We start from the raw sequence: 451,889 nt of genomic DNA, 5'->3' as shown, positions 1-451,889 counted from the left end.
GTGCTGAACGACCGCGACAACATCATTGTTCTGGTGGACGAAGCGCACCGCACGCAGGAAGGTGATCTGGGCCGCAAGATGCGCGAGGCACTGCCGAACGCATTCCTGTTCGGTCTGACCGGTACGCCGATCAACCGCGCCGATAAGAACACTTTCTATGCCTTCGGCGCCGACACGGATGAAGGCGGCTACCTAAGCCGTTATGGCCTGAATGACTCGATCCGCGACGGCACGACGAAGGAACTGCATTTCGAACCGCGGCTGGTGGATCTGCACATCGACCAGAAGGCAATCGAGGAAGCCTATGCCGAGCTAACGCAGGGCCTAACCGACGAGGACAGGGATCGGCTGGGTAAGGCTGCCGCCAAGATGTCGATCCTGGTAAAATCGCCCGAGCGAATCCGCGCCATATGTAGTGACATCGCCAAACACTTCCAGGAGAAGGTCGCCCCGAACGGCTTCGGCGCGCAGGTAGTGACCTTCGACCGCGAGAGCTGCCTGCTCTATAAGCAGGAACTCGACCGACACCTGCCCCCGGAAGTGTCGGATATCGTGATGTCTGTTAACAGCGGCGAACCCGAGTATGCCGCCTACAAGCGCGACCGCGATGCCGAGGAAAAGCTGCTCGACAGGTTCCGCGATCCGAAGGACCCGCTGAAGATCATCATCGTAACGTCGAAATTGCTGACAGGCTTCGACGCGCCGATTCTGCAGACCATGTATTTGGACAAGCCGCTGCGCGACCATACGCTGCTGCAGGCGATCTGCCGGACGAACCGCCCGTATGGCGAACAAAAGACCCACGGCCTGATTGTCGACTATCTCGGCATCTTCGACGACGTCGCTCAGGCGCTTAAGTTCGATGAAGAGGGAATGAAGAGGGCGGTATCGAACATCGCGGAGCTCATCAATGCTTTGCCGACTGCGCTCCAGAAATGCCTCGCCTACTTCGCAGGCGTGGACCTTAGCCTCACGGGTTACGAGGGTCTGATTGCCGCGCAGGAGTGCATCCCGGACAATGAGCTTCGCGACGCCTTCGCGGCCGATTTCACCGTGCTGGCACGGATCTGGGAGGCTCTATCACCCGATCCGGTGCTAACACAGTACGAAACAGATTATCGCTGGTTGGCACAAGTCTATGAATCGTTGAAGCCGTCGAGCGGCACAGGTCGCCTCCTCTGGCACCGGCTTGGTGCGAAGACCATCGAGCTGATCCACGAAAACGTCCATGTTGATGCTGTACGAGACGATCTCGATACGCTGGTTCTGGACGCCGAACTGCTTGAGACCGTCCTTGGAAACCCTGACCCGGAAAAGAAGGCCAAAGAAATTTCCGTAAAGTTGGCCGGCCGCTTACGGAAGCATGCAGGAAATCCCAAGTTCAAGGCGCTCGGCGAACGTCTGGAAGATTTGAAGAACCGGCATCAACAGGGCTTGCTGCTCTCCATTGATTTCTTAAAAGAACTTCTAGCACTGGCGAAGGATGTTGTGAAAATCGAGCGGGAGACGCCAGAAGAAGAGGACATCAACCGCGGCAAGGCGGCATTGACTGCGCTCTTTGAAGAAGCCCAGAACGGCGAGACGCCGGTGATGGTCAAGCGGGTCGTCGATGACATCGACGAGATAGTCCGCGCAGTCAGGTTTGATGGCTGGCAGGCCACTCATGCCGGCGAGCGCGAGGTCAAGAAGGCGCTCCGTCAGACTCTTTTTCGCTACAAGCTGCATCAGGACCCGGAGCTCTTCGAAAAGGCGTATGGATATATTCGGGAATATTACTGACCGGGAAGGCATTTGATGAATCCGACGATTTCAAAGGAAACGCTTGTTGAAGAAGTGAGTAAGGCGGCATTTACCGGAAACGCCGCCGCGTTCGTCGGCGCGGGCATCTCCACTCCCTCAAAGCTTCCGAACTGGATGGATCTATTGCGACCCTTGGCGGAGCCAATGGGACTGCTGATCAAAGAGGACGACGACCTTCCAGGGATCGCTCAATATATCGTTAACATGTCTGCTGGATCTCGCGCTTCGTTGTTCGCAAGAATTCAAACTGCCATTAAACAATCAAAGGCAAGGCCAAATCACTACCATCAGGCGCTCGCTCGGAGCGCCATCGATTTGGTCTGGACAACGAACTATGACGACCTCTTGGAATCGGCATATCCGGTTAGCGCTCCTGTTGTCCATTCCCGAGACACAGACATAGCGCACCACCATGAGCCGGGACGACGCGAAATTATTAAAGCGCATGGATGCATAAATCGCTCCTCTGCGGATGAACTTGTAATAACGCGCGAAGATTTTGAGGACTATTTCGTAAGACATCCACTCATGGCGGAGCGTTTGAGAAACGATCTTCAGCGAAAGACCTTTCTGTTTGCCGGCTACGGCTACGGTGACCCCAATATAGCTAATATTTTGGTCGAGGCGCGAAGGCTCGCGCATAAGGTGCCGAAACAGCGCTACATGCTTCAAAGGAGGGCTGATCCGAGCAAAGCTCCGGATGCTATTCAAAGGCAACAACAGTGGATCATGGATTTACGGCGAATTGGAATTGACTGCGCCATCGTAGACAACTTCGACGAGTACGCGGCCGTTTTGGATAGCATTGGACTCAGGTCGCGGGGCCCGACGATGTATGTTACCGGAGGTCACACCGCAAACAGCAAGCTGGCTGAAGACGTCGGCAGAGAGTTAGCCAAGCGAACCGATGTTTCAGTTGTCTTGTTTGATGGACAGTCCACAGGCGCAAGCCGGAACTTTATACAGGCATTTGTAGACCAGGCAGCCAAGGATAGGATCGATTTCCGTGAGCGGATTAGATACTTTGCGAACCCTTATGCCCGAGTTCCCGCTCTTTCGAACGATCCGCAACTCTTGCCACGCCTTAAGGAGTGGCGGGCTGAGATGCTTCGATCTGCTAACACCGTTTTAGCCTTCGACGGCGGAATGGGAACACGAGCAGAGGTCGAACTTGCGGCGGATCTCGGTTGCAACGTTCTGCTAGTCGCCGAAAACATCGCAGGTTCATCTGCTGATTTGGCCAAGATGGCACATATCAGGAAACTGCTTCCAGATGACAGCGCGTATCTCAGCGCCACCGATAGTGGAACTCCAATGCAAGCTGCCGAAATCATAGACTTGGCGTTAGCAAAAATGCCTCACTGGAGAAGCTGGTGACCACCATCTTTCGCCCAGATGGAGGCACTTTGAACGTTGGTCCTGGAAAGCCAACTCGCGTCAACGCATTGATCGGCGCCAGCCACCGCCGCAATGTTTCCGACCAGCTTCGCAAACTCGATGCTTTGCGTGAGGCGGCCGCGCCCTGCCAGGTCGTTTCCGATTTGAGCATCGTCCAAAACCAAACGCCCATTTGGAAAGCAATTCTTGATTTTGGGTACTTCGCTGCGACGTTACCGATCTACACGGTCGAACCTCGTCACGGAGGTATTGACGAACACGAACTACTGGATCGCGTCAGGGAACAGGCCGAAGGTGGAGTTGGTATCATCACCATTCATCCTACCCCCACACAGGAAATCATCTCGGAGGCACAATCTCGATTAGTGCCATTTACGTCGAGAGGCGGAGGCATTGTCATCAAAGACCTTGCGGTCTCGCGACGCCGGGAAAACGTTTATCTGCGCATATTGCCTGACATCATTGCTATCTGCCTGAAGTATAAAACCACGATCAGCCTTGGAGCTTCGTTCCGGTCTGCCAATATCTTCGACAGCGCCGATGCTGCACAGATGTCCGAAATCAGACTACAGCTCGAACTAGCCCAACAGATAAAGCGTGAAGGGGTTGGGGTCATCATAGAGTCCCCTGGTCATGCGCGGCCCAGTTCCATTGCGTTAATCGCGGACGCACTTTCATCAAGTGGTGTCCCAATTATGCCCTTGGGACCAATCCCCACAGACGTTGCCGTAGGGCAAGATCATGTTTCGTCTGCCATTGGAGCTACACTCATGGGCTTGAAAGGCGCCGCTCACATATTGGCTGCCGTTACGCGAGAAGAACACACGGGAAATATCCCGACAATTTCCTCGACAATCGAGGCCGTCAGGACTGCGGCTATAGCCGCCCACGTGATAGATATAGAGATGCTCGGAGCGATCGATGAAGATCTAGCAATAACTGAGCGGCGTGCTTCCACACGTACCTGCGTCGATGGAAAGGTTAGCAAGGGGTGCAATCGATGCGCCGCAAAATGTCCGCTTTACGCAGTGTAAGGCGGCGGAAATTATTTCCTTAACATCACGTCCGCGTAACATTTGCGATTAGGCAGTCGATCGACCGTCGTGTCGCCCACCAATGTGTCAGAGATGCGCTGCCGCTATTGCGTTCTGCTCGCTGGTCACCGGTGAGCGCCAGACGATAATGCGCTTACGACAATGGCGCGACGCCCCTCATGCTGGTCGAAGCTTTCTCATTTCCCGTGCGGGTGAAGCATACCCGCTATCAGTCTTGCTGGCTCCGCTTGAAAAGCTCTGCTACCCACGGTGAATGGTTGCCATCCTGATAGACGATTGCCAGCTCCTTTCTGGGCCGTGTCACGCCGACATAAAATAGCCGTCGCGCCTCGCGCAATGCACCTGGCGATCTCTTATCGCGTTGGCTAGGAATGGCCCCCGCATTCATGCCATAGAGAATGACTGCGTCGAACTCGCGGCCCTTCGCGCTATGCAGCGTGCTGAGGCTGACCCGCCCGGTCCCTTCGATCCGGCCGGCAAAGATGTTGAGGGCGATATCCTTGCCCTGTGCCGGGTCGGTACCGGTGACCATCTCAGAACAGACCTCCCATTCCTCCTGCGGGTTGCGCGCGATCGCACGCCACGGCGCGATTAGCTCCCGGCCGAGGCGCTGGAGCCAGAAATGGGTGGTCTCATCGCTGCCGATCCCGGACTTCAGAAACACGATAAGCTGGCCGGATAGCGCTTGTTCTTCAGCCTCGCCGCAGCGTCCGCCAAACACCAGCGCCTTTGCCTGCGATAGTAGGCGCGCATAAGGCGGATCAGCCTCGCGCCAGCCGCCAGTGACCCATCTCGCGCATCCTTCGACGAAGCGCGCGAGCCGCGAACTGCGCTTGATTAGCGCATTGCCGTCGGTGCGAATATAAGGAATATCCTTCGCATCGAGCGCGGCGGCAATCTTGTCGCCAAGCCAGGCGGCCCGATACAGGATTGCGACCTCCTCGGCTGGGTGGCGGTTGAGAAGAGTTGGAAGAATCTGATTGCTGATGGCCGCCGCTTGCGCATCAAGATCGCCTTTCACCTTCCAGAAGAACAGGTCGCCTTCGGGCGCACCGTCAAGACCGCGATAGTCTCGCTCTTCACCGAGCGCGCCGAGCGAAGCGCGAATGATCTTGGCCCCCGAGCGATAATTGAAACGTAGCTGGATCTCGCGGACGTCGGGCCTTGCGACAAGGCTTTGGAGCAGCTCAGGATTGGCGCCGTTGAAGCCGTAAATCGACTGATCGGCATCTCCGACCGCGAACAGACGCATGCCTCCAGCGAAGCACAAGAGCAGCACCAGTTCGTGTAGAGCATGGCCGAGGTCTTGATACTCATCGACGAACAGAACTGGGAACCGGGCACGCAGTGCTGTCCGGATCCAGCCATGCTGCTTGATCATGCGAAATGCTATCAACGGCATATCGTCGAAGTCGATCAGACCGTGGCGACGTAGCTCCGTCTCATAGGCGTCGATGAAATCGGCAAGCTCCGGATTGCGGCCGCGCCAGCCTGGCAGTGAGCGATCGACATCGCGACGCCGTTTCTCCTCCGCGAAGGTCCAGCGAGCGTGCGGGTCGAACTGATCGTTAAAGACGGCGGCATAGGCGGTCTCGACTGCTGCCCGACATTCAACGCGACTGGCAACGCGAAAATCGTCTTGAAGCAATCCAGGAATGCAATGCGCATAGGGCATGATCACTTGGGTGAGTGCGAAACTGTGAACGGTACCTATGAAGGTTCGGTCGCCGCTCGCGACGGCAAGAGCAGCCAAGCGCGTCTCGAGCTCGATAGCGCACTCGTTGTTGTAGGTGATGCACGCGACCCCGCGGGGATCCACGACATCCTCGACGAGGCAGCGCGCCATTGCCGTGGTTAACGTCTTCGTCTTGCCGCTACCGGGTCCGGCAAGGACGACACAATGCCCGCGCTCGTTTGCGGCGGCGCTCTGTTCGGCATTTCCGGCAAGCTCGGCGAGCGCAAGTGTGAGAGGTTTAGACACGGTCGGCCACGAACTTGATGGCAGAAGCGATATAGCCTGGCGGGTGTTGGCCAAAGGGCAGTTTGCGGGCGATCTTGGCGCTCAGACGCCCTTTTCCTATGTCTGTGATCATCGCGAGAAGCTGCGCCGGATCGACCGGCGCTCCGGCACGCCAGGCCGCAATACGCTTGGTGCGGACCGAGCCGAATCCCTGCTCTGAAAGGATATCGAGCAAGGTGCCGAGCAAGCCGGGGGTGTTAGCCACCGAGACCTCGAAGGTCTGGTCGTTCAGGAAGACGCCGCACTGCTCGAATGCTTTACTGAACGCTGCGAAGTCGGTCGCGTCCCAGGCCGCGCGCTTCTCGGCCGAAAGGACTTCTTTGCCCGATACCGATGCATAGGCATCCCAGATGTCGAGGGCGCGTGCCTTACCAAGCGGCGGCTTGGTGCCGTCGAGCGGATCCCAGTCGGTGATGACCGAGAAGGGAAGGCCGAGGCTGCCGGCGAGCTTGACATATGGCGTGAAATTGACGCCTGCGACATTAGACACGCTGATGCCAAGCCGATCGAGCTTATAGCCAATAGCATCGGCAAACGCTGGCATCAGCGTTTCCTCAGCATCGCCCTCGACAAAAATCACGCCACGCGAGAATAGCAGTTCCGAGCGCGTCGCCGTCAGGTAGCGTTCAATATCTTCAAGCTCGTCGGACGTTACCGGTAGGTTGGCGAGCGAGTAGGCGCCTGTCTTTCCGCCGTGCGCTTTCAAATGGACGATCGAGCGGAGCGGCGCGACCGCGGCAAGGGTGGGCGAATGGCTGGTGACGATCAGTGCCTGATTGGGATCACCGGCGTTGAATAGCTTCTCGAACACCCCTCGTTGGAGCTGGGGATGGAGATGAGCTTCGGGCTCCTCGATGCACAGCAATGAATAGTTGCGCTCATTTTTGGCGCGGCGCCAAGCGAACTCAGCAAGCTTCAGCGCGATCAACGCCACATTGGCGGAGCCAAGGCTTGCCTCGGCGATGCCGCGCTTGCCGTTGTCGACGAACATGGCGATCGAGCGGAACAGCCGAAGTGGATCGGCCGGCGCAAAACGCAGGCGTGCGTCGATGTCCTGCGCCTTGCCGGCGAGGCCGACGAGGCGGGAGCGCAGCTCATCCTCAAGCGCTTTGACCGTCGGAAAAGCTTCAAGCGTCTTGGTGGCGCGATCGAGGTCGGCGGCTACGGCTTCGAGCGACGTGCGGTCCACACCTGAAATTGCGTCTTCAAGTAGGGGCCGCAGTGGAGAGCTGCGCCACGACCCGAGCTGGCCTTCGGCGTCGCGCAGGGCATCGAGCATATCGAGCGCGATGCGGCGGCGCAGGCGGCTAGGAATCGCGCGCGCCTCGCTGCCGCCACCATAGACGACGAACTCGCAATCGGCGCCAGACTGCGGGGGACCGACTATCTCGGGCTTCTTGCGAAAAATATAGCTCAATCGGGCGATCGTCGGATCCGCGGCGATCCGGAAATCGGTGAGTAAGGCGGAATGGGCATCGTCATTGTCGAATTCTGCGAAGTCAAGGTGCACCTCGATCTGCGGCTCCTGGGTGAGATCGCAGCCATCCCAGAAGTCTGAGAGCTTGAGCTGGCGTGCCGCGTCGGAGAGCGTCGGGTCCAGTACGAGACGGATGGCGAAAAGCAGATTGCTCTTGCCGACGCGGTTCTCCCCGAGCACTACGACATTGCCCGCAAGCGCGATGTCGATCGACTCGAAGTTGCGGAAATTCCTAATGCTCAGCTTGGCCAGTCGCACGACATTCCCCTTCCATGCAATGCGATTCTTAGTTTAAATCAGAAAGATTCATGCATGAGTACGGATGTCAATTCGACTTCAAGTGCCAATATCGCTTTGAAAGGGGCTTTTGTTTTGCGAATAGCGGGAGATGCCCGTCACAAGTGCCACGGTGGGCAGATGGACCGTTCAACGATTTAGATCCGTGCCACAGGCTGGGGGTCTCGAACCTCATCTCTCATCTGCTTGAGCGAGCGCCAAACTTGCTCCCCGGGGAACTTCGCCTCCCAATAGTTCCAACCATTAAGCTGTGTCTTCTTACCCTCCTTTGTTTCCGCAAGGGCATTGGCAGCGGCAGACAAAGAATCAAAACTCTTCCCGTTAACGATTAGCCGGCCGTTCGAAAATCTACCCTCATAGACCTGCCGCCCTCGCTGATAAGACATCCGAGCAAGAGAGCCGTGAGGGACACTCACGCCATCTTCATGCCACGCCAAACCTTCATCAGGCCTCGAAATCGTACTCGGTTGCTCCTGTATTTCTGGAAGTTTTAGCAAGCGGCGAAGGGCAATGTAGGGCGGCTCATCAAACCCCCTCCGCTCGCCTTCGATAATTCGATGAATATCCCAATCGATGTCAATCTTCTGGAACATGGCGTTCTCCATTGTAGATCTTTCTTTTATCACCTCCTATTACTTTTACAAGGAGATTAAAAGTAAATAGAAGAATTGCGTGCTGGATTTGTGAGGCCTCATCAATGGCAAGGTGGCGCGCGCAGGCGATAAGACGATGGCAATGTCGGCCCCAAAGGCGGAAATCATTGCCGCTAGACCCGCCTGTTGACTGATGCCCAAAGCCAGGGCACAAAGGTGGTATCCACGGTCGCTCGCGGCGGGAAAATATAGGGAATTCAAAGGCGATTTAGCTAAGCCATTGAAATCATGTGAGAATCCAAGGTCCCCAGGCAAGCTATTTTTGGACCTATTTCTTCCGTTCAATCGCTAACATTCTCCACCACAAAAAGCGACGTCTTTGCAGCTACTTGGCGCGATTTCACGTCAAAACCGTGTGACGTCCTCCAAATCCCAGGGATGCTTCGAGCTCTGCGAAAAAGCGGCTGGGGATCCTGTTCAACAGCATAGATTGAGTCGTAAGGAATGACATTATTTGGGCCGCTTGCGGACTGGCGGCTTCTAACGTCGGTGGGAAGGTAGCGGACGTTCACTCTACCGCGCAACCTAGTAATGCATACGGGAAAAATTGTCGATCGCAGGAAGAACCCTGCTCTTCCTAACAGCATCCGCCCAACGCGCCGCCACGGTGGCGCCTCTGTCCGCGATGGCCAGGAGAGCAATATCAATGCGCACGAGCAACGGCAGCGATTGCCGGTTAATCACATCGTCAATCCACTCTTCGGCGCCTTCTTGTTCCGCGCCGAGAAACTTCAGAAGTGAAAACGTGATCGGCTCCACAATGCCTGCAGCATGGCATACGATCGCGCCGTGATCTTCCATGTGGTGCATGGGGACCATGTTCATATCGATGTCTTGAACTGGACGTCGTAGCGCCATTGGTGCTGTTCCGATCTCCATAAGCAAAGCGGGATCAGCGCGACCAAGAATGCTACCTCCAGGTTCCTGAAGGATGAACGGATGTCCGGCGAGATGAGAGAGGATCATCCAGCTCTCCATATCGCCGTAGATATCGCCTTCATCGAACTCGTCAAAGTCGACGACCGCTCGTTGGCCGCGGCCTTCGACGACGATTTTGCCATTTCCTTGGATGGTGAGGTTGATCCGACCCGCATCCGGGTGGCTCATGGCAAACTTCATTCCCGGCTTGAGTTTATCCGCGCGCGGCTTTGTGTTGAGCATATGCTCGATAAAATTCAGGGATATGCTCCCACCCAGTGCGGCACAATCGAAGAGCGCCTGCGCGCCGATCACATCACCAAGCGCTATGCGGGCACATCGTGTAATGAGCCATTCCGCCGCCGCTTCTGGATCATGCATGCGCTCCTTGAGTTCGCCGGCAAGGTGAAGTGCGATCTCAGAGGCCAGCAACTCGGGAATCCTGGCGACAATGATCGAGTCATTATCATCGTTTATGCTGTGTTTCGCAAAACCCTTGTCAATCAGCTCATCAAGTTCGCTCGGAGACATGAATTTCAGCAAAGTGCGGCGGCGAACGACGAACGCCTCCAAGGATTGCAAGGCGGTTGCGATCTGCCGTCCGCCTTCCTCGTCATCCTTCAAAACGGCTTCGGCAAGAGCCTGATAGCTATGCCGAATATCATGATGCCCTTCAAATCGCGTTCTCGCCTTGCGCAGCAAGTCCGGCCCCATGAGCGGCGGAAGGCCCGCCATCAATGATTCATCGGCATATTTCGGATCATCGACGATTTCAGACACGAGGGACCGCAGCACCCAAGGCACTCTATATTCAGCGGCGGACTTGGCGCCATTCATCAGCCCGATCCGCCGGTCCAGTAGAAGATCAACAGCCGCCCCGAATTCACGCTCGTTGAGGAGACCTAGTGTGACCTTGGATGCACGTCGCCCGATATTCGTGGCCTTGCGGCCTGTCTCATTCTTGGTCAGGCGCTGTGTAACCGTATCATCCAGGCCAAGGATCATGCGGAGCTGATCTCCGAACCGGTTTCCAGAGAGTTCTTCGATATCCTTGCGAACCGCGTTACGCGGCGTTCCAATCCCGTCGATCGCCAGAACAAGCGCATGTCCACCCTGGTGAGACATCCTCACTAGCCAGGCGCGCGTGTCATCGGTTGATACATTCCATCCCAGCTCATCAGCCAGAATGGCGGTTATGGTTTCCACGATCCCGTTATCGCCATGGCTGTCTGCTTCCACAAACAAAACGGCCATATCGTCCGCATTCTTCTGAGAGGTTGCGATCTCGCGCAGAACGCTGCTCTTGCCTGAAAGGGCCGCACCTTCGAGTATCGTGATGCGCTTGGGACGGCGGACCTCGTGCAGCACCGCGTCCGCTGCTCTGCGAGGGATCAAAAAGCCTTCGACAAACGGCTTATCGAACTCATCCCAGTCTCCAGTCATGTCGGACAGGACAGTTTCGGTAGCGGCACGGATCGCATCAACCCACACTGCGGAGCCGGGGCCAAGCAGGACCTCTACGGCGTGATCGAGGTCAGCGGCCGCGATTGCTCCGGCCGCGGCCATGAGCTTCTGTACAGCCTGTTCGGATTGCGTTTCCGGTTGCCATTCCATGCCGGAATGTGTTTCGAGAATGACCTGCTCGGCTCCGTTGCTCACGATCACCAGAGGCGGACGTGGATGAAGCATCCGCGCATACGACAGTCCCTGGTCCCTATCTTCAGGGAGCAATTCCAGCCCTGGACGTTTGAGTTCCAAAACCGCGACGGGGATTTCATCCTTTGTTATGAGAATGTCCGCGCGCGCTTGCGCCTGGGAAACTTTCGCCCCGTCTATCTCGACGGTTTTGTGACCGAACTTGAAAGCGAATTTGGTCTGGTGCTTCAGACTGCCCGGCGGCAGCCACGGGAAGGCTTCAAGGAGTACCGCATCGATACGAGATTCCAAGTCGGATTCAGTTGGACCTACAGTAACGGCTTGAACTTCCAAAAATCCTCCTGCCCGCGCAATGCCTCTTAGGCATCGCAGCAGCTATTTGTTATGAAAATTACGTGGCAATCTTAATAATACTCACAAATATCATCGCTTGAGGTCAAGACATCGGCGAAGCATCTTTATCTCGACGATGCCAAGAAAGGATAGACCATGAAAATGGAGGGGGGCTGGAGGTTTGACTCGCCGGGAGCGATGCCGCGCGAAGCCGTCATTGAGTTTGATACCCTTATAGGAAAGGTCGCCGCGCAAGGTAACAGGTGGGCGATCTTCGAACACTTCAAACGCTATTTCGCGGGGGCTTGCGGCAGCACGGCGAACCGCAGTTCGGCGGAAAGCTGGGCGGAATCCGACTTGAACAATCTCCTATGGCAGGCTTCGGACAACGCACCTCTATTTATCGAGGCCTTTTATGACGGCTGCGAGGCGCTGCGCGGCGACGACTTTACCTTGCCCGAGATCGGCCGGATCAATCGCATCCTTGCGGAGCATCAAGCCGGCTTCGAGATACGGCTGCCCGCGATCGTCGCCGTCGGTGTCCATGAGCCTATTCAGGTTCCCGAGCGCTATCAATCGCTCGACGAACAGGCGCAGGAACTTGTGCAGCAGTCGCTCCGGGACTCCGAACGGTTGCTTTCCGAAGGGCATCCGCGGCAGGCAGTGCAGGAGATATTGTGGCTAATGGAATCCGTGCTAACCGCCTTCAAGGGATTGAGTGCGGGCAAGACAACGATCGAAGCCAAATACTTCAACAAGATTGCGCTCGAACTCCGGGCTAAGATGAAGGGACAGACAATCGAGCAGGTCTTGACTTGGCTGACCACCCTGCATGGCTACTTGTCATCCCCTACGGGCGGGGGTGTTCGCCATGGCGTCGACCTCAAGAGCGGCATCACCATCGATCCAGATGAAGGCCGTCTGTATTGCAACTTGATCCGCAGTTACGTCACATTCCTCATGGCGGAGCATGAGCGATTGAGTCGTGCGGCTCAGGGGTAACTAATCACCTGATTGAAAACCATCCGCTCGTGAAAGCCTGCTTCGTCTGGAGCCGTCCGTCGCCCTCACAAGCTGAGGGGCGGCGGTGGAAACAGCCGAAGCGATGGCCTGCTTTGGTGGTGCGCTCCCGAGCCCTCAAAAACTCGCGCAAAGGGTCGCCACCCGCATGAGCGGAGACCCTGCGAGCTTCCAGCGAGGTAGTCGCTTCGGGCAACGCCCAGAGCCAGGCTCAATTCGTCCGGCACGGTCACTGCGGCCCTGGTCCATCAACCTCTGAACCAACCGGCAACCTTCGCCGCAACAGCATCGATGAACCGAACGAACAGCCGGCGCGGCTGCGGCACCATCGCCTCGACATCACGCCGGTCGCGCGCCTTCACGGCAACAATCTTCTCTGCCGACATTGCTGCAGCCCATCGCACTTGGTTGCCGGTGATCCAGTAGTGCGAACGGCAAGGAAAACTCCAGTTCCCGACCGAAGGGCTCAAGGACGCGGCAACCCCGCTTTCGACAAGCCGCCACTTGGCAGGGTTCAGAGGCGTCACCACCTCCAGCCCGCAGCCACAGCAGCACAGATGCGAGGCCGTCGAATATCGCTTCGAAATGTATAAGACACCCGGCGAAAGATGCGCCGGGATGAATTCAACGAATTCAGGTCTTATCTGGTCGATCCGGGTCATTTGCTACCTTCATAAACGATGCCGCCAGCGGCGATGCCGAAGCCGGTGTAATATTGCTCGCGCGTGTCCTGATAAAAGTCGAACAGCTTTTTCCACTGAACCACGGCAATCGCCGAGTTGAGCGCGTTCAGTTCGGCGATCTGGATGTTGCTGACATACTCGTTCGCCCCGCCATCACCATCCGCATAGGAGATATGCGGCGCTGCCTGCGTGCGCGTCTCGGCCGTGCTCGTCGTCGTACGAACAATGCCGCAGAGCTTACCGTCGACCAACATGACGCCCATGCCAACCTCGACGAACGAAATGCCGTTGGCGACCAGGCGCTCGACGATCTTTTCTTTCACGGTTCCTCGATCGACGCAGACGAAGACGAAATCGAGCCCATCCAGAAGATGGAGATTCGTCTCGTCCAGGTAGACATCATGGGCAATGATGCCGTGCCGCATTTTATCGTAGATGGCCTTGAAGTAGTGGACCTTCTTCGGCTTGGCCGCGAGTTCTTCATGCCTCGGCGCGCCAGGTGAGCGAAAGGCGTTATGCTGCGAGTAGACGTCGCCATCGAAGGTATGAATCTCGGCGACGGGCGTCTTGACGACGAGGTCCAGCACATAGCTGCCGGTCCCGCCAAGGCCGATGATCCCGATCTTCAGGCCAGCAACCTTCTCGTTGACCGCCCCGATACCGGCGCGGCTCGTCGCCGTGTCGACATACTTGAAGACCTCACCGTCACCATCGGCAACAATCGCGGGAAAAGTCAGTGCGGTCGCCTGCGGGTCGACCTTCGTCGCCTCACCGGTGATGCGCCCGAGATAGGTCGTGATCTTGTGGTGATAGTCGCGATATTGTGCTTTGGCCGAAAAGGTGAAGTCGGCCTGCACCCCGTTGCCGAAGCTCTGGGCGGCGGACGGGTTCTCGATGGATGTGATCTTCCGGCCGTCGCTGTGGCACGGGTGCTCACCGGTCCAGAACGCCCGGTGATCGCCGGGCGCGGTGGTCACGTCATCGGACATTTCCAGCGTAGAAATCAGGATGCCGTCATAGCGGACGGCAGCCTGGGACGTGACATAGGGCACGTTACGAACGAGAAGGTATCCACCCCGGATTTCGAGGTCATACCCTTCGTTCTGGAGGCGGAGCAGGTCCGCGCTACGAGCGATTGGTCGGCGTGACATCGAATTCCATCCCTTCCTTCGGCTTGACGGACTGCCCCTCGACGAGGGACCCGGCGGGCTTGTTGCCGTGCCCGCGGGTGTACTGGATCGTGAACTGCACGCCGTCGCCGGTGGGCGGGTTTTCGAAGGCGAGCGCGACGACTTCCGCGAAGGTCAGGTCATCGTTCTTGGGAACCGACTTGCGACGACCGTTGACGATAATCGTAACGGATTTCGGTTCGGGGGCAGGACGTTCTTCAGGCTGGGCCATAGTTATTCCTTTCTGGCAAAATTGCCGGTCGACAGGCCAATTGCGAAATCGCAACTGGTTTGATATTATCAAAAAGGAACAAAATTGCAAGATCTCAATTTATTGCTATATCGCAACGGAGAACAAATGACCGACAGGTTCGACAACGAGGCGTTCTTTGCGGCCCTCAATGCGGCACGTCTAAGCCGACAAAAAACGTGGAAAGAGGTGGCGGCGGAAGCCGGTATCAATGCCTCTACCCTGACCCGCATGGGCCAGGGCGCGAAGCCGGACGTGAATGGGCTGGCTGCGCTGCTCGCCTGGTCCCGCCTAAAGGCAGAGATGTTCATAAAGGGCGCGGAAGCAACCGAACCAGAGCCGATCGCACGAATCACGGCCCTCTTGCGCGCCGACCCGAAACTGACGTCGGACAAAGCCAAGCTAATGGAAGATATCGTCGTCAGCACTTACAACAGATTGAAGGATAGCTGAGTTGGGATTCAGGCGGGGGTTCAAGGCGGAAGCAAACCGCATCGCACTTCGGGTCCGGCAACAGATGGACTTGTCGCCACACGCGCCAATCGACCCGATCGCCGTGTGCGCCCATTTCGAGATCGAGTTGCTCCAGTTGAGTGACGTGGAACCCGAAAGTCCGTTTCTCGGGGAGCATCAGGATGCCTTCTCGGCAGTCACCGTGCCGCGTGGCCTTGCCACCGCGATCGTGCACAACGATCGCCATCACCCGTACCGGCAGCGCAGCAACATTTGCCACGAGCTCGCCCATTGCTTCCTCGGCCACGAGTGCGCACCGGCTCTCCTTGAGAACGGTGACCGCTCGCGCGACGGGGGAATGGAGGCCGAAGCAAACTTTCTCGCTGGCGTCCTGCTGATCACGAACGAAGCCGCCAACAGGATCATGCTCGATGGATTGTACCATCAGGCTCAGGGCATCTATGGGGTCAGCAAACCCATGCTGGATTTCCGGTTGCGCGTGAGCGGCGCGCAAACGATCCACCAGCGCCGCATGGGGGCAGCGGGGCGTTCATCGTTGGTAAGCTCCTGATCGTCACCCGAACGATCCGGGCCCGGACTGCGTCTCAAGCGACCGATGATCCGGCCATTCAAACGTGACCGCCCGCCGCTCGGCCAAAGCCTTCACCCGCTCACCCCCGATTTTCCCCGTCGCCTGACCTCGGCTCGAATAACCCGCGCAGGCCCGCCTCACTTGTTGCGGTTGGCGTCCGTGATGCGAAGACCGTAGTCACGCTCCAGCATTTCGACAACTTTGACCAGCGCCCGAAAGATGCCCAGCTCGTTGCTGCCGAACTGATAGCGTCCCGTCATCAGCACCTCCGGATCGATGTCCGCAGGGACGTATCGGCGCTTTAAGCTCTCGTCGCCCTTGTCGAATTTTACGGGATATCGGAACGACCGCCCTTCACCTTCCCAGATGCCCCCTGGGCCGTAGTTCTGGATATTGGCGTTGTAGCATTCGTCTCCGATGATGCCTTCCATATCGATCAGCAGATTCTTGATCGGCTCGATCCTCGCCCGAAGATCCCTGACGTAAATAAATCGCCGGGCGCCTGCCACGACATGATCGCGCTGCCCCGTGAAGTCATCGGGGAATGACTGCTCGGCTTCATTTTTCAGTCGGGAGATTTCTTTGGCGGGCACACCGTCGAACCTGGCGGCATGCAGTTCTTGAAAAGCTTCGATTTCAAGTTTGGCCATGGACAGCCGCTCGTCCCAGCCCTCGGAAATCTCAGAGACAGCGGCAATGATGCTTTCACGAAAGCTGGCAGCAGTCCCGAAGTCCAGCGCTTCAAGCTCAAGATATGCGGCTGTTTCGGTTTCGATAGTGTGGGCAACCATAACGGCATCATCGTCCCAGCCATCGATTGCCGACTGCCTGATGGCGGCAGCAATATCACTGGGTATTTTCTTGTTCTTCATCGGCAACCTCCTCGGGACACTGACATTTCTGCATGCCTGCCGCAGAACTAGCCACCGATTTCTTCACGCATATTTCCCGTTATCGGCATTTGATAACATTGCGGTCCTGACAGTCCCTACCTTTCCCTCTCGAAATCATCCTCACGCCCACGACGGGCCCGACGCTCCCTGCTCTTTTCGGTGACCGCTACGATAACTGAATGGCATGACTTGAACGACAGAAATGTGGGCGCAAAGCGGACGTCTATGTGGTTTGTCACCTGCTCGCGAATTCGCCACTAGAGCGGAAATTATTGCCGCTCGCCCGTCCTGTTGACTGATGCCCAAAGCCAGGGCACAAAGGTGGCATCCACGGTCGCTCGCGGCAGGAAAACAGAGGGGATTTCAAGGCTTCTTCGCTAAGCCATTGAAATCATGCGAGAATCCAAGGTCCCCAGGTGGATCGTCTTTTGAAGCTATTTTTTGTTTCAGTAGCTCCTTTTCCTCACCAGAAAACGTGTCGTCTTTTCAGGTACTTGGCACGTCAGTTAGAATGTAACCGCTCCCCAGATGTCAAAGAAGCTTAGAGCTCTCAAAATAACGGCTGGGGACCCTGTCCGAGTGCTTCAAATAGTCTGTGATCAACGACGAGTTTGGGGCCGAAGGCCGCCCGTCGCTTTGCGCACCCAAAGTGGAAAGGCACACATTCGCTGCATGATGCGCCCGCCCAAATCTCACCCAAGGCGGACGGGGCTGGAAGAAAAGCCACGACCAGGTCGCTAAAGTCTCACCGCAACGACGGTGCCGCGTCGAGCAAAACTTGTCCCTCGCCTATTCGTGAACGCGAACCTCTATGGTTGCCGTCTCAGCTTCCCCCGAAGCACCTTCCAAGCTGCCGGAGACCGTCCGGTACGTACTGCTATAGCGAACGCGGAAGCCTGCCGGAAGCAATACGTTCAGCGCCTTCGTCGCGTCGGCAGAACCAAAGCGGCCAAGAACAACTTCCATCTTCGGAATCACTGGATTGTGAACATCGTCCAAGATTTCCAGCCGTACTGTCGCGCTCTGCACCTTTTCCCCCTTGTACTCATCCGAAAGATTCCGGACAAGTAAGGTGTACCGCTTCCAATTTTGGTCTACGAACCTTAGCTTCTCCTTTGCAGGCAGCTTCCCATTGGGATCAAATACTGCGTGGACCCAGACGGCAGAAGCTTTGACCGAGGTAGGAACTGCAGCGCTTGCTCTAGGTGCTATCTCAAGCGCCGGCTGCAACACCACTGAACTCACGTCATTTCCAACAGCAATGATCGAAAGTGGCACATCCGCCGTATTCGTGACTTTATCGCGCGAAAACTCAATAGCTGCGTCCATGCGCAATCCGTAGAGCCCTAACGTTGCTACGATTGGCGGCACCGAGTTGCCCGACAGTTGCAAGCCAGCGAGTTGCCAATCGATTTTGACTGGAACACCGGGCGCACGATTTAACTGCTCAAGCAAAACCGAGAAATAGTCTTCCGTAGTTCTTACCGTAAACGAGAATACCGAGTGATCCAGTTGCACGGCGTCAACGATCGTCCAGTCTCTAGCCTGCGACTGTCGCAACGTAAACCGAGCATCACGAACCAAGCCCGAAAATTCCAAGCCTCGAGCCTCGAGCGCCTTTCTCGCGGCTAACTTCATGTCGTCTGAGCACGTAAATTCCGCGAGGAAGTTTAAGTAAACATTTCGATCCCCACTATCCCCACCATCAACCCACACAGTTGCGAATTTAGTATCGGTAAAACCACCGCCTGCTGGGAGAAGCCGCAGGCTATTTGGAACTAACCAAGTCTGCAAAGACGCGGCAGATCCTATCAGCGTCGCGTTTTGCAAAACCGGTGACTCGTCAAAATCTTCACCAGGGATCACAAAGTGAAGAGAGCCAAGCTCGTTGCGAACTGCCAAAAGGTCATTCAAGACCCCCTTCAAGCGAGAAGAGGTTGTCGAAGTTGGGTCGGTCAGCAGTTGGCCACCAAAAGCTGAAATTTCTCTGAGGAGTCGGGCGATCTTCACTCGATCACTTCCCAAACGCAGCGTACTAAGGGTCGACGATAAACGTTCCGCTGCCGCTAACTGCCACTGCTCAAGGACATGGAGGTCGAAAATCGCATTTGACCGACGCAGATCGGTCGTTACATATCCTCTTTGCCTGCCCGCCTGATTGAAAGCGGCAAAGATATCGGGTTGAAGGGCGCCACCTGGATTGCGTGCCAGTTCAAATGTTACCAGCGCCCGCCACTTCTTGAGGATTTCCTGAAGGCACGCTGCAGATCTCGTGAGATCAAGAAGTTCTTGTGAATTTGGGTTTGCACGATCTACATGCTTCGTTGCAAATCTTAGTACGGTGATTGTAATCGGACATGTCCCGTCGCTCTGATTCAACCCAAACGCCGCCGCAATCCTGAGTGAACGCGTTGCAAGTCGTTCGCCGATTGATATATTGCTTGCGGCTATCGCCGCTGGCACAAATTCATTCGTTGAATAGACCGTCAAAACTGGCTTTGCGTAGAAATCGACTGCATCGATAATCCCAACCTTTTCTTCAGTTGCGCTCTGTTCAACGGTTAGCCGGTTAACCGCGAGAAGGAAAAATGGGCCTTCGAATGCTTCGGAGTCTGGCCGAAAAGTGGCGGAGAAAGATCCGTCCAAAGAGAGCGAATTTCCCACAAAATACGTCGTGTGATCGTGCATTCTCCCGGTTGGCCACGCCGGTTCAAGTAAGTCTGGAACTGGCCACTGGATAGGACTCCCTTTGACGGTTTGATCCCAGAAATAAATCGCGCGGGCTTGATCGAAAAGAAACTGAGGAGCTTGGCCTCCCCAATTGTCCCAACTTTCATAGCTTGGCGTGCCGCTGGGGCTCTCTGCCCTCGGGCCAGCAGCGTCCCTATTGACCAGTGGTGGAGGCCACGACGTCCGTGAAATAGAAGCCGGCTGAATCTGGGTGTTTGAATGTCCGAGGGCGGCAGCCACCTCCAGAACCGATAAGTTGCTTCCGGCTGTAGCCTGGAGGAGAAACAAATTCGTTAAGCTTTTCTTGTCACCGGACCTGTTTATTACATCATATAGCCATGTAGCAGCCTCTTGTTCCTCGCGAACGCAATGCATCTTGCTCTCAAAGCTGCTCGCTTCGGAAAGCCATCTCCAATTGTCCTCGCCGCACAAAGGTATTTTTGTTGTGTCCAAGGAGAAAATCCGGTGGTCAAGCCAACCGAGCTGAGCGCTTCTGTACATTAGAAGGAGCCTGAGTTGTAGAGTTGGGCTGGCACTTTGCAGGCGACCGAGAAGGTCGCTACCTAATGGTCCGGGCCGGCCCAGTTCACTTAAGAGTTGCTGCGGCCGCGGCTCGGCTGCTCGCGCCGATTTGCTCCCGATCCACAATTGAGACACGGTCTCCTGCGCAGCAACCGGCTGTACCAGAAGCGTGCACATTACTGTCATGATGAGCCGGATCAATCGCTTTATCACGAGATCCTCCAGTCCAGTGCGAAGAGCGCCTACCGCCCTATTTGCATTCTGAATCTTCTAGCAGGCGAAGTAAGATCACGTCTGAGGGAAACCGTTGCGCAAATGCAGCCGAGCCTAGGCTTATCTCGCACGACCGCCCGCCGTTATAATTGTACCTTGCCGACATTTCGACCTGCGACGGCGAACGAGATACTTCCCCTGGTATCGGCCAGATCAAATCCGGTGTGAGCCCCCGCGATCCGTCCCTCTGTCGCTGTAAGCGGAACGTTGACCTTGCGGACGCTGCGGGGCGCGTCGTTTCGGTTAGCCTAACGTCGACGCTAACTAATTCCTTTCCGTTCACATTTGTTTCGAATGGAAGTCCGTCAGCAGACGCCTCGATTATCCGTATCAAATCCATCGGTGAGGAAACACCCGTTTCGCTACTCAAAGTTGCCGTCGCCTCAGAATTGACCGTGTACTTGCCCAGCGCTACTTGGTACGCGGTGTCCCAACTCGCCGTTGTGCGGTCGAAATCGGGCCTAGACAACAGGCTTATCCATACGCCAGAACTCGGATTGTTCGTCTGAGCACTCAACCAGCCCGTTGTAGGAAGATATCGAAAGTAATTTTCCTCGATCAACTTGTCTTTAGATTTCAGACGCACTCGCAGAGTGGCTGAATCGACACCCATGATGTTTGGTAGCGGGAAGAACACGCGATCCCAGTTTCCCGCGTCAATAGCCGTCACCGCAGACTTCCGTACGTCCTCTGGATACGTGCCCAACGAAACAGTTCCATCCGCGGCGCCGGCCCTCTCCAGAATTGAACTGTACGTGAAATCCCAAACCTCCGAACCTGTCTTAACGGAACTGATATCCTTGACCGCCACTGAGTAACCAGCGCCGCCGAACACGCCATCTGCGCCAGGAGAAGTAGCTCTCGCCGGGTCAATCTTCGGCGGCGGTTTTAGATCTTCGAGGATTTGGTCATTAATTCGCTTCAGGATTGGCTGTAGGTAAGAGTCAAGGCGCTCAGGTGTAAACGTATCGTCGCTCGTAGCCTCAACTTTTATACAATTACTATTTATCAATTCGTCTCTGACTTTTGTCAGATCGCTTTTGTATGAAGCAGAATAAAATCCGTAGTATGAAGCCCGAGCTGCAAATTGCTTGTTTTCGCTATAATGTTTTTGAGTTTGACTCCAATTGACAGTAACTTTGAACCCGGCGGGAGGCGTAATTCCATTAAATTTAAACTTGACCCATACCGGAATGCCAGAGGTACCGTTCAGAAGGGCATTATATATGTCTGATCCTACGTCGCTGAGCGTCAGCGCGAAAACAATCTTGCCGTTAGCATTGGTAGCTGCCGCTCGGTCGGGAGGATTGGCGAGCGAGTTTGCCTGAGCCTCGCCAGCTAAATCTCCTGCAGGAGTATAGACCGTCGCGGATGCGGAGTTCAGTGGGACTGCCGAAAGGCGGACAGCAGCGGTGTCTATAGATTGGCCTCTCTTCTTCAACTCTTCAGCTAAGGCAACTTTCATTCCACTCAGCGCTTCGGCACTAGCTCCAAGCGTGACGGCGAATGTGAGAAGGCCACCACCCTTTAAGTTGCCGTCCGAGGTTTTCGATGTGTACTTGATGAAATTTAACTCCGGAACCCGCTTTCCTCCAACCATGGTCTCCGCAAGACGAGGTTCATTTGGGAAGTAATACCATTGATCTGGAACGCGAGCGTCCCGCACCAATGTATAGACCTCTTCCTTTAAAGAGCCGTCGGGTGTCGTTACCTTAACGGGGACACTAGAGATGGTATTCTCGGCCAAGAGACTTGCTTGAGCGAGACATTGATTTACTGACATACCGAGAATAGCGTAAGCAACGCCCAGCACAAAAAACAGTCGCGACATCTTAGAGCCCCCTCTGCATCAATATGACGTTAGAACACGGCGCCGCGATTCCATCGAGTAATCAGTGAAGGTTGATATGAGTATTGAAACACACGTGCTCATGGAAGTAAATGGTTGTTAACTAGGCCGCGCAGCCACTGAGCCACGTCGTGCGCAGACGGCACTAATCATGAACCGCTCCGCTTTGGCGCCCTCGCCCATTGCAGAGGGCCAGCGCGACCTAACGCTTCGCGCTGCGACGTCGGCTTTCGGCGAGCGGCGAAATTCGCGCTGGCGACCGAACAGGGGCGCAAAGCGGCCGGGCGCTTTATGGCCGCCTCACCGCAAACTTGAGGTCCGAAAGCGGAAATTATTGCCGCTCGCCCGCCCGGTTGACTGATGCCCAAAGCCAGGGCACAAAGGTGGCATCCACGGTCGCTCGCGATGGGAAAACAGAGGGAGTTTCAAGGGCATTTCTCTAAGTCATTGAAATCATGTGAGAATCCAGGTTCCCCAGCCAGTCCTTCTTCGATCTCAGATGAGCTCGGTTCTGTCGACAAAACAGGACAGACGCCTTTTTTGCTGGGTCCTATTCAAAGAGGATGATGCTTGCCGGAGTTGGCGGCATCGGTTTGACCGTGACGCCGGCGAGGCCGGCCAGTTTTGCCATCTCAGTCAGCTCGCTTTGCCTATAAGCCTGGCCCGCCGGTGTGCTGGCGAGCATCTCCCAGGAGAACGCCGCGGGAAAAGGCGGCGAGACGCCGTCTTCATTCGGCACGAAATCGACCGCGACGATCCGGCCATCCGCTGCAAGGCTCGCGGTGATCTTTCGCAACAGCTCAGCACATGTCGGCAAATCGAAATGGTGCAGGAAATTCGGAAGCAGGACGAGATCATAACCGGCGCCCCAGTCGACGTCGAAGGCGCTGCCGGCGATCGTCCGGTAACGGTCCGCCACGCCTGATTTTTCCGCATTCTGCCTCGACAGCTCCAAGACGGCGCCCCAGTCGACGGCGACGATCTCCGTCGATGGAAAGGCCTTGGCAATTTCGATGCCGAAGAGGCCCGGACCTGCCGCGATATCCAACACCTTTTTTGGAGGGCTCGGCCAGCCGGAGATTTCATCAGCCAATATTTTAGCGCTGAGACCGGTGAAGGAGCCCATGCCGCGCGCAAACTTCAACCAGACGGGATTGTCCGCCGACATGTTCGCAAGACCGGCCGAACCGCCGTTTCGCACGACGGCGGCCGGATCGCGCAGAAAATTATTCAGCACTTCGGGTGCAGCGGTAAACTCGACGGCAGAGCCCATAAAGGCCGGCGAATTGCGATCGAGGAACATTCTGGTCGAGGGCGTCATTCGGTACTGTTCGCCTTCCTTGGTCAGGAAGCCGTGGACCACGAGATAGTCGCAGAGGATGCGCACCCCTCGCTCCGAGGCGCTTGTTGCCGACGCCAGCCCTGCCGCCGTCTTGCCGTCGCCGATATGAGTAAAGAGATCAAGCTCAATGGCCGCCCTGATCGCAGCCGTCTTTCGGCATGCAAACAGTGCATCGACCACAAGTTCGTAAGCGCCCGGTGAGGGCCGTCTTGCGAGGTTGAGACGAACATCGGAAGTCCTAGTGCAAACACTAGGAGTAGTCCTATGACGAAGCATCCGATTGAAGTGATCACGTCTGTCGAGCGCCGACGGCGCTGGTCTCGGGAAGACAAAGAGCGGCTTGTTGCGGCCTGCTTTGAGCCAGATGCGGTGCTTTCCGAGATTGCCCGTGCGGCCGGTATCCATGTCAGCCAGCTTTTCCGTTGGCGCAAGGAGCTTTGCCAAATCGAGGAGCCGAAGACGGAAACGGCGAGCACGTTGGTGCCGGTGATCCTATCCGAGGCCGCGCCTCCAGCCACGCCCATTCCCTCGGGGCCGCCTGCCCCATCGCAGTCCCGCCGGAAGCGTAGCGATGTGACGATTGAGCTGGGTCGGGGCCGTCGTATTCGCGTGGACAGCGACATCGATACCGAGGCGCTGGGCCGTATTCTCGATGTCGTGCTGGAACGGAGATGATCCCGGTTCCGAGTGGTGTGAAGGTCTGGCTGGCGACAGGCCATACGGACATGCGCAAAGGCTTCCCCGGCCTATCGCTGATGGTGCAGGAGACGCTGAAGCGCGATCCGATGTGCGGACACCTGTTCGTGTTCCGCGGTCGCGGTGGTGGCCTGATCAAGGTCATCTGGCATGACGGCCAGGGAGCCTGCCTGTTTACGAAGAAGCTTGAACGCGGACGCTTCGTCTGGCCGTCGGCGGCAGATGGATCGGTGGTGATCACACCGGCGCAGCTCGGTTATCTGCTGGAAGGTATAGACTGGCGGATGCCGCAAAAAACCTGGCGACCGACGTCGGCAGGATGAGCAAAAGCACTGGAATGGCTGGGTCGAATATGATTCCATCCTACCATGAACGATGCGGCCGAACAGCTTCCTGACGATCTTGCCAGTGCGCTTGCACTGCTGGCGCAAGAGCGTGCCTGGCGTATGAAAGCCGAGGCGGAAGCCGCCAGTGCCAAGGCGCTCGTGTCACATTCAGAAGCGCTGATCGCGCGGTTGAAGCTGGAGATCGAGAAGGTTCGCCGTGAACTTTACGGCAGCCGGTCCGAGCGCAAGGCGCGACTTCTCGAGCAGATGGAGCTGCAACTCGAGGAACTCGAAGCCGACGCTGGTGAAGACGAACTGGCGGCGGAGATTGCTGCCAAGGCTTCTACAGTCCGGGCGTTCGAGCGAAAGCGTCCATCACGGAAGCCGTTTCCCGAACACCTGCCGCGCGAGCGCGTCGTCATCGCCGCCCCGACGAGTTGCCGCTGCTGCGGTTCCGCCAGGCTGTCGAAGCTCGGCGAGGACATCACCGAGACGCTGGAGGTGATCCCGCGCCAGTGGAAAGTCATCCAGACTGTGCGGGAGAAGTTCTCCTGCCGCGAATGCGAGAAGATCACTCAGCCGCCCGCACCTTTCCATGTGACGCCGCGCGGTTTTGCCGGGCCGAACCTGCTGGCGATGATCCTGTTTGAGAAGTTCGCCCAGCATCAACCGCTGAACCGCCAGAGCGAGCGCTATGGCCGAGAGGGGATCGACCTCAGCTTATCGACACTGGCCGACCAGGTCGGTGCTTGCGCGGCGGCGCTGAAGCCCATTCATTCGTTGATCGAGGCGCATGTTCTGGCCGCCGAGCGGCTGCATGGCGACGACACCACCGTGCCGATCCTGGCGAAAGGCAAAACCGATACGGGGCGCATCTGGACATATGTCCGGGATGACCGACCGTTCAGCGGGCAGTCACCACCGGCAGCTCTTTACTATGCGTCGCGGGACCGGCGGCAGGAGCATCCCGAGCGCCACCTGAAGACCTTTACCGGCATTCTGCAAGCGGATGCTTATGGCGGCTACAATCCCCTGTTCAAGGTTGACCGCGATCCCGATCCGCTGACGCAGGCACTGTGCTGGGCGCACTCACGCCGCAAGTTCTTTGTGCTCGCTGACATTGCCACGAATGCCAAACGCGGCAGCCGTGCCATGCCGATCTCGCCGCTGGCGCTGGAGGCTGTCAAACGGATCGATGCCCTGTTCGACATCGAGCGGGAGATCAACGGGCTTGCCGCCGACGAACGCCTGCAGCGCCGTCGCATCGACAGCCTCTCACTCGTCAAAGAACTCGAGGACTGGATGCGGACCGAGCGGGCAAAGCTGTCGCGCAGTTCTCCTGTCGCCGAGGCTATCGATTACATGCTGAAGCGTTGGGACGGCTTCACGTCATTCCTGGAAGATGGGAGAATTTGCCTGACGAACAATGCAGCCGAGCGGGCGCTGCGAGGCTTTGCTCTCGGAAGGAAGTCATGGCTCTTCGCCGGATCGGATCGTGGTGCTGATCGCGCAGCCTTCATGGCGACGCTGATCATGAGCGCAAAGCTCAACGACATCGATCCGCAAGCCTGGCTTGCTGATGTCCTCGCCAACATCGCTGACACGCCGACGAGCAAACTGGAACAATTGCTTCCGTGGAACTGGACGCCGACGGCGCTGGATGCTCAAGCGGCCTGACCTGCGTCCTTCACCGGATGCTTACACAAGTTCGGGCGACACGACGCCTGCATGGGTGTCCTCGACGATTGTTTCCATGGAATCCCCCAGAGCCTCGTCCGACGTGCCTGGCAGCGCGCCAGCCGAAGAATTATGCGTATATCCGCATATTCTACAATACTCCCCGCGCTAACCCTATCGGGTTCCCCGCTTCAATGACGGGCTATCGTGCCTGACGTCGCACACTTTTGCGGACATGCTCCGGGGTGCTCATGAGGCAATCGGAGGCTAGCGGCATCACGAAATCGCCAAGACGGTCGCGGGAATGGAGAAATGCTGATCCTCGCCGGCCCAGCATCAGGCCGCGGGATCGGCTCCATTTTCGAACTGCAGAAACCAGGCGTAAGTGGCTCGGATACCATCCTCGAGCGAGATGCGCGGTTTCCAGCCCATGTCCTGCAGCTTCTTGTTGCTCATCAGCTTTCGCGGCGTGCCGTCGGGCTTGGAAAGATCGTGGATGATCTCACCCTCGTAACCGACAACGCGGCAGACCAGACGCGTCAACTCGATAATTTCGAGATCCGTGCCCGAGCCGACATTGACGTGCTGCGAGCCCGAATAGGTTTTGAGCAGAAACACCAGGGCGTCGGCGCAGTCGTCGACGTGAAGAAACTCGCGGCGCGGGGTTCCCGTGCCCCAGACGACGATTTGCGGGTCTTTGCGCAGTTTCGCGGCATGCGCCTTGCGGATCAGCGCGGGCAGCACATGGCTGGAATTCAGGTCGAAATTATCGCCGGGGCCATATAGATTGGTCGGCATGGCCGAAATGTAGTCCCGACCATATTGTTTGCGATAGGCTTCCGCGAGCTTAATACCGGCGATCTTGGCGATCGCGTACCATTCGTTAGTCGGCTCGAGCGGCCCGGTCAACAGAGCCTCTTCGGGAATCGGCTGTGGAGCGAGCTTCGGATAAATGCAGCTTGAGCCCAGGAAGAGAAGCCGGTCCACGCCACCACGATGGGCGGCTTCGAAGAGGTTGGTTTCGATAATCAGATTGTCATAGATGAATTCTGCGGGATAGCTGTCATTCGCAAGGATTCCGCCAACCTTGGCAGCGGCGAGAATGATCGCGTCAGGCCGGGTTGCTTCAACAAATTTCTCGACCTGGTCCTGCCGCTTCAAATTGACCTCGGCGCGGGTTGCCGTGATGACCGTGCAATCTTCGGATTGAAGCCTGCGCACAAGCGCACTGCCGACCATACCACGATGACCGGCAACCCAGATCTTCTTGTTGGATAAGTCGTACACTCAGACCTCTTTCCGGCCGCCCTGAGCCTTCCAGTGCTTGATATCCTCGCGCACCATCTCGGCGGCGAGCTCACGAACCGGCGTCTTATGGTGCCAGCCCAGATTCTGACGTGCCTTAGTCGGGTCGCCAAGCAGCAGATCGACCTCCGTCGGTCGAAAATATCGAGGATCGATTTCCACAAGGCAAGCGCCGGACGCAGAGTCATAACCCTTTTCGTCGACGCCGGACCCCTTCCATTCCAAGGTGATGCCGACGTCGGCGAAGGCCCACTCGACAAACTGGCGGACACGCGTCGTCTCACCCGTCGCCAAGACGTAGTCATCCGGCTTATCCTGCTGCAGCATGAGCCACATGCCCTCGACATATTCGCGCGCATGGCCCCAGTCACGCTGGGCGTCAAGATTTCCCAAAAAGAGCTTGTCTTGAAGTCCGAGGCTGATGGCGGCCACGGCCATCGTGATCTTGCGCGTGACGAAGGTCTCGCCGCGAAGCGGGCTTTCATGGTTGAACAGAATGCCGTTCGACGCGTGCATGCCGTAGGCCTCGCGATAATTCACGACGATCCAGTAGGCATAGAGCTTGGCTGCAGCATAGGGAGAGCGCGGATAAAAAGGCGTCTTCTCGTTCTGCGGCACTTGCTGCACCAGGCCGTAGAGTTCCGATGTCGATGCCTGGTAGAATCGGCTTTTTTTCTCAAGATCCAGGATGCGGATCGCTTCGAGCAACCTCAACGTTCCGATACCATCGGCATCCGCCGTATATTCCGGCGTTTCGAAACTGACGCCGACATGGCTTTGTGCGGCAAGGTTGTAGATTTCATCGGGCTGTGTCTGCTGCACGATCCGCAGGAGGTTGGTCGAGTCGATCATATCGCCATAGTGGAGGATGAAGCGCGGATGAGTTTCGTGCGGATCCTGATAGATGTGCTCGATGCGGCCGGTGTTGAAAGACGACGATCGCCGCTTGATGCCGTGCACTGTATAGCCTTTGCTCAAAAGCAATTCGGCCAAATAGGCACCGTCCTGACCAGTTACCCCAGTAATAAGCGCGGTTTTCGTCATTTTTCACGTCGTCTTTCGATGCAATCTTCGGGAGGTGTTTATGGAAACGACCGAACCAGCGCAACCCCAATGTGACCGACACCCGGGACAAACGAAATTCAGCATTGTCGATCTCTTCGGTTGACGGCGGGTTGGCGCAATGAGACTAGAGCTTTCCATTTATCAGATGTCCAAAGGGAAAAACATGATCTTGGTGACGGGAGGCGCCGGCTTTATCGGCGCGAATTTCGTGCTCGACTGGCTTGCGCTTCACGATGAGCCGGTCGTCAACCTCGATGCCCTCACCTATGCCGGCAATCTTGAGAACCTCAACTCCATCTGGAGTGATCCGCGTCATGTCTTCGTCAAGGGCAGCATTGCGGATTACGACCTTGTCGACCCACTGCTCCGTGCCCATCAGCCTCGCGCCATTCTGAATTTCGCTGCCGAAAGTCATGTCGATCGATCGATCCATGGGCCAGAAGAATTTATCCAGACCAATATTATCGGCACGTTTCGTCTGCTGGAGGCAATCCGGGGATTTCTTGCCTCACAGAATGAAGACTTCCGGGAAAGCTTTCGCTTCCTTCACGTATCGACGGACGAAGTCTATGGTTCGCTTGCTCCCGACGAGGCCGCTTTCAGCGAACATCGCAAATACGAACCCAATAGTCCTTATTCCGCGAGCAAGGCAGCAAGCGACCATCTGGTTCGCGCCTATCATCACACCTATGGCCTACCCGTTCTGACGACGAACTGTTCGAACAATTACGGTCCCTATCATTTTCCCGAGAAGCTTATTCCGCTCGTTATTCACAATGCCCTCTCGGGGAAACAGATTCCGATCTACGGAGACGGGATGCAGGTGCGTGACTGGCTGTTCGTCAAAGATCATTGCAGCGCCATTCGACGTGTTCTGGAAAGAGGAAAAGTCGGGGAAACCTACAATGTCGGCGGCAGGAATGAGCTGACGAACCTGTCGGTCGTCAATACGCTCTGCGAAATTCTCGACGAATTGAGGCCCCTGCCAAACGGGGCGAGCTACAAGGCCCAGATTTCCTTTGTGCGTGATCGGCCAGGTCATGATCGCCGTTACGCCATCGATGCGGCCAAGATAGAAAGGGAACTGGACTGGCGCCCTAGTGAGACCTTCGAGACAGGCATTCGCAAGACCGTCGAATGGTATCTCGCCAACGCTGCTTGGGTAGAGAACGTCACAAGCGGCAGCTATCGACAGTGGATCAACCGGCAGTACCAATAACAGCTTGGTTAGAGGCAGGCTCCACCCGCTGGCGGGACGTCAATACCTGATGAAATGGTGCAGGAAGCTTATGACCGGCCGAGGTACATGGCGTTGCACCCATCTGCGCGCCTTAACCCGGAAAAAGGGACGAATGCCGCCGGAAAAGCCAGGAGAAACCGTTCTGATCGCCTTCAGGGCTTGCATCAGAGCGCGTTCGTAGACCCTGTAAGCAGCGTCAGGTTCCTCGCAGACGGCGGTGTAGAAAGCCGACAACCGATCGAACATGCCATTGGTCAGCAACTGGAACTGGTGGAAGTGATAGAAGATCAGAGGCGAACCATCGACCTCGATCCTGCCTGATGCATCCTGCGAAAAATGCAGCTTTTCGTAGTTCCAGGGCGCGATCCCAGCTCCGGGATGCGCGATGATATGGCAAGTCGGATACAGATCCGGCCATTCGTCCAAATACTTCTGATCACCCATCTTGCCGTCTTCCAGGCGATAGTAGCACCATTCGATGCACTGCTCGCGCCAGCGAGTGAGGCAGCGCATTCCCTCTTCGTCGCGCCGGAAACTCACCCATTCGACACAGAAACGGCCATTAATTTCCCGATTCTGCAGCCGCGGAGCAAAACGGTGTTCGATAATGGCGATGGAACTATTGCCGATTTCGTCGAAAATCGGCCTGAGCGGTGAATAAAACAGCAGATCGGAATCGAGATAGGTGATGAAATCGATTTCCGGATGGTGCGCCAGGACGAAACTCGGCAGACACGGAGACAGGGTCCAGCAATATTCGGCGACGCCGCGCGATTTCTTGACTTCCAGGAGTTCCGGCGTCTCGATATCGGCGAGTGGAATGCAGGTGATGTAGGACCTGTTGAGAGCGGTTAATATCTCCTGCGTCTGCTGGTCCATGCAAAGCACAAAAACATGCGCCTCGGGGCACCACTGGACGAGGCTCTCCATCATGGTCATTCCCTTGATGAGATAGCCGTTGTCGAAAAGGGTACAGAAATAGTTCGTCATGATTAGGTTTGTTTCCTGCACAAATAGGTGCGCATTGCATTGCCCTTGCGACTGTCGTGTGGATCCACGTTCTCGGTTAGCGTGAACGTCGCCAGGACGTGCAGGCCGTGAACCCGAAACAAGTCCAATAGCTGCGGCTCGGAAAAATGGATTTCTATGGTCTCGACGCCATAGGCCTGTTTGCGGAAATACTTGGTCGGCTCGCCATAGACAACAGGCGTACGGTGAAAAATCACGTACTCCTTGGCAACTCGGGCGCTCTCTGCGATCGCCGCGTCATAATTGGGGATATGCAGCAGACAACATCCTGAGACGACGACGTCGAAAGCGGCATCCTGATAGCTGAGCCGCGTCGCATCCTCCACGTCGAACGACAGCCCTGGATAGATGCTGCGCGCCATATCGACGAATGCATCGGAGTAATCGCAGCCGCGGTAACGCAGCGGCAAGCCACTCACATCAAGCACTTCGGAATAATAGCCGCTGGAACAACCGATTTCGAGCAGCGAAGCATTGGCCGGAAGATTGTCGATGCTGCGCAAAGCGGCGGTAAAAACATCGAATACGTCAATGGTAGCGCCGCTGCGGTATTCCTTCAGCTGGCGCTCGACAAGGGCTCTCTGACGGGCGGGCAGATCACTCGCTTTCCAAGATGCGGCAAGGCGGGAACTCTCGCTGTCTCGACGAGCCGCCTCTATCTCGACATAGCGGGACGATACCGACGTCGCCGGCAACAGCCGTTCACGCAATCGCTTCAATTGGCTCTTCACCCCTGGGAAGCGATTGAGACTCGTACGCAGAAACGACATCAGCCCTGTTTCTCCAGATATCGTTCGAGGATCGGCACCAATTCTTCCATTCTCGATTTGTAGGTGTGGTCCTTCAGCGTCCTTGCCTGACCAGCCTTCGCGATCGCATCGGCCTCGTCGGGGTGGTCTATATAGTAGCGGACGAGTTCTGTCGCTTCCTCAGCACTGGAATAGGCAACCACTTCCTTGCCGACCTCGAAAATCTCCCCGAGATTATCCTTCCTATCGGTTATCAGCAGCGATCCGACACCGGTCGCCTCATAGAGCCGCATGTTATTGGCGTTGTTTTCGGCCACGTTGATGTGTCGGTTGACGGTGATCCGGCTGCGCGCCAGCGCGCGATACATATCCGGGCCCCAGACTTCGCCATTGTGACGCTTGCGAATCGGAGAAGAGCGCGGGAGCGTCTTCGCGCCGTAGCCGAAAAACTGTATCGGCGTGGTATCGGCAAGATGTTCGAGCAAGGGAACGGCCTTGCCGTGATGACGGCTTATGCCGCCGACGAAGCTCACCGGCACATCGCGCCTGATATCGCCAAGGAGATCGAGCACCCGAGTATCGAAGCCAATCCTGAAATATTCGGATTTTATCCCCATCTCATGAAAACGGGACACGAAATGGGGGAAAGACGTCAGGATAAGGTCATAGGGTCGCAGAAACTCACCCGGCGGCAGCGGACAAGCGATCTGGCCGACAATCAACGGCACCGTCTTCTTCAGCTCCGTCAGGGCATGCGGCGGAAAGAAGCTGAGATCCTGACAGTAGAGTACATCCGGCTTGAATGCTCGAACACGGGCCATCGCGACTTCCAGCAAGCCAGGGAGCGCCGCCAGGCGTGCGCCAACATAAGGCAGCCTGAAAAACCGATGCGGCAGTTTCATCGCCCAAGCGCTGAATGGCTCGTTGTTTTCTTGCGCCCAGGCGGACTGAAGCGGGACACAATTGCCGATGATGTCAATGACGTCGCAACCCTGGTCCTTCAGGTGGCGCGAGTAGAAATCGGACGTGCCGAATGCGGCAGCCAAAAGAGCTTTCGTCTGTTCTGGCGAAGTCGATCTTCGGAGCTGTGGCCGCCGCGCATAGAATTGCTTCAGAAACCGCGCGTAATAGGTGTCAAATATTGCTATTTTCATGTTCACCGTCTGGTTGACTACCGGGACGTTCCTGGGACGTTCTATAGACGCTACCGACAACCTTTGCCGGGTTCCCGGCAATTATCGCCCCCTCGGGGAAATTTCCGCGGACGACCGCACCCGCAGCGATAATGCTATCACGTCCTATTTCCGTGCCACGCAAGATCAGGGCGTTGGTGCCAATGAACACATTATCGCCAATGTGCACCGGTGCAGTCTTTATATCCGCCTCGACATCCGAATGACGGCGCCCTTCCGGACGTATCGGATGAAAGTCCGTGTCGAAAATCGTGACGTTGGCTCCCATCAGCACTTCGGCGCCGATTGAAATCCGTGCAGCCGAGACGATGGTTGCACCACTGATCCCACTGTCTGCGCCAATGCTGATCTTCGATCCGGCGCGAATGGTCGCTATCTTCACCGGATGATTGAGAGCCAGCGCTGTAAATCGGGAATCAGAACACAGGACGACGCGATCACCGATGTGAATGTCACTGTCAGGATGCCGTTGCAACAGGGGGGCGCCATAGAGCACAACATCGCGGCCAACGCTTACTCCGTGACGTTTCAGTTCGCTAAGCCGCCTTGCACGCACAAGGGAAACGGCAAATTTTTTAAGGCTGGTCGTCATCCTTCCCAAAAGGACACGAGCGTAAAAGAAATAGGCCATGCGGAAAGGTGCGGTCAATCTCTGAACCGGTGAACCGACAAGCGAATAGAAGATCAGGCGTTGAAAAACGTTGTGAGGAGAGCGCCTGCCAAACAATCGTTTTTTCCATGAATGCCTGGAGACGTCGTTTCCATATACTGGCGGCGAATAGACGATTGCTTTTGTGCTGACGATCAGAGGCACTCCGGCGCGCGAAAAGCGCATCGCGATTTCATAATCGGCCATGTAGTGCGGCAAAAGGCGTGGCCGCATACCGCCATATTTCCGAAACAAGAGGGCTGGATATAGAGTACCTCGACCGCTCAATGCATCCACGCGGTATTGGCTCTCAGGCGACCGTTGTTGCGCTTCGCTCAATTCCGAAAGAAGATCCCAAATCGCGAACCTGTTGATGTTGATCCGAGGTCCTATACTCACAAGAGGCGGATCTTTCCCCTCTTCATGGATAACGCTTCCGACGGCGGCTTCGCCATTCGCCTTGGATGTTTGCACCAGGGTTTCAACATAATCTTCGTCGAACCAGGTATCATTATTCAGAAACAGGATATAATCTTCCGCCTTGCAAGACGGAAGGACGTGTTTCAGCCCCTCCTCGATGGCACCCCCCCACCAAAGATTGCCGTCGCCTCGGATTTCGACCACATCGCCCTGCGACTGCAGGTATTCTGCCGTTCCATCGGTCGAACCGTCGTTGACAACGACGATCGTCAGCGCGTCGGCGAGAGTTTGTCTCCTGAGCGCGTCCAACACCTTCCGGGTGTGCTCCAGACGATTGAAGACAGGGATAATGACGTTAACGCGCATCGCTAGATTTCCGGCTTCTCAAGAAACCAGCCAGTATACGACCATTCGTATTGTCCCTGAGCTGGCGTAAGGCCAATGCCCCAACGCGTCAATTCTTGCAAGGGCGGCGGTGTTGCTATTCCAAATGTCCCAGCTGGCTGGAAACTGTCCAGCACTTCGTAGCCATGCCTCGCGAAGCGATCCTGCAATTCATGCGCGTTCAAGAACCACACGGGGTAGCTCGCGCGATAGATGCGCTCCGGCACATGCTGCACAAAAGGGACGTCGGCGACATCGAACTGCGCGCTTGTTCTATCAACAAGGATGAACTTGATGTCTTTCGAAAGAAGGCTCTCAAGATGCTGATGAGGATATTCGAGATACTGGAGCACGCCCGAGAGCAGAACGATGTGAGGGTTCACAAGATCGATTGCTTCTTCGAGGCAATGAGAAAAGCTCAGAACCCCGTCTTCAAATTCTGCTCGGCCTGCTTCTGCAAAATGAGGCTGCTCGACGACGCACCATTTCAATTCCGCGAGATGAGCGAGTTTTGACCGGTGTTGGAAATAGGAGCTTCCGAGCGCGCCTCCAAAGTCGACCACTCTCAAACGACCATCGGATCTGGATGCAACATAGAGCAGCCAGGCAAGCAGCGGATGCGAGTAGCTCCTTTCCTTGAAGATTACAGTGTCGCGCTCATATGAGGCACGGCCCTGAACAACTGCGCGTGTGGCTTCGACGGCTTTTGCAAGAATGGCCGGCGCATCATAGCCGGTTGAATCAGCCATTGCCGAACGCCAATCATCGTAAGGTCCGTCGAAAGTGATGTTGTGCCGTCGGAATTCGGCCCAGATCTCCTGTTCGCGCGCTTGTGGCGATTCTCGCGTCACCTCAAGCAGACAGTGGATTCCCGGGAGCGCAAATTTAAGCCGTCTCATTCTTCAAACCAGGCTTGGAACGGCCGTCGCTCAAATTCGTCCAGTGCCCCACCGGGTGTGGAATTGAAGATGCGGATATCATTTGCTCGCGCGATATTTGCGATGGCTCTATATTGTCGCCACAGCCGCGCCGCCTGCTGAAAGTCGTCGTGACGGTTCGTTGTCGGGGTGCCGTCCGCATTTACGGTGAAATCTTTTCCTTTTTGCACCTTGAGGTCGAAAGCGTATTCATAGGTTGCCGACAGGAAGCGATCGTGGTCGACGCCGAGCAGGATGATTTCTTTGAAACCAAGATACATCGCTATCATGAGGGCCATTACCGGGACTGAATCGACACGCGGCACCGGTTTGGAGATATCGACGATTTCCACAGATGGTCTTTCGTCGAAGCTTTCGCCGAGCATGAGATACCGGACCGTTCGTCCCGAAAACAGATTGTGTTTTCGAACCAGCTCCGCTTCCGTGGAGCTGAGGAACAGTTCCGCGCCGCCCAGGTGGGAATGCATCTCCTCGAACCAGCGGACCACGTCCTCGGGTGTCATTAATCCGTAGGTGATTTGCGGAACACAATGATAGCGAGACTGGAACTTGTCGAAATCGGAATGCAAATAGCCGTTGGAAACGGTTATGACATTTTCGCCTTGAAGCCGCGACAGATCCAAGCCCTTGACACTCGGTCCATTTCCTAAAATGAAACAGCGTTGGTCCGCACGCAGCCCGGCAAGCTGCCTATTTTCTGCCAGCGATCTCGCGACATCAGCAGATAACTTGTGACGATTTTTGAGCCTGCGCTTCAGCTCATGCACACCGTAGGGAAGCAGCATGGAGCCAAAGGTCAAAATCTTCCTCAAGGCTGCAGCCACTTCACCACCTCGAAGACTTCGGCGTATTTTACACCGATGCGCTGGCCGGCGTTCTCGGCTTCATTGCGGAAGAAGCTCACCCATTTCCGCCCGGTGCGCTCCATCTCGGATTCATGGGCAAGGATCGCTTTTTCCTTCTGGTCCCAATGGGTGGTGATGTCGACGTAGAAATTTCCCCTGAAATCGACGGTCGAATGATACCAGTTGCTGCGATACATCAGGAGGCGGGGCACATGACGGCAGCTGTGCAGCGATGCGCGCGACAAGGCCAAGTGATCATGATGGATGTCGCCCACCCAATGGGTATAGACCATATCGATCTTCAGATCCTGCACGAGCTTGAGGATCTCGATATTCAGCGGGTCGACGAATTCGATCTGGAGCGTTTTGAACTCGCCGCAAAACATCTTGTGGACGCCGAGAATTTCCATCGCAGCATCCGCTTCCGCTCTGGCGACCTGGCTGCTCCGCACGGACTGGTCATATTGGTTGGAAAAGCCGGAAACGGTCGCGACATAGACGTAAACCGTATCGCCGTTTGCTGTATGGCGTGCCAGTGCACCACCGCAGCCCAGCTCCACGTCGTCAAAATGGGCACCGATCGCGAGAATATTCATTTGCAACTCCAGAGCAGGTCACGCGTGCCTGCAATACCACAATTCAGCAGTGTGTCGAGAATACTGAGATAGGGAATGAACTCGCCGAAGGGCTGTGGATAAACCGGATGGACGAAATGCTGCCACTCGATTTCAATTCCGGCTGCCTCGAATAGTTCCGGTCGCATATAGTCGCGCGCGCCGAGACCCGAGAGGTAGCGTGTTGCTCCCACTTTGCCCAGCAATTCGACAAGCAACTCGTTCCTATGACCCTCAGGGCTTAGAGTGCTCGATCGCACCGTCGGCATTGTGATTTCAAGCATATCCAGAATACCGTCCAGGAAATGCATATTGAAATCGGCCAAAAGGTCGAACCGCTTGCCGTAGAGGGCTTCGATTCGGGGAAAGACTTCGCTCCAGCCGGCCGACTTGCGATAGTTTTCGCGAAGCAAGGAAAGGTTCTGATCTATCCAACCGGTGCCGGGCGCCAACTCCACCTCGTTGATCGGGGTGCCGAAGCTTGGCTTTCTGATTCCGACGGTGAGCCAGCGATCCCCTTGCGCCGTCTTGATCCTGTCACGATGGGTCCAGCTCTTGCTCGTGCCGTGGACAAACTGGACATGGTCCAGAACGATGTAGAGGTCGGCGTTCAGAAAACGCTGAAAAAAACCGAGATAGGAGGCAAAGTCCGGCTGATGGATCACCGCTGTCAGGGTCATGCAGCCAATCTTTCCAGCAAATCGGCAACGCGGCCCAGCCCGCCAAGGTCGACCTTGGTCATGGCGGTCTCGCTCATGCTCCGGATGGGGATCGCCTTCTCCAGGATGCCGAGATCGAAAGCCGAGTGATGCCCGGCGAAGAACGCTGCTCCAAGCTCCTCGAGCGCACGCCCGACCGGGACTTCAAAAGGTTCGTTGGCGACCACGACACAGGGCAGGCCGGCCGCACAAGCTTCGAAGGGCGTAAGGCCGCCACCGGTAATCGCCAGATCGTGCCCGTACATCTCCGCCGCAAGCGACGGCACCTGGTTCAGCAATCTGAACCGATCCGGCGCGGCGGTCGCGACCACCTCTTCAAGCTTCGCCATGTGCTGGAAGCTCGGGCCCGTGACAATGGTGACAGGAAAAGCCTTGCTGCTCAGCCATTTGGCGACGCGAACCGTCACTCCGTAAGTATCGGCGCCGCCGAGCGTGACAAGTATTGATGCAAGCTTTTCCCGAACTCTGCGATAGCTGGCGATTTCAGGATTGAGTATCATGTACCCTACGCCCAGCCGAACGTCCCTGCCTTTCAGGCCCTCCGTGTTTTCGAACAGGAGAGCGCAGATATTCAGGTCGGCAAGTTCCGCGCCATCACCACGATCATCGAAGGTGACAAGCTTGGCGTCCAAGCGCTTGATCGTCTCGCTATGGAGCCGCTGGGTGTTAAGGCGATCGTTGATCCAGATCGGAGACGAAGCAGCGGCTTCGAGGAAAGCCTTCTCCCATCCCGTCACGGCGGCGAGATCATAAAGCGCCACGTCAAAACCGCGCTCGCGGATGATTCTCAAGGAATTCGGATGATCGTTCACCAAAAAGCGGACCGAGTGACCGCGGGTGCGCAATTCCGCTGCGAGCGTCAGCGACCGAAAGAGATGACCCATGCCGCGTGCATGTGAACTTTCTATGCAGAAGACGAACATAGCCGGATCGCTTCTTCCGTCCCGAGCCAATTCCCACCCGCCTGCGCTGCGAGTGCACGGGCGCGGCTCCAATCTTCCTCGGTATCCACCGTCAGGCGCAGCTCCGGAGAGATTTTGGCCGAGGGCACATCGAGCTGACCGATCTTGAACAGTTCGGGCCGATCGGTGAAGTATTCATTCACGTGTTCGCGATGGTGCGGCAGCTTCCCCTCGCGGTGGCTGCGCGCCAGGGCTTCGAAGGTAAATATCTCGGCGCCGACCCCAATAGGCAACTGGCCAAAGGCATGCGTGTAATCGAATCTCTGCTTTTGGTGCAGGTCGATCAGCCTCTCGAGTTCCTCGATGTCGGTGAAAGGATTATCTGCGGTCAACCGCACGATATCCGACATCCCGAGCGATCTCGCGCACTGAAAATAACGATCGAGAACATCGGTTTCGTCGCCGCGAAAGCAGCTGACGCCGTGCTCAAGGCACCAGGCTTCGATAACATCGTTCTCGCTGGCGGACGATGTCGCAACGACAACCTTGGCCGGGCGCTTCAACATCTGAAGCCGACCAAGGACATGTCCGAGCAGGGGCTTTCCGGAAATGTCGCGAAGCACTTTTCCCGGCAGCCGCGTCGATCCCATCCGCGCCTGGATAATAATTCCAAGCGTCACGCCAGATCGCTCCACTGGAGGACCGCGTCCGCATCGAGGTCGTTTGCGACCCGCCGTCCTGCGAGAGCGTCGAAATGCTTCGGTTCAATTCCTGTTCCAGGCCGCTTGACGGAAATGTCGCCGACGGAGATGACATGGCCGGCCTTGAGCGGTCGGTTGACGACAACGCTCTTGCGATTGTTCAACCTCGTCGTCGCTTCACTCGCAGCCGGCTCCTTGCGGCCACTGCCTTTCATGATCTCGAAGGCGCGTATCGCGTCGACGAGCCATTTCATTTCCGCCGGATCGGCCGAAAGCATATGGTCCGGGCCGTCTGCGGCCTTGTCATAGGTGAAATGACGTTCAATGACCCGGGCGCCCATTGCGACAGCGCACAGGCTTGCGACCGGGGTCAGCGTATGGTCGGAATAACCGACGTCGAGATCCGGAAACGCTTCCATCATCGTTTGCATCGCGCGCAGGTTCACATTTTCCGGATGCGTCGGATAACTTGTGATGGCATGCAGCAGAATGAGCTTGTCGTTGCCGGCCTCCTTGATTGCGGCGACGGACCCCCGAACTTCCTCGAGCGTCGACATCCCCGTCGACAGGATTATCGGCTTGCCGGTTTTTGCCAGATAACGGAGAAAGGGAATGTTGACCGCGTCGTCCGAACCCACCTTGTGGGCGCCGACTCCACACTTCTCCAGTAGGTCGACATCCGTTTCATGCGAGGGCGAGGAGAACCAGTCCAGCCCGTGCTCTTCGGCATAGCGAAACACCGCTTCGTGAAGCTCGTGACCGATTTCGTATTTGCGGAATAGTTCGAACTGCGAGGTAACGCCGGTGTTCTCCATGTCGAACATGGCGTTGCGGCTCGACAGGGTCTCCGCGCGATAGGTCTGGAGCTTGACGGCATCCACCCCCGCCGCTTTTGCCTCGTCAATCAGGCGCTTTGCCTGATCAAACGTCGTGAAGTTTCCGCCGATCTCAGCGATGATGTAGCACCGATCAGGCCGGTAATTCCGGAACATCCTGTTACTCCCTGTAATTCACGACCGGCAAAGCCGCCCCGCTCTCGCGGCGATCGCAGCCCCTTAAACTATAGGCTTGGCGACGTCTGGCCGTAGCGCGTGGAATTCCGCCGATTACTGTCCGATTTCCTGGTTCCGGTCGACGTAATTCCGCACAATGACCTGCCGGCCGCAAATCTCAGCCGTCTCGTCATTGGTCTGTCTCGGCAGATAACACCTGCGGCAGACCTCGCTCTTCAGGAAACCTTGCGGTTCCTTGTGCAGAGCGCGCACCGCGTTCATTTTTTCCCCATGCCAGATCTGGTGCACGGTTTCGGTGTTCGCATTCCCGATAACCTCGCGGTTCTCCTCGTCGTTCGAGCACTTCATGACCAATCCGTCGGCACCAATCACCAGGCGTTGGTACTGCTGCGGGCATGTGAAGTTGTCGAGATAGGCGATATCGGAATCGTTGCCGAGGTAATCGATCAGCGGATTGAAGGCGACGAGATCCACGTGAGGCGCGAAGGTCTCGTAATAGAGATCCGGATTTTCCCGGATTGCCGGCCAGATACCCTGCACCTTGATGACAGGACGGTTGAGACCGCGCTCCTCCTTGTACTTCTTTATGTCCTTGATCTTGTCGAGCAGCGCCTCGAACTTGATCGGCTTGCGGATCTTCTCATAAGTCTCGCCGGTACCGTCGATCGAAATGGTGATCCAGTCGATGCCTGCATCGACGAGCTGGGCGAAATAGTCTCTGTTGAGCTTGAAGCCATGCGTGAGGGTGGAGACTTCCTTGATGCCATGATCCTTGGCATAGCGCACGCAGTCGGCGAAGCGCTTGTGCAGCGTGGCTTCGCCGCGCAGGGACAGACGGATCGCCGGAACCTTGCCGCCGATCTCGTCGATGATGCGGCAGTAGAGATCCCAGTCCATCCGGGTGGTGTTGACGCTCTTCTTGAATTCGTCGCTGATCGTATAGCACATCGGGCAGCGCAGATTGCAGATCGAGGCCAGCTCGAGATCGACCAGCAGCGGATAGTCCGAAACCTGCTGGTTCAGGGCATATTCCGACCACTTGCGACGGTAATCCGCATATTCGGCTTCCCAACCCTCTCCACGGTATCTGTCGAACGCGGCTTCGCGCTCGTCCGTGTCCATCGAGTAGTTGCCTTTGTTGATCGGAACGTAACGCTCGTTCAATTTACGACTCCTTCATCAGTTCGCGGATGCCGGTCGGCAGATCCCATTCCGGCCGCCATCCAAGAACAGCGCGAGCCCGTGTAATATCGGCCCGCGCGTCAGGTATTTCATTCCGCCGAACGGCGCAAGATGACACTACAGGTAGAGCAGTGCCGGCGGCCTCTTGCAAGATATCGATTATTTCCTGCACCGAATACGACCTGCCGGAGCCGATATTGATGCAGTGGTAACCTTCCGGCACGTCCATGGCCTTGGCGAAGGCGCTCAGGACATCGTCAACGAAGACGTAGTCCCGCCGCGGACTGAGGTCCATGACCTGTATGTCCTGCTTCGCCCGTATCCGGTTCAGAAGCGTCGGTATCAGGAACTCCGGGCGCTGCCCAGCCCCATATATATTGAAAAGGCGCAAGACCACGACCGGTATTTGCTCGTGTGTGGCAGCGAACTCACAGAGTTGTTCGGCAAGATGCTTGGAAAGCGCGTAGGGGTTATTCGGCCTGACCGGATCGCTTTCCTGGATCGGCAGTCGCTCCGGCACTCCATACACATAGGCGCTTGCGAATACGAGCTTGGCTTTGTGCCGCTTGCACCAGTTCAGAGCATGCTGCGTACCGAGAACATTGGCGGCCATGAAGCTCGGGCTTTGTGTCCAGCTATCCGGAACGAACGTCCTGCCGGCCAGATGAAACAGCGTGCCGGCAGTGGGAAGCTCCTGCCACAGCTTCTCCTCGCTTATATCTCCATGCGTTCGATCGAGCGCAAGCACATCGACGCCAGCCTCCTCAAGCCGCCTGACCAGACGCTTCCCGAGAAAACCGCCAGCACCGGTGACGATGGCATCAACCATTCAAGAACCTGGACTGCATGGTTTCGAACTGCTCAATTGCCAAGGCATAATCGTCAGGGCGTCCGATATCGAGCCAATAGCCCGCAAAATCGCGAACAGTGGCCGGCTTTCCGGCCGCCAGAAGATCAAGCATCAACTGGTCAAAGCCGTAGGCGCCCCGCTGCGGTATGTGTTCGACGGCCCCCGACGACACCATATAGACGCCCATGCTGACCTTGTATTCGGCCGTCGGCTTCTCTCGAAAGCCGGTCAGCAGCCCGCTCTCGCTGGTGTCGAGCACGCCGTAATCGATGCGATGCTGGCGTGTCTTGGACGAAATCGTGAAAATATTGCCGTCACGGACATGCGTGTCATGAAAATCGGCATAGTTCAGATCCGTCAGAATATCCCCGTTCATGACGAGGAAATTCTCCGGCAGATCCTTGATCAGCCGCAGCGGTCCCATGGTGCCGAGCGGTTCGTCCTCGAGCGAATAATCGATGCGCACGCCCCATTTGTCGCCATCCTGGAAAAACGCCTTGATCAGCTCGGCCTGATGGTTGACGGCAAGCGTTATATGCTGAAAGCCGCCCGCTATCAGCTGACGAATGATAACCTCAAGAATGGGGTAGTCGCCGATCGGCATCAACGGCTTGGGGAGCACGACGGTATAGGGCCGCAGCCGCGTTCCCATCCCTCCCGCCAGAATGACTGCACGCCTAGACATTGAAGATATCCGCCTTATACCTCGTCAGATTGTCAGGCTGACGCAGCCATTCGATCGTTGCTCTGAGACCATCTTCCAAGCTGTAACGGGGCGAAAATCCCGTCAGAGACTTGATCAGGCTGTTGTCGCAGCACAAACGTTCCACTTCGCTGTTTACAGGACGCAAACGCTGTTCGTCGCATTCGATCTCCACGCTGACGCCGATGATGTCGGCGATCAGCCGAACGGTATCGCCGATCGAGATCTCGCTGCCGGAGCCGATATTGACCGTCTGACCGACCGCTTCGTCGCAGGCCGCAAGCGCCAGAAAACCGTCGCACGTATCCTGCACGAAATTGAAATCCCGCGTGGGTGAAAGCGCGCCGAGCTTCAGCGTCGTCCGCCCGCTCAGAAGCTGTGAAATGACTGTCGGAATAACTGCTCTCGCCGATTGTCTTGGGCCGTACGTGTTGAAAGGCCGTGCGATCGTCACCGGCAGATCGAAGCTCGAATGATAGCTGTAAGCGATCGCATCAGCGCCGATCTTGGACGCCGAATAGGGCGACTGCGCTTGCAGCGGATGGCTTTCGCTGATCGGCACAAAACGCGCCGTACCGTAGACCTCGCTCGTCGAGGTCTGGATCACTCTTCCGACGCCGGCGTCAAGCGCGCCTTGAAGAACGTTCAAGGTCCCGTGCACATTGGTATCGATATAGCTTGACGGAGCCTGGTAGGAATAGGGAATCGCGATCAGAGCGGCGAGGTGAAAGATCGTGTCGACACCTTTGGCGACGGAGCGCATTTGGGCGGGATCGCGGACGTCTCCGAGGATCACCTCGAACTTGCCGCGGTATTCGGATTGATCGAGCCAGCCCCAGCTGGAAAACGAATTATACTGGCAGAGTGCGCAGACTTCGACACCCGATCTCACCAGCGTCTCGACAAGATGAGAGGCAATGAACCCATCTGCTCCGGTGACAAGCGCCTTCTTCATTTCAAAACACCTTCAGAATCGCGCTGGAAGACCTTCTCAACCTCCCAAGGCAACTGTATCGCCGAAATCGACGGCTTCCGCTGTTGACCGAGCATCTGGATAATTCCGACATTATCCTCCACGTCAAACCGAATACCCTCGGCGACGGAATATATCGAGAATCGACTCGATATGCCCAATCGCACGTAAAAAGTGCCGGTGTTGAGGAGATATCCGGGAAATTTCACGCGGGCTCGATAATAACCGGCAGGCCGGGCGTCCAGGCGGCTGACGTCGAGCTCGGGATCGGAGAGGCTGACGAGCGTGGTGTAGCCGTCCTCCATCTTGATCTGCATCCCGACCGAGAGGCCGGAAAGAGGTTCCCTCAACTCGTATTCGACCTCGATGGAGAAACCCTTCGACAGTTCCACGGTTTCGGAAATCTCGTCCTTCTCGTTCAATACCGCAACGCGACATATGACGGCCTTTCCGTCGATATCCTCGGGATTGACCGAGTAACTTGCCGTGCCGCCGAACTCAGGGCGATCGAGATAGGCCTTTATCACATCTGCGGTATCGCCCATTGCAGCGACCTTGCCGTCAGCCATCAAAATCGATTTCGGGCAGATGCTGCTGATCGCCGTCATGTTGTGGCTGACGAAGATGATCGTTCGGCCGGTCTTTGTCACTTCCTGCATCCGCCCCATGCATTTGTTCTGGAAGTTGACGTCGCCGACGGCCAGCACCTCATCGACCAAGAGTATCTCCGGCTCGAGATGCGCCGCAACGGAGAAAGCGAGACGCACATACATTCCAGATGAATACCGCTTCACCGGCGTGTCGATGAATTCGCCAATCTCGGCAAACTCGACGATTTCATCGAATTTCGATCTGACCTCGGCACGGCTCATGCCGAGGATGGCGCCGTTGAGATAGACGTTCTCCCGGCCGGTGAGCTCTGGATGAAATCCGGTGCCGACCTCAAGCAGGCTGGCAATTCTGCCCCGAATTCCTATGAAACCCGAATTGGGCATGGTGATCCGCGACATCACCTTCAGCAGCGTGGATTTTCCGGCCCCGTTCCTGCCGATAATTCCAACGATTTCGCCGTGCCCAACTTCGAAGGAGACATCATCCAACGCATGGAAGAGATCGCCTTTGAGTCGGGATTGCTTGCCGCGCTCGGACGCGTAATCTGACACAGAAACATTCGGATCCGGAAGATTGCGCCACTTCGCCCACCAGCTCTGAAGGTCGCGATAAAGGGTGCCGTGATTGATCACGCCGAGACGATAGAGCTTGCTGACGTGCTCCGCTCGAATAACGATATCGTTCATCAGACGGTGTCCATCGCGTTGGCTTCCGCCCGTGAAAAAAGCGCCAGCCCGCATAGGGTGATTGCGACAGTCACCGCGAGATTGGCAAGATAAGGACCGAGGGGCAAGGCGGGGGCATCAAACAAAGCCCAGCGGAAGGTTTGAACGGGGGTCGTCATTGGATTGATATAATAAAACCAATGATACCGTTCCGGAATCTGGCTGAAAGGGTACACGATCGGCGTAGCATACATCCACAACTGCGTCATGAACCCGACGGCGTAGACGAGATCGCGGAAACGGACCGTTAGCGCCGAAACGACAAGCCCGGCACCGATGCCCAGCACTGCGATATAGAGCAGCACCAATGGCGTCAGAAGCAGGAACCAATAGCTCAGGACCAAATCGGGGTTGGCAATTTTCAACCCGATGGAAACCGTCAACAAGAGCAGGAACTGGATCGCAAAGGCGACAAGGCCGCTCATTGCAACGGATACCGGCACTACTAGTCTCGGAAAGTAAACCTTTCCAAACAGATTGGAATTCTTCGAGAAAACGTCGGAGTTATTGGCCAAGCAGACGGAAAAATAGCTCCAGATGATCGTGCCCGACATGTAGAACAGGAAGGGCGGAAGGCCATCCGTGGAAAGATTGGCTATTTTTCCGAACACAACATAATAGGTCAACGCCGTCAGCGATGGTTGAATGATGTACCAGGCGGGCCCCAAAACAGTCTGCTTGTAGAATGTCGTGAAATCCCGCTTGAAGAACATCCAGATGAGGTCGCGATAACGCCAGACAAGCGCAAGATCCGGTGTATTGCCCTTCGAAGGCTTGATCACGATGTCCCAAACCTCCTCGGGCGCGGAGGCCGATCCCTTCAAGTGCTCTGTCATGCCGCCAACTTCAGCTTTTCCGGGAGCGCCGCAAGAAGGCTGCAGACGCGCTCGATCTCATCCTTTCTATGCCCGGCCGAAATAGGTAGGCTCAGCTCGGTAGCATGCAGTTCATCGGCAATGGGATAATCGCCGGAAAGAATGCCTTGCATTGCCTTCTGCCGATGCGGCGGTATCGGATAATGCACCTCGGTCTTGACGCCGTTATCGAGCAGCCACTGGCGCAACTCGTCGCGGGCCGGGTGCCGTATCCCGAAGATATGGAACACATCATACTCGGCAGGTCGACGAAGCGGCTGCGCCAGCCATTCAGGCAGATTGGCAAAATAGATATCGGCCAGTGCCCGCTTATGTTCAGTCACCTGATCGAGGTGACGCAGCTTGACCCGCAGGAATGCCGCTTGCATCTCATCAAGCCTGGAATTTACACCGATATAGACGTTCTCATATTTTTTCTTCGAGCCGTAGTTGCGCATGTGTCGCAAACGATCTGCAAATTCGTCATCATCGGTGACGATCGCGCCCGCATCTCCGAGAGCTCCAAGATTCTTGGTCGGATAGAAGCTGAAACAGCCGGCAATTCCAAAGGTGCCGGTCAGCTTGCCGTCATAGCGCGCGCCGTGCGACTGCGCGCAATCCTCGATCACCTTGAGACCATGCTCGCTTGCAAACGCGGCGATCTCAGTCATCCGGCAGGCTTTGCCGAAAAGATGCGTCACGCAGATTGCCTGCGTCTTGCGTGTGAGCGCCGCCGGAAGGCGCTCCGGATCGATATTGAAGGTTTCGCGCTCGGGCTCCACCAGAACGGGTTTGTGGCCCGCGCGAAGAATTGCCAGAATAGTGGCTATATAGGTGTTGGAGGCAACCATGATCTCGCTGCCTTTCGGCAGGTCGAGCGCTTCGATCGAGAGGATCAATGCATCCAGACCATTGGCCACGCTGATGCAATGTTTGCTTTCCGCGAAGGCGGCGAATTCGGCTTCGAATGAGGAGACCTCATTGCCAAGTATGTACCATCCGGAACGAATGACACGGGATGCAACCGCCTCCAACTCTTCCATCAGCGCGCGGTTGGCTTGCGCAAGACTTTCATACTCAATCATCTCAGAGCCGTTCGTAGGGAGTGTCGATGTAGTCGTCCTTATCGTACCCGTGAGAGGCAAAAACCAGCAGGATAGAACCGGGACCGAAGGTCATTTCATGCCAGTCCCTTGGCTCCACCAGCAGGCACTGGTCCGGTGACGACAAGGTGATCTCTTCCCTGGCTTTTCCATCGTCCATCAAAACCATCACGCTTCCCGAAATCGCCACCAATGCCTGCCGAGTCTTGTGATGACGATGGCCGCCGCGTTTATATCCGTCGGCACCATAGATCCAGAAGCTCCGGACGACCGGAAATGGCAGTATTCCGTCCATGACGGTCAACGCGCCTCGTGCGTCGGACATCGTCTTTAACGTAAGCAGAGTAAAAGCAGACAAGATTGGTTTCCAGTTTTGCGGGTCAGCCGGGCGGGAAATGCGGAGCTGGTTCCCTCACCAGGCTGATGAGGTATCGACCGTAAGAGCTCTTTTCAAGTGGAGCCGCAAGTCTTAGCAACTGCTCGGCATCTATGTATCCCAAATGAAAGGCGATTTCTTCGGGGCAGGCAATCTTCAGCCCCTGGCGCCGCTCGATGGTGGCAATGAACTGACTGGCTTCAAGGAGTGAATCGTGCGTGCCCGTATCAAGCCAGGCATGTCCTCTGCCCAAGACGGCAACATTCAGCCTGCCGGCCGACAGATAATGCCGATTGATATCGGTAATTTCGGTTTCACCGCGCGGCGAGGGTTTCAAACCGGCTGCAATGTCAACCACGTCATTGTCGTAGAAATATAAGCCCGTCACAGCGTAAGAAGAGCGGGGCCTGGACGGCTTTTCCTCCAGGCTGAGGACTTTGCCCTCACCGTCAAACTCCACCACCCCATACCGTTCGGGATCGTGGACTTTGTACGCGAAGATCGTCGCTTCGTCCGATCTCGCGGAAGCCCCGGATAAATCATGAGTCAGGAGATTGCCGTAGAAGATATTGTCTCCCAGTACGAGAGCGGTTGCCTCCCGCGCGATGAATTCCCTGCCGATCGAGAATGCCTGGGGAATTCCGTCCGGTGCGGCCTGCACGGCATATTGGAGGTTTAGTCCCCATTGGGCGCCGTCACCCAGCAGCTGTTCAAAACGTGGGGTGTCCTGTGGCGTGGAGATAATCAGGATATCCCGGATGCCTGCAAGCATCAGCGTTGACAGGGGATAGTAGATCATCGGCTTGTCGAAAACCGGAAGAAGTTGCTTCGAAATGGCGAGAGTCGCCGGATGAAGTCGGGTGCCCGAGCCACCGGCGAGCAAGATGCCCTTGCGCAGTTTTTTATTCGAAGACAAGAGACCTCCTGCAACCGGTAAATCCACGCGCACTCACGAGCTTATCGTGGTGATATCGCTATTCGACAGTGCTCACTACAGATAGATGGGGCCGCATGCAATGCACTTAGCAAGAGGAGCAGCCGCCGCCGCTCACCAATCAGGCGTTGATCGAGGATAACTTGCGGTACTCGATTGCGGTAGTGCCTTTCCGTCTGATACGGGTTGGTGCTATCGCCTTTTGAAATGTGAGCAAGATACCCTTAGATGGCTGCAGATACTGCCAATCCAAGCTCCCCCCGGATAAGCCTCATCACCGTTTGCTGGAATGTCGAGCAGACAATTGCTGATACCTTGCGGTCCATCGACGCTCAAACCTACCGCAATTTCGAACACATCATCATTGATGGCGGCTCGAGCGATTCCACCCTCGCCATCATCGCTTCGGCGCCGGCGGACAACCGCTGCGTAGTCTCGGAACGGGACGGAGGTATCTATGAGGCCATGAACAAGGGGATTGGTCTTGCGAGCGGCGACATCATCGGCTTCTTGAATGCGGACGACACTTTCGAGAGCAATGACTCCCTCGGAACCGTGGCGGCCGCGCTGGATGATGAAGCATATGACGGCTGCTATGGTGATCTCGTCTATGTTTCCAACCGGCACATCGATCGCAAGGTCCGTTACTGGAAATCCCGAGCGTTCAAACCCGGTTTCTTCGCGCGCGGGTGGTGCCCGCCGCACCCAACATTCTATGTTCGGCGCAACATCTATGAACGGTTCGGGCGGTTTGATCTGCGTTATCGGCTTGCAGCCGACGTCGAGCTGATGATGCGATTCTTGGAAGTCGCGCGGATCAGAACAATCTATATCCCGCAAGTCTTGGTCAGAATGCGCTTAGGGGGCGCCACGAACAAAAACGTTCAAAATATATCGCGCCAGAACAAGGAGGTGCTGCGCGCCCTTGCCGACCACGGCCTCAAGGTCTCAACATCGATGTTCTGGGCCTTTAAGATCGTGAACCGGCTAGGCCAGTTCCTGAGGCGCAATCGATCGCAGGACTGATCAGCTCAAAGCCGCCGCCAATGGCGGGTCACACCGCCACCCTCCCCCGCACCCCATTCGCAATCGCCGTCATCCTGTCCGCCGCAGCATGCCCGATCAGCATGAACGCATGCGTCGCATTCGACCAGTAGACGACATTCATTCCCTTGCGGTTTTCAAGGTCCGGCGCCTTCGGCCCCGCGTCGGATTTCACGATACAGAGCGCCATCGGGCCGGTCTCGGGATCGAGATAGGCGATCTGGGCGAGCGCCTTGCCGTCATATTGCAGCAGCAGGGCGCGTTTGAAATCGACCCCCGGGAGCGAAACGGCTTCCGGGGAGAGCGACAGGCCGAGCTTCTCGTCAAGACTGGCGAGCTGGGCGGCCTGGTCCTGCCTGCCGGGAACGGGGCCGGCGAGCGTTTCGGCGGTATAGAGCGAGATATAGTCCGCGACCACGGCGCGCCATTCGCTGTTTTCGTCCTTTGCCGAAAAACCTTTACCGATGCCGATGACGGCGCGGTCGATGGCGATGCCGGCCACAAGCGAGGCGGCGAGCGCACCGAGGAAGCGACGGCGCGTGGGCGCGGGTGCAGCGACCGATCTTGCGTTCTCATGCGCAGGAATGGCGGAGAGCATCGCCTGCAGTTTTTCGCGCGGGGCTTCGGAGAGCAGCGGAGCGAAAGCCTGCTCGAACGGCAGGCTGGCGCGCGCCAGGAAATCCAATCGTTCGGCGACGCTCTCGTCTTCCTTGACGATGGCCTCGATGCGGGCTCTCTCTTCCGCCGTCAGCTCGCCGTCGATGAAGGCTGTGAGGTCCTCGTCGGAAGGAATGGTGTGTTTCGTGCTCATGGCCGTCCCCCTGCCGGTCCGGCGCCGGAGAGCCTGGCGCGGGCGGCCGCCAGCCGGCTCATCACGGTCCCGATCGGAATATCCAATATGCCTGCAACTTCGCGATAGGAAAGTCCTTCCACATAGGCGAGGAAAACCGCCGTCCGCTGCGCCTCGGGCAACGCATTTACCTGCTTCAGAACCTGCCCCGCCATCACATGCGTTTCAGTATCGTGCGCGCCGTCGAACGTCAGCGCCTCGCCGGCATCAACGAAACCCTGGCCCTGGCGCACCCGGCGCGAGCGGATCTCGTTCAGCCAGATCGAATGCAGGATCGAAAACAGCCAGCGATCGAGCCGGGTGCCGGGAACGAACTGGCCGGCGCGCTCGAGCGCGCGAAGGCAGGTCGCCTGCACCAGGTCGTCGGCGACATCGCGCTGATGCGAGAGAACGAGACCATAACGCCAGAGCCTTGCCAGATTTTCCGTCAGGCCGCTCCTGATATCCGCTGCGCTGGCGATGGCCGCCTCCGACGATCCTGCATTTTTCGGAAGCGCCGGATGAACCGGCGATTCCGTTCTCGCGCGACTATAGGCAGGAAATGAGGTACGCGCGACCGACATTCTCACATGCCTTTCTGGTTCCATCTTCCCGCCCACGCCGGCAATCAGATCTTCGACGGATCGAGGATGGCTGCGTTCAGATCCTGATACTCCTCGCACCCTGTGCCGCAGATCGCCTTTATGGTCGTCAGCTGCTCCTTGGCGAGATCGAGCCGGCCCTTGATGACATAAGCTTCACCGAGATATTCGCGGACCTTGGCGTATTGCGGATCCATCTTCACCGATTGGAGGTAATAGGAAATGCCTTCGTCGGTGCGGCCGAGTTTGCGGGTGGCATAACCGCGATAGTTCAGCACCTCGGCGCTGTTCTGGTCCTTGACCGTGTCGAGCATGGCAAGCGCCTCCTCATAACGGCCGGCCTTGGCCAGCGAATAGGCATAGTCGGTGCGGTTCTCGTCCGAGACGTTGGCGCCTTGCTGCTTGACACATTTCTTGGTCTTCTGGTCGTAGATCTCGCCCTTCTTGCAGGTCGGCATCGTGCTGTTGTCATTGCCGAGCGCAAAGACCGGGCCGGAGAAGAGCGAAGCGGCAAGGCAGCCGCCGAGAAGGATGGAAGCAAAACGGGCTGTCATGATCGTCATGGGAAAACTCCTGGGAAGTGACGTTGCGAGGAGAAAACACCGCTGCCCCGGGCTTTATTCGCCAGCCTTCCTATTTTCTCCATCACGGCTTCGTGAAGCTACGGGGGCCGAATAAATCATCGGGACCGGGTGTTCTCAGCGTTACGCCGGGAACGACAAGGAGAATTCTGTGACAGATAGCGTAAAACTCGTCAGCCTCGCCGTCGCAGCACCCGAACATGTCATTTTCCAGCAACAGGCGCTCGAAGCCTCCGCCCGGCTGTTTGCCGACCGCTTCGAGGATTTCCGGCATCTTGCCCGCGTCTTCGACAATGCCGGCATCCAAAAACGCCATGCTGCGCGGCCGCTTGCCTGGTTCGACGAGCCGCATGGCTGGCAGGATCGGATGGAGGCCTATGCGGAGGTGGCAGGCAGGCTCTTTGTCGAAGCCGCCAGCTCGGCCCTTCATCAGGCAGGGCTCGGGGCCGGCGATGTCGACTGTGTCGTCACGGTCTCGTCCACCGGTTTTACGACGCCGAGTCTCGATGCGCAGATGGCCCGCCGGATGGGTTTCAGGGCCGATATCGAGCGGGTGCCGGTGTTCGGGCTCGGCTGTGCCGCCGGTGTGTCGGGCTTTGCGATCGCCTCGCGGCTGGCGCGAAGCCGGCCGGGCGCCGTTGTGCTCTTCGTATCGATCGAGCTCTGCACGCTGGCCTTCCGCCTCGACGAGCTGACGCGGCCGAACATTATCGCAACGGCGCTTTTCGGCGACGGCGCCGCCGCCTGTGTGCTGCGATCGGGCGATGGCGGGCTGGCGGAAGTGGAATCGACCGGCGAGCATCTCTTTCCCGACACCCTCGATATCATGGGCTGGAAGATCGACGATGGCGGCTTCGGCATCGTGCTGGCGCAAGCCCTGCCGCCCTTTGCCGAGCAGGAGCTCGGCCCGGCGGTCACGGCCATTCTGGCGCGCAACGGGCTGGCGCCTGACGATATCGACCGCTTCATCTGCCACCCCGGCGGCACGAAAGTGCTGGCCGCGATGGAGAGCGCGCTGTCGCTGACACCGGGCGCTCTCGATCACGAGCGTGGCGTGCTTGCCGACTACGGCAATATGTCGTCGCCGACCATTCTCTTCGTGCTGGAGCGGGCGATCCGCGCCGGATTGCCCGAGCGCGCCGCGATGATTGCCATGGGGCCGGGTTTCTCGGCGAGCTGCGTGACGCTAAGGAGAATTTCATGATGTGGCCGTCAATCGCGCTGCTCACCTTCGTGACGCTGCAGCGGCTTGGCGAGCTCGTTCTTGCCCGGCGCAACACCGCCGCCCTTCTCGCCAGAGGCGCCAGGGAAGTGGCGCCGGAGCACTATCCTGCCATGGTGGCGCTACATGCCGGCTGGCTCATCGGCCTGTGGCTGCTGGCGCCGGGACGGCCGGTCGATCTCTTCTGGTTTGCGGTGTTCATGGGGCTGCAGGCACTGCGGCTCTGGGTGCTGGCGACCTTGAAAGACCGCTGGACGACGCGCATCATCATCCTGCCCGGCGCACCACTCGTCACATCAGGTCCCTATCGCTTCCTCCGGCATCCAAACTACGCGATCGTTGTCGGCGAGATCGCCGTCCTTCCGCTGGCCTTCGGTCTCCCCCTTTACGCGATCGGCTTTTCGCTTCTCAACGCTTGCGTCCTCCTTGTCCGCATGAAGGCCGAAAATGCCGCACTGAAAAGCGTAGTGATTGTGAAATGAATGCGATTTTTCGTTTGCGCAGCAATATCGGCGGGGGCATTTTCACCCCGATAACAAAGCGGAATGCAGGGGAATGACCAAAAACGCAATCGTGCTCGGCGCCGGTATCGTCGGCGTGTCGGCGGCCATCCATCTTCAGCGACGCGGACGGCAGGTGACACTGATCGACCGCAGGGATCCGGGCAGCGAAACCTCCTTCGGCAATGCCGGCCTGATCCAGCGCGAAGGTGTGGCGCCCTACGGCTTTCCGCAGCAGCTCGGCCTCTTGCTGCGTTATGCTTTGAATAACCGCATCGATGCGCATTACCATTTCAGCACGCTGCCGAGCCAGCTCGCCTTTCTCGCCCGCTACTGGTGGAATTCCAATGCCCGCCGCCACGCGGTGATCACCCGCGCCTATGCGCCACTGATCCAACATTCGATTGCCGAGCACAAGGATCTGATCGAGGCGTCAGAGGCGCAAGCGCTGATCCGCAGGGATGGCTGGATAAAGATTTTCCGCACGCAGGCCAGGCGAGACGAGGCCCTGGCGGAGGCCGCACTCTGGCAGAATGAATTCGGGGTGGACTATGACAGCCTGACGTCGGCCGATATCGCCCGCATGGAGCCTGACATGACGGGCGATTTTGCCGGCGGTATCCGCTGGCGCGATCCGTGGTCGGTGCTCGACCCGCATGCGCTGACCTCAGCCTATCGTGGCTATTTCGAAAGCCTCGGCGGCCGCTTCGTCACAGGCGACGCCGCCTCATTCGGCCCGTTCGGCTCCGGCTGGAAGATCATGACTGGGGAAGGCCCGCTCGAAGCCGACGATGCGGTGATCGCGCTCGGCCCCTGGGCAGCGCTCGCAACGCGCCGGCTCGGCTATTCCTTCCCGCTCGGCGTGAAGCGCGGCTATCACATGCATTATGCCGCCAAGGGCGATGCGGTGCTCAACAACTGGATGCTCGATGCCGAACGCGGCTATCTCCTGGCGCCGATGCGCCGCGGCATCCGGCTGACGACGGGAGCGGAGTTCGCACCGCTCGACGCGCCGAAGACGCCGGTCCAGCTCGACCGGGCCGAAGCCGTGGCGCGCACGATCTTCCCGCTCGGCGACAGGCTCGATCCCGAACCCTGGATGGGCGCGCGTCCCTGCACGCCTGACATGATGCCTGTTATCGGCAAGGCGCCGCGCCATCAGGGCTTGTGGTTTGCCTTCGGCCACGCCCATCACGGGCTGACGCTCGGGCCGGTGACCGGCCGGGTGCTCGCCGAGCTCATCACCGGCGAAAAACCATTCATCGATATTGCGGCCTATTCACCTGAGCGTTTCAACCCGTAACGCCGAGCGAGGCCAGGCCCTTGAGCGCCGTTGCCGCAATGCCGTCGATCGTATCGTCGATATCGACGGTGACGACGCCCGGCTCGCCTGTGGGCACCTCCAGCGTCGCCAGCTGGCTTTCGAGCAGCGAGACCGGCATGAAATGGCCCTTGCGCTCGCCCATGCGTTTGGTCAGCAAGGCCTTGGAGCCTTCGAGGTAAACGAAGAGCAGGTTGCCGCCGGCCGCAGCTCGCAGCCTGTCGCGATAGACGCGCTTCAGCGCCGAGCAGGAGACGATGATGCCCTCGCTTTTTGCAAGCGAGGCCTTGATGTCTGCACCGATGCGGTCGAGCCAGGGCATCCGGTCCGCGTCGGTCAGTGGAATGCCCTTCGACATCTTCTCGACATTGGCGGCCGGATGCAGCGCATCGCCTTCGATGAAGGCGAGGTGCAGGGTGGCCGCCAGCTTCTCGCCGACGGAGGACTTGCCGCAGCCGCTGACCCCCATGACGATGATCGCAGGGGGCTTGTTCAACCGCTCTTCCGGCATGATCCCTCCGAGGCTCCGTTTTCCCGCTTAGTCGAGGGGGAAGTGACAGGCATATTTTTGCTCACCTTCTCCACTTAGTTCGGGAGAAACCTGACGGCAATAATCCTGCGCCTTCCAGCAGCGCGGATTGAAGTGACAGCCGGACGGCGGCTTCAGCGGCGACGGCAGCTCGCCCTGAAGGCGGATGCGGTTCTTGGCGCGCTCCGGATCGGCGATCGGCGTCGCCGATAGCAGGGCGGCGGTATAGGGATGGCGCGGCCGGGCGAAGACCTCGGCCGCCGGACCGGTCTCGACCGGACGGCCGAGATACATCACCATCACCTCATCGGCGATGTGGTGGACGACGGAGAGACCGTGCGAGATGAAGAGATAGGCAAGCCCCATCTCCTTCTGCAGATCCATCAACAGGTTCAGCACCTGCGCCTGGATCGACAGGTCGAGGGCCGAAACCGGTTCGTCGAGCACCAGCACCTTCGGCCGCAGCATCAGGGCGCGGGCGATGGCGATGCGCTGGCGCTGGCCGCCGGAGAACATATGGGGATAACGACCATGGTGTTCCGGACGCAGGCCGACGCGGGCCATCATCTCCTCGACCTTGCGGCGTCGGGCGGCGGCATCGAGATCGGTGTTGATCTTCAGCGGCTCTTCCAGAATCGAGCCGACCTTCTGGCGCGGGTTGAGCGAGCCGTAAGGATTCTGAAAGACGATCTGTACTTGGCTGCGCAGGCTGCGGTCGCCGATGCGCGCAGGCTTGCCGTCGATCAGCAATTCCCCGGCCGTCGGGTCCTCGATCATGGTGACCAGACGGGCGAGCGTCGACTTGCCGCAGCCGGATTCGCCGACGACGGCGAGTGTCTTGCCGGAATGGAGGCTGAAGCTGACGCCGTTCAGCGCCTTGACGGTGGCGTCGGCTTTGAAGAGACCGCGATTGACGGTGTAGAAGCGGGCGAGATCCCTGCCCTCGAGAACAGCGCCCGTCATACCAGGTCTCCTGCAGTTTCATTGACCATGACGCCGGGATGCCCGAGGGGCTTGCCGTCTTTCAAAGGATAGTTGCAGAGCGCCAGGCCGAGCTCCGGTCCCTGGCGGACGACGCCGCGATCGCATTCGACAGTAGCATAGCCGCAGCGCGGCGCGAACAGACAGCCGGTCGGACGGCCATGCTGGCCGGGCACGACGCCGGCGATCGAGGGGAGACGATGGCCGACCTGGGCGCGTTCCGGCAGCGCGGCGAGCAGGGCTGCCGTATAGGGATGATGCGGATCGCGGAACAACGCCTTCACCGGCTGCTCCTCGACCTTCTGGCCGGCATATTGCACCTGCACGCGCTCGGCGGTTTCGGCAACGACACCCATGTCGTGGGTGATCAGCACCAGCGCCATGCCCTGTTCCTTCTGCAGGCGCACCAGCAGATCGAGGATCTGCGCCTGGATCGTCACGTCGAGCGCCGTCGTCGGCTCGTCGGCGATCAGCAGCTTCGGATTGCAGGCGAGCGCCATGGCGATCATGACGCGCTGGCTCATGCCGCCCGACATCTGGTGCGGGAAATTCGACAGCCGGTCTTCCGGCGCCGGAATACCGACGAGGCTCAGGAGCTCGATCGACCGCTCGCGGCGTTGCTTCCGGTTGAGGCCCATATGGACACGCAAGGTCTCGCCGAGCTGGAATCCGACCGTGAAGCACGGGTTAAGACTCGACATCGGCTCCTGGAAGATCATCGCCATGTCCTTGCCGACGATCTTGCGGCGCTGACGACCGGAAATGCCGCGCAAGTCCTGGCCGTCGAACTGCATGCGGTCGGCGGTGATTTTCGCCGTCCAGGGCAAAAGCCCCATCAGGGCGAGCATGGCGACGGATTTTCCCGAGCCGGATTCACCGACGACCGACAGGATTTCGCCCTTGTCGCAGCTAAGCGATACGCCATCGACGGCGCGGAAAAGACCTGATGAGGTCTGGAATTCGACAGTCAGATTTTCGATTTCGAGGAGCGGCATCACGACCTCTTCAGCTTGGGGTCAAGCGCATCGCGCAGGCCGTCGCCCATCAGGTTGATGGCGAGAACGGTGATGAGGATGGCAAGACCCGGGAATGTTACGACCCACCAGGCGCGCGAGATGAACTCGCGGGATTCGGCGAGCATCGTGCCCCATTCGGGTGTCGGCGGCTGCGCGCCCATGCCGAGAAAGCCGAGGGCTGCAGCATCGAGGATCGCCGCCGAGAAGGCGAGCGTCGCCTGGACGATCAGCGGCCCAAGACAGTTCGGCAGGATCGTCTTGAACATCAGGCGCAGCGTGCCGGCACCGGCGACACGCGAGGCGATCACATATTCCTTCTCACGTTCCGAAATGACCGAGGCGCGCGTCAGGCGGACGAAATGCGGCTGGTTGACCAGCGAAATCGCGATCATCGCGTTGGTCAGGCCGGGCCCGAGCACGGCCACCAGTACGAGAGCGAGCAGCAGCGACGGGAAGGCCAGGATGATATCCATCAGGCGCATGATCGCCGTATCGATCCTGCCGCGGAAATATCCGGCGACGAGGCCGATCAAAACGCCGCAGATGACCGAAAGCGTGACGACGACGACGCCGATGAAGAGCGAGAAGCGCGCGCCGTAGATCAGGCGTGAGAGGATATCGCGGCCGACGGCATCCGTTCCGAGTGGGAATGAGGCGCTGCCGCCCTCCATCCACGCCGGCACGGCGAGCAGCACCTGGCGATTCTGCTCGTTCGGCGCATGCGGCGCAAAGACCGGCGCGAAGACGGCAACGACCAGAATGAGGATGAAGACCACGAGGCCGATGACGGCGCCCTTGTTGCGGGAGAAATAATGCCAGAATTCCGCAAGAGCGGATGGCTGGCCGGTTTTGACGGTGACCGTGCTCATGGACCGCTCCTAGTGACGAATGCGCGGGTTGATGAAGCCGTAGAGGACATCAACAATCAGATTGACGAGCATGATGACGCCGGCGATCAGCAGGAGACCGCCCTGGACCACGGCGTAATCGCGCTTGAACACCGAATCGACCATCCATTTGCCGATGCCCGGCCAGGAGAAGATCGTCTCGGTGAGAATGGCGCCGGCGAGAAGAACGCCGATCTGCAGGCCGATCGTGGTGATGACGGGGATCATCGCATTGCGCAGCGCATGCACGCCGACGACGCGCAAGGGCTTCAGGCCTTTCGAGCGCGCGGTGCGGACATAATCTTCGCCGAGAACTTCAAGCATCGCCGAACGTGTCTGGCGGGCGATGACGGCGAGCGGGATGGTCGCCAGCACGATGGTCGGCAGAATGAGATAGCTGACCGCGGAGGCAAAAGCCCCCTTCTGTCCAGACAGCAGGCTGTCGATCAGCATAAAGCCCGTGACCGGCTTGAAGAAATACATCAGCGAAATACGGCCGGAAACCGGCGTCCAGCCAAGATAGCCGGAGAAGAAGATGATGAGCAGCAGGCCCCACCAGAAAATCGGCATGGAATAACCGATCAGGGCGACGCCCATCACACTTTGATCGAACCACGTGCCTCGCTTGACGGCAGCAAAGATGCCGGCGGGCACGCCAAGACAGACCGCGAGGATGATGGCGCAGAAGGAAAGCTCGAGCGTCGCCGGAAACAGCGTCAGAAACTCGCCGAGCACCGGTCGCTTGGTGACGATCGAGGTGCCGAGATCGCCCTGCAGCACTTTTCCGAGGTAATCGAAATATTGCGCATACATCGGCCGGTCGAAGCCGAGATCGTGCATGATCTGGGCGTGCCGCTCCGGCGCCATGACACGCTCACCCGAGAGCAGCATGACGGGATCGCCAGGAAGCAGGCGGATGAACGAGAAGGCAATCAGGGAAACGCCGAGGAATGTCGGGATCAGCACCGCGAGGCGGCCGATGAAAAAACGCAACATGGCAGATGTCCAATAGTTTCCGGCGGTCAGGGGGTTCCTGACCGCCGGCTGCGCCCAGCTCTGCCGGGCATTCTTACATTATTCTTGTTATTCGGATACGTCGACGCCGTCGAAACGGTGAATGCCGAGCGGGTCCATCTTGAAGCCCGAGACCTTCTTGCTCATCGGAACGAAGACGAGCGAGTGGTCGAGGGTCGCCCAGGGGGCTTCCTTCTTGAAGATGAGCTGCGCCTGCTCATAGGCCTTGGTGCGCTCGCCGACGTCGGCCGTCAGCTTGGCCTTGGTCATCAGGTCGTCATATTCCTTGTTGCACCACTGGGCGCGGTTGTTGCCGCCGACGGCATCGCAGCCGAGCAGCGTATCCATGAAGTTGTCAGGATCGCCATTGTCGCCGGTCCAGCCGAGGATGACGGCGCCGTCGCGCTTTACGTCGGAGGAGAGCTTCAGATATTCGGCCCATTCATGGGTGACGATCTCGACCTTGACGCCGATCTTGGCGAAATCCGCCTGGATCAGTTCGGCGGCGCGGCGCGCGTTCAGCATGTAGGGACGCGACACCGGCATCGCCCAGACCTTCATGCTGAGATCCTTGACGCCGGCATCGGCAAGCGCCTTCTTGGCGGCCTCAGGATCATACTTGTCGTCCTGAACGGCGTCGTTATAGGACCACATGGTCGGCGGGATCGGGTTCTTGGCAACGGCGGCCGCACCCTGGAAGACGGCGTCGATAACAGCCTGCTTGTTGATTGCCATGTTCAGCGCACGGCGGACTTCCGGCTTGTCGAACGGCGCCATCTGGGTGTTGTAGGCGAGGAAGCCGACATTGAGGCCGGCCTGTTCCTGAACGGTCAGATTTCCATCCTTCTTCAGTTCCGGAACGTCGGCGGCATTCGGATAGGGGATCAGGTGGCATTCGCCGGCCTTCAGCTTCTGAGCGCGCACAGCGGCGTCAGAGGTGATAGCGAAAACCAGATCGTCGATCTTTTCCTTGCCCTTGAAATAGCTTTCGTTCGCCTTGTAGCGGATGACGGCATCCGGCTGATAAGCGACGAAGGTGAAGGGGCCGGTGCCGAGCGGCTGCTGGTTGAGCTGCGCCATCTTGCCGTCGCCGGCAAGCTTGTCGGCATATTCCTTGGAGACGATCGAGGCGAAATCCATGGCGAGATCGGCCAGGAACGGCGCTTCAGGATGGTTGAGCGTGAACTTGACGGTGAGGTCATCGACCTTTTCGACCGACTTGATCAGCTCCGGAAAGCCCATGCCGGCAGCGTATTCGTAGGAACCGCCCTCGACATACTTGTTCCAGGGATTGTCGGACTTCAGCTGGCGCTCGAAGGAGAACACGACGTCGTCGGCGTTGAAATCGCGCGTCGGCGTGAAGAAGTCGGTGGTCTGGAACTTGACGCCGGGATGAAGCTTGAAGGTGTATTCCGTGCCGTCGGCCGAAACGCTCCAGCTGTCGGCGAGCCCGGGTTCGATCTCGGTGCCGCCATGCTTGAATTCGACGAGGCGGCTGTAGACCGTGCGCGACGAGGCGTCGAAGGTCGTGCCCGACGTATAAAGGCTCGGGTCGAAGCCTTCCGGCGAACCCTCGGAGCAATAAACAAGGGTCTTGGACCAGGCCGACGTCGCCATGACCGAAATCAGGGCCGTCGCTGCCAGCATGACAGAGATCTTTTTCATAATATTTGTTTCCCGGTTGTTCTTTTTTAATGTCTGGAGACCGCAGATTAGCATCCCGATCGACGGTCGATGGAACGACATTTATCTACTGAAAGCAACGGGCTACGGAGAAAATTTTTCCAGTTGGACAATTTTAGAAATTTTCAGTCAAAAATCAGCCTCAATTAGAAATATTCGGATAAAAATCAGCGGAATTTCGTCGCATTTTGGACATTTGCGCCCCTCAGCTGCGCATAATGACCATTTCCCGCATCCGCGAGGGCGAAAACGACGCAAACCAAACCGCGGCTGCCGGGGCAACCGCGGTTTACAAGTCTGTTCTTCCGTGAATTCAGGCGGCCGGGGCAACGATCGCGGGCTTGCGATAGGCCTGCTCACCGGTCAGTCCCAGAAGGAAATTGATCTGCGGCCGTGCCTTGACGAGGTCGTCGATCGTATATTCCGACAGCACGGCGAAGAAGGCATTGAGCGCCTTGCGCAGCGCCGAATTCAGGCCGCAGCTGTCGACCAGCGGGCATTCGACCATGCCGTCATCCTCGAAGCATTCGGCCATGGCGAAACTGTCTTCCGTGACCCGCACCACATCGAAGAGGGTGATGTCGGCCGCCGGCTTGCCCAAGCGCACGCCGCCGTTGCGGCCGCGCACGGTCTCGACCAGACCTGCCTTGTTCAGCGGCTGAAGGATCTTGAAAAGAAAGAGCTCGGAAACGCCGTAAGCCTTGGCGATCTCCGGGATGCGGCTCAGCTGCCCTTCATTGGCAGCACAATACATCAACATGCGAACCGCATAGTTGGTCTGCTTCGTCAACCGCATGCCGATCTCCTGACTCGTGCCTGTTCAGACCTATATAGGCGGTTTGGCAGTTTTGAACAATTCCAAAATATGAAATTCGCATTCAGCTTATGAGGCCATTTGCCGCGACGTCAAATCTGCACCGAAACCCTCTGGGTCGTCATCGATGATGCCTGCCTTCGCTCGGACGTGCGGATGGAAAGCAGTGCCGATGCGGCGGCGCGCCGGGTTTCCGGCAGATCAGATAAAACGGGGGCCGAAAGGCCCCCGAATTGCAGGTCGATTGATCGTGCCGATCACTTCATCGTCGGCATGACGAATTCGGCGCCGCTCTTGATGCCGGAGGGCCAGCGGGCGGTGACGGTCTTGGTCTTGGTCCAGAACTTGATCGAGTCCGTGCCGTGCTGGTTGAGATCGCCGAAGCTCGAGGCCTTCCAGCCGCCGAACGAGTGGTAGGCGAGCGGAACCGGAATCGGAACGTTGATGCCGATCATGCCGATATTGACGCGCGAGGCGAAATCGCGGGCGGCATCGCCGTCACGCGTGTAGATCGCGACACCGTTGCCGTATTCGTGCTTCATCGGCAGCGACAGCGCTTCCTCGTAGTTCTTGGCGCGGACGACGGAGAGAACAGGTCCGAAGATTTCGGTCTTGTAGATGTCCATCTCGGGCGTCACGTGATCGAACAGGCAGCCGCCGACGAAATAGCCGTCTTCATAGCCCTGGAGCTTGAAATCGCGGCCGTCGACCACGAGCTTGGCGCCTTCCTCGACGCCGCGGTCGATCAGGCCGCGCACCCGTGTGTAGGCATCCTTGGTGACCAGCGGCCCCATATCGGCCTTGTCGTCGGTATAGGGGCCGATGCGCAGCGATTCGATCTTCGGCGTCAGCTTCTCGACAAGGCGATTGGCGGTCTCTTCGCCGACCGGGACGGCAACCGAGATCGCCATGCAGCGCTCGCCGGCCGAACCGTAGCCTGCGCCCATCAGCGCGTTGACGGCCTGGTCCATGTCGGCATCCGGCATGATGATCATGTGGTTCTTGGCGCCGCCGAAGCACTGGGCGCGCTTGCCGTTCATGGCCGCGGTGCCGTAAACGTAGCGGGCGATCGGCGTCGAGCCGACGAAGGAGACGGCACCGATATCGGGATCGGTGAGGATTGCATCGACCGCGCCCTTGTCGCCGTTGACGACGTTGAGAATGCCGGCCGGCAGTCCGGCTTCGATCATCAGTTCAGCAAGGCGGATCGGCAGGGAGGGATCACGCTCGGAGGGCTTCAGGATGAAGGCGTTGCCGCAGGCGATCGCCGGCGCAAACATCCACATCGGGATCATGCCGGGGAAGTTGAAGGGGGTGATGCCGGCGCCGATGCCGACCGGCTGACGGATGGAATACATGTCGATCGCCGGACCCGCACCCTCGGTGAACTCGCCCTTGGCGAGATGCGGGATGCCGCAGACGAACTCGCAGACTTCGAGGCCGCGGATGACGTCGCCCTTGGCGTCTTCGATCGTCTTGCCGTGCTCCTTGGAGAGCATTTCGGCAAGCTCATCCATGTGCTTGTTCAAGAGTTCGACGAACTTGAAGAAGACGCGGGCGCGGCGCTGCGGATTGGTGGCAGCCCATTTCGGCTGCGCGGCCTTGGCGTTTTCGACGGCGGCGCGCAGTTCCTCGACGCTTGCGAGCGCGACGGTCGCCTGCACTTCGCCGGTTGCCGGATTATAAACATTGCTCACGCGGCCGCTGGTGCCGGCGACTTCCTTGCCGCCAATGAAATGACCGATCTCACGCATGGGTGCTCCTCCTGTTTTTGGGATGGTCTACAATCGCACTTCAATTTGCACAAATCAATGCGCTGATATAAGGAACCGTTGTGCGCATATTGTAGCCCGATGACACTTATTGCTGCCCCCAAACTTGGTACGGCGCAAGGACAAGTCAAACCCCAGGGAAGGTCGAACCGATGAGCCGGAAACCTGTTGTCAGAGTGGCGGAGCTGGAGATCGATCCGGAGACGCTCGAAGCTTATTGCGCCTTGCTCGCAGAAGAAATCGAGGCGTCGCTTGCGCTGGAAGACGGCGTTCTCTCACTCAACGCCGTTTCCATCCGGGACAATCCAAACCAGATCCGCATCCTCGAGGTCTACGCCGACCAGGAAGCCTACGAGGCCCATCTGCAGACGCCGCATTTCCTCAAATACAAGCGTGAGACGGCCGGCATGGTGACATCAATGACGCTGATGGACGTCGATCCGATTGCGATGCGTGCCAAGCCATGAACTGGGACGATGTCCGCATTTTCCTCGCCGTTGCCCGCACCGGGCAGATTCTTGCCGCTTCGAAGCGACTGGGGCTCAACCACGCCACGCTTTCACGGCGGCTGACGTCGCTCGAAGAGGCGCTGAAGACGCGGCTTTTCATCCGCCGCACGAATGGCTGCGAGCTGACGGCCGAAGGCGGGATCTTCCTGCACGCCGCCGAGCGCATGGAAACCGAAATGCTGGCCGTGCAGGCCAATCTCGGCCACACCGACACGGCAATCGCCGGCACGGTGCGCGTCGGCGCGCCCGACGGGTTCGGCGTCTCGTTTCTGGCGCCGCGCATGGGCAGGCTGATCGAGCGCCATCCGGAATTGAAGATCCAGCTCGTGCCGGTGCCGCGCTCCTTCTCGCTGTCGCAGCGCGAGGCGGATATCGCCATCACGCTGGAACGTCCGGAACAAGGCCGTCTCGTTTCCTCCAAGCTGACGGATTACACGCTCGGCCTCTATGCCTCGCGTGATTATCTCGCTGCCCACGGCAGGCCCGGCGATGTCGAGGCGCTGAAGGCGCATCCGCGTATCGGCTATGTCGAGGACCTGCTCTTCACCGCCTCGCTGAATTTCTCCGGCGAGGTGATGCGCAGCTGGGACGCCGGCTTCGAAATCTCGACGGCGATCGGCCAGACGGAGGCGGTGCGATCCGGCGCCGGCATCGGCATTCTGCACGATTATATCGCCCGGCAGTATCCGGAGCTCCAGCGTATCCTGCCTGAGATTTCGATCCGCCGCGCCTATTGGACGACCTATCACGAAACGGCGCGCGACCTCGTGCGCGTCCGCAGTGTCGTCGACTTCCTGCAGGAACTCGTCAGCGCCGAACGGCAGATCTTCCTTTAGATCCCGCAAACGTGCTTGGCCGGCTCGTCGTTCTCATCGGGATTGGGAACCGGCGCTTCATCCGGAAGCCGGTCAGGCTCCGGTTCGGTGATCGGCGGCACCGGCTTCCAGCCGGGTGCCGGCATCGGCGGCTGATCGGGAATGGGTTCGTTGGGCACGGACATGACCGCCTCCCTTCATGTTTGCAATGTTCGTCGGGGCTATCTGTCCGACTTCAGCATCTCCGCGCGCATCGGCATGCTGTCGATAATGGCGAAGAGCTCACCATTGGTGATCGGCTCGCTGAGCTTGAGTTTGACGGTTCCGTCCTTGCCCAGCAGGAAGGCAGCGAATTCTCCGGCCTCCGGCCCCTCGAGGTCGTGGCGGATCGCTTCGCCGTCGAGGCCATCGGCAGCGCCGAAAAGCGCCCGCACCTTGCTGCCCGAGACCTTCAGCACCACCATATCGCGCTCACCGAGCGCGCTGCGGTCGGCCAGCAGCTGGTTTTCCTGGCGCGCCGCGCGGGCATGGTCCCTATCGGCGAAAAGAACGAAGACACGGTTCTTCCACTGGAAGGCGGCAAGGCTTTCGATCGGCGCATAGGCGCTGTTTGTCTCGTCGATCTTGGTCGCGCCGTAGAGAAGGGTTTTCGACATGCAAATTCTCCCGTCAGCTTGGAGAACGGCCCGGGATGGCACAGGTTCCATTTAGTCGCCAGGATCCTGGTTTTCGTCCCTGCGCTCGGGAGGTCGCACGTGCACTTCACGACCTCACTGCACGAACCTCGCTGCGGCTCCTGCCACAGGTCGAAAGAGCTGCGCCCGCAACAACGTAGGCACGCTGTTACGGGTTTAGCCTCCTTCAGGGCGAAAAAGGTGCCGCGAGGTCCGAGCAGCGATCAAGCAAACAAGAAGTCCCACGACTGCAGGCTTGAAAGAGCAACGTTCCTCAACGTTATGGTGTTGTCGGAATCGGCTGTGATGATTGTATCATTGCCGGACTGCTCGGTTGCCGCAAAAAGCGATTCCCAATCGGCGAAGATGCCATGATCGATCGAGATCGTGTCATGTGCGGAGCCGGTTGCCACGAAGTTTGTGATCGTGTCATGACCCCAGTTCGCCGAATAAGCGAAGAGGTCGGCTGCCGCTCCACCAGTGAGGATATCGTTGCCGGCGCCGCCTGTCAGCGTATTGGAACCACTGCCGCCGACGATAACGTTGTCCAGCGCATTGCCTGTTCCGGCGAACGCCCCCGTTCCTGCGAAGCTCAGGTTCTCGACATTGCTGGTGAGCATATAGCTCGCCAAGTTCGTGCGAACCGTATCGATCCCCGCGTTAGCGCTTTCCGTGACCATGTCGCCGGCATTGTCGACTATATAGGTGTCGTTGCCAGCCGCACCGATCAAGGTATCCGCACCTGCCCCGCCATTCAGCACATCATTGCCGGCACCGCCGGTGATCGTGTTGGCGAGCGCATTGCCGGCGCCGCTGAAGTTGCCGGACCCGGTATGGGTCAGGTTCTCGACATTGCTGCCGAGCGTATAGCTTGCAAGCGCCGTGTGGACCGTGTCTGTCCCCGCGTCGGCGGCTTCGGTGACGATGTCGCCGGCATTGTCGACGATATAGGTGTCATCGCCCGTCCCGCCGATTAAACGATCGGCCCCGGCTCCACCATTCAGCGTATCGTTGCCGGCACCGCCGGAAAGCGTATCGGCAGCAGCGCCACCCATGATCGTGTTGTCGAGGCTGTTGCCTGTGCCGGCAAAGGCCGCCGTGCCGAGGTAGGTGAGATGTTCGACATCGCTGCCAAGGGTGTAGCTTGCTAGCGTTGTGCGAACCGTGTCGGTCCCGGCGCTGGCGACTTCGGTGACGACGTCGCCGGCATGATCGACGATATAGGTGTCGTCGCCGGCACCACCGATCATGTGATCGGCTCCAGCCCCGCCATTCAGCGTATCGTTGCCGTCGCCGCCGGAAAGCGTATCGGCGGCAGCGCCACCCAGGATCGTGTTGTCGAGATCATTGCCTGTTCCGGCAAAGGCTGTCGTGCCGATATAGGTGAGATGCTCGACATCGCTGCCAAGCGTATAGCTTGCCAGCGTCGTGCGGACCGTGTCGATCCCCGCGTCGGCCGCTTCGATGACGAGGTCGCCGGCATGGTCGACGATATAGGTGTCGTTGCCCGCGCCACCGATCAAGCTGTCCGCACCCGCCCCGCCATTCAGCATATCATTGCCGGCGCCGCCGGTGATCATGTTGGCCAGCGCATTGCCGGTGCCGGTGAAGTTGGCGGATCCCGTATAGGTCAGGTTCTCGACATTGGCCAATGCGGCGATCGAGTAGGCTGCAAGCGCCGTGCGGACTTCGTCGGTGCCGGCGCTGTCCTTGATCACATCGCTCGCACTGTCGACCACATAGATGTCGTCGCCGGCGCCGCCATCAAGCGTGTCGTTGCCGGCGCCACCGTCAAGCGTATCATTGCCGGCGCCGCCGGTGATCGTATTGACGAGCGCATTGCCGGTGCCGGTGAAGCTGGCGGATCCCGTATATTGCAGGTTCTCGACATTCGCCCCCAGTGTGTAGGCGGCCAGCGTCGTGCGAACCGTGTCGATACCGACGACGGCCGCTTCGGTGACGATGTCGCCGGCATTGTCGATGATATAGGTGTCGTTGCCCGCACCACCGATCAAGCTGTCCGCACCGGCCGCGCCATCAAGCGTGTCATTGCCGGCGCCGCCGGTGATCGTATTGGCGAGGCTATTGCCTGTCCCGGCAAAGGCTGCCGTGCCGACAAAGCTCAGGTTCTCGACGTCGCTGCCAAGCGTATAGCTCGTCAGTGTCGTGCGAACCGTGTCGGCTCCCTCATCGGCGCTTTCGGTGACGATGTCGCCGGCATTGTCGACGATGTAGGTGTCGTCACCCTCACCGCCGATCAAGCTGTCCGTACCGGCCCCGCCATTCAGCGTGTCATTGCCGGCGTCGCCGGAAAGCGTATCGGCAGCAGCGCCGCCCGTGAGCGTGTTGTCGAGATTGTTGCCGGTACCAGCGAACGCCCCCGTTCCTGCAAAGCTCAGGTTCTCGACATTGCCGGTAAGCGTATAGCTCGCCAGGTTCGTGCGAACCGTGTCGGTCCCCTCATCGGCGGCTTCGGTGACGAGGTCGCCGGCATCGTCGACGATATAGGTGTCGTGGCCCGCACCACCGATCAAGGTGTCCGCACCTGCCGCGCCATTCAGCATGTCATTGCCGGCGCCGCCGGTAATCGTGTTGGCGAGACCATTGCCGGCGCCGCTGAAGTTGGCCGATCCGGTATAGGTCAGATTCTCGACATTGTTGCCGAGCGTATAGCCTGCCAGTGTCGTGCGAACCGTGTCGGTCCCGGCGTCGGCGGCTTCGGTGACGATGTCGCCGGCATTGTCGACAACATAGGTGTCGTCGCCAGCACCGCCGATCAAACGATCGGCCCCCGCGCCGCCATTCAGCGTATCATTGCCGTCGCCGCCGGAAAGCGTATCGGCGGCAGCCCCACTTGTAATCGTGTTGTCGAGGCTATTGCCTATCCCGACAAAGGCTGCCGTGCCGATGTAGGTGAGGTTCTCGACATTGACACCCAATGTGTAGGCACTCAGGTTCGTGCGAACCGTGTCGATCCCCTCATCGGCGGCTTCGGTGACGATGCCGCCGGCATTGTCGACGATATAGGTGTCGTCGCCGGCACCACCGATCAAACGATCGGCCCCGGCTCCGCCATTCAGCGTATCGTTGCCGGCGCCGCCGGAAAGCGTATCGGCGGCAGCCCCACCCGTGATCGTGTTGTCGAGATCATTGCCTGTTCCGACAAAGGCGGTCGTGCCGATATAGGTGAGATGCTCGACATCGCTGTCAAGCGTATAGCTTGCCAGCGTCGTGCGAACCGTGTCGATCCCCGCGTCGGCCGCTTCGATGACGAGGTCGCCGGCATGGTCGACGATATAGGTGTCGTTGCCCGCGCCACCGATCAAGCTGTCCGCACCCGCCCCGCCATTCAGCATATCATTGCCGGCGCCGCCGGTGATCATGTTGGCCAGCGCATTGCCGGTGCCGGTGAAGTTGGCGGATCCCGTATAGGTCAGGTTCTCGACATTGGCCAATGCGGCGATCGAGTAGGCTGCAAGCGCCGTGCGGACTTCGTCGGTGCCGGCGCTGTCCTTGATCACATCGCTCGCACTGTCGACCACATAGATGTCGTCGCCGGCGCCGCCATCAAGCGTGTCGTTGCCGGCGCCACCGTCAAGCGTATCATTGCCGGCGCCGCCGGTGATCGTATTGACGAGCGCATTGCCGGTGCCGGTGAAGCTGGCGGATCCCGTATAGAGCAGGTTCTCGACATTGTTGCCGAGCGTATAGCTTGAAAGCACCGTCTTGATCAGATCGGTTCCTGCATTCACCCCTTCGGTGACCACATCGCCCACGTCATCGACAATATAGGTGTCGTTGCCGGCTGCGCCGCTCAGCACGTCTGCTCCGGCATTGCCGTCCAGCGTGTCGGCACCTGCGCCACCCGTGATCGTGTTGTCGAGACTATTGCCTGTTCCGGTAAAGGCTGCCGTGCCGGTGTAGGTGAGGTTCTCGACATCGCTGCCAAGCGCATAGTTCGCCAATGCCGTGCGAACCGTGTCGGTCCCTTCATCGGCGGCTTCGGTAACGATGTCGCCGGCATTGTCGACGATATAGGTGTCGTCGCCTTCACCACCGATCAAGCTGTCCGCACCGACCCCGCCATCAAGCGTGTCATTGCCGATACCGCCGGTGATCGTGTTGGCAAGCGCATTCCCGTTGCCGGTGAAGCTGGCGGATCCCGTATACGTCAGGTTCTCGACATTGACCAATGCGGCGATCGAGTAGGCTGCAAGCGCCGTGCGGATTTCGTCGGTGCCGGCGCTGTCCTTGATCACGTCGCTCGCACTGTCGACCACATAGATGTCGTCGCCGGCGCCGCCATCAAGCGTGTCGTTGCCGGCGCCGCCGTCAAGCGTATCGTTGCCGGCACCGCCGGTGATCGTGTTGCCAAGTCTGTTTCCGGTACCAGCAAAATCGCCGGTGCCGATAAAGATCAGATTTTCAACATTATTGGTCAAAGCATAGGAAGAAAGCGTCGTCTTGGTCAGATCGGATCCTTCATTCGGCCTTTCAGTCACGACGTCGGCAACGTTATCGACAATATAGGTGTCGTCGCCCACACCGCCGATCAGTATGTCTGCTCCGGCCTTTCCGTCCAGGGTGTCGGCACCTGCCCCGCCCTTGATCGTGTTGGCGAGGTTATTGCCTGTCCCGGTAAAGGCTGCCGTGCCGGTATAGGTGAGGTTCTCGACATTGGCGGCAAGCGCATAGGTCGCCAATGCCGTGCGAACCGTGTCGATCCCCCCATTGGCCGCTTCGGTGACGAGGACGCCGGCATTGTCGATGATATAGGTGTCGTTGCCCACACCCCCGATCAAGGTATCCGCACCTGCCCAGCCGTCCAGCGTGTCATCGCCGGCGCCGCCGGAAAGCGTATCGGCGGCACCACCCCCGGTGATCACGTTATCGAGATTATTGCCCGTGCCCACAAAACCAAACACCCAAGGTCCGCGATAGGTGAGGTTCTCGAGGTTGGCGCCCAGTGTGTAGCCCGTAAGATACGTCTGCACCGTATCGACGCCCTCGTCGGCATTTTCGATGATAGTATCGCCGACGTCGCGAATGACATAAATATCGTTGCCGGTCCCCCCGGTAAGCGAGTCAGTTCCTTGGCCACCGTCCAGAGTATCGTTGCCTGCCCCACCAGAGAGCGTGTCGTTGCCCGCTGCACTCGTAATTGTATTGTCGAGACTGTTGCCGGTGCCGGTAGAATTGCCGTTGCTCAGGAGGACTAGATTCTCGACATTGGCGATCCCCGCCAGCGAATAAGCAGTAAGGTCGGTCAGGATTCTGTCAACGCCGCCGTCGGTCGCCTCGACCACGACATCGCCGAGACTATCGACGGTATAGGTATCATCACCCGCACCACCGATCAGCGTGTCGGCGCCGGACTTCCCATCCAGCCAATCAGATCTCGTCCCGCCGGTAATTACATTGTCCGCCGCATTGCCATAACCGGCGAACCCATCGGTGCCGATGTAGGTCAGGTTTTCGACGTTAGTGCCAAGTGTAAAATCCCCACCCGTCGTCCGGACCGTGTCCGTACCCTCATTGGCATTCTCGATCACGGTGTCGTTGGCATTGTCTACGATGTAGACGTCGTTACCCACCCCGCCCGACAGCTTGTCGTTTCCGGCACCGCCATCGAGTGTGTCATTGCCGGAGTCGCCAGTAAGGGTATCGTTTCCGGCATTGCCCCAGAGCGTATTGTCCGCCTCGTTGCCGACAATCGTATCGTTGCCGGAGCCGGCCTTAACGTTCTCAATCAACGACGCGACATTGTCGTGATAAAGAAGGGCGTTGAAAATGTTGCCGCGGGCATAGCCACCGTTCGGACCACCGCCCAGATAGGCCAACTGCCCCTGGGAAAAGACCGAGTACCCCCCTGCATGCAAGTCGATCTTGAGGGCGCTGGTATAGGCACTCAGGTCATAGGTATCGGTACCGCCGCCGTCCCAGATTGTTGCGAAAACCCTGTTGGCTGCGGGCGTGATGGCTGCCACCCCATTGACGTAGGTGATGCCCTGGTTGGGATTCCACTTGTAGACGGTATCGCCACTGTTCGTCGTATAGTCCGCACCATACATTTCCTGCAAGGCGGCGATGTCGAGCATCATGAAGGTTTGTGGCGCGCCATCATGCTCATACTCGAGCCCATCCGCATTGTCTCCGACATATGTGCGGTAAGTCATAATCGTATATTCGAGCGAGTCGTAGGCGTTCGGAACGACTATCCCATTGAAATCACCCGCTTCGTGAGCATGTTTCAGCCCGAGAGCGTGACCCAGCTCATGCGCCAAGGTATGGCCCGCATAGTTGCCGAACCTCGGAAAGCGAAGATCGTCTTCAGTGCCAGCATATCCCGTCCCGAACCAGACATCGCCACCCCGCCCATCGGCACCCGGTAAATAGGCCCATGCCGTGTCCGGCAGAGACGATTGAGCGAACCGCACCGTTGCGGTGCCCGCGCTTCCTACCTCAAAGTTGGCGTTCGTGAACCCCTCGACGGAGAAGCCGTCATTTGCAGCACTCCCATAGGACTGCTCCATAAAGTACAACGCGAGAGACTGCTGCTGCGACGAAATTGAAGAGAAAGAATAGTTTTTCTCCGGGCCATAGTCATAAAATGTCGAGGTCGTGGGAAACGCATAGGTTATCGTTCCGTCCCAGGCATAGAGATCAAGAAGCCCGTCAACTTTGTTATCGCCAGTCGTGTCAACGATCTTCAGCGGAGTAATAAGGTCCGTCATAAAATCCCCGTTTGCCTATTCCAATCGGCCGCGCCTAATGCCAGTTTCCCTCTGCTTCATAAAAGGGGAAACTTCAACCAAAAGCTTCATTTCTGTTCAGGAATCTTCTTGGCGTTGGCAACTAGCGCTAATGAAACGCTTCCTTCGCAACCGCTTTCAAGGGCTACAAGACATATTCCAGGATCCTGCGCTCTGCCCGTCCGAACTTCCTCAATTGCTGACATGCGGCACTTAAATTGACGTTACGTTCATGTGCTGAAATTTAGTAAGTCTGAGGTTCGCCGACATCGGCTCCGCATGTTTCGACGCTCCGAACGCTATCCCCGCCTCTCTTGCGGCGAAGTAAGCTTCGCTGTTCGCATCTTCCGCGACATGCTGGCGTGGGGGGATTCTTCGGGATCGAGTGGCGGATCGTCGCAATTGCGGACCTTGGTGCTATTGTGTGCTGCACATGTAGCTCAGATGGCACTATCGCACCATATGGGCGGTTGTGCCTTTGCAAATGTTCGATTTGATGTGGCAAATAAGCAGCAACTCGCGGTCGGAGCGTCGAGTTGTTGAGGGCGCCGCACAATTGGCTTCCAAAAGCTTGCGATTTGCAGACTACCTCAGCATCTGCAGCGAGAATTTCGTTCGAAAATGCCGTTGGCTGAAACGTCTTGCTCAAAAGCGACTTGACGTGGGGAGATGGTACGGTTGGGGGGTCTCGAACCTCCGACCTCAGGTGCCACAAACCTGCGCTCTAACCAACTGAGCTACAACCGCATAAACCGCGCCGGGCGCGATGGGGGTCACATACGAGGACTTGGCGATGAATTCAAGCCCCATTCCTCGTCAATATACAAAAAGGCTGGACGCGGGGTCCAGCCTTTTGTTTGCAATCGGCAAAGACCGATCAGGCAACCTTGAAGGAGGCCATGGCCTTTTCGGCGGCTTCCTTAGAGGGCTTTGCGAGCTTTTCGGCAACCTGCTTGGTGGTTTCCTGCATCGACTTCGCCTGGTTGACGGCGAGTTCGGCCTGCTTGCGCAGGAACGAAGTCTGCAGCTCGACGAATTCGGCGACCGACTTGACGCCGAGCAGCGCTTCCATGTGCGAGAGCGAGCTCTCGGCATTGACGCGCAGGACGTCGATTGCCTTCAGGCCGATCTCGACGGTGCCGGCCTGGGCCGTCTGGACCGTGGCTTCGAGCGTCTTGCCGGCTTCTTCGCCGGCGGTCTTCAGCTTGGCATAGGCGTCTTTCGACTGCTGTGCGCCCTTTTCAGCGAATTCGCGGAAGGATTCCGCGAGCTTGGACGGGTCGAAAGAAGCGATTGAAAAAACGTCATCGGTCTTTATGGTAGCCATGTCGCATTCCTTTGGGTTGAGGCAGTCGCTGCCTGTGATCATCGAATGACGTCTATATAGGGCATTTCATTGTGCATTGCAACAATTATTGTGCGGCGCACAAGTCGTTAACCCTGTGGGCCGAAACTACCCTGCTGTTCTGGACCGGCATGCGACCTGCAGTTATTAATAAGCCGTTAATTTAGAAGGCCGACAGCGACAAGGTTCGATCATGCCCGCAGTCCAATATCCGTTCATCGATATCGCCGTGCATGCGCGGGTGCGGGAACGCTTTTCACGCGGCGAGGCGATGGTGCTGTTTTCGGCCGATCTTGCCCGCCTGCTCTGGGCAAACGGTGCCGGTGCAGAGCTTTTCGGCCATTCGGCGGTCTATGATCTGCTCGACCAGGGCGTTGATCGCGGCGATATCACCTTTCGCCAGCTGGAAACGGCGGCGCGCCAACTCGCCGATGTCGGCGACAACAGAAGCCTGATGATCCGCGTCGCCAAAGGCTTCCAGCGCGTGCAGGTGCAGGCGGCGGCCGAATTGATCCGGCTTTCCCAAGGCGAGAAGGCCATCCTCTTTTCAGTGCCGGTTGCGGCAAGGCCGCTGGCGGCAGGGGCTTCGGCGGCACAGATGCTGCGGGGGCTCGACGACCCCGACACGCATATGGCTGTGATCGGCGGCAATGGCGAGGTCATCGCGGCCTCACCGGGCTTTGCCTCGCTCGCCATCTCAGGCGAAACCGCCAAGACGCTGATCAACCTTGCCGGTGCGCATCCCGACCGGCTGGTGAAACGCCCGGTCGCCACCGGCAAGGGTTATCTCCCCGCCGCAGTCGGCAAGCTCAGCGACGAGCCGGCCCTCAATCTGCTGTTTGCCGTGGAGACCGCGATCGGTCATCTCGACCCGGTCGATGCGCCCGTGCTCGATTCAGTCACTTCGCCCGTGCCCAACGTAGTCGAGGCATCCCCGCAGACGGCTGACGCGCCCGCGGGGGAAGCAAGCGCGCCGCCGGCCGAACTTTTGCGGGAAGAGCCGGTCGCCGCTACCGGCTTCACCGAGATCATCGACGCGGTGTCTGATATTGAAGAGGTCGAAGAGACCCTCGAGGAGATCGCCGGCGAAAGCGAACAGCCGGCAGAGGCCGCCGCCGCATCCGCCGACGAAGTGATTGCGGAGATGCATCCGGCCGAAGACGCGGCGCCGGAAAACGATGACGGCACGATCGGCAGCGGTGTGGACGAAGCCGATGAGCCTGCCGAGCTTGTTGACGACGGCGCGGCCCATTCCGCTGATGAGACGGCGGAAACGAACGAGACGGCAGAACCGGCCGAAGCCAGCCAGACGCCGGTTGAAGAGGCGCCGGCAATGGCCAGTGAAGCGCCGGCCGCTGCGGCGTCATTGATTTCCGAGGCTGCCCCGGCGCCTGCCGCGCAACCCGCCTTCGTCTTCCGGCCGAACAGCCGCGCCACGCGCTTCGTCTGGAAGATCGATGCGGAAGGTCGGTTCAACGAAGTCAGCCATGAATTTGCCGAGGCCGTCGGTCCGCATGCATCCGCCATCATCGGCTCCGCCTTCAGCGATATCGCCGCGCTCTTCAACCTTGATCCGGACGGCAAGCTGTCCGAGGTGCTCGCGCGCCGCGACACATGGTCGGGCAAGACGATCCTCTGGCCGGTCGAAGGCACCAGCCTCGTCGTTCCGGTCGATCTCGCGGCCCTGCCGACCTATACCCGCAACCGCGACTTCGACGGTTTCCGCGGCTTCGGCGTCGTCAGGCTCTCCGATGCGCAGGAGGATCCGCTGGCGCTTGGCCTGACGCTCGGCCAGGATGGCGTCGGCCATGATGCGGCAAGCCTCGGGCCGATTGCCGTGCCTGCCGCCGAACCGGCGCATGATGTGGAAGCCACGTCTCGGGAGGCCGCGGCGGAACCGCCCGTGGCGGATGCGAACGGGGATGACGCGCCGACAGCCGCCGCGCCGCAGGCCGAAGAGACGGCCCCGGCAGCGGAGACCGGCGAAGAGACGACTCTCGAGACACCCGCCCGGGACAATGCTGCAGACGAACCGCCGGCGCTTCGCATCGTCGAAACACCCAACCGCCGTTTCACCGACAAGGTCGTTCAGCTTCACAGCACGGGCGCCGCGCTGACGGCCGCCGAACAGGCGAATTTTCGCGAAATCGCCAAGCGCCTGGAAGCCTTCGGCGCCCGCAACGAAGAGCCTGCCGCTCCGGCGCCGAGGGACGCCGCCGCGGAAACGGCGGCTTTCGAAGAGAGCGTGAAACCGGACACTATCAAGGACGAAATGCCGCTCGCCGATACGGCCGACAACGCTTCGGCCGAGGAAATGGCGCCGCAGGAAGCGATCTTCGAGAATGCGGCCGAGGCGGTGCGAGAAGAGGCTGAATGGCCCGCGGCAATAGAAGAGGACGAGGCGACGGAAGGGCTCGAGGAGACCGTCAGCCAGATCGAGGTGCTCACCAGCTTCATCCCGCCGCGCGTCAAGATGACCGACGGGCTGTCGGCCGGAACGGTCGACCAGCTGCCTGTCGCGGTGCTCATCCATGTCGGCGACGCGCTGATGCATGCCAATCCCGAATTCATGCGGCTGACGGGCTATTCGTCCCTCGATGCGCTGCGCGACGTGGGCGGCATCGAAGCCCTGCTGCAGCGCCGCGACCTTGAGGAGAATGCCGCAGGCTCCGGCACCATGATGCTGGTCAAGGCCGACGATACGCTGACGCCGGTGACCGCGCGGCTGCAATCGGTACGCTGGGAAGATGCCAACGCCTTGATGCTGGCGCTGATGCCGGTGGCAGGCAAGGAAGAGGCCCGCACTGAGGCCGGCCGGTCCGAGGCCCGTCCCGAGCGGATGGTCGAGAAGGTGGCCAAGCTTCAGGTCGAGGTCGAGGAATTGCGCTCGATCCTGGAAACGGCGACCGACGGCGTTGTCGTCATCGGCATCGAAGGCGACATTCGCTCGATGAACCGGTCGGCGAGCGCGCTCTTCAATTACGACGAACAGGAGACGCGCGGCAAACCCTTCGTCATGCTGTTTGCCCATGAAAGCCAGAAGGCGGTGCTCGACTATCTCCACGGCCTTTCCGGCCATGGTGTGGCCAGCGTCTTGAACGACGGGCGCGAAGTGATCGGCCGCGAGGCCGCCGGCGGCTTCGTGCCGCTGTTCATGACGATGGGCCGGCTCACCTCCTCCAACGGTTATTGCGCCGTCATCCGCGACATCACCCAGTGGAAGCGCACCGAGGACGAGCTGCGCAACGCCAAGGGCGCGGCCGAAACCGCCAATGCCCACAAGACCGATTTCCTCGCCCGCGTCAGCCACGAAATCCGCACGCCGCTCAACGCCATTATCGGCTTTTCCGACATGATGGCCGGCGAGCGCTTCGGTCCGATCGGCCATCCCCGCTACATCGAATATGCCAATGATATCGGCCGCTCCGGCCGGCATGTCCTCGACATTGTCAACGATCTCCTCGACATTTCGAAGATCGAGGCGGGCGAGATGGATCTCGATTTTGCCGCCGTCGGCCTCAACGAGGCGGTCTCGGAGGCGGTCGCCCTGGTGCAGCCGCAGGCGAATGGCCAGCGCGTCATCATCCGCACGGCATTGTCGCACGCGGTGCCCGATGTCGTGGCGGATCTGCGCTCGATCAAGCAGATCGCGCTCAATATCCTGTCGAACGCCATCCGCTTCACTCCTTCAGGCGGGCAGATCGTCGTTTCCACCTCCTATGAGGCGAACGGCAGCGTCGTATTGCGGGTCCGCGATACCGGCGTCGGCATGACGCGCAGCGAACTCGACCAGGCAATGAAGCCGTTCCGGCAGGTCTCCTCGACCCAGTCGCGCCATCGCGGCGACGGCACCGGGCTCGGCCTGCCGCTGACCAAGGCGATGGTCGATGCGAACCGGGCGACATTCTCGATCAATTCGGCGCCGAACGAAGGCACGCTCGTCGAGATCACCTTCCCGTCGCAGCGCGTGCTGGCCGGCTGATCCGCAATCTGTGGCGCAGAAAAAAAGGCAGCCAGAGGCTGCCTTGAATTTGGTGCTGTTCAACAAGAGCTCAGTCGATCCACGTCATGTTTCGTAAGCCCGCCTGCATGATTCCTTAAATCGGAATCGATTTAGGGAATCATGCAGCAACTCAAAGTGCCACAGCGCCTTTGCGCGTCTGCGACGCGCGGCGCTGCAGGGCTTCGGACCGCCTCGTTCATGTGCGGCCCCCAAGTTGCTCCAACCTTTGCCTAACCTTTCTTAACGAAAGGTTTCCATGACAAGGGATTGCTGAATGGTGAAAACTCGTAGTTTACGATTCCTTATCAGTCCTTCAGCTCGCTTAAGCCCGCAAAGAGCTGCAGCGCCTCGGGATTGGCGAGCGCTTCCTGGTTTTTCACCGGCCGGCCATGCACGACCTCGCGCACGGCAAGCTCGACGATCTTGCCCGACTTGGTGCGGGGAATGTCGGCCACAGCGATGATCTTCGCCGGCACGTGGCGCGGCGAGGCGCCGGTGCGTATCCGTGTCTTGATCGCCTTGACCAGATCCTCGGTCAGCGTCACGCCTGCCGCCAGGCGGACGAAGAGGATGACGCGCACGTCGTCGTCCCACTCCTGGCCGATGCACAGCGCCTCGGCCACCTCCTCCATCTGCTCCACCTGATTATAGATCTCGGCCGTGCCGATGCGCACGCCGCCGGGATTGAGCGTCGCATCCGAACGGCCGTGGATGATCAGGCCCCCATGCTCCGTCCATTCGGCGAAATCGCCGTGGCACCAGACATTGTCGAACCTGTCGAAATAGGCGGCGCGATACTTGGCGCCGTCGGGATCGTTCCAGAACATGACAGGCATCGAAGGGAAGGCCTTGGTGCAGACGAGTTCGCCCTTCTCGCCGCGCACCGGCTTGCCGTCATCGCTCCAGACGTCGACGGCAAGGCCGAGGCCCGGACCCTGGATCTCGCCGCGCCAGACCGGCTGCAGCGGATTGCCGAGCACGAAACAGGAGACGATATCGGTGCCGCCGGAGATCGAGGCGAGCTGCACATCCGTCTTGATGCCCTCATAAACGAAGGTGAAACCCTCCGGCGACAGCGGCGAGCCGGTCGACGTCATCAGCCGCAGGCTGGAAAGATCATGGCTCTGGCGCGGCGTCAGCCCGCTTTTGCGCACCGCATCGATATATTTCGCCGAGGTGCCGAAGATTACGAATTTTTCGGCCTCGGCATAGTCGAACAGCACGTTGCCGTCAGGGGCAAACGGCGAACCGTCGAACAGGCAGAGGGTGGCACCGCAGGCAAGGCCGCTCACCAGCCAGTTCCACATCATCCAGCCACAGGTGGTGAAGTAGAAGAGCTTCTCGCCGGCCTCAAGGCCGCAATGCAGACGTTGCTCTTTCAGATGCTGCAACAGCGTACCGCCGGCCGAATGAACGATGCATTTCGGCACGCCCGTCGTGCCTGATGAAAAGAGGATGTAGAGCGGATGGGCGAAGGGGAGTGGGGTGAATTCGATCTCGCTTGCCTCATAGGGTGCAATGAAGGCTTCCAGCGTCGAAGCCCCCGGCGTCCTGCTCGCCACCGCCTCGCCATCGCCGGCATAGTGGACGACGATCGCAGGCACGCCCAGGCTTTTCGCCACCGCAGCGACCTTGGTGCCGACATCCTGCAGCTTGCCGGAATACCAATAGGCATCGCAGGCGATGAAGAGCTTCGGGCCGATCTGGCCGAAACGGTCGAGCACGCCCTGCTCGCCGAAATCGGGGGAGCAGGACGACCAGATGGCGCCGATCGAGGCAGCCGCCAGCATGGCGGCGACGGTTTCCGGCATGTTCGGCATCATCGCTGCGATGCGGTCGCCTTCGCGGATACCTTGCGCCTGGAAGGCCTGCTGCAGCTTCGACACCAGCCTGCGCAGCCGGTCCCACGACCAGCGATCCTCGACCTTGTCCTCGCCGCGAAAGAGGATGGCGTCGCCCTCGCCGCGGCCGGGCAGCAGGTTTTCGGCGAAGTTCAGGGTCGCGTCGGGAAAGAAGCGGGCGCCGAGCATGCTGTCTCCGTCGATCAGGACTTCCGCGCCGCGTTTTCCCTTCACGCCGCAGAAATCCCAGACGGTCGACCAGAATTTCTCCCGCTCGGCGACTGACCAGGCATGCAGGTCGTCAAAGCCCGAAAGCGATAATCCGAACTCGGCGTTGCAGCGCTCCATGAAGGCATGGATCGGGCTTTTTGCCACGGCTTCGTGCGATGGCACCCAAAGTGGTCTGTTGTCCTGCATTCAATCCTCCTCCCCAATGTCGTCTTTATATCATGCTGCATTGCATTATAAAGGCCGGAACCCGACCGGATCCGACGCCCGGCGAACAGGCCGGAAAGCGCCGATCTCAGCGTCGATTCAAAATAGCCGAAAGCGCGCGGCGCTGGAGGGATTTGCATCTGGCTGATATTTCCTATATCCGGCGAAATCAGCGCTTAACGGCTTAACCGGCTGAATGACCGGTGGAGATCATGGGTACGTCAAGACATCGCAGGTGGCGCAGAAAGATCGGACCCGTTTCGCGCTGGCTGCCAGCTTTCGCGCGTCTTTCAACCGTGCTGCTGCTGATTGCGCTTGGGCTTTTCGTGGCGCTGAGGGTGGCAGCGCCCTATCTGATCACGACTGGTTTCGTGCGCTCCGGCATCGAGGACGCACTGTCGAAATGGACGGGCTATCAGGCTGAGATCAAAGGCGATCCGGTTCTCGAATTCTGGCCGACGCCACGCATCACGCTCAACGAGGTCACGATCCGCCAGCCGCGTGAAAGCGGCGACAAGTTGCTCGGCCGGATTGAAAGCCTCTCGGCCGATTTCAGCCTCATCGATGCACTGAGAGGCCGAACCAGTTTCCACGAATTCCATCTGCTGCGCCCCAACCTGGCGCTGACGCGTGACGAAAAAGGCCTGATCGACTGGAGCTATGCCGGTCTGCTTGCCCGTGCGATCAGCGGCGTACGCTACGAAAACGGAGCCGAGGTGCTCGATCCGGCTCTCGATGCGGAGATCGGCGCGGTGACAGTCGAAGACGGCACGTTTGCCGTCACCGACATCGCCAGCGCCAAGACCTACCATTTCGATAGCGTCACGGCCGACATCGCCTGGCCGCGGCTTTCAGGCGCGATCTCGGCCGTCGTCATCGCCCGCAACAACGGCGAGGACCTGAAGGTCGATTTCGCCTCGCGCCAGCCGCTGCTCGCCTTTGCCGGCAAGAGTGCCGAGACGCGGACGTCGCTGACGTCAAACCTGCTGACCGTGCGTTTCCAGGGGATTGCCAGCATCGCCAGCCTTTCGGCCCTTTCCGGCAATATCGCCGTCAGCATTGCCGATGTGCCGGCCCTTCTGACATGGTCGGGCAGATCGATCCCCGGCATCGGGACGCTGAAGAGCGCCTCGCTGGAATCCGACATCATGTCGTCGGGCAACGGGCTGCGCTTCAACGATCTCAGCCTGTCGCTGAACGAGGCAAGCGCCACCGGCGTCATGGACCTTTCGACCGAACCCGGCAAACGTCCGAAGATAGGCGGCACGCTTGCCTTCGACCAGATGAACCTCAAGCCGTTCCTGGACGCCTTTGCGCTCAGGCTTGCCGCAGGCGAGGCGGAGGACATCTCCGGCATGCGCGAACCGCTGCAACTGCTCGATATCGACGTCAGGCTTTCGGCGCGACGCGCGCAGATGGGCCTCTTCGAGCTTTCCGATGTCGGCGCCAGCATGATCGTGACCGGCGGCGAGGCGAAATTCGATATCGGCGACAGCGCCTTCGAAGGCGGTGAAATGACCGCGCATCTGGAAGCGACACGGCGCGATTTCGACGGCGGCGGCAAATTGCAGCTGTCGATCCGCGATGCCGACTTCGACGCCCTTGCCGAGCGCCTGCAGCTCAAAGGGCCACTGCCGCTTGCTACGGGATCGCTCGACCTCGATCTGCAGTCGCCAAAGGCGATCTGGACGACCGGACTTGCCGACGTCACCGGCAAGCTGCACTTCTGGACGCAGGAGGGCACGATCCCCGGCATCGATGCCGGAACGCTGCGGAGCCAGGCCGCCGAAAGGGCGTTCTTTCCGCTGAGTGCGGCGGCAAACGGCGCCTTTACCTTCAGCCGGCTGGACCTCCAGGCCGATTTCGCCAATGGTTCGGCCGAGATCCACGACGCTCATATCACCGGGCCAGCACAGACGCTGACGCTTTCAGGAGTGGTCACCTATCAGTCGAACGGGCTGGCGCTTTCCGGATCGCTGGAGGCAACCGATCCGGCCAAAGCGGCCGAGCTGCCGCTTCTGCCCTTCTTCATCGGTGGCTCCTGGCCAAACCCGGTCATTTCGCCGGTCCCGCTTTTCGGCAACAGCCCTCACGCGCAGTAAATCATGCCCCGGCGGCAGCCGCCCGCTCGTCACGATCACGCTGGATTTCACGGCGCTTGGTGATGATCGAGGCGCAGACGACCCCGACCGCGACGATGCCGATCAGGATGGTGCAGACCGCATTGATCTCCGGCGTCACGCCGAGGCGCACCTGACTGTAGATCTTCATCGGCAGCGTGGTTGCGCCCGGGCCCGAGGTGAAGCTTGCGATCACGAGGTCATCCAGCGACAGCGTGAACGCCAGGATCCACCCCGAAAATACTGCCGGCGAGATGATCGGCAGGGTGATTTCGAAGAAGGTGCGCACCGGTGGCGCCCCGAGATCCTGCGCCGCTTCCTCGATCGACTGATCAAAGCTTAGAAGCCGTGACTGCACGACGACGGCGACGAAGCACATGGTGAGCGTCGTATGCGCCAGCGTGATCGTCCAGAAGCCGCGGTCGAAGCCGATCGCCACGAACAGCAGCAGCAACGACAGGCCTGTGATGACCTCGGGCATGACGAGCGGCGCATAGACCATGCCCGAGAAAAGCATGCGACCACGAAAACGGGTGTAACGCACGAGCGTCAAAGCCGCCATGGTGCCGAGCACGGTGGCGAAGGTGGCCGACAACAGACCGACACGGATCGTCACCCAGGCGGCATCGAGCAAAGCCTGGTTTGACAGCAGCGAGACGTACCATTTGGTAGAGAAGCCGCCCCAGACGGTAACGAGCTTCGACTCGTTGAAGGAAAAGATCACCAGCAGCACGATCGGCAGATAGAGGAAGGCAAAGCCGAGCACGACGGAGATGATGTTGAAACGGGTCCATCGCAGCATGGTCTATTTCCCCCGCTCTTCGGCCTTGGCCTGTGCATTCTGAAAGAAGACGATCGGGATCACCAGGATCATGAGCAGGATGGTCGCGACTGCCGAGGAGACCGGCCAGTCGCGATTGGCATTGAACTCGTTCCAGAGCGTCTTGCCGATCATCAGCGTCTGCGAACCGCCGAGAAGATCGGGAATGACGAACTCGCCGACGGCGGGGATGAAGACCAGCATGCAGCCTGCCACCACGCCTGGGATCGACAGCGGGAAAGTGACGCGCCAGAAAGCCCGGATCGGCGTGCAGCCGAGATCCTGTGCCGCCTCGATCAGCGTGCCGTCCATCTTTTCGAGCGCCGAATAGAGCGGCAGCACCATGAAGGGCAGGTAGGAATAGACGATACCGATATAGACGGCCGTCGGGGTGTTGAGAATGATCAGCGGGGTGTCGATGATATTTAGCGACAGGAGAAGCTGGTTCAGCAGTCCCTCGGGCTTCAGGATGGCAATCCAGGCATAGACGCGGATCAGGAAGCTCGTCCAGAACGGCAGGATGACGAGCATCAGCAGCGTCGGGCGGATGGTGCGCGGCGCCTGCGCCATGCCATAGGCGATCGGATAGGCGATCAGCAGCATCAGCAAAGTCGAGACTGCCGCGATGATGACGCTCGACAGGTAGGCGTTGAAGTAGAGCGGATCGTCGGTGAGATAGCCGTAATTGTCGAAGGAGAAGGTCGCGACCTTGCTCCAGAAACCGCTCCAGCCGTCGGCAAAAGAGAAGACAGGCTCATAGGGCGGTATGGCGATCGCCGTCGTCGACAGCGAGATGCGGAAGACGATGAAGAACGGCGCCAGAAAGAAGAGCAGCAGCCAGGCATAGGGAATGACGATGACGAGGCGGTTATAGAAGCGGGATGCCAGCGTGCCCATGTTCTCAATCCTTCAGCAGCACGCCGGCATCCTGATCGAAGGAAACCCAGACATCCTGATCATAGGTGAAGGGGTCTTCGACGGAACGCCGGGCATTGAGGGAAGAGGCTCTGACGAATTGGCCGCTCGCCAGCTTGATGTGGAAGACGGTCATGTCGCCGAGATAGCCGATATCCCAGATCTCGCCCCTGGCCGCATTGACCGGGGCGGTCGCCGTTGCCGCGCGGCTGACGCGGATCTTTTCCGGGCGGATGGCAAAACCGACCGTGCTGCCGATTGCCGGAGTGTCGGGGGCGGCAATGCGGATGGTGAAACCGCTGTCGACAGCGATCTCGACGGCGCCATTTCCCGACGTCGTCACCTTGCCGTCGAAGATGTTCACGTCACCGATGAAATCGGCGACGAAGCGGCAATTCGGCGCCTCGTAGATTTCGGCCGGGGTTGCGACCTGCACGACCTTGCCGTGGCTCATGACGGCGATGCGGTCCGCCATGGTCATCGCCTCTTCCTGGTCGTGGGTGACGACGACGAAAGTGAGGCCGAGGCTTTGCTGCAGGTCCATCAGTTCGAACTGGGTTTCCTCGCGCAGCTTCTTGTCGAGCGCGCCGAGCGGTTCGTCGAGCAGCAGCACTTTCGGGCGCTTGGCAAGCGACCGGGCGAGCGCCACGCGCTGGCGCTGACCGCCGGAAAGCTGGTTCGGTTTGCGGGAGGCAAACTGCTCGAGCTTGACGAGCTTCAGCATCTGCGAGACGCGCTCTGCCATCTCGTCCTTCGGCATGCCGTCCTGCTTCAGGCCGAAGGCGATGTTCTTCTCGACGGTCATATGCGGGAAAAGCGCATAGGACTGGAACATCATATTGACCGGCCGCTTGTAGGGGGGCGTGCCGGCGAGATCGGTGCCATCGAGAACGATTTCGCCCGATGTCGGCTGTTCGAAGCCGGCGAGCATGCGCAGAAGCGTCGACTTGCCGCAGCCGGACGCGCCGAGCAGCGCGAAGAATTCGCGGTGATAGATGTTCAGCGACAGATCATTGACGGCGGTGAAATCGCCGAAGCGCTTGGTGACGTTCTTGAAGGCTATGAAAGGTTTTGCTGACGGATCGGTCCAGGGTGCGAAAGCGCGGCGGATATTGCCTAAGGACTTCATATTATTCCCCGAGTATATGGACTTCAGCCGGCCTCCACCTAGAGCATGATGCCGAAAAGCGTGAGCGGTTTTCGGGCGACATCATGCTCTAACTCTTCAGTATTCTAGGCCGGGAATTGAAAGGCCCGGACGTTTCCGTCCGGGCCTGGCATCGACTTACTGGCCGGTGACGACCTTCGTCCAGATTCGCGTCGCCGTGCGCTGGGTCTTCGGATCCCACGGCTTGACGGTGAACAATCCCTTCATCACCTCATCCGTCGGGTAGACCGCCGGATCTTCGAGCACATCCTTGCTGACGAATTGCTGCGAGGCCTTGTTGCCGTTGGCATAAAAGGTGTGGTCGCTCGCCTTGGCGATGACTTCGGGCTTCATCATGTAGTTTAGGAACTCATGCGCTTCGGCCACATGCTTGGCATCGGCGGGGATCGCCATCATATCGAACCACATCTGGGCGCCCTGCACCGGGATCGAGTAGTTGACCTCGACACCGTTCTTGGCTTCGGCGGCGCGGTCGCGGGCCTGCAGCATGTCGCCGGAATAGCCGAAGGCGATGCAGATGTCGCCATTGGCAAGGGCGTTGATATATTCGGAGGAGTGGAATTTGCGGATATAGGGGCGAACCGCCGTCAGCAGTTCCTCGACCTTCTTGAAATCCTCGGCCTTGGTGGAGTTCGGATCGAGGCCGAGATATTTCAGCGCCGTGGTCATGACGTCCTTCGGCGTGTCGAGCACGTAGATGCCGCAGTCCTTGAACTTTTCGGCGACCTTCGGATCGAAGATCACTTCGAGGCCCGGCTTGGCATCGGGACCGAGGATTTCGGCAACCTTCTTGACGTTGTAGCCGATGCCGTCGGTGCCCCACATGTAATCGACGGCATATTCATTGCCCGGATCGTATGAGGCGGTGCGCTGCTCGATCACGTCCCACATGTTGGACAGGTTCGGCAGCTTCGATTTGTCGAGCTTCTGGAAGACGCCCGCCTGGATCTGGCGCTGCAGGAAGTCGGCGGTGGGAACGACGACATCATAACCGGTGCCGCCGGCGAGCAGCTTGGTTTCGACGGTCTCGTTCGAATCGAAGGTGTCGTAGACGACCTTGATGCCGGTTTCCTTGGTGAAATCGGTCAGGATGCTGTCGTCGATATAATCCGACCAGTTGTAGACGTTGACGACACGCTCCTGCGCAACGGCCGGAGCGGCGGCAAGAAGCGCGGCGATGGCGGCGGCCGTCACGCTTGCGATGGTTGACCTCATGACTTCTCCTGTTTGTTCAAAACGCCCGCATCCCCGGGCATTTTTTCCCTCTGGTTTGCCCGCAGACTAAGAAGGAATTTCTAAGCCCACAAGCGCAAAAACTGCGCTCTCAACGATTTCACAATCACTGGAAGTCGAAGGCGCTGAGGCCTGCCACCATCTCGTCGAGCCCGAGCGGCCTCGTCACCGGCGGCTCGGCGCGGGAAAGACAGCCGCGCCGCTCGCAGAGGCGACAGGCCGGGCCGATCGCGACCGGATCAAGCGCCGTCGCCTGCCCGTAGGCCAGCCCCTCGCCAAGGGCGGCGTCACAGCCGATCAGGATCGCGGTGCGCCTGACCCTTTCGCCGAATTCGACGCTCGGCCCCTCCAGGGTGCGGGCAACCGTCAGGAAGGAGGCTCCATCCGGCATGACGACCGTCTCGGCGAGAATCTGACCCGGCTGCAGGAAGGCGGCGTGGATATTGAGCTTCGGACAGCCGCCGCCGAAACGGGCCTGCGGAAAGCCCTGGGCGCCGGCGCGGCGCAACCGGTGGCCGGCGGCATCGATCTCGATCATGAAGAAGGGAATGGCCGCCGCCCCTGGCCGCTGCAGCATGGTCAGGCGCGTGGCGGCATGGCCGAAGGAGACGCCGAAGCGGGCGCGCAGAATATCGATGTCGTAACGCGTGGCCTTGGCCGCCGACAGAAAGGCCTCATAGGGCATGGCGAGCGCCAGGGCCGCGATGCGGGCCAGCTCGAAGCGGGCGATGCGGCGCGCCTCGGCGGAGGAGAGCGACAGATCGTCGAGCTCGGCATCGACGGCCGGCAGCAAAGCGAGGTTGGCGGCCTCGATAGCGATCTCATGCGCACGATCGGCCGGCGACAGCCGCTCGGAAATGAACAGCCGCATCGAATGGCGATCGAAACGGCGGCGCAGATCCGGCATGACGTGCACCGGCAGGACGCGCACCGCAATGCCGCGCTCGGCGCGCAGCCAGTCCTTCAGCCCGGCGGCAAGATCGGTGCCGCCAGGAAGCGTCGCGGCGAAGGCTTCCGCCGCCGTCTCGATCCGGCCGAAATAGCCGGATCTGCGCTCCAGCGTCTCGCGCAACTCGTCGAGCGGCAAGCGGCCGGCGGCGACGGGCGCATGTCCCTCGGCCGCCATCAGCGCCGTCAGGTCCGACAGCCGGGCAGCCTGTTCACGATAGGCGCGATAGAGCTTGATCATGCCGCTCGCGGCATTGGGTGCTGCCTCGGCCACCTCGACCAATTCCTGGTCGCCGGGCAGTTCGCCCGACAGCAGCGGGTCGGCGAAGACCTCCTTCAGCTGGCCGAGGCTGCCGCCGCTCTGCCCTCGCAATTCCTCCAGATCGACCCGGTAGACGGCCGCGAGCTTCAGCAGGAGCTGCACCGTCAACGGCCGCTGGTTGCGCTCGATGAGGTTCAGGTAAGAGGGCGAAATCTCCAGCGCCTCGGCCATGGCGGTCTGCGTCAGCGCCAGCGCATTGCGGATGCGCCGCACTTTCGGGCCTGCGAAAATCTTCCGTTCCGCCATGTCACACCCTTTGACAAAAAGTCGGGCAACTGGATTTACAAAATTTTACAAATTCACAGCACGGGCTTGTAAATCCTCCGCATGATAACCCGTTTCCACTACCGACATCAAAGGTTTTCCTGGCAATTCCAGGCATTTTTGTAAATTCTGTGGTGCGACACCGGACACGGCAATTTTCAGTAAGGAGCGCAGCATGACGGAATTTTACAAGCTTGTCCAAAACGCACCGGCGGGCCGCTTCGACGGCATCGAGCGGCCCTACTCGGCCGCCGATGTGCAGCGGCTCAGAGGCTCGGTGGCGCTCAGCCATACGCTGGCCGAAATGGGGGCGGACCGGTTGTGGCGGCTGCTCCACCAGGAGGATTTCGTCAATGCGCTCGGCGCACTCTCCGGCAACCAGGCAATGCAGATGGTGCGCGCCGGGCTGAAGGCGATCTATCTCTCCGGCTGGCAGGTGGCGGCCGACGCCAATACGGCATCGGCGATGTATCCCGACCAGTCGCTTTATCCCGCCAATGCCGGGCCGGAGCTTGCCAAACGCATCAACCGCACCCTGCAGCGCGCCGATCAGATCGAGACATCAGAAGGTAACGGGCTTTCCGTCGACACCTGGTTCGCGCCGATCGTCGCCGATGCCGAAGCCGGCTTCGGCGGACCGCTCAACGCCTTCGAGATCATGAAGGCCTATATCGAGGCGGGTGCTGCCGGCGTCCATTTCGAGGACCAGCTCGCCTCGGAGAAGAAATGCGGCCATCTCGGCGGCAAGGTGCTGATCCCGACGGCCGCCCATATCCGCAATCTCGACGCCGCCCGGCTTGCCGCCGACGTCATGGGCGTGGCGACGCTGGTGATCGCCCGGACCGATGCGGAAGCGGCAAAGCTCTTGACCTCCGACATCGACGAGCGCGACCAGCCCTTCGTCGATTACGAGGCCGGGCGCACCGTCGAAGGCTTCTACCAGGTCAGAAACGGCATCGAACCGTGCATCGCCCGGGCCGTCGCCTATGCGCCGCATTGCGACCTGATCTGGTGCGAGACTTCCAAGCCGGATCTCGAGCAGGCGCGCCGTTTTGCCGAGGGTGTGCACAAGGCCCATCCCGGCAAGCTGCTCGCCTACAATTGCTCGCCTTCCTTCAACTGGAAGAAGAACCTGGACGAGGCGACGATTGCCAAGTTCCAGCGTGAACTCGGGGCGATGGGCTACAAGTTCCAGTTCATCACGCTCGCCGGCTTCCACCAGCTGAACTACGGCATGTACGAACTGGCGCGCGGCTACCGGCAGCGGCAGATGTCGGCCTATTCCGAGCTGCAGGAGGCGGAATTCGCCGCAGAGGACTACGGCTATACCGCCACCAAACATCAGCGCGAGGTCGGCACCGGCTATTTCGACGCCGTGTCGCTCGCCATCACCGGCGGCCGGTCGTCGACCACGGCGATGCACGATTCAACCGAACATGCGCAGTTCAAACCGGCTGCGGAATAAGGCGAACAGGAGGACAGAACCATGGCATCCATTTCACGCGTCCGGGAACGGGCCGAAGAGCAGACGACCAGCATGAGCGAGGATCAGCAGACGACGATCCGCATGCTCGCCAACGACCTGCACCGGCTGAACCAGTCGGTCATGAAAGCCGTCGAGGCCGGCGTCTCGGTCGAATTGGTGCGCTCGGCCCGTCATCACGGCGGCGACGGCAACTGGGGCGACCTGCTCATCCCGGTCGTCGTCACCAACCGGCATTGACCGGGACGTCCGACGCAGCCCGACGATACGGGGCAAGCTGATCGACCAGAGCGTCCGCTCATTCGAGAGATGCGCGGGCGCTTAGAGCATGACGCCGAAAGGTGTGCGGTTTGCTACCAGGCCCAAAATCATCTTGTTCTAGCCATAGACATGGAACGCGCTGACGATCAGCCACGGCTCGGTCGTTTACCGGCGAAAAGGTCGGCATAGCTTCGGATGAGCTTGGTCATTCGGTCGGCGACCGTCCGGATTTCGGGGCGATGGCGATCCTCGGCATTCATGACGATCCATTGGCGGTGGCGCAATTCCGGCAATTCGCCGCCCTGGCGCTGCAATTCCGGATGGAGATCGCCGACGAAACAGGGAAGCACGGTCTTGCCGGCGCCGGCGCGCACCAGATCCGGCAGCGAACGCGGCCGGTTGACGGTGGCGACGATCCCGGATGCGGCATGGGTGTGCGGCCAGCGCAGATAGGCCGAGATCGCCTCCTCCTCGCCGACGGCGATCCAGCGCTCGTCGGTCTCGGCGGCGTTGCGTCTAGCATAGACGGCATAAGCCACCTCCCCGAGCAGGCGTGCGGCGAGGTTCGCTTCCTCCGGCTCAAAGGCGCGAATGCCGATATCGCTCTCACGATAGGCAAGGCTTGCCCGCGCCTCGCCGATGGAGAGCGCAATGGCGAAGGCATCGCCCGGCACGCGGATCGCGGCAAAATTTTCGGTCAGCAGCCAGGCGACCCAGGTGCCGGTGGTGATCCTGACGGTCGTGCCGCCCTCACCGGATTGCCGCCAGGCTTCAACCTTGCGGGCTGCGGCTTCCATTTCCTGCAGATGATCGAGCAGCGCCTGGCCGTCCTGCGTCAGCCGATAACCGGTCTGGCTGCGCGAAAACAGGGCGCGGCCGACCTCCTGTTCGAGCTCGAGCATGCGCCGGCCGACCGTGGCGGGGCTGAGCCCGCTGGCAGCACTCGCTCCCGTCAGGCCGCCGAGCCGGGCGACCTGCAGGAAAAGCTGATAGGAATCCCAATTCGCATTTTTCATTTCTGAAAAACATAGCGGGATTTTCCCTGTTTATGAAGAGAATTTTGCGGCCTAAATGAAGTGATGTCTGACACAAGAAAGGACATCGCCATGATCGACATGATCACCATCGCTGGCGTCCACGGATACCGGCATTTCAGCAAGCCAAGCGGTTCAAAAGCGGATGAAGACCGGTTCTATGCCGAGTTCGGAGACGACAGCATCGTTGGCTTCGCCGCTTGGCTGACCTCGATCGACCTCATCTTGAGGCGAATCGCATCGAACGGCGGACGCCGCAGCGTTGCGGCGCAATCCCGCGGCCGGCACAGCCGCGCTCAGGCAACCTTCCTTGCGCCGAGGTGAGAGGCCGCCGGTTCTGCGCCGAGGCGGAAACGCTCGATGAGCGACATCAACGTATCGGCTTCGCCGGCGAGCAGGCGGCTTGCCTGCGTCGTCTCGGCAACCATCGAGGCGTTCTTCTGGGTCATCTGGTCCATGGCGTTCACCGAACCGTTGACCTCCTGCAGCGCCGCCGACTGGTCGCGGCTGGCGGTGGCGATGGTCTCGACATGGCCGCTGATCGCAATGATTTCCTGGCTGATCGAGGCAAGAACGCTGCCGGTCTTCTGGACCAGTTCGGAGCCGGCCGTCACTTCCCGGCTGGATGTTTCGATCAGCGACTTGATCTCGCGCGCCGCATCGGCCGAACGCTGGGCGAGTTCGCGGACCTCCTGGGCGACGACGGCAAAACCCTTGCCCGCCTCGCCGGCCCGTGCCGCCTCGATACCGGCGTTGAGCGCCAGAAGATTGGTCTGGAAGGCGATATCGTCAATCACCTCGATGATCTGTTCGATCCGCTGCGAGGCCCCTTCGATGCGCTCCATGGCGGCGACGGCATCGCCGACGACAGTGCCGGAATTGTCGGCCGTCTTCTTGGTCGCCGCCACGACATTGTTGGCTTCACGGGCGCGCTCGGCGGAAGAGCGGACGGTGACGGTGATCTCCTCGACCGCAGCGGCGGTTTCCTCGAGGTTCGCCGCCTGCGCCTCGGTGCGCTTGGAAAGCTCGTCGGCAGAGGCCGAGACGGCGCCGCTGTTGCGCTGGATCGTCGAGGCACTGTCGCGAATGCCGGATAGCGTGTCCTGCAGCCGCAGCAGCGAGGTATTGAAATCGACGCGCAGCTGCTCCAGCCGGCCGACAAAGGGTGTGCCGATCGTCTGCGAGACATCACCCTGCGACAGGCGCCCAAGGCCGGCGGCAAGCTGGTTGACGGCGAAGTCGATCTGGCTGTCGAGCGAGCGCTTGTCGGCATCATTCCGGGCGCGTTCGGCATCGCTCAAGGCCCGCTGTTCGGCCGCCTCGGTTTCCAGATCGCGCCGTGCAAGGGCGCTGTCGCGGAAGAGCGAGAGGGCGCGGCCGATTTCGCCGAACTCGTTCTTCTTCTCGAGACAGGGGATCGGTTTGTCGAGATCGCCCGACGAAATCGAGTGGACGCTCGCGGTTAGCGCCTGCAACGGCTTTACCGACAGGCGGATCGCATAGAAGGCCAGAACACCGACGAGCAGCATGACGACGGCGCCGATGCCGAGAACCAGCATCAGCAGCTCGTTCATGCGCTGATAATAGAACTCCATCGGAATGCCGATGAAGAGGATGCCGACATTGGCATTCGATGCGTTCTTGATCGGGAAGTAACCGGTCATGAATTTGCGGCCGAACAGTTCGGCCGGGCCGAAATAGGCCTCGCCGCGGGCAAGAACCGACTGGGCGGGGTGCTCGGCGGCAAGCTTGGTGCCGACGGCGCGGTCGCCGTTTTCCTTCTTGACGTTGGTGGATATGCGGACGTAGTCGCCGCCCTGCTTCTGGAAGATGGTGGCAACGCCGGCAATCGACTGGGCCGTGCGGTCGACCAGCGAATGATCGGCAAGGGCCGGAATGGCCTCTTCGGTGACGGCGGAAAGCTTGTTGTCCTTCACCTCGACCTTCGCAGCCTGATCGGCCGCGCCGTAAAGGACAGCCATGGTGCGGGCGGCATCCCTGGCGTCGGAGACGGCGCCATCCATCACGTGCCGGCTCAGATTGTAGTAGGTCACGCCGACAATGGCCGCCGTGCTGATCGCCAGCAGAAACAGCGTGATCACAACGATCTGGCGGACGATGGATGTAGAGAAAAGGCGCGGCATCAAGACCCCCGGCGGCACAATGAGGGCTAAATTAGAGGAAAAGCGTTAAGGAAAATTTTCCGTAAATCTGGGGTGCCCGGGATATTCGGGCGCGCCGTTTCCGGGCGTTTCCAAGAAATACGCAAACGGCCCCGGAAAACCGAGGCCGTTCGAAAAGATGGATATCGAGCCTTGATCAGGCGGCGCGGTAGACCCGCGCTTCACCCGCCCCGCCGTCAATCTTGAACTGCTGGATGAGGCGGCGCAGCGAGTCGGCCTCGTCGGCCAGTTCGCGGCTGGCGGCGGTCGTCTCCTCGACCATTGCGGCGTTCTTCTGCGTCATCTGGTCCATCTGGTTGACGGTCGAGTTGACGCTCTGCAGCGCGTTGGACTGGTCGTGGCTGGCGCGGGCGATCATCTCTACATGCTGGCTGATCGTGACGATCTGGGCGCTGATCTTGGCGAGCACCGTGCCGGTCTCCTGCACGAATTGCGAGCCGGAGCTGACCTCGTTGGTCGATTTGTTGATCAGTCCCTTGATCTCCTGCGCGGCGGCGGCGGAGCGTTGGGCGAGCTCGCGGACTTCCATGGCGACGACGGCGAAACCCTTGCCGGCCTCGCCGGCGCGTGCTGCCTCGATGCCGGCGTTGAGCGCCAGCAAGTTGGTCTGGAAGGCGATCTCGTCGATGACGCCGATGATCTGCTCGATCTGCCGCGCGGCATCCTCGATGCGGCCCATCGCGTCGATCGCATTGTTGACGACGACGGCGGAATCGTCGGCGCTGCGCTTGGCCTGACGGACGATCTGGTCGGCATCCTTGGCGCGTTCGGCCGACGAGCGGACCGTGACGGTGATCTGATCGACGGCTGCCGCGGTCTCCTCGAGCGACGCCGCCTGCTGTTCGGTGCGCTTGGAGAGATCTTCGGCCGACTGGGCCATCTGGTTGCCATTGCCCTGGATCAGTTCGACATTGTCGCGGATCTGGCTCATCGTCGCCTGCAGGCGCAGCATCGAACCGTTGAAATCCTGACGCAGCTGCTCGAGGCGGCCGATGAAGGGCGTTTCGATCGTCGTCGAAATATCGCCCTGCGACATGCGCTCAAGGCCGGCGGCGAGCGCATTGACCGCAAATTCGATCTGGCGATCCATCTCGCGCTTTTCAGCGTCGTTGCGCTGGCGCTCATGTTCGGCAGCGGCGCGTTCCTCGTCGCTCTGCTCCTCGATGCGGATCTTCGAGATGGCATTTTCCTTGAAGATGCCGAGTGCGCGGGCCATGTCGCCAATCTCGTCGTAGCGCTGCTCGCCTGAAATGCTGGTATCCAGCGACCCTTCGGCGATGCGCCTCATGGCGGCAGTAATCTGGCTGATCGGGCGCTGCAGCGTCAGCACCAGGGCGATGCCGCCGAGGATCGACAGCAGGATGCCGAGGCCGGTGGTCAGCACCGAGATGCTGTTTGCCTGGGTGCGCTCGGTGCCGGCCGTCTGCTTCTGCAGCTCGGCGAAATCGGTCAGCTTGGTCCAGATCTGGTCGAGCTCCTGGCGGGCGGCGGCATAGGCCGTGACGCGCTCGCCGATCGTATCGACGATCTTCGAACCGCCGCCGGAAATGGCGTCGAGGGCCGGCTGGATCGCGTCGGAAATGCCTTCGGCAAAGCCCATGCCCTTGGCGCTGGTGGTCAGCACCTGCATGTCCTTGCCGAGCGTCCCGGCCTGCTGCTGCAGGCGCACGAGGTTGTCCTTGCTCGAATTGGCGAGGAAGTCGGACAGCACGATCTGCAGCGCGTAGACGGAATTTTCCAGGCGGCGCGTATCCTGAAGCACCGAGTTGGTCTGGGCGATGCGGCCCTCGAGCTCGGCGAAGCGCTGCGTCGCCTCGCGCATCTTCTGCGTCGCGGTCAGCTGCGTATAGGTCGAGGTCTGGCGGAAGCGGGAGACGAGACGGCCGAGTTCGGCGATGTTCTCGTCGGTCGGCGCCGGCATCTGGGCGATCGCCTTGATGCTGTCGATGGTTGCGGCCAAGGCGTCGACCACATTCTTCTGATTGGTCGGAACCGAAATGGCGATCAGGCGCTGAGATTTGATGATCTCCGGCATCTGTTCATTGATGAAGGCGATCTTGTCCTGCGGCGTCTGCGGCTTGCTGAAACCGCTGGCGACGGTGCCGAGGAAATCGCCGCCCTTGAGCAGTCGGTCGGCGGTGCGCAGGGTGACGGTGGCGGCGCTCTCGTCGCGCTGCAGCGCCGTCTGCAATTCCTCGGCCTGGTAGGAGACCGTGAAGCGGGTGCTTATCAGGCTCTTCTGCGCCGCGTCGATCTGCTCATGCAGCGCGACTTCCTGCTCATGCAGGGCCCAGAGCTTGTCGACGACGCCCGAAATATCCTTGGTGCGGCGGGAGGCTTCCGCAAGGCTGTCGCGGCCGGAAGCTTCTTCGCCCACCTGGTTCAGCGTCTGGTCGAGCACGCCCTGCTGGGTCTTCAGATCGGTGAGCAGCTTGTCGCGCGCCTGCTGGCTGGTGATGCGCAGGAAATCGTCCATCGAACCGTAGAGATCCTTGAACCCGCTCAGCGACTGCAGCACGCTGTTGGAGATTTCCATGCGGCCCTGCAGCAGTCCGGAAGCATAAAGGCCCGTCAGGCCCACCGCCGAAATCGTCACAACGAAGGGGAGAACGAAGATCAGAACTTTCGTTTTGATCTTGAAGCGGGAAAGAATCTTGTCAATCAACATGGCGTTCCGGGCCTTTCATACACTACTCCTCCCGCGGGCAGCCATCAGGCGCGCCAGCCGAGTGCACATCGAGCTATTCTCTTTACATCGGGGAACCCGGAAGCCAGGCGGCAGTCATTGCCGGTTCATGTCCAAGCAAGTTGGAGATGCCCAAATAATCGGGGGCAATTGTGTCAGATTAGATATTAATTTTCGGATAAGCGGTGATGGCCGGTTCAGCCAAGACGGTGAAATAGTTGCAATTTATGCACCGCAGGACCGCGATGTCGCGATCGAAGGCGGCAAGGTTACTTCAGGGTGCGAGCAAGGGTCAGAGGAAGTGCGCGAGCAACAGCGCCAGGCTGGCGGCTGTGGCGCCGGCTGCGAGCATCAAATATCGCAGGACGGCCGTCCTGGTGTCAGGCTTTGCCTGGGCGATTGCGATGGCGCGGGCGCGTCGTGCGTTTCTGGTCATGCTCGAAACCTCACTCTTCTGACACAACAATCCAACAAAACTGCTTGCCGGTAAAGCTTAATTTAGGAAGAGCTTTGCAAACCGCCAATTGAGACAGGATGGCGCACCTCTCTTAAGAAGTCTTGAATCGGTATTGCTAATATACGCAGCAGCGGTTCCGCCAATATGCAGAAATCGAACGCGTCAGGCGCATTCGCCCGCAGCAAATCCCGAGGCCCAGGCCCACTGGAAATTGTAGCCGCCGAGCCAGCCGGTGACGTCGACGCATTCGCCGATGAAATAGAGGCCAGGCACAGCCTTGGCCTCCATGCTGCGTGAATCGAGCGCGGCCGTGTCGATGCCGCCGAGCGTCACTTCGGCGGTGCGATAGCCTTCAGAGCCGGAAGGCTTGACGGCAAGGTTCTGAGCGCTCGCGGCAAGACGAAGCAGCGTCTTGTCGGGCAGGTCGGCCATGTTGCCGGAGATCTTTTCGCGTTCGACGAGAAACTGCGCCAGCCGCTTCGGCAGGATCTCGCCAAGCGCGGTCTGGGCCGACTGGCGGCCGTTCAGCTGCTTTGCCGTCTTCAGCTGCGCGGCGATGTCGATATCCGGTTCGATAGCAAGGATGATCTCGTCGCCTTCGCGCCAATAGGAGGAAATCTGCAGGATGGCAGGTCCGCTCAAGCCGCGATGGGTAAACAGCAGCGCTTCGCGGAAGGCGGTCTTGCTATGGCGGATTTCGGCCGGAGCGGAAATGCCGGCAAGCGGCGCAATGCTTGCGAGCAGGCCGGGATCGAGCGTCAGTGGCACAAGGCCGGGGCGGGTTTCGAGCACGGCCAGGCCGAACTGCTCGGCGAGGCGATAGGCAAAGCCGGTGGCGCCCATCTTCGGGATCGATTTGCCGCCGGTGGCGACGATCAGCGATGCGGCTTCGCAAACGCCGTCGCCGGTCGAGACGCGGAAACCCGTCGCCAGCCTGTCGACGGCCGATATCTCGGTGCCGAGCTGCAGCACCGCGCCGGCGGCGCGCATCTCGTCCAAGAGCATGCGGATGATATCCTTGGCGCTGTCGTCGCAGAACAGCTGGCCGAGCGTCTTTTCATGCCAGCCGATGCCGTGCCGCTCGACCATGGCGATGAAATCGGCAGGCGTGAACCGGGCGAGCGCCGACTTGCAGAAATGCGGATTGGCGGACAGGAAATTCTTCGGTCCGGCATGGATATTGGTGAAATTGCAGCGGCCGCCGCCGGAGATGCGGATCTTCTCGCCGGGCGACCGCGCATGGTCGAGGACCACGACGGAGCGACCGCGTTTTCCCGCGCGGATGGCCGCCATCATGCCCGCCGCCCCGGCGCCGATGACAATGACGTCGCTTTTGCGCTGCAAACCCGTTTCCTTAATCAAATCGGCGTCTTCTTTTTCCATCGAAGAGCGAAAGTCAACGTTCTCACCCCCTCGCCAATTGGCAAAGTCCGGCTATGCTAGCGCCAAGATCAACCAAACCGGTGTGTCATGTCCCCAAAAAAGACGACGCTGAAGCCTGCCAGAACCGTACCCGCCTCGACGAAAACCCCTCCGGACCCCGGATCCCTGCGCGGCGTTGCGAACTGGAAGGAAGCGGCGCAGTGGCTGAGAGCCAGGGGCATCGAAGACATCGAATGCATTACGCCCGACCTTGCCGGCGTGCCGCGCGGCAAGATGATGCCGAGCTCGAAATTCACCTCGAACACCTCGCTGGCGCTGCCTTCGGCGATCTATCGGCACACGATTTCCGGCGAATATCCCGAAGAGACGGAGAGCTTCCGCTATGAGCCGCGCGACAGCGACCTCAAGCTGATGCCCGATCTTTCGACCCTTTCGGTCGTGCCCTGGGAAACCGACCCGACGGCGCAGGTGATCTGCGACATCGTCGATTCGGACGGCGGCGAAGTACCCTATACGCCGCGCAACGTACTGAAGCGGATTATGAGCCTCTATCACGACCGCGGCTGGAAGCCGATCGTCGCGCCCGAGATCGAATTCTACCTGGTCGCCAAGAATGACGACCCCGACTATCCGCTGCATCCGCCGAAGGGCCGCTCCGGCCGCTCGATCCTCGGCGGCCAGGGTTATTCGATCGCCGGCATCAACGAATTCGACGAGCTGATCGACGACATCTACCATTTCTCGGAGAAACAGGGGCTGGAGATCGACACGCTGATCCATGAGGAGGGACCGGCCCAGCTCGAAATCAACCTGCGTCACGGCAATCCGATCGAACTTGCCGACCAGGTCTTCCTGTTCAAGCGCACGATCCGCGAGGCGGCGCTGAAACATGATATCTATGCGACCTTCATGGCCAAGCCGATGCAGGGCCAGCCGGGGTCGGCGATGCATATCCACCAATCGGTGGTCAACATAGAGACGGGCAAGAACGTCTTTTCCAATGCGGACGGATCGGCCTCGAAGGAATTTTTCCACTTCATCGGCGGCATGCAGAAATTCGTGCCGAGCGCGATGGCGATGCTTGCCCCTTACGTGAATTCCTACCGCCGCCTGCAGCCCGACATGTCCTGCCCTGTCAACAATGCCTGGGGCTACGACAACCGGACCACCGCTTTCCGCGTCCCGGTGTCCGATCCGCAGGCCAGGCGCGTCGAAAACCGCCTGCCGAGTTCGGACGCCAATCCCTATCTGGCGCTCGCTGCCTCGCTCGCTTCCGGCCTGCTCGGCATCATGAAGCAGATCGAGCCGACGGCGCCGACGGAGGATTCGGCCAATGAGGGCTCGATCGACCTGCCGCGCGGCCTCTTGGAAGCCGTGGCGCTGATGGAGGACGAGCCCGCCTTCGAAGAGGTGTTCGGCACGCAGTTCATCGGCCTTTATGCCGGCGTCAAGCGCGGCGAGTTCGAAACCTTCATGCAGGTGATCAGCCCTTGGGAGCGGGAATTCCTTCTGCTCAACGTGTGAGGGATAGGATGGCATCGCAGGAGATGTGGCAGAGCCCGATCGCGCCCGGGCTGTCCTGGTATCAGGCCACCGTCGGCGAGCGGCCCACCTACGCCGCTCTCGACGGCTCGAGAACATGCGACGTTGCCATTATCGGCGGTGGCTATACCGGTCTGCAGGCCGCCTATCACCTCGCCAGGTCGGGCGTTTCGGTGGTGCTGATCGAGGCCTGGCGCTTCGGCGACGGGGCGTCCGGGCGCAATGGCGGGCAGTTCGGTACCGGCCAGCGATGGTGGCCGGAAGAGCTCGAGGAAAAGATCGGTTATGAACGCTCGAAGGCGCTGTTTAACGTCGCCGAAGCGGCCAAGCACCATCTTCTCGATTTCGCTCGGGAACATCGGATCGAGATCGATTATGTGCCTGGCCAGCTTAACGTTGCGCACAAGGCAAGCTACGAACGCGACTATCGTCGGAATGCCGAAATTGCCGCGCGGCGCTACGACTATCCGCATCTGCGCTTCATGGATAGGAAGGAAACGCAGGAGCGGCTCGGCTCGAAGCGTTTTTACTGCGGTGTGCGCGACGTCGGCACCGGCCATATCCATCCGCTGAAACTGCTCGTCGGGTTGGCGCGGGTAGCCGCCGATGCGGGGGCTGCCATCTTCGAGATGACGCCGGCAAAGGCGATCCGCCAGGGCGGCGGCAAGGTGACGATCGAAACCGAAAGGGGCACGATCACCGCCGATCGGGCGCTGATTGCCTGCGACGGACATATCGACGGCCTCGAACCGGTGACGGCAAGCCATGTCATGCCGATCCGCTCCTTCATCGGCGCCACCGTTCCGCTCGAAAAACATCCCGACGTGCTGCCGGGCGGCGAGTCCGTCGCCGATTCGCGCTTCGTCGTGCGTTATTTCCGCCGATTCGAAGGCCGTCTGCTGTTCGGCGGACGCGAGGCCTATACGGCCGACAATCCGCGAGACATTTCGCAGCATATCCGCCGGCAGATCGCGGAAATCTATCCCGATCTGCAAGACATCGAGATCACCCATGCCTGGGGCGGCAGCGTCGGCATCACCATGCCGCGCCAGCTCTTCGTGCGCGAGGTGATGCCCGGCGTCACGTCGATCGGCGGTTATTCCGGCCATGGCGTCATGCTGTCAAACTACTGTGGCAAGCTCTATGCGGAAACGGTGCTGGGGAATTCCGGCGAGCTGGATCTGTTCAAATCGCTCGATATTCCGCCCTTTCCCGGTGGAGCCCGCATGCGGGCGCCGCTGCTTTTCCTCGCCTTGTCGTGGTTTGCGCTTCGCGACAAGTTTTAGTCCGATGCGGATTTCCTCTCATGGAAATTCGCTCTAAAACCGGTGCCTGACAGATTCATTGCACTGCACACTGGCTTTTTTAAATCGATTAGATTAAAAGGGCCGCCAACCAGCCTGATTGAGAGACAAGCTCATGAGCAGCCAGATCATTCCCGTTGAGCCTTTTGATTACGTCGTCTTCGGCGGCAGCGGCGACCTTGCCGAGCGCAAGTTGCTGCCCGCCCTCTATCATCGCCAGATCGAAGGCCAATTCGGCGAACCGACTCGGGTAATCGGCGCTTCGCGCAGCCCGCTGACCCACGAGGAATATCGCAAATTCGCCCGCGACGCGCTGAAGGAACACCTGAAGAAGGGCGAATATGACGAGAACGAAGTCGAGAAATTCTGCGCCCGCCTCTCTTACGTCTCGGTCGATGCCCGCGCCGACAGCGGCTGGGATGAGCTGAAGAAGCTGCTCGACGAGGGCAAGGATCGGGTGCGCGCTTTCTATCTGGCGGTTGCGCCCGGCATCTTCGGCGACATTTCGCAGAAGATCCACGACCATAAGCTGATCACCAAATCGACCCGCATCGTCGTCGAGAAGCCGATCGGCCGTGACCTCGCCTCGGCGCTGCAGCTCAACGACATGATCGGCCGCGCCTTCAAGGAAGAGCAGATCTTCCGCATCGACCACTATCTCGGCAAGGAAACGGTGCAGAACCTGATGGCACTGCGCTTTGCTAATGCGCTCTACGAGCCGCTGTGGAATGCCAACTATATCGACCACGTGCAGATCACCGTGGCCGAAGCGGTCGGCCTCGAAGGCCGCGCCGGCTATTACGACACCGCGGGCGCGCTGCGCGACATGGTGCAGAACCACATTCTGCAGCTGCTGTGCCTGACGGCGATGGAAGTGCCCTCGTCGATGGATTCGGAAGCCGTTCGCGACGAGAAGCTCAAGGTGCTGCGAGCGTTGAAGCCGCTCGATGCCTCGAATGTCGAGCAGGCGACGGTGCGCGGCCAATATCGCGCCGGCGCCTCCGGCAGCGGCCCGGTCAAGGGCTATCTCGAAGAGCTCGAAGGCGGCGTCTCCAACACCGAGACCTTCGTCGCCATCAAGGCCGAGATCAACAACTGGCGCTGGGCCGGCGTTCCCTTTTACATCAGAACCGGCAAGCGCCTCGCCGGGCGCATGTCCGAGATCGTCATCACCTTCAAGTCGATCCCGCATGCGATCTTCGATCAGGCCGCCGGCCGCATCAGCCAGAACCAGCTGATCATCCGCCTGCAGCCGGACGAGGGCGTCAAGCAGTCGCTGATGATCAAGGATCCGGGCCCGGGCGGCATGCGCCTGCGCAATGTTTCGCTCGACATGAGCTTCGCCCAGGCCTTCAACGTCCGCAATCCCGACGCCTACGAGCGCCTGCTGATGGACGTAATCCGCTCCAACCAGACATTGTTCATGCGCCGCGACGAAGTCGAAGCCGCATGGAAATGGGTCGACCCGATCCTGAAAGGTTGGGAAACCACCGGCCAGCAGGTGCAGGGCTATACGGCCGGCACCTGGGGCCCGAGCCAGGCCATCGCGCTGATCGAGCGCGACGGCCGCACTTGGCATGACGATATCTAGGACGACATCGATGGCATCGACCCTGCATTCCTTCGCCAGTGCCGCAGACCTCGCGGACAGCCTCGCCGACAAGGTCGCCGATACGCTTTCGGCGGCGATCGCCGCCCGCGGCGCCGCCTCCATCGCAGTTTCCGGCGGCTCGACGCCGAAGGCCTTTTTCCAGGCCCTGTCGATGCGCGACATCGCCTGGGACAAGGTGACGATCACTTTGGTTGACGAACGCTTCGTGCCGGCCGACAATCCGCGCTCGAACCATCTGCTGGTCGATGCCAACCTGTTGCAGAACAAGGCGAAGGCGGCGCGTTTCGTGCCGCTGTACCAGCCGGCAGCCTCCGTCGAGGAGGCCGCACGGCTGGCGACGGCAAAGAGTGCCGAGATCGGCATCCCCTTCGACGCCGTCATCCTCGGCATGGGCGGCGACGGCCATACGGCCTCGTTCTTTCCCGGCGGCAGCAATCTTGCCGAGGCGCTCGACGCCTCGACGCCGCGCGGCGTCATCACCATGGAGGCGGAGGGCGCCGGCGAGCCGCGGCTGACCTTTACCTTCTCCAGTCTTCAGGATGCCGCACTCCTGGTTCTCCATATCGAGGGCGAAGGCAAAAAAGACGTTCTCGCCAAGGCGGAAGGCAGCGGTGAAGAGGCAGACATGCCGATCCGCGCCGTTCTGCGCCGGGCCACTTCCCCGGTCGAGATTTATTGGGCTCCCTGATACGGCCTGACAGCCGCCGGAGCCGGCGAACACATTGAGACGAACCAGAAAAAGGCAGGGATCTTCCATGTCCGCTCACGCACGCATTGCTGCGATCACCGATCGCATTGTCGAACGCTCCAAGCCAACCCGTGAGCGCTATCTGGAACGCCTGCGCGCCGCCGCCTCCAAGGGCGTGCAACGCTCGGTGCTCGGCTGCGCCAACCTCGCCCACGGTTTTGCGGTCTGTTCCCCCGCCGAGAAGGACGCGCTCGCCGGCGACCGCATCGCCAATCTCGGCATCATCACCGCCTATAACGACATGCTCTCGGCTCACCAGCCGTTCGAGACCTATCCGGCCATCATCCGCGAGGCGGCCGCCGAGGCAGGCGGCGTCGCCCAGGTGGCGGGCGGCGTGCCCGCCATGTGCGATGGCGTCACCCAGGGGCAGCCCGGCATGGAGCTGTCGCTCTTCTCGCGTGACCTGATCGCCATGGCCGCCGGCGTCGGCCTGTCGCACAACATGTTCGACGCCGCCCTCTTCCTCGGCGTCTGCGACAAGATCGTGCCGGGCCTCGTCATCGCGGCGCTCTCCTTCGGGCATCTGCCGTCGATCTTCGTTCCGGCCGGGCCGATGACGACTGGCCTGCCGAACGACGAGAAGTCGCGCGTGCGCCAGCTCTTTGCCGAGGGCAAGGTCGGGCGCGCCGAGCTGCTGGAGGCGGAATCGAAGTCCTATCACGGTCCCGGCACCTGCACCTTCTACGGCACTGCCAATTCCAACCAGATGCTGATGGAGATCATGGGCTTCCATATGCCCGGCTCCTCCTTCATCAATCCCGGCACGCCGCTGCGCGAAGCGCTGACGCGTGAAGCCGCCAAGCGGGCGCTGGCGATCACTGCGCTCGGCAACGAATTCACGCCGGCCGGCGAAATGATCGACGAACGCTCGATCGTCAACGGCGTCGTCGGCCTGCATGCGACCGGCGGCTCGACCAATCACACGCTGCACCTCGTTGCCATGGCGCGGGCAGCCGGCATCCAGCTCACCTGGCAGGACATTGCCGAGCTTTCGGAAATCGTGCCGCTGCTGGCCCGCGTCTATCCGAACGGGCTTGCCGACGTGAACCATTTCCAGGCGGCCGGCGGCATGGGCTTCCTGATCAAGGAACTGTTGAAGCACGGCCTGGTGCATGACGACGTGCGCACCGTCTTCGGCCAGGGCCTCCAAGCCTATACGGTCGATGCCCGCCTCGGCGAAAACCGCGGCGTGTTGCGCGAGCCATCGCCGGAAAAGAGCCATGATCCGAAGGTGCTCTCCAGCATCGAAACACCATTCCAGGCCAATGGCGGGCTGAAGATGCTACGCGGCAATCTCGGCAAGGCGGTCATCAAGATCTCGGCCGTCAAGCCCGAGCGTCACATCATCGAGGCACCGGCGATCGTCTTCCACAGCCAGCAGGAACTGCAGGACGCCTTCAAGGAAGGCAAGCTCAACCGCGATTTCGTCGCTGTCGTGCGCTTCCAGGGGCCGAAGGCGAACGGCATGCCGGAGTTGCACAAGCTGACGCCGCCGCTCGGCGTGCTGCAGGATCGCGGCTTCCGCGTGGCCCTTCTGACCGATGGGCGCATGTCCGGCGCTTCCGGCAAAGTGCCGGCGGCGATCCACGTCACGCCGGAAGCGGTCGACGGCGGCCCGATCGCCCGCATCAAGAACGGCGACATCATCCGCCTGGACGCGATCAAGGGCACGCTCGAAGTGCTCGTCGATGCCGCCGACATGGCCGAGCGTGAGCCGGTGACCGTTGATCTCTCCGACAATGAATTCGGCATAGGTCGCGAGCTGTTCGCGCCGTTCCGCCGCGCTGTCGGCGCTTCGGATCAGGGTGCGAGCGTGCTGTTCCACAGCTGAGCATCGCGGCTCCGCAGCTCTTTAGGACAAAGAAAAACCCGCGGGCGCGTGAAGCAGCCCACGGGTTTTCTTTTGTCTGTCCGAGGCCGTCAGGCGCGAATGTCGAGAACGTAGTCCTTGTGCGCCGGGTGCGTGCTGTAGACGAAGATCTTGTTCAGCTCCTTCTGCGTCAGCAGGCGCAGGAAGCGGACTTCGATCGTATTGTTGGCGTTGACCTTCATCAGCAGGCAACCGACCTTGGTGATGCGGGCATCCGGAATATCCAGATAGAACTGCTTCGGCAGGTTGAACTGGGTCAGGATCGCGAGCGTCGCGCTGCTCATCGAAATCCGGACGATGTCGCAACGGCGCGAAGCCGCGTGCATGACGCCCTTTTCGGTATATTCGATGCGCGCGGCGTTCATCGTGTCCTCCATCTTGAACCGCGCCTCGCGGTCGTACATGAAGGATTCTTCCTTGCTCAGGAAATGAGATCTTGGCTGTGACGGATTGGAAGCGGCCACTTGCTTATCCCCCTCATAAATTGACGAGGAAAAGGTAGCAGCCGATCTTTAACAGAAAGTGAGAATCCGGTCCTCCAAGTATAATTCTCGGGATTATGACCCCAAAAATGGCTCTCTCATTTCCGGTAGGTATGGCCGCTTGCATCGAAAAGATGCAGCTTTTGCCGGTCGGCAGCAAAGCGCATTCTCTGACCCTTGTGAACGTCGTAGATACCCGGCAGCTTGACGACGATCGGTTCGCCTGGGACGAGGCCCTCGATATAGAGCAGCGTCACTTCGCCGAGGGCTTCGACGATCGACACCTCGCCTTCGAAAAGATAATCGGCGCCGTCGGCAATCCTCAGATCCTCCGGACGAACGCCGAAGCTGGCCTGCTTGCCTTTCTCGGATGCGTCAGTCGCGACATCGAGCGTCACCGACATGCCGCCGGTGAGCGTCACCGTCGTCTGGCTTCCAGTTGTCGAGACCGTCGCCGGGATGATGTTCATGGCCGGCGAGCCGATGAATTTGGCGACGAAGAGGTTGGCCGGGCGCTCGTAGAGTTCCAGCGGCGCGCCGACCTGCTCGATATTGCCGGCCGAGAGAACGACGATGCGGTCGGCGAGCGTCATCGCCTCGACCTGGTCGTGGGTGACATAGATCATCGTCGTGTCGGCCATCTGCTCGTTGAGGCGGGCGATCTCAATTCGGGTGGCGACACGCAGCGCAGCATCAAGGTTGGACAGCGGCTCGTCGAACAGGAAGACCTTCGGATCGCGGCAGATGGCGCGGCCGATCGCCACGCGCTGGCGCTGGCCGCCGGAAAGCGCCTTCGGCAGGCGGTCGAGATATTTGGTCAGCTGCAGGCTCTCGGCCGCCGCCCGCACACGCCGGTCGATCTCCTGCTTGCTTTCGCCGGCAATCTTCATGCCGAAAGCCATATTGTCGAAGACGGTCATGTGCGGATAGAGCGCATAGGACTGGAAGACCATGGCGATGCCGCGCTTCGACGGCGGCACGTCATTGACGAGATGGCCGTCAATATACATCTCGCCGCCGGTAATCGCCTCGAGACCGGCGATCATGCGCAGAAGCGTGGACTTGCCGCAGCCGGACGGACCGACGAAGACGATGAATTCGCCCTGCTTGATATCGAGATCGATCCCGTGGAGAACGTCCACGGAACCGTAGGATTTGCGGATATCCTTCAGCGTCAGTCCAGTCATTTCTCACTCCCCTCCTGATCCTTAGGCGAGACGGGCGAAATACGCCCCCCAGGCCGGAATATCGATCTTGTCGCCATAGTTGTTGCTGTTAAAACCATGCCCCGTCAATGCTTGCCATTCTCCCGCAGGCAGGGTGACGCTGGTTTCGGCCGGGCTCATGTTGAAAATGCAGAGCAGCTTCTCGTCGCTGTAGTCGCGGGTGAAGACCAGGATATCGCCCTCGGTCTCCTCGAATTCGATCTCGCCCTTGGCAAAGGCCGGGTGCAGCTTGCGGAAGGCGATGAAGCGGCGATAATGCTCGAGCACGGACGTTTCGTCGCCCTGCTGGACATTGACGGCGCGCAGAATATGTTCGACCGGCACCGGCAGCCAGGGCTTGACCGTCGAAAAGCCGCCCTGGGCGACGTGGCTGTCCCAGACCATCGGCGTGCGGCAACCGTCACGGCCTTTGAACTCCGGCCAGAACTGGATACCATAAGGATCCTGCAGGTCCTGATAGGCGAGATCGGCCTCGGTCAGTGCCAGTTCCTCGCCCTGATAGAGGCAGACGGAACCGCGCAGCGTCATCAGCAGCGAGGCATAGAGCTTGGCGAAGGCGTCGTGATCGGCGACCAGTCCGCCCCAGCGGCTGACATGGCGCATGACATCGTGATTGGAGAAGGCCCAGCAGGCCCAACCGTCGGGGGCCGCGGCTTCGAAATCCTCCATCACCTCCTCGACGCGCTCCGGCGTCAGCGGATCGGGCGCCAGGAACTCGAAGGCGTAGCACATGTGCATCTTGTCGTTGCCGGAGGTGTATTCACCGACGATTTCGAGGCCGCGCTGGCTGTCACCCACCTCGCCGACGGCGGCGATTGCCGGGAATTCCTCAAGAACGGCGCGGAAGCGCTTCAAGAAGGCGAGATTCTCCGGCCGGTTCTTGTCGTAGATGTGTTCCTGGAAATTATAGGGATTGACCGCCGGCGCCGTCGAGGCGTTGCGGCGCTCAGGCGCAAGGGCGGGATTGTCGCGCAACAGCGGGTCGTGGAAATAGAAATTGATGGTGTCGAGGCGGAAGCCATCGACGCCTCGATTGAGCCAGAAGCGCACGACATCGAGCAGACGGTCCTGCACCTCCGGATTATGCAGGTTCATGTCCGGCTGCGAGGTGAGGAAATTATGCAGGTAATATTGCATGCGCGTCGGATCCCACGCCCATGCCGAGCCGCCGAAGATCGACAACCAGTTGTTCGGCGGCGTGCCATCCGGCTTGGCGTCGGCCCAGACATACCAGTCGGCCTTGGCGTTGGTTTTGCTGGAGCGGCTCTGCACGAACCAGGGATGCTGATCGGAGCTGTGCGAGATGACCAGATCGATCATCACGCGGATGCCGAGGCGATGGGCCTCCGCGATCATCGTGTCGAAATCCACCAGCGTGCCGAAGATCGAATCGACATTCTCATAATCGGAAACGTCGTAACCGAAATCGCGCATCGGCGAGGTGAAGAAGGGCGAGATCCAGATCGCATCGACGCCGAGGCTTGCTACATGCGGCAGGCGGGCGGTGATGCCCTTGAGGTCGCCGATGCCGTCGCCGTTGGAATCCTGATAGGAGCGCGGATAGATCTGATAGATCACCGCGCCGCGCCACCAGTCCTTATCGGCGGTCAAGATCGATTGGGAAGCCACGTTCATGGAATATCCTGTCTGAAGTCACGTTCGAAAATGGTCAGCCGCCCTTGACCGAGCCCGCCAGCAGACCACGCACCAGATAGCGCTGCAGGCTGAAGAAGACGAGCAGCGGCACGACAATGGTGACGAAGGCCGACGCCGTCAAAATCTCCCAATTGCCGCCGCGCGAGCCGAGCAGCGCGTTCAGGCTGCCGGTCAGCACGAGGTGCTCCTTGTCGGTGCCGAGGAAGACCATGGCGACGAGCAGGTCGTTCCACACCCACAGGAACTGGAAGATGGCGAAGGAGGCGAGTGCGGGGAAGGACAGAGGCAAAACGATGCGGGTAAAGATTTCGAAGTCGCTGGCGCCGTCGACACGGGCAGATTCGATGATCTCCTTCGGCAGGCCGGCAATATAGGCCCGCAGCAGAAAGATGGCGAGCGGCATGCCGAAGGCGGTATGGGCGAGCCAGATGCCGGGATAGGTCTTCGACGGCTGGCCGAGCATGGTGCCGATCTCGTTATAGAGGCGCAGAAGCGGGATCAGCGACATCTGCAGCGGCACGACGATGAGACCGACGACGAGCGCAATCAGCAGCGCGCGTCCGGGAAAGTCCATCCAGCTCAAGGCATAGGCGGCGAAAGCGGCAATCAGGATCGGGATGATCGTCGCCGGGATCGTCACCGTCAGCGAATTGATGAAGGACTGGCCGATGCCCTCGCCTGTCAGAACGGTGTTATAGTTCTGCGTCGTGAAATCCGGCGGCGCGGAAACGGAGACATAGATGCGCCGCGGCCGTTCGTCCGGCGAGAAGGCAGCGTTCTTCATGTAGCGATAGCTGCCGTCGCTGTTGATCTGCAGGCTTTCGCCATCACCGAGGTCGGCGGTTTCCCCCGCCTTGAAGGCGGCCGGCTGCTGCACGCGGTTGCCGTAGGCTTTCACCGAGCGGCCTGTCTGGCCTTCCAGCACATTGCCTGAAATGACGTAGGTGGCGCCTTCCTGCTTCTGCTGGTCGGGCGTGCCGAGACGAACGGCAACGGTCTGCGTCGAGCCGACGAAGGAGGTCCACCAGCCGGACACAACGATCTGGTCCTTGTCGCGCAAGGCGCTGACGAAGATGCCGAGCGTCGGGATCAACCAGAGGATGACGATCAGAAGAACGGCAAGGTGAACGAAGAGACGGGCGGGGCCGATCTTGAAATAGCTTCCAACAGCAGTCATCTCAATGGCCCTTCAGTTCGCGGTTGGCGCGGCGCACGTTCCAGACCATGATCGGCGTGACGGCGAGCATGATGATGATGGCGATGACAGCACTTCGGCCGGAATCGCCGCCGCCGCGGAACAACCAGTTGAACATCAGGTTCGCCAGCACCATGGTCTGCCATTGGCCGTTGGTCATGGTGAGCACGATATCGAAGACCTTGAGGACGAGAATGGTGATCGTCGTCCAGACGACGGCGATGGTGCCCCAGACCTGCGGCACCATGATGCGCCAGAAGATCTGCCAGCCATTGGCGCCGTCGATAACGGCGGCCTCGATCGTCTCTTCCGGGATGCCGCGCAGCGCCGCCGAGAGGATGACCATGGCAAAGCCGGTCTGGATCCAGATCAGGATGACCATCAGAAAGAAATTGTTCCAGAAGGGAACGGAAATCCAGACCTGCGGCGTACCGCCGAATGTCTGAACGATGGCGTTCAAGAGGCCGATCTGCACATCGTTGCCGCCGCGATACTCGTAGATGAACTTCCAGATGACGGAAGCGCCGACGAAGGAGATCGCCATCGGCATGAAGACGATGCTTTTGGCGATATTGCCCCACCAGATGCGGTCGGTCATCACGGCGATAACCAGGCCGAAGAAGGTGCAGGCAGCGGGCACGACGGCGAGCCAGAGGATGTTGTTGAAGATCGACTGGCGGAATTCGCGGTCGTTCAAGGCCCACAGGTAATTCGTCGCGCCGACGAACTCGTTGCCCGACCGGTCGTAGAAGGACAGGATGAAAGTCGCGATGACAGGGTAGACGAGGTAGACGATCAGCAGGAAGAGTGCCGGGCCGAGGAACAGCCAGGGACGGATCATGGCGCGCCGGTTCAGGTTGCGCGAAGCCTGACGGATATCACCGTCCCTCACCGGCAAGGCGAGATCGAGGAGCTTGTTGGAGAAAAAGAAATAGGCGGAGCATGCAAAAACGGCTCCGACCACCACGCCCAAAGCGGACACAATCTGCAACAGCATTTCGTCCCTCCCCTGCTTGCCTGTCTTGTTTCGAAGGGTTAACGCCGGATGCCGTCAACGCATCTTGTGTCTTTGACCACAGGATCCGGCACGACCGGGCTCCCCCTCTGGAACCCGGCCGGTCATTCCGCTAATGCCGCCGGCTACCCGGCGGCATGAACTGACGGGAAATTACTTGATACCGTCCCAGGCACTCTGGATCTCGGCCGCTGCATCCTGAGCGGACTTGCCGCCGACGAAATCGACCATGCCGGTCCAGAAGGCGCCGGCGCCGATCTTGCCGGGCATCAGGTCGGAACCGTCGAAGCGGAAGGTGGTGGCGGAGGTCAGGATCTCGCCTTCCTTCTTCATCTGCGGGTTGGCATAGGCGTCGGTGCTGACGCCCTTGTAGGGGGTCAGGAAGCTCGACTGCGCCATCCACACTTCATGGGCGATCGGGGTCTTCAGGAAGTCGATGAAAGCGCGGGCCGTCTTCGAGTCCTTGGCGATCGAGACCAGCGTGCCGGCACCGAGAACCGGCTTGCCGAGTTCGGGATGCGAAGCGAAGGTCGGCATGTAGAAGAAGTCCGCATCCTGACCGAGCTTCGTGCCTTCGGGGAAGAAGGACGGGATGAACGAGGCCTGATGGTGCATGTAGCACTTCGGCGGAACGGCGAAGAGGCCCTTCGGACTGTCGCGGAAGTCGGTCGACGCTACGGCGGCAACGCCGCCATCGACGTATTTCTCGTTCTTGGCAAACTTGCCGAATTCGTCGATCGCGGCAACGACGGCCGGATCGGTGAACTTCATCTCGTTGGTCGTCCACTTGTCGTAGGCTTCCGGCGGCTGAGTGCGCAGCATGATGTCTTCGACCCAGTCGGTCGCCGGCCAGCCGGTGGCGCCGCCCGAACCGAGGCCGATGCACCAGGGAACGCCGCCGTCCTTGACGATCTGATCGGTGAGCGCATGCAGCTCTTCCATGGTCGTCGGGATCTTGTAGCCGGCTTCCTCGAAATTCTCCGGAACATACCAGACGAGTGATTTCACGTCGGCCTTATAGGGGAAAGCGTAGAAGGCTTCCTTGCCATCCTTGCCCTTATAGGTGCCGTAACCGACCCAGCTGTCGCCGGCGCCGTAATTGTCCTTGAGCCACTTGGAGTTGTCGTCGCCGAGCGGCGTCAGGAAGCCCTTGCCGGCGAGGTCGGCAAGAAGGCCCGGCTGCGGCAGGATAGCGATGTTGGGCGGCGAGCCGGCCTGGGTGTCGATGACAATCTGCTGTTCGTAGTTTTCAGAAGAGGAATATTTGGCGTCGATTCCGGTCGCTTCGGTGAAATAGGCGAGAACGCTCAGGAAGAACGCCTCGTCTTCGCCGCGCCACGGCCCGAAGATCGTCAGCGGCTGGCCCTTCAGATCGGCATGGGCAGCCTTGAATTCGTCATAGCTCTTCCAGTTGAACTTGGCGTCCTGCCCCGGGGCGAATTTCAAATCGGCCGCCGACGCAGCGCCGGCAAAAAACGCTGCAGCGGCAACGCCCATCAAAAATGACTTTTTCATGTGATCATCCTCCCATCACAATCCCAATCCACGCCGAATCCCTTCAAAAGGAAATTTCAAAGCGCTTTGACACCTTCACTCATTCCACTTTCGGTGGAATGGAGTCAAGTCATTTCACGAAATCTCGCCGTGAACACGCAGAATACGCAGCTCAGCGACGCCTATCGGGGAATATGGAGCGATTTTTCTTGAGTCAAGCGCGCGAGATGCTACATAATTGAAAGCGCTTTGGATGCCGTTGGGAGGCGGGAGGCCTTTTTGAAGCGGCCGACAGGCGGGCCGGGAGGAAGCATAACAGGTGAATCTCAAACAGCTATCGGAATTGCTCGGGCTGTCGCAGACGACGGTGAGCCGGGCGCTCAACGGTTATCCCGAGGTCAATGAAGCGACCCGCGAGCGCGTGCTCCAGGCCGTCAAGGAAACCGGATACCGGCCGAACAAGGCTGCCCAGCGGCTTGCGACGGGGAAAGCGGGGTCGATCGGCCTGGTCATGCCGACGGCGCCCGGCCACCAGTCCGATGTGCATTTCGGCGAATTCCTGGCCGGGCTCGGCGAGGAGGCCGTGCGTCACGATTTCCATTTCGTCATCATGCCGGCCGATCCCGATGACGAGGTGGCCGCACTCCGGCGGCTTGCGATCAGCGGCAATGTCGACGCGCTGTTCGTCGCCTATATGCGCGGCCACGATCCGCGGCTCGCGATGCTGAAATCGCTCTCCATGCCCTATGTCGTGCATGGCCGCTCCTTCGGCGCGGAGCTGGATTATCCCTATCTCGACATCGATAATGAAGGCGCCTTCTACGACGCCACACGGCTGCTGCTGCAGCTCGGCCATACGCGCTTTGCGCTGATGAACGGGCAAGTGCATCTCGATTTCGCCATCCGCAGGAAGAACGGCGTCATATCGGCGCTTGCCGAACGCGGACTTGTTCTCGAGGAGGATTGCATCAGCCATACGCTGATGACCGACGAGCAGGGCCTGCTGGCGATGGAACGCTTCCTGCAGTTGCCGCAGCGGCCGACGGCGATCCTCTGCTCCAGCACGGTGCTGGCGCTCGGGGCGATCCGCGCGGTCAACCAGGCGGGATTGCGGCTCGGCGAGGATATCTCCCTGATCGCCCATGACGACGTGCTGCCGCTCTTGAAGCCGGAAAGTTTTTCCGTGCCGCTGACGACGACGCGCTCGGCGCTGCGCGCCGCCGGCGTGCGCATCGCGCAGCGGCTGATCGGCACGGTGAAACAGGCAGGCCCCTTCCCCGACCAGGAACTCTGGAAGACCGAGCTGATCGTCAGGGCCTCGACCGGTCCTGCCCCGCAGCAGCCATAATCAGAATTGCGGCGGGGTCTGCCCTGCGGCGCGATGGGCGGCAATCACCGTATTGGCCATCAGCATGGCAATGGTCATCGGCCCGACCCCGCCGGGAACCGGGGTGATGGTGCTGGCGACGTCACAGACTTCGGCAAAGGCGACGTCACCGACGAGCCGGGTCTTGCCCTCGCCCTTGTCGGGCGCCGGCACGCGGTTGATGCCGACATCGATGACCGTCGCACCCGGCTTGACCCAATCGGCCTTGACCATTTCCGGCCGGCCGACGGCGGCCACCAGAATATCGGCGTTGCGGCAAACCTCGGCGAGGTTCTTCGTTCTCGAATGGGCCATCGTCACCGTCGCATTGGCGTTGAGCAGCAATTGCGCCATCGGCTTGCCGAACAAGTTGGAGCGGCCGATGACCACGGCGTTGAGGCCGGAGAGATCCTCGCCATGGGTGCGGCGGACGAAAACCATGGCGCCGGCCGGCGTGCAGGAGACCAGTCCGGTCTTCAGGTCGCCGGTGGCGAGCTTGCCGGCGTTGACGACGCTCAAGCCATCGACATCCTTTTCCGGCAGGATCGACTGGATGATCGGCTCGCTGTCGAGCGGCTTCGGCAAGGGCAACTGCACCAGGATGCCGTGGATCGACGGATCGGCGTTGAGGGTGGCGACGAGCGCTGCCAACTCCTCCTGACTGGTCTCGGCCTGCAGCGTGTGCTGGACGGACTTGAAGCCACATTCCTTGGCCATGCGGCCCTTGGAGCCGACATAGGCGTGGCTTGCCGGGTCGTCGCCGACGATGATGACGGCCAGGCCGGTGGTGACGCCGCTGCTCTTTTCCAGCGCCGCCGTCGCACTCTTGACCGTCTGAATGACCGATGCAGCCACATTCTTGCCGTCGATTACTGTCGTCACGCGTCTCTCCGCCCTGGTTTCAGGTCAATCTAAGGATAGTTGACGAGCGTCAAATGCCCGCTAACGCCCTATCCTGTCGGAAAGCGGCAAGGCAATATCAAACTTGCAAGGAAATGTTGGTTCAGCGCCGCGGCTGCCGCACTTCCATCACATCGCGAAGGCGGTTACGCAGGCTGGAGATCTCGGAGCGCAGCACGTCCATCTCGTCGAACGCCGCCGGGGGCGCGGGCGCCGGCGGCGGGGACACAACCGACGGGGACACTGGCATTTCCGTTGCAGAGGAAGCGACGGATTTGCGCAAGAACAGCAGGAACGCCAGAGCAAGACCGATTGCCAGCCCTGCGGCGCCCCCGGTCAGCGCGCGGCCGATCGAGCCATTCGTTGCCGCTACCCTCGAGGCCACCGGCGATTTCAGCACGATCAGATGAGCGTCGTCGGCTGCCCCCATTGCGGAGGCCGCCTCTTCCAGGCGCACACGCGCGGCATTCGCCTTCTCGCGCAGCTCGGTCAGCCGGGGCAGATCGACGCCGGTATCCCGGCTCTGGGCGATCAACGTGTTGCGCCGATCGTTCAGCCCCCTGCGCGCATCGACCGCAGTCTTGGCGGCGGTATTGGCGAGCTGGGCCAGACGGGCAAGCTCCTTGCCCATGTTCTCCTTCAGCCCGTCCGTTTCGGCCTGCTGCTGCAGCAGGCGCGGATGGCGCGGGCCAAGCTCGGCCGAAAGCTGGGCCAGCGTCGTCCTGGCGACGGCATATTTGTCGCGCCAATCCTGCAGCGCCGGCGAGAGCAGATCGGAGGGGAGCGAACCATCCAGGACGCCCGCGAGTTTTGCCACCTTCAGCCGGTCGGCCTGCGCCTTGGCGGCGAGGATATTCTCGTCCGCCTGCTTCAGCTCGGCATCGAGCCCATCGATCTGGCGGCGAATGTCGATCGCCACCTTGACGTTGCCCTCGCCGCTTTTTGCCGTGAAGGCGGCAAGCTCCGCCTTCGCCTCGTCATAAGCCTTGCGCAGCGCCGTGTCGGTTTCGGCGCTTCGGCCGGGACTGCCGCCGGCGGACACCGCTTCGCCAAGCCGCGCGGCGATGCGCATCGATTTGCCGCTGTCGCCGGCCGTCACCCTGACGAGAATCGTACCGGCGGCGACATCAGGCACGATCTCGACCGCATGTTTCAGCGCCGCCTCGGCGCGCGAGGTCGGATCGGCGGCAGCACCGGTGGCCGAGAGGAGGTCGAGCGCAACGCCGATCGCATTGGCACCGGAGCCGGCAAATTCCGGGTCGTGATCGAGTTTCAGCGCAGCGACCGTCGATGCCATCACGCGTGCCGACAACAGGCCTTTCGCCGCAGCCTGGGTGAAGGCAGCGCGGCTTGCCGCATCCGTCCTTACCGAAAGCGTCGTCTCGGCACGGTAGAGAGCGGGCGAGACCGGCATCAACGCCGGCAGGCCTGCCCCGAGCATCGTGGCGGCGACGACTGTCATGACAAGGCCGAAGCGGCCGGCGCGGTGGCGCGGCGCTGCCGGCTGGAATCTGGCGGGCTCCTCGCTGATCGCGGCCAGTGGCGCGGGCGGAAGTGCGGGTTCTTCGGCCGCAGCGATAGGCTTTTCATGACCGGCCGGCTCCGGCGGAAGTGGACGGCCGATATCGTTGGCAGCCCGAAGGCGGTTGCCGAGGATGGTTTCGATGCGGTCGACCAGCGGCGCCGAACGCGCCGCCATTGCGCGCTGCTCTTCGAGCGCGCGGCCGATCGCGCGCAGCAATTCGGCCTCGGGCAGTGCGATAGCAGTCCCCTGCGACTCCCGGCGATAGGAATCGTCAAAAGAGCGCGGCCCCGCGGCTGCGCGATCCTGGAAGCTGTTTCTCGCCCTGATATCGTACATTTGCGCCACATCTCATGCACATGATGGCCGAGTTCAATCATCCGCACGCGATGCAGATGATTAAACGACTCTAAATATTCATGGCAAAGAAATGGTTAACCGCGACTGGCAAGAATCGCGGTCCGAGGTTTCAAATTTGAACCGGGCGCTGCCCGTTCAGCTCGCCTTCCTGCGTTCCGCCGCCGGCTGCGAGACGCTGCGATGCTCTTCTGGGTAGCTCAGAATTCTTTCGCGGCGGCGGAAGCGGTAGCGCAGGACATGGAAAAGGAAGACCGGAATGCCGACGATGTAGCGCCGCCAAAGGCGCGCGGGCTCCTGTATCAGCCGATAGGCCCATTCGAGGCGCATCATCCGCACCGTCTTCGGCGCTCGCGGAACGGCGCCGGAGACGAAGTCGAAGAGCGCGCCTACCGTCAGCACCAGACGCGCATGGTCGGCGCGGATGTTGTCGTGGACCCATTTCTCCTGCAGCGGCGTCCCCATGCCGACGATCAGAATGTCGAGCTTCTGGCGCTCGATCTCCTCGGTGACATCGGAGGAGTCGACCTTGTCGAAAAAGCCGTCGGAAATGACGACAAATTCATGCCAGGGTGTGTGCTTGCGGAAATTTTCCGCCGCCGCCTCGACGACCGCGCGCGTGCCGCCGATCAGACCGATGCGGCGCGGAGCCTCCATGAAGGTGAGGAAGGCCGGCACGAAATCGGTACCGTTCAGATTGGCGGGAAACGGCGAGCCATGAGCGATCTGCGATGCGATATTGAGGCCGATGCCATCCGGCAGCACCAGATTGTGCGACATGATCCGGTAATAATCATCGTCGCGCAACGCGGTCAGCATATTATGGGCGTTGACGAAGCAAACCACGGTCTGGCCGACGGGAATGGAGGCCAGCTCGTTGATGAAAACGAGTGCATCATCCCAGCCGAGATCGCAGACCGGCAGATCGAAGATCGTCCGCCGCGACGCAAGCACCGCGAAGTTTGCAATCAAATTCATTCCTACCTCCTGCCGAGGGTGCGTCATGCGCCCGACATCCCGGAAACCAAGCCCATATTTTTCCGCACCCCGGAGGTCTCGAAAGGACCGGTCGCGTCACGCATGGCAGCGTCGCCCCGCTCACGGAAAACGGCGCATGCCAAGCTGTGAGACCTGATATAACAGGAGGCTTTCAAACAACCCTTAGGAAAATTCCTTGGATTTTTATGCTCGCATAAGTGGTTTATTAACCACATCAAGCCCAATGACAAACGGCGCCCGAAAGGCGCCGTTCATGCATCGGATCTGGAATACGTTATTTCAGTGGGCGGCCGGGGCCGGCGCGCCATCGGCCGGGGCGCCCTCAATGATCTTGACCGGAGCGCCGAGCTTTTTCGGCTCACCGGCCGCGTTCTGCTTGACCTCTTCCTTGGAGAGATAATCGAGCTGCTCCAGCATCACTTCGGCGACATATTCGCCGCCGAGCCGCTCGTTCATGCCCTTCTTGATCTCCTCGCGGAAGGCCTTGGCGTCAAAGGACTTGATGTGCGCGAGATCGACCATCTTGTTGCCGACGAGCAGGCTGAAAAGCTCGTCCGTCGTCATCTCGGTTAGAGGCAAGGTCACGCCCTTCAGCATGTCCTTGTTCATCATGAAGGAAATGCGGCCGAGGAAATAGCCGGTGATCGCACCGTCGCCGATGACCGGCACCGTGATCGTTTCACCCTTCACCAGTTCGAGCGCGCTCTGCTTGGAATCCGTTGCCGCAGGTGCTGGCGCCGTCGCCATGTACACCGAAAAGTAAACCGAGGCCAAGGTGATGGCGCAAACCCAGACACCGGTGAGGACCAGCTTGACCATCAGTTCCCACGCACGGCGAATTGTTCCTGGGAATAGGTGCCGTCAGCGTCAGCGTCCTGAACGGCATTCTTCAGGAGGTCGGCGACAGCGCGAACCGCTTCGAGATGCGCTTCGACGCGCCGGGCGTTGAGAACCAGCTTCTTCTTCAGGCCGTGCAGCTGATCGAGATGGGCAGCGGCAAGCTCGGCCGGATCGGTGTCGCGGAAAAGCATCGACAGCTCATAGAGGCAGCGGCTCTTGTGCGCATTGGAGACCTTGAGATCGAACTGCGGATCGTTGCCGATCCGAGTATTCTCATTGTCGATGATCATTTCGAGGCGTCCGAGAACGGATTTGATCCTGTATTCGTTCGAAATTATTTCCATTGTACCCTCGATTATGCGTCGCTTAGAGCATGATGCCAAAAACTATCCGCGGTTTTCGGACGACATCATGCTCTAACTATTTAATTTAGAACAGGATTCAGATTTCAGGCGGACCTAAAATCATCCTGTTCTATCGGCCTTGGCGTCCGCCGTCGGCGTGCCAAAGGTCTTGCGCTGGAAGTCGTCGATCATGCTGAGCGCGGTGTTGCGGTCACGATCATCGGTCGAAGCATTGACGATCTTGCCTTCCTGCCGGCGCAGCTGCTCGCTGTACATCTGCTTGGCAATGCCGATGCCGTCGCCCTTGGCCATGGTGTTGCCGAGCTGCTCGGCCATCATGCCCTTCCAGATATCGCCGGTCGCGCCCTTACCGTAGACGTCTTCACTTTCGCTCGGCAGCATCGACTTGACGAAGTTCTGCAGAACCATGGCCTCGAACTTCCGGTAGCTTTCCGGAACCTCCTCGGCCTTGGTGCGGTTCTGGATGTTGGAAAGGCCGCTTTTCTGGCCGACATGATCGAGAACGTCGACCGTATTGGAGAAGCCCTTGCCGTTCTCGGCGAGGCTCGTTGCGGCAAAGGCCGCACGATTTGCCTTCAACTTTTCCTGGGCTACCTGAACCTCCATGGGGTCGGCAGCTTTGACCACGTCCAGGACCAGATCACTGGGGGGCGAAATAGCCACGTTAAAATCCTCTAATTTAAGATCGTAACGATTATGGTTTTTGAAGCTTGCTGGAGGCTGGTGTTGCGAATTGCTGATCGATCACATCGTAGACGGCATTGTCGTCGGTCTCGCGGCGCTCGGCATCGAGGGCCTCTTTCATGCCCTCTTCCAGCCGATCGGCCTTGGCGCGCTCGCGCGTCAGCCGCATCTCATGGATCTGCTGCATGCCGGTGAGCTGCTGATCCTTGATCGTCAACCTGCCGAACCGGTCGGCATAATTCTGCGAGAAGGCGTGGTGGACCGGATCCATCGAACCGAGAGCGACGATAACGTCGTCCATCGCCGCATTGACCTCGATGCGCTGACGGCTGGTTTCGGCCAGGTCATTCTCCGCCATCCTCTCGACATGCCGCTGCACCGACAGCAGACGCTTGAGTTTTTGGGAGCGGCTCTTCTCGATCATATCAGCCTCATCGTCCGATATAGATCGAACCGAAGGCCTGGCCGAACTGGCTGACCAGCGCCGCGACCGAGACATAAAACAGGAAGAGCCCGCCCATCAGCAGATAGGGTGTGGAAATGAAATAGACCGGGATCTGCGGCGCCAGCTTGTTGATGAAGCCGATCGAGACGTTGAAGATCATGCCGTAGATCAGAAAGGGGCTCGACAGCCGCAGCATGATATAGGTGGTCTGCTCCAGCGTGTCGGTAAAGGAGATCAGCGTCGCGCGCATCTGCGTCACCCCGCCGAAGGGCATGGTCGTGTAGGAATCGACCAGCGCGCGGAAGACGATGTGATGGAAATCCATGATGAACAGAATCATGATGCCGGCAAAGGTGATGAAGCCGGAAAGGCTGGTTTCCGGCGCGTCTTCGATGACGTCGGCGGAGCCCGGCTGGGTATAACCGACCATCATGGCGATGATCGTCGCTGCGAACTGCATGCCGAGCGTATAGATTCTGGCCAGCATGCCGTACATCAGGCCGACCAGCGATTCGCTGAAAATCAGGCCGATATAAGTTCCGGCTCCCGTGTGGACAGCCGGATAGACCGTGTCCCAGAGCAGCGGCATGAGCGCGATCGACAGCGCACCGGCGATGAAGACGCGCAGCTGCTCGGGCACGCGCGCCGAGGAAAAACCCGGAAGAGCCAGCACGCAGCCGCCGATCCGGCAGAAGACCAGAAACAGCGCGAGAACGGTCCCTTGCGGGTCTGTTATCATGAAATCGAGCCCAAAATCTTTATCTCAATGCCCTTGGCCAGTTCGACATGCGACAGGACCGGCAGCGTGGCGAACAGCCGTTCGATGATCATGCGCACATAGGAGCGTGTTTCCGGCGACGTGACAAGGGCGAATGGCAGGCCGCGATCCATGAACTCACGGATAACTTTGCTCGCCTGCTCGCTGAACTCCTCCAGGCTTCTGGGATCGATGTCGAACTCGATCACCTCGCCCTTGGCATCGCGCTTCAGCGCCTGGTGGAAGGCGAGATCCCACTTGCTGCCCAATCTCAGCACACGCAGCACGCCGTTATCGGCAAGATCGCCGCAGAGCTGCTGGGCCATGCGGATGCGGACGTGTTCGACGATCTGCTCGGTCTTCCTGACATGCGGTGCAAGCTCGGCCACCGCCTCGAGAATGAGGTGCAGGTTGCGGATCGACACGCGCTCGGCAAGCAGGAGCTTGAGCACCGCCTGCAGGCCGGAATAGGACATGTGCGACGAGCAGATTTCGTCGGCCAGCTTCTTGTATTCCGGGTCGAGCCGATCGATCAGCACCTTGACGTCCTTGTAGGACAGAAGCTGCGGCAGGTTGTTGCGAATGACCTCGCTCATGTGGGTCAGCACGACGGAGACGTTGTCGATCGGCTGGAAACCTTCGCGTTTCAGATCGTCGGCGAAGTTTTCGAGAATCGAGACGGCCGGCATGCCGAAAGCGGGCTCGCGGATTTCGTCACCCGGAATACTCGGCTTGCGGCCGGCGCCGGTGACGACGAGGACTTCGCCGACGCGCAGCAGGTTGGAGGCGACCGTCGTGCCATGAATGCGGATCTGGTAGGATTTCTCGGGGATGGCAATATCGTCGGTGACCTTGATTTCCGGGACGACGAAACCGTATTGCGTGGCGAACTTCTTGCGCATCTTGCCGACGCGGAAGGCCAGTTCCTGATGGGCGCCGAGCAGGCGCGTCGAGACCATCTTGCCGAGCGCGAGCTCGATTTCGGAGGTGCGGAGCACCGACTTGACCGAATCCTTCTCCAGCTCCTTGCTCTGGACGACCTTCTTTTCCTCTTGTTCGCGGCGCAGCTTGTTTTCGGCCTCGACCTGACGCGGAATGAACCAGGCGGCGAAGGCGAGAAGACTGCCGAGGATCACGAAGGGGACGAACGGCAGGCCCGGCATCAGCGCCAGGACGAACATCAGCACCGCCGAAACCGAGAGCGCGCGGGGGTAACCGCTCAACTGGTTGACGACTGCCTGGTCGGTGGAGCCGGTGGTGCCGCCGCGCGAGACGAGGAGGCCGGCGGCGAGCGAGACGATGAGGGCCGGCATCTGCGAGACGAGGCCGTCGCCGACGGAGAGCTTGACGAAGACGTCGGCTGCTTCGCCGATCGGCATGCCGTGGCGGAAATAACCGATGATGATGCCGCCGAAGACGTTGATGGCGGTAATGATGAGGCCGGCGACGGCATCGCCGCGCACGAATTTCGAGGCACCGTCCATCGCACCGAAGAAGGAGCTTTCCTCCTCGAGCTCCCTGCGCCGGCGCTGGGCTTCCTTCTCATCGATGATGCCGGCCGAAAGATCGGCATCGATCGACATCTGCTTGCCGGGGATGGCATCCAGGGTGAAACGGGCGCCGACTTCGGCGATACGCGTCGCACCTTTGGTGATGACGATGAAGTTGATGGTGATGAGAATCAGGAAGACGATAAGACCGATGACGAAGTCGCCGGACATCACCAGGCTTGCGAAACCGGCAATGACGCCGCCGGCTGCGTCATGGCCCTCATTACCGTGGGACAGGATGACGCGGGTGGTGGCGATGTTCAGCGCCAGCCGGGTCATCGTCGCGATCAGCAGGATGGTCGGAAAGGACGAGAAATCGAGCGGCTTCTGGATCCACAGCGCGACCATCAGGATCAGCACCGAAAAGGCGATCGAGAACGCCAGTCCCATATCGATCAGGAACGGCGGAATCGGCAGGAAGAGAATGCAGATGATGCCGACAATGCCGAGAGCAAAACCGACATCGCGCAGGCTCGGGGCGACTTTAGGAAGGGGGAGTGCAGGTGGTTGCGCCATAACGATTCCGTCTCTTCATGAGAGGAGGCGGAAACGAGGTCCGCCCAATTCGGATCGAGAGTTAAATGGCGAAGCTTGCGCGAAGGTGGCTCAGAAGCCGGATTGAATGCGCGAGAAGACCAGATTGGTGAAAATCGAGATCTGTGAGCCGATGAAAGGCGCGGTGACGCCGACGGTGATGAGCACGGCGAGGATCTTCGGCACGAAGGTCAGCGTCGCTTCCTGCACCTGGGTCAATGCCTGGATCAGGGCGATGACGAGACCCACCACCATCGCAGCGATCACGGCAGGACCGGCAGCAATCAGGACCGTCCAGATCGCGGCCTGGAACAGATCCAATGCATCAGCTTCATTCATCTGAAGGCAACCTCATATCGCCTCGAAGCAGCCCGCGACAGCCGGGCTGCGATTGATCGGCATAATCAGGCGCCTCGGCGCCTTTTGCATCAGGAGCTGCTGCTCGGCGCCTCGTCGGCAACGGTGATTCCCGCCTGCACGAGTATCTTACCGCCATCCGTCGTCGTCGCAATAATGCCGTCGGAATAAACCTTGACGGAATCGATGACACCTTTGACGGTGCCGTCAGCGCTTTCCATGTACTTCCCGACATAGCTGCTGGCCTGGGTGAGGCTCGAGCTTGCCAGAAGCGTGTCCAGCTTCGTGTTGGTCTGGATCGTCTGCTCGACCTGCGAGAAAGTGGCAAGCTGAGCGACCTGCTCGCTGGCATCCATAGGATCGGTCGGGTCCTGGTTCTTCATCTGCGCGATGAGCAGCTGAAGGAAGTTGTCGTAGTTCAGCGTCGCCTTCTGGGTGGAGCTCGAGGTGCTCGCCGAGGTCGAGCTCGTCACCTTTGACGTTGCATCTACCGCCATGGTGCGATCTCCCTGCGAATCTGCTCGACCATCGTCGGCGGCAGCTCGTGATTGTTGAGAATATTATCTTCGATCGCGTAGAGACCGCGGATCGCCTTCAACGCGTCGAAGGCGCGGCCGGTCGACACGAGCGCGTCGATGCGCTTCAGTTCGGCGAGGATCTCTTCATTCTTGAAGCAGGTGAGGAGCATGGTGATCGACTTGCGGAACATCGCCGTCGAGTGGTCCTTGCCCTCGGGATTGATGAGGATCATCTGCGCGATGAAGTAGAGCTGGCGCAAGGGCGTCGTCGCACCTTCCGGCTGAAGGACGTGATTTTCGAGAAGGAACGTCACATCATTCAGGAATTCCAGCGCGACCTTGCGGTCGACGCGCAGGACGGCGCCGTTGATGAAGATTCTTTCTCCGGCTTTCAGAGAAATGCGTAGTGTACTTTTCATTTAAGTCCATCCCTGATGATGGTGGTGACGTCGATAATGCCCTGGTAGTTATTCGACAGACGTTTTCTGATCCTGTCGCATTCCTTCAAAATCCAGATTGCGATCGAGATGAGATTGGCCCTGAGCTGAACATCCAGCTGATTGTCCGGATGCTTCAGATCCTCGATGAAGCTGATCCACACCCGACGCGTATAAAACAGGGCTTCAATGGCTTCCCGACCGTATTTGTCCTTGTCGCGCGCCAACGCCAGCAGTTCTATGGACCGGTCAAGAACCTGCCATTCCCGCTCTTTCGCGTCGGCCACCGAGTCCTGCATGACTTCGGCATATGAGAACTGATACATTCATGCATCCTTCTTTATTGCGCGCCTTTGCTCATCAAAGGTAGTTTACGAGACTCAACTGCTGGATCTTCGAAACGATCGTGTAAGCGGTTTCAAGCTGTGTTTCCAAAGTCTTGACGAGGGTCGAGGCTTCGTAAGGGTCAACGCCCTGGAGATCGACCAGCTTGTTCTTGATAATGTTCGACTGCGCGTCGAGAGCGTCGTTGGACTTCTTGACACGCTCCTGGGAGAGGCCAAGCTGGCTTGCCTGCGTCACCAGGCCGCTGGTTGCCTTGGCCGTGTAGCTGATTGCCTGCTTGGAGACGGTCGTCATTGCATCCGTGCTGAGGTTCTGGCCGAGCAGCGCGGAGGTCATGACCGAGGCGAGCGCAAAATAACGCATGCCTTCGGAATTGGCGTTGGTCGAGGATTCGATCACTTCCGAGTTGCTGATGCGGCTCGTCATGTTCTGGCTCGATGCCTGCGACCATCCGGTCGCCGCATTGGTCCAATTGGCCTGGCTGAACATCGGCTCGACCGTCGTCGTGATGAAGGTCTCCATTTCGGTGCCGGTGAGATCGCTGACGGCCTTCGGCGGAGCCAGACCAGCGGCGTAGCTGTTCAGCGCCGTCACGATGGCCGCACTCGTGGCGGTCGTCTTGTCGGTCAGCGGCTGCACGTCGGTATTGATGCCGGAGAACAGATATTCGCCGTTCACCATGGTATTGGCCGTATCCATCATGGTGGACAGGGCGCTGGTCGCCGACTGGATGGCGACGGTGATGCTGCCCGGATCGTGGCTGCCCTGCAGCGCGGTTAGCTTCGAAACGAGGCCATCGCCGACATCCTTCATCTTGGACAGGCCGAGCTGTGAGGATTCCATGCGGGCGCTGACAAGCGAATTGCTTGACTTGATCGAATCGATCCGGTCGGTCTCGCGGGTGAAGTCGACGCTTCTGGCAGCATTGCCGCCGAGCGAGACACCGATATCCGCGTAGACTCCCGTCGTTGCTTCCATCGTCGCCTTCGTCATCTGGTTCTGCGCCTGACGGATCGTCAAGCGCATCGCACTTTGAATGGCGGTACTTGAAATAAATGAGCTCTTCATGGCTTAACTCGCGATATCCAGCAATGACTTCAACATTTCGTCGACAGCGTTAAGGATTTTCGTCGCCGCTTTGTAGGACTGTTCGATATCGAGAAGCAGCGTCAGTTCCTCGTCGAGGTTGACGCCGGTTTCGTTGGAATAGGCTTCGTCGGAGCGCGACAGGGCGGCCGAGGTGTTTTCCGCCGCCGTCGTGGCGTTGCTGCGATACTGCTCGAGCCAGCCGAGGGAATTGGTCGCATATTCCATGATGCTGACGTTGGAATCGATCCCCGTCGTGGCGTCGAAGCCGACCGCCGGACCTGCCGCCGGATCGAAATCGATGTCGGAGCCCAAAGCGGTGTAAAGACGGTCGAGATCCGTCGTATAGCCACTGAGGCCGGTCGGATTGTTGACGACGCCGTTGACGTTGACGCCGCCATCGCGCAGCCGCATCGGGTCGCCGCCCTGCGATGTGATCACACGGCTGCTGACACTGATGGTCGACGCCATGCCGGCAATCGCAGTGCCGCCGGTGTCGACCGTGCCGCCGCTCCAGGTGAAGAGGCCGGGCACATAGGCAGGGGGCCCAGCGGTATTCTGCTCCTTGAAGAGAGAGACGAGGCCGCGGGCGATTTCATCGAGCTGCTTCTGGAAGTTGGGGGCGATCTCGTCGCGAACCTGAAGGAGCGACTGGAGGCTGCCCTGCGCTGTCGTCGTCGATCCGCTGCCGCGCGGCAGTGCGACACCGTCGACATAGACCGAATTGCCGGTGATGGAGGCGTTGTAGACATCCTGAGCCTGGAACGTCACCTTGCGCGGGATCGTCTCGAAAAGGATCGTCCCGTCAGGCGTGCTCAGCACCATATCGTTGTTGTCGCGCGTTGTCGCGCTGACGCCGACGATCTGCGAAATCTGCTTGAGGGTCTTCTCACGCTCATCGAGAGCGCTGGAAGGGTCCGCCCCCGTAGCCGTGGCGGTTTTCACCGCGTTATTGGCCTTCTCGAACTGGCTGAGGAGCGTGTTCAGCGTATCGACCGCGGTGGCGATCTGCTTGTCGGCGCCGGCGCGAACGTCCTGTACGGATTGCGAGGCATTGTTCAGCGAGTTGGCGACGTCCTGAGCGGCGGTGATGGCGCCCTGGGCGGCGACAGTGCTGCCAGGCGACGTGCGGAAGGCCTGGAGCTTCTGCTGGAACACCCCGAGATAGGTGGATGGCGACGTTTCATAGTCGTTGCCACCCATGATCGACTTGAGGTCTTCAAGGCCGCTCAGCAGGGTCTGCTGAGCGCTGTCCTGAGAAGATGACTTGAGATACTGGCGCAGCAGGGCGTCTTCCTGAGCCCGGTCGATCTTGACGACCTGCGAGCCGTTCAGGGACGTGGTAAGCATTGCCTGCCGGCGCACGTAATCTTTGTTGCCCGCATTCGAGATATTGTTCGATACGACACTGCTCTGCGTGCCGGTATTGTTGAATATGCTCTGCGCGGTATTAAGTGCGGATGTGAGCGACATGGCTTACCCGTTACCCTGATTATCTCTTGAGATTGACGAGAACGTCCATGATGTCGGATCCCGTCTGGAACACTTTCGAATTGGCGGTGTAGCTGCGCTGCGCTTCGATCATCTCGGTCAGTTCGCCGGCGAGGTCGACGTTCGAACCTTCGAGAGCACCCGACTTGATGGTGCCGAGGCCATTGGTCTGCGGGAAGCCGGTGACGGTGACGCCCGACTGGCCGTTGGCGCTGTAGACGTTGCCGCTCATCAAGGTCAATTTGTCCGGGCTTGCGACATTGGCGAGCGGAATGCGATAGAGCGGCTTGGTGCTGCCGTCTTCATACTTGGCGTAGACGATGCCGTCGCCGTCGATCGTGACGTCCTTGACCGGGGTCGCCGCCTGGCCGTTCGGCGTGCCGGTGCCGGAAAAGTCGGCGCCGAGCTGCGTCAAGCCCGAGAAGTCCATTGCGATCGACTGGCCGGTTACCCCATCGTTGATGGTGACAGCGCCGGACGACGTCATCTTGCCGTTCGCATCGAAGGTCAGCGATCCCGTGCCGACAGCGCCGCCGGCAGTGTAGGGGAAGGAGGTCGTGCCGCCCGTCGCAGCATTTGCATTGCGGTACATCGCCACTTCCCATGTGGCAGCGGTGGCGGGAGGTGCGGGTGGCGGTGCTGCAGCCACCGATTGCTTGGTGAAATAGAAGTCGTACATCACCTTGTTGCCGAGGCGGTCATAGGCAACCATCGAGACCTTCTTGGTGTCGGTCGTCGTGGTAGCAAGATTGGCGCTTGGGAGTGTCGCCGGGGCGACCGGGATCTTGGCGTTGGAATCGAGATTGCCCTTGAAGACACCCGATGTCGACGCGATGGCGGTGAGACCATCCTGGCTGACGTTGACGGGAACGAGGCCGTCGAAGCCGTTGACGACGACGGCGGGAGAGCCGGAGTCGTAGGAATAGCCCATCAGCTGGAAGCCGGCGGCGTTGACGAGGTTGCCTTCATCATCCTTGGTGAAATCGCCGGCGCGGGTCAGAACCGGCGTGCCGTCGGGCCCCTGGACGATGAAGAAGCCGTCGCCTGAAATCGCAAGATCGGTGGTGGAGGTGGTGTAGGAGATGTCGCCCTGATCGGAGACGGCCTGGCGGACGGAGGTCTGAACGCCGCCGGAATTGTAGTTGCCGCCCGAGGAGGGCAGGACCAGCGAGGAGAAGCTCGTCGACACGGCCTTGTAACCGGTCGTGTTCACGTTGGCGATGTTGTCGGAGACCGTGCTGAGGCGGTTCGCCTGCGCGTTCATTCCCGATACCGCCGTCTTCATGCTGCCGAAAATGCTCATCTGAAAACCTCGTTTTACCTGTTAAACTCGAGAGTATTTGTCGGGCCTTGCGTGAAGCTGTCTGTGATGGCGCGCTGCAAGGCCAATCTCGAGGTCCAGCCGGGCGCCGCCACCCGGCCGAGAAGATCAGGCCCAATCGATGCAGTAGCCAAGGAAGCGCTTGGAATCGACCGGATCGACGCCGAGCTTCTTGCGCAGCTTTTTGCGCAGCTTCGAGATGTGGCTTTCGACGACGTTCTCTTCGACCTCTTCGTCGAAGATGCCGTAGATGGCGTTGAAGATCTGGGTCTTGGTCACCCGGCGACCGCGATTGGCGATCAAATATTCGAGGATGCGGCGCTCGCGCCGGGGCAGCGCGAAGACTTCGCCGTTGATCTCGGGATCGCGGCCATCCGAGAAGACGCGGATGCCGCCGATGTCGGTGTAGTTGGCGATCGCCTTCAGCCGGCGCCGGATCGCAGCCGCCCTGGCGAGGATTTCGCGTGGATGGACCGGCTTGCGCACCACGTCGTCGACGCCGCAATCGAAAAGCGCAAGCGTGTTTTCCAGCGAGGGCTGGTCGCTGACCGCAATCACCGGTGCCATCGAGCGATCCCGGATCGCCCGCGGCAGCTCCAGGCTGCGCTGGCCCTGACCGATCAGGAAGGCCTCGACGGCCGCAATATCCGAATCGGCGGCGGTCTGCACCCAGTCGCCGAATTCCGATGGATCAAAACCGGTAGAGGGAATGCCCTCCCGGCCAAACAGAGATGTATATCCGTCTTTCACGAGCTCACGCTCATCAACCACTACGATCATTCGTCCGCCTCCGAATCAGTGTGGCACTTCGATGATCTATGGGTACGAATCGCACGAATCGGCGACAACTCGTTAAAGTTAATGGCAGAAATTAATAATTGATTAAGATCTGCGTGGCGATTTGATCTACATCTAGTGGCCGCTCTCGAATATCCACACAAAAGTTTCGTGGAAAAGTTAACGAGCGGTTAAATGTGACTTGCGCATCGATTTGGCGCCGGATTCCTGCCACATTATGACACAATTTCGTCATAATCCGGCACTTCTATTTTCGGTTGAATTAATTTTGGCAGAAGTTACTCGCATTGGGAGTCCACTTGCCGTAGCCCGTGGCCACCAGATTGGCGATGACGCGGCAGACATATTGCTTCTGCGCGGGATCGTTATTCGGGCCGGCATGGTATCTGGCTACCGCCATCGTCCACGTCTCATGACGGTCATGCAGGTCGCGGAGAAACCTCGCGGCATATTCGACATTGCGATGCGGATCGAACATGTCCTCGGCGGAGGCGAAATTCTCGCCGTGATAATAGTGGTTGATCTGCATGCATCCGATGTCGATGAGCTTCGCCCCGCTTCTGCGAGCGACATCGAACTGCCGCATCGCGTCCTCTTCCGAGGGCGGAAAGATCGCCTTGCCTTCGACGTTCATGGCATAGGGATAGAGCGAACCTTTGCGACCCGTCTCCGTCAGACCGACCGAATAAAGGATGCCTTCGGGGATGCCGTATTTGGCGGCAGCCGACTGGATTTCGCGTTCACAGGCGCCAGTAGAGGCAGCCGCATCAGAGGTAAACGCCGCCAGCGCCGCTGCTGCGAGCGCCGCCAGCAGAAACGTCTTCAATCCCGGTCTCGCCTGCGCCATTGAAGCCTCCATCCGTCCGCTGCGCCGTCTGATTGTGGCGCTCGCGCGCCGCCCCGCCCTGCCCCTGCTGGGCGAGCGACTGCTGCTGGGAGGCCTGCCCCTGCCCGCTAGCCTGATTACCGGCGTCGACGCGCTCGACGGGAGCCATACTGATGGTAACGTTGTCGACCGCGTAACCCTGGCTGCGCAGCGCTTCGAGAATCTTGCCGTGATCTTCCTTCAGCTGCCGATAGGCAGCACCGGTTTCGACCTTGAGGTCGACGTTCAAGGCATCGCCGGACAGGCGCATGGTCGCCGTCACCAGGCCAAGATCGATCGGGTTCATCTGGATCTTCAGCGTATTGACCACCTTGCCGGTGCTCGTCCATTCCGCCGCGTTGGACAGAGCCGAGCTCGGCTCCATGGCGCGCGCCCATTCGGAATCGCCGGAGAGGGCGGCGGTGACGGCGGCGGAATTGGTATTCTGCGCCAGGCCGATATAGCGGCGCGATTCGAGCACCGAGACGTTTTCGACGTCGGTCTTCTTCGAGCCGTCCTTCGACCCGGCCTCATCCGCACCGATGTGAACATCCATTGATACGCCGCGACCGTCGGCGCGGCTGAGCCGAAAGGTTCTGCCGTCAGCGGCGTCGCCGTTCTGCGCACCTGGAACCCCGATGTCATCCGCCTTGATGCCTTCGACATTGCCGCTGACGGCCGCCAGGGCGTCGGATGCGTGGCCGCTCGTTTTGCCGTCAGCCGCAGTCTTCTTGTCGACAGGCCCGGCCTCCCCGGCCGTGGCGGCGGCGAGTTGAGCGGCGGCCGGCAAGGCGGCGGGCTCCTGCTTCAACAGGCCGAGTACATCGGAAATGCCGCCGTCATCGTCCTCGCTGTCGGCATCCGCATCTGTTGCCGAGAGGTCGGTCTTGGCGTGTTTGACGCCCCTGGCTGCCTGCGCGGCCTCGTCGGCGGACGGATCCTTGGCATCGAGCTTGCCGCGATCGGCCGGCAACTTGGCCTGATCCTTTGCGGGCTTTGCAGCGGCCTTTGCACCATTGGCGACTGTTTCCGGCCGCGCCTCGGCCTGCGCCTTCAGGGCGGCGTCGCTGAGATCGATCAATGGCTTGGCGCCGCTGCGGCGGCGGACCGTGTGCGCCAGCGTCGCCGCGTCGCCGTCGACCACTCCCTGATCCGGCTGCGCATCGTCGGGCGCGTCGTTGGCGGCACTGCCGCTCGCTTTCGCGAGCACATCGGAGAAGTCGCCCTTCTGACCGGCGGCGTCGCCCTTTCCAGCCCCTTTGGCGGATTTCGCGGCCGCAGCCGCATCCGCACCGGAGGCTCCGCCCGAGACGCTCAAATCCATCATTGTTCGTTGCCTTCCTGCGCCAGAAGACCATCGATCTCGTCGAGCTTGGATCGGCTGGTCGTCACAAATGCGTTGAATGAGGGGTCGGTATCCTGGCTCTGGCCAGTCGATGCCACACCTCCCGGAACAGGCTCGGGAGGCGCGCCTGGCGCTCCCGGTTGCATGGCTATCGCCGCGGCCTTTTCAGAAGTGATTTCTTGATGAGAAGTGTTAGGATCGGATGCTTGCGTCAGGCTTGCCGGATCCGGCGCGCGCAGGATCTGCTCGGCGACGGACCGTGCCGCCGCCTGCAGCGCCTGATCCCGCGGCGACAGCGCATTGCCGTCGATGCCGCTGACATTCTTCGCCGCCCGATCGATATCCTGCGTGGGAAGGCCGGCCATGCCGCCGTAAAAATCGGCGAGCGGGCCGAAGGCATTGTCGGTGCCTGCGCCGAGCGATTGCACACGTTCGACCGCCATGCGCGCCAGCTCCGGCTTGCCTGATATCGCGGCAGCACGGGCGATGCGCAGATAGACCTCACGCTGGCGCGGAGCATCCATGAAGGACAGGATGTCGACGACATCCTGCGGTTTCACGTCGCGATCATGGGCGACGACGAGCTTGACGAAAAGATCGGCAAATTGGCTGGCATAGGGCGAATGCAGGAAACGGCGGGCATAACGCTGCGAATAGGCCAGCCCCTTGTCGAGCATGCCCTTGTCGACGCAGATGGCGACGGAACGGCGCAAGGCCGCCTCCTCGACGATCGTGCCCGGCGCGGCAAGACGCGCCTGGTCGTAGAGATCCAGTGCATCCGTCGGTTTCGTGGCGATCAGCACGTTGCCGCCGATCAGCGCCAGGTAGGGACCGATCTTCTTCTCGCGATATTCCCTGGCGGTTTCCTCCAGCGTCTTGGCCACGAGGAGCCCTTTGCCGCTCAGATATTTGCGCAGCACGTCGGTGACGCGGTTGTCGAAATAGCCGTTGACGTCATGGGCGATCAGATATTCGAGCGTCTGGGGATTGCCGCCGCTCATCGCATAGATCAGCGCAGCATCGACATTGCGGTCGTCGTCGTAGATCGCCGTATCGGCCGTGCGCAGCCGCTCGTCGATCGTGCCCAGCATGAAGCGCTGCATCTCGCCGGCCGAATGATCGCCGGCGACGACCGAATCCTGCACGAACTGCAGCGACCGCAGCATCTTGTACGGCGAGAGATCGTCCGGATCCTGCGCATTGCCTGCGGCGGGCGAAAGCATCGCCAGGCCGAGGGCTATAAATCCGAGGTAACGATGCTGCCGACGCGCCATCCGCCTATCCTTAATCCGCCTGCACCAGGATCTCGATCCGGCGGTTGGCCGCGTTGAACGGGTCGGCAGGAAGTTTCAACCGACGGTCGGCGAAGCCGGAGACCTGCGAGATGCGCTTCTCGTCCAGCCCGCCGCGCACGAGCATGTAGTAGGCACTTTGGGCGCGATCCATCGACAGCCGCCAGTTCTCGTTCTGGCCGCCCTTGTACTGACGTCCGTCCGTGTGGCCACGGATCGCGACGGCGCCGCCCCTCTCCTTCAGGATCGTGCCGATCCTTTCCATGGCCAGCACCATCTCCTGGCGCGGAACCGCGGAACCGATGTTGAACATCGAATCGTCGTTCTGGTCGGAGATGCTGACCAGCAGGCCGCCTTCGGATGCCGTCACCGTCAGGCCTTCGGCAAGCTTGCCGGCAACGCCGCCGATCTGTTGGGCGATCTGCTGCTGAAGCTCATCCGCTTCCGTCTTCTGCCGTTCGGTCTCGTCCGCGCTCTTGTCAGCATCCTTTTGGTGATCGGCGTTCTTCTCGGCCTCTACCTTCTTCTCGTCGGGCGCCTTACCATCCGTCGTCTTGCCGCCCTTGGTCTCGGGCGCGCCCTTGGTTTCCTTGCTCTCCTTGGCGTCCTTGGCGGGCTTCTGGTCGGTCGCCAAAGGCACCGGCTTCATATCCTCGGCCTTGGCGACCTCGGTTGCCGCACCTTCGGTCGCCTGCTCCGCGCTCTTGCCGGGCGGCAGGGCTTTTCCAGCCGTTGTCACCTCGACCTGCTTCGTCCAGAAATCCGGATCGAAGGGATCGCGATAGGCTTCGCCGCCATCGGCGCCGGTCGCCGGGCCGGAATCGGCCGCGCCGCCATCGCCCTTGGCGCTGACATTGGCCTGCTGGCCGACTTCCTGGGCGATCTCGGCAAGAACCGAATATGGATTTTCGAAAAAGTCGGCTTCGGAATAATTGGTCTGGTCGCCTGAAGTCGATGTCTGGTCGTCACCATCGGCGGCGGACTTGCCCTCAGTCGGATTGTCTTCCTTCTGCTTCGACTTTTCCTTCTTTTCCTCACCCTCGGCATGGTCGACGGGCTTCTTCAGGCCCTTCTCCGTCGGCTTTTCGTCGGCGAGCTTGATCGGATTGAAATAGGTCGCGACCGCGGCCTTGGTTTCCTCGTTGGCGGCGTTGACAAGCCACATGACCAGGAAGAACGCCATCATCGCCGTCATGAAGTCGGCATAGGCAATTTTCCACGCACCGCCATGGGCACCATCGTGATCACCGCCGCCATGCCGCTTGACGATGATGATCTCGTTCCTGCCGTGGTGATGGTTTTCGCCTTCGCTCATTCGAGAACTTTCTTCAAGCTGGCCGCCCAGGCGGACATACGGGTGACGATGACGGAGTCACCGATTTCGACGGCAAGATCGATATCGTCGCTCTCCAGGTGGCGAACCGCGGTGGCATGTTCGCCGAGCTCGGCCTTCAATATGTCGAAGAGGCGGGTCGGCCCCCTGACGACGATCGGTCCGGCAGCACCCTCGAGGATCGCGTCGCGCAGCAATGCGGCGAGGTTTTCGGCGGCCTTGGCCGCAAGCGCCTCGGTCATGACGGGCGCAATCGCCGCAGCCGCGCCGGCGCTGACCAGTTGGGCGAGTTCTTCGGCAATATCGCGCACGCGCGAGGCAATGACGGCGGCCGCCTCGACTTCATAGCGGAGCTTCAGTTCTTCGAGCTCGCGCGCATGGATCTCGGCCAGAGCGCGCGCCTCGCTTTCGTATTTCTCGGTCAATTCAGCGGTCGCCGCCGCATGGCCTTGCGCATAGGCATCGCGACGCTCCGCCTCGACGTCGACCGATGGTTCGCTCGGTGCTTCGGGAAAAGCATCGCCGGGAAAATCGTCGATGTCGATGATCGGCGCCGACGGTTTCGGCTCGCCGAAATCCTTCAAATACCGAGAAAGCGAAATGCTCATAGAAACCATCCAGCATCCGGAAGACACGCAGCATGCTGCCCCCGTTCAAAATGACCTTGCGCGCGACATGTCCTTCGCGGCGAACAAGGGCTTGACCTTGCGCCGGCATGATTTCGGACGATGCCTTCATGCCGGAAACTAGGAAGTCAAACTTGCGCGAGGGTGAATGGCGCCGCCGCCATCGACGATCGCGCCCAGCTCTATTCCAGCAGAATGAGGATCTTGCTGGCGGCCGTGTTCAGGATCGAGATCGCTTCCACGGCCATCTGCTTCTGGGTTTCGATTGCCTTTTGCCGGATCGAAGCCTCGTCCATATCGGTATCGACGAGCGCGCCGACGCTCTTGTCGATCGAATCGGACAGATCGGCGGTGTAGTCGATCTGATCGTCGATGCGCGCCTTCATCACGCCGATCGAGGCGGATGTCGTCGTCAGCGAGGAGAGCAGAGAGTCGGTGACATCCAGCATGTCGGCGAGCTGGGCGTCCGTGGTGTTCTTGCCGATCGCGACTTCCGTGCCCGTCGCCGGCGTCGTCGAATCGGCGTCCAGCAGGTAATAATTCCGCGGCCCCGTGCCGCTATTGTTGATCGCCTGGGCATCAACTGCCTTGGTGAACAGGCCGCCGCTCGCATTGTTCTTATCTATGAGGATGGTCTGCGACGACGGGAAGTCGATGCTCTGAGCCTGGTATTCGCCGGTCGAGGCGCGCACGAAACCCGAAATGACCGACCATGTCGGCGGCGCCGCCTTGTCACTGTTCAGCAACCAGTTCTCCCCTGCAAAGGACGTCGATTCGACGACGGTCTTCAGCTGATCCTTGTATTCGCTGATCTCGGCATTGATCTTGTCCTTGTCGGTACCGGGCTCTCTGGCCGCAACCAGCTTGGCACGAATCTGGGTGACGAGATCGATCGCCGAAGTCATCGCCGTGTAGGTCGCATCCACCTTGGCGGCGCCGAGACCGAGCGCGTCGCCGACCGTGCCGAGATTGGTGCTGTCCGAGCGCATGACGGTCGCGACCGACCAGTAAGAGGCGTCGTCGGCGGCCGTCTCGATCCGATATCCCGAAGACACTTGCTGCTGGGTCTGGCTGGCTTCTTTGTTGATGCTGCGCAGCACCGAAAGTGCATTCACCGCGGCCGCGCTGGTAATCTTAACGGTCATCGACAGGGTCTCGGAATCAGATGAAAGGGCAGGCCGGACTGCCGGCGGCGACTGGCGTGGCGTCATGCCTCCGGTGGATCTCCACCGGCGTGTCGCAAAAACAAATCAACTCAAGGTCAGGTTAACTCGATACCAAGCTGTTGAGCAAGAGCGCGGTCACGAGCCGCAACCAGCGAAACCTCGACCGGAACAACCTATTGATATAAAAGAAAGAACCGCGCCGTTTCGGGCGCGGTCCGGAAGGTTTTCTGCGTGGCGCCGGATGGCGGCGCAAGATTCGGTCCAGCTTCAGGGAGCGATTTAGCTGCGGAACAGGGTGAGGATGTTCTGCGCGCTGGAATTGGCGATCGACAGCGACTGGATGGCCAGCTGCTGCTGGGTCTGCAACGCCGTCAGCTTACTCGATTCCTCTTCCATGTCGGCATCGACGAGGCGACCGACGCCTGAGTCGATCGAGTCGCTCAGCGCTCCGACGAAGTTTTCCTGCAGTTCGATGCGAGTGGAAATCGAACCGAGCTGCGAGGCGGCCTTGGTCATGGCTTCGAGACCGGCCTCGATCGAGGTCAGCGCCATGGAGATCTCAACCGAACCGAAGGTGCTGATGTCCATCGAATAGATCGAGCCGATCGTACCATATGACGTGCCGATAATACCGGCGCTCGTATCGATCGTGCCGGTCGAGGTCATGCCGAAGAGAACGTTGCCCGAGGAGCTGGTGTCCAGGACGTAGTCCGTCGTCTTGACCGAGACATTGCCGTTGCCGTCGCGAACGAAGGTCGACACGACGCTCTTGGTGCCGTCAGCGCCGGCGACCCAGTTTTCACCGGAGAAGGAAGCCGACTGCGCGATGCTCAGAAGCTGCTGCTGCAGCTGACCGATTTCCTCCTGGACCTTGGTCTTGTCGACGCCCTTTTCGGTTGCGGCAACGATCTTCGCCTTGATCTCACTGATAACGTCGATGGCGCTGTCCATGGCGGAGTAGGCAGTGTCGACCTTGGCGGCGCCGAGACCGAGAGCGTCGGAAACGGCCGACAGCGCCTTGTTGTCCGAGCGCATGGTCGTTGCGATCGACCAGTAGGCGGCATTGTCGGCGGCCTTTTCGACGCGGTAACCCGAGGATACACGGTTCTGCGTGCCTTCGAGGCTGTCGTTGATGCCGCGGAGCGTCTGAAGAGCGGCCATCGCCGCGACGTTGGTCAAAATGCTGGTCATGAAATGATTGCCCCTTGTCGGCAGGTGAGAAAAAGGGACATTCCGGAAAGCTACCGGGAACGGGGATCAGCCTCATGCCTGTTAACCGGTTTTAAATTTCGGTTAACCCGCCGTCTCGTTGGCCTCAGAAAACAGCATTATGGTTAATCAATCCTTAACGGAAATAAAAAAAGCCGCGCTCCATCGAAGCGCGGCTCCATTTCGAGACGCCCGCCGGAGACCGGCGGGCCGATATTTCCGGGGACTATTAGCCGCGGAACAGCGACAGAATGGTCTGCGAAGAGGAGTTCGCAATCGACAGCGACTGGACAGCCAGCTGCTGCTGGGTCTGCAGGGCGCTGAGCTTGGAGGATTCTTCTTCCATGTTGGCGTCGACGAGGCGGCCTACACCGGAGTCGATCGAGTCGCTGAGCGCGTTGACGAAGTTTTCCTGCAGTTCGATGCGCTTGGAGATCGAGCCGAGAGCTGCACCGGCGCTGGTCATGGACTTCAGAGCCGATTCGACGTTCGTCAGAGCGGTCTGGATCTGGCCGAGGGTGAAGTTGGTGATGTCCATCGCGTAGACCGAACCGGTCGCGCCATTCGACGTGCCGAGGATACCCGTGGAGGTTTCGACCGCGCCGTTGCTCATACCGAACAGAACGTTGCCTGCGGAGCCGTCGTCGAGAACGTAGTCGGTCATCACGACCGAAACGGCGTTGGAGCCGTCACGGACGAAGGAAGCGACGACGTTCTTGGTGCCGTCAGCACCGGCAACCCAGTTTTCACCGGAGAAGGAAGCCGACTGAGCGATGCTGAGCAGCTGCTGCTGCAGCTGGCTGATTTCTTCCTGGACCTTGGCCTTGTCGACGCCGTTTTCAGTGGCGGCAACCAGCTTGGCCTTGATGTCGCCGACGACGTCGATGGCGCTGTCCATGGCGGAGTAAGCGGTGTCGACCTTGGCGGCGCCGAGGCCGAGAGCGTCGGAAACAGCGGAAAGTGCCTTGTTGTCCGAACGCATGGTCGTTGCGATCGACCAGTAAGCAGCGTTGTCGGCAGCCTTGCCGACGCGATAGCCGGACGAAACGTGAGCCTGGGTCGTCTGGAGACCCTGGTTGATGCCGCGGAGAGTCTGGAGGGCTGCCATTGCAGCGTTATTGGTGTTGATGCTCGTCATAGTCTGATTGCCCCTTATTGGCAGAATTTAAGAAGGGACATTCCGGATTTTGGCCGGCCCACAGCGATCAGCATCATGCCTGTTAACCATTCTCGTTAAGGTTAACTCGCCGTTTCGATGGGCCTAGAAAACAGCAAGATGGTTAAGGAAAGCTAAATTCAAAATGGAAATAGTTCAAAAATATCTGAGACTTAGAAGGATTCTCATTAACCTTATATTAAAACATTTCGCGGCCGGGGATAACCCGGCCGCGAAACTTGGAAGCCTTATGCCGACCGCTCTTAGCGGAAGAGCGACAGGATGTTCTGCGAAGAGGAGTTCGCAATCGACAGCGACTGAATGGCCAGCTGCTGCTGGGTCTGCAGGGCGCTGAGCTTGGAAGATTCTTCTTCCATGTCGGCGTCAACGAGACGGCCGACACCAGAGTCGATCGAGTCGCTGAGAGCCGAAACGAAGTCTTCCTGGTTGTCGATGCGCTTGGAGAGCGAGCCGAGAGCAGCACCGGCGCTGGTCATGGACTTCAGAGCAGCTTCGACGTTCGTCAGAGCGGTCTGGATCTGGCCAGCAGTGAAGTTGGTGATGTCCATGGCGTAGATCGAACCGGTCGCACCATTCGACGTACCGAGAATACCCGTGGAGGTTTCGACCGCGCCGTTGCTCATGCCGAACAGAACGTTGCCGGCGGAGCCGCTGTCGAGAACGTAGTCCGTCGTCGTAACCGAAACGGCGTTGGAGCCGTCACGGACGAAGGAGGAAACAACGCTCTTGGTGCCGTTAGCGCCGGCAACCCAGTTTTCGCCGTTGAACGAAGCCGACTGCGCGATGCTTTTCAACTGCTCCTGCAGCTGGCCGATTTCTTCCTGGACCTTGGCCTTGTCGACGCCGTTTTCAGTGGCGGCAACGAGCTTGGCCTTGATGTCGCCGACGACGTCGATGGCGCTGTCCATGGCGGTGTAAGCGGTATCGACCTTCGCAGCACCCATGCCGAGAGCGTCGGAAACTGCAGACAGAGCCTTGTTGTCCGAACGCATGGTCGTTGCGATCGACCAGTAAGCAGCGTTGTCAGAAGCCTTTTCAACGCGATAGCCCGAAGAAACGTGGTTCTGCGTGTTGTTGAGGCCCTGGTTGACGTTGCGCAGCGTCTGGAGAGCGGCCATTGCGGAAGAATTGGTGTTAATGCTTGTCATAAATCTGTCCCCTGGAAACTAGATACAAAAAGGAGGACATACCGGACTGTAGTACCGGCGATGACGGACCAGCTTCATGCTACTCGGCGCCTGCTTGTTTGGCCCAAACCCGTCATGTCCAGGGCAATCTCGCAGCCAATGCTTGCCAACTTCTTAAAAATCGAGGCGCCGTGACGGCTCCTTACATCGCATAGTTAATGCTGGCTGAATCTATTCGTTCACATGCTAACATACCGGGAAAGAAGCCGTTTTCCCTCGGGAACGGAAGCGTCTTCATCAGACGCACCGGTTTCAAGCAAGCTTCGAATGCCAATGTGGCAGGTGCCGGGATAGCACCATCGGATCATCCACCCGTTTCGGGGAGGACGGCCCGTACCTGCGCCGGGCGATCGACAGCCATGCCAGAACATTTCCTTCACGGAGTTGGGTTTTGAACAGCAAAGTTTCGTTCTCTGCGGCATCCAGAGATTATCAGGCGGGCCGCTACACACAGTCCCTGGCGACGCTCAACCAGCTCATGGATATCCAGCAGGACGCCAAGACCTACGCGCTGCTGGCCAAGAACCTCGTGCAGCTCGGCTTCAAAGCCGATGCCGCGAAAGCCTATGGCCTGGCCGGCAATTGCGAAGGACCGAACGCCTACGAATATCAGAAGCAGGCTGCCAAGCTCTATTACGAAACCGGCAGCGAGGACGAAGCGCTGCTGATCGCCATGCGCAACCTCACCAGGGCGCAGGAAGATGCCGAGCTCGCCTTCATCATCACCGCGATCTATCTGAAGCGCCAGCAGCGGGATATCATCCGCCCGTTCAAGACGGTGCTGTCGGAAAGCATGAATCCCGATCATATGCGCCTGGCGGCCCTGCTGCTCAGCGACGATCTCAACGACGCAACCAACCAGACGCTTGCCCGCAACCTCTTCAAGCGTTTTCCGGGCAATCACGCCTTCCGCTTTCTCCACCTTGTTTTCGCTCGCGAGTTCAATGATTTCGAAGAGGCAGCCAAGCATCAGGCGGTAATCGACGGAACCCTGGCGAAGGGCGACCTCGATATCCTGCGCAAGGACAACCCCTTCTATCATCTGCACTGGTGCGGCAATGAGAATTTCAACCGATATGCCACGATCGGCACGACCCCGCTCAACCAGGACCGGGTCGCCTCCCGACGCAACCAGCCGCACACCTGGTCGAACAAGATCCGGATCGGCTACATGTCGTCGGACTTCTGGGATCGCCACGCGACGATGAAGCTGCTGCAGCGCATTCTCGAACTGCACGATAAGGACCGGTTCGAGGTGACGCTCTTCTGCCATACCGGCCCGGAATATCTGAAGCACAATGACACTGATCGCAGCCGCTGGGGCAGGATCGTCGACATTCACGGCTTCTCCGACCAGGCGGTTCTGGCAATCGTGCGTGAGCACAATATCGACATCATGGTCGACCTGAAGGGCCATACGTCAGGCAGCCGGGCGGCCGCCTTCAACCAGCCGCTCGCACCCGTGCACGTCGGCTGGCTCGGCTTTCCCGGCAGCACGGTCAACATCGACCTCGACTACGTCATCGGCGACCATTTCGTTTTGCCCGAAGTGGCAAAGCCGTTCTACCACGAAAAATTCTGCCGGCTGCCGGAGAGCTATCAGCCGAACGATCCGATGCATCGTCCGAAGCCACGTCCGGTCACCCGCGAGCAGCTCGGCCTGCCGGAAGACGCCTTTATTTTCGCCTCCTTCAACGGCAACCGCAAGATCACCCATGAGGTCGTCAACAGCTGGTGCCGGATTCTCAAACGGGCGCCGAACAGCGTGCTCTGGCTGATGGCGAATTCGCCACGCAACCAGGCGAACCTGTCGAAGCACTTCCAGACGGCAGGCATCTCGCCGAAGCGGATCATCTTCTGCCCGCGCGCACCCTACGACCAGCATATAGACCGCCAGCAGGCCGCCGACCTCGGCATCGATACTTTCCCGGTCAACGGCCATACGACCACCTCGGAGCAGCTCTGGGGCGGCCTGCCGGTTCTGACCTTCAAGGGCACCAACTTCGCCTCACGCGTCAGCGAAAGCCTGCTGCAGGCGATCGATCTGCCCGAACTGGTCGCCGGCGACCTGCAGGCCTACGAGGATCTCGCCGTCGAACTGGCGCAGAATCCCGGGCGGATCGCGGAATACAAGGCGCGGCTGAAGGAGAAGCGTTATATCGCGCCACTCTTCGACGCCGAACGTTTCTGCAATCATCTGGAGCAGGCCTACGAAATCATGGCCGACCGCGCCAGACAGGGCCTCGCCCCCGAGCATATGGACATTCCGGCGCTGCCGCCGCGCACCGCCCCGTTCGCCTCCGAGTAAGGTTCGACCTGGATGAGAAACCCCGCCGGAGCCATCGTTCCGGCGGGGTTTCCTATTGCAAAAATTCGATGTGTTATGGCGTCCTTTGTGCGTCTGAAAAGACGCGCGGCGCTGTAAAGACCTGGCCAGCGATCAGCTGAACGAGCGCACCAGGCTGCCGACCAGCAGGTTCCAGCCGTCGATCAGGACGAAAAAGAGAATCTTGAACGGCAGCGAGATCGACGTCGGCGGCAGCATCATCATGCCCATCGCCATGGTGATGGTTGCGACGATGAGATCGATGACGAGAAACGGCAGCACGACGAGGAAGCCGATTTCGAAACCGCGGCGGATCTCGGAAATCATGAAGGCGGGGATCAGCACCCGGTAATCGATCGGATCGGACGTCTGGATATTCTGGCCGCGTTCACGCGCCAGATCGACGAACAGCGCCAGGTCCTTGTCGCGGGTATTGGCCGCCATGAAGGTACGGAAGGGTTCGGCGATACGCTGGACCGCCTCGGTCTCGTTGATCTGGTTGGCAAGCAGCGGCTGCACGCCGTTCTGCCAGGCCTGATCGAAGGTCGGCGACATGACGTAGAAGGTCATGAACAGCGATAGCGACAGGAGGATCATGTTGGAGGGGGTCGAGGAGATGCCCATGCCCGAACGCAGGATCGAGAAGGCGATGACGAAGCGCGGGAAGCTTGTCACCATGATCAGTATGCCCGGCGCGACCGAAAGCACGGTCAGCAGGCCGAAGGTACGGATGATCCAGGCGGCGACGGAGCCGTCAACCGGCACGTTCAACAAATCCGTCGGCAGCTGCTGGGCCACCGCCAGTTCCGGTACCGCCATCATGGCGGCTAGGAAAATTATAAATCGAATCATTCGATGACAAATGTCCTGAACATGACCTTCGATACCCGCCCTTGCGAGCGAAGGTCAACACGTTCCTGGATGTCATCCTTGAGATATTGAAAGCCCCGCGGCCCCTCGATCTGCTGGAGGGAAACGGTCCTGATATAGGCCAGGATATCCTGGTGAATATCCTCGGCAACCTTGACGTCGGGCGGCCCGTTGAACAGCAGCGCGACTTCCAGCCGCACCCAGTTTTCCGAGGGGTAGGCGAGGTTCGAGGTGATCGGCTCGAGCTGGACGACGTTGTTGGCCTCGGTCGAGATGTGCGCCAGGCCTTCCTCGGCCTTCTTCTTCGCCTCGGCGTCCTTGGCCTCTTCGGCCTCCTTGGCGACCTTGATCTCGGGCGCGACGATCGTGCCGACCGCCCAGCCGCCGCCGGCGCCGAGCAGGGTCAGGACGGCGACGCCGATGATCGTCATCAGCTGGCCGGATTTCTTCTTCGGTTGACCTGCGCTTAAGTCTGCGTCTGCCATCGTCGTTCGGCCTCAAAGCGGCGAGAAAAGGTCGACGGCCTGCTGGCCGCGCGGAGGCTGCTGCACTTCCATCAGGCGGCCGCGGCCGCCATAGGAGATGCGGGCTTCGGCGATCTTGTCGTAGGAGATCTGGTTTTCCGCATTGACGTCTTGCGGACGCACGATACCGGCGACGTTCAGGATGCGGAGTTCCTGGTTCAGGCGCACCTCCTGCGAACCCGAGATGACGAGGTTGCCGTTTTCGAGGATGCCGGTGACGACGGCGGCGACCAGCAGGGTGAGCTTGTCGGTGCGCTCGATCTTGCCCTTGCCGTCGGTGCTGGTGTCGGAGCCGTAGGTCAGATCGGTCTTGGATTCCGGCGTCCAGCCGAAGATCTGAGCATTGACGTCCCAGTTCATGCCGCTCGAATTTTTGCGGCTGCGGTTGGTCTCGTTGTCGAAGGAGGCCTTGTCGTTGATCTGGATGTCGACGGTCAGGATGTCGCCGACATTTAGAGCGCGCGCATCCTTGAAGAGGGCTGCCTGCGAATCGCTCCACAGCGAATAGCCCTGCGCGACGGCGCGCGGCTGCTTCGGATAGAGCGCCATCTGCGGCGTCTGGCCATAGGCAAGGCCGCTGCCGATCGGGCTCATGGCGGGCGCGCGGCCGATCTCGCTGACCGCCGTCGGAGACTGGCAGCCTGCAAGGAGTGCGAGGGCGGCGATCGCGGCCGGGAAACGCATGTTCATGAAGGATCCTTCGACGTATTGGGATCGGACGCACTGGCGATGATGCTGGCGATGGCCGCCGCCTTCTTCGCGTCCATCTCATTGAGGATGAGGCTCGACTGGCGCGGGCTGAGCCGCATGATCACGGCGGAGGCCACCTCGATGTTCATATCCTGCAGCTGCAGTGCGGCCGCATCCGGCTTCATCTTCTTGTAGATTTCGGTGAGACCAGCCTCTGCCTGCTTCAGGAAATCGTCGCGCCGCTTCAGCCAGTCCTGGTATTCAGCCTTGCGCTTGTCCATCTCGGCGACGCGGGCGTCGATGTCGGCGCGAAGCTTTTCCAGCTCCTGCTTCTGCAGGAGGTAACGCTGATCGCGGGCGGGATCGGCGATGTTGGTGCAGAACTGCTTGATCTCGTCCTGGGAGGTGATGTCTCCCTCCGGATGCTCTTGCGCGAAGGCGCCGGGGATCGACAGCAGCACGAGGCCTGCCGCCGGCAGCGCCAGCCGGCGCAGCAGCTGCAGGACTGTCATCTCGTGGTTCAGGATCGTCTTCATTGCAGCACAAGCTCCGCCTGCAGGGCGCCCGCCGACTTGATGCCCTGGAGAATGGCGATGATGCCATCCGGTTTGACGCCGATATTGTTGAGGCCGGCGACGAGGGTCCTGAGGTCGGGACCGTCGATGATGGCAACGCGTCCGCCGGTCTGCTCGGCCGCAATATCGGTCTGCGGCTGGACGGCGGTCCGACCGCGCGAGAAGGGCTCGGGCTGGATGATCTGCGGCGTCTCGGTGACCTGGACCGTCAGGGTGCCGTAGCTGACGGCGACCGGCGAGACGCGGACATCGGAGCCGATGACGATCGTTCCGGTGCGCTCGTTGATAACAACCTTGGCCGGCGTATCGGTTTCGACAATAAGATTTTCGACATCGGCCATCAGCCGGGTGAGATCGGCCGTGCGCGGTTTCTGGATCACCACTTCCTGCGAATCCTTGGCTTCGGCGACCGGGCCGCCGAAGCGGGCCGAGGCATAACCGTTGACGATATCGGCGATGCGGATCGCCGTCGAGAAGTCGGGATTGCGCAGTTGCAGGACGAGATTGACCGAATCCTTGAAGCGCGAGGGCAACTCGCGTTCGATGATGGCGCCACCGGGCACGCGGCCGGCGGTGGTCACACCTTCGGTTACGGTCGCCGCCTGACCCTGTGCCTGAAAGCCGGAGACGATGACGGCGCCCTGCGCAACGGCGTAGATCTGGCCATCGGCGCCGGAAAGCGAGGTCATGACGAGCGTGCCGCCGCGCAACGACGTCGCGTCGCCGAGCGAGCTCACCGTCACATCGATACGGCTACCGGGGCTTGCGAAAGGCGGCAGGTTGGCAGTGACCATGACGGCGGCGGTGTTCTTGGCGTTCGACTGGCCGCCCTGTGTCGAGATGCCGAGATTCTGCAGCATCGCCCGCATCGACTGCTCGGTGAAGGGCGAAGAGCGGAAACCGTCGCCGGTGCCCTGCAGGCCGACGATAAGGCCATAACCGATCAGCTGATTATCGCGGCCGGCCTGGAGAGAGGCAATATCCTTGATGCGCGAGGTCAGCGCCCAGGCGGGCGCGACGTCGGCCAGGCTCATGGCGAGAACCGCGACAAGGGTCAGGAAACGGAACAGCAATCTCATTTTGCCCTCACATGGACCGTGCCGTCCGCAAGCACCGTGCCGCTGACGATCACACCGGAGTCCATATTGCGGGCGCGGATGAGCTGCCCGGTGGCGCCGTCTTCAAGCGGCGTGCCGGCGGCCGAGATCGTCATCGAGCCGAGCGAGAAGACCAGGCGGATCGAAGAGCCGCGCGTCACGGTATAAGGCTCCCGCAGGCCCGAAACAGCAATGGTGCGGCCCGGCAGCAGCGTGCGCTTGGAGACCAGGCCTTCGACCTGAGAAATGGATTTGGCAAAATCGCCGGCAAGGTTGGGGTTGGTGACCTCGACCTCCTGAAGCTGGCTGGCCGACAATGTATCGCCGGGGTAGATGATTGTCGTCGGGACGACGGCATAACCCATGCCGGCGTCGGCGCCTGCGGGCACCATGATGCCCGCGACTGCGATCATGGCTGCCGCCACCCATCCCGAGATGTGTCCTGCCCGGCAAAACATCATGTTTCGGCCCTTCCCTTTACTTCAGGTTCTTGCTGACGATGGAGGCCATTTCATCAGCGGTGGTGATCACCTTGGAATTCATTTCGTAAGCGCGCTGCGCCGATATCAGCTCGGTGATTTCCTTCACCGGGTCGACGTTCGAAGATTCCAGATAACCCTGCTTCATGTAGGCGAAGCCTTCCTCGTCGGGATTGCCGACAACGGCCTCGCCGGAGGCCGCCGTTTCCTGGAAGAGGTTGTCGCCGATCGGCTGAAGGCCCGCCTCGTTGACGAAGTCGGCAAGCGTCAGCTGACCAAGCACGGTCGTATCGGTAGCGCCCGGCAGCTTGACCGAGACCTCGCCGGAGCGGCTGATGGTCAGCTCGGTCGAGCCTGTGGGAATGGTGATGCCGGGAAGGACCTCGTAGCCGTCAACGGTGACGAGCTGGCCCTGGTCGTTCTTGTTGAAGGCGCCGGCGCGGGTATAGAGCGTGGTGCCGTCGGTCGACTGGATCTGGAAGAAGCCCTTGCCGATCAGCGCCACGTCGAGATCGTTGCCGGTCTGGGTGAGTTCGCCCTGGAGATGCAGATTGCGCACCGCAGACGTCTGAACACCGAGACCGATATTGGCGCCTTCCGGGACCACGGCCTGGTTGGCGCGGTTGGCAACACCCTTGGCGCGTTCGGTCTGATAGAGCAGATCCGTGAACTCGGCGCGGGCGCGCTTAAAGCCTGTCGTGTTGATGTTGGCGATGTTGTTGGCGATGACTTCCAGATTGGTCTGCTGGGCATCCATGCCCGTTGCTGCAATGGCGAGCGCTCTCATGTGTTCGTCCTCAAATCAGTTACATCTGCATCTTGGTGACTTCGAGAAAGGCGGAGACGACCTTGTCGCGGATGGCAATCGCAGTCTGCAACGTCTGCTCGGCCTGGAGCATGGAATCGACGACTTCACGCGTCGTCGCCGTACCCTTGATGCCGGCAAAGGACATGCTTTCGGCGCCCTTCAGGCTGTTGACGGCGTCGCTCGCCATGTTGCCCATGACGGAGGCGAAGTTCACGCCGTTGGCCGCACCCGCGGTGCCCGGCATGGTCGCTGCGGACGATGAGGCGGAATTCTCGGTGTCGACGGCGCCGAGCGCGCGGGTCATCGAAAGGTTGCTGACATTCTGGACGCTGCTGATCATTTATTATTGGCTCTTCAGAAGATCGATCGTTGACGAGATGAGGTCGCGGGTCTGCTTGATGGTCTGCAGGTTGGCATCGTAGGAGCGGTTGGCTTCGCGCATGTCGGCCATCTCGACCAGGACGTTGACGTTCGGCAGCTTGACGACGCCCTTGGCGTCCGCCGCCGGATTGCTTGGGTCGAATTCGGTGCTGAAATCGCCCTCGTCGACGCCGACCTTCTTGACGTTGACCGTCTCGACGCCGCTCGCGCGATCCATCTGCTGGCCGAAGGTGATCGTCTTGCGGCGATAGGGATCGGCGCCGGGCGTGTCGCCGGTCGAACGGGCGTTGGCGATATTTTCCGAGACGATGCGCAGACGCGTCGATTGCGCCTCGAGCCCCGAACCGGCGATTTTCATAGCTGCGGAAAGCGGATCCATGAGAATTACTTCCTGACGGTCATCAGCATCATGCGGTTGAAGGAGCTGACCAGCGAGGTGTTGAGATCGTACTGGCGTTTGATGTCGCCCGACTTCGAAAGCTCCTCAGCCAGTCCGACAGTGTTGCCGGATTCCTGGATGCCGATCTCCTGGTCGAGCGCGGCGTCCTTGACGTCGATATCGCCGGTCTCGCTGAAATCGTTGCCGCTGAAGTGCGCCGGGTTGGTGCGCGCCATGGTGATGTCGGACTTATCAAGCACGGCATCGAAGGGCGTGACGTCCTTGGCACGGAATTTCGGGGTATTGGCATTCGCGATATTGCCGGCAACAACCTGCTGACGGATCGTCAGCCATTCCGCCTGTCGCGAAGCCAAGTCGAAAAGTTGGATCGGTTGCATGAGAACTCTCCGTTTTTACTAGCCCGAACCTAGTGCGGTAATCTTGCGTGGGACTTACCGGAAATCGGGCTTGGCGGCGCTTTCGGCGAGGTCGCACAAAAGGGGGCCGCATAAGAGAAAGGGCTCCTGCCGGTCTGCGGCGGAGCCCCTGTTGCCTTCGGCCTTGCGAAGAGGTTCAGTCGTTCTTGTAGATCTCACCCTTGGAGGTGATGATCACCCATTTGCCGTCCCGCTGCTCCAGCGTCGCAAGGCGGCTTTCGTCGGGCAGGATCGAGCCGATGCGCACCACATACATGCCCGAGGGATCCTCGATCAGCGCCCGGCCGTTGGAGACATGCAGCAGGCGGAAGGAAGACTTGCCGGGGAAAGGCTGCTCTTCCAGCAAGTCACCGCCATCCCGCGCTTTGCCGAGATCGGAGACCGTTGCCGTCGTCAGCGGATCGACCGGCGGAACCTTCTTGGCTGCCTCGTTCTTGTTGACCATGGCAAGCGGCGAAACGCTGAAGACGTTGCGGGCCGGCCAATCCGGCAGTTCGCGCGAATTGCTGCTGGCGGCGACGTTGATGCCGAACTTGTCGGCGTTGAAGAAAACGTACCAGGGGAAAAAGGCCGAAGCGCCGGCAAGCGCCAGGCCGGTGTAGGTGAGAAACCGATCCAGCATCGCGCCTTTCCTGCGCTGCTTCAGCGAAGCGATGCGTTCGTCGTCGAATTCAGCCACGTCTATCTCCTCTGGATGGGTGCGCCCGGATTGCCCATGCCGGCTGCGGCTTTCAGCGCGCCGGCGAGGTCAGCAAAGGCGTCGACCGACTCACGATCGCCCGGCGCCTGTTTCAGGACGTCGTAAATGATGGGGACCTGCTTGACCGCCATGTCGAGGTCGGGATCGGCGCCCTGGCGGTAGCCGCCGATCAGGCGCAGGTCCCGCGTCTCCTCGAAGCGGTGGATCAGCACTTTCAGCCGCGACACCAGCTTCTCCTGGTCCGGCGTCCAGGCCTTGCGGGCAAGACGCGAGATCGAGGCGAGCGGATCGATCGGCGGATAACGCCCCTCTTCGGCGAGGCTGCGCTGCAGGACGATATGGCCGTCGAGGATGCCGCGCGTCGAATCGGCAATCGGGTCGTTGTGGTTGTCGCCGTCGACGAGGATCGAGATGATCGCGGTAATCGTGCCGGCGCCCTCGGGGCCGGGACCGGCGCGCTCGAGCAGGCGCGGCAGTTCGGTGAAGACCGACGCGGGGTAACCGCGCGCGATCGGCGGCTCGCCGGAGGCGGTCGCCACCTCGCGGATCGCATGGGCGAAACGGGTGACGCTGTCGACGATGAAAAGGACGTTCTCGCCCTTGTCGCGGAAATGCTCGGCAATGGTGATCGCCGTCAGCGGCGCCATCTTGCGCAGCATCGGGCTCTCGTCGCTGGTCGCGACGACGGCGATCGCCTTCTTCATGTTGCTGCCGAGCGTATCCTCGATGAACTCGCGCACCTCGCGGCCGCGTTCGCCGACGAGCGCGATGACAACCTTGTCGAATGCGTCGGCACGGGCGAGCATCGACAGAAGCGTCGACTTGCCGACACCGGATCCGGCGAAAATGCCGAGGCGCTGCCCGAGGCAGAGCGGCGAGAAGATGTCGATCGCGCGCACGCCGGTCTTGAATCCTGTTCCGACGCGTTGGCGGGTCATCGACGGCGGCGCGGTGTTGGAGATCGAGCGGCGATCGAGGCCCTCGACGATTGGGCCGTGCCCGTCGATCGGCTCGCAGAGCGAATTGACGGTGCGCCCGCACCAGCTGTCGGACGGCGAAATGCGGAAAGCGCCCTTGCGGATGACGGTATCATGGATGCCGATCGGCTCGCCGGGTTCGATGGGGCAGACGTAGATCAGCTCCGGCTCGACGCGGACGACCTCGCCGAGATGGACGCCGGAGGCGGATTTATGCGCCACGAACTCGCCGAGACGAACATGGCGGGAAAGACCGCGAACGGTGTAGTGGCCGGCGGCAATGGTCTGCACGCGACCACCATGGGCCACCGCGAAGTCGGGCGATGCATATTGGTCGACGAGACCCGCCAGATGCGCCAGCGTCGGGGAAAGGCTGTCCTCGGCCAGTAGCGTGCTCATGCTTTAGCGGCTGCCTCCAAGCGTCTGGACGGCTTCCTTGAATGAATCCTCGCTGTCGCGCATCAGCGACGAGATGCTTTCGAAGGAGCGGTTGACCTCGATCAGCTGGGTGATCTCGCGCATGGCGTTGACGTTGGAGTTTTCCAGATATCCCTGCTCGACGCCGACATTGAAGCGGTCGACCACGGCGCGCGGCTGGTCGGTGGTCATGATGCCGCTGTTTTCGTAGCGCAGGTAACCCTTGCTGATATCGGCCTCGAACAGCCCGAGCGATCCGACCTGGCGGCCGGCCTGATAGATGATTCCGTCGGTGCCGACCGCCGGCTCGCCGGCCTTCGTGTCGAGCTGGATCGGCGCGCCGCCGGCATCGAGAACCGGATATCCCCGGATCGAGACGAGCTCGCCGGTTTCTTTCAGGGTGAAGCGGCCGTCGCGCGTCAGCACGCGGCCGGCCGGCGTATCGAGCGAAAACCAGGCATCGCCCTTGACGGCGAAATCGAGCATGTTGCCGGTATGCTGCAGCTCGCCGTTCTGCTCGTTCAGATAATCATTGCCTTGGGAGACGAAGGCGACCTTGGTGTTCAGCTTGTTCTTGGTGGCCGCCACCATCTCGTCGAACTTCACCTCGGTGGCGCGAAAACCGGTTGTGTTCACGTTCGCCATGTTGTCTGCGATGGTGTTCAGGCGCTTTTCGAGCGCCATCTGCGACGACAGAGAAACATAAAGACCGGATTGCATGTCGGAACGCTCCAAGCATTGGCGATGAACGGAACGAAAAGCCGGGCGTCGTCTGATCTGGTTCGGCCGGAATTTCGCTGAGGCAGCATCTCAGAAACGGGCGCGAACGCCCATTCGTCTCCTTCAGATTGACGGCAGATGCTTGCGCGAAGCTGGTACGCTGAAATGCCCGCATGAGGCCTTTTCATCAGCCTCACGCAAGGCAGAAACCCTATCCGTCTCAAAGAAAAGCAACGTTCAGATTGGGCTGACGATGAACATCATTATCGGATTTATAGTGACTTGCGGCTGTGTCGTCGGCAGCTTCATGGCGATGGGCGGCCACGTGGAGGCTCTGTTCCAGCCCTTCGAATTCGTGATCATCGGCGGCGCCGGCCTCGGCAGCTTCATCATGGCCAATCCGATGAAGGTGGTGAAGGATTCCGGCAAGGCGCTCGGCGAAGCCTTCAAGCACGCGGTGCCGAAGGAGCGCAATTATCTCGACACGCTCGGCGTGCTCTATTCGCTGATGCGTGACCTGCGCACCAAGTCGCGAAACGAAATCGAAGCCCATATCGACAATCCGGCCGAATCGACGATCTTCCAGCAGGCACCCACGGTTCTAAAGAACAAGGAGCTGACGGCCTTCATCTGCGATTACGTCCGCCTGATCATCATCGGCAACGCGCGCAGCCACGAAATCGAGGCGCTGATGGATGAAGAGCTCAACACCATCATGCACGACAAGATGAAGCCCTACCACGCGATCCAGATCATGGGCGATTCCTTCCCGGCAATCGGTATCGTCGCGGCCGTTCTCGGCGTCATCAAGGCGATGGCCCACATCAACGATTCGCCCGAAGTGCTCGGCCACCTGATCGGCTCGGCCCTGGTCGGCACCTTCCTCGGCATCCTGTTGTCCTACTGCGTCTGCTCGCCGCTGGTCTCCCAGATCAAGGTCGTCCGCAACAAGCAGCACCGACTCTACGTGATCGTCAAGCAGACCTTGCTGGCCTACATGAACGGTTCGGTGCCGCAGGTCGCTCTCGAATACGGCCGCAAGACGATCTCGGCTTACGAGCGTCCGTCCATCGACGCCGTCGAACAGGAAATGATGAACCCAGGCGGCGAAAACAAGGCGGCTTAAATGACCATGAGCGATGCTTCGCATGACAAACCGGCAATGGACCCCGCCCTTCTCGCCAAGCTGACAGGCGGGCTTGGCGACAGAGGCCGCGTGTCCAAGATCTGCAGCGCCTTCGGAGAGGTCTACAGCGAGTTCTTTCCCGATGTCATCAAAAGCGAGACCGGCCTCGACGTGACGGTCAATTATCTCGGCTGCGAGATCGGCTACAAGAACCACCTGGTCGATGATCTGAGCGCCAATGTTACCCTGGTCGATGCGACGTTGCGCAACTGGTCGCAGAACATCACGCTTGCCTGCGGCAATGGTTTCGTCATAACGCTGATGGAGCACCTGCTCGGCGCCACCGCCGATACGATCGAGGAACCGGCCGACCGGCTGCTCTCGATCATCGAACTCGATCTGGCGGTCATGGTGTTCGACAAGATCGCCAAGGTGCTGCGCTCGGCGGTCAACGCGCCGGGCGGTTTCGAACCGAGCCTTTCGGCCCCGCACGCCTACGACGCGCGCGCCCGGCCGCCGGAAGACAAGCCGGACGAATTCGCCGCCGCCGTCAACATGTCGCTGACGCTGGCCGGCATCGTTTCGGAATTCTCGCTGATCATTCCGCAGACGGCGCTGCTGAAGACCAAGGTGACGCCGCCGAAGCCGAAGCGTCAGGCCGCCGGCGCCTCGCCTGAATGGACCGAACAGCTCGGCGACCAGGTGCGTCGCTCGCATGTCACGCTCGAGGCCAGGATCAGGCTGCAGGACCTGACGCTGCGGACGATATCGAAGCTGATGGTCGGCGACGTCATCCCCTTCCGCGACAGCGGCGACGTGCGCGTCGAGGTCAGCGCCAACAGCAAGGAACTGTATGTCTGCGAGTTCGGCCGCTCAGGCGAAAACTACATGGTCCGCGTCAAGGATACGATGAACTCGGATGACGAGCTCATCCGCCATTTGATGAATTAGTCGGTTCTCTGGATTTTGGGCTGCAAAGGCAGTTTGAGGCAAGTTTCAACTGGAATAGTGATTTCATGGCAACGAAGAAAACACAGCAGAACAGCGACCTCTCCCTGGATGTGCCGGGCAGCGAAGCGGATCTCGACCAGGCGATCGACGATCTGCGCGGCGTGCTGAAGCAGGACGCCGATGGTGACCTGTCGCAGTTTGGCGGCGACCTGGAGAATGATGCCTTCGGAGCAGGAACGGATTTGGCTGCCTTCGGCGGCGAGATTTCGGATTCCCCTTTCGGCGGCGATGATTTCGGCGGCGATTTCGGCGCTGGCAATGCCAGCCCGGCCGCAGGCATGAATTTCGGCGACAGCTCTTCGTTCGAGACGTCACCGGCGCCGCTCGGCAGCGCGCTGACGTCGAATTTTGAACTGATCATGGACATTCCGATCGATGTCCAGATCATGCTCGGCACCAGCCGGATGCAGGTCTCCGGACTGATGAATCTCAACGAAGGTGCGACGATCGCTCTCGACAAGAAAATCGGCGAACCTGTCGAGATCATGGTGAACGGCCGCAGGATTGCACGCGGCGAGATTACGGTGCTTGATAACGACGACACCCGATTCGGCGTAAAACTGATAGAAGTTTTGAGTACGAAAAAAGCCTGATCCCTGTGGGGACGGAGAGGTTAGACCATGATGGACTTTGACGATTTCGGCGGCGCGCTAGCCGGGAAACCGTTGACCCAGGCTGAAAAGGCGGCGGCGGTCCTTCTCGCCATGGGAAAGGGTGTCGCCGGCCGGCTGTTGAAATATTTTACCCAGGCCGAGCTGCAGACCATTATCGCATCTGCCCAGTCGCTGCGCGCCATTCCGCCGGACGAACTGCTGTCGCTCGTCTCCGAGTTCGAGGACCTCTTCACCGAGGGCGCCGGTCTGATGGACAATGCCAAGGCGATCGAGGCTATTCTGGAAGAAGGCCTGACCCCCGACGAGGTCGACAGCCTGCTCGGCCGCCGCACGGCATTCCAGGCCTACGAGACCTCGATCTGGGATCGCCTCAGCGAGGCGGAGCCGGCATTCGTCGCGCAGTTCCTGCTGCGTGAACATCCGCAGACCGTCGCCTATATCCTTTCGATGATGCCCTCCTCCTTCGGCGCCAAGGTGCTGCTGCAGCTTCCCGACAATCGTCGCGCCGACATCATGAACCGCACGGTGAACATGAAGACCGTCAGCCCGAAGGCGGCGCAGATCATCGAGAACCAGGTGATGACGCTGCTTGCCGAGGTCGAGGCAGAACGCAACGCAGCCGGCTCGACGAAGGTCGCCGATCTCATGAACGAGCTCGACAAGCCGCAGGTCGACACGCTGCTCACCTCGCTCGAATCGATCAGCCGCGAATCGGTCAACAAGGTTCGCCCGAAGATCTTCCTCTTCGAGGACCTCATGTACATGCCGCAGCGTAGCCGCGTCCTGCTGCTCAACGACATTTCGACCGATGTGCTCACCGTCGCGCTGCGCGGCTCGCCGGCCGAGATCCGCGAATCGGTTCTCTCCGCCATCAGCCCGCGCCAGCGCCGCATGATCGAATCGGATCTGCAGAGCGGCATGGGCGGCGTCAATCCGCGCGAGGTCGCCATTGCCCGGCGCGCCGTGGCGCAGGAAGCGATTCGCCTGGCCAACTCAGGCCAGATCGAGCTCAAGGAGGAGGAAGGCGACGCTTCGGCAGCGGCCTAATCTTCCGATACTGTTGACAAATCCGGCCGCCCGAAAGGCGGCTGTTGATCGCCTTGCAACAGACGATTACCCTTCATCGATAGGCCGCGCTCTATAGCGTGTCGCAGAAAACCCGGTTTTCGCGACGCGCTACAGCTCTCTGTTTTGGTGCATGTCGTCATCCCAAAACCGCTGCCCTTGGGTGGCATGCATTCGCTGCGGCCTGTTTCTTTGACGGAGGGCCGCGACTTGGCAGACGATGACAAGGACAGCAAAACAGAAGCCCCGACCGCGAAAAAGCAAACCGACGCCGCGGAAAAGGGCAATGTGCCGTTTTCGCGCGAGCTGTCGATCTTCGCGACCATCCTTGCTACTTTCATCTATCTGGTGTTCTTCCTTCCCGAAAACGTCGGGCGCATGAGCGAAACGCTGCGCGACATTTTCGAGCAGCCCGACCAATGGAAAATCGAGACCGGGCCGGACATCCTGGCGCTTTTCGTCCGGCTGGGCTGGGCAAGCGCTGCGCTGCTGGCACCTGCCTTCATCCTGCTCATGGTCTTCGGCATCGCCTCCTCGATCTTCCAGAACCTGCCGACGCCGGTGCTGGAGCGCATCCGGCCGCAGGCTTCGCGCATCTCGCCGATGAAGGGCTGGTCACGGCTCTTCAGCCTGCCCGGCCTTATCGAGTTCGGAAAGTCGCTATTCAAGGTCGTCGTCGTCGGGGTGATCCTGTTCTTCGTGCTCAGGAGCGAATATTTCGGCTCGATCGACGCGATGTTTTCCGATCCGCAGACGATCCTCGTCAGGATGATGACGGCGATGCGCAAGATCATCATCGTCATGCTGATCGCCACCGCAATCGTCGCCATCGCCGATTTTTTCTGGACGCGCCATCATTGGTTCACCGAACTCAAGATGACGCGTCACGAAGTGAAGGAAGAAAACAAGCAGGCGCAGGGCGATCCCTTCGTCAAAAGCCGGCAGCGCTCGCTGATGCGCGACCGCGCGCGCCGGCGCATGATCGCCAACGTGCACCGGGCAACACTCGTCATCGCCAACCCGACACACTACGCCGTGGCGCTGCGTTACGCGCGTGAGGAGAACGACGCCCCGGTGGTGCTGGCAAAGGGCCAGGACCTCATTGCGCTGAAAATCAGGGAGATCGCCGAGCAGAACGGCATCCCGGTGTTCGAAGATCCGCCGCTTGCGCGCTCCATGTTTGCGCAAGTCTCGGTCGATAGTGTCATACCGTCAGTCTTCTATAAGGCCGTTGCGGAGCTCATCCACAGGGTTTACGCCGCAGACGCCAAGAACAAACGGGTAAGATAAGCCGAATGAAAAAATGCCCTCACTCTGCCCAGCGTGAAAAGATCCTCGCAGACGCGATCAGCCCGGTCGCCACCGAACTGCGCCTTCTGGATGCTTCTGACCTTATTTCACTGCTGCGCTTCGAGTATTACGGCAATCTGGCCGATCTCGTCGCGTCGGCCGCGGAGCTTTTCTTTCATCCGGGCACGGTCAATTTCGGCCTGGGCGGAAACTATACGCTGGAATGGGGCGGCAAGCCGGAGGTCGTTCTCGACCTGGAAATCAAGCCGCGCGGCGTCACCGTCTATGCCCAGCTCACTCTTGCCGAGGATCATGCCGGCATCGAAATCAACCACATCGCCTTCCAGGATCCCTCTCCCGACCCCGACGAGAATACTGTCTTCCTGGAAAGGAGCCTTCGGCAAGCCCGTTACAGCCTGAAACCGCCGCGCGCGCTCGCCAGCTGAGCGGTCTTGATCAATCAAGCTTTGGCGCCGTCTTGCGTGAACGCCGGCAGGCGCTGCCTCAACTGATGTAGCCGAGCCGGATCGCCTTGGCGATCGCCTGGATGCGGTTGACGGAATCGAGCTTGATCGTCGCCGAGCCGAGATAGGCGTTGACCGTGTGCACGGACAGGCCGAGCTTTTCGGCGATCTCTTCGCTGATGCGCCCGTCGCCGGCAAGCTGCAGACAGGCGATCTCACGTTCGCTCAGTGCTTCGGCGGCGGCCGTGCGGCGCTCGTCGAGCGAGAGTAGATCCATCATGATATGGCAGCAGCGACCATGCAGTTCGACGATCATGTCGCTTGAAGGGTCGATGTCATCGCCGGTAAACAGAATGAAGCCATTGCCGACGGCGCCGAGTCGCACCGGAAAGGCAAGGCCGGAAAAAGGCAGGATGCCATCCCTCAGGCGCGTCATGAACGGCGCGAAGTCGGCCGGTCCGGGGGCCGCCCGGTCATGGGCACCGGCCCATGAAAGCGGCAGCAGCGACTTTTCGATATGGTCGAGAAGGATATCGCCATAGGCATCCGTGAAGGCCTTGCCGAAACCGGCATTGGAAGATCCCCAGTTCTCGAGCTCGCAGACGAGGCGCTGCTTCGCCGGCAGGCCGGAGCCGCTGACGCGGTAGATCGCGAAGCCCTGGGCATCGGCGAGTTTCTGCATCGCGATCAGCCGCGGAAAAAGGTCGGACCGGCTGGAGATCCTGTTCACCCGCACCATGCGGAGCGGATCGGCGCCGTTCATCACCCTGCTTGATGGATGCCCCATGGATCCCCCTTATACGAGATTGTTGCGGACCGCGAAGGCAATGGCCTCCGACCGGGTCTTGGTCGCCGTCTTGCGCATCACGCTGGTGATGTAGTTGTTGATGGTGTTGCGGGAGATTCCGAGGATCATCGCGATCTCGTCGCTGGTCTTGCCTTCGGCGATCCAGAACAGGCATTCCAGCTCGCGGTCGGTCAGCTCGAAATCACGGTCGACCCTGGCGCCGCCGCAGCGAAGGAAGCTCGCGACATAGCCGGCAAGCAGACCGACATCCCGCAGCCGCTCCGGCGACAGGATAAACCCTTCGCCGAACAGGAACATCAAGGCCAGCCGCGAGCGGCCGACATTGAAAGTCAAAGAACAATATTGGCGGCTGGCGCCCTCCGGCACGGCGGCGCTCTCGGGCAGCAGCGCAAAATTCGGCTGGAAGACCTGCATGCATTTTTCCAGCTCGGTGGAGCGGGCATAGCCGCTGACGAGATCGTTGGCGATGTCCTTGACCAGGTCGAAGGGCCAATCCGAGGAGACGACGAAATCGAGGCCGCTTTCCTGAATGAGATCACAACGCGCCAGCAGATAGTGCGAAGCGCCGACATATTCCGTCAGGGCGCGCAGACCGGACTGCAACCTGCCAGTGCTGGCGACGCTGTGCAGCCGCTGAATCAATTCATCGCGCGGCAACAGAGCCGGCGCCACTGCGCTTGCGAAATTCATCATCTGCTTCTCGCCTTTGCTCGCCTGAAATATGCTCATATCCATTGGCAACGTCCTGCGGCTGAGAAACGATCACACTCGGTGCAACGGCAATTTTTCTGTAAAGGATTCAATTCATGTCCCGCTGGAATCCCATTTCGAATCACCCAAGGGTAAGCCAGCCGGTGTAAAGTACCATCTCCGACTTCTAGGGATTTACTTTCTCCGCCGTCCATGCACTGATTCGAATGCCGATCATGCCTCTCAAGACATAGTGGAGGCTACGGTGATTCTGGCTGTACCGCAACTTGATTCGCGTTTTACGCGAGTGAGCTTCGGCAGCTTTATCCACCAGCGGCGGGCCTTACTGACCTTTGTGGGGCCAGGCAAGACCCCTTACCGGAAAGATCCGGTATGGACGTGAAAAAGGCCGGTTTCCCGGCCTTTTCTTATGCTGCGTCGTCGATCGCCCATTTCCTGAGGATTTTCGCGGCGCGCTCCTCGTTGATCTCGACCATGCGGGCGAGCTTGCGTTCCGGGCCCTCCTTGACGCGGCGGTTGAAGTTGCCGTCGTCGTCGCCAAGGCTGAGCAGGTCCTCGGTGCTGTCGAAGCCGAAGTCGGATCCGAAGCCGTCCATGAGAGCGCCTCCGGGCGCGCCTACCGCCGGCGCGAAGTCCGGCAGCTCGAGGCCGGCCGCTTCCGGCGGGGCGTCGCCGAGGACCGCGCTTGCACCATTGCCGCTGACGCTGCGGACCAGCGGGCGCAGGCCCATCCAGACCACCACGAAGGCGACGGCGACGAAGGCGAGCGAGTTGATGATGCCGGCAAGATTGCGGCTCAGCATGTCCATGACGCGGACACCGCCGGTGGCGTCTTCGAGCAACTGATTTTCGAGGAAGTCCATGGCGGTGACGGTGACGACGTCGCCGCGCTTGGCATCGATGCCGGCCGCCGAAGCGACGATCTTCTGCATTTCAGCGAGATAGGCGTCGATCTTGGCCTGATCGGCCGGCTCGCCGACCATCTTGGCGATACGGCCCTTGTTGACCACCACGGCGATCGACAGCTTTTCGACCTTGTAGCTGTTGCGGGTCGTCGCCGTCGTCCTGCTGTTGATTTCGTAGTTGGTCTGCTCTTCGCGCTTGTCGGACTTGTCCTGCGATTCCGGGCCACTGGCGCCGCCGGCGTCAGGAGCTGCTTGCGGAATGTTCTGTTCGACGGTCGTCGCGTTGTCGGACTGCTTCTGCTGCGACTGCTGGGCTTCCTTGGTCGAGCGTACCGAGCGTTCGACCTTGGATTCGGGATCGTAGGTGGTTTCCTGGATCTGCTGGGCGTCGGTGTTGAGGTCGGCGGTGACGCTGGAGCGGAAGTTGTCCATGCCGAGGAACGGCGCTAAGGCCTTGTCGATGTTGGATTCGACTTCCTGTTGAACATTCTGGACGATGTTGAGCGAGCGGTTCAGCGAGCTGTTGCTCGCCTCGTCGCCGGACGCGAGCAGCTGACCGGCGGAATCAAGAATGGTCACGTCATCGACGTCGAGCCCCGGCACGGCCGAGGCGACGAGGTGGCGGATCGAGGTCGCGGCGCTGCGCCCGGTGGCCGCACTCGCACGAATCATGACGGAGGCCGTCGGTTTCTGCTCCGCCTTCCGGAAATTCCCGACCTCCGGCATGACAATATGCACGCGCGCGGCTGTTATGCCCGAGATCGACTGAATGGTGCGGGCGATTTCGCCTTCCAGCGCGCGAACCCGCGTCACTTCCTGCATGAAGGAGGTCAGGCCGAGCGAGCCGACATTGTCGAAGAGTTCGTAACCGGCATTGGCACTGTTCGGCAGGCCGCGCTCGGCAAGCATCAGGCGGGCCTTGCCCGTCATGCCCGCCGGTACGGAGATGCTGGCGCCGTCCGTGCCGACCTGAAAATTGATATTGGCTTCGGCAAGCGCCATGCTGATCTGGTTGAGATCGGGAGCGTCGAGGCCGACGTAAAGCGTTTCCTGTGCCGGCTTGTTGACGAAAAGAGCGGCCGCAAGGATGATTGCGATGGAAAGGGCGCCGACGCCTCCCAGAATCATCAGGCGCGTCCGGCCCAGGGCGCCAAAGTTCTTAAATATCTGAACTAATTGATTTAACAGATTCATTCTGTTCTCGCACGATCCGTCAAAGACAAAGCAGGCTTATTGCCTCATTTGACGAATAATCGGCGAAACTTGTGCGAGCGTTTCGTGGAGCGCGCGCGGGAGCGATAGGCCGACGCCTGCCATGCAGCGATTTTGCGAGAGCGACCCGGTGAAACCAAGGCCCAAGGCGGGAGAAGCGAAGTCGATAGATAGCGCGCGTCAGAAGAAATCGAAGTCGCCAGCCGCCTTGCTCAGCGGCTGGGAATGGCCATGGCGGGTGGCGCCGCCCAGCGCCTTCTGCATTTCCGCCAGCTTGACGAGGCTCAGCGCAGTTGCGACGTCGACGGTCCAGCCGAGCGGGATTTCGCTGGTGATCGTGTCGATGAATTCAGCAAGGCCGCGCGATTTCTGCACCGCCAGATCGATGCCCTGCATGACCTTCATGGCGTCAGGCGAATTCAGAACTTCGGCGCCGCCGAGCTCGAGAAGCTGCGGCTCGATGCGCTCGATCAGGTAGGCGACATCGTGCAGTTCGGACACGATGCGCATCAGGATGTCGCTCAGCGCTTCGACAGGCTCGGGCGGCTCCATCACCGGGTTAAATGTCATATCAAAATCCTTGCCATCAAAAAAATTCGATACTGGTTTCGACGGGCTTCTGCGGAGCGGCGGGACGCTGCTCGAGAGCGACGGTTCTCTGGGTTTCGGCGCCGGTCAACGGATATTGCCGGGCACGGCCGGAGACCGGCCAATATTCGAGTTTGCGCCCATGCTCTCCACCGGTCGAGGAGCCGACCACCGGAATGCCTTCATCCCTCAGGAACTGCATGGCGAAGGCCGCGTTCTGCTCACCGACGTTGGAGAAGGTCGAGATCGTCTTGGCGCCGCCGAAGATCTTTGCCTCCAACCGGTCGCGCCGGGCGCCCTGCTTCAGGAGACCGTTGATCAGCAATTCCATGAGATGCACGCCATAGCGCGTGGCATCCCCGCCTGATGTCGGCGACGTCGCCGAACCGGGCAGCAGAAAGTGGTTCATGCCGCCGATGCCGGCGACAGGGTCTCTGAGGCACGCAGCCACGCACGAGCCGAGAATGGTCGAGAGGACCGCATTCGGATCGCTCAGAACCTTATACTCGCCTTGAATGATGTGCACGCGGCGGGCTGCCCCCTCAGTGATCATTTCAAGGCTCCAAACACGGCTTCGATGGCCGCTTTCATCTTCTCGATCGTGAACGGCTTGGCGAGCACGTTGTTGGCGCCGAGCTGGGCTGCCTTCTGCACCAGCGCGCGATCGCCCTGGGCGGTCAAGATGATGAAGGCCGCCTTCTTGGTGTTCGGGTTGGTACGCACGGCCTGAAGGAAACCGATGCCATCCATCTTCGGCATGTTGAAATCCGAGATCACCAGATGATGCGGCTGCTCGGTCATGATCTTCATGCCCTGCTCGCCGTCGCCCGCCGACGTGATCTGCTTGAAACCGAGCTGTGTCAGCGCGTCGCTGAGCAGCAAACGGCTCGTTACCTGATCATCGACGATCAGAACTTTGATTTTCTCCGCGATCGACATTATTCGGTCCCTTCCTTTCGGGCGGCTGTCATTTTCAATATTTCCTCACCGATGGCAGACAGTGGCAGCTGCTGCTCAACGGCGCCAAGTTCGTGCGCAACCCTTGGCATTCCGTAAACGACACAGGTTTTTTCGTTCTGGCCGAGGGTTCTGGCCCCGGCGTGACGCATTTTCAGCAATCCGGCGGCGCCATCACGGCCCATTCCGGTCAGGATCACACCAACAGCGTTGCGGCCGGCCAGTTCCGCAACCGAATCAAAGAGCACATCCACCGAGGGGCGGTGACCATTGACCGGCGGGCGGTCGACAAGGCGGCAGCACGGCGCCGAAGCGCCGGTGACCTGGAGATGACGTTCGCCTCCGGGCGCCAGATAGATCTTGCCGATTTCGAGACGGGCGCCGTCGGTCGCTTCCTGCACCACCGGCGCGCAGAGCCGGTTCAACCGTTCGGCAAAGCTCTTGGTGAAGGTCGGCGGCATGTGCTGGGTGATCACCGTCGGAGGGCAATTGGCCGGGAATTTCTGGAGGACGGCAATCAGCGCTTCGACGCCGCCCGTCGACGAGCCGATCGCGACGATCTTGCGGCCGACGCGGAAATCGGCGACGGAAGGCGGCGGCGTGGCGGCCACCACCGGCTGGGAAAACTGGCGCTGGGTGCGGGCGGCGGCCTTGACCTTCTCGGCGAGGTCGCCGAAGGGCCTGGGTTCGCCCGGTCCCGGCTTGCCGACGCAGTCGAATGCGCCGATCTCAAGGGCTGCCAGCGTCGCCTCGGCGCCGCGATGGGTCATCGTCGACACCATGATGACCGGCATCGGACGCAGCGTCATAATCTTTTCGAGAAAATCGAGGCCGTTCATATTCGGCATCTCGATGTCGAGCGTCACGACGTCGGGGTTCAGGCGTTTGATCGCCTCGCGCGCTTCCAGCGCGTCGCCGGCCTGGCCGATGACATTGACCTCAGGGTCCGAACTCAGAACGGCCGTGATCAGGCCGCGCATCGTCGGCGAGTCGTCAACAACGAGAACCCGTGCCGGCGCGCTCATGCCTTCCTCCCGAGACCCTTGGTCGTGTAGCGATAGGTCGTGATGCCGATATTGTCGAAGACGTGCTTCGCCTCGCCGGACACGCGCTCGGAATGACCGATATAGAGATGGCCGCCCTCCGGCAGCAGGCCGGCGAAACGCTGCCAGATCTTCATCTGCGTCGGCTCGTCGAAATAGATGACGACGTTGCGACAGAAGATGACGTCGAACTTGCCCTTGAAGGGCCACTGCGCCATCAGGTTCAGCTCATTGTAGGTGATCAGCCGCTTGACCCGGTCGTCGACCTGGAACTTCCTGCGGCCCTGCACCTCGACCTCGCTGAACCATTGCTTGCGCATGGCGGGCGACACGGTTTCGAGCGCGCTCTCGTCATAGGCGCCGGCCCGGGCGATCGCCAGGATTTTCGGATCGATGTCGGTTGCCAGGATCTTGAAGTCGTAATCGGCGACATTCGGCATCAGCGACAGCACGGTGAGCGCGATCGAATAAGGTTCCTGCCCGTCGGAGGAAGCGGCCGACCAGATACGCACCCTGCCGCCGGCTCTCGCCCGCTGCAGAAGCTCCGGCAGCACATGATCGCGCAGATGCTCGAAATGATGATTTTCGCGGAAGAAGCGGGTGAAATTGGTCGTCAGATGCGACAGCATTTCGCGGCGCGGTGCGGCACCCGCAGGGGACGCGACGAGTTCGCAATATTCCCGGAAGCCGGAAAGGCCGAGATTGCGGATATGTTTCGACAGACGCGAATAGACGAGCGAAGCCTTCGTCTCATTGAGGAAGATGCCGGCATCCGAGTAGATCATGGCGGCGATTTCCGTGAGGTCGCGGCGGGTCAGCGGATATTCTCCGCTCGCCAGCACCTCGTCGGCTCCCAGCCTCTGATCCTTTGCACCCATTGCACTCATGCGGCTTCGCTTTCGGTCTCGGAAAAGAGGGCTTCAAGTTCGATCAAGCAGATCATGCGCTTGTCGATGGCAAGAATGCCTCGGGCAAATTGGCGCTCGAGGTCGGAGGAGATTTCCGGCGTCGGCTGGATAATCTGGTCAGTCACCGTCAGAATGTCGGAGACGGCATCGACCAGGAGGCCGACAACCTTGCGACGGACCTGGGCGACAATGATGACATGACGAGCGGTCGGATCGGCCGGCTTCATGCCGAGGCGGGCGGCGAGATCTATGATCGGCAGCACCGCGCCGCGCAGGTTGATGACGCCAAGCATATAGGCAGGCGAGTGCGGCATCGCGGTCGCCGGGGTCCAGCCCCGGATTTCGCGAACCGACATGATGTTCACGCAAAATTCCTGATCGCCGATGCGGAACGCGATCAACTCGCGGTCCCCTTCGTTCAGACTTTTTACGGAATACGACATTGCCTTACCCTACCGCTGCCAACGACATTTCCGCTTTGAGCGACTGGCCACGCGAAGCGCCGACAACCGCGTCGACATCCAGGATGAGAGCCACGCGGCCGTCGCCGAGGATGGTGGCGGCGGCAATGCCCGGCACGTGGGTGTAGTTGGCTTCCAGGCTCTTGATGACCACCTGGCGCTGTCCCTGGATGGCATCGACCATCAGGGCGCGCTGGCCGCCGCCTTCGGATTCGACCAGAAGCGCCACACCCTCGACCGGATTGGCCTGAGTCGCGCGGAAATTCAGGATGCGGCCGACATCGACCAGCGGGCAGAAAGAGTTGCGGATCGAGATCAGCCGGTGGTTGGCGCCGAAGGAATGGATCGCAGAGGCTTCCGGCTGCAGGGTTTCGACGATCGCGGTCAGCGGCACGACCAGCGTCTGGCCGGCGACGGTGACCACCATGCCGTCGAGGACGGCGAGCGTCAGCGGCAGGCTCATGGTGAAGACCGAACCGTGGCCAGGCTTCGAAGTAATGTTGATGCGTCCGCCGAGTGCCTGGATCGAGCGCTTGACGACGTCCATGCCGACGCCGCGGCCCGAGATGTCGGAGATCTTGTCGGCGGTCGAGAAGCCCGGCAGGAAGATCAGGTTGTCGATTTCCTCGTCCGACAGGTTGGCGTCGGCCGGGATCAGGTCATTGTCGATCGCCTTCTGGCGAACCTTCTCGCGGTTGATGCCGGCGCCGTCGTCGGCAAGCTCGATCAGGATGCGGCCCGAGCGATGCTTGGCGGTGAGGCGGACGGTGCCTTCGGTGTTCTTGCCGGCGGCTGCGCGCTTTTCCGGTGTTTCGATGCCGTGGTCGACGGCATTGCGGATCATGTGGGTCAGCGGCTCGGCCAGCTTGTCGATGACGGTCTTGTCGACTTCGGTGTTTTCACCTTCGGTGATCAGGCGGATCGACTTGCCGGTCATGTCGGCGATTTCGCGGACGATACGCGACATGCGCTGGAAGACCGGCTTCACCGGCTGCGCGCGGATCGCCATCACCGAGTCCTGGATCTCGCGGGTGAGTTGCTGCAGCTCTTCGAGGCCCATGTTGATCGAGGAGGTGCCGGTCGTGTCGTTCTCGATGACGCTCTGCGACAGCATCGCCTGGTTGATGACCAGTTCGCCGACGAGGTTGATCAGGCGATCGACACGGTCGAGATCGACGCGGATCGTCTGGCCGGCACCGGCGGCATTGTTCTGGGCGGCGGCATTTGCTGCAGCCGCTGCTGCGGCGGCTGCCGATTCCTTCTTTTCGACGCGGGCGGCGGCAGCGGCCATTTGCGTGACGTTGGATGCGGTTTCGGCGGCGGCAACGGCCGCAGCCGTCTCGGCGGCGGCAGCGCCGGAAACGTCTTCGGCTGCGCCGGTTTCGTCCAGGATCGACAGGTCGAAGGGAACCGGCACCATCGGCAGTTCCTCATTGGCGCCTGTGTTGCCTGCCGCTTCGTCGACCGGCTTTATCGTCAGGTCGCAATCCCATTCGGCGAATTCGAAGACGGTGCGGATGGCGTCCTCGCCCTTGTCCGTCTTGATCGTGACGTTCCAGAAGAAATAGGCGCCTTCCGGATCGAGCTCCTCGAGGCCCGGCAGCTCGTCCATGTTGCAATAGATGGTCATCTCGCCGAGACGGGAGAGGTCGCGCAGCAGCAGGGTGGCGTCGTTGCCCTTGGAATAGAGCTCGAAGCGCGGTTTGAACGTGACTTCATACGCCGGCAAGTCGGAGCCCGCTTCGTCGCCGCCGAAATCGTCGAAGGAGAAGGGGATCGGCTGGAAACCGCTATCGTCGGTCGGCTTGGGAGCGGGTGCCACAGCAGCCGGCGCGGGTTTTGCGGCGGCCTTCGGCGCAGGCGCCTCTGCGGCGGCCGACGGAGACGGCAATTCGCCGTTGGCCAGTGCTTCCAGCTCCTTGACGAGGCCGCGGCTGCGGCTTTCATCGACGCTGCCGCCGTCGCGTGCGGCATTGGTCAGGTCGGCGAGCACGTCGGCCGACTTCAGCATCACCTTCAGGACGTCCTGGGTCGGCTCGAGCTTGTTGGAACGAACGCAATCGAGAGTGGTCTCGAACACATGGGCGAAGGCAACCAGATCATCAAGGCCGAAGGCGCCGGCGCCCCCCTTGATAGAATGCACGGCACGGAACACCGCATTGACGGTTTCCGGATCGCGATCGCCATCGTTCATTTTCAGAAGACCGGATTCCAGCTCGGCGAGCTGTTCCTCGCACTCCTGGAAAAAGATCTCTTTGATTTCGTTCATATCCATAGGAGCAAATCCTGGGTTTAAGCGGTTACACGCTCAATTGCATCGATCAGCTTGGCCGGGTCGAAAGGCTTGACGATCCAGCCCGTGGCGCCGGCCTGGCGGGCGCGGTTCTTCTTTTCCGCGTCGCTCTCGGTCGTCAGGACCAGGATCGGGATCGCCCGATATTTCTCGTTGCGGCGGACACCCTCGATAAAGCCGAAACCGTCGAGGCGCGGCATGTTGATGTCGGTCACGATGACGTCAGGATTGGACTCTTCGAGAACCTCGAGACCCTCGACGCCGTCTTCCGCCTGGATCGTCTCGAAGCCGGCATTGTTCAGCGTCACGAGCAGCATGTTTCGGATGGTGCGTGAATCATCCACGGTCAGTACTTTTTTCTTCATTGCCGAATCTCCTTGGCAAGCAGGTGGTCAATATTGACGCCAACCAGCTGCATGGTTTTTTGAAATGCGTCGGACACCTGGGAGAAGGTGAACGGCTGCTTGTCCTGCGCCCAGGTTTTCTCGGCGGACATCAGGACCTGTGCGCAAAGAGCACCAATCCGCTCAACGCCGGATGCGTCGATCGAAAGACCGCTGCCCCTGAACGAAAGGAGTTTTTCACGCAAGGCGGAAGCCTCGTTGAGGTCGAGCACCGCTGTCAAATTCAGCGTCTTGCCACTCTTCTTTGCTACCATCAGCTTGTCCTTGTCCCCTTGTCCCCGGCCCGAAAAGATGAGCTGAGGCGATAATCCGATAGGTTAGTAAACATTCCGCCCACCTCCGACGCTTGCGAACGCCTGGGGAAGGCCAAAATCGTCATTTTCATATTCGCCCTCGACCGCAGCGGCGCGGGCAGCGGCATCGATGGGACGTGAAGGCGCCACGCGGACCGGCGCCGACCGGCCGGCATGGGCGTTTTCGCGCGCGACGCGGAATTCGCGAACCGTCCGGCCGAGCTCGACAATGACCGTGTGGAGATCGTCGGCGCCGTCAGCCGAGCGCCCCGCAAAGCCGGCGCTATCGGCCACTTCGGCGCCCAGGCCCTTCACCTCGGCGGTGACGCCGTCGAGGCTTGCGGCGTGTTCACCGGTCCTCGTGGCGATGCCTGATATGGCGGCATTGATGTCGGTGACCTGGCGCACGATGCTGCCGATCGAATCCTGCGTGCGGCCGACCATCTGCACGCCGGCGTCGACCTGCGCCTTGGTGGTGGTCACCAGCGTCTTGATCTCGCGGGCGGCCTCGGCCGAGCGCTGAGCCAGCGCCCGGACCTCCTGCGCGACCACGGCAAAGCCGCGGCCGGAATCACCGGCACGCGCCGCTTCGATGCCGGCATTCAGCGCCAGAAGATTGGTTTGGAAGGCGATCTCGTCGATCGTCCCGATGATCTGCCCGATCTTTTCGGCCGACTGCTCGATATCGGCCATGGCGCTGATCGCGCGGCCGACGACCTCGCCGCTTTCCTCGACGGTGGCGCGCGTCGAGGCGGCCGCCTGTTCGGCGGCGCGGCTGTCGGCGGCGCCGTCACGCACGCTGCCGGCAATGCCGGCAAGGGTAGCGGCGGAAAGCTGCAGCCGGTCGGCTTGGCCGGACGCCGTGCCGGCGAATTGCCGCGACAGGTCCGCAAGCGACGCCGTTGCCGCTTCCGCCTTGACGGTGCGCCCGGTGATATCGGCGAATTCGGCCTGGAGACCATCCAAGGCGCCGTTCAGCGCAGCGGCGATCCCGGCATAAGCGCCGTCGACGTCGACGGGAGCGCGCCGCGTCAGATCGCGGGCGGAAAGGCCTTCAATGACATCGCCGAAAATCCTGACGATCTCGGCCTCGTTATCGGCGCGCTGATCGGCAAGCGCGCGGTTCTGGGCGGCGCGCAGCGCATTGAAGCGGAGCGACACGGCGATTTCCACATCGACCATGACGATGCGGATGATTGCCGTCATCAGCTCGGAGATTTCGCGGCTGCGGCGCTTGGCCGACGGCAGCAGCGGCCGGCCGGCGATCTCCGCGGCGAGGCCGGAAAGGACATGCTCCAGCATGACGCCGTGACCGGCCACATGCCAGCGCGGGTCGAGGCCCATCTTGCTTTCGGTATCGGAGAGAACCTTGACACGCTCGGCATAGAGGCTGTCGAAGCGGGCATCGGTCAGCACGTCCCAATGCGAGGACTGCAGATCATGCAGGCGTTCGACCTGGCGCTCGCTCTCGAAATTACGCGAGGCATCGGGGAATGACTGGAACCGGTGAAAGATATCCCTGAGACCTGCCTTCAGATGCGCTTCGAGGGCCGGCCGGTTGCGACGCACCAACTCGCACTGATCGGCATCGAGACCGGCAAAACGCAGGCGGTCGCGCAAGCTGCCTGCCTGCGCTCCACGAGCCTGATCTGATGGCATGTCCTGCCTCAACGCCTGTCCCCGACCCACTGTCCAGGCGGATGCCTGGTTAAAAACTTTCGCAGCATCCGGTGAACGCCAAGCGTGGAGACGGTCCTCTCCACCGGTGGCAACCGGCGGATCGAGCCCCCTGATCAGCTATGTTTCGGAGCTGTCTGAAGAGATGGATACCGGATCAACCGGTACGGCGGGACGGCGTCATGCCTGGTGGGAACGAGTGCATCTTCCCATTCCGACGTGTAAACCAATGTTTATGGTTAATTCCTTGCCTGAAGGTTAATAAGCCATTCCGCCTTGCCTGCTTTTGAAGCAATTCAAGCCTGTTGGCATGAAATACTGCTGCGCAGTTGCACGTCTGCTACAAGGCACACGCAAGCTCCGTGTTATAGGCCAGTCGACAACCAAGACATGACGTCGACAAGGACAGAGCAATGATTGTTCTCGGATTGGGTTCCTGCTTGATCGCAATGGGCGTGCTCGCAGCCATCGCCCGGCTCGATTTTCTCGCGGCAAACCGCGACATCCGCATGCTTCGGGTGTTCTAAGTCCCTTCCCCGTTGGCAGTCCGGCGCCTTTGGTGTAATCGCACTCGCGCCTTTCATGTCAGCGGAACACTCAAGTTCATGTCCCCCAGATCTGGTCTTCTCATCGTTCTCGGCTTCACGCTCTGGCGCGTCGTCACGCTCTATTTCGATGCGACGGACCTTTTCGTCGACGAGGCGCAGTACTGGTTCTGGTCGCAGAATCTCGATCTCGGCTATTACTCCAAGCCGCCGATGATCGCCTGGGTGATCCGGACGATGACCGAGTTTTCCGGCTCAAATGCCATCTACTGGATCAGGCTCTGCGGACCGCTGATCCACATGGCGGCAGCACTGGTGTTGATGAAGGTTGCCAAACGTTTCGTCGGGCCGGAGATCGAGGGCTGGACGGGCGCCACCTATATCACCCTGCCAGGGGTGGCGCTTTCCTCGGTGTTCTTCTCGACCGACGTCATCCTGCTGTTCTTCATCGCCATTGCCCTGCTTGCCTATTTCGGCCTGACCCAGCGGCGCTCGGTCGGGCTGGCGCTCCTCATGGGCCTCGGGGTCGGCCTCGCCTTCCTGACGAAATATGCCGTGCTGTTCGTCGTTCCGGGCGGCGCACTCGCGCTGCTTCTCATTCCGTCAGCGCGCATCGCCATCCGGGATTTCGTCATTGCCGTCGCGGTCGCGGCGGTCGTTGCCCTGCCGAACATCTGGTGGAACCTCAAGCACGACAATACGACGGTGCGCCATACGCAGGACATCGCCCATTGGAGCGACCTCGGCATCAATCTCCGCCGCGGGCTTGAATTCTTCGCCGCGCAATTCGGCGTCGTCGGGCCGATCATCTTCTTCGCGATCCTCTGGGCGGTCTACCGCATGATCAGGGGCCGGAGCGACGACCGCGAGAAGATGCTGGTCTGGCTGTCGATGCCGGTGGTGGCGCTTATCACCCTGCAGGCGACGGTCGCCAAGGCCTATGCCAACTGGGCCGTGACCGCCTATGTCGCGGGGACGATCCTCGCTGTCTGGCTGCTCTATCGGCTGTGGCCGAAAGGCCTCAGGTTGTCGCTCACCATCAACGGCGTCGCAAGCCTGCTGTTTCCGCTGGCGACGATCTTTCCGCAGCAGGTGCTGCTGCCGAATGGCGACGAATTGATGAAGCGCTATCTCGGCCGCGCCGACGTCAGCCGCGAGGTCGCGGCGCTCGCCGATCAGGCCGGCACCGACATCATCGTCACCAACAACCGCGACATGGTCGCCGATCTTTTCTATACGCTGCGCGACGCCTCCTACCGGATCTATGCGCGGGCGCCGGCTGGCCTTCCGGAGAGCTATTACGAGCAGGAATTCGCCCTGCCCGCCGAGACGACCGGCAAGGTGCTTTTCCTGACGGACGGCCCCCTCGCCTGCGCGACCGAGACGCCCGAGATGCTGAAGAACTGGCAGCCCGCCGCGGGCTACTACAAGGGCAAGACGCTCTACATCTACAAAGTCTCGGCCAGCTGCCTGGCGCCCTGAATCCGGTTTAGAGCCTTTCCTGGTTAGATTGAAGCATTCTGTTGGCTCAAACGGAGTCGGATGGTCGACCGGCCCCCCGAAGGGCCGGGCATCTCTAGCCAGGATCAGAGGCGATCGGCTCGGACATACCTTGGGGTATGCCCATCGCCAATCGCCTCTGCCCGACGAAGACCTGCTCCGGCAGAATGCTTCAATCTAACCAGGAAAGGCTCTAATCCGGCCGATCGGGCAGGCAGAGGCCGGTGCCCGCGCCTTCGATTTCGACAAACCTGACGCCGCCCTGTTCAAAGGCGAGGCGCAGCTGCGCCTCCGTGGCCCGGTGGATGTCGTGGTGGCGTCCCTCGTAATCGCGGATGGTGCTGCGCGAGACTGCGGCCCTGTCGGCCAGGTCGGCCTGAGTCCAGTCGAGCAGGCCGCGCGCGGCGCGGCAGAGAGCGGGCGTGAGAATTGTCGCCCTTGCGCCTTGACCCATGATTCAAATCACCCATATTGGTCGATATCGACCATATATGTTATAATAAGCAGGATTTCCAGATCGGGAGACGGTAATGCCACACGACACGCCCTTGATCTCGACAATCGTCGGCGGCCTCGTGCTGGCTTTCATCTTCGGCGCGCTTGCCCATCGGCTGCGCATGCCGCCGCTCATCGGCTATCTCATCGCCGGCGTACTGGTTGGGCCACATACGCCGGGTTACGTGGCTGATCAGAGCCTGGCCCCGGAGCTTGCCGAAATCGGCGTTATCCTCCTGATGTTCGGCGTCGGACTGCATTTCTCGCTGAAAGACCTGATGTCGGTGCGCGGCATCGCGCTGCCCGGCGCGATTGCGCAGATCGCCTTCGCGACGCTGCTCGGCTGGGGGCTTGGCGCCCTCATGGGGTGGCCGACCGGCGGCAGCCTGGTGTTCGGCCTGGCGCTTTCGGTCGCCTCCACCGTCGTGCTGCTGAAGGCGCTGCAGGAGCGGCGCCTCGTCGAGACGGAGCGCGGCCGCATCGCCGTCGGCTGGCTGATTGTCGAAGATCTCGCCATGGTGCTGGCCCTGGTGCTGATCCCGGCGGCAGCCGGCATCGGCGGCGAAGGCCATGCCCCCGCCGAGCCGCTTTCGGCCGGACTGAACCGCCTGTTCGACGTCAACCTCGGCATCGGCGGCATGATCGCCATGACGCTGGTGAAGGTGGCGCTGTTCGTGGCGCTGATGCTGGTCTTCGGCCGCAAGCTCATTCCCTGGACGATGCATCGCATCGCCCATACCGGCTCGCGCGAGCTCTTCCGGCTTGGGGTGCTCGCCATCGCACTCGGCGTCGCCTTCGGCGCGGCCAAGCTCTTCGGCGTGTCGCTGGCGCTCGGCGCCTTCTTTGCCGGCATGGTGCTGGCCGAAAGCGAACTCAGCCATCGCGCCGCCCAGGAAAGCCTGCCGCTGCGCGACGCCTTCGCCGTGCTCTTCTTCGTTTCGGTCGGCATGCTGTTCGACCCGAATATATTGATCGACAGACCGCTGCCGATCATCGCGACCATCTTCATCATCGTCATCGGCAAATCCGTCGCCGCCTTGCTGATCGTGCTCGCCTTCAAGAAGCCGCTCGCCACGGCGCTGACGATTTCGGCGAGCCTCGGCCAGATCGGCGAATTCTCCTTCATCCTCGCCGCCCTCGGCGTCGACCTCGGGCTGTTGCCAGAGGAAGGCCGCGACCTGATCCTGGCCGGCGCCATCATCTCGATCATCCTCAATCCGCTGCTGTTCTTCCTCTGCGACCGCATGCGCCCGCTGCTCGAGGGCGCAAGACGCGAGGAAAACCCAGCCGAGCCCGCTGTTGCGCCCGCCGAGGAAACGGTCCCGACTGAGAATGATGACGAGGTGCATCCGAGCAGCCTCCACGGCCATGCCATTGTCGTCGGTTACGGGCGGGTCGGCAAAATCGTCGGGCAGAACCTGAAATCGGCGGGCACGCCCTTCCTCGTCATCGAGGATTCCGACAAGCGCGTCGGCGAGCTGAAAGCGCAGGGCATCGAAGCCTTCCTGGGCAATGCGGCGGCCACGGAGACGCTCGATCTTGCCAATCTGCCGGCGGCGCGCAGCATTGCGATCGCCATCCCGAACGCCTTCGAGGCCTGCCGCATCGCCGAGCAGGCGCGCAGCGCCAATCCATCCATTCTCATCGTCGCCCGCGCCCATTCCGACGCCGAAGTCGAGGCGCTGAAGCAATATGGCGCCGACACCGTCATCATGGGCGAACGCGAAATCGCGCTGGGTATGGTTGACCGGCTCGCTCAAGTGCATCATGAGAGTGTGGCCTATGAAGACAGTGCCTATGAAGACAGTCATGGGCCTGATACAATTATCGCGACGGACGACCCTCCGCCGGAAAGAGAATGAAAGATTGGCGCGCTTTTGAGCCGATACGGGAGTGACATCGCCGGGACGGAGGAGATGGAGCTGGACCAGCGCCGTCTGACGAGCCGTATCGCTGCTTCCCTGCTCTTCGCCGTCCTTGCCTATATCGGCTTGCTTTTCGGCGGCAATCTCGTCATCGCGCCGACCACCGCCGTCAACACGCTTTCCTCGTCCGGCCGCGATCCGCAGCCGCCGCAACTGAGCGCGCGAGAGGCCGTGCGCGGGGTGCTTGCCGCCGAGCGTAAGCTTGCGCCGAAACAGGCCGCCTACGATGCCGGGTCGCCTGCCCTTGCCGCCGCCCCGACGGTCGATTTCGCCGGCTGGAACAGCGCCTCCCCTCTCCCGGCATTCGAAGCTCCGCTTCGTGCTTCAGTTTTCAGGGCCCATCAGCCGCGCGCACCGCCGGCCGCTGCCTGACATTGCGCCAAGCGGCGCTTCCGACAATTGACGACATGCCGCCAGCGCCCGAGCGCCGGCTTTGGATTATCTAAGGAATACAACATGCGCAATTCACCATGGCTGGTGTTCACCTATTCGGTGATCATCATAATCGGCCTATTGATCGCTCTGCCGAATGCTCTGCCGCAATCCACCCTCCAGCGGCTGCCGTCTTGGCTGCCGCATGAGCAGGTATCGCTCGGCCTCGATCTCCGCGGCGGTTCCCACCTCGTCCTCGAAGTCGACGAAGCCGACCTGACCAAGGAACGGCTGCAATCGCTGCTTCAGGACGCGCGCCGCGTGCTGCGCGAAAAGGGCATCCAGCCGAAGGCCGTCGTGCGCAGCCAGAACCAGATCGTCGTAACGCTCGCCGATGCCGCGCAGAGCGATGCGGCCGTCACCGATCTCAAGACACTCGCCAATCCGATCAGCACCGGCCTCAGCGCCGGCCAGGCGGATCTCGCCGTCACGGCGAACGGCGCCACCATCACCATCGGCTTCTCGCCGGCCGGCATCTCCGCCAATGTCGACAATGCCGTCCAGCAGAGCCTGGAAGTCATCCGCCAGCGCGTCGACCAGGTCGGCGTCTCCGAGCCGACCATCCAGCGCATCGGCGCCAACCGCGTGCTCGTGCAGCTGCCCGGCGCGCAGGATCCGACGCGGCTGCGCCAACTTCTCGGCTCGACGGCGAAAATGTCGTTCCACATGGTGGCGCCGAACAACCAGCCCGGTCCTGGTATCACCATGATGCAGGACGAAGAGGGCCGGTCCTATGCTGTTCTTGACCGTGTCGAAATCTCCGGCGACCGCCTTTCCGATGCCCGCGTCAGCTTCGACCCGAACACGCATGAGCCGGTCGTCAGCTTCCGCTTCGACAGCGCCGGCGCCACCCGCTTTGCCGATATCACCCGTCAGAATGTCGGCAATCCCTTCGCCATCGTCCTCGACGACAAGGTGCTGAGCGCCCCCAATATCCGCGAACCGATCACCGGCGGCTCCGGCCAGATCTCCGGCAACTTCTCGGCCGACAGCGCCACGACACTCGCCGCCATGCTGCGCGCCGGCGCCCTGCCCGCCAAGCTGACGGTCATCGAAGAGCGCACGGTCGGCGCCGACCTTGGCGCCGATGCCATCAAGATGGGCATCTATTCCGGCATCGTCGGCTTTGTCCTCGTCGCAGCCTTCATCTTCGTGCTCTACGGCACCTGGGGCATCCTGGCGAACGTGGCGCTGCTGATCCACACGATCCTGACCTTCTCGGCGCTGACGCTGGTCGGCGCAACTCTGACGCTGCCTGGCATCGCCGGTGTCGTTCTCGGCATCGGTCTGGCGGTCGACGCCAACGTTCTCATCAACGAGCGCATCCGCGAAGAAACGCGCAAGGGCCGGAGCGCCTTCGCCGCCATCGACACCGGCTTCCGTCGTGCCTATTCGACCATCATCGACGGCAACATGACCGCACTGATCGCTGCCGCCATCCTGTTCTGGTTCGGCTCGGGACCGGTGCGCGGCTTTGCCGTGACCATGGCGCTCGGCCTGATCATCTCGATGTTCACCTCCGTCGCCTTCGTGCGCGTCGCAATGATCGAGATCACCCGCCGCAGCAAGATGAAGGTGCTGCACATCCGGCCGCTGATCCCGTTCAGCCCCTACGACAAGCATATCCAGTTCATGAAGGCGCGCTTCTTCGGCGTCACTGTTTCGGCGCTGCTGTCGATCGCCTCCATCGTGCTGTTCATCCATCCCGGCCTCAACTACGGCGTCGACTTCCGCGGCGGCATCCAGATGTCCGTCAAGACCCAGGGAACGGCCGATCTCGCCAAGTTCCGCGAGGGTCTGGACAGTCTCGGCCTCGGCGAAATCACGCTGCAGTCCTTCGGCGGCAACAACAGTATCCTCGTTCGCGCGCAGCGCCAGGAGGGCGGCGAAGAGGCGCAAACCGCGGCGGTGACCAAGCTGAAGGCCGAAGTCGCCAAGATCGATCCGACCGCCACCGTCGAAGGCACCGACGTCATCGGCCCGAAGGTCAGCGGCGAGCTCGCCTCGGCAGGCATCCTGTCGGTGGTGATCGCGAGCTTTGCCATGCTGATCTATATCTGGGCGCGGTTCGAATGGCCGTTCGCCGTCGGCGCCATCGTCACGTTGGTGCTCGACGTCACCAAAGCAATCGGCTTCTTCGCCATCACCGGCCTCGACTTCAATCTGACGGCCATTGCCGCCATCCTGACGCTGGTCGGTTACTCCGTGAACGACAAGGTCGTCGTCTATGACCGCATGCGCGAAAATATGCGACTCTATAAATCGATGCCGCTGCGCGAGATCATCGATAAGTCGATCAACGAGACCCTGGCGCGAAGCCTCTACACCAATGCGACGGCCTTCCTCGCCCTGGTGCCGATGGCAATCTGGGGCGGCAGCGCCGTCTCGAGCTTCGCAATTCCGATGGTCTTCGGCATTCTCGTGGCCGGCGCCTCGTCGATCTTCATCGCCGCACCCATCCTGCTCTTCCTCGGCGACTGGCGCCGCCGCCACGCCAAGGCGCCGGCAACCGATGCGGGCGTCGATATCATCCCGCCGGAAGAGGGCCGCTCGCGCAAGTCGGCGAGCTGAAACGGGTTGTTAACGCATCCTTGAACAGGGCGCCGGTTGCAGAGCCGGCGCCCTCTTTTTATGATTGCCTATTGCCAAGATAAAATTATGCATCAAATCAAGCTATTACAGCGTCCACCGCGCATTTGAAAAAGCGCGGCGCCGCAGCAAAGATCGGGAAAACCATCAGATGTCACCCAACCCGACGAGACCGCTCGAGACCACTGTTGCCGGCGACACCGAAGAGCGCATCAAGCGCTTTCTCGCCACCGCCTCGCACGATCTGCAATCGCCGCTGCGCCATATCGCCATGTATGCCGAGCTGCTGCTCGACGATCTCGAGGAGACGCTCGACAGCGAACAGCTTCAGAGCCTCAGGATGATCATGGAAAAGGCGCAAGCCGCGCAGCACCTGACCAAGGCATTGATGAGCCTTGCCGGCGGAGCGCCTCAAGTGTCGCCCGAGGTGGTCGACCTCAAGGCGCTGGCCGAACGGATCTGGAACGAGCTGGTGGATGAGACGGGCGCCGGCGATGCCACCCTTGCCTGCCAGGACCTGCCCTCCATCCGCACCGACCCTACGCTGTTCGGCATGGTGCTGCGGCAGCTGATTTCCAATGCCCTCACCTATCGCGGCTCATCGCCGCCGCAGGTAGCGATCGCGGCAGCGCAAGAGGGGGCGACCTGGCTCATCCGGATTTCCGATAACGGATCGGGCATCGATCCTGCCCATCGCGAGCGGATCTTCGAGCCCTTCTGGAAATTGCCGAAGGCGGGAGCCGTCCCCGGCGCAGGCCTCGGCCTGACGATGGCGCAGGAGATTCTGACGGCGCTTGGCGGCGATATCCGCCTTGACCATTCGGACGAAAGCGGCAGCCGCTTTACCATCCGCCTGCCGGTCGCGTGAGACTAAATGCTGTAGTCGTCCTTCCAGAAATCCGGCACGTCGTAGGTCACATATTCGCGGATGATGTGCTGCAGCGTCTGCGCGTCGATTTCGTCCTTGCCGATGCGGAAGTCGACGCCGTAATCGGGAAACTCCTGGAAATAGCCGCCCGATATATCGGTCGAGACGACGCCGATCGGGCCGGTATAGCCGATGCCGCGCAGTTCCGGCACCGTCTCACGGAAGTCGGCATTGGGCAGAAGGCGGTTGTCGAGCAGGATGAGATCGAAGCGCGCCGCACGGATCTTTTCCAGCGCGTCGCCGATCGACGGCGAATATTCGACTTCGACCAGCGGCTCGGAGAGATCGGCGATCTTCTTTTTGAGCGCGCGGAATTCGATGAATTCGTCGTCGACAAAGAGAACCTTTACCGCGTTCTTTCGGACCGTTTCGCTGGTCATCTCATTTTCCCCAGTCCCAAAGTCCATGTTCACGACACCAAACCGTTTCTCAGGGCGATCGCCACCATGTGGACGCGATTCACTGCGTCGAGTTTGCGCGCGGCCGCGGTGATATGCGAATTGACCGTGTGTTCGGACAGACCAAGAATGATGGCGATTTCCGCCGAGGTTTTGCCTTCGCTCGTCCATTTGACGATTTCCGCCTCGCGCTGAGTCAGCCGTCCGGACATTTCGTGCGTCAGGATTTCCTCGTAGAGCTTGTCGAAAATCCGCATGGCGTCGAGAAGCATGTCGGCGATCTCGCCCTGGTCCGGCTCTTCACGCACGCCGCTCAGCACCAGGCAATATCGCCGCCCTTCCGGTGTGAACAGCGGGATGAAAAGGAAAACGCCGCTGCGGAACTCGTTAAACAGGCGATCGGAGGGGTAGGCAGCCGGCTCAGCGCTCCTGCCATGGACCGGCGTTGCCAGAAACTGGGCGCTCTTTGCCCGGACATTCCCGAGCGCCTCCCTCAACGTCGCGATGAAAAGGCCGACGCGGCGCTCGGGGACATTGGTGATGACGACATCACGTTCACCGAAAGGAGCCGACGCTTCGGAAATGCGGGCAAGCGCGAAATTGTCGAAGTGATAATGCTGCGCCGCCGCTTTCAGCAGACGGAAAAAATCGGTGCGATTGATCGCCCGGCTCAGCTCCGGTCCAGCATGAAAAGGAGTTGCCGCGGCATTGCTCATTCCCAACCTTCCTCTCCTCCCGCCTTGCCCCCGATCCCCAAATCTTGGGATATACGTCTTAAAGGCGAAGAGCTACAAAAATTGCGAGACGGTTGATGAGAGATATCGAAACGGGGACTTTCGGTACGCAAGGCGGATATCATCAGTTATCTCAACTACAGGTGATGCACGGGCAGATTATACTGAGGGGCAGTAGTTCTTACCTGGGTGTCGTAAATCTTCACGCGTTCAACATCCATGAGTGCGGGAAGGCAGTGCCAGACGTAAGCGCGAGAGAGCCGATAGGCCCATTCAGCTAAGGGGTTGGCTGAAGTTCGTGGCGGCGAACGCGGGCCCATTCGGTTCTCTCAGCGCTTATTTTTCATTCTGTCCGCTTCGTTTCGGTTGCATCTTGGGATGCACACTCGGCCTTGTCAATTGCGGTTTGTCATATCGCCCGGACGAATGCCAGGAAACGCACCATCGGGTTTTCTCCGTTTCCTACACTTCAAGATTGAGAAGGATCGCGGCGAGGTCCAGCGGCTTCTCAAGGTAAAAATCGGCACCGGCCTCGAGCGCGCGGGCGCGATCCTCAGCGGCATCCGATCCGCTGCAGATCGCCAGCCGCATCGCGCTGAAGCGATCGTCGCCGCGCAGACTGCTCACCAGGCCGATGCCGCTGTCGAGCGGCATATAGAGATCGGCGACCAGCAGCTCCGGCGGAGCCCAGCCTTCCGCCACGCGCTGCTTCAGCGCTTCCAGCGCCGTCTCGGCCGTCGAAAAACAGAACAGATCGACGTCTATCTGCTGCTTCCTGCGGATATAGTCGAGATAGAAGAGATCATCCCTGCTGTCGTCGACGTAAACGATGGTAGGCATTCAGCACCACGATTTGGATATTGTTCGAATGAACCTCGCTGTCCTTCGACCGCACGATATCGCGATTTCACAAAAATTCGATCCATCTTATCGAAAAATCATTTCGCAAAAAGCCCGGCGACAGCTTCGCCTGCCTATTGAGTATTCCTCGATTTCGGAAAAAATGGCCCCGCGAACCGAGGGAGGATACACGGGTGCAGGATAAGGGCAACGTGGACCCGCAGGATCAGCGAAGGCGGCGCTATCGCGCCTTCGCGATCGCTGTCGGCTGCCTGATGTTGCTTCTCGGTGTCGGCGCCCTGGCCGGCTGGCTGTTGCAGATCGCGATCGTTATTTCGCTGATCCCCGGCTTTCCGTCGATGGCCTTCAACACCGCGCTTGGCTTCGTGCTTTCCGGCGTCGGACTTGCCGCCTCGATGCTGTCCGACCGCCGCTCTCGCATAGCGGCAACTGTGATGGCAGGGCTTGCAGCGGCGATCGCGGCCGCCCGGCTGGTGGAAATCGCCACGTTCGGCCGGCATTTCCACAATATCGACCTGCTGATCTCGCAGTTGCTCGTTCCGCCCGACTTCATCGCTGCGATCGGCGGCGGCATGGGCCCCAACACGGCGCTGATCTTCCTGATTGCCAATCTTTCGCTGCTGCTTTCCCTCCACCTCGAGAACTCGAAAAGCCAGGTGGTGCAGGAGCTGACCAGCTATGTCGTCATCACGCTCGGCATGATCGCGCTCGCCGGCTATGTCACCGATGCCGAACAGGGTTATCGATGGGGACCTTATGCGGCGATGGCGCTGCATACGGCGATCGGCATGGTGGTCTTCGGCTGCGGCCTTGTTGCCCGCTCCTGGTGGATGCAGCCGGCAAACCGGGCGCAGATCCCGCTGCTGATCCCGGCGGCGGTCTGCTTTACCGCCCTTCTCGTCGATCTCTATACGCCGCTTGGCCTTGCCAACGGCATTCTCTACGTGCCGCTGGTGCTGACGGCCCTCTGGTTCGGCAACAGAAATGCGCCGCTGTTCTTCGCCTTTACCTGCACCGTGCTGCTGATGCTCGGCTTCTTCGCCGTCAGGCACGACGAGGCGTCGTTCTGGCAGGAGATCGCCAACCGCACGATCACCGCCGCCACGCTGTGGCTGATCGCAATCCTCGTCTTCTATTTCCTGCGCAACAACCACAATCTCGAGGCTGAACGCATCCGCTTCGGCGCGCTGGTGCGCAGTACGCCCGACGCCGTCATCGTCATTGATGGGCGTGGAACGATCAAGAGTTTCAATCCGGCGGCCGAAAGCATGTTCGGCTATGCCCCGCAGGAGACGATCGGCCGGAACATCAAAATGCTGATGCCGGAGCCCTATCATTCCGAGCATGACGGCTATCTCACCCATTACCGGCAGACCGGCGAGGAACGCATCATCGGCACGACGCGCATGGTCTCCGGCCGGCGCAAGAACGGCATCGTCTTTCCGATCGAGGTGTCCATCAGCGTCGTCTTCAGCGGTGAGACAAAGACCTTCGTCGGCATCGTTCGCGACATCAGCGAGCGCGCCCGGCAGGAAGAGCGGATGAAAACCACGCTTGCCCAGCTCGAGGCCTATACAGCCGAACTCGAGCGCAGCAACCACGACCTCGATGAATTCGCCTACATCGCCTCGCATGATCTGAAGGAGCCGCTGCGCGGCCTGCACAACCACTCCCGATTTCTCCTCGAAGATTATGAGGACAAGCTCGACGATGACGGCGTGCGCCGGCTGAACCGTCTGGTGCGTCTCAGCCAGCGCATGGAAAAGCTCGTCAACGACCTGCTTTACTTCTCCCGGCTGGGGCGACAGCAGCTGGCGGTCAAACGCACCGATATCGGCCTGATCGTCAAGGATGTGGTTGCGACGATGGAACTCCTGCTGGAGGAGCGGCATGCCAGGGTCGTCATCGACGGCCGGCTGCCGGAAGTCGTCTGCGACGCGCCGCGGCTGACCGAAGTGTTCCGCAATCTCATCACCAACGCCATCAAATACAACGACAAGCCGGCGCCGCTGGTCTCGATCGGCTATCTCGAACGCTATGTCGGCGGGGACGGTACGATCGCCCGCAACGTGTTTTTCGTTAGGGATAACGGCAAAGGCATACCCCGGGAATTCCATGAGGATATTTTCCGCATTTTCAAACGTCTCGAAAAGTCGCAAGATTCCGACGACGGGACCGGAGCAGGCCTCACCTTCGTCCGCAAGATCATCGCGCGGCACAACGGCGATATCTGGCTGGAATCCGAAGTGGGCGCCGGCACCACATTCTATTTCACCCTGGGAAAAAAACGCGAGGGGCAGAATGCAGCAGCGTGACACGCAACCGATCCTCATCGTCGAAGACAGCGAAGACGATTTCGAAGCGACGATGCGCGCCTTCAAGCGCACCAACCTGCGCAACTCGATCCGCTGGGCAGCCTCCGGCCAGGAAGCGCTCGACATGCTTACGGCGATGGTGCCGAAACCCGGGCTGATCTTGCTCGATCTCAACATGCCGGGCCTTGACGGCCGCAAGACGCTGGAGGCGATCAAGTCGAATGACGGCTGGCGCAAGATCCCGGTGGTGATCCTGACGACCTCCGACGACGAGCGCGACATCGAAGGCTGCTATGCGCTCGGTGCCAATACCTATGTGCAGAAGCCGGTCGATCTCGACGGCCTCTTCGCCGCGATCCAGCGGCTGAAGGAATACTGGTTCGAAATCGCGATCTTGCCGCTCGAGGACTGACGGTTTGGCGGACGACTGCTGCATTCTCATCATCGACGACAATATCGACGATCGCGAAGTCTATCGCCGCATATTGGGCCGCGTCTCCAGCACCGCCTATACCGTCGTCGAGGCGGAGACCGGCGAAGAGGGGCGCGCGCTGAACGGGCGCAAGCGGCCGGACTGCATCCTGCTCGACTATTCGCTCCCCGGGCGCGACGGGCTCGGCGTGCTTGCCGATATCTTGGAGGACGATCCGGCCGCCAATGTCATCATGCTGACCGGCCAGGGCAGCGAGACGGTTGCCGTCGAAGTGATGAAGGCCGGCGCGCGCGACTATCTCACCAAGGATTCGCTGTCGCCCGAAACGCTGCACCGCTGCATCCAGAACGCCATCATGCACGGCATGCTGGAAGCACAGCTGGAGCAGAAGCGGCAATCGCTCGAGATCTTCACGCGCGCCATGGCGCATGATCTGAAGGAGCCGCTGAGGACGATCAAATCCTTCAGCCGCATCCTGCACGGTTCCGCAGCACTTCCGGCCGAAGACCGGGAACTGCTCGATTATGTGCTCAGCGCCGCCGACCATATGGAAGACCTGATCGTCAAGGTCTCCGGCTTCACTAAGCTCGAAGCCTATGGCGGGCCGGCGCTGATGCCGGTCTCGCTGCCGGATGTGCTCAACCAGGTGGAGGACAATCTGCGCCAGCAGATGGAGAGCCGCGGGGCGGTGATCATTCGCGGGGCGCTGCCGGAGGTCATGGGCGATGCGACGCTGCTGGTCCAGCTTCTGCAGAACCTGGTGTCGAATGCCATCCGCTATTGCGATCGAAAAGCTCCGGAGGTGACGATCTCAGGCGAAGCGCAGGGGGATACCTGCCGGCTGACGGTGCGTGACAACGGACCGGGTATCGACCCCGAGCACCGCGAGCTGATCTTCCAGCCGTTCAAGCGGCTGGTCGGCCGCGGCATCGAGGGCACCGGGCTTGGCCTTGCCATCTGCCGCCGCATCGCGCAGCTGCATGGCGGCTCGATCTGGTGCGAACCGGAGAAGGGGCCCGGCGCCACCTTCATCGTCGAAATACCGCTTGCTGCAGCGCGGCCCGCGCCGCCGGCCGCATCGGCCGTTCCGCCGAGCGCCAAGCCTGCGGAACAGCCGAGCGAAGGTTCCGGCCGGCTTGCCGAAGTGCTGCTCGTCGAAGACAGCCCGGCCGACATCCAGATTCTGAAAATCAAGCTGATGCGGCGGGAGAAAGTGACCTTCAACCTGCATATCGCCACCAACGGACGCGAGGCGATGCGGCTGCTCGAAGAGCGCGCCGGCATAGCCGACCTGCCGCAGATCGACCTGATGCTGCTCGACATCAACATGCCGATCATGGACGGCTTCGAGGTGCTGAACGCCCTTTCGGCTGACGCGCGACTGAACCGGATTCCCGTCTGCATTCTCAGCACCTCAAGCGACGAGACCGACATGCAGCGGGCCAGAAATCTCGGCGCACGCGCCTATATGGTCAAGCCGCCGACCCTGCAGCAATTGGAAGAGGCACTCGAGGATGTCGATCATTTGGAGTTGCTGCAGCGCGGCGATTCGCTTGCGCTTTGTGCGGAACAAAACTAAGCGATGGTCATTGGCAACAGTATGATCTTTGCGACTTTCATACTCGCGCTCCTGACGACGCCGCTTCAATCAGGACTGCTCTCAATGGTTTCAGGCATACATCACGTGACGGCCATCACCCGCAAGGTGCAGGCGAACGTGGACTTTTACGCCGGCTTTCTCGGCATGCGGCTGGTCAAGCAGACGGCCGGCTACGAAGATGCGATGCAGCTTCATCTCCTCTATGGCGATGCAGCGGGCACGCCGGGTTCGCTGGTCACCTTCCTTGTCTGGGAAGATGGCGCGCCGGGCCGGGCAGGCTTCGGCCAGATCAGCGAAATCTCGCTGGCGATCAACCCCGCAAGCATCGGCTACTGGCTGACGCGCGCCATGAGCTACGGGCTGCGCTCGGAGGGACCGGCCGACGAATTCGGCGAGCCCGTGCTCAGGCTGAAGGATCCCGACAATATCATCCTCAAGCTGGTCGGCGCAAAGAACGTCACCTCGCCGGCCGCCTGGGACGGCGCCTCGATCCCGGTCGAGCACGCTGTCCAGCGCGTGCGTGGCGCAACCATGCTGACGGAGAAGCCAGAGGAAAGCCGGGGCTTTCTCGAGAGCCATTTCGGGTATCGCTTCCAGGCCAATCGCGGCACGATCGACAGGCTGGTTTCGCAATCGGGCGACATTATCGACGTGCGCGATGCGCGCGGCTTCTGGTCGGGGGCGCCCGGCACCGGCACGATCGATCACGTCGCCTTTCGCGCCCCCGACGCGGAGACGCTACTGTCGGTCGGCAAGGCCCTGGAGGCGAGCAATGCGTCGCCGACCAACATGCATGACCGCAAATATTTCCGCTCTCTCTATGCCCGCGAGCCGGGTGGCACGCTGATAGAGCTTGCGACCGACAAGCCGGGCATGACCGTCGACGAAGAGCATGCCGCGCTCGGAACCAAGCTTTTCGCGCCGCCCGACGCGATCACCAATCTCGACGAGCTGAAGGTGGTGCTGCCGCAATTTTCGATGCCCGGCCAGCCGCGCATCAATTATCGCGAGCTGCCCTTCGTCCATCGCTTCTACACGCCGCCCGATCCCGACGGCAGCGTCTTCGTGCTGCTGCACGGCTCGGGCGGCAATGAGACGACGCTGATGCCGCTCCTCAACAAGGTGGCGCCGCGCGCGACGCTGCTCGGCGTGCGCGGCCGCGCGACGGAGGAAGGTTTTCCGCGCTGGTACAAGCGCATCACGCCCTTCTCCTTCGACCAGAACGACATCAAGACCGAGGCGGAGGCCTTTGCGGCCTTCATCGAAGGCGCCGTCAAGTCCTATGGCCTCGATCCCAAGAAGGTCGTCTATGTCGGCTATTCCAACGGCGCCAATCTTCTGAACTCGCTGCTCTACCTGCACCCGAATCTCGTTCACAAGGCGGTGCTGCTGCGCTCCATGCCTGTCCTCAGCGACTTTCCGCATGCCGATCTGAAGGGCACCGACCTGCTGGTCATCAGCGGCAAGACCGATGCCTACGGCAAATATGCCAGCGAGCTGGAAGACCGGCTGAAGAGTTCGGGCGCCACCGTCGATTCCGACGTTATTCCCGGCGGTCACGATCTCGGCGATGCCGATGTGCCAATCATCCAGAAATGGCTTCTGCAGGAAAGCCGCTGACGCCGCGTCGGGATGGTTAGACGCGTGATGCCCGGGCGACCATGATGCCGGCGAGCACCACCGCGGCGCCGAGCGCCTGCATCGTTCCGATCGTCTCGTTGAGCAGCGCCCAGGCGAGGATCGCGGCGACGACCGGCTGCAGCAGCAGCGTCAGCGAAGAGAAGGCCGGCGGCAGATAGGCCAGCGCATAGGTGATCGCCACCTGGCCGCCGGCATGGCTGATAAAGGCAAGTCCGAAAAGCATCGACCAGCCATAAGGGGTCGCCGGCAGCATATGGCCTTCGAAGAAGAAGGCCAGCGGGAAGACGCAGACGGCGGCTGACGCCGTGCTCCACAACATGATGCGGATCGTATCGAACCGGCTGCGCAGCCTGCCGATCGCCAGGATATAACAGGCATAGAAGAAGGCGGCGATCATCGCGGTGCCGTCGCCGCGCAAGTCGCCATTGCTGAGACTTGCCGGACCGCCTTTCAGAATAACGACACCAGCCAGCGCCAGAAGCAGCCCCAACAGGAAGACTCCGCTGGTTCTCGCCCTGAAAAACAGGACGGCGATGAGCGTGACGAAAACAGGCGCGAGATTGGCAAGCAGCGTCGCATTGGCGACCGATGTCATGGTCAGCGAAAGGTGCCAGGCGGCAAGGTCGAGCGCCAGCATGACGCCGGGAAGAACCAGCATGAAGTAGTCGGCAAGGCTTTGCGGTCTGGGCCCAGCATTCTTCTTCAGCAGCGAGACGATGAAGATCGGGATCAGCGCCAGCGCCACGCGCCAGAAGGCGGTGGCCATCGGACCGACCTCGGACAGCCGCACGAAGATCGGCGAGCCGCCGATCGCCGCTCCGCCGAGAACGAGCGCCGCAAGAGCGAGACGATTGGAAGGCGAGGCTTCGGATAGGGTGGAAGCGGTCTGCGACATGATCTCGATATTTCTGATTGCCCTAAGGCCGTCCGGCCGTTGACTGCGGACTGCGTAGCAGAAGTCGACCGCCTGAGACAGTCGAAGAACGACATCGAAAAGGAAAATCGGGGGAAATGGAAAATCAGGCGGGATGCGTCTCGCTCTCAAGCTGCCGCAGCTTTGCGGCGATTTCGGCCGCAATGAAGAAGGCGTGCTCGGTCACCTGCGGCAGCCCCATCAACTCGCCGAAGGTGCCGCGCGCCAAGGGACCGGAGACCAACAGCGACGGGTCCGCCGTTCCCGACGGGCCGATCGCCTCCGAGCGCTCGGTGCAGGCAAGGCCGAGGCCGGTCGGATCGAGCGACAGGTGGCCGGTGGCCGCGAGCGCCGCGAGCCAGGGCTGGGTATCAAGAATGCCGCCATGGGCCGGCCCGGTGGTGACGACGACGGCATCGTAGCTGCGCTCCAACGGCTGGCGCTGATGGCGCGGTTGCAGGGTACAGGCGATGAGCTCGCCTTCGATCCGCGCATCGGCGACGGAGCCGGCGAGGATTTCGAGGCGGCCGGCAGCGATCGCCATATCGAGCACGGTTTCCACCTGCGGCGCGATGCGAAATCGATGCACGTCCCAATAGGGACGCAGATGGCGGACGAGACGACGCCGTTCGGCAATCGGCAGGCCCCGCCAGAGATCATGTCCCTGCGCCCGCACCTGATCGAGCACTCCATGCCAGCTTATGCCCTGCGCTTTTGCGACGCTTATGGCGGCGCGGATTCCGGCCAGCAGCGACACGGCGGAATGCGCCGGATCGGCAACGAAATCGCCGAAGAGCGGCTGCGGCACCGGCGCATGCCCGCGCGAGCGCAGGCCGCGGCGCGAGATCGCCGTCACCGCACCATCATGTCCACGCCCGGCAAGCGAGGCGATGACATCGGCCGCGGTCAGGCCGTTACCGATGACCAGCACCCGGTCGTGGGGACGGATGACATCGAGCGCGCCTGATTTGGTGGTGTCGGCGACGAAACGCGGATGGGCGGCAAGCCGGCTCGCAAGCCGGCCGGGAGCGGCCGGCGGCGGATGGCTGGTGGCGATCGCGACGATATCGGCCTCCGTCACGCCGCCCTTGTCGTCGCGGATCGACCAGCGGCCGGCCCGGCGCTCGACATGGCTCACGGCCGCGCGGCAATGGCGTACGCTGCCGTCGTCCAGAAATGGCTTCAGCAGGGAGGCGACATAATCGCCGAAGAGCCGGCGCCGGGGGAAGACTTGACCATCGGGGCGCTTTGCCTCGGGGTCGCAGGCGACGGCGTCGCGGGCCTCGATCCAGGCCTGGAATTCGCCCTGGTCGTCAGGCTGCAGGCTCATCTTGGCGGCGGGAACATTGATGCGGTGGGCCGGATCATCCGTGTCATAGGCAAGACCACGGCCGAGCTCGGCGCGCGGTTCGAAGACCAGGATGACGGGATGCGCATCGGCCGTCATCCGGGCGAGATGATAGGCGACGCCCGCGCCGGAGACGCCACCGCCGATGATGGCGACGACGGGTTTTCCGGACGTCGGCGGAGGCTTGGGCTGCATGATGGCCGAGACCGTTGCTTCGATAGGTCGAGCATAGAAGCCGGACATTGCCGACGCAATCCTCCATCTGCGATTGTCTATTTGTTGAGATCAGCCCGATGCCGCTATCGTCGTCGAGAATTCGGGATTGCCGCGGATGGTGTTGCTGACCGTGCAGATCTCGTCTTCGGCGGCATGGACAATCTTGCTGCGCGTCTCCTCGTCTATATCGCCTTTGATCGAGAAGACGATGTTGAACTTCGCAACGCGTGACAGCCCTTCCGTCGCCTTTTCGCCGGTGACGTCGGCCGTGATCTCGCTGATCCTGTCGAGAACGCCCATCTGGCTGGCCGCGATGCGGGCGCTGAGCACGAGACAGCCCGAAAGCGAGGCATAGAGCAGATCGAGCGGGCTGAAGCCCGGCTGCGAGGGCGCGGTGACGATATCGATCTCGCCCTTGGTGGTGGAAGTGACATGCGGAAAACCGGTGCGGCCGAGAGTGGCGGTAGCGCCGGTCGGACGAGGGCGAGCCTTGAGATCAGCCATGAAGGAATCCTCTGACAACAGCTTCGCAGAGATAGGACAATCCGCACCGGTCGGCAACGGCTCGGCGGTCTGCGATGGCGGAACCTTTCCATCCCCCATCAGTTGATTACACCTGAACGAAATCATCGACAAAGGTGGATTGCGATGGCGCATGTCCGCAAGATGGATCGTCAGGACCGGCGGATGGATGCCCGCGACCGGCTGATCGTTGCACTCTATGCGCAGCTAAAGGCCGAGCGGGAAACACGCGAAACGCTGGAATGGGCGATCCGCAACGGCGCTATGTCACAGGAGGTGCTGGAGGCGATTGCGGCCGATCCGGTTCCCGTCGTCACCAGCGAGGATATCGCTTCGCTCGAGAAAATCATCGCCCTCGACGAAAGGCGCAAACCAAATCGGGACTGAAGCATGTCGCGCAAAGTGTGCAGCGGTTTTGAGGCAACAGCATGCGAGAAAACCAAGACCTAAAGCGCAAGGAGCGAATCTGAAAGTTCGCGGCGCGCTTTAGGAGCATTCCAGCCAAGTTGCGCAGCGGTCCTGAGGCCGGAATTGCGCAAAAAGGCGTTCGAAGAAGAGGAGATCCGAAATGGCCGATATCACCTATCAGGTCGTCCCGCATGACAATGGCTGGGCCTACAAGCTCGGCGACACTCTGTCGGAAACCTATGCGACGGCTGATGAAGCGATCGTCCGCGCCAAGGACGCCGCGTCGCGCCAGAAGATTGGCGATGGCGACGCGCTGCTCGCCTACCCCTCACCCGATGGCGGCTGGGCATTCCAGGAGCTCGAAACCGACAAAAGCAGCAGTCGGCTCTGATTTGGCACGGAGGATGGAATGGCCGCGCGGGCAAGCTGGAAAGGTCATCTGAAGGTAGGCGACCTTGCTTGCGCCGTCGGGCTCTATACCGCGATTTCCTCCTCCGACCGCGTTTCCTTCAACATCATCAACCGCAAAACCGGCCATCGCGTCGAACGGCAATTCGTCGACAGCGAGACCGGCAAGCCGGTGGAGCGCGACGACCAGGTCAAGGGCTATCAGATGGAGAACGGCGATTACATCGTCATCGAAGGCGACGAGATTGCCGGGATCATGCCGGAGAGCGACAAGGTGCTCGATGTCAAGGCTTTCATCGCCCATGACGATATCGACAAGCTCTATTTCGACCGTCCCTATTATCTCGCACCCGTCGATGAGCATGATGAAGAGGCGCTGTCGCTGATCATCCGGGGCATGCGCGACGCCAAGGTGGCGGCGCTGGCCGAAGCTGTGCTTTTCCGGCGCAACCGAACGCTGCTGATCCGGCCGCATGACACTCACATCATCGCGACCATGCTGAACTTCGATTATGAAGTGCGCTCGGCCGACACCGTCTTCAAGGACATTCCCGATATCAAATTCGACAAGGAAATGCTCGAGCTCGCCGGGCATATCATCGAAACCAAACACGGTAGCTTCGATCCGAGTGAATACGAAGACCGTTACGAAGCCGCTGTCGTCGAATTGGTGAAGGCAAAGATCGAGGGCCGGGCACCGCCGAAGAAGAAACCGGCGCCGGAGCGCAAGGTGGTCGATCTGATGGAAGCGCTGCGCCAGAGCGCGAAACTGAGCGGCAAGAGTGCGGCGAAGAAGAGGCCGGCAACGAAGAAGGCGCCGGCGCGTAGCGACAGCCAAAAGAAGAAGGCAGGCTGAGATGGCCCTCGAGACCTATCAGGCGAAGCGCAATTTCAAACTCACCCCGGAGCCGCGCGGGCAGAAGGGCCGCAGCACCGGCAACAGTTTCGTCATCCAGAAGCATGATGCGACAAGGCTGCATTATGACTTCCGGCTCGAGATGGATGGGGTGCTGAAGAGCTGGGCGGTGACGAAGGGGCCGAGCCTCAACCCTGAGGACAAGCGCCTGGCCGTGCATGTCGAAGACCACCCGCTGTCCTATGGCGATTTCGAAGGCATCATCCCGCAAGGGCAGTATGGCGGCGGCACCGTCATCGTCTGGGACCGCGGCACCTGGACGCCGGTCGGCGACGCTGACAAGGCCTACCGGAAAGGTCATCTGGAATTCGAGCTCGACGGCGAGAAGCTGAAGGGAAGCTGGCACCTCGTGCGCATGCACGGCCGGCCCGGCGAGGCGCGCGAGAACTGGCTGCTGATCAAGGGGGATGATGCCGAGGCGCGCCATGACGGAAATATTCTCGAGGAACGGCCGGAATCGGCCAAGACAGGCCGGCAGCTCGAAGAGGTGGCGGAAAATCCCGATGCGACCTGGAAGTCCAGATCCGGAAACGGCAAGGCGGTTGCCGCCAAGACGCCGGCACAAAAGGCGAAGCCGTCGGGATTCGGCGAACGCCAATGGCCTAAAGGCGCGCGCAAGGGCGCAATGCCCGACTTCATCGAACCGGTGCTTGCCAAGCTGAAACCGAAGCCGCCGGCGGGCGATCGCTGGATCCATGAGATCAAGTTCGACGGCTATCGGCTGCAGGTCAGGATGGAGGACGGCAAGGTCCGTATGTTGACCCGCAGCGGTCTCAACTGGACATCAAAATTCGGCAAGGACGTGCTCGACGCCTTTGCCGCCCTGCCGGTGCAGTCGGCGGTGATCGATGGCGAAATTGTCGTCGAGAGCGATAGCGGCGCCTCAGATTTCTCAGCGCTCCAGCGCGATCTGAGCGAGGGCCGCAACGACCGCTTCGTCTTCTATGCTTTCGATCTCCTCCATCTCGACGGCCACAACCTGCTTGACGCCAGGCTCATCGATCGCAAGCATCTGCTGGAAAGCCTGCTGCCCGCCGATAATGACAAGCTGCGTTACAGCGCGCATTTCAACGAACGCGGCGGCCTGGTGCTCGATCATGCCTGCCGGCTCAGCCTCGAAGGCGTGATCTCCAAGCTGCGCGACAGCAAATACACCTCGGGACGCAAGGGCGATTGGATCAAATCGAAGTGCTCGCACCGGCAGGAATTCGTCATCGGCGGCTACGTGCCATCGACATCGATGAAGAATGCGATCGGCTCGTTGGCGATGGGCTATTACCGAGATGGCGAGCTCAAGCATGTCGGGCGGGTCGGCACCGGGTATACGGTGGCAACCGCGCAGATGCTTTATGAGAAGCTGTCGCGGATGACGCAGAACGAGAACTCCTTCGACGACAAGCTCACCGCCGAGGAGAGGCGTGGGCTGATCTATGTCAAGCCGCAGCTGGTCGGCGAAGTCGAGTTCCGCGCCTGGTCGGCCGACGGCAATCTGCGCCATGCAGCCTTCCGCGGACTGCGCGAGGACAAGCTCGCCAAAGAGGTGACGCGCGAGACCGAACAGACCGCAGCCCGCCCCCTGCCGAAAGCCGCTGTGACGCTCACCCACCCCGACCGCATCTACTGGCCGGGCGAGGGCGTTACCAAGGAGGGGCTGGCGAATTATTATGCGCAGGTCTGGCGCTTCATGGCGCCCTACGTCGTCAACCGCCCTTTGGCGCTCTTGCGTCTGCCGGATGGAATCAACGGTCGTCAGCGGTTTTTTCAAAAGCACGCCTGGAAAGGCATGAACCCTCATATCGAGGAAATCATCGATCCGAAGGACAAGCAGGGAGAGAAGCTGCTGCGGATAACCGATTTCGACGGGGTCGTGGCGCTGGTGCAATCGGCCGTGCTTGAAATCCACCCATGGGGCACGACGACCGACAATTGGGAAAAGCCCGACATGATCACCATGGACCTCGATCCCGGCGAGGCGGTGGCGTGGGAAGATGTGATAGCCGCCGCTTACGAATTGAAGGCGCGGCTGGAAGACGAAGGCCTCGCCGCCTTCGTCAAGACGTCAGGCGGCAAGGGGCTGCATGTGGTGACGCCGCTCGCGCCGAAAGCCAGCTGGGTGGAGGTGAAGGCTTTCGCCAAAGGGCTGGCCGACAGCATGTCGGCCGATGATCCCGACCGTTATCTCGCTACGGCGACGAAGGCCAAGCGCAAAGGGCGGATCTTCATCGATTATCTGCGCAATGGCCGCGGCAACACGGCGGTTGCAGCCTATTCCACACGCGCAAGGCCGGGTGCGGCGGTTTCCATGCCGCTGGAATGGAGCGAACTGACCGCCGACATCGGGCCGGCCTATTTCACTGTCGACAATACGCCGACGCGGCTCGACGCCTTGCCCGGAGATCCCTGGGATGGATTTTTCGCGGCGGCGAAACCGTTGGAAAAGAAGAAAAGATAGGATTATCGCGGCTTGCGGCCGCCTTCCGCCAGACTCTTCTTCAGCGCGTCCATGATGTTGATGACGTTCCCGGTCGATTTCACCGGAAGCGGTTTCTTCGCAGGCGCGGCCTGCTTCAAGCTCTTCTGTTTGCCGCGGATCATCGACTTCAGACGTTTCTGGATCGGGTCCTGCACCATGGTCGGGCTCCAATCCTTGGTTTCTTCCTTCACCAGCCGCTTCATCAGCGCTAAAAGCTTGCTGTCGACCTTTGCCTTGTCGTCGATCTCGGCCAAGGGTTCGCGCACCTCGTCGCCATAATGCAGCGTCCAGAGAATGATGCCCTTGCCTTGCGGCTCCAGCAGCACGGCGCGCTCGCGGCGATAGAGAACCAGACGGGCAATACCGACGACATCATTTGCCTTCATCGCCTCGCGGATGACGCAGAAGGCTTCCACGCCGACCTTATCCTCAGGCGCCAGGAAATGCGGCTTGTCATACCAGATCCAGTCGATCGAGCCGCGTGGCACGAAACTATCGATATCGATGGTGCGGGTACTTTCCAGCCCGACTTCCTCGATCTCTTCGTCTTCGAGAAGAACATAGTCGTCCTCGGCGCGCGGATAACCCTTCACCTGGTCGCTATCGGCCACCGGCTTGTGGGTGACGCTGTCGACATAGCGGCTTTCGAGGCGGTTCTTGGTCTGGCGATTGAGGACGTGGAAACGTAGCTTGTTGCTTTCGGTCGTCGCCGGCGTCAGCGAGACGGAGGCGGTGACGAGCGAGAGCTTGAGATAACCCTTCCAGAATGTCTGGCGTGCCATGGCTGTCCTCTCCCGACACGGTTGGACATGGCAGTCAACGGCAAGGCCGGGCCTTTGGTTCCCAGGGTGATCGGCGGCTGCGCGCGGCGCCGTCAGGTCGAGAGATACCGCTTCTGCCAGGGCAGCTTTTTTTCCTGCCATGCGCGCGGGGTGAATTCGTCATAGGCTGTCTCGGCGATCGCCAGCATCCAATTGCGGCCCTTGCGGGCAAGCAGCACGCAGGACAATTCCATGCCGGGCTCGACGGCGATGGAAGGCCGGTTGGCGCCCGGTATGTCGACGCCCTTGTCCCGCCACTGGATGACGATTTCATCGGGTTCGGAGGTCCATTCCCCCGAGGCGACGGAGGCTTTTCCATCGCCATTGTAGCGAAGCGGCGGCGGCGCGACATTCAGAAAGCTGCCGTCATTGTGATAATTGCCGTCGACCTGCCCGGCGGTGGCTTCGCCCGTTCCTTTCAGAAGGATGTCCTGTCGGCATCGCATGAATATGTTGCGCCGGAAGCTCCCCGACCATGGACGATTGGCGAAGAAGGCGACGTCGCACTCGCTGATGACGTTGTCGTGGATATCGATGTCCTTGCGGAAAGCCCGCTCCTGGTCGGAAAAGCCGCTCAGGCTGATGCCGCGATTATTGTTCTCGATCCAGTTGTCATAGAGGTGATGGCCGGCATGATCGGCCTTGTCGCCTATGCCGTAGCCGAAGGAATAGTCGTTCATCCGGCCGTCGCGCATGATGTTGCTGCGCACCACGGCATCGTCGCCGATCGACGAAAAGGAGAAATTCTTGCCGCCGATGAAATTGTACTCGACCCGGTATCTCAGGGTTTTGTCGCAGACCAGCGCGCCCTTGTTCGACGTGCTCGTCGGCGACTGGAGGAAGAGATTGCCGCGGATCACCACGTCCGAACTGATATTGTCGTCGCTGTTTTGATAGGCGAACTGACAGCAATCCGCGCCCTCGCCCGGTGCCTCTCCCATCCGGTTGTTTTCCAGAAGCACGTTCGACGTCTTCGTCAGATAGATGCCGTCGCCCCGGACATTCTCCGTCTCGCAGCGCCTGACGACGAGGTTCTTGCCATTGTGAAATTTGAAGCCGCGCGGCGAGTTCTTGACGACGACGTCTTCGACCACCGTATCGGAAAACACCTGATAGGCGAGGCCGACATCCTCCGCACCATCGATGACCTGCGCCCGCGTGGAGACGCCATGAGCTTTCTTGCGCAGGATTGCGGGCATCGGATCTCCATCGGCGCGGTTACCTCAGCACCGCCCCTCTTCTCAGAGGCGAAAGCGATGCGGTAACGCATTGAGCTGCTGCATGGCTTATCCCTTAAATCAATTGCGATTCAGGGAATACGCAGTCGCGCCGAATTAAAGCACGGCATGTGGCAGGAGTTTGACGGCCTGCTTCACTTTGCAGGCCGCCTTGCAACCGGTCACCGGGTCTCGAGGATCCGCATCAACCGGCCGCGATAGCTATCGAGGATAACCGCAAGCACGATGACGGCACCGATGACGATCGGCTTGATGTTGTCGTCAGCGCCCAACAGCTGCAGCCCCGTCGACAGCACCTGCAGAATGCAGGCGCCGACCAGCGTTCCGACGATCGAACCCTTGCCGCCCGAGAGGCTGGTTCCGCCGATGATGACCGCGGCGATCGCATTCAATTCATAGCCGATGCCGGCAACCGGGCTGCCGACGTTGAGGCGGAGCAGATAGACCATGGCTGCAATGCCGGCGGTCAGGCCCGAGATCGTGAACACTGCGATCTTGTAGCGCTTCGGCTCGTGTCCCGACAGCCGCACAGCCTCTTCATTGGTGCCGATCGCGAAGACGAAGCGGCCGAAGACCGTATAACGCAGCACGAACCAACCGACGAGGACGACGACGATGGCAATCAGGAAGATCGACGGGAAGATGCCCCAGAAGATCAGGTTGCCGAAGTCGACGAAGGGCTGCGGCAGGCCGGTGATGGTGGAGTTATCGCTGACGACGCGGGCCAGGCCGCTTGCCACATTCAGCATGCCGAGCGTAACGATGAAGGACGGAAGCTTCCACTTTTCGCAGACCCAGCCGTTAATGGCGCCAAGGATCGCGCCGGTGCCCATCGAGGCGAGCGACGCCAGCACGATCGCAGCCCAAGGGGAGAGCCTCGGGTCGATCATGATCGTCGCGCCGATGACGGTGCAAAGGGCCAGCAGCGAGCCGACCGAAAGGTCGATGCCGCCGACCAGGATGACGAAGGTCATGCCCGAGGCGAGGACCGTGTTGATGGCGATCTGCACGAAGATCTTCAGGAAATTCTCCGGCGTGGCGAAATAGGGCGCCGTCGCCGAGAAGAATATGACGATCAGGACGAGGGCGATGGCAACGCCTGCCTCCTTCATCGAGATCCGGATGAGCTTGTCCCAGAAGCCTGTCTCTTTGGCTTCGATCTTGGTTTCAATGTTGCCGGACACGACTGTACTCCTTGTAAGCGAGTGAGAGGATCCTGCTCTCTTCGAATTGATCCCGCGCGATTTCGCCGGCGATCTTGCCGTCCGACAGGACGATGATGCGATGGCAGATGCCGATGAGCTCCGGCAGGTCCGAGGATACGACCAGAACGCCCTTTCCTTCGGCGGCAAATTTCCACAGAAGCTCGTAGATTTCCGCCTTGGCACCGACGTCGATCCCGCGGGTCGGCTCATCGAATATCAGCACCTTGGGACCGCGGAACAGCCATTTGGCGATCACGACCTTTTGCTGGTTGCCGCCCGAAAACGTTCTGACCATCTGATGGATCGACGGGGTTTTGATGCGCAGCTCGCGCACGAGACGCTGGGCGTGGTCGTTCTCCGCCTTTCGGCTGATCAGTCCCTTGCGGGAGATCTTGCGGAAATCCGTCACCGTGGCGTTTTCCGCGCAGCTCATGTCGAGCATCAGGCCCTGCAGCTTGCGGTCTTCCGTCGCCAGGCACAGGCCGGCGGCAACCGCGTCTTTGGGTGAATTGATCGCAACCAGCGCGCCGTCGACGCGGATTTCGCCGCCGGCTTTGGCGTCGGCGCCGAATATGGCGCGCACCGCTTCCGTGCGACCGCTGCCGACAAGGCCGGCAATGCCGACGATTTCGCCCTTGGCGACGGAAAACGACAATTCCGGGCTGTTGCGTGTCACCTTCAGGCCGGAGACGCCAAGCGCTTCGGCGAACACGGCGGTGTCGCTGCGAAAGACGCCATGATCCGAAAGCGTTCGTCCGACCATCAGCTCGACGATATCGGGGATCGCCAATCCGGACAGAGGGCGCGTGATGACATGCTGACCGTCGCGCAGCACAGTGACGTCATCTCCGACTTCGAAAATCTCCTCGAGCCGATGGGAGATATAAAGCGTCGTGACGCCGCGCGCCTTCAGCCGCTTCAGGATCTCGAACAGCCGGTCGACCTCCTTGGAGGTCAGGGTTGCCGTCGGCTCGTCGAGGACGAGCAGCTTGCTTTCATAGCAGAGCGCTTTGGCGATCTCGAGCAGTTGCAGCTGCGCGACGCTGAGGCGGCTGGCAAGCGTCGTCGGCGCCACATCGAGGCCGACTTCCGCCAGCAGTTCAGCCGCGCGGCTGTTCATTTTCCGGTAGTCCACCAGGCCGTATCGGCGCGGAAGATGCTCGAAAAGCAGGTTTTCGGCGACAGTGAGATTGGAAAGGGGATGGAGTTCCTGGTGGATGACGCGAATGCCCGCCTGGAAGGCTTCCAGCGGCGAGCCCGGATGATAAGGCTTGCCGTCAAAAGAAATGTGCCCGTCATCCGGCTTGAAGACGCCGCCCAGCAGGTTGATCAAGGTCGACTTGCCTGCGCCATTCTCGCCGAGGAGAACGTGGCCCTTGCCACGGCCGATCCGCATGGAAACATTTCTGAGCGCCACGACGCCCGGGAAACGCTTGCCGATCCCATCCAGCTTCAAGATGTAGTCGTCTGCTGCCTCTGACACGTCCACCTCGTGCATGATCCGTTGAAATTCGAGATGGCCACCCTCCGCACAAGACGCAAATCGGCTGGCAGCGGTCAGCGCCGGCTTGGCAGCCGGCGCTTCCTGTGGCCTTAAATCGGCAACCCGATTATTTGAGGTCGCCGGCGGTGACGAGCTTGATGTCGGTCTTGACCCAGCCGGTGAATTTCTCGCCGGCGAGTTCACGCATACCGTAGTCGATGCCCATGACCGCCATTTGCGCGCCATACTGTTCGACGGTGGCAAGCATCTTACCATCCTTGATCAGCGGCTGCACCGGCGGGATGTTGTCGAAGCCGACAACCTTGATCTTGCCGGCCTGGCCGGTTGCATCGAGCGCCTTGACGACGCCAAGCGCCATCGAGTCGTTGGCGGCCATCACGCCCTGAATATCCTTATACTTCGTCAGGAAATTGGTCATGACGGTGTTGGCTTCTTCCGTCTCCCAATGGGCGGTCTTGCTGTCGAGAAGCTCGAGCTTGCCCGACTTGACGGAATCCATGAAGCCTTCCTTGCGCTCCTTGGCATTGTCGGCCTCGGGATTGCCCTCGAGGATGACAACCTTCGCGCCCGGACCCAGATCCTTGGCCAGCGCGTCGCCGGCGAGCTTGGCGCCTTCCTGATTGTCCGGGCCGAAGAAGGCCAGATCGATACCGGCTGCCTTCTTGGCATCGGCGTCGAGCGGCACGTCGATGTTGATGACCTTGACGCCGGCCTTCACGGCCTTGGCCAGCGGCGTTGCCATCGCCTTGGAATCGGCCGGGGCAACGACGATGATGTCGTATTTCTGCGTTACGAAGTTTTCGACGGCATCGACCTGGGCGGCGAAATCGCGCTCGTCCTTCATGCCGACGGCCTTGAAATCGAACTTGTCCTTGTTCTCAGCCGCATATTTATCGGCGCCGGCTTTCATTTGCTTGAAGAACTCATTGGACAGAGACTTCATGATCAGGCCGACCTTGGGCTTGCCGGCCGCAAAAGCGGGCGACACGCCGCAGGACAGGGCGAGCACCAGGGTGCCGGCAAGTCCGAGCTTCAATGCCGCACGGCGCGGCGCATTCATCAGGACGGAATCACGCTTTGTAGAATGGGACATTTCTCTCCTCCGAACGGTTCCGGGCCTATCCTCACCTGAGTGCCTTCGCAGATGAACCGTTTCCAACGACACTTGGGTAACAATGCGTCGATGGATTGTCAAGGCGCTGGAAAGCGGGGGTAAGTGGGGAAAATGGGATTAATCCCTGCTCTCGGCAAGTGGCGACGATGAACCGTTTCCATTGAATGCGGCCCATCCCCATGCTATGGGAGATGTCATCACGTTTGACGAAGGCGATGGAGACCATTAGCTGAAGGCTCGATCGGGTGCCCTCGGGGGTCCCGAAGTGAAGATGAAGGGACATGTTCTTCCATTATGCCAAAGGTCGGAATTCGAGACGTTGCCAAGCTTGCCGGCGTTTCCACCGGGACTGTCTCACGGGTCTTGAACGACCACCCTTCGGTGACGGATGAGCTGAGGGCACGCGTCAGACGCATCATCGACGAGCTCGGCTACATGCCCGACCCGTCGGCGCGAAGCATGCGCAGCAAGGTCAGCCGCCTGATCGGCATCGTCATTCCGGATCTGACCAATCCGTTCTTCTCCGAACTCGTGCAGTCCGCCGAACAGGCGGCGGCAAGTCATGGCTACAACATCATCGTCATGACGTCGTTTGACGATGCGGCCAAGGAGGCCGACCGCATCGGACAGCTGACAAGCCGGAAGGTGGACGGCATCATTCTCGTTCCCAGCAATGATTTCCATACGCTCAAGCTGCCGAAGGCTCTGCCGATCGTCGTCGTCGACCGCCTGATGCCGGGATATTCCGGCATCGCCTCCGATCACCGCAGCGGCGTGCGCCTCGGGGTCGAACATCTTCTTAAGCTCGGCCATCGCCGCATCGGTTTCATTTCAGGCCCCAGGCATTCCGTGCCGGCCAATGATCGCCTCAAGGGCTACCTTGATGCGATGGGCCAATCCGACGACGACGGGCAAATTCAGGCCTCGCAACTGATCGCCGAGGCGGCTTTCGATTATGAAAGCGGCCGATCAGCCGGAAACTATCTGCTGGCGCGCGCGCGCAGCGAACGCCCGACCGCCATCTTTGCAAGCTCGGACCAGCAGGCGATCGGCTGCATGAGAGCGGCCCATGATCTGGGAATCCCGATCCCCGCAGCCCTTTCCATCGTCGGCTTCGACGGCATTCCGCTGTCGAGCATGACGACGCCGCGGCTGACCACTGTCAAGCAGCCGATTCAGAGGATTGCCGCAGCGGCCGTCGCAGTTCTCTTGAACAAGCAACCGACGCCCGGCGTCGGCCATCCCATTCTGCTCGACTGCGAGCTTGCGGAAGGGGAAACGACCTCCTCTCCGCAACCCGATTGACCAGACCTCTCGCCGGGCGCTTCTCCGGCTTTCGCCCATCATAGATTCCGCTCGCTCGGTCCAGACCGAAGCACGGGCTGGGCCTTGGCCGAAACGCATCCCCTTTCTCTGCCACAACGTCAGCCAGGCGCCGATCTCCCGCACCAGAAACAAATCCATTTGACGGATATCCTACAAGTGGATATGTCTTAGGCATCTTCATCATTGCAGACCAATGGGAATGGCATGTCGCTGAAATCCATGAAGCCCCTCGCCCGCGCGCCTCTTCTCCACGTCTCCGTGCAGGAAAGCCTGCGCGCCTATATCAGCGACAATGGATTGAAGCCCGGCACGCCGCTTCCGGCCGAATCCGACCTGGCGAACCAGCTCGGCGTCAGCCGCAATTCTCTGCGCGAAGGCATCAAGGCATTGGAATCCGTGGGGGTGCTGGAATCGCGTCGCGGCATCGGCATCTTCGTCAAGGCTTTCTCATTCGAACCGCTGCTCGACAATCTCGCCTATGGCCTTGGCGGCGCCCTGCGCCAGATCGAGGAAGTGATCGAAATCCGCCGGACCCTGGAGGTCGGCCTGATCGGCAAGACGGTCGAGATGATCGGCGGCGACGATATCGCCGAGCTGCGCGCCACCGTGGACCGCATGCGGGTCCATGCCGAGCGTGGTCAATCCTTCGCTGACGAAGACCAGCTTTTTCATACCCTGCTGTTCCGCTGCCAGAACAACGAGACCCTTGCCCGGCTGATCGATGTGTTCTGGCTCGCCTTCTACAAGGCGTCCGATTTCGTCAACCTCGACAATGTCGATCCCGTCGCGACCTGGAGGGATCACGCGGCGATCGTCGATGCCGTCGAGGCAAGAGACGTCGCGGAAGCGCAGAAGCGCCTGGACCGCCACTACCACGGCATTTCCCGGGTGATCGCCGCCAATAAGAAAAGTGCCAATGTGGGAGGAGCACAATGAAAGGACTGTTGAGATTATCATCCGCCATCGCGCTTGCTGCGATGATGGCGACAACCGCCATTCCGGCATTCACAGCCCCGGCGCGGGCAGCGACGCTCTCGGGCGGCTTCGATGTCGGACCCGGCGGTTTCCAGGGCAATTTCAACCCGCTCGCCGCGACGGGCGGCTTCACCTGGCTCAGCGTCTACTTCGAACCGCTGGTGACCTATGACGAGAAGCTCGAAAAGGTCGTCGGCCAGCTCGCCTCGTCCTATGAGGTCAGCCCCGACCAGACGACCTACACGTTCAAGCTTGCCGACGCGAAATGGCATGACGGCAAGCCCTTCACCGCAAAGGACGCGAAGTTCACCCTCGAGCTTGCCAAGAACGCCAAAACCGGCTCAGTTCTCGCGGCGCGCCTGAACGCCGTTTCCTCGGCCGAGGCCAAGGACGACAAGACGCTGATCATCAAACTGTCGGCGCCGTCGGCCAGCCTGATGGATACTCTGACGAAGGTGATGATGCTGCCGGAGCACGCGCTTTCGCAGATCCCCGCAGACCAGCTCGCCAAGAACAGCTGGTGGTCGACCGCACCGATCGGCACCGGGCCGTTCAAGTTCAGCAAATATGTCACCGATCAATATGTAGAACTTGCCGCCAACACCGACTACCGCGGCGGCAAACCGGCCTTGGAAAAGATCATCAACCGCTATTTCGCCAATCCGGCTGCGGCGATCGCCGCACTGCGCGCCGGCGAAATCCAATTTACCTATGTCGATTCCAACGATCTGAAGGCCTTCAACGACAATAAGGATTTCCGCGTCATCGAGGGCAACTCCTTCGTCGTCAACTATCTCGGCTTCAACCACGACTCGCCGATCTGGAAGGATATCCGGGTCCGCCAGGCGGTGATGTATGCGATCAATCGCGACGCGATCATCCAGAGCCTTTACGGCGGTGCCGCCAAACCGGCAAACTGCGCCTATATCGCCGACCGGGTGGTGCCGGCGGGCATCGAGACCTATTCCTACGATCCGGAAAAGGCCAGGCAGTTGCTGAAGGAAGCGGGCTGGGATCAGATCAACGGCGACAAGCCGATAACTCTTCTAACCTATTACTCGACGCCGCTTGCCGCCAATGTCATGGCCGCGGTTCAGGCAATGCTGGCTCAGGTCGGCATCAACGTCACGCCCCGCGCCGTCGACACGCCGACCTATAACAGCATCGTGCTCAACCCGACGCCAGACATCGCGCAGTTTCAGATGGTTTATGCCGGCCTGCAGAACGGCCCGGATCCGGGCAGCATCAATGTCGGCCTCAACGAGAAGCAGATCCCGCCGGCCGGCCCGAACGTCGCCCGCGTGCGCATGCCGATGCTGACCGCCGCGCTCGACGCGGCGCTGAGCGAGACGGATGCCGCCAAGCGCGACGGCCGCTACCAGGAGGTCTGCACGGTGATGAACAAGGAATTGCCCTGGGGTCCGCTTTGGGTGGCGAAACGGTATGGCGTCGCCTCCACCAAGCTCAAGGACTTCATCTGGACGCCCGCCCCCGGCGGCGGCCCTTACCAGGCGCATCCGGAAAAATGGGCGGTCTCCGAATAGGGCGCCACGCATCCTGAGAAAGCCAAGGGCGGCCAGATCGGCGAACCTGTCCGCCGCCGCACAGGAACGGATTTTCATGCTGAGATACAGTCTCCGGCGGCTGCTGATCGGAGTGGGCATGCTCTTTGCCTTGAGCATCCTGATCTTCATCATGCTGCGCCTTACCCCCGGCGATCCGATCGACGCCTATATCGACCCCAATGTGCCGATGTCAGCATCGGATCTTGCGGAACTGCGCGTCACACTCGGCCTCGACCGGCCGCTGCCGGTGCAATATGTCGCCTGGCTGCAGCAGGCGCTGACGGGAAATCTCGGCTATTCGATCAAGCGGCCCGATCAGCCAGTGCTCGGCCTCGTGCTGTCGCGGGTCGGCCCGACGGTTCTGCTGATGGGATCGGCGATCGCGATCGCGATCATCGCCGGCATCGCGACCGGCATCGTCAGCGCGGTTCGCCGCAACTCCCTCGCCGACCTGTCCTTGTCAGTCTTGGCGGTCACCGGCATTTCCAGCCCGCCCTTCTTAAGCGCGCTGGTCGGCCTCTATCTGTTTTCGGTCTATTTCCGCTGGATGCCCTCCGGCGGCATGCTGACGCCCGGCCGGGAGTTTTCCCTCTCCGACCTCCTACACCACCTCATCCTGCCGGCGACCCTGCTGGCCGTGGCGCAGACGTCGCTGATCATGCGCTATATGCGCGCGTCCATGCTCGAGGTGTTGAACCAGGACTATGTGCGCACGGCGCGCGCCAAGGGCGTCTTCGAATTCTGGGTCATCACCAAGCATGCCCTGCGCAATGCGCTGCTGCCCGTCATCACGCTGATCGGCTCGACCATCGGCCTTGCGATCGGCGGCGCGATCTTCATCGAAAGCGTCTTCAACTGGCCCGGCATGGGCCTGCTGATGGTCGATGCGGTGGAAGGCCGCGACTATCCTGTCATCATGGGTTCGACGCTGGTGATCGGCGCCTGCGTCATCGCCGTCAACCTCCTGACCGACCTCACCTATGCGGTGGTCGATCCGCGCATCAAGGTAGGCTGAGTGATGCTGGCACGAAGCCCCGCCCGCAGTCCGGGCCCGATCGCGCGCTCCCTGCATCGCTTCCTGCTCAACCGGGCGGCCTTTGCCGGCCTGTGCATGATCGCGCTGGTGATCGCGGCAATCCTTTCCTATCCGCTGTGGTGGAGCTTCAAACCCAACGACATCGATCTGCTGGCGATGAATGCGCGGCCGGGATCGGGGCACTGGTTCGGCACCGACGGCGTCGGCCGCGACATCTTTGCCCGGGTGATGGACGGCGGCCGGATCTCGCTTTTGGTGGCCCTCACCTCGACCGTCATTTCCGCCCTCATCGGCTTCCTGGTCGGGGCGGTCTCGGCGCTTGCCGGCCGCTTTGCGGATGCGGTCACCATGCGTTTTGTCGATCTTGTCATGACGCTGCCGCCGGTCATCTTCCTGTTGGTGCTCGCCTCGATCGCCGGCACCGGCATCTGGCCGACGGTCTTCGTCATTTCGCTACTTTCCTGGCCGCTGCTGGCGCGCATGGTGCGCGCGCGGCTGCTGGAACTGCGCGAGCGTGACTTCGTGATGGCGGCAAGAGGCATGGGGGCGGGTCTGCCGCACCTGCTCTTCCGCCACGGCCTGCCGAACTCGATCGACATCCTGGTCGTCTTCGCGACGCTGCAGATCGCCAATGCCATCCTGCTCGAGGCCGGCCTTTCTTTTCTCGGGCTCGGCATTGCGCCGCCGGCGGCAAGCTGGGGCAACATGCTGAATGCCGCCCGCTCCACCGCCGTGCTCGAACAATATCCCTGGCAGTGGCTGTTTCCCGGCGGCTTTCTGGTGCTAGCCGTCCTGGCAATCAACTTCATTGGCGATGGTCTTCGCGATGCCTTCGACCCTCGCGCCGAATTAAACTGACGATCGAAAGAAAGCGAAAATGAGCAAATTCAAGGGTGTCGTTCCTCCCGTCATAACCCCTCTGAACAAAGATTACACCGTGGACTACCCGTCCTACACGCGGGTGCTCGAAAACCTGATCGAGGCCGGCTGCCATGGCCTGTTCGTGCTCGGCTCGACCAGCGAGGTGATCTTCCACGATGAAAGGACCCGGCGGGAGATCATCGAGCATTCGGCCAAGGTCATCAACGGCCGGGTGCCGCTGATCGTCGGGGTCATCGATCCCACCACCGACCGGGTCATCAACCATGCCCGGATCGCCAAATCGGCCGGCGCCGACGCGGTTGTCGTGACGGCGCCGTTCTACACGGTCACCAGCCAGGCCGAGACAATCGATCACTTCCGCTATATCCGCGATGCCGTCGACGTGCCGCTGATCGCTTATGACATTCCCGTTTGCGTGCATGTGAAACTGCAGCGCCAGACCAGCGTGACGCTGGCGAAGGAGGGAACCATCATCGGCATCAAGGATTCGAGCGGCGACGACGGCAATTTCCGTTACGTGCTGCTCGATCTTGCCGACAACAAGGATGTCTTCCTGATGACCGGTTCCGAGATCGTCGTCGACACGGCGCTTCAGATGGGCGCCCATGGCGTGGTGCCCGGCATCGCCAATGTCGATCCGCATGGCTACGTCAGGCTCTGGAATGCCGCCCAGCGCGGCGACTGGGTCGCGGCCCGCAAGGAGCAGGAGCGGCTCTGCCGGCTCTTCGAAATCGTCTGGGTCGGCTCGGGACGTGTCAGCGGCGGTGCCGCCGGTATCGGCGCCTTCAAGGCGGCGATGAAGAGCCTCGGCATCATCGATACGGCGCTGATGCCGCGCCCGCGCGCGGCCCTCAACGAGGCCGAGACTGCAAGGATCGACGAGATCCTGCGCGCCACCGGCCTGCTTTCCTGATGGACACCATGCTACAGACCGCCGACACCATTCTCGACATCAAGGGGTTGCGGACCGTCTTCCGCATCCGCTCGGGCGCGGTGACGGCGGTCGACGGCATCGATCTCAGCGTGGCGGCGGGCGAGACGCTGGCGCTCGTCGGCGAGTCCGGCTCGGGCAAATCGGTCACCGGCCTTTCGGTCATGCGGCTCCTGACCCGCAATATCGGTGCGATCGCCGCCGGTCGCATTGATCTGAAGCGCAAGAATGGCACCGTCAGCAATCTCATCGACCTCGCCGAAAAGGACATGCGCGCTGTTCGCGGCAACGATATCGGCATGGTCTTCCAGGAACCGATGTCGAGCCTCAACCCGGTCTACACCATCGGCGATCAGATCTCGGAGCCGATCCGCATTCATCGCGGGGCGAACCGGAAAGCCGCCATGGATGCGGCCGTCGCGCTTCTCGACGGTGTCGGCATTCCCGACGCCAGGCGCCGTGCCGGTCAATATCCGCACGAATTATCCGGCGGCATGCGCCAGCGCGCCACGATCGCCATGGCGCTCGCCTGCGACCCGACGCTCTTGATCGCCGACGAGCCGACGACGGCGCTCGATGTCACCATCCAGGCGCAGATCCTCGCCCTCTTGCAGGCTCTGCAGCGCGAGCGCGGCATGGCCATGCTCTTCGTCACCCATAATCTCGGCGTCGTCGCCGAAATCGCGCATCGGGTGGCTGTCATGTATGCCGGGCGGATCGTCGAGACCGGGCCGGTGGCTGAGGTTTTCCGCAATCCGCGGCACCCCTATACGATCGGCCTCCTCGCCTCGATGCCGAAACTCGGTGACGCCAGCCGGATGAAGCAGGCGGGGGAAAGGCTGGTGGCCATTCCGGGCGTCGTGCCGAGCCTGATGAACATGCCGGCCGGCTGCGCTTTCCAGCCGCGCTGCCGATTTGCCGTCGACGCCTGCCGCGCGGCCGTGCCGCCGCTCGCAGATGTCAATCCGCGCCACAAGAGCCGCTGTATCCGCTGGCAGGAGATCTAAATGAGCGAGCCCCTTCTCTCCGTCCGCGACCTTGGAAAGGATTATACGTCCCGCGGCGCTAGGCTGACCATTCTGCGGGGCATTTCCTTTGATATCGGCAAAGGCGAGGTGGTCGGGCTGGTCGGCGAATCCGGCAGCGGCAAGACGACGATCGGGCGGTCGGTGCTGCGCCTCATCGAACCCTCCGCCGGCAGCGTCCGCTTCGACGGCACCGAACTCACCGGCCTGTCCTCATCGGCAATGCGGCGCCTGCGGCCCCGGATGCAATATATTTTTCAGGACCCGTTCGCGAGCCTTTCACCGCGCATGACGATCGGCGAAATTCTGACCGAGGGGCTGAAGATCCAGGGCCTCGGCACGGCAAAAGAGAGACTGGAACGCGCCCGCGCGGCGCTCGAACAGGTCGATCTTCCCACGGACGCCGTCAATCGTTACGCCCACGAGTTCTCGGGCGGCCAGCGGCAGCGGATCGGCATCGCCCGGGCGCTGACGCTCGCGCCGGAATTCATCGTCGCCGACGAGCCGGTCTCCGCACTCGATGTCTCGATCCAGGCGCAGGTGATCAATCTTCTGCGTGACCTGCAGCAGCGCCTTGGCCTGACCATGCTGTTCATCAGTCACGATCTCGCCGTGGTCGAATATATCTGCGACCGGGTGATCGTCCTCTATCTCGGCCGGATCATGGAAATCGCGCCAAGTGCTGTGCTTTATGCCAGGCCGCTGCATCCCTACACGCGAGCGCTGCTCTCGGCGATCCCCTCGCCCGATCCCGAGGCGCCGCGCAACCGTCAGATCCTCAAGGGCGATATTCCAAGCCCCGCCGATCCGCCGAGCGGTTGCGTCTTTCGCACGCGCTGTCCGAAGGCGCTAGCGGCCTGCGGCGAGACCGTGCCGGAGCTGCGTGAAATGACGCCGGGGCATTTCAAGGCGTGCATCCGCGATGACCTCGGCTGAAGGAGGTGAGATGACGATGACAAGCCGCCGCCATCCGATCGCCGGCAACTGGGCAAGCCTGCTCTTGCCGATCGCCGAGGACAACAGCATCGATTTTGAAAAGCTCGGCGAGGAAATCGACATTCTGATCGCCGCCCAGGTCGACGGCATCTATTCGAATGGCACGGCGGGTGAATTTCATAACCAGACCGAAACGGAATACGAGCGAATTCAGGAAATGTTGGCGTCGCGCTGCCGGGCGGCCGGAATGGCCTTCATCATCGGCGCCTGCCAGCCCGATCCGATCATCATGCTCGATCGCCTGCGCCGCGCCACTGCCCATAAGCCATTGGCAATCCAGGTGATCCTGCCCGACTGGTGGCCGCTCACCAATCTCGAAGCCATCGATTTCCTGCAACGGGCGTCGGAGGCCGCCGACGGCATCCCGCTGATCCTTTACAATCCCCCGCATGCCAAACGTGTTCTGAGGCCAGCCGAGCTCAGTGACGTGTGCGGCCCCTGCCCGTCGGTGGTCGGGATGAAGATCGCCGATGGCGACGACGCCTGGTATGCTCAGGCACGCGTCTATCTCGGCGAATTTGCTCTGTTCATTCCCGGCCACCATCTCGCCACCGGCATCAAACGGGGCGTTGCTGCCGGCGCGTTTTCCAATGTCGCCTGTCTCAGTCCCCGCGGCGCCCAAGCCTGGACAGCGCTGATGCACACCGACATCGACGCCGCGCTGGAGATCGAAAGCCGCATCTGCGCCTTCATGGACAGTGACATCGTCCCGTTTCGACGTGAGCACGGCTATTCAAATGCCGCGCTCGACAAATTGCTGGCGGCGATCGGCGACTGGGGTCCTGTGACCACCAGACTGCGTTGGCCTTACCGCTTTATCAGCGAGCAGGACGCGAATGGTCTACGCGATCGCGCTCGCCGGATGATCCCCGAACTTTTCGCTCGGTAGGTGGGATCTCACGCGTCCATCGTCACAGTCTACGACGCAGACCGAGCGGCCCGGCTGCCGCAGGATTATCGCGGATCATGCATTCGAAGGGATGCGGGCGATCACCTTGATCTCGAAATCGAAGCCTGCGAGCCAGTTGACGCCGACCGCAGTCCAGTTCGGATAAGGCGCCTTGCTGAAAATCTTCTGCTTGGCAGCCATGATGGTTTCGAACTGGTTTTCGGGGTCGGTGTGGAACGTCGTCAGATCAACCAGATCCTCAAAGGTGCAGCCTGCGGCCTCCAACGTCGCCTTGAGGTTTTCGAACGCCAGCCCGACCTGGCGTTCGAAGTCGGGCTCCGGTGTACCGTCGGAACGGCTGCCGACCTGGCCGGAGACGAAGAGAAGGTCACCGGATCGGATGGCAGCGGAATAGCCGTGTTCCTCGTAAAGAGCATGCCGGTTTGCGGGAAAGATTGCTTCGCGTTGGGTCATTGTCGAACTCGTTTCGGTTTGTTGACTGGACACCGCTGAGGCCGCGATACAACAGGAGCTTCCCATCTTGCCGCCTCATCTGATATACGGTTCGTATCTGAATAACCGTATACGCGGCGTATGTCAAATTGATATACGTCGTGTATGTGAAATTGGAGTTGAGATGGTCAACCGCCGTGTCGAGACAATGGAGGAAAATCGCCGGAAGCTGATCGCCGCCGCGCGAAAGGCCTTTGCCGAGAAAGGATATGCGGCCGCCTCGATGGACGATCTGACGGCCGACGTGGGCCTCACGCGGGGCGCCCTTTACCACAACTTCGGAGACAAACGCGGGCTGCTGGCCGCGGTTGTCGACCAGATCGACACCGAAATGGCCTTGCGCGCCCAGGAGATCGGCGCCCGTGCGGGTGATGGTTGGCAGGGCCTGCTTGCCGAAGGTGCAGCCTATATCGAGATGGCGCTCGACCCGGAGGTCCAGCGCATCGTGCTGCTCGACGGACCCGCAGTGTTGGGCGATCCGTCCCAATGGCCGAGCCAGAGCAACTGTCTTCAGGCGACCAGACAGGCAGTTGAGCGCCTGATCGCACAAGGAGTGCTCAAGCCGGTCGATGCGGAAGCAGCCGCCCGGCTGCTGAGCGGCGCTGCGCTCAATGCCGCGCTCTGGATCGCCGCCAGCGACGCACCGAGGGAAGTGCTGCCGAAAGCTGTCGAAGCCTTCGCCGCTCTGGCTTCAGGTCTTCTCAAGCCGTCGGCGTGAATTCGGTTCTTGATTGAATGGAATGGAGCGCGCGGCGCGGCCAAGCCTCGTCGCCCGTCACAGATAACTGCCGAAAACCAGAAGCAGCGCACCGACCGCGATGATCGCCAGCGCCGGCCAATTCCGCGATAAGCCGAGGAACCTCAGGCCCTGGCGCCGCGGTTCCAACGTCGCGCCGGTTTCCGGCATCAGGTGTGGATCACTCGGTCTTCGACGAAGCGTCGGCCGTAGAAGAAAAAGAAGGCCGCCGATTATCAGAGCGGCACCGATCAGAACTGCCCACATCGTCGCCTCCGCGAGGAATACGGATCTACTTAAACCAGACGGGATCGTGATTGTTCCGCGCCAGCCGCTTATAGAAAGGCGCGCCGCACCGACGGCGCGACTTCGGTGCCGAGCAGTTCGATCGAGCGGCGCATGGCTTCGGTTTCGAGCGCGGCGGTGCTCATTTGGAACGTCACCCGGGAAACGCCCCCCAATGCCGCGCTCGCTTCCAGTGTCTTGGCGACGACAGTCTGCGGGCTGCCGATCAGAAATGCGCCGCCAGGGCCGCACATCGCCTCGAACTGGGCGCGCGATGGCGGCAGCCAGCCCCGTTCCCGGCCGGCCTGAGACATCATCTGCTGCCAGCCCGGAAAGAAGGCGTCCTTCGCGGCTTCATTCGTATCGCCGACGAAGCCCATCGCGTGCATGCCGATCCTCTCTTCTGCCGGCGGATGGCCAGCTGCCGCCCAGGCGTGTCGATAGAGATCGACGAGAGGCCGGAAACGTTCGAAATGGCCGCCGATGATGGCGACCATCAGCGGCAGGCCGAGTGTGCCGGCGCGGGCGAAGGATTCGGGCGTTCCGCCGACGCCGAGCCAGACGGGCAGCCGGTCCTGATGCGGACGCGGATAAACGCCTTCGCCATTCAGCGGCGGGCGGAAGCGGCCCTGCCATTTGATATGCGGCGCCTCGTTGAGCTTGAGCAGGAGATCGAGCTTTTCGACGAACAATGCGTCATAGTCCCTGAGGTCGTAGCCAAAGAGCGGATAGGCATCGATGAAGGAGCCGCGGCCGACCACCAGTTCGGCCCGCCCGCGGGAGATGAGATCGAGGGTGGCAAACTCCTGGAACACGCGCACCGGATCGGCCGCACTGATGACGGCAACAGCGCTTGTCAGCCTGATCCTCCTGGTCCGCGCAGCCGCCGCCAGGATCACTGCAGGAGCCGAATCGAGCGCGTTCTCACGGTGATGCTCACCCATGCCGAAGACATCGAGGCCGACGGCATCGGCCAGTTCCACCTCGGCGAGCACCCTTTCCATGCGGTCGGCCGCCGACTGCGGCTGCCCCGTTTTCGGGTCGGTCGCAAGCATCGCAAAACTGTCGATACCGATTTCCATGGCTCAGTCCTTCCAGGTCAGGTTGTTCGGATATCCGTGTCCGGATTCAATAGGCACTGCCGGTGCGCTGCGGTTCGGGCCAGCCGAGTGACTGGCCGAATTGTGTCGTGTGGCATCCGGCGGCGGAAAGGGACACAAGCAGGACGATGGACAAGCGAAACATTGGAACCTCGAAAAGCGGTATCGATGGCGGCGCCGGAGCAGTTGGCGCCGGGATCAGCGGATCGCGTCAAGGATGGCTGCGAAGGCGCGGCGGTGCAGCCAGGCTATGCTGCCGGTGATCAGAAGCAGAATGATCGCCGGCACCGGACTGCCGCCGATGACGAAGAGATGGGTCAAAATCGCGAAGACCATTGTGACCGTAAGCAGCAACGCACCGAAGGCTGCCGTCGCCGGAATCAGCAGGGCGATCGCGCCGGTGATCTCCACAGCCCCTGTCAGGATGCGGAACCACTGGCCGGCGCCGATCTGGTCGAAGATTGCGACCATCATCGGGACACGCGCGAGCTTGGCGCTGCCGGCGGCGAGAAAGGCCGCCGCGGCGAGACCGCGCAGGCTCCAGGAGATGATCTTTGCGGTTTTGTTCCGATCTGCCAATGACGCCGATGTCGAATGCATTTGGCACCTTTCCTATGTTGCCCGCCCGCTCTGTGGTTTCGTGGAGCGAACTCAAGTGGCGCTTCGATGCCATGATCCAAGCTATCCGAAAAGCCGTTATTTTCTGATCCAATCTATCGGATGATCCGATATTTCACTATATTCCCGTGGCATAGGCGGACGTTTCGATATTAGTGGAGGTTTACCTTGTTGGACGGTCTATCGCTCGATCAGCTCAGGACATTCATCTGCGCTGCGGACGAAGGCAGCTTTTCCGCAGCCGCGCGCAGGCTCGGACGCGCCCAGTCGGCGGTCAGCGAGCTGGTTCGCAGCCTGGAGATTCAGCTCGGTGTCACCCTCTTTGACCGCAGCGGCCGCTATCCGCGGCTGACGGCAGCTGGCAGCAGGCTGCTTTCGACCGCCCGCGAGGTCGTCGCAAAGGTCGATTCCTTCAAATCGCAGGCGATAGGAATGGCCGCGGGCCTTGAGCCGGAGCTTTCGGTCGCCATCGACGTGTTTTTCCCCATTCATATCATTGCGGAGGCCGCCAAGGATTTCCGGCAGCAATTTCCCGAAGTGCCGTTGCGGCTGTTCGTGGAGGCGCTCGGCGGCACCGTTCAACCCATTCTCGATCAACGGGCCGGTTTCGGCATCGTCGGATCCTTGCCCGCCATGCCGGCCGGCATTCTCACCGAACCTCTTGCCGGCGTGACGTTCCTGGTCGTTGCTGCGGCGGATCATCCGCTGGCGGCGATCGGAGGAACGATCTCCAGAGCCGAACTGGCAAAACATGTGCAACTGGTGCTGACCGATCGAACCGAACTGTCGAGAGGGCGTGAGTTCGGCGTGATGTCGCCTCAGACATGGCGACTAGCGGACCTCTTCGCCAAGCACACGTTCCTGCTCAATGGACTGGGTTGGGGCGGCATGCCCGAGCACGCGGTCAGGGCGGATATTGCGGCCGGACGGCTGGTCGAACTGGCGGTCGAGGATATTTCGGCTGGCGGGCTGAGGCTGCCGATGTCGGCAGCCTACCGCTCGGACGCTCCGCCGGGACCCGCTGGCCGCTGGCTGATCGAACGCCTGAAGATTTGTTCAGGCGGCCAGGCAAACTAACGCATGTCAATGCAAGTGTTTTACGACGCAGTAAAATTAGGTCGGCGAAGCGTCGTGCCCGCCGGCGGCTCTTTGAATCAGGCGGGCAACCACTTCGGTCCGGTTCTGCGCCTGCAGCTTGCGCATGATATGCTGCAAATGCATCTTCACCGTATGCCCCGACAAATTCAGCTTTCCTGCAATCACCTTGTTTGAACAGCCGCTTTGCAACTCTGCGAGGATATCCGCTTCCCGGGGCGTGAAATCGGCAATCGCGAGATATTGCGTCCTGTCATCCAATCTTCGTTCGGCCTCGTTTCTGGCCGGACTAGGCTCGTTCGAGCGGTTGGTAACCGCTCCCAGCAGCTGCGGGAAAAATGTTCCTCCGGCCAGAACGAGACGAAGGCCGGCAAGGGCGATGTCAACGGCAAGCGAAGTCGAGAAAAAGCCGCGGATGCCCATCTTCAGCGCCTGGCGGGCGATGATGGCGTCGTCGGTCCCTGAGAGCAACGTGATAGGAGCATCGGGAAAACGTGCAGCAATCGCCGCCAGATCATCACGCAGGCTGGCGCTCTCGACCGCTCTGCCGGCCAGATCCAGTGCAATCAAACGCACCTCGGCGCCAAGTGCCCGATCGAGACTCTCGGTCGAGACCAGATCGATAAAGTTCCACCCGGCGAGTTCCCGCTCCAGAAGTTTCACCACGGTGGTGCGCGCTAAGGTAGAATTCCCAATGACAATCACGGTTAGTGTATTGCGCCCCACCCGGCGCCTGGGTCCAGAACTGGCGGACATTGCGGGCTCCCCGGAATATTTGCAACCCAACAGCTAGTGATATTAATCCCGTTCTCACTACATGTCATGATAAAAAGCGAGTGTATTAACGATACCAATAGTCCGTTCCCTCCCGATAATTCTTATAGTCTATAAGATTTTTTCGAGAGGTAATCGTGCCGGCAAGAGCACGTTTCATGCCGATATGCTGGCTGAACTTGCCGTCGCGGGCTTCCGGCCTTCGCGCAATTCACGTACGGCAAGCGGGGTCAAAAAGCGTTCAAGGTTCTGAAAAGGCAACAGATTTGCGACAGCTCCATTTGGCAGGGCGCTGGTGGATAGAACGCGCTGCCGACAGGCGCGGCTTTGTTTCCATATCGCAATTCAAATCAGCCACGGACCCGACAGCAAAACGACAAACGCGAAAGGCAACAAAAGCCCGAGATCGGTGCCATACCCGTTATGATTACCGAATGTGTCGCTCCTATCGGTGCATTTAATACCAGTTTGGGTCGTGTTCGCTCAGGCTCCCACGGCGCCGGCGCCGCCAGATGCCGCGCAGATCTCGCGGTCTCGCGGCCGAAATCGGCGACGGTGCAGGATGAGGCATAGCGGGATGTTCGCCATCTCGGTAAGCGCGGCGTCATGCCGGCACCGGAAAAACGACCGGCAGTGTAATTGGGAGCTTACCGATAGATCAGCTGTGCATGAAGCTCAGTATGTCGTCGACGAGAGCCGAATGGGCGTCCGTGAGGTTACCCTCTCCGCCGTGGCCCGCGATGCCGGCCAGCTGCAGCGCGTGTTGATCATAGAGGACATGGTCGATCTGCTGGGCGTCCGCCGTGCCGCCGGCGGGAACGGCGATGTTGATGGGATGGAAATAGCCGAAATTGAGGTCGACCATGTTGCCGGTCGCCGATCCGATCCCGCCACCGCCGCCGACATGGTTGCCGGTAAAAATCGTGTCGGACGACAGATTGAAGCCACCGCCGTTGCCGCCGACGCCGGCGATCTGCACAGTGCCCTGATCGAAAATCACATTGTTTGTCTGATGGGCTTCGGCCGAGCCGCCTGCAGCGCCGATGGCGATGTTGATCGGCGAGAAGATGGCGATACTGACATCGACCATGCTGCCGACGAAATATCCATCGCCACCGTGGCCGGCATAATTATCGCCGGTGAATGTGAGCGACGTTCCCGGGCTCAACAACGGGCCATGGCTCGCGACGTTGTGATCTCCGCCCGAGCCGCCTATGCCGCCGATCTGGGTTGCGCCCTGCAGGAACAGCGCGTTGTTCGATTGCTCGGAGTGCGCCACCGCGCCGGGACCGGCAGCCACGGCGGTATTGACGGGGGCAAACAGCGCGACCTCGGTGCTGACGAGCCCACCATAGAAGAGACCGGTGCCGCCGCTGCCGGCATGATTGGCGTCACCGCCGCCGATGGCAACATTGCCGCTTCCGCCATTCCCGCCTATTCCAGCCATTTCGGTGGGATGCTGGTTGATGAAGGCGTCGTTGCCCTGAACGGCCTCGGCAGCCGAATGAGGCCCCGCAATGGCGGCGTTGGACGGCATGAAGACGGCCAGTGCATTGCTGCTGATCACACCTTCGCTTATCCCGTCACCGCCGCTGCCGGCTGAATTGGAGCTCGGACCGGAAGCGACATCCAAGGGAAGCCAGGTCGGCACCAGTGCCAGATGCCCCGCAGCCACATTGAAGGCGGGGTTTTGATCGGCGCCCGCTCTGGGCAGGTCTTCCGATAAGGGACGAATTTCCGTCATGACCGTCTCCGTTCCACGACCAACCGCGTCCGCCGAGCGGCCTCAATTGTTCAGCCATTGTGCCTCTGAACGGAGGAAAAGCGGAGCCTGCAATTCGTCTACGCCTAGTCGGCTAGTCCTGTAGCCATTTGGCTGTCATCGCCGCTGCCAGCCGTCAATCCCCGCAGGAGAGCACCAGCCCGCCTTTGGGACCAGCAGCCCTGCATCCTGCGGCGGGACACGAAGTCTTTTCAACACCGGACGGGAACTCCTGCGCCAAGCGCAGCCTGCCCGGGCGCCGGAACAAAGCCGGCCGGCCTGGGCGGCCGTTGTCTGTGGCAGGCCACCCGGGGCCGGATCACTCAGGGCTTATCCGAAACATCGCACCATCGCACCAAGTATACGCCCATAAGAACATCGCCGAATATCTAGATAGTTTGCAGCTTAAATCGTGGCAAGATTCGACCGCGGTTGTATTGGCCGGGGCGGCGAACTGAATATCAACGCCGTAAGGGGACACCGTAAAAGGAACGCGGACGAAACCAAGTAGAAGGAGCGATATCAATGCCTATTCCACAAATATCCGACACGATTCATCTCAACAATCCGGATGCCGGCGACGCGAATGCCGGCAACGGCGGTGATGGCCACAACGGTGGAAACATCAACTACAATCCGGTTGCCTATGTAGACCCCGTGCAAACCGTCTCCGGGGCAACTACCGATCTGCACAATGGCGATCACGTCTGGCAGAAAGCGGACTGGGATGCCGGCAATGGCGGACCCGGTGGCTTTACCGAGGCCCAGAACGGCTTCCTGGCGAAGATCTCGAACAGCGGCGCCGGCGGGGCCGGTGGAGATACTCATTCCAACGGCAACCAAGGAAACGAGATCGGCGGCGACACCGCTTCCGTGGCTGCGGCGACGACCGCGACGCAACACACGCAGCTGATGGCCGATCAGCATGCCAACATCCTCGCAGGCGTCGGCGGCAACGGCGGCAACGGAAACATGGCCCGTGGCGGCGACATAGCGTCGGCTCTGGTTCACACCGATCCCGAAACGACGACGGTGCACAATTCTCTCGATCACTTCATAAACGCCTTTGGCGATATCGACCTCAGCCATCTCGGCTCATGAACGCAGGTCCCGAGGGCCGCCGGTTTCGGCCGGCGCCCCTCAGCCGCTACTGAACCAATCCGCAGCCTCCTTCGTGTCAGTATCAAATGCAGCGAGATCTGATAATGACAACGACTTTGATAAAACCAGCGCGCCCGCAGACACATCTGGTACTTGCGCTGCGCGCTTGTGCCGGAGCCTTCGGCCTGGTCTTCCTCTACAGCTGCGGCTACAATCTCTTTCTTCTGGCGCCGTCCATCTATCTCCTGCAGATCTATGACAGGGTCCTGTCGAGCCGCAGCGTCGATACGCTCGTGATGCTGACGCTGATCATCGCCATCGCCGTGCTGGTCGGGTCCATGCTGGATATCGTGCGCCGGGCAGCGCTTTCGCGCGTCGGCAGCTGGGTGGATCACAGGCTGCGGCCGATGGTGCTGACCGCATCGTTCGAATATGCCGCCCGCGTCGACGCGGGAACCGCCACCGAGTGCTACAGGGACCTGGCCGCGCTGCGCCAGTTTCTCGATTCACCGGCGAGCTCGCTGTTTTTCGACGTTCCCTGGGCGCCGGTATTCCTGCTCCTGCTCTTTCTTGTTCATCCGCTGCTTGGGACCATCGGTCTGTTGAGCGCAGTTGCACTTCTGCTGTTTGCGTCCCTGACGGAACTGGCGACGCGCGAGCCGCTTGCCCATGCCAATGCCGCCCTTTCGAGGAGCTATTTCCGATTTGCGACCGCCCTCAAGAACATCGAGGTGATCCGGGCAATGGGCATGCAGGATGGCGCGGCGATGATCGTCTATCGCGATGCCGAAATGGCAAGAAGGGCGCAGGACATCGCGATGCATCGCACGGAGATCATTCTTGGCTTCTCCAAATCGATCCGCACGCTCGCGCAGATCATGATGATGGGATCGGCGACCTGGCTGGTGCTCGCCAACAGCGGCAGCCCCGGAATCATCTTCGTTGCGAGCCTGCTGCTCGGGCGCGGGCTTGCCCCGATCGAGGGCGCAATCGGTGCATGGCGCTCCTTTACCTTTGCCAGGAATGCCTTCAATCGCTTGAACAGGATGCTGATAACAGTCGCATCGGAACAGGATGGCCGGATTGTGCCGTTTCCGGAGCCCAATGGGCTGGTTCTCGAAAATGTCAGCTATGTCATGCCATTCGCCGATCGGCCGATATTGACTGACATCACATTGCGCCTCGCGCCGGGTGATTGCATAGCGCTGATCGGTCCGTCGGGATCGGGAAAATCGACCCTCGGTCGTGTCATGGCAGGCGTGGTGCCGGCAACGAGCGGATGCGCCCTTCTCGGCGGGGTCGATATTTCGGCTCTGCGCCTGTGCGGCGGGACTCGCCACGTCGGATACCTGCCGCAGGACATCGAGCTCTTCGGCGGCGCCATCAAGGATGTGATCGGCCGGCTGGACGGGGAAGATCCCGGCAAGGCGATCGAAGCCGCAAAGCTGGTCGGATTGCACGACGCGATCATGCGGCTGCCCCAGGGCTACGAGACCGACATCGGTGAAAACGGCAGCCTGCTCCTCAGAGCTCAGCGCCAACAGCTGGGGCTGGCCCGGGCGGCCTATGGAAATCCGTCTCTGATCGTTCTCGACGATCCGAACTCGAGCCTCGATTATGACGGCGAACGGATGCTGTTTGCGGCCATCGAGCGCATGAAAGCCCGGCGGATGACCGTCGTTATCATAACCCACCGGATGGGAATCCTGCCCGTCACCAACAAGATCGCCATCATGCGTAACGGCACGGTGGTGGCCTTCGGCGACAGCGAACGGATTTATGAAACCTATCTTCAACCGCCGTCTCGAGCAGGAACATAGGGAGGGACGCCGCCATGACCCTTGTTTCACTGGACGCCACGCCGGCGAGACTTTCAAATTCGCCAAGGACGGACCAGCGCTTCGCTCGAAGATCGACAGCGACAGCCAGGCAAGAGGCGGCCTATGCGCCGGTGATCAAACAGAAACAGCGCGGCCCCGCCGCCCCTTCGCCCATGCCGGGGCTTAGGGGCGTTGTCTGGATGGGGAACCTGTTGATCCTGGTGTTCATCGTCGGCTTGGGAATCTGGTCGGTTCTGGCGCCGCTGAAAAGTGCGGCGGTTGCAACGGGCGTCATCGAACCGGAGTCCAGCCGCAAGACCATTCAGCATCTGGAAGGCGGCATCGTGCGACGGATCCTCGTCAAAAACGGCGATGCTGTCATATCAGGGCAGATCGTGATCGAACTCGACGACACAAAGTCCCGCTCGGAGCGCGACAGCATCCTCGGGCAGCTTTGGGACGCCGAAGGAAACCGCGCCCGCCTGCTCGCGGAGCAGGCGGGCGCAGACCAGGTCACCTATCCCGAGGATCTCAGGGCCGCGATGGACAGATATCCTTCCGCCAGCGCGATTCTGACCGGACAGCAGAAAATCTTCGAAGCCCGTCGCCAAGTCATGCAGGCGGAAATTCGGATCACCAATGAGAGAATTGCACAGGTGCGGCAGGAAATCGTCGGACTTGGCGCGCAGAAGACGGCGCTGGCCGACCGAGCCGCAATCTCGAGCCAGGAACTGGATCAGGTTACCGCCCTGAGCGCCAAGGGGCTGGAAAGAAAGAACAGACTTCTCAACCTGCAGCGGGAAAAAGCAGATCTTGATGGCCAGCAGGGCGAAGTCGCGGCGCAGATCTCTCGCGCTTACCAGGTGATCAGCGGGGCACAGGCCGATCTGGCAAAACTCGAGAGCGACCGGCTGAGCGAAATCGCCCAGGGCATGCGCGATACGGAAGGCCGGATCATGCAGCTGCGCGAGCGCCTGCGTGCCATCGACGACCAGCTTTCGAGAACCGATATCCGCGCTCCCGAGGATGGCACGATCATGAACCTGCGCGTCCATACATCGGGTGGGGTGATCGGCGCGGGCGAACCGCTTGTCGATCTTCTGCCACGCTCCGATCGGCTGATCGTGTCTGTCCACGTCAGACCGGAGGACATCAATCTCGTCCGTGCGGGGCTGGAGGCCCAGGTGCATCTCCTGCCCTACAATCAGCGCCGCGTTCCGCTGCTCAAAGGTCGGGTCGAATATGTATCGGCCGACCGTCTCATTGATACGCAGACCGGCCAACCCTATTTTGCCGCGACCATCCGCGTAACGGACGAGCGGCTGGCGAAAATGAGTGATGTCGAACTGGTCGCCGGCATGCCCGCCCAGACACTGATCGAAACGGGCGAAAGCAGCGTGGCCTTCTATGCCGTCAGGCCACTTCTCGACAGTTTCAACAGAGCATTTCGTGAGGACTGAAGCGGTGATGGGCAAGCGAAAATATGACGACGACCAGATTACGGGCATCCTGAAGGAACACCAGGCCGGCGTGACGGTGGCGGATGTTTGCCTCAAGCACGGTATCAGCGAGCCGACCTTCTATCGGTGGCAATCCCTGCAGTCCGGGAATGCCGGTGTGCATGCAAAGAGGGTGAGAGCCCTGGAGGAAGAGAACCAGAAGCTCAGGAAGCTTTTGGCCGAGTCCATGCTCTCGGCGGCAACGCTGAGCGAGATGCTGGCGAAGACAACGAAAGGGCGGCACTGACCTCGAACATGGGGGCACGCCCGCGGCCCATTTCCGAAGCGGCGTCAGGTGGATGGAACAAGTTGGTCGGTCACCGGTTGATGGGGTGAGCGAGTCGTCATAACAGCGCATTCTTCGTAGGGAGCGCATCTTGACCGAATGTTCATCGCCGCGCACCTCCTTTACGCCTCGTACGCAAGCGCGGCCAGTCGACAAGATTTGGGGGCAGGATTGCTTTCCGATTCATTCACGACAAACGGTCGAACGAAATCCGCCCTTCTCCAAACCGGCCTTGTGTGCGCTTCTTCTGCTGTCGCTCGTTTCCTGTTCGAACGAAGACGAGCAGTCCCGGAAGCGAATGCAGGAAATCCTCTCGTGGAGCGCCAGCGCCGAGATGATCCTCGATGCCCGCCTTGGCGCACGTGTTCCAGCAGGTTTCACCGATCTTGCCGTGGAGCGGTGCCAAAAGGAAATTTCGGATCTTTCATCGCAGCTGCCGCAAACACCGAGATATGATCAAGCGCGAGCGGCTGCCGCCAGATTCAATGGATTGATCGCCGCAGCACACGACGAGATCCATCACGGCCGCTTTGAACAGGGCCAACAGCATCTCGTCGAGCTCCGCCGCCACGAGGCGGAGCAGCGTGCGACCTCTGGTGCAGCCGGATGAAGAAGCTGCTTCAGATTTCGCTGGGGATCGTCACCAGCGTCGGGGGTTTTATCGAAACCGGTCAGATTGCAACCTCGAGCCAGGCCGGCGCAGCCTACGGATTCAGCCTGCTTTGGCCCATCGTCATCGGCACAATCTGTCTCATCTTCCTGATTGAAATGGCGGGGCGATTTGCGATCGCCAGCCATCACACGGTCGCGGATGGGTTGAGGGAACGCTTTGAAGCGAATTACTTCCTGGTCACTTTGTTGATCATTTCGATCGTCAATCTGCTCGTCCTTGCGTCAGAGATCGGCGGCATAACTCTGGCATTGCAATTCGTCAGCGGCGTCGGTTTTCAGTGGTGGGCCTTGCCGGTCGCCTTCATCGTGTGGCTCCTGCTCTGGAAGGGCACGTTCGGCATGATCGAAGATGGCGTCGCCATCATGGGCTTGGTGGCGCTGTGCTTCGTGGTGGGTGTGTTTGTCATGGGCCCGCCTTGGCTGGAGGTGGCAAAAGGCTTGGTGCCAACGCTGCCGCACAAAGAGCCGCTGCACTATGGTTTCATTGCCGTCAGCATTCTCGGAGCCGTCATCGCTCCGTTTCTGTTCTTGTTTTACTCGTCAGGCGCGATCGAGGAAAAATGGGATAAGAGCTTCTTCGGCGCCAATCGCGTAATCGCAATGTTGGGAATGAGCTTTGGCGCCGTCATTGCAGCGGCAATCCTGATCGTGGCGGCACTCGTCTTTCCGCCACGCGGCATCACAGAGATCCAGGGATATGACCAGATTGCGCCGATATTGACCCCGGCGTTCGGCGAATGGGGCTTTTACCTTTTCGCGGCTTCGCTCGGAATCACCTGCTTCGGTGCTGCGCTCGAAGCAAGCCTTGGCCAGGCCTATCTGGCTGCCCAGGGTTTCGGCTGGAATTGGTCGGAAGATGCCAAGCCCGGGACCAATCCGGCCTTTGCGCTTGTCTACACAGGCTTCATCGCCATCGCCGTCCTGCCGATCGCGATCGGCGTCGACCCCCTCCAGCTGACGATTTTTTCAATGGCGATCACGGCGCTGGCCTTGCCCTTCGGCGTCGTTCCATTTCTGTTTTTGATGAACGATCGCAACTTTGTTGGAGAGCATCGGAATGGATGGATCAGCAATACCGCCGTGCTGGCCATTATCGGCCTGTCGTTCATCGTCGCTCTCATAACCCTTCCGCTGCAAATCTTTGGAGGATGATATGCTTTTGATCCGCGACGTCCTCGACAAGCAAATGGTCGACCAGGAGCAAAATCGTATCGGCAAGGCAGACGGCGTCGTCCTGAGCCTTTCCGACGGCGACCCTCCCAGAGTCGCTTTCATCGAAATGGGAAGCCTGACTCTGTCGCGCCGTCTGGGCCGCTGGCCGCATCGCTTTGTGCTTTGGCTGTACCGAGCGGCCGGCACCGATGATAGGGCCGAAGTCTTCCGCGTGCCCTGGGCAAAAGTGAGAGACGTTGGGATCGACATCGAAGTGGCCGTGGATCGTCGCGAGACGCCATTGGAGCGGTGTCAGGATTGGCTGAGGCGCCACGTGATCAGCTGGATCCCGGGAGGGCAATCATGACCGAGATTCGGCTCGAACTCCTGCTGGGCAGACAGGTTTACGACCTTGACGGCGAGGCTGTGGGCCGTGTGGAAGAGATCAGGGCGGAAGCACGCGGCGCGGATCTTTACGTCGTGGAATATCACCTCGGCCCCTACAGCCTCTTTGAAAGGCTGTCCGCGCTTGCCATTGGTCGCGCGGTTTTGACCGCGATAGGGGCATCCGGCAGAAAAAAAGCGGTGCCATGGGACAAGCTTGATATCCGGGATCTGGAGCACGTGCGAGTGACTTGCCGAAAGGCCGCTTTGCATACGCTGGACTGAGGCTGTCCTGGCGCCGAGCCGATTGGCGCCCAGTCCAATCAATAGGCCGTGCTGCTATAAGACTGCATCAATGGGACTGGTTTACAGGAAATAAGTGGTGCCCAGGACCGGAATCGAACCAGTGACACGCGGATTTTCAATCCGCTGCTCTACCAACTGAGCTACCTGGGCTAACCTGCTTCTCAAGAGTTCTTCGCGAAAAGAACCGCGGGGCCTTGGTTCGCCCCGGAAGCGAGCGGGGTTATAGCATCTTGTTCGCTCATGGCAAGCGTCAAATGACTCTTTTTTGACGGTCTCGCCGAATTTGCCGATTCATGAGGAAAAATAAGAGCTTCGGCGATGGATTTCGCTAAAGCGCGTCGCATCAAATTTGATTCATGCGAGGCGCTTTAGCCGGGCGACATGCTTTAGTTTTCCTCGTCGGGATAATCGGCCTTCGTCTCGTCCTCGGCAACCGGAATGGCATAGGAGCCGGTCAGCCAGCGGGAGAGATCGACCTCGCGGCAGCGGTTGGAGCAGAAGGGATAATGTTCGCGATTCGACGGCTTGCCGCATTCGGGGCAAGGGCGCGTCTTGCGCAGCGGTTCGACCTTGGCGGCGGCTTTCCTGTCTTCAGGCATGATCGGTCCGTCCTATGGCGTCGGCCGCGGGCTCAGGCCTCGGGCCACCGGCTATGCACATCGAAGCCTTCGCCGGTCAGAAGCACAATGGTTTCATAAAGCGGCAGGCCGACGACATTGGTGTAGGAGCCGACCATCTTCTGCACGAAGGTGCCGGCCAGGCCCTGGATGCCGTAGGCGCCCGCCTTGCCGCGCCACTGGCCGGAGGCCAGATAGTTTTCAATCTCGAAGCCGGACAGCCGCTTGAAGCGCACCTTGGTCTCGACGATCTTCTGGCGGATCTTGCGATCCGGCGTCACCAGGCAAACGCCGGTATAGACGAGATGGTTGCGTCCGGACAAAAGATGCAGCGAACTCAGCGCTTCGTCGGCAAACTCGGCCTTGCCGAGAATGCGCCGGCCGACGGCGACCACCGTATCGGCGGAAAGGATATAACTGCCCTTCCAGGTGATATCGCCCTTGATCGCGGCAAGCGCGGCTTCCGCCTTTTCGGCCGAAAGCCTTCGGGCGAGCGAACGCGGATGCTCCGACTTCTTCGGCGTCTCGTCGATATCCATCGGCATCAGGCGCGAAGGCTCGATGCCTGCCTGGTTGAGCAGGTCGACGCGACGAGGCGAACCCGAAGCGAGAATGAGCTTGTATTTCAGCGCCATGGAACCTCGACCATCGGCAGACGGGAGAAGGACCCTTGCAGGACCTTGGGCAAGCTTACTTGAAACGGTAGGTGATGCGGCCCTTGGTCAGATCGTAGGGCGTCATTTCCACAAGCACCTTGTCGCCGGCGAGAACGCGGATGCGGTTCTTGCGCATGCGCCCGGCGGTATGGGCGATGATCTCGTGTTCGTTTTCGAGCTTCACGCGAAAGGTCGCGTTCGGCAGAAGTTCGGTGACGATTCCCGGGAATTCGAGGACTTCTTCTTTCGGCATATAGTGGTTTTCTTCCTGTGGGTTGAAGAGGCAGCGCAGCGCGCGCCTTAAAATTTGGGCGGAAACTACACAATCAAGGCGGGTTTGTGAACCTTGTTGATTGGGCTTTCCGTCATTTGTTTTCACGCCGATTGCGCGGCAATGCCATTTCTTTTCAGCAGCCGGCTTTCGATGAGGCCGGTGAGGTGATTGCGGACCTCGCGATAGCTCTCGAGAATCTGCTCGCGCGTGCCGGTGACAACCGTCGGGTCCATGGTCGGCCAGTAGACGACGTCGATTGCATTCGAGCGCGTCAGCTCGAGGGCGGCGTGATGGGCCTGCGGCGACAGCGTGATGATCAGATCGAAGTAATCATCCTCGAGCTCTTCCAGCGTCTGCGGCTGGCGGCGCCCGAGGGAAAGCCCGATCTCCTCGAGCACGACATCGACGAAGGGATCGCGTTCGCCGGCGCGAACGCCGGCCGACCTTATATAGGTATTGGACGGCAGAATGCTACGGGCGATGATCTCAGCCATCGGCGAGCGGATGGCGTTCAGCCCGCACATGAAGAGGATGGCGCCCGGCCTCTTTCCCTCCCCGACGTCGGCGGCGAGCTCCATCTCCGTCACCCGCGCCAGTAGAGCACGCAGACCAGCGTGAACAGCCGCCGGGCGGTGTCGAAATCGATCTCGATCTTGCCGGTCAGCCTGTCCTTCAGCGTCTGCGACCCCTCATTGTGGATGCCGCGCCGGCCCATATCGATCGCCTCGATGCGGCTTGGCGTCGCCGAACGGATCGCTTCGTAATAGCTCTCGCAGATCATGAAGTAATCCTTGACGATCCGCCGGAAGGGCGTGAGCGACAGAATATGGGTGGCAACATTGCCGCCGTCTTCGGTGGTGATGGCGAAGACCAGCTTCGAATCGGCCAGCGAGATGTTCAGCCGATAGGGCCCGCCGGCATGACCGATCGGCGCAAAGCTGTTCTCCTCGATCAGGTCGAAGATGGCGACGGCGCGCTCATGCTCGACATCGGGCGTCGAACGGCCGATCGTATCGTCCAGGACGACGTCGCAAAGCCGGAAATCGCCCGCCGCCATGCCCTCACCTTTCGAGGTTGAGGCGGATCGCGACCGATCGCGCATGGGCATCGAGACCTTCGGAGACCGCAAGCGCGATCGCCGCCGGGCCAAGCGTGCGCAGCTCACCCGGCCCAAGGCGCAGGATCGAGGTGCGCTTGACGAAATCGAGCACCGAAAGACCGGAGGAGAAGCGCGCAGAACGGGCCGTCGGCAGCACATGGTTCGAACCGCCGACATAATCGCCGATCACTTCGGGCGTAAGGGCGCCGATAAAGATCGCGCCGGCATTGCGGATGCCGTCGAGCAGCCGGTCCGGATCGGCGACGGCAAGCTCCAGATGTTCGGCGGCGATGCGGTTGGCGAGTGGAATGGCCTGTTTCAGATCGCCAACGAGGATGACCGCGCCGAAATCGCGCCAGCTGGCGGCCGCCGTTTCCGCGCGGTTCAGCGTCTTCAGCTGGCGCTCGACCGCCTGCTCCACCGCCTTGCCGAATGCGGCATCGTCGGTGATCAGGATCGCCTGGGCGCTGGCATCGTGCTCGGCCTGCGCCAAAAGATCGGCGGCGATCCAATCGGGATTATTGTCCTTGTCGGCAATCACCAGCACCTCGGAGGGGCCGGCGATCATATCGATGCCGACGGTGCCGAAGACATGGCGCTTGGCGGCGGCGACATAGGCGTTGCCGGGACCGGTGATCTTGGCGACCGGGGCGATCGTCTCGGTGCCATAGGCGAGAGCGGCGATCGCCTGGGCGCCGCCGACGCGGTAGATCTCGCTCACACCGGCAAGCCTGGCGGCGGCGAGCACCGCCGGATTGACGGCGCCGCCGGTGGCGGGAACGGCGATGACGATACGGTCGACGCCGGCAACCTTGGCCGGCACGGCATTCATCAGCACCGAACTCGGATAACTCGCGGTGCCGCCCGGGACGTAGAGCCCGACCGCCTCGATCGCCGTCCAGCGCGAGCCGAGACGGACGCCGAGATCGTCCTCGTAAATATCGTCCTTCGGCAGCTGCCGGCGATGATGGCTCTCGATGCGCAACGCCGCGAGCTTCAGCGCCCCCAGCACTTCGGCAGGCACCGCTTCGATGGCGGCGTCGATCTCTTCAGGCGTGACGCGCATCGGCACGGCGGCGAAATCGATGCCGTCGAATTTCAGCGAATATTCGGCAAGCGCCACATCGCCGCGCGCCCTGACGTCATCGATGATGGCGCGGGCCACCGTGTTCACATCCTCGGAGACTTCGCGCTTCGTCGTCAGGAAAGCGGCGAAATGCTGCTCGAAACCTTCCGATGCCTGATCCAGCCAGATTGCCAAGGCCGCTATTCCTTCTCAACTCGAAACCGCAATGTTCAAACGTCCGACACCACAGGTGTCAGGGACACCACAGGCGTCAGGGACACCACAGGCGTCAGGGATGGCGCGGTTTGGAAGCCGCCTCCCAGGCGCCGCCGATATCGGCGAGCTGGATCTCGATGCATTCGACATCGAGCGCAATCGAGGCATTGCCCGACAGCGTCAGCTCGACCGTGCCGTCCGGCCCCTCGCCCTTCTTCTCGAAGCGCAGCGCCAGGAGCGACAGCACCTCGTCCCGCTTTCCGCGGTCGATGCCGAGCGAACGCACGGCCAGCACGCGCTTGAAGACCAGGGCAGCCCGGCGGCGCTCGAAACCCCTGCGCTTGCGCCCGGCACCTTCCCAGACGAAACGATTGGCGGCAAGGGCGAATTGCGCCTCACGCGGCGACCAGTCGATGTCACCGACCTTGAAGACGCTGTCCTGCATATGCGCGGAGATGATGGCAAGATCCTCATCATCGAGCGCAACAAGCTTCAAATCGGTCATTCAGTTTATCCCAGCAGGCACCGCCGGAATGGCGATGCGTCAGACAAGGGAAATAGGATGCTGCGACCGATTACGCAACCGGGATGAACGAGGCTTACTCGCTGATGCGCTGGACGACGGCACCGCAGCGGGTCAGCTTCTCCTCGAGCCGCTCGAAACCGCGATCGAGGTGATAGACGCGGGAGACCGTGGTTTCGCCCTCGGCGGCAAGGCCGGCGATGACGAGCGAAACGGAAGCACGCAGATCGGTCGCCATGACAGGCGCACCGCGCAGGCGCTGGACACCTTCGATCTTTGCCGTCTGGCCGGAGAGCGTGATCCTGGCGCCGAGGCGGGCAAGCTCCTGCACGTGCATGAAGCGGTTTTCGAAGATGGTTTCGGTGACGTGCGAGATGCCGGAGGAACGGGTCATCAGCGCCATGAACTGCGCCTGCAGATCGGTGGGGAAACCCGGGAAGGGATCGGTGACGATATCGACCGGCTTGATGCCGGCGCCATTGCGCTTGATGCGCATGCCGTTGTTGGTCGCGGAGATGTCGGCGCCGGCGCGGCGCAGCGTCTCCACCGCGGTTTCGAGCAATGCCACATCGGTGTTTTCGAGCACGACGTCGCCGCCGGCCATGGCGACGGCCATGGCATAGGTGCCGGTCTCGATGCGATCCGGCAGGACGCGATGACGGGCGCCGGAGAGCGAGGTGACGCCCTCGATGGTGATGGTCGCCGTGCCGGCGCCGGAGATCTTGGCGCCCATGGCGTTCAGGCAGTTGGCGAGGTCGACGACTTCGGGCTCGCGGGCGGCATTGCCGATAACCGTGGTGCCGCGGGCAAGCGTCGCCGCCATCATCATCACATGGGTGGCGCCGACGGAAACCTTCGGGAAGGTGTAGCGCGCGCCGATCAGGCCGCCATCCGGAGCCTTGGCGTTGATGTAACCGGCATCGATCTCCATGGTCGCGCCGAGCGCCGTCAGGCCTTCGATGAAAAGATCAACGGGGCGCGTGCCGATGGCGCAGCCGCCCGGCAGCGACACGCGGCAATGGCCTTCGCGCGCCAGCAGCGGCCCGATGACCCAGAAGGAGGCGCGCATTTTCGAGACCAGCTCATAGGAAGCGGTGGTATCGACGATGGTGCGGCAGGTGAAATGGATCGTGCGGGCGTAGGAATCCTCCTGGCGCTCGCGGCGGCCGTTGACGGCGACGTCGACGCCATGATTGCCGAGGATGCGCATCAGAAGTTCGACATCGGCCAGATGCGGCACGTTTTCCAGCGTCAGCGTATCGCTGGTCAGCAGCGAGGCGATCATCAGCGGCAGTGCGGCATTCTTGGCGCCGGAAATCGGAATGATGCCATTCAGCTCATTACCGCCGACGATTCTGATACGATCCATGTGCGCTTACTTCCTGAAAGTTCTGACGTGAAAGAGGAGTGGGTGTTTAGGGGATTTCTGGCGGAGCTTCAATTCGTGCCGGACGGAACATTACGATTCGTCCATTTTTGCGGCGGGCAGCCCATTTGTTTCGTCGGCCTGGCCGGAGCGGCGGGCGCGGACCTGCTGTTTGCGTCGGCTGAGATTTTCCCTGAGCTTTTCGGCGGCGCGCTCGCGGCGCAGTTTCGCCTGTGCCTCGATCGCCTGTTTGCGGCTCTGCTGGCCGGTTTCGGTCTTGTCGTTCATGTCACAGAATTAACCGAATTCGCGCCGATCCAAAAGTCCCCCGCATCGCAATCCACGCGAAGTTGGAATTTGTTGCTTGCGCTTGCCGTCAAGCTGTGGCAATAGCCGCCCCGTTCCCGCGATTGAGCCGCCCGGCTCCCCCGGGTCCTGGTCCTGCTGCCGTAGCTCAGTGGTAGAGCACACCCTTGGTAAGGGTGAGGTCGGTGGTTCAATCCCACTCGGCAGCACCAGTTTTCTTTTCCGACATCATTTCTCGCATATCCGCCTGGCCAGCCCCTCATCCGCCTGCCGGCACCTTCTCCCCGCGCGCGGGGCGAAGGGACCATGCCGCAACCTCTCCGTCCCCCGCAAGCCTCGTGTAGGGCACGTCCCCTCGCCCCGTTTACGGGGAGAGGGTTAGGGTGAGGGGCAGCCATCCGCACGAAGCGGACTGCATGTCAGTACAATCGGGAATGTCGGATGCTTCGAGATAATAAGGCAGGAACGGGGATAACTGCCACCGTTCGATCAGTTCACCGGTTACCACCACCTCTTCACCGGGGACTGGCGCATGGGGCAGCGCATTAACCCCATCAAAAATGCCCTCGACATACCATCGATCACGGCTCTCTGATATGACATAGGAGGCGATATCTATCACTCCGCCTTCAACGTAGCCACGCAGGGTAGCCCGCAGATATTCCCGCTGCATTTTTGGGACGAGCTCAGCGGAAATACGCGCCAGCAAAGCGTCTTCAGCGGATATCTCTGCACCGTGAGCAAGGGCCGGCATTGCCAGCGCACCGCACAGAAACGCAGCCCGGATCAATTTTCGATCGAAATCCATGTCGAGCCCTCAGCTTTCCCGGCATGGTAGCGGTAGCAGCGCGCAAGCGCCATACAACTTATCTGCGACTACCCAAAATATCTCTGAAGCTGCGCGCGATGCGACCCATCTTACGCAGGCTGGCGTTTCGCCTTATCGGCAACAAACGATTCACCATTGTTGACCGCAAAAATCTCGCTAGAATGGCTATCATGGCGGCGTCCCGCCTGAAGATAGGTGGGCGCAGCACACTTGGTTCTGTCGAAACCCTGGAGGAGCATCGATGGCAACTGAAAAATGGCACGACCCGGTCAAGGTCGGTTTCGAAGGCGCTGACCTCAAAACCGTCAACGGGCCATTCGATGCGCTGAAATGTCTGGCGGATCTCTGGCCGAGCGCACGCGGACTGCATTATATCAAGGCGCGCAGTACCTGTCGGGCAGCACTCGACGGGCGCAAGAGCGTGGAAGAGGCAAGGGCCGAGTTCCTGGCGGCGGCCGAAGAGGCGAAGCTGAAGCTGCTGCATTAACAGGGCAGGGAACGTCCGGCTGTTTTTCGATTTGTTCGGCAAAGCGTGCCGGAACGAGACATTGTTTAATTTTCACTTAACCCTGGATCGAGCAGATGCCGGGTTTTGGCGCAAAGGGCGTTGCGCCCAGGACAGCTGTTTCGATAGAAAACACGCAGCCATCATGATGATGGTCAGAGGCTCGTCACCGGAAACGCCGGCGAGCCTCGTTCGGACAACCCGTTTGTCAGCAGCCCGCGTCGCCGGCATTCTCCACCTCGACATAACCGACACCGATGATCGTGCCGTCAGCCGCGCGGATGAAGGACGGCAGATAATGCGGCTCGGCCGGCTGGCAGGCGACGGTGGCGGTGGCGGTATAGTCGTTGAGCGCGATCTGATCCTTCGGAAGCGCGGAATAGTTCGCGCCGGTTTCGAGCGAGGCATAGGCCGAGCCGGCAAAAATGCCGATGATCAGGGTGGACGCCCAGAGGCGAAGAAGCGTTTGCATGAGGGTCTCCAGCGTTTCAGATCCGGCATTTCAACACCCGGCAGCGCACTTGGTTCCCTCAGCGCCGCAACAGGCGGTTATGCACGTGGCCGCGGCCGACGATGCTTTCGGCGATCTCGGCCGCCCGCTCGACATCGCCATGCCGGCGCACGAAACCTTCGAGGACGATATCGGCGCCGAGCGTGCTGACGATGATTTCGCGCGCGTCGAGATCGCCGGCGGCATGAAGGGCGCTCTCGACCGAAGCGCGTGTCGCCGCCTCGCCATGGCCCTGCCGGCCGGGTTCGTCATGGTCGGGGAATACAGGAAACCCGATCACTTAAGCGTCTCCTGAGGTTGGTATGTAAGGGTTAACGCCGCAACAGGGCTTTCGTTGCGGTCCGCCGATCTCGACGGGATATTCGCGCAGGATTTCTGCGGGCCAGACTTGACCTACCCTTGGCGGAAGCTGCCGCGGCTTCCATATCTGAATGCAGCCGAAAGAGGATGACGACGATGAAAGTGCTGCTGCCCGTTTTGTTTGCCGGAATATTGCTCGCCGGCTGCTCCTCGGCCGATAGCCCGGCGCTGGATCCCATTCCGGGCAGCATTACCTATGGCGGCCAGCCGCGCACGAAGCTCACCAAATCGCCGGTCGGCAGCGCCGTCCACCACCAGTTCTACAACGGGACGGGCCAGCGCGTGGAAGAGACGTATATTCTTCAGCCGGATCGCAGCCTGAAGCTGGTGCGGCGCGTGGTGGGGCCGGATTTCCCCGATTGAGACTTGCGCCGGTCCAGGCTTGACAGCGGCTGAAATCGCGAACATTCAAGGAACATCTAATCTTTCCGCAGTGATTCTGCGGGAGCCCGACCGGACGGCTGGATGTATCTCGAAAAGCTCAATCCCCAGCAGCGCATGGCCGTCGAGCACGGCACGCTCACCGACGGCAGCCATATTGCCGGGCCGCTGCTGGTCATTGCCGGCGCCGGCTCGGGCAAGACGAATACGCTGGCGCACCGGGTCGCCCATCTGATCGTCAAGGGCGCCGATCCCCGCCGCATCCTGTTGATGACCTTCTCGCGCCGGGCCGCCGCCGAAATGGCGCGCCGCGTCGAGCGCATCTGCCGCGATGTGCTCGGTACGAATGCCGGTGTGATGGCCGATGCGCTTGCCTGGTCCGGCACTTTCCACGGCATCGGCGCGCGGCTGTTGCGCGACTATGCCCACCAGATCGGCCTCGATGCCGATTTCACCATCCATGACCGCGAAGACAGCGCCGACCTGATCAACCTGATCCGGCACGATCTCGGCTTCTCCAAGACGGAAAGCCGGTTTCCGGCCAAGGGCACCTGCCTTGCCATCTATTCGAGGGCGGTGAATTCGGAAACCGCGCTCGATCAGGTGCTGCGCGACGCCTTTCCCTGGTGCGCGGCGTGGGAAAAACAGCTGCGCGAGCTTTTCGCCTGCTATGTCGAGGCCAAGCAGAGCCAGAATGTGCTCGATTACGACGACCTCTTGCTCTACTGGGCGCAGATGGTCGGGGAGAGCGTGATTGCCGAAGATATAAGTAGCCGCTTCGACCATGTGCTGGTCGACGAATATCAGGACACCAACCGGCTGCAGGCCTCGATCCTGATGGCGCTGAAACCGCAAGGCCAGGGGCTGACCGTCGTCGGCGACGATGCGCAGTCGATCTATTCCTTCCGCGCAGCGACAGTGCGCAACATCCTCGACTTTCCGGCGGCCTTCAGCCCGCCTGCCAATATCGTCACGCTCGACCGCAACTATCGCTCGACGCAGCCGATCCTGACAGCCGCCAACGCCGTCATCGATCTCGCCTCGGAGCGCTTCACCAAAAACCTCTGGACCGAGCGGCAATCCTCCGAGCGGCCGCGCCTCGTGACGGTGCGCGATGAGGCCGACCAGGCGCGTTACGTCGCCGACAAGGTGCTCGACAATCGCGAGGAAGGCCTCAAGCTCAAGCAGCAGGCGGTGCTGTTCCGCGCATCGCATCACAGCGGGCCGCTGGAGGTCGAACTGACCCGGCGCAACATTCCCTTCGTCAAGTTCGGCGGGCTGAAGTTTCTCGACAGCGCCCATGTCAAGGACATGCTGGCCGCCCTTCGCTTTGCGCAGAACCCGCGCGACCGGGTGGCCGGGTTCCGGCTGATGCAGATCCTGCCGGGCGTCGGGCCGTCGACGGCGCAGAAGGCGCTCGACCTGATGGCCGAGGATGCGAGCCCGCTCGCCGCGCTGGCCGCCATGCCGGCGCCGCCGCGCTCCGGCGAGGACTGGACGGCATTCGTCTCGATGCTGCAGGAGATGAAATCCGGCAGAGCCGGCTGGCCGGCGGAAATCGAGCTGGCGCGGCAATGGTACGCGCCGCATCTGGAACGGCTGCATGAGGATGCGGCGACGCGGCAGGCCGATCTCTTACAGCTCGAGCAGATTGCCGGCGGTTATGCCTCGCGCGAGCGTTTCCTCACCGAGCTCACCCTCGATCCACCGGATGCGACGAGCGACCAGGCCGGCGTGCCGCTGCTCGACGAGGATTATCTCATCCTCTCGACCATCCACTCGGCCAAGGGCCAGGAGTGGACGAGGGTCTTCATGCTGAATGTCGTCGACGGCTGCATTCCGAGTGATCTTGCCGTCGGCGCCACCGCCGAAATCGAGGAAGAACGCCGGCTGCTCTATGTGGCGATGACGCGCGCCCGCGACGGTCTCGACCTCGTCGTGCCGCAGCGCTTCTTCACCTACGGGCAGAATGCGCAGGGCGATCGGCATGTCTATGCCTCGCGCAGCCGCTTCATTCCGGCGACCCTGCTGCAATTCTTCGAGGCCTGCAGCTGGCCGCAGGTGAAATCGGATGCCGCCGCGCAAGCTCAGGCGCGGCAGGTGCGTATCGATGTCGGCGCCCGCATGCGCGGCATGTGGCGATAATGCATGTCGCCCGGAAGTGTGCAGCGGTTCGGGGACAACGACATGCATAAAACCAAAGACTAAAGAGCGCCGCAGGCAATCCGATCCTGCGGCGCGCTTTGGTTCGTCTCTAACCTGGCAGGTGCTCAGTAGTCCCAGAACACCGGCACCCAACGGAAGACGTCGCCGTCGACCGCCACCCGGCCGACCGACGGGAACGGCAGGTGGGTGGCCACCAGCTGTTCGCCGTTCGCCGCCAGCTCCCTGAGAAGATCGATGCGAACGCGAGCGGCCTCCTCGGGATCGTGTTCGAAACCATTGTACCAATCGGGGTGCTCGAACCCGACCGCGAACACGGCATCGCCGGCGAATGTCAGCCGGTCGCCGCCGGATGCCAGACGGACCACGCTATGGCCGGGGGTATGGCCGCCGGTGCGTTGGACGACCACACCCGGCGCCACCTCGGACCGCTCGTCGAACAGGTTGAGATGGCTGCCGTACTCGCTGAGGAATCGTTTTGCCGTAGCCCGAAGCGCATCCGGAAAGCCGGGCGGCATGGATACGTGGCTGAAATCGGGCGCCTCCCAGAACTTGGTCTCCGCAGCCGCCACGTGGATTCTGAGATCAGGACGCAACCGGTCCTTCACGCCATCGACCAGCAGCCCGCCGATGTGATCCATGTGCAGGTGGGTGAGCACCACATCGGTCACCGATGCCAGATCGATGCCGGCACCCTCCAGTCGCTTGATCAACTGCCCGGCGCGCGGCAAGTTCAAGTCCGGATCCAGGCCCAGCCCGGCGTCGATGAGGATGGTCTGCCCGCCGCTGCGCACGAGGACCACATTCAACGCCCAGTCGAAAGCGTCTCGCGGCAGGAACATATCGTCCAGCCAGACTGCCCGGTCAGCGGCGTTGGCGTTGTGTCCCAGCATCGTCGTCGGGAGCGGCAACACGCCATCGCTGATGATCAGCACTTCAATTTCGCCGATCCGCACCGCGTAGCGCGACGGAACCAGTTCTTCGGGCTTCGGCCTGCCAGGCTCCTGCCGACCAGTCGTACGGGGTTTTGCTTCTGCCTGCGACATGATGCGCTCCTGTTTGTTCGTGATCGAGAGATGTCGAATAGGGTCACGTCGCGGACCCTATGCCGAAGCGTGGTTGGCGGTCGATCAGTTCAAAGGAGAGGGAAAGCTAAGCTTTAGCACAGGCCGGCCTACGGTTTCGGCGCGTCACGCCGAAGACTTGGTGTTGAAGAGGCTGGCATCAGGACGCAGGGGCTCTCGCCCGCCGCACAACGTCAGAGCAAAAGCGGCGGCTCGGCCGGTTTCAGGAATTTCTCGACCGTTTCCGCCTTCACGGCCTCGACAGAGGCCGGCGACCATTTCGGATTGCGGTCCTTATCGATGACGGCGGCGCGGATGCCCTCGAAGAAGTCGGGATTATCCAGCATCTTCAGGCAGGCGCCGAGTTCGCGGCCGAGGCATTCGGCGAGCGAGGCGCTGCGGCGGCCGGCCCTCAAGAGCTGCAAAGCAAGCTTCAGGCTGGTCGGCGAGCGCGCCAGCAGCACACGGCGCGTCTCAGCGGCAAATTCGCCATCCTCCGAGTCGAGCGCAGCCAGAATCTCCTCGACGCTGTTGAAACGGAAAGCGTGGTCGATCATTGTCGCGTTCTGTCGCAGCCGGCTCTCGCCCGGAGGCTCTGCATATACCTGCAAGACGCTGTCGACATCGCCCGACGAACTGCCGCGCGGCAGGCCCGATAAGCTCTCGATCACTTCGCCGAGCCGCGACGAGGCGATCTGAAAATCGGCAAGGCGGGCGTAGATCGCATCCGCTGCGCCGATATCGAGCCCGGTCAGGCCGAGCCATGTTCCGGCCTCGCCGGGTGCCTTCGGCAGCAACCAGGTGGCGCCGACATCGGGGACGTAGCCGATGCCGGTTTCCGGCATGGCAAGACGCGTGCGCTCGGTGACGATACGGTGGCGGCCGTGCGAGGACAGGCCGACGCCGCCGCCCATGGTGATGCCGTCCATCAGCGCGACATAGGGTTTGGGGTAGACGGCGATCATATGGTTGAGACGGAATTCTTCCCGCCAGAAGGTTCCGGCGAGGCCGTCGCCGGCCCGGGCGCTCTCATGCAGGGCGCGGATATCGCCGCCGGCGCAGAAACCGCGTTCGCCCTCCCCTGTTGCCACGACAGTCGCCACCTCGGCATCGCGGGCAAAGCCATCCAGCGCCTCGGTGATCGTCCGGATCATCGCCAGCGTCAGGCTGTTCAGCGCCCGCGGCCGGTTGAGCCGGATGATGCCGGCAGTGCCTCGCCGCTCGATGATGACTTCGCTGTCCTGCATGGTTCACCTCCGCTGTTGGAACATGCATAGACGACGATGCAAGATCGCTCCAGAGCATTTCAGGCCAGCCGGCATCGATGGGTCAAGCCGACAGCGAATCCCGGGCGGCCGCTTTTGCCTCGCAGCGGGCGGCATAGTCGATGGCGAGTTCCAGCGGCAGCGGCCGCGAGAAATAATAGCCCTGCGCCAGGCGAACCCCGATCGCCTTCAGCCCCTCGGCGATCGCCTCGCTTTCGACGCCTTCAGCGACGGAGGCGATGCCGAGGTTCTGGCAGAGGTTGGCGACCGAACGGGTGATGTTCATGCACCGGGCGTCACGGTCGAAATTCATCACGAAGCCCTTGTCGATCTTCAGCTTGTCGAAGGCGAGGCGATGAATGTGGCTGAGGCTCGAAAATCCGGTGCCGAAATCGTCGAGTGCGATCGAGATGCCGGCGGCGCGCAGCATCGTGATCACCCGGTCGGCGGTGTCGAAATCGGAGAGCAGCGCGGTCTCGGTGATTTCGAATTCGATGCGCCGGGGATCGAGGCCGGAGCGGGTGATCATGGCCAGCAGCGCCATCGAGGTCTCGTGGTCGCAGATATCGCGGGCCGAGAGATTGAAGGACAGCCGCAGATGGCGCGGCATGATCGCCAGCGCTTCGAGCGCTTGGGCAAAGAGAATGCGCGTCATGCGGCCGATCACGGCGGTGCGCTCGGCGGCAGGGATGAAGGCTGAGGGACTGATGCGGCCGAAGCGGGCGCTGTCCCAGCGGGCGAGCGCCTCATAGGCGACGACGCGGCCGCTCTGCAATTCGACGATCGGCTGATAATCGAGCTTCATTTCGCTGGCGAAGTCATTTGCCTGCAGTTCCAGTTCGATCAGGTGGCGCTGGGTCAGGATCTTCTCATGATCGGCCGAGAAGAATTCGACGCCGCTGCTGCGCTTGCTCTTGACCTGATAGAGGGCGAAATCCGCCTTCTCGTAAAGATCTTCGGCGGTGTAACTGCCGGCTTCGGGATAGACGATGCCGCAGGAGCCGAAAACGCGGACCGAGCCGTCGGGGATTTCGTAAGGGTTGCGGACAGTGGCGCAAAGCGCCTGGCCGAGATCGGCGATCGCCTGGCGCGTCATCGAGCAGGGAAAGATGATGCCGAATTCATCGCCGCCGAGACGCGAGACGATGCCCTCCTCGCCGACCAGCACCATGAAGCGCCGCGCCGTCTCCTTGAGCACGAGATCGCCGGCGGCATGACCGAAGACGTCGTTGACCGGCTTGAAGCCGTCGAGATCGATGATGCCGATGACGGGCGGGGTCGACGGATTTTTCTGCAGCCGTTCTTCCAGTGAGAGGAAGAAGCTGCGGCGATTGGCAAGGCCGGTCAGCTGGTCTTGCAGCGCGTTGCGGCTGTTGACGAGGTTCAGTTCCTCGGCTTCCTCCTGCTTGTGCTTCAGCTCCTCGGTCAGTTGCACCAGGCCGACGAAATTCTGGAAATAGCTGTTGATCACCCTGAGGAAGGGCAGGATCAGGAAAAGGCCGCTGACGGCGGTGGCGACGAATACCGGATTGCCGGAGAACATGAAGGTCGCGATCATGGCCGAGAAGGTGATGACCGTGGTCATCGCCGCCGCCATCGGCAGGTGCATCAGGCAGAAGATGCAGGAAATGCCTGTGACAACGAGGAAATAGGCAATCTGGCCCTGCTGCGAAGCGTCGCCATATTGGTACAGCGCAACGGACCAGCCGCCGAAGGCGACGGTCAGGATGCCGGCGCCCGAGATGGTCACCTTCATCAGCCTATAGGCCCGCTCGGCGGTGATGTTTTCCTTGCCTCTGATCTCCCACCAGCAGAGACGGAAGACACAGACGACGCTCAAGGCCACCGGAATATAGAGCGACAGCCACAGGGGCGCGGATTGGAGATGGGTGATCGCCACCGCAAGTGCATTGATGACCAGCAGGATATAGAGAATGGGGATCTGCGACGACAGGGCCCGAAACTGCGCCATCAGAAGCGTCGGATTGTCTTTTCGCAGCTGCAATGAGGCCAGAAAGTTCTTCATCTTCTCTTATCCGTCGGCCGGAGCCAGCCAGAGAATGCTTGGTGTTTCCTTGTTCACGTAGCGCATGGGCCCGCCGGCGCGGGGATTGTAAGCAGGCGGCTGCCGCGCACCGTTCAGAACGATGCGGCGGCAAGCGCCCGGTGGATGCTGTGCAGGTCGTCGATATTTCTGTTTGACAGGAAGAGCTCCCAATCGAGCGAGCTCTGCACGATGGTTTCCAGCGAATTGTGGCGCGGCTTCCAGTCGAGCACTTGGCGGGCGAGCGAAGCATCGGCGACGACGCTTGCCGAATCGCCGGGGCGGCGCGGCGCCATATGGATCTTGAAGGAACGTCCGTGCAGGCGGGTGACCATGTTCAAGACGTCGAGCACCGAATAGCCGCTGCCATAACCGCAATTGGCAACCAGCGAGCCTTTGTCCCTGCGCAGATGCTGCAGCGCTTTCAGATGGGCATCGGCAAGATCGGTGACATGGATGTAGTCGCGCACGCCGGTGCCGTCATGGGTCGGATAGTCGATGCCGTAGACATGGACGCTGTCGCGTTTGCCGAGTGCTGCCTCGCAGGCGACCTTGATCAGATGCGTGGCCCCCGCCGTCGACTGGCCGGTGCGGTGATCGGGGTCGGCGCCGGCGACGTTGAAATAGCGGAGCGCGACATAGTTGAAATCATAGGCGGCGGCGGCATCGCGCAGCATGAATTCGGTCATCAGCTTCGACTGGCCGTAGGGATTTTCCGGATTGAGGGAGGCATTCTCCTTCACCGGCAGATCGTTCTGCTGCTGACCGTAGACGGCCGCCGTCGACGAGAAGACGAAATTGCGGATGCCGGCCTTGATCGCGGCGGACAGAAGCGCCCGGGTCTTGCCTGAGTTGTTGTCGTAATAGGAAAGCGGATCGGCGACCGAGACCGGGACGACGGCGGAGCCGGCGAAATGGACAATCGCCTCGATGTCGTTTTCGATGAAGATCTTCTTCAAGATGTCGGGATCGGCAATGTCGCCGAGGTAGAAACGCGCCGCCGGCGCCACGGCCCAGCGAAAGCCGGTGGAGAGGCGGTCGAGCACGACCACATCCTCGCCCGCATCGATGAGCGCCCAAACCATGTGACTGCCGATATAACCGGCCCCGCCCGTCACCAAAACCGCCATGTCCCACACCCCTGCTTTCGCTTTCTAGAAGCAGGGGCATCAGGCGCCGGTTTTTCTTTCCAATTTTCTTATCGCAGGGCCGTTCGGGACCCTTTCAACGCTTATGTTTGGAGTCGTGGTTAGAGGCCGATTTCGGGCTTTGCTCAAGTTTTAGCGATCCGGCCGTTCCGGCGCAAAATCGGTCCGGCGCGCGCTCTCGCCGGCCCTCTCAGAGCTTGACGATATAATCGCAGAGCCGCTCGGCAGCCACCGCTATCTGGCCGGGGTCGCGCAGGAAACAGGCGCGCAGGAACAGCTCGCCGCCGGCGCCGAAAGCGGTTCCGGGGGCGAGACCGACGCCCGTCTTGTCGACGATGTCGATGGCGGCCCTGCGGCTGTCGGTAACCCCGTCGATCTTCAGGAAGGCATAGAGTGCGCCGTCCGGCTTCAGCGTCTCGACGCGGTTGGTGGCAATCAGCGCATCGCAGAGGATGTCGCGGGAACGGGCGGCCTTGGCGATGTTGGCGCGCACGAAATCATCGCCTTGATCGAGCGCCGCGACGGCGCCCTTCTGCATGAACTGCGCCACGCCCGATGTCGAATATTGGATGAGGTTTTCGAGCACCTGCCCCATCTCGGGCGGAGCGACGATCCAGCCGACGCGCCAGCCGGTCATCGACCAGTTCTTCGAGAAGGAATTGACGAAGATGATCTTGTCGCCCTCTTCCACGATGTCGAGGAAGGAGGGCGCGCGGCCGCCGGCAAAGTGATAGAGCGCGTAGATCTCATCCGCCATGATCCAGAGATCATGTTTGCGGGCAAGGGCGAGGATTTCGCCGAGATCCTTTTGGGTTGCGGTCCAGCCGGTCGGGTTCGACGGCGTATTGATGAACAGACCCCGGGTCCTTGGCGTGATCGCGGCTGCGAGGCGGTCGAGATCGAGCCCCCATCTGCCGCCTTCGAACTGCAGTTCGACGCCGACGGCGCGCGCGCCGGCGATTTCGAGCGCGGCAGCGATATTCGGCCAGGCCGGGGTGAGATAGACGAATTCGTCGCCGGGCGAGGTCAGCGCCTGCACGGAGATCTGGATCGCCTGCATGCCGGAGCCGGTGACATAGAAATGCTCGACCGGCAGGCGGACGGAAAAATGCCTGAAATAATAATCCGACAGCGCCCGGCGAAGCTCGGGAATGCCGCGCTGCCAGGTATAGAAGGTTTCGCCTGATGCAAGCGCCTCCATCGCCGCCCGGCTGATGAAATCGGGCGTCGGCAGATCACCTTCACCCACCCAGAGCGGCAGCAGGCCTTGCCGGCCGCGGGCATAATTGACGACTTCGACGATCCCGCTTTCGGGCGCCGCTACGGCGCGCGGGCTGAGGCTGTTCATGATCGACATGCATATCTCCGGTTTCCGCCTTCATAAAAGATTTATGCCGGCAAATCCCATGATATCCGGTGATGGCACATCGATTTTCGTGATGAATGGCCGGGCCGGCCGACGGAAAAAATCCCTCTGGCGCCTGCCCCTCATCCGCCTGCCGGCACCGACCGGGGTCGAGCCACGGGTCTCGACCCCGGTCGGGTTAGGGTGAGGGGCAGCTATCGACGCGAACGGACAGCAGCGGGCCTTAAGCAGGGGCCCCAATCAAACCGCTGGGCGCCTGGCGAGGAGATCGCGGATCTCCGTCAGCAGTTGAACGTCCGCCGGCGGCGGGGGCAGCTCTTCCGGTGCGGCCTCCTCCTGGCGCTCGACCTGCATGCGCAGATAGTTCACGCCCTTGACCATCAGGAAGATGATCCAGGCAAGGATCAGGAAGTTGATGAGCACGGTGAGGAAGCTGCCATAGGCAAAGACGGCGCCCTGCGCGCGGGCCGCGGCAAGCGTCGGCGCGTTGACGGCCGACGAGAGCGGCAGGAAGTAATTGGAAAAATCGAAGCCGCCGAAAATGGCGCCGACGATCGGCATGATAAGGTCATCGACCAAAGACTTGACGATGCCGCCGAAGGCGCCACCGATGATGACGCCGACCGCAAGATCCATGACATTGCCGCGGGCGATAAAGGCCTTGAACTCATTGAGCATCCGATCCGTCTCCCTTCGATCCATTTCAGAGATATGCAGTTGTTTTCATTAGCTACATCTTCACTGCAATTAATCAATTGCAAATCGCAATAATCAGGCCGAAGTCTGCGTGCAGCCTTTGACTTAAGGCGTAGACGGCCGGGAATTTTCAAGGCTCCCGAAATGACTTAAGCTCACCTGCATTGCGGGAGGTGCCGGCGGCTTTTCGCCGGCGGAGGGTCAATGCTTCCAGGCTGGGTTATATTCGCGTCTGCCTTCGGCTATCTGCTGCTGCTTTTCGCCGTGGCAAGTTATGGCGACCGCAAGAACCGCGGCCCGGGTGCGCTGGAGGGCGGATGGCCAGTCGTCTATGCGCTGAGCCTGGCGATCTACTGCACCTCCTGGACCTATTTCGGCAGCGTCGGGCTTGCCGCGCAGCGCGGCCTGGAATTTGCCGGTATCTATATCGGTCCCATTCTGGTCTTCACGCTCGGCATGCCGCTGCTTCGCCGCATCATCGAGCTTGCCAAGGCAGAGAAGCTCACCTCGGTCGCCGATTTCGTCGCCGCACGCTACGGCAAGAACCCGACGGTCGCCACCATCGTCGCGCTGATCTCGCTGATCGGCACCATTCCCTACATCGCGCTGCAATTGAAGGCCATCTCGAGCACCGTCAGCGCCATGGTCAACCCCTCCGATTACGGCATCGGCAGCGGCAATCTCTATTTTCTCGACCTGCCGCTCGTCGCGACGCTGGTGCTTGCGTGCTTCGCCATCATGTTCGGCACCCGGCATACGGATGCGACGGAACATCAAGACGGCCTGATCCTCGCCGTCTCGATGGAATCGGTGGTCAAGCTCGTCGCCTTCCTGACGGCGGGCCTCTGTGTCATCTGGTTTCTGTTCGACGGTCCGAGCGATCTCTGGCAGAAAACCGTCAACAATGACCTCGTCATGTCGGCGCTGCATTATCATACGCCGATCAGCCGCTGGCTCACGCTGATCCTGTTGTCGGCCTTCGCGATTATCATGCTGCCGCGGCAATTTCACGTGACGGTCGTGGAAAACCGGACGGCAAAACAGCTGAAACTCGCCGGCTTCCTGTTTCCCGTCTACCTCATCGCGATCAATCTCTTCGTGCTGCCGGTGGCGATCGGCGGCCTCTTGACCTTCGGTGGCGCCGGCAATGCCGACTTCTACATGCTGTCGCTGCCGCTTGCCGGCGAGATGCCGGTGGTTTCGCTGATCACCTTCATCGGCGGCTTCTCCGCCGCAACGGCGATGGTCATCGTCGATTCCGTGGCGCTGTCGATCATGGTGTCGAACGACATCATCATGCCGATCTTCCTCCGGCGCAAACTCGCCGGCCGCGCCGGCCAGCGCGACGATTTCGCCAAGACGCTGCTCAACATCCGCCGCAGCGCCATCTTCGCCGTGCTGCTGTTCGGCTATGCCTATTACCGCTCGACCGACAGCACCGCCGGCCTCGCCTCGATCGGCCTTCTCTCCTTTGCCGCGATCGCGCAGATCGCCCCAGCGCTCTTCGTCGGGCTGGTCTGGCGGCGGGCAAATGCGCGCGGCGCCATCCTCGGGCTGACGTCCGGCTTCGTCATCTGGATCTACCTGCTGTTCCTGCCGTCGCTCGGCGGCCCCGATTATTCGCATGTGGCAAGCGCCGTGCTCGGCTTCATCTTCCCCGGCGCCACGCTGTTTACCGCGCCCGACGCCGACCCGCTGGTCAATGCGACGGTCATGAGCCTGCTCGTCAACACCGCCTTCGTCCTCGTCGGATCGCTCACCCGCAATGCCAGGCCGCTGGAGCGCATCCAGGCCGGCATTTTCGTCAAACGGCATTCACGCTCGCAATTTGCGACGCGCGGCTGGAAGACCCGCATCAGCGTCGGCGACCTCAAGGCGGCGATCTCGCGCTATCTCGGCGAAGAGCGCATGCAGCGGTCGCTGACGACCTATGAGCAAAGCTCCGGCCGCAAGCTGGAGGACGAGCAGCCGGCCGACATGGCGCTGATCCATTTCAGCGAACAGCTACTCGGCAGCGCCATCGGCTCCTCCTCGGCGCGGCTGGTGCTGTCGTTGATCCTGCAGAAGATCGAGGATGCCTCGTCCGACACCGCCTGGCTGCTCGACCAGGCGAGCGAGGCGCTGCAATATAACCAGGACATGCTGCAGACGGCGCTTTCGCAGATGGACCAGGGCATTGCCGTCTTCGACAGCTCCAATCGGCTGACGATCTGGAACCGCCGCTTCCGGCAATTGCTCGACCTGCCGGAGAATGCCGGCCAGGTCGGTTTTCCCCTGGCCGACATCGTCACCATTCTCAGCCAGCGCGGCGACATCGCGCCCGGCGACCTGCAGCAGACGGTGCGGCATTTCCTGACGCTCGACAAACCCTTTGCGCTGGTGCTCGGCGGCGGCGAGCGGATCATCGAGGTGCGCTCCAACGCCATGCCCGACAAAGGCATCGTCGCTACCTTCACCGACATCACCCAGCGCGTCAGCGCCGACCAGGCGCTGAAGCAGGCGAACGAGACGCTGGAGCAGCGCGTCGCCGAACGCACGGCCGAGCTTACCCGCGTCAACCGCGAACTCGCCGAAGCGCGGGCCGCCGCCGACGAGGCGAATATCGGCAAGACCCGCTTTTTCGCCGCCGCCGGCCACGACATCCTGCAGCCGCTCAACGCCGCCAGGCTCTATTCCTCGGCGCTGGTCGAGCGCATGGCGCAATCCGACAACAGCCCGATCGTGCGCAACATCGATTCGGCGCTGGAATCGGTCGAAACCATCCTCGGCGCGGTGCTGGATATCTCCAGGCTCGATACCGGCGCCATGCGGCCGCGCCTCGCCTCCGTCGCGCTTTCCGATCTCCTGGAGCGGATCGAGACCGATTTTGCGCCGATCGCCCGGGAAAAACAGCTGAAGCTGGTGGTCGTGCCGACCTCGCTGCGCGTGCGCTCCGACCCCAACCTGCTGCGCCGGCTGGTGCAGAACCTCGTTTCCAACGCCATCAAATACACGATCACCGGCAAGGTGCTGGTCGGCGCGCGGCGGCGCGGCAACCAGGTGATCATCCAGGTGATCGATTCCGGCATCGGCATTCCGCCATCGAAATTCCGCACGGTGTTCAAGGAATTCGCGCGGCTGGACGAAGGGGCAAAAACCGCCTCCGGCCTCGGGCTCGGTCTTTCGATCGTCGATCGCATCGCCCGCGTTCTCAATCATCCGGTCGAGCTGCAGTCGACACATGGCAGGGGAACGGAATTCCGCATCGCCATGCCGCTCGACGTCTCGCGCCCGGCCGAGGCCGTCGCGGCCGTCGCGCCGACCGACCGCCCCGCACAGCCGCTCAAGGGGCTGAAGGTGCTCTGTATCGACAACGAGCCGAAAATCCTCGAAGGCATGCGGCTGCTGCTCAGCGGCTGGGGCTGCGCGGTGACGGCGGTGGATTGCCTGGCCGATGTGGTCGCAGGCGACGGGCATGACGGACCGCCGGATCTCGTCATCGCCGATTATCATCTCGACGACGGCACCGGCATTGCCGCGATCCTGCATCTGCGCCGGCAGTTCGGCGTCGATATCCCCGCTTTGCTGGTTACCGCCGACCGGACGCCGGAGGTGCGCAGCGAGGCCGAGCGGCACGACATCGCCGTTCAGCACAAGCCGGTGCGGCCGGCGGCGCTGCGCGCCTACATCACCCAGATATCCGGGCTGAAGCGCGCGGCTGCGGAATAAGAGACCGTTCAGTCGCTGGCGCGCACGACGCGCGAAACCAGATCGCGCACATGGGCCGTATCCGGCACGTCGGCGAACAGGATGCGATACATGATCGGCGCCACGACCTGATCCATGACGCTGTCGACGTCGGGGAAGCTCTCGCCACGACGTTTTGCCCTCTCGGCGATGACGACGATCTGCTGACGCGTATATTCCGCGCATTTGCAGGCATTGACGCCTGCCTGTGCCGCCAGCACGTCGCGGATCATCTCGCGCCCCGGCCCCGAGGCCATTTCCTCGGCATATTGCTCCGCCCAGGCTTCAAGATCGGCCTTGCCGCTGCCGGCATCGACCGGCTGCATGTCCGGCCGCAGCCGCTCGACGGCGACATCGGCGAGCAGCTCCTGCAGATCGCCCCAGCGGCGATAGATCGTCGAGGGCGTCACACCCGCCCTGGCGGCGATCAACGGGATGGTCACCTCGGCGCGGTTCATCTCGGCCAGCAGCTCGCGGACCGCCTTGTGCACCGAGGCTTGAACGCGGGCGCTTCTGCCGCCCGGCCGGAGATTTTCTTTCACTGCCATCCCTAAGCCCGCCCCCCGGCACCGATAGTTCAAAATCTTTGAAAGAACCATAAACGCAAATAATTTGCCTTTACGATCCATCCACCCTACATAGAGCTAACGCAACGGTTTAGCTTTAAGAGGGCTTATATATGGTCGCCGCAGCCAAATCCACAGAGAATGCGTCGCCTCCCTCGATCGGTTTCCATGCGCTGACGCTCGCCACTTTTTTCGGCGCCTCGGCAGCGCCAACGCCGCTCTATCGGATCTACCAGGAGAACTTCTCGCTCTCGCCGGTGCTGATCACGGTGGTCTTCGCCGTCTACGCCTTCGCCTTGCTGGCGGCGCTTTTGACCGCCGGCTCGATCTCCGACCATCTCGGCCGCAAGCCGGTGATCTTCTTCGCCCTTGTGCTCGAAATCGCCGCCATGGGCCTCTTCGTCGTCGCCAGCGGCCCCGGCTGGCTGATCGCGGCGCGTATCGTGCAGGGTGTTGCGACCGGGATTGCCGGCGCCTCGCTCGGCGCCGCTCTCGTCGATGTCGACCGGGCCAAAGGGCAGATCGTCAATTCGATCGCGCCGCTTTGCGGCATGGCGGTCGGCGCGGTCGGCACCAGCGCCCTGATCCAATATGGCCCTTTCCCGATGCATCTCATTTATGCGCTGCTGCTTCTTGCCTTCACGCTGCTCGCAGCCGCCATCTGGCTGACGCGCGAGACCGGCGGCCGGCGGCCGGGCGCCCTCGGCTCGCTGATCCCCAGGGTCGCCATTCCGCCGCAGGTGAAACGGCCACTGTCGCTGGTGACGCCGATCAATATCGCCAACTGGACGCTTGCCGGCTTCTACCTTTCGCTGGTGCCGTCGCTGGTCGCCAGCACGACCGGCAGCAGGGCGCCGCTGACCGGTGGGGCTGTCGTGACCGCGCTGATGGTCAGCGGCGCGATCGCCGTCTATCTCAGGCGCGGCAAGACGGCATCGGCCAATCTCGGTTTCGGCGTATCGGCCAAGACGCTCGGCATCCTGACGGTCGTTGCCGGGGTGCATCTCGCCAATGTGCCGCTGCTGCTCGTCGGCACCGTCTTCACCGGCGCCGGTTTCGGCAGCAATTTCCTCGGCGCGATCGGCACCATCATGCCGCTCGCCAAAGCGGATGAGCGCGCCGGCCTGCTTGCCGCCTTCTACCTCCAGAGCTATCTCGCCTTCAGCCTGCCGGCGATCCTGGCCGGCTTCCTGGCGAAATCGGCCGGCTATGGCCTGACGACCGATATCTATGCGACGGCAATCCTGCTTCTGATGGGCGTCGGGATTGTCGCCGTCCGGAGTGGCCGGCGGAAGCTGGCGGAGAACCTTGCCTGACATCCGAGGTCCGCGTCACGGCTTCAGATCGAGCAAAGCGCGGCCGCTGCCATCCATGGCGAAGGGCACCGAGGCGTGCTGGTGGGCGACGATCCAATGCCCGTCACGCTTGACGAGGCCGAGGGTCTGGCGGAACCAGAGATCGACCGCGGTGCCATCGGTCTTGGTCCCGGTCATCCGCAGAAGACCGCTCCAGAACGCGACATCGCCGCCGACCGTCAATTTGGCATCGCGCACTTCGCCGCCGATCGGGCCGTCCCACGTGTCGAACCACGCCTGCAGACCCGCTTCGTCCTGGCCGTAGTGGACGAGCGGCGGCGCCAGGGAAAATTCGACGGAATCCTCGGCCTCGTAGGAAAGCACGTCCTTGGCATTCTTTTCGCCCAGCGCCTTAGCTCGCATCATCAGCATGGCAATGATCGCGTCTTCCTCGAGATTGACATTCGCTTCGTCTTTCACGGCCGTTCTCCTTCTCTGTTGCAGACAGAGGACGTGCGGAAGGAGGACAATCCGACAATGATGCACTTCCGATTGCACAATTGCGGATATAGGCCTGCTGTTCAATTTCCCTGGAATTGCTTCAGAGATAACTCGTCACTTCAGGCTCGTTCCACCAGGCATCGTGCCTGCCGTCCGAATAACGGACGGGCAAGGCCGCCAGTTCCTCCGGGGTGATATCGTCGAGGCAGGCGATGTTGATCGAGACATAGGCGCCGCCGATCGCCTCGACATAACCGTCGCCGAAGGCGGGCACGCCGCAAGTGCGGCAGAAGCGGTGATGGCCGCTCATCGTGTTGAACTGATAGTCGGCCATGACAGCCTCGTCGCACATCAGCCGGAAATCCTCCGGTTTGACGTTGGCGCCCCAGTAACGCCGCTTGGCGCAGATCGAACAATTGCAGCGGCCGGTGCCTGCTTGGAGGTCGATATCCACCTCGTAGTGCACTTTGCCGCAATGGCAGCTTCCCTTGTAGGTCTTCTTCATGGTGGGCTCCTCCTCACCGTTGCATCGGCCCCGCGGATATGACAATATGTTGTCATTATGAATGAGATACAAAATAGACAACATGTTGTCAAACGGAATCGACCGGAGCGGACGATGGAGGGAAATGCCTTTTCCGCCTTCGCAATCACCGCCCTTCGCCTCGCCGGCCATCTGACGGCGGCGGGCGACCAGCTGGCAAAGCCGGCAGGCCAGACCAGCGCCCGCTGGCAGGTGCTGGCCGCGGCAAGGCGCGGCGACATGTCGGTGGCGCAGATCGCCCGCACCCTCGGCCTCGCCCGCCAGGGCGTGCAGCGGCTTGCCGATGTGCTGGAGGATGAAGGGCTGACCGCCTATGCCGACAACCCGCAGCACCAGCGCGCCAAGCTGGTGCGGTTAACGGCGGAAGGCGCCGTCCGGCTCGGCGTCATCGAGATGGCACAGGCCGGATGGGCGGATGGGCTGGGCGCTGCGTTTACGCCAGCCGAACTCGATGCGGCGCGGGCGGTGATGGCGCGGGTGATGGAGATGCTGGAGGGCGGTGAGGCCGCTGGCGGCTGAGGTCGCACCCTGAGCGCAAGCGTAGCGACCAGCCAGAAACGCAAAAAGGCCGGGTTAACCCGACCTTCCCTGCCATCTCGACGAACCGTGCCAGTACATCCGTGGTCACGATCCGGAGATGATATTCAAAGCCTTCCTGCATAATTCCTTAAATCGGAATCGATCTAAGGACAAAATTATGCAGCAAGTCAAAGTGTTACAGCGTCCTTTGCGCGTCTAAAAGACGCGCGGCGCTGTAATGGCTTAAGCCGCCTGGAGGCGATCTGCCGACATCTTGCCGGACTTGTTGTCGCGGACGAGCTCGTAAGACAGCTTCTGGCCATCCTTGAGATCGCGCATGCCGGCGCGCTCAACGGCCGAGATGTGGACGAAAACGTCGGCAGCGCCGTCATCCGGCTGAATGAAGCCGAAGCCCTTGGTTGCGTTGAACCACTTAACGGTACCTGTGTTCATGACGATATCCTTTTCGAATCGCTCATAGAAGATTGCAACCGGGCGAATGCCCAGCGGCGATGAAAACCGATTTTGGAGGAAGGTCGTCAGGAACGACGCGAGCGCCGTTTCAAAGTTCATCTAGCAAGATCGATGTGCGGCGATCTAATTGCAAATTGTGTCCGCGGCAAGGCGTCGGCAAGGGAAAGTCGAAACATCTCGGATGTCGTACCGTGGTCGCCCCCTCTGCCCTGCCGGGCATCTCCCCCACAGGTGGGGAGATTGGCTGGGCGCGAGGGCCTCCCGAAACAACTGGCGTCGCAGCCGGGCGAAACGGTAGAGAGGCGGGACGGTTTGGCCACTTGCCGATCTCCCCACCTGTGGGGGAGATGCCCGGCAGGGCAGAGGGGGGCCTACACGGCACAACGGCAAAGACAGTCCCCTAAGACCCACACCGCGAAAACGACTTACGCCGCCGCCCCCATCTTCGCATAGGGATCGAACCGCCCATAAAACGTCTCGCCCCTGGCGGCCATGTCCTTCAGCAGCGGCGTCGGCTTGAAGTGATCCCCGTAAGCCCCCGCTAACCTCTCCGCCAACTCGACGAAAGCCTTCACACCCATGCCGTCGATATAGCTCAGCGCGCCGCCGGTGTAGGGCGCGAAGCCGAAGCCGAGGATCGAGCCGACGTCGGCTTCGCGCGGATCGGTGACGATGCCTTCCTCGACGGTGCGGGCGGCCTCCAGCGCGATGGTGACGAGGAAGCGCTGTTTGAGGACGGCGACATCGACCTCATCCGCCTTCTTCTGCGGATAGAAGTCCTTGAGCTCCGGCCAGAGCGACTTCTTCGCCGGTTTCGGCGGATAGTCGTAGAAGCCCTTGGAGTTCTTGCGGCCGAAGCGGCCCTCCTTTTCCACCATGCGGGAGATCAGCTCCATATGCCTGGGGTCAATCGCCTTCTCGCCGAGATCGGCGACGGTGGCCTTGAGTATCTTCAGCGACAGGTCGATGGCGACCTCGTCGTTCAGCGCCAGGGGACCGACAGGCATGCCGGCCATCTTGGCGGCATTCTCGATCATGGCGGGCGGCACGCCCTCGATCAGCATGTCGTAACTCTCAGACATGTAGCGCAGCACGCAGCGATTGACGAAGAAACCGCGGGTGTCGTTGACGACGATCGGCGTCTTCTTGATCGCCGCGACATAATCGAGCGCGACGGCCAGCGCCTTGTCGCCGGTCTCCTTGCCGAGGATGACCTCGGTCAGCATCATCTTCTCGACGGGCGAGAAGAAGTGGATGCCGATGAAATCGGCCGGGCGCTTGGAATTCTCCGCAAGGCCCGTGATCGGCAGGGTCGAGGTATTGGAGGCGAAGATGGCGCCTTCCGGCAGCACGGCTTCAACCGCCGCGATGACCGATTTCTTCACTTCGCGATCTTCGAACACCGCCTCGATGACAAGATCGGCGGTGGCAAGACCGGCATAGTCGGCGGCAGGCGTGATGCGGGCAAGAAGGGCCGCAGCCTCGTCCTGCGTAAACCGCCCCTTACCGACGGAATCCTTGACGAGGCCTTCGCAGACCGCCTTGCCCTTGGCGGCGGCCTCCAAGTCGCGGTCGATCAGCGTCACCGGGAGACCGGCGGCGGCGGTGACATAGGCGATCGAGGCGCCCATGAAACCGGCGCCGACGACGCCGACATGTTTCAGTTCGGTCTTCGGAATGCCGGCCGGGCGGCGGGCGCCCTTGCCGAGCTCCTGCATGGAAATGAACAGCGAACGGATCATCGAGAAGGCTTCGCGGGTCTGCAGCACCTCGGTGAAATAACGCTGCTCGATCTTCAGGCCGGTGTCGAACGGCACCTGCAGGCCTTCATAGACGCATTTCAGGATGGCGAGCGCTGCCGGATAATTGCCCGAGGTTTCGCGGCGCAGGATTGCCGGCGCGGCCGGCCAGAGCTGGGCCGAGGCCGGCGTCCAGATGCCGCCGCCCGGAAGCTTGAAGCCTTTATCGTCCCAAGGGGCGACCGGCTTCAGACCGTCCTTGATCATCTGCTTGGCGGCGGGGATCAGCTGGTCCGGCTCGACCACCTGATGCACGAGGTTCATCGCCTTGGCGCGGGAGCCGCTCAGCGACTGGCCTGTCGTCATCATCTGCAGCGCATCCTGGGCATTGGCCAGCCGCGGCACGCGCTGGGTGCCGCCGGCGCCGGGGAAGATGCCGACCTTGACCTCGGGCAGCGCAATCTTGACGCTCTTGGCATTGGAGGCGACGCGGCCGTGGCAGGCGAGCGACAGTTCGAAAGCGCCGCCCATGCAGGTGCCATTGATGGCGGAAACCCAGGGCTTGCCCGAGGTTTCGAGCTTGCGGAACAAACCTGACATGCGGCCGACGAGACCGAAGAGCGTCCGGACGGCCGATTCCGGGTTCCTGGCCTTCTCCTCCTGATAGGCGCTGAACATCGACTTGATCATCGAGAGATCGGCGCCGCCGGAGAAGGAGGATTTGCCCGAGGTGAAGACGACACCCTTGACGCCGGCGTCCGCGGTGGTGGCGTCGATGATGGCGTTGAGCTCTTCCATCACCTCTGATGTGAAGACGTTCATCGATTTGCCGGGCATATCCCAGGTGACGAGAGCGATGCCGTCGGCGTCGGTTTCGAGCGTGAAATTGGTGTAGGTGCTCATCTTGGGAATTCCTCTCCCTGAATTCTCTTGCGGTGAAACCCTCCCCGAGAAGCGAGGGTTCGGATCCGATCAAACGCGTTCGATTACCGTTGCCGTGCCCATGCCGGCGCCGATGCAGAGCGTCACCAGCGCGGTATTGAGATCGCGCCGTTCGAGCTCGTCGAGCACCGTGCCGAGAATCATCGCGCCGGTGGCGCCGAGCGGGTGGCCCATGGCGATGGCGCCGCCATTGACGTTGATCCTGTCGTGGTCGATGTCGAAGGCCTGCATGTAGCGCAGCACGACAGCGGCGAAGGCCTCATTGAGTTCGAAGAGGTCGATATCGGCAAGGCGCATGCCGGTCCGCTTCAACAGCTTTTCGGTGACGTCGACGGGCCCGGTCAGCATCAGGGCCGGATCGGAGCCGATATTGGCGAAGGCCTTGATGCGGGCGCGCGGCTTGATCCCCATGCTCTCGCCGCCGGCCTTCGAGCCGAGCAGGACGACGCCGGCGCCATCGACGATGCCGGAGGAATTGCCGGCATGGTGGACATAATTGATACGCTCGATCTCGGGATGGGCCTGGATGCCGACGGCTTCGAAGCCGCCCATCTCACCCGGCATCTGGAAGGACGGGTTGAGCGAGGCCAGCGCCTGCATGTCGGTGCCCGGACGCATGTGCTCGTCCTTGTCGAGGATCGTCAGGCCGTTCTGATCCTTGACGGGGATGACCGACTTGTCGAACCAGCCCTGTTCCCAGGCATGTCCAGCGCGCTTCTGGCTCTCGACGGCATAGGCGTCGACATCGGTTCTGCTGAAACCGTATTTGGTGGCGATGAGATCGGCCGAGACGCCCTGCGGCATGAAATAGGCCGGGAAATTCACCGAAGGGTCCATGAACCAGGCACCGCCGGACATGCCGAGACCAACGCGCGACATGCTTTCGACGCCGCCCGCAATGACGATGTCGTCGGCACCCTGGGCAATCTTGCCGGCGCCGAAATTGACGGCGTCGAGGCCGGAGGCGCAGAAGCGGGAGATCTGCATGCCCGGCGCCTTCGTCGAATATCCGGCTTCGAAGGCGGCGGCCTTGGGGATGACGGCGCCGGCATCCATGACAGGATCGACGCAGCCCATGATGATGTCGTCGACCGTTCGCGTGTCGAGCCCGTTGCGGTCGCGGATCGCTTCCAGCGTCTTGGCCGCCAGGCGCACGGACGGCACCTCATGCAGCGCGCCGTCCTTCTTGCCGCGGCCGCGCGGCGTGCGGACGTGGTCGTAAATGAAAACCTCGGTCATTTCCTCATCTCCCTGACGGCGCGGCGGCGCCGGTGAATTTCGTGTTCTCCCTTCTCCCCAGCGGGGGTCCGAAGGGGAGAAGGGACACAATCAAAACGCTTCCGCGGCCAGCGCCATCATCGTGTCGGCGCCGGCTTCGATGCGGGCCTTGCGCAGCGCGGTTTCCGGCATGATACGTTCCATGAAGAAGCGGGCAGTCACCAGCTTGTTCTTCAGGAAATCCTCGCGGCTCGCGTCACCGGACGCAAGGCCATCCTCGGCGGCCTTCGCCATTTTCGCCCACATATAGCCGAGCACGACGAGGCCGAAGAGATGCATATAGTCAGTCGAGCCGGCGCCGGCATTGTCGGGCTTGGCCATGGCGTTCTGCATGAACCACATGGTCGCACCCTGGACGTCGTTCAAGCCCTTTTTCAGATGCTTGGTGAAGAAGGAAAGCTTTTCGTCGCTGCGGTTTTCCTCGCAGAAATCGCCGATCTCCTTGAAGAGGGCCATGGCGGCGCGGCCGCCGTTCAAGGCGAGCTTGCGGCCGACGAGATCGAGCGCCTGGATGCCGTTGGCGCCTTCATAAATCATGGCGATGCGGGCATCGCGCACATACTGGCTCATGCCATGTTCTTCGATATAGCCGTGGCCGCCGAAGACCTGCTGGGCCATGACGGCATGGTCGAAGCCCTTGTCGGTCATCACGCCCTTGAGGATCGGGGTGACGAGGCCAAGAATATCATCGGCCGTCCGGCGTTCCTTCTCGTCGGTGGCGCGGTGGGCGATATCGGATTTCAGCGCCGTCCACAGCAGGAAGGCGCGGCCGGCCTCGTTAAAGGCGCGGATGGTCATCAGCGTGCGGCGAATGTCCGGATGGACGATGATCGGATCGGCCTTCTTATCCGGCGCCTTGACGCCGGAGAGCGAGCGGCCCTGGATGCGATCGCGAGCATAGGCGGCGGCGTTCTGATAGGCGATCTCGGAAATGGCGATGCCCTGCAGGCCGACCATCAGCCGGGCCTCGTTCATCATCACGAACATGGCGTTGAGGCCGCGGTTTTCGGCGCCGATCAGGAAACCCGTCGCCTCGTCGTAATTCATGACGCAGGTGGCGTTGCCGTGAATGCCCATCTTGTGCTCGATCGCGCCGCAGGAAACGGCGTTGCGGGCGCCGGGCGCCCCGTCCTTGCCGACCAGGAATTTCGGAACGATGAACAGCGAAATGCCCTTGGTGCCTTCGGGCGCGCCTTCGATACGAGCCAGCACCAGGTGAACGATATTGTCGGTCAGATCGTGTTCGCCGGCGGAGATGAAGATCTTCTGGCCGGATATTCTGTAGCTGCCGTCCGCCTGCGGCACCGCCTTGGTGCGCAGCATGCCGAGATCGGTGCCGCAATGCGGCTCGGTCAGGTTCATGGTGCCCGACCAGGAGCCGTCGACCATCTTCGGCAGGTAGGTCTCCTTCTGCTCCTGCGTGCCATGGACGAGGATCGCGGCGATCGCGCCCTGCGTCAGGCCGGGATACATCATCAGCGACATGTTGGCGGCAGAGGTATATTCGCCGACGGCGCAATGCAGCGTATAGGGCAGCCCCTGCCCGCCGAATTCCTCCGGCACAGCGAGACCGATCCAGCCACCTTCGCGATAGGCCTTGTAAGCCTCTCGGAAGCCCTTCGGCGTCGAGACGCTGGCATCGTCGTGGCGATGACAGCCCTCCTGATCGCCGGAATAATTCACCGGGAAGAGCGCCTCCTCGGCAACCTTTCCGGCCTCGCCGAGGATCGCCTCGATCATGTCAGGCGTGGCATCGGCAAAACCCGGCAGATTGTTATAGCGCTCGAGGCCCAGCACGTCGTTCAGGACGAAGAGCGTATCATTCACCGGGGCCTTGTAGACTGGCATTTCGCGAATTCCTCCATTCGACTGACCGGGTCGAGCCGGCCTCGGGCACTGTCTTACAAAATATTGACGTTTGCGTAAACGTCAAATTCTACCGCTTCGCCATTTCGCGAAAAAATTCGTGAACCGCGAATCCGCGCGAGGAGGAGACGTGATCTCCCCTTCCTTGTCCATCGGGGAACGGCATATAAGGACGAAGTCTTTTATCCGCAATTCGGACATTGCTTCAGGGGGCGGCCGGCATGATGAGTTTCGAGGCGATAAAGCAGCGTGCGGAGGAACGGAAAGGCGGCGCAGCGGCGCTGCAGGCCTTGCTGGAGAAGCATCGGCCGGATCACGACCGGCTGCGCGCCATGCCCGATGACCGGATACTTGCCGACATGACCCGGCGCATTTTCTACAGCGGCTTCGTCCAGAAGGTGATCGATGCGAAATGGCCGGGCTTCGAGGCGGCGTTTTCCGGTTTCGATCCGGCAATGCTGAATATTGCGCCGGACGATTATTGGCATGAGCTGACCTCGGACGAGCGGATCATCCGCAACGGCGCGAAGATCATGTCGGTTCGCGCCAATGCCGCTTTCATCAGGGAACTGGCGAGGGAACACGGCAGCGCCGGCGCCTTCCTCGCCGACTGGCCGCGGGAAGACCAGATCGGCCTCCTCGACCTGTTGAGCAAACGCGGCAGCCGGCTCGGCGGCATGACCGGGCAATATTTCCTGCGCGGCATCGGCCGCGACAGCTTTGTCGCCACGATGGACGTGCTGGCCTGCCTGAGATCGGCGGGCGTGCCGCTGTCTGCCTCCGGCACGGCGAAGAAGGACCAGCCGATGATCCAGAAGGCCTTCAACGACTGGGCCGAGGAGACCGGGCTTTCCTTCATCCATCTGTCGCGCATCAGCGCCTATTCGATCGATGCGGGAGCGCCGCACTGAAATTCCAGCCGGATGTTACGCCGGCGGCGAAACAACTTTCGCGGCTGAGGTGAACAGGATAGGCTCCCTCTCGTCGAGCTGGCAGGGAGGAACCGATGCCGCGCCTGGACCATGTCACGATCGATACCCGCGATGCGCCTCGCATGATCGGCTTCCTGCAAGCCATTCTCGGCGTCAAGGAAGGCTATCGGCCGCCCTTCCCTTCGCCCGGCCATTGGCTCTATCTCGACGACCGGCCGGTCATTCATCTCAGCCTGACATCGCGCAGCACCGATTTTCCGCCGGGCATCTTCAATCATGTCGCCTTCAGCCTTTACGAATTCGCCCCGGCGCTGGAGCGCATCAAGGCGAGCGGCTATCGCTATGAATATTACGATATTCCCGACACCGATCTCGGCCAGGTCTTCGTTTACGGTCCGGAGGGCGTGAGGATCGAACTGCAATATAAGCGGCCGGCCTGACGCGTCGTCGGCCAAAGCGAGCGGCAATTGCCGCCAAAAAGGGCGTTTGAGACACAAACGTTAAAAAATTCTCATCGATATTAACGGCTTGTTTACCACGTTTCGTGAAAGGTGCGGGTTGAGCAGTAGTGACCCGCATTCCTTTTTCCAGTCTCGCGTTTCTTAAAGATGCCGCTACATCGTTCAGCCTGAGGAAAGTCTAATTGACTATCTTCTTATGGATGATGCGCTCCGGTCGGCGTGAAGACGCTGGCCACTGACGGAAAAGCCACGGATCGAGCTCTGACGAGAGATCGAGCAGTCGAAGCGAGCAAGAAGATGAACGGATCGCGATCAAATCCTTCCCGGCAGTCCGACAGGACCTCGCTCGATGCGCTGAACCGCACGATCGAAGGGCTGGAGGCGCGCATCGAAGGGCTCATGGGCAGCGGGCGCGACCAGCGGCCGCGCACGGCAACGGCCGAGCGCGACGTTTACGCCAGCCCCAATTCGCCGCGCCCGGCAAGAGCGCCGATCGAGCCGCGGCCGGATCCGCTCACTGAAATCCGCCAGCGCCAACGCGCGCTGGAAGCCGGCCGGGAACGGCCTTACGGACGCGAGCCGACCCCGCAGCTGCGCGAACCCGCGCCGCGCGCCGCGGCATCACAGCCGGCACCCGCCTTCCGCGCCGGCGACGATACGATGACGGAGATCGCCCAGGCGCTTGTCAACCTGCGCCATGACCTTAAGCGCGACATTTCCGAAGGCGTCACCCGCGAGATGAACGCGCTGCGCACGGAACTGCGCGAGATCAAAACAAGTGCCGGAGACGGCCGCTTCGCCGACGACATCCGCGCCGACATGAGCCGCCTCGCCCAGAGCATCAATCAGCTGACCGGACGCTCGGCCGGCGCGGAAGCGGCCGGCCTGCGTGAAGATTTCGAGGATCTGCGATCGCTGATGGACGGGCTGGCGCGCGAAGAATCGCTGCGCCACATGGAAAACCGCTGGGACGGCTTCGAAAACCGGCTTGCCGCGCTCGACACCGAGGGTCTGCAGGAAGAGCTCGTTTCGCTCGCCTACCGGCTCGACGACATCAAGCGCCACATCGGCGGCATGGGCGAAAGCCCGGCGGTGCGGGCACTGGAAGACAAGCTCATCGCCATCGCCACGGCGATGGAGCAGTTCGGCAACATGATCCAGCCGCATGACCGGGTCATGGCCGAACAGTTCGCCGCCATGGACATGCGGCTCGACGAGATCAGCCGGGCGATCGCGGCCAGCGGACGTGCGGCCGCCAACAGCGATCCGACACTGATGCAGCGGCTGGAAAGCCGGCTTTCGGCGCTCGCCGACCAGATCGACGTGATGAGCCATGACGCCGCCAGCCGGGCGACGCCCGCCGATGAGCTGGCGATGCGGCTGGAAGCGCTGACGGAACGTGTCGAGGAACTGACCAGGGCGGAAGCGACGTCGCGGCTCGACGAGCGGCTGGAACATCTTTCCTATCTCTTGGAGCGCACGCAGCAGACGGCGGCGCAACCCGACCTCAGCGGACCGCTTTCCGACATCTCCCGCAAGATCGACGCGCTCGAGAACGGCGCGGTCAACGACGTGCTGGCGCAGCGGCTCGATTATCTCGCCCGGCGCATCGACGAGATGGCCCATCCGCAGCCGGCGCCGGCCGCGGCAATCGACGACGGCGCCTTCCGGCGTCTCGAGGGGCGGCTGAGCGACATCGCCGCCCGGCTGGAAGAGAGTACGGCAGCACCGCCGACCGATCCGCGGGCGCTGAAGAACCTCGAGGACCAGATCGCCAATCTTTCGGCGCTGATGAGCGAGCCGCGCGAAAGCGCTGCGATCCCCGCCGATCTCGACCGGCGCATGGGCGCGATCGAAGATTACATGGCGACCAGCGACGAATATATTATCGAAGCGGCGCGTCAGGCGGCGGAAGCCGTCGTCGAGGCCTATTCGCGCAACGGCGCCCTGCAGGGAACCGTGCCGGCCGCCGACATGTCCGCGCTGACGGCGCTGGCCGAGGATCTGCGCCATCTCGAGGATATCAGCCGCGACAGCGAGGAGCGCACGCACAAGACGTTCAAGGCGCTGCACGAGACGCTGGTGCATATCGCCGACCGTCTCGACGGCATGGAAGAGCGCGGGCGGCCGGCCGCCCAGATGCCGGTCGCCGACGTCGATTTCGATATCGACCCTTATGCGCTGATGGTGGCCGAGACCACCCGGACGCCGGAAGCTGCCCCGGCAGCAAAGGCCTCTCCGGTCATCCGCCCGGCGGAGGTCGCAGCCGAACCTGTCCCGGCGCAGGCCGCAGTGATGAGCGCAACCAGCGCGATCGCCATCGAAGCGGCGACCAGAACGCCGGAGGCCGCGACGCCGGCGCCGGCAAAGCCCGGCCTGCTCGCCAGCCTCGGCAAGCGGTTGCGCCCCGGCAAGAAGGCCGAGACAAAGGCCGCCGAACGCGCGGTGATCGACCCCGCGCCGTCGATCGATCCTGCCGACGTGGTGCCGACGGATGCGGCGAACGAACTGCTCGAGCCGGGTTCGGGCGCGCCTGACGTCAAGAAGATCCTTGAACGGGTGCGCGCCAGCCAGAGTGCCGCACGCGGCAAACCGCCCGTCGAGACCGATCGCGCCGATTACATCGCCGCTGCACGCCGGGCGGCGCAGGCAGCCGCCATGGAGGTGGACGCCAATCCGAAGCAGGCCGGCAAGGCCGAGAAGAAAGGCGCGACTGCCAAGGCCGACAAGACGGGCAAAACCGGCAAGGTCAGCGCCTTCTCGCGCTACCGCCGGCCGATCCTGCTGGCGATCGGCGCCGTGCTGCTCGCCATCATGGCCTTTCCGCTGGCCCGGACGTTGACGAGCGGAGAGCCCGCGCCGCAGCCGCCGGCCGAGGTCTCGGCGCTGACAGGCGCAACGGAAAACCCGCAGCCAGCCCTGCCCGAAGCAACGTCCGCCCAGCCCGACACCGGCGCTGCGGAGGTGAACGCTCCCGCAACCGAGACGGCACCTCCTGCCGCCGAACAGGCGCAGCCGGAAACAACCCCACCCGCCGCCGGCGATCATCTGACCGACGCTGCCCCGCTCGACGGCGAAGGAGCTGCAACTTTTGCGCCCGCCGCTTCGTCCGGCGCACCGCAGGAAACATCGGGCTTCGTACCGAACACGCCGGCCGCAGCACCGCAGGCCGCCATCACCATTCCCGACACCGTGCAGCCGAAATCGCTTGCCGATGCGGCGCAGGGCGGCGATGCGCTGGCGCTGTTCGAGATCGGCGCGCGCTATTCGGACGGCCGCAACGGCATGACGGTCGATCAGAAGCAGGCGGCCAACTGGTACCAGCTTGCGGCCGACAAGGGTTTTGCGCCGGCGCAGTACCGGCTCGGCAGCATGTATGAGAAGGGCAACGGCGTCGAACGCGACATCGCCAAGGCAAAGACCTTCTACGAACAGGCGGCAAACCAGGGCAATGCCAGCGCCATGCACAACCTCGCCGTGCTCTACGCCTCCGGCGCGCTCGGCCAGCAGGATTATGCGACAGCGGCCTCCTGGTTCACCAAGGCCGCCAATCTCGGCATCACCGACAGCCAGTTCAACCTGGCGATCCTCTGCGCGAGGGGCAACGGCGTTCCCACGGACATCGAAGAATCCTACAAGTGGTTTGCGATCGCCGCCAAAGCCGGCGACAAGGACGCGGGCCAGAAGCGCGACGAAGTGGCAAACGCGATGAAGCCCGATCAGCTCGAGCGGGCTCGCGCCAAGGCCGATCTCTGGAAGCCGGAACCGCTCGACCACCGCGCCAACGGCATCGATATCCCCGACGAATGGGCGGGCACGGGCGCCAAGACGGCCTCCGTTGACATGAAGAAGGCGATCCGCAACATCCAGGCCATCCTCAACAATAACGGCTTCGACGCCGGCGTGCCGGACGGCGAAATGGGCGCCAAGACCGTTACCGCGATCAAGAACTTCCAGAAGTCGATCGGCCAGGCGCCGGACGGCAAGGTGACCGACGCGACGGTCAAGGCGCTGCTCGAGCGCAACAAGCAGGTGGCCAAGGCGATCTAGAACGGTTGCCGCCGGCTACGGACATGATGATGTCTTGTTTGCGCCAAGCCGGGCGCAAACCGCACGGCTGTTTTGCTGGAATCGCGCTACAGAAGACCTGCGGCACCAAGACATTCGCCATTTTTTCCGCCGCCTGTCACGCAATCTGAAAAAAGCCGGATTATGCGGGACAGATCGCCTGGCGCATCCGTCGAATCGTCCACTCTCGATCTCCATCGCCCCAGGGGCTGATCGAAAGCCTCTGGCAACGATTTCGCGGTAAGGTGCGCATTCGAACGGGGACGTGACGGAAACCGCCCGGCAGGGGCGGTCATCATTCGGGGTCGGTTGTGACAATTTATCTGCCCATCGCAGAATTGTCGGTGAACATTTTCATCATTCTCGGCATGGGGGCGGCCGTCGGATTCCTGTCAGGAATGTTCGGCGTCGGTGGCGGTTTTCTCATCACGCCGCTGCTGATCTTCTACAATATCCCCCCGGTCGTGGCGGTCGCCACCGGCGCCAACCAAGTGGTGGCGTCGTCGATTTCGGGCGCAATCACGCATTTCCGCCGCGGCACGCTCGACGTCAAGCTCGGCACGGTGCTTCTGGTCGGCGGCCTCTCGGGCGCCACCGTCGGCATCTGGATCTTCTCGCTGCTGCGCGCCCTCGGCCAACTCGATCTGTTCATCTCGCTGCTTTACGTGATCTTCCTCGGCACGGTCGGCGGGCTGATGCTGCTCGAAAGCATCAACGCCATGCGGCGCGCCGCCCGCAACGAGCCGCCGGCGCCACGCAAGCCCGGCCATCAACACTGGGTGCACAAGCTGCCGCTCAAGGTGCGCTTCAAGAAATCGAAGATCTTTCTCAGCGTCATTCCGATCGTCGCACTCGGCTTTGCGATCGGTATCCTCACCTCGGTCATGGGTGTCGGCGGCGGCTTCATCATGGTGCCGGCGATGATCTATCTTTTGCGCATCCCGACCAATGTCGTCGTCGGCACGTCGCTCTACCAGATCATCTTCGTCACCGCCTATACGACGATCGTGCAGGCGGCGACCAACTTCTCCGTCGACATCGTGCTGGCCTTCATCCTGATGGTGGCCGGCGTCATCGGCGCCCAATACGGCGTGCGCGTCGGCCAGAAGCTGCGCGGCGAACAGCTGCGCGCCCTGCTCGGCCTGCTGGTGCTGGCCGTTGGTCTGCGTCTTGCGATCGCGCTGGTGGTGACGCCGGCCGATATTTATTCGGTGGTGATGGGGACGGGCAACTGATGCGCCTCGCTGCCGCCGTCCTCGCCTTTCTTTGCCTGCTGCCGGCCGCCGCCGGCGCACAATGGCTGCCCGGACAATCGACGGAAGCGGTGCGCGAGGGGCTTGAAATCGGCACCTCGACCAGTGAAATCGCCATCACCTCGGATTTCCACGGCGCCGATCTGACGATCTTCGGGGCGCTCTCGAACACCGATCAGCTGCTGCTCGCCATCGGCCAGTATGACGTGGTCGTGGTGCTGGAGGGTCCGCGCCAGGATGCGACGGTGCGGAAGAAGGAACGCGTCTTCGGCATCTGGATGAACACGCGCTCGATGACCTTCGAGGCGGTGCCGCATTCATATTCGATGTCGAGCTCGCGGATGATCGACGATCTGACGACGCCGCTCGAACTGACCGATCAGGGGATCGGCATCGATCACATTCCGCTGACGCCGGTCGGCTTCGTCGGCGACGGCAGCAATCTCGGCGAATTCCGCCAGGCTTTCCTGCGGCTGCAGCAGGGAGGCGCGCTTTACGACCGCAATCCGAGCGGCGTGCGGTTCGTCGCATCGAACCTGTTCAAGGCGAGCCTGCGCCTGCCGGCCAATATTCCGAACGGGGTGCATACGGTACGCGCCTATCTCTTCAAGAGCGGCGATCTCGTCACCGAGAAATCGCTGCCGCTGCGCGTCATCAAGACGGGCATCGAGCAGACGATCACCGATGCCGCACATGACCAGCCGATCCTCTACGGCTGCGCGGCCGTGGCTCTCGCCGTCGTCACCGGCTGGGGCGCCAGCCTGATCTTCCGCAAGGACTGAGCCGCCGCAAGGCGAGGTACTCCCGCCAATGTCTTCTTGTGGCCGCCACCGGTCGAGCGCGGCTTGACCGCACATACCCCGACGCGGCTCATCCGCCCTTCGCAAAAACCGCTTGCGTTTTGCAATCTGTCACTTTAGCTTCAGACCGGTTTTGAATAGCAACCGGTTTAAATTCGACAATCGAGAAGGAGGATGGAGATGAGAAAGCTTATCGTCTGGAACCTGATGACGCTCGACGGGTATTTCGAAGGTACGAAGCCGTGGGATATCGACTTCCACAATCTTGCCTGGGGACCCGAGCTCCAGCGCTAAGCCGAGCAGTTCGGCGAAGAAGGCGATCTCCTGGTTTTCGGTCGCAAGACCTATGAGGGCATGGCCTCCTACTGGCCGACCGCCGAAGGCGAAGGCAGGATCAAGGCCTATATGAACGGCATCGCCAAGATCGTCGTGTCCAGGACGATGACCGAGCCCGGCTGGAACAATGCCCGTATCGTCAGCGATCCGATCCCCGAATTGACGCGGCTGAAGCAAGAGGAAGGCAAGACGATCTTCATCTTCGGCAGTGCTGATCTTGCCGACAGCCTGCTGAAGGCCGGCCTCATCGATGAAATCAGGATCTGCGTGGTGCCCGTCATCCTCGGCGCCGGCAATCCGCTTTTCAAACCGGCTGCGGCCCAGGTGCCGCTGAAGCTCATTGAATCCTCGACGACGGCAAGCGGCGCGGCGATCCTGCGCTATGAACCGGTCAAGGTGTAGCGGCTGTGAGCCACGGCTGTGCGATGCCCGGGGAAAACCCCTTCCCGCAAGGGGAAGGGGCTATGCGCAGCACCGTCTCACGACAATCATCAACGCTTCTGCGGATGAGACGGTGAAAGGAATGACATCGGCGCGGCATTCAAGCCCTCCCCCTTGTGGGGAGGGATTTTCAGTCCGCGGAGCGCCCCCGGTCGGAGCCGGCAGCCCTCTCCAAAAAACTTCGTATTCGACTAAAAACCGGTTTTTAACATTTACGAGTTAGTAATCTCTCTGAAACGAGAGGTTTTGTTATGCGTACTCGTATCGTTCTGACCGTCGTGGGTCTGGCGCTGCTTGCCGGCTGCGCAACGGCGCCGAAGCAGACGAGGAACATCTGCGCCGTCTTCGACCAGCGCGAGGGGCTTTTCTCCAGCTGGCAGAGAGCGGCCGAGCGGACGGAAAAGAAATACGGCGTGCCCGTGCCGATCCTGATGGCGACGATGTATACCGAATCCGGCTTCCAGCCTTATGCCCGGCCGCCGCGTACCAAGCTGTTCGGCTTCATTCCCTGGACCCGGCCATCGACCGCCTATGGCTATTCGCAAGCACTCGACGGGACGTGGGATCACTATCAGTCGCAAACCGGGAACTGGGCGGCGCGGCGGACGAACTTCACCGACGCGATCGATTTCATCGGCTGGTATCACTATCAAAACAGCGTGGAAACAGGCATTCCGCTGAACGATGCCTATAATCTCTATCTCGCCTATTATTCCGGGCCGACAGGCTACAAGCGAGGCGACTGGCGCGCGAACGGGCAGTTGCAGCAGACCGCGCAGAAGTTCGCGCGGATGGCCGGGACGTATCAGCAGCAATTGCAGGGGTGTGATTGAGTAAAGGGTTGCAGAGGGGGCTGGCGCGGCACGCCCTATCCGAATAGCAATCGCTACCCCCGCAAATTCCCATACCGCACCGAATAAATCCGATCGCGCCCCAAGAGATGCGCCACCAGCGAGGATGTGTCGAACAGGCCTTTCATCGCCTGATGGCCGAGATCCAGCCCGCCGCTCATGACGCCGAAGGCCGGCATCAGCAGGCGGGCGCCGTCGGTGGCAAAACACGGGCGGCGGATCGATCTCTCGCGCCGGCGCACGGTCGCCGAAGGGTGCAGGTGGCCGGCAATTTCGCCGCTCTGCAGGCCATTTTTCGGCTCGTGGCGGAAGGTCAGGCCGGCATAATGCATCTCGTCGGCGCAGCTACCCGGCAGATCGACGACACCGTCGGGATCGTGGTTGCCGTTGATCCAGAGCCATTCGCGGCCGCGCGCCATGCCGACGATCAGCGCGCGAAAGTTTTCCGGCAGATGCGCAGAGCCGATGCGGTCGTGGAAATTGTCGCCGAGCGAGACGACGAGCTTCGGATCATAACGCGAGATGACGGCGGCCAGCACGGTCAGGGTCGCCAGCGTATCGTAGGGCGGCAGCATCATGCCGCGGCGGGCGAAAGCGGCACCTTTTTCCAGATGCAGATCGGAGACGATGAGCAGGCCGGCGTCCGGCAGATAGAGAGCGCCGAGCGGATCGCAGACGGCGGCGATGCCGTGGATCGATGTCTCGATGCCCGGCATAGTGGCCAATCCTGAAATGTCGCGCGCGAGCGCCAGGCGGTTCATCACGGTCGTTATTCCCAAACAGGTCTCAGGCCAGCGCCTCGGCGATCAGATCGTCGGCCGCTTCGGCGAGCAGCGCATCATGGGCCTCGCCCGGCACCGCTTCGCGTCCGATCTCCAGCATCACCGGCACGGCGAGCGGAGAAATATGGTCGAGCGGGCGATGGGTGATGTGGCCCCTGATTCGCATCAGCATATCGCCAAGTCGGCTTATATCCAAAAGTCCGGTCGCCGCATCCTGCCGCGTCGCCTGCAAGAGGATGTGATCCGGCTCGTGGCTGCGGAGCACGTCATAGATCAGATCGGCGGAGACGGTGATCTGGCGGCCGCTCTTTTCCTTGCCGGGATGGCGGCGTTCGATCAAGCCTGCAATCACGGCGCAATTGCGGAAGGTGCGCTTCAGCAGGAAGGATTCGTTGAGCCAGGCTTCGAGATCATCGCCCAGCATGTCGGCGTCGAAGAGGTCGGACAGACTGAGCCGGCCGTTGCCGATCATCAGGCCCATATCCTCCAGTCCCCAGATGGCGAGCGAATAATCGGTGGCGACGAAGCCGAGCGGCTTGGCGCCCGCCCGGTCCAGCCGGCGCGTCAGCAGCATGCCGAGCGTCTGATGGGCGAGACGGCCCTCGAAGGGATAGGCGACCATGTAACCGCGGCTGCCGCGCGGGAAGGTTTCGATCAGGAACTCGTCGCGCTTTGGCAGCATCGACTTGTCCGTCTGCAGCGACAGCCAGTCGCGCACCTGATCTGGCAGCTGGCGCCAGCGGTCGGGATCGGCGATCATCGCCCGCACCTGTTCGGCGAGATAAGTCGACAGCGGGAATTTGCCGCCGGCATAGGAGGGGATCTTCGCATCGAGCGAGAAGGCCTGCGAGGCCAGGCATTCGTTTTCGCGGATGCCCTCGAAGCGCAGCACCTTGCCGGAGAAAATGAAGGTATCGCCCGGCGACAATTGCTCGAGGAAATATTCCTCGACCTTGCCCAGCGTCGCGCCGCCGCGGCCGATCCGGCCGCCCTCGCCGCGCTTGACCATGCGGATGTTCAGCATCGGGCTTTCGACGATGGTGCCGAGGTTGAGGCGATATTGCTGGGCGACCGCGGGATTGGAAACGCGCCAGCGGCCTTCCTTGGTCTTGCGGATGCGGGCGTAACGTTCGTAGGTCCTGAGCGCATAACCGCCGGTCGCGACGAAATCGACGACGCGCTCGAAGGTCTCCCAGCTGAGATCGGCATAGGGTGAGGCGCTGGTGATCTCGTCGTAGAGTTCCAGCATGTCGAAGGGCTCGGCGCAGGCCATGCCGAGCACATGCTGGGCAAGCACGTCGAGCGCGCCGCGGCCGACGGGCGGCGTGTCCTGTGCGCCGATATAATTGGCGTCGAGTGCTGCCTGGCACTCCATGACCTCGAAGCGGTTGGCCGGCACGAGGATCGCCTTCGACGGCTCGTCCATTCGGTGGTTGGCGCGGCCGATGCGCTGAGCAAGACGGGATGCGCCCTTTGGCGCGCCGACATGGATGACCAGATCGACATCGCCCCAGTCGATGCCGAGATCGAGCGTCGAGGTGGCGACGACGGCGCGCAGCCGGTTTTCGACCATCGCCGCCTCGACCTTGCGGCGCTGGGCGACATCGAGCGAGCCGTGGTGAAGGGCAATCGGCAGGTTGTCGTCATTGATCGTCCAAAGCTCCTGGAACAGCATTTCGGCCTGGCTGCGGGTATTGACGAAGAGCAGCGTCGTCTGGTGGTCGAGCAGCTGTTTGTAGACGTCGGGAATGGCATATTTGGCGGAATGGCCGGCCCAGGGAATGCGCTCTTCGGTCGACAGTATCGAAATGTCAGGTTTGGCGCCGCCTTCGACGACGACGAGGCCGGCGTGATGCTCCCGGCCCTCCTGCTGGGCGACCAGCCATTTCTGCAGATCCATCGGCTCGGCGACGGTCGCCGACAAGCCGATGGTCTTGAGGCCTGGGGCAAGGCGGCGCAAGCGGGCAAGGCCGAGCGACAGCATATGGCCGCGCTTGGAGGTGACGAGCGAATGCAGCTCGTCGAGCACGACATATTTCAGATCCTTGAAGAAACGCTCGGCCTCGCGGTTGGCGAGAAGCAGCGCGACCTGCTCGGGCGTCGTCAGCAGAATATCCGGCGGATTGAGCTTCTGGCGCTGGCGCTTGGCATTCGGCGTATCGCCGGTGCGGTTTTCGACGGTGACCGGCAGGCCCATTTCCGCCACCGGCTTCATCAGGTTACGCTCGATGTCGATCGCCAGTGCCTTCAGCGGCGAGACATAGAGCGTGTGAATGCCGGTGAAGGCGGAGCCGGGCGGAATCTTGCCGCGACGGGCGAGATCGGTGAGCGACGGCAGGAAGCCGGCAAGCGTCTTGCCGGCGCCGGTCGGCGCAATCAGCAGCGTGCTTTCGCCAGCCTCGGCGCGGGCAAGCAGCTCCAGCTGATGGGCGCGCGGACGCCAGCCCTTTTCCGCAAACCAGCGGGTAAAGGCGGCAGGAAGCTGGGCGCTGGCTTCGGAATCGATCTGGTCCACGCCCTGAAGGTAGTGAAAGCTCAGGGAAATAGAAGGGCCGCCATCCGCTTACGCGCATGATGCCGAAAGTGCGAGCGGTTTTCGGGCGATATCATGCGCTGCTTGCCTGATTTAGACTGCGATATAGCGGTCCTTGCGGTGGTTGATGGCGAGCGTGAGGTTGAACACGATGGCGCCGAGCACGGAGCAGGCGATGATCGCGGGGCTGGCGACCAGGAAGGAGAGCGCCAGGATGAGACAGTCGAAGCCGAGCTGGACGAGGCCGGCGCGCCAGCCGAGACGATCCTGGATATAGAGGGCGAGGATGCCGATGCCGCCGAGGCTGGCGCGGTGGCGGAAGAGCGCCAGCATGCCGGCGCCGATGACGAGGCCGCCGAAGAGCGCACCGGCGATGGGATTGACGTGCCCAATACCGATGAAGCCGGGCACGAATTCGGACAGAACGGAGGTCAGCGCGATGGCGGCGAAGGTCTTGATGGTGAAGGCCGGCCCCATGCGGCGGAAGGCGAGATAATAGAAGGGCAGGTTCACGGCAAAGAAACAGAGGCCGAAGCTGAAACCGGTCGCGTAATGGGCGAGGAAGGCGAGACCAGCCGTGCCGCCGGCAAGCAGCCCGGCGCCGGAGAGCAGCGAGACGCCGAGCACGGCAAGCATGCTGCCGGCGACGATGCCTTGGGCGTCGTCGAACAGCGAGTGGCGGTCGGCGCTGGAGTTCAGAAGGCCTGTAAAGGCGTTGGCTGCCATGATGTTCCCCTGTCGTTTTTCCCGGTTCTATCCGCCGTCGCCATAAAGGCAAGCGGCAAGCAGCGAGGACAGCAGTTGACAGCCGGCATAATCATGGATATATTTTATCTACGATAAGGAGATCGGCTCCATGAAGATGAGCGACGGCGTCGAGCAAGCCATTCACAGCGTTGCAATGCTTTCCGGCCTCTCCGAAGGCGGCGTGCTGTCGGCCGCGGCGCTGGCGGAGTTCCATGGCGTGTCGACGAGCTATCTGTTGAAACATCTGCAGGCGCTGTCGGGCGCCGGCATCCTCGATACCGTGCCGGGACCGCGGGGCGGATATAAGCTGGCAAAGGCGGCGGAAGAGATTTCGCTGCTCGATATCCTGCTCGCCGTCGAAGGACCGGCGCCGGCGTTCCGCTGCGCCGAAATCCGCCAGCGCGGCCCGAACCCGGTCTCCGACCGCTTCTTCGCCAAGCCCTGCAATATCAGCGCGGCGATGCTGCGGGCCGAACGGGTCTATCGGGCGGAACTCGCCAAGACTAGCATTGCCGATCTCGGCATCGAATTGAATGCCCTCGACGATGGATCGATCGCAGCCCGAGGCTGCGCCTTCCTCGAAATCCACGAACGCAAGACGGCTCGCTGAGCCCTATCAAAGGAGAAAGACATGCAACCGCGTTTCAATTTCGCCAAAGCCGCCCCCGATGCCTACAAGGCCGTCGCCGCACTCGAACAATATGTCCAGACCTCTGGCCTGGAGCGCCGCTTCATCCACCTGATCAAGCTGCGCGCCTCGCAGATCAACGGCTGCGCCTATTGCGTCGACATGCATGTGAAGGAAGCCCGCCACGACGGGCTCAGCGAGCAATGGATCAACCTGATGTGCGTCTGGCGGGAATCGCCGCTCTATGACGCCCGCGAACGCGCCCTGCTCGGCTGGGTCGACGCCGTCACCAACATCGCCAAGACGGGCGCGCCGGATGCCGACTACGAAACGTTGAAGGCGCATTTCTCCGAAGAGGAGATGACGAAGATCACCGTGACGATCGGCGCCATCAATGTCTGGAACCGGCTCGCCGTCGGCTTCCGCTCGCAGCATCCGATCGATGCGGTGACAAAGGCGGCTTGAGGCCGATTCGATAGAGGTTTGAGTGGGGAGAGATCGCGGCATATCCTCTTCTCAGCTCGCTCCGAAGGAGGGTTAACACCCTTGGCAAACAGCGGACAGGCGGATGGGGACACGCGGCAGCGCGCTGAACCAGAAGAGTGACGTGTCATCCGCTTCGTCGACGGCGCGTTTGGCAAAACGGCCTCCCAATCTCCGTCATCCCAGGCCTTGAGCCTGGGATCCATGGCCCCGCTGGTGGGGGCGGCGTGGATCCTCGGGTCAAGCCCGAGGATGACTGAGTATGGGGTGATTTCTGAAGCAAGAACAGCGAGAAATCGGGGCGCGGCTGCGATTATGACGTGGGCTGCTCAGCCCCATCATCTGCCCCGCAGGCACCTTTGTCTGGACTGGGACGCAGCTCGCCCCAGGCAGCGGTTGCGTTAGACGGATGGAGGGCTTGGCGCAATGGAGACGGCAATCCCAACAACCGACCCGAAAATCTCGGGTCGGTTGAATATCCCGTTAATCGCGACCGGTCGTACCCCGTCCGGCAACGGCATCGGGCCCGGTGCCCGAGAGGTCGACACTGTTGAGCAGATCGCGGACGACCTTCGCGATTTCGTCTGCGGAAGCGCCCCTGGCGTATTCTTCCTGCATGCGGCGTCTCACAAGCTTTTCCAAATCTGACATAGTTCACCTCATCAAATCCGGCGCGGGAGGAAGTGTCGCGCCGGGACCGGTCGCAGGCAAGTTACGTTTTGTTTAGAGTGGCTTACGAATTTGTAATGTCACAGCGCGATGTAGCGGTCGGCGCGGTGGTTGATGGCGACGAAAAGGTTGAGGACGAGGGCGCCGAGGACGGAATAGAAGACCACCGGCGGCGTGGTGACGAAGACGGCGGCGGCGAGCACGCACAGATCGATGGCGAGCTGGACGAGGCCGGCGCGGATGCCGAAGCGCTCCTGCAGATAGACGCCGAGAATGCCGACGCCGCCGAGGCTGGCGCGATGGCGATAGAGGGCCAGCGCGCCGAAGCCGAGCAGCAGGCCGCCGAGAAGGGCGGCCTAGGCCGGATGGATGCTCGAAATCGAAAAGAGGCGCGACTGCAGATCTGCGATCGCCGAGGTCAGGCCGATGGCGATGAAGGTCTTCATCGTGAAAGCCATGCCGAGACGCTTCCACGAGAGATAGAAGAACGGCAGGTTGAGCAGGAAGAAGGCGAGGCCGAAATTGACGCCGAAAGCGTAGTGCAGAAGGAAGGCGACGCCGGCCGTGCTGCCGGTGAGCAGGCCGGCGCTGGCAAGCACGTAAAGGCCGAGCGCTGCGACGAGACTGCCGGAGAATATGCCCTGCACGTCTTCGATCGGCGAGTGACGGGTCGCGCTGGTATTCCAGACGCCGAGGGCATTGATGAGCTGTGTCATGTCGCCAATCTCCAATAGCGGACGTGTTCGCGAGCACGTCCGGAGACATCCGGACGCGGTGGATTTTTGAGTGTGAAATGAGCCGAGCGCTCGGCGTCTTATCGCCGCGCTCTCTTCGGATATCCCTGCAATATCAGGCTTTCCGGCGGCCGATCAAGCAAAATAGGTAAGTAATGCTGTCCTATTTAGAAATCGCAAGAAACATTCGCTCAGGCCGGCTTGCGCGTAAGGAACAGAATGCCGGCCACCGGTTTGCCGCCATCTTTGCGAATGACGGTTTTGACGATGTCGAGGATTTCGAAGCCGTGACGGGCAAGCAGCATCCTGACATAGGCTTCCGAATGGGCATAACGCAGCGACGGCGCGAGATGGAAGCTCTCGCCCTCCCCCGCATCCTCGACGGAAAAGGCGAGATCGGCGCCGGCGGCAGCGAGCTCGTCGATGATTTCAAAGACGCTTTCGAGATTGCCGAGATACATCAGCACGTCGGCTGCCGTCACCAGATCGGCGCGGCCGCGTGGCCGATCGGCAAAGAGGCCGGAAAGACCTGATGCAAGCGACAGGTCGGCCTGGGCGAGGTGATCGTAGACCACCTTCTCGGCCGCCTTGGCCAGCATGTTCTGCGAGAGGTCGAAACCTTCGAGACGGCCGACACGGCCATGGATTTCGGGGCCGAGCAGGCCGGTGCCGCAGCCGAGATCGACGGCGCATGCGTAATGCCTGCCAGTGGCAGAAACGAGGGCTGCAAGTTTCTGCGGCACGCTGTAATCGAGTTTTTCGATGAGCGCGGTTTCGAAACGGTCGGCATAATCGTCGAACAGGCGCTCGACATAGCGGCTCGGCGGCCGGTCGGGTGTGGCGGTATCGCCGAGAAGGGCAAGCTTGAGGGCCGAACCGAAAATATCTTCGGGATCGAGGGCAAGCGTCTTGCGATAGGCTTCGATCGCGGCTTCCGCCTTGCCCGCCTTTTCGCGATAGGTGGCGAGGCGATACCAGCCGGCAGCCCAGGCCGGTGCGAGTTCGAGCGCCTGCTCCATCAGCTCGGCGGCCGCCTCCGGCTCGCCGCCCTCTTCGAGCATTCGGGCATAATCGGCGCGGCGGTCGGCGATGACATCGCCGGAGGAAAGCTGGTGGGGCTGCATGAATAGACCTGTTGGCGCTTACGCATGTCGTCACCGCAAACCGCTGCACAGTTTGCACGACATGCGCCAGCCGGCATCTGGCGGCGGCCACAAAAAAACTCAAGTCCTATTTCACAGGCGAAGCGGCCAAGTCAGGAAAGGGCTTGCGGGCGGCGCGCCGCAACCTTATTCCAAGGGCAACCAGGAGATGGCGCATGTCCGATCAGGTGAACAGGTTCCTCGGCGATTCGCTCGGCCGCACATTGATAAAACTAATCGTCGTGTCGCTGATCGTCGGTTTCGTCATGACCGTCTTCGGCCTGACGCCGTGGAACATCATCTATGGGTTCCGCGACTTCATCCTGGAAATCTGGCACCGCGGTTTTTCAGCGCTCGGGCGCGTCGGCGACTATCTCCTCCTCGGAGCGACGATCGTCATTCCGCTCTTCCTCATCCTTCGCCTTTTCAGCTATCACCGGTAACATGACCTCCATCGATCTTTCCCGCCGCGGCCTGCTGCGTCTTTCCGGATTGGCACTCGCCGCCGGCATCGCCGGCTGCACCACCACGCCGCGCCTTGCCGGCACCCCTTCCAACGGCGAGGACGAGACGGCGAGCGTATTGCCGCTCGTCAACCAGCTGAGGGCCAAGAACGGCCTGCCGCCGCTTAGCCCCGATCCGGCGGCGCAGACGGCCGCTCTGTTCCAGGCCAAACGCATGGCGAGCGCCGGCAAGATGGCGCATCTCATGGGCATGACCGACAGTTTCGGCGACCGCGTCAAGGCGAGCGGCGTGCAGCTGCCGGCGGCGGAGAATATCGCTTCCGGCCAGCAGAGCGTCGATGCCGTGGTGACCGCCTGGATCAACTCGCCGCATCATCTGGAAAACATGCTGGGGCGTTATGACGGCCTCGGCGTCGCCGTCGCTCACAATTCATCTTCCAGGAACCTGCCCTATTGGGCGATGGTGCTGTCGAGCTGAGGCGATTCGGCCTCGATATGGGGCAAGCATGGATACGCGCAGCAACAGTCATTCCCTTGCCTTCGAGGTCACGCACCGGCTGGTGCTGTCGATCGCCATTCCCATGACACTCGGCTTCCTGACGACGCCGCTGCTCGGGCTGACGAGCACCGCCGTCGTCGGTCATATGGGAGACCCGGAAGCGCTGGCGGGGCTGGCGATCGGGGCAATGCTCTTCGATCTCATCCTCGGCAGTTTCAATTTCCTGCGGGCATCGACGACAGGACTGACGGCGCAGGCCTATGGCCGGCGGGACCAGCACGAACAGCAGGCGGTCTTTGCCAGGGCGCTGATCTCAGCGCTCGGCTGCGGGCTGGCGCTGCTCTGTCTTTCGCCCCTGCTCAGGGCGGCAGGATTGCGGCTGATGGGCGCGGAAGGGGCAATCGCCGAGGCGACCGCCACCTATTTCTCGATCCGCATCCTGGCGGCGCCGGCAGCGCTTGCCAATTACGCCATCCTCGGCTTCGTGCTCGGGCGCGGACAGGGCGGTGTCGGACTGCTGCTGCAGGCGCTGATCAACGGCATCAACATCCTGCTGTCGATCTATCTCGGCCTGTCGCTCGGCTGGGGCGTGGCCGGCGTCGCCTGGGGAACCTTGGCCGGCGAGGTGGCCGGCGCGCTCGCCGGGCTGTTCATCGTGCTCAGCGGCTTTGCCCGGGCGGAACGGCCGGCGTGGCCGGAAATCCTTTCGCGCCATCGGCTGGCCGAGCTTTTCGCCCTCAACCGCGACATTCTGATCCGCACCTTCGTGCTGATCGGCGCCTTCGCGATCATGACGCGGATCGGCACCGGCTTTGGCGCGGTGACGCTTGCCGCCAATGCCGTGCTGATGAATTTCTTCCTGTTATCGGGCTATTACCTCGACGGGCTTGCCAATGCCGCCGAACAGATCACCGGCCGGGCGGTCGGGGCGCACTATCGGCCGGCCTTCGACCGCGGGCTGAAGCTTACGACCCTCTGGTCCTTTGGCCTGGCGGCGATCGTCTCTGCCTTCTTCCTGCTCGCCGGGCCCTGGCTGATCTCGGTGCTGACGACCTCGCCGGAGGTGCGGCAGGCGGCAGGCGCCTACCTGCCCTGGGCGGCGGTGACGGGGCTCACCGGCGCGCTCGCCTTTCTGATGGACGGGGTGTTCATCGGCGCGACGTGGTCGGTCGACATGCGCAACCGGATGCTGATGTCCTTTGCCGGCTACCTCGCCATGCTCGGCGTCTTCGTGCCGCTGTTCGGCAATCACGGCCTGTGGCTGGCGATGAACGCCTTCCTGCTGTTCCGCGGCTTTTTCCTGGCGATGCTGGTCAAGCCGCGCGCCGATCAGACCTTCCGCGCCGCCCAGTAATCGAGCCTGCTGTCGCGCAGCTCGCGGATCGAGCCGGCCTTTTCGCGGTCGAGCAGACCGGAGAGGCCGCGAACGATATTGCCGGGCAGACCGGGGCCTTCATAGACCATGCAGGAATAGAGCTGGACGAGATCGGCACCCGCCCTGATCTTCTCCAGTGCGGTTTCGGCCGAAGAGACGCCGCCGACGCCGATGATCGGCAGCGCGGCACCGACGCGCTTGCGCATCCGGGCAAGCACGGCGGTCGACTTTTCGAACAGCGGCACGCCGGAGAGGCCCCCCGTCTCCTTGGCCTGGCGCTGATCTTTCAGGCCCTCGCGCGACAGCGTGGTGTTTGAGACGATCAGCCCATCCAGCGGATGCGCAAGCGCCTCGGCGGCGATATCGTCCATGCCCTCCTCGGTCAGATCGGGGGCGATCTTCAGAAAGACCGGGATCTTCCGGCCGGATCTCTCAGCCATCTCATCGCGCGCCGCCAGCACGGCCGACAGCAGCGCCGCAAGGCTTTCGCGCGCCTGCAGATCGCGCAGGCCGGGCGTATTCGGTGAGGAGATATTGGCGGTGAAATAGCGCGCGACGGAATAGAAACAGCGGATGCCGGCGACATAATCGGTGATGCGGTCCTCGCTGTCCTTGTTGGCGCCGATATTGACGCCGACAACGCCTTTGCCGGTCAGCGCCGAGAGCCGCTCGAAAGCAGCCTCATGGCCTTCATTGTTGAAACCGAGGCGATTGATGACGGCTTCATCCTCGACCAGGCGGAAGATGCGCGGACGCGGATTGCCGGATTGCGGCCTCGGCGTCACCGTGCCGATCTCGGTGAAGCCGAAGCCGAGCCTCAGCAGCGCCTCCGGCACTTCGGCATTCTTGTCGTAGCCCGCCGCCATGCCGAGCGGGTTTTCGAAGGTAAGGCCGGCGACGGTTTGGCGAAGGCGCGGATCCGGGGTGATCTGGCAGGCGGGCACCAGCCCGGATTTCAGCGCCGCGATCGACATGCCGTGCGCCGTTTCCGGATCGAACAGGAAGAGGCCCTTGCGGGCGAGACGCTTGAAGGGATCGATCATGGCTGCAGCTCCGGGAATATATGGGCGCCGGTCTCGTCGAGCGGCAATGGCACCTCCCAGAGCACGGCCGCTAGCGGCAGATCGGCATAGAGATGCGGGAACAGATCGCCGCCGCGCGAGGATTCGAAGATCAGCTTGTCACCGAGGCGGCCGCCATCGACGGCAACCAGCATCAGGCCGGACTGGCCGGCAAAATGCAGGGCAGCGGTCTGCTTGACCTGGTCAGCCGTCGAAAAATGGATGAAGCCGTCCTTGAGATCGATGCCGGCGCCATGAAAAACACCGCTTTGTCTGGCTTGCTGCCAGAGCGTTTCCGTCACGATCTTGTAAAGGGTCGGTGTCAGGGTCATCATGGCCTCGCGATTGCTGGTCCTCGATCACCAGCGCTTTGCCGGAAAGAGGCGGCAATGTCCACGCCCGGCGCTTAAAAACAGGACCCGCACAAGCAGAATCCGGAGGATGAGACGATGAAGATTTTGGCTCTCACACTTGGCGCTGTTCTCCTGCCGCTGGCGGCCGTGGCGGCCGAGGCCGATGCGGGCCGCTTCCAGCTGGAAAAGAGCGGCGATCATTTCGTCCGGCTCGACCGCCAGACCGGCGCCATGTCGATCTGCCAGGACAAGGACGGCGCCCTCGTCTGCCGCATGGCCGCCGACGAGCGGGCGGCCTATGAGGACGAACTCGACCGGCTTTCGCAGCGGGTAACGAAGCTCGAACAGCAGGGCCTCGTGCAGCGGGCGCTGCCGAGCGATGCCGAGATCGACCGCTCGATCAGCATCATGGAGAAGATGATGAAGAGTTTCATGGGGATGGTGAGGGAGTTCCAGGCCGAGGAAAAGGCCAATCCCCTTCCGCAGAAGACCTGATCTGATATAGTCATATCAGCAGGCATGCATGAAGCGCGGTGGGGACGGCGCCACATGCAGCATGATCGGGCTCTTGGGAGGGAGTTTTCGATGCAGGAACAGACCATCATCATTGCCGATGACCATCCGCTTTTCCGCGATGCGCTGCGCCAGGCCGTCATCGGCATGGAAGGCCGCCAGTCGATCGTCGAAGCCGGCGACTTCGCCGCCGCGCGGACCGCAGCCGGCGCCCATCCCGACGCCGACCTGATGCTGCTCGACCTCGCCATGCCCGGCGTCAGCGGCTTTTCCGGGCTGATGGCATTGCGCGCCGAATTCGCCAGCCTGCCGATCATCATCGTCTCGGCAAGCGACGACGCAACGACGATCCGCCGGGCGCTGGAACTCGGCGCTTCCGGCTTCATCTCGAAATCCTCCGGCATCGAAGACATTCGCCGCAGCATCCAGACGGTGCTTGCCGGCGATATCGCCACACCGGAAAACTATCGCGACGGCCAGGAGCAGGACCCCGATGTCGCCGACCTGATCCATCGCCTGCACACGCTGACGCCGCAGCAGAGCCGGGTGCTGACCATGCTCGCCGAAGGGCTGCTGAACAAGCAGATCGCCTATGAACTCGGCGTCTCCGAGGCGACCATCAAGGCGCATGTCTCGGCGATCCTGTTGAAACTCGACGTCGACAGCCGCACGCAGGCAGTCATCCAGCTCGGCAAGATCAACATGGCGATGGTCGCCTGAGGACAGCCGAAACCGCCGATGGCAGGATTTTATTCCTCCTTTACCTTTACGCGCGCCACCCGGTCGGTTACACTTCGGCCGGCTGAAGCGGCCTCGGATAGGCTGCACGGAATCGGGCGCATATGCTGTCACACGAGCAGATCTGGGAGGCGATCGACAGGCTTGCCGAACGGCACGACCTGACGCCATCCGGTCTTGCGCGCCGCGCCGGGCTCGATCCGACCTCCTTCAACAAATCGAAACGGCTTTCGGCCGATGGGCGGCTGCGCTGGCCCTCGACCGAATCGATCGCCAAGGTGCTCGATGCGACAGGGGCGAGCATGGAGCAGTTTCTCGCCCTGCTGCCGCCGGGCGGCACTGCCGCAGAACGGACCGGCGAGCGCGCCCAGCGGCTGGACAGCCGGTTTCAGCCGCAGGGCGGCGCCATTCCGCTGCTCGGCTTCGCGCAGGCCGGCGCCGGCGGTTTCTTCGACGACGGCGGCTTTCCGGCTGGGCAAGGCTGGGACGTGGTCGAGTTTCCGGCTGCTCCGTCGCAGAAATCGGGCGTCTATGCGCTGGAGGTGCAGGGCGAGAGCATGATGCCGCTCTACCGCGACGGCGACGTGCTGATCGTCGAGCCCGGCGCGCAGGTGCGCCGCAACGACCGTGTCGTCGTGCGCACCCGCGAGGGCGAGGTGATGGCCAAGGTGCTGCTGCGCCAGAGCCCACGGTCGATCGAGCTGATGTCGCTCAATCCGGAACATCCAAACCGGACGCTCGATCTGTCCGACGTCGAGTGGATCGCCCGCATCATCTGGGCCAGCCAATAGGAAGATATTCCATGCGCCCTGCCGCCGTCTTCACTGGTCTCGCAGGAATGGCGGTCGTGGCCGGCCTGCTGATATCAGCAGAAGCAAGGCTGCGCGGCGGAACGGGCGGCGAGGACATGATCACCGCAGAGGCGCCAGCAACCGACACGGCGGCGCAAACCGCCCCCGAGGCAGCAGGCCTGTCGACGCCGATATCGGACGCAGATGCCGAAATCATCGCGCGCGGGGCACAACCGGCCGCTCCCTCCCCCGCCCCGGCCGAACGCGTGGCGGCCACGCCGGCCGATCCGCCGCCCCCATCCGAAACGCCCGGCGGGCAAGCGGCGGGGCCGGCCGCGAAGAAGCCGATCGAGCTGGCACGGCCAGTGGCCGAAAATGCCGGGGTGCTTTCCTTTGGCGAGCGCCGGCTTCAGCTCGCCGGCATCGGTCCGACACCGGCCGACAGGATCTGCGGGCCGGCAGGCCGGCAATGGCCCTGCGGCATGCTGGCGAAGACGGCCCTGCGCCAGCTCCTGCGCAACCGCAATCTCACCTGCGACCTCGACATGGCGGAATGGAAGGGGACGGTGACCGCCGCCTGCCGGCTCGGCGCGCAGGATCTCGGCACATGGCTCGCCGAAAACGGCTGGACCGAAGCCGAGGCGGGCTCGCCGCTCGGCGCCGTCGCCGACAAGGCGAAGCAGGCGCAGAAAGGCATTTACGGCGGCGACCCACGCCGCAAATGACGAATGTCCTGGGCGGCGCGATGCTGCCGCTCCCTTGTAAAGGCGGCCGCCAATTCCTAATCTCCGCTCACTGAAAAAGGAATCAGAGATGAACAAGCCGCTTTCCGCCCATGATGCCCTGATCTACGTGATGGTGATGGCGTCTGCCGTCGACAGCACCATGAACGACAGGGAGATGGAAAGGATCGGCCAGCTGATCGGCTTCCTGCCGGTGTTCCGGGATTTCGACGAGGACACGCTGATTTCGGTGGCGCGCGACTGCGCTTCGCTGCTCGCCGGGCCCGAGGGCCTCGACGTCGTTCTCGAAACCGTGCGCGACACGCTGCCGGCAAAACTCTACGACACGGCCTATGCGCTGGCCGTCGAGGTGGCTTCCGCCGATCTTTCCGTGAAGGCCGAGGAACTCAGGCTGCTTAGCCTGCTGCGCGACCGGCTCGGCCTCGACAAGCTCACCTGCGCGGCGATCGAGCGCAGCGCCATTGCCCGTTTCCGCAAGGGCTGATCAGTAAAGCTCTTTGTTCTTATGCATGTCGTTATCCCGGAACCGCTGCACACTTCCGGGCGACATGCATTGGGGCTCAGTAAAGCCCGTAGGGGAAATAGCGCAGATAGAGTTCCTGCAGACGGCCGCTGCGCGACAGCGCGGCAAGCGCGTGGTCGATGGCTGAGGTCAGCACGCTGTCCTTCTGCCGCAGCATGATGGTCATGCCCTCGCCGAGGAAATGTTCGGACAGATAGGGGCCGTCAAACAGCGCGCAGCATTTGTCCGAGGCCGGCGAAGAGACCCAGAAGGAAAGCTGCAGCGCATCGGCAAAGGCGGCGTCGACCTTGCGTTCCTTCAGCGCCGCAAGGAGGGCCTCCTTCGTGTCGAAGGGCTCGGCCTTCAGCGCCGGAAAAAAGGCGGCCAGCATCGCCTCGTGCACCGTTCCCTTGACGACACCGACCGGGCGCCCGGCAAGGGCGGCCGCCGTCTTGCCCTCGACGGGTGCGGCAAGATTGCGCACGAAGCGCGCCGGCAGCATCAGATAGGGCCGGGAGAAGACGAACCGCCGGCGCAGCTCCGGCGTCACCGCAAGGCCGGCGATGACGGCATCGCCCTGCGAGGCAGCAAGCGCATCCTTGAGATCGGCAAAGGGGATCGCCTGGATCTGGCACTTGTCGGATATTTCCAACTCGCCGCAGATTTCGCGGGCGAGATCGACGTTGAAACCGGAAAGCTTGCCGTTCTGATCGGTGAAATTGAACGGCGGGAAATCGACTGATGTCAGGAAGCGCAGGCGCACCAGCGACGAGAGATCGGGCCGCGCAAGACGTTCACGCGCATCGAAGAGCAGCGGCAGCGAGGGTGCTGCCTGCTGGGCGGAGGCGGCAAGGCTTGAAAAGAGCAACAGCCCGAACGCGAGAAATCCCTTCAGGGTGAGGGAGGCCAGTTTGGATTGCATTATTGTCATCCAGTCTCGGTTCAGCGCGAAACGTTGCCGCTTCGGCGAGATCTATCAGAGTCATGGCTGGCGGGGAATATGCGTGTATCCGACGCCGGAACGCCCGCCCCGTCCTTCGAGGCTCCGGTCTTTGGCGCTCCAATCCTGCTTCTTGCGCCCAACAATTGCCAGTGGCCGACCTCGCCCTTCGAGGCCCCTGCGGGGCACCTCAGGATGAGGTCGGAGAAGGCGTGGCAGCCTCCGCTGCGCATCATTCTCAGCGCGGCAATCTCCAAGGCTCCTCATCCTGAGGTGCGTAGGCCGGAGGCCGGAGCCTCGAAGGACGCGCCGCAACGCTGCTCCTTGCATGCACCCAACGCCGGCACACCCGCCTCCCCTCTGAGGCACTTACAGGGCACCTGAGGAGAGGCTCTCTGGGGTTCCGGCGTAAAACTCCTCCCTCAAAATTATGGGCGTTCTCCACACCGGCATTAGGGCGGAATTAAAGAATAGTGCCCTTTTATTTGTGCCGACGTCATCGGACCCCGCCGGCCGATCGCATGATGCACGCGTCAGCGCTCTGTTTGTAACAATTGATTTCACAGCGCCGGTGCGGCACGCCCGGCCAATCGGGTAACGTTTCCATGCTGAAGCATCTGAAAATCCGCACGAAAATCCTGTCGGTCGTGGCGCTCATGGGGCTGATCACGATGGCCGGGCTGATCTATATCATCGCCGATTTTCGCCGTGCGGACACCGCCTACAGCGCCTTCATCGATCATGAGGCGCTGGCCTCGATGCAGAGCGCACGCGCGAGCGCCTCGGTGGTGGCCTCGGTGCTGCAGGTCACGCTGCTCGCCGACATGAAGCCCGATACGCCGGCTTTCGAGACGGCGCTCGCCACGCCGAGCAAGCTGCCGCAGGCGCGCGACCGGCTGAAGCAGGCGCTGGCGCTGGTGCCGAGCCGCAAGGCGGCGATCGACGAAATTCAGGCAGGCATCGATGACATCGAAGCCCTGGCGAACAAGATCATCGAACAGAGCAAGGCCAAGGACAGCGCCGGCGCGCTCGCCAATGTCGCCCTGATGAATGCCAAGCTCAATGCACTGACGCCGAAGATGATCGCCAACAATGATGCGATGATGGCGCTGCTCAATGACGGCGGCGACGCGCTGTCGGCTTCCGTCAACGGCCGGATCAGCTTCTGCTTCCTCCTGATCGGCATTGCCGTTCTCGCCGCGATCGGCATCAGCATTGCCGTCGCACAGTCGGGCATTGCAGGCCCGATGGCGAGACTCAGGCTGCGCATGACGCGCCTTGCCGAGGGCGACACTGACAGCGAGATCGGCGGCCTCGACCGCGGCGATGAAATCGGTCAGATGGCCAAGGCCGTTTCAATCTTCCGCGACAACGCCATCGAGCGCCGTCAGATCGAGGCCCGCGCCGAGGCAGACCGCAGCGTCAGCGACGGCGAGCGCCGCGAACGCGAGGCGCAGAGGACCCGCGAGGCATCCGAACTCGACCGCGCCGTCACAGCCCTCGGCGACGGCCTGCGCCGCCTTGCCGCCGGCGATCTCGCCGCGCAGCTCGACGAGCCTTTCGTCGCCCATCTCGACGCGTTGCGCCAGGATTTCAACCACTCGGTCGAAAAGCTCAACGAGACCCTGCAGGCGGTCGGCGCCAATGCGCGGGCGATCGGCGCCGGCGCCAACGAGATCCGTTCGTCCGCGGACGAGCTTTCCCGGCGGACGGAACAGCAGTCGGCCTCTGTCGAAGAAACCGCAGCGGCGCTCGAAGAGATCACCACGACGGTGCGCGACGCCGCCAAACGCGCCGAGGAGGCGAGCCAGCTCGTCACCCGCACGCGCCTCGGTGCCGAAAAATCCGGCGAGATCGTCCGCAAGGCCGTCTCCGCGATGCGGCAGATCGAACAGTCCTCGGTCGAGATCGGCAACATCATCGGCGTCATCGACGACATCGCTTTCCAGACCAATCTGCTGGCGCTGAATGCCGGCGTCGAGGCGGCGCGCGCCGGCGAAGCGGGCAAGGGCTTTGCTGTTGTGGCGCAGGAGGTGCGCGAGCTCGCCCAGCGTTCGGCCAGGGCTGCCAAGGAAATCAAGGACCTGATCACCAATTCCGGCACGCACGTGCAGACCGGCGTCACTCTGGTCGGCGACACCGGCAAGGCGCTCGATGCGATCGTTAGCGAAGTGCAGGAAATCAACCAGCACGTCCACGCGATCGCCGAAGCCTCGCGCGAACAGTCGATCGGGCTGCAGGAGATCAACACCGCCGTCAACACCATGGACCAGGGCACGCAGCAGAACGCGGCGATGGTCGAGCAGTCGACCGCCGCCAGCCACTGCCTGGCCACGGAGGCGACAGCGCTCAACAATCTGCTCGGCCAATTCCGGCTGACCGGCACCGGCAGCTTCGCCGCCGCCGCCCCGATCGCCTCTACCCGGCCGCCGGCCGCAGCACCGCGCGCGCCCGCGCGCCCGGTGGCCAAGGCCCCGGCAATCCGCGTCGCCCGGGAAGGCACGGCCCGTCCGACCGCCTCACCGGCCCGCGCCCTCGGCCAGACCCTCGCCAACGCCTTCGGCGGCGGCAGCACGCCCTCAAAGAGCCAGGAGGCGGACTGGACGGAGTTCTGAGCATCAGACCGTCGGCACGAGGCACGAGAAGACGCGCCCTGCGAGGGGCGAGGAACAGAGAGGTTGCCGCAAATTCTCTTCTCCTCGAGGGGAGAAGAGGGAATCGAGAGGTCGCGGTATGTCCCTCTTAGCCGCGTTTACCGGCTCCCGCTCACTCTAACCCGGCCGCCAGCCCACCTCGACGAGAATATTCCCCGGCGCCGTGCAATAGAACAGCCAGCCGCCGCGCATAGCGGCCGGCGGACCGGAGAGCACGGCACCAGCGGCAACAAGTCCGGCATGGACAGTATCGACATCACCCCTTTCCGGCAGAATGAAGCCGATATGATAGGTCTGGCGGCCTATCTCCACCTGGTCGGCGGTGCCGAACTTGGCGATGGCGTGGCTGAGGACGATTTCGAGGCCGACAGCGTCCTCCAGGATCGCCAGGCCGTTGTTACCGCGCATATCCTTCAGCTTTAGGCCGAAATGACGGATGAAGAAATCCGCCGTCTCGGCAATATCGGGGACGTGAAAATCGAGATGGTTCAGGCGCATTGACAGTCTCCGTTCAAAAAAATCCCGGAACTGCCTTTTGCCGTCTCCGCACGCCGCCGGGATCCCGCATTTCCATGCGGATCTCGTCGCGGGTTCTCGTGCCCTGGGGCACGGAGCAGAGCTTCGTCAGAGCGCTTTGACGCTTAGACGGAAGGGATCGGGCTTACCTCAACCGATCCTGCCTTTTTCGACGATGCCGATCTAGCAGACGGCGCCGGTTTCGGCAATGGAAAGGCTGAAGCGGTCACGACGCTCCAGGCGATGCTTCGCGAAGGCGTGAAGGTAGAGACTGCGTTTCAACTGGCGAGCACGATGCAATCAGGAGTAAGATCACCGCTTCGGCGCATCGGAAGGGATGGACATGAAACCCGCACTCCTCGGCCTCATCGGCACCCTCATTCTTGCCGGGTGCAACAGCGTTTCCTACTATGGCGGCCCCGGCCTCGAGCCGATCCCGGGCAGCATCACCTATAACGGCCAGCCGCGCAGCAAGCTCACCAAATCGCCACCCGGCTCCAGCTTCCCGCATGATTTCATTGACCAGTACGGCCAGCAGGTGGAAGAAACCTACATCATCCAGCCCGACCGAAGCCTGATCATCGCGCATCGGCGATACAAGCCGATCCGGTTCTTTGGGGATTAGTAGGACGTTGCCCGAAGGATGGCTGGAGCGGGTGAAGGGAATCGAACCCTCGTATTCAGCTTGGGAAGCTGCTGCTCTACCATTGAGCTACACCCGCGATGCACTGAGATTTCCAACAGATGGGGGCCGCTGTCAAGTCGGCTGAGCGCAACCCGTCAGATGCGGAAGTGTTTCGAGAGTTTGAGGCCCTGGGCCTGGTAGTTGGAGCCGAGGCCGGAGCCGTAGAGGCTCGCCGGCTTTTCCTGCATGTGTTCGTAGACGAGGCGGCCGACGATCTGGCCGTCTTCGAGGATGAAGGGCACTTCGTGGCTGCGCACTTCGAGCACGGCGCGGCTGCCGCGGCCGCCGGCAGGCGCATGGCCGAAGCCGGGATCGAAGAAGCCGGCGTAGTGGACGCGGAATTCGCCGACCAGCGGATCGAAGGGGGTCATCTCGGCGGCATAATCCGGCGGCACATGCACGGCCTCGCGCGAGACGAGGATATAGAATTCGTCAGGATCGAGGATCAGCTCGTTGCGGCCGCGGCTATAGAGCGGCTCCCAGAAATCGAAGATGTCGTGCTGGTCCTTCTCGTCGACATCGACGACGGCGGTGTGGTGCTTGCCGCGGTAGCCGATCAGGCCGTCCTTGTCGCCGCTGAGATCGATCGACAGCGCGATGCCGCCGCCCGAAACATTCGGCTGCTTGCTGGCGACCAGCGTCTCGCTTTCATGCAGCTTCAACAGTTCCGGCTCGCCGAGCAGGGATTGGCCGACGCGAAAGCGGATCTGCGACAGGCGCGAGCCGCGGCGCACGACAATCGGGAAGGTGCGCGGGCTGATTTCGAGATAGAGCGGGCCGGAATAGCCCGGCGGGATCTTGTCGAATTCCTGAGCGTAATCGGTGATCACGCGGGTGAAGATATCGAGCCTGCCGGTCGAGCTCTTCGGATTGGCCGAGGCCGACATGTCGGCCGGCAGCGCCAGGCTCTCCATCAGCGGCACGATGTAGACGCAGCCGGTTTCGAGCACCGCGCCCTGAGACAGATCGATCACATGCAGGCTGAGGCGATCGAGCTTGTCCGACACAAGATGCGAGGGACCGGGCATGAAGGAGGCGCGCACGCGAAAAGCCTTGCTGCCTAAACGCAGGTCCAGGCTTGCCGGCTGGATCTGATCGCGATCCAGCTCCCGCTCGGAGTTAAGACGCCCCGTTTCAAACAGCGCGGAGATCGCGCGGTCCGCCAGAATTCCAGTATCGCGAGCCATCATGCCCCATCCATCTTTTGCGCCGACAAAACCAAATACGGGGAATTGACGCAAGCAGCTAACAGCAGTATTGCAGAATTATCCCGTGGTGATTTGGCCGGTCGGCTTGCAGCCACGTTAAACAAGTGGCTAAAAAGACCGGGTTGTGAACCGGTCTGCTTTTGCGGCCGGTTTTTTTGTTATGTGAAGGTGATGGCATGAGCAAGACCTGGCGCCCGGCAACCCAACTCGTCCATGGCGGCACGCTGCGTTCGCAATATGGCGAAACGTCCGAGGCAATCTATCTCACGCAGGGCTTCGTCTATGACACGTCGGAAGCGGCCGAAGCCCGCTTCAAGGGCGAGACGGACGGCTACATCTACGCCCGCTACGGCAGCCCGACCAACGACATGTTCGAAAAGCGCATGTGCATGCTCGAAGGCGCCGAAGACGCCCGCGCCACCGCTTCCGGCATGGCCGCCGTCAGCGCGGCGATCCTCTGCCAGGTCAAGGCGGGCGACCATATCGTCGCCGCGCGCGCCCTCTTCGGCTCCTGCCGCTGGGTGGTGGAAACACTGGCGCCGAAATACGGCATCGAATGCACGCTGGTCGACGGCCGCGATCTCAAGAACTGGGAAGAGGCAATCCGGCCGAACACCAAAGTGTTCTTCCTGGAAAGCCCGACCAACCCGACGCTCGAGGTCGTCGATATATCAGGGGTGGCCAGGCTCGCCAACCAGGTCGGCGCCAAGGTCGTGGTCGACAACGTCTTTGCGACACCGCTCTTCCAGAAACCGCTCGAACTCGGCGCCCATATCGTCGTCTATTCCGCCACCAAGCATATTGATGGCCAGGGCCGCTGCCTCGGCGGCGTCGTGCTGGCCGACAAGGCCTGGATCGACGAGAACCTGCACGACTATTTCCGCCATACCGGCCCGGCCATGTCGCCGTTCAACGCCTGGACGCTGCTGAAGGGCATCGAGACGCTGCCGCTGCGTGTGAAGCAGCAGACCCAGAATGCCGCGAAGATCGCCGATTTCCTGGCCGAGCAGAACAAGGTCGCCAAGGTGATCTATCCCGGCCGCGCGGACCATCCGCAGGCCGACATCATCGCCAAGCAGATGAAGGGCGGCTCGACGCTTGTCGCCTTCGAGCTGAAGGGCGGCAAGGAGGCGGCCTTCGCGCTGCAGAATGCGCTGGATATCGTCAGGATCTCCAACAATCTCGGCGACAGCAAGAGCCTGATCACCCATCCGGCGACGACGACCCACAAGAACCTGTCGGAAGAGGCGCGCGCCGAACTCGGCATCTCGCCGGGCACCGTCCGGCTCTCGGCCGGCATCGAGGATACCGACGACCTGATCGAGGATTTCGCCAAGGCGCTTGCCAAGGTTTCGGCCTGATCGACAGCATTGGCGGCCGGGCCTCCGGGTTCGGCCGTCCCGGCCGCGGGATCGGCGCGCCGGCGCTGCCCAAGTAAAATTAATACTGACAATTAGGCTTAACGATCAAAAACCATGCGATCACGGCTGTTTCATCGCGTTCCGTTTCTTGACGGATAGGGCCTTCTTATAAGATACGGGTAACATATCTTGACTAAGGTGCAAGGCATGTATCGCGCCCTCACAAGAGATATCGAAGTCGTCGTCGAACCATTCTATCTGGAGGAGCAATCCGATCCGGAAGACGATCGCTACGTCTGGGGTTACCGGATTGTCATCAGCAACAATTCCGGCGTCGCCGTTCGCCTTGTCAATCGCTACTGGAACATCACCGACCAGAACGGCGTGGTGGACGAGGTGACCGGTCCCGGCGTCGTCGGCGAACAGCCGCGGCTCAGCCCCGGCGACACCTATGAATATTCCTCCGGCTGCCCGCTCGACACGCCCTCCGGGCTGATGTTCGGCCATTACCAGATGGAAACGGACGAAGGCGAGCTGTTCGACGTCGACATCCCCGCCTTCTCGCTGGATTCACCGGGGCTGCTGCGCGTGCTGAACTGACGGGTTGCTTTGTCAGTTCGAACATGAAGGCAGTGCTTGCCGCATGGGTCCTCGGGTCAAGCCCGAGGACCCATGCGGCAAGCACTGCCCGTGGATGCGGCCGGTCGCGGACTTCCAGTCAGCACCAACATGGACGCCCGCGGTCGTGGATCCTCGGGCTGGCCCAATCATCAATCTACTAAAGGTCAAAAGGATCCGAGGCCTGAGTGCCTGGCTTTGCTTCGAACGGATCTTTTGATTGTGGCGGCGCCGGCTGTTTCATGACCGCATCGTTTACCGCCTTTTGGCAGGCGAGCAACTCATCCGCTGCCCTCTCGGAATCTTTCAGACCGAGGGCAACAATCTCTTTTCCGTTAAAGCGGGCGCGGAAACTCAGTTTACCAGAGAACTCCTCAATCAAGTCGGTATCGTCGGTATCGATCCACAATGATTTGAGGCCGTCGAGATCCAGACCTCTCGCATCAGCCGTCCATTGAGTTTGGTCTAACGAGAGTTCGATGGGATAATGCTTACCTTTCTCCAAGGATTTCCAGTTCGGATTTCCGAGCAGAATGTACAGAGGTTTGTCCTTTTTTCGGAAATTGAAGCCAAGGCGAAAAATGGTGTCGTCATCAAAGGAGGTCAGAACAAAACAGCCATCGTCTAAAGTCGGGTCGACAGCCACGGTCCAGCCCCCGACCTCTTTCCATTGGATTGCCTTATCATCAGCCAAGCCAATTTGTGGCATCGCAGCCATGAATGCGACGACGAAATAAAAGATACGCATGAAGTCCCATCCCCGAACCAGTTGGATAAATGGTGCACAGTGACTACCAAAAGTCGAGTCACCGTGCTGCATCATCGCTAATCTTTTGTATTTGTTGTGTGCGTGCTCAACCGAGCCTACTCGGCCGGCTGAAGCTCGGTCGGCTCGAAGCGGTAGGTGGTCGAGCAGAATTCGCAGGTGACTGCGATTTCGCCGTTTTCCTGGCTTTCCTCGATCTCTTCGGCCGAAAAGCCCTTCAGCACGCCCTTGATCTTGTCGCGCGAGCAGCTGCAGCGGTCGAAGACGGCGCGCGGTTCGTAGACGCGCACGCCGCGCTCGTGGAACAGTCGGAACAACAGCCGTTCGGTGCCGACAAGCGGGTCGGTCAACTCATCGGCGTCGATGGTCTCGACCAGCGAGCGGGCTTCGACCCAGGCGTCGTCCTCGCCATGCGGGCGGTCGCCGTTATCGCCGTCGCCGCCGTGGAGATCCGGGTGGCGCATGCGCTCGGGTGCTTCCGGCAGGAACTGGGCGACGAGGCCGCCGGCCCGCCAGCGATGGCGCGGCTTGCCGGCATCGTCGCGATCGAAGAGCTCGGCCGCGGCCAGGCGGACGCGCGTCGGGATCTGTTCCGACTGGCGGAAATAGACACCGGCAATCTCCTCGAGCGAGGTGCCGTCGAGCGCGACGATGCCCTGATAGGGCTGCGCGAACTTGCCCTGGTCGATGGTGAAGGCGAGCACCCCCTTGCCGAGCAGCTGCTCCGGCTCGGTTTCGCCGGCTTCCACCGCCTTGGCAAGCAGCGCCTGATCGAAGCGGGCATAGGCGCGGACATTTTCCGGCGTCGAGAAATCGGCGACGAGAAGATCGACCGGGCCATCGCCCTTGGTCTGCACCGTGAACTTGCCGTCGAATTTCAGCGAGGTGCCGAGCAGCACCGTCAGCACGACGACTTCGGCCAGCAGCCGCGCGACGGGGGTGGGATAATGATGGCGCTCGAGGATCGCATCGAGCATCGGGCCGAGCTGGACGGCGCGACCGCGCACATCCAGACCCTCCACCTGGAAAGGGACGACATGGTCATCGCCGGCGAAATCGAACTGGCCGAGGGCGGCTGCAGCTTCTGCCATGGCTTTACTCCTAGTTTTCAGAGCGAAGGGTCAGGGTGCCCTTCGCTCGCGCGGCCGCACGTTGTTCGCGAGCGGCGTCCGATTATGGTTCAGATCGCGCCCAGGCACCAAGCTAGAATCGACTTCTGCGCATGAAGGCGGTTTTCCGCTTCATCGAAGACCACGGATTGCGGGCCGTCGATCACCTCATCCGTCACTTCCTCACCGCGATGGGCGGGCAGGCAATGCATGAACAATGCATCGCTGCCGGCCTTGGCCATCAAGGCCGCATTGACCTGATAAGGCTGAAAGACGTTGTGACCCCGGGCCCGATGTTCCTGATTCATGGAGACCCAGGTATCGGTCACCACGCAATCGACGCCTTCGACCGCACGGTCGGCATCATGGCAGAGCATGATTTCGGCGCCCTCATTGCGGGCCCAGTTCAGATAGTGATCCTTGGGCTCCGAACCAAGGGGTACGGCCATGTTCATGCGATAGCCGAACCGCGCGGCACCTTCGACCAGCGAATGCAGCACATTGTTGCCGTCGCCGGTCCAGGCGATGGTCTTGCCCTTGATCGACCCGCGATGCTCTTCGAAGGTCATGATGTCGGCCATGATCTGGCAGGGGTGGGTATCATCCGTCAGCGCATTGATCACGGGCACGGTCGCATGTTCGGCAAGCTCCAAGAGCCTCGAATGCTCGGTGGTGCGGATCATGATCGCATCGACATAACGCGACAGCACCTTGGCGGTGTCGCCGATCGTCTCGGCGCGGCCGAGCTGCATTTCGGTGCCGGATAGAAACAGCGTTTCGCCGCCGAGCTGGCGCATGCCGACATCGAAGGAGACGCGGGTGCGCGTCGACGGCTTTTCGAAGATCATCGCCAGCATCTTGCCGGCGAGCGGCTTGTCGCCCTGGCCGGCCTTGAAGGCCTGCTTGCGAACGAGCGCGTCGTTCATGATGGTTCTGAGGTCGGCCGATGTGACGGCCGAAAGATCGAGGAAATGTTTAGGAGCCATGTTCTTACCTGTCGTGCGCCCGAAAGCGCCAATCCCTTCAAGCCGTTTTCTTGACCTTGGCGGCGCGGATGCTCTCGGCGGCGCGTTCGAGGCGGGCGAGGCCCTCGCGGGCTTCCTCGGCGGTGACGACGAGCGGCGGAAGAAGGCGGATTACATTGTCGCCGGCCGGCACGCCGAGCAGATGCGCGGCGCGGATCGCCTGCAGCAGCTCGGCCGAGGGAACGGCCCCCTTGACGCCGAGCAGCAGGCCCTCGCCCCTGATATCCTCGATCACATCGGGATAACGGTCCTTCAGCGAGGCAAGCCCCTGGCGGAAGACCAGCGCGACGTCGCGCACCTGCTGGAGGAAGCCGTCGGCGAGAATGACATCGAGCACCGCGCTGCCGACGGCCATGGCCAGCGGATTGCCGCCATAGGTCGAACCATGGGTGCCGGCCTTCATGCCGGAGGCGGCCTCGGCGGTGGCAAGGCAGGCGCCGAGCGGGAACCCGCCGCCGATGCCCTTGGCGACCGCCATGATGTCGGGCGCGATGCCCGACCATTCATGGGCGAAGAGCTTGCCGGTGCGGCCGACCCCGGTCTGGACCTCGTCGAGGATCAGCAGCAGGCCGTTTTCGTCGCAGATCTGGCGCAGCGCCTTCATGAACTCGGGGGTGGCGGGGCGCACACCGCCCTCGCCCTGCACCGGCTCGATGAGGATTGCCGCCGTCGCATCGGTGATGGCGGCGCGGACCGCTGCGATATCACCGAAAGCTACCTGATCGAAACCCGGCGCCTTGGGGCCGAAGCCTTCGAGATATTTCTCCTGGCCGCCGGCGGCGATCGTCGCAAGCGTGCGCCCATGGAAGGCGCCTTCGAAGGTGATGATGTGGAAGCGCTCGGGGTGGCCCTTGGAAAACTGATAGCGGCGCGCCGTCTTGATCGCACATTCGAGCGCTTCCGCACCTGAGTTGGTGAAGAACACCTTGTCGGCGAAGGTGGCGTCCGTCAGCCGCTTGGCCAGGCGCTCCTGGCCGGGGATCTCATAGATGTTGGAGAGGTGCCAGACCTTGTCGGCCTGCTCCTTCAGGGCGGCGACCACATGCGGATTGCTGTGGCCGACCGAGGTGACGGCGACGCCGGCGCCGAAATCGAGATAACGCTCGCCGCCTTCGGTGATCAGCCATACGCCCTCGCCTCGCTCGAACCGCAACGGGGCACGAGAATAGGTGTCATACAGCGGCGCGGCTTCGGCCATGGCGCGGGTCTCCCGATCAGCGTTGTCAATCACCGGACTCCGGCTAAGAAAACCAGGCCCGAAAAATCAAAAATGCCGCCTTGCGGCGGCGACCAGCACTATTTCCTTTTCGCGCTGCAATGTCAACAAAACTGCGCCCTTAGCGCATGCAGCAAGCGTGTACAGCGGCATTTTCGGCCTTCAACAGGCATTATTGCAGAAATGACACGCAGGGGCAGCAAGTTGGGGAAAACTCGGAATTCGATTCATCCGGATTCCCGCGACTCTTGTCACGGAGTCAGCCTCACACTAGGTTAAAGTTCAATTACTAGACTGCATGCGGCGGAACTAGTCACCAAAATTGATCAGGCGTTTCTTGTTTCGGAGGCTTCCGGGACAACGGTGAGGGATTCTGCCATCACCAACGCAAAAGGTGGAGACAGGGCATGAACTGGACAGACGAGCGGGTCGAGAAACTCAAGAAGCTGTGGTCCGAAGGGCTGAGCGCCAGCCAGATCGCGGCACAACTTGGCGGCGTGAGCCGAAACGCCGTTATCGGCAAGGTGCACCGGCTGAACCTGCCGGGTCGTGCCAAGGCCGGCGGCACGGCGACGGCGGCGCGCACGCCGAAGCGCCAGACATCGGCACCGCGCGCGCCGAACTACGCCTCCCGGATCACCACCCGCACCGTGACCCGCCAGCAGGGCGCAACGATGCTGAAGGAAGAGATCGAGATCGAAACGGTCGAGGAAATGGAATACGTGCCGAAGGGCAACGTGGTCGTGCCGATCTCGCGCCGCCTCGGCCTGACGGAACTGACCGAACGCACCTGCAAATGGCCGGTCGGCGATCCGCTCAAGGACGATTTCCACTTCTGCGGCTGCGAATCCCCTGACAATTCGCCCTATTGCAGCTACCACCAGAAGCTTGCCTACCAGCCGATCAACGAACGCCGCCGGGCGGCAGCGCGCGTCAGCTGAGCCGGCAAACCATTGCTGGAAATGCGAAAACGGGCCGCGTGGCCCGTTTTTTTTTGTGTGAGGGGGTTGGGTGTGGCTGCCCCTCATCCGGCTGCCGCCACCTTCTCCCGGTAAACGGGGCGAAGGGATCAAGCCGCGACGTCTCCGTCCCTCACTGGCCCCTTGCACTGGCCCCTTACAGGGCACGTCCCCTCGCCCCTTTTACGGGGAGAGGGTTAGGTGAGGGGCCGACACCGGCAGAAAAAAATAGAAACCTCTCAGGCTTCCATCGAATAGCCGGCGCCGCGGACGGTGCGGATGACGTCCTGCATGTTGGAGAAGTTCAGCGCCTTGCGCAGGCGGCCGACATGGACGTCGACGGTGCGTTCGTCGACATAAATGTCGTGGCCCCAGACGCCGTCGAGCAGCTGCGAGCGGGAGAAGACGCGGCCCGGCGACGACATCAGGAATTCCAACAGGCGGAATTCGGTCGGGCCGAGGCGGACTTCGCGGCTCTTGCGATGGACGCGGTGGGTTTCGCGGTCAAGCTCGATATCGCCGCATTTCAGCACCGAGGACAGCACCTCCGGGCGGGCGCGGCGCAGCATCGCCTTGACGCGGGCGACGAGCTCGGGGGTCGAGAACGGCTTGACGACGTAATCGTCGGCGCCGGTGGACAGCCCGCGCACACGCTCGCTCTCTTCGCCGCGCGCCGTCAGCATGATGATCGGCAGCCGCTCGGTTTCCGGCCGCATGCGCAGGCGCCGGCAGAGTTCGATGCCGGAGACGCCGGGCAGCATCCAGTCGAGGATGAGGAGATCGGGCGTGCGCTCCTGAAGCCTGATTTCGGCCTCGTCGCCGCGCAGGATGGTATCGACCTCGAAACCTTCCGCTTCGAGATTATAGCGGAGAAGCACGCTGAGGGCCTCTTCGTCTTCAACAACTGCAACTCTCGGGATCATGCGTGTCCGTCTCCTCGCGCACGATCCTTAAACCGGGAGTGATTTAAGCAAGGGATCCCGCGCAAAATCAGAAATTGGCTGCGACCTCTTTGCGCGCCCGGACGGGCGCGCACGCAATGGCTGGTTCGGCACGGTTATTCCGTGGCGGCACCGACGGTGTTGGCGCTGTCGTCCTTCGGACGGTCGCCTTCCGGCTGGGCGCCGGTCGCCATGTAGTAGATCGTTTCGGCGATATTGGTGGCGTGGTCGCCGATGCGCTCGATGTTCTTGGCGCAGAAGAGGAGATGCGTGCAGCTCGTGATGTTGCGCGGATCTTCCATCATATAGGTCAGGAGTTCGCGGAACAGCGACGTGTACATCGCGTCGATCTCGTTGTCGCGTTCGCGAATGGCGGTCGCCTTGTCGGCGGCGCGCGTCGTATAGACGTCGAGCACTTCCTTGAGCTGGACGAGCGCCAGCTCGGACAGGTGCTCGAGACCGCGGGCGAGCTTGCGCGGAACGCCGGTGCTCTGCACGGCGATGACGCGCTTGGCGGTGTTCTTGCCGAGGTCGCCGACGCGTTCGAGATCGGCGGCGATGCGGATCGAACCCATGATTTCGCGCAGGTCGGCGGCCATCGGCTGGCGGCGGGCGATGGTGACGATCGCCTTGTCGCCGATTTCGCGCTCGGTGTGATCGAGGATCACGTCGTCGGAAATCACCTTCTGCGCCAGCGCGGTATCACCGTTGACCAGCGCCCGGACGGATTCGGCGACCATCTGCTCGGCCAGGCCGCCCATTTCGGAAATCCGCCTGGACAGGAACTTCAGATCATCATCATAGGCAGAATAAATATGTGTCGATGCCATGGGGCTTTGTCCTCGAATAACGGGAAGGCTTCGGATGACCGCAATCAGCCGAAGCGACCCATGATGTAGTCCTGGGTGCGCGGATCGTCCGGATTGGTGAACATCTTGTCGGTGTCGTTCTCCTCGACGAGGTTGCCGAGGTGGAACATGGCGGTGCGCTGCGACACGCGCGCGGCCTGCTGCATGGAGTGGGTGACGATGACGATCGTGTAGTTCTCGCGCAGTTCGTGGATCAGCTCCTCGACCTTGGCGGTGGCGATCGGGTCGAGCGCCGAGCAGGGCTCGTCCATCAGGATGACTTCAGGGCTGACGGCGACGGCGCGGGCAATGCACAGGCGCTGCTGCTGGCCGCCGGAGAGACCGGTGCCGGATTCGTGCACGCGGTCCTTGACCTCGTTCCAGAGGCCGGCGCGCTGCAGGCTGGTCTCGACGATCTGGTCGAGATCGGCCTTCGACTTGGCCAGGCCATGGATGCGCGGACCGTAGGAGACGTTTTCATAGATCGACTTCGGGAACGGGTTCGGCTTCTGGAACACCATGCCGACGCGGGCGCGCAGCTCGACGACGTCAATGTCCGGATCATAGATATCGTCGCCGTCGAGGGTGATCTTGCCGGCGACGCGGCAGCCCTCGATCGTGTCGTTCATGCGGTTGAGGCTTCGCAGGAAGGTCGACTTGCCGCAGCCCGACGGGCCGATCAGCGCGGTTACGGTGTTTTCACGGATGTTCAGGTTCACATCGAAAAGCGCGCGCTTCTCGCCGTAGTAAACCGAGACATCCTGTCCGATCATTTTATACGGGACGTTGCTCATCTTCTGATCCAGCGCCTTTTCAACTGCAGCTTCCGTCAACATGTTCATGATGTTTAACTCCGTTTACCAGCGGCGCTCGAAGCGACGACGCAAGAGGATGGCGCCCATGTTCATGACGATCAGGAACAGGAGCAGAACGATGATGGCACCCGAAGTACGCTCCACGAAGGCCCGTTCGGCCTCGTTCGCCCACATATAGACCTGCACCGGCAGGGCCGTCGAGGGCTCGAGCGGTGTCGCCGGCGCGTTGGCGACGAAGGCGACCATGCCGATCAGGAGCAGCGGCGCTGTTTCGCCGAGCGCATGCGCCAGGCCGATGATCGTGCCGGTGAGGATGCCGGGCATGGCAAGCGGCAGGACATGGTGGAACACCATCTGCATCTTCGAGGCGCCGAGGCCGAGGGCTGCGGCGCGGATCGACGGCGGCACGGCGCGCAGTGCGGCGCGGGTGGCGATGATGATCGTCGGCAGGGTCATCAGCGTCAGCACCAGGCCGCCGACCAGCGAGGCCGAGCGCGGCAGGCCGATGAAGTTGATGAAGACGGAAAGGCCGAGCAGACCGTAGACGATCGACGGGACGGCGGCGAGGTTGTTGATGTTGACCTCGATCAGGTCCGTCAGCTTGTTCTTCGGTGCGAACTCCTCGAGATAGATCGAGGCGGCAACCCCGATCGGCAGCGACAGCGCCAGCACGATCAGCATCAGGTAGAGCGAGCCGATCAGGGCGACACCGAGCCCGGCAGCCTCCGGACGGCTGGAATTGCCGTTGACGAAGAGGCCGGTGTTGAACTGCTTCTGGAGAGCGCCGCTCGCCTTCAGCTGGTTCATCCAGGTCACCTGCTTGTCGTTGACCTTGCGGTTCTTCTCATCGACGGAGAGATCGATCTGGCCCTTGTTGGCGCTGTCGATATTGGCGTCGGCGAGCAGCGAGACATTGACCGTCTTGCCGATCAGCGAGGGATCGGCGACGACCATGTCGCGCAGCTGGATCGGCGCACTCTTGGACAGCATGGCGGATGCATCGCGCACGTCAGGCTTGCTCGAGGCATTGATATTCAGCTGTTTGACGATCGCGTCGCGCAGCAGAACCGGATAATTGGCGGCGATCAGCACCGAAGGGTCGGTCGCACGCTTATTGCTGGGGTCGATCGTCTTCTCGGAGAATTCGATCGGCAGGGTGATCGCCGTCTGCTGGAAGGCGGTGTAGCCCTTGCCGATCACCGTCCACAGCAGGATGAACAGGAAGACAAGACCGAAGATGATAGCGGCGATGCCATAGGCCTGGAAGCGGCGTTCGGCGGCGTAGCGGCGCTTGATGCCGATATCGCGGCGGGCGGGTGCCTTGGAAACGGTAACACCTTGGGGAGAAACAATATCCGTCATTCGTACTGCTCCCGGTATTTGCGCACGATGTAGAGCGCGTAGATATTGAGGCAAAGCGTGATGCAGAACAGGGTGATGCCGAGGGCAAAGGCAACCAGCGTCTGCGGCGAGGTGAACTCAAGGTCGCCCGTCAGCTGGTTGACGATCTTGACGGTCACCGTCGTCATCGGCTCGAAGGGGTTGATCTGAATGCGGGCGGCGACACCGGCGGCCAGCACGACGATCATGGTTTCACCGATGGCGCGCGAGGCGGTCATCAGCAGTGCGCCGACGATGCCGGGAAGGGCTGCCGGCAGGACCACCTTCTTGATGGTTTCGGAGCGGGTGGCGCCGAGACCGAGCGAACCGTCACGCAGGGCCCGCGGCACGGCGGTGATGATGTCGTCCGACAGCGAGGACACGTAGGGGATCAGCATGATGCCCATGACGATGCCGGCCGTCAGAACGCTCTGCGCCTGGATGAAATTGGTGTAGCTGCCGGAGAGCAGGCCGCTGATCTCAGCGGAGAAATCGCGCAGGAACGGACCGACGGTGACGAGCGCGAAGAAGCCGTAGACGATCGTCGGAATGCCGGCCAGCACTTCGAGCAGCGGCTTGGCGATGCCGCGCAGCTTCGGCGAGGCATATTCGGCCATGTAGATGGCGGCGAACAGCCCGACCGGCACGGCGACCAGCATGGCGACCAGACCGATATAGAGCGTGCCGAGCAGCAGCGGGATCAGGCCGAACTGGCCGAAGGAGGAGCTGCCGGCGCCGGCAAAACGCGGGTCCCAGACGGTGCCGAAGAAGAACTCGCCGGCGGGAACGACGGCAAAGAAGCGCGTGGCTTCCGACAGCATCGAAAGCACGATGCCGATCGTCGTCAGGATGGCGATCGAGGAGGCGAGCAGCAGCGCCCAGAGCATGACGCGCTCGACGCGGTTGCGGGCACGGAAGCGGGGCGCGATGGAGCGCAGCGCGTAGAAGGCGCCGGCGACGGCCAGAAGGAAGACGACCGCGGTCATGGCCATGCGGCTCGTCAGGCTCATGGCGTTGAGCGTTTTGGCGGCACTGACCATGTAAGGCTGCGGCTGGCCGGCAAGCGGCACGCCCTTCTCGCTGAGCTTGGCCTGCAGGGCAGCCGGATCGTTAGCGACCGCATCGGTTTCGGCCGATGTCAGCATCGTCAGGCCGCGGGCGACGGTCGCCACCATCGAATAGCTCAGATCCTGCTCGACGGCGGCCTGGGCCTTGACGTCGGCAGGGAAAGCGCCGCGAACCGAGGACTGGATGATGCCGGGGCTGACGGAGAGCCAGATGCAGAGAACGATGAGGGCCGGAAGAACGGCCCAGATCGCCGCATAGGCGCCGTAATAGGCTGGCCGTGAATGCAATGCGGAGGACCTGCCTCCGGCAAGTGCCGTGGCGCGGCTGCGGGCGACCAGATAGGCGGCGGCGCCGATCACCACAAGGCAGAGAAGTATGATGGATGTGCTCATTCGTTACGTCCCCAGGCCCACAGCCCCAAAACCCCGGCGGCTTCATCAGCCTGCCTTCGCCTTCCAATCATGGAGAAGGAATTCAACCCTGCAACGGACAGGCCGGCGCGCAGGGACATAAAGCAATGCCGGCGCGGGCTCAGAGAGCACCGCGCCGGCAAAGTTATTACATGGACTTGCCGGCTTCGACGTCCTTGCGGATCGCGTCGCGCTCGGCATCCGGAGCGGCAACGAGGCCGTATTCAGCCAGCGGGCCGTCGGGGCCGATCATCTGGTCGGATACGAAGAAGTTGACGTATTCCTTCAGGCCCGGAACGGCGCCGAGATGTGCCTTCTTGACGTAGAAGAACAGCGGGCGGGAAACCGGGTAGGTGCCGTTGGCGATCGTTTCGGTGGACGGAACGATGCCGTTCACGCTGGCGACCTTGAGCTTGTCGGCGTTGTTTTCATAGAAGGAAAGGCCGAATACGCCGACGCCGGTCTTGTTGGCGGCGATGCGTGCCAGGGTTTCCGGATAGTCGCCGTCGATGTCGACAGCAGCGCCGTCCTTGCGGACTGCGACGCAAGCCTTGCCCTGGGCAGCCTTGTCGGAGATTTCCTTGGCGATAACGTCGAGGGCGCCGGAAGCCTTGCAGCCGGCGGCGAGAACGTTCTGTTCGAAGACTTCGCGGGTGCCGTGCTTTTCGCCCGGGATGTAGGCAGCGATATCAACAGCCGGGAGCTTCGGGTTTACTTCCGACCATTTCTTGTAGGGGTTGGCGACGAGCTTGCCGTCGACGACGACCTGGGCTGCAAGAGCCTTGTAGATGTCGGCCGGAACGTAGGCGACATCGGGGTTGGACGAGTCGGTTGCGAAGACGATGCCGTCATAACCGATCTTGACTTCCTGGATGTCGGTTACGCCGGCTGCCTTGCAGGCGTCGGCTTCGTTCTTGTTGATCGGACGCGACGCGTTGGCAATGTCGATGGTGTCTTCGCCGACGCCCTTGCAGAATTCCTTCAGGCCAGCGCCCGTGCCGCCGGATTCGACGACCGGCGTCTTGAAGTTGGTGAAGGTCTCGCCGAAGGACTCGGCAACGATCTTGGCGTAAGGCAGGACGGTGGACGAACCGGCAACCTGAATCTGGTCGCGGGCGACGGCAGCGCCAGCGAAAGCAGCAGTTGCAGCGAGCGCGGCAACGGTGAGCTTGAAGGTGTTCATTAAAATCTCCCGCATTGGGCTTGTGTGAGTGCGGCCTAAAGAGGCCCCCGCAGTGCCATTTTTCATCGGCGGGACTCTCTTAGCGCTGTAAGCACCGTCCTTTTATGTCAAATCGGTGAAACATTTGTGACAGGTTAAGATACTGAAAGGAAAAGCAATTCTAAAACGCATCAAGGAATGAATGTCGACGGCCCGGCAAGGCGGCGCCTTCGATCTACCTTTCGTTGTAAAAACCTTCAGCGCATCTCAAACGGGGCCGATAGACGGCGCGCACCTGGAGGGGCGGTTGGGGTTTTGGCTTGGGTCATCGAAGTCATGCCGTGTGATTTGCCCCTCAACCTAACCCTCTCCCCGCAGGCGGGGAGAGGGGACGTGCCATACGAAGGGCCGCGTTAGTCCCCTCTCCCCGTAAAACGGGGAGAGGGTTAGGGTGAGGGGCAAATCACACGGCACACCATCACTAATCGCACGCAGCGGGAAAGAATCGCAGATCCGGCGCCTCCACCCGTTCGGTCAATCGTCCGTCGCAGACTGCAAGAATAGTATCCAGCACGGATGGCAGTTCTCTCAGTACGTCCACATTCCAGAAGCGAACGACCGACCAGCCATTGCCGGTCATGAACGCATCTCGAATTGCGTCTCGTGGATTGTCTGCGTGTTGGCTGCCGTCGATTTCGATCACCAGCCGCAGTTCACGACAGGCGAAATCCGCAAAATAAGGGCCGATCGGCAATTGCCGGACGAATTTATGTCCGCTGAGCCGCCGATCGCGCAGCTCGTTCCATAAGTTGCCCTCCGCGTCGTTATCGGACTGACGCAGTGATCGCGCTCGGGCGGTGGTTTTTGGCTTGGGGCCTCTCATTGGAGTCGTTCCGTGTGATTTGCCCCTCACCCTAACCCTCTCCCCGTTTTACGGGGAGAGGGGACTTAACTCAGCTGTCTCGCATGGCACGTCCCCTCGCCCCGCCTGCGGGGAGAGGGTCAGGGCGAGGGGCAATCTCTATCGTCAGAACCGCACGGTAAAATCGGTGCCCTTGCCGACTTCGGATTTGACGATCAGGCGGGCGCGGTGGCGGGTGAGGATGTGTTTGACGATGGCGAGGCCGAGGCCGGTGCCTTTTTTCGAACGACTGTCCTCGATGCTGACGCGGTAGAAGCGTTCGGTCAGACGTGGCACGTGCTCGGCCGGGATGCCGGGCCCCTTGTCGATGATGCTGACCTCCACCGGCCCGTCGGCGCCGTTCTTCAGCCGGACGTCGACGACCTTGCCTTCCTGGCCGTATTTGCAGGCATTTTCCATCAGGTTCTCGAAGACCTGGACGAGCTCATCGCGGTCTCCCAGCACCTCGACCTTGCCGTCGGGCAGATGCAGGTTGATCTCGACGCCGACGTCTCTGGCCAGCGGCACCAGCGAGTCGCGGACATGGCCGAGCAGCGGCACCAGGTCGACCTTCTCATCCGGCGCGATGTGCGATTTCAGCTCCAGGCGCGAGAGCGACAGGAGGTCGTCGACCAGCCGGCTCATGCGTGTCGTCTGGTCGAACATGATGCCCAGGAACTGCGCCTGCGCCTTCTGATCGTTCTTCGCCGGTCCCTGGATGGTCTCGATGAAGCCGCGCAGCGAGGCAAGCGGCGTGCGCAGCTCGTGGCTGGCATTGGCGACGAAATCCGAGCGCATGCGGTCGATGCGCCGGACCTCCGATATGTCGCGGAAGGAGAGGATGAAAAACCGCTCACGCTGGCCATCGGCCTGGAATTCGACCGGCGCGCTGCGGACGATATAGACGCGCTCGGACGGCAGCCGTTCGGCATGCTCGATCTGGTTCGGCGCATTGGTGGCGATGGTTTCGCGCACCATGTCGAGCACGCCGGGCGAGCGCAGCCGGGCCGAGATATGGGCGCCGAGCACCACTTCGCCGAAGGCCTTTTCGGCGGCGCGGTTCTGGAAGAGCACCGAGGCGTCGTCCGACAGCACCATGACGGGAATATCGAGGCCGGCAAGCGTGGCGGAAACATCAGGCAGGCGGCTCGGCGGCGCTTCCGGCGCTGTCTCCTCCGGTTCGGCGGGCTCCGCTTTAAGCACCGGCGCCTCGTTGAACAGCGCCGTCAAGCTCATGACGAGCAGGAGCACGAGCACGACCCACTTGTTCATGCCGGCGGCAAGAGCAATCAAGGCGCTGAGGATGGCCGCAAGCAGTACTGGCCGTTCACGCCGGATGCGCGCCAACAGGCTTTTTCTCCATGGGATTTCGTCTTGCAAGTGCCCTCGCGGCGTCGATTCGTTTTCTTTATATTGGAACTCTGCCTGATAGCGGCAATTCATGACAGAAGTTTTCGGCTGGCGCCGCCGAAACGAAAGGCCACAGCAAAAGCTTGAGAAAAAATCGCCGGCGGCAAGCGAAAGATTTGATTTTCAACGTTGAATATGTTCGCCTGCGCAGGGATAAACCATCAGCGATGGAGGAGCATATGGGCGAGGATGTCGAAAGCAGGGCCGTTGAGCTCGATATCCGCGGCAAGAAGCGCATCTTCGACGTCGACGACCCGGTTCTGCCGGACTGGGTGGAGGAACAGGCGCTGGAATCCGGCGCGTTTCCCTACAAGAAGAAGCTCAACGAGGAGGACTATCTCGCCCAGCTGGAAAAGCTGCAGGTGGAACTCGTCAAGGTGCAGTTCTGGCTTCAGGCATCAGGCAAACGGGTGATGGCGCTGTTCGAGGGACGGGACGCGGCCGGCAAGGGCGGCGCGATCTCGGCCTCCTCGGCGCATATGAACCCGCGCCTTGCCCGCGTCGTCGCGCTCGCCAAGCCGACCGAACGCGAACAGGGGCAATGGTATTTCCAGCGCTATGTCGCGCAGTTCCCGACATCGGGCGAATTCGTGCTGTTCGACCGCTCCTGGTACAACCGCGCCGGCGTCGAGCCGGTCATGGGCTTCTGCACGCCGCAGCAATATGAAGGCTTCCTCAAACAGGCGCCGCAGCTCGAAAAGATCATCGCCCATGAGGGCATCTTCCTGTTCAAGTTCTACCTCGATATCGGCCGCGAGATGCAGCTCAAGCGGTTCCACGACCGCAGGCACGATCCGCTGAAGGTCTGGAAGCTGTCGTCGATGGACATCGCGGCGCTGACGAAATGGGGCGATTACAGCGAAAAGCGCGACCGGATGCTGAAGGAAACGCATACGGATTTCGCGCCATGGACCGTCATCCGCGCCAATGACAAGCGGCGGGCTCGTCTGCAGCTCATCCGTCACATGCTGAACAGGATGGACTATGACGGCAAGGACAAAACGGCACTCGGCGAGGTCGACGAAGAGATCATCGGCTCCGGCCCCGGCTTCCTGAAATAGATCCTCCGCCGCAGCTGCCTGATGCCTTACAGCGCCGCCCCTCTCAGGTGCAGCGCTGTAAAAAGCGCCGTCACTGCCCCGGCAGGATGCGGATGGCGAAGAGGTTGATGCCGCGCGCCTTGCCGTCGAGATCGCTGTTGATCGTCAACGTGCCCGGCGAATTCGGGGCGAGCGAGCGGTCGAACTTCACCTGCAGCAGTGCATCCGATTTTTCGCGGGTGACGTTGAAGCGATGGCGGGCGCAATTGCCGAGCGACTGGAAATCGCATTCGACCGTCACCTGCGTCGGCTCGTCGGTGGTCGATTGCAGCGTCAGCGCTATGGTCGAGGATTTGCCGGCAAGCTGCTGCAGCACCGAAGAGGGAACGCTGACGGAGATATTGCCGTCAGCCGCGCCGCTTTCGGAAATCAGGCGGACGGCGGGACCGTCATTCTCGGTGATATTTTCGGTGCGGGCCCGCGGGCCGCTTTTGATCTTGTCGGCCTCGTCAGGCTTGAACACCGGGATCCAGTCGGCCGAAAAACTGTTCTGCGGATCGATGGTCACCGGCTGATCGGTGTGGGTGGCAGCATCATCGGCGCTGTCGTCATTGCCGGTGAAATCCTCCGGCTGGGTGCTCGCCGGCGGATTGGCGACGCTGGTGTCGCGCTCGGCCGCCGTCAACAGCAGGCCGGACGTATAAGCCCACCAGGCGCCGATGCCGATGAAGGCGAAGAGCACGCACCAGACAAGAAGCCGCGAAAAGAACTTGCGCGGCTTGCGGCGGCCCGCCGCCCGTTCCGGGCGGAAATCCATGCTGGTCGCCCGTTCGCCGCGCGTCAGCCGCTCCTCGCCGGCCGGGGCGGCCGAGAGATGATCGGCATCGCCGGCATGAACGTTGCCGAGGCTCGACTCGTCGCTGCGGTGCATGACCACCTCGGGAGAGCGGGCTTCGCCGGCGGCCATCGGACTGTCGATCAGGCTGTCGATATCGGTGACGTCGCCCCGATGAACCGGCGGCGCCGGCATTTCGACAACCGGCGGCACCGGCACCTCGGGCGGCCGCTGGCGGGGGTGGAGCCGATCGCGCTCCTCGCCTTCGATGGCATGAATGGTGCTTTCCAGGCGGTGGCGGTGATGGGCGACGGCGTCGGCATCGGTAATATCCTGCTTGCGCAAGCCGGCTTCCAGCGCCTGGCGGGCCGACTGGTAGATCCTCGCTCGGACTTCCGGATTGTCGCGATCGGCATTTTCGAGCGCTGTTCTGATGGCCGTTTCTAATCCGCTCACTTCACGTCCTTCACCTTGAACCCGGCGTCGGACCGCAATCCCCGCCGTTCTCCATCAAAATTCGGTAGCGGCAAGTGCGGCAAACCGCAAGCCTTGCAGGCCCGCCCACTGTTGACTCAGGCGATATTCGCCAGCTTTCCTATCCGTTCTGCGGGCCTGATATATCGGGGTGAAATCGACGAAGGCATGGCAGCCGCTCTTTTATCGGCTTTTCTTCTCTGTTATGAGATTGACGTTTTCGTAAACGTCAATACGAGCGGTGAACCATGGCCCTGCCCCCGATCCTCAAGGACAAACTCCGACTGCCGGTGATCGGCTCGCCGCTCTTCATCATCTCGCACCCGGCGCTCACCCTGGCGCAATGCAAGGCAGGCGTCGTCGGCGCCTTTCCGGCGCTGAACGCCCGGCCGGAAAGCCAGCTCGACGAGTGGCTGGCCGAGATCACCGAGGAGCTTGCCCGCCACGACGCCGCCCATCCGCAGCGGCCGGCCGCCCCCTTTGCCGTCAACCAGATCGTCCACATGTCGAACAAGCGGCTGGAGCATGACCTGTCGCTCTGCGTCAAATACAAGGTGCCTATCGTCATCTCCTCGCTCGGCGCCGTGCCCGAGGTCAACGCCGCCGTGCATTCCTATGGCGGCATCGTGCTACACGACATCATCAACAACCGCCACGCCCATTCGGCGATCCGCAAGGGTGCCGATGGGCTGATCGCGGTGGCATCGGGCGCCGGCGGCCATGCCGGCACGCTGTCGCCATTCGCGCTCGTCCAGGAAATCCGCGAATGGTTCGACGGGCCGCTGCTGCTTGCCGGCGCGATTTCGACCGGGGGCGCCATCCTCGCCGCAGAAGCAATGGGCGCCGACATGGCCTATATCGGCTCGCCCTTCATCGCCACGCAAGAGGCGCGCGCCGCAGACGCCTACAAGCAGGCGATCGTCGAAGGGGCCGCCGCCGACATCGTCTATTCCAACTATTTCACCGGCGTGCACGGCAACTATCTCAAGCCCTCGATCGTCGCTGCCGGCATGGACCCCGACAACCTGCCCGTCGCCGACCCTTCTAAGATGGATTTCGAACAGGCGACCGGCGGCGCCAAGGCCTGGAAGGACATATGGGGCAGCGGCCAGGGCATCGGCGCCGTCAAGGCCATCGAGCCGGTGGCCAAACTCGTCGACCGGCTGGAGGCGGAATATAAAGCCGCCCGCGCCCGGCTTTCGCTCTGAAGGCGGTCTTCCACACCCCTGCCCTCTTTTTTGCCAAAGGCATGACAGGGTGCTTGAAATCTTCGGACAATGCCTGTATCAGCGCCATGCAAATCGCAGGCCGCACACTTCGGCCGCCAAATGCCGCTTTAGCTCAGTCGGTAGAGCACATCATTCGTAATGATGGGGTCACGTGTTCGAGTCACGTAAGCGGCACCATTTTTCTTCGATCGGCTGCTCGCCCACCCGCATTATAAGCCTCTCTTAATATCCTGCGTCCATTAATCGGCTGTGGCCGCTCGGCGGGCAAAATCGCCAAATGGGTGCTGGGCCACGTCATCAAAGCAATCGACCTGCCCCTTCGGCTGCGCATGAGCGACTGATGTCGATCGAGCCGGAGCGGGCCTTTCGGTAGGAGGGTTTATGCGGATATTACTTTCGAGCGTCGTGCTTTTCACCTTGACCATTTCCAACGCGCATTCCGAAGATTTCCCTCTCGCTTCATGTGCTGGATGGGACGGAACGCTAATCAGCAGGACCGGCACGGATTCGAGAAATGCGGTCATGGAAGGGAACGTCAATCAGGCCAACTTCCAGGAATACTGCGAACGAGACCCGGGATACGAGACGGTCGCACATGGCGGGAAACTGACCGTTGAGCAGTGCGTGGCGCTGTATATGAAAGAAGATGGCGAAGACACCTATCGTTCCACGGCCGATTGCCGCAAGGGCACCCTGTCCTTCTTTCCTTCTGCCGGAGAACCGGTGCGCGTCACTTTCCCCTTGCCAGAGGATGCAGATATTTCGTGCGCCTCAGGCATGCCGCCGCTAATCAGGCAGTTCACGATGCTCTGCCCCCAGGCGGCGCGAAAGTTTAAAATGCTGGACGACGAATGACGGGATGATTGTCAATCGCCTTTGGTCGAGTCCATGAGATGCCTCTGCTTGATGGTATCTGCGGCCAGTTAGCATCTTAAAGTCGTCGAAAACCTGCAATTCCGGCAGGAACCTGCCGCTCCCGAACTGGTTCTCCCCTTGAGATAACAAGGATGGAGCAAACCATGTCCTGCAAACTCATCGCTATATCGCTTCTTTCCATCGGCCTTGCCGGCTCGGCGCTGGCGCAGACGACCGGCGGTGCCAATTCCAACGGGCGGCTTTCGGTGGCGCCTGTCATCGGCGGCTCGGGGAGCTCGGGCACGGGTTCGGCCGGGACCGGATCTGCTGGTACGGGCTCGGGCAGCACCGGTTCTGTCGGCACCGATCCCGGTACGACCGGCAGCACCACTGACAGCACGACTGGCGCTGGCGGCGTCGATCTCAACAGCGGGCGCAGCACGATCAATCGCGGCGGCGTCAATCCGGATCTTCAGCAGGTGCCGGGCTGCACCGCCGGTACCGGCTCACTCAGCGAGGCATGCCAGCAGTGAGGGCGGGCAAGCGCGCGCCTCTTGAGAATGACGGCCCGGAGCGAGAGCGCCGGGCTTTCCTTTGGAGCAAAGCGCCTGACGCAACAAAGGCGAGCACCGGCTAGGCCCGATTACGCTGGAAGTAAGAATCTGCTCCATATGCCCTCAGCCACGTCGCCTCATGCACACGGCTCGGAAGGCGAGTGCGGGCGTCAATCCGCACACGTGTTGATCCCGTCGCGAACGATCAGCGCCCACTTCGGTCCAAGCCTCTCGCGAGCTGAAAGGGCCGTGTCGCTCCCTGGCTCGCCCTCCTTGAACATCCTGACAGCCAGATCCTGATTATGGCCGCCCGAGACGTAAGTGGGGCCGGGATTGTAAACGGTGTTGCCGCTGTAATAGCCGGTGTTCCCATAGAGCGTGGCGGTGCCCGTTGTCGTATATGACCCAGGCATCTGGACAACGCGCGTGGTGTCCGCGCCGGCTTGGCCGACGATGACGTATCGGTCATACCTGCCTTGATCGTTTCGATCGCCGCCTGCTTCTCGGCAACCTTCATGGCACCGATACCACCGCATACCGGAGCGGCTTCAGTCTTGATGATGAGTTCGTTCTTTGATGTCCGGATTGCACTGGACGCCGCGCAGGAGGAGGGGAGCGCGGCGGTGAGCACGATAGCATTCTTGAATTTCATGTGAGTCCGCTACAAGCCCCTGCAAACTATGATTGGGTTGTAGTTTCGCAATAGAAAAAACCGTGAAGTTGAAAATAAGTTGGGTACGACCTAACGCACCTCCATTCATTCGCTTTCTGGCCACGACCACAATGGAGAAGTTGCGGCAGTAGCTCACCACGGGAAGCCGCAACGCTTAAGTCTGGCGCAACTAAACCAAAATAGACTTCCGTTCATTTCTGAGGAAAGGAACGAATTTTGGCAGCGCTTCTACAGCGGTATGTTCGAATTGGCTTTAAGGCCGTTCTGATCCTTTTCGTTTTCAGCTTGGGGCCGGCAGCGGGGTTGGCGCCCTGTCCTCCAGCAAACGAACTGCTGGCCAAGGCGAAGGTCGTCGTCGAAGCGCGTGTGAAATCGCTGTCGATCGGCGAATCCGGTTTTCTCCTGGAGGAAAATTTTCCGACGCGCATGATAAGGGCAGATTTGCAGATCACGCGCGTAATCAAGGGCGAGTATCCTGGAAACGAGGCGATCGTCTATGGAACTGTGTTTCCTCCAGGACCGTTCAAGGAACTGACCCAGATGGCATTGTTTGCTGAGTTCGAGGGCCGCGACACTTTTGAATGGGAACTTTCACGCCACGAACTGGCCGCCGGTGCGGCGTTCTTTTCGATGAACGACTGCATCTATTACAAATTTCCAGATTATGCAGCGGGTGCCCGCTGATCACCGGCTGAATCCCACTGAGTTCGTTGCTCTTGCGTCCGAAACCTTGCGCAAGTTCTAGGAGCCGTGGACTCTTGGGATTCCCAAAGCTGAGCAAATCAGATTCAAGACTGTCTTTTGGAGGCAGTCATGGGTGTTTTAGATCGTCTCATTCTTCGAGATGACCAGTGGGAGCGGATGTCTCGTCATATCATTGGCGACGATCGCACGCGCGGTTCGTCTGGACGTGACAATCGCATGTTTGTGGAAGCGGTCTTGTGGATCGTGCGGACGGGTTCGCCCTGGCGCGATCTGCCGGAGGTGTTCGGTGATTGGAACAGCGTGTTTCGCCGCTTCAGCCGCTGGAGCCAAAAGGGTGTCTGGTGGCGTGTCTTCGAAGCAATGTCGGAGGATACCGACTTCGAATACCTGATCGTCGACAGTACTATTATTCGCGCCCACCAGCACGCCTCCGGCGCAAAAAAGGGGCTGAAGATCAGGCCCTTGGCCGCTCGCGCGGCGGCTTGAGCACCAAAATCCATATGGCCGTGCGTGGCCTTGGATGTCCTGTTCGTTTCATCCTGACCGCCGGCCAGAAAGGCGATGCACCGCAAGCCGATCTCCTGATCGAAGACCTGCCAGCCGAGGTCGTCATGGCCGATACGGCCTATGACAGCGACCGGCTACGCAAACTCATTGCCGACAAGGGCGCGCAAGCGGTTATCCCGAACAACCCCTCGCGTGCCAAGAAGTATCCACTCGACAAGGAACTCTACGCTCAGCGCTATCTCGTCGAATGTTGCTTCTCGAAGCTCAAGCAGTTTCGACGCATCGCCACGCGATATGAGAAAACCGTTCGAAACTACAAAGCCATGATCGCTCTGGCCGCAACAATCTTATGGCTCAGATAAGTGTCCACAGCTCCTAGTGGCTGAGGCGCCAATAGCTTTACGCCTCGTCGCTGAGGTCGTAAAACAACGGCACACCTCCGCGCATGGCGCATCGCCCCATCAAGCCAGCCTGCCGTTATCCGGCGTCCGCGGAGCACCCGAAGAGGATCGTCATGTCGAATGCTGCGCATCGCTCGAACCGCGTGCTTGTCGTCGCGACCATCATGGTCGCCACCTTCATGGTTGCCATCGAGGCGACGATCGTGGCGACCGCGATGCCGCGGATCGTCGGCCAACTCGGCGGCTTTTCCTATTACAGCTGGGTGTTTTCCGCCTTCCTGCTGGCGCAGTCGACGACGACGGTGATCTACGGCAAGCTTTCCGATATTTTCGGGCGCAAGCCGGTGCTGATCGCCGGCATTGTCATCTTCCTCGCCGGCTCGGCACTCTGCGGCTTTGCCTGGTCGATGATGTCGCTGGTGCTGTTCCGGCTGCTGCAGGGGCTGGGTGCGGGCGCCATCCAGCCGGTGACGATGACGATCATCGGCGATCTCTTCAAGCTCGAGGAACGCGGCCGGGTGCAGGGCGCGATGGCGACCGTCTGGGCGACCTCGGCCGTCGTCGGGCCGCTTGCCGGCGGCATCATCGTCGACAATATCTCCTGGGCCTGGATCTTCTGGATCAACCTGCCGATCGGCATCGTCTCGATCATCGCCTTCATGATCTTCCTGAAGGAGGACGTCGCGCACAAGCAGGCAAGGATCGATTATCTCGGATCGGTGCTGTTTTCGATCTCGATCGTCGCGCTGCTCGTGATGCTGACGGAGACGGATGCGGGTGGCTCCATCCTGCTAGCACTCTTCGCCGTGTTCGTGGTCGCGGGGCTGCTCTTCCTCGCCCAGGAGAAACGGGCGCCGGAGCCGATCATCTCGATCGCGCTCTGGAGCCGCCGGCTGATCGCCACCAGTAATGCGGCGACGCTGCTTGCCGGCATGGCGCTGATCGGGCTTTCCACCATTCTGCCGATCTATGTGCAGGGCGTGCTCGGCCGCTCGCCGATTGTTGCCGGGTTCACGCTGACCATGCTGATCGTCGGCTGGCCCCTGGCCGTCATGCTCTCCGGCCGCTTCTACAAGGCTTTCGGCATTCGCCGGACGCTGCGCGTCGGCAGCCTGATGTTTCCGTTCGGCGCCTGTTTCCTGCTGTTCCTGACGCCGGAAAGCTCCCCGGTTCTCGCCGGCACCGGCTCCTTCTTCATGGGCTTCGGCATGGGCCTGATCAGCCTGACCAGCATCGTGCTGGTGCAGGACAGCGTCGAATGGTCGATGCGCGGCAGCGCCACCGCCTCGATCATCTTTGCCCGCAGCCTCGGCAATACGCTCGGCGCCACCGTGCTCGGCGCCATCCTCAATGCCGGCATCGGCCATTATGCGAGCGGCGAGACGGCGGCGGCGCTGCATAAGGCGCTGAACCAGCCGACCGGGCTCTCGGCGCTCGCCGCCGATCCTGATAACCGCGGCATCTTCGATGCGGCGCTGCACTGGAGCTTCTGGGGCGTGGTCGTCGTCGCGGTGCTGACCTTCTTCACCACCTGGCTGATCCCGGTCGGCCATGTCAGGAAGCGTGAAGAGCCGGCGGCGGCAAGCGAAGCGGCCTCGCATTGACCGCCGCGTTCCTCCTCACAGCCTAAAGCGCGTAGCGATCTTTCAGATTCGCTCTTCGCGCTTTAGCTCTTTGCGCATGTCGTTGCCGCAAAACCGCTGCACACTTTTGCGCGACATGCTCTAGCGGCGGTTGTCCAAAACGCGCATGATCAGGCTGCGCCTTGCCTTGCGCGGGCCAAGATCGATATCGCTGACGAGCTTGGCGCCGCCTTTGCGCCGCTCCAGGGTGATCTTGCGGCTATGGAAGGCTTCGAGCTCGGCGCGGTGCGCGACGCTGATGATGGTCACCGTCGGCATTTCTTCGATCAATGTTTCCATCATCCTGTCCTGGCTCTTCTCGTCGAGCGCCGACGTCGCTTCGTCAAGCACGATGATATCGGGATGGTGCAGCAGCAGCCTGGCAAAGGCGAGCCGCTGCTTTTCGCCGCCCGAGAGGATCTGGTCCCATGGCGCGTCTTCCTCGATCTTCTCGTTCAGATATTCCAGTCCCACCTTGGCGAGTGCAGACTTGACCTCCTCCGCCGTCCAGCTGTCGGCGGCGCGGGGATAGGCGACGGCCCGGCGAAGCGTGCCGGACGGAATATAGGGGCGCTGCGGCAGCATGAAGAGGCGGCGGTCCGCATGGAAATCGACGCTGCCGTGACCCCAAGGCCAGAGGCCGGCAATGGCGCGCACCAGCGTGCTTTTGCCGGAGCCGGATTCCCCGGCGACGAGCACCCGCTCGCCCGGCGCGATCTCGACCTGGGTTTCCTTGACCACGGCGGTGCCGTCGTCGAGCGACACGGAGAGATCGTTGAGGTTCAGGATCGCGTTGCCCTGGGTTTCGCCGTGCTTGATGCGTCTCAGCGCATCGCTCTGTTCGGCGCGCTCCAGCCCGTCGAGCGACGTCATCAGCGAGGCGATGCGCCGCGCGCAGGCGTTCCAGTCGGCAAGGCGGGGATAATTGTCGACCAGCCATCCGAACGCGGTCTGAACGATGGCAAAGGCGGAGGCAGCCTGCATGACCTCGCCGAGCGTCATGCCGCCGGCGAGAAACTTCGGAGCGCACAGCAGCAGCGGCACGACGGGCGCAATCAGCATCGACCCGTGTGAGACGAAGGTCGTGCGCATGTGCTGGCGCGCAAGCAGCGCCCATTGCTTGAGCACGTTGGAAAACGTCTTGTCGAGGTCGTTGCGTTCCTCTTCCTCGCCGCCGAGCAAGGCGATGCTCTCGCCATTTTCGCGCACACGGGTCAGCGTGTAGCGGAGCTCGGCCTCCACCTGGTTCTTGACCTCCGACACCTGGACGAAGTGGCGGCCGATGATCGCGATCACGGTTGAGGTGATCACGGCATAGAGAACCGCCGTGACGACGAGAAAGCCGGGAATGGTGATGGTCATGCCTGCGACCGGCAGGGTGAGCGCTCCGCCGATCGTCCACAGCACCACGATGAAGGTCGAGGCCGATAGGAATGCGGAAATGACGCCGGCGATGAAATCGACCGGCGCTTCGGTGGCAATGCGCAAATCCTCCGAGATGCGCGCCTCGGGATTCTTGTGATCGCCGCCGATCAGGTTCAGCTGATAATACCGGCCGTTGGCGAGCCAGCGCGCGATCACCGCCGCCGTCAGCCAAGAGCGCCAGCGGCGCTGGATCATCATGCGGACATAGACCTGGGCGGTGACAAGGGCGACGCTTCCGAGCACGAGCGGCACGAAAACCGCGCTGAGGTAATAGACCGTACCGGCATCGTGCCGCTCTATGGCGTCGAAGATGCCGCGGTTCCAGCGATTGATTCCATATTGAAACCCGACATTCATGCAGATCATCGCCAGCAGACCGATCGAGCACGGCCAGGCAAGCCTGTCGCCACTGCTGCCCCAGTAGCGGCGGGCGCTGATCCAGAAACGCCGCAGCAAATATCGCTTGCGCGCCTGCTCGGCCTCCTCGGGCGTGAGATCCGGATTGGTTTCGATGGCATCTGGCGGCGCGGCGGCCTCGACAGTCGATGCCTTCTCGGGGCGCGACTTCTCGGCACCGTGCTCCTCGGTGCCGTCGACCGATTTCGGTTTGAGTGTAGCGTCGGTCATAAGCCTCACAACGGCTTACAAATCAAAAGGTTTCATGCGGCCGGTACCGGGAGCGGCAATTGGAGGTCTCAAGGAGACGCGAGGGCCGTTACGACGCCTTGTCTGCGCCGATGACATAACTATCATTCGCCGCGTTCTGGATCATCGCGATGGCGACCGGCGGAAGGATGAAACTCCAGATGCCGAGCCAGGCAATCGACACGGCGTTTCCCTCGCCTCTGTCGCAGGCCCTCTCGTTGAGGAGATCCCCAAGGGTCATGAGAAGAACCGGCAAGCCGAGCGGCACGAGGATCGCGATCAGCACGGCGGCAAGCGGCGTGAGCAGACGCTGCGACGGCGCCGCGCCCGCCAGCTCGCCATGGATGCGGTAGACCCAATAGGCCAGATAGATAAAGGCGGCGAGCGCAATGGCGAAGACCAGAAGCACCGAGAGCAGCGCGATCGGAGAATCGCCGACGCCGACATCGTTTGCCTGAAACAGACGAAAACCGATTGCCGCCAGCAGGATGAGAATCGGCGGGGTGATCAGGATGACGGCAACGAGAAGAGGTGAGCGCTGCCGCGGCGCAAGCGGCTTGTGCCGTGGGCGCGGCGCGTCGTCGAAGGCGAGATTGCCGGCCGGCACCAGCAAAATGACAGCAAGGAGCAGGCAGCCCAGAAAAGCGGAAACGACCGGCACGGCGCCGAGATCGAGCTCGTACAGCCACGACGCACCGACCGGCGCAAAGGCCGAGATCAATATCGTCGTCGACATCAAGGTCAGAGCGCAGCCGAAGTCGATTTTGCCTGGACGCCCGCCGACCAGAAATATCGCACTCGCGAGCGGGAAGACCGCCCGAACTGCGCCGAGCACCAGGCCGAAGAAAAGCAGAAAGCTCGGCGAGCCCCACAGGTTAGGCGCCGGCAGAACAGCGACGGCGACGACGGCACAGACGAGAATGGGGGAGATCAAGGCTGACCGGCCATGGCGGGCCGCGACGATAAAGGCGAGGAAAGCGCCGACAACCCAGCCGAGGGTGGAACCGAAATAGAAGATCCCGATCGTCTGGGCGCTGCTGCCGGTCATTTGCGCGATCACGGGAAAGACCGTGCTCAGGCCCTGGCCGCCGACGGCGATGAGAAGCGAGGAAAGGAAGACGGCCCAATAGCGATAGGTGCTGAGGAAATCAGCGAGCGTCCATTCGGCATTGCTGGATGGAGCAGAGGTGTTTTCCATTGGCGAAATTTGCTCTTCGTTGACCATCGCTCATCCTTGTCGCGGCGGTGGAGGCCGACTGTGCGCCTGGTTATTTCAATAACGCTGACGCTGCAGTTTGATCAACCCAGAGTTTTGCCGACGGAGCATGATGACGTGCGTGTGCCCCCTCGGCACGACATTTTCGCCCTTGTCCTACCTCACGCGCTCTCCGCCATCTGCGGCAGGGATTGCAGCAGGGTCTGGCGGGCGGAGCGCAGGTGGATGCGGCAGGCTTTTTCGATGGCCGCCTGGTCGCCGGATTCGAGTGCGGCGATGTAATCGAGATGTTCGTGGATGGCGCGCTCGTTGCGCTCGCGGGCGGCGGTCTTGTTCCACTGATAGTGATAGTGGAAGACGATGGCGATCGCATCGTAGAAATCGGCGATGAAGCGGTTCTTCGAGGCGCGGTGGATCAGGAGGTGGAAACGCTCGTCAAGGACGGAGAAATCCTTGAAGCGCTGGTTGATGTCGGCGAGCATGGCGTGGTGTTCGTCGCGGATGGCGGCAAGATCGGTCCAGGCCTGGTGGTCGCGGGGAAGCCGGCCGAATTCGGCGGCCGAATGCAGCTCGAACATCTCGCGGACATCGGCGAGTTCGAGCGCGAATTCGCGGGTAAAGCCTTTCAGCGTCCAGTGGCTGTTCGGCCGCTTCTCGATGAGGCCGAAGCGGGAGAAGCGGATCAGGAATTCGCGCACGCTTGTTGTGCCGGTGCCGATCTCGCGGGCAAGCTCCAATTCGTTGATCTGCATGCCGGGCGCGGCATCATCGGCAAGGATGCGCTGCATGAAGCTGCGCTCGATGATGTCGTGCAGGGAGTCGGTTTCTTCGGAGGGAAAGAGATCGCGGTCGGTCGGCTGGCGCAGCACGATCTTCTGGCGCTTGTTCCAGCGGATGATGCCTTCCTCGCTCAGACGCGTCAGGATGGCGCGCGCGGTGGAGCGGCTGACGCCGAGCTGGGCGGCGATTTCCGGCTCGGAGGGCAGCGCGGTATCCGTGCGCAGGGCCGCGGCATACCTGTTATAGGCTTCCTTGAAGACCGTGTTCTGCCTTGCCATCAGACCCCCGCTTTTCGCCCGCGCGCCACGACGCCCTACCGCCAAAAGGCGGAAGAGAGTCAGGCCGGAGCGTGTTCAAACGACCATTAGCGTATTTCCGCGCGCCTGCGGCGCATCGCCTCCCTCGTCCACAGGATCAATATTCCCGTTGACTTGAAAATGTTTATTGTAGATAAAAAACAAAATCAATGCGCATTTGCCGTGCGGCAGGCGCTCCCGAAAACAGCTCACACTTTTCGGCATCGCGCTCTAGGGAGAAGAGATTGGACAAGCAGCCTTGGATCATCCTGTCGGCCGGCGACAATGTCGCGGTCGCAACGGCGGCCATCGCGCCGGGTTCGACGGTTGCCGGTATCGAGGCCCGCCAGAAGATTGATCCCGGCCACAAAGTGGCGATTGCGGATATTCCGCTCGGGTCACCCGTGGTCAAATACGGGCAGGCGATCGGCCGCACCACGGCGGAGGTCAAAGCCGGCGACCATGTGCACAGCCACAATCTGCATTTCGAAAACGACCGGCTGGCGGCGACCGCCAATTCGGCGCCGGAGACGGCAACGCCCGAAGACAAGGCGCGCACCTTCATGGGCTATCGCCGCGCCGACGGCCGGGCGGCGACGCGCAACTATATCGGCATCATCGCCAGCGTGAACTGTTCCACCACGGTCTGCCGGGCGATCGCCGACGAGGCGAACCGGACGATCCTGCCGCATTATGACGGCATCGACGGTTTCGTGCCGATCGTGCACGACCAGGGCTGCGGCATGAGCTCGACCGGCGACGGCATGAACGTGCTGCACCGGACGCTGGCCGGCTATACACGGCATGTGAATTTCGGCGGCGTGCTGATGATCGGCCTCGGCTGCGAGGTCAACCAGCTGACGCTGTACGGCCAGAGCGGTGCCGGCGCCTCGAAGCGGCATTTCAACATCCAGGATGCCGGCGGCTCGCGCCGCGCGGTCGAGCGCGCCATGGGCATGCTGCGCGAAATCGCCGCCGATGTCGGCCGGGAAAAGCGGGTGCCGATCCTGATCGGCGAGATCATCATCGGCCTGCAATGCGGCGGCTCGGACGGCTTTTCCGGCATCACCGCCAATCCGGCGCTGGGTGTGGCCGCCGATCTGCTGGCTGCGGCCGGCGGCACGGCGATCCTGTCGGAAACCTCGGAAATCTATGGCGCCGAACATCTGCTGCGCAGCCGCGCCGTCAGCGACGACGTGGCGAAAAAACTCGACGAGAAAATCGCTTGGTGGGAAGAGTATGTGGCGCTGCACGGCGCCTCGCTCGACAACAACCCCTCGCCCGGCAACAAGCGCGGCGGCCTCACCACCATCCTGGAAAAATCGCTCGGCGCGGTCGCCAAGGGCGGGCGTTCGCCGCTGACGGCCGTCTATGGTTATGCCGAGCGGGTGACGGCCCCCGGCCTCGTCTTCATGGACACGCCCGGCTACGACCCGGTCTCGGCAACCGGCCAGGTGGCCGGCGGCGCGAATATGATCGCCTTTACCACCGGCCGCGGCAGTTGCTTCGGCTGCCGGCCGGCGCCGTCGCTGAAGCTTTCCAGCAATTCGGCGCTCTATGCGGCGATGGAAGAGGATATGGACATCGATTGCGGCACGATCGCCACCGGCGATGCGACAATCAGCGGCAAGGGCCGCGAGATCTTCGAGCTGATCATCGATACGGCCTCCGGCAAAAGGACGAAGAGCGAGCTCTTCGGCTACGGCGACAATGAATTCGTGCCCTGGCATCTCGGCGCAACGCTCTGATCTGAAATGAAAATCCCAAGGCTTGACGAGGACGCATGATGAAGACGAGACGGATCGGCAAGACCAGGCTCGAGGTCACCGAAATCAGCTTCGGCGCGGCCGCTCTCGGCGGTCTCTACCGCGCCTGCCCGCGCGAGCAGGCGATGGGAACCCTGCAGGCCGCCTGGAACAGCGGCATCCGCTATTTCGATGTCGCCCCCTGGTACGGGCTCGGCCTTGCCGAACGGCGGGTCGGCGATTTCCTGCGCGACCAGCCGGATGGTTCCTACGTGCTCTCCACCAAGGTCGGCCGGCTGCTACGGCCGGTGCCGACCGGAACGGTGCCCGACTACAGCTATGTCGACCCGCTCTCCTTCGATGCCGATTACGACTATTCCTATGACGGCATCATGCGCTCGGTGGAGTTCAGCTATGCCCGCCTCGGGCTCAACCGCATCGACATTCTCTATGTGCACGATATCGGCGGCTATACGCATGGCGCGGCGAAGAATGCGGTCTATCAGAAGCAGCTTCTCGATTCCGGTGTGAAGGCGCTCGAAGAGCTGAAATCCTCGGGCGCGATTTCTGCCTTCGGCCTCGGCGTCAACGAGGTTCCGGTCTGCCTCGAGGTCATGCGCCATGCCGATCTCGACTGCATCCTGCTGGCCGGCCGCTATACGCTGCTCGACCGCTCGGCGGTCGCCGAATTGCTGCCGCTCTGCCGGCAGAAGGGGACCTCGCTCGTCGTCGGCGGCGTCTTCAACTCCGGTATTCTCGCCACCGGCCCGGTGCCCGGTTCGCATTTCGACTATATGCCGGCCACCGAAGAGGTGCTCGCCAAAGTCGGCGCCATGGAGGCGATCGCCAAGCGCCACGGCGTGCCGCTCGCGGCTCCCGCCATGCAGTTTCCGCTGCGCGAGCCGATCGTCGCCTCAGTGCTGATCGGCACGGCGAAGGCTTCGAGCGTGACGCGCAACATGGAAATCGTCGAGCCGCCGCTTTCCGACAACATTTACGGCGAATTCGAGCCCTATACGCTGGTCGCGCCGCCGCTCGGCGCCGAAGCGGTCCGGGTCTGAGGGAGAGAATATGCTTAGAGGAATTCATCCGCTGCTCGGCCCCGACCTGCTCCATGCGCTGAAGACCATGGGGCATGGCGACGACATCGTCATATCGGACGCCAATTTTCCCTCGGGCTCGATGGGCCCGCCGGTCATCCGCGCCGACGGCGTCAGCGCCACAGCGATGGCCGAAGCGATCCTGACCCATATGCCGCTCGACACCTTCGTGCCGGAAACGGCATGGCGGATGGAGGTGGTCGGCGATCCCCAGGCGGTGCCCGAGGTCTGCGCCGAATTCCAGGAGATCGTCTCAAGGCGCGCCGGCGATTTTGCCATCGTGCCGGTGGAGCGCTTCGCCTTCTACGCGATGGCCCGCAAGGCCGCCTATATTGTCGCGACGACGGAATTCCGACTGTACGGCAACCTGATTTTGAAAAAGGGTGTCGTTCATCCCCATGAGGTTGAATTCGGCCGATAGCTATTTTAGGCTATCGTTGTATGGAAATAAAATCAGTAGCTTGGAAGGAGTTTTCCGAAGCGAAAAAGCGAGATCGACACCCTTGCAATTTGATTGCGCCTCGGCTAGCTTCTGCCTGCAAATGTTTTTTATCGATAAAAATCGTCCGCCTGCGTTCAGCGGTCCGGTTTATTTGGAGGAGAACGCATCCTGAGAGGAGAACCTTTATGAGCATCGTGAAATCCCTTCTGTCCCGCCGCGCCTTCACCGCGCTTGCGGGGGCCGCTGTCATCGCCACGGCGATGCCGGTCACATCTTTCGCCGCCGAGGTGACGATCCCGATCATCGTCAAGGACACGACGTCCTTCTACTGGCAGATCGTTCTGGCCGGCGCCCGCAAGGCAGGCCAGGATCTCGGCGTCAAGGTGCCGGAACTCGGCGCCCAGGCAGAATCCGACATCAACGGTCAGATCAGCATTCTGGAGAACGCCGTTGCCGGCAAGCCGGCCGCCATCGTCATTTCGCCGACGGAATTCAAGGCGCTCGGCAAGCCGATCGATGAAGCCGCCAAGTCGGTTCCGATCATCGGCATCGACTCGGGCGCCGACTCCAAAGCGTTCAAGTCGTTCCTGACGACCGACAACGTCCAGGGCGGCCGCATCGCCGCCGATGGTCTTGCCGCTGCCATCAAGGAGATGACCGGCAAGGAAGAAGGCGACATCGTCATCCTGACCAATCTTCCCGGCGTCGGCTCGCTGGAGCAGCGCCGCGAAGGCTTCCTGGATCAGATCAAGACCAAGCATCCCGGCCTGAAGGTCATCGCCGACAAGTATGGCGACGGCCAGGCGACGACCGGCCTCAACATGATGACCGACCTGATCACCGCCAACCCGAAGCTCGTCGGCGTCTTCGCCTCGAACCTCATCCTGGCGCAGGGCGTTGGCCAGGCGATCGCCGAAAACAAGCTCGGCGACAAGATCAAGGTCATCGGCTTCGACAGCGACGACAAGACGGTCGGCTTCCTCAAGGATGGCGCCATCGCTGGCCTCGTCGTTCAGGACCCCTATCGCATGGGCTATGACGGCATCAAGACCGCGCTTGCCGTCTCGAAGGGCGAAAAGGTTCCTGAGAATGTCGATACCGGCGCCAACCTCGTCACCAAGGCGAACATGGCCGATCCGAAGATCGACGCGCTCCTGAACCCGAAGATCAAGTAAGCAGACAAGACGGCCGCGCCGGCTCAAAAACCGGCGCGGCCTTTTCTATCCATGTTATCAGGGGCCATGGTATGGTTCAGCAGGGATGGAGCGAGAGACGACAAGAGGAGGAGAGGTCCATGACCGGACTGGAAGAGGTCAGTCATCGCCATGATGACAGCGCCACGCTGAAAGAAGCCAATCGCATTCCCGCCGGATCGCCTATCCTCGAACTGAAAGGCCTGCAGAAGAATTACGGTCATGTGCAGGCGCTGAAGCCGGCGACGCTGACCTTCCTGGCCGGAGAGATCCACGCCATCGTCGGCGAAAACGGCGCCGGCAAATCCACCCTCATCAAATTGCTCACCGGCGTCATCACCCGCACGGCCGGTGAGGTTCTGTGGTGCGGCCATCCGGTGGGGCTGTCGACGCCGAACGAGGCGATCGCCCGCGGCATCAATGCCGTCCACCAGGAAGTCGTGCTCTGCCGGCACCTGACGGTCGCCGCCAATCTCTTCCTCGGCGACGAGGTCAACCGCTACGGCCTGATGCGCAAGAAGCAGATGGAGAAGATGGCGCAGGCCGTTCTCGACGATCTCGGCTTCGGCCTGCCGGCCGGTGCACTGCTGAGCTCGCTGACGATCGGCCAGCAGCAGCTGGTGGCAACCGCGCGCGCGGCGATGCGCGGCACCCAGTTCCTGATCTTCGACGAACCCACAGCCTATCTGACACGCCAGGAATCGGCGCAGCTGTTCAAGCTGATCCGCCGCCTGCAGGGCGAAGGCGTCACCATCGTTTATATCAGCCACCGCATGGAGGAAGTCTTCGAACTGGCCGACCGTGTCTCGGTGCTGCGCGACGGCACGCATGTCGGCACCCGGCTGATCGGCGAGACCAACGATGCCGAGCTGATCGCGTTGATGATCAACCGCTCGATCGAGCAGATCTATCACAAGGAAGAGATTGCGATCGGCCAGACGATCGTCGAGGCCAAGGGTCTTTCGGGTCCGGGCTTCGAGGACGTCTCGCTCAGCGTCAAGGCCGGCCAGATCGTCGGTCTCTACGGATTGATCGGAGCCGGCCGCAGCGAATTTGCTCTCGGCCTCTACGGACGCCAGCCGATCAGCGCCGGCGAGATCGAATGGATGGGCAAACCTGTCGATATCCGCAACGAACGCACCGCGATGGAACTCGGCATTGCGCTGGCGCCGGAAAGCCGGCGCGACCAGGGGCTTTGCCTCAACCTGCCGATCGGCCTCAACATCAACCTGCCGGTCTTCGGGCGGTTGAGCCACGGGCCCGTCATCAACCACGCGCGGGAATCGGCCAATGCCGACAGGCAGATCCGCGATCTCAGCATCAAGACGCCGAGCCGGCGGGTTCCGGCCTCCAGCATGTCGGGCGGCAACCAGCAGAAGATCGTCATCGGCAAATGGCTGAGCCATGGCGCCCGGCTGTTCATCTTCGACGAGCCGACCGTCGGCGTCGACGTCGGCACCAAGGCGGAAATCTACCGGCTGTTCGCCAAACTTCTGAAGGAGGGGGCGGGCATCATCCTGATCTCCTCCTACCTGCCCGAGGTCTACGAGCTGGCCGACCGGCTGCACGTCTTCCGCGGCGGCAGGCTCGTCGCCAGCCATGATTTCCACGCGGCGACGCATGAACAAGTGCTCAGCGAAGCGATCGGCGTCTGAGCCAGAAGAATAAGAGGGAGAAATTTCATGACTGCCACCCCCACCGAAATCGTCGCGCCGCCGCCACGCCGGAAGATGAACATCCTGTTCGGCCTGACCCTGATCGGCCTGCTGATCTTCCTCTGGATCGTGCTCGGCTTCGTCACCGAGAGCTTCTGGACGCCGCTCAACATCTCCAACCTGCTGCGTCAAGGCGCGATGACGGCGATCCTGGCGCTCGGCCAGACCTTCGTCATCATCACCGCCGGCATCGATCTTTCGGTCGGCGCGATCGTCGGCTTCTGCACCGTCATCATCGCCTGGCTTTTGCAGGCGGGCGTGCCGCTTTGGGGGGCCATCGTGCTGACACTCGCCATCGGCGTGGCGATCGGCGCCTTCCACGGCTTCGGCATCGTGCATATGGGCCTGCCGCCCTTCATCATCACGCTGGCGACCCTGACATCGCTGCGCGGCATCGGCCTGCTGATCACCAACGGCTCGACGATCAGCATCACCGACGAGAGTTTCAGCAATTTCGCCCGCGCCGATTTCCTCGGCATTCCGAGCCTGTTCTGGATGGTCATCCTGGTGGCGGTGCCGTCCTTCGTATTCCTGCATTTGAGCCGCTGGGGCCGCTATCTCTTCGCCGTCGGCTCGAACGCCGAAGCGGCGCGCCTTTCCGGCGTCAACGTCAAGGGCATGATCTATCTTGCCTATATCCTGTCGGCCGGCTTCGCCGCCTTCGTCGGCGTGCTGCTTGCCTCGCGTATCGCCATCGGCAATGCGACGCAGGCTGACGGCTGGGAACTGCAGGCGATCGCCTCCTCGGTCATCGGCGGCACCAGCCTGTTCGGCGCGGTCGGCTCGGTGCACGGTCCGCTGATCGGCGCCTTCATCCTCGCCACCATCAACAACGGCGCCAACCTTCTGAACGTCAACTCCTTCTGGCAGCGCATCATCACCGGTCTCTTGATCATCGTGATCGTCTTCTTCGACCAGCTGCGCCGCCGCAAGAGCAATTGAGAAACTCAGAGAAGCCGGTCGCACAGGCCGGCTTCTTCAATTTCCAGGAATGCGAGACCTGTCATGAAAGCAGTTGTTTGCCGCGAGCCCGGCGTGCTCGAGATCGTCGAGCGGCCATCTCCCGCCGCACCGGCGCCCGGCTGGGTGCGGCTCGCCGTCAGCCATGTCGGCATCTGCGGCACCGATTATCATATCTTCGAGGGCAAGCACCCTTTCCTCGAATATCCCCGCGTGATGGGGCACGAGATCTCGGCGACGGTCGTCGAAGCCGGTGAGGGCGTAACGCTTGCGACCGGCACACCTGTTATCGTCAACCCCTATCTCTCCTGCGGCCAATGTGTCGCCTGCATCAAGGGCAAGCCGAATTGCTGCACCAACATCAAGGTGCTCGGCGTCCATACCGACGGTGCCTTCTGCGAAGAGATCTCTGTTCCGGCAGGCAATCTCTATCCCGCCAGGGGCCTCAGCCTGGAGGCGGCGGCGACCACGGAATTTCTGGCGATCGGCGCGCATGCGGTGCGCCGCTCGCTGGCCGGCGCCGGCCAGCGCGCACTCGTCATCGGCGCCGGCCCAATCGGCCTCGGCGCGGCGATCTTCTCGCGCATTGCCGGTCACGAGGTGACGCTGCTCGATACCAGTGCCGAACGGCTGCAGATGGCATCGGAGCGCTTCGGCTTTAGCTCCGGCATCGTCGCCAACGAGGCGACCGCCGAGGCCGTCAAGGAAAAGACCAATAACGACGGTTTCGACGTGGTGTTCGATGCGACCGGCTACGGCCCGTCGATGGAAAAGGCCTTCTCCTTCGTCGCCCACGGCGGCGCGCTGGTGCTGGTCAGCGTCGTCAAGGACGATATCCGCTTCTCCGATCCCGAATTCCACAAGCGCGAGATGATGCTGATCGGCAGCCGCAACGCCACCCGCGTCGATTTCGAACATGTGGCGGATTCGATCGCCAAGGGCCTTGTGCCGGTGGACAAGCTCATCACCCACCGCACGACGCTCGCCGACGCACCGCGCGACCTCGCCCGCTGGGCGCATGAGAAGAGCGGGCTCATTAAGGCGGTGATCCAGGTTGGCGGTTAGGGTATTTTTAGAGAGGTGTGGAGCGGTTTGCGCTTATAACTGCCCCTCACCTAACCCTCTCCCCGTAAACGGGGCGAGGGGACGTGCCCTGCGAGAGGTTGGTGGGGAACGGAGAGGTCGCGGCATATCCCCTTCTCCCCCAAGCGGGGGTCCGAAGGACGGGTCGAGACCAGTGGCTCGACCCCCGTCGGTGGCGGCAGCCGGATGAGGGACAAGCGGCAGCCGCTAACCCGCAGCCGCAATCGCCCTGCGCATATCCCTGACAACATCGACATCCGTCCTGTTGCTGCTCTTCGCCTCGAAGCCGAAGGCAACCCCACGTGGGTCGACGCTTTCGACCGGCGAGCTGCAGGACCCATGCACTTCGCGGGCGCCGGTCGCCTGCAATATCGCGCCGACATTGGCGGGGCGGATGCCGCTGCCGGGCATGATCGAAATGCGGCCGGCCGCCTTTGCCGACAGGCGTTTCAGGGTTTCGGTGCCGTCGGCGGCCTTTAGCGCGCAGCCCGAGGTCAGGATGCGTTCGCAGCGGAGCTCGACCGCCTGCTCCAGCGCCTGATCGGCATCCGGCACCAGATCGAAAGCCCGGTGCAGCGTTGATCCCAAGCCTGAAGCATGCGCCTTCAGGCGGTGGATCAGCGGCATGTCGAGCGTGCCGTCCGGCCGGTTGGCGCCGATGACGACGCCGGCGAGGCCTGCGGTGCGCACGGCGTCGATATCGAGCAGCATCGCTTCCTCGTCGGCGCTGCCGAAGATGAAGGGGCCGGCATGCGGGCGGATCATCGCGTAAACGGGGATCGGCGCCCTGGCGGCGATCCGCATCAGGCTCGGCAGCGGCGTCAGGCCGCCGAGCTCCAGCGCCGAGCAGAGCTCGATACGGCCGGCGCCGCCTTCGATGGCGGCGGCAAGGCCCTCGGCGCTGTCGACACAGACTTCCAGCAGGATCGTCATGCTGCGCTCTCCCTGACTGCGTCGGTTTTCGCGACAGTCTCCGACGTTATTCTTGCCGCCGCGGCGATGATGACGGCAGAGGCGTCGGCGGCGGCTTTGCGATGGTTGAAGGCGACGTGATAGGACATCGGCAGGGCCTCGTCGAGATCGACGATGCGCACCTTGTCGGCGATCGGCATGGCGCTGACACGGCCGAGGAAGGAGACGTAACCGTGATTGGCGACGAGGTCGACGATCACCGGCAGTGAATCCGCCGCGGTGATATCGCGGCTGCGCAAGCGCCGGTCGGGTGCACGCTCGGCGCTGAAGGCCATGGCCGCATGGCCGAGGCCGGTGCGCGGACTCGGCATGCAGATCGCATGACCGGCGACGAGATCGGCGACCGAGGTTTGCGTGCTTTGCGGCGGCGCGATCACCACCATGTCGGTCTGCAGCAGTTCACGATGCCGGAAGCTTTCCAGGCCGAAGACCGAATCCAGGATCGCCACATCGATGCGGCCGCTCTTCAGTGCCTCGCGCAGATCGTCGGCAGTCATCGAGACCAGCGAGATCGCATTGTTGCTGCGGCGCGCATTCCATTCGGAGACCAGCAGGCCGAGGCAGCGCGCCACCCAGCTTTCCGATCCGGTCGGAATGATCGAGCCGATGCGCAGCGACCGGGCGGTGCGGCGATAGCGCTCGTCGGCGGCCGATTTCAGATCGTTCCACGCCTGGCTGATCGCCATGAAGATCTGGTAGGCGCGCCTGCCCTCCTCCGTCAGCACCGAGCCCTGCGCCTGCCGTTCGAACAGGCGGCGGCCGAGAAATTTTTCAAGATTGGCAAGCTGCAGCGAAAGCTGCGGCTGACCGAGATGCAGGCGGCGGGCGGCGCGGTTGATGCTGCCCTGGTCGGCGACTTCGAGGAACCGCTCCATTGCACCGATCTTGACGGGAATGCGGGCGGCCCAGACCTCATCGATCCCCTCGGCGCCTGCATGGCCGGCGAATAGGCAGAGTTCGCCGATCGCGACCGTGATCGGCTCCAGGCCTTCGAGCACGCCGCCGCTTGCGATCAGCGTCACCAGCTCGCCGGAGGCGCGTTCCGTCAGTTTCATCGCCAGTTCGGTCTCGGCATTGCGGATGGCCGCAGACACGGTGGAGGGCGACAGTTGGAAGCGGCGCGCGGTTTCGCGGACCGAAGCCGAGGTCAGGACGTGACGGATGATGAACAGGGCGCCGAGATGCAAAGGCTGGCTCCGGAAAGCGCTTTAAAAACCGGACGATATGATGTGTTCGCGAAAAAAGATATCCCTGCCTCGACAGAGCCGGGCTATCGTCGCCGTCATAAAAATCCGGGCGGCGGTTATCCGCAGAAGAGCACCGGAACCATCGCGGAAACACGCAAGGGAACAAAAACAAATCGCGCCGGCCCTGGAAAAGGGAATGCCTTTCCGCGCGCCGGGCCGCGTTCGCCGCCATAATCACCGGCGCGAACGCAAATACTGGAGGGGGCCTGCATCGATTTTTCGAGCGTGCACGCTATTTCCATGACGCACACAATTCCGGCATGATGGCGGCCTTCTCGCCTTCGCCGGCGGATTTCCTGCGCAGACGCCTCCCGCCGGGGGGCTGCGCCACGTCAACGGTGTTAAAACAGGGGGATATTTCATGCTGAAGAAACTCGCACTTGCCGTCTCGCTCTCCGCCTTTGCGGCGGGTGCGGTTCAGGCCGCAGACGTCGTCGTCTCGTCGAAAATCGATACGGAAGGCACGCTGCTCGGCAACGTCATCGCACTGGCGCTCGAAGCAAACGGCATCAAGACGCAGGACCGCATCGCGCTCGGCGCCACACCCGTGGTGCGCAAGGCGATTACCGCAGGCGAAATCGATATCTACCCTGAGTATACGGGCAATGCGGGCTTCTTCTTCAACAAGGCCGACGACGCGGCCTGGAAGAACAACGACCAGGGGTATGAACTGGCAAAGAAGCTCGATTATGACGCCAACAAGATCGTCTGGCTGACGCCCTCGCCCGCCAACAACACCTGGGCGCTCGCCGTGCGCAACGACGTCGCCAGCCCGAACAAGCTGAAGACCATGTCCGATTTCGGCAAGTGGGTTGCCGGCGGCGGCACCGCGAAGCTTGCGGCCTCATCCGAATTCGTCAATTCGGCCGGCGCGCTTCCCGCCTTCCAGAAGACCTACGGCTTCCAGCTGAAACCCGACCAGATGGTCGTTCTCTCCGGCGGCGACACGGCGGCGACGATCAAGGCGGCGGCCGACCAGACGAACGGCGTCAACACCGCCATGGTCTACGGCACCGACGGCGCGATCGAAGCGGCCGAACTCACCGTTCTCGAAGACGACAAGGGTGTGCAGCAGGTCTATGCGCCGACCCCGATCATCCGCGAAGCGGTGCTGAAGGCCAATCCGAAGATCGAGGAAATCCTCTCGCCGATCTTCAAGAGCCTCAGCGCCGACGAGGTGCGCAAGCTCAACGCCAAGATCCAGGTCGACGGCGAGCCGGCAAAATCCGTCGCCGAGGCCTATCTCAAGGAAAAAGGCTTCCTGAAGTAATCATCGCCCGCTCCGCCCGGCAGCGGGCGGAGCGTCCTTTCCCCATAAGGTTGGATCGATGGACGAAACCTCAGCTGTCCGCAGGCTGGACCGGCTCGGCGTGGTTCTGGTGGCCGGCGGCATTGCGGCCACCGCACTGATGCCCTTCATCTACGTCAAGGCGAACCGGATCGCCGCCGGCAAGCCGATGCTGCTCACCCAGCTCTTTCCCCAGCCTTCCGTCGTCGTCCTGACCGCCCTGCTTATTCTCACCGCCCTGGCGACGCTGTTTCTGCGCAGCGCAGTGGCGCGGCTTGTCATCGCCACGCTCTGCCTTGTGGCGCTGGTCGTTGCGATCGGCCTGGTCTCGAGCGCGGCGACGCCGCCCGGCAGCACCGTGGCGCGCATGACGCCCGGCGGCGGTTTCTGGGTGCTGTTTGCGGTGATCGGGCTCATCATCTCCGATGCGCTGGTGAAGATAAGGCTGGCGCCGTGGATGCGGGTGGCGGCGCTCGCGGCCTATACGGCGCTGCTGTTCATCTCGCTTGCCTCCGGCCTGCTCGACAGCCTGTCGATCATGAAGGAGTTTGCGACGCGGGCGCCGCAATTCGAGACGGAAGCGATTTCGCATCTGCTGCTAGCGCTCGGCTCGCTTGCCATCGCCATCGTTCTCGGGCTGCCGCTCGGCATCCTCTGCTTCTGGGTGCCGCGGCTGCGGGCCGTCGTGCTGCAGGGCCTGAGCCTCATCCAGACGATCCCGAGCCTGGCGCTCTTCGGCTTGCTGATGCTGCCGCTCGGCTATCTCGCCACCCATGTGCCGCTGGCATCAGCGATCGGCATCCGCGGCATCGGCACGGCGCCGGCGCTGATTGCGCTGGTGCTCTATTCGCTGCTGCCGATCGTTGCCAATACCGTCGTTGGCCTGCAGGGCGTCGATCCGTCGGTGCGCGATGCCGCGGCCGGCATGGGGCTGACGCGCCGGCAGATCCTTGTTGATATCGACATGCCGCTCGCCTTTCCGGTCATTCTTACCGGCATCCGCATCGTGCTGGTGCAGGCGATCGGCATGGTGACGATCGCCGCGTTGATCGGCGGCGGCGGCTTCGGCATCTTCATCTTCCAGGGGCTCGGCCAGACCGCGATGGATCTGGTGCTGCTCGGCGCCGTGCCGACCGTCTTCTTCGCCTTCTCATCGGCCGTCATCCTCGATGCGGTCATTGACAGCATCCGGGGGCCTGCCGCATGAGCATGATCGAAATCCGCAACGTCACCAAGCGCTATGGCGCTGCCACCGTCGTCGACAATGTCTCGATGCAGGTCGAAAAGGGCTCGATCACCGTCGTCGTCGGCACGTCGGGCTCCGGCAAATCGACGCTGATGCGAATGATCAACCGGCTGGTGCCGATCACCGAAGGCGAGATCTTCGTCGGCGGCCAGAATGTCATGGACGTCGAGGTGACCGAGCTTCGCCGCCGGATCGGCTACGCCATCCAGGGGCACGGCCTGTTTCCGCATCGCACCGTGGCGCAGAATATCGCCACCGTGCCGCAGCTTCTCGAATGGGATTCGGCACGTATCGCCGCCCGCGTCGAGGAACTGCTCGGACTGTTCAACCTCGATCCGGCAACCTTCGCCGACAAATATCCGCACCAGCTTTCCGGCGGCCAGCAGCAGCGCGTCGGGGTCGCCCGGGCGCTGGCGGCCGAACCGGAACTGCTGCTGATGGACGAACCCTTCGGCGCCCTCGATCCCGTCATCCGCGGCAAGGCGCAGGACGACCTGCTGGCGATCCAGAAGCAGTTCGGCACCACCATCATTCTCGTCACCCACGACATGGACGAGGCTTTCCATCTCGGCAATCAGATCGCGGTGATGAGCCAGGGCAGATTGCTGCAATGTTCGACGCCGGAAAAGATCCTCACCGAGCCGGCCGATCCCTTCGTCCAGCAACTGACCGGCACCTCCGACCGGGCACTGAAGCTGATGTCGCTGCTGCCGCTGAAGGAGAGCATGGAACCGGCCAAGAGCGGCCTTGCCTATGCCCTGCCGCAGTCGCTCAGCCTGCGCGATGCGCTCGCCGAAATGATCTGGCAAGGGGTCGATGAAGCGGCCGTGCAGGATGGCGAGAAGGCGCCTGTCGGCTCAATCTCGATGACGCGGCTGCTCGAACTGGGCCGCAAGGCATGAAACTCGTCGTCGCCAATCTCTTCCGCCTGGCGGCGCTCGCCCTGCTGCTCATCCTGCTGTTCAGGACCGAGTGGCTTTCCTTCCTGCTGACGCCGCTCACCAGCAACAATGCGCCGGCCGTCTATACGCAGAACAGCCTTGCGTCGCTCGCCGCCGGCCATCTGCAGCTCGTCGTCGGATCGATCGCCTGCAGCGCCGTGCTCGCCGTGCTCGGCGGCATCTTCGTCACCCGCGAAAGCGGCGCCGACTTCCTGCCGCTGTCGCGGGCGATTGCCAATGCCGGGCAGACCTTTCCGCCGGTCGCGGTGCTGGCGCTCGCCGTCCCCGCCACCGGCTTCGGCGCCATGCCGACGCTGATCGCACTGTTTCTTTACGGCCTTCTGCCGATCTTCGAGAATACCGTCGCCGGTCTCAAGCAGGTGTCGCCGCAGGTGCTTGATGCCGCCGACGGCATGGGCATGAGCGCCACCCAGCGGCTGTTGCGGGTCGAGCTGCCGCTTGCCCTGCCGCTGATCCTCGAAGGGCTGAAGGTCGCGACCGTCATCAATATCGGCACGGCAACGATCGGCTCGACGGTGGCGGCCAAGGGCCTCGGCGAGGTGATCATTGCCGGGCTGATTTCGGACAATACCGCCTTCATCCTGCAGGGCGGGCTGATCGTTGGCCTGATGGCAGTGCTGATCTATGATGCCATGGGCCTCGTCGAAGCGGCGATCACCCGAAGAATCGGCTTGCGCGCGGCGTGAAAGGACCGCTACCACAGGCGTGACCGAAAGAATGGGAGGCAGAATTGGCGAAGATGATCCACTCCATGATCCGCGTTCTCGACGAGGCGCGTTCGGTCGACTTCTATCGCAAGGCTTTTGGCCTTGAAGTTGCCGATCGCGTCGATTTCGAAACCTTCACGCTGATTTATCTCAGCAATGCCGAGACCGGCTTCGAACTGGAGCTGACCGTCAACAAGGGCCGGACCGAGCCCTATAATCTCGGCAATGCCTATGGCCATCTCGCCATCTCGGTGGAAGAGGTGGCGGTCGAGCGTGAGCGCATGCTGAAACTGGGGCTTAAGCCGGGTGAGCTGGTAGAGCTCAATCGCGACGGCAGGCTCTTCGGCCTGTTCTTCTTCGTCAGCGATCCCGACGGCTACAAGATCGAAGTGCTGCAGCGCCACGGCCGGTTTCTCTGACGCGCCGCGGCGCCCCTCCTAAAGCAACCCCCCACCACAGTTCCGAGCGGCATAAATCAGGAGCCCGCCATGATCGAGAAGACCGTGCTCAATTCCGGCTGGACGCTCTCCTGCAACGATACAGCAAGACCGGGCCTGCCGGAAACAATCGCCGCGACGGTGCCGGGCTGCGTGCATCTCGACCTTCTCGCCAGCCGGCTGATCCCCGATCCCTATATCGACGTCAACGAGATCACCAATGACTGGATCGGCAAGACCGACTGGACCTATCGCTGCAGCTTCGAGGCCGCACCCGATGATGACAGGGTGCAGGAGCTCGTCTTCGACGGGCTCGATACGGTCGCGGTGATCGCTCTGAACGGCGAAGAGATCGGCCGCAGCTTCAACATGCATCGCACCTATCGTTTCGATGTTTCGCCGCTGCTGAAAACAGGCGCCAATGAACTCACGGTCAGCTTCCGCTCGGCCTATGCCTATGGCGCGGAGATGGAGAAACATTACGGCTACCGGCCGAACAACTATCCGGGGCCGGGCAATCTGATGCGCAAGATGGCCTGCAATTTCGGCTGGGACTGGGGTCCGACGCTGGTGACATCAGGTCTCTGGAAACCGGTGCGGCTGGAAAGCTGGGACCGGGCGCGGCTTGTCGAGACACGAGTCTCGGCAAGCCTTGCCGGCGGCGACGGGCTGGTGAAGATCCATGCGAAGGTGGCACGACATGGCGAGACGACGTGCCGGCTGGCCGCCGCGATCGGCGGCGTGACGACAACGGTTGTGATTAGGCCTGAAGAAGATGAAGTCACCTTCGAGCTCGTCCTTCCCTCGCCAAAACTTTGGTGGCCGCACCATCTCGGGGCGCAGCCGCTTTATCCCCTGACGCTCGAGCTCATCGACGATGCCGGCGGCGATCTGCTCGACACCTATGAACGGGAGCTTGGTTTCCGGTCGCTCAGGCTCGACACCTCGGCCGACGCGCACGGCTCGGCCTTCACCTTCGTCATCAACGACGTGCCGCTGTTCATCGCCGGCGCGAACTGGATCCCCGACGATTGTTTCCCCTCACGGGTGACGGCCGAGCGCTATGCCGCCCGGATCGAGGAGGCGAAGGCCGCCAATATCCACATGCTGCGCGTCTGGGGCGGCGGCATCTTCGAGCGCGACGAATTCTACGCGGCCTGCGATCGCATGGGCATGCTGGTCTGGCAGGATTTTCTCTTTGCCTGCGCCGCCTATCCGGAGGAGGAGCCGCTGACGAGCGAGGTCGAGGCCGAGGTGCGCGACAATGTCGTGCGGCTGATGCCGCATGCCTCCCTGATCCTCTGGAACGGCAACAATGAGAATATCTGGGGCTTCGACGAATGGGGCTGGCGGCCGATCATCAAGGCCGGCGAGAGCTGGGGGCTCGGCTATTACCTCGACCTGCTGCCGCGGCTCTGTGCCGAACTCGATCCCGACCGGCCCTATTATCCCGGCAGTCCCTATTCCGGCTCGATGGAGATCGAGCCCAATGCCGACGCGCATGGCTGCAAACACATCTGGGACGTGTGGAACGATGTCGGCTACGAGGTCTACCGCGACTATATCCCGCGCTTCTGCTCCGAATTCGGCTTGCAGGCGCCGGCGGCCTGGGCGACGATCGAAGAAAGCGTGCACGATCAGCCGCTGACGCCGCAATCGAACGGCGTCTTCCACCATCAGAAGGCGACGCTCGGCAATGACAAGCTGATCCGCGGCCTCGCCGGCCATCTGCCGGAACCGAAGACGATGGACGACTGGCACTTCGCCACCCAGCTCAACCAAGCCCGCGCCATCCGCTTCGCCATCGAGCACATGCGCTCGCATCGGGAGATCTGTAAGGGTGCGGTGGTCTGGCAGTTCAACGATTGCTGGCCGGTGACCTCCTGGGCGGCGCTCGATTCGGCCGGGCGCCGCAAACCGCTCTGGTATGCGCTGCAGGCCGCCTATGATCCACGCCTGCTGACCATCCAGCCGCGCGGCCGCGGACTTGCGGCAGTGGCGGTCAACGAGAGAACATTGTTCTGGCGGGCGAAGATCAGCGGCAGACGTTTGAAGCTCGACGGTACCGTGCTTGCCGAATTCGAATTCTGGCGGCTGCTCTGTGACCGCTTCGAAGCCAAGGCGTTTCGGCTGCCCGAAGATATCGTTAGCCACGACTTACCGAAAGACGAAATGATCGTCGTCGAAATGCTCGACAGGCGGGCTTTCCATTATTTCGTCGAGGATATCGAGCTTGCCCTGCCGGCGCCGCGGCTGGCGGTCGATGTGACCGGCACTGAGGGCGGGTATGCGGTGAAGGTGACGGCTGAGAATTTCCTCAAGGACCTCTGCCTGATGGCGGATCGGCTGGATCCGGATGCTGTGGTGGATACGATGCTGGTGACGCTGCTGCCGGGCGAGGGCCATGTGTTTGCGGTGAAGACGGCAAAGGTGATTTCGGCCAATGACATTGTCGTCGGTACAGTGCTGCGGTCGGCCAATGATCTTGTCGCGGGTCGACAATAAAGGCGGCCGCAACGTCTCGACTTCGTCTTCTCCCCTCGGGGAGAAGAAGAGATGCCGCGACCTCCCAGTTCCTGGCAACTTTTGTAAGGCACGTCACCACACACCAAAAAGGCCCCGCATCGCACGGGGCCCTTCCAGCTCGGTCCATCGGACGTTACATCCAGTAGGGCGGCACGCCGTAGTAGTCATAGACCCGGCGGCCATTATCGTTGTACCAGGTGTCATCATCGTCCGAATAGCTGGGTGCGCCTTCGATCTGCTCCTTGGTCAGGTCGATGCGATAGCCGTCCAGCTGGGTGTCGTAATTCAGCTTTTCCCAGGGCAGCGGATAGTGATCGTGACCGATGCCCAGGAAGCCGCCGAAGCTCAGCACCGCATAGGCAACGCGGCCATCGCGCTTGCCGATGATCAGGCGTTCGATCGAGCCGATATGCCGGCCATCGGCGCCATAGACGCGGGTGCCTTCGACGCGGTCGCTGGCGATCAGCGAATGCGTTTCCTTGGCGTTCGGGTCACGGCGGCTGGCGTCGGTGTCCTGATTCAACATTTGAACCTCCTTTGGTGTTTCCTCATGGTTGCTATGAAAGGTCAACGCCATGGCGGACTCAAAGTTCCCTGCCTTTCGAGCGCTGCGCGGCGAGCCAATGTTGACGTTTACGTCAAGGTTAGTATAGCGTCATTCGGCTTGAACCGTTCAGGCAATGGCATAAGCTGCCGGACAGGAAGATGGAGGATGCTTCCGGTCAATTGCGGGCCAGCCGATAGCGGCTCGGCGCCGGCGCAGCGGCCGCAAGGGAGAGAGAGACACGATGAGCAGCATTTCCGTCCATCCGAACGGAGCAAAAGCCGACAAGCCCTGGCTTGCCACCTATCCCGAAATGGTTCCGGCCGAACTCCCGCCGCTGGAACATGTCTCTCTTGCCGAACTCCTGGAAAAGTCCTGCGCCCGTTACGCCGACCGGACGGTTTTTTCCAGCATGGGCAAGGCGATGAGCTACCGCGAGCTGGAGGACCAGACGCGCAAGGTCGCAGCCTGGCTGCAGAGCATCGGGCTCGAGAAGGGCGACCGCGTCGCGGTGATGATGCCGAACGTCCTGCAGAATCCGGTCGCGACCTATGCCATCCTCAGAGCCGGCTTCGTCGTCGTCAACGTCAATCCGCTCTATACGCCGCGTGAGCTCGAACACCAGCTGCGCGATTCCGGCGCCAAGGCGATCTTCGTGTTGGAGAATTTTGCCCGCACGGTCGAGCAGGTCCTGAACAAGAGCGATCTGCGCCACGTCGTCGTCACCTCGCTCGGCGAGATGCTGGGGCCGAAGGGGCTGATCGTCAATTTGGTCGTGCGCAAGGTGAAGAAGCTCGTTCCTTCCTGGTCGATCCCGCAGCATAAGAGCTTCAGCCAGGTGCTGCGCGAAGGCGCGAAGAAAAGCCTTCAGCCGGTGACGCTAGCCGGCGGCGACGTCGCCTTCCTGCAATATACCGGCGGCACAACAGGCGTTGCCAAGGGTGCGGTGCTGACGCATCAAAACCTGCTCGCCAACAAGCTGCAGCTGTCGCTCTGGCTGCGATCGGCCTTCGAGCGCAAGAAACAGCCCGAAGTGCTGAATTTCCTCTGCGCGCTGCCGCTCTACCACATCTTCGCGCTGACGGTGAATTCGCTGATGGGCATGTCGCTCGGCGCCCATAATATCCTGATCGCCAATCCGCGCGACATTCCCGGGCTGGTCAAGGAATTCGAAAAGTCCGATGTGCATATCTTCCCGGGCCTCAACACGCTGTTCAACGCACTGATGAACAATGCCGAATTCGCCAAGCTCGACTTCTCCTCGCTGATCATGTCGCTCGGCGGCGGCATGGCCGTCCAGCGCCCGGTCGCCGAACGCTGGCTGAAGATGACCGGCACGGCAATTACCGAGGGTTACGGCCTTTCCGAGACCTCGCCCGTCGCCACCGCCAACCGCTTCGATTCGATCGAGTTCACCGGTTCGATCGGCCTGCCGCTGCCCTCCACCGAACTCGACATCCGCGACGAGGAGGGCCGGCCGCTGCCGCTCGGCGAAATCGGGGAGATCTGCATCCGCGGACCGCAGGTGATGGCCGGCTATTGGCAGAAGCCGGAGGAAACGGCGCGGGTGATGACGGCCGACGGCTATTTCCGCTCCGGCGACATGGGCTTCATGGACGAACGCGGCTACACCAAGATCGTCGACCGCAAGAAGGACATGATCCTGGTTTCGGGCTTCAACGTCTATCCGAACGAGATCGAGGAAGTCGCCGCCATGCATGCCGGCATTCTCGAAGCCGCGGCGATCGGCGTGCCGGACGGGCATTCGGGCGAAGCAGTCAAACTCTTCGTCGTCAGGAAGGATCCGAACCTGACGGAGGCGGAGGTGAAGGCCCATTGCATCGCCAATCTCACCAACTACAAGCGGCCGCGCTTCATCGAATTCCGCACCGAACTGCCGAAATCCCCCGTCGGCAAGATCCTGCGCAAGGACCTGCGCGGCTGAATTTGACAAGCTCGTGAAATTTAAAGCCATCCGCTTGCCGCGGGTGGCTTTTTTCATATTGGAGCGGCGGCCGAACTTGATTTGGCCCCGATAAAGCGAATAGTTTCCGCAACCCTTTCCGCCTCCAAAGGAGCCTCCCCATGAACGCCATCGTCGAACAGCTGAAAAGCACTGCCGCCGCCACCAAGGCGACCGATCTCCGTGCGGCCTTCGCCGCCGATGCGCAGCGCTTTTCGCGCTTCTCCGTCGCACTCGACGATCTCCTGATGGATTTTTCCAAAACGGCGGTGAATGACGACATCCTGAAGCTGCTGGTCAAGCTCGCCGAAGACGGCGGCGTCGAGAAGAAGCGCGAGGAGATGTTCTCCGGCAAGGCGATCAACTTCACCGAAGACCGCGCCGTTCTGCACACCGCGCTGCGCAACCGCTCCAACACGCCTGTCCTGGTCGACGGCAAGGACGTCATGCCTGACGTCAACGCGGTGCTCGCCGCCATGGGCAAGTTTGCCGACGAGATCCGCTCCGGCGCGCTGAAGGGCGCCACCGGCAAGGCGATCACCGATGTCATCAATATCGGTATTGGCGGCTCGGATCTTGGCCCCGTCATGGCGACGCTGGCGCTTGCCCCCTTCCATGACGGCCCGCGCGCCCATTTCGTCTCCAATATCGACGGCGCCCATATCGCCGACATCCTGAAACTGGTGCAGCCGGAGACGACACTCTTCATCGTCGCCTCGAAGACCTTCACCACCGTCGAGACGATGACCAATGCGCAAACGGCGCGCAATTTCATCGCCAAGGCGCTCGGCGAAGCGGCGGTCCAGCACCATTTCGCCGCCGTCTCGACGGCGCTCGACAAGGTCGCCGCCTTCGGCATCGACAGCGCCCGCGTCTTCGGCTTCTGGGATTGGGTCGGCGGCCGCTATTCGATCTGGTCGGCGATCGGCCTGCCGCTGATGATCGCCATCGGCCCGGAGAATTTCGGCAAGTTCCTCGACGGCGCGCATGCCGTCGACAATCATTTCCGTAAGGCACCGATTACCGAAAACCTGCCGATGCTGCTCGGCCTGATCGGCTTCTACCACCGCAATGTGCTGGGTTATCCCACCCGCGCCATCCTGCCCTACGACCAGCGCCTGTCGCGCTTCCCCGCCTATCTGCAACAGCTCGACATGGAATCGAACGGCAAGGGCGTCACCATCGACGGCACGCCGGTCGAGGGCAATTCCGGCCCGGTCGTCTGGGGCGAGCCCGGCACCAACGGCCAGCACGCCTTCTATCAGCTCATCCATCAGGGCACGAGCATCATCCCGGCCGAGTTCATGATCGCCGCCAATGCCTTCGAGCCGGAGCTGCGCCATCAGCACCAGCTGCTGATCTCCAACGTTCTCGCCCAGTCGGAAGCGCTGATGAAGGGCCGCACCTTCGCCGAAGCCAAGAAGCAGCTGACCGACAAGGGCATGGACGACAAGAAGGCCGATTTTATCGCCCCGCACCGCGTCTTCACCGGCAACCGGCCGTCGATCACCTTCGTTTACGACAAGCTCACCCCTTACGCGCTCGGCCGCCTCATTGCGCTTTACGAACACCGCGTCTTCGTCGAAGGCGTGCTCTTCCGCATCAACTCCTTCGACCAGTGGGGTGTCGAGCTCGGCAAGGAACTGGCGACGGGCCTGCTGCCCGTTGTCGAGGGCAAGGAGAGCGCGGAAGGCCATGATTCCTCGACGCAAGGGCTGGTCGCGGCGCTGGCGAAACTGGCGAAGTAGACGCGCAAGGGGCAGCGCGCCGCCCCTTAATCCGTGAGGCCGGGCAGGTGTCTCTGCCCGTCCTCCGGCGGTCTGTGTGGCTAGAGCCTTTGGGCTGCGACCGGCGCGGTCGACGCCGCGATTGGCGCCAACATCATCATCGCCGAAACTGACATCGACGCGGTCCGGTGCTTGCCTGCGGCGCGACGGGCTCGTCGTGCAGAAGCGGATAAAACGTTCTTCTAATGGAAAATTGTAGAAATAATTCTTCCATTCCGCTGGAATCGCCCTAGATTCAAGCAAATTCTGTGCAATGGGTACTTCCGACGACATGGCCTATCAAGCCCGGGACGACGCTCCGTTCCATTGTTCTCGCCGGCCTATACGGCAGCCCCTCGTCCGGATGTCTCGTTCGATGTCGGTGCCCGCCCAGCATCGCCCCCGTCACATTCAGGAGGTTCTCCGGGACGCTCGTCATCTCGCGTTTTCATGTCCCAGCTCAACTGAAGGAAGCTTATGAGCCGTCTTATCGTCGTTTCCAATCGCGTTCCCGTGCCGAGCAAAGATGGCGGCGCGGCTGCCGGCGGCCTCGCCGTCGCGCTGCAGGCGGCCCTGCAGGAGCGCGGCGGCATCTGGATGGGATGGTCGGGAGAATCGAGCGGCGACCGGGAACCGGGCGCGCTGTCGCTGCAGCAGAAGGGCAACATCACCTATGCCCTGACCGACCTCACCGACACCGACGTCGAGGAATATTATCGCGGCTTTGCAAACCGCGTTCTCTGGCCGATCTGCCATTATCGCTTGGATCTCGCCGAATATGGCCGCAAGGAAATGGCCGGTTATTTCCGCGTCAACCGCTTTTTTGCACACCGGCTGGCGCCGTTGATCGAGCCGGACGATATTATCTGGGTTCACGATTACCACCTCATTCCGCTGGCGGCCGAACTGCGCCAGATGGGGCTGAAGAACCGGATCGGCTTCTTTCTGCACATTCCCTGGCCGCCGGCCGACATTCTCGTCACCATGCCGGTGCACGAGGAGATCATGCGCGGGCTGTCGCATTACGATCTCGTCGGCTTCCAGACGGACTATGATCTCCAGAATTTCGCCGGTTATCTCAGACGCGAGGGCATTGGCGACGACCTCGGCAACGGGTTGTTCGATTCGCATGGGCGGATCTTCAAGGCCGGCGCCTATCCGATCGGCATCGAGACCGCAGCCTTTGCCGAATTCGCCGAGAAGGCGGCAAACAACGTGATGGTCCAGAAGACCCGGCGCAGCATCGAAGGCCGCGACATGATCATCGGGGTCGATCGTCTCGATTATTCGAAGGGCATCATTCAGCGGCTTGAAGCCTTCGAGCGCTTCATCACCTGTAATCCGGCCTACCAGAACAAGGTGACCTTTCTGCAGATCACGCCGAAATCGCGATCGGAAGTGCCCGAATACGAGCAGATGCAGAAGATGGTCGCCGAACAGGCCGGCCGCGTCAACGGCGCCATCGGAACGGTCGACTGGGTGCCGATCCGCTATGTCAACCGATCGATCAGCCGCAACGTGCTCGCCGGGCTTTTCCGGCTGGCGACAATCGGGCTGGTCACACCCCTACGCGACGGCATGAACCTCGTCGCCAAGGAATATGTCGCCGCCCAGGACCCGGATCGCCCTGGTGTCCTGGTGCTGTCACGCTTCGCCGGCGCCGCACGCGAGCTGAAGGGGGCGCTGCTGGTCAACCCCTACGATGTCGAAGGCACGGGCAATGCGATTGCGCGAGGGCTTGCCATGTCCATCGAGGAGCGTCGCGACCGCTGGCGCATGATGATGGAACATCTGCTCTCGCACGACGTGTCGCTGTGGTGCAAAGAATTCCTGCGGGACCTGGTGACCGCTCCGAGCTCCGATCGGAGCGAGGCAGAGGGGTAGTTCTTGGTCGAGCGGCGTTCACCGTCATCGCTTGAAACGAAGTCACATCACGAATTGCCCCTCACCCTAACCCTCTCCCCGTTCTGACGGGAGAGGGGACGTGCCCTACGACAGGTTGGAGAGAGACGGAGAGCTCGCGGCGTATCCCCTTCGCCCCGTTTACGGGGAGAAGGTGGCGGCAGCCGGATGAGGGGCTGACGCTGGCTCAAGCTTGATCCAAGATATCCCCGACCTCAACCGGACCGAGATTTAGCCGCCTTGCGAGAGACAGAGCGTTGGGAATCCTAAAGCCCGATCTCATGCGCCCAGGGCGGGTTGGCGCCGGCGCGGGAGACGGTGACGGCGGCGGCTTTGGCGCCGAGTGTCAGGGCGTTGCGCACCGCCTGTTCGTCGAGCGAGGCGACCTGCGCCTTGGTCAGCAGGCCATCCCGCTTCAGCGAGGCCAGCACGCCGGCATCGAAGGTGTCGCCGGCGCCGACCGTGTCGACGACCGTGACGCGCTCGCTCGGGACCGTCACCTTGCGCTCTTGGGTGTAGCCGGAAGCGCCTTCGGCACCCTTGGTGATGACGACGAGCTTGGCGCCGTGGGCGAGCCAATGGGCGGCGAGCGCGTCGTGGTCGCCTTCGAGGCCGAACCAGTCGAGATCCTCGTCGGAGAATTTGACGATGTCGGCTTTGGCCGCCATGCGCTTGATGCGGGCCATATGCGCCGGCTTGTCCTTGATGAAGCCGGGGCGGATGTTGGGATCAAGCGAGATGACGCGCTTTTCGGCCTCGCGGTCGAGCAGCGCTTCGTAGGTTTCACCGCAGGGGCTCGGGATCAGGCTGATCGCGCCGAAATGCAGCGCTTCGCAATCGTCGCCGAGGACGGGCAGGTCGGCCTCGGTGATCATGCGGCCGGCGGTGCCCTCGTCATAAAAGGCATAGGTCGCCTGGCCGTTGACGAGCTTGACGAAGGCGATGGTCGACGGGCGCTGGGTGATGGCGCAGGGGCTGTAATCGACATTGGCGGCCTTCAGCGTCGCCAGCAGGATTTCGCCCATCATGTCGTCGGCGATGCCGGTGAAGAAGGCGGTCGGGATGCCGAGGCGGCCGAGCGCGATCGCAGTGTTGAAGATCGCGCCGCCGGCATAGGGGGCAAAGCCCTTTTCGCCCAGGGTCGTATCCCTCGGCAGCATGTCGATCAGGGCTTCGCCGCAGCACAAAATCATCGGATTCCTCCCAACAGCACGGATATGTTCTTCAATCGATTAAGCGAGCTTTTGTCAAAAGGCTAGAGCGAAAGCTCACTAACGCCACCATTCCTTCCCGACCAGGCGAGCGGCGCATCGAGAAAGGCCTCGACTTCCGCGAGCGTCTTGTCGTCGAACAACTGCTGTGCCTTGGCGACGGCCAGAACATTGCGCCAGGTGGCGATATGATGCAGCCGGACCTTGCCGTCGGTAAAGCGCTGTTGGCCGAAGATATCGTAGAAGAACAGCGCGATGCCGTGATCGACGATGCCGCCCGCGGCGCGCACCGCATCGATGAACTTGAACATGCTGCCGCCCGCCGTCGTCAGGTCTTCGATGACGAGCACGCGCGAGCCTTCCGGCATATTGCCTTCGATTTGGGCATTGCGGCCATGTCCTTTCGGCTGCTTGCGGACATAGATCATCGGCAGGCCGAGGCGGTCGGCGAGCAGGGCGGCGAAGGGAATGCCTGCCGTCTCGCCGCCGGCGATGCAGTCGAACTGCTCGAAACCGGCATCGCGCATCAGCGTGCTGGCGGCAAAATCCATCACCGTCGAACGGATGCGCGGATAGGAGAGCAGCTTGCGGCAATCGATATAGACCGGGCTCGCCATACCGGAGGAGAGTTTGTAAGGCTCGCCCGCGTTGAAATGCACCGCCTTGATCTCCCAGAGCATCTTGGCCACCAGTTCGGCCATCACGGCGCGGTCGGGAAACGTGGTCTGGATCATGCGGCTCTCCTTCAACTTTGCTCTCTGCGGCAATAGCAGCAAGAGCCCCGAGTTTCCAGACGCAACACGGCTCTATCAGCGCAGCAGCCGGCTGAAATCGACGAGCTGCATCGTCTTGAACAGGGCGATCGCCCGGGCGCCCTCCTCCGCATCCAGCGATACGGCGTAACGGACGGCAGCGGCCAGTAGCTGCATGGTCAGCCGGGCAATCGCCAGAAGCTCGCCGTGGTCGCGATCGGGCCACAGGCGGACGAGCACGGCGAGAAACGCCTGGGCGTGGAATTCCATGTCCTCGGCATCGATCTGCTGCAGCAGCTTGTCGGTATGCGTCGCATGCCAGAGATCGCGCATGACGGGCTCGCGGCGGAAAAAGGCATAATATTCGTCGACGATATTGGCGAGCGCACCTTGCAAGGCGGCGGCGTCGGCGACCTTTGCCAATTCCGCCGCGACACAGCGCCTGCCCTCGTCGTTGAAGCGTTCGGCCAAGGTCCGGATGATCGCGCTCTTGTCGGGGAAATACTGGTAGAGCGCCCCGAAAGAGATGCCGGCCTTCTCGACGATCTCGCTCATCTTCAGGCCGTCGCTGCCCTTGCTTTCGATCAGCTCGGCGGCGACGGCGAGGATCTTTTCGAAGCGTTCGCGGCCGCGCTGCTGGCTGGGGATCCGGCGCGGCTGGCCCGTATGCTGTTGCTGACGCCTGCGGGACGCGCCGGCCTGTTCCGACATGGTCTGCTCCTTCACGGTTGACAATCAAAATAAGAGAGTTTATCTCATTTCGCAAATGAGAGAGTTTCTCTTATTTTCTCGGAAGGAGTTTCGACATGCAGATCGTCCTTATCCTTTCCCTCGTCGCCGCGGCGCTCGGCAGCGGCCTTGTCGCCGGTATCTTCTTTGCCTTCTCGACCTTCATCATGACCGCCTTTTCGCGCATCCCGGCGGAACAGGGCATTGCCGCGATGAACTCCATCAATGTGACGATCGTCCGCTCGCCCTTCATGGCGCTGTTCGTACCGACGGCGATCCTCTGTCTCGTCATAACAGTGCTGGCGGTGATCAACTGGCGCGGCGGGGCGTCGGCGCTGATGCTGGCGGGAGCCGCACTCTATGTCGTCGCCTCCTTCCTTTCGACCATCATCTTCAACGTGCCGATGAACGATGCGCTGGAAAAGGTGAGCGGCAACGGGCCGGAAGCGGTTGCGCTGTGGAGCACCTATCTCGAGGACTGGACCTGGTGGAACCATGTGAGGACGGTGGCCTCGCTGCTGGCTTCGGTGGCTTTCGTCAGGGCGTTGATGATTGTTTGAAACATAAGCGCCGGCCTTCAAGAGAGCCTCATCCTGAGGTGCCCCAAAGGGTCCTCGAAGGACGAGGCGGGTATTCCGGTCTCCGAATGGGTCTCTCCTGCCCACCCCACTCTCCATCATGCTCGGCACTCGAGCCAAGCATCCACACGGCATCCAACAGCAGCAGCCGCATGGATCCCAGGATCAAGGCCTGGGATGACGGAGAGTGTGGTTGGCATTCTCGCCAAACGCGCCGCCAGCGTAGAGAGGCACACCACCACGGACGCTTCATCAGGCCGACACTTGCGGCGCCCTCCCCTCCCATCCTGGGGATTCGACCCGAGGGATGTCAGGAGGATGGAGATATGGAGCATGACGAAAGAAGAGTTGGCTGACATTGTCAGCCGTCCCTATGCCTGCTCGCAGAAAGCGATGCGGTTGCTGAAGGGGTCGATGACGGTCATTTCCAGACCCCAGGGCGCCTCTTCCACGCCGGGCTTCATGTAGCGGTAGTCCTTGCCGGCGAGTTCGGCGTGGTAGGCGCGCACATTGGCGACGCGCACGAAGGCCTTGGCGCCGGGGCTGGCGTCACCGGAATGTTCGCTGAGGTGCAGCGCCATGCCGTCACGCGAGACTTGGCAATAGAGCGGGGAGTTTTCGTCGAAGCGGTGCTCCCAGTCGAGTTGGAAGCCCAGGAAGCCGCAATAGAATTCCATGGCCTTCTCGACCGAGAAGATGCGGAAAATCGGCGTCGGCGGCTCGATGCCGACAGCGGAGCGGGAAGCACCCGCCGCCTCGATCTTGGCCGAGAGGATATTCCATTGATCGAGCCCGAACTGCAGGGCGACGATTTCCAGCGTCTCGCTATGGGTCAAGGAAATATCGCGGTCGGCAAGGGCCTGCCGCAAAGTCTTTGCCATGAGCTTGGCATCGCGAAAGTCGCGCATATGTCATCCTTCCGTTGGCGGCAAACAGGAAGATCAGTGCCCGCGTCTGCTGACCCGTTCGCCATCGATCGCCAAACGGCAAGGGATGTGAAGGCTGATATCGGGATGCATTCACCATAACGCCGAACTGTCAAATGTCGGGCGTCGCGGGGCGGCTGGCTGCATCCGGCCGAAGGCAAAGTTATGAGAGGATGCGGCCGGAATCAAGACGCGGTGCGCGATACCTCGGCCGGGACCGCTCTGAGGTGGGCGGCAAGCTCGACGCGATTGCGGCCGCCGCGCTTGGCGGCGTAGAGCGCCTTGTCGGCCGCACTCAGCATGGTGTCGAAATCCGGCATCTGCGAGCGGCCGGGAGCGACGCCGACGCTGACCGTGCATCTCAGCACCTGGCCGTCGATGTCGATCTCGCGCGCTTCGAAGGCCCTGCGGATGCGTTCGGCAACCAGTTCGGCCCGGCCGGGCATGATCTCTTTCAGCACCAGCGCAAATTCTTCGCCGCCGAGCCGGGCGGCGGTGTCGCCGGCGCTGCAATGGGCCTGGAGTTCCTCGGCGAAGACCATGATCACGCGGTCGCCGGCGGCGTGGCCATAACGGTCGTTGACGGATTTGAAATGGTCGATATCGAAGACGATGACGGCGGTGGTCATTCCCATGGGACGCGTGCCGTATTGGTCGAAGACGGCGCGGCGGTTGAGCAGGCCGGTCAGCGGATCGGTGATCGCCTCGAGCCGATGGCGGGCGGCAAGACGCCATTGATGCAGCGCCAGCGACAAGGCGCCGATTCCGGTCATGCCGGCGATGCAGACGGCGAGGCTCAGATCCTCGGCCCAATTGCTGGGCGCTGCGCCGAGCACCAGCTTGCCGTCGGCAATCAGTACGGCGGCGCAGAGCACGAAGGAGATCGCCGTGGCGGTATAGAGCGCGGCAATGCCGAGGATCGGCGCCGGGGCTTCGGCGCGGGCGAGCCAATATTGCCGGGCGGTGGCAAAGAGCAGCAGGGCGATGGCGAGATTGTCCGATATGAAGGCCAGGCCGTCATAGCCCGCCAGCATCGGCACGGTGGAAGAGATCATCGCGGCCAGCGCGCGGATGGCAATGGCCGGGATCGACAGACAACCGGTGAGGAACTGTTTGCCGGCGCCCCAGATGGTGGAAAAACCGGCATGGAACAGCACGAAGCTGCCAATGGCGAAGGCTGGTTCCGGCCGGTTGACATAGGCGCTGTAGACGAAGATTCCGCTGACGACGAGGACGAGGCCGATCGTAGCGGTCAGCAGCACGGTCTCGGCCCGGCGCACCAGCCAGCTGCCCATCAGGGTCACGGCAAGGCATGCTGCGGAGACACCGAGCGCCAGCAGCAGGGAGTTATAGTCAAGCGTCATGCTCTTCAGTCTCCGCAGTTGCGCCGGAATATCGGCATGGGGTCCGCGACGAGGACTGTCTTACGCATCCGTTAACAAATGATGCACCGCACAATGCAAATGTTACGCGTTTAACGTCGCGCTGAAATTTTAGATGAATTTTCGATTTAAAATTGAAATCATGACTGTTACGCCTGCGGCACCACTTGCCAGTGCAAGGGAAACATCGGATCGAAGACGGTAACTGGTCCGGCGCCGGTTTCAATCTTCGCGGGAAAAACGACGGGCTCGGCCTGCTTTGCCAGGGTGATGCGCTCCTCGTTCGGCTGAAACCCATACCAGGCCGGCCCGTTCAGCGAGGCGAAGGCTTCGAGCTTGTCGAGGGCACCCTCCTCCTCGAAGACGTGAGCAAGGCAGCTCATCGTGTTGATCGAGGTATAAATGCCGGCGCAGCCGCAGGCGCATTCCTTCAAGGGATCGACATGCGGGGCAGAATCGGTGCCGAGGAAGAAGCGGGAGTCACCGCTCACGGCGGCGGCGCGCAGCGCCAGGCGGTGGTTCTCGCGCTTGGCGACCGGCAGGCAGTAATAATGCGGGCGGATGCCGCCGACGAGGATGGCGTTGCGGTTGATTATCAGATGGTGAGTGGTGATCGAGCCGGCGAGATTGCCCTTGGCCGCCTTGATGTAATCGATGCCGTCTGCTGTCGTCACATGCTCCATCGTCACCTTCAGCTCCGGCAGGCGCCTGCGCAGCGGATCGAGCACGGTGTCGATGAAGACGGCCTCGCGGTCGAAAATATCGACGTCAGGCGTCGTCACTTCGCCGTGGACGCAGAGCGGCAGGCCGATCTTCGCCATGCGCTCCAGTACCGGCATCGCCTTTTCCATGTCGCGCACGCCACCATGCGAATTGGTGGTGGCGCCGGCCGGGTAAAGCTTGACGGCGGTAATGAGGCCGCTTTCCGCCCCCGCCTCGACATCGTCGGGGCTGGTGTGTTCGGTGAGATAAAGCGTCATCAACGGCTGGAAGCGATGGCCGGCCGGCAGGGCTTTCAGGATGCGCTCGCGATAGGCTGTGGCGTCTGCCGTGGTGACAACAGGCGGTACCAGATTGGGCATGATGATGGCACGGGCGAAGGTGCGGCTCGTATCGGCGATCACGCCCTCCAGCATGGCGCCGTCGCGCAGATGCAGGTGCCAGTCGTCAGGACGGCGAATAGTGATCGATTGCATGGCAGGCCTCCGAAGCGATGCGTCTGCGGCCTCGATAGCACCAACCATTATATCAAGACAATCGCCGTGACTTAGCTCTTTGTTCTGATGCATGTCGTTATCCTGGAACCGCTGCACGCTTCCTGATGACATGTATCACGCCAAGGCGATCTCCAGCGTCACATCCGCCGGGCGGCGGTTTTCGAGGATCAGCCTTCCGTTCGGCAGGTCGTTGCCATAGACCTTGGCGCTGGCGGCCTCCTCGGTGAGGTTATAGCCGCGCCAGCGTTCCCAGAGGCGCTCCTCGAGCACCTCGATCGGCGGCGCCAGCATGATGGTGAAATCGAAGATGCCGTCGAGTTCGGCCCATTTTCCCTGCGTGAACAGCAGATAATTGCCTTCGACGATGATGAACCGGTCCTTGGGATCGATCGGCCGGGCCGAGGCGATGGCGAGTTCACGCGCGCGATCGAAGACCGGCACCAGAACCTCCTGGTCGGCCGGCCTGACGGCGCGGACGATATCGAGGAAGCCACGGACGTCGAAAGTTTCGGGAATGCCCTTGCGGGCCAGAAGGCCGCGTTCGATCAGGATGGCATTGTCCATGTGAAAGCCGTCCATCGGCAGGACCGCGGCGCTTTCGCCCTTGGCTTTCAGCGCCGCCGCCAGATTGTCGGCCATGGTGGATTTTCCCGAACCCGGCGGCCCGGCAATGCCGATCAGGAAACGTCTGGCATCGCCGGCGCGGCCAAGAACCTCGCCGGCGATTTCGTCGATGCGTGCACTCATGCCGCAACGGGCTCCGTCGGCACCGCCTTGGCGCCGGTCATGAAGGCGACGGCGTCCGACATCGTGTATTCCTTCGGATTGATCACCGTCAGGCGCCGGCCGAGGCGATGGATATGGATCCGGTCGGCCACTTCGAAGACATGCGGCATGTTGTGCGAGATCAGCACGATCGGCAGGCCGCGGGCGCGCACATCGAGGATCAGCTCCAGCACCTTGCGGCTCTCCTTGACGCCGAGCGCCGCGGTCGGCTCATCCATGATGATGACTTTCGAGCCGAAGGCGGCGGCGCGGGCGACGGCGACACCCTGGCGCTGGCCGCCCGACAGCGTCTCCACCGCCTGATTGATGTTCTGGATGGTCATCAGGCCGAGTTCGGAAAGCTTGTTGCGCGCCAGCTTTTCCATCGCCGGCCGGTCAAGCATGCGGAACAGCGAGCCGAGCGGGCCTTTTTTGCGGATCTCGCGGCCGAGGAACATGTTGTCGGCGATGGAGAGCGCCGGCGACAGGGCGAGGTTCTGGTAGACAGTCTCGATGCCGGCTTCGCGCGCTTCCATCGGCGAGCGGAACTGCACCTGCCGGCCTTCGAGCGTGATCACTCCCTCGTCGGGCGTGACGGCGCCCGAAATCGCCTTGATCAGCGAGGACTTGCCGGCGCCGTTATCGCCGATGACGGCAAGGATTTCACCCGGGTAGAGGTCGAAATCGGCATTGTCGAGCGCGGTCACGCGTCCATAGCGCTTGACGAGTCCGCGGGCAGTGAGAATGGGTTCGTGAGCCATGATTACACCGAAACCTTTCTGATCCACTGATCGATGGCGACGGCGGCGATGATCAGCACGCCCGTCAAAAGAACTTTCCATTGCGGGTCGGCGCCGAGCATGTTGAGGCCCATCGACACGACGCCGACGATCATGGCGCCGAAGAGGGTGCCGAGGATGGAGCCGCGGCCGCCGAAGAGCGAAATGCCGCCGATCACGGTCGCGGTGATCGCCTGGAGGTTATAATCGGTGACGGCCGAGGACGGCGAGATCGAGCCGTTGCGGCCGATCGAGACCCAGGCGGCGAAGGCGGCGATGACGCCCGATATGGTGTAGACGGTGAGCAGCACCTTCTTGGTCTGGATGCCGGACAGCTTGGCCGCTTCCGGATCGTCGCCGACCGCATAGACATGCCGGCCCCAGGCGGTGTGATTGAGCACATACCAGAGCAGCAGGACGAGCAGCACCATGGCGATGACACCGAGGGTGAGCACGGCGGTGCCGAGCCTGAAGCTTGCGGCGAAGAGATGCAGCAACGGCGCCTGGGCGTCGACATCGGCGTCGCGGATCGTCTCATTGGCGGAATAGATGAAATTCGTCGCCATGACGATATTCCAGGTGCCGAGCGTGACGATGAACGGCGGCAGCTTCATGAAGGCGACGAGGAAGCCGTTCAGCAAGCCGCAGAGACCGCCGACGAGAAGGCCGGCGATGACGGCGACCGGCGTCGGTATGCCGTAGGTGATGGCGACATTGCCCATGATGACCGCCGAGATCACCATGATGACGCCGATCGAAAGATCGATGCCGGCCGTCAGGATGACCAGCGTCTGGGCGGCGCCGAGAACGCCGACGATGGCGATCTGCTGCAGGATCAGTGTCAGGGTGTAGGACGAGAAAAACCGTCCGCCGAGCGCTATCCCGAAGATGATGATCGCCAGCACCAGCACGATGAGCGGCACGGCCGCCGGCGTCGAGTGCAGAAAATGCTGCGCACGCTTGATCAGCGGGACGCCCTGGTGCTCGAAGGAGGCGACGTTCTTGTCGCTGCCGTCGAGAACGCGTTCGAATTCCTGTGCTCCGGTCATGGTTCCTCCTCCGCATCCGCGCGCCGAACCCGCGCGGAGGCCGCCACCCATTGTCATCCGTTCGTTGCTTAGCCGGTGGGGTGACGGCACATCGTCCGTCCAAAACGGCCGGGGATCAAGCCCCGGCCGCTTTCTCTTTCAATAGATCGGGCTCAGCCCCAGCACTTAGCCGTGCCTTCCTTGGTGTCGATCGACTTGACGCCGGAAACCGGCTTGTCGGTGACGAGCGAGACGCCGGTGTCGAAGAAGGACTTGCCTTCGGTCGGCTTCGGCTTTTCACCGCTATCGGCGAACTTCTTGATCGCCTCGATACCGAGCGATGCCATCAGCAGCGGATATTGCTGCGAGGTGGCGCCGATGACGCCTTCCTTGACCGACTTGACGCCGGGGCAGCCGCCGTCAACCGAGACGATCAGCACGTTCTTTTCCATGCCGACAGCCTTCAGCGCCTGATAGGCACCGACAGCGGCCGGCTCGTTGATCGTGTGGATGACGTTGATGCCAGGATCCTTCTGCAGGAGGTTTTCCATGGCCTTGCGGCCGCCTTCCTCGTTGCCGTTGGTCACGTCATGGCCGACGATGCGCTTGTCGTCTTCGTCGCCGATCTTGTCCGGGTTCTTCGGGTCGATGCCGAAGCCCATCATGAAGCCCTGGTCGCGCAGTACGTCGACCGTCGGCTGCGACGGCGTCAGGTCGAGGAAGCCGACCTTGGCGTCCTTGGCCTTGTCGCCGAGCGTTTCCTTGGCCCACTGGCCGATCAGCTTGCCGGCGAGCAGGTTGTCGGTGGCGAAGGTGGCGTCGGCGGCATCGGCCGGCTCGAGCGGCGTGTCGAGCGCGATGACCAGTACGCCGGCATCACGCGCCTTCTTGACCGAAGAGACGATGCCCTTGGTGTCCGAGGCGGTCAGCAGAATTCCCTTGGCGCCGTCGGCGATGCAGCTTTCGATCGCCGCAACCTGGCTTTCGCTGTCACCGTCGACTTTGCCGGCGTAGGACTTCAGCGAAACGCCGAGTTCCTTGGCCTTGGCCGTCGCACCTTCCTTCATCTTGACGAAGAAGGGATTGGTGTCGGTCTTGGTGATCAGGCAGGCGGAAACGTCAGCCGCCATGGCCGGCGCGGAAAAGGCGACGCCGAGTGCGAGCGCGCCGAAAGCGAGAACTGATTTCTTCATGAACTCCTCCCAGAGTTTGCCGGCGCCGCCCGTGCGGGCCGGAATTTTCGAGATGTGACACTTCGCTTCGGTCGCTGCCGCTTCCGAAGCCGCCCGTGCCCTTGACGCTGGCAATTAAGAGCGAAAGAAATCGGCTTGTCAATAAATAAATCCAATTGAATTATTAATTCGATGTGGCATGCTCAATCGCATTAGGATGTACGGTACCGCGCCTTTTCAAACGCAGAGAATGGCCGCCTTACCGCTTTCAGCTGCTGCACAATCCCCTTGGATCGCTTCCGATCCGGGGAACCGTGCAAGAGGCCAACGCTCGGGAGGAGCGGCCATGTCGTCTTTGGATGGGCCGGAACACACACCGGTCCCGCCGCCCATTCTCAATCCGGCCGGGGGCGCGAACCAGGTCAGGGTGCGCGCCTATAACGAACGGCTCGTGCTGTCGCTGGTGCGCCTCTACGGCGCGCTGTCGAAGGCCGATATCGCGCGCCGCAGCGGGCTGTCGGCGCAGACCGTCTCGGTCATCATGCGGGTGCTGGAAAAAGAGGGGCTGCTATCGCGCGGGGCGCCGGTGCGCGGCCGGGTCGGCCAGCCGTCGATCCCGATGCATCTCAATCCCGACGCCGTCTATTCCTTCGGGCTCAAGATAGGCCGTCGCAGCGCCGATCTGGTGCTGATGGATTTCGTCGGCCGCATCCGCATGCAGCTGCACCAGACCTATGCCTATCCGCTGCCGGACGAAATTCTCGCCTTCGTCACCTCGGGCATCGCGGAGATCGAGAGCAGGCTCGACGACAAGCAGCGCAGCCGTATCGCCGGCCTCGGCATCGCAGCTCCGTTCGAGCTCTGGAATTGGGCCGAGGAAGTCGGCGCGCCGCCGGGCGCCATGGAGGTCTGGCGGGATGTCGACCTGCAGGCCGATATCGCCGCCCGTGTCTCCCATCCTGTTTTCCTGCAGAACGATGCCACCAGCGCCTGCGGCGCCGAGCTCGTCTTCGGCGTCGGCCCCTCCTATCCCGACTTCGTCTATTTCTTCATCGGCTCCTTCATCGGCGGCGGCATCGTGCTCAATTCGGCGATCTTTTCCGGCCGTACCGGCACGGCGGGCGCCATCGGGCCGCTGCCCGTGCGCGACAGAAACGGCGAAACCAAGCAGTTGCTCGAGATCGCCTCGATCTTCGTATTGGAAAACATGCTGCGCGAACGCGGCATCGATCCCGAACCGCTCTGGTATTCCGCCGACGACTGGGTGGATTTCGGCGCGCCGATGGAGATCTGGATCCAGGATAGCGCCAAGGCGCTGGCCCAGGCGATCGTTGCGGCCGCCTCGATCGTCGATTTCAGCGCTGCCGTCATCGATGGCGGCTTTCCCCATTGGGTGCGCAGCCGCGTCGTGCAGGCGACGATCGACGAAGCCGCCAAGCTCGACCTGCAGGGCGTCGTCATGCCCGAGATCATCGAGGGCGCGGTCGGCGCGCAGGCGCGCGCCATCGGCGGCGCCAGCCTGCCGATCTTTTCGCGTTACCTCACAGACCAGAACGTACTCTTCAAGGAGATAGACCATGCTGAAGGGACTTGATCCGCTTCTGAGCCCGGAATTGCTGTTCACGCTGCGCGCCATGGGCCACGGCGACGAGATCGCCATCGTCGACGGCAATTATCCCGGGGTCGAACATGCCCGCCGGCTGATCCGACTCGACGGCCATCGCCTCATTCCGGTGCTCAACGCCGTGCTCAGCGTGCTGCCGATCGACGATTTCGTGCCCGAGGCGATCTTCCGCTCGACCGTCAAGGCTGAGCGCGACAAGCTCGATCCGGTGCATGAGGAGATGATCGACTGCTGCGCGGTGCACGAGCCGCACCGGCAGGTGGTGCCGCTCGTCGGCCAGGATTTCTACGGCCGGGTGAAGGCCGCCCATGCGGTGATCCAGACCAGCGAACCCAGGCTCTATGCCAACATCGTCCTGCGCAAGGGCGTGATCTATCCGAAAGAGCCGGGCACGCAGGCGGCCGAGGTCGATCCCTTCGTTTACTAGCCAAGGATCTGGTCCCGCCGTTCAAGCCACGATTTCGCTGCGCGTCTGCCTAGACGCGCGGCGCAGCTGCCGATCCGGCCAGCCGCGGCTGTCCGCATTCCCACGCCCTATTTGCTGCGCGAGTATCGATGATCCCGTCGAGGAAGCCAGCATGTGATGGGGCTCCTTATCATGGGGTACGTCCGCACAGGCAATGCCTGCCTCCGAAGCGGCACCGACCGGTGTGGGCTGATGAGGACGCAATCCGATGCGCCGGCAGCAGCCACAGATGGGGAACATTCCTGCGATAGGTCGGTTAGTCGCCATCCAACCAGGAGGAACCCCATGTATCACCACGTAAAAAAGCTCATGTATACCGTTCGGGTTGACGAACCTGATCCAAAATTCGGCAATATGCTGCTTGAGCAGTTCGGCGGCGCAAACGGTGAACTCGCGGCGGCCATGCAATACTCCATTCAAGGCTTGAATTGCGAGGATCCCGGTCGGAAGGACCTCCTGATGGACATCGGGACCGAAGAACTCAGCCACCTCGAGATCGTCGGTACTCTTGCGAGAATGCACCTCAAGCCGTTGAAGTCGGTCAGAGAGGAGGCCGAAGCCGACCCGCTGATCGCCATTGCAGGCGGCGGTGGCGTGAACCTTTTCAATTCGATGGGAAACCCCTGGACGGCCGATTATCTGAAAATAACAGGCGAGCTGGATGTGGATCTGCGAAGCAACATAGCCGCGGAGGCACGCGCCAAGATCGTCTACGAACGCCTGATCGACTTCTGCCGCGATCCGGGAACCAAGGATGCCCTACAGTTCCTGATGACGAGAGAGATCACCCATATGCGTGCTTTCGCGCTGGCCCTCGAAAGCATGGGCAAGCCGCCGCTGAGCGTCGGCAGGATTGCGCCGACAGCAGGACTGGTCGATCAGTTCTTCAACGATTCCACGGGTCAAGGGGATTTGGGTGAGGTTGACACCCGCGGTCCATGGAATGAAGGAGAACCCTGGGAATTCGTGGAGGCGCCGGCCTTCCAGGATCTCCCGGGCGCTGAAAACGGCGGAAGGGCAATCCGCGCTCAAAGCGCTCCCCCTGAAGGAGCAGAAGCGATTCAGGAGGTCCTTGTGGATGAGCTCCGTGACCTGCTGCATGCGGAGAAGCAGCTGCTGAAGGCGCTTCCCAAGATGCAGAAAGCCGCGCGGACGCAGCAGCTCCAGACCTTGCTGCGCAACCATCTTGCCGAGACGGAGGCGCAGGTCGAGCGTTTGAACGAATGTCTGCGCATCCTTGGCACCTCGGCTCGCGCCAAGCCATGCAAGGGCATGGCCGGCCTGGTGGAGGAAGGCGAGGAAGTGATGGCGGAAGGCAAGAAGAAGGAAGACGCTCCCGCTGATCTGGCTTTGATCGGAGCGGCGTTGCGGGTCGAGCACTACGAGATTGCCGCCTACACCACCGCTCGCAATATGGCACTTCAACTTGGGCAGCCGGCGGTCGCGCAATTGCTAACGCTGTCGCTGGGTGAAGAGCAGAATGCCGGCCAGTTGCTGGATCAGGTTGCCCAACCGCTGATGTCGGCGGCGAGAATGCCAAGTAGCGTCCTTCTGACAGTTTAGCCGTGCGGAGCGAGGAACGCGTGGCTACCACCTACGACGCGGCAACGATCTGAGGCCCATGCCGAGAGGCGCTTTTTCCCGCATTCAAAGTTGCTGAAGATGGCACCGCGCGTAAAAAACACGCGGTGCCATCTGCATGAAGTGCGTCGCCGTCACAACGGAACGCCGTTGTGGACCGCCCATATTAATGATGCACATCATCAATATGTAAGCTATAATGACGACCGCAATCATAGCTGGAAATGGCCGTTGAAAGGACCGTGACGTGCGGATCACCAAGGAACAGAAGCAGGAAAACTACGACCGGATTATCGCCACCGCGTCAGAGCTGTTTCGCGAGCGTGGATTCGATGGCGTGGGCGTCGCGGAATTGATGGAGCGCGCGGGGCTCACCCATGGCGGCTTCTACAATCACTTCCGCTCCAAGGAGGAACTGATCGCCGAATCGACCGAGAACGGGTTGGACGAGACCTTGCAGCGCTATGCCGGTTACGACGTCCTCGACGTCATGGAGCTTTATCTCGCACGCGATCACCGGGATGGGCGCGGCCAGGGGTGCACGGCCGCAGCACTGAGTTGCGATGCCGCCCGACAGCCTGAGACAACCAAGGCCGTTTTCGCTGCAGGAATAGACAAGCTGGTGCGCGCGGTGGAGGGTGGCATTGCGCAACGTCACGCTTCCGGCGCCGGCGGGCGCGCCCAAGCCATCGCCATTCTCGCTCAGGCCGTTGGCGCCATCGTGCTTTCGAGGGCCTGCCCGGACGATTCCCCCCTGGCTGACGAACTGCTCGACGCCTGCCGCGCCGATTGCCGCGACGCCATTGAGAACCGGATGCGGCAACGATAGGGCCACGCATCCGCCGGCGCGATGTTCGTCAATTCGCGACGGCGATGACCACCTTGCCTTTGGCTCGCCCGGTCTCGACATAGGCCAGCGCATCCTCCGTCTTCTCAAACGGGAACACCTTGTCGACGACCGGCCGGATCACGCCTTGTTCGATCAGGCGGGCAATCTCACCCAGCTGCCGCCCCTCGGCGCGCATGAACAGGAATGAATAAGCGACGCCGAGACGCTTGGCCTTTCTGCGAACTCCTCGGCTGAGCAGCCACAGTACCAGCTTCAGGAACAGATTGAGGCCGAGCTCCCTGGCGAATGCCGGATCGGGCGGACCGGAAATAGAAATGAGCCGGCCACCCGGCTCCAGCACGCCCAGCGACTTTTCGAGCGTCTTCGGATCCTGGCTGTTCAGCACCAGATCGTAGCCCGACAAGATCTTTTCGAAATCCTGCGTCTTGTAGTCGATGACCACGTCCGCCCCGAGACTTCTCGCCAGCTCGGCATTTTCAGCACTCGTCGTCGTCGCAACCGCCGCGCCGAGGTGTTTGGCGAGCTGAATGGCGAACGTCCCGACACCGCCGGAACCGGCCTGAATGAAGACTTTCTGGCCGGGCTTTATCTTGCCCACCTCGACCAGCGCCTGCCAGGCGGTCAACCCGACAAGCGGGACGGACGCCGCTTCGCTCATGCTGAGGTTGCTTGGCTTCAGCGCCGCATCGGCTTCATTGATGGCAATGAATTCGGCGAATGTCCCGACGCGATGATCACGCGGTCGTGCATAGACCTCGTCACCCACCTTGAACCGCCTCACCCTGGATCCGACTTTGACAACCGTCCCGGCAAGGTCATGCCCGAGGACGAAGGGCGGACGATAGGGAAGAATAAGCTTGAACTCCCCGTCCCTGACCTTGGAGTCCAGCTGGTTCACGGCGGTGGCCTTTATCCGCACGAGCACGTCATTATCCTGCAGTTCCGGTTCCGGCAGGCTGGCGAGGCGCAGAGCGCCCTTCTTCTTGTACTTGTCAACGACGAATGCCTTCACGGGGCCTTCTCCTGTTGCGGCGTCAGGTATCGAGGAAACGATAAAGCCATCGGCACTAATCGGCGTGGACCTCAAGTGGCAGAAGACGACCCTCGTTCCGCCAATCTTTAATGACGTTTATCATCATAAATGTTTAATGATATCCATCATCAAAGTTGTCAAGCAGATATTTCTGAAACCAGCGCCTCATGCGAATTGCGGCAACCTGTCCGTTGCGCGCAGCGAAACGCATGCACCTTCGGCCAGGCAACCCACCATTAACCTTCGAGGTTCAAAGATATGTTTGGAGGTGCCGGTGCGCTTGGTCGATGCCGGCGAGCCGACCTCTCAACTCCGCCCGAATGAATTGTGGCGGTTCGACCACCGCCGGGGACGATGCGGTTCTGCGAGCCGGCCATGAGGGCTCTTCACCTAACAGGAGCCGTTCTATGCCCCGCATCCGACCGACCAGACCCCAGATGGAGATATTGGGTTGGCTCGCGATCTTCCTGCTTCTCTTCTGCCTCTCCTGGCGCTTCCAATGGCATGAGGAGCTGGATGAGTTTATCGAGCGGCATCACCGCTATCCGCTGGACCATGCGCTGCTTGCCCTGAATATCTCCGGGTTTTTGGGACTCATCTATTCCGCACTCAGGATCCGGGATCTTTCGAGAGAAGTCGCTCGCAGGCTGCAGGCCGAGAAGAATGTTGACTGGATTGCCTGCCACGACACGCTGACCGAGCTGCCGAACCGCAGATTTCTGGAATCCGTATGCGCGCGGGCGATGAACGAACGAACGGCAGAAGAAGCCTATGCCGTGTTCAGCATCGATCTCGACGGCTTCAAGAAGGTCAACGATCTCCTGGGGCACGATCACGGTGACGCTGTGCTCAAGACCGTCGCCCAGCGGCTCTCGTCGCTCTTCCCTCGCGATCACGTTTTTCGCCTCGGGGGAGATGAGTTTGTGATTCTGGCGCGGCGGGTCGGAAATGCCGATCTTGTCGCCTTGGGAAACCGCATCGTCAGTGCGATCGGAAAGCCGTTCACCTTCAACGGTGCTGCCGTCGATCTCGGCGCCAGTGTCGGCTTTGCACTTTATCCCGAGAATGGCGATGAGCTCGGCCAAGTCATCCGGCATTCGGATTGCGCGATGTATGTCGCGAAAAAGCAGGGCCGCAATCTGGTGAAGCCCTTCGTGCCTTCGATGCAGGACGAGCTGGCGAAGCGGATCCGGACAGAAGGCGATCTGCGGGCGGCCATCCGGAAAGCTGAGATCGTTCCCTATTACCAACCGCTCGTGGACCTCAAGGCGAACAAGATCATCGGCTTCGAGGCGCTGGCGCGCTGGAAAACGGCCTCCGGCGAATTCATCCCGCCGAGCGAATTCATTCCGGTCGCGGAGGAAGCCGGGCTGATCGTCGAATTGACGGACCAGCTGCTTCGCAGGGCCTGCACCGATGCGCTCTCCTGGCCAAGCGAGCTTGTCCTGTCCTTCAATCTTTCTCCGATCCAACTGAGCGACCGGTTGCTCGGCTTACGAATTCTGAAGATTTTGGGCGATGTCGGCCTGCCCGCGCACAGGGTGGAGCTTGAGGTGACGGAGAGCGCCATCATCCAGGACGCGGTTACCGCACGGATTGTTCTCGACGATCTGGTGAATGCCGGGGTCAGGATTGCTCTCGATGATTTCGGAACGGGCTTTTCCAGCCTCTCCCAGCTGTCCAGCTACCGGTTCGACAAGATCAAGATCGACAGGAGTTTCGTCGCCTCGTTCGAGACCAATGACAAGCAGGACAAGGTGATCAAGGCCATCATCGCGCTCGGCGCCGGACTGGGCGTGGCGATTACTGCCGAAGGCATCGAAGAAGAGAGCCAACTCCAGCGGCTTCAGGACCTCGGCTGCGACATCGGCCAGGGATACCTCCTGGGCAGGCCTGCGCCCATCGAGGAGATCGCCGCAGATCAAGCCGGGGGCAGGATTCTGCAGCGGCGTTGATGGGATGATGCGATCTTGGATCGGGCCGAAAGAGGCTCGATCAAGCGCGGTGCAGATCGTGCAACAGCCCCTTGCGCCCGGCAACGCCGCCTTTTCTCCACGTTGATCGTGAGGGCTCCGACCTAACCCGCACCCGGAGATTTACCGTCGATTTCGACTTCCGCTTCGCAATTCACCGGCGCATTCAGCGGGATGGCCATGCCGATAGACGAGCGGGCGTGCGCGCCGACATCTGGACCATAGAGCTCCAGGATCAGGTCGGAATAGCCGTTTGTGACCAGCGGCGTCTCATTGAACCCTGGCGCAACATTCACCATGGCGAAAACGCGCAGCCACGCCGTGACCCGGTCGAGATCTCCGAGAGCCCGCTTGAGGCTGGCGAGATGGGCCAGGGCAACCAGCCGCGCCGACGCGTAACCCTGCTCCGGAGAAACCTCGGCGCCGACCTTGCCCAGCGGCTTTGCCAAGGTCCCATCCGGGTTGCAGGCGACATGACCCGAGATATACGCGCGGGTGCCGCGCACCCGTACCCAGGCAAAGGGCAGTTTCAGGCCGTCGCGAACCTTCAAAGGTTCGGGCAATTGCAGACCCATTTCGGCCAGACGTTGTTCGATGATGGCCATAATGCACCTCCCATGCGATTAGATCGCGCAAAGCGGACAGGGGTTTTGCGATAGCGACACGCGTCTTACGGCACGATCTCGTCAAGCTCCTGCATCAGAACGACGCTCTCGTTCGCCGCCGGATCGTTGCGGGCGCCGAGGAATTCGGCGTCTTCCGGGCTGCGATTGACGGCCACGTGCGGAACGCCGGCCGGAATGAACAGGTAGTCACCGGGGCGGACCAGTTCGCAGCGTTCGAGCTTCGCCCCTGACCAGATTTCGATCTCCTGGCCGCTGGTCATGAGAAGGGCGGTTTCGTGTCCCTCGTGGCGATGGGCGCTGGTACGCCTGCCTGCGGGCAGCGAAATCGTCCCGAGCCACAGCATCGTCGATCCGACGCTCTGTGCCGAGACGCCCGACCGGTAGACGGATCCCTGCTGCGCGACATGGCTGCCGCTGCCGCTCACGACTTTAGCGGTTCCTGCATAAGGATTTTTCGGTTGCGTTGCCTGGTTCGTCATCGCGCTCACCGTTTCGACCGTTGCATGGGAGCAGACTCTGCGTGCTCGGCCGCCGCAAGTCCTGAAGAGCGGCCGAAAAATTCCGAAAAACGGCGAAACTGGCGTATCATAGCCGGCCATGAACACCCCGCACCTCGCATTCGGCCACTTCGAGTTCATCGCCGAGAATGGATGCCTGCTTCGTGACGATCGGCCTGTCGCCGTTGGCGCCCGCGGCGCTTCGCTGCTTGCCGTTCTGCTGGCGGCACAAGGGGGCGTCGTCGCCAAATCGGCGCTGATAGATGCCGTTTGGCCGGGATTGGCCATCGAGGAAAGTAATCTTTCCGTTCAGATTGCTGCCCTTCGCAAGCTGCTCGGCCCCGCACCGGACGGCGGCGAATGGATCATCACCGTCCCACGGGTCGGCTACAGGTTTTCCGGCCGGGTGGAGAGCGCAAGCGAGGGGACCGACAGCGGGTGGCATGCGCAAGCCGGATCGAAGCTGGGGATCGCGGTCCTGCCGTTCGACAATCTGGGCGGCGATGCCGAGAAGCAATATCTGGCCGACGGTATCGCCGACGACCTGATCACAGCGCTCACCCGGTTCAGATGGCTGCGCGTCGCCTCACGCGGGGCGAGTTTCAAAGACAGGGCCGGCTCCAGGGATCCGCGCGCCGTCGGGCTCGAACTCGGTGTCAATTTTCTGGTGGATGGGGCTATCCGGTATACCGGCGACCGGATCCGGATATCGGTGCACCTCGCCGAGGCGGGCAAGGGCGCGACCGTCTGGTCCGAACATTACGATCTTCAGTTGGCCGAGATATTCGCGGTGCAAGACGCGATCGCCGAGCGGATCGCCGCTGCGGTCGAACCGGAGCTGCTGTTGCGCCATGGGCTTGCGGTCGCTCCCCACACCGGCAACATCACGGCCTGGGACCTTGTCCGGCAAGGCACGTTCAATTTCCACAAGGTCTCACGGCCGACCCACCTTCTGGCAAGACGATTTTTCCGCGAGGCCGCCGAGCTCGACCCCATGCTTCCGGAGGCGCAGATCTGGCGGGCGCGGGTCAATGCGGGCCTCATCGCCTACGGCTGGACGGACGATCCTGCCGCGGATGGTCAGGAAGGGCTAACTGCCGCCTTGCGGGCGATCTATCTCGACGCGCGAAACCCGTATTCGCATTATGCGCTGGCGATCGTGTCGGCCTATACGGGCCGAGCCGACCAGGCGATCCTCGCCGCGGAACGGTCGATCGAGCTCGGCTCGAGCTTCGCCCTCGGGCATCTCGTCCTTGGCATGGCGCGGCTCTTTTCCGGTGATGCGACCGGCGCACGCAAGCCTCTGTCGCGCGGCCTCGAACTCAATCCGCATGATCCGCAGAATGGCGTCTGGTTCAGCCTGCTGATGCTTGCACAGTACTTTTCGGGCGACGTCGAAGGGGCGCTCGACGTGGGGCGTGCGGCGCTAAAGGCGCGGCCCGACTGGCCGGCGCTGCTGCGCATACACGCGTGCTGCCATATGGCGCTCGGACATATTGAGCAGGCTCGCCGCTTTGCCGCTGCTGCCAGCAGCCTGCCGGAAGCCGCTGGCGATGCGCTTGGGCCGTTCAGAGAGGGCAACACGGAATGGGCGACCCGTCTTGAGCAGTTGCTGCGTGAGGCCGAACTTTAACACCGCCTCTGCCACCGTCAGTCTTGCCGGCGGGCTATGGGCGACGTCGTCCGGCCAGGACTTCTGCTCTGCCAACGTCATCCTGACCCATTCCGAAAGCGCGATGCAGCGCACCCGGCATAAGCAAATGCCACCGGATGAGAATTTTCGGAGAACCGACAAAAGGCGATCGCACTCGCATTCTTTATCAGTCATTCTAGAACGACCAATAAAGAATCGAGGCGAGTGTGGGCAGAACGCGGGAATTCGATGAGGAGGCGGTGCTGAAGGGAGCGATGCACGTCTTTCGCAAACACGGATATCAAGGTGCGTCGATCCGAGACCTCGAAGAGGCGACAGGCCTCAAAGGCGGAAGCATCTATCACGCCTTCGGCGACAAGGCCGGGCTCTTCGACGCGGCGTTCAGACATTACAATCGGGCGGTCCTGGAGGGGCGGCTCGAGCGGTTTGCGCCGCCGGGGAGCGGCCTTAAAGGCTTGCGCGAACTGTTCCTTTCACTGCTGCATGAGCCCGACAATGGCTCCCTGGGCTGCCTGATCACCAACATGGCTGTGGAGTTCGGCGGTGACGTCAAAACGCATCCCCGTGTCGAGGCAGCGCTCGGTCTTCTTCGCAGCACGTTCCGCTCGAGGCTCAGCGAGCCGCCGAGCTTGGCCCGAGACACGGACAGAACCAAGGCCGACAGGACAGCTGTCCGCCTCCTTGCCTTCTATCAAGGCCTGCTCGTGCTCATTCGCGGCGGCGAAGACAAGGCGAGCCTGCGGCAGGCGATCGAAGACGAATTCAATCAACTGGAGACACTGTTATGACGCCTGAGACGCTATGGAATCGATATGCGGCCATCTGGTCGCTGGACGCTGACGCACGCGAGCCGGAAATGCTGGCATGCCTCGCCGACGATGTGACCTATTGCGATCCGAATGGAGCGATCGCCGGGCGAGCCGGCCTCTCGGCTTACATGGCCGACTTCAAGGAGAGCGTACCGGCAGGCAGGTTCATAATATCGAGTGTCCTCCATCACAATGAACGTTCGCTGGCACGCTGGGAACTGCGCCACGAGGACGACACCGTCCTGCAAACGGGGACAAGCTTCGCGGCGATGTCCGATGGCCGGCTCAGCGCGATCACCGGCTTCTTCGATCCTCTGACAGGGCAGCACCATGGGTAGCGAGGCGACACGCAACCTGGCGCTCGAATTTGCGAGCCAGATCGCCCCACCGGGCGCCATCGATGTCCGGCGGTTCTTCGGCGGATCCGCCCTCGTCCGAAACGGCGCCCAGTTCGGGTTCGTCATGAAAGGCATATTGTATCTGCGCGTCGACGCCGCGATGCGCGCGGAGTTCGAGGCAGAAGGCTCGGAACCGTTCAGCTACCGCGCCGCCGGCCGGGAGGTGAGGGTTCGCCGCTACTATGCGGTGCCGGCGCTTGTGATCGACGATCCCTCGCTGCTGCGCAGGTGCTCGGAACGAGCATTTGAGGCGACCCTGCTGCCCGGCCGCAAACGCTCAAACACGATCCTCGCTGTCACCTCGAGAAAGAGGCTTGAAATGGCTGATGATCGATAGTGCGTGCGCATCAGCATGCGGCAGGCGCGCGTAAGTCGAAGAGGGGCGGATGTCTAAAGACTCGGCCGATTTAGGGGCAAGTCATTTAGCGGTCACCGACGCACAGTAGGTGAAATAACTCTCATACAAATCAGCCGAACCGCCTCCTATCGACCACTCCGATACGCTGACGTGGGTTCGGCCGGCTCCGGATCCGACAACCTCGATGATGGTCTGGAATTTATCCTGCGAACCCTGAAGGAACCTCACTTGTTTGGTATCGTCGTGGTCTTCGCGAAGCCAATACTGGCCAGACAGATACTGAGCTGCACAGCTGGCTATGGCTTTATAGTCGCCGCTCACTTCAACATCGGCAAAATGCTGGATTATAGGATCGCAGCCGCATAGCGGGATGGCGACCAATGATGCCGCCAAGCGCTTGCACCAGTTTCCCAGGACTATCGATTCGACCATGTATGTTTCCACGCTGGCCCAACGGCGCACTTTGGAGGAAGGCTCAGATCTCCCCCGCCGACGGCCCCCAGACATCCGTCAGTGCGAAGCCGCCGGGATGTGGGTCGAAGGGGTCGAGCGCCACCTGGGTCAGGCCGAAGGTGAAGCCGCGGCCGGTGATGGTGGGGATGACCGCCGGGCGGCCGGCAACCTCGGTCACCGCCTGCAGCCCGACCTCGAACTGCGAGCCGATGATCGATTTCGAGGTGAAGATGTCGCCGATTTTCGCCCTGCCGCGGGCATGGAGCGCGGCGAGATTGGCGGAATTGCCGGTGCCGCAGGGTGAGCGGTCGGCCCGGCCGGGCCACATGGTGGTGCAGGTGCGCACCGTGCCGTCGGCTTCGGTATCGCGGAACATGACATAGGCGACGCCCGAAATTGCCGGGATTTCGGGATGGACGACCTTGATGTCGCGGTTGATCAGCTCTTTCAGGATCATGCCGGCCTGGACGAGGCCGGCGGCATTGGCCTTCTCGATCGTGAGACCGATCTGGCCGACATCTACGAGGGCATAGAAGATGCCGCCGTAGCAGAGATCGGCTTTGATCTTGCCCCAATGCGGCGTGTCGATCGTGACATCGAGCTCATGCACGAAGGACGGCACCATGGTGAGCCGGACCTTTTCGCAGCGGCCGTCGCGGCAGGTCGCGGTCGCCTTGACGAGGCCGGCTGCGGTTTCGAGCGTGACGATCGTTTCCGGCTCCTGCATCTCGACAATGCCGGCTTCGAGCAGCGCCGTCGTCACGCAGATCGAGTTCGAGCCGGAGCTCGCATGCGCCTGGTCGGGCTGCAGGATGATGAAGGCGGCGTCCGCTTCCGGATGCCTTGCCGGCAGCAGCAGATTGACCGAGCCGATCGGAGCGCCGCGCGGCTCGAGGCAGAGGAAGCGTCGAAGCTCGTCGCCCTTCGGATCGGTGTTCAGCCAATGCAGCTGGGCGGCGATGGTATCGCCCGGGATCTTCGGTACGCCGCCGATCGCGACACGGCCGATCTCGCCCTCGGCATGGACATCCAGCAGCTGGATCGTGCGTTTCCATCTCATGTCGAAACCTCCGGTTCTGAAGCCACGATTCTCATTCAGTATCGGTCGATGCGGAACGGGCGCATGTCGACCGGCGGCTTAATGCCGCTCACCATATCGCCGATCAGCCGCGCTGTCGTCGGGGCATAGGTCAGGCCGAGATGGCCGTGGCCGGTCGCATAAAAAACACCCGGCATTTTCGACGACGGCGAAATGATCGGGATCGTATCGGGCAGCGCCGGGCGATGGCCCATCCAGTCCGTCGCCTCCTCGAGCTTCAGTCCGGGCAGCGCCCGCTGGGCGTGACGCACCAGCACCCGCGGCCGACGGAAGTCCGGCGCGGCATCGAGACCGGCGAGTTCGACATTGCCACCGACACGGATGCCGCCCGCCGTCGGCGTCACCATGAAGGCGCGCGCCGGCCAGATCATCGAATAGCGCATGGAGATGCCCGGCTTCATGATCTGGGTGTGATAGCCGCGCTCGGTTTCGAGCGGGATCGGCTCGCCGAGCTTTTCGGCTAGAAAACGGGTGTGGACACCGGCGGCGAGCACCACGGAATCGGCCTCGAGGCGGCCGCCATCTTCCAAGAGGACGACGACGGCGCCATCGCCCTTGCGCTCGATGTTCCTGACAGCGCCGGAGACAAAGGCCGTGCCCGCGGCCTTGGCCGCCTCGGCCAGCTTGACCACCAGTCGATAGGGATCGCGGATCGACTTGTTGTCGGGCAGCAGCACCGCCTTGGCGATGGCAGGCGAAAGGGCCGGCTCATAATATTGGATGGCGCCGTTGCTCAAGACCTCGAATTCGAGGCCATAGCGCTGCATCATGGCGAGGTGGCCGCGGTCGGCGGCAAATTCCGCTTCCGTCTCGTAAATCGCCAGACACCCCTCCTCCGTCATTAACTCGGAGGCGGCGATCGCCTGCAGCATTTGCCTGAAATCGCCGAGCGCACGCTCAGACAGGCTCATGCCGGCATCTTCGATTTGTCGGAGGCGCGACGGGCGGCCGGCGGCGAGGAAGCGCAGGAACCAGGGCAGCATTTTTGCTGCATAGGAGGGCCGCAGCCAGACCGGACCTTCGGGATCGAGCAGCCAGCGGGGCATTTTCTTCCAGGTCGAAGGACCGGACCCGGCGGCAAAATCGAGCGCGATGCTCGCCATATTGCCGAAGGAGGTGCCGCGTCCCGGCTCGCCCTTGTCGACCAGCGTCACCTGATGGCCACGCCGCTGCAAGTCGAAAGCAGTGGAGGCGCCGATCACCCCCGCGCCGACGACAACAACCCTCTTCTTCGTTTCTTCAGCCATGCCATCAACCCAACCGCACGGCAGACAAGAGCGCCGCTTCGTCAACCTGATATATCAGATCAGCGGTGATTGCCTACGGAATTTTCACTGGGTTTCAGGCAGGCCGGCGCCAACACTGTCGCCGACCGAACCGACGGTATTATCCACCGACTGGCCGAGACGCTTCAGCTGGGCGTCGTAATTGCGCCGCGTGCGCGGATCGAAGATGGCGATCGGCGTGCTGACGGCGACGCCGACGGCACTTCCGGCGGTCTGGGCAGCGCCCATCGCCACAGCGCCGACGGCCTCGCCGAGGCCGACATTGGAATCGGTGATCGTCTGGCCGGCGATCAGCCGGTCGCCGATCAGCTTCACCACTTCGGGGCTTTCGGCGAATTTGCCGTGGTTCAGCCGGTCGCCGCCCTTGAGCTTGGTGAGATCGAGCACGGTGATGCCGGCCGCTTCGAGCTTGCTGCGATAGGGCTCGGCCGAAGGGTCGATCTGGCCGAGGCGGTCGATATTGCCGGAGATGCGCCGCGACAGCGCCAAGGCGCGATCGTCCTGCGAGACGAAGATGGTGAAATGCGGCTTGTCCTTGCCGAGGCTTGCGAACTGGCGGCCGAAGACGTCGACATCGAGATCCGGCGAGGCGAGGATGACATTGTTGATCTTGCCGGCGACCTGGCCGTTGCGGATCGCCATCTGCCTGAGTGCTTCGACGGTGAGCCAGGTGCCCATCGAATGCGCCATTATGGTGATGTCGCCGACGGCGGGATTGGCGGCGGTCCGGGTCAGCAGTTCTTCCAGCGCGTCGCGGGAATAATTGGTGCTTTCCTTGTCGTAATTGTAATCGAAGATGCTGGCGCGCGAGGGCCAGGTGAAGACGACGGGTGCGACGTCGGCATGCGAATCATGGACGATCTGGGCGAAGCGGTAGACGGCGTCCTCATACCGATTGTTGAAACCATGCACGAAGACCAGCACGCGGCGGCTTTTCGGCATATGGGCCTTCAGCCAGCGCTCGCCCGCCCGCTCGCCTTCGAGCGGATCGACGGACACGGTGACGAAATCGCGCAAGGGATCGGCCGGCAACCGCTTTGGCCATTGCACCTGGCCGACCTTGCGATTGGCATCCGGCGGAATGGAGACATCGACGGCATTGACGGTGAGCCCGGTGCCGCGTTCGCCGGAGAAAAGCACGGCGGGATTGTCGTCGGCAGCCCGCGTCGTCGCCACCAAGAGATCGACCTTCGAGGTGCCGGGCGGCACCGTGCCGGCCGCCTGCATGACGCCGACCGGCCTGCCGCCGCAGCCGGCGAGCACAAGCGTTGCAACCAGAAGACCTGTCAGGGCCGCGTGCGGGGCGCGCCATTTGCCGATCATGACCAAACTCCAACCGGTGCGCGCATCGGACAGAGGGGCGCCCGCTCAAATAGTCCGACGACGCTCGCCGAGTCAAACCGCGTGGTGAAGAACCTGCTGGGAAAAAGAAAAGAGCCTGGCGCGGGAGGAGGTGCGCCAGGCTCTTGATCCTGACTGACAACTGGGAGGAGGAGTGTTGTCAGTCCGATGTAAGAGCGCTGGGAGGAGGAGTGCGCTGCTTACGGAGATATAGATAGCCCATTCATTTAATCGGGAATAGCGAAAATACCGCAATGCAGCAATGCAGCCAGCGCAATGCTTGCCCTCAAAACAACAGCCGCCGCCTCATTTTGCGGCATCTTTGACCGGATGGTCAAATTCTGCTGAAAAATAAGGCCGCGCTGATCGCCGATGGCTAGCCCCTCATCCGGCTGCCGCCACCACCGGGGTCGAGCCACTGGTCTCGACCCGTCCTTCGGACCCCGCTCGCGGGGAGAAGGGGACACGGCGCGATCTTTCCGTCCCCTGCCAACGTCCCGCATGGCACGACCCTTCGCCCCGTTTTACGGGGAGAGGGTTAGGGTGAGGGCAAGCCAAGCGCACTCTCATCGGCTGCCGTCGCCCCCTTAAGCCGCCTTGAACAGCTTCCGGCCTTCGGCATCCAGCGCCGAGAACTCATCATCCGACAGCGCGATGTCGACGGCCGCGACGTTTTCTTCCAGGTGCTTGACCTTGGAGGTGCCGGGGATCGGCAGCATCACCGGGCTGCGCTTCAGCACCCAGGCGAGCGCGATCTGGCTGGGGGCGGCATTGTGCTTTTTGGCGATCGTGTCGAGCAGCGAGCCTGATTTGGCGAGGTCGCCGGCGGCGAGCGGGTACCAGGGGATGAAGCCGATATTGTGCTTGGCGCAATAATCGAGCACGTCCTCGCTGGTGCGATCGACGAGATTATAGCGGTTCTGGACGGTGGCGACCTTGAAGTGCTTCGAGGCCGCCTCGATCTCGGCGACGGAGACTTCGCTCAAGCCAGCATGACGGATGAGACCAGCATCGAGCAGCGACTTGATCGCATCGAACTGTTCCCTGGCCGGCACTTTGGCATCGATGCGGTGCAACTGCCAGAGATCGATCTGCTCGACCCCGAGATTGCGCAGGCTCTTATGCGCCTGCTGGATCAGATATTCCGGACGGCCGACCGGCAGCCAGATGTCGGGTCCGTGGCGGGTCAGGCCGCCCTTGGTGGCAACCACGGACTTGCCGCCATAGGGATGCAGCGCCTCCTTGATCAGCCATTCGGAAACGTCGGGGCCGTAGGAATCGGCCGTATCGATGAAGTTGACGCCGAGCTCCGGCAGGCGCTTCAGTGTGCGGATGGATTCGGCGTGATCTTCGGGCTCGCCCCAGATGCCCTTGCCGGTGACGCGCATGGCGCCGAAACCGAGACGATTGACCTCGATCTCGCCGCCGATCCTGAAAGTGCCTGACTTGGCTGCGTTGTGACTGGCCATGATCTTTCCTCTCTTGGTCAATGGAATGGTTGAACGTCAGCTGGAAGGCCGAAAGCCGCCTGGATCCAGTCGCCGCAAACGCGCATGTCTGCCCTCCCTGGCGAGGCCGATGGTAACGAGCTGGCCGAGCAGCAGCGGCAAGCGGCCGCTGGGACGCTTGAGATATAGGACGGCGCCACGGAGATAACAGGGATGGCGCCGGAGCGGCGATAGGAATGCCGGCGGCGCTTGCGTTCGCCTGCTGGTCAGCCGCCTGTTTCGCCGGAAAAGGCGGCGACGTCGATGTCGGCGTCGCTGTCCCGGTATCGCAGGCGCTCGCGCGAGAGTTCGAGCGGCTTGCGGCGGGAAATGCGGTAGACGGAGGCAGGCGGCAGGTTGCGCACCGTGCCGCCGATGCGCACAGCCTTGAGGCCGAGGCGGTCGAGGATCGGCCGCGGCACCGGGCAGCGCGGGCCATAGGTGAACTGATAGACCGCCCCGCCCGGCCGCATATAGGTGAAGACGCCGGCAAGGATCGAGGCGATTTTGCGCGGCGACATGGACAGAAGCGGCAGGCCGCTGATGACGGCGCCGACCGGTTCGTCGTCGAAAATATCGGCCTGGGCAAGGTGGGCGGCATCCATCTGCAATACACGCGCCGCCGGGAACCGCGCTTGCAGCGCGTCAATAAACTCAGGCCCATATTCGATCAGGGTGAGATCGGCCTCGCTGACGCCGCGGGCGAGCAGCGCCCGGGTGAACACGCCGGTGCCCGGGCCGAGCTCGATGATCGGCCCATCCAGTGCGGCAATTTCGCTGGTCATGATTCTGGCCAGGGAATCACCCGACGGCGCGATCGCCGCCACCCGAAGCGGGTTGCTGATCCAGGAGCGGAAAAAATGCAGGAAATCGGAGCGTGCAGCCTTTGCGGTCATGACTGTTCCACCTGTCTGAAATTCAATTGAGTATCAATGCGACCATCGCGGCCAGCATGGCAATTCCAAGGCAGGGACGTCAATCGCCTGTGTATGTCGGCGTTTGCGACGATTTTTCCATCGGCGTCCGGCCTGTTTCCGCATCCGTGGCTATCTCCGGCCAGCGTCCTCATAGAAAAGGGGCGGCCCGGAAGCCGCCCCTTTTCCCGATCGCAGGGCCTCAATAGTTGCAGCCGGAGCTGCTTGTCGGGTTGAAGCCGAGCTTGCAATCCATGTTCAGCGGCTTCTTCGGGTTCATCATGTAAGGTGAAGCCATTGTGTCGGGGCGGCGCTCGCCGATCGAACCGGTGGTGCGCCTGTCGTGCTGCACCTGGGATTCTTGCTGGGCAACCGGCTGCTTGACCGCGCCCTGCTGTGTCGCACTCGACTGGAGGGGAGCCGCTTCGGCCGAGAACGAGGAAAGGCCGAGCATCGCGCCGATGGCCACGGCCGCCAGGCCGCTCTTGAACGTCGTGATCATGATCGTCTCCTTGGGAGGATTTCGGGGAATTTACGCCGAGGAGTTAGGAAGCGGATCTGTCACATACTACGGCACTGCAACAAGGGTCACGAATATGTGAGCGGGCGCCCTGATCGAGAAAGAGGCGGCTCGTCGCCGCCTCTTTCCTTTGCCGGCAATAGCCGTTATCGCAGGGCATGCTGCCGGAACCGATCGATCCAGAAAACGTAGGGTTGCACATTGGCGGAGCCGCCGGCCTGTTCACGGGCTGGCGGATGATCGAGCCGGTCGTGCCGGGTTCGACGCCGAAAGCGGCCAGCGGATACCAATAGCCATCGGAATGGCGGCGGGTGCCGGGACGTTCCGTGGCAAAGCCCCGATAGCCGTGCCAGGTGCCGGCATGTGCCTTATATTGCACCGTTTTCGCATCTGAAAGGCTTGGCGAGACGATGGGCGGCCGAAGTGTCGGAATGGGTGCGGCCGCAGCCGGAGCGATCGCCGCGAGGGCGACAAGGGTGCCGAGGGCGGCGGTCAAAGGGGCAAGGCTGACTCTCTTCATGATAAACCCTCCTTCGTGGATTTACCCTGCGAAAATGCCTTTGTGACGGGTGGGGTTCCGCGATCACGCGCGGCTTCCGAAACTCGTGATTGCAGCCGATCCGGCGTGACCTTATCGCAAAAAATTGTGAAAAGACGCAATCAGGCGAAGGGCGCCGGCGGGGCCGGCCAGGAATTATGAATTCTCTGTTCTCAATTCGCGTATAATGTGCGGTAGCCCTGGCCGGAGAGGCAGGCGACATATTGGCGATGGGCGGCGGCGCGAGCAATCGTTTCCGCTTCCAGCGCATCGGCCTGCGCATATCCGGTCAGCTGGGCGCGCAGCTCGTACTGGCGCTTCGCCTCGTCATACATGGCATTGCCGTCGGTCATGCACAGGCTGTGTGCAACGGCCGGCGGATTGACCGGCACGCCGACGGCCAGCAGCACCGGCTCGTTGGCATGGTCGATGCAGCCGACAAGAGCCGCCATCAAGGCCACGGCGCCGACAGCCCGAAAAATTCCCATCGCCATGCATTCCTCCGGCGAAAGCGCGTCAAACATCATCACGCTGGCGGATACACCCGCAAGGTTGCGCGAAACTAGGCATGCCGGCAGCAGGCACCTGCTCTGCTGGCTTCTGATCCGATCTTGCGGGCTCATGAGGAATTCCCCACCAGAATCTATATAGCACTGCGGATTCCCGAAATTGGTTGCGGCATTGAAATCATTGCCTCTTCCCTCGCCCCGAGCGCTCACGAGGCGCGGCGAATTTCGGGATCCCGAAGCGGGGGAATTTCGGGATCCCGAAGTGGCGTTTTTTTCTTCCTGCCGACCCGCCCGCGTTTGTCGGCGGCAAGCTTGCGGTCAATCTCCGACCACTTCCGGCACCTCTCCGCCGTGCAGCGCCGCCAATCGTTCGTGGGCGGTGCGCCTTCATGGTCACCGACAAAGGTCAGCGTGAAGAGGTTCGGATGCGCGACACCGCTGCCCGCCCGGCCGCGGCGAACCTTGATGAGGCCCTTATAGGCCAGTTCGTCGAGGGCATCGGCGACATATTCGCCGGTGACGCCGTAAGAGACGAACTGCGGATGGGTGACGACAAGCCGGCCATTTGCCAGGGCGGCGTGGGCGGTGTGCTCGATGATGATGCGGAAGAAGGCGCGGCCGGCATTCGCGCTCAGCGACGTGAACGCCGGCGATTCCAGCAACTCGACCGTCAACCATTGCCAGCGGAGGCTGCCGTCATCGCCTCCGCTCGGCGGCGCAGTATGTTTGCGCACGAGCGACCGCGTTTTGCCGGCGCTGGTGCGGCTCTTGTCACGAGGGTTGAATTCCGCCATCAGACCCTCACCTTGGCTGCCAGCCCGTCCCTGCGAGAGAGGACCGAAGAACTCGTTTTCTCACGCCTGCGGAGGGAACGACCGGTCCAGGCGGCGACATTGCTACTCGTTACAATATTCTTCGACATTCAACATTCCATGGTTGCAACGGCGCGCAATCTAGCGTAAGAACGTTTCATGAACTAGGAAAATAATCTTAGCTCGTTTTGATGTCACCTGATCCGGTCAGGCGGTGACGGTAATTGCACACGGTTGGAGGCCAGGATGCGAACGTTCGGCATGAGGAAGAAGGGCGCGATGATCTATGGCCAGCGGTTGCTGGCACTGGTTTCGATCTTGCTGGGAAGCGCCGCCCAGACTTTCGCCTGCGATCAGCCGGTCGTGATTTCCAACTGGTCGTTCTGTGCGACCGGCAATGTCAGCGCTGAGGGCGGCGCCGCTGATTGGAAAGTCGTTCCTGCATGGACTCGCGAGAAAGCCATAAGCGCGTATTTCGGAAACGATCCACGGCTTCTGGCAAACCACGGACTTTGCAACGCCAAATTCCATCGGGTCGTCCTCTGCCAGCCGGCATGGCAAACGGGCAATCCGGATGAGTGCTCATATTTGGTTTGCAGCGGCTATTACTCATCTTTGTTCGGGAAGGAAGAAAGGGAAGCCTATGAAAGAGACTTCCCGGCCGAGCAATAGTTTTTCGCTTCGCTGCCTTGGGGCAGAGGATGGAGCGAGCGTCGCGGCAAACTCAATTTCACGCGCCTGTATTCCTGAACACGAGGCACTGGGTGAATGGGTTGCCGTTTTCCACTGCGTCAGACCAATTCACCATGATTTCCCCTTCAAGCGTCATAACCTCTGACAAAGCTCTTCCCAGATCCCAGACGAGGGGAGAGAATTGTTCGCTGGTCAGATTGTCGGCCTGAACGACAAGATAGGCGTCTGTCTTCATGCGTTTGCAGATCCGGCCGTATATTTCCTGCATTCGTTTCAAGTAGACATCATAGCCGTCATAATCGGGATCGCCGTTATAGAGCGGGTTCCATTTGTGCCAATGGGGCATGTATGGCGGCGATGTGATGCAGAAATCCATCTCGGGAAGGTCGAAGGCTGTCAGCTCTGCGCTATCGCCGCAGATAAGATGATGCTTTGCCGTGATACGTTCCCTGACCCATTCATATCGCTGCCGGTCGGCTTCTATCCCATAAGGGAGCCTGCCCCTCTGCTCGCAGACGAAGAACGTCGTTCCCAAGCCGACAAAGGGATCGAAGACGACGTCTCCCGGTTTTGTAAACCGATCAAGCAATGCCGACACCAAAGCGCCGGGGAACCTGATTTCATCGCCGTTCTGAAAGTCCGGCAAGGGAAATTGATGTCGGTTGGAGACCGTCAATAAGTCTGAAATAGCCACGGCAAGCTCCCTCCGCCCACTTCTGTCACCGGGCACAGCTCCTTCGCCTGGACCGGAAGAACTCCCGGCCGCGACCCGGCGCAGAGCACGTCAGATGACTTTACCGTTCGGAGCCATGCGGAATTTCAGATGATGAAAAAGGAAATGGCGCACCCGAAGAGATTCGAACTCCTGACCCCCAGATTCGTAGTCTGGTGCTCTATCCAGCTGAGCTACGGGTGCGTGGCAGAAGCGGCGGTGCCGCTTGCGTGGGCGATCCTCTAAAGGGTCCTTTCGGACAATGCAAGAGCATTTCTGAAAAAATCGCGTCTTTGCCGGTTTGCAGTCACGGCCGGTGAAAATCCGTCAGTTCTCGCTGTGCGTCCGGTTGCGGTAATCGTCCAGCGAGACCGGGCGATCGGGAATTTCGATGCGGAACTGGGTGCCGACCGTCGGCTTTTCCACAAGCGCGATGGTGCCGCCATGGGCAAGCACCAGCTCGCGGGCGATGGTGAGACCGAGGCCGGTGCCGCCGGAGCGGGCCGAACCGCGGAAAGCGGCAAACAGGTTCTGCCGCGCCTTCAGCGGCATGCCGGGGCCGGTATCGTCCACCGTGATGCTGACGACGCTGCCGACGCGCTGGGCGGAGACAGTGATGCGCCTGACAGCGCCCGGGCCGCCCTCGCCCGGCGCGGTCAGCGCCTGCAGCGCGTTGCGCGTCAAGTTATGAATGACCCGGAAGAGCTGTTCACCATCGGCATCGACCTCGAGATCGGCAGCGAACTGCTCGATGAACTCGATGCCGCTTTGCGGGTCGATCGCCAGCATGTCCCTGACGTCCTGGGTCAGCTCCAGCAGCCGGACATGGCGGCGGCGCGGGGCGGATTCGCTCGCCTTGCCGTAGGACAGCACCTCGGTCGTATAGCCGACCGCCCGGTCGATGGTGCGCAACAGCTTCGGCGCGAAGCTCTTGACCATCGGATCATCGACATCGACCAGCCGGTCCGACATCAGCTGCGCGGAAGCCAGGATATTGCGCATGTCGTGATTGATCTTGGACACGGCCAGGCCGAGGGCCGCCAGGTTCTTCTGCTGCTTCAGCGTCTTCTGCAGCTCCATCTGCATCGAGGTGAGATTGCGGCCGGCAACCGCCAGCTCGTCGCGGCCGCCGTCGCCGATATAGACATGGGCCGGATTTTCAGGATCGGAGGAGAATTGCTGCATGCTGCCGGTCAGCCGGCGAATCGGCCCGATGAGGAGGCGATTGATCGCAAAGAAGATCAGCGTCGCCGTGAACAGCGAGATCAGCACCGACAGCAGCAGGACATTGCGGGAATAGGCGAACATCGCCGTGCGCAGCGGCCGGTCCTTCATCACCACCTCGACGCCGACCTTGGTGTCGCCGACCGGGCCATAGACGCGGATCATCCTGCCGCCGCCGAAGATCAGCGTGTCTAGGGCGTCGCGGATCGCCGTCGCCGGCGGCACATCAGTCAGATCGTAAGATTCGTCGACTGAAGTCGGCATGTCTGTTGTCGCCAGCAGCCGCGAGGTGCCATCCTTGCGCAGCACGATCGCCTTGGTGCCGGTCGCCTCCAGCGTCTCCTTCTGCAGCGCGCGCGGCAGCTCGATCGGCTGCAGCCCATCGATGACGATGGCGGCGGCGGCGGCGGTGTTCAGCCTCTCCTGCAGCCAGCGCAGCCGCATGCTGGCGACCGAGGGAAAGAAGATCAGGATTTCGGCGAGCATGATAAAGACGACGGTGAGCCAGAGCAGCTTGCCGGACAATCCGCCGAACATGCCGGCAGACGGGCACCGCCCCTTGGCGGCCTCGCCGGCCGCCGGGATTTCTGTCGAAGGATCGTTGCCCTGGTTTCGAACCGGCATCTGCGTCTCGCCCGATCGGCGGCACGCAGCCGCCCTCACCGTTGGTGCTCTATATTAGACCAACAGGCTCCGCTTTCAAATCTTTGCGATCAGCGTCACGTCGTCACAAAGAAAACGCCGCCCGCAGGCGGCGCTCGAAGGTGCGTGAAGGGTCGGAGATCAGAACTCTTCCCAGCTCTGTTCGGCCGCGGCCGTATTGCCGCCGCCGAAGGCGCGGGCGACCTTGGCGATCGCCCGGCGGGCGGGCGAGGCGACCGGCTGGCGGTGCGGCTCGTTGCGAACGAGCGCCACGGGTGCCGGCCCATCCGACAGCTTGAAGCGGGCGATGAGGTGCACCAGCCCGTTGGCTTCGGCCGACAGCCTGTGGGTGGCAGCGGAGGTTTCCTCCACCATCGCGGCGTTCTGCTGCGTCACCTGATCCATCTGATTGACGGCGGTGTTGACCTCCTTGAGGCCGGTCGACTGCTCGACCGCGGCGGTGGCGATCGAATGGATGTGATCGTTGATGGCGATGACGCGGGTGCCGATTTCCGAAAGCGCCTCGCCGGTTGCCTGGACGAGCTTGACGCCGACCTGCACTTCGTCGCCCGACTTGGTGATCAGCGCCTTGATGTCCTTGGCGGCCGTTGCCGAGCGCTGGGCAAGTTCGCGCACTTCCTGGGCGACCACGGCAAAGCCCTTGCCGGCCTCACCGGCGCGGGCCGCTTCGACACCGGCATTCAGCGCCAGAAGATTGGTCTGGAAGGCGATTTCGTCGATGACATTGATGATCTGGCTGATCTCGCGCGAGGCCTGTTCGATGCGGCCCATCGCCTCGACGGCATTGCGCACGACGACGCCGGAGCGGCCGGCATTTTCCTTGGCTTCCGACACCATGACGGTGGCTTCATGCGCCCGCTCGGTGGAGTTCTGGACGACCGCGGTGATCTGATCGAGCGCGGCGGAGGTCTGCTCGAGAGCGGCGGCCTGCTGCTCGGTGCGCTTCGACAGGTCGTCGCTGGCATTGCGCAGCTCGGCGGTGTTGCCGTTCATCGCTTCCGTCGTCTCGCGCACTTCGCGCATCGTCGCCTGCAGCGTCACGAAGCTGTTGTTGACATTCTGCTGCAGCTCGGCGAAGGCGCCCTGGAAGTTGCCGTTCATCGTCTGGGTGAGGTCGCCTTCGGCAAGGCTTGCGATGACGCGGCGCGTCTCGCCGATGCCGGCATCGACGCTCGACAGCAGCGTGTTGATGTTGCCGGCGAACTGGTTGAGGTTCTCGTCCTGATAATCCTTGTCGATGCGGTGGCTGAAATCGCCGGCCGCAGCCGCGGCGACGACGACCGACATGCTCGACTGCAGATCATCGCTCTTGGCGCGCATCGCCGCTTCCTGGGCGTTCAGGCGCTTGACGGCAAGGCCGTTCTCCTTGAAGACCGCGACCGCGGCGGCCATCTCGCCGATTTCGTCCTTGCGGCCGGCAAACGGAACCTCGGCCTCGAAATTGCCGTCGGCGACCTCCTTGATCGCATGGGTGACGCGCTTGATCGGGCGGCTGAGATGGCTGGTGCCGATATAAAAGCCCATGCCGATGCCGACAGCGATGCCGATGCCGGTGATGCCGAGGACAAGCATCAGCACCCAGGAACGGAAGCTCTCGATCTCATCATTGACGGCCTGAAGCGCTGCCTTGTCGGTGGCGACAACCGCATCGATCTCGGCCTGGAATGCCTTGCGGTTGGCGCGGTTGGCGTCATTGTTGCCTTGGGCGCTGGCGGCCTCGGGGCCGACCTCGGTGCCGAGGCGGGCCGTTTCCGTGCGGAAGGTGCGGAATTCGGCGGCGCGCGCGACGAGCTTGGCAAAATTGTCCTTTTCGGCCTCGGGCACCAGCGGTGCCCAGCCGGCGATCACCTTGTCGATTTCGTCGAGGCCGGCCATCAGGCCCTTGGCGAAGTTCGGCGTATCCTTGATCGACTTGGCCGCGTAAATACCGCGGGATTCCATGACGACGGCGGTGACGAAACGGTTGAGGCGTTCACCGGCATAGGCGCGGGCGGCGGCATGCTCGTAAGCCGTGAGATTGCGGCCGTATTCAGCCATGGCGGACAATGCCGTTGCGCCGATCAGAAGCGCCACCGCGCCCATCACGCAAACCAGCAGATTAATTTTCCCACGGATCTTCAATGCAATGCCTCCTAGCTACGCCACTGCCTGGAAAGCAAATTCCAGCCGATGCGCTGACTATCGGCGAAATTGATTAAAGTTAGATTTCCAATATTTACGATTAAGAGAACAAAACATTGCCGACCCGGCCCTTCCCAACGGCTTCAAGCCATTGAAATTTCTGGCGATTGAGCTGATCCAGCGTCGAAGTACAACTTCTCGGCGCGAGCCGTCTTTATTAACACCACAATGCGAAAACCGCAGCCGGCGGCGACCGCGCCAGTGAAATTCTCTGGTATAATTGACTTTGCCGGGCTTCATCCGTATAAGCCGCCGCACGTCCGGTCATTCAGGCCTTTCATGGCCCGCCCGTTCGAAAAACAACGCTCCTTGCATCATGCAAATTCAAGAAGGGCCGCACTCCGCGGTGTTTAAATAAATGAAGCGTACCTACCAACCATCCAAGCTTGTTCGCAAGCGTCGCCACGGCTTCCGTGCGCGCATGTCCACGAAGGGTGGCCGCAAGGTCATCGCTGCCCGCCGCGCGCAGGGCCGCAAGCGTCTTTCGGCTTAAGGCCGGGTTGCCCGGTAAGAGATGGCGGGCGAATTGACGACCAGTGAGAAGAAATATGCTGTCGGGCGGCTGAAGAGCCGCCCGCAGTTTCTTGCCGTGCGCGAGGGCGAAAAACGCCGCGGCGGTCTCTTCCTGCTCGAAGTCCTCGACCGGAAGGAACCCGACAGCCAAGCCCGCGTCGGTTTTACAGTCACCAAAAAACATGGCAACGCGGTCGAACGGAACCGCATGCGCCGCCGCCTGAAAGAGGCGGTGCGGCTTCATGCGGGATTTGCAATGCAGCCCGGACACGACTATGTGGTTGTCGCGCGCAGGGACGTGCTTGATGCGTCCTTCCAGGAATTGGCCGCGGAGCTGAAGCTTCGCGTGGAAACCAGGCCGAAACACCGGCGCTCCGGAGACGGACGCCCCAGGAACGTATGATGGAAAACAACCGCAATTATTTCATTGCGATCGCTCTCTCGGTGCTGATCGTCCTCGGCTGGCAGTTTCTCTATATGAATCCGCGCATCGAGGCCCAGCGCAAGGCGCAGGAAGCCCAGAAGGCGCAGCAGCAGACCGAGCAGGTCCAGCAGCCTGCCGCCGGCGGCGCGACGCCGGCCCCGGCGAGCGGTACGGCACCTTCCGGCCAGGCCGTCGCAACGGCGACGCTCGAGCAGGCGCTCGCAAAGACCCCGCGCGTTGCCATCGACACCCCCGCCCTTTCCGGCTCGATCAACCTTGCCGGCGCCCGTCTCGACGACCTGAAGCTCAAGGGCTATCACGAGACGGTCGACGACTCGAGCCCGATCATCACCCTGTTCAGCCCGGCAGAGACCAAGGACGGCTACTTCACCGAGCTCGGCTATATCGGCAGCGACGCCACGGGCAGCGTTCCCGGCGCCTCGACGCTGTGGACGGCGCCGGAAGGCGCCAAGCTCACCGAGAAGACGCCGGTGACGCTCAGCTATACCAACGACAAGGGCCTGACCTTTACCCGCACGATTTCCGTCGACGAACGCTACATGTTCACGATCGCCGACAAGGTCGCAAACACCGGCCAGGCGCCGGTCTCGCTCTCCTCCTACGGCCGCGTGACACGGTACAACAAGCCGACGACGCCATCGGCCTACGTCCTGCATGAAGGTTTCATCGGCGTCATCGGCGATGACGGCCTGATCGAAAGCAAGTATACCGCTGTCGAGAAGGAAGCCGTGATGCCGGCAAAATCCACCGGCGGCTGGCTCGGCATCACCGACAAATACTGGGCTGCGACGATCGTTCCGCCGCAGGCGTCAGCCTATGAGGCGCGTTTCTCGCATTTTTCCGACGGTCAGCCGCGTTATCAGGCCGACTACAAGGACGATGCCTTCACCGTTGCACCCGGCCAGTCGGTCGAGCTCAAGAACCTGGTCTTCGCCGGCGCCAAGGAAGTGCCCGTCATCGACGGTTATGAGGCCAGCTATTCGATCCCGAGGTTCGACCGCCTGATCGACTGGGGCTGGTTCTATTTCATCACCAAGCCGATGTTCAAGCTGATGGATTTCTTCTTCCGCTTCTTCGGCAATTTCGGTGTCGCGATCCTGTGCACCACCATCGTCGTCAAGGCATTGTTCTTCCCGCTCGCCAGCAAGCAATATGCGTCGATGGCAAACATGAAGCGCATGCAGCCGAAGATGGAAGAGCTGAAGGCGAAATTCGGCGACGACCGCATGGGCCTGCAGCAGGCGACGATGCAGCTCTACAAGGAAGAGAAGATCAATCCGATCGCCGGCTGCTGGCCGGTGGCGCTGCAGATCCCGATCTTCTTCTCGCTCTACAAGGTGATCTACATCACCATCGAAATGCGCCACGCGCCGTTCTTCGGCTGGATCCAGGACCTTTCGGCGCCGGATCCGACGACGATCGTCAACCTGTTCGGCCTGCTGCCATTCACGGCGCCGACATTCCTGCATCTCGGCGTCTGGCCGCTGATCATGGGCGTCACCATGTTCCTGCAGATGCGCATGAACCCGACGCCGCCCGATCCGACGCAGGCGATGATCTTCAACTGGATGCCGCTGGTGTTCATGTTCATGCTGGCAAGCTTCCCGGCCGGCCTCGTCATCTACTGGGCCTGGAACAACACGCTCTCGGTGATCCAGCAGTCGGTGATCATGAAGCGCCATGGCGTCAAGATCGAGCTCTTCGACAATCTCAAGGGCCTGTTCCGGCGAAAAACGGCGCCATCGAAATGATGCTCTCAAGCCCCGCTCCGGCGGGGCTTTTCATTTCCGGCCCGCCCGCGGCGCGCGGCGCGGACCGCCTGAAAGCTTGACATCCGCCCGTAAAACCACGAAGCCGACAGAAGACCGAACCCTAGGATTGCCGAGCCCCGCATGCCCGAAACCGAAAAGCCGCTCTTCGGCCACCCCTGGATCTTCATCCGCGGCGTCCCGTCGCTCACTTTCCTGCCGCCGGAGGGGCCGTCGGAGGTGGCCTTTGCCGGCCGCTCGAATGTCGGCAAATCGTCGCTGATCAATGCACTGGTCGGCCAGAAGGGCCTGGCGCGCACCTCGAACACGCCGGGGCGCACACAGGAGCTCAATTATTTCGTTCCGGACGGCTATTCCGGCGAAGGCGGCGACCTGCCGCCGATGGCAATCGTCGACATGCCGGGTTACGGCTACGCGCAGGCGCCGAAGGAGCAGGTCGACAAGTGGACCAAACTTGTCTTCGATTATCTGCGCGGCCGCGCGACGCTGAAGCGCGTCTACGTGCTGATCGACAGCCGCCACGGCATCAAGAAGAATGACGAGGACGTGCTCACCCTGCTCGACAAGGCCGCCGTCTCCTATCAGCTGGTGCTGACCAAGACCGACAAGATCAAGGCGCCGGCCGTGCCGAAGCTGCTGGCCGAGACGGCGGACAAGATCCGCAAGCGGCCGGCCGCCTATCCCGCCGTGCTCTCCACCTCGTCCGAAAAGGGGGACGGACTCGATGATCTGCGCCAGGCGATCGCGCAAACCGTCGGCATCGCAAACTGGAAATAACCCCGTATTGTACTCACCGAAACAGCTAAAAGTTTATTCCCCGGCGAAACAGAAAAACTAAAGGTTGACTCGCCGGGATAGGTAACCTATATGATGCCTATCGAATTTTGCTTGCTGGCTTGGTTATCGCGCGATTAGCACCGCGGCCTGAACGAACTTTCTTCCAAAAATCGTCACCACCGTCCGCATCGCTTTAACCGCTTGCGGTTTCTCAATATTGCTATGAAAGGGTTCATCATGACCACTGGCACAGTTAAATGGTTCAACTCCACCAAGGGCTTCGGCTTCATTCAGCCCGACAATGGCGGTGCTGACGCCTTCGTTCATATCTCCGCCGTCGAGCGTGCCGGAATGCGCGAACTCGTCGAGGGCCAAAAGATCGGCTTCGATCTCGAGCGAGACCACAAGTCGGGCAAAATGTCCGCTTGCAATCTCCAGAAGGCTTAAATCGGAATCTGCTTCCCTTTGACCACGGATATACTGGCACTGCCGGAAGCACCGATTTATTCAAGGCCGGGCAATCTGCCTGGCCTTTTTGTTTTCGCTCGCGGTCGAGCCCTTCAATATCGGAGAAGAAATGGCAGAAACATACAGCAAATCGCGCCAGCGGGCGGAGATCGCCTTCGGCAACATCAGTCCCAGTTTTTTCGCAAAGAATAAGGCGATGGAAGAGCTGGAATCGCACGCCCAGTCGCAGCAGGCAAAGACGCTGCGGTTGCGTGAAGCACGGCTTGCGAAGCAACGCGACGATCGCGCCTCAGCAATGTCTGCTCTCCTTGCGAAACGCGCCAAAGCCTGCTGATCACCGACAAAAGATCGGCCGCCAGGCAGGTTGCCCGGAGACAGGCCGGGCTGCGCCGAATAGATCTCGCGCACGCACCGCACCGCTCGCCCTACCGACGCAACTTTCAAGAGGAAGTATTCGCGGGTTCAAGAGGCGGCAACAGGACGGGCAGAGCCGTGCTGACAGTTCACTCATAGCAAAGGACCCGCAATGGCAGAGGATACGAAGGAACTTCAGTCGATCAATACAGCATGGCAAATCGCCATCCAGGAGATTTTGCGCATGGTCATCCGAGACATGTATCGTGGCGGCGGCGAGGCGTCGTTCAAGTCCCATATCAAGCGCATAGAAGAAGCAGCAGTGGACAGTATCTATACGGATTTGCGGCTGCGCGGGACGGATGAGTGGACGGAAGTTCTGGTCAAAGAAAGGGCCAGCAATTTTGTCACCACGCTGCTGACCTCGTTCACTTATGACCGCGCGTAAGCTCGCGACTGACCCAGACGCATGACCTTGCGGCCAACAGTGCCTGCCGGCCAGTGACGTCGATCGTCGCTTTCACGGCAGCTTAGAGGGTCGAAGTGCCTGACAGTTGCCGCATTTGAACGCCAGCTGCTTGGACGTGCGACCTCGATTATGCTTGTGCCACCGCAGATTTTGGAGCAACGCTTGATCTCATGCTGTTGAAGAGCAGCGGCGTCCGCGAGAAATCATCCATGACTGACAGCAAAGACGAAGTCCTTTCGCCACAAGGCGTCGGCAACCTCCCCCATCTTGCCGAAGCCCTCGACGACGACCGGTTTCGACACTTTCTCGATCATGTCCCGTTTGCAGTGGCGGTCTCCGAGCTCGGCACCTTTGAGAAGCTAGTTTACGTAAACCTCGAATTCGAACGGCTGACAGCGCTGACCGCCGGACAGGTGGAGGGAAAACGCTGGACGGACATCGAGGTGAATTGCACTGCAGTCTCCAGCGAGGCAACGCTTACGGCCGCGGTGACCACGGCGGAGGAATATATTGGCGCCTTCTCGCTCGTGGCAGAACCCGAAGGCAATTTGATTATCGACGTGTGGTCGAACACGATCGTCAACGATGATGACGTCCCGCTTTTCCGTCTGGTCGCCTTTGCTGCCCGCAATGAGGTGACGGGTGGCCAGAGCTTCAGCGAGCTGCTGGCCGAGAAGGATGTCCTTCTGCGAGAACTACAGCATCGCGTGAAGAACAATCTGCAGATGATAACGGCGCTGATCCGAATGGAGGCGCGTAATGCTCAAAAGAACGAGGAGAGCGAACGGTTTGCACGACTTGCAGGGCGAATCGAAGCCTTGGCTCTGCTCTACCGTGCACTGTCGGACGAAGAGAAAGGCGCGACGATCGATCTCGGCAGTTATGTGAGCCAGATCGCCGCCTCGGTCATGGCCGCCCACGCTGTGGAAGGCATCCGGCTCGACATGAAGGTGGACACCTGGCCGGTTTCCGTGAACGTGGCGATGCCTGCCGGTCTCGTTATCAACGAGCTCCTGACGAATACATTCAAGCATGCCTTCGTAGGGCGGGATGGCGGAGAGATCACGCTGCGCTGTGTCGTCAGCGACACCGGATGCAGGATCACCGTCGCCGATAATGGGGTCGGCCTTCCTGAGAATGTTCCTTGGCCGAACCCCGGAAAACTGAGCGCCATGATCATCCAGTCCCTGAAGCAGAACGCCCACGCCGAGGTCGAAGTCAGCTCTTCCCCCGGCACCGGCATGAGTGTCTCGCTCGTTTTCCCAAGGATCGAAGCGGCTCAATAGCCATGTCAGCGGCGCCGGCGCTCCATTCGCGGAAATGCCAGACGCTTGGCGCCATCTCCCAGTCGTTTGGGGCGCGCCCGAAGAGCGCGCCCTCTGCCACACACTTACATTTTCGGCAGCAGCACCTTGTCGACGACGTGGATGACGCCGTTCGACTGTTTGACGTCGGCGATCGTCACATGTGCGACATCGCCGTTTTCGTCGGTCAGGGTGATCTTGCCCATGTCTTGCCGGGCTCTGATGACGCAGCCGCCGACGGTCTTGATGTCGTGTTCGCCGCCGTCAGCCTTGATCATCTTGGCGACGGTCTTGGCCATCGCGTCGGCAGCCACGACATGGCAGGTCAGAACCTTGGTCAGCGTCGCCTTGTTTTCCGGCTTCAGCAGCGTCTCGACGGTGCCTTTCGGCAGCGCCGCGAAAGCTTCGTTGGTCGGCGCAAAGACGGTGAAGGGGCCTTTGCCCTCGAGTGTGCCGACCAGGCCGGCGGCCTTGACGGCAGCAACCAGCGTCGTGTGATCCTTGGAATTCATGGCATTTTCGATGATGTTCTTGCTGTCGAACATCGCGGCGCCGCCAACGATCGGGTTCTTGGCGGCGGCAAAGGCGGCAGCGGACAGGACGGTGGCGAGCGCGAAACCGCGCAACAGGGACTTGATCATGATTTTCTCCTCACCGGACACCATCCGCGGGGCCTTATGCCTGAGCGTCGTCCGGATATGTCGAACTACGGAGGTTCGCGCCGAAGAGTTTCAGACAGGAGAAAATGATTTACGGCCGGCGCCTGATTATGGCCGGCGCACGGTGCCGCTTGCGACGATCGGGCCGGTCGCCTGTCCGGTCGGCGAGCCGCCGAAGGGTTCGAGGCTGACAGCAAGGGTTGCGCCATCCGTGACATGGCTGCGCAGTTCGGCGGGAATGACGAGCTCGCCGCTTTCGCCGGGCTGGAAGACGCCGAGCGACTTCGGTAGGCCGCTGCCCGGCACGAGCCAAAGCTCCAGCGATTTCTCCTCCGGCTTGCCGGCAGCGACCGGCACGATCTTCAGCCGGCCGCTTTGCAGCTCGTAGGAGGCGCGGAGATTGATCGCGTTGTTTTCACCCGAAAGCTCGGCCACCAGCGGTGTCGGCCCCTCGGGCTGCGGCACCACGCCGGAGGCGAAGATGACGGCGCTGACGGCGACGACGATGCAGGCGAAGGCCAGCGAGCGCCAGAAGACCGCCGAATTCCACAGTCCCTGCGAGAAGGAGGCGGGCTTGCCGGCGTCACCGAACAGGCGGGACTCGATCTGCTTGAAGGTTTCCCGGTTCGGCGCAACACCGTCATATTCGTCGTTGAAGGCGGAGAGATTGGCTTCCCAGCGGCTGACGATCGCCGCAAATGGGCGATCGTGGCGCATGCGCTCTTCCACCACCCGGCGATCCTGCAGCGACAGCACGCCCAAAACATATTCGCCGGCGAGAACCTCGTCTCGGGAGCGGTCTCCCTTGCTTTTATCGGGCGATGTCATCGTTCCATGCACTCTCTCAGTTTCAAGAGGCTGCGCCTGAGCCAGGTCCGCATCGTGTTCAGCGGAACGCCAAACTGATCGGCCAGTTCCTGATAGCTCAGCCCTTCGACATAAGCCCGTTTCACGGCGACCGCACGATCAGCTTCCAACTCTTCCATGCAGGTGTCAATCCGCCTTCCTTCATCCTTCGTCACTGTCTGCCTTTCCGGGTCTGGCGCGGCATCGGCAAGATCGTAAGCGCTGTCGAGTTCGTCGGCGACGGGCTTGCGCGCGCGCAGCAGATCGATCGACCGGTTGCGGGCAATTGCCGAAAGCCATGCCGAGGATGAGCCCGAGGCCGCCTGGAAGCTGCGGGCGCGCTGCCAGATGCTGATATAGACCTCCTGCAGCGCTTCCTCGGCTTCCCCCCGGTCCTTCAAGATACGCAGGCAGATGGCTAAAAGTTTCGGTGCGGTCTGGTTGTAGAGGGCAACGAATGCCGTGCGGTCGCCGAGCGCGACGCGGCCGATCAGCTGCTTGATCTCATCGCCTTGCATGCCGTTCCTCATATTGTGCTTGCGCGGGACGGCCGGGCCGAATTGCCCGGTCTTTGCGCCACATACGAAAAACTATTGCGTTCTGGATTATTCCCTCTGTCAGAAACTTGCGATAAAAGGCCGCGATCAATTCCTGCGGGGTTCCCATGAACGAGTCCGAAAGCGAAATCCAGGCACGTCTTCTCGCCCAGGCGCTGCCCTTCATGCAGCGTTATGAGAACAAGACGATCGTGGTGAAATACGGCGGTCACGCCATGGGCAATCCCGAGCTCGGCAAGGCCTTTGCCAGCGATATCGCGCTTCTGAAGCAGTCGGGCGTCAACCCGATCGTCGTTCACGGCGGCGGCCCGCAGATCGGCGCCATGCTGAACAAGATGGGCATCGAATCGAAATTCGAGGGCGGGCTGCGTGTCACCGACCAAAAGACGGTCGAGATCGTCGAGATGGTGCTTGCCGGCTCGATCAACAAGGAGATCGTCGCGCTGATCAACCAGACCGGCGAATGGGCGATCGGCCTTTGCGGCAAGGACGGCAACATGGTCTTCGCCGAAAAGGCGCGCAAGACCATCAAGGATCCAGATTCCAACATCGAGCGCGTGCTCGACCTTGGTTTCGTCGGCGAGGTGGTCGAGGTCGACCGCACGCTGCTCGATCTGCTTGCCCGCTCGGAAATGATCCCGGTCATCGCCCCGGTCGCCCCTGGCCGCGACGGCGCGACCTATAATATCAACGCCGACACCTTCGCCGGCGCCATTGCCGGGGCGCTGAACGCCACCCGGCTGCTGTTCCTGACCGATGTGCCCGGCGTTCTCGACAAGAACGGCCAACTCATCAAGGAGCTTTCCGTCGCCGAAGCGCATGCCCTGATCGCCGACGGCACGATCTCCGGCGGCATGATCCCGAAAGTCGAGACCTGCATCGACGCGATCAAGGCCGGCGTCCAGGGCGTCGTCATCCTGAACGGCAAGACCGCCCATTCCGTCCTGCTCGAGATCTTCACCGAACACGGCATCGGCACGCTGATCGTTCCCTGATCGAATATATCGCCGGCATTCAAGAGAGCCTCACCCTGAGGTGCCCCGGAGGGGCCTCGAAGGGCGGGGCGGGTGCGCTGGCGGTCGATGCGTGCAAGGAGCGATGCTGCGGCGTGTCCTTCGAGGCTTCGCCCTGCGGGCTACGCACCTTCAGGATGAGGGATGTCGGAGGATGCCGCGCCGAGGCACAGGCTGGAGAGAGACGGCAGCCTATGGATGAGGTGCGTCGAGGACGCCGCGGATCATTATCCTCCTGCAAACCCACCAAGCCGCAATATCCATCCGACAGGTCGCAAATCGCACGATCTAGACTTGGCAAGATTTCGAATCGTGCTTTAGGTTGCGCCCCGAGAACTTAACGGGTCGAGCAAACAGATGCGCCTTACAGACTGCTATAATTTTCACGATTTCCGGCGCATGGCCAAACGGCGGCTTCCCGGGCCGATCTTCGATTATATCGACGGGGCCGCCGATGATGAGGTGACCTATCGGCGCAATACCGCGGCCTTCGAGGCTTGCGATCTGGTGCCCAATGTTTTGCGCGGGGTGGCCGAGGTCGACATGTCGGTGACGGTCATGGGGCAGAAGCTCGCCATGCCGGTCTATTGCTCGCCGACGGCGCTGCAGCGGCTGTTTCACCACCAGGGTGAACGGGCGGTCGCGGCGGCAGCGGCAAAACACGGCACGATGTTCGGCGTCTCCTCACTCGGCACGATCAGCCTGGAGGAGGCCAGGCAGATCAGCGACGGGCCTCAGGTCTATCAGTTCTATTTCCATAAGGACCGCGGGCTGAACCACGAAATGATGGCGCGAGCGAAAAATGCCGGCGTGCAGGCGATGATGCTGACGGTCGACAGCATCACCGGCGGCAACCGCGAGCGCGACAAGCGCACCGGTTTTGCCATTCCGTTCAAGCTCAATCTCGCCGGTGTGACGCAGTTTGCGATCAAGCCCTCCTGGGCGATCGGCTGGCTGACGCATGAGCGCTTCGCTCTGCCGCAGCTCGAAAATCACGTCAAGATGGATGGCGGGGCGTTGTCGATAAGCCGTTACTTCACCGAAATGCTCGATCCCTCGATGTCGTGGGACGACGTGGCGGAGATGGTGCGCGCCTGGGGCGGCCATTTCTGCCTGAAGGGCATCATGTCGGTCGAGGACGCCAAACGCGCCGTCGACATCGGCTGCACCGGCATCGTGCTGTCCAATCATGGCGGCCGCCAGCTCGACGGTTCGCGCAGCGCTTTCGACCAGCTCGCCGAAATCGTCGATGCGGTCGGCGACCGGATCGACGTGATGATGGATGGCGGCGTGCAGCGGGGAACACATGTTCTGAAAGCCTTGTCGCTGGGGGCGAAGGCCGTCGGGCTCGGCCGCTACTATCTCTTCCCGCTTGCCGCCGCCGGACAGCCCGGCGTCGAACGGGCGCTGGAGACGATCCGCACCGAGATCGAACGCGACATGAAGCTGATGGGCTGCACTTCGATCGACCAACTGACGCGGGGCAATCTGCGTTTCCACTCCTGAGCGGAGCAGGATGTCATCTAGAGCATGATGCCGAAAAGTGTGAGCGGTTTTCGCACGACATCATGCTCTAACTCTCTAATTTAGAACAGGATTCAGATTTAGGGCCGACCCCGGCCTTAAATCATCCTATTCTAAGGGCCGCAGCCTTGCATCCGGCTGCGGCCCTCTGACATAGCGGCGTCAGAGCAGGCTATAAATCGCTGCCGCCTCCTGCTTCAGTTTTTCCATCATCGACCGGTAAGGCCCCGGGCCATAGCTGATGCGGCCGACGCCGAGCTTTGCCAGGGTTTTCACATCGGGGGCGCCTGCCCGCATCATGATATTGACCGGCAGCGACGATGCCGCGCAGATCTTTTCGATCAGACCGGGATCAATCAGGCCGGGCACGAAGAAGCCGTTGCCGCCGGCGGCGGCATAGGCCCTGCCCCGCTCGATCGCCTCGTCCACCAGACCGGCATGTTTGGCAAGATCGCTCTCGGCCAGGAAGAGGTCGGTGCGGGCGTTGATGAAGAAGGGCATGTCCCTGCCATCGGCCATGGCGCGAATGGCGCGGATGCGGGCCGCCTGGCTTTCGATGGGATAGAGCCCCTCGCCGGCAACGACCCGATCTTCGAAATTGATGCCGACGGCGCCGAACTCGATCAGCCTGGCGACGTTGGCCGCCGCACGCTCGGGCTCCGCCGAATAGGCGCCTTCGAAATCGACCGAAAGCGGCAGGTCGACAAAGTCGGCGATGGATTTCGCCGTCTCCACCAGCACCGACATCGGCAGCTTCTCGCCATCGGCAAAACCGTGGGCCGCGGCGACCGACCAGCTTCCTGTCGCCAGCGCCTTGGCGCCGGCTTCCGCCACCGCCTTCGCCGTGCCGGCATCCCAGATATTGTAAAGGACGATCGGATTGCCCTTCTGATGAAGCGCGTGGAATGCTCGGGCCTTTTCAGTCTGGTTCATGCTGTCTCCTCCATCTTTGTTTCTGTGCTGATCTTCTCTTCATGGCGCAGCAGCCATTGCTTGCGCCAGAGGCCGCCACCGTAGCCGGTCAGCGACCCATCCGCGCCGAGGACACGATGACAGGGCACGATGATGGCCAGCTGGTTGGCGCCATTGGCGCGGCCGACGGCGCGCACCACCTCCGGCCGTTCCATCTCCCTGGCTAGATCGCCATAGGCCCGCGTCTGACCGACGGGGATTTCCATCAGCTTTGCCCAGACATGTTTTTCGAAGGGCGTGCCGCCGAGCGCCAACGGCGTCCGGAAGACGCCGAGCCGGCCCTCGAAATAGTCGCGGATCTCCGCCTCGATCTGATCGATGACCGGGGTGCGGCGGATCGCAACCGAGGAGCGGACACGTTTCTGCAGTGCTTTGAGCTCTGCCGGCAGGGCCTTGCGATCGTGAAATTCGAGAAGATGCAGATGCGTCTTGTCGGCAACCGCGATCATCGGCCCGAGCGGGGTGTCGAACCAATCGGCAAAGAGCAGTTCGCGGTTCTGCGAAAGCGCCGGCGCCTTGCCGACGAGCCGCTGGAAAGCCGCGCGAAAGCCACTTGGCGATTCGTAGCCGGCGTCGATCTGCGCATCGATGACACGCGCCCCGGCAGCGAGTTGCCTGGCCGCTTCGCCGAGCCTGATGTAACGGACGATATCGTGGAAGGTCATGCCGAGCGCCCGCTTGAAAGCGCGGCGCACGGTCGAGGGATCATGGCCGCGGCGAACGAGCTCGTCTTCGCTCCAGCGGACCTCCGGCTCCTCCTCGAGCCGGGCGAGCAAGGCGTCGACGATCGGCTCCCGGCCCGGCTGTTCCAGTGGCCTGCAGCGCCGGCAGGGACGAAAACCGGAATGCATGCAGGCGGCGATCGTCTCGAAGAACAGGGTGTTTTCCCGCTTCGGCTTGCGCGCCGGACAGGTCAGCCGGCAGAAGACGCCGGTCGTCTTGACGCAGACATAGGCCTGGCCCTCATAATCGGCGCTGCGCGCGATCAGGGCGTCATAGAGCGTATCGTCATCGGGGCGTTCGAACAGCATTTCCGTTTTCTAGCACCCCGCGCCGGCTGCGTCCGCCGAAAATCAGGCGTCTATTTTATTCCGCCGCGTCGAGGCTCTTTAGATGCCGTTGCGGGCGCAGCATCGACTCCTCCTCGGCATCCTGTGGCGCGCCCCAGAAATTCTCGAGCGTTGGGCCATTCTTCAGGTGGCGGCGGCGGAAAAGAAATTCGAAAACCTCATGAAACCAGACGCGGCGGCCCATCTCAGTGTACCAGCGCATCGAATGACGCTGCTCGCGGTCGCGATGGAAGAGGACGCGCATCAGCGCCTTCGGCCGCGCCTGGACCGCCACCTCGATGAGCTTGACGCAGGCGACCAGCGCCAACGGATGGAGGTACCGCATCTTCAAGACTTGATGCTTGTAATCCCATTTGCGGATATCGGTCTCGATCACCTGCCTGTCGCGGGCGATACGGAAGAAGGATGTCCAGCGATGCGGGGTGACGTAAAGCGCCTGGATCTGATCGGGATCGTAGGAGAGCAATTGCCGGAAGCCGCGCCAGAGGTCGCTGAGCTTCTCCTCTTCGAAGCCGACGACCCAGGTCGCCATCGAGAGGATATCGTGCTGGCGCAGGAGCCGGATTGCCTCCCTGTCGGTCGTTTTGGCTCCGCCCTTCTTGATCAGCGCCAGGGTTGCCTCATCGGTGTTTTCCATACCGAGCAGCCAGCGCACGACGCCGGCCTTGCGATAGAGGTGCAGGATATCGGCGTCGCGGACGATATCATCCGCGCGCGTCGAGCCGACGATCTGCACCGGCACGTTCTCGGCAATCATCGCTTCGAGGAATGCCAGCCAGGCCTTGCGCGACGAGGTCGGGTTCTCGTCGGCAAGATTGATGAGCTCGACACCCTGTTCGCGATAGAGCCTGGCGATCTCGCGGGCAAACAGCTCCGGCGAGCGGTGACGCCAGCGGGTCCAGAAGCCGCGCTGGCCGCAATAATTGCAAAGATGCGGACAGCCGCGGGAGAACTGCATCACGACCGCCCGCTTGCCACCCCAATAGCTGTAGCGGGCATGGTCGATCAGTTCCCAGCCGATGCGATAGCCATCGAGATCGGCGATCGCCTGCGCCGGCCGGGTTGCTTGGATTTCGCCGTCGCCATCGCGATAGGCGATGCCGGCAACGGCATCAAGCGGGCGATTGGCGGCGAGCGCCTCGGCGAGGCGCCGCATCGTTTCCTCGCCCTCCCCGCGCACGAGAATGTCGAATGCCTCGGTCTCGGCCAGCACCTCCCGCCAATGGTAGGTGGGGAAGACACCGCCATAGACGATGCGGATCGCGGGATCGCTGCGCTTGACCGCTTCTGCGATCGCGCGGGCAGTCGGATGGGCCGACGTCGAGCCGGAATGGCCGATCAGCACCAGATCCGGGCCGTTGGCCGTGATCCGGTTGACGATGTCCACAATCGTCATCGGTCCGAACTCTGCATCGATGAGGCTGACATCGTGACCGCCATCGATCAGCGGGCCTGCGACAGAGAGAAGGCCGAGCGGTGGAAGGTGATCATCGGGAATACGGCTGCCGATCGCGGTATGCGGCGGATTGATCAGAACGATCTTCATGCGACTTCACCCTTGCGGGTCCCCCTGTCTGACGCAGGCAGAAAGTCACCAGCGATCCATGGCGATATTCCGCCAGAATCTCTTTAAAGTTGTGAAAATCTGGCGGCATTTTTAAGAAGGCGGCGGGAAACCGGACACTTGAGCAAAAGCCTTTGGTTTCCCACGGCAGCCATGCCATAAGACCGCATGACAAAGATCGACCGCACCCCCGAAAAAGCCGATTTCGACCACGTTACCGACTGGGTTTTCGACCTCGACAACACGCTCTATCCGCATCATGTCAATCTCTTCGCGCAGATCGACCGGAACATGACTTCCTATGTCGCCGCACTCTTACAGATGGAGCGGGAAGAGGCGCGCAAGCTGCAGAAGCAATATTATCTCGAGCACGGGACGACGCTGCAGGGTCTGATGATCCATCACGGCATCGATCCGAACGACTTTCTCGAAAAGGCGCATGCCATCGACTATTCGGCGCTGATGCCGCAGCCGGAACTCGGGCAGGCGATCAAGGCGCTGCCGGGGCGTAAATTCATCTTCACCAACGGCAGCGTCAAACATGCGGAGATGACCGCAGGAGCGCTCGGCATTCTCGAGCATTTCGACGATATCTTCGACATTGTCGCCGCCGATTACGTGCCGAAACCGGCGCAGGCGACCTATGACAAGTTTGCGGCGCTGAAACGCGTCGACACCGGCAAGGCGGCGATGTTCGAGGATCTGCCGCGCAATCTGACGGTGCCGAAAGCGCTCGGCATGCAGACCGTTCTGCTCGTGCCGCGCAATCTGGAAGAGACGGTCGTCGAGTGGTGGGAAAAGACCAGCGGCGAGGAGGATCACATCGATTTCGTCACCGACGATCTCGTTGCATTTCTCGGCAAGGTGACCGGATCCGGCGGCTAGAGCTCTACCGGTCACCTTACCAAAGTTTCACCCAGCTTACCGATGTTTAACTGGGTCTTTTCAGCCCGCTGCCATAGCCTCTTTCGTCAAGGGACGCCTTACGAAAGGGAAACACGATGTACCGCAACAAGCTGATACTGGCAGCGCTCTCCTCCGTCCTCGTTTTCGGCGCAGCCGCCGGAACAAGCTTTGCCGCACCCGGCAACGGGCCGCGTCCGCATCATGCCGGCATGGACGGTCCGGGCCGCGACGCCTTCCTGGAAATCACCTATGTCCGCATGCTCAAGGAGTTCGACGCGAATAAGGACGGAAAGGTCTCCAAGGAGGAAGCGACCAGCGGCCTCGACAAGGTCTTCGCCGCGATCGACACCAACAAGGACGGCTCGCTGACTCCAGGGGAAATCCGCCAGTACCGGCAGACGCAGCTGCAGGCGATGAAAGATCAGCACAAGCAGGAAGCTGGCGACGACAAGGACGCGAACGCAGCGCCCGACATGCCGGACGACGAGGCTGGGCGGGCGGCCCGCGACGAGCATGACGGCCATCACTGGATGCGCCATGGCGGCAGCTTCATGCGCGCCTCGATGATGATGCGCCGGGTCGACACCGATGAGAACGGCCAGATCTCCAAACAGGAAGCGGTCGCCGCCTTTGACAAGCTGTTCACCCGCATGGACCGCAACAAGGACGGCGTCATCTCGATCGACGACATGCCGGACCGGCCGCTCCTGTAAGGCTCGCCGAACCATTGCCCTCTTTCCCCGCTCCGGCGGGGAAAGACCATAGTTACGACGCGTGGTCCTCTGCTTAGTGCTCGTAGAAATCCTGGACGATCTTCCAGGCGGCGTCGGCGGTGTCGACAAAGCTGATCAGCTTGACGTCATCGGGCGCGATCGTGCCGAATTCGGCCAATGCCTCGAAATTGATGATGCGCCGCCAGAAGGCCTCGCCGAACAGGATCAGCGGCAGGCGCTCCATGCGCCCGGTCTGGATCAGCGTCAGGCATTCGAAGAATTCGTCGAGCGTGCCGAAACCGCCGGGAAAGACCGCGATTGCCTTGGCGCGCACCATGAAATGCATCTTGCGAATGGCGAAATAGTGGAAGTTGAAGCTGAGCTCCGGCGTCACATAGGCGTTCGGCGCCTGCTCGTGCGGCAGCACGATGTTGAGGCCGATCGAGGGGGCGCCCTCGTCGGCCGCGCCGCGATTGCCCGCCTCCATCACGCCGGGACCGCCGCCGGTGACAATGACATATTCCTGGAAATCGAAGCTCGCCGAATATTTCGAGCAGAGCCGGGCGAATTTCCGCGCCTCGTCATAATAGACGGACGCCGCTTCCAGATTGGCGCGCTGGATGTCGTTGCGCGCCGCCCAGGCGCTCTGGCCGGGGGCGGGAATGCGGGCGCCGCCGAACATGACGACGGTCGAGCGGATGCCACGCTCCGTCAGCATCATCTCGGTCTTCAAGAGTTCCAGCTGAAGGCGGATTGGCCGCAATTCCTCGCGGCAGAGGAAATCCTCGTCGACATAGGCAAGGCGATAGGCCGGCGACGTCGTCTGGGGCGTCTTCGGCACGGCCTGAGCCCGCTGCCTGTCGGTCGAACTGCTTTTCAGCGGATCCCATACGCCATCCTTGCGCCTCGAACCGCCGTTTCGTCCCTTCGCCATGTCGAAATGCCTTTCAGTACTGCCGGCCTTAGTGCCGGATATGTCGCGATAACGCCTTGAAACCAGATCGATCCTGCCCGAAAAATAATTCCATTCCACGGGCGCATGCTGTAGAGCAGGACGCAATCCCGCCAACCGCAATTCCGGAGACTGCGCCGTCTCCACGATAAAGATCGAAGTTTAAGGAATTCCCATGAGCGCCACCGACCTCGCATCCCTCGAAAAGACCATCGAAGCCGCCTTCGACAATCGTGATAATGTGAACATGTCGACGAAAGGCGAGGTTCGCGATGCGGTCGAAGCAGCGCTCAACCTGCTCGATGAAGGCAAGGCACGTGTCGCCGAACGCGGTGCCGACGGCGTCTGGACGGTCAATCAATGGCTGAAGAAGGCGGTGCTGCTGTCCTTCCGCCTCAATGACATGGAGGTGGTCAAGGGCGGCTCGGGCAATTCCACCTGGTGGGACAAGGTTCCCTCGAAGTTCGAGAACTGGGGCGAGAATCAATTCCGCGCCGCCGGCTTCCGCGCCGTTCCCAACTGCGTCGTGCGCCGCTCGGCCTATATCGCTGCGAATGCCATCCTGATGCCATCCTTCGTCAATCTCGGCGCCTATGTCGGCGAAGGCACAATGGTCGATACCTGGGCGACGGTCGGTTCCTGCGCACAGATCGGCAAACATGTGCATCTCTCCGGCGGCGTCGGCATCGGCGGCGTGCTGGAGCCGATGCAGGCCGGCCCGACGATCATCGAGGACAATTGCTTCATCGGCGCCCGCTCCGAAGTGGTCGAGGGCTGCATCATCCGTGAAGGTTCCGTGCTCGGCATGGGCGTTTATATCGGCAAGTCGACCAAGATCGTCGACCGCGCCACCGGCGAGGTCATGTACGGCGAAGTGCCGCCCTATTCCGTCGTCGTCGCCGGTTCGATGGCCTCGGCCAACGCGACGATGGCAAATGGCCTGCCGGCACCGCATCTCTATTGCGCCGTCATCGTCAAGCGGGTCGACGAACAGACCCGCTCCAAGACCGGCATCAACGAGCTGCTCAGAGATTGATGACACCGGGACATTGATCCGGTAAACAGACGGCGTCTTTTTACGGCGAGGCGGCCCCGCCTCGCCATGTCTTTGCCATTCCCGCCGGATAGTTCGACCGCCATGACCGCTACCGACCCCGTCGCCAATCTCCAGACATTGATTCGCTGCCCGTCCGTGACGCCCGCCGAAGGCGGCGCGCTCACGGCGCTCGACGCCATGCTCACGCCGCTCGGCTTCACGGTCGACAAGGTGACGGCACGCGAAGAGGGCACAGCCGACATCGAGAACCTCTATGCCCGCCTCGGCCGCGACGGCCCGCACCTGATGTTTGCCGGCCATACGGATGTGGTGCCGGTCGGCGACGAAGCCGCCTGGACACATCCGCCTTTTGCCGCCGAGATAGCAAAGGGCGAGCTCTTCGGCCGCGGCGCCGTCGACATGAAGGGCGGCATTGCCTGTTTCGTCGCCGCCGTCGCCCGCCATATCGAGAAGAACGGCCCGCCGGCGGGCTCGATTTCCCTGCTGATCACCGGCGACGAAGAAGGCCCGGCGATCAACGGCACCGTCAAGCTGCTGCAATGGGCCACGGAACGCGGCGAGCGCTGGGACGCCTGCCTGGTCGGTGAACCGACAAATCCCGACAGGCTCGGCGACATGATCAAGATCGGCCGGCGCGGCTCGCTGTCCGGCCGGATCACCGTGCACGGCGTGCAGGGTCACGCGGCCTATCCGCACCTTGCCGACAATCCTGTGCGCGGCATCGTCCAGCTGACGCAGGCGCTGATGGATCCGCCCTTCGACGGCGGCACCGACGATTTCCAGCCGTCGAACCTCGAGGTGACGACGGTCGACGTCGGCAATCCAGCCACCAACGTCATTCCGGCAAAGGCATCGGCAAGCTTCAACATTCGCTTCAACGACAGCTGGACCGTCGACACGCTGCGTGCGGAAATTCTGCGGCGGCTCGATGCGGCCGCCGGCAACGGCCAGCTGCGTCCGGGCCGGGAGCCGGTGAAATACGATATCGTCTGGGCCGACCGGCCGAGCCACGTCTTCCTGACGCGCAACAATGCTTTGATCGCCTCGCTGTCTTCGGCCATCGAAAGCGGGGCCGGCCGCTCGCCGGTGCTTTCGACCACCGGCGGCACGTCGGATGCGCGCTTCATCAAGGATTATTGCCCGGTCGTCGAGTTCGGCCTGGTCGGTCAGACGATGCACATGGTCGACGAGCGCGTCGCCGTTGCCGATCTGGAGACGCTGACGGCGATCTACGAGACCTTCATCGACCGCTGGTTCGCGCATGCCGGGTCTTAGGGAAGTCCAATATTATCTGGCCGGCCTCTGGCTGCTGATCCGGATGGATCCGCGCGGCTTCCGCTTCCTCGATCTGTCGGAGCGCGGCGTCAACCGCTCGTTCTGGGCGATGGTCTGGTGCCTGCCGCCGATGGGCATTTCCTGGCTCTGGTGGCGACAGGCCTTCCTGCGCTCGATGCCGCCGGAAGCCGATGTCACCTTTGCCTTCTTTATCAGGCTCGGCCTCGTCGAAATCGCCAACTGGATCGTGCCGCTGGTCTTTGCGGGACTGCTGCTGCTTGCCTTCCGCATGGGCGAACGCTTCGCCCCGGTCGTCGTCAGCGTCAACTGGCTCGGCGTGCCGCTCTCCTATATCAACGGCCTGCTGCTGGCGCTGGTGTTCTTCCTGCCGGGCGCCGTCGGCCTCGTCTCGTTGCTGCTGCTCGCCTTCATGCTGGCGCAGGTCTTTGTGCTGGCGCGCATCCTCAGGATGATCTGCCACGATCACGCGCTGATGGTCGGCGCGCTGACGCTGGTGCTGCTGGTGCCGTCGATGATCCTGTCGGAATATCTGCAGCACTTCCTCGGCATCTATCCCGCCTGAGCGACGTTATCGCAGGACATCCACCGTGGAGGTCATGAGAGATCGTCGTCGCTTTCATCGGCGGGCCTCCGGCGATCGGTGATCACCTCGGGATAATCCACCTGCAGGAAATAGAGCCCGTCGGGCGGCGCCACCGGGCCGCAAGCCTTGCGGTCGCGGGCTTCGAGTGCCGCCTCGACATCGTCGGGCGTCCATTTGCCCTCGCCGGCGAGCTTCAGCGTCCCCGCGAAGGAACGGATCTGGTTGTGGAGGAAGCTCTGCGCCGTGGCACGGATCTCGATCAGCGCACCGCTGCGCGTCACATCGAGCCGGTCGAGCGTGCGCACCGGGCTGTTCGCCTGGCAATGGGCGGAGCGGAAGGTGGAGAAATCATGCCGGCCGACCAGCCGCTGGGCGGCGGCATGCATGACCTCGTGGTCGAGTGTCTTCGGCACCCACCAGGCCTTGCCGGCTTCGAGCGCCAGCGGCGCCCGGCGGCTGACGATCCGGTAGAGATAATGGCGGCGCAAAGCCGAGAAGCGGGCGTCGAAGAATTCGGGAACCGCCTCGACGTCGAGAATGGAGACGCGCTCGCCGGCCAGCCTCAGATGCGCATTCATGGCGTTCTGCAGCTGGTAGGGCGACCATTGCTTCGAAAGGTCGGCGTGAATCACCTGTCCCATGGCGTGGACGCCGGAATCGGTGCGGCCGGCGCCGCGGACCGAAACGGTCTCGCCGGTCAGCGACAGCACCGCGGCTTCGATCGCCCCCTGCACCGACGGACCGTTCTCCTGCCGCTGCCAGCCGACATAGGGGCCGCCATCATATTCGACGGTCATGCGGTAGCGCGGCATCAGGAAAGCCTCGTGCCGGCCGCCAGCGGCGTGCCCCGGAGGAAATCGGATGCGGCAAGCGGCTTGCCGCCTGCCTTCTGCAGCCGTGTCAACCGCACGGCGCCGGAAGCACAGGCGACGACGAGATCGTCGGTCAGCAACTGTCCGGCAACGCCCTGCCCCTCGGCCAGCTCTGACCCCAGCACCTTCACCCGTTCCGGCTTACCGCCGATCTCCAGCTCGAACCAGGCGCCCGGAAACGGTGCCAGGCCGCGGATATGGTTGTGCACATCCCGCGCCGGTCTGGCGAAGTCGATGCGCGTCTCGGCCTTGTCGATCTTGGCGGCATAAAGCACGCCATCTTGCCGCTGCGGTGTCAGCGGCAGGTCGTTCATTTCCAGCTTCACCATGGCTTCCGCCATCGCCTTGGCGCCGACCTGCATCAGCCGGTCGTGCAATTCGCCCGCCGTCATGTTCGGGCCGATCTCGACTTCGCGGCTGAGCGCGACGGCGCCGGTATCGAGACCCTTGTCCATCTTCATCACCATCATGCCGGTCTTATCGTCGCCGGCCATGATCGCCCGCTGGATCGGTGCAGCACCCCGCCAGCGCGGCAGCAGCGAGGCGTGGCCGTTGTAGCAGCCGTCGCGGGTGCCGTTCAAAATCGCCTCCGGCAGCAGCAGCCCGTAGGCGACTACGACGGCGACATCGGCCTTGAACGCGGCAAACCTCTCGCGCTCCTCCGCATCCTTGAAATTGACCGGCGTGAACACCGGCAGACCAAGCAGTTCGGCCGCCTGATGCACCGGCGATTTCTGCAGATCGAGCCCGCGCCGGCCGCCCGGCCGCGGCGGCTGCGTGTAGACGGCGACGATCCTGTGGCCGGCGTCGACGAGCAGGCGCAGGGTCGGAACCGAGAACTCCGGGGTTCCCATGAAAATGATGCTAAGAGACATTCTATCTCGCCAATTGAGGATCAGCCGTCTTCAAACGGGTTTACGAGCTTGAGATCAAGCCCTTCGAAAACTCGGGGGTTGCGGGTGGCGAGCGTCGCGCCGTTTGCCAGGCAGATGGCGGCAATCATCGCATCCTTCGTTTCCATCGGCCGCCCCATCTTTCTGCGCTGCGCCGCCAGAAGGCCGTAGCGATTGGCCGCACTCAGTGAAAAACCGAGGATGCGGCCGGCAAATTCCGACTCGATCCGGGTGAAGTCGGATATCAATGTTGCCTTTCGCCTGCCATCGTCGAGAAGTTCAAGACCATAGCGCATTTCGGCGACGGCGATCGTCGTCAGGAAAAGCATCTCCACGTCGTAGCCATCAAGCCAATTCAATATCCGCTCGCTGTGGGTCCTCCCCAGCAACTCGGAAATCACGTTCGTATCGAGGACGATCATGGGTCGAAGCGCGGTGGTTCGCGGTCGCGTTCGTGGCGGGATGCGGCGATGGATTCCACCTCCTCATCGGTAAATCTTTCATCGCTCATCAGCGAGCGCAGGCGCTGTCCGGCGGAAGCCCCCGAATGCCGTACCGCAATCTGCCGGCGGATGATTTCGATCGCCTCTTCCGAAAGGCTGCGGCCATTGCGCTGCGCGCTTTCCTGAAGTTGCCGCTTCATTGCGTCAGGAACATCGCGAATAAGCAGGTCACCCATTCGGCACCTCCATCATGATATCGGTGATATCATAGTGCCTCGCCGGCCGCATTTCAACGCTCGTCAGAGTGCCTTGGACTTCGCCGCCTTGGTGAACTTCTTGATCACCATCTCGCGCTTCAACCGCGAGATATGATCGATGAACAGCACGCCGTTCAGATGATCGATCTCGTGCTGCAGGCAGGTGGCGAGCAGGCCGTCGGCTTCCACCGTCTGTTCCTTGCCGTTGCGGTCGAGATATTTGACCGAGACGACCGCCGGGCGCTCGACCTCGGCATAATAATCCGGAATCGACAGGCAGCCTTCCTCATAGACCGAGCGTTCGTCGGAGGATTTGACGATCTCCGGATTGATGAAGACCTGCGGCTGCTTTTCTTCGCCTTCGCGCGACACGTCGATGACCAGCATGCGGCGCGGCACGCCGATCTGGATGGCGGCAAGGCCGATGCCCGGCGCATCATACATGGTTTCCAGCATGTCGTCGGCCAGACGCTGCAGCTCGGCGTCGACCCGCTCGATCGGCTTGGACAGCTGGCGGAGAAGGGGATCGGGAAGAATGATGAGTGGCTTGATGGTCATGGGCGTTCCCATAACCCATCTTTTCCCACTATGGAATTATCCGGCAGGCGGGGAAGACGCTTTTTTGCATCCCCGCCCGGAATTTTGCCATATTTGCCTCACGCCGCCCGGCGGGTGGCGGCGACGGGACGGCCCTCCGGCCGGGCGCGGAAGCGCCGCAGCAGCTCGATCAGCTTCTCCACCTCATCGGTGAGGCGGCGGGTTTCCGCCGAGGTGTGTTCGACCATGCCGGAATTCTGCTGGGTGATTTCGCCCATGCTGCGGATCGCGACGCTGACCTCATTGACGCCGGTGGCCTGGTCGCGGGCGGCAGCGGCGATATCGGCGACGAAGCGGTTGATGATATCGATGCGGCTGATCATGTCGTTCAGCGCCTCGCCGGTGCTGGAGACGATGCCCACACCCTCGTTGACCTGGGTCGAGCTCTGCGAGATCAGGTTCTTGATCTCTTTGGCGGCTTCGGCCGTGCGCTGGGCGAGCTGGCGGACTTCCTGGGCGACGACGGCAAAGCCCTTGCCGGCATCGCCGGCACGCGCCGCTTCGACGCCGGCGTTCAGCGCCAAGAGATTGGTCTGGAAGGCGATCTCGTCGATGACGCCGATGATCTTGGAAATTTCGGTCGAGGATTTTTCGATGCCGGCCATCGCCGAGACGGCGCTGGTGACGAGTTCACCGGAATTCTTCGCCTTCTGCTGCGTCTCACGCACGGCGTCGGACGCCTTTTCGGCGTTGGCGGCGGTCTGACCGACGCTGACGGAAAGCTGCTGCAGGGCCGCCGAGCTCTCCTCGACGCCGGCCGCCTGCTGTGCGGTGCGCAGCGCCAGGTCGTTGGTCGCGTTGGAAATGACGTCGGCGCCGCTCATGATCTGGCCCGACGTGTCGCGCACGGATGCGAAGGATTGGCGAAGGGCGCTGACGGCGCGGTTGTAATCCTCGGCCATCTGCCTGAAATCACCCGGTAGATCGGAGGGCAGAGTGGCTTCGAGGTCGCCATTCGACAGTGCTTCCAGGCCGCGGCGCAGCTGCTCCAGCGCGATGGCCTGGTCGGATTGCGCCTTGGCGCGCTCCTCTTCCAGCGCACGGCGCTTGGCTTCCAGCGTCTCGAGATAGACCGAGATGGAATAATCCATGTCGAGCATGGCTGATTTGATGACGGCGGACAGCTTCTCGGCCAGTTGCCTGCCCTGCTGGCGCGCGAAGACCGAAGGCCACTGCTTCTCCATAATACCCTTGACGAGCTCGGACATGACGAGGGCATAGCCGCCGATATACCAGCGCGGCTCCAGCCCGATGCGGGCATGGGTGCGGCCGACCGCCGTTACGCCATCGACATAGCTTTCGTCGAAGCTACCACCTGCAAGATTGGCCCAATGATCCTGCTGCCGCTTCTTGGCATGAGCGACCTGACTCTTGTCCGTGAAAAAGCTCGAGACAGCGGGAGTCCTGGCAATCTTGGCGTAGAATTTATCGAGGGCGCCGCCGACCAGCTCTGATATAACCGGGCGAAGGTCCCGCATCGACTTGCGCGCCGCCTCATCCAGTTCGATGAAATCGAGACGCTGTTTCAGCGCACTGTCGGTCTGCTGGGATGTCATTGAGATCTCTGTCTTTGGCGCAACGGCGCGGGAGGGAATTCTGCGCCACAGATTTTGGCGAATATGGTTGAGCAATCGTTAATCCGGCTGCGATTTTCTGCGTTGACCAGCAAGGCCCGGCGGGCATCGCAGGATATTGAGGATTGCCGACTTCGTTCACGTTTTGATCTATATATTGCCGCATCTTCTGTTATGGTTGCGCCATGACCGTCGCTTCCGAATCGCTTTCAGCTTCCGTCGCCTCGATCAGCCCGGCCATGCTGGCGCTGGCCGGCGGCGTTCTTGCAGCCCTCATCCTGCTGGTGATCGTGCTTTTCCTGCGTGCGGCCGGCCTTCGCCGCGAACAGGCGGAGGAGGCGGATCTGCGCGCCAGGGAAAGTGCGATGCGCATGGCCGAGCTTCTGAAGATCCAGGCGGAGATGCAGGGCCGGATCACGGCGATGGCCGAGGTCTTCGGCGCGCGGCAGAGCGAACTCAATCAGGCGATCAACCAACGACTCGACGGCATGTCGCAGCGCATGAGCTCGACGATCACCGAACAGACCAAATCGACGCATGAAAACCTGCAGCGGCTGCAGGAGCGGCTGGCGGTGATCGACGCGGCGCAGAACAATATCCAGACGCTCGCCAAGGACGTGGTCGGGCTGCAGGCGATACTTTCCAACAAGCAGACGCGCGGCGCCTTCGGCCAGTCGCGGATGGAGACGATCGTCGCCGACGGCCTGCCGATGGGCGCCTACGCCTTCCAGCAGACGCTGTCGAACGGCTCGCGGCCGGACTGCACGATCCGTATGCCGAACGGCGCGCCGCCGCTCGTCATCGACGCGAAATTCCCGCTCGAAGCCTGGAACGCCATCCGCGACGCCGGCAGCCCCGAGGCCGCCAAGCTCGCCGGCCAGCAGTTCCGCCGCGACATGGAGATCCATATCCGCGATATTGCCGAGAAATATCTGATCCAGGGTGAAACCCAGGATACCGCCTTTCTCTTCGTGCCGTCCGAATCGATCTTTGCCGAGCTCCACGAAAATTTCGAGCCGGTGGTGCAGAAGGCGCACCGGGCGCGCATCGTCATCGTCTCGCCGTCGCTGCTGATGCTGTCGATCCAGGTCATCCAGGCCGTGCTGAAGGACCAGCGCATGCGGGCGCAGGCGCATGTGATCCAGGGCGAGGTGGCGCTGCTGATGGACGATCTCGGCCGTCTCGACGAGCGGGTGCGCAAGCTGCAGGGCCATTTCGCCATGGCGCAGAAGGATATCGACATGGTCGTCACATCGGCCGACAAGCTCACTAGGCGCGGCGCCAAGATCGAAGCGCTGGAATTCGAGGCCGGCGGCGATGTGAGGCCCGCCCGTGACGAGGAGACCCCGGCCAAATCGGTGGAAAGCCGCACCGGTCTTCTCAAGCTTCGGGTGGTTGACGAGGAGTGACCGCTTCGGGCAGTGTCTGCCCCGCATTTCAGATAAGAGTTGGAGCATGCCGTCGCCCGCATGTTCCAAAGGACGGGACATCCTCATGATCACAGTTTTCGGGTCCATCAACATGGATCTCATCGCCACGACGGACCGCCTGCCGAAGCCCGGCGAGACGGTGGCCGGCAATGGCTTCACCACGGCCGCCGGCGGCAAGGGCGCCAATCAGGCGCTGGCAGCCCGCCGCGCTGGCCGCTATGTGCATATGGCCGGCGCCGTCGGCAAGGATGGTTTTGCCGCCGATGCGCTCGCCCTGCTCGATGATGCCGGAACCGACCTCTCCCTCGTCAAACATGTCGACGGTCCCACCGGCACGGCGCTGATCCTGGTCGGCGGCGATGGCGAGAACATGATCGCCGTGGTGCCCGGCGCCAACGGCCTGGTGACGGCTGCCGATGCCGAGACGGCGGTCGGCAAGATGAGTGAAGGCGACATTCTGATGCTGCAGCTCGAAGTGCCTGTTGACGCCGTCGAGCGCGCGCTCTCGGCTGCCCGCGTCAGGGGCGTCACCAGCATCCTCAACCTGGCGCCGCTTACTCCCGATGCGCGGCGTCTCGGGCGCCTGGCCGATATCGTCATTGCCAATGAGACCGAGTTCGAGCGGCTCGCCGGGCAGGATGGCATGGACGCCGAAGCGCGCGAGGCGGCCCTTCACCGCCTGCATCAGGAGACCGGCCAGACGCTGATCGTCACGCTCGGCGGCGATGGTGTCATCGCCATCCGCGACGGCGTCATTTCCCGGGCGCAAGGCCTGAAAATCGAACCTGTCGATACTGTCGGTGCGGGCGATACCTTCTGCGGTTACTTTACCGCCAGCCTCGACGAAGGCCTCGATTTTGCCTCGGCGCTGCGTCGCGCGGCCGTCGCCGGCTCGCTCGCATGCCTCAAGGCGGGGGCGCAGCCTTCGATCCCGTTAAGCCAGGACGTCGCGGACAGAATGTAGATTCTGTCTCTTTGCGAAGCCGCCGAATAAACCCTTTAGTTTTGAGGGGATTTCTGCGGTTTTCCTTGTCTTGACCATTCGAGTTTCATTCAAATTTAAGGTATTTCCGGCGATCTTCCTCGTGGTCGCCGGCGCCCTTCGTTCTTGCAGCCGGCCGCCAATTCAAAGTGCTGCAGCGTCCCGTGGCGTCTTGAAAGACGCGCGCCGCTGCAGGCGGCTGCTCCATGACGGGGCGATGCCTTCGCTCCTGCGCCGGAGAATGCCCGTTCGGCGTATCCTTGCCCGAGGACCCCATGTTTATTTTTCGCATGAAATCGCTTGCGGCGAAACTTCTCGTCATCACCGGCATCGCCATCGCGCTTGTTCTCATCGTCTCGAACTTTTTCCTCATCGGCCAGACGCGCGATCGCGTCCAGACGCTGACGATGGATCAGGCCAATCTCGAGGCAAAATCGATCGCCAATGAAATCGCCGCCAATGTTGGCGAACTCGCCAGTGCCGCACGCACCATGTCGGGCGTGATCGGCCGCGGCCATGAGGGCAAATCGCTCGACCGCAAGGGCATGATCAATGTGCTGAAAGCCAATCTCGAGCAAAACGCCTTCGCCTTCGGCAGCTGGTTCTGCGAGCAGCTTGGCGCGCTCGACGGCAAGACCACCGAGATCGCCAACAATAATGACGAAGGCACGAACAAGAACGGCGCCTTCACGCCCTACTGGTCGAAGACCAAGGATGGCGGCGTCCAGTACTCGACCTTCGACAATGATTATACCGCCGAATGGTGGAAGCTCGCCGCCGACAGCGGCAAGGGCGCGATCACCACGCCGTACCTTGCCGAGGGAACCGATGTCCCGACGCTCTTGACCTCGATCGCCTATCCCGTCACGGCGGGCGGCAAGATGATCGGTCTCGCCGGCGTCGACATTTCGCTGAAGTCGCTCACCGACAAGCTGCAGGCGCTGCATCCTTTCGGCTCCGGCCGCGTGACGCTGCTGTCGCAGGCCGGCAACTGGATCGTCGCGCCGATCCCTGACCTGATGACCAAGCAATATGACGGCCAAGGCGCCGACGTCGTCAAGGCGGCGCTGTCGAACAAGGAGCCCGGCCTCGTCAGGAACCTGACCTATGACGGCCTCGATCCCTTCGATCGCGTCGTCTATCCCTTCGCCGTTCCCGGCGTCAACGCCACCTGGGTCGTCCTCGTCGATGTCCCGCACACCGCGATCAATGCCCCGGTCAAAGACCAGACCTACATGATGATCATCAACGGCCTGATCGTGCTCGGCGCGGTCATGCTGGCGCTCTATTTCGCCGTCCGTTCGCTGGTGCAGCGGCCGCTCGGCGGGCTCGTCGCCAGCGTCAAGGCGCTGAGCGACGGCCACTATGAGCAGCCGGTCGCGGCTCAGGATCGGAGCGACGAGGTTGGTTCGGTCGCCAAGGCGCTTGAAGGCTTCCGCTTTGCGCTCGCCGATACCAGGCGGCTCGAAGACGAGGCTGCCAGAGAGCGGCAGGCGGCGGAGGCGGAGCGCGGCCGGTCGGAATCGGAACGCCAGGAATCGGTGTCGCTGCAGCGTCGTATCGTCTCGATCGTCGGTGCGGGCCTTTCCGAGCTGTCGCGCGGCAATCTCGGCCACCGCATCACCGACGACTTCCCCGGCGAATACGGCAAGCTGAAGCAGGATTTCAATGCGGCGCTTGCAAGCCTTGAAGAAACCATCAACACCATGACCCTCAGCGTCGCCAATATCGGCTCTGGCACCGGCGAGATCAGCAACAGCGCCTCCGACCTTGCCAAGCGCACCGAACAGCAGGCGGCAAGCCTGGAGGAGACGGCGGCGGCACTCAACGAGCTCACCGCGCAGGTCGATTCCAGCGCCGATAATGCCCGGACCGCGGCCGACAACGTCAGCCTCGCCTGCCAGGATGCCGAAAGATCCGGCGAAGTGGTGCAGAAGGCGATCGCCTCGATGCAGGGGATCGAACAGTCTTCGACGGAGGTGTCGCGGATCATCGGCGTCATCGACGAGATCGCCTTCCAGACCAATCTGCTGGCGCTGAATGCTGGTGTCGAAGCGGCCCGCGCCGGTGAGGCCGGCAAGGGTTTTGCCGTCGTCGCCCAGGAAGTGCGTGAGCTCGCCCAGCGCTCGGCCAATGCCGCCAAGGAGATCAAGACGCTGATCAACACCTCGGCCGTACAGGTCAAGGAAGGCGTCGATCTTGTCGGGCGTGCCGGCGGCACGCTGCACAAGATTGCCGAACAGGTGATGGGCATCAACGACCTCATCCGGCAGATCTCGGCCTCGGCGAGCGAGCAGGCCGTCGGCCTCAAGGAGATCAACCAGGCCATGAACCAGATGGACCAGGTGACGCAGCAGAATGCGGCGATGGTTGAGGAAGCGACCGCCGCCAGCGTAGCGCTCAACGACGAGGCACAGACGCTGAAGGCACTCGCCACCCGCTTCCGGGTCTCCGGCTCGGGCAACGCCGCTCAGCTCAACGCCGTCGCCCAGCAGATGCGGGCGCCGGCTGCCTCGGCCGCTTCGCCTCGGACCACTACCCCGACAGCCCGCCGGCCGGCCGCGTCGTCGCACGGCTCGGCCGCCGTGGCGCAGGACAGCTGGGAAGAGTTCTGATCGTTCCCTTCCGTCGCATAACAAAAAAGGCGCCTGCGAAATCAGGCGCCTTTAGTCTAGTCAGGAATAGCAGCGGTTCAGGCCGCGTTCGAGGTCTGTTCTTCGTTGAGGAAGGCGTAGATCGCCGAGGCGGAATCGGTGGCGCGCAGCTTTGCCACGAGATCGTGATCACGCAGGACGCGGGCGATGCGCGACAGCGCCTTGAGATGATCGGCGCCCGCACCTTCCGGCGCCAGCAGCAGGAAGACGAGATCGACCGGCTGGTCGTCCAGCGCTTCGAAATCGACCGGCTGCTCCAGCCGGGCGAAGATGCCGACGATCGAATGAATGTTCACCAGCTTGCCGTGGGGAATGGCGATACCGTTGCCGACGCCCGTCGAGCCCAGGCGTTCGCGCTGCAGGATGACGTCGAAGATCTCCCGTTCGGAGAGCCCGGTGATCCTTGCGGCTCGTGCCGCTAATTCCTGAAGCAACTGTTTCTTGGAATTTACTCTGAGGGCGGGAATGATCGCATCCTGATGGAGCAAATCTGCCAATGCCATTTCTTTTTCCTTCTGTCGCCGGGATCAGATGATGCGGGGGAGCGGCGGCGATACCGCCGCTCACCGCCCTGATCTCAGCCTTTGATATTGGCCGAATCGATCCAGCCAATATTGCCGTCGTGGCGACGGTAAACAATGTTCAGATGTTCCTTGCCGGGGCTGCGGAACAGGAGAAGCGGCTCGTCGGTCATGTCGAGCGCCATCACGGCGGTGGCGACTGACATGGTCTTCAGCTGCTTCGTGCTTTCAGCGACGATAGCCGGGGCGAAATCGTCGGGAATTTCATCCTCGTGATCAGGAACGGAGTCCATGACCGTGTAGGAGACTTCTGCAAAACCATTCAGGTGGTTTCCGGCATGATGGTCCTTCAGCTTGCGCTTGTAGCGGCGCAGACGCTTCTCGATGCGCTCTGAAGCGGCGTCGAAGGCAAGCTGCGGATCGGTTGCTTCGCCGGCGGCATGCAGCACCACCCCGCTGTCGAGATGAAGCTTGCAGTCTGCCGAGAAACGAGAACTCGCTTTGACCACGGTCACCTGTCCGGAATACCCCCCGTCGAAGTATTTCGTGATGGCCATACCAATTTGGTCCTCGATCTTTTGACGGAACGATTCACCAATTTCCATATGTTTCCCGGATACACGCACACTCATGGAGTTTCCCTTCTTATGGTCGTTTGCGGGTATCAGTTTACGCCAAGCCTCAGGTTCATCCAAGCACTTCGCGCAATCTCAAGCAAGATCGGCGTGGGCCTGCGGGTCCTCGGTACCCTTGGGATGATGGGGATAACTTCAAAAAGCGCTCACGGCGTCGATTGCGGCGGGCTTCTAGCCAGAGCTTGCCGAAAAGTCAATAGGACGAAAAATCGGTATCGGACATGCCCGCATAAGCTGCAACAATCTTCCCGCCGAAAAAGGCCTTTCAGCGAATACCCGCGTCATCACTTCACGCGCTTCGCGCTTGCGTTGTGCGCCTGGCCGGGATCGTCATGGCGATGACGCCGAGAATGACGCAGATCAGTCCGATCCAGGCGGTCGGGCTCAGCCGTTCGCCGAGGAAGACGATGCCGATCGCAACACCGATCGGCACACGGAGATAGGCTTGCGAGGTGGTTCCGACCGAACCCAGCGTCTGGACGAGGCGGAAATAGATCGCAAAGGCAAGCGCCGTCGAAAAGGCGGAAAGTGCAAGCAGCGCCAGCATCGATTCGGCCGAGGGATCAAGCGTCCACGGATGTTCGACAAGGAGGCTCACCGGCATCAGAATGACTGCGCCCGAGATCAGCGAACCGGCGGCCGGCACGGCAGGATCGAGGCCTTTGAAGTTCTTGCTGAAAATCGCGGCACCTGCATAACAGATAGTCGCCAGGATGATGGCGAGTTGCGCTATCAGGCTTTCGCCAAGACCGCCGAGCGCTTCGACGCCGATGACGAGGCAGATGCCGGCAAGGCCGGCCACGACGCCAAAGAGCTTCCGCAGGGTCGCCGGCTCGTGGCGGGTCATGACCACGGTCAGCAGAAAGGTGAAGATCGGCGTCGCCGAATTCAGGATCACCGCCAGCCCGGCATCGACCGATTGCTCCGCCCAGGCGATCAGCGTGAAAGGAATGACACTGTTCAGGCAGGCCTGAACGAAGAAGCGTCGCCATATCGCCGGGTCGCGCGGCAGGCGCACGCGTCGATGGCGAAGCACGGCGAGCAGAATGCCGCCGGCGATCAGCGTGCGCGCAGCGATCAAGGTCACCGGCGGGATCGTTTCGACGCCGATCTTGATAAAGGTGTAGGAAGAGCCCCAGAGGGTCGCCAGCACGAGAAGCAGGACAAGTTCTCTGGCAGGCTTCGGATTTTGCGGCGTCATCATCGGCACTTCGATCTTCGTTCAAGACACCGGAGAAATAGCGGAATATTCGAAGCGGATGCTTCGGTTACGGTCGAAGCGTTCCAGCCGTCAGAAGCCCGCGACCTTGGCGAGCGCCCGCTTCTCGCGGCGGCGCTGGACCGAGGAGGCGATGTTCATCGCTTCCCGGTATTTCGCCACCGTGCGGCGGGCGAGATCGATGCCGCCTTTTTTCAGCATGTCGACGATGTCGTCATCGGAGAGCACCGCATCCGGGCTCTCCTGCATGATGAGCGCCCGGATCTTGTGGCGCACGGCCTCGGCCGAATGGCTGTCGCCGCCTTCGACGGCGCTGATCGACACGGTGAAGAAATATTTGAGCTCGAAGAGGCCGCGCGGCGTCAGCATGTATTTGTTCGAAGTGACGCGGCTGACGGTGGATTCGTGCATCTTGATCGCCTCGGCCACTGTCTTCAGGTTCAGCGGCCGCAGGTGGTCGACGCCGTTGAGCAGGAAGGCGTCCTGTTGGCGGACGATCTCACTTGCCACCTTCATGATGGTCTTTGCCCGCTGATCGAGGCTGCGCGTCAGCCAGTTGGCGCTCTGCAGGCACTCGGAAAGGAAGGCATGATCCTCGCCGTTCCCTCTCACGCGCGCAAAATAAGACTGGTTGACCAGCACGCGCGGCAGCGTATCCGGATTGAGCTCGACCAGCCAGCCGCCGTCTGCCGACGGCCTGACGATGACATCGGGCATGATCGCTTCGGAAACACCCGCCTCGAAACCGCTGCCGGGCTTCGGATTGAGCTGGCGGATCTCACCGAGCATGTCGAGAAGGTCTTCCTCGTCGACACCGCAGAGCCGCTTCAGCGTTGCGAAATCGCGCCGGGCCAGCAGTTCGAGATTGGCGACCAGCGCCTGCATGGCAGGGTCGTAGCGGTCCTTCTGCCTCAGCTGGATCGCCAGGCATTCGGCGAGGCTGCGAGCGAAAACACCCGGCGGATCGAGCGTCTGGAGGGCGGCGAGCACGTGTTCGACCTGTTCGAGGCTCGTGCCGAGCCGCTCGCCGGTCTCGACGAGATCGGTCTGGAGATAGCCGGCATCATCGAGCTGATCGACGAAATTCTGCGCAATCAGCCGGTCGGTCATGTCAGGCAGGACAAAGGGGATCTGCTGAGCGAGATGGTCGCGCAGCGACAGCTGGCCGGCGACGAAATCGTCGAGATCGTAATCGGCGCCCTCGGCGCTGCCGGGCATCGACTTCCACTGGCCGACAAGCTCCGGCGCATCGAGGCGCTGCGGGCCACCATCATCGGGAAAGACATTGGTATAATTGGCGTCGAGCTCGTCGTTCAGCCGGCCGGTGCTCTCGCTGCCGCCATTGTCGTACCAGTCGCTGGAGAGCGCCTCGGCACGATTATCGGCGCCGTCGTCCGAGCCCGCGTCTTCCGACGGCTGACCGAACGGCTCGTCCTCGCCGGCACCCCGTTCGTCGCCCGCTTCGCCGTCATTCGACGGGAATTCGAGCAGCGGGTTCTTTTCCACTTCCTGGGCGATGAACTGGTTAAGCTCGAAATGCGTCATCTGCAGCAACTGGATGGATTGCATCAGTTGCGGGGTCATCACCAGGGACTGGCTCTGGCGCAGGAAAAGATTGGCGGACAGTGCCATGACGGACGCGAAACTCCCCTCAATTCCTCCGGGAAACCGCGTCCAGTTACGCTTCAGGCCACGGAAACGAAGTTGGCCCAAAAATTGCTTTTTTATCTCATTTGGTCAAGCGGAACTACGCGGCAAGGTGAATTTCCGCGCCGGCGAGAGCATGACGGATTCCGATTTCAGGCCGATTTGGCCTGAAATCAGCCTGATCCAGCATCAGAGGCTGAAATTGTCGCCGAGATAGAGCCGGCGCACTTCCGGATTGTTGACGATATCATTGGCCCGGCCATGGGTCAGCACTTCGCCGGCATGAATGATATAGGCGCGGTCGATGAGACCGAGGGTCTCGCGCACATTATGGTCGGTGATGAGAACACCGATGCCGCGCGCCGTCAAATGGTGGACGAGGTTCTGGATGTCGGCGACCGAGATCGGGTCGACACCGGCAAAGGGCTCGTCGAGCAGCATGAAGGTCGGGTCGGTCGCCAGCGCACGGGCGATTTCGAGACGGCGGCGCTCGCCGCCGGAAAGAGCGACGGCGGCGCTCTTCCTGAGCTTCTGGATATGAAATTCCTCCAGCAGCTCGTTCAGCTTCTGCTCGCGCTCGGCCTTGTCCTTGACATGCACTTCGAGGACGGCGCGGATATTTTCTTCCACCGTCAGCCCACGAAAGATCGAGGCTTCCTGCGGCAGATAGCCGACGCCGAGGCGCGAGCGGCGGTACATCGGCATGGTCGTGACGTCGTTGCCGTCGATTTCGATCGTGCCTTCATCCACCGGCACAAGGCCGGTGATCATGTAGAAACAGGTCGTCTTGCCCGCACCGTTCGGACCGAGCAGGCCGACGGCCTCGCCACGGCGCACCACCAGCGAAACGCCGTTGACGACGCGACGCGTCGCATAGGTCTTCGTCAGACCGCGGGCGATCAGCGTTCCCTGATAGCGGCTTTTGTCGGCGGCACCCGCAGCTTGTGGCTCGGGCTGGCCGAACATGGTGGATAGCGATGATAATTTCACGTGGGAGGCCGGCTTTTTCAGTTCTGCTTCTGCTGCTGCGCGTTCGGCTGCGATTTCGGATCGAGCTGAATCTGGACACGCCCGCCGCAGCTTTCAAGCTCAGCCTGACCGGTTTGCATGTGAACGGTCAGTTTGCAGCCGGTAAAGACGTTCGGCCCATCCGACAGAATAACCTTATTGCCCTGATCCGCCGTCAGGGTGAATGTCTGCGAAGCCATGTCGAACTTGCCGTCATCGGCGGTCGCCGTCTGCGTGCCCGAGGTCAGCAGAACCTTGTCGGTCACCAGGATCTTGTCGATATCGGCACTCCCCGATGCGAGCGAGGCAGACTTTTCCGGCTGGGCGCCATCGGCGGCCGGCTTTGCCGCCTTGTCCTTGTAATAGACGGTCATCTTGCCGGACTGCATCGTCGTCGTCCCCTGGACGACCTTGACCTTGCCGGTGAAGAGGGCGATGTGTTCCTGATCGTGAATCTCGAGCTTGTCGCTTTCGATCTGAATCGGCTGATCGTTGGAAAGTTTCATGCCGGACATTGTGGTCGCCTGCTGCGCGGCGGCCCCCGAGACCGTCAGGATAAGGGCAAATGCGCCGGCAATGAATGCTACGCCCGTCTTGCAAGCTGAAATGCGACAATCTTTTGTCATGGATGACCCGGCTGGTTAGGTGCCCTGTTTATGGATGGTGGATGGATCGACATTCATGCGAACATTCCCCTCGAATGTGATCACCCGCCCCTTATCTGTTATCTCAAGCGTCTTCGCAACAATGGAGGCATTGTCCTTGGTGATGGTGACGGGGTCGTCGCTGCGCATGTTGCCGCCCTTGATGTCGAGCCGGGCAGACTGGAATTGCGCGTTGAGGCCGCTGCTCAGCACCAGGGTGAAGGGAGCCGTCATATGCAGATTGTCGGTGGCGCGATTGTAATCGGCGGTCGAGGCGACGACGCGGGCGATCAGGCCGTCATTCATCGGCACGGCCGCCTTGATGGTCTCGAGCGTGATCAGATCGGGATTGCGGATATCTTGCAACGCCCGTTCGGCGAGCATCGAATAGTTGATGCCATCGGAATTGCGGCCCGCGATCGCCGGCTTTTCCATCACGACCTTGCCGTTCTCGATCTTGGCACCTTCGAACTTGACGTTTTCGGGCAGGTAGATGCTGACCAACGCCACCGCCGTGAGGCCAGCGGCGACGATGAGGGCGGCCACCGGCAGCAGGATCTTCAGCCGCCGCACGCGGGCGGAATGGAACAACGCATCGCCATAGGCGCTCCTGCCGGAGCCCACATAAGCGGCATTTCCGTTGTTCTTCAGGGTATCGAGCATAGGTCTCGTTCCATGTGCGGTGATTGCCGCGCCTTATAACAAAGCCGGCCGCCAATCACAGTTCGTTTCGCATTATTACATTGGCTTGCCAATATGGAATTTTTTCTGCAACAAGCAACAAAACGGAAAAACATCGAAAAGTGGCATTCGTACGCGCCGCTGCCACCTATTTCCCCGGATCGCTCGGCGCCATGCCGATGCCCGGCCAGCGCTGGAGGTTTTTATGGACAGTTCGATCATCGCCGATCGCCGGCGGCTGCGCCGCAAGCTCGGCTTCTGGCGCATCGTCGCGGTGGCCCTCGTCGTGGCGCTTGGACTGGCCTTCTACGGCTTCGCCTTCGGCGGTGCCGGAACCGAGCGCCCGCACATCGCCCATGTGACGATCTCCGGTCTGATCGTCGACGACGACGAGCTTCTGGAGCGGCTGAAGAAGGTCGAGACCAGCGATCAGGTAAAGGCGGCGGTGATTTCGATCTCCTCGCCCGGCGGCACGACCTTTGGCGGCGAAAAGATCTTCAAGGCGATCCGGGCCATATCGGCCAAGAAACCCGTCGTCTCGGACGTGCGCACGCTTGCAGCTTCGGCCGGCTACATGATTGCCACGGCCGGCGATACGATCATTGCCGGCGACAGCTCGATCACCGGCTCGATCGGCGTCATCTTTCAGTATCCGCAGATCCAGCCGCTGCTCGACAAGATCGGCGTGTCGCTGCAGGAGATCAAGTCCTCGCCGCTGAAGGCGGAGCCCTCGCCCTTCCATGAGGCGAGCGAGGAAGCCAAGGCGATGATCCGCAACATGGTGGTCGACAGCTACAACTGGTTCGTCGACCTCGTCGCCGACCGGCGCAAGCTGCCGCGCGACGAGGTGCTCAAACTTGCCGACGGCACGATCTATACCGGCCGGCAGGCGCTCAAGATGAAACTCGTCGATACGATCGGCGGCGACCCCGAAATCCGTGCCTATCTCAAGTCGCGCGGGGTCGACACCGATCTGCCGATGGTCGACTGGGACAAGAAGAGCAATACGCCGTTTCTGCTCGCTGGGGCTGTTTCGCGGTTGATTACGATCTTCGGTTATGATGATCTCGTCAAAGGCCAGGATATCAATGGAATCCTGCCCCCGAAGTTGCTTCTTGACGGGCTGCTTTCAGTTTGGCAGGTTGGCCACGATTGATAAGAAATCAATAATTTAAGGGGGCGACTGTGATCAAGTCCGAATTGGTGCAGATTGTTGCGGCACGCAACCCGCATCTCTATCATCGCGACGTCGAAAATATCGTCAACGCGGTTCTCGACGAGATCACGGATGCACTGGCTGCGGGCAACCGCGTCGAATTGCGCGGCTTTGGCGCGTTTTCGGTGAAGAACCGCCCGTCGCGCTCCGGCCGCAATCCGCGCACCGGCGACACCGTCTTCGTCGAGGAGAAGTGGGTTCCCTTCTTCAAGACCGGCAAGGAACTGCGCGAGCGACTCAATCCCGGCCAGGCCGACGAAGAGGATTGAGCGGCGCAAACCGCCTGCGGCGAAACCGCACTTGAACTTGAACTCGGTTTTTCTATTCTGCTAGCGCATCGGCCCGAAAATCGGAATCGATTTTCGGGCCGATGCGTAGATACAATGCGCCATTCGAAGAGAGCGGCGCCGTCCGACGCATGGAGACCTCAATGGCCAAGAAGATCATCAACCTCTTGATTCTGCTGCCCCTCGGCGTCATCCTCATCGTCTTCTGCGTTGCCAACCGGCAGAGCGTCACGCTCGCCTTCAATCCATTCCGACCTGACGATCAGGTGCTCGCGGTCTCCGCGCCCTTCTTCGTCTTCCTGTTCATCGCGCTGATTTCGGGCATGCTGATCGGCTCGGCCGCCACCTGGTGCAGCCAGGGCAAACACCGCAAACGCGCCCGCACCGAAGCCAAGGAAGCCATTCGCTGGCAGGGTGAGGCAGATCGCCACAGGACGCGCGCCGAGGATATAGCCGCCCAGCTGCCGGCACGGTAAGAGCGTTACCCGGTGCGTCAAACTGGAAAGAAGCTCAGCTCCTCGTAATCGCCTTCCGGCGACGCACCATTGCCGGTCACCTGGAAACCATGGGAAAGGTAGAAGGCCTTCGCTCGCCGGTTGTTCACCAGGCATTTCAGCCGGTATTTATGTTGCGGCCATTCCGGCAGCGACCGCAGCAGCGCCGTGCCGGCGCCGACACCCTGGAATTCCGAGCTTATATAAAGCATGTGAATGAAATCATCCTCCGGCCAGAGCGACAGGAAACCGGCAAGTCTACCATCGGCATGCTCACAGACAAAGATCGTCTCGCCATTGGTATGGGCGGCGAAATCCTCGCGGTGGAACTTGCCGGGATCGACCCAGACAAATGTTTCGCGGCGTACGGACAGATAGATATCCGCAAGCGCTTCCTGGTCTTCCGCCCGCGGCGGCCTGATGGTCCATGTCATGATGAGCCCTTAAACCAAGCTCCTGCCGGCGCCAAGTCCACAGCGAACGGCCCTCACTCAGCCGCCATTTTTGCCACGACGGCGGCGTTGAAATCGGAGAAGAAGCCCTCGGCGAGCCTCTGCGAGGTCGAATCGAGGAGGCGGGCGCCGAGCTGGGCGAGCTTGCCGCCGAGTTCAGCCCGCCCCCGGTAGTGCAGGATCGTCTCCGCACCCCGTTCTTCGAGCACGACATCGGCGGTTCCCCTGGCAAAGCCGGCAAGGCCGCCCTTGCCTTCAGCCGACAGCGTATAGCTTTTCGGCGCATCGACATTGGCGAGCGTCAGCAGCCCATGGAAGGTGGCCGACAGCAGGCTGAACTTGACCCTGATCGTCGCCTCGAAGCTATCAGGCGACAGCCGCTCGATGTTTTGGCAGCCCGGAATGCAGCCGCGCATGATTTCCGGATCGTTGAGCGCCGCCCAGACCATGTCCCGCGGCGCCGCGATGCGTTCTTCGCCGGTGAAATCCATTCGATAGCCTCATCTGCGATTCGCCTATCTTATCCCAACGGCAAAGCGCTTTGCCAAGGAGGAAGGGAATGTTATCTGCCAAGCTTCATCTGGAGCAGGGATTGCGATGAGCGACGAATTGAAGCCCTGGAGCGTGACGGCGAGCCGCATCACCTATGAGGATCGCTGGATCCGGCTGCGCAGCGACGACTGCCTGACCGCCGATGGAACCGTCGTCGCCCCGTTCCACGTGCTCGATTATCCCGATTGGATCAATGTCATCCCGCTGCTGCCCGACGGGCGCGTATTGCTGACACGGGAATACCGGCATGGCCGCGGCGAGATCGTGCTCGGCCTCGTCGCTGGCGGCGTCGAACCCAGCGACATGAGGGCAGAGGATGCTGCGATGGCGGCCGCGCGGCGCGAGCTGAGAGAAGAGACCGGCTACGAAGCCTCGACCTTGATTAAACTGCTGACTTCCTATCCGAATGCTGCCAACCACAGCAACATGGTTACAAGCTGGCTGGCGCTCGGCCTGAACAGAGCAGGCGAACCCAGTTTCGACCCCGGAGAGAAAGTCGACATACTGTTTGCGGATCTCGGGGCTATCCTCGCCGAACTACAATCCGGCGCCGTCATCATGCAGTCGATGCATGTCGCGGCCCTTTATTCGGCGGAAGGCTGGCTCCGCACGCAGGCATCCAAGGGCTTGAAATAAACGCCGTGTCGGGAGAACCTGCTTCAGGGCTTTGGCCGGCGCAGTTGATCCGGCGCGGTCTTCTGGGCTAGAGGACGAAAACCCCATGAAGACACCTCGACAGAGACGCGGAAGAGCACGTTGAAACAAAGAGAACGCCGGCCGGGCCAGAAGAAAACGTCAGGTCCCCCCGGTGAAAGCCGCAGGGACGATCGGGCCGGACGGTCGCCGAAGCCACCCGCGCGGCCGGCGGCAGCCCGCGAGACGGCGCGCGAGAGCGCAGCTCCAGTCACGGTTTCCCGTCCGTTGATGACGCGCACCGGCGAACGGCCGGCGGAACGCGTGCCTGTCATCCTCGAGTCGCTCGGCGCCGGTGATTTCCACCTGATCGACAGCGGCGACGGCCAAAAGCTCGAGCAATACGGCCCCTATCGCATCATCCGCCCGGAAGCCCAGGCGTTGTGGCGGCCTTCGCTGGCGCCGCACATCTGGGAAAAGGTCGATGCCGTCTTCACCGGCGATACCGACGAGGAAGGCACCGGTCGCTGGCGTTTCCCGAAGGCCGCACTCGGCGAGACCTGGCCGCTCAATCTGCTCGGCGTCGATTTCCTCGGCCGCTTCACCTCTTTCCGCCATGTCGGCGTCTTCCCCGAACAGATCGTGCACTGGAGCTGGATGAAGGAGCAGGTTGAAAAGGCCGGCCGGCCGCTGAAGGTATTGAACCTCTTCGGCTATACCGGCGTCGCCTCGCTGGTCGCCGCCGCGGCCGGCGCCGAGGTCACCCATGTCGACGCCTCGAAGAAGGCAATCGGCTGGGCCCGCGAAAACCAGGCGCTCGGACGGATGGAAAAGCTGCCGATCCGCTGGATCTGCGAGGATGCGATGAAATTCATCCTGCGCGAGGAGCGCCGCGGCAGCCAGTACGACATCATCCTCACCGATCCGCCGAAATTCGGTCGCGGCCCCAATGGAGAAGTCTGGCATCTCTTCGAGCATCTGCCGTTGATGCTCGATGTCTGCCGCGAGATCCTGTCGCCGCAGGCGGCCGGCCTGGTGCTGACGGCCTATTCGATCCGCGCCAGCTTCTATTCGATCCACGAGCTGATGCGCGAGACGATGCGGAGTGCCGGCGGCGCGGTCGAATCCGGCGAACTGGTGATCCGCGAAGCGGGCCTCGACGGCAAGACCCCGGGCCGCGCACTTTCCACCTCCCTCTTTTCCCGCTGGGTGCCGAAATGAGCAAGGACTTCCACGATCAGGGACCGCGCAGGGTCGGCCAGGTGAAGGAAGTCACCTCGCTCGCCAATCCCATCATCAAGGACATCAAGGCGCTGACGAACAAGAAGTCGCGGGAGGAAAGCGGGACTTTCCTCGCCGAAGGGCTGAAGCTCGTCATCGATGCGATCGAACTCGGCTGGACGATCCGCACGCTGGTCTATGCCAAGGCAGCCAAGGGCAAGCCGCTGGTCGAGCAGATGGCCGCCAAGACCGTCGCCTCCGGCGGGCTGGTGCTCGAAGTCAGCGAAAAGGTGATCGGCTCGATCACTCGCCGCGACAACCCGCAGATGGTCGTCGGCATCTTCGACCAGCGCTGGAAGCCGCTCAAGGACATCCGGCCGAGGGAGGGCGAGACCTGGGTGGCGCTCGACCGCGTGCGCGATCCCGGCAATCTCGGCACCATCATCCGCACAGCGGATGCGGCCGGGGCTTCCGGCGTCATTCTGGTCGGAGAGGCAACCGATCCCTTCTCGCTCGAGACCGTGCGCGCCACCATGGGCTCGGTCTTTGCCGTTCCGGTCGCACGCGCGACACCGGAGGAATTCCTCGCCTGGCGCAAATCGGCCGGCGTTTCCGTCGTCGCGACCCATCTTGCCGGCGCGGTCGATTACCGCACGATCGACTACCGGAAGAAGCCCGTCGTTCTCTTGATGGGCAACGAGCAATCCGGCCTGCCCGAGCAGCTCGCCAAAGAGGCCGACGCGCTTGCCCGCATTCCGCAGCAGGGCCGCGCCGATTCCCTGAACCTCGCCGTCGCCACCGCCGTCATGCTTTTCGAGGCGCGCCGCCACCTCCTCTCACTTTCCGAGGGCAAATGACCGAACCGACGCATGCACGCCCCGCGCTTTTTGCGCGCCCGGCGCCGATCCTCTTCTTCATCGCCGCCGCCGTTCTCATCGACCAGATCGTCAAGATCGCCGTCGACCATTACCTGCCGCTGCAGGAGGCCGTGCCCGTCATCCCGATGCTGGCGCTCTACCGCACCTATAATCTCGGCGTTGCCTTTTCGATGCTGTCGGGCATGGACGGCTGGTTCATCGTCGGCATGCGGCTTGTCATCGTCGCCTTCGTCGTCTGGCTGTGGTACCGCACCGCCAAGGACCGCTGGCTTGCGCATCTCGGTTACGCGCTGATCATCGCTGGCGCGATCGGCAATCTGGTCGACCGTTTCGCCTACGGGCATGTGATCGACTACATCCTCTTTTACACCGCAAGCTGGTCCTTCGCGGTCTTCAATCTCGCCGACAGTTTCATCACCATCGGTGCGGCCTGCGTCATTCTCGACGAGCTCTTGCTGCCGAAAAAGGCCGGCCGCTAAAATCTTATCGAATTCCTGAAGGCATTCGGAAGGGGCCTCATGTTAGCCAGATAGCATGCACAATCTGGGACAGTTGCAGGAGAGATTGTCCGCCGCCTTCGGCGGACCCGCCGCCAAGCCGCATCAGGAGCGGATGGGGCAGCCCTCCCCGCGACCACGTGCAGCAGCCCCTGAGCAAACCAGTCAGCGTCAGATGCCCGCGCCGACCCGGCGCCTGCTGTTCTACTGGCTGAGTGGCGCCGGCCTGCTGGCCGCAACCACCCTCATGCTGCTTGCCTATGCCGGCGATCCGCTGCTGCTTCCAGGCGGGCTTGTCGTTCTCGGCCTTGCGGCGATGGCCGGTTACCTTGTCCTGACAATCCGCCGGCGCGGGGCAAACAAGCCCGGCCGCCAATCCCTGCCCGAGCGCAACGAAGGCGCAAAGCTGTTCGCCGACGTGCACGACGTGCTCGGCGACATCACGGTCTCGCGCACCATGGACCGGCGTATCATCTCCGCCAATGATACGTTTCGCCGTCTGACCGGACGGCTGCATCCGGAAGGGCGCAGCTGCGAGGAGATCGGCCTCGCCTTCCGCCCCGGTCCGATCCCGCATTGCTACGATGTCGAAATCTCGACGCCGGAAGGCCAGAGGATTTTCGTCTGGCGCGACGTCGTCACCCGCGATCCTGCGGACGGCCGCCTGCTGCTGCACAGCGTTGCCCGCGACGTCACCGAAGAGCGGCTGCTGGCGCAGGGCCGCGAGCAAGCCCGCCAGAAGGCCGAATATAACAGCGCCGCCAAATCCCGGCTGCTTGCCACCGTCAGTCACGAGGTGCGCACGCCGCTTTCCGGCATCCTCGGCATGACGCATCTGCTCGCGGAGACGCGGCTGACACAGGAACAGCAGAATTACCTGGCGAATATCCGCCAGTCCGGCCACGCGCTGACGCAGCTCGTCGAAGACCTGCTCGATTTCTCCACCATCGAGGTCGGCCGTTTCGAACTGCACCCGCGCTCGGAATCGCTGCGCAAGCTTCTCGAGAGCGTCGTCGAGATGCTTGCCCACCGGGCGCATGAAAAGGGTATCGAGATCGGCGCCACCGTGTCCTCTGACGTGCCCCAGAATATGAGCTTCGATCCGGCGCGGCTGCGGCAGGTTCTGTTCAACGTCATTGGCAACGCCGTGAAGTTCACGCAGGTGGGCGGCGTCTTCATCCGTGTCTCGCTTGACGCCGGCAATCTGTTGATCACCGTCGCCGATAGCGGTCCCGGCATGACGGCCGAGGAGCAGGCGCGTGTCTTCGGCGAGTTCGAGCAGGGCGGCACCGTCGCCGACAAGAGCGCCGGCACCGGGCTCGGTCTTGCGATCTCCGCCCGCATCATGCGCGAATTCGGCGGCGCATTGACGGTAGCCAGCGAAAAGGGCCTGGGCAGCGAATTCACCATCCGCTTTCCCGTCGATGTCGGCAGCGAAAGGCCCGAGCGGCGAAACACGCTGCTTGCCGGCAACAGCGTCGTGCTTCTGGCACCGGCAGGTGCGGCGCGCACCGCCATCGCCGAGACCATCACCACGCTCGGCGGCATCTGCCATCTCGTCGGTGACGGCGAGACGGCGCGGGAAAAGCTGCTCGGCATGGCCAGTTACGGTGGTCGGCCGACTGATATCATCGTCGATCATCGCATGTCGGCGGAATTTTCCGCCCATCTTGCCGATCGCGCCGAAATCGCTGCGCTGGGCCTGCGCAAGGTTCTGCTCGTCAACCCGGAAGAGCGCAGCGCCCATCCGCTCGACCTGTTCGACGCCTGGCTCATCCGGCCGCTTCGCGAACAGTCGCTGATCGATGTGCTGCGCGGGCGCATGCGCGGCATGGAAAAGCGCGACGCGCTGAACGACAATCAGCCGGGCTTCGGGCTTTCGGTTGCGGAGACGAGAGTGGCGGCGAGCGGGCTCAGCATCCTGCTCGGCGAGGACGATCCGATCAACGCCATGCTGGTGCGCGTCGTCCTGGAAAAAGGCGGGCACAAGGTGCGTCATGTCGAAGACTTCGAGACGCTGCTCGATTGCGCCCTGGGCGAGGCGGATGCCCGCCCCGACATCATCATCAGCGATCTGTCGATGCCGGGCGGCAACGGCATCGACATGCTGGGACGGCTGCGCGGCCACGAACGGCGGCTCGATCTTGCGCCGGTACCGGTGATCGTGCTGACCGCCGACAAGAGCGACGAATCACGCCGCCAGGTTTTGCTCAACGGCGCCAACCGCGTCATGGTGAAGCCGGTCGACCCGCTGCGGCTGCTGACCGAAGTTCAGGCGGTCGCCGCACTTTCGGCCCGCCGGGCAGAGGCGCGATAGAGCCTCTCGGGCCCAGCCCGCTCCTTGCCTCGGGAAATGCAATATGTCACTTTCCTGTCGTACAGAAGTGTTTTATGGCGTCGATAAGCCGGCAACCGGAGAATCGCCATGTCCTCCATCGACATCCTCAATCGTGACGTCACCGCGGAGGCTGCACGGCCGTCGACGGCTGCTGCCCAGAAGGACGGCGATATCCTGGGCCGGATCGGCAATCTGGAAACGCGCCTTGCCCGCTCGGCGCGCGAGATCGACGCCGCCCAGGCGGTGCGCTACCGGGTCTTCGTCGACGAAATGAAAGCGCAGCTGCCGCTGGACGCCATGCGCCGCCAGCGTGATGTCGACGCTTATGATGCCTTCTGCGATCATCTTCTTGTTCTCGACCGTGCGATCGAAGGCGATCCGGAAGACCAGATCGTCGGCACCTATCGGCTGCTGCGCCAAGATGTCGCCATGGCCAATGGCGGTTTTTACTCGGCTTCCGAATTCGAGATCGAGGGGCTTCTCGCCAAGCATCCGGAGAAGCGCTTCATGGAGCTCGGCCGTTCCTGCGTGTTGCCGGAATACCGCACCAAGCGCACCGTCGAGCTCCTGTGGCAGGGCAATTGGGCCTATGCGCTGAAACACGGCATGAGCGCCATGTTCGGCTGCGCCTCGTTCCCCGGTGTCTATCTCGAAAGCCATGCGCTGGCACTGTCCTTCCTCTACCATAATGTGCTGGCGAAGGACGAATGGGCCGTCGGCGCATTGCCGCATCTCGCCCGCAACATGGACCTGATGCCGGTCGAGGCGGTCAACCCGAAGCGGGCGCTGATGGCCCTGCCGCCGCTCATCAAGGGGTACCTTCGCCTCGGCGCGATGGTCGGCTCCAGCGCGGTCATCGACCACGCCTTCAACACGACAGACGTGCTGATCGTGCTGCCTATCTCCAGCATTTCCGACCGCTACCTGAACTATTACGGCGCCGACGCCGGCCGCTTCGCGAGCTAAAGTCTTTTCTGGTCGGCTTGCAGCATGCTGCCCTGGCGCAAACCTCCCAGGCTCGCGATCGGCGTCTCAAAGATCGGATCGCCTTCGCGTGTCCGACGGATTCTCGCCATAGGCCGCCCGATAGATTGCCGCAAAACGGCCCAAGTGGAAGAACCCCCACTTCAAACAGATGTCCCGCAACGGCTGGCGGTTTGAAGGATCGCGCAGATCCTCCCGGACCGCCTGCAAACGGATCGTCCTGAGGTAGGCAGACGGTGTGTTTGCCTTGAAGGCCCGAAAGCCGACTTCAAGAGCGCGAATGGAAATGCCCGCCGCGTCCGCGACATTCTGCATCGTCAACGGCTGCGCGATGTTCGCATGCATAAATTCAATTGCGCGACGGACATGCCGCGGTGCGATCAGATGGATTTTCTTATCCAGAAGATGCGAGAGCCGATGAGGAACCAAACGTACGACCAGATCGGCAAATGCCTGGGTGAGGTTTGATATGGCAATCGGCGAGTGGAGTAGCGGGCCGCCGTTGCGCATGCCGATGATCATCGTTTGAGCGAGACCGAAGATCAGCTGTCCCGCCGCCGTGGAACGATCAACGACCGGCGCCAGGTCCAGTGCCCCGGTGAGCGGGGTCTCCAATACGGCGGCGACGGTCTGAGCTACGATCGCCCAACTTAGACTGAGTGTGTCCGACCGGTGTGGCGCTGCCCGTACCGAAACCCGTTCCGGCTCAAGATTGTTCGCCATCAACAGCCGCCCGGGTGTTGCTTCGGCCAAGGTCCGACCAAAGGCGACGTCGAGAGCTCCCGTGCGCGGAACGATGATGGCCAGGGTTTCCGGCGTTCCATCTGCCGTTCTTGCACCCCAGCCGCCGGAATCCTGGTTGCTGACCAGCGACAACCTCTCATCACCCCAAAACCCGACTTTCCAGTCGAGTGGTTTGTCTCGACCATTTCGCCATGCGTCGAACGAACCGAACCCCTTGGTCAGAGCCTCGACCATATCGTCGAACGTTGTCCCCTGAAATCGGGCAGTGAAATTCGGGGATGCGTTTTCCGACATGGGAATCCAAACGGCTGATGAATATCATTTATATGCCGCGGGCATTGTTTCAAAAGTATTACTTATCGGATTGAGCCTTTCAACCATATCTTCGGGGAGCAAGCCACAAAAAGGCGCGCCCGACCGACGTGCTGTCGGCCGGGCGCGAAATACCCTCTCGAATGGGAGGCAGAGGCGAGTTTACGAACCCGCCCCGTAGGCAGCGATCGCCGCCATGTTGACGATATCGCTATCCTTGGCGCCCATCGAAGTGATCTGCACGGCCTTGTCGAGGCCAACGAGGATCGGGCCGATCACCGTCGAGCCGCCGAGTTCCTGCAGCATCTTGGTCGAGATCGAGGCCGAGTGGAAGGCCGGCATGACCAGCACGTTGGCGGGGCCGGAGAGCCGGCAGAACGGATATTGCTCCATCACCTTGCGGTTCAGCGCGACATCGGCGGCCATCTCACCGTCATATTCGAAATCGACGCGGCGCTTGTCGAGGATCTTCACCGCCTCGCGCACCCGCTCGGAGCGTTCGCCGGAGGGATGGCCGAAGGTGGAATAGGCAAGCATGGCGACGCGCGGCGGATAGCCCATGCGGCGCGCGAGACCGGCGGCTTCCTCGGCGATATCGGCGAGCTGCTCGGCCGTCGGCATGTCATGCACCGCGGTATCGGCGACGAAGACGGTGCGGCCGCGGCAGAGCGCCAGCGACACGCCGATGACGCGATGGCCTGGCTTCTCGTCGATGCAGCGGCGCACATCTTCGAGCGCGGTCGAATAGTTGCGGGTGATGCCCGTCACCATGCCGTCGGCGTCGCCCAACGCCACCATGGTAGCGGCGAAGTGGTTGCGATCGTTGTGGATCAGACGCTGGGCATCGCGGTGGAGATAGCCGTGCCGCTGAAGCCTTGCATAGAGATAATCGATATAGGCCTCGACGCGGGTGGAGATACGGGCATTGACGATCTCGAGGCCGGGGCGGTTGAGATCGATGCCGGCGCGCTCCGCCGTCGCCCGGATCAGGTCCTCGCGACCGAGCAGCAGCGCGGTGCCGAGCTGCTGATTGGCATAGGACAATGCTGCGCGCAGCACCTGCTCTTCCTCGGCTTCGGCAAAGACGATCCGCTTCGGCCGGCGGCGCACCCGCTCGTAGAGGCTGGCGAGCGTCGAGGCGATCGGATCGCGGCGGGCCGAAAGCTCGCGGGCGTAACCGGCCATATCGGTGATGACCTTGCGGGCAACGCCGGTCTCGATTGCGGCCTGCGCGACCGCGACCGGGATGGCCGAGATCAGCCGCGGATCGAATGGAACGGGGATGATGTATTGCGCCCCGAAACGCGGCCGGTTGCCCTGATAGGCGGCGACCACATCATCGGGCACGTCCTCGCGGGCAAGATTGGCCAGCGCGTTAACGGCGGCGATCTTCATGGCGTCGTTGATCGTCGAGGCGCGCACGTCGAGCGCGCCGCGGAAGATATAGGGGAAGCCGAGGACGTTGTTGACCTGGTTCGGATAGTCCGAGCGGCCTGTCGCCATGATGGCGTCGTCGCGAATGCGGGCGACCTCTTCCGGGGTGATTTCGGGATCGGGATTGGCCATGGCGAAGATAATCGGCCGATCGGCCATCGAGCGGATCATCTTGGCCGAGAAGGCGCCCTTCTGCGACAGGCCGAAAATGACGTCGGCACCCTTCATCGCCTCTTCCAGCGTGCGGGCGTCGGTCATTGCCGCATGCGCCGATTTCCACTGGTTCATGCCCTCGGTGCGGCCCTGGTAGATGACGCCCTTGGTATCGCATAGGATGATGTTTTCAGGCGCAAAACCCATCGCCTTGATGAGCTCGACGCAGGCAATCGCCGCCGCTCCCGCGCCGTTGCAGACGAGCTTCGTCGTCTTCAGGTCGCGGCCGGTCAGCTCCAGCGCGTTGATCAGGCCGGCGGCGGCGATGATCGCCGTACCATGCTGATCGTCGTGAAACACCGGAATATCCATCAGCTCGCGCAGCCGGCTTTCGATGACGAAGCAATCCGGCGCCTTGATGTCCTCCAGGTTGATGCCGCCGAAGGAGGGGCCGAGGAAGCGCACGCAATTGATGAACTCGTCGACATTTTCGGTATCGATTTCGAGATCGATAGAGTCGACGTCGGCGAAGCGCTTGAAGAGGACCGACTTGCCTTCCATGACCGGCTTGGAGGCGAGCGCGCCGAGATTGCCGAGGCCGAGAATGGCAGTGCCGTTGGAGATGACCGCGACCATGTTGCCGCGCGCCGTGTAGTCGTAGGCCGTCTGCGGGTCGGCGGCGATCGCCTTGACGGGGACGGCGACACCCGGGGAATAGGCCAGCGACAGGTCGCGCTGCGTTGCCATCGGCTTGGTCGGGACGACTTCCAGCTTGCCGGGCCGGCCCATCGCATGAAAATCGAGCGCCTCCTGGTCGGTCACTGATGTCGTCGGCCGGTCCTTCTTATCGATATCGGGCATAAATCCTCCAACGTCCTGTGGGCGACGCTTTGCTCTTCCTCAAATGCTGTTGTCATCTATAGCGGCGCGCGGATAGGGTTGGCACCTGTTTTTTTGGGAAAAACTGCACCTCCGTGAACGCACGAATCGACACAGAAAATGAAGCCTTTTCGGCTGCCGAGCTTGCCACGGCGGAAAGCCGTGCCTCTGCAACGCCGATGATGGAGCAATATATCGAGATCAAGGCGAACAACCCCGGTTCGCTGCTGTTCTATCGCATGGGCGACTTCTACGAGCTGTTCTTCGAGGATGCGCTGGAGGCTTCGCGCGCGCTCGGCATCACGCTGACGAAGCGCGGCCAGCATATGGGCCAGGATATCCCGATGTGCGGCGTGCCGGTGCATGCCGCCGACGATTATCTGCAGAAGCTGATTTCACTCGGTTTCCGCGTCGCCGTCTGCGAGCAGGTCGAAGATCCGGCCGAAGCAAAAAAACGCGGCGGCAAATCCGTCGTCAAGCGCGATGTCGTGCGGCTGGTCACGCCGGGCACGATCACCGAGGAAAAGCTGCTATCGCCCTCGGAATCCAACTATCTGATGGCGCTCGCCCGCATTCGCGGCGGGGCCGAACCGGCGCTGGCACTTGCCTGGATCGATATTTCCACCGGCGTCTTCCGGCTGGCGGAGACGGAAAGTTCGCGGCTGCTCGCCGACATCCTGCGCATCGATCCGCGCGAGCTGATCCTGCCCGATACGATTTTCCACGATCCCGAGCTGAAACCCGTCTTTGACGTGCTCGGCCGAACGGCGGTGCCGCAGCCGGCGGTGCTCTTCGACAGCGCCAGCGCCGAAGGCCGAATCGCCCGCTATTTCGGCGTTTCGACGCTGGACGGCTTCGGCAGCTTCTCGCGCGCCGAGCTTGCGGCAGCCGCAGCCGCCGTCGCCTACGTCGAGAAGACGCAGATCGCCGAGCGTCCGCCGCTCGGGCAGCCCGAGCGGGAAAGTGCCGCCTCGACGCTGTTCATCGACCCCGCCACCCGCGCCAATCTCGAGCTTGCCCGCACGCTGTCGGGCGATCGCAACGGTTCGCTGCTGAAGGCGATCGACCGCACCGTCACCGGCGGCGGCGCCAGGCTTCTGGCCGAGCGGCTGATGTCGCCGCTCACCGACCCCGCCCGCATCAATGCCCGGCTCGATTCGATCGGTTTCTTGATCGACGAGCCCTCGCTCTGCGGCAGGCTGCGCGATACGCTGAAACATGTGCCCGACATGCCGCGGGCGCTCTCGCGCTTGGCGCTCGACCGCGGCGGCCCGCGTGATCTCGCGGCCATCCGCCAGGGCCTGCAGGCCGCAAGCGGGCTCGCGGATCTGCTCGCCACCGCCATGCTGCCGGAAGAACTCGGCGAGGCGCTGTCCGGACTGAAAGCGCTTCCCGCGAGCCTGGAAACGCTGCTTGCCGAGACGCTCGCCGACGAACTGCCGTTGCTCAAGCGCGACGGCGGTTTCCTGCGCGACGGCGCCAGCGGCGAACTCGACGAGGTCCGTGCGCTGCGCGACCAGTCGCGCCGCGTCATCGCCGGGCTGCAGCTGCAATATGCCGAGGAAACCGGCATCCGCTCGCTGAAGATCAAGCACAACAATATTCTCGGCTATTTCATCGAGGTCACCGCCGGCAATGCCGGGCCGATGACCGATACGGCGGAAGCCAAGGCCCGCTTCATCCACCGCCAGACGATGGCGAGCGCGATGCGCTTCACCACGACCGAACTTGCCGATCTCGAAAGCCGCATCGCCAATGCCGCCGACCGGGCGCTTTCGATCGAACTCGAAGCCTTCGACAAGATGACGGCGGCCGTCGTGGCGGAAGCCGAGGCGATCAAATCAGGCGCCCGGGCGCTCGCCGTCATCGACGTCGCCGCGGGTCTCGCGCTGCTCGCCGAGGAGCAGGCCTATTGCCGGCCGCAGGTCGACGGCTCGAAGATGTTTGCCGTCGAGGGCGGCCGTCATCCTGTTGTCGAGCAGGCATTGCGGCGGCAGGCGGGTGGCCCCTTCGTCGCCAACCGTTGCGATCTTTCGCCGAAGGACGGCGCCAAGGACGGCGCCATCTGGCTGCTGACCGGCCCGAACATGGGCGGTAAATCGACCTTTCTGCGCCAGAACGCGCTGATCGCGATACTGGCGCAGATGGGCTCTTTCGTGCCGGCGACATCCGCCCATATCGGCATCGTCGACCGGCTGTTCTCGCGCGTCGGCGCCTCCGACGACCTGGCGCGCGGGCGCTCGACCTTCATGGTCGAGATGGTCGAGACGGCTGCGATCCTCAACCAGGCGAGCGACCGCTCGCTCGTCATCCTCGACGAGATCGGCCGCGGCACCGCCACCTTCGACGGCCTGTCGATCGCCTGGGCCGCCGTCGAGCACCTGCACGAGGCCAATCGCTGCCGCGGTCTGTTCGCCACGCATTTCCACGAGCTGACCGTGCTGTCGGAGAAACTTGGCCGGCTATCGAACGCCACGATGCGCGTCAAGGAATGGGATGGCGACGTCATCTTCCTGCATGAGGTCGGGCCCGGTGCGGCCGACCGGTCCTACGGCATTCAGGTCGCCCGCCTCGCCGGACTTCCGGCCTCGGTCGTGGCGCGGGCCCGCGACGTGCTCACCCGCCTCGAGGATGCCGACCGCAAGAACCCGGCGAGCCAGCTGATCGACGACCTGCCGCTCTTCCAGGTGGCGGTGCGCCGCGAGGACGCGGCCCGCGGCCCGTCCAAGGTCGAGGAGGCTTTGAAGGCGATGAGCCTCGACGACATGACGCCGCGCGAGGCGATGGATGCGCTTTACAATCTCAAGAAGAAGCTGAAATAGGAGCGCGGCCGATGTTCATGGAAAAACTGGTTCGCGAAACCGAGCGCCTGTCGCTGATCTGCTCCCTGCTCGACACCATGCGACGCGCCGACCGGGACCGCAATGCACGCGGCTGGACCTCGCCGATCGGCCTGCTGAAAATGACGCGCAGTTGCGCTACAATCTCGGAACTCGCCACTTCGATCGCCAAGGCAGGCTATCGCGAATGCGACCGCCAGACACTCGAGGAGATCCTGAGCGAGACACGGCAGGTCTTGTATTCGCTGCAGGCCGAGTTCGCGAGCTGAGGCTTTTCGGGAAAGTCCGCTGCTTGCGTCAAAGCGTCCCCGCATCCAGCAGCGGACCAACACCATTTCGCCAAATTTAAAGGTTCTTGCAGTATGAAAGCCCGTGTCAATCGCCGGGCAAAGAGGCTATAGCGCATGCAGACGAAACCAGCGGCAGGCCGCGAACCGGCAGCCCGGCATGAACAGGACGCCACTCCGGCGAAAGCAATGCGCGACCTCGATTTCTCCACGATTCTCGACACCGAACTGCTGCAGAACCAGTGCGATGCCGTTGCCGAGGCCAACCGAAACCGGCCCGACGTCATGCGCAGCGATCTCCTCGCCGTCCTGAAAAAGGCGAGCACCGAGGGCCGGCAGAAGGCGCGTGCGGCGCTTGCCGCCGACGGCAGCGGGTTGAATTGCGCCTACCGGATTTCCTGGCTGCAGGACCAGATCATCACCGTCCTCTACAATTTCGCCACCTCCCACATCTTTCCGCAGCAGAAGGACAAGTTCGCCGTCACCGCCGTCGGCGGCTATGGCCGCGACACGCTGGCGCCGGGCTCGGATATCGACCTGCTCTTCCTCTTCCTGCCGCGGCCGGCGGAAGAGACGCACAAGGCGGTCGAATTCATGCTCTACGTGCTCTGGGACATGGGCTTCAAGGTCGGCCACGCCACCCGCACGGTGGAGGAGTGCATTGCGCTTTCCAAGTCCGACATGACGATCCGCACCGCCATCCTGGAGATGCGCTTTATCTGCGGACTGCAGCGGCTGGAAACCGAGCTCGAGACCCGCTTCGACAAGGAAATTGTCACCGGCACCGGCCCGGAGTTCATTGCCGCCAAGCTTGCCGAGCGCGACGAACGCCACCGCAAGGCCGGCGACACGCGTTATCTCGTCGAACCGAACGTCAAGGAAGGCAAAGGCGGGCTTCGCGACCTGCACACGCTGTTCTGGATCTCGAAATATTATTATCACGTGCGCGACCAGGCGGAGCTCGTCAAGCTCGGCGTCCTGTCGAAGCACGAATATCGCCTGCTCGAGAAGGCCGATGATTTCCTCTGGGCGGTGCGCTGCCATATGCACTTCCTGACCGGCAAGGCAGAGGAGCGGCTGTCCTTCGACATCCAGCGCGAGATCGCCGAAGCCTTCGGCTACCACACCCGCCCCGGCCTTTCGGCCGTCGAGCGCTTCATGAAACATTATTTCCTGGTTGCCAAGGATGTCGGCGATTTGACCCGCATCCTGTGCGCCGCGCTCGAAGACCAGCAGGCCAAGTCGATTCCCGGCCTCACCGGCGTGATCAGCCGTTTCACCCATCGCACCCGCAAGATTGCCGGCAGCGTCGAATTCGTCGAAGACCGCGGTCGCATCGCGCTCGCCGACCCTGATGTCTTCAAGCGCGATCCGGTCAGCATCCTGCGGCTCTTCCATGTCGCCGACATCAATGGGCTGGAATTTCACCCCGATGCGCTGAAGCGCGTCACCCGTTCGCTTGCCCTGATCGATAACCGGCTCAGGGAAAACGACGAAGCCAACCGCCTGTTCATGTCGATCCTGACATCGAAACGCGACCCGGCGCTGATCCTGCGCCGCATGAACGAGGCCGGCGTGCTCGGCCGTTTCATTCCCGATTTCGGCAAGATCGTCGCGATGATGCAGTTCAACATGTATCACCACTATACGGTCGACGAACATCTGATTCGCACCGTCGACGTTCTCTCCGAGATCGACAAGTCGCGTTCCGAGGATCTGCACCCGCTCGCCAACAAGCTGATCGCAAATATCGAGGACCGCGAGGCGCTCTACGTCGCCGTTCTTCTCCACGATATCGCCAAGGGCCGGCTGGAGGATCACTCGATTGCCGGCGCCCGCGTCGCCCGCAAGCTCTGCGCCCGTTTCGGCCTGTCGCAAAAGCAGACGGAAATCGTCGTCTGGCTGATCGAGGAACATCTGACCATGTCGATGGTGGCGCAGACCCGCGACCTCACTGACCGCAAGACCATCACCGATTTCGCCGACCGGGTGCAGTCGCTCGACCGGCTGAAGATGCTGCTGATCCTGACGATCTGCGATATCCGCGCCGTCGGCCCCGGGGTCTGGAACGGCTGGAAGGGCCAGCTTCTGCGGACGCTCTATTATGAAACCGAGCTGCTTTTGGCCGGCGGTTTCTCGGAAGTCTCGCGCAAGGAGCGGGCGAACGCCGCCGCCGAGGCGTTGCGCGCTGCGCTCTCCGACTGGAGCCAGAAGGACCGCAACACCTATACCAAGCTGCATTACCAGCCCTATCTGCTTTCCGTGCCGCTGGAAGACCAGCTCCGCCATGCGCATTTCATCCGCCAGGCCGACAAGGCAGGCCAGGCGCTCGCCACCATGGTGCGGACCGACAGTTTCCACGCGATCACCGAGATCACCGTGCTGTCGCCCGACCACCCGCGGCTGCTTGCCGTCATTGCCGGGGCGTGTGCGGCAGCCGGTGCCAACATCGTCGACGCGCAAATCTTCACGACCTCGGACGGACGGGCGCTCGATACGATCCATGTCAGCCGCGAATTTGCCGACGACGCCGACGAGCTGCGCCGCGCCGGCACGATCGGGCGGATGATCGAGGACGTGCTGTCGGGGCGCAAGCGCCTGCCCGAGGTCATCGCCACACGCACGCGCAACCGCAAGAAAAGCAAGGCCTTCGTCATTCCGCCGTCGGTCAACATCACCAACAGCCTGTCGAACAAGTTCACCGTCATCGAGGTCGAGTGCCTCGACCGCCCTGGCCTCTTGTCGGAGATCACCGCCGTGCTCTCCGATTTGTCGCTCGACATTCAGTCGGCCCGCATCACCACGTTCGGCGAGAAGGTGATCGACACCTTCTACGTCACCGACCTGGTCGGCCAGAAAATCTCGGGCGACAGCAAGCGCGCTAACATCACCGCCCGGATGAAGGCGGTGATGGCCGAGGAGGAGGACGAACTGCGCGAGCGCATGCCTTCCGGCATCATCGCGCCCGCCGCCACCGCCCGGACATCGCCCCCAGCCGAAAAGAAAGCCGATTCCCCCGCATGAGCTATCAAGCATGAGCCTCGTCAAGAAATTCGCGACCGTCGGCGGCGCCACCCTCGGCAGCCGCATCTTCGGCTTCGCCCGCGAAACCCTGATGGCGGCCGCACTCGGCACCGGGCCGATGGCCGACGTCTTCTACGCGGCCTTCCGTTTTCCGAACCTCTTCCGCCGGCTGTTTGCCGAAGGCGCCTTCAACGCAGCCTTCGTGCCGCTCTTTGCCAAGGAGATCGAGGCGAACGGCACCGATGGCGCCAAGCGCTTTTCGGAGGAAGTCTTCGGCGTCCTGTTTTCGGTGCTGCTCCTCATCACCATCGTGATGGAGCTCTCCATGCCGCTGCTGGTGCGTTTTATCATCGCGCCGGGTTTCGCCGACGACCCTGAGAAATTCTCGATCACGATCCGCATGGCGGCCGTGATGTTTCCCTATCTCATGTGCATGTCGCTGACGGCGATGATGAGCGGCATGCTGAATTCGCTGCATCATTTCTTTGCCGCCGCCATCGCGCCCGTCTTCCTCAACGTGGTGATGATCGGGGCGCTGTTCTATGCGCTCTATACCGGCGCCGATCCGCTGGCGACCGCCTGGTATCTCTCCTGGGGCGTACTTGTCGCCGGCCTGCTGCAGCTCGCCGTCGTCTATGTCGGCGTGCTTGCGGCCGGCATGAGCATCGGCCTGCGCTTCCCGAAGATGACGCCGAACGTCAAACGGCTGCTGATTCTGGCCGTGCCGGCCGCCGTCACCGGCGGCATCACCCAGATCAACCAGCTGATCGGCCAGGCGATCGCCTCCTCCCGCGACGGTGCGATCGCGGCGCTGCAATATGCCGACCGCATCTACCAGCTGCCGCTCGGCGTCGTCGGCGTCGCCGTCGGCGTGGTGCTGCTGCCGGAGCTGGCGCGCGCCTTGAAGGCCGGCCACCTGCGCGAGGCCGGCAACCTGCAGAACCGCTCGATCGAATTCGTGCTGTTCCTCACCATTCCCGCCGCCTTCGCGCTCTGGATCCTGTCCGACGAGATCATCCGCGTGCTCTATGAGCGCGGCGCCTTCCATCAGGAAAACACCCTCGTCGTCGGCTCAATCCTGGCGATCTACGGCATCGGCCTGCCGGCCTTCGTTCTGATCAAGGCGCTGCAGCCCGGCTTCTATGCCCGCGAGGACACCAAAACGCCGATGCGCTTCTCGGCGATCGCCGTTGCGACCAACTGCGCCACCGCGCTGACGCTCTTCCCCTATATGGGCGCGCCCGGTATCGCGGTCGCCGAGGCCACCGCCGGCTGGATCAGCACGGTGCTGCTGTTCACCACGCTTCTGCGCCGCGGCCATCTGACATGGGAATGGGCGCTGGCAAAACGCGCCGCCCTTCTGATCGTCGCCGCCGCTGTCATGGGCGCGGCAATCGTCGTCCTCAAGCAGTATTTTGCCCCTTGGCTTGCCTCGGGCGCACCGCTTCTGACCAAGATCGGCACGCTGGGGCTGTTGATTGCGATTTCCATGCTGGTCTATTTCGCCGCCGCCTTCCTGATCGGCGGGGCAAATCTCGGCATGATCCGCCGCAATCTGAACCGCAAGCCGGCAGCGGCAGAAGATGCATAAGCTCTAACAATCGACCCATCGCCTCTGCGGCCCGACGTCGACGTGAATGATGCCATTGCAATAACTGCCGATGCCGCCGATTCCCGGCGCGCTTCTGGCGGCGGCGATGATGGTGCGCTCCGACAGGCCCGGCATCCTGAAATCGGCCGCCAGGCATTTGCCATGCAGGGAGCCATGACGGCTGGGATGCGGCCTCAGGCCGGAGGTGATGATCGGACGGCGCCCGGTTTTTGCGGCGATATGCGACAGGATCGCCTGAAGACGGGTTGGAAAACACCCGGCACGGACACTGACGGTCTGGACCGTGTAGGCGAGACGCGCCTCGTGTTTCGGCAGATGAATGGCCGGCCTTTTGCTGTCTTGACCGACAGCGCTGGTTGCTGATTGTAGGGCGAAAAGGCCTGCCATGGCCAGCAAAGCGGGGTTCTGCATGGTCCCTCCGGGCGGTTGGAACGGCGGCCATCCGGCCGCCACTGCTCGGTGGAGGATTTTCAGTTCAATAAAAGCTTTTCTGTGAAATTTTATACTCAATTGTGGCTAAACGCCCTGATCAATTCGGCTTAAAATCGGGGTATTATCTGCCTCGAAATGAAAAAAACATCCGAACCCAGGAGGTCGCATGACGATCAACTCGCTTTTCCTCGTCACCCTCGTCGTCGACGATTACGACCGCGCCAAGGCCTTTTATTGCGATGTGCTTGGGTTCGACTGCCTGCAAGACGAGCCGCAGCCGCAGGGCAAGCGCTGGGTGGTGGTGAAGCCGCGAGGCGGGGACGGCGCCGCCTTTCTGCTCGCACAGGCGGTCAATGTTGAGCAGCGGGCGGCCATCGGCAACCAGACGGGCGGCCGGGTCGGCTTCTTCCTGAAGACCGACGATTTCGCCCGCGATCACGCCGCCATGGTTGCAGCCGGCCTGCGCTTTCCGGAAGAGCCGCGGCATGAGGTCTACGGCACGGTGGCGGTCTTTGCCGATCCCTACGGCAACAGCTTCGATCTGATCCAGCATGCCGCAGACTGAACCCCTTGATTGCGACCGGCTGCCCGTGCATAAGCCGCGGCGTTAGCAACACAGGCGACAAGCCCTGGGGCCCTCCACCAGCCTATTGAGGACGACATGAGCGAATTCAAGAAACTCGTATTCTCCGGCGTGCAGCCGACCGGCAATCTGCATCTCGGCAATTATCTCGGGGCGATCCGCCGCTTCGTGGCGCTGCAGGAAGGCAATGACTGCATCTACTGCGTCGTCGACATGCATGCGCTCACCGCTCAGCTGGTGCACGAGGATATGCCGAGCCAGACGCGCTCGATCGCCGCCGCCTTCATCGCCGCCGGCATCGATCCGGAAAAACATATCGTCTTCAATCAGTCGGCCGTGCCGCAGCATGCGGAACTTGCCTGGATCTTCAACTGCGTCGCCCGCATCGGCTGGATGAACCGCATGACGCAGTTCAAGGACAAGGCCGGCAAGGACCGCGAGCAGGCCTCGCTCGGGCTCTACGCCTATCCGAGCCTGATGGCCGCCGACATTCTCGTCTACCGCGCCACGCACGTGCCTGTCGGTGAGGACCAGAAGCAGCATCTCGAGCTTGCCCGCGACATCGCCATGAAGTTCAACCTCGATTATGCCCAGCATATCGCCAGGACCGGCTACGGCATCGACATCACCGTCGGCGACGAGCCCGTGCATGCTTATTTCCCGATGGTCGAGCCGCTGATCGGCGGACCGGCGCCGCGCGTCATGTCGCTGCGCGACGGCACCAAGAAAATGTCGAAATCGGACCCTTCCGACCTGTCGCGCATCAACCTGATGGACGACGAGGACGCGATCTCGAAGAAGATCCGCAAGGCCAAGACCGATCCGGACGGCTTGCCGAGCGAGATCGACGGTCTGCAGGGTCGGCCGGAAGCCGACAATCTGGTGGCGATCTATGCCGCGCTTGCCGACAAGTCGAAGTCGGAAGTGCTTGCCGAATTCGGGGGCCAGCAGTTCTCCGTCTTCAAGCCGGCGCTGGTCGATCTCGCCATCCACGTTCTGGCGCCGATCACCGGCGAAATGCGCCGGCTGATGGACGATACCAGCCACATCGATGCGATCCTGCGCAAGGGCGGCGAACGCGCCCGGGCCCGCGCCGAGGTGACGATGAACCAGCTGCGCGACGTCATCGGCTTCCTTTACTGAGGCAGATCTCCTCTTCTTACCCTTCGGGGGAAGAGGATCTATTCGGAAGGAGAAGCGGCAAAAACTGCGCTTGCAATTTTTTCGCTTCAGGTGTCAGAGTCCGCCCCATGGTATCGAAGCGACTCTCACGGCTCGAAGGTCACCGGCGCAAGTTCATGGCGGTGATCGACGGGACCCCCGAATGCCAGCGCGCCGTTCATTATGCCGGCCGGCGCGCGAAGAATTCCAATGGCGGCCTGGTGCTGCTCTATGTGATCCCCAACGGCGATTTCCAGCAATGGCTCGGCGTTGAGGAGATCATGCGGGCCGAGGCGCGCGAGGAAGCCGAGGCAACGGTCGCCAAGATCGCCCAGATCGTGCGCGAGACGATCGGCATCGAGCCCGAGATCGTCATCCGCGAAGGCAGTGCGGCCGAGCAGATCAACGCCGTGATCGAGGAAGACCGCGACGTGGCGATCCTGGTTCTGGCCGCCGGTTCGGCGAAGGAGGGTCCAGGACCGCTGGTTTCGTCAGTCGCCGGACGCGCGGCGGCGTTCCCGATTCCGGTGACCGTGCTGCCGGATACGCTGACGAACGAGGAAATCGACGCGCTCTGCTGAGCCTATTTCTTGAGTACAAGTCTCTTGATTAGATCAGGCAATGGGCCTATTTTCTTTTGAAGAATTCTAAAGACGGCCGAGGTCACGGGCCTGCCGCATGGAGAGCCAGATGTTCATTCAGACCGAAGCCACGCCGAATCCCGCCACCCAGAAGTTCCTGCCGGGCAAGGTGGTCATGGAAAACGGCACCGCCGAGTTCCGCAGCGCCGCGGAGGCCGAAGCCTCGCCGCTTGCCGCCCGGCTGTTCGAAATACCCGGCGTCACCGGCGTCTATTTCGGCTATGATTTCATTTCCGTCTCCAAGGACAATGCCGAATGGCAGCATCTTAAGCCGGCTATATTGGGCTCGATCATGGAGCATTTCATGTCCGGCAAGCCGGTCATGGGCGACGCTTCCATTCTGTCCGAAGACGCCGATGCCGGCGACGAGTTCTTTGACGAAGGCGACGAATCGATCGTGCTGACCATCAAGGAACTTCTGGAGACCCGCGTGCGCCCGGCCGTTGCCCAGGACGGCGGCGACATCACCTTCCGCGGCTTCAAGGACGGCAAGGTCTATCTCAATATGAAGGGCTCCTGCTCCGGCTGCCCGTCTTCGACGGCGACGCTGAAGCACGGCGTCCAGAACCTGCTGCGCCATTTCGTACCCGAAGTGCAGGAAGTGATTGCCGCTTGAAAATCTCGAATTCGTTCGGGCCGTTCATCTCTCGTTCGGCCGGACGGATTTATGGTTAGCGACAAGAGTTTATTCGGAAATTGATGGCATGATCGTTCTGGCGCTCGACACGGCAGGTGTAGATTGCTCTGCCGCCGTTTATGACAGCGGCAGGAATACGGTGCTGGGGGAGGCATCGGACATGATCGGCAAGGGGCATGCTGAACATCTGATCGGTATCGTCGACCGTGCGCTCGGTCAGGCCGATATGACGCTTTCTGAAGTCGACCGCCTTGCCGTCACCGTTGGCCCCGGCTCCTTTACCGGTATCCGCGTCGGCGTGGCCGCAGCCCGCGGCTTTGCCCTATCCCTGCAAATCCCCGTCGTCGGTGTCACCACGCTCGAAGTGATGGCGGCCGCCGAACGGGAGAGGACACCCGGCCGCGCCGTGCTTGCGGCAATGGACGCCAAGCGGGACGAAATCTATCTCCAGTCCTTTGCCGCGGATGGTTCGCCGCTCGATGCGCCGCGGGCGGCGAGCGTCGCCGATGCGCAGGCTTTCGCCGCCGGCTTCGACGGCGAGATCACCGGTTCGGCAACGCCGCTGCTGAAGGCGGGCGCCGGCGGCGACCATGCCAACGTGTTTCCGATTTCGGTGGTGGCGCGCCTCGGTGCTGCCGCCCCGGCCGATGCCGGAAAGCCAAAGCCCCTTTATCTGCGCGGACCGGATGCCAAACCGCAGGCCGGATATGCGATTGCGCGACGAGTGTGACCATGCTGGAAGCCTATCTGACGCTGAAGCCGGAATTCGAGATCATCGCCATGGAGCGCGAGGATTGCCGCGATGTCGCCGTGCTGCACGGTGAGCGTTTTGCCAGGCCCTGGGGTGACGGCGAATTTCACAGCCTGCTGTCGCAGGAGACGGTGTTCGGCTTCGTCGCGCGCCAGACCAATGCTATTCTGAAAAAACCGCTCCCCGGCTTCATCCTTGCCCGCCAGGTCGCCGGCGAGGCGGAAATCCTGACGATCGCCGTCCAGGCCAAGGCAGCGCGCGCCGGGCTCGGCTGGCGGCTGATGCAGGCAGCGATGCGCGAGGCGCGGGCGCGCGGCGGCGAGAGCATGTTTCTCGAGGTCGATAACGGCAACACGGCCGCTCTCGGCCTCTATCGCAAGCTCGGCTTCGAGAAGGTCGGCGAGCGCCAAGGCTACTACAAGCAGGAAAACGGTGCCCTTTCCACGGCGCTTGTCATGAAGCGCGTTCTTCGGTAGTTCCCTGGCAGGAGATGACACGCTGGCCGGCGCGATGACCGTGCGGGCGTTGTCGAAACGCGAGTGTGAAGGCGGGCCATGTCTGATGTAGCCAAGACCCTTGAGGAGCTTTGCGCCGAACGCGGCATGCGCATGACCGAGCAGCGCCGCGTGATCGCGCGTATCCTGGAAGATTCGGCCGATCATCCCGACGTCGAAGAGCTCTACCGCCGCTCGGTGAAGGTCGATGCGAAAATCTCGATCTCGACCGTCTATCGCACCGTCAAACTGTTCGAGGATGCCGGCATCATCGCCCGCCACGACTTCCGCGACGGGCGCTCGCGCTACGAGACCGTGCCGGAAGAGCACCACGACCACCTCATCGACCTGAAGACCGGCACGGTGATCGAATTTCGCTCGCCGGAGATCGAGGCGCTGCAGGAGCGCATCGCCCGCGAGCATGGCTTCCAGCTGGTCGACCATCGCCTGGAGCTCTACGGCATTCCGTTGAAGAAGGACGATCTCTGAAGCGATGGCCGCCCGGGAGCAGCACATTTGATCGTCTGGCTGCGCATTGTCTTGGCTGCGGCCGTCATCCTTGCCGTCAGCATCGTGCTCATACCGCTGCAGCTCTTGGCGCTGCGTTTCGACTGGCGGCTGCGCCGTCGGCTGCCGCGCCTCTGGCACCGCATCATCTGCTATTGCCTCGGCATCCGCGTGCGCGTCACCGGCAGGCTGGAAGACCGCCGGCCGCTGATGCTCTGCTCCAACCATTCGTCCTGGATGGATATCATGGTGATGTCGGCGGTGGCCGACGTCGCCTTCATCGCCAAGATCGAGGTGGCCGACTGGCCGATCTTCGGCATGCTCGCCAAGCTGCAGAAAAGCGTCTTCGTCGTGCGCGAGGAGAGGCGCAAAACCGGCCACCAGGCCAATGAGATCGCCGGCCGCATGGCCGACGGCGAAATCATCGTGCTCTTTCCCGAGGGCACGACCTCGGACGGCAACCGGCTGCTGGAGGTCAAATCCTCGCTGTTCGGCGCGGCCGCGATGGCCGTGCCTGCCTCGCCGACGGGGACGGTCGTGGTGCAGCCGGTGGCGATCGCCTATACAAGGGTGCACGGCATCCCCATGGGACGCTATCACAGGCCGCTCGCCGCCTGGCCGGGCGATATCGAGCTCTTACCGCACCTGATCGACATCGTCAGATGCGGCGCCCTCGACGCGGAGGTTTCCTTCGGCGAAGCGGTGGAATACCGCGCCGACACCAACCGCAAGGAGGTCAGCGCGACGATCGCCTCGCGCATCCGCAACCTCCTGAACAGCCGCCTGCGCGGGCGGGAAATTTCCTGAAACGCGTTGCGATCTTCAGATGCGCTGCTTGCGCTTGCGCTCCTGGTTTTCGCACATGTCGTTGCCGCGGGGTCGCTCCACACTTTTGCGCAGCTGCTAAAACAAGATTTTGATTTTCTCGGACGGCAAAAACCACTACATAGCCGCCATGACACAGGACAGCGCCCTTCTCCAGGCCCCGGAGCCGATGCTCCGTGACGGCTCCAACAGCCGCAAGGTTTTCATCAAGACCTATGGCTGCCAGATGAACGTCTATGATTCCACGCGCATGAGCGATGCGCTCGCCCGCGACGGCTACGAGCCGACGGAAGACATGGAAGAGGCCGACCTCGTCCTGCTCAACACCTGCCATATCCGCGAAAAGGCGGCCGAGAAGGTCTATTCCGCGCTCGGCCGGCTGCGCGAGATGAAGAAGAAGAAGGCGGCGGACGGCCGGGAGATGATGATCGGCGTCACCGGTTGCGTCGCCCAGGCCGAAGGCGAGGAGATCCTGCGCCGGGCGCCCGCCGTCGACGTCGTCATCGGCCCGCAGACCTATCATCGCCTGCCGGAAGCGCTGCGCCGGGCCCAACAGGGCCAGCGCGTCGTCGACACCGAATATGCGATCGAGGACAAGTTCGAGCATCTGCCGATCGCCGAGAGCCGGAAGATCCGCGCCCGCGGCGTCACCGCTTTCCTGACGGTGCAGGAGGGCTGCGACAAGTTCTGCACCTTCTGCGTCGTGCCCTACACGCGCGGCTCGGAAGTGTCGCGGCCGGTTTCCCAGATCGTCGAGGAAGCCGAAAAGCTGGTCGAGGCCGGCGTGCGCGAGATCACCCTGCTCGGCCAGAACGTCAACGCCTGGCACGGCGCCGGACCGCGGGGCGAGGCATGGAGCCTCGGCGACCTGCTCTATCGCCTGGCCGAGATCCCCGGCCTTGCCCGGCTGCGCTATACCACCAGCCATCCGCGCGACATGGACGACCGGCTGATCGAGGCGCATCGCGACCTGAGGGCGCTGATGCCCTATCTGCACCTGCCGGTGCAATCGGGCTCGGACCGCATCCTGAAAGCGATGAACCGGCGCCATACGGCCGCCGAATATCTCTCGCTGATCGAACGCATCCGCACCGTGCGGCCCGACATCGCGCTGTCGGGCGATTTCATCACCGGCTTTCCGGGGGAGACAGACGCGGATTTTGAGGATACACTGAGGCTTGTAGAGGAGGTGCGCTACGCGCAGGCCTTCTCGTTCAAATACTCGACACGGCCGGGCACACCCGGCGCGGAACTGAAGGACCAGGTGCCGGAAGAAATCAAGGCAGAACGGCTGGAACGCCTGCAAGCGCTTCTTTTGAAGCAGCAGCAGGAATTTGCCGAATCCTGCATCGGCAAGGAGATCGATCTGTTGCTCGAAAAGCCCGGCCGCATGCCCGGCCAGCTAATCGGACGTTCTCCCTGGCTTCAATCAGTGAATGTTGATGCAAAAGCATCGCAAATCGGTGACATTATTAAAGTGCGAATCACCGGAACCGGAACGAACAGCCTGTTTGCCGAACGCGCAGAGGCTGCGGTCTAACCCAAGGAGCCCGACCGCTTGAACGGACAAGAATTGGTTTCTTCTTCACCGCGCCACCCCCGCACGCCGAGCGACACCAATCACTTCGTCCTGACGTTCGAGAACAATCGGTTCGCCAGCGAACTCTTCGGTCAATTCGACCAGAACCTCAAGCTGCTCGAGGAGCGGCTGAACATCGATGCGCGGGCGCGCGGCAATTCCGTCGTCATCTCGGGCGATGTCGTGACCACCAACCAGGCGCGGCGCACGCTCGACTATCTCTATGAAAAGCTTCAGAAAGGCGGCAGCGTGGAACGATCCGACGTCGAGGGCGCAATCCGCATGGCGGTCGCCGCCGACGATCAACTCAGCCTGCCGACGATGGAGCGCAAGGCCAAGCTGACGATGGCGCAGGTTTCCACCCGCAAGAAGACGATCATCGCCCGCACGCCGACGCAGGACGCCTATATCAGGGCGCTGGAACGCTCCGAACTGGTCTTCGGCGTCGGCCCGGCCGGCACCGGCAAGACCTATCTCGCCGTCGCTCATGCCGCCCAGCTCTTGGAGCGCGGCGCCGTCGAAAAAATCATCCTGTCGCGTCCGGCCGTCGAGGCCGGCGAGCGCCTGGGCTTCCTGCCCGGCGACATGAAGGAAAAGGTCGATCCCTATCTTCGCCCGCTCTATGACGCGCTCTACGACATGATCCCCGCCGACAAGGTCGACCGCGCGATCACCGCCGGCGTCATCGAAATCGCGCCGCTCGCCTTCATGCGCGGTCGCACGCTCGCCAATGCCGCGATCATCCTCGACGAAGCGCAGAACACCACGTCGATGCAGATGAAGATGTTCCTGACGCGTCTCGGCGAGAATGCCCGGATGATCGTCACCGGCGACCCGAGCCAGATCGACCTGCCGCGCGGCGTCAAATCCGGCCTCGTCGAGGCCCTGCAGCTGCTGAACGGCGTCGAGGGCATCTCGATCGTGCGCTTCAAGGATACCGACGTCGTGCGTCATCCGCTGGTCGGGCGCATCGTCAGGGCCTATGATTCCACCTATGCCGTCGACGCTGAAGACGTCAGCCGGCAGGACTGATGGCCGAGCTCGATATCCAGATCAGCATCGAGAACATCGGCTGGCCCGAGGAGGAGACGCTGCTGGCCTTTTGCGGCCGCGTGCTCGGGGCAGCGGCGGTCTATCTGCGCGACAGCGAAAAGCAGCCCTTCCCGACCATGCCGCCCGAAGTGTCGCTGGTCTTTACCGACGACGCCTCGATCCAGGACATCAACGCCGAATGGCGCGGCAAGGACAAGGCGACCAACGTGCTCTCCTTTCCGGCCTTTCCGGTGCAGCCGGGCAAAATGCCCGGCCCGATGCTCGGCGACATCATCATCGCCCGGGAGACGGTGGAGCGGGAGGCGCATGAGCTCGAAAAGAGTTTCGACGACCACCTCACCCATCTTCTGGTGCACGGTTTCTTGCATCTTCTCGGCTACGACCATATGAATAGTGCCGAAGCCGAAATTATGGAGGGGCTGGAGACTCGCATTTTGGCGCAGCTCGGCCTATCTGATCCTTACGAGGGTCAAGACCTTAAAATGGAACCATGAGCGACTTTACGACGAAGCCGGCGGCAGACGCCAAGGACTCCGAGCCATCCTCATCTTCGGACGAGGCGGGCAGTAGTAGTCGGCCATCCGGCCGATCCCAATCCTTCTGGTCGCGCGCCGCGCGCATTCTCCGACCGCAGCAGGGCTCGCGACTGCGCGAGGATCTGGCCGACGCGCTGATGACCGACGCGGCCGGCGATGATGCCTTTTCGCCCGATGAGCGGGCGATGCTGCACAATATCCTGCGCTTCCGCGAGGTGCGCGTCGCCGACGTGATGGTGCCGCGCGCCGATATCGAGGCGGTGGACCAGAACATCACCATCGGCGAACTGATGATCTTGTTCGAGGAATCCGGCCGCTCGCGCATGCCGGTTTATGCCGATACGCTCGACGATCCGCGCGGCATGGTGCATATCCGCGACCTGCTGTCCTATGTCGCCAAGCAGGCGCGCAACAAGCGCCGCGGCCCGGCCAAACCGGCCGTCGCCGTGCCGGCGATCGACGTTGCGCCCGAGAACATCCAGAAGCCGACGCGTTCGGCCAAGCCGAATTTCGATCTCGCCCGCGTCGATCTGCAGAAGACGCTGGCGGAGGCCGGCATCATCCGCAAGATTCTGTTCGTGCCGCCGTCGATGCTGGCCTCCGACCTGCTTCGCCGGATGCAGGTCAACCGCACACAGATGGCGCTCGTCATCGACGAATATGGCGGCACCGACGGTCTCGCCTCGCATGAGGACATCGTCGAAATGGTGGTCGGCGACATCGACGACGAACATGACGACGAAGAGGTGATGTTCAAGCGAGTCGCCGAAGACATCTTCGTCGCCGACGCCCGCGTCGAGCTGGAAGAAATCGCCGAGGCGATCGGGCCGGATTTCGACATCAGCGAGCAGGTCGACGAAGTCGATACGCTGGGCGGGCTGATCTTCTCGGCACTCGGCCGCATCCCGGTGCGCGGCGAGGTCGTTCAGGCGCTGCCGAATTTCGAGTTCCACATCCTCGACGCCGATCCGCGCCGCATCAAACGGCTGCGCATCACCCGCAAGCGCCACGCGATCCGCCGCCGCGCCAAAGAGGCCGGCGACATCACGCCCGGCTCCGAGACCGGCGACGACCGGCCGACTGAGTCGACCGCCAACTAGTCCCTTGCTTTTGCAACGTGTCGTCACCAGGAACCGCTGCGCGGTTCCCGGTGATATGCATTAACAGGACAAAGAGCCGCTTTTTTGAAAGACTGCCGATGGGTTGATTCGCGGCTTGATTGGAGTGCGCATGGAGCGGCTTGCGGACAGGGTTATCCTCGTCTGGGGGTTCAAACGGTCGTTGCTGGCGATCGGCGCAGGGGCATTCGCCGTGCTGGCGCTGCCGCCCTTCGGCTTTTTCGCGGCGATGTTTCTCTCCTTCACGCTGCTCGTCTGGCTGATCGACGGGGCGGCGGCTTCGCCTGAAAGCGGCCTGATCGGCAGGCTGTGGCCGGCCTTTGCGGTCGGCTGGCTGTTCGGCTTCGGCTATTTCGTCGCCGGCCTCTGGTGGCTCGGCCACGCGCTGCTCGTCGATTCGGAGGAGTTCGCCTGGGCGCTGCCGCTCGCCATCCTCGGTCTGCCGGCCTGTCTGGCGATTTTCTACGGGCTGGCTGTTGCGCTCGCCCGCATCTTCTGGTCCGACGGCATGGGGCGGATCGCCGCACTTGCGGCCGGCTTCGGGCTGATGGAATGGCTTCGCAGCGTCATCCTCACCGGTTTTCCCTGGAACGCCATCGGCTACGGCCTGATGCCGGTGCCGCTGATGATGCAGTCGGCGCATGTGATCGGGGCGATGGGCGTCACTGCCCTTGCCGTCTTCGTCTTTTCCGCTCCCGCCCTGTTCGGGACCCGGCAGGGCGCACGCACCGGCGTGGCACTGGCCGTGCTGCTGTTTGCCGCCCATCTCGGCTACGGCGCCTACGCTCTCTATTTGGCGCCACGGCCCGCGCCGCTGCCCGAGGACAAGCGGCCGGTGGTGCGGCTGGTACAGCCTGATATCGACCAGGCGGCGAAGATGGACAATGACGCCGATCGCAATGCGATCTTCGAGACGCATCTGAAGCTTTCGGCCGAGGCGCCGAGGAACGGCGGGCGCAAGCCCAATATCATCGTCTGGCCGGAAACATCGATCCCCTTCATCCTGACCGACAACCAGGATGCCCTGACGCGGATCGCCGATACGCTCGACGACGACCAGATCCTGATCGCCGGAGCGGTGCGCGCCGAGGAGATGGGACCCGGCACGCCGGTGCGCTACTACAATTCCATCTATGTCATCGATGGCCGCGGTCAGATCATCGCCGCCTCCGACAAGGTGCATCTGGTGCCCTTCGGCGAATATCTGCCCCTCGAGGAGCTGCTCACCGAACTCGGCATCCAGAACGTCGTCGAGGTACCGGGCGGGTTTTCGGCCGCCGCAAGCCGGCACCTGCTGGCGCTGCCCGGCGGGCTCAATCTTTATCCGCTGATCTGCTACGAGATCATTTTTCCTGATGAAATGACCGGCGACATCAAAGACGCCAACGCCCTCCTCAACCTCACCAATGATGCCTGGTTCGGCATGACGCCCGGCCCCTACCAGCATTTCCTGCAGGCGCGGGTGCGGGCGGTCGAGACCGGCCTGCCGCTGATTCGCGATGCGAATAGCGGCATTTCGGCGCTGGTGAACGCGCATGGAGAAATAATCGCCGGCCTCGATCTTGGAGAAACCGGCTTTATTGATGCAACTGTCGATAGCCTCAGTGAAGGGTTCGGAAGCACATACCCCCGCCAGACATACTTCTGGTTGACCGAGGCTCTGCTGATTTTGATTGCGCTGATCTCGCGCGAAGGTTTTATTTTCGGGTTGAATTGACCAAAAACCCCTAAAATTGCATAGTGATGACAATCGGCGTTCTTAACGTATGTTGGAAGGTGGGTTCCCACTGACTGCAACGTGGCGTTTTGGGATGGATCAGGGGCATGCCGGTTAGAAACAGGTTGAAATTCGTAGCTAGGGCACGACCATGATTGAAAACAAAAAGAAGCCGAATCCGATCGACATCCATGTTGGCAGCCGCATTCGCCTTCGCCGAACGATGCTGGGCATGAGCCAGGAAAAGCTTGGCGAAAGCCTCGGCATCACCTTTCAGCAGATCCAGAAATATGAAAAGGGAACCAACCGCGTCGGCGCAAGCCGTCTGCAGAACATCTCGAGCATTTTGAATGTTCCGGTCTCCTTCTTCTTCGAGGATGCACCCGGCGAACATTCCGGCGCCATCGGCGGCATGGCCGAAGCCTCCAGCTCGAATTATGTCGTCGACTTCCTCTCTTCCTCCGAAGGCCTGCAGCTCAACCGCGCCTTCGTGAAGATTTCCGATCCCAAGGTTCGCCGCAAGGTCGTGGAACTGGTCAAGGCGCTTGCCGCCGAAGCCGACGCCGACTGATCACAGCGCCCTTCACCGGAATGGAAAGGCGGCCGAAAGGCCGCTTTTTTGCGTTTTTGGGGCAAAATTTGTCACTTTGCAGCAGATATAAAGATATATTTATGTCCTTCTGCGCTTGTCATCGGCACTCGAACTGAGTACCTACTAGCAGGCTATTATTCTTTGAGGGGAATCCCGGAATGCGCGCGAATTATCTCTTTACCAGCGAATCTGTTGCCGAAGGTCACCCGGACAAAGTGTGTGACCGCATCTCCGACGAGATCGTCGATCTGGTCTACCGCGAAGCGGCCAAGACCGGCGTCAATCCGTGGGGCGTGCGCATTGCCTGCGAGACGCTGGCGACGACCAACCGCGTCGTCATCGCCGGCGAAGTTCGCCTGCCGCCGAGCCTGATGAAGAAGGACAAGGACGGCAACGACGTCATCAACCCGTCGAAGTTCAAGGCCGCTGCCCGCCGTGCGATCAAGGATATCGGCTACGAGCAGGACGGCTTCCACTGGAAAAAGGCAAAGATCGACGTGCTCCTGCACTCGCAGTCGGCCGACATCGCCCAGGGCGTCGATAGCGCCGCCGATCAGCAGGGCGACGAGGGCGCCGGCGACCAGGGCATCATGTTCGGTTATGCCTGCAAGGAAACGCCGGACCTGATGCCGGCGCCGATCTACTATTCCCACAAGATCCTGCAGCTGCTCGCGACCGCCCGCAAGAAGGGCGACGGCGAAGTCGCCAAGCTCGGCCCGGACGCCAAGAGCCAGGTGACCGTGCGTTACGTCGATGGCAAGCCGTCGGAAGCGACCTCGATCGTACTTTCGACCCAGCATCTCGACGACAGCTGGGATTCCAACAAGGTCCGCGCCGTCGTCGAACCCTATATCCGCGAAGCGCTCGGCGAACTGAAGATTGCCGATGATTGCAAGTGGTACATCAACCCGACTGGCAAGTTCGTCATCGGCGGCCCGGACGGCGACGCCGGCCTCACCGGCCGCAAGATCATCGTCGACACTTACGGCGGTGCTGCTCCGCATGGCGGCGGCGCATTCTCCGGCAAGGACACGACCAAGGTCGACCGTTCGGCCGCCTATGCCGCCCGCTACCTCGCCAAGAACGTCGTGGCCGCCAGCCTTGCCGACCGCTGCACGATCCAGCTCTCCTACGCGATCGGCGTCGCTCAGCCACTGTCGATCTATGTCGACCTGCACGGCACCGGCAAGGGCGTGTCCGAAGACCAGGTCGAAGCGGCAATCCGCGAGAATATGGATCTGTCGCCGTCGGGCATCCGCCGTCACCTCGACCTTAACAAGCCGATCTACGCCAAGACCTCGGCCTACGGCCATTTCGGCCGCAAGGCCGGCCGCGACGGCTCGTTCTCCTGGGAGCGCACCGACCTCGTCAAGGCGCTGAAGGAAGCCGTCAAGACCAAGGCTGCTGCATGACGGACATGGAACGCCGGGGCCGGGCGACCGAAGCCTTTTTCGGTCGCCGCAAGGGCAAGGCCCTGCGCGAACAGCAGGCCGAGACGCTAAACAGCCTGCTCCCGGCATTCCTCGTCGACCTCTCAGCGGCTCCTCCGGAGCCGCTGACCTCTCTCTTTCCGGTTCCCGTCGAAACATTGCGGCTGGAAATCGGTTTCGGCGGCGGCGAGCATCTGATGCACCGCGCCCTGGAAAGGCCTTCGACCGGCTTCATCGGCGTCGAGCCCTTCGTCAACTCCATGCAGAAGCTGTTGTCGCGCATCGGCGAGACGGGCGCGCGCAATATCCGTGTCTATAACGACGATGCGACGCAGCTGCTCGACTGGCTGCCGGACGCGTCGCTCGACCAGATCGATCTGCTCTATCCCGATCCCTGGCCGAAGCGGAAACATTGGAAACGCCGCTTCGTCTCGAAGACCAATCTCGACCGCTTTCATCGCGTGCTGAAGCCCGGCGGCCTGTTCTGCTTCGCCTCCGACATCGACACCTATGTGAACTGGACGCTGCTGAAATGCCGCGACCATAGCGGCTTCGACTGGATCGCCGACAATGCGGCGGACTGGCTGACGCCCTACGAGGGCTGGCCAAGCACCCGCTACGAGGCCAAGGCGCGGCGCGAGGGCCGGTCTTCGGCCTATCTGACGTTCAGGAAAATCTGAGTTTCAACGAAGTCGCTGGATACGCCGCAATATTCATCGGAGCCGAACGATCGGGCGTCGGGACAGAATCTGCTGGACAGTTCTGGTATTGCATAGCAGTGCTCCCAATGAGGGCTGACAGCCGAGGCAAGCAAGTATCGCGCAGTTAATACGATTCTTGAAGCGGACCAATTTCGCCAACCCGTTGCAAGACGTCTTTAGGTTATTAAGATCAGTCGCCGCCAATTTTCGCAGGGGTAACCTATGGTCTACACAGATGTGCCTGGAGGAGAAAAACTGTTGGCCTGGTTCGGGAAGGTGCCAACTTTCCACGATGCCGAGATTATCAGTCTGTCCCTTAGTCGAACCGGAACCAGCGAACTGAAGATACACGGCTGGATCATGACTGACGCTGTCGATCCAAATGGATACTTTGTGCTCGATAAGCATGCTGTTGTGACTTTTAGCCTTGACGGCGTCAGGGACCTTCAACTGGATGGTTTCAGTCATCAAAATGTCATCGCTGGTCTTATTCTTCAACGTGCAACCGACCGAGGCCGATCCGGCTATTATGCGGAGCCAGATGATGCCCAAGACATCGAAATTGAGCTTCTCCCCTGCTACGGCTTGGACGGCTTCATCAGGGCCCAAAAGGTAAGAATATCATTCGTTCCAGGGCGCCCGGGTGACGCGAAATGACGGTCAAGCGGCTTGAGTTGGATTGTGAGAAGCCCCCTATCGGCGCATAGTTGCCGTAGCCCTGTAAGGCTGTGGGATGCGATGCCCCTCGCGCGGAGAAACGTCGAAAGGGCGAACGCACACCGCCGTAGCGGCGATACGCAACAAACCTTATCTGACGGTCAGTGCAGGCTGACCGTCTTCAGTTCGTCCTCGGCCGCCTTGAAGAAGGTGCTGGAGCGGTTGTCCGTCAAGAGGATTGGCGTGCCGTCGGCGCCGAAGAGCGCCCAGAGATCGACGTTCGGATCGATATCCGGCGCCTCGGGGAAACACTTGGCGACCTCTTCGGTGCGCATTTTTCTGATGTAGGCGACCTCGCCGTTGCCGATGTGGGCAAGCTCGGATTTGGTCAAGTGAGACGTGGCTTCTTTCATCAACATTCCTGTTCCTCCGGAAGAAGGGACCAACGGTTCGACAAACCGTTGTGCTACTGTGAAACCGAAATGTTAATTTTCTTGACCATGCGCGCGGGTTCCGGACGAATTAGATCGACGGAGAGCAGGCCGTTCTTCAGGCCGGCGCCGAGCACCTGCATGCCGTCTGCCAGGACGAAGGTGCGCTGGAACTGGCGGGCGGCGATGCCGCGATAGAGAAAGTCCCGCTCTCCATGTTCCACCTGGCGGCCGCGGATCACAAGCTGGTTCTCCTCGGTGGAGACGTCGAGTTCCTCCTCGCTGAAGCCGGCCACCGCAAGGGTGATGCGCAGACGTTCCGGCGCGCCGCTGTCGGCGGCGATGCGTTCGATATTGTAAGGCGGATATCCGTCGCTCGCCTTGGAAATGCGCTCCAGCGTCTTCTCCATGGCGTCGAAGCCCAGAAGCAGCGGGCTGGCGAAAGGGGTAATGCGGCTCATCTCTTTTCAAGTCCTTGATGCAAGCGACCATCCCGGACCTCAAGCGCAGCATCCGGATGCCGCTAATATGGGGACAGGACACCGGCGCTGCAAGGCACAGGCGGCCTGTCGGGCGACGCCTCCGCGATTTTAAGCCCTCTCAAGTTTAAGATGGCCGACGCCCGCCTCCTTGCTTGACAAAGCGGCCATCGCCTCGCATCAAAACGTGCCCCGTGCGAAATGTGCTGATTTGTGACGGGAAATGAACAAGTGGTGCATGCCGCAGCAACAGGCATGACGAGGACGGGACGGTCGCAATGGCAAGCGCAAGAAAAATCATCATCGACACGGATCCCGGCCAGGACGACGCGGCCGCCATCATGCTGGCCTTCGGCAGCCCCGATGAGCTGGAAGTCCTGGGGATCACCACGGTCGCCGGCAATGTGCCGCTTTCGCTGACCAGCCGCAATGCGCGGATCGTCTGCGAGCTCTGCGGCCGGCCGGAGACGAAGGTCTTCGCCGGTGCCGACAGGCCGATCGCCCGCAAGCTGGTGACGGCGGAGCACGTGCACGGCAAGACCGGCCTCGACGGCCCTGAACTCGCCGAACCGACGATGGCGCTGCAGCCCGGCCATTCCGTCGACTTCATCATCGAGACGCTGCGCCGCGAGCCGGCAGGCACCGTGACGCTCTGCACGCTCGGGCCGCTCACCAATATCGGCATGGCCTTCCAGAAGGCGCCGGACATCATCGCGCGCATCCGCGAACTGGTGATGATGGGCGGCGGCTTCTTCGAGGGCGGCAATATCACGCCGGCCGCCGAGTTCAACATCTATGTCGATCCGGAAGCGGCCGACATCGTCTTCCGCTCGGGCGTGCCGATCGTGATGATGCCGCTTGACGTGACGCACCAGTTACTGACGCGCAAAGACCGGGTGAAACGCATGGCCGAGATCGGCACGGCGCCGGCAAAGGCGATGGTCGAGATGCTGGAATTCTTCGAACGCTTCGATATCGAGAAATACGGCTCCGACGGCGGGCCCCTGCACGACCCGACGGTGATCGCCTATCTCTTGAAGCCGGCACTTTTCCAGGGCCGGGACTGCAATGTCGAGATCGAGGTCCGGTCGGAACTCACCGTCGGCATGACCGTGGTCGACTGGTGGCATGTGACGGAGCGCAAGCGCAATGCGAAGGTGATGCGCCATGTCGATGCGGACGGCTTCTTCGATCTTCTGATCGAACGCTTCGCCCGCATCTGATTTTTGACTTTTCCTTCTCCAACAAGAGAAGGAAAAAGATATCAGGCGTCCTTCTCGTCGAAGACCGAGTTGGTTTCGGCTTCGGCCGGCTTCGGGCCGCCCTTGGCGACACCGACCATGGCCGGGCGCAGCACGCGCTCGCCGATGGTAAAGCCCGCCTGCACGACCTGGACGACCGTGTTGTTCGGCACCTCGGAGTTGGGCACCTCGAACATCGCCTGATGGAAATTCGGATCGAACTTCTGGCCGACCGGCTCCAGCTTGCGCACACCATGGCGCTCGAGCGCCGACAGCATGGCGCGTTCGGTCATCTCGACACCTTCGATCAGCGAGGTCAGGCCGGCATCGGCCGTCGCCTTGGCCTCCGGAGAGATGGCATCCAGCGCCCGGCGCAGATTGTCGGAGACGGCGAGCATGTCGCGGGCGAAACCGGCGACGGAATAGGACTTGGCGTCCTTGACCTCGCGCTCGGTGCGGCGGCGCAGATTGTCCATCTCGGCGGCGAGGCGCAGATAGCGGTCGCGCAGCTCGCTGTTTTCGGCTTTCAGAAGCTCAAGCGGGTCTGGCTGGGCGGTCTCTTCCTGCACGGTATCGTTCTCGACGTAGGCGGCAGCGTCGGCTGCGGCATCGGCCGCAGTGGCGTCAGGTCCGTTTTTCGTCGTTTCATCGGTCATGACGGTCTCCGGTTGGTGTCTTCAGATGCGCCCGATATCGAGGTTTGACCGAAAAAAATCAAGTCTGCGTGACAAAGAAGCGAAAATTCCGCGGAGTTTCGCGCTAATGCATGTCGCCCGGAAGTGTGCCGCGGTTCCGGGATAACAACATGCATCAAACAAAGAGCTAAAGCGCGTCAAAGCGGATTGCGCGAGAGGCGGGAGACGAGTTGGGCCGTGTAATCCACCATCGGCACGATGCGGGAATAATTGAGCCGCGTCGGGCCAATGACGCCGACAGCGCCGACGATCCGATCGTCATCGTCACGATAGGGCGCGACGATCAGCGACGAGCCGGACAGCGAGAAGAGCTTGTTTTCCGAGCCGATGAAGATGCGCACGCCCGAGCCGCTTTCAGCCAGACTGAGGATCTCGATGAGGCTGTCCTTCTTTTCGAGATCGTCGAATAGCATACGAAGCCGGTCGAGATCCTCTGCGCCGCCAAGGCCTTCGAGAAGGTTGGCGCGGCCGCGAATGATCAGCTGGGCGGGCTTCCCCTCGTCCGGGCTGCCGGCCCAGACGGCGATGCCGCGCTCGACCAGATCGCGCGACAGCGCATCGAGCTCGTGGCGGACATCGTCCTTCAGCTGGCTCAATTGTTTGCGCAGCTCCGGCAGGGTCTGGCCGGACATGTGCGCATTGAGGAAATTTGCAGCCTCCGTCAGCTGCGAGGAGGTGACGCCGGCCGGCAGCTCGATGATGCGGTTTTCCACCTGGTCGTGATCGCCGACGAGCACGGCGAGCGCCTTTGTCGGCTCCAGCCGGATGAATTCGACATGCTTCAGCACTGGATCGCTCTTCGAGGTGATGACGAGGCCGGCGCCGCGCGAAATGCCCGACAGCATGCGGCTGGCCTCGTTCATCATCGATTCCACCGGATTGCCGCCGCTTTCGGCCCGCACCTGGCGGTCGATATTGGCGCGGTCCTCGGCGGAGAGATCGCCGACCTGCATGAAGGCATCGACGAAGAAGCGCAGGCCGATTTGGGTCGGCAGCCGGCCGGCGCTGATATGCGGCGAATAAATCAGGCCGAGTTCTTCGAGATCGCTCATGACGTTGCGCACCGAGGCCGGCGACAGCGACATCGGCAGGAGGCGCGACAGATTGCGCGAGCCGAGCGGTTCGCCGCTTTCCAGATACCCTTCGACGATGCGGCGAAAGATTTCCCGGGAGCGCTCGTCCAGCACGGCAACGGCATCCGAAACCGACGTCGACCTGGTGCCCATGAACCTCTCGAACCCAAACTGATGATGCTTTCCCGAAAATATAGTCAAACTCGCCCCCGTGGCAAAAGGGAATTTGCAAATGGGCGCCGCCAATCGTAGAAGCGGTCAGCAACTCCAGGAGATAAGAATGCGGCCTTCAGGCAGAAAAACCGACCAGATGCGCAAGGTCTCGTTCGAGCGCAACTTTTCCAAGCATGCGGAAGGCTCCTGCCTGGTGAAGTTCGGCGATACGCATGTGCTCTGCACCGCAAGCCTCGAGGACAAGACGCCGCCGTGGCTGCGCAATACCGGCAAGGGTTGGGTGACGGCCGAATACGGCATGCTGCCGCGGGCGACCGGCGAACGCATGAAACGCGAGGCCGCGGCCGGCAAGCAGGGCGGTCGCACCCAGGAAATCCAGCGGCTGATCGGCCGGTCGCTGCGCGCCGTCGTCGATCTGCAAGCGCTCGGCGAACGGCAGATCACCCTCGATTGTGATGTCATCCAGGCCGATGGCGGCACGCGGACCGCGTCGATCACCGGCGGCTGGATCGCGCTTTACGATTGCCTAAAATGGATGGAAAGCCGCAACATGATCAAGGTCGACCGGGTCCTGAAGGATCATGTCGCCGCCATCTCCTGCGGCGTTTTCGCCAGCCAGGCGGTGATCGACCTCGACTATCTCGAGGATTCCTCGGCCGAGACCGACGCCAATTTCGTCATGACCGGCGCCGGCGGCATCGTCGAAATTCAGGGCACGGCCGAAGGCACGCCGTTTACCGAAGAGGAATTCACCTCGCTGATGGGTCTTGCCAAGAACGGCATCGGCGAACTCGTCGCCCTGCAGAAACAGGCGATTGCGGGATGAACCCCATGCTGGAAGGCATGCTGGAAACGGCGCTCTATGCGCGCGATCTCGACAAGGCCGAGGTCTTCTACGAAGACGTTCTCGGCCTTGAAAAGATCAGCCGAGCGGGCAACCGGCATGTCTTCTTCCGCTGCGGCCCCGGCGTGCTGCTGATCTTCAACCCCGAGGAAACGGTAAAGCCGCCGGCGCCCAATGCGTTGCAGGTGCCGCCGCACGGCACATCAGGCGAGGGCCATGCCTGCTTCCGGGTCTCCGGCCGCAATATTGATGCAATGGCCGAACGGCTGAAAGCGGCAGGTGTGTCGATCGAGTCCGAGGTGCATTGGCCGAACGGCGGCCGCTCGATCTATTTCCGCGATCCTGAAGGTAACAGCCTGGAATGCGCGGAGGCCAAAATCTGGGGCATCGAACAGGATATCTGAATGCGCAAGCTTGAAACGAAGACCATCGTCGTCGCCAGCCACAATGCCGGCAAGATCCGCGAGATCCAGGAACTGATCGGGCCGCTGGGCTTCACCGCCAAATCGGCCGCTGAGCTGAATTTCGTCGAGCCCGACGAAACCGGCACCAGCTTCGAGGAAAATGCGACGATCAAGGCGGTTGCCTCCGCCCATGCCGCCGGCATGCCGGCGCTGTCGGACGATTCCGGGCTGGTGGTCGACGCGCTCGGCGGCGATCCCGGCGTCTACACCGCCAATTGGGCGGAAAAAGCCGACGGCACGCGCGATTTCGACATGGCGATGGCCAAGGTGGAAAAGGCGCTGCAGGATGCCGGCGCCACGGCGCCCGAACAGCGCACCGCACGTTTCGTCAGCGTGCTCTGCCTCGCCTGGCCGGACGGGCATACCGAACTCTTCCGCGGCGAAGTGGAAGGCAACGTCGTCTGGCCGCCGCGCGGCACGCAGGGCTTCGGCTACGATCCGGTCTTCCAGCCGGAGGGTTATGGCGTTACCTTCGGCGAGATGAGCGGCGAGGAAAAACACGGCTGGAATATCGGCAAGCCGCAGGCGCTGTCGCACCGGGCGCGCGCCTTCAAACTCTTCGTCGAAACCTGCCTGGAGGCATAAGGTCACCACGTGGACAATTTCGACACGCCAGGCTCCCCGCGCGATGCGGCGCTGCTGCCCGATACCGGCGAGCCTGGCTTCGGCGTCTATGTCCATTGGCCCTTCTGCGCGGCGAAGTGTCCCTATTGCGACTTCAACAGCCATGTGCGCCACCAGCCGGTGGATCAGGAGCGCTTTGCCGCCGCCTTCCTCAAGGAGACGGCAGCGGTGCGGGCGATGAGCGGGCCGAAGACCGTGACGAGCATCTTCCTCGGCGGCGGCACGCCCTCGCTGATGAAGCCGGAAACGGTTGCCGCCATTCTCGACGGCATTGCCCGTCACTGGCACGTGCCTGACGGTATCGAGATCACCATGGAGGCCAATCCTTCCAGCGTCGAGGCCGAGCGCTTCCGCGGCTACCGGGCGGCCGGCGTCAACCGCGTCTCGCTCGGCGTGCAGGCGCTGAACGACCGGGACCTGAAATTTCTCGGCCGGCTGCATGATGTCGCCGATGCGCTGAAGGCGATCCGGCTCGCGCGCGAGATTTTTCCGCGCATGTCCTTCGATCTCATCTATGCCCGGCCGGACCAGACGGTCGAGGAATGGGAAAGCGAGCTGAAGCAGGCGATCTCCTATGCGGTCGACCATCTGTCGCTCTACCAGCTGACCATCGAGGAAGGCACGCCCTTCTACGGCCTGCACAAGGCCGGTAAACTGATCGTGCCGGACGGCGAGCAATCGGCGGTGCTCTATGAGGCGACGCAGGAAATCACCGCGCGTGAGGGCATGCCCGCCTATGAGGTCTCCAATCACGCCCGGCCGGGTGCGGAAAGCCGGCACAATCTGACCTATTGGCGTTACGGCGATTATGCCGGCATCGGCCCGGGCGCGCACGGCCGGCTGACGCGCGGCCGCGAGAAGATCGCGACGGCAACCGAGCGCAAGCCGGAAGCCTGGCTCGACATGGTCGAGCGCGACGGCCACGGCATTCTCGACGAGGAGCGGCTCGGCTACGAGGAACAGTCCGACGAATTGCTGCTGATGGGGCTGCGGCTCCGGGAAGGTGTCGATCTCGCCCGCTGGCAGCAGCTTTCCGGTCGCGAGCTGGACCCGAAGCGCGAAGAGTTTTTGCTCGAACACAAATTCATCGAGCGGATCGGCAATTCACGGCTGCGCTGCACGCCATCCGGCATGCTGATCCTCGATTCCGTCGTCGCCGATCTCGCCTGCTGACTGAGGACAACGGATTGTTTTCGGCGCGGCGATGACCTTACCGCCGCGCCGAAATCATCTTCAGCCGTGATTGGTGGCGCCCGCCTTGAACAGGCTGCCGGTCGGCGTCTTCAGGAACATCTCCAGCGGAATATGCTCCTGGTGCAGGAAGCCGGTCGCCGGCAGCAACCCGTCGCGGACCATCTCGATGACGGCGACGACCGAAGCCGAGGTCGTCCAGGCGATCGCCGTGCGGCGGGCGCCGGCAATCTCGATCGGATAATAGGCGCGCACGAACTCCTTGCGGCGCAGGCTGCCATTCTCCGTCCCTTCGGCGGCGACATGGACATAGACGACATCGTCTTCAACCGGCGGCTTGGCATTGGTCAGGATCTCGCCGGCGAGTGCGCGCTTGTCGCGCATCAGGAGCTCATGGAAGAAGAAGTTCATCAGCTCCATATGACCGGGGTAACGCATGGTCTTGTAGTCGAGATTGTCGATCTTGCCGAGCATGGTGTCGCACATGGTGCCAAGCCCGCCCGAAGTGGTGAAGGCTTCGAGCTTGACGCCGCCGACATAGACCGTCTCGTGCCATTCCATCGGCGAGACCAGCTTGCGCACACCACCCTCGATGACCTCGCAATCATTCAGATATTCGTTGACGACGCCTTCCGGCGACCAGTTGAAGGCATAGCCGAGAAGGCCGGTCGGATGCTGCGGCAGGGCGCCGACGCGCATGCGGATCGAGCGGCAGCGATCGAAGCCGTCGGCGAGGCTTGCACCGACGATGCCGACGAAACCAGGCGCCAGGCCGCATTGCGGCCCCATCAGGCCGCGGGCGGTCTTCGACAGTTCGATGA

The 451,889-nt window shown here is 61.6% G+C and carries 427 protein-coding genes, 6 tRNA genes, 3 pseudogenes and 1 riboswitch (2 of these 437 only partly in view); of the genes and pseudogenes, 186 read left to right on the top strand and 250 right to left on the bottom strand.

What is annotated here, in order from left to right; all coding sequences use genetic code 11:
* The 3 genes in view from AMC88_RS04130 to AMC88_RS04120 are tightly spaced (at most 15 nt apart) and all read left to right on the top strand, a layout consistent with a single transcriptional unit that may run on beyond the window.
* On the top strand, nt 1–1,779 hold the 3' portion of the coding sequence (locus AMC88_RS04130; protein WP_190311519.1) for an HsdR family type I site-specific deoxyribonuclease. 1,677 nt of this gene lie to the left of the window's left edge; the window shows 1,779 of its 3,456 coding nt (coding positions 1,678–3,456); its start codon lies beyond the left edge, outside the window; the stop codon is at nt 1,777–1,779.
* A 15-nt stretch (nt 1,780–1,794) separates the two neighbouring features.
* Nucleotides 1,795–3,177, top strand: coding sequence for an SIR2 family protein (locus AMC88_RS04125; RefSeq protein ID WP_064829875.1), 1,383 nt, complete (start codon nt 1,795–1,797; stop codon nt 3,175–3,177).
* Nucleotides 3,174–4,232: a phosphomethylpyrimidine synthase ThiC gene (locus AMC88_RS04120; protein WP_237353166.1), complete on the top strand. Its 1,059-nt coding sequence runs from the start codon at nt 3,174–3,176 to the stop codon at nt 4,230–4,232. Before AMC88_RS04125 ends, AMC88_RS04120 begins: the two co-directional genes overlap by 4 nt.
* A gap of 229 nt (nt 4,233–4,461) precedes the next feature.
* On the opposite strand, the gene AMC88_RS04115 is transcribed toward AMC88_RS04120, so the two are convergent.
* The 4 genes from AMC88_RS04115 to AMC88_RS04100 all read right to left on the bottom strand — a co-directional run bounded on the left by AMC88_RS04115 (nt 4,462) and on the right by AMC88_RS04100 (nt 11,607).
* A complete protein-coding gene (locus AMC88_RS04115) occupies nt 4,462–6,288 on the bottom strand; it encodes an ATP-dependent helicase (RefSeq protein ID WP_237353165.1) in 1,827 nt (608 codons plus the stop codon).
* Nucleotides 6,227–8,008 (bottom strand): ATP-dependent nuclease, encoded by a 1,782-nt coding sequence (locus AMC88_RS04110; protein ID WP_064829874.1) that lies wholly within the window; start codon nt 8,006–8,008, stop codon nt 6,227–6,229. The genes AMC88_RS04115 and AMC88_RS04110 overlap by 62 nt, the downstream gene beginning before the upstream one ends.
* A 176-nt stretch (nt 8,009–8,184) precedes the next feature.
* Nucleotides 8,185–8,640 carry a hypothetical protein gene (locus tag AMC88_RS04105; protein WP_064829873.1) on the bottom strand — a complete coding sequence of 152 codons (456 nt, stop codon included), beginning with the start codon at nt 8,638–8,640 and terminating at the stop codon, nt 8,185–8,187.
* Nucleotides 8,641–9,225: 585 nt separating this feature from the next.
* Nucleotides 9,226–11,607 carry a type I restriction enzyme HsdR N-terminal domain-containing protein gene (locus AMC88_RS04100; RefSeq protein ID WP_064829872.1) on the bottom strand — a complete coding sequence of 794 codons (2,382 nt, stop codon included), beginning with the start codon at nt 11,605–11,607 and terminating at the stop codon, nt 9,226–9,228.
* Nucleotides 11,608–11,763: 156 nt separating this feature from the next.
* Here AMC88_RS04100 and AMC88_RS04095 point away from each other — a divergent pair, with 156 nt between their 5' ends.
* Nucleotides 11,764–12,609 (top strand): hypothetical protein, encoded by an 846-nt coding sequence (locus AMC88_RS04095; protein ID WP_064829871.1) that lies wholly within the window; start codon nt 11,764–11,766, stop codon nt 12,607–12,609.
* A gap of 266 nt (nt 12,610–12,875) precedes the next feature.
* Here the strand turns inward: AMC88_RS04095 and AMC88_RS04090 are convergent, their stop codons facing one another.
* The 3 genes from AMC88_RS04090 to AMC88_RS04080 are packed head-to-tail and all read right to left on the bottom strand — an operon-like array spanning nt 12,876 to nt 14,711.
* Nucleotides 12,876–13,289, bottom strand: coding sequence for a ubiquitination-like system serine protease family protein (locus AMC88_RS04090; RefSeq protein WP_064829870.1), 414 nt, complete (start codon nt 13,287–13,289; stop codon nt 12,876–12,878).
* Complete coding sequence (locus tag AMC88_RS04085; protein ID WP_064829869.1) at nt 13,286–14,461, bottom strand: ThiF family adenylyltransferase; 1,176 nt, start codon at nt 14,459–14,461, stop codon at nt 13,286–13,288. The genes AMC88_RS04090 and AMC88_RS04085 overlap by 4 nt, the downstream gene beginning before the upstream one ends.
* The gene (locus AMC88_RS04080; RefSeq protein WP_064829868.1) at nt 14,436–14,711 is read right to left on the bottom strand and encodes a multiubiquitin domain-containing protein; all 276 of its coding nucleotides are present in this window, start codon (nt 14,709–14,711) and stop codon (nt 14,436–14,438) included. The genes AMC88_RS04085 and AMC88_RS04080 overlap by 26 nt, the downstream gene beginning before the upstream one ends.
* 126 nt (nt 14,712–14,837) lie before the next feature.
* Between AMC88_RS04080 and AMC88_RS04075 the strand changes: the two genes are divergently transcribed.
* Nucleotides 14,838–15,182: a hypothetical protein gene (locus AMC88_RS04075; RefSeq protein ID WP_064829867.1), complete on the top strand. Its 345-nt coding sequence runs from the start codon at nt 14,838–14,840 to the stop codon at nt 15,180–15,182.
* A gap of 1 nt (nt 15,183) precedes the next feature.
* Nucleotides 15,184–15,753 (top strand): ImmA/IrrE family metallo-endopeptidase, encoded by a 570-nt coding sequence (locus AMC88_RS04070; RefSeq protein ID WP_064829866.1) that lies wholly within the window; start codon nt 15,184–15,186, stop codon nt 15,751–15,753.
* A gap of 158 nt (nt 15,754–15,911) precedes the next feature.
* Here AMC88_RS04070 and AMC88_RS04065 read toward each other — a convergent pair whose 3' ends face one another.
* The 4 genes from AMC88_RS04065 to AMC88_RS04050 form a co-directional block, all read right to left on the bottom strand.
* Entirely contained in the window at nt 15,912–16,646 is a 735-nt protein-coding gene (locus AMC88_RS04065) for a hypothetical protein (RefSeq protein WP_064829865.1), read from the bottom strand.
* 810 nt (nt 16,647–17,456) lie between these two features.
* Nucleotides 17,457–19,850 (bottom strand): hypothetical protein, encoded by a 2,394-nt coding sequence (locus tag AMC88_RS04060; RefSeq protein ID WP_150128073.1) that lies wholly within the window; start codon nt 19,848–19,850, stop codon nt 17,457–17,459.
* Nucleotides 19,851–20,169: 319 nt separating this feature from the next.
* Complete coding sequence (locus AMC88_RS04055; protein ID WP_150128072.1) at nt 20,170–22,023, bottom strand: hypothetical protein; 1,854 nt, start codon at nt 22,021–22,023, stop codon at nt 20,170–20,172.
* A 568-nt stretch (nt 22,024–22,591) separates the two neighbouring features.
* Nucleotides 22,592–23,563: a class I SAM-dependent methyltransferase gene (locus AMC88_RS04050; protein ID WP_064829862.1), complete on the bottom strand. Its 972-nt coding sequence runs from the start codon at nt 23,561–23,563 to the stop codon at nt 22,592–22,594.
* 84 nt (nt 23,564–23,647) lie between these two features.
* Here AMC88_RS04050 and tnpA point away from each other — a divergent pair, with 84 nt between their 5' ends.
* From tnpA to tnpC, 3 genes are read left to right on the top strand one after another with little or no spacing between them, the layout of a single operon-like run.
* Nucleotides 23,648–24,058, top strand: coding sequence for an IS66-like element accessory protein TnpA (tnpA, locus tag AMC88_RS04045; RefSeq protein WP_029875829.1), 411 nt, complete (start codon nt 23,648–23,650; stop codon nt 24,056–24,058).
* Entirely contained in the window at nt 24,055–24,402 is a 348-nt protein-coding gene (tnpB, locus tag AMC88_RS04040) for an IS66 family insertion sequence element accessory protein TnpB (protein WP_008536947.1), read from the top strand. The genes tnpA and tnpB overlap by 4 nt, the downstream gene beginning before the upstream one ends.
* Before the next feature lie 45 nt (nt 24,403–24,447).
* Nucleotides 24,448–26,082, top strand: coding sequence for an IS66 family transposase (gene tnpC / locus AMC88_RS04035; RefSeq protein ID WP_029875830.1), 1,635 nt, complete (start codon nt 24,448–24,450; stop codon nt 26,080–26,082).
* A gap of 336 nt (nt 26,083–26,418) precedes the next feature.
* Here tnpC and fcl read toward each other — a convergent pair whose 3' ends face one another.
* Both fcl and gmd read right to left on the bottom strand, forming a co-directional pair.
* Nucleotides 26,419–27,369 carry a GDP-L-fucose synthase gene (fcl, locus tag AMC88_RS04030; protein ID WP_010021004.1) on the bottom strand — a complete coding sequence of 317 codons (951 nt, stop codon included), beginning with the start codon at nt 27,367–27,369 and terminating at the stop codon, nt 26,419–26,421.
* Entirely contained in the window at nt 27,370–28,431 is a 1,062-nt protein-coding gene (gmd, locus tag AMC88_RS04025; RefSeq protein WP_012482765.1) for a GDP-mannose 4,6-dehydratase, read from the bottom strand. It abuts the gene before it with no gap.
* 184 nt (nt 28,432–28,615) lie between these two features.
* On the opposite strand from gmd, the gene rfbB reads away from it, so the two are divergent.
* A complete protein-coding gene (gene rfbB, locus AMC88_RS04020; protein WP_012482764.1) occupies nt 28,616–29,671 on the top strand; it encodes a dTDP-glucose 4,6-dehydratase in 1,056 nt (351 codons plus the stop codon).
* Between the two features lie 39 nt (nt 29,672–29,710).
* Here the strand turns inward: rfbB and AMC88_RS04015 are convergent, their stop codons facing one another.
* The 20 genes from AMC88_RS04015 to rfbA form a co-directional block, all read right to left on the bottom strand.
* Nucleotides 29,711–30,682: a glycosyltransferase family protein gene (locus AMC88_RS04015; protein ID WP_012482763.1), complete on the bottom strand. Its 972-nt coding sequence runs from the start codon at nt 30,680–30,682 to the stop codon at nt 29,711–29,713.
* A 2-nt stretch (nt 30,683–30,684) separates the two neighbouring features.
* Nucleotides 30,685–31,491 carry a class I SAM-dependent methyltransferase gene (locus AMC88_RS04010; RefSeq protein WP_012482762.1) on the bottom strand — a complete coding sequence of 269 codons (807 nt, stop codon included), beginning with the start codon at nt 31,489–31,491 and terminating at the stop codon, nt 30,685–30,687.
* Nucleotides 31,491–32,705 (bottom strand): CgeB family protein, encoded by a 1,215-nt coding sequence (locus tag AMC88_RS04005; protein ID WP_225880761.1) that lies wholly within the window; start codon nt 32,703–32,705, stop codon nt 31,491–31,493. The genes AMC88_RS04010 and AMC88_RS04005 overlap by 1 nt, the downstream gene beginning before the upstream one ends.
* Nucleotides 32,605–34,098 (bottom strand): glycosyltransferase, encoded by a 1,494-nt coding sequence (locus AMC88_RS04000; protein WP_012482760.1) that lies wholly within the window; start codon nt 34,096–34,098, stop codon nt 32,605–32,607. Before AMC88_RS04000 ends, AMC88_RS04005 begins: the two co-directional genes overlap by 101 nt.
* A 2-nt stretch (nt 34,099–34,100) precedes the next feature.
* Complete coding sequence (locus tag AMC88_RS31815) at nt 34,101–34,865, bottom strand: TIGR04325 family methyltransferase (RefSeq protein WP_237353164.1); 765 nt, start codon at nt 34,863–34,865, stop codon at nt 34,101–34,103.
* A 146-nt stretch (nt 34,866–35,011) separates the two neighbouring features.
* The gene (locus AMC88_RS03990) at nt 35,012–35,878 is read right to left on the bottom strand and encodes a motility associated factor glycosyltransferase family protein (RefSeq protein ID WP_041683541.1); all 867 of its coding nucleotides are present in this window, start codon (nt 35,876–35,878) and stop codon (nt 35,012–35,014) included.
* Nucleotides 35,863–36,495: a PIG-L deacetylase family protein gene (locus AMC88_RS03985; RefSeq protein ID WP_012482757.1), complete on the bottom strand. Its 633-nt coding sequence runs from the start codon at nt 36,493–36,495 to the stop codon at nt 35,863–35,865. Before AMC88_RS03985 ends, AMC88_RS03990 begins: the two co-directional genes overlap by 16 nt.
* On the bottom strand, nt 36,492–37,193 hold the full coding sequence (locus AMC88_RS03980) for a WbqC family protein (protein WP_012482756.1): 702 nt from the start codon (nt 37,191–37,193) through the stop codon (nt 36,492–36,494). The genes AMC88_RS03985 and AMC88_RS03980 overlap by 4 nt, the downstream gene beginning before the upstream one ends.
* The gene (locus AMC88_RS03975) at nt 37,190–38,155 is read right to left on the bottom strand and encodes a PseG/SpsG family protein (protein WP_041683540.1); all 966 of its coding nucleotides are present in this window, start codon (nt 38,153–38,155) and stop codon (nt 37,190–37,192) included. Before AMC88_RS03975 ends, AMC88_RS03980 begins: the two co-directional genes overlap by 4 nt.
* Nucleotides 38,137–38,814, bottom strand: a complete 678-nt coding sequence (locus AMC88_RS03970; RefSeq protein ID WP_012482754.1) for a cytidylyltransferase domain-containing protein — start codon at nt 38,812–38,814, stop codon at nt 38,137–38,139. The genes AMC88_RS03975 and AMC88_RS03970 overlap by 19 nt, the downstream gene beginning before the upstream one ends.
* Nucleotides 38,811–39,827, bottom strand: coding sequence for an N-acetylneuraminate synthase family protein (locus tag AMC88_RS03965; RefSeq protein WP_012482753.1), 1,017 nt, complete (start codon nt 39,825–39,827; stop codon nt 38,811–38,813). The genes AMC88_RS03970 and AMC88_RS03965 overlap by 4 nt, the downstream gene beginning before the upstream one ends.
* A 114-nt stretch (nt 39,828–39,941) precedes the next feature.
* On the bottom strand, nt 39,942–41,012 hold the full coding sequence (locus AMC88_RS03960; protein ID WP_012482752.1) for a radical SAM/SPASM domain-containing protein: 1,071 nt from the start codon (nt 41,010–41,012) through the stop codon (nt 39,942–39,944).
* Nucleotide 41,013: 1 nt separating this feature from the next.
* A complete protein-coding gene (locus tag AMC88_RS03955) occupies nt 41,014–41,859 on the bottom strand; it encodes an NAD-dependent epimerase/dehydratase family protein (RefSeq protein WP_012482751.1) in 846 nt (281 codons plus the stop codon).
* The gene (locus AMC88_RS03950) at nt 41,852–42,565 is read right to left on the bottom strand and encodes a nucleotidyltransferase family protein (protein ID WP_012482750.1); all 714 of its coding nucleotides are present in this window, start codon (nt 42,563–42,565) and stop codon (nt 41,852–41,854) included. The genes AMC88_RS03955 and AMC88_RS03950 overlap by 8 nt, the downstream gene beginning before the upstream one ends.
* Nucleotides 42,558–43,538 carry an NAD-dependent 4,6-dehydratase LegB gene (locus AMC88_RS03945; protein WP_012482749.1) on the bottom strand — a complete coding sequence of 327 codons (981 nt, stop codon included), beginning with the start codon at nt 43,536–43,538 and terminating at the stop codon, nt 42,558–42,560. Before AMC88_RS03945 ends, AMC88_RS03950 begins: the two co-directional genes overlap by 8 nt.
* Nucleotides 43,535–44,854, bottom strand: coding sequence for an ABC transporter ATP-binding protein (locus AMC88_RS03940; protein ID WP_004677155.1), 1,320 nt, complete (start codon nt 44,852–44,854; stop codon nt 43,535–43,537). Before AMC88_RS03940 ends, AMC88_RS03945 begins: the two co-directional genes overlap by 4 nt.
* On the bottom strand, nt 44,854–45,729 hold the full coding sequence (locus AMC88_RS03935; RefSeq protein WP_012482748.1) for an ABC transporter permease: 876 nt from the start codon (nt 45,727–45,729) through the stop codon (nt 44,854–44,856). Before AMC88_RS03935 ends, AMC88_RS03940 begins: the two co-directional genes overlap by 1 nt.
* Complete coding sequence (locus AMC88_RS03930) at nt 45,726–46,832, bottom strand: DegT/DnrJ/EryC1/StrS family aminotransferase (RefSeq protein ID WP_012482747.1); 1,107 nt, start codon at nt 46,830–46,832, stop codon at nt 45,726–45,728. Before AMC88_RS03930 ends, AMC88_RS03935 begins: the two co-directional genes overlap by 4 nt.
* Nucleotide 46,833: 1 nt before the next feature.
* On the bottom strand, nt 46,834–47,208 hold the full coding sequence (locus tag AMC88_RS03925) for a sugar 3,4-ketoisomerase (protein WP_012482746.1): 375 nt from the start codon (nt 47,206–47,208) through the stop codon (nt 46,834–46,836).
* A gap of 22 nt (nt 47,209–47,230) precedes the next feature.
* Nucleotides 47,231–48,142, bottom strand: coding sequence for a glucose-1-phosphate thymidylyltransferase RfbA (gene rfbA / locus AMC88_RS03920; protein ID WP_012482745.1), 912 nt, complete (start codon nt 48,140–48,142; stop codon nt 47,231–47,233).
* Nucleotides 48,143–48,388: 246 nt separating this feature from the next.
* Between rfbA and AMC88_RS03915 the strand changes: the two genes are divergently transcribed.
* On the top strand, nt 48,389–49,186 hold the full coding sequence (locus AMC88_RS03915; protein ID WP_012482744.1) for a glycosyltransferase family 2 protein: 798 nt from the start codon (nt 48,389–48,391) through the stop codon (nt 49,184–49,186).
* Between the two features lie 28 nt (nt 49,187–49,214).
* Here AMC88_RS03915 and AMC88_RS03910 read toward each other — a convergent pair whose 3' ends face one another.
* The 3 genes from AMC88_RS03910 to AMC88_RS03900 are packed head-to-tail and all read right to left on the bottom strand — an operon-like array spanning nt 49,215 to nt 51,198.
* Nucleotides 49,215–50,015, bottom strand: coding sequence for an anti-sigma factor family protein (locus AMC88_RS03910; RefSeq protein WP_012482743.1), 801 nt, complete (start codon nt 50,013–50,015; stop codon nt 49,215–49,217).
* Nucleotides 50,012–50,617, bottom strand: a complete 606-nt coding sequence (locus AMC88_RS03905) for an RNA polymerase sigma factor (protein WP_041683539.1) — start codon at nt 50,615–50,617, stop codon at nt 50,012–50,014. The genes AMC88_RS03910 and AMC88_RS03905 overlap by 4 nt, the downstream gene beginning before the upstream one ends.
* Before the next feature lie 44 nt (nt 50,618–50,661).
* Nucleotides 50,662–51,198 carry a tetratricopeptide repeat protein gene (locus AMC88_RS03900; RefSeq protein ID WP_010025393.1) on the bottom strand — a complete coding sequence of 179 codons (537 nt, stop codon included), beginning with the start codon at nt 51,196–51,198 and terminating at the stop codon, nt 50,662–50,664.
* 169 nt (nt 51,199–51,367) lie between these two features.
* On the opposite strand from AMC88_RS03900, the gene AMC88_RS03895 reads away from it, so the two are divergent.
* The 3 genes from AMC88_RS03895 to AMC88_RS03885 all read left to right on the top strand — a co-directional run bounded on the left by AMC88_RS03895 (nt 51,368) and on the right by AMC88_RS03885 (nt 54,241).
* Nucleotides 51,368–52,420, top strand: coding sequence for a type III polyketide synthase (locus tag AMC88_RS03895; protein WP_010025394.1), 1,053 nt, complete (start codon nt 51,368–51,370; stop codon nt 52,418–52,420).
* Nucleotides 52,417–52,920: an isoprenylcysteine carboxyl methyltransferase family protein gene (locus AMC88_RS03890; RefSeq protein ID WP_064824852.1), complete on the top strand. Its 504-nt coding sequence runs from the start codon at nt 52,417–52,419 to the stop codon at nt 52,918–52,920. The genes AMC88_RS03895 and AMC88_RS03890 overlap by 4 nt, the downstream gene beginning before the upstream one ends.
* A gap of 73 nt (nt 52,921–52,993) precedes the next feature.
* Nucleotides 52,994–54,241, top strand: a complete 1,248-nt coding sequence (locus AMC88_RS03885; protein WP_064824851.1) for an NAD(P)/FAD-dependent oxidoreductase — start codon at nt 52,994–52,996, stop codon at nt 54,239–54,241.
* On the opposite strand, the gene AMC88_RS03880 is transcribed toward AMC88_RS03885, so the two are convergent.
* From AMC88_RS03880 to AMC88_RS03845, 8 genes are all read right to left on the bottom strand, one after another.
* A complete protein-coding gene (locus AMC88_RS03880; protein WP_064824850.1) occupies nt 54,231–54,770 on the bottom strand; it encodes a gluconokinase in 540 nt (179 codons plus the stop codon). The genes AMC88_RS03885 and AMC88_RS03880 overlap by 11 nt on opposite strands.
* Nucleotides 54,771–54,797: 27 nt before the next feature.
* Nucleotides 54,798–55,751, bottom strand: a complete 954-nt coding sequence (locus tag AMC88_RS03875) for a peptide ABC transporter ATP-binding protein (protein ID WP_012482737.1) — start codon at nt 55,749–55,751, stop codon at nt 54,798–54,800.
* Nucleotides 55,748–56,764, bottom strand: a complete 1,017-nt coding sequence (locus tag AMC88_RS03870; protein ID WP_004676184.1) for an ABC transporter ATP-binding protein — start codon at nt 56,762–56,764, stop codon at nt 55,748–55,750. Before AMC88_RS03870 ends, AMC88_RS03875 begins: the two co-directional genes overlap by 4 nt.
* The gene (locus tag AMC88_RS03865; protein ID WP_012482735.1) at nt 56,764–57,654 is read right to left on the bottom strand and encodes an ABC transporter permease subunit; all 891 of its coding nucleotides are present in this window, start codon (nt 57,652–57,654) and stop codon (nt 56,764–56,766) included. The genes AMC88_RS03870 and AMC88_RS03865 overlap by 1 nt, the downstream gene beginning before the upstream one ends.
* 9 nt (nt 57,655–57,663) lie before the next feature.
* A complete protein-coding gene (locus AMC88_RS03860; RefSeq protein ID WP_004676182.1) occupies nt 57,664–58,668 on the bottom strand; it encodes an ABC transporter permease subunit in 1,005 nt (334 codons plus the stop codon).
* 87 nt (nt 58,669–58,755) lie between these two features.
* Nucleotides 58,756–60,351 (bottom strand): ABC transporter substrate-binding protein, encoded by a 1,596-nt coding sequence (locus AMC88_RS03855; RefSeq protein WP_064824849.1) that lies wholly within the window; start codon nt 60,349–60,351, stop codon nt 58,756–58,758.
* Nucleotides 60,352–60,682: 331 nt separating this feature from the next.
* On the bottom strand, nt 60,683–61,165 hold the full coding sequence (gene rirA, locus AMC88_RS03850) for an iron-responsive transcriptional regulator RirA (RefSeq protein ID WP_011424096.1): 483 nt from the start codon (nt 61,163–61,165) through the stop codon (nt 60,683–60,685).
* A 275-nt stretch (nt 61,166–61,440) separates the two neighbouring features.
* Nucleotides 61,441–62,937 (bottom strand): CoA-acylating methylmalonate-semialdehyde dehydrogenase, encoded by a 1,497-nt coding sequence (locus AMC88_RS03845; protein WP_012482734.1) that lies wholly within the window; start codon nt 62,935–62,937, stop codon nt 61,441–61,443.
* Nucleotides 62,938–63,107: 170 nt separating this feature from the next.
* Between AMC88_RS03845 and AMC88_RS03840 the strand changes: the two genes are divergently transcribed.
* Both AMC88_RS03840 and AMC88_RS03835 read left to right on the top strand, forming a co-directional pair.
* Nucleotides 63,108–63,422, top strand: coding sequence for a putative quinol monooxygenase (locus tag AMC88_RS03840; protein ID WP_004676178.1), 315 nt, complete (start codon nt 63,108–63,110; stop codon nt 63,420–63,422).
* Nucleotides 63,419–64,300, top strand: coding sequence for a LysR family transcriptional regulator (locus AMC88_RS03835; RefSeq protein ID WP_004676177.1), 882 nt, complete (start codon nt 63,419–63,421; stop codon nt 64,298–64,300). The genes AMC88_RS03840 and AMC88_RS03835 overlap by 4 nt, the downstream gene beginning before the upstream one ends.
* Here AMC88_RS03835 and AMC88_RS33515 read toward each other — a convergent pair.
* From AMC88_RS33515 to AMC88_RS03815, 5 genes are all read right to left on the bottom strand, one after another.
* On the bottom strand, nt 64,297–64,464 hold the full coding sequence (locus AMC88_RS33515) for a hypothetical protein (protein ID WP_004676176.1): 168 nt from the start codon (nt 64,462–64,464) through the stop codon (nt 64,297–64,299). The genes AMC88_RS03835 and AMC88_RS33515 overlap by 4 nt on opposite strands.
* A gap of 36 nt (nt 64,465–64,500) precedes the next feature.
* Nucleotides 64,501–64,935, bottom strand: a complete 435-nt coding sequence (locus tag AMC88_RS03830) for a DUF4174 domain-containing protein (protein ID WP_010023104.1) — start codon at nt 64,933–64,935, stop codon at nt 64,501–64,503.
* 242 nt (nt 64,936–65,177) lie between these two features.
* Nucleotides 65,178–71,687: a M10 family metallopeptidase C-terminal domain-containing protein gene (locus AMC88_RS03825; RefSeq protein ID WP_064829861.1), complete on the bottom strand. Its 6,510-nt coding sequence runs from the start codon at nt 71,685–71,687 to the stop codon at nt 65,178–65,180.
* Nucleotides 71,688–72,375: 688 nt separating this feature from the next.
* Nucleotides 72,376–72,452, bottom strand: a tRNA-His gene (locus AMC88_RS03820).
* Nucleotides 72,453–72,582: 130 nt separating this feature from the next.
* Nucleotides 72,583–73,032 (bottom strand): phasin, encoded by a 450-nt coding sequence (locus tag AMC88_RS03815; protein ID WP_012482731.1) that lies wholly within the window; start codon nt 73,030–73,032, stop codon nt 72,583–72,585.
* Nucleotides 73,033–73,243: 211 nt separating this feature from the next.
* Between AMC88_RS03815 and AMC88_RS03810 the strand changes: the two genes are divergently transcribed.
* Complete coding sequence (locus AMC88_RS03810; RefSeq protein ID WP_064824847.1) at nt 73,244–77,032, top strand: sensor histidine kinase; 3,789 nt, start codon at nt 73,244–73,246, stop codon at nt 77,030–77,032.
* Nucleotides 77,033–77,358: 326 nt separating this feature from the next.
* Here the strand turns inward: AMC88_RS03810 and AMC88_RS03805 are convergent, their stop codons facing one another.
* Nucleotides 77,359–79,311 carry an acetoacetate--CoA ligase gene (locus AMC88_RS03805; protein ID WP_064824846.1) on the bottom strand — a complete coding sequence of 651 codons (1,953 nt, stop codon included), beginning with the start codon at nt 79,309–79,311 and terminating at the stop codon, nt 77,359–77,361.
* Between the two features lie 230 nt (nt 79,312–79,541).
* Between AMC88_RS03805 and AMC88_RS03800 the strand changes: the two genes are divergently transcribed.
* Nucleotides 79,542–81,431: an AsmA family protein gene (locus AMC88_RS03800; protein ID WP_064824845.1), complete on the top strand. Its 1,890-nt coding sequence runs from the start codon at nt 79,542–79,544 to the stop codon at nt 81,429–81,431.
* Between the two features lies 1 nt (nt 81,432).
* Here the strand turns inward: AMC88_RS03800 and AMC88_RS03795 are convergent, their stop codons facing one another.
* The 5 genes from AMC88_RS03795 to AMC88_RS03775 form a co-directional block, all read right to left on the bottom strand.
* A complete protein-coding gene (locus AMC88_RS03795; RefSeq protein WP_012482726.1) occupies nt 81,433–82,251 on the bottom strand; it encodes an ABC transporter permease in 819 nt (272 codons plus the stop codon).
* A gap of 3 nt (nt 82,252–82,254) precedes the next feature.
* Nucleotides 82,255–83,166: an ABC transporter permease subunit gene (locus tag AMC88_RS03790; RefSeq protein WP_012482725.1), complete on the bottom strand. Its 912-nt coding sequence runs from the start codon at nt 83,164–83,166 to the stop codon at nt 82,255–82,257.
* 4 nt (nt 83,167–83,170) lie between these two features.
* Nucleotides 83,171–84,313 carry an ABC transporter ATP-binding protein gene (locus AMC88_RS03785; protein WP_064821357.1) on the bottom strand — a complete coding sequence of 381 codons (1,143 nt, stop codon included), beginning with the start codon at nt 84,311–84,313 and terminating at the stop codon, nt 83,171–83,173.
* A gap of 156 nt (nt 84,314–84,469) precedes the next feature.
* Entirely contained in the window at nt 84,470–85,567 is a 1,098-nt protein-coding gene (locus AMC88_RS03780; RefSeq protein ID WP_012482723.1) for a polyamine ABC transporter substrate-binding protein, read from the bottom strand.
* Between the two features lie 124 nt (nt 85,568–85,691).
* Nucleotides 85,692–87,101, bottom strand: coding sequence for a helix-turn-helix domain-containing protein (locus AMC88_RS03775; RefSeq protein WP_010022198.1), 1,410 nt, complete (start codon nt 87,099–87,101; stop codon nt 85,692–85,694).
* Nucleotides 87,102–87,294: 193 nt separating this feature from the next.
* Here AMC88_RS03775 and aceA point away from each other — a divergent pair, with 193 nt between their 5' ends.
* Both aceA and AMC88_RS03765 read left to right on the top strand, forming a co-directional pair.
* A complete protein-coding gene (gene aceA, locus AMC88_RS03770; RefSeq protein WP_064824844.1) occupies nt 87,295–88,584 on the top strand; it encodes an isocitrate lyase in 1,290 nt (429 codons plus the stop codon).
* 21 nt (nt 88,585–88,605) lie between these two features.
* On the top strand, nt 88,606–88,842 hold the full coding sequence (locus tag AMC88_RS03765; RefSeq protein WP_004673767.1) for an SMc00767 family acetate metabolism repressor: 237 nt from the start codon (nt 88,606–88,608) through the stop codon (nt 88,840–88,842).
* Between the two features lie 167 nt (nt 88,843–89,009).
* Here the strand turns inward: AMC88_RS03765 and AMC88_RS03760 are convergent, their stop codons facing one another.
* Entirely contained in the window at nt 89,010–89,879 is an 870-nt protein-coding gene (locus tag AMC88_RS03760) for a LysR family transcriptional regulator (protein ID WP_012482720.1), read from the bottom strand.
* A 90-nt stretch (nt 89,880–89,969) separates the two neighbouring features.
* Between AMC88_RS03760 and AMC88_RS03755 the strand changes: the two genes are divergently transcribed.
* The gene (locus AMC88_RS03755; RefSeq protein ID WP_170960012.1) at nt 89,970–90,221 is read left to right on the top strand and encodes a hypothetical protein; all 252 of its coding nucleotides are present in this window, start codon (nt 89,970–89,972) and stop codon (nt 90,219–90,221) included.
* Here AMC88_RS03755 and AMC88_RS03750 read toward each other — a convergent pair.
* The 4 genes from AMC88_RS03750 to AMC88_RS03735 all read right to left on the bottom strand — a co-directional run bounded on the left by AMC88_RS03750 (nt 90,194) and on the right by AMC88_RS03735 (nt 96,606).
* Entirely contained in the window at nt 90,194–92,041 is a 1,848-nt protein-coding gene (locus AMC88_RS03750; RefSeq protein WP_064829860.1) for a methyl-accepting chemotaxis protein, read from the bottom strand. The genes AMC88_RS03755 and AMC88_RS03750 overlap by 28 nt on opposite strands.
* Before the next feature lie 175 nt (nt 92,042–92,216).
* Nucleotides 92,217–94,748 (bottom strand): methyl-accepting chemotaxis protein, encoded by a 2,532-nt coding sequence (locus tag AMC88_RS03745; RefSeq protein ID WP_004673770.1) that lies wholly within the window; start codon nt 94,746–94,748, stop codon nt 92,217–92,219.
* A gap of 310 nt (nt 94,749–95,058) precedes the next feature.
* Nucleotides 95,059–95,202 carry a hypothetical protein gene (locus AMC88_RS33510; RefSeq protein WP_010023992.1) on the bottom strand — a complete coding sequence of 48 codons (144 nt, stop codon included), beginning with the start codon at nt 95,200–95,202 and terminating at the stop codon, nt 95,059–95,061.
* A 183-nt stretch (nt 95,203–95,385) separates the two neighbouring features.
* Complete coding sequence (locus AMC88_RS03735) at nt 95,386–96,606, bottom strand: BaiN/RdsA family NAD(P)/FAD-dependent oxidoreductase (protein WP_064829859.1); 1,221 nt, start codon at nt 96,604–96,606, stop codon at nt 95,386–95,388.
* Between the two features lie 87 nt (nt 96,607–96,693).
* Between AMC88_RS03735 and AMC88_RS03730 the strand changes: the two genes are divergently transcribed.
* The 5 genes from AMC88_RS03730 to edd all read left to right on the top strand — a co-directional run bounded on the left by AMC88_RS03730 (nt 96,694) and on the right by edd (nt 103,643).
* Nucleotides 96,694–98,130, top strand: coding sequence for a glutamine synthetase family protein (locus tag AMC88_RS03730; protein WP_016734756.1), 1,437 nt, complete (start codon nt 96,694–96,696; stop codon nt 98,128–98,130).
* Nucleotides 98,131–98,138: 8 nt separating this feature from the next.
* On the top strand, nt 98,139–99,434 hold the full coding sequence (locus AMC88_RS03725; RefSeq protein WP_064824840.1) for an NAD(P)/FAD-dependent oxidoreductase: 1,296 nt from the start codon (nt 98,139–98,141) through the stop codon (nt 99,432–99,434).
* Nucleotides 99,435–99,567: 133 nt separating this feature from the next.
* The gene (zwf, locus tag AMC88_RS03720; protein ID WP_004673775.1) at nt 99,568–101,043 is read left to right on the top strand and encodes a glucose-6-phosphate dehydrogenase; all 1,476 of its coding nucleotides are present in this window, start codon (nt 99,568–99,570) and stop codon (nt 101,041–101,043) included.
* A 10-nt stretch (nt 101,044–101,053) separates the two neighbouring features.
* Nucleotides 101,054–101,752 (top strand): 6-phosphogluconolactonase, encoded by a 699-nt coding sequence (gene pgl / locus AMC88_RS03715; RefSeq protein WP_064824839.1) that lies wholly within the window; start codon nt 101,054–101,056, stop codon nt 101,750–101,752.
* A 67-nt stretch (nt 101,753–101,819) separates the two neighbouring features.
* On the top strand, nt 101,820–103,643 hold the full coding sequence (gene edd / locus AMC88_RS03710; RefSeq protein ID WP_064824838.1) for a phosphogluconate dehydratase: 1,824 nt from the start codon (nt 101,820–101,822) through the stop codon (nt 103,641–103,643).
* Nucleotides 103,644–103,732: 89 nt separating this feature from the next.
* On the opposite strand, the gene AMC88_RS03705 is transcribed toward edd, so the two are convergent.
* The 6 genes from AMC88_RS03705 to AMC88_RS03680 all read right to left on the bottom strand — a co-directional run bounded on the left by AMC88_RS03705 (nt 103,733) and on the right by AMC88_RS03680 (nt 110,771).
* Nucleotides 103,733–104,086 (bottom strand): hypothetical protein, encoded by a 354-nt coding sequence (locus tag AMC88_RS03705; RefSeq protein WP_009996042.1) that lies wholly within the window; start codon nt 104,084–104,086, stop codon nt 103,733–103,735.
* A gap of 176 nt (nt 104,087–104,262) precedes the next feature.
* Nucleotides 104,263–105,351 (bottom strand): ABC transporter ATP-binding protein, encoded by a 1,089-nt coding sequence (locus AMC88_RS03700; RefSeq protein ID WP_012482709.1) that lies wholly within the window; start codon nt 105,349–105,351, stop codon nt 104,263–104,265.
* 21 nt (nt 105,352–105,372) lie between these two features.
* Nucleotides 105,373–107,025, bottom strand: a complete 1,653-nt coding sequence (gene bglA, locus AMC88_RS03695) for a beta-galactosidase BglA (RefSeq protein WP_012482708.1) — start codon at nt 107,023–107,025, stop codon at nt 105,373–105,375.
* 34 nt (nt 107,026–107,059) lie between these two features.
* Nucleotides 107,060–108,223: a carbohydrate ABC transporter permease gene (locus AMC88_RS03690; protein ID WP_064824837.1), complete on the bottom strand. Its 1,164-nt coding sequence runs from the start codon at nt 108,221–108,223 to the stop codon at nt 107,060–107,062.
* Nucleotide 108,224: 1 nt separating this feature from the next.
* Nucleotides 108,225–109,238 carry a carbohydrate ABC transporter permease gene (locus AMC88_RS03685; protein WP_012482707.1) on the bottom strand — a complete coding sequence of 338 codons (1,014 nt, stop codon included), beginning with the start codon at nt 109,236–109,238 and terminating at the stop codon, nt 108,225–108,227.
* A gap of 171 nt (nt 109,239–109,409) precedes the next feature.
* Entirely contained in the window at nt 109,410–110,771 is a 1,362-nt protein-coding gene (locus AMC88_RS03680) for an ABC transporter substrate-binding protein (RefSeq protein WP_016734762.1), read from the bottom strand.
* Between the two features lie 298 nt (nt 110,772–111,069).
* Here AMC88_RS03680 and AMC88_RS03675 point away from each other — a divergent pair, with 298 nt between their 5' ends.
* Nucleotides 111,070–112,098 (top strand): LacI family DNA-binding transcriptional regulator, encoded by a 1,029-nt coding sequence (locus AMC88_RS03675; protein ID WP_064824836.1) that lies wholly within the window; start codon nt 111,070–111,072, stop codon nt 112,096–112,098.
* On the opposite strand, the gene folD is transcribed toward AMC88_RS03675, so the two are convergent.
* The 26 genes from folD to AMC88_RS03545 all read right to left on the bottom strand — a co-directional run bounded on the left by folD (nt 112,099) and on the right by AMC88_RS03545 (nt 137,583).
* On the bottom strand, nt 112,099–112,998 hold the full coding sequence (gene folD, locus AMC88_RS03670; RefSeq protein WP_064824835.1) for a bifunctional methylenetetrahydrofolate dehydrogenase/methenyltetrahydrofolate cyclohydrolase FolD: 900 nt from the start codon (nt 112,996–112,998) through the stop codon (nt 112,099–112,101). It lies immediately after the preceding gene.
* A gap of 121 nt (nt 112,999–113,119) precedes the next feature.
* The gene (locus AMC88_RS03665) at nt 113,120–114,877 is read right to left on the bottom strand and encodes a GumC domain-containing protein (protein WP_064824834.1); all 1,758 of its coding nucleotides are present in this window, start codon (nt 114,875–114,877) and stop codon (nt 113,120–113,122) included.
* Between the two features lie 156 nt (nt 114,878–115,033).
* On the bottom strand, nt 115,034–115,873 hold the full coding sequence (locus AMC88_RS03660; protein ID WP_012482701.1) for a WecB/TagA/CpsF family glycosyltransferase: 840 nt from the start codon (nt 115,871–115,873) through the stop codon (nt 115,034–115,036).
* A 300-nt stretch (nt 115,874–116,173) separates the two neighbouring features.
* The gene (locus AMC88_RS03655) at nt 116,174–116,713 is read right to left on the bottom strand and encodes a hypothetical protein (protein ID WP_010024786.1); all 540 of its coding nucleotides are present in this window, start codon (nt 116,711–116,713) and stop codon (nt 116,174–116,176) included.
* Nucleotides 116,713–117,078 (bottom strand): hypothetical protein, encoded by a 366-nt coding sequence (locus tag AMC88_RS03650; RefSeq protein WP_010005921.1) that lies wholly within the window; start codon nt 117,076–117,078, stop codon nt 116,713–116,715. The genes AMC88_RS03655 and AMC88_RS03650 overlap by 1 nt, the downstream gene beginning before the upstream one ends.
* A gap of 120 nt (nt 117,079–117,198) precedes the next feature.
* Nucleotides 117,199–117,762 (bottom strand): rod-binding protein, encoded by a 564-nt coding sequence (locus tag AMC88_RS03645; RefSeq protein ID WP_010024787.1) that lies wholly within the window; start codon nt 117,760–117,762, stop codon nt 117,199–117,201.
* A 31-nt stretch (nt 117,763–117,793) separates the two neighbouring features.
* Nucleotides 117,794–118,207: a hypothetical protein gene (locus tag AMC88_RS03640; RefSeq protein ID WP_064824833.1), complete on the bottom strand. Its 414-nt coding sequence runs from the start codon at nt 118,205–118,207 to the stop codon at nt 117,794–117,796.
* A gap of 7 nt (nt 118,208–118,214) precedes the next feature.
* Complete coding sequence (locus AMC88_RS03635; protein ID WP_037114485.1) at nt 118,215–118,967, bottom strand: flagellar biosynthetic protein FliR; 753 nt, start codon at nt 118,965–118,967, stop codon at nt 118,215–118,217.
* Entirely contained in the window at nt 118,964–121,051 is a 2,088-nt protein-coding gene (gene flhA, locus AMC88_RS03630; RefSeq protein ID WP_004672323.1) for a flagellar biosynthesis protein FlhA, read from the bottom strand. Before flhA ends, AMC88_RS03635 begins: the two co-directional genes overlap by 4 nt.
* Before the next feature lie 90 nt (nt 121,052–121,141).
* Nucleotides 121,142–121,408, bottom strand: a complete 267-nt coding sequence (fliQ, locus tag AMC88_RS03625; protein ID WP_004672321.1) for a flagellar biosynthesis protein FliQ — start codon at nt 121,406–121,408, stop codon at nt 121,142–121,144.
* Between the two features lie 89 nt (nt 121,409–121,497).
* A complete protein-coding gene (flgD, locus tag AMC88_RS03620) occupies nt 121,498–121,923 on the bottom strand; it encodes a flagellar hook assembly protein FlgD (protein ID WP_004672319.1) in 426 nt (141 codons plus the stop codon).
* Nucleotides 121,914–122,363, bottom strand: a complete 450-nt coding sequence (gene flbT / locus AMC88_RS03615; protein ID WP_012482697.1) for a flagellar biosynthesis repressor FlbT — start codon at nt 122,361–122,363, stop codon at nt 121,914–121,916. The genes flgD and flbT overlap by 10 nt, the downstream gene beginning before the upstream one ends.
* Nucleotides 122,360–122,707, bottom strand: coding sequence for a flagellar biosynthesis regulator FlaF (gene flaF / locus AMC88_RS03610; protein WP_004672317.1), 348 nt, complete (start codon nt 122,705–122,707; stop codon nt 122,360–122,362). Before flaF ends, flbT begins: the two co-directional genes overlap by 4 nt.
* Nucleotides 122,708–122,741: 34 nt before the next feature.
* Nucleotides 122,742–123,794, bottom strand: a complete 1,053-nt coding sequence (locus tag AMC88_RS03605; protein WP_004672316.1) for a flagellar hook-associated family protein — start codon at nt 123,792–123,794, stop codon at nt 122,742–122,744.
* A 3-nt stretch (nt 123,795–123,797) separates the two neighbouring features.
* The gene (gene flgK / locus AMC88_RS03600; RefSeq protein ID WP_016734769.1) at nt 123,798–125,285 is read right to left on the bottom strand and encodes a flagellar hook-associated protein FlgK; all 1,488 of its coding nucleotides are present in this window, start codon (nt 125,283–125,285) and stop codon (nt 123,798–123,800) included.
* Between the two features lie 19 nt (nt 125,286–125,304).
* Entirely contained in the window at nt 125,305–126,606 is a 1,302-nt protein-coding gene (locus AMC88_RS03595) for a flagellar hook protein FlgE (RefSeq protein ID WP_012482695.1), read from the bottom strand.
* Between the two features lie 126 nt (nt 126,607–126,732).
* Nucleotides 126,733–127,404 carry a transcriptional activator Rem gene (gene rem / locus AMC88_RS03590; protein WP_009993745.1) on the bottom strand — a complete coding sequence of 224 codons (672 nt, stop codon included), beginning with the start codon at nt 127,402–127,404 and terminating at the stop codon, nt 126,733–126,735.
* Between the two features lie 280 nt (nt 127,405–127,684).
* Complete coding sequence (locus tag AMC88_RS03585) at nt 127,685–128,248, bottom strand: lytic transglycosylase domain-containing protein (RefSeq protein ID WP_010025317.1); 564 nt, start codon at nt 128,246–128,248, stop codon at nt 127,685–127,687.
* Nucleotides 128,190–129,614 carry a flagellar hook-length control protein FliK gene (gene fliK / locus AMC88_RS03580; RefSeq protein ID WP_012482693.1) on the bottom strand — a complete coding sequence of 475 codons (1,425 nt, stop codon included), beginning with the start codon at nt 129,612–129,614 and terminating at the stop codon, nt 128,190–128,192. The genes AMC88_RS03585 and fliK overlap by 59 nt, the downstream gene beginning before the upstream one ends.
* The gene (gene motC, locus AMC88_RS03575; RefSeq protein ID WP_064824832.1) at nt 129,611–130,906 is read right to left on the bottom strand and encodes a chemotaxis protein MotC; all 1,296 of its coding nucleotides are present in this window, start codon (nt 130,904–130,906) and stop codon (nt 129,611–129,613) included. The genes fliK and motC overlap by 4 nt, the downstream gene beginning before the upstream one ends.
* Nucleotides 130,907–130,916: 10 nt before the next feature.
* Nucleotides 130,917–132,239, bottom strand: coding sequence for a MotB family protein (locus AMC88_RS03570; protein WP_012482691.1), 1,323 nt, complete (start codon nt 132,237–132,239; stop codon nt 130,917–130,919).
* Nucleotides 132,236–132,865, bottom strand: a complete 630-nt coding sequence (locus AMC88_RS03565) for a hypothetical protein (protein WP_012482690.1) — start codon at nt 132,863–132,865, stop codon at nt 132,236–132,238. Before AMC88_RS03565 ends, AMC88_RS03570 begins: the two co-directional genes overlap by 4 nt.
* 200 nt (nt 132,866–133,065) lie before the next feature.
* Nucleotides 133,066–134,028 carry a flagellin N-terminal helical domain-containing protein gene (locus tag AMC88_RS03560; RefSeq protein WP_029531632.1) on the bottom strand — a complete coding sequence of 321 codons (963 nt, stop codon included), beginning with the start codon at nt 134,026–134,028 and terminating at the stop codon, nt 133,066–133,068.
* 300 nt (nt 134,029–134,328) lie between these two features.
* Nucleotides 134,329–135,240, bottom strand: coding sequence for a flagellin N-terminal helical domain-containing protein (locus tag AMC88_RS03555; RefSeq protein ID WP_004672304.1), 912 nt, complete (start codon nt 135,238–135,240; stop codon nt 134,329–134,331).
* Between the two features lie 247 nt (nt 135,241–135,487).
* The gene (locus tag AMC88_RS03550; RefSeq protein ID WP_012482689.1) at nt 135,488–136,396 is read right to left on the bottom strand and encodes a flagellin N-terminal helical domain-containing protein; all 909 of its coding nucleotides are present in this window, start codon (nt 136,394–136,396) and stop codon (nt 135,488–135,490) included.
* A gap of 281 nt (nt 136,397–136,677) precedes the next feature.
* Nucleotides 136,678–137,583: a flagellin N-terminal helical domain-containing protein gene (locus AMC88_RS03545; RefSeq protein ID WP_016734777.1), complete on the bottom strand. Its 906-nt coding sequence runs from the start codon at nt 137,581–137,583 to the stop codon at nt 136,678–136,680.
* Nucleotides 137,584–138,013: 430 nt separating this feature from the next.
* Between AMC88_RS03545 and AMC88_RS03540 the strand changes: the two genes are divergently transcribed.
* Nucleotides 138,014–139,930 carry an O-linked N-acetylglucosamine transferase, SPINDLY family protein gene (locus AMC88_RS03540; protein WP_012482686.1) on the top strand — a complete coding sequence of 639 codons (1,917 nt, stop codon included), beginning with the start codon at nt 138,014–138,016 and terminating at the stop codon, nt 139,928–139,930.
* A gap of 132 nt (nt 139,931–140,062) precedes the next feature.
* On the opposite strand, the gene fliP is transcribed toward AMC88_RS03540, so the two are convergent.
* The 13 genes from fliP to flgF all read right to left on the bottom strand — a co-directional run bounded on the left by fliP (nt 140,063) and on the right by flgF (nt 149,002).
* Nucleotides 140,063–140,800: a flagellar type III secretion system pore protein FliP gene (gene fliP / locus AMC88_RS03535; RefSeq protein WP_064824831.1), complete on the bottom strand. Its 738-nt coding sequence runs from the start codon at nt 140,798–140,800 to the stop codon at nt 140,063–140,065.
* Nucleotides 140,797–141,303, bottom strand: coding sequence for a flagellar basal body-associated FliL family protein (locus AMC88_RS03530; RefSeq protein ID WP_064824830.1), 507 nt, complete (start codon nt 141,301–141,303; stop codon nt 140,797–140,799). Before AMC88_RS03530 ends, fliP begins: the two co-directional genes overlap by 4 nt.
* A 12-nt stretch (nt 141,304–141,315) precedes the next feature.
* Nucleotides 141,316–142,032 carry a flagellar basal body L-ring protein FlgH gene (flgH, locus tag AMC88_RS03525; RefSeq protein ID WP_011424030.1) on the bottom strand — a complete coding sequence of 239 codons (717 nt, stop codon included), beginning with the start codon at nt 142,030–142,032 and terminating at the stop codon, nt 141,316–141,318.
* The gene (locus AMC88_RS03520) at nt 142,029–142,568 is read right to left on the bottom strand and encodes a MotE family protein (RefSeq protein ID WP_016734780.1); all 540 of its coding nucleotides are present in this window, start codon (nt 142,566–142,568) and stop codon (nt 142,029–142,031) included. The genes flgH and AMC88_RS03520 overlap by 4 nt, the downstream gene beginning before the upstream one ends.
* A complete protein-coding gene (locus AMC88_RS03515; RefSeq protein ID WP_012482683.1) occupies nt 142,565–143,686 on the bottom strand; it encodes a flagellar basal body P-ring protein FlgI in 1,122 nt (373 codons plus the stop codon). The genes AMC88_RS03520 and AMC88_RS03515 overlap by 4 nt, the downstream gene beginning before the upstream one ends.
* Complete coding sequence (flgA, locus tag AMC88_RS03510) at nt 143,683–144,165, bottom strand: flagellar basal body P-ring formation chaperone FlgA (protein ID WP_064824829.1); 483 nt, start codon at nt 144,163–144,165, stop codon at nt 143,683–143,685. The genes AMC88_RS03515 and flgA overlap by 4 nt, the downstream gene beginning before the upstream one ends.
* 16 nt (nt 144,166–144,181) lie before the next feature.
* Complete coding sequence (gene flgG / locus AMC88_RS03505; protein WP_010023131.1) at nt 144,182–144,970, bottom strand: flagellar basal-body rod protein FlgG; 789 nt, start codon at nt 144,968–144,970, stop codon at nt 144,182–144,184.
* A 19-nt stretch (nt 144,971–144,989) separates the two neighbouring features.
* The gene (fliE, locus tag AMC88_RS03500; RefSeq protein ID WP_010023132.1) at nt 144,990–145,331 is read right to left on the bottom strand and encodes a flagellar hook-basal body complex protein FliE; all 342 of its coding nucleotides are present in this window, start codon (nt 145,329–145,331) and stop codon (nt 144,990–144,992) included.
* A gap of 3 nt (nt 145,332–145,334) precedes the next feature.
* Nucleotides 145,335–145,751, bottom strand: a complete 417-nt coding sequence (flgC, locus tag AMC88_RS03495; RefSeq protein WP_012482680.1) for a flagellar basal body rod protein FlgC — start codon at nt 145,749–145,751, stop codon at nt 145,335–145,337.
* Nucleotides 145,752–145,756: 5 nt separating this feature from the next.
* Nucleotides 145,757–146,149 carry a flagellar basal body rod protein FlgB gene (gene flgB, locus AMC88_RS03490; RefSeq protein ID WP_012482679.1) on the bottom strand — a complete coding sequence of 131 codons (393 nt, stop codon included), beginning with the start codon at nt 146,147–146,149 and terminating at the stop codon, nt 145,757–145,759.
* A 175-nt stretch (nt 146,150–146,324) separates the two neighbouring features.
* The gene (locus tag AMC88_RS03485; protein ID WP_012482678.1) at nt 146,325–146,867 is read right to left on the bottom strand and encodes a hypothetical protein; all 543 of its coding nucleotides are present in this window, start codon (nt 146,865–146,867) and stop codon (nt 146,325–146,327) included.
* A 2-nt stretch (nt 146,868–146,869) separates the two neighbouring features.
* Nucleotides 146,870–148,264: a flagellar protein export ATPase FliI gene (gene fliI, locus AMC88_RS03480; RefSeq protein WP_064824828.1), complete on the bottom strand. Its 1,395-nt coding sequence runs from the start codon at nt 148,262–148,264 to the stop codon at nt 146,870–146,872.
* A gap of 3 nt (nt 148,265–148,267) precedes the next feature.
* Nucleotides 148,268–149,002: a flagellar basal-body rod protein FlgF gene (gene flgF / locus AMC88_RS03475; RefSeq protein ID WP_004672286.1), complete on the bottom strand. Its 735-nt coding sequence runs from the start codon at nt 149,000–149,002 to the stop codon at nt 148,268–148,270.
* Between the two features lie 253 nt (nt 149,003–149,255).
* Between flgF and motA the strand changes: the two genes are divergently transcribed.
* From motA to AMC88_RS03445, 6 genes are all read left to right on the top strand, one after another.
* Nucleotides 149,256–150,128: a flagellar motor stator protein MotA gene (motA, locus tag AMC88_RS03470; RefSeq protein WP_012482675.1), complete on the top strand. Its 873-nt coding sequence runs from the start codon at nt 149,256–149,258 to the stop codon at nt 150,126–150,128.
* Nucleotides 150,129–151,079: a FliM/FliN family flagellar motor switch protein gene (locus AMC88_RS03465; RefSeq protein WP_064829858.1), complete on the top strand. Its 951-nt coding sequence runs from the start codon at nt 150,129–150,131 to the stop codon at nt 151,077–151,079.
* Between the two features lie 65 nt (nt 151,080–151,144).
* Nucleotides 151,145–151,732 carry a flagellar motor switch protein FliN gene (fliN, locus tag AMC88_RS03460; protein ID WP_012482673.1) on the top strand — a complete coding sequence of 196 codons (588 nt, stop codon included), beginning with the start codon at nt 151,145–151,147 and terminating at the stop codon, nt 151,730–151,732.
* 27 nt (nt 151,733–151,759) lie between these two features.
* Nucleotides 151,760–152,800 (top strand): flagellar motor switch protein FliG, encoded by a 1,041-nt coding sequence (gene fliG / locus AMC88_RS03455; RefSeq protein WP_064824826.1) that lies wholly within the window; start codon nt 151,760–151,762, stop codon nt 152,798–152,800.
* 228 nt (nt 152,801–153,028) lie between these two features.
* On the top strand, nt 153,029–154,108 hold the full coding sequence (flhB, locus tag AMC88_RS03450; protein WP_029531633.1) for a flagellar biosynthesis protein FlhB: 1,080 nt from the start codon (nt 153,029–153,031) through the stop codon (nt 154,106–154,108).
* 5 nt (nt 154,109–154,113) lie between these two features.
* On the top strand, nt 154,114–154,554 hold the full coding sequence (locus AMC88_RS03445; RefSeq protein ID WP_004672272.1) for a hypothetical protein: 441 nt from the start codon (nt 154,114–154,116) through the stop codon (nt 154,552–154,554).
* A gap of 58 nt (nt 154,555–154,612) precedes the next feature.
* Here the strand turns inward: AMC88_RS03445 and visR are convergent, their stop codons facing one another.
* The 13 genes from visR to AMC88_RS03380 form a co-directional block, all read right to left on the bottom strand.
* Nucleotides 154,613–155,359 carry a transcriptional regulator VisR gene (gene visR, locus AMC88_RS03440; protein ID WP_012482671.1) on the bottom strand — a complete coding sequence of 249 codons (747 nt, stop codon included), beginning with the start codon at nt 155,357–155,359 and terminating at the stop codon, nt 154,613–154,615.
* 9 nt (nt 155,360–155,368) lie between these two features.
* Nucleotides 155,369–156,115, bottom strand: coding sequence for a transcriptional regulator VisN (gene visN, locus AMC88_RS03435; RefSeq protein ID WP_012482670.1), 747 nt, complete (start codon nt 156,113–156,115; stop codon nt 155,369–155,371).
* A gap of 383 nt (nt 156,116–156,498) precedes the next feature.
* Nucleotides 156,499–158,190: a flagellar basal-body MS-ring/collar protein FliF gene (gene fliF / locus AMC88_RS03430; RefSeq protein WP_064829857.1), complete on the bottom strand. Its 1,692-nt coding sequence runs from the start codon at nt 158,188–158,190 to the stop codon at nt 156,499–156,501.
* Nucleotides 158,191–158,388: 198 nt separating this feature from the next.
* A complete protein-coding gene (gene cheT / locus AMC88_RS03425; RefSeq protein WP_064824825.1) occupies nt 158,389–158,778 on the bottom strand; it encodes a chemotaxis protein CheT in 390 nt (129 codons plus the stop codon).
* A gap of 16 nt (nt 158,779–158,794) precedes the next feature.
* Nucleotides 158,795–159,349, bottom strand: coding sequence for a chemoreceptor glutamine deamidase CheD (gene cheD, locus AMC88_RS03420; protein WP_012482667.1), 555 nt, complete (start codon nt 159,347–159,349; stop codon nt 158,795–158,797).
* The gene (locus AMC88_RS03415; protein ID WP_004672258.1) at nt 159,346–159,735 is read right to left on the bottom strand and encodes a response regulator; all 390 of its coding nucleotides are present in this window, start codon (nt 159,733–159,735) and stop codon (nt 159,346–159,348) included. Before AMC88_RS03415 ends, cheD begins: the two co-directional genes overlap by 4 nt.
* Nucleotides 159,735–160,778 (bottom strand): protein-glutamate O-methylesterase CheB, encoded by a 1,044-nt coding sequence (gene cheB / locus AMC88_RS03410; protein WP_004672257.1) that lies wholly within the window; start codon nt 160,776–160,778, stop codon nt 159,735–159,737. Before cheB ends, AMC88_RS03415 begins: the two co-directional genes overlap by 1 nt.
* On the bottom strand, nt 160,775–161,683 hold the full coding sequence (gene cheR / locus AMC88_RS03405; RefSeq protein ID WP_012482666.1) for a protein-glutamate O-methyltransferase CheR: 909 nt from the start codon (nt 161,681–161,683) through the stop codon (nt 160,775–160,777). The genes cheB and cheR overlap by 4 nt, the downstream gene beginning before the upstream one ends.
* On the bottom strand, nt 161,680–162,147 hold the full coding sequence (locus AMC88_RS03400) for a chemotaxis protein CheW (RefSeq protein WP_010021829.1): 468 nt from the start codon (nt 162,145–162,147) through the stop codon (nt 161,680–161,682). Before AMC88_RS03400 ends, cheR begins: the two co-directional genes overlap by 4 nt.
* A 4-nt stretch (nt 162,148–162,151) precedes the next feature.
* Nucleotides 162,152–164,440 carry a chemotaxis protein CheA gene (locus AMC88_RS03395; protein ID WP_012482664.1) on the bottom strand — a complete coding sequence of 763 codons (2,289 nt, stop codon included), beginning with the start codon at nt 164,438–164,440 and terminating at the stop codon, nt 162,152–162,154.
* Nucleotides 164,441–164,457: 17 nt separating this feature from the next.
* On the bottom strand, nt 164,458–164,823 hold the full coding sequence (gene cheY1 / locus AMC88_RS03390) for a chemotaxis response regulator CheY1 (protein WP_003570362.1): 366 nt from the start codon (nt 164,821–164,823) through the stop codon (nt 164,458–164,460).
* Nucleotides 164,820–165,116, bottom strand: coding sequence for an STAS domain-containing protein (locus AMC88_RS03385; RefSeq protein WP_010022301.1), 297 nt, complete (start codon nt 165,114–165,116; stop codon nt 164,820–164,822). The genes cheY1 and AMC88_RS03385 overlap by 4 nt, the downstream gene beginning before the upstream one ends.
* A gap of 63 nt (nt 165,117–165,179) precedes the next feature.
* Nucleotides 165,180–166,814: a globin-coupled sensor protein gene (locus tag AMC88_RS03380; RefSeq protein WP_012482663.1), complete on the bottom strand. Its 1,635-nt coding sequence runs from the start codon at nt 166,812–166,814 to the stop codon at nt 165,180–165,182.
* Nucleotides 166,815–167,437: 623 nt separating this feature from the next.
* On the opposite strand from AMC88_RS03380, the gene AMC88_RS03375 reads away from it, so the two are divergent.
* On the top strand, nt 167,438–168,859 hold the full coding sequence (locus tag AMC88_RS03375) for an ArnT family glycosyltransferase (protein ID WP_012482661.1): 1,422 nt from the start codon (nt 167,438–167,440) through the stop codon (nt 168,857–168,859).
* 211 nt (nt 168,860–169,070) lie between these two features.
* On the opposite strand, the gene AMC88_RS03370 is transcribed toward AMC88_RS03375, so the two are convergent.
* A complete protein-coding gene (locus tag AMC88_RS03370) occupies nt 169,071–169,331 on the bottom strand; it encodes a helix-turn-helix transcriptional regulator (RefSeq protein ID WP_012482660.1) in 261 nt (86 codons plus the stop codon).
* Between the two features lie 76 nt (nt 169,332–169,407).
* On the opposite strand from AMC88_RS03370, the gene ybaL reads away from it, so the two are divergent.
* The 4 genes from ybaL to AMC88_RS03350 all read left to right on the top strand — a co-directional run bounded on the left by ybaL (nt 169,408) and on the right by AMC88_RS03350 (nt 175,186).
* Nucleotides 169,408–171,234: a YbaL family putative K(+) efflux transporter gene (gene ybaL / locus AMC88_RS03365; RefSeq protein WP_012482659.1), complete on the top strand. Its 1,827-nt coding sequence runs from the start codon at nt 169,408–169,410 to the stop codon at nt 171,232–171,234.
* 54 nt (nt 171,235–171,288) lie between these two features.
* Nucleotides 171,289–171,669 (top strand): hypothetical protein, encoded by a 381-nt coding sequence (locus AMC88_RS03360; RefSeq protein WP_012482658.1) that lies wholly within the window; start codon nt 171,289–171,291, stop codon nt 171,667–171,669.
* 84 nt (nt 171,670–171,753) lie between these two features.
* The gene (secD, locus tag AMC88_RS03355) at nt 171,754–174,300 is read left to right on the top strand and encodes a protein translocase subunit SecD (RefSeq protein WP_012482657.1); all 2,547 of its coding nucleotides are present in this window, start codon (nt 171,754–171,756) and stop codon (nt 174,298–174,300) included.
* Between the two features lie 169 nt (nt 174,301–174,469).
* On the top strand, nt 174,470–175,186 hold the full coding sequence (locus tag AMC88_RS03350; RefSeq protein ID WP_012482656.1) for a sensor histidine kinase: 717 nt from the start codon (nt 174,470–174,472) through the stop codon (nt 175,184–175,186).
* Between the two features lie 2 nt (nt 175,187–175,188).
* Here AMC88_RS03350 and AMC88_RS03345 read toward each other — a convergent pair whose 3' ends face one another.
* From AMC88_RS03345 to AMC88_RS03330, 3 genes are all read right to left on the bottom strand, one after another.
* Nucleotides 175,189–175,626 (bottom strand): response regulator, encoded by a 438-nt coding sequence (locus tag AMC88_RS03345; protein WP_010022093.1) that lies wholly within the window; start codon nt 175,624–175,626, stop codon nt 175,189–175,191.
* A 29-nt stretch (nt 175,627–175,655) separates the two neighbouring features.
* Nucleotides 175,656–176,360, bottom strand: a complete 705-nt coding sequence (locus AMC88_RS03340) for a helix-turn-helix transcriptional regulator (protein WP_012482655.1) — start codon at nt 176,358–176,360, stop codon at nt 175,656–175,658.
* Between the two features lie 480 nt (nt 176,361–176,840).
* The gene (locus AMC88_RS03330; RefSeq protein ID WP_010022099.1) at nt 176,841–177,218 is read right to left on the bottom strand and encodes a response regulator; all 378 of its coding nucleotides are present in this window, start codon (nt 177,216–177,218) and stop codon (nt 176,841–176,843) included.
* Between the two features lie 194 nt (nt 177,219–177,412).
* On the opposite strand from AMC88_RS03330, the gene AMC88_RS03325 reads away from it, so the two are divergent.
* The 4 genes from AMC88_RS03325 to AMC88_RS03310 are packed head-to-tail and all read left to right on the top strand — an operon-like array spanning nt 177,413 to nt 183,207.
* A complete protein-coding gene (locus AMC88_RS03325) occupies nt 177,413–179,554 on the top strand; it encodes a sensor histidine kinase (RefSeq protein ID WP_041683536.1) in 2,142 nt (713 codons plus the stop codon).
* The gene (locus AMC88_RS03320) at nt 179,541–179,966 is read left to right on the top strand and encodes a response regulator (RefSeq protein WP_004674503.1); all 426 of its coding nucleotides are present in this window, start codon (nt 179,541–179,543) and stop codon (nt 179,964–179,966) included. Before AMC88_RS03325 ends, AMC88_RS03320 begins: the two co-directional genes overlap by 14 nt.
* 4 nt (nt 179,967–179,970) lie before the next feature.
* Entirely contained in the window at nt 179,971–181,566 is a 1,596-nt protein-coding gene (locus AMC88_RS03315) for a response regulator (RefSeq protein WP_012482653.1), read from the top strand.
* Between the two features lie 21 nt (nt 181,567–181,587).
* A complete protein-coding gene (locus AMC88_RS03310; protein WP_170960010.1) occupies nt 181,588–183,207 on the top strand; it encodes a VOC family protein in 1,620 nt (539 codons plus the stop codon).
* 16 nt (nt 183,208–183,223) lie between these two features.
* Here the strand turns inward: AMC88_RS03310 and AMC88_RS03305 are convergent, their stop codons facing one another.
* The 3 genes from AMC88_RS03305 to AMC88_RS03295 form a co-directional block, all read right to left on the bottom strand.
* Complete coding sequence (locus AMC88_RS03305) at nt 183,224–184,123, bottom strand: DMT family transporter (protein ID WP_012482651.1); 900 nt, start codon at nt 184,121–184,123, stop codon at nt 183,224–183,226.
* Nucleotides 184,124–184,247: 124 nt separating this feature from the next.
* On the bottom strand, nt 184,248–185,732 hold the full coding sequence (locus AMC88_RS03300) for an FAD/NAD(P)-binding protein (RefSeq protein WP_064824824.1): 1,485 nt from the start codon (nt 185,730–185,732) through the stop codon (nt 184,248–184,250).
* Between the two features lie 42 nt (nt 185,733–185,774).
* Nucleotides 185,775–186,209 (bottom strand): OsmC family protein, encoded by a 435-nt coding sequence (locus tag AMC88_RS03295; protein ID WP_010008021.1) that lies wholly within the window; start codon nt 186,207–186,209, stop codon nt 185,775–185,777.
* A 144-nt stretch (nt 186,210–186,353) separates the two neighbouring features.
* On the opposite strand from AMC88_RS03295, the gene AMC88_RS03290 reads away from it, so the two are divergent.
* From AMC88_RS03290 to ligD, 4 genes are all read left to right on the top strand, one after another.
* Nucleotides 186,354–186,614 carry a hypothetical protein gene (locus AMC88_RS03290; RefSeq protein WP_016734804.1) on the top strand — a complete coding sequence of 87 codons (261 nt, stop codon included), beginning with the start codon at nt 186,354–186,356 and terminating at the stop codon, nt 186,612–186,614.
* 181 nt (nt 186,615–186,795) lie between these two features.
* Nucleotides 186,796–187,026: a DUF2188 domain-containing protein gene (locus tag AMC88_RS03285; protein WP_010025636.1), complete on the top strand. Its 231-nt coding sequence runs from the start codon at nt 186,796–186,798 to the stop codon at nt 187,024–187,026.
* 18 nt (nt 187,027–187,044) lie between these two features.
* Nucleotides 187,045–187,899, top strand: coding sequence for a non-homologous end joining protein Ku (ku, locus tag AMC88_RS03280; protein WP_064824823.1), 855 nt, complete (start codon nt 187,045–187,047; stop codon nt 187,897–187,899).
* A 1-nt stretch (nt 187,900) separates the two neighbouring features.
* Nucleotides 187,901–190,411 (top strand): DNA ligase D, encoded by a 2,511-nt coding sequence (ligD, locus tag AMC88_RS03275; RefSeq protein WP_064824822.1) that lies wholly within the window; start codon nt 187,901–187,903, stop codon nt 190,409–190,411.
* 2 nt (nt 190,412–190,413) lie between these two features.
* Here ligD and ku (AMC88_RS03270) read toward each other — a convergent pair whose 3' ends face one another.
* The 5 genes from ku (AMC88_RS03270) to AMC88_RS03250 form a co-directional block, all read right to left on the bottom strand.
* Entirely contained in the window at nt 190,414–191,214 is an 801-nt protein-coding gene (gene ku / locus AMC88_RS03270) for a non-homologous end joining protein Ku (RefSeq protein WP_064824821.1), read from the bottom strand.
* A 92-nt stretch (nt 191,215–191,306) separates the two neighbouring features.
* Nucleotides 191,307–192,452 carry a right-handed parallel beta-helix repeat-containing protein gene (locus AMC88_RS03265; protein WP_064824820.1) on the bottom strand — a complete coding sequence of 382 codons (1,146 nt, stop codon included), beginning with the start codon at nt 192,450–192,452 and terminating at the stop codon, nt 191,307–191,309.
* Nucleotides 192,453–192,652: 200 nt separating this feature from the next.
* Nucleotides 192,653–193,675: an ABC transporter permease gene (locus tag AMC88_RS03260; RefSeq protein WP_016734809.1), complete on the bottom strand. Its 1,023-nt coding sequence runs from the start codon at nt 193,673–193,675 to the stop codon at nt 192,653–192,655.
* Nucleotides 193,659–195,194: a sugar ABC transporter ATP-binding protein gene (locus AMC88_RS03255; RefSeq protein WP_064824819.1), complete on the bottom strand. Its 1,536-nt coding sequence runs from the start codon at nt 195,192–195,194 to the stop codon at nt 193,659–193,661. Before AMC88_RS03255 ends, AMC88_RS03260 begins: the two co-directional genes overlap by 17 nt.
* A gap of 112 nt (nt 195,195–195,306) precedes the next feature.
* Entirely contained in the window at nt 195,307–196,293 is a 987-nt protein-coding gene (locus AMC88_RS03250) for a sugar ABC transporter substrate-binding protein (RefSeq protein WP_012482641.1), read from the bottom strand.
* A 315-nt stretch (nt 196,294–196,608) separates the two neighbouring features.
* On the opposite strand from AMC88_RS03250, the gene AMC88_RS03245 reads away from it, so the two are divergent.
* The 9 genes from AMC88_RS03245 (at nt 196,609) to AMC88_RS03205 (ending at nt 205,939) form a co-directional block, all read left to right on the top strand.
* A complete protein-coding gene (locus tag AMC88_RS03245; RefSeq protein WP_064824818.1) occupies nt 196,609–197,619 on the top strand; it encodes a LacI family DNA-binding transcriptional regulator in 1,011 nt (336 codons plus the stop codon).
* A gap of 225 nt (nt 197,620–197,844) precedes the next feature.
* A complete protein-coding gene (locus AMC88_RS03240; protein ID WP_064824817.1) occupies nt 197,845–198,576 on the top strand; it encodes a FadR/GntR family transcriptional regulator in 732 nt (243 codons plus the stop codon).
* Entirely contained in the window at nt 198,573–200,159 is a 1,587-nt protein-coding gene (locus AMC88_RS03235) for an ABC transporter substrate-binding protein (protein ID WP_064824816.1), read from the top strand. Before AMC88_RS03240 ends, AMC88_RS03235 begins: the two co-directional genes overlap by 4 nt.
* Nucleotides 200,160–200,235: 76 nt before the next feature.
* Nucleotides 200,236–201,195 (top strand): ABC transporter permease, encoded by a 960-nt coding sequence (locus AMC88_RS03230; RefSeq protein ID WP_064824815.1) that lies wholly within the window; start codon nt 200,236–200,238, stop codon nt 201,193–201,195.
* A gap of 3 nt (nt 201,196–201,198) precedes the next feature.
* Complete coding sequence (locus tag AMC88_RS03225) at nt 201,199–202,074, top strand: ABC transporter permease (RefSeq protein WP_064824814.1); 876 nt, start codon at nt 201,199–201,201, stop codon at nt 202,072–202,074.
* 19 nt (nt 202,075–202,093) lie between these two features.
* Nucleotides 202,094–203,011: a dihydrodipicolinate synthase family protein gene (locus AMC88_RS03220; protein WP_064824813.1), complete on the top strand. Its 918-nt coding sequence runs from the start codon at nt 202,094–202,096 to the stop codon at nt 203,009–203,011.
* An 8-nt stretch (nt 203,012–203,019) separates the two neighbouring features.
* Nucleotides 203,020–204,036, top strand: a complete 1,017-nt coding sequence (locus AMC88_RS03215; RefSeq protein ID WP_064825800.1) for an ABC transporter ATP-binding protein — start codon at nt 203,020–203,022, stop codon at nt 204,034–204,036.
* Nucleotides 204,037–204,990, top strand: coding sequence for an ABC transporter ATP-binding protein (locus tag AMC88_RS03210; protein ID WP_064824812.1), 954 nt, complete (start codon nt 204,037–204,039; stop codon nt 204,988–204,990). It abuts the gene before it with no gap.
* A 10-nt stretch (nt 204,991–205,000) separates the two neighbouring features.
* Nucleotides 205,001–205,939, top strand: a complete 939-nt coding sequence (locus tag AMC88_RS03205) for a dihydrodipicolinate synthase family protein (protein ID WP_064824811.1) — start codon at nt 205,001–205,003, stop codon at nt 205,937–205,939.
* Between the two features lie 75 nt (nt 205,940–206,014).
* On the opposite strand, the gene AMC88_RS03200 is transcribed toward AMC88_RS03205, so the two are convergent.
* Nucleotides 206,015–206,413 (bottom strand): RidA family protein, encoded by a 399-nt coding sequence (locus tag AMC88_RS03200; RefSeq protein ID WP_064824810.1) that lies wholly within the window; start codon nt 206,411–206,413, stop codon nt 206,015–206,017.
* 163 nt (nt 206,414–206,576) lie between these two features.
* Here AMC88_RS03200 and AMC88_RS03195 point away from each other — a divergent pair, with 163 nt between their 5' ends.
* Complete coding sequence (locus AMC88_RS03195) at nt 206,577–207,170, top strand: TetR/AcrR family transcriptional regulator (RefSeq protein WP_064824809.1); 594 nt, start codon at nt 206,577–206,579, stop codon at nt 207,168–207,170.
* Nucleotides 207,171–207,227: 57 nt separating this feature from the next.
* On the opposite strand, the gene AMC88_RS33960 is transcribed toward AMC88_RS03195, so the two are convergent.
* From AMC88_RS33960 to AMC88_RS03180, 3 genes are all read right to left on the bottom strand, one after another.
* Nucleotides 207,228–207,455 (bottom strand): hypothetical protein, encoded by a 228-nt coding sequence (locus tag AMC88_RS33960; RefSeq protein WP_004674562.1) that lies wholly within the window; start codon nt 207,453–207,455, stop codon nt 207,228–207,230.
* Nucleotides 207,456–207,523: 68 nt separating this feature from the next.
* The gene (locus AMC88_RS03185; RefSeq protein ID WP_064824808.1) at nt 207,524–208,555 is read right to left on the bottom strand and encodes an Atu2307/SP_0267 family LLM class monooxygenase; all 1,032 of its coding nucleotides are present in this window, start codon (nt 208,553–208,555) and stop codon (nt 207,524–207,526) included.
* 216 nt (nt 208,556–208,771) lie between these two features.
* Nucleotides 208,772–209,173, bottom strand: coding sequence for a DoxX family protein (locus tag AMC88_RS03180; protein WP_064824807.1), 402 nt, complete (start codon nt 209,171–209,173; stop codon nt 208,772–208,774).
* A 186-nt stretch (nt 209,174–209,359) separates the two neighbouring features.
* Between AMC88_RS03180 and AMC88_RS03175 the strand changes: the two genes are divergently transcribed.
* A complete protein-coding gene (locus tag AMC88_RS03175) occupies nt 209,360–210,268 on the top strand; it encodes a LysR family transcriptional regulator (RefSeq protein ID WP_064824806.1) in 909 nt (302 codons plus the stop codon).
* Between the two features lie 36 nt (nt 210,269–210,304).
* Here AMC88_RS03175 and AMC88_RS03170 read toward each other — a convergent pair whose 3' ends face one another.
* A complete protein-coding gene (locus AMC88_RS03170) occupies nt 210,305–211,042 on the bottom strand; it encodes a response regulator transcription factor (protein WP_064824805.1) in 738 nt (245 codons plus the stop codon).
* A 676-nt stretch (nt 211,043–211,718) separates the two neighbouring features.
* A complete protein-coding gene (locus AMC88_RS03165; protein WP_064824804.1) occupies nt 211,719–212,804 on the bottom strand; it encodes a hypothetical protein in 1,086 nt (361 codons plus the stop codon).
* Nucleotides 212,805–213,347: 543 nt separating this feature from the next.
* On the opposite strand from AMC88_RS03165, the gene AMC88_RS03160 reads away from it, so the two are divergent.
* The 8 genes from AMC88_RS03160 (at nt 213,348) to AMC88_RS03125 (ending at nt 220,021) form a co-directional block, all read left to right on the top strand.
* On the top strand, nt 213,348–213,923 hold the full coding sequence (locus AMC88_RS03160) for a hypothetical protein (RefSeq protein WP_064824803.1): 576 nt from the start codon (nt 213,348–213,350) through the stop codon (nt 213,921–213,923).
* Nucleotides 213,924–214,027: 104 nt separating this feature from the next.
* Nucleotides 214,028–215,743 (top strand): type I secretion system permease/ATPase, encoded by a 1,716-nt coding sequence (locus tag AMC88_RS03155; RefSeq protein ID WP_064824802.1) that lies wholly within the window; start codon nt 214,028–214,030, stop codon nt 215,741–215,743.
* Nucleotides 215,744–215,757: 14 nt separating this feature from the next.
* Nucleotides 215,758–217,203 (top strand): HlyD family type I secretion periplasmic adaptor subunit, encoded by a 1,446-nt coding sequence (locus AMC88_RS03150; RefSeq protein WP_012482622.1) that lies wholly within the window; start codon nt 215,758–215,760, stop codon nt 217,201–217,203.
* Between the two features lie 7 nt (nt 217,204–217,210).
* Entirely contained in the window at nt 217,211–217,489 is a 279-nt protein-coding gene (locus AMC88_RS03145) for a transposase (RefSeq protein WP_041683533.1), read from the top strand.
* 130 nt (nt 217,490–217,619) lie between these two features.
* Complete coding sequence (locus AMC88_RS03140) at nt 217,620–218,138, top strand: hypothetical protein (protein WP_064824801.1); 519 nt, start codon at nt 217,620–217,622, stop codon at nt 218,136–218,138.
* A complete protein-coding gene (locus tag AMC88_RS03135) occupies nt 218,135–219,352 on the top strand; it encodes an Nramp family divalent metal transporter (RefSeq protein ID WP_064829856.1) in 1,218 nt (405 codons plus the stop codon). The genes AMC88_RS03140 and AMC88_RS03135 overlap by 4 nt, the downstream gene beginning before the upstream one ends.
* Before the next feature lies 1 nt (nt 219,353).
* A complete protein-coding gene (locus tag AMC88_RS03130; protein WP_012482620.1) occupies nt 219,354–219,719 on the top strand; it encodes a hypothetical protein in 366 nt (121 codons plus the stop codon).
* Nucleotides 219,716–220,021: a PRC-barrel domain-containing protein gene (locus AMC88_RS03125; protein ID WP_012482619.1), complete on the top strand. Its 306-nt coding sequence runs from the start codon at nt 219,716–219,718 to the stop codon at nt 220,019–220,021. Before AMC88_RS03130 ends, AMC88_RS03125 begins: the two co-directional genes overlap by 4 nt.
* Before the next feature lie 95 nt (nt 220,022–220,116).
* Here AMC88_RS03125 and AMC88_RS03120 read toward each other — a convergent pair.
* The 10 genes from AMC88_RS03120 to AMC88_RS03075 all read right to left on the bottom strand — a co-directional run bounded on the left by AMC88_RS03120 (nt 220,117) and on the right by AMC88_RS03075 (nt 226,147).
* Nucleotides 220,117–220,192, bottom strand: a tRNA-Phe gene (locus AMC88_RS03120).
* Nucleotides 220,193–220,428: 236 nt separating this feature from the next.
* Entirely contained in the window at nt 220,429–220,641 is a 213-nt protein-coding gene (gene yacG, locus AMC88_RS03115; RefSeq protein ID WP_012482618.1) for a DNA gyrase inhibitor YacG, read from the bottom strand.
* A 32-nt stretch (nt 220,642–220,673) separates the two neighbouring features.
* The gene (locus AMC88_RS03110) at nt 220,674–221,294 is read right to left on the bottom strand and encodes a Maf-like protein (RefSeq protein WP_012482617.1); all 621 of its coding nucleotides are present in this window, start codon (nt 221,292–221,294) and stop codon (nt 220,674–220,676) included.
* Between the two features lie 55 nt (nt 221,295–221,349).
* Nucleotides 221,350–221,568: a translation initiation factor IF-1 gene (infA, locus tag AMC88_RS03105; protein WP_003545338.1), complete on the bottom strand. Its 219-nt coding sequence runs from the start codon at nt 221,566–221,568 to the stop codon at nt 221,350–221,352.
* A 122-nt stretch (nt 221,569–221,690) separates the two neighbouring features.
* Nucleotides 221,691–222,167: an arsenate-mycothiol transferase ArsC gene (locus tag AMC88_RS03100; RefSeq protein ID WP_029531641.1), complete on the bottom strand. Its 477-nt coding sequence runs from the start codon at nt 222,165–222,167 to the stop codon at nt 221,691–221,693.
* Between the two features lie 5 nt (nt 222,168–222,172).
* Entirely contained in the window at nt 222,173–222,646 is a 474-nt protein-coding gene (locus AMC88_RS03095; protein WP_012482615.1) for a UPF0262 family protein, read from the bottom strand.
* Between the two features lie 4 nt (nt 222,647–222,650).
* Nucleotides 222,651–223,949: a histidinol dehydrogenase gene (gene hisD, locus AMC88_RS03090; RefSeq protein ID WP_064824799.1), complete on the bottom strand. Its 1,299-nt coding sequence runs from the start codon at nt 223,947–223,949 to the stop codon at nt 222,651–222,653.
* A gap of 94 nt (nt 223,950–224,043) precedes the next feature.
* Nucleotides 224,044–224,475 (bottom strand): DUF2948 family protein, encoded by a 432-nt coding sequence (locus AMC88_RS03085; RefSeq protein ID WP_012482613.1) that lies wholly within the window; start codon nt 224,473–224,475, stop codon nt 224,044–224,046.
* 94 nt (nt 224,476–224,569) lie between these two features.
* Nucleotides 224,570–225,862, bottom strand: coding sequence for a UDP-N-acetylglucosamine 1-carboxyvinyltransferase (gene murA / locus AMC88_RS03080; RefSeq protein WP_012482612.1), 1,293 nt, complete (start codon nt 225,860–225,862; stop codon nt 224,570–224,572).
* 90 nt (nt 225,863–225,952) lie between these two features.
* Nucleotides 225,953–226,147, bottom strand: coding sequence for a hypothetical protein (locus AMC88_RS03075; protein ID WP_012482611.1), 195 nt, complete (start codon nt 226,145–226,147; stop codon nt 225,953–225,955).
* 155 nt (nt 226,148–226,302) lie between these two features.
* Between AMC88_RS03075 and AMC88_RS03070 the strand changes: the two genes are divergently transcribed.
* Nucleotides 226,303–226,377, top strand: a tRNA-Thr gene (locus AMC88_RS03070).
* 152 nt (nt 226,378–226,529) lie between these two features.
* On the opposite strand, the gene AMC88_RS03065 is transcribed toward AMC88_RS03070, so the two are convergent.
* On the bottom strand, nt 226,530–226,973 hold the full coding sequence (locus tag AMC88_RS03065; RefSeq protein WP_012482610.1) for a hypothetical protein: 444 nt from the start codon (nt 226,971–226,973) through the stop codon (nt 226,530–226,532).
* A gap of 262 nt (nt 226,974–227,235) precedes the next feature.
* On the opposite strand from AMC88_RS03065, the gene AMC88_RS03060 reads away from it, so the two are divergent.
* The gene (locus tag AMC88_RS03060; protein WP_004673498.1) at nt 227,236–227,481 is read left to right on the top strand and encodes a DUF982 domain-containing protein; all 246 of its coding nucleotides are present in this window, start codon (nt 227,236–227,238) and stop codon (nt 227,479–227,481) included.
* Between the two features lie 226 nt (nt 227,482–227,707).
* On the opposite strand, the gene AMC88_RS03055 is transcribed toward AMC88_RS03060, so the two are convergent.
* Both AMC88_RS03055 and AMC88_RS03050 read right to left on the bottom strand, forming a co-directional pair.
* Nucleotides 227,708–227,971: a hypothetical protein gene (locus AMC88_RS03055; RefSeq protein WP_010023976.1), complete on the bottom strand. Its 264-nt coding sequence runs from the start codon at nt 227,969–227,971 to the stop codon at nt 227,708–227,710.
* Nucleotides 227,972–228,029: 58 nt separating this feature from the next.
* On the bottom strand, nt 228,030–228,290 hold the full coding sequence (locus tag AMC88_RS03050) for a BON domain-containing protein (protein WP_012482608.1): 261 nt from the start codon (nt 228,288–228,290) through the stop codon (nt 228,030–228,032).
* Between the two features lie 176 nt (nt 228,291–228,466).
* On the opposite strand from AMC88_RS03050, the gene AMC88_RS03045 reads away from it, so the two are divergent.
* Nucleotides 228,467–228,733 (top strand): hypothetical protein, encoded by a 267-nt coding sequence (locus tag AMC88_RS03045; RefSeq protein WP_012482607.1) that lies wholly within the window; start codon nt 228,467–228,469, stop codon nt 228,731–228,733.
* A gap of 102 nt (nt 228,734–228,835) precedes the next feature.
* Nucleotides 228,836–230,896, top strand: a complete 2,061-nt coding sequence (locus tag AMC88_RS03040; protein ID WP_064824798.1) for an ATP-dependent helicase — start codon at nt 228,836–228,838, stop codon at nt 230,894–230,896.
* 125 nt (nt 230,897–231,021) lie between these two features.
* Here AMC88_RS03040 and AMC88_RS03035 read toward each other — a convergent pair whose 3' ends face one another.
* The 6 genes from AMC88_RS03035 to mscL all read right to left on the bottom strand — a co-directional run bounded on the left by AMC88_RS03035 (nt 231,022) and on the right by mscL (nt 238,479).
* Nucleotides 231,022–231,960 carry an MBL fold metallo-hydrolase gene (locus tag AMC88_RS03035; RefSeq protein ID WP_012482605.1) on the bottom strand — a complete coding sequence of 313 codons (939 nt, stop codon included), beginning with the start codon at nt 231,958–231,960 and terminating at the stop codon, nt 231,022–231,024.
* Nucleotides 231,961–232,172: 212 nt separating this feature from the next.
* Complete coding sequence (locus AMC88_RS03030) at nt 232,173–233,225, bottom strand: enoyl-CoA hydratase/isomerase family protein (RefSeq protein ID WP_012482604.1); 1,053 nt, start codon at nt 233,223–233,225, stop codon at nt 232,173–232,175.
* Nucleotides 233,226–233,307: 82 nt separating this feature from the next.
* On the bottom strand, nt 233,308–235,269 hold the full coding sequence (locus AMC88_RS03025; RefSeq protein ID WP_012482603.1) for a putative bifunctional diguanylate cyclase/phosphodiesterase: 1,962 nt from the start codon (nt 235,267–235,269) through the stop codon (nt 233,308–233,310).
* A gap of 113 nt (nt 235,270–235,382) precedes the next feature.
* Nucleotides 235,383–236,417, bottom strand: a complete 1,035-nt coding sequence (gene galE, locus AMC88_RS03020) for a UDP-glucose 4-epimerase GalE (RefSeq protein WP_012482602.1) — start codon at nt 236,415–236,417, stop codon at nt 235,383–235,385.
* A 208-nt stretch (nt 236,418–236,625) separates the two neighbouring features.
* On the bottom strand, nt 236,626–237,792 hold the full coding sequence (locus AMC88_RS03015; RefSeq protein ID WP_012482601.1) for a pyridoxal phosphate-dependent aminotransferase: 1,167 nt from the start codon (nt 237,790–237,792) through the stop codon (nt 236,626–236,628).
* Between the two features lie 249 nt (nt 237,793–238,041).
* Nucleotides 238,042–238,479, bottom strand: a complete 438-nt coding sequence (gene mscL, locus AMC88_RS03010) for a large conductance mechanosensitive channel protein MscL (protein ID WP_004675952.1) — start codon at nt 238,477–238,479, stop codon at nt 238,042–238,044.
* 222 nt (nt 238,480–238,701) lie between these two features.
* On the opposite strand from mscL, the gene AMC88_RS03005 reads away from it, so the two are divergent.
* On the top strand, nt 238,702–242,205 hold the full coding sequence (locus tag AMC88_RS03005; protein ID WP_012482600.1) for a PAS domain-containing hybrid sensor histidine kinase/response regulator: 3,504 nt from the start codon (nt 238,702–238,704) through the stop codon (nt 242,203–242,205).
* 8 nt (nt 242,206–242,213) lie between these two features.
* On the opposite strand, the gene AMC88_RS03000 is transcribed toward AMC88_RS03005, so the two are convergent.
* Complete coding sequence (locus AMC88_RS03000) at nt 242,214–242,771, bottom strand: TetR/AcrR family transcriptional regulator (RefSeq protein ID WP_041683532.1); 558 nt, start codon at nt 242,769–242,771, stop codon at nt 242,214–242,216.
* A 131-nt stretch (nt 242,772–242,902) separates the two neighbouring features.
* Between AMC88_RS03000 and AMC88_RS02995 the strand changes: the two genes are divergently transcribed.
* Nucleotides 242,903–244,105, top strand: a complete 1,203-nt coding sequence (locus AMC88_RS02995; RefSeq protein WP_012482598.1) for an MFS transporter — start codon at nt 242,903–242,905, stop codon at nt 244,103–244,105.
* Between the two features lie 15 nt (nt 244,106–244,120).
* On the opposite strand, the gene AMC88_RS02990 is transcribed toward AMC88_RS02995, so the two are convergent.
* Both AMC88_RS02990 and AMC88_RS02985 read right to left on the bottom strand, forming a co-directional pair.
* Entirely contained in the window at nt 244,121–244,564 is a 444-nt protein-coding gene (locus tag AMC88_RS02990) for a YybH family protein (RefSeq protein ID WP_012482597.1), read from the bottom strand.
* 121 nt (nt 244,565–244,685) lie between these two features.
* Entirely contained in the window at nt 244,686–245,090 is a 405-nt protein-coding gene (locus AMC88_RS02985; protein ID WP_010010011.1) for a GFA family protein, read from the bottom strand.
* A 114-nt stretch (nt 245,091–245,204) separates the two neighbouring features.
* Between AMC88_RS02985 and AMC88_RS02980 the strand changes: the two genes are divergently transcribed.
* Complete coding sequence (locus AMC88_RS02980; RefSeq protein ID WP_004675956.1) at nt 245,205–245,648, top strand: MarR family winged helix-turn-helix transcriptional regulator; 444 nt, start codon at nt 245,205–245,207, stop codon at nt 245,646–245,648.
* Nucleotides 245,649–245,891: 243 nt separating this feature from the next.
* Here the strand turns inward: AMC88_RS02980 and AMC88_RS02975 are convergent, their stop codons facing one another.
* The 4 genes from AMC88_RS02975 to AMC88_RS02960 all read right to left on the bottom strand — a co-directional run bounded on the left by AMC88_RS02975 (nt 245,892) and on the right by AMC88_RS02960 (nt 251,929).
* Nucleotides 245,892–246,101 carry a cold-shock protein gene (locus AMC88_RS02975; RefSeq protein ID WP_004675957.1) on the bottom strand — a complete coding sequence of 70 codons (210 nt, stop codon included), beginning with the start codon at nt 246,099–246,101 and terminating at the stop codon, nt 245,892–245,894.
* Nucleotides 246,102–246,547: 446 nt separating this feature from the next.
* Complete coding sequence (locus AMC88_RS02970; RefSeq protein ID WP_012482595.1) at nt 246,548–248,764, bottom strand: 3-hydroxyacyl-CoA dehydrogenase NAD-binding domain-containing protein; 2,217 nt, start codon at nt 248,762–248,764, stop codon at nt 246,548–246,550.
* Between the two features lie 69 nt (nt 248,765–248,833).
* The gene (locus tag AMC88_RS02965; protein ID WP_012482594.1) at nt 248,834–250,042 is read right to left on the bottom strand and encodes an acetyl-CoA C-acetyltransferase; all 1,209 of its coding nucleotides are present in this window, start codon (nt 250,040–250,042) and stop codon (nt 248,834–248,836) included.
* A gap of 90 nt (nt 250,043–250,132) precedes the next feature.
* A complete protein-coding gene (locus AMC88_RS02960; protein WP_012482593.1) occupies nt 250,133–251,929 on the bottom strand; it encodes an acyl-CoA dehydrogenase C-terminal domain-containing protein in 1,797 nt (598 codons plus the stop codon).
* A gap of 239 nt (nt 251,930–252,168) precedes the next feature.
* Between AMC88_RS02960 and AMC88_RS02955 the strand changes: the two genes are divergently transcribed.
* The 7 genes and pseudogenes from AMC88_RS02955 (at nt 252,169) to AMC88_RS02925 (ending at nt 261,071) form a co-directional block, all read left to right on the top strand.
* Nucleotides 252,169–252,858, top strand: coding sequence for a DNA-3-methyladenine glycosylase I (locus AMC88_RS02955; RefSeq protein ID WP_064824796.1), 690 nt, complete (start codon nt 252,169–252,171; stop codon nt 252,856–252,858).
* A 95-nt stretch (nt 252,859–252,953) separates the two neighbouring features.
* Nucleotides 252,954–253,319 carry a VOC family protein gene (locus AMC88_RS02950; RefSeq protein WP_064824795.1) on the top strand — a complete coding sequence of 122 codons (366 nt, stop codon included), beginning with the start codon at nt 252,954–252,956 and terminating at the stop codon, nt 253,317–253,319.
* Nucleotides 253,320–253,637: 318 nt separating this feature from the next.
* Entirely contained in the window at nt 253,638–257,390 is a 3,753-nt protein-coding gene (locus AMC88_RS02945) for a peptidoglycan-binding protein (protein ID WP_064824794.1), read from the top strand.
* A 329-nt stretch (nt 257,391–257,719) separates the two neighbouring features.
* On the top strand, nt 257,720–258,643 hold the full coding sequence (locus AMC88_RS02940; RefSeq protein ID WP_064824793.1) for a sulfite exporter TauE/SafE family protein: 924 nt from the start codon (nt 257,720–257,722) through the stop codon (nt 258,641–258,643).
* Nucleotides 258,643–259,443, top strand: a complete 801-nt coding sequence (locus AMC88_RS02935) for a TIGR02186 family protein (protein ID WP_004672858.1) — start codon at nt 258,643–258,645, stop codon at nt 259,441–259,443. Before AMC88_RS02940 ends, AMC88_RS02935 begins: the two co-directional genes overlap by 1 nt.
* A 198-nt stretch (nt 259,444–259,641) precedes the next feature.
* Nucleotides 259,642–260,199 (top strand): annotated as a pseudogene (locus AMC88_RS02930) (dihydrofolate reductase family protein).
* A gap of 290 nt (nt 260,200–260,489) precedes the next feature.
* Nucleotides 260,490–261,071, top strand: a complete 582-nt coding sequence (locus AMC88_RS02925) for a transglycosylase SLT domain-containing protein (RefSeq protein ID WP_010017588.1) — start codon at nt 260,490–260,492, stop codon at nt 261,069–261,071.
* A 53-nt stretch (nt 261,072–261,124) separates the two neighbouring features.
* Here AMC88_RS02925 and pdeM read toward each other — a convergent pair whose 3' ends face one another.
* From pdeM to AMC88_RS02910, 3 genes are all read right to left on the bottom strand, one after another.
* Nucleotides 261,125–261,850: a ligase-associated DNA damage response endonuclease PdeM gene (pdeM, locus tag AMC88_RS02920; RefSeq protein ID WP_039751328.1), complete on the bottom strand. Its 726-nt coding sequence runs from the start codon at nt 261,848–261,850 to the stop codon at nt 261,125–261,127.
* A 25-nt stretch (nt 261,851–261,875) separates the two neighbouring features.
* Nucleotides 261,876–264,386 carry a ligase-associated DNA damage response DEXH box helicase gene (locus AMC88_RS02915; protein WP_064824792.1) on the bottom strand — a complete coding sequence of 837 codons (2,511 nt, stop codon included), beginning with the start codon at nt 264,384–264,386 and terminating at the stop codon, nt 261,876–261,878.
* A gap of 111 nt (nt 264,387–264,497) precedes the next feature.
* On the bottom strand, nt 264,498–265,130 hold the full coding sequence (locus AMC88_RS02910; RefSeq protein ID WP_012482583.1) for a YitT family protein: 633 nt from the start codon (nt 265,128–265,130) through the stop codon (nt 264,498–264,500).
* Nucleotides 265,131–265,260: 130 nt separating this feature from the next.
* Here AMC88_RS02910 and AMC88_RS02905 point away from each other — a divergent pair, with 130 nt between their 5' ends.
* From AMC88_RS02905 to AMC88_RS33505, 3 genes are all read left to right on the top strand, one after another.
* Nucleotides 265,261–265,761: an RrF2 family transcriptional regulator gene (locus tag AMC88_RS02905; protein ID WP_004672867.1), complete on the top strand. Its 501-nt coding sequence runs from the start codon at nt 265,261–265,263 to the stop codon at nt 265,759–265,761.
* Nucleotides 265,762–265,782: 21 nt separating this feature from the next.
* The gene (locus AMC88_RS02900) at nt 265,783–266,244 is read left to right on the top strand and encodes a carboxymuconolactone decarboxylase family protein (RefSeq protein ID WP_064824791.1); all 462 of its coding nucleotides are present in this window, start codon (nt 265,783–265,785) and stop codon (nt 266,242–266,244) included.
* A 444-nt stretch (nt 266,245–266,688) separates the two neighbouring features.
* Nucleotides 266,689–266,910 (top strand): hypothetical protein, encoded by a 222-nt coding sequence (locus AMC88_RS33505; RefSeq protein ID WP_167355274.1) that lies wholly within the window; start codon nt 266,689–266,691, stop codon nt 266,908–266,910.
* A gap of 101 nt (nt 266,911–267,011) precedes the next feature.
* Here AMC88_RS33505 and AMC88_RS02895 read toward each other — a convergent pair.
* Together AMC88_RS02895 and AMC88_RS02890 are read right to left on the bottom strand one after the other, a co-directional pair.
* Nucleotides 267,012–267,647 (bottom strand): annotated as a pseudogene (locus AMC88_RS02895) (YitT family protein).
* A gap of 209 nt (nt 267,648–267,856) precedes the next feature.
* Nucleotides 267,857–268,789, bottom strand: coding sequence for a class I SAM-dependent DNA methyltransferase (locus AMC88_RS02890; protein WP_012482579.1), 933 nt, complete (start codon nt 268,787–268,789; stop codon nt 267,857–267,859).
* Nucleotides 268,790–268,983: 194 nt separating this feature from the next.
* Between AMC88_RS02890 and AMC88_RS02885 the strand changes: the two genes are divergently transcribed.
* The 3 genes from AMC88_RS02885 to AMC88_RS02875 are packed head-to-tail and all read left to right on the top strand — an operon-like array spanning nt 268,984 to nt 271,124.
* Nucleotides 268,984–269,250: a DUF6460 domain-containing protein gene (locus tag AMC88_RS02885; RefSeq protein ID WP_004675818.1), complete on the top strand. Its 267-nt coding sequence runs from the start codon at nt 268,984–268,986 to the stop codon at nt 269,248–269,250.
* A 1-nt stretch (nt 269,251) separates the two neighbouring features.
* Complete coding sequence (locus AMC88_RS02880) at nt 269,252–269,749, top strand: CAP domain-containing protein (RefSeq protein WP_012482577.1); 498 nt, start codon at nt 269,252–269,254, stop codon at nt 269,747–269,749.
* Nucleotides 269,750–269,777: 28 nt separating this feature from the next.
* Nucleotides 269,778–271,124, top strand: a complete 1,347-nt coding sequence (locus AMC88_RS02875; protein WP_012482576.1) for an MATE family efflux transporter — start codon at nt 269,778–269,780, stop codon at nt 271,122–271,124.
* On the opposite strand, the gene AMC88_RS02870 is transcribed toward AMC88_RS02875, so the two are convergent.
* Nucleotides 271,100–272,188: a quinone-dependent dihydroorotate dehydrogenase gene (locus AMC88_RS02870; RefSeq protein WP_012482575.1), complete on the bottom strand. Its 1,089-nt coding sequence runs from the start codon at nt 272,186–272,188 to the stop codon at nt 271,100–271,102. The two genes, AMC88_RS02875 and AMC88_RS02870, sit on opposite strands and share 25 nt — an antisense overlap.
* Nucleotides 272,185–272,538 carry a DUF952 domain-containing protein gene (locus tag AMC88_RS02865; RefSeq protein ID WP_012482574.1) on the bottom strand — a complete coding sequence of 118 codons (354 nt, stop codon included), beginning with the start codon at nt 272,536–272,538 and terminating at the stop codon, nt 272,185–272,187. Before AMC88_RS02865 ends, AMC88_RS02870 begins: the two co-directional genes overlap by 4 nt.
* Nucleotides 272,539–272,655: 117 nt before the next feature.
* Between AMC88_RS02865 and AMC88_RS02860 the strand changes: the two genes are divergently transcribed.
* The 5 genes from AMC88_RS02860 (at nt 272,656) to AMC88_RS02840 (ending at nt 275,828) form a co-directional block, all read left to right on the top strand.
* Entirely contained in the window at nt 272,656–273,054 is a 399-nt protein-coding gene (locus AMC88_RS02860) for a hypothetical protein (protein WP_012482573.1), read from the top strand.
* Between the two features lie 90 nt (nt 273,055–273,144).
* Entirely contained in the window at nt 273,145–273,792 is a 648-nt protein-coding gene (locus AMC88_RS02855; protein ID WP_012482572.1) for a response regulator, read from the top strand.
* A gap of 122 nt (nt 273,793–273,914) precedes the next feature.
* Nucleotides 273,915–274,601 (top strand): S24 family peptidase, encoded by a 687-nt coding sequence (locus AMC88_RS02850; RefSeq protein WP_012482571.1) that lies wholly within the window; start codon nt 273,915–273,917, stop codon nt 274,599–274,601.
* Nucleotides 274,602–274,612: 11 nt separating this feature from the next.
* Nucleotides 274,613–275,326, top strand: coding sequence for a thermonuclease family protein (locus tag AMC88_RS02845; RefSeq protein WP_064824790.1), 714 nt, complete (start codon nt 274,613–274,615; stop codon nt 275,324–275,326).
* Nucleotides 275,327–275,414: 88 nt separating this feature from the next.
* Nucleotides 275,415–275,828: a tellurite resistance TerB family protein gene (locus AMC88_RS02840; protein ID WP_004673725.1), complete on the top strand. Its 414-nt coding sequence runs from the start codon at nt 275,415–275,417 to the stop codon at nt 275,826–275,828.
* Between the two features lie 76 nt (nt 275,829–275,904).
* Here the strand turns inward: AMC88_RS02840 and AMC88_RS02835 are convergent, their stop codons facing one another.
* A complete protein-coding gene (locus tag AMC88_RS02835) occupies nt 275,905–276,771 on the bottom strand; it encodes a transporter substrate-binding domain-containing protein (protein ID WP_029531647.1) in 867 nt (288 codons plus the stop codon).
* Nucleotides 276,772–277,391: 620 nt separating this feature from the next.
* On the opposite strand from AMC88_RS02835, the gene AMC88_RS02825 reads away from it, so the two are divergent.
* Nucleotides 277,392–279,401: a methyl-accepting chemotaxis protein gene (locus AMC88_RS02825; RefSeq protein WP_064824788.1), complete on the top strand. Its 2,010-nt coding sequence runs from the start codon at nt 277,392–277,394 to the stop codon at nt 279,399–279,401.
* A 156-nt stretch (nt 279,402–279,557) separates the two neighbouring features.
* Here AMC88_RS02825 and AMC88_RS02820 read toward each other — a convergent pair whose 3' ends face one another.
* Nucleotides 279,558–279,938, bottom strand: coding sequence for a VOC family protein (locus AMC88_RS02820; RefSeq protein ID WP_012482566.1), 381 nt, complete (start codon nt 279,936–279,938; stop codon nt 279,558–279,560).
* Between the two features lie 361 nt (nt 279,939–280,299).
* On the opposite strand from AMC88_RS02820, the gene AMC88_RS02815 reads away from it, so the two are divergent.
* Nucleotides 280,300–280,581 (top strand): hypothetical protein, encoded by a 282-nt coding sequence (locus AMC88_RS02815; RefSeq protein ID WP_029531648.1) that lies wholly within the window; start codon nt 280,300–280,302, stop codon nt 280,579–280,581.
* A 23-nt stretch (nt 280,582–280,604) separates the two neighbouring features.
* Here the strand turns inward: AMC88_RS02815 and AMC88_RS02810 are convergent.
* Both AMC88_RS02810 and AMC88_RS02805 read right to left on the bottom strand, forming a co-directional pair.
* Nucleotides 280,605–280,678 (bottom strand) — tRNA-Gly (locus tag AMC88_RS02810).
* 58 nt (nt 280,679–280,736) lie between these two features.
* On the bottom strand, nt 280,737–281,831 hold the full coding sequence (locus tag AMC88_RS02805; protein WP_016734868.1) for a 2'-deoxycytidine 5'-triphosphate deaminase: 1,095 nt from the start codon (nt 281,829–281,831) through the stop codon (nt 280,737–280,739).
* A 72-nt stretch (nt 281,832–281,903) separates the two neighbouring features.
* Nucleotides 281,904–281,982, top strand: a riboswitch (SAM riboswitch).
* Nucleotides 281,983–282,025: 43 nt separating this feature from the next.
* Here AMC88_RS02805 and AMC88_RS02800 point away from each other — a divergent pair.
* The gene (locus AMC88_RS02800; RefSeq protein WP_012482564.1) at nt 282,026–283,210 is read left to right on the top strand and encodes an O-succinylhomoserine sulfhydrylase; all 1,185 of its coding nucleotides are present in this window, start codon (nt 282,026–282,028) and stop codon (nt 283,208–283,210) included.
* 207 nt (nt 283,211–283,417) lie between these two features.
* On the top strand, nt 283,418–283,810 hold the full coding sequence (apaG, locus tag AMC88_RS02795; protein WP_004677057.1) for a Co2+/Mg2+ efflux protein ApaG: 393 nt from the start codon (nt 283,418–283,420) through the stop codon (nt 283,808–283,810).
* Nucleotides 283,811–283,988: 178 nt separating this feature from the next.
* On the opposite strand, the gene AMC88_RS02790 is transcribed toward apaG, so the two are convergent.
* The 4 genes from AMC88_RS02790 to AMC88_RS02775 form a co-directional block, all read right to left on the bottom strand.
* Nucleotides 283,989–284,576, bottom strand: a complete 588-nt coding sequence (locus AMC88_RS02790) for a hypothetical protein (protein WP_029531649.1) — start codon at nt 284,574–284,576, stop codon at nt 283,989–283,991.
* A 116-nt stretch (nt 284,577–284,692) separates the two neighbouring features.
* The gene (locus tag AMC88_RS02785; protein ID WP_012482562.1) at nt 284,693–285,685 is read right to left on the bottom strand and encodes an Hsp33 family molecular chaperone; all 993 of its coding nucleotides are present in this window, start codon (nt 285,683–285,685) and stop codon (nt 284,693–284,695) included.
* A gap of 89 nt (nt 285,686–285,774) precedes the next feature.
* On the bottom strand, nt 285,775–286,689 hold the full coding sequence (argF, locus tag AMC88_RS02780) for an ornithine carbamoyltransferase (protein WP_012482561.1): 915 nt from the start codon (nt 286,687–286,689) through the stop codon (nt 285,775–285,777).
* A gap of 37 nt (nt 286,690–286,726) precedes the next feature.
* Nucleotides 286,727–287,926, bottom strand: coding sequence for an aspartate aminotransferase family protein (locus AMC88_RS02775; protein WP_012482560.1), 1,200 nt, complete (start codon nt 287,924–287,926; stop codon nt 286,727–286,729).
* A gap of 425 nt (nt 287,927–288,351) precedes the next feature.
* Between AMC88_RS02775 and AMC88_RS02770 the strand changes: the two genes are divergently transcribed.
* Complete coding sequence (locus AMC88_RS02770) at nt 288,352–288,885, top strand: GcrA family cell cycle regulator (RefSeq protein ID WP_012482559.1); 534 nt, start codon at nt 288,352–288,354, stop codon at nt 288,883–288,885.
* Nucleotides 288,886–289,142: 257 nt separating this feature from the next.
* Here the strand turns inward: AMC88_RS02770 and phoB are convergent, their stop codons facing one another.
* The 8 genes from phoB to phoR form a co-directional block, all read right to left on the bottom strand.
* Nucleotides 289,143–289,826, bottom strand: coding sequence for a phosphate regulon transcriptional regulator PhoB (gene phoB / locus AMC88_RS02765; protein WP_004672768.1), 684 nt, complete (start codon nt 289,824–289,826; stop codon nt 289,143–289,145).
* Nucleotides 289,827–289,960: 134 nt separating this feature from the next.
* Nucleotides 289,961–290,674, bottom strand: coding sequence for a phosphate signaling complex protein PhoU (gene phoU / locus AMC88_RS02760; protein ID WP_004672769.1), 714 nt, complete (start codon nt 290,672–290,674; stop codon nt 289,961–289,963).
* Between the two features lie 44 nt (nt 290,675–290,718).
* Nucleotides 290,719–291,534, bottom strand: coding sequence for a phosphate ABC transporter ATP-binding protein PstB (gene pstB, locus AMC88_RS02755; protein WP_004672770.1), 816 nt, complete (start codon nt 291,532–291,534; stop codon nt 290,719–290,721).
* 15 nt (nt 291,535–291,549) lie between these two features.
* Nucleotides 291,550–292,869 carry a phosphate ABC transporter permease PstA gene (gene pstA / locus AMC88_RS02750; protein ID WP_064824787.1) on the bottom strand — a complete coding sequence of 440 codons (1,320 nt, stop codon included), beginning with the start codon at nt 292,867–292,869 and terminating at the stop codon, nt 291,550–291,552.
* Nucleotides 292,866–294,347 carry a phosphate ABC transporter permease subunit PstC gene (gene pstC, locus AMC88_RS02745; protein ID WP_016734871.1) on the bottom strand — a complete coding sequence of 494 codons (1,482 nt, stop codon included), beginning with the start codon at nt 294,345–294,347 and terminating at the stop codon, nt 292,866–292,868. The genes pstA and pstC overlap by 4 nt, the downstream gene beginning before the upstream one ends.
* Nucleotides 294,348–294,513: 166 nt before the next feature.
* Nucleotides 294,514–295,548 carry a substrate-binding domain-containing protein gene (locus AMC88_RS02740; protein WP_012482556.1) on the bottom strand — a complete coding sequence of 345 codons (1,035 nt, stop codon included), beginning with the start codon at nt 295,546–295,548 and terminating at the stop codon, nt 294,514–294,516.
* Nucleotides 295,549–296,008: 460 nt separating this feature from the next.
* Nucleotides 296,009–296,410 carry an endonuclease domain-containing protein gene (locus AMC88_RS31790; RefSeq protein WP_064832925.1) on the bottom strand — a complete coding sequence of 134 codons (402 nt, stop codon included), beginning with the start codon at nt 296,408–296,410 and terminating at the stop codon, nt 296,009–296,011.
* A gap of 144 nt (nt 296,411–296,554) precedes the next feature.
* The gene (gene phoR / locus AMC88_RS02735) at nt 296,555–297,775 is read right to left on the bottom strand and encodes a phosphate regulon sensor histidine kinase PhoR (protein ID WP_064824786.1); all 1,221 of its coding nucleotides are present in this window, start codon (nt 297,773–297,775) and stop codon (nt 296,555–296,557) included.
* Nucleotides 297,776–298,017: 242 nt separating this feature from the next.
* Here phoR and ppk2 point away from each other — a divergent pair, with 242 nt between their 5' ends.
* On the top strand, nt 298,018–298,899 hold the full coding sequence (ppk2, locus tag AMC88_RS02730) for a polyphosphate kinase 2 (RefSeq protein WP_010020420.1): 882 nt from the start codon (nt 298,018–298,020) through the stop codon (nt 298,897–298,899).
* A gap of 70 nt (nt 298,900–298,969) precedes the next feature.
* On the opposite strand, the gene AMC88_RS02725 is transcribed toward ppk2, so the two are convergent.
* A complete protein-coding gene (locus tag AMC88_RS02725; RefSeq protein ID WP_064824785.1) occupies nt 298,970–300,169 on the bottom strand; it encodes a hypothetical protein in 1,200 nt (399 codons plus the stop codon).
* Nucleotides 300,170–300,435: 266 nt separating this feature from the next.
* Here AMC88_RS02725 and AMC88_RS02720 point away from each other — a divergent pair, with 266 nt between their 5' ends.
* The 4 genes from AMC88_RS02720 to AMC88_RS02705 all read left to right on the top strand — a co-directional run bounded on the left by AMC88_RS02720 (nt 300,436) and on the right by AMC88_RS02705 (nt 302,804).
* On the top strand, nt 300,436–301,395 hold the full coding sequence (locus AMC88_RS02720) for an NAD(P)H-dependent flavin oxidoreductase (RefSeq protein WP_064824784.1): 960 nt from the start codon (nt 300,436–300,438) through the stop codon (nt 301,393–301,395).
* A gap of 122 nt (nt 301,396–301,517) precedes the next feature.
* A tRNA-Thr gene (locus tag AMC88_RS02715) sits at nt 301,518–301,593 on the top strand.
* 204 nt (nt 301,594–301,797) lie between these two features.
* Nucleotides 301,798–302,271 (top strand): hypothetical protein, encoded by a 474-nt coding sequence (locus tag AMC88_RS02710; protein ID WP_041683529.1) that lies wholly within the window; start codon nt 301,798–301,800, stop codon nt 302,269–302,271.
* Nucleotides 302,272–302,423: 152 nt separating this feature from the next.
* Nucleotides 302,424–302,804 carry a hypothetical protein gene (locus AMC88_RS02705; RefSeq protein ID WP_012482548.1) on the top strand — a complete coding sequence of 127 codons (381 nt, stop codon included), beginning with the start codon at nt 302,424–302,426 and terminating at the stop codon, nt 302,802–302,804.
* Between the two features lie 191 nt (nt 302,805–302,995).
* Here AMC88_RS02705 and AMC88_RS33955 read toward each other — a convergent pair whose 3' ends face one another.
* Nucleotides 302,996–303,238 (bottom strand): hypothetical protein, encoded by a 243-nt coding sequence (locus tag AMC88_RS33955; protein ID WP_225880703.1) that lies wholly within the window; start codon nt 303,236–303,238, stop codon nt 302,996–302,998.
* A 30-nt stretch (nt 303,239–303,268) separates the two neighbouring features.
* Between AMC88_RS33955 and AMC88_RS33950 the strand changes: the two genes are divergently transcribed.
* The 4 genes from AMC88_RS33950 (at nt 303,269) to AMC88_RS02680 (ending at nt 306,715) form a co-directional block, all read left to right on the top strand.
* On the top strand, nt 303,269–303,481 hold the full coding sequence (locus tag AMC88_RS33950) for a hypothetical protein (protein WP_225880702.1): 213 nt from the start codon (nt 303,269–303,271) through the stop codon (nt 303,479–303,481).
* A 233-nt stretch (nt 303,482–303,714) separates the two neighbouring features.
* Nucleotides 303,715–304,182, top strand: a complete 468-nt coding sequence (locus tag AMC88_RS02695; RefSeq protein WP_012482546.1) for a hypothetical protein — start codon at nt 303,715–303,717, stop codon at nt 304,180–304,182.
* A 129-nt stretch (nt 304,183–304,311) separates the two neighbouring features.
* Nucleotides 304,312–305,072, top strand: a protein-coding gene (locus AMC88_RS31785) for an IS5 family transposase (RefSeq protein WP_097541909.1) whose coding sequence is annotated in 2 segments (ribosomal slippage) — nt 304,312–304,639 and nt 304,639–305,072 — 762 coding nt in all. Because the reading frame shifts where the segments join, the coding sequence is not laid out codon by codon here.
* A gap of 152 nt (nt 305,073–305,224) precedes the next feature.
* Nucleotides 305,225–306,715: an MDR family MFS transporter gene (locus tag AMC88_RS02680; RefSeq protein ID WP_064825797.1), complete on the top strand. Its 1,491-nt coding sequence runs from the start codon at nt 305,225–305,227 to the stop codon at nt 306,713–306,715.
* Between the two features lie 120 nt (nt 306,716–306,835).
* Here the strand turns inward: AMC88_RS02680 and AMC88_RS02675 are convergent, their stop codons facing one another.
* The 3 genes from AMC88_RS02675 to AMC88_RS02665 all read right to left on the bottom strand — a co-directional run bounded on the left by AMC88_RS02675 (nt 306,836) and on the right by AMC88_RS02665 (nt 311,077).
* On the bottom strand, nt 306,836–308,785 hold the full coding sequence (locus AMC88_RS02675; protein WP_064824782.1) for an ABC transporter ATP-binding protein/permease: 1,950 nt from the start codon (nt 308,783–308,785) through the stop codon (nt 306,836–306,838).
* A gap of 88 nt (nt 308,786–308,873) precedes the next feature.
* Entirely contained in the window at nt 308,874–310,001 is a 1,128-nt protein-coding gene (locus tag AMC88_RS02670; protein ID WP_064825796.1) for a hypothetical protein, read from the bottom strand.
* Between the two features lie 179 nt (nt 310,002–310,180).
* Complete coding sequence (locus AMC88_RS02665; protein WP_064824781.1) at nt 310,181–311,077, bottom strand: GntR family transcriptional regulator; 897 nt, start codon at nt 311,075–311,077, stop codon at nt 310,181–310,183.
* A 263-nt stretch (nt 311,078–311,340) separates the two neighbouring features.
* On the opposite strand from AMC88_RS02665, the gene AMC88_RS02660 reads away from it, so the two are divergent.
* The 7 genes from AMC88_RS02660 to AMC88_RS02630 all read left to right on the top strand — a co-directional run bounded on the left by AMC88_RS02660 (nt 311,341) and on the right by AMC88_RS02630 (nt 319,315).
* Nucleotides 311,341–312,843 (top strand): UxaA family hydrolase, encoded by a 1,503-nt coding sequence (locus tag AMC88_RS02660; protein WP_037143136.1) that lies wholly within the window; start codon nt 311,341–311,343, stop codon nt 312,841–312,843.
* Nucleotides 312,844–312,881: 38 nt separating this feature from the next.
* Complete coding sequence (locus tag AMC88_RS02655) at nt 312,882–313,901, top strand: aldo/keto reductase (protein WP_064825795.1); 1,020 nt, start codon at nt 312,882–312,884, stop codon at nt 313,899–313,901.
* Between the two features lie 10 nt (nt 313,902–313,911).
* Nucleotides 313,912–314,361, top strand: a complete 450-nt coding sequence (locus tag AMC88_RS02650; protein WP_004676000.1) for an RbsD/FucU family protein — start codon at nt 313,912–313,914, stop codon at nt 314,359–314,361.
* A gap of 206 nt (nt 314,362–314,567) precedes the next feature.
* Nucleotides 314,568–315,557 carry an ABC transporter substrate-binding protein gene (locus AMC88_RS02645; protein ID WP_004676002.1) on the top strand — a complete coding sequence of 330 codons (990 nt, stop codon included), beginning with the start codon at nt 314,568–314,570 and terminating at the stop codon, nt 315,555–315,557.
* Between the two features lie 119 nt (nt 315,558–315,676).
* Nucleotides 315,677–317,230, top strand: coding sequence for a sugar ABC transporter ATP-binding protein (locus AMC88_RS02640; protein WP_016734888.1), 1,554 nt, complete (start codon nt 315,677–315,679; stop codon nt 317,228–317,230).
* A gap of 27 nt (nt 317,231–317,257) precedes the next feature.
* Nucleotides 317,258–318,232, top strand: coding sequence for an ABC transporter permease (locus tag AMC88_RS02635; RefSeq protein WP_004675089.1), 975 nt, complete (start codon nt 317,258–317,260; stop codon nt 318,230–318,232).
* 63 nt (nt 318,233–318,295) lie between these two features.
* Nucleotides 318,296–319,315, top strand: coding sequence for a zinc-binding alcohol dehydrogenase family protein (locus AMC88_RS02630; RefSeq protein ID WP_010024437.1), 1,020 nt, complete (start codon nt 318,296–318,298; stop codon nt 319,313–319,315).
* 225 nt (nt 319,316–319,540) lie between these two features.
* On the opposite strand, the gene AMC88_RS02625 is transcribed toward AMC88_RS02630, so the two are convergent.
* Entirely contained in the window at nt 319,541–320,266 is a 726-nt protein-coding gene (locus tag AMC88_RS02625; protein ID WP_064824780.1) for a copper homeostasis protein CutC, read from the bottom strand.
* On the bottom strand, nt 320,263–321,492 hold the full coding sequence (locus AMC88_RS02620) for a LysR family transcriptional regulator (RefSeq protein WP_064824779.1): 1,230 nt from the start codon (nt 321,490–321,492) through the stop codon (nt 320,263–320,265). The genes AMC88_RS02625 and AMC88_RS02620 overlap by 4 nt, the downstream gene beginning before the upstream one ends.
* Here AMC88_RS02620 and AMC88_RS02615 point away from each other — a divergent pair.
* The 7 genes from AMC88_RS02615 (at nt 321,460) to AMC88_RS02585 (ending at nt 328,697) form a co-directional block, all read left to right on the top strand.
* On the top strand, nt 321,460–321,726 hold the full coding sequence (locus AMC88_RS02615; protein ID WP_225880701.1) for an acetyltransferase: 267 nt from the start codon (nt 321,460–321,462) through the stop codon (nt 321,724–321,726). The genes AMC88_RS02620 and AMC88_RS02615 overlap by 33 nt on opposite strands.
* 187 nt (nt 321,727–321,913) lie before the next feature.
* Complete coding sequence (gene osmF, locus AMC88_RS02610; protein ID WP_064824778.1) at nt 321,914–322,822, top strand: glycine betaine ABC transporter substrate-binding protein OsmF; 909 nt, start codon at nt 321,914–321,916, stop codon at nt 322,820–322,822.
* Nucleotides 322,823–322,880: 58 nt separating this feature from the next.
* Complete coding sequence (locus AMC88_RS02605; RefSeq protein ID WP_064821284.1) at nt 322,881–324,047, top strand: ABC transporter permease; 1,167 nt, start codon at nt 322,881–322,883, stop codon at nt 324,045–324,047.
* Nucleotides 324,044–324,988: an ABC transporter ATP-binding protein gene (locus AMC88_RS02600; RefSeq protein ID WP_064824777.1), complete on the top strand. Its 945-nt coding sequence runs from the start codon at nt 324,044–324,046 to the stop codon at nt 324,986–324,988. The genes AMC88_RS02605 and AMC88_RS02600 overlap by 4 nt, the downstream gene beginning before the upstream one ends.
* Nucleotides 324,985–325,734 carry an ABC transporter permease gene (locus AMC88_RS02595; protein WP_004668848.1) on the top strand — a complete coding sequence of 250 codons (750 nt, stop codon included), beginning with the start codon at nt 324,985–324,987 and terminating at the stop codon, nt 325,732–325,734. The genes AMC88_RS02600 and AMC88_RS02595 overlap by 4 nt, the downstream gene beginning before the upstream one ends.
* A gap of 44 nt (nt 325,735–325,778) precedes the next feature.
* Nucleotides 325,779–326,174, top strand: a complete 396-nt coding sequence (locus AMC88_RS02590) for a VOC family protein (protein ID WP_010023464.1) — start codon at nt 325,779–325,781, stop codon at nt 326,172–326,174.
* A gap of 69 nt (nt 326,175–326,243) precedes the next feature.
* The gene (locus tag AMC88_RS02585; RefSeq protein WP_064824776.1) at nt 326,244–328,697 is read left to right on the top strand and encodes a glycoside hydrolase family 2 protein; all 2,454 of its coding nucleotides are present in this window, start codon (nt 326,244–326,246) and stop codon (nt 328,695–328,697) included.
* A gap of 154 nt (nt 328,698–328,851) precedes the next feature.
* On the opposite strand, the gene AMC88_RS02580 is transcribed toward AMC88_RS02585, so the two are convergent.
* Nucleotides 328,852–329,244 (bottom strand): PRC-barrel domain-containing protein, encoded by a 393-nt coding sequence (locus AMC88_RS02580; protein ID WP_037143114.1) that lies wholly within the window; start codon nt 329,242–329,244, stop codon nt 328,852–328,854.
* Nucleotides 329,245–329,506: 262 nt separating this feature from the next.
* Here AMC88_RS02580 and AMC88_RS02575 point away from each other — a divergent pair, with 262 nt between their 5' ends.
* From AMC88_RS02575 to otsA, 3 genes are all read left to right on the top strand, one after another.
* Nucleotides 329,507–331,207 (top strand): long-chain fatty acid--CoA ligase, encoded by a 1,701-nt coding sequence (locus AMC88_RS02575; RefSeq protein WP_064824775.1) that lies wholly within the window; start codon nt 329,507–329,509, stop codon nt 331,205–331,207.
* Nucleotides 331,208–331,347: 140 nt separating this feature from the next.
* The gene (gene pgi, locus AMC88_RS02570; protein WP_012482526.1) at nt 331,348–332,973 is read left to right on the top strand and encodes a glucose-6-phosphate isomerase; all 1,626 of its coding nucleotides are present in this window, start codon (nt 331,348–331,350) and stop codon (nt 332,971–332,973) included.
* A 495-nt stretch (nt 332,974–333,468) separates the two neighbouring features.
* Nucleotides 333,469–334,875 (top strand): alpha,alpha-trehalose-phosphate synthase (UDP-forming), encoded by a 1,407-nt coding sequence (gene otsA / locus AMC88_RS02565; RefSeq protein ID WP_064824774.1) that lies wholly within the window; start codon nt 333,469–333,471, stop codon nt 334,873–334,875.
* A 284-nt stretch (nt 334,876–335,159) separates the two neighbouring features.
* Here otsA and AMC88_RS02560 read toward each other — a convergent pair whose 3' ends face one another.
* The 3 genes from AMC88_RS02560 to AMC88_RS02550 form a co-directional block, all read right to left on the bottom strand.
* Nucleotides 335,160–336,086, bottom strand: a complete 927-nt coding sequence (locus AMC88_RS02560) for a carbohydrate kinase family protein (RefSeq protein ID WP_012482524.1) — start codon at nt 336,084–336,086, stop codon at nt 335,160–335,162.
* 62 nt (nt 336,087–336,148) lie between these two features.
* Nucleotides 336,149–336,838, bottom strand: a complete 690-nt coding sequence (locus AMC88_RS02555; protein WP_016734900.1) for an orotate phosphoribosyltransferase — start codon at nt 336,836–336,838, stop codon at nt 336,149–336,151.
* 75 nt (nt 336,839–336,913) lie between these two features.
* Entirely contained in the window at nt 336,914–337,567 is a 654-nt protein-coding gene (locus AMC88_RS02550; RefSeq protein ID WP_012482522.1) for a TetR/AcrR family transcriptional regulator, read from the bottom strand.
* A gap of 95 nt (nt 337,568–337,662) precedes the next feature.
* Between AMC88_RS02550 and AMC88_RS02545 the strand changes: the two genes are divergently transcribed.
* Nucleotides 337,663–338,145 (top strand): anthrone oxygenase family protein, encoded by a 483-nt coding sequence (locus AMC88_RS02545; protein WP_012482521.1) that lies wholly within the window; start codon nt 337,663–337,665, stop codon nt 338,143–338,145.
* Nucleotides 338,146–338,534: 389 nt separating this feature from the next.
* Here AMC88_RS02545 and AMC88_RS02540 read toward each other — a convergent pair whose 3' ends face one another.
* From AMC88_RS02540 to AMC88_RS02510, 7 genes are all read right to left on the bottom strand, one after another.
* The gene (locus AMC88_RS02540) at nt 338,535–339,071 is read right to left on the bottom strand and encodes a glyoxalase superfamily protein (RefSeq protein ID WP_064824773.1); all 537 of its coding nucleotides are present in this window, start codon (nt 339,069–339,071) and stop codon (nt 338,535–338,537) included.
* Between the two features lie 203 nt (nt 339,072–339,274).
* Nucleotides 339,275–340,453: a GGDEF domain-containing protein gene (locus AMC88_RS02535; RefSeq protein ID WP_064824772.1), complete on the bottom strand. Its 1,179-nt coding sequence runs from the start codon at nt 340,451–340,453 to the stop codon at nt 339,275–339,277.
* A 167-nt stretch (nt 340,454–340,620) separates the two neighbouring features.
* Nucleotides 340,621–341,667: a dihydroorotase gene (gene pyrC / locus AMC88_RS02530; protein ID WP_064824771.1), complete on the bottom strand. Its 1,047-nt coding sequence runs from the start codon at nt 341,665–341,667 to the stop codon at nt 340,621–340,623.
* Between the two features lie 135 nt (nt 341,668–341,802).
* Nucleotides 341,803–342,435 carry a nucleoside triphosphate hydrolase gene (locus AMC88_RS02525; protein ID WP_016734904.1) on the bottom strand — a complete coding sequence of 211 codons (633 nt, stop codon included), beginning with the start codon at nt 342,433–342,435 and terminating at the stop codon, nt 341,803–341,805.
* The gene (locus AMC88_RS02520) at nt 342,432–343,214 is read right to left on the bottom strand and encodes an ATP-binding cassette domain-containing protein (RefSeq protein ID WP_016734905.1); all 783 of its coding nucleotides are present in this window, start codon (nt 343,212–343,214) and stop codon (nt 342,432–342,434) included. The genes AMC88_RS02525 and AMC88_RS02520 overlap by 4 nt, the downstream gene beginning before the upstream one ends.
* Before the next feature lie 2 nt (nt 343,215–343,216).
* Nucleotides 343,217–344,281 carry an ABC transporter permease gene (locus AMC88_RS02515; RefSeq protein WP_012482516.1) on the bottom strand — a complete coding sequence of 355 codons (1,065 nt, stop codon included), beginning with the start codon at nt 344,279–344,281 and terminating at the stop codon, nt 343,217–343,219.
* 152 nt (nt 344,282–344,433) lie between these two features.
* Nucleotides 344,434–345,453 carry a sugar ABC transporter substrate-binding protein gene (locus tag AMC88_RS02510; protein ID WP_064824770.1) on the bottom strand — a complete coding sequence of 340 codons (1,020 nt, stop codon included), beginning with the start codon at nt 345,451–345,453 and terminating at the stop codon, nt 344,434–344,436.
* Nucleotides 345,454–345,778: 325 nt separating this feature from the next.
* On the opposite strand from AMC88_RS02510, the gene AMC88_RS02505 reads away from it, so the two are divergent.
* The 4 genes from AMC88_RS02505 to AMC88_RS02490 all read left to right on the top strand — a co-directional run bounded on the left by AMC88_RS02505 (nt 345,779) and on the right by AMC88_RS02490 (nt 349,932).
* Entirely contained in the window at nt 345,779–347,026 is a 1,248-nt protein-coding gene (locus AMC88_RS02505) for an ROK family transcriptional regulator (protein WP_016734907.1), read from the top strand.
* A complete protein-coding gene (locus tag AMC88_RS02500; RefSeq protein ID WP_064824769.1) occupies nt 347,010–347,483 on the top strand; it encodes an RbsD/FucU family protein in 474 nt (157 codons plus the stop codon). The genes AMC88_RS02505 and AMC88_RS02500 overlap by 17 nt, the downstream gene beginning before the upstream one ends.
* Before the next feature lie 324 nt (nt 347,484–347,807).
* Nucleotides 347,808–349,085, top strand: a complete 1,278-nt coding sequence (locus AMC88_RS02495) for a DUF892 family protein (RefSeq protein WP_012482511.1) — start codon at nt 347,808–347,810, stop codon at nt 349,083–349,085.
* Nucleotides 349,086–349,350: 265 nt separating this feature from the next.
* On the top strand, nt 349,351–349,932 hold the full coding sequence (locus AMC88_RS02490) for a TetR/AcrR family transcriptional regulator (RefSeq protein WP_064824768.1): 582 nt from the start codon (nt 349,351–349,353) through the stop codon (nt 349,930–349,932).
* Between the two features lie 28 nt (nt 349,933–349,960).
* Here AMC88_RS02490 and AMC88_RS02485 read toward each other — a convergent pair whose 3' ends face one another.
* Nucleotides 349,961–350,965 (bottom strand): NADP-dependent oxidoreductase, encoded by a 1,005-nt coding sequence (locus AMC88_RS02485; protein WP_064824767.1) that lies wholly within the window; start codon nt 350,963–350,965, stop codon nt 349,961–349,963.
* Nucleotides 350,966–351,393: 428 nt separating this feature from the next.
* Between AMC88_RS02485 and AMC88_RS02480 the strand changes: the two genes are divergently transcribed.
* On the top strand, nt 351,394–352,941 hold the full coding sequence (locus AMC88_RS02480) for a putative bifunctional diguanylate cyclase/phosphodiesterase (protein ID WP_012482506.1): 1,548 nt from the start codon (nt 351,394–351,396) through the stop codon (nt 352,939–352,941).
* 122 nt (nt 352,942–353,063) lie between these two features.
* Here the strand turns inward: AMC88_RS02480 and AMC88_RS02475 are convergent, their stop codons facing one another.
* Together AMC88_RS02475 and AMC88_RS02470 are read right to left on the bottom strand one after the other, a co-directional pair.
* Nucleotides 353,064–353,564, bottom strand: coding sequence for a RidA family protein (locus tag AMC88_RS02475; RefSeq protein ID WP_012482505.1), 501 nt, complete (start codon nt 353,562–353,564; stop codon nt 353,064–353,066).
* A 65-nt stretch (nt 353,565–353,629) separates the two neighbouring features.
* Nucleotides 353,630–354,064, bottom strand: a complete 435-nt coding sequence (locus AMC88_RS02470) for a cupin domain-containing protein (protein ID WP_012482504.1) — start codon at nt 354,062–354,064, stop codon at nt 353,630–353,632.
* Between the two features lie 118 nt (nt 354,065–354,182).
* Here AMC88_RS02470 and AMC88_RS02465 point away from each other — a divergent pair, with 118 nt between their 5' ends.
* From AMC88_RS02465 to AMC88_RS02450, 4 genes are all read left to right on the top strand, one after another.
* Complete coding sequence (locus AMC88_RS02465) at nt 354,183–355,715, top strand: winged helix-turn-helix domain-containing tetratricopeptide repeat protein (protein ID WP_064824766.1); 1,533 nt, start codon at nt 354,183–354,185, stop codon at nt 355,713–355,715.
* Nucleotides 355,716–355,942: 227 nt separating this feature from the next.
* Complete coding sequence (locus AMC88_RS02460; protein ID WP_010024680.1) at nt 355,943–356,524, top strand: TetR/AcrR family transcriptional regulator; 582 nt, start codon at nt 355,943–355,945, stop codon at nt 356,522–356,524.
* Nucleotides 356,521–356,883 carry a nuclear transport factor 2 family protein gene (locus tag AMC88_RS02455; protein ID WP_012482502.1) on the top strand — a complete coding sequence of 121 codons (363 nt, stop codon included), beginning with the start codon at nt 356,521–356,523 and terminating at the stop codon, nt 356,881–356,883. Before AMC88_RS02460 ends, AMC88_RS02455 begins: the two co-directional genes overlap by 4 nt.
* The gene (locus AMC88_RS02450; protein ID WP_041683526.1) at nt 356,876–357,280 is read left to right on the top strand and encodes a TfoX/Sxy family protein; all 405 of its coding nucleotides are present in this window, start codon (nt 356,876–356,878) and stop codon (nt 357,278–357,280) included. Before AMC88_RS02455 ends, AMC88_RS02450 begins: the two co-directional genes overlap by 8 nt.
* Nucleotides 357,281–357,361: 81 nt before the next feature.
* On the opposite strand, the gene AMC88_RS02445 is transcribed toward AMC88_RS02450, so the two are convergent.
* The 10 genes and pseudogenes from AMC88_RS02445 to AMC88_RS02395 form a co-directional block, all read right to left on the bottom strand.
* A complete protein-coding gene (locus AMC88_RS02445) occupies nt 357,362–357,733 on the bottom strand; it encodes a hypothetical protein (protein WP_064824765.1) in 372 nt (123 codons plus the stop codon).
* Between the two features lie 43 nt (nt 357,734–357,776).
* A complete protein-coding gene (locus AMC88_RS02440) occupies nt 357,777–358,814 on the bottom strand; it encodes a proline racemase family protein (RefSeq protein ID WP_012482499.1) in 1,038 nt (345 codons plus the stop codon).
* A 35-nt stretch (nt 358,815–358,849) separates the two neighbouring features.
* The gene (locus tag AMC88_RS02435; RefSeq protein WP_012482498.1) at nt 358,850–360,100 is read right to left on the bottom strand and encodes an NAD(P)/FAD-dependent oxidoreductase; all 1,251 of its coding nucleotides are present in this window, start codon (nt 360,098–360,100) and stop codon (nt 358,850–358,852) included.
* An 84-nt stretch (nt 360,101–360,184) separates the two neighbouring features.
* Nucleotides 360,185–361,462 carry an alpha/beta hydrolase gene (locus AMC88_RS02430; RefSeq protein ID WP_064824764.1) on the bottom strand — a complete coding sequence of 426 codons (1,278 nt, stop codon included), beginning with the start codon at nt 361,460–361,462 and terminating at the stop codon, nt 360,185–360,187.
* Between the two features lie 605 nt (nt 361,463–362,067).
* Complete coding sequence (locus AMC88_RS02420; RefSeq protein WP_004672366.1) at nt 362,068–362,949, bottom strand: aldo/keto reductase; 882 nt, start codon at nt 362,947–362,949, stop codon at nt 362,068–362,070.
* Nucleotides 362,950–363,194: 245 nt separating this feature from the next.
* Complete coding sequence (locus AMC88_RS02415; RefSeq protein WP_064824762.1) at nt 363,195–363,863, bottom strand: class I SAM-dependent methyltransferase; 669 nt, start codon at nt 363,861–363,863, stop codon at nt 363,195–363,197.
* A 220-nt stretch (nt 363,864–364,083) separates the two neighbouring features.
* Complete coding sequence (locus tag AMC88_RS02410) at nt 364,084–364,383, bottom strand: hypothetical protein (protein WP_064821264.1); 300 nt, start codon at nt 364,381–364,383, stop codon at nt 364,084–364,086.
* A gap of 157 nt (nt 364,384–364,540) precedes the next feature.
* A pseudogene (locus AMC88_RS02405) lies at nt 364,541–364,921 on the bottom strand (hypothetical protein); the annotation flags it as partial.
* Nucleotides 364,922–365,112: 191 nt separating this feature from the next.
* Nucleotides 365,113–365,433 (bottom strand): hypothetical protein, encoded by a 321-nt coding sequence (locus tag AMC88_RS02400; protein WP_012482491.1) that lies wholly within the window; start codon nt 365,431–365,433, stop codon nt 365,113–365,115.
* 221 nt (nt 365,434–365,654) lie between these two features.
* Nucleotides 365,655–366,242: a hypothetical protein gene (locus AMC88_RS02395; RefSeq protein WP_064824760.1), complete on the bottom strand. Its 588-nt coding sequence runs from the start codon at nt 366,240–366,242 to the stop codon at nt 365,655–365,657.
* Nucleotides 366,243–366,506: 264 nt separating this feature from the next.
* Here AMC88_RS02395 and AMC88_RS02390 point away from each other — a divergent pair, with 264 nt between their 5' ends.
* Nucleotides 366,507–366,932 (top strand): hypothetical protein, encoded by a 426-nt coding sequence (locus AMC88_RS02390; protein ID WP_064824759.1) that lies wholly within the window; start codon nt 366,507–366,509, stop codon nt 366,930–366,932.
* 58 nt (nt 366,933–366,990) lie between these two features.
* Here AMC88_RS02390 and AMC88_RS02385 read toward each other — a convergent pair whose 3' ends face one another.
* The 4 genes from AMC88_RS02385 to AMC88_RS02370 form a co-directional block, all read right to left on the bottom strand.
* Nucleotides 366,991–367,647 (bottom strand): DNA methyltransferase, encoded by a 657-nt coding sequence (locus AMC88_RS02385; RefSeq protein WP_064825794.1) that lies wholly within the window; start codon nt 367,645–367,647, stop codon nt 366,991–366,993.
* 145 nt (nt 367,648–367,792) lie between these two features.
* Nucleotides 367,793–367,869: transfer RNA gene (locus tag AMC88_RS02380), tRNA-Arg, on the bottom strand.
* Nucleotides 367,870–367,992: 123 nt separating this feature from the next.
* Complete coding sequence (locus AMC88_RS02375) at nt 367,993–369,513, bottom strand: ATP-binding protein (protein WP_064824758.1); 1,521 nt, start codon at nt 369,511–369,513, stop codon at nt 367,993–367,995.
* 159 nt (nt 369,514–369,672) lie between these two features.
* Entirely contained in the window at nt 369,673–371,673 is a 2,001-nt protein-coding gene (locus tag AMC88_RS02370; RefSeq protein WP_012482462.1) for a methyl-accepting chemotaxis protein, read from the bottom strand.
* 418 nt (nt 371,674–372,091) lie between these two features.
* Here AMC88_RS02370 and rpmH point away from each other — a divergent pair, with 418 nt between their 5' ends.
* The 8 genes from rpmH (at nt 372,092) to AMC88_RS02330 (ending at nt 377,814) form a co-directional block, all read left to right on the top strand.
* Nucleotides 372,092–372,226, top strand: coding sequence for a 50S ribosomal protein L34 (gene rpmH, locus AMC88_RS02365; RefSeq protein ID WP_008524438.1), 135 nt, complete (start codon nt 372,092–372,094; stop codon nt 372,224–372,226).
* Nucleotides 372,227–372,247: 21 nt separating this feature from the next.
* Nucleotides 372,248–372,649: a ribonuclease P protein component gene (rnpA, locus tag AMC88_RS02360; RefSeq protein WP_004673114.1), complete on the top strand. Its 402-nt coding sequence runs from the start codon at nt 372,248–372,250 to the stop codon at nt 372,647–372,649.
* Nucleotides 372,649–374,442, top strand: a complete 1,794-nt coding sequence (gene yidC, locus AMC88_RS02355) for a membrane protein insertase YidC (RefSeq protein WP_041683520.1) — start codon at nt 372,649–372,651, stop codon at nt 374,440–374,442. Before rnpA ends, yidC begins: the two co-directional genes overlap by 1 nt.
* Nucleotides 374,443–374,583: 141 nt before the next feature.
* Nucleotides 374,584–375,237 (top strand): ribosome biogenesis GTP-binding protein YihA/YsxC, encoded by a 654-nt coding sequence (gene yihA, locus AMC88_RS02350; RefSeq protein WP_016734930.1) that lies wholly within the window; start codon nt 374,584–374,586, stop codon nt 375,235–375,237.
* Between the two features lie 237 nt (nt 375,238–375,474).
* A complete protein-coding gene (locus tag AMC88_RS02345) occupies nt 375,475–375,684 on the top strand; it encodes a cold-shock protein (RefSeq protein WP_016737600.1) in 210 nt (69 codons plus the stop codon).
* A gap of 130 nt (nt 375,685–375,814) precedes the next feature.
* Nucleotides 375,815–376,039, top strand: a complete 225-nt coding sequence (locus tag AMC88_RS33945) for a hypothetical protein (protein ID WP_012482459.1) — start codon at nt 375,815–375,817, stop codon at nt 376,037–376,039.
* 192 nt (nt 376,040–376,231) lie between these two features.
* Nucleotides 376,232–376,507, top strand: coding sequence for a hypothetical protein (locus AMC88_RS02335; protein ID WP_010017635.1), 276 nt, complete (start codon nt 376,232–376,234; stop codon nt 376,505–376,507).
* A gap of 230 nt (nt 376,508–376,737) precedes the next feature.
* The gene (locus AMC88_RS02330) at nt 376,738–377,814 is read left to right on the top strand and encodes a sensor histidine kinase (protein ID WP_012482458.1); all 1,077 of its coding nucleotides are present in this window, start codon (nt 376,738–376,740) and stop codon (nt 377,812–377,814) included.
* Between the two features lie 104 nt (nt 377,815–377,918).
* Here AMC88_RS02330 and AMC88_RS02325 read toward each other — a convergent pair whose 3' ends face one another.
* From AMC88_RS02325 to AMC88_RS02315, 3 genes are all read right to left on the bottom strand, one after another.
* The gene (locus AMC88_RS02325; RefSeq protein ID WP_037143050.1) at nt 377,919–378,473 is read right to left on the bottom strand and encodes a fasciclin domain-containing protein; all 555 of its coding nucleotides are present in this window, start codon (nt 378,471–378,473) and stop codon (nt 377,919–377,921) included.
* A 126-nt stretch (nt 378,474–378,599) separates the two neighbouring features.
* On the bottom strand, nt 378,600–379,319 hold the full coding sequence (locus tag AMC88_RS02320; protein ID WP_012482456.1) for an anti-sigma factor: 720 nt from the start codon (nt 379,317–379,319) through the stop codon (nt 378,600–378,602).
* Nucleotides 379,316–379,855, bottom strand: coding sequence for a sigma-70 family RNA polymerase sigma factor (locus AMC88_RS02315; protein ID WP_012482455.1), 540 nt, complete (start codon nt 379,853–379,855; stop codon nt 379,316–379,318). Before AMC88_RS02315 ends, AMC88_RS02320 begins: the two co-directional genes overlap by 4 nt.
* Before the next feature lie 146 nt (nt 379,856–380,001).
* On the opposite strand from AMC88_RS02315, the gene argB reads away from it, so the two are divergent.
* Together argB and AMC88_RS02305 are read left to right on the top strand one after the other, a co-directional pair.
* On the top strand, nt 380,002–380,889 hold the full coding sequence (gene argB / locus AMC88_RS02310) for an acetylglutamate kinase (protein ID WP_012482454.1): 888 nt from the start codon (nt 380,002–380,004) through the stop codon (nt 380,887–380,889).
* A 375-nt stretch (nt 380,890–381,264) separates the two neighbouring features.
* Entirely contained in the window at nt 381,265–382,413 is a 1,149-nt protein-coding gene (locus AMC88_RS02305; protein ID WP_012482453.1) for an alpha-hydroxy acid oxidase, read from the top strand.
* A 180-nt stretch (nt 382,414–382,593) separates the two neighbouring features.
* Here AMC88_RS02305 and AMC88_RS02300 read toward each other — a convergent pair whose 3' ends face one another.
* Genes AMC88_RS02300 through bchE form a run of 3 tightly spaced genes read right to left on the bottom strand, consistent with a single transcriptional unit; the run spans nt 382,594 to nt 386,019 of the window.
* On the bottom strand, nt 382,594–383,364 hold the full coding sequence (locus tag AMC88_RS02300) for an isocitrate lyase/PEP mutase family protein (RefSeq protein ID WP_012482452.1): 771 nt from the start codon (nt 383,362–383,364) through the stop codon (nt 382,594–382,596).
* A complete protein-coding gene (locus tag AMC88_RS02295) occupies nt 383,361–384,434 on the bottom strand; it encodes a bifunctional transcriptional activator/DNA repair enzyme AdaA (RefSeq protein ID WP_064824757.1) in 1,074 nt (357 codons plus the stop codon). Before AMC88_RS02295 ends, AMC88_RS02300 begins: the two co-directional genes overlap by 4 nt.
* A gap of 55 nt (nt 384,435–384,489) precedes the next feature.
* On the bottom strand, nt 384,490–386,019 hold the full coding sequence (gene bchE, locus AMC88_RS02290; protein WP_012482450.1) for a magnesium-protoporphyrin IX monomethyl ester anaerobic oxidative cyclase: 1,530 nt from the start codon (nt 386,017–386,019) through the stop codon (nt 384,490–384,492).
* Nucleotides 386,020–386,205: 186 nt separating this feature from the next.
* On the opposite strand from bchE, the gene AMC88_RS02285 reads away from it, so the two are divergent.
* Both AMC88_RS02285 and AMC88_RS02280 read left to right on the top strand, forming a co-directional pair.
* Nucleotides 386,206–386,922, top strand: coding sequence for a pyrimidine 5'-nucleotidase (locus tag AMC88_RS02285; protein WP_012482449.1), 717 nt, complete (start codon nt 386,206–386,208; stop codon nt 386,920–386,922).
* A 116-nt stretch (nt 386,923–387,038) separates the two neighbouring features.
* Nucleotides 387,039–387,656, top strand: a complete 618-nt coding sequence (locus AMC88_RS02280) for an EF-hand domain-containing protein (protein ID WP_012482448.1) — start codon at nt 387,039–387,041, stop codon at nt 387,654–387,656.
* Between the two features lie 73 nt (nt 387,657–387,729).
* On the opposite strand, the gene AMC88_RS02275 is transcribed toward AMC88_RS02280, so the two are convergent.
* Nucleotides 387,730–388,590: an LOG family protein gene (locus tag AMC88_RS02275; RefSeq protein WP_041683827.1), complete on the bottom strand. Its 861-nt coding sequence runs from the start codon at nt 388,588–388,590 to the stop codon at nt 387,730–387,732.
* A 193-nt stretch (nt 388,591–388,783) separates the two neighbouring features.
* On the opposite strand from AMC88_RS02275, the gene dapD reads away from it, so the two are divergent.
* From dapD to AMC88_RS02260, 3 genes are all read left to right on the top strand, one after another.
* Nucleotides 388,784–389,644, top strand: coding sequence for a 2,3,4,5-tetrahydropyridine-2,6-dicarboxylate N-succinyltransferase (gene dapD / locus AMC88_RS02270; protein ID WP_012482446.1), 861 nt, complete (start codon nt 388,784–388,786; stop codon nt 389,642–389,644).
* A 102-nt stretch (nt 389,645–389,746) separates the two neighbouring features.
* A complete protein-coding gene (gene dapE, locus AMC88_RS02265) occupies nt 389,747–390,940 on the top strand; it encodes a succinyl-diaminopimelate desuccinylase (RefSeq protein ID WP_064824756.1) in 1,194 nt (397 codons plus the stop codon).
* Entirely contained in the window at nt 390,927–391,523 is a 597-nt protein-coding gene (locus AMC88_RS02260) for a hypothetical protein (RefSeq protein WP_037143027.1), read from the top strand. Before dapE ends, AMC88_RS02260 begins: the two co-directional genes overlap by 14 nt.
* A gap of 32 nt (nt 391,524–391,555) precedes the next feature.
* Here the strand turns inward: AMC88_RS02260 and truA are convergent, their stop codons facing one another.
* The 6 genes from truA to AMC88_RS02230 all read right to left on the bottom strand — a co-directional run bounded on the left by truA (nt 391,556) and on the right by AMC88_RS02230 (nt 396,162).
* Nucleotides 391,556–392,356, bottom strand: a complete 801-nt coding sequence (gene truA / locus AMC88_RS02255; RefSeq protein WP_012482444.1) for a tRNA pseudouridine(38-40) synthase TruA — start codon at nt 392,354–392,356, stop codon at nt 391,556–391,558.
* Nucleotides 392,356–393,291 carry a methionyl-tRNA formyltransferase gene (gene fmt / locus AMC88_RS02250; protein ID WP_064824755.1) on the bottom strand — a complete coding sequence of 312 codons (936 nt, stop codon included), beginning with the start codon at nt 393,289–393,291 and terminating at the stop codon, nt 392,356–392,358. Before fmt ends, truA begins: the two co-directional genes overlap by 1 nt.
* A 20-nt stretch (nt 393,292–393,311) precedes the next feature.
* Entirely contained in the window at nt 393,312–393,731 is a 420-nt protein-coding gene (locus AMC88_RS02245) for a type II toxin-antitoxin system VapC family toxin (protein ID WP_064824754.1), read from the bottom strand.
* On the bottom strand, nt 393,728–393,988 hold the full coding sequence (locus AMC88_RS02240) for a FitA-like ribbon-helix-helix domain-containing protein (protein WP_064824753.1): 261 nt from the start codon (nt 393,986–393,988) through the stop codon (nt 393,728–393,730). Before AMC88_RS02240 ends, AMC88_RS02245 begins: the two co-directional genes overlap by 4 nt.
* A gap of 63 nt (nt 393,989–394,051) precedes the next feature.
* Nucleotides 394,052–394,567: a peptide deformylase gene (def, locus tag AMC88_RS02235; protein ID WP_064825793.1), complete on the bottom strand. Its 516-nt coding sequence runs from the start codon at nt 394,565–394,567 to the stop codon at nt 394,052–394,054.
* Between the two features lie 98 nt (nt 394,568–394,665).
* A complete protein-coding gene (locus AMC88_RS02230) occupies nt 394,666–396,162 on the bottom strand; it encodes a globin-coupled sensor protein (RefSeq protein ID WP_064824752.1) in 1,497 nt (498 codons plus the stop codon).
* Between the two features lie 203 nt (nt 396,163–396,365).
* Here AMC88_RS02230 and AMC88_RS02225 point away from each other — a divergent pair, with 203 nt between their 5' ends.
* The 3 genes from AMC88_RS02225 (at nt 396,366) to AMC88_RS02215 (ending at nt 401,207) form a co-directional block, all read left to right on the top strand.
* Complete coding sequence (locus AMC88_RS02225; RefSeq protein ID WP_064824751.1) at nt 396,366–397,589, top strand: DNA recombination protein RmuC; 1,224 nt, start codon at nt 396,366–396,368, stop codon at nt 397,587–397,589.
* A gap of 85 nt (nt 397,590–397,674) precedes the next feature.
* A complete protein-coding gene (locus tag AMC88_RS02220; RefSeq protein ID WP_064824750.1) occupies nt 397,675–398,574 on the top strand; it encodes a ribokinase in 900 nt (299 codons plus the stop codon).
* Nucleotides 398,575–398,867: 293 nt separating this feature from the next.
* Nucleotides 398,868–401,207, top strand: coding sequence for a methyl-accepting chemotaxis protein (locus AMC88_RS02215; RefSeq protein ID WP_064824749.1), 2,340 nt, complete (start codon nt 398,868–398,870; stop codon nt 401,205–401,207).
* A 77-nt stretch (nt 401,208–401,284) separates the two neighbouring features.
* Here AMC88_RS02215 and ptsN read toward each other — a convergent pair whose 3' ends face one another.
* The 7 genes from ptsN to lptC form a co-directional block, all read right to left on the bottom strand.
* The gene (gene ptsN / locus AMC88_RS02210) at nt 401,285–401,749 is read right to left on the bottom strand and encodes a PTS IIA-like nitrogen regulatory protein PtsN (RefSeq protein WP_003570770.1); all 465 of its coding nucleotides are present in this window, start codon (nt 401,747–401,749) and stop codon (nt 401,285–401,287) included.
* A 74-nt stretch (nt 401,750–401,823) separates the two neighbouring features.
* The gene (gene hpf / locus AMC88_RS02205) at nt 401,824–402,399 is read right to left on the bottom strand and encodes a ribosome hibernation-promoting factor, HPF/YfiA family (RefSeq protein WP_004674094.1); all 576 of its coding nucleotides are present in this window, start codon (nt 402,397–402,399) and stop codon (nt 401,824–401,826) included.
* Nucleotides 402,400–402,691: 292 nt separating this feature from the next.
* Nucleotides 402,692–403,603, bottom strand: a complete 912-nt coding sequence (locus AMC88_RS02200) for a DMT family transporter (protein WP_064825792.1) — start codon at nt 403,601–403,603, stop codon at nt 402,692–402,694.
* Between the two features lie 90 nt (nt 403,604–403,693).
* On the bottom strand, nt 403,694–405,253 hold the full coding sequence (rpoN, locus tag AMC88_RS02195) for an RNA polymerase factor sigma-54 (RefSeq protein WP_064824748.1): 1,560 nt from the start codon (nt 405,251–405,253) through the stop codon (nt 403,694–403,696).
* Nucleotides 405,254–405,457: 204 nt separating this feature from the next.
* Nucleotides 405,458–406,234 (bottom strand): LPS export ABC transporter ATP-binding protein, encoded by a 777-nt coding sequence (gene lptB, locus AMC88_RS02190; RefSeq protein ID WP_003570776.1) that lies wholly within the window; start codon nt 406,232–406,234, stop codon nt 405,458–405,460.
* A 41-nt stretch (nt 406,235–406,275) separates the two neighbouring features.
* Nucleotides 406,276–406,902 (bottom strand): LptA/OstA family protein, encoded by a 627-nt coding sequence (locus tag AMC88_RS02185; protein WP_064829855.1) that lies wholly within the window; start codon nt 406,900–406,902, stop codon nt 406,276–406,278.
* Between the two features lie 15 nt (nt 406,903–406,917).
* Entirely contained in the window at nt 406,918–407,583 is a 666-nt protein-coding gene (lptC, locus tag AMC88_RS02180) for an LPS export ABC transporter periplasmic protein LptC (protein WP_004671665.1), read from the bottom strand.
* A gap of 223 nt (nt 407,584–407,806) precedes the next feature.
* On the opposite strand from lptC, the gene sppA reads away from it, so the two are divergent.
* From sppA to AMC88_RS02165, 3 genes are all read left to right on the top strand, one after another.
* A complete protein-coding gene (sppA, locus tag AMC88_RS02175) occupies nt 407,807–408,757 on the top strand; it encodes a signal peptide peptidase SppA (RefSeq protein ID WP_064824746.1) in 951 nt (316 codons plus the stop codon).
* Between the two features lie 29 nt (nt 408,758–408,786).
* Complete coding sequence (locus AMC88_RS02170; RefSeq protein WP_003544934.1) at nt 408,787–409,086, top strand: integration host factor subunit beta; 300 nt, start codon at nt 408,787–408,789, stop codon at nt 409,084–409,086.
* A 161-nt stretch (nt 409,087–409,247) separates the two neighbouring features.
* Nucleotides 409,248–409,580, top strand: a complete 333-nt coding sequence (locus AMC88_RS02165) for a LapA family protein (protein ID WP_064824745.1) — start codon at nt 409,248–409,250, stop codon at nt 409,578–409,580.
* 17 nt (nt 409,581–409,597) lie between these two features.
* Here AMC88_RS02165 and AMC88_RS02160 read toward each other — a convergent pair whose 3' ends face one another.
* Together AMC88_RS02160 and AMC88_RS02155 are read right to left on the bottom strand one after the other, a co-directional pair.
* A complete protein-coding gene (locus tag AMC88_RS02160; protein ID WP_004679810.1) occupies nt 409,598–410,032 on the bottom strand; it encodes a GNAT family N-acetyltransferase in 435 nt (144 codons plus the stop codon).
* Between the two features lie 53 nt (nt 410,033–410,085).
* On the bottom strand, nt 410,086–410,541 hold the full coding sequence (locus AMC88_RS02155) for an SRPBCC family protein (RefSeq protein WP_016734961.1): 456 nt from the start codon (nt 410,539–410,541) through the stop codon (nt 410,086–410,088).
* Between the two features lie 106 nt (nt 410,542–410,647).
* Here AMC88_RS02155 and AMC88_RS02150 point away from each other — a divergent pair, with 106 nt between their 5' ends.
* From AMC88_RS02150 to olsB, 6 genes are all read left to right on the top strand, one after another.
* Nucleotides 410,648–411,238 (top strand): NUDIX hydrolase, encoded by a 591-nt coding sequence (locus AMC88_RS02150; RefSeq protein ID WP_012482428.1) that lies wholly within the window; start codon nt 410,648–410,650, stop codon nt 411,236–411,238.
* 120 nt (nt 411,239–411,358) lie between these two features.
* Nucleotides 411,359–412,456, top strand: coding sequence for a class I SAM-dependent methyltransferase (locus tag AMC88_RS02145; RefSeq protein WP_012482427.1), 1,098 nt, complete (start codon nt 411,359–411,361; stop codon nt 412,454–412,456).
* Nucleotides 412,453–413,313, top strand: a complete 861-nt coding sequence (locus AMC88_RS02140) for a TrmH family RNA methyltransferase (protein WP_064824744.1) — start codon at nt 412,453–412,455, stop codon at nt 413,311–413,313. Before AMC88_RS02145 ends, AMC88_RS02140 begins: the two co-directional genes overlap by 4 nt.
* Nucleotides 413,310–413,813, top strand: a complete 504-nt coding sequence (gene lspA, locus AMC88_RS02135; protein ID WP_004679813.1) for a signal peptidase II — start codon at nt 413,310–413,312, stop codon at nt 413,811–413,813. Before AMC88_RS02140 ends, lspA begins: the two co-directional genes overlap by 4 nt.
* A gap of 55 nt (nt 413,814–413,868) precedes the next feature.
* A complete protein-coding gene (locus AMC88_RS02130) occupies nt 413,869–416,148 on the top strand; it encodes a PAS domain-containing hybrid sensor histidine kinase/response regulator (RefSeq protein ID WP_064824743.1) in 2,280 nt (759 codons plus the stop codon).
* A 108-nt stretch (nt 416,149–416,256) separates the two neighbouring features.
* Complete coding sequence (gene olsB, locus AMC88_RS02125) at nt 416,257–417,135, top strand: l-ornithine N(alpha)-acyltransferase (protein WP_004679816.1); 879 nt, start codon at nt 416,257–416,259, stop codon at nt 417,133–417,135.
* Nucleotides 417,136–417,201: 66 nt separating this feature from the next.
* Here the strand turns inward: olsB and AMC88_RS02120 are convergent, their stop codons facing one another.
* Both AMC88_RS02120 and AMC88_RS02115 read right to left on the bottom strand, forming a co-directional pair.
* Nucleotides 417,202–418,191, bottom strand: a complete 990-nt coding sequence (locus AMC88_RS02120) for a helix-turn-helix transcriptional regulator (protein ID WP_064824742.1) — start codon at nt 418,189–418,191, stop codon at nt 417,202–417,204.
* 180 nt (nt 418,192–418,371) lie between these two features.
* Nucleotides 418,372–420,657 carry an NADP-dependent malic enzyme gene (locus tag AMC88_RS02115; protein WP_064824741.1) on the bottom strand — a complete coding sequence of 762 codons (2,286 nt, stop codon included), beginning with the start codon at nt 420,655–420,657 and terminating at the stop codon, nt 418,372–418,374.
* A 113-nt stretch (nt 420,658–420,770) separates the two neighbouring features.
* Here AMC88_RS02115 and mutS point away from each other — a divergent pair, with 113 nt between their 5' ends.
* The 4 genes from mutS to murJ all read left to right on the top strand — a co-directional run bounded on the left by mutS (nt 420,771) and on the right by murJ (nt 428,417).
* Nucleotides 420,771–423,497: a DNA mismatch repair protein MutS gene (mutS, locus tag AMC88_RS02110; protein ID WP_064824740.1), complete on the top strand. Its 2,727-nt coding sequence runs from the start codon at nt 420,771–420,773 to the stop codon at nt 423,495–423,497.
* 11 nt (nt 423,498–423,508) lie between these two features.
* Nucleotides 423,509–423,784 (top strand): hypothetical protein, encoded by a 276-nt coding sequence (locus AMC88_RS02105; RefSeq protein ID WP_010013594.1) that lies wholly within the window; start codon nt 423,509–423,511, stop codon nt 423,782–423,784.
* Between the two features lie 135 nt (nt 423,785–423,919).
* Nucleotides 423,920–426,826 carry a [protein-PII] uridylyltransferase gene (locus tag AMC88_RS02100; RefSeq protein WP_064824739.1) on the top strand — a complete coding sequence of 969 codons (2,907 nt, stop codon included), beginning with the start codon at nt 423,920–423,922 and terminating at the stop codon, nt 426,824–426,826.
* A gap of 10 nt (nt 426,827–426,836) precedes the next feature.
* Nucleotides 426,837–428,417, top strand: coding sequence for a murein biosynthesis integral membrane protein MurJ (murJ, locus tag AMC88_RS02095; RefSeq protein ID WP_064824738.1), 1,581 nt, complete (start codon nt 426,837–426,839; stop codon nt 428,415–428,417).
* A gap of 3 nt (nt 428,418–428,420) precedes the next feature.
* On the opposite strand, the gene AMC88_RS02090 is transcribed toward murJ, so the two are convergent.
* Entirely contained in the window at nt 428,421–428,849 is a 429-nt protein-coding gene (locus AMC88_RS02090) for a YcbK family protein (RefSeq protein ID WP_012482419.1), read from the bottom strand.
* 187 nt (nt 428,850–429,036) lie between these two features.
* On the opposite strand from AMC88_RS02090, the gene AMC88_RS02085 reads away from it, so the two are divergent.
* From AMC88_RS02085 to AMC88_RS02005, 17 genes are all read left to right on the top strand, one after another.
* Entirely contained in the window at nt 429,037–429,435 is a 399-nt protein-coding gene (locus AMC88_RS02085) for a VOC family protein (RefSeq protein WP_064824737.1), read from the top strand.
* A gap of 96 nt (nt 429,436–429,531) precedes the next feature.
* Nucleotides 429,532–430,596, top strand: coding sequence for a tryptophan--tRNA ligase (trpS, locus tag AMC88_RS02080; RefSeq protein WP_012482417.1), 1,065 nt, complete (start codon nt 429,532–429,534; stop codon nt 430,594–430,596).
* A gap of 107 nt (nt 430,597–430,703) precedes the next feature.
* On the top strand, nt 430,704–431,195 hold the full coding sequence (locus tag AMC88_RS02075; protein WP_004679831.1) for a universal stress protein: 492 nt from the start codon (nt 430,704–430,706) through the stop codon (nt 431,193–431,195).
* A 109-nt stretch (nt 431,196–431,304) separates the two neighbouring features.
* Nucleotides 431,305–431,871 (top strand): NifU family protein, encoded by a 567-nt coding sequence (locus tag AMC88_RS02070; RefSeq protein ID WP_010005468.1) that lies wholly within the window; start codon nt 431,305–431,307, stop codon nt 431,869–431,871.
* 88 nt (nt 431,872–431,959) lie between these two features.
* On the top strand, nt 431,960–432,622 hold the full coding sequence (gene tsaB / locus AMC88_RS02065; RefSeq protein ID WP_012482416.1) for a tRNA (adenosine(37)-N6)-threonylcarbamoyltransferase complex dimerization subunit type 1 TsaB: 663 nt from the start codon (nt 431,960–431,962) through the stop codon (nt 432,620–432,622).
* 2 nt (nt 432,623–432,624) lie between these two features.
* Entirely contained in the window at nt 432,625–433,119 is a 495-nt protein-coding gene (locus AMC88_RS02060; RefSeq protein ID WP_004679835.1) for a GNAT family N-acetyltransferase, read from the top strand.
* A gap of 78 nt (nt 433,120–433,197) precedes the next feature.
* Nucleotides 433,198–433,626, top strand: coding sequence for a Fur family transcriptional regulator (locus AMC88_RS02055; protein ID WP_010004259.1), 429 nt, complete (start codon nt 433,198–433,200; stop codon nt 433,624–433,626).
* Between the two features lie 27 nt (nt 433,627–433,653).
* Complete coding sequence (gene olsA / locus AMC88_RS02050; RefSeq protein WP_012482415.1) at nt 433,654–434,451, top strand: lyso-ornithine lipid O-acyltransferase; 798 nt, start codon at nt 433,654–433,656, stop codon at nt 434,449–434,451.
* A gap of 148 nt (nt 434,452–434,599) precedes the next feature.
* On the top strand, nt 434,600–436,009 hold the full coding sequence (gene miaB, locus AMC88_RS02045; protein WP_012482414.1) for a tRNA (N6-isopentenyl adenosine(37)-C2)-methylthiotransferase MiaB: 1,410 nt from the start codon (nt 434,600–434,602) through the stop codon (nt 436,007–436,009).
* 18 nt (nt 436,010–436,027) lie between these two features.
* Nucleotides 436,028–437,080, top strand: coding sequence for a PhoH family protein (locus AMC88_RS02040; RefSeq protein ID WP_004679840.1), 1,053 nt, complete (start codon nt 436,028–436,030; stop codon nt 437,078–437,080).
* Nucleotides 437,080–437,595 (top strand): rRNA maturation RNase YbeY, encoded by a 516-nt coding sequence (ybeY, locus tag AMC88_RS02035; protein WP_012482413.1) that lies wholly within the window; start codon nt 437,080–437,082, stop codon nt 437,593–437,595. Before AMC88_RS02040 ends, ybeY begins: the two co-directional genes overlap by 1 nt.
* Entirely contained in the window at nt 437,592–438,737 is a 1,146-nt protein-coding gene (locus AMC88_RS02030) for a hemolysin family protein (protein ID WP_012482412.1), read from the top strand. The genes ybeY and AMC88_RS02030 overlap by 4 nt, the downstream gene beginning before the upstream one ends.
* Before the next feature lie 130 nt (nt 438,738–438,867).
* Nucleotides 438,868–440,472: an apolipoprotein N-acyltransferase gene (gene lnt, locus AMC88_RS02025; protein WP_012482411.1), complete on the top strand. Its 1,605-nt coding sequence runs from the start codon at nt 438,868–438,870 to the stop codon at nt 440,470–440,472.
* 151 nt (nt 440,473–440,623) lie between these two features.
* The gene (locus tag AMC88_RS02020) at nt 440,624–441,043 is read left to right on the top strand and encodes a helix-turn-helix domain-containing protein (RefSeq protein WP_004679846.1); all 420 of its coding nucleotides are present in this window, start codon (nt 440,624–440,626) and stop codon (nt 441,041–441,043) included.
* Nucleotides 441,044–441,222: 179 nt separating this feature from the next.
* A complete protein-coding gene (gene metK / locus AMC88_RS02015) occupies nt 441,223–442,476 on the top strand; it encodes a methionine adenosyltransferase (RefSeq protein WP_012482410.1) in 1,254 nt (417 codons plus the stop codon).
* A complete protein-coding gene (gene trmB, locus AMC88_RS02010; protein ID WP_041683519.1) occupies nt 442,473–443,174 on the top strand; it encodes a tRNA (guanine(46)-N(7))-methyltransferase TrmB in 702 nt (233 codons plus the stop codon). The genes metK and trmB overlap by 4 nt, the downstream gene beginning before the upstream one ends.
* A gap of 243 nt (nt 443,175–443,417) precedes the next feature.
* A complete protein-coding gene (locus tag AMC88_RS02005) occupies nt 443,418–443,852 on the top strand; it encodes an Imm50 family immunity protein (RefSeq protein ID WP_012482408.1) in 435 nt (144 codons plus the stop codon).
* A 161-nt stretch (nt 443,853–444,013) separates the two neighbouring features.
* On the opposite strand, the gene AMC88_RS02000 is transcribed toward AMC88_RS02005, so the two are convergent.
* On the bottom strand, nt 444,014–444,271 hold the full coding sequence (locus AMC88_RS02000; RefSeq protein WP_008524631.1) for a BQ00720 family protein: 258 nt from the start codon (nt 444,269–444,271) through the stop codon (nt 444,014–444,016).
* A gap of 47 nt (nt 444,272–444,318) precedes the next feature.
* Nucleotides 444,319–444,744 carry an Hsp20 family protein gene (locus tag AMC88_RS01995; RefSeq protein WP_009995207.1) on the bottom strand — a complete coding sequence of 142 codons (426 nt, stop codon included), beginning with the start codon at nt 444,742–444,744 and terminating at the stop codon, nt 444,319–444,321.
* A gap of 296 nt (nt 444,745–445,040) precedes the next feature.
* Here AMC88_RS01995 and AMC88_RS01990 point away from each other — a divergent pair, with 296 nt between their 5' ends.
* Nucleotides 445,041–445,985, top strand: coding sequence for a nucleoside hydrolase (locus AMC88_RS01990; RefSeq protein ID WP_010025708.1), 945 nt, complete (start codon nt 445,041–445,043; stop codon nt 445,983–445,985).
* Between the two features lie 41 nt (nt 445,986–446,026).
* Here the strand turns inward: AMC88_RS01990 and grpE are convergent, their stop codons facing one another.
* Together grpE and hrcA are read right to left on the bottom strand one after the other, a co-directional pair.
* Nucleotides 446,027–446,659, bottom strand: coding sequence for a nucleotide exchange factor GrpE (grpE, locus tag AMC88_RS01985; protein ID WP_010025709.1), 633 nt, complete (start codon nt 446,657–446,659; stop codon nt 446,027–446,029).
* Between the two features lie 176 nt (nt 446,660–446,835).
* Nucleotides 446,836–447,924: a heat-inducible transcriptional repressor HrcA gene (gene hrcA, locus AMC88_RS01980; RefSeq protein ID WP_012482407.1), complete on the bottom strand. Its 1,089-nt coding sequence runs from the start codon at nt 447,922–447,924 to the stop codon at nt 446,836–446,838.
* Nucleotides 447,925–448,051: 127 nt separating this feature from the next.
* On the opposite strand from hrcA, the gene rph reads away from it, so the two are divergent.
* From rph to hemW, 4 genes are read left to right on the top strand one after another with little or no spacing between them, the layout of a single operon-like run.
* Nucleotides 448,052–448,771, top strand: a complete 720-nt coding sequence (gene rph / locus AMC88_RS01975) for a ribonuclease PH (protein WP_010024267.1) — start codon at nt 448,052–448,054, stop codon at nt 448,769–448,771.
* Nucleotides 448,768–449,193 (top strand): VOC family protein, encoded by a 426-nt coding sequence (locus tag AMC88_RS01970; protein WP_010024265.1) that lies wholly within the window; start codon nt 448,768–448,770, stop codon nt 449,191–449,193. Before rph ends, AMC88_RS01970 begins: the two co-directional genes overlap by 4 nt.
* Entirely contained in the window at nt 449,194–449,838 is a 645-nt protein-coding gene (gene rdgB / locus AMC88_RS01965; RefSeq protein WP_010024263.1) for an RdgB/HAM1 family non-canonical purine NTP pyrophosphatase, read from the top strand.
* A 9-nt stretch (nt 449,839–449,847) separates the two neighbouring features.
* Nucleotides 449,848–451,050: a radical SAM family heme chaperone HemW gene (gene hemW / locus AMC88_RS01960; RefSeq protein ID WP_064824736.1), complete on the top strand. Its 1,203-nt coding sequence runs from the start codon at nt 449,848–449,850 to the stop codon at nt 451,048–451,050.
* A 60-nt stretch (nt 451,051–451,110) separates the two neighbouring features.
* Here the strand turns inward: hemW and AMC88_RS01955 are convergent, their stop codons facing one another.
* On the bottom strand, nt 451,111–451,889 hold the 3' portion of the coding sequence (locus tag AMC88_RS01955) for a saccharopine dehydrogenase family protein (protein WP_012482405.1). The gene runs 304 nt beyond the window's last position; the window shows 779 of its 1,083 coding nt (coding positions 305–1,083); the start codon falls outside the window, past its right edge — the gene reads right to left on this strand; the stop codon is at nt 451,111–451,113.

This window comes from Rhizobium phaseoli (assembly GCF_001664385.1).
GTDB classification, from domain to species: domain Bacteria; phylum Pseudomonadota; class Alphaproteobacteria; order Rhizobiales; family Rhizobiaceae; genus Rhizobium; species Rhizobium phaseoli.
Note: the sequence above shows the minus strand (reverse complement) of the source record. Positions and strands in the feature narration are given on the sequence as shown.

What these genes read in the sequence shown, in the direction of transcription:
- AMC88_RS33945 (WP_012482459.1), top strand. Translation starts at nt 375,815, where the DNA reads ATGGCAGAAACATACAGCAAATCGCGCCAGCGGGCGGAGATCGCCTTC.
- AMC88_RS02630 (WP_010024437.1), top strand. Translation starts at nt 318,296, where the DNA reads ATGAAAGCAGTTGTTTGCCGCGAGCCCGGCGTGCTCGAGATCGTCGAG.
- AMC88_RS02880 (WP_012482577.1), top strand. Translation starts at nt 269,252, where the DNA reads ATGACCTCCATCGATCTTTCCCGCCGCGGCCTGCTGCGTCTTTCCGGA.
- AMC88_RS03370 (WP_012482660.1), bottom strand. Translation starts at nt 169,331, where the DNA reads ATGGGTCAAGGCGCAAGGGCGACAATTCTCACGCCCGCTCTCTGCCGC.
- AMC88_RS03975 (WP_041683540.1), bottom strand. Translation starts at nt 38,155, where the DNA reads ATGTTCGTCTTCTGCATAGAAAGTTCACATGCACGCGGCATGGGTCAT.
- ptsN (WP_003570770.1), bottom strand. Translation starts at nt 401,749, where the DNA reads ATGGCATTGGCAGATTTGCTCCATCAGGATGCGATCATTCCCGCCCTC.
- AMC88_RS03445 (WP_004672272.1), top strand. Translation starts at nt 154,114, where the DNA reads ATGAAAAAATGCCCTCACTCTGCCCAGCGTGAAAAGATCCTCGCAGAC.
- AMC88_RS03305 (WP_012482651.1), bottom strand. Translation starts at nt 184,123, where the DNA reads ATGTCGCAGACCGCTTCCACCCTATCCGAAGCCTCGCCTTCCAATCGT.
- gmd (WP_012482765.1), bottom strand. Translation starts at nt 28,431, where the DNA reads ATGACGAAAACCGCGCTTATTACTGGGGTAACTGGTCAGGACGGTGCC.
- bchE (WP_012482450.1), bottom strand. Translation starts at nt 386,019, where the DNA reads ATGAAGATCGTTCTGATCAATCCGCCGCATACCGCGATCGGCAGCCGT.
- AMC88_RS04080 (WP_064829868.1), bottom strand. Translation starts at nt 14,711, where the DNA reads ATGGCCCAGCCTGAAGAACGTCCTGCCCCCGAACCGAAATCCGTTACG.
- AMC88_RS03905 (WP_041683539.1), bottom strand. Translation starts at nt 50,617, where the DNA reads ATGTCGGTCGCGCGTACCTCATTTCCTGCCTATAGTCGCGCGAGAACG.
- AMC88_RS03035 (WP_012482605.1), bottom strand. Translation starts at nt 231,960, where the DNA reads ATGTCGCAGGCAGAAGCAAAACCCCGTACGACTGGTCGGCAGGAGCCT.
- AMC88_RS04125 (WP_064829875.1), top strand. Translation starts at nt 1,795, where the DNA reads ATGAATCCGACGATTTCAAAGGAAACGCTTGTTGAAGAAGTGAGTAAG.
- AMC88_RS04015 (WP_012482763.1), bottom strand. Translation starts at nt 30,682, where the DNA reads ATGACGAACTATTTCTGTACCCTTTTCGACAACGGCTATCTCATCAAG.
- AMC88_RS33505 (WP_167355274.1), top strand. Translation starts at nt 266,689, where the DNA reads ATGGAGACGGCAATCCCAACAACCGACCCGAAAATCTCGGGTCGGTTG.
- phoU (WP_004672769.1), bottom strand. Translation starts at nt 290,674, where the DNA reads ATGGCATCGACACATATTTATTCTGCCTATGATGATGATCTGAAGTTC.
- pdeM (WP_039751328.1), bottom strand. Translation starts at nt 261,850, where the DNA reads ATGAACCGCCTGGCGCTCGCGCGCGACATTTCAGGATTGGCCACTATG.
- AMC88_RS03775 (WP_010022198.1), bottom strand. Translation starts at nt 87,101, where the DNA reads ATGGCGGAACGGAAGATTTTCGCAGGCCCGAAAGTGCGGCGCATCCGC.
- AMC88_RS03380 (WP_012482663.1), bottom strand. Translation starts at nt 166,814, where the DNA reads ATGCCATCAGATCAGGCTCGTGGAGCGCAGGCAGGCAGCTTGCGCGAC.
- cheB (WP_004672257.1), bottom strand. Translation starts at nt 160,778, where the DNA reads ATGAGCGCGCCGGCACGGGTTCTCGTTGTTGACGACTCGCCGACGATG.
- AMC88_RS03015 (WP_012482601.1), bottom strand. Translation starts at nt 237,792, where the DNA reads ATGTCGATCATGAACAGCCTCAGCCCGCGCGCCGTAGCGGCGCCCGAA.
- hpf (WP_004674094.1), bottom strand. Translation starts at nt 402,399, where the DNA reads ATGAGTGTGCGTGTATCCGGGAAACATATGGAAATTGGTGAATCGTTC.
- fliQ (WP_004672321.1), bottom strand. Translation starts at nt 121,408, where the DNA reads ATGAATGAAGCTGATGCATTGGATCTGTTCCAGGCCGCGATCTGGACG.
- AMC88_RS03730 (WP_016734756.1), top strand. Translation starts at nt 96,694, where the DNA reads ATGTCCCCAAAAAAGACGACGCTGAAGCCTGCCAGAACCGTACCCGCC.
- miaB (WP_012482414.1), top strand. Translation starts at nt 434,600, where the DNA reads ATGACACAGGACAGCGCCCTTCTCCAGGCCCCGGAGCCGATGCTCCGT.
- AMC88_RS03375 (WP_012482661.1), top strand. Translation starts at nt 167,438, where the DNA reads ATGTCCCCCAGATCTGGTCTTCTCATCGTTCTCGGCTTCACGCTCTGG.
- AMC88_RS03555 (WP_004672304.1), bottom strand. Translation starts at nt 135,240, where the DNA reads ATGACCAGCATTTTGACCAACGTCGCGGCGATGGCCGCTCTTCAGACG.
- AMC88_RS02870 (WP_012482575.1), bottom strand. Translation starts at nt 272,188, where the DNA reads ATGATCGATCCCTTCAAGCGTCTCGCCCGCAAGGGCCTCTTCCTGTTC.
- AMC88_RS03330 (WP_010022099.1), bottom strand. Translation starts at nt 177,218, where the DNA reads ATGCCTACCATCGTTTACGTCGACGACAGCAGGGATGATCTCTTCTAT.
- AMC88_RS02820 (WP_012482566.1), bottom strand. Translation starts at nt 279,938, where the DNA reads ATGCGCCTGAACCATCTCGATTTTCACGTCCCCGATATTGCCGAGACG.
- AMC88_RS03155 (WP_064824802.1), top strand. Translation starts at nt 214,028, where the DNA reads ATGACAACGACTTTGATAAAACCAGCGCGCCCGCAGACACATCTGGTA.
- fliI (WP_064824828.1), bottom strand. Translation starts at nt 148,264, where the DNA reads ATGAGCACGCTACTGGCCGAGGACAGCCTTTCCCCGACGCTGGCGCAT.
- hrcA (WP_012482407.1), bottom strand. Translation starts at nt 447,924, where the DNA reads ATGGGCACCAGGTCGACGTCGGTTTCGGATGCCGTTGCCGTGCTGGAC.
- AMC88_RS03045 (WP_012482607.1), top strand. Translation starts at nt 228,467, where the DNA reads ATGAAAGTGCTGCTGCCCGTTTTGTTTGCCGGAATATTGCTCGCCGGC.
- AMC88_RS03785 (WP_064821357.1), bottom strand. Translation starts at nt 84,313, where the DNA reads ATGAAGTCCTTAGGCAATATCCGCCGCGCTTTCGCACCCTGGACCGAT.
- AMC88_RS03760 (WP_012482720.1), bottom strand. Translation starts at nt 89,879, where the DNA reads ATGAAAAATGCGAATTGGGATTCCTATCAGCTTTTCCTGCAGGTCGCC.
- AMC88_RS03745 (WP_004673770.1), bottom strand. Translation starts at nt 94,748, where the DNA reads ATGTTGATTGACAAGATTCTTTCCCGCTTCAAGATCAAAACGAAAGTT.
- AMC88_RS03345 (WP_010022093.1), bottom strand. Translation starts at nt 175,626, where the DNA reads ATGACCAGCGAAACGGTCCGAAAGAACGCGGTAAAGGTTCTCTTTGTC.
- flgK (WP_016734769.1), bottom strand. Translation starts at nt 125,285, where the DNA reads ATGTCGCTCACATCCGCACTTAATACCGCGCAGAGCATATTCAACAAT.
- AMC88_RS02285 (WP_012482449.1), top strand. Translation starts at nt 386,206, where the DNA reads ATGACAAAGATCGACCGCACCCCCGAAAAAGCCGATTTCGACCACGTT.
- AMC88_RS03650 (WP_010005921.1), bottom strand. Translation starts at nt 117,078, where the DNA reads ATGGAAATAATTTCGAACGAATACAGGATCAAATCCGTTCTCGGACGC.
- pstA (WP_064824787.1), bottom strand. Translation starts at nt 292,869, where the DNA reads ATGACGGATATTGTTTCTCCCCAAGGTGTTACCGTTTCCAAGGCACCC.
- AMC88_RS03320 (WP_004674503.1), top strand. Translation starts at nt 179,541, where the DNA reads ATGCAGCAGCGTGACACGCAACCGATCCTCATCGTCGAAGACAGCGAA.
- AMC88_RS02970 (WP_012482595.1), bottom strand. Translation starts at nt 248,764, where the DNA reads ATGAGCACCTACACCAATTTCACGCTCGAAACCGACGCCGACGGCATC.
- AMC88_RS02305 (WP_012482453.1), top strand. Translation starts at nt 381,265, where the DNA reads ATGCGCCTTACAGACTGCTATAATTTTCACGATTTCCGGCGCATGGCC.
- AMC88_RS03400 (WP_010021829.1), bottom strand. Translation starts at nt 162,147, where the DNA reads ATGTCGTATTCCGTAAAAAGTCTGAACGAAGGGGACCGCGAGTTGATC.
- AMC88_RS03085 (WP_012482613.1), bottom strand. Translation starts at nt 224,475, where the DNA reads ATGACCGATTTGAAGCTTGTTGCGCTCGATGATGAGGATCTTGCCATC.
- AMC88_RS03135 (WP_064829856.1), top strand. Translation starts at nt 218,135, where the DNA reads ATGAAGAAGCTGCTTCAGATTTCGCTGGGGATCGTCACCAGCGTCGGG.
- AMC88_RS03940 (WP_004677155.1), bottom strand. Translation starts at nt 44,854, where the DNA reads ATGAACGATATCGTTATTCGAGCGGAGCACGTCAGCAAGCTCTATCGT.
- AMC88_RS02720 (WP_064824784.1), top strand. Translation starts at nt 300,436, where the DNA reads ATGGCCCTGCCCCCGATCCTCAAGGACAAACTCCGACTGCCGGTGATC.
- AMC88_RS03195 (WP_064824809.1), top strand. Translation starts at nt 206,577, where the DNA reads ATGGTCAACCGCCGTGTCGAGACAATGGAGGAAAATCGCCGGAAGCTG.
- AMC88_RS03880 (WP_064824850.1), bottom strand. Translation starts at nt 54,770, where the DNA reads ATGCCGGAAGAGCGGTTGAACAAGCCCCCTGCGATCATCGTCATGGGG.
- AMC88_RS03350 (WP_012482656.1), top strand. Translation starts at nt 174,470, where the DNA reads ATGTCACCCAACCCGACGAGACCGCTCGAGACCACTGTTGCCGGCGAC.
- AMC88_RS02605 (WP_064821284.1), top strand. Translation starts at nt 322,881, where the DNA reads ATGGACGAAACCTCAGCTGTCCGCAGGCTGGACCGGCTCGGCGTGGTT.
- AMC88_RS03250 (WP_012482641.1), bottom strand. Translation starts at nt 196,293, where the DNA reads ATGTCCCATTCTACAAAGCGTGATTCCGTCCTGATGAATGCGCCGCGC.
- AMC88_RS02585 (WP_064824776.1), top strand. Translation starts at nt 326,244, where the DNA reads ATGATCGAGAAGACCGTGCTCAATTCCGGCTGGACGCTCTCCTGCAAC.
- AMC88_RS02860 (WP_012482573.1), top strand. Translation starts at nt 272,656, where the DNA reads ATGAAGATTTTGGCTCTCACACTTGGCGCTGTTCTCCTGCCGCTGGCG.
- AMC88_RS03840 (WP_004676178.1), top strand. Translation starts at nt 63,108, where the DNA reads ATGAGCCGGAAACCTGTTGTCAGAGTGGCGGAGCTGGAGATCGATCCG.
- AMC88_RS02985 (WP_010010011.1), bottom strand. Translation starts at nt 245,090, where the DNA reads ATGAAGAAGACCTACAAGGGAAGCTGCCATTGCGGCAAAGTGCACTAC.
- AMC88_RS02885 (WP_004675818.1), top strand. Translation starts at nt 268,984, where the DNA reads ATGTCCGATCAGGTGAACAGGTTCCTCGGCGATTCGCTCGGCCGCACA.
- AMC88_RS02330 (WP_012482458.1), top strand. Translation starts at nt 376,738, where the DNA reads ATGACTGACAGCAAAGACGAAGTCCTTTCGCCACAAGGCGTCGGCAAC.
- AMC88_RS02420 (WP_004672366.1), bottom strand. Translation starts at nt 362,949, where the DNA reads ATGGCCAGTCACAACGCAGCCAAGTCAGGCACTTTCAGGATCGGCGGC.
- AMC88_RS03515 (WP_012482683.1), bottom strand. Translation starts at nt 143,686, where the DNA reads ATGAGATTGCTGTTCCGTTTCCTGACCCTTGTCGCGGTTCTCGCCATG.
- AMC88_RS03985 (WP_012482757.1), bottom strand. Translation starts at nt 36,495, where the DNA reads ATGAATATTCTCGCGATCGGTGCCCATTTTGACGACGTGGAGCTGGGC.
- AMC88_RS02260 (WP_037143027.1), top strand. Translation starts at nt 390,927, where the DNA reads ATGCCGGGTCTTAGGGAAGTCCAATATTATCTGGCCGGCCTCTGGCTG.
- ppk2 (WP_010020420.1), top strand. Translation starts at nt 298,018, where the DNA reads ATGGGCGAGGATGTCGAAAGCAGGGCCGTTGAGCTCGATATCCGCGGC.
- AMC88_RS02980 (WP_004675956.1), top strand. Translation starts at nt 245,205, where the DNA reads ATGGAGGGAAATGCCTTTTCCGCCTTCGCAATCACCGCCCTTCGCCTC.
- AMC88_RS04000 (WP_012482760.1), bottom strand. Translation starts at nt 34,098, where the DNA reads ATGCGCGTTAACGTCATTATCCCTGTCTTCAATCGTCTGGAGCACACC.
- AMC88_RS02440 (WP_012482499.1), bottom strand. Translation starts at nt 358,814, where the DNA reads ATGAGATGGAAACGCACGATCCAGCTGCTGGATGTCCATGCCGAGGGC.
- AMC88_RS02055 (WP_010004259.1), top strand. Translation starts at nt 433,198, where the DNA reads ATGTCTGATGTAGCCAAGACCCTTGAGGAGCTTTGCGCCGAACGCGGC.
- rfbB (WP_012482764.1), top strand. Translation starts at nt 28,616, where the DNA reads ATGATCTTGGTGACGGGAGGCGCCGGCTTTATCGGCGCGAATTTCGTG.
- def (WP_064825793.1), bottom strand. Translation starts at nt 394,567, where the DNA reads ATGACCATCAAGCCACTCATCATTCTTCCCGATCCCCTTCTCCGCCAG.
- AMC88_RS02975 (WP_004675957.1), bottom strand. Translation starts at nt 246,101, where the DNA reads ATGAACACAGGTACCGTTAAGTGGTTCAACGCAACCAAGGGCTTCGGC.
- AMC88_RS02215 (WP_064824749.1), top strand. Translation starts at nt 398,868, where the DNA reads ATGTTTATTTTTCGCATGAAATCGCTTGCGGCGAAACTTCTCGTCATC.
- AMC88_RS03095 (WP_012482615.1), bottom strand. Translation starts at nt 222,646, where the DNA reads ATGGCGGCGGGCGATTTCCGGCTTTGCGACGTCGTCCTGGACGATACG.
- AMC88_RS02640 (WP_016734888.1), top strand. Translation starts at nt 315,677, where the DNA reads ATGACCGGACTGGAAGAGGTCAGTCATCGCCATGATGACAGCGCCACG.
- AMC88_RS02140 (WP_064824744.1), top strand. Translation starts at nt 412,453, where the DNA reads ATGAGCAAGGACTTCCACGATCAGGGACCGCGCAGGGTCGGCCAGGTG.
- AMC88_RS03755 (WP_170960012.1), top strand. Translation starts at nt 89,970, where the DNA reads ATGATCGACATGATCACCATCGCTGGCGTCCACGGATACCGGCATTTC.
- AMC88_RS03800 (WP_064824845.1), top strand. Translation starts at nt 79,542, where the DNA reads ATGGGTACGTCAAGACATCGCAGGTGGCGCAGAAAGATCGGACCCGTT.
- AMC88_RS02785 (WP_012482562.1), bottom strand. Translation starts at nt 285,685, where the DNA reads ATGGCAGAAGCTGCAGCCGCCCTCGGCCAGTTCGATTTCGCCGGCGAT.
- AMC88_RS03025 (WP_012482603.1), bottom strand. Translation starts at nt 235,269, where the DNA reads ATGAAGAACTTTCTGGCCTCATTGCAGCTGCGAAAAGACAATCCGACG.
- AMC88_RS03735 (WP_064829859.1), bottom strand. Translation starts at nt 96,606, where the DNA reads ATGGAAAAAGAAGACGCCGATTTGATTAAGGAAACGGGTTTGCAGCGC.
- AMC88_RS02905 (WP_004672867.1), top strand. Translation starts at nt 265,261, where the DNA reads ATGAAGATGAGCGACGGCGTCGAGCAAGCCATTCACAGCGTTGCAATG.
- AMC88_RS03815 (WP_012482731.1), bottom strand. Translation starts at nt 73,032, where the DNA reads ATGGCTACCATAAAGACCGATGACGTTTTTTCAATCGCTTCTTTCGAC.
- rpmH (WP_008524438.1), top strand. Translation starts at nt 372,092, where the DNA reads ATGAAGCGTACCTACCAACCATCCAAGCTTGTTCGCAAGCGTCGCCAC.
- AMC88_RS03750 (WP_064829860.1), bottom strand. Translation starts at nt 92,041, where the DNA reads ATGCCGCGCCTTTTCTCTACATCCATCGTCCGCCAGATCGTTGTGATC.
- visR (WP_012482671.1), bottom strand. Translation starts at nt 155,359, where the DNA reads ATGGGGCATCCATCAAGCAGGGTGATGAACGGCGCCGATCCGCTCCGC.
- pstB (WP_004672770.1), bottom strand. Translation starts at nt 291,534, where the DNA reads ATGAACATGTTGACGGAAGCTGCAGTTGAAAAGGCGCTGGATCAGAAG.
- AMC88_RS02320 (WP_012482456.1), bottom strand. Translation starts at nt 379,319, where the DNA reads ATGACATCGCCCGATAAAAGCAAGGGAGACCGCTCCCGAGACGAGGTT.
- fliK (WP_012482693.1), bottom strand. Translation starts at nt 129,614, where the DNA reads ATGATGGATTTGAGCGTCTCGGGCGGAGCCTCCGGTGCGGATGCGGCT.
- ybaL (WP_012482659.1), top strand. Translation starts at nt 169,408, where the DNA reads ATGCCACACGACACGCCCTTGATCTCGACAATCGTCGGCGGCCTCGTG.
- AMC88_RS02200 (WP_064825792.1), bottom strand. Translation starts at nt 403,603, where the DNA reads ATGACGCCGCAAAATCCGAAGCCTGCCAGAGAACTTGTCCTGCTTCTC.
- AMC88_RS03520 (WP_016734780.1), bottom strand. Translation starts at nt 142,568, where the DNA reads ATGAAGACGATCCTGAACCACGAGATGACAGTCCTGCAGCTGCTGCGC.
- motA (WP_012482675.1), top strand. Translation starts at nt 149,256, where the DNA reads ATGAACATCATTATCGGATTTATAGTGACTTGCGGCTGTGTCGTCGGC.
- AMC88_RS02390 (WP_064824759.1), top strand. Translation starts at nt 366,507, where the DNA reads ATGCGAACGTTCGGCATGAGGAAGAAGGGCGCGATGATCTATGGCCAG.
- AMC88_RS03060 (WP_004673498.1), top strand. Translation starts at nt 227,236, where the DNA reads ATGGCAACTGAAAAATGGCACGACCCGGTCAAGGTCGGTTTCGAAGGC.
- AMC88_RS02790 (WP_029531649.1), bottom strand. Translation starts at nt 284,576, where the DNA reads ATGCGTATCTTTTATTTCGTCGTCGCATTCATGGCTGCGATGCCACAA.
- flgH (WP_011424030.1), bottom strand. Translation starts at nt 142,032, where the DNA reads ATGAACATGCGTTTCCCGGCCGCGATCGCCGCCCTCGCACTCCTTGCA.
- AMC88_RS02155 (WP_016734961.1), bottom strand. Translation starts at nt 410,541, where the DNA reads ATGGATTTCACCGGCGAAGAACGCATCGCGGCGCCGCGGGACATGGTC.
- AMC88_RS03235 (WP_064824816.1), top strand. Translation starts at nt 198,573, where the DNA reads ATGAAAGGACTGTTGAGATTATCATCCGCCATCGCGCTTGCTGCGATG.
- AMC88_RS02220 (WP_064824750.1), top strand. Translation starts at nt 397,675, where the DNA reads ATGATCACAGTTTTCGGGTCCATCAACATGGATCTCATCGCCACGACG.
- murJ (WP_064824738.1), top strand. Translation starts at nt 426,837, where the DNA reads ATGAGCCTCGTCAAGAAATTCGCGACCGTCGGCGGCGCCACCCTCGGC.
- AMC88_RS03310 (WP_170960010.1), top strand. Translation starts at nt 181,588, where the DNA reads ATGATCTTTGCGACTTTCATACTCGCGCTCCTGACGACGCCGCTTCAA.
- rph (WP_010024267.1), top strand. Translation starts at nt 448,052, where the DNA reads ATGCGGCCTTCAGGCAGAAAAACCGACCAGATGCGCAAGGTCTCGTTC.
- AMC88_RS02600 (WP_064824777.1), top strand. Translation starts at nt 324,044, where the DNA reads ATGAGCATGATCGAAATCCGCAACGTCACCAAGCGCTATGGCGCTGCC.
- ligD (WP_064824822.1), top strand. Translation starts at nt 187,901, where the DNA reads ATGGCCCTCGAGACCTATCAGGCGAAGCGCAATTTCAAACTCACCCCG.
- AMC88_RS03660 (WP_012482701.1), bottom strand. Translation starts at nt 115,873, where the DNA reads ATGAATTTGATTGCAAACTTCGCGGTGCTTGCGTCGCGGCGGACGATC.
- AMC88_RS03790 (WP_012482725.1), bottom strand. Translation starts at nt 83,166, where the DNA reads ATGGGCACGCTGGCATCCCGCTTCTATAACCGCCTCGTCATCGTCATT.
- AMC88_RS02480 (WP_012482506.1), top strand. Translation starts at nt 351,394, where the DNA reads ATGCCCCGCATCCGACCGACCAGACCCCAGATGGAGATATTGGGTTGG.
- AMC88_RS03810 (WP_064824847.1), top strand. Translation starts at nt 73,244, where the DNA reads ATGCCCGCAGTCCAATATCCGTTCATCGATATCGCCGTGCATGCGCGG.
- infA (WP_003545338.1), bottom strand. Translation starts at nt 221,568, where the DNA reads ATGCCGAAAGAAGAAGTCCTCGAATTCCCGGGAATCGTCACCGAACTT.
- AMC88_RS02890 (WP_012482579.1), bottom strand. Translation starts at nt 268,789, where the DNA reads ATGCAGCCCCACCAGCTTTCCTCCGGCGATGTCATCGCCGACCGCCGC.
- AMC88_RS02535 (WP_064824772.1), bottom strand. Translation starts at nt 340,453, where the DNA reads ATGACGCTTGACTATAACTCCCTGCTGCTGGCGCTCGGTGTCTCCGCA.
- AMC88_RS04085 (WP_064829869.1), bottom strand. Translation starts at nt 14,461, where the DNA reads ATGTCACGCCGACCAATCGCTCGTAGCGCGGACCTGCTCCGCCTCCAG.
- AMC88_RS03570 (WP_012482691.1), bottom strand. Translation starts at nt 132,239, where the DNA reads ATGAGCGAAGGCGAAAACCATCACCACGGCAGGAACGAGATCATCATC.
- AMC88_RS02445 (WP_064824765.1), bottom strand. Translation starts at nt 357,733, where the DNA reads ATGGTCGAATCGATAGTCCTGGGAAACTGGTGCAAGCGCTTGGCGGCA.
- AMC88_RS02510 (WP_064824770.1), bottom strand. Translation starts at nt 345,453, where the DNA reads ATGAAGAAATCAGTTCTCGCTTTCGGCGCGCTCGCACTCGGCGTCGCC.
- AMC88_RS03690 (WP_064824837.1), bottom strand. Translation starts at nt 108,223, where the DNA reads ATGACTGCTGTTGGAAGCTATTTCAAGATCGGCCCCGCCCGTCTCTTC.
- AMC88_RS03100 (WP_029531641.1), bottom strand. Translation starts at nt 222,167, where the DNA reads ATGGAGCTCGCCGCCGACGTCGGGGAGGGAAAGAGGCCGGGCGCCATC.
- truA (WP_012482444.1), bottom strand. Translation starts at nt 392,356, where the DNA reads ATGCCGCGCTACCGCATGACCGTCGAATATGATGGCGGCCCCTATGTC.
- AMC88_RS03130 (WP_012482620.1), top strand. Translation starts at nt 219,354, where the DNA reads ATGCTTTTGATCCGCGACGTCCTCGACAAGCAAATGGTCGACCAGGAG.
- AMC88_RS03700 (WP_012482709.1), bottom strand. Translation starts at nt 105,351, where the DNA reads ATGACTGGACTGACGCTGAAGGATATCCGCAAATCCTACGGTTCCGTG.
- flbT (WP_012482697.1), bottom strand. Translation starts at nt 122,363, where the DNA reads ATGAAAAGTACACTACGCATTTCTCTGAAAGCCGGAGAAAGAATCTTC.
- AMC88_RS03205 (WP_064824811.1), top strand. Translation starts at nt 205,001, where the DNA reads ATGACGATGACAAGCCGCCGCCATCCGATCGCCGGCAACTGGGCAAGC.
- AMC88_RS03290 (WP_016734804.1), top strand. Translation starts at nt 186,354, where the DNA reads ATGGCGCATGTCCGCAAGATGGATCGTCAGGACCGGCGGATGGATGCC.
- AMC88_RS03780 (WP_012482723.1), bottom strand. Translation starts at nt 85,567, where the DNA reads ATGAGGTCAACCATCGCAAGCGTGACGGCCGCCGCCATCGCCGCGCTT.
- pyrC (WP_064824771.1), bottom strand. Translation starts at nt 341,667, where the DNA reads ATGCAATCGATCACTATTCGCCGTCCTGACGACTGGCACCTGCATCTG.
- ku (WP_064824823.1), top strand. Translation starts at nt 187,045, where the DNA reads ATGGCCGCGCGGGCAAGCTGGAAAGGTCATCTGAAGGTAGGCGACCTT.
- AMC88_RS04055 (WP_150128072.1), bottom strand. Translation starts at nt 22,023, where the DNA reads ATGTCGCGACTGTTTTTTGTGCTGGGCGTTGCTTACGCTATTCTCGGT.
- AMC88_RS02995 (WP_012482598.1), top strand. Translation starts at nt 242,903, where the DNA reads ATGGTCGCCGCAGCCAAATCCACAGAGAATGCGTCGCCTCCCTCGATC.
- argF (WP_012482561.1), bottom strand. Translation starts at nt 286,689, where the DNA reads ATGGCTCCTAAACATTTCCTCGATCTTTCGGCCGTCACATCGGCCGAC.
- fliP (WP_064824831.1), bottom strand. Translation starts at nt 140,800, where the DNA reads ATGATTCGATTTATAATTTTCCTAGCCGCCATGATGGCGGTACCGGAA.
- AMC88_RS03765 (WP_004673767.1), top strand. Translation starts at nt 88,606, where the DNA reads ATGGCATCCATTTCACGCGTCCGGGAACGGGCCGAAGAGCAGACGACC.
- AMC88_RS03200 (WP_064824810.1), bottom strand. Translation starts at nt 206,413, where the DNA reads ATGACCCAACGCGAAGCAATCTTTCCCGCAAACCGGCATGCTCTTTAC.
- AMC88_RS02560 (WP_012482524.1), bottom strand. Translation starts at nt 336,086, where the DNA reads ATGATTTTGTGCTGCGGCGAAGCCCTGATCGACATGCTGCCGAGGGAT.
- AMC88_RS03230 (WP_064824815.1), top strand. Translation starts at nt 200,236, where the DNA reads ATGCTGAGATACAGTCTCCGGCGGCTGCTGATCGGAGTGGGCATGCTC.
- dapD (WP_012482446.1), top strand. Translation starts at nt 388,784, where the DNA reads ATGAGCGCCACCGACCTCGCATCCCTCGAAAAGACCATCGAAGCCGCC.
- AMC88_RS02030 (WP_012482412.1), top strand. Translation starts at nt 437,592, where the DNA reads ATGAGCGACTTTACGACGAAGCCGGCGGCAGACGCCAAGGACTCCGAG.
- AMC88_RS03860 (WP_004676182.1), bottom strand. Translation starts at nt 58,668, where the DNA reads ATGTTGCGTTTTTTCATCGGCCGCCTCGCGGTGCTGATCCCGACATTC.
- AMC88_RS03680 (WP_016734762.1), bottom strand. Translation starts at nt 110,771, where the DNA reads ATGAAAAAGTCATTTTTGATGGGCGTTGCCGCTGCAGCGTTTTTTGCC.
- AMC88_RS03395 (WP_012482664.1), bottom strand. Translation starts at nt 164,440, where the DNA reads ATGGATATGAACGAAATCAAAGAGATCTTTTTCCAGGAGTGCGAGGAA.
- AMC88_RS33515 (WP_004676176.1), bottom strand. Translation starts at nt 64,464, where the DNA reads ATGTCCGTGCCCAACGAACCCATTCCCGATCAGCCGCCGATGCCGGCA.
- AMC88_RS02495 (WP_012482511.1), top strand. Translation starts at nt 347,808, where the DNA reads ATGTATCACCACGTAAAAAAGCTCATGTATACCGTTCGGGTTGACGAA.
- AMC88_RS03805 (WP_064824846.1), bottom strand. Translation starts at nt 79,311, where the DNA reads ATGCAGGACAACAGACCACTTTGGGTGCCATCGCACGAAGCCGTGGCA.
- AMC88_RS03340 (WP_012482655.1), bottom strand. Translation starts at nt 176,360, where the DNA reads ATGAGCAATGCCGCGGCAACTCCTTTTCATGCTGGACCGGAGCTGAGC.
- AMC88_RS01995 (WP_009995207.1), bottom strand. Translation starts at nt 444,744, where the DNA reads ATGAGCCGCATTACCCCTTTCGCCAGCCCGCTGCTTCTGGGCTTCGAC.
- AMC88_RS02335 (WP_010017635.1), top strand. Translation starts at nt 376,232, where the DNA reads ATGGCAGAGGATACGAAGGAACTTCAGTCGATCAATACAGCATGGCAA.
- AMC88_RS02060 (WP_004679835.1), top strand. Translation starts at nt 432,625, where the DNA reads ATGCTGGAAGCCTATCTGACGCTGAAGCCGGAATTCGAGATCATCGCC.
- AMC88_RS02465 (WP_064824766.1), top strand. Translation starts at nt 354,183, where the DNA reads ATGAACACCCCGCACCTCGCATTCGGCCACTTCGAGTTCATCGCCGAG.
- AMC88_RS03835 (WP_004676177.1), top strand. Translation starts at nt 63,419, where the DNA reads ATGAACTGGGACGATGTCCGCATTTTCCTCGCCGTTGCCCGCACCGGG.
- AMC88_RS02075 (WP_004679831.1), top strand. Translation starts at nt 430,704, where the DNA reads ATGGTATCGAAGCGACTCTCACGGCTCGAAGGTCACCGGCGCAAGTTC.
- AMC88_RS02295 (WP_064824757.1), bottom strand. Translation starts at nt 384,434, where the DNA reads ATGCTGTTCGAACGCCCCGATGACGATACGCTCTATGACGCCCTGATC.
- secD (WP_012482657.1), top strand. Translation starts at nt 171,754, where the DNA reads ATGCGCAATTCACCATGGCTGGTGTTCACCTATTCGGTGATCATCATA.
- yacG (WP_012482618.1), bottom strand. Translation starts at nt 220,641, where the DNA reads ATGCCTGAAGACAGGAAAGCCGCCGCCAAGGTCGAACCGCTGCGCAAG.
- AMC88_RS03065 (WP_012482610.1), bottom strand. Translation starts at nt 226,973, where the DNA reads ATGGATTTCGATCGAAAATTGATCCGGGCTGCGTTTCTGTGCGGTGCG.
- AMC88_RS03885 (WP_064824851.1), top strand. Translation starts at nt 52,994, where the DNA reads ATGACCAAAAACGCAATCGTGCTCGGCGCCGGTATCGTCGGCGTGTCG.
- AMC88_RS31790 (WP_064832925.1), bottom strand. Translation starts at nt 296,410, where the DNA reads ATGAGAGGCCCCAAGCCAAAAACCACCGCCCGAGCGCGATCACTGCGT.
- AMC88_RS02395 (WP_064824760.1), bottom strand. Translation starts at nt 366,242, where the DNA reads ATGGCGGAATTCAACCCTCGTGACAAGAGCCGCACCAGCGCCGGCAAA.
- AMC88_RS03075 (WP_012482611.1), bottom strand. Translation starts at nt 226,147, where the DNA reads ATGAACGACAAGACCGAAACCGGCCAGCAGAGCCGCAAACAGGCGATC.
- AMC88_RS33955 (WP_225880703.1), bottom strand. Translation starts at nt 303,238, where the DNA reads ATGCCTGGGTCATATACGACAACGGGCACCGCCACGCTCTATGGGAAC.
- AMC88_RS03685 (WP_012482707.1), bottom strand. Translation starts at nt 109,238, where the DNA reads ATGCTGTTGCAGATTGTGTCCGCTTTGGGCGTGGTGGTCGGAGCCGTT.
- AMC88_RS03890 (WP_064824852.1), top strand. Translation starts at nt 52,417, where the DNA reads ATGATGTGGCCGTCAATCGCGCTGCTCACCTTCGTGACGCTGCAGCGG.
- AMC88_RS02705 (WP_012482548.1), top strand. Translation starts at nt 302,424, where the DNA reads ATGGAGCAAACCATGTCCTGCAAACTCATCGCTATATCGCTTCTTTCC.
- edd (WP_064824838.1), top strand. Translation starts at nt 101,820, where the DNA reads ATGTCCGCTCACGCACGCATTGCTGCGATCACCGATCGCATTGTCGAA.
- AMC88_RS03040 (WP_064824798.1), top strand. Translation starts at nt 228,836, where the DNA reads ATGTATCTCGAAAAGCTCAATCCCCAGCAGCGCATGGCCGTCGAGCAC.
- AMC88_RS03125 (WP_012482619.1), top strand. Translation starts at nt 219,716, where the DNA reads ATGACCGAGATTCGGCTCGAACTCCTGCTGGGCAGACAGGTTTACGAC.
- AMC88_RS02770 (WP_012482559.1), top strand. Translation starts at nt 288,352, where the DNA reads ATGAACTGGACAGACGAGCGGGTCGAGAAACTCAAGAAGCTGTGGTCC.
- AMC88_RS02740 (WP_012482556.1), bottom strand. Translation starts at nt 295,548, where the DNA reads ATGAACACCTTCAAGCTCACCGTTGCCGCGCTCGCTGCAACTGCTGCT.
- flgA (WP_064824829.1), bottom strand. Translation starts at nt 144,165, where the DNA reads ATGATGTTTTGCCGGGCAGGACACATCTCGGGATGGGTGGCGGCAGCC.
- cheT (WP_064824825.1), bottom strand. Translation starts at nt 158,778, where the DNA reads ATGACATTTAACCCGGTGATGGAGCCGCCCGAGCCTGTCGAAGCGCTG.
- AMC88_RS03875 (WP_012482737.1), bottom strand. Translation starts at nt 55,751, where the DNA reads ATGACGGGCGCTGTTCTCGAGGGCAGGGATCTCGCCCGCTTCTACACC.
- AMC88_RS01970 (WP_010024265.1), top strand. Translation starts at nt 448,768, where the DNA reads ATGAACCCCATGCTGGAAGGCATGCTGGAAACGGCGCTCTATGCGCGC.
- AMC88_RS02950 (WP_064824795.1), top strand. Translation starts at nt 252,954, where the DNA reads ATGCCGCGCCTGGACCATGTCACGATCGATACCCGCGATGCGCCTCGC.
- AMC88_RS03935 (WP_012482748.1), bottom strand. Translation starts at nt 45,729, where the DNA reads ATGACAGAGCACTTGAAGGGATCGGCCTCCGCGCCCGAGGAGGTTTGG.
- AMC88_RS02230 (WP_064824752.1), bottom strand. Translation starts at nt 396,162, where the DNA reads ATGACATCCCAGCAGACCGACAGTGCGCTGAAACAGCGTCTCGATTTC.
- AMC88_RS02635 (WP_004675089.1), top strand. Translation starts at nt 317,258, where the DNA reads ATGACTGCCACCCCCACCGAAATCGTCGCGCCGCCGCCACGCCGGAAG.
- AMC88_RS02775 (WP_012482560.1), bottom strand. Translation starts at nt 287,926, where the DNA reads ATGGCCGAAGCCGCGCCGCTGTATGACACCTATTCTCGTGCCCCGTTG.
- AMC88_RS02450 (WP_041683526.1), top strand. Translation starts at nt 356,876, where the DNA reads ATGGGTAGCGAGGCGACACGCAACCTGGCGCTCGAATTTGCGAGCCAG.
- AMC88_RS02845 (WP_064824790.1), top strand. Translation starts at nt 274,613, where the DNA reads ATGCGCCCTGCCGCCGTCTTCACTGGTCTCGCAGGAATGGCGGTCGTG.
- AMC88_RS03550 (WP_012482689.1), bottom strand. Translation starts at nt 136,396, where the DNA reads ATGACGAGCATCAACACCAATAACGCTGCAATGGCAGCCCTCCAGACT.
- grpE (WP_010025709.1), bottom strand. Translation starts at nt 446,659, where the DNA reads ATGACCGATGAAACGACGAAAAACGGACCTGACGCCACTGCGGCCGAT.
- AMC88_RS02325 (WP_037143050.1), bottom strand. Translation starts at nt 378,473, where the DNA reads ATGATCAAGTCCCTGTTGCGCGGTTTCGCGCTCGCCACCGTCCTGTCC.
- AMC88_RS03225 (WP_064824814.1), top strand. Translation starts at nt 201,199, where the DNA reads ATGCTGGCACGAAGCCCCGCCCGCAGTCCGGGCCCGATCGCGCGCTCC.
- AMC88_RS04095 (WP_064829871.1), top strand. Translation starts at nt 11,764, where the DNA reads ATGAAAATGGAGGGGGGCTGGAGGTTTGACTCGCCGGGAGCGATGCCG.
- AMC88_RS02925 (WP_010017588.1), top strand. Translation starts at nt 260,490, where the DNA reads ATGCGTACTCGTATCGTTCTGACCGTCGTGGGTCTGGCGCTGCTTGCC.
- AMC88_RS02005 (WP_012482408.1), top strand. Translation starts at nt 443,418, where the DNA reads ATGGTCTACACAGATGTGCCTGGAGGAGAAAAACTGTTGGCCTGGTTC.
- AMC88_RS03795 (WP_012482726.1), bottom strand. Translation starts at nt 82,251, where the DNA reads ATGCTGCGATGGACCCGTTTCAACATCATCTCCGTCGTGCTCGGCTTT.
- yihA (WP_016734930.1), top strand. Translation starts at nt 374,584, where the DNA reads ATGCCCGAAACCGAAAAGCCGCTCTTCGGCCACCCCTGGATCTTCATC.
- AMC88_RS02435 (WP_012482498.1), bottom strand. Translation starts at nt 360,100, where the DNA reads ATGGCTGAAGAAACGAAGAAGAGGGTTGTTGTCGTCGGCGCGGGGGTG.
- AMC88_RS02935 (WP_004672858.1), top strand. Translation starts at nt 258,643, where the DNA reads ATGCGCCTCGCTGCCGCCGTCCTCGCCTTTCTTTGCCTGCTGCCGGCC.
- AMC88_RS02555 (WP_016734900.1), bottom strand. Translation starts at nt 336,838, where the DNA reads ATGATCCAGACCACGTTTCCCGACCGCGCCGTGATGGCCGAACTGGTG.
- AMC88_RS03705 (WP_009996042.1), bottom strand. Translation starts at nt 104,086, where the DNA reads ATGTACGACCGCGAGGCGCGGTTCAAGATGGAGGACACGATGAACGCC.
- AMC88_RS03285 (WP_010025636.1), top strand. Translation starts at nt 186,796, where the DNA reads ATGGCCGATATCACCTATCAGGTCGTCCCGCATGACAATGGCTGGGCC.
- AMC88_RS02505 (WP_016734907.1), top strand. Translation starts at nt 345,779, where the DNA reads ATGTCGTCTTTGGATGGGCCGGAACACACACCGGTCCCGCCGCCCATT.
- AMC88_RS02910 (WP_012482583.1), bottom strand. Translation starts at nt 265,130, where the DNA reads ATGGCAGCCAACGCCTTTACAGGCCTTCTGAACTCCAGCGCCGACCGC.
- AMC88_RS03215 (WP_064825800.1), top strand. Translation starts at nt 203,020, where the DNA reads ATGCTACAGACCGCCGACACCATTCTCGACATCAAGGGGTTGCGGACC.
- flaF (WP_004672317.1), bottom strand. Translation starts at nt 122,707, where the DNA reads ATGTATCAGTTCTCATATGCCGAAGTCATGCAGGACTCGGTGGCCGAC.
- cheY1 (WP_003570362.1), bottom strand. Translation starts at nt 164,823, where the DNA reads ATGAAGAAAAAAGTACTGACCGTGGATGATTCACGCACCATCCGAAAC.
- trmB (WP_041683519.1), top strand. Translation starts at nt 442,473, where the DNA reads ATGACGGACATGGAACGCCGGGGCCGGGCGACCGAAGCCTTTTTCGGT.
- lptB (WP_003570776.1), bottom strand. Translation starts at nt 406,234, where the DNA reads ATGTTCGGCCAGCCCGAGCCACAAGCTGCGGGTGCCGCCGACAAAAGC.
- AMC88_RS03605 (WP_004672316.1), bottom strand. Translation starts at nt 123,794, where the DNA reads ATGAAGAGCTCATTTATTTCAAGTACCGCCATTCAAAGTGCGATGCGC.
- AMC88_RS03830 (WP_010023104.1), bottom strand. Translation starts at nt 64,935, where the DNA reads ATGTCGAAAACCCTTCTCTACGGCGCGACCAAGATCGACGAGACAAAC.
- AMC88_RS03265 (WP_064824820.1), bottom strand. Translation starts at nt 192,452, where the DNA reads ATGCCCGCAATCCTGCGCAAGAAAGCTCATGGCGTCTCCACGCGGGCG.
- AMC88_RS03295 (WP_010008021.1), bottom strand. Translation starts at nt 186,209, where the DNA reads ATGGCTGATCTCAAGGCTCGCCCTCGTCCGACCGGCGCTACCGCCACT.
- fmt (WP_064824755.1), bottom strand. Translation starts at nt 393,291, where the DNA reads ATGTCTCTTAGCATCATTTTCATGGGAACCCCGGAGTTCTCGGTTCCG.
- AMC88_RS02225 (WP_064824751.1), top strand. Translation starts at nt 396,366, where the DNA reads ATGACCGTCGCTTCCGAATCGCTTTCAGCTTCCGTCGCCTCGATCAGC.
- AMC88_RS02680 (WP_064825797.1), top strand. Translation starts at nt 305,225, where the DNA reads ATGTCGAATGCTGCGCATCGCTCGAACCGCGTGCTTGTCGTCGCGACC.
- sppA (WP_064824746.1), top strand. Translation starts at nt 407,807, where the DNA reads ATGGACAGTTCGATCATCGCCGATCGCCGGCGGCTGCGCCGCAAGCTC.
- AMC88_RS03030 (WP_012482604.1), bottom strand. Translation starts at nt 233,225, where the DNA reads ATGCAGGACAGCGAAGTCATCATCGAGCGGCGAGGCACTGCCGGCATC.
- olsB (WP_004679816.1), top strand. Translation starts at nt 416,257, where the DNA reads ATGTCCTCCATCGACATCCTCAATCGTGACGTCACCGCGGAGGCTGCA.
- AMC88_RS02900 (WP_064824791.1), top strand. Translation starts at nt 265,783, where the DNA reads ATGCAACCGCGTTTCAATTTCGCCAAAGCCGCCCCCGATGCCTACAAG.
- AMC88_RS02675 (WP_064824782.1), bottom strand. Translation starts at nt 308,785, where the DNA reads ATGACCGACGCTACACTCAAACCGAAATCGGTCGACGGCACCGAGGAG.
- cheD (WP_012482667.1), bottom strand. Translation starts at nt 159,349, where the DNA reads ATGATCACTGAGGGGGCAGCCCGCCGCGTGCACATCATTCAAGGCGAG.
- AMC88_RS02400 (WP_012482491.1), bottom strand. Translation starts at nt 365,433, where the DNA reads ATGGCGATGGGAATTTTTCGGGCTGTCGGCGCCGTGGCCTTGATGGCG.
- AMC88_RS02415 (WP_064824762.1), bottom strand. Translation starts at nt 363,863, where the DNA reads ATGACCGCAAAGGCTGCACGCTCCGATTTCCTGCATTTTTTCCGCTCC.
- AMC88_RS03185 (WP_064824808.1), bottom strand. Translation starts at nt 208,555, where the DNA reads ATGGAAATCGGTATCGACAGTTTTGCGATGCTTGCGACCGACCCGAAA.
- AMC88_RS02315 (WP_012482455.1), bottom strand. Translation starts at nt 379,855, where the DNA reads ATGCAAGGCGATGAGATCAAGCAGCTGATCGGCCGCGTCGCGCTCGGC.
- AMC88_RS04065 (WP_064829865.1), bottom strand. Translation starts at nt 16,646, where the DNA reads ATGAAGAACAAGAAAATACCCAGTGATATTGCTGCCGCCATCAGGCAG.
- AMC88_RS33960 (WP_004674562.1), bottom strand. Translation starts at nt 207,455, where the DNA reads ATGTGGGCAGTTCTGATCGGTGCCGCTCTGATAATCGGCGGCCTTCTT.
- AMC88_RS02625 (WP_064824780.1), bottom strand. Translation starts at nt 320,266, where the DNA reads ATGACGATCCTGCTGGAAGTCTGTGTCGACAGCGCCGAGGGCCTTGCC.
- AMC88_RS02120 (WP_064824742.1), bottom strand. Translation starts at nt 418,191, where the DNA reads ATGTCGGAAAACGCATCCCCGAATTTCACTGCCCGATTTCAGGGGACA.
- mscL (WP_004675952.1), bottom strand. Translation starts at nt 238,479, where the DNA reads ATGCTCAATGAGTTCAAGGCCTTTATCGCCCGCGGCAATGTCATGGAT.
- AMC88_RS02240 (WP_064824753.1), bottom strand. Translation starts at nt 393,988, where the DNA reads ATGGGTGACCTGCTTATTCGCGATGTTCCTGACGCAATGAAGCGGCAA.
- dapE (WP_064824756.1), top strand. Translation starts at nt 389,747, where the DNA reads ATGACCGCTACCGACCCCGTCGCCAATCTCCAGACATTGATTCGCTGC.
- AMC88_RS02105 (WP_010013594.1), top strand. Translation starts at nt 423,509, where the DNA reads ATGTTCATGGAAAAACTGGTTCGCGAAACCGAGCGCCTGTCGCTGATC.
- AMC88_RS02455 (WP_012482502.1), top strand. Translation starts at nt 356,521, where the DNA reads ATGACGCCTGAGACGCTATGGAATCGATATGCGGCCATCTGGTCGCTG.
- fliN (WP_012482673.1), top strand. Translation starts at nt 151,145, where the DNA reads ATGGCAACGAAGAAAACACAGCAGAACAGCGACCTCTCCCTGGATGTG.
- flgD (WP_004672319.1), bottom strand. Translation starts at nt 121,923, where the DNA reads ATGGCGGTAGATGCAACGTCAAAGGTGACGAGCTCGACCTCGGCGAGC.
- tsaB (WP_012482416.1), top strand. Translation starts at nt 431,960, where the DNA reads ATGATCGTTCTGGCGCTCGACACGGCAGGTGTAGATTGCTCTGCCGCC.
- AMC88_RS02645 (WP_004676002.1), top strand. Translation starts at nt 314,568, where the DNA reads ATGAGCATCGTGAAATCCCTTCTGTCCCGCCGCGCCTTCACCGCGCTT.
- tnpC (WP_029875830.1), top strand. Translation starts at nt 24,448, where the DNA reads ATGAACGATGCGGCCGAACAGCTTCCTGACGATCTTGCCAGTGCGCTT.
- AMC88_RS03595 (WP_012482695.1), bottom strand. Translation starts at nt 126,606, where the DNA reads ATGAGCATTTTCGGCAGCATGAAGACGGCGGTATCGGGAATGAACGCG.
- AMC88_RS03565 (WP_012482690.1), bottom strand. Translation starts at nt 132,865, where the DNA reads ATGAGCATTTCGCTTTCTCGGTATTTGAAGGATTTCGGCGAGCCGAAA.
- rpoN (WP_064824748.1), bottom strand. Translation starts at nt 405,253, where the DNA reads ATGGCACTGTCCGCCAATCTTTTCCTGCGCCAGAGCCAGTCCCTGGTG.
- flgB (WP_012482679.1), bottom strand. Translation starts at nt 146,149, where the DNA reads ATGCAACCGATCCAACTTTTCGACTTGGCTTCGCGACAGGCGGAATGG.
- AMC88_RS03855 (WP_064824849.1), bottom strand. Translation starts at nt 60,351, where the DNA reads ATGAAAAAGATCTCTGTCATGCTGGCAGCGACGGCCCTGATTTCGGTC.
- AMC88_RS02430 (WP_064824764.1), bottom strand. Translation starts at nt 361,462, where the DNA reads ATGATCGGCAAATGGCGCGCCCCGCACGCGGCCCTGACAGGTCTTCTG.
- AMC88_RS02410 (WP_064821264.1), bottom strand. Translation starts at nt 364,383, where the DNA reads ATGATCACGACGTTCAAGAGCGGCCTGGCGGCCGTGGCCATCGGCGCG.
- AMC88_RS02825 (WP_064824788.1), top strand. Translation starts at nt 277,392, where the DNA reads ATGCTGAAGCATCTGAAAATCCGCACGAAAATCCTGTCGGTCGTGGCG.
- cheR (WP_012482666.1), bottom strand. Translation starts at nt 161,683, where the DNA reads ATGAGTGCAATGGGTGCAAAGGATCAGAGGCTGGGAGCCGACGAGGTG.
- AMC88_RS02150 (WP_012482428.1), top strand. Translation starts at nt 410,648, where the DNA reads ATGAGCGACGAATTGAAGCCCTGGAGCGTGACGGCGAGCCGCATCACC.
- zwf (WP_004673775.1), top strand. Translation starts at nt 99,568, where the DNA reads ATGAGCAGCCAGATCATTCCCGTTGAGCCTTTTGATTACGTCGTCTTC.
- AMC88_RS03665 (WP_064824834.1), bottom strand. Translation starts at nt 114,877, where the DNA reads ATGTACGATATCAGGGCGAGAAACAGCTTCCAGGATCGCGCAGCCGCG.
- AMC88_RS03240 (WP_064824817.1), top strand. Translation starts at nt 197,845, where the DNA reads ATGTCGCTGAAATCCATGAAGCCCCTCGCCCGCGCGCCTCTTCTCCAC.
- osmF (WP_064824778.1), top strand. Translation starts at nt 321,914, where the DNA reads ATGCTGAAGAAACTCGCACTTGCCGTCTCGCTCTCCGCCTTTGCGGCG.
- rem (WP_009993745.1), bottom strand. Translation starts at nt 127,404, where the DNA reads ATGATCGTAGTGGTTGATGAGCGTGAGCTCGTGAAAGACGGATATACA.
- galE (WP_012482602.1), bottom strand. Translation starts at nt 236,417, where the DNA reads ATGGCGGTTTTGGTGACGGGCGGGGCCGGTTATATCGGCAGTCACATG.
- AMC88_RS03545 (WP_016734777.1), bottom strand. Translation starts at nt 137,583, where the DNA reads ATGACAAGCATTAACACCAATTCTTCCGCAATGGCCGCTCTCCAGACG.
- trpS (WP_012482417.1), top strand. Translation starts at nt 429,532, where the DNA reads ATGAGCGAATTCAAGAAACTCGTATTCTCCGGCGTGCAGCCGACCGGC.
- ku (WP_064824821.1), bottom strand. Translation starts at nt 191,214, where the DNA reads ATGGCACGCCAGACATTCTGGAAGGGTTATCTCAAGCTCTCGCTCGTC.
- rnpA (WP_004673114.1), top strand. Translation starts at nt 372,248, where the DNA reads ATGGCGGGCGAATTGACGACCAGTGAGAAGAAATATGCTGTCGGGCGG.
- AMC88_RS03145 (WP_041683533.1), top strand. Translation starts at nt 217,211, where the DNA reads ATGGGCAAGCGAAAATATGACGACGACCAGATTACGGGCATCCTGAAG.
- flhA (WP_004672323.1), bottom strand. Translation starts at nt 121,051, where the DNA reads ATGGCGCAACCACCTGCACTCCCCCTTCCTAAAGTCGCCCCGAGCCTG.
- AMC88_RS03725 (WP_064824840.1), top strand. Translation starts at nt 98,139, where the DNA reads ATGGCATCGCAGGAGATGTGGCAGAGCCCGATCGCGCCCGGGCTGTCC.
- AMC88_RS03000 (WP_041683532.1), bottom strand. Translation starts at nt 242,771, where the DNA reads ATGGCAGTGAAAGAAAATCTCCGGCCGGGCGGCAGAAGCGCCCGCGTT.
- AMC88_RS02470 (WP_012482504.1), bottom strand. Translation starts at nt 354,064, where the DNA reads ATGACGAACCAGGCAACGCAACCGAAAAATCCTTATGCAGGAACCGCT.
- AMC88_RS02945 (WP_064824794.1), top strand. Translation starts at nt 253,638, where the DNA reads ATGAACGGATCGCGATCAAATCCTTCCCGGCAGTCCGACAGGACCTCG.
- AMC88_RS02965 (WP_012482594.1), bottom strand. Translation starts at nt 250,042, where the DNA reads ATGACCGAGGTTTTCATTTACGACCACGTCCGCACGCCGCGCGGCCGC.
- AMC88_RS02875 (WP_012482576.1), top strand. Translation starts at nt 269,778, where the DNA reads ATGGATACGCGCAGCAACAGTCATTCCCTTGCCTTCGAGGTCACGCAC.
- AMC88_RS03530 (WP_064824830.1), bottom strand. Translation starts at nt 141,303, where the DNA reads ATGGCAGACGCAGACTTAAGCGCAGGTCAACCGAAGAAGAAATCCGGC.
- AMC88_RS03825 (WP_064829861.1), bottom strand. Translation starts at nt 71,687, where the DNA reads ATGACGGACCTTATTACTCCGCTGAAGATCGTTGACACGACTGGCGAT.
- AMC88_RS02475 (WP_012482505.1), bottom strand. Translation starts at nt 353,564, where the DNA reads ATGGCCATCATCGAACAACGTCTGGCCGAAATGGGTCTGCAATTGCCC.
- fliE (WP_010023132.1), bottom strand. Translation starts at nt 145,331, where the DNA reads ATGATCAGCAGCGTCCAGAATGTCAGCAACCTTTCGATGACCCGCGCG.
- flgG (WP_010023131.1), bottom strand. Translation starts at nt 144,970, where the DNA reads ATGAGAGCGCTCGCCATTGCAGCAACGGGCATGGATGCCCAGCAGACC.
- AMC88_RS04105 (WP_064829873.1), bottom strand. Translation starts at nt 8,640, where the DNA reads ATGTTCCAGAAGATTGACATCGATTGGGATATTCATCGAATTATCGAA.
- rirA (WP_011424096.1), bottom strand. Translation starts at nt 61,165, where the DNA reads ATGCGGTTGACGAAGCAGACCAACTATGCGGTTCGCATGTTGATGTAT.
- AMC88_RS04010 (WP_012482762.1), bottom strand. Translation starts at nt 31,491, where the DNA reads ATGTCGTTTCTGCGTACGAGTCTCAATCGCTTCCCAGGGGTGAAGAGC.
- AMC88_RS03110 (WP_012482617.1), bottom strand. Translation starts at nt 221,294, where the DNA reads ATGGCGCTGAAATACAAGCTCATTCTCGCTTCGGGTTCGCCTCGTCGC.
- AMC88_RS03165 (WP_064824804.1), bottom strand. Translation starts at nt 212,804, where the DNA reads ATGACGGAAATTCGTCCCTTATCGGAAGACCTGCCCAGAGCGGGCGCC.
- AMC88_RS02245 (WP_064824754.1), bottom strand. Translation starts at nt 393,731, where the DNA reads ATGATCGTCCTCGATACGAACGTGATTTCCGAGTTGCTGGGGAGGACC.
- AMC88_RS03955 (WP_012482751.1), bottom strand. Translation starts at nt 41,859, where the DNA reads ATGGTTGATGCCATCGTCACCGGTGCTGGCGGTTTTCTCGGGAAGCGT.
- AMC88_RS03900 (WP_010025393.1), bottom strand. Translation starts at nt 51,198, where the DNA reads ATGACGATCATGACAGCCCGTTTTGCTTCCATCCTTCTCGGCGGCTGC.
- otsA (WP_064824774.1), top strand. Translation starts at nt 333,469, where the DNA reads ATGAGCCGTCTTATCGTCGTTTCCAATCGCGTTCCCGTGCCGAGCAAA.
- AMC88_RS03210 (WP_064824812.1), top strand. Translation starts at nt 204,037, where the DNA reads ATGAGCGAGCCCCTTCTCTCCGTCCGCGACCTTGGAAAGGATTATACG.
- AMC88_RS02550 (WP_012482522.1), bottom strand. Translation starts at nt 337,567, where the DNA reads ATGTCGGAACAGGCCGGCGCGTCCCGCAGGCGTCAGCAACAGCATACG.
- rdgB (WP_010024263.1), top strand. Translation starts at nt 449,194, where the DNA reads ATGCGCAAGCTTGAAACGAAGACCATCGTCGTCGCCAGCCACAATGCC.
- AMC88_RS02800 (WP_012482564.1), top strand. Translation starts at nt 282,026, where the DNA reads ATGAGCAAGACCTGGCGCCCGGCAACCCAACTCGTCCATGGCGGCACG.
- AMC88_RS03300 (WP_064824824.1), bottom strand. Translation starts at nt 185,732, where the DNA reads ATGTCCGGCTTCTATGCTCGACCTATCGAAGCAACGGTCTCGGCCATC.
- aceA (WP_064824844.1), top strand. Translation starts at nt 87,295, where the DNA reads ATGACGGAATTTTACAAGCTTGTCCAAAACGCACCGGCGGGCCGCTTC.
- AMC88_RS02525 (WP_016734904.1), bottom strand. Translation starts at nt 342,435, where the DNA reads ATGAGTGCACGCATCGACGAAATCGCCGGCGAGGTTCTTGGCCGCGCC.
- AMC88_RS02280 (WP_012482448.1), top strand. Translation starts at nt 387,039, where the DNA reads ATGTACCGCAACAAGCTGATACTGGCAGCGCTCTCCTCCGTCCTCGTT.
- AMC88_RS02515 (WP_012482516.1), bottom strand. Translation starts at nt 344,281, where the DNA reads ATGACCGGAGCACAGGAATTCGAACGCGTTCTCGACGGCAGCGACAAG.
- AMC88_RS03865 (WP_012482735.1), bottom strand. Translation starts at nt 57,654, where the DNA reads ATGAGCACGGTCACCGTCAAAACCGGCCAGCCATCCGCTCTTGCGGAA.
- AMC88_RS03870 (WP_004676184.1), bottom strand. Translation starts at nt 56,764, where the DNA reads ATGCCGCTCCTCGAAATCGAAAATCTGACTGTCGAATTCCAGACCTCA.
- AMC88_RS02580 (WP_037143114.1), bottom strand. Translation starts at nt 329,244, where the DNA reads ATGTTGAATCAGGACACCGACGCCAGCCGCCGTGACCCGAACGCCAAG.
- AMC88_RS02275 (WP_041683827.1), bottom strand. Translation starts at nt 388,590, where the DNA reads ATGGCGAAGGGACGAAACGGCGGTTCGAGGCGCAAGGATGGCGTATGG.
- AMC88_RS02100 (WP_064824739.1), top strand. Translation starts at nt 423,920, where the DNA reads ATGCAGACGAAACCAGCGGCAGGCCGCGAACCGGCAGCCCGGCATGAA.
- AMC88_RS02595 (WP_004668848.1), top strand. Translation starts at nt 324,985, where the DNA reads ATGAAACTCGTCGTCGCCAATCTCTTCCGCCTGGCGGCGCTCGCCCTG.
- AMC88_RS02500 (WP_064824769.1), top strand. Translation starts at nt 347,010, where the DNA reads ATGCTGAAGGGACTTGATCCGCTTCTGAGCCCGGAATTGCTGTTCACG.
- pstC (WP_016734871.1), bottom strand. Translation starts at nt 294,347, where the DNA reads ATGAGCACATCCATCATACTTCTCTGCCTTGTGGTGATCGGCGCCGCC.
- AMC88_RS02865 (WP_012482574.1), bottom strand. Translation starts at nt 272,538, where the DNA reads ATGACCCTGACACCGACCCTTTACAAGATCGTGACGGAAACGCTCTGG.
- tnpB (WP_008536947.1), top strand. Translation starts at nt 24,055, where the DNA reads ATGATCCCGGTTCCGAGTGGTGTGAAGGTCTGGCTGGCGACAGGCCAT.
- AMC88_RS03640 (WP_064824833.1), bottom strand. Translation starts at nt 118,207, where the DNA reads ATGATCGAGAAGAGCCGCTCCCAAAAACTCAAGCGTCTGCTGTCGGTG.
- yidC (WP_041683520.1), top strand. Translation starts at nt 372,649, where the DNA reads ATGGAAAACAACCGCAATTATTTCATTGCGATCGCTCTCTCGGTGCTG.
- AMC88_RS03845 (WP_012482734.1), bottom strand. Translation starts at nt 62,937, where the DNA reads ATGCGTGAGATCGGTCATTTCATTGGCGGCAAGGAAGTCGCCGGCACC.
- AMC88_RS02300 (WP_012482452.1), bottom strand. Translation starts at nt 383,364, where the DNA reads ATGAACCAGACTGAAAAGGCCCGAGCATTCCACGCGCTTCATCAGAAG.
- argB (WP_012482454.1), top strand. Translation starts at nt 380,002, where the DNA reads ATGAACGAGTCCGAAAGCGAAATCCAGGCACGTCTTCTCGCCCAGGCG.
- AMC88_RS03220 (WP_064824813.1), top strand. Translation starts at nt 202,094, where the DNA reads ATGAGCAAATTCAAGGGTGTCGTTCCTCCCGTCATAACCCCTCTGAAC.
- AMC88_RS02000 (WP_008524631.1), bottom strand. Translation starts at nt 444,271, where the DNA reads ATGTTGATGAAAGAAGCCACGTCTCACTTGACCAAATCCGAGCTTGCC.
- AMC88_RS03980 (WP_012482756.1), bottom strand. Translation starts at nt 37,193, where the DNA reads ATGACCCTGACAGCGGTGATCCATCAGCCGGACTTTGCCTCCTATCTC.
- AMC88_RS02655 (WP_064825795.1), top strand. Translation starts at nt 312,882, where the DNA reads ATGAAGACGAGACGGATCGGCAAGACCAGGCTCGAGGTCACCGAAATC.
- AMC88_RS02805 (WP_016734868.1), bottom strand. Translation starts at nt 281,831, where the DNA reads ATGATGGCTCGCGATACTGGAATTCTGGCGGACCGCGCGATCTCCGCG.
- murA (WP_012482612.1), bottom strand. Translation starts at nt 225,862, where the DNA reads ATGGATCGTATCAGAATCGTCGGCGGTAATGAGCTGAATGGCATCATT.
- flgF (WP_004672286.1), bottom strand. Translation starts at nt 149,002, where the DNA reads ATGCAATCCGGTCTTTATGTTTCTCTGTCGTCGCAGATGGCGCTCGAA.
- AMC88_RS02020 (WP_004679846.1), top strand. Translation starts at nt 440,624, where the DNA reads ATGATTGAAAACAAAAAGAAGCCGAATCCGATCGACATCCATGTTGGC.
- fliF (WP_064829857.1), bottom strand. Translation starts at nt 158,190, where the DNA reads ATGAATCTGTTAAATCAATTAGTTCAGATATTTAAGAACTTTGGCGCC.
- bglA (WP_012482708.1), bottom strand. Translation starts at nt 107,025, where the DNA reads ATGAACGTGGCTTCCCAATCGATCTTGACCGCCGATAAGGACTGGTGG.
- AMC88_RS03915 (WP_012482744.1), top strand. Translation starts at nt 48,389, where the DNA reads ATGGCTGCAGATACTGCCAATCCAAGCTCCCCCCGGATAAGCCTCATC.
- AMC88_RS04075 (WP_064829867.1), top strand. Translation starts at nt 14,838, where the DNA reads ATGACCGACAGGTTCGACAACGAGGCGTTCTTTGCGGCCCTCAATGCG.
- AMC88_RS02855 (WP_012482572.1), top strand. Translation starts at nt 273,145, where the DNA reads ATGCAGGAACAGACCATCATCATTGCCGATGACCATCCGCTTTTCCGC.
- AMC88_RS02520 (WP_016734905.1), bottom strand. Translation starts at nt 343,214, where the DNA reads ATGGCTCACGAACCCATTCTCACTGCCCGCGGACTCGTCAAGCGCTAT.
- apaG (WP_004677057.1), top strand. Translation starts at nt 283,418, where the DNA reads ATGTATCGCGCCCTCACAAGAGATATCGAAGTCGTCGTCGAACCATTC.
- AMC88_RS02650 (WP_004676000.1), top strand. Translation starts at nt 313,912, where the DNA reads ATGCTTAGAGGAATTCATCCGCTGCTCGGCCCCGACCTGCTCCATGCG.
- AMC88_RS03930 (WP_012482747.1), bottom strand. Translation starts at nt 46,832, where the DNA reads ATGATTGAGTATGAAAGTCTTGCGCAAGCCAACCGCGCGCTGATGGAA.
- pgi (WP_012482526.1), top strand. Translation starts at nt 331,348, where the DNA reads ATGAACGCCATCGTCGAACAGCTGAAAAGCACTGCCGCCGCCACCAAG.
- AMC88_RS03910 (WP_012482743.1), bottom strand. Translation starts at nt 50,015, where the DNA reads ATGAGCACGAAACACACCATTCCTTCCGACGAGGACCTCACAGCCTTC.
- visN (WP_012482670.1), bottom strand. Translation starts at nt 156,115, where the DNA reads ATGGATATGAGCATATTTCAGGCGAGCAAAGGCGAGAAGCAGATGATG.
- AMC88_RS02130 (WP_064824743.1), top strand. Translation starts at nt 413,869, where the DNA reads ATGCACAATCTGGGACAGTTGCAGGAGAGATTGTCCGCCGCCTTCGGC.
- AMC88_RS01990 (WP_010025708.1), top strand. Translation starts at nt 445,041, where the DNA reads ATGGCAAGCGCAAGAAAAATCATCATCGACACGGATCCCGGCCAGGAC.
- flgC (WP_012482680.1), bottom strand. Translation starts at nt 145,751, where the DNA reads ATGGATCCGCTTTCCGCAGCTATGAAAATCGCCGGTTCGGGGCTCGAG.
- AMC88_RS02165 (WP_064824745.1), top strand. Translation starts at nt 409,248, where the DNA reads ATGGCCAAGAAGATCATCAACCTCTTGATTCTGCTGCCCCTCGGCGTC.
- AMC88_RS03245 (WP_064824818.1), top strand. Translation starts at nt 196,609, where the DNA reads ATGCCAAAGGTCGGAATTCGAGACGTTGCCAAGCTTGCCGGCGTTTCC.
- AMC88_RS02670 (WP_064825796.1), bottom strand. Translation starts at nt 310,001, where the DNA reads ATGGAAAACACCTCTGCTCCATCCAGCAATGCCGAATGGACGCTCGCT.
- lptC (WP_004671665.1), bottom strand. Translation starts at nt 407,583, where the DNA reads ATGCTCGATACCCTGAAGAACAACGGAAATGCCGCTTATGTGGGCTCC.
- AMC88_RS02545 (WP_012482521.1), top strand. Translation starts at nt 337,663, where the DNA reads ATGCAGATCGTCCTTATCCTTTCCCTCGTCGCCGCGGCGCTCGGCAGC.
- AMC88_RS02665 (WP_064824781.1), bottom strand. Translation starts at nt 311,077, where the DNA reads ATGGCAAGGCAGAACACGGTCTTCAAGGAAGCCTATAACAGGTATGCC.
- AMC88_RS02070 (WP_010005468.1), top strand. Translation starts at nt 431,305, where the DNA reads ATGTTCATTCAGACCGAAGCCACGCCGAATCCCGCCACCCAGAAGTTC.
- AMC88_RS02815 (WP_029531648.1), top strand. Translation starts at nt 280,300, where the DNA reads ATGAAACCCGCACTCCTCGGCCTCATCGGCACCCTCATTCTTGCCGGG.
- AMC88_RS02955 (WP_064824796.1), top strand. Translation starts at nt 252,169, where the DNA reads ATGATGAGTTTCGAGGCGATAAAGCAGCGTGCGGAGGAACGGAAAGGC.
- AMC88_RS03160 (WP_064824803.1), top strand. Translation starts at nt 213,348, where the DNA reads ATGCCTATTCCACAAATATCCGACACGATTCATCTCAACAATCCGGAT.
- AMC88_RS03005 (WP_012482600.1), top strand. Translation starts at nt 238,702, where the DNA reads ATGCTTCCAGGCTGGGTTATATTCGCGTCTGCCTTCGGCTATCTGCTG.
- AMC88_RS03255 (WP_064824819.1), bottom strand. Translation starts at nt 195,194, where the DNA reads ATGCACGAGGTGGACGTGTCAGAGGCAGCAGACGACTACATCTTGAAG.
- lnt (WP_012482411.1), top strand. Translation starts at nt 438,868, where the DNA reads ATGGAGCGGCTTGCGGACAGGGTTATCCTCGTCTGGGGGTTCAAACGG.
- phoB (WP_004672768.1), bottom strand. Translation starts at nt 289,826, where the DNA reads ATGATCCCGAGAGTTGCAGTTGTTGAAGACGAAGAGGCCCTCAGCGTG.
- AMC88_RS02710 (WP_041683529.1), top strand. Translation starts at nt 301,798, where the DNA reads ATGCGGATATTACTTTCGAGCGTCGTGCTTTTCACCTTGACCATTTCC.
- AMC88_RS03170 (WP_064824805.1), bottom strand. Translation starts at nt 211,042, where the DNA reads ATGTCCGCCAGTTCTGGACCCAGGCGCCGGGTGGGGCGCAATACACTA.
- AMC88_RS03180 (WP_064824807.1), bottom strand. Translation starts at nt 209,173, where the DNA reads ATGCATTCGACATCGGCGTCATTGGCAGATCGGAACAAAACCGCAAAG.
- AMC88_RS04090 (WP_064829870.1), bottom strand. Translation starts at nt 13,289, where the DNA reads ATGACCCGGATCGACCAGATAAGACCTGAATTCGTTGAATTCATCCCG.
- AMC88_RS02185 (WP_064829855.1), bottom strand. Translation starts at nt 406,902, where the DNA reads ATGACAAAAGATTGTCGCATTTCAGCTTGCAAGACGGGCGTAGCATTC.
- AMC88_RS03150 (WP_012482622.1), top strand. Translation starts at nt 215,758, where the DNA reads ATGACCCTTGTTTCACTGGACGCCACGCCGGCGAGACTTTCAAATTCG.
- AMC88_RS02375 (WP_064824758.1), bottom strand. Translation starts at nt 369,513, where the DNA reads ATGCCGGTTCGAAACCAGGGCAACGATCCTTCGACAGAAATCCCGGCG.
- AMC88_RS03465 (WP_064829858.1), top strand. Translation starts at nt 150,129, where the DNA reads ATGACCATGAGCGATGCTTCGCATGACAAACCGGCAATGGACCCCGCC.
- AMC88_RS03950 (WP_012482750.1), bottom strand. Translation starts at nt 42,565, where the DNA reads ATGTCTAGGCGTGCAGTCATTCTGGCGGGAGGGATGGGAACGCGGCTG.
- AMC88_RS03655 (WP_010024786.1), bottom strand. Translation starts at nt 116,713, where the DNA reads ATGGTCAAGCTGGTCCTCACCGGTGTCTGGGTTTGCGCCATCACCTTG.
- AMC88_RS02085 (WP_064824737.1), top strand. Translation starts at nt 429,037, where the DNA reads ATGACGATCAACTCGCTTTTCCTCGTCACCCTCGTCGTCGACGATTAC.
- AMC88_RS02345 (WP_016737600.1), top strand. Translation starts at nt 375,475, where the DNA reads ATGACCACTGGCACAGTTAAATGGTTCAACTCCACCAAGGGCTTCGGC.
- AMC88_RS03945 (WP_012482749.1), bottom strand. Translation starts at nt 43,538, where the DNA reads ATGAAGAAGGCGCTTGTCACCGGAGCAGATGGGTTCATTGCCTCTCAT.
- AMC88_RS02115 (WP_064824741.1), bottom strand. Translation starts at nt 420,657, where the DNA reads ATGCCCGATATCGATAAGAAGGACCGGCCGACGACATCAGTGACCGAC.
- AMC88_RS02840 (WP_004673725.1), top strand. Translation starts at nt 275,415, where the DNA reads ATGAACAAGCCGCTTTCCGCCCATGATGCCCTGATCTACGTGATGGTG.
- AMC88_RS03415 (WP_004672258.1), bottom strand. Translation starts at nt 159,735, where the DNA reads ATGTCGATCGCGGAGAAAATCAAAGTTCTGATCGTCGATGATCAGGTA.
- AMC88_RS02575 (WP_064824775.1), top strand. Translation starts at nt 329,507, where the DNA reads ATGAGCAGCATTTCCGTCCATCCGAACGGAGCAAAAGCCGACAAGCCC.
- motC (WP_064824832.1), bottom strand. Translation starts at nt 130,906, where the DNA reads ATGGCGCGTCGGCAGCATCGTTACCTCGGATTTATAGCCCTCGGCCTG.
- AMC88_RS03965 (WP_012482753.1), bottom strand. Translation starts at nt 39,827, where the DNA reads ATGTTCCGGAATTACCGGCCTGATCGGTGCTACATCATCGCTGAGATC.
- ybeY (WP_012482413.1), top strand. Translation starts at nt 437,080, where the DNA reads ATGGCCGAGCTCGATATCCAGATCAGCATCGAGAACATCGGCTGGCCC.
- AMC88_RS02540 (WP_064824773.1), bottom strand. Translation starts at nt 339,071, where the DNA reads ATGCGCGACTTTCGCGATGCCAAGCTCATGGCAAAGACTTTGCGGCAG.
- pgl (WP_064824839.1), top strand. Translation starts at nt 101,054, where the DNA reads ATGGCATCGACCCTGCATTCCTTCGCCAGTGCCGCAGACCTCGCGGAC.
- tnpA (WP_029875829.1), top strand. Translation starts at nt 23,648, where the DNA reads ATGACGAAGCATCCGATTGAAGTGATCACGTCTGTCGAGCGCCGACGG.
- AMC88_RS33510 (WP_010023992.1), bottom strand. Translation starts at nt 95,202, where the DNA reads ATGACCAGAAACGCACGACGCGCCCGCGCCATCGCAATCGCCCAGGCA.
- AMC88_RS03055 (WP_010023976.1), bottom strand. Translation starts at nt 227,971, where the DNA reads ATGCAAACGCTTCTTCGCCTCTGGGCGTCCACCCTGATCATCGGCATT.
- AMC88_RS02850 (WP_012482571.1), top strand. Translation starts at nt 273,915, where the DNA reads ATGCTGTCACACGAGCAGATCTGGGAGGCGATCGACAGGCTTGCCGAA.
- AMC88_RS02960 (WP_012482593.1), bottom strand. Translation starts at nt 251,929, where the DNA reads ATGCCAGTCTACAAGGCCCCGGTGAATGATACGCTCTTCGTCCTGAAC.
- lspA (WP_004679813.1), top strand. Translation starts at nt 413,310, where the DNA reads ATGACCGAACCGACGCATGCACGCCCCGCGCTTTTTGCGCGCCCGGCG.
- fliG (WP_064824826.1), top strand. Translation starts at nt 151,760, where the DNA reads ATGATGGACTTTGACGATTTCGGCGGCGCGCTAGCCGGGAAACCGTTG.
- AMC88_RS03635 (WP_037114485.1), bottom strand. Translation starts at nt 118,967, where the DNA reads ATGATAACAGACCCGCAAGGGACCGTTCTCGCGCTGTTTCTGGTCTTC.
- AMC88_RS03560 (WP_029531632.1), bottom strand. Translation starts at nt 134,028, where the DNA reads ATGACCGTTAAGATTACCAGCGCGGCCGCGGTGAATGCACTTTCGGTG.
- AMC88_RS31815 (WP_237353164.1), bottom strand. Translation starts at nt 34,865, where the DNA reads ATGGCTGATTCAACCGGCTATGATGCGCCGGCCATTCTTGCAAAAGCC.
- metK (WP_012482410.1), top strand. Translation starts at nt 441,223, where the DNA reads ATGCGCGCGAATTATCTCTTTACCAGCGAATCTGTTGCCGAAGGTCAC.
- AMC88_RS03385 (WP_010022301.1), bottom strand. Translation starts at nt 165,116, where the DNA reads ATGGTAGCAAAGAAGAGTGGCAAGACGCTGAATTTGACAGCGGTGCTC.
- AMC88_RS03360 (WP_012482658.1), top strand. Translation starts at nt 171,289, where the DNA reads ATGGAGCTGGACCAGCGCCGTCTGACGAGCCGTATCGCTGCTTCCCTG.
- AMC88_RS02090 (WP_012482419.1), bottom strand. Translation starts at nt 428,849, where the DNA reads ATGCAGAACCCCGCTTTGCTGGCCATGGCAGGCCTTTTCGCCCTACAA.
- AMC88_RS02160 (WP_004679810.1), bottom strand. Translation starts at nt 410,032, where the DNA reads ATGACATGGACCATCAGGCCGCCGCGGGCGGAAGACCAGGAAGCGCTT.